Source organism: Pseudomonas sp. S2_F03 (assembly GCF_054668335.1).
This window is the reverse complement of record NZ_CP162759.1, coordinates 5,333,153-5,794,525: the sequence shown is the minus strand read 5'-3', so window position 1 is coordinate 5,794,525 and position 461,373 is coordinate 5,333,153. Positions and strand designations below refer to the sequence as shown.

Annotated in this window: 364 protein-coding genes and 84 pseudogenes (2 of these 448 only partly in view); 211 read left to right on the top strand and 237 right to left on the bottom strand. The window is 59.4% G+C overall.

Annotation, left to right across the window (positions count from 1 at the left end):
- The 9 genes and pseudogenes from AB4N76_RS27285 to AB4N76_RS27245 all read right to left on the bottom strand — a co-directional run.
- Positions 1-383: the 5' portion of an alpha/beta hydrolase gene (locus tag AB4N76_RS27285; protein WP_046027532.1), read on the bottom strand. The gene continues 310 nt to the left of window position 1, outside the view; the window shows 383 of its 693 coding nt (coding positions 1-383); its start codon is at positions 381-383; the stop codon falls past the left edge of the window.
- A 41-nt stretch (positions 384-424) separates the two neighbouring features.
- Positions 425-1,196: pseudogene (locus AB4N76_RS27280) on the bottom strand (1,6-dihydroxycyclohexa-2,4-diene-1-carboxylate dehydrogenase).
- A 7-nt stretch (positions 1,197-1,203) separates the two neighbouring features.
- Positions 1,204-2,217: a benzoate 1,2-dioxygenase electron transfer component BenC gene (gene benC, locus AB4N76_RS27275; protein WP_046027535.1), complete on the bottom strand. Its 1,014-nt coding sequence runs from the start codon at positions 2,215-2,217 to the stop codon at positions 1,204-1,206.
- 10 nt (positions 2,218-2,227) lie between these two features.
- Positions 2,228-2,716 carry a benzoate 1,2-dioxygenase small subunit gene (gene benB, locus AB4N76_RS27270; protein WP_046027537.1) on the bottom strand — a complete coding sequence of 163 codons (489 nt, stop codon included), beginning with the start codon at positions 2,714-2,716 and terminating at the stop codon, positions 2,228-2,230.
- On the bottom strand, positions 2,713-4,077 hold the full coding sequence (gene benA, locus AB4N76_RS27265; RefSeq protein WP_460163802.1) for a benzoate 1,2-dioxygenase large subunit: 1,365 nt from the start codon (positions 4,075-4,077) through the stop codon (positions 2,713-2,715). Before benA ends, benB begins: the two co-directional genes overlap by 4 nt.
- A 384-nt stretch (positions 4,078-4,461) precedes the next feature.
- Positions 4,462-5,421 (bottom strand): AraC family transcriptional regulator, encoded by a 960-nt coding sequence (locus tag AB4N76_RS27260; protein ID WP_460163801.1) that lies wholly within the window; start codon positions 5,419-5,421, stop codon positions 4,462-4,464.
- Positions 5,422-5,597: 176 nt separating this feature from the next.
- A complete protein-coding gene (gene catA / locus AB4N76_RS27255; RefSeq protein WP_460163800.1) occupies positions 5,598-6,527 on the bottom strand; it encodes a catechol 1,2-dioxygenase in 930 nt (309 codons plus the stop codon).
- Positions 6,528-6,578: 51 nt separating this feature from the next.
- The gene (gene catC, locus AB4N76_RS27250; RefSeq protein WP_077430274.1) at positions 6,579-6,869 is read right to left on the bottom strand and encodes a muconolactone Delta-isomerase; all 291 of its coding nucleotides are present in this window, start codon (positions 6,867-6,869) and stop codon (positions 6,579-6,581) included.
- Positions 6,870-6,878: 9 nt separating this feature from the next.
- Positions 6,879-8,027 (bottom strand): muconate cycloisomerase family protein, encoded by a 1,149-nt coding sequence (locus AB4N76_RS27245; protein ID WP_175648944.1) that lies wholly within the window; start codon positions 8,025-8,027, stop codon positions 6,879-6,881.
- Between the two features lie 127 nt (positions 8,028-8,154).
- Here AB4N76_RS27245 and AB4N76_RS27240 point away from each other — a divergent pair, with 127 nt between their 5' ends.
- Positions 8,155-9,045 (top strand): LysR family transcriptional regulator, encoded by an 891-nt coding sequence (locus AB4N76_RS27240; RefSeq protein WP_046027550.1) that lies wholly within the window; start codon positions 8,155-8,157, stop codon positions 9,043-9,045.
- Here the strand turns inward: AB4N76_RS27240 and AB4N76_RS27235 are convergent.
- Both AB4N76_RS27235 and AB4N76_RS27230 read right to left on the bottom strand, forming a co-directional pair.
- The gene (locus AB4N76_RS27235; protein WP_046027551.1) at positions 9,042-9,941 is read right to left on the bottom strand and encodes a polysaccharide deacetylase family protein; all 900 of its coding nucleotides are present in this window, start codon (positions 9,939-9,941) and stop codon (positions 9,042-9,044) included. The genes AB4N76_RS27240 and AB4N76_RS27235 overlap by 4 nt on opposite strands.
- A 142-nt stretch (positions 9,942-10,083) precedes the next feature.
- A complete protein-coding gene (locus tag AB4N76_RS27230) occupies positions 10,084-11,031 on the bottom strand; it encodes an ABC transporter substrate-binding protein (protein WP_046027552.1) in 948 nt (315 codons plus the stop codon).
- Positions 11,032-11,318: 287 nt separating this feature from the next.
- On the opposite strand from AB4N76_RS27230, the gene AB4N76_RS27225 reads away from it, so the two are divergent.
- From AB4N76_RS27225 to AB4N76_RS27205, 5 genes are all read left to right on the top strand, one after another.
- On the top strand, positions 11,319-12,305 hold the full coding sequence (locus AB4N76_RS27225) for an aliphatic sulfonate ABC transporter substrate-binding protein (RefSeq protein WP_046027554.1): 987 nt from the start codon (positions 11,319-11,321) through the stop codon (positions 12,303-12,305).
- Between the two features lie 10 nt (positions 12,306-12,315).
- Positions 12,316-13,158, top strand: a complete 843-nt coding sequence (locus AB4N76_RS27220) for an ABC transporter permease (protein ID WP_046027555.1) — start codon at positions 12,316-12,318, stop codon at positions 13,156-13,158.
- A 3-nt stretch (positions 13,159-13,161) separates the two neighbouring features.
- Positions 13,162-13,875 (top strand): ABC transporter ATP-binding protein, encoded by a 714-nt coding sequence (locus tag AB4N76_RS27215; protein ID WP_046027556.1) that lies wholly within the window; start codon positions 13,162-13,164, stop codon positions 13,873-13,875.
- Positions 13,876-13,925: 50 nt separating this feature from the next.
- On the top strand, positions 13,926-14,606 hold the full coding sequence (locus tag AB4N76_RS27210) for an SOS response-associated peptidase (RefSeq protein WP_460163799.1): 681 nt from the start codon (positions 13,926-13,928) through the stop codon (positions 14,604-14,606).
- Between the two features lie 275 nt (positions 14,607-14,881).
- Positions 14,882-15,154 (top strand): hypothetical protein, encoded by a 273-nt coding sequence (locus tag AB4N76_RS27205; protein ID WP_046027877.1) that lies wholly within the window; start codon positions 14,882-14,884, stop codon positions 15,152-15,154.
- 406 nt (positions 15,155-15,560) lie between these two features.
- Here the strand turns inward: AB4N76_RS27205 and AB4N76_RS27200 are convergent, their stop codons facing one another.
- Genes AB4N76_RS27200 through AB4N76_RS27190 form a run of 3 tightly spaced genes read right to left on the bottom strand, consistent with a single transcriptional unit; the run spans position 15,561 to position 16,785 of the window.
- On the bottom strand, positions 15,561-15,713 hold the full coding sequence (locus AB4N76_RS27200) for a hypothetical protein (RefSeq protein ID WP_175648945.1): 153 nt from the start codon (positions 15,711-15,713) through the stop codon (positions 15,561-15,563).
- A gap of 59 nt (positions 15,714-15,772) precedes the next feature.
- Positions 15,773-16,084, bottom strand: a complete 312-nt coding sequence (locus AB4N76_RS27195; protein ID WP_175649005.1) for an AzlD domain-containing protein — start codon at positions 16,082-16,084, stop codon at positions 15,773-15,775.
- Complete coding sequence (locus AB4N76_RS27190; RefSeq protein WP_046027560.1) at positions 16,084-16,785, bottom strand: AzlC family ABC transporter permease; 702 nt, start codon at positions 16,783-16,785, stop codon at positions 16,084-16,086. Before AB4N76_RS27190 ends, AB4N76_RS27195 begins: the two co-directional genes overlap by 1 nt.
- 186 nt (positions 16,786-16,971) lie before the next feature.
- On the opposite strand from AB4N76_RS27190, the gene AB4N76_RS27185 reads away from it, so the two are divergent.
- The 3 genes from AB4N76_RS27185 to AB4N76_RS27175 all read left to right on the top strand — a co-directional run bounded on the left by AB4N76_RS27185 (position 16,972) and on the right by AB4N76_RS27175 (position 19,294).
- A complete protein-coding gene (locus AB4N76_RS27185) occupies positions 16,972-17,904 on the top strand; it encodes a sensor domain-containing diguanylate cyclase (RefSeq protein ID WP_046027562.1) in 933 nt (310 codons plus the stop codon).
- A 74-nt stretch (positions 17,905-17,978) separates the two neighbouring features.
- Positions 17,979-18,353 carry a DUF2784 domain-containing protein gene (locus tag AB4N76_RS27180; protein ID WP_046027564.1) on the top strand — a complete coding sequence of 125 codons (375 nt, stop codon included), beginning with the start codon at positions 17,979-17,981 and terminating at the stop codon, positions 18,351-18,353.
- A 23-nt stretch (positions 18,354-18,376) separates the two neighbouring features.
- Positions 18,377-19,294: a LysR family transcriptional regulator gene (locus tag AB4N76_RS27175; protein WP_046027566.1), complete on the top strand. Its 918-nt coding sequence runs from the start codon at positions 18,377-18,379 to the stop codon at positions 19,292-19,294.
- Here the strand turns inward: AB4N76_RS27175 and AB4N76_RS27170 are convergent.
- Positions 19,270-20,874 (bottom strand): sensor domain-containing diguanylate cyclase, encoded by a 1,605-nt coding sequence (locus tag AB4N76_RS27170; RefSeq protein WP_046027568.1) that lies wholly within the window; start codon positions 20,872-20,874, stop codon positions 19,270-19,272. The two genes, AB4N76_RS27175 and AB4N76_RS27170, sit on opposite strands and share 25 nt — an antisense overlap.
- A gap of 114 nt (positions 20,875-20,988) precedes the next feature.
- On the bottom strand, positions 20,989-21,519 hold the full coding sequence (locus AB4N76_RS27165) for a DUF3087 domain-containing protein (protein ID WP_077430280.1): 531 nt from the start codon (positions 21,517-21,519) through the stop codon (positions 20,989-20,991).
- Between the two features lie 216 nt (positions 21,520-21,735).
- Here AB4N76_RS27165 and ppnN point away from each other — a divergent pair, with 216 nt between their 5' ends.
- Positions 21,736-23,109, top strand: a complete 1,374-nt coding sequence (gene ppnN, locus AB4N76_RS27160) for a nucleotide 5'-monophosphate nucleosidase PpnN (RefSeq protein ID WP_046027571.1) — start codon at positions 21,736-21,738, stop codon at positions 23,107-23,109.
- A gap of 65 nt (positions 23,110-23,174) precedes the next feature.
- Here the strand turns inward: ppnN and AB4N76_RS27155 are convergent.
- Both AB4N76_RS27155 and AB4N76_RS27150 read right to left on the bottom strand, forming a co-directional pair.
- A pseudogene (locus tag AB4N76_RS27155) lies at positions 23,175-24,232 on the bottom strand (alpha/beta fold hydrolase).
- Positions 24,233-24,286: 54 nt separating this feature from the next.
- Positions 24,287-24,547, bottom strand: a complete 261-nt coding sequence (locus AB4N76_RS27150; RefSeq protein WP_046027574.1) for a DUF2790 domain-containing protein — start codon at positions 24,545-24,547, stop codon at positions 24,287-24,289.
- Positions 24,548-24,760: 213 nt separating this feature from the next.
- Between AB4N76_RS27150 and AB4N76_RS27145 the strand changes: the two genes are divergently transcribed.
- The 3 genes from AB4N76_RS27145 to AB4N76_RS27135 all read left to right on the top strand — a co-directional run bounded on the left by AB4N76_RS27145 (position 24,761) and on the right by AB4N76_RS27135 (position 26,717).
- Complete coding sequence (locus AB4N76_RS27145) at positions 24,761-25,504, top strand: response regulator (protein ID WP_046027579.1); 744 nt, start codon at positions 24,761-24,763, stop codon at positions 25,502-25,504.
- Positions 25,505-25,650: 146 nt separating this feature from the next.
- Positions 25,651-26,385: a substrate-binding periplasmic protein gene (locus AB4N76_RS27140; protein ID WP_460163798.1), complete on the top strand. Its 735-nt coding sequence runs from the start codon at positions 25,651-25,653 to the stop codon at positions 26,383-26,385.
- Positions 26,386-26,492: 107 nt separating this feature from the next.
- The gene (locus AB4N76_RS27135) at positions 26,493-26,717 is read left to right on the top strand and encodes a hypothetical protein (RefSeq protein ID WP_046027583.1); all 225 of its coding nucleotides are present in this window, start codon (positions 26,493-26,495) and stop codon (positions 26,715-26,717) included.
- A 224-nt stretch (positions 26,718-26,941) separates the two neighbouring features.
- Here the strand turns inward: AB4N76_RS27135 and AB4N76_RS27130 are convergent.
- The 3 genes and pseudogenes from AB4N76_RS27130 to AB4N76_RS27120 form a co-directional block, all read right to left on the bottom strand.
- A pseudogene (locus AB4N76_RS27130) lies at positions 26,942-28,365 on the bottom strand (FAD/NAD(P)-binding protein).
- Positions 28,366-28,483: 118 nt separating this feature from the next.
- Positions 28,484-29,887: an LLM class flavin-dependent oxidoreductase gene (locus AB4N76_RS27125; RefSeq protein WP_046027885.1), complete on the bottom strand. Its 1,404-nt coding sequence runs from the start codon at positions 29,885-29,887 to the stop codon at positions 28,484-28,486.
- Between the two features lie 184 nt (positions 29,888-30,071).
- The gene (locus tag AB4N76_RS27120; RefSeq protein ID WP_460163797.1) at positions 30,072-30,635 is read right to left on the bottom strand and encodes a helix-turn-helix domain-containing protein; all 564 of its coding nucleotides are present in this window, start codon (positions 30,633-30,635) and stop codon (positions 30,072-30,074) included.
- On the opposite strand from AB4N76_RS27120, the gene AB4N76_RS27115 reads away from it, so the two are divergent.
- The 7 genes and pseudogenes from AB4N76_RS27115 to AB4N76_RS27085 all read left to right on the top strand — a co-directional run bounded on the left by AB4N76_RS27115 (position 30,630) and on the right by AB4N76_RS27085 (position 37,991).
- On the top strand, positions 30,630-31,655 hold the full coding sequence (locus tag AB4N76_RS27115; protein WP_460163796.1) for a DMT family transporter: 1,026 nt from the start codon (positions 30,630-30,632) through the stop codon (positions 31,653-31,655). The two genes, AB4N76_RS27120 and AB4N76_RS27115, sit on opposite strands and share 6 nt — an antisense overlap.
- A 272-nt stretch (positions 31,656-31,927) precedes the next feature.
- Positions 31,928-34,846: pseudogene (locus AB4N76_RS27110) on the top strand (monovalent cation/H+ antiporter subunit A).
- On the top strand, positions 34,846-35,190 hold the full coding sequence (locus AB4N76_RS27105; protein ID WP_007944721.1) for a Na+/H+ antiporter subunit C: 345 nt from the start codon (positions 34,846-34,848) through the stop codon (positions 35,188-35,190). The pseudogene AB4N76_RS27110 and the gene AB4N76_RS27105 overlap by 1 nt, the downstream one beginning before the upstream one ends.
- The gene (locus AB4N76_RS27100) at positions 35,187-36,872 is read left to right on the top strand and encodes a monovalent cation/H+ antiporter subunit D (RefSeq protein ID WP_046027593.1); all 1,686 of its coding nucleotides are present in this window, start codon (positions 35,187-35,189) and stop codon (positions 36,870-36,872) included. Before AB4N76_RS27105 ends, AB4N76_RS27100 begins: the two co-directional genes overlap by 4 nt.
- Positions 36,869-37,357 (top strand): Na+/H+ antiporter subunit E, encoded by a 489-nt coding sequence (locus tag AB4N76_RS27095; protein WP_046027595.1) that lies wholly within the window; start codon positions 36,869-36,871, stop codon positions 37,355-37,357. The genes AB4N76_RS27100 and AB4N76_RS27095 overlap by 4 nt, the downstream gene beginning before the upstream one ends.
- Positions 37,354-37,632, top strand: coding sequence for a K+/H+ antiporter subunit F (locus AB4N76_RS27090; RefSeq protein ID WP_046027596.1), 279 nt, complete (start codon positions 37,354-37,356; stop codon positions 37,630-37,632). The genes AB4N76_RS27095 and AB4N76_RS27090 overlap by 4 nt, the downstream gene beginning before the upstream one ends.
- Positions 37,629-37,991 (top strand): Na+/H+ antiporter subunit G, encoded by a 363-nt coding sequence (locus tag AB4N76_RS27085; RefSeq protein WP_046027597.1) that lies wholly within the window; start codon positions 37,629-37,631, stop codon positions 37,989-37,991. The genes AB4N76_RS27090 and AB4N76_RS27085 overlap by 4 nt, the downstream gene beginning before the upstream one ends.
- A gap of 57 nt (positions 37,992-38,048) precedes the next feature.
- On the opposite strand, the gene AB4N76_RS27080 is transcribed toward AB4N76_RS27085, so the two are convergent.
- From AB4N76_RS27080 to AB4N76_RS27065, 4 genes and pseudogenes are all read right to left on the bottom strand, one after another.
- Complete coding sequence (locus AB4N76_RS27080) at positions 38,049-38,486, bottom strand: DUF3995 domain-containing protein (RefSeq protein ID WP_046027599.1); 438 nt, start codon at positions 38,484-38,486, stop codon at positions 38,049-38,051.
- An 89-nt stretch (positions 38,487-38,575) separates the two neighbouring features.
- Positions 38,576-39,589, bottom strand: a pseudogene (locus AB4N76_RS27075) (ABC transporter substrate-binding protein); the annotation flags it as partial.
- A gap of 117 nt (positions 39,590-39,706) precedes the next feature.
- Complete coding sequence (locus AB4N76_RS27070; RefSeq protein WP_046027603.1) at positions 39,707-39,910, bottom strand: hypothetical protein; 204 nt, start codon at positions 39,908-39,910, stop codon at positions 39,707-39,709.
- Positions 39,910-40,380, bottom strand: coding sequence for a hypothetical protein (locus tag AB4N76_RS27065; protein WP_046027604.1), 471 nt, complete (start codon positions 40,378-40,380; stop codon positions 39,910-39,912). Before AB4N76_RS27065 ends, AB4N76_RS27070 begins: the two co-directional genes overlap by 1 nt.
- Before the next feature lie 409 nt (positions 40,381-40,789).
- Here AB4N76_RS27065 and AB4N76_RS27060 point away from each other — a divergent pair, with 409 nt between their 5' ends.
- The 3 genes from AB4N76_RS27060 (at position 40,790) to AB4N76_RS27050 (ending at position 41,797) form a co-directional block, all read left to right on the top strand.
- Positions 40,790-41,038: a hypothetical protein gene (locus tag AB4N76_RS27060; RefSeq protein WP_077430288.1), complete on the top strand. Its 249-nt coding sequence runs from the start codon at positions 40,790-40,792 to the stop codon at positions 41,036-41,038.
- 158 nt (positions 41,039-41,196) lie between these two features.
- A complete protein-coding gene (locus AB4N76_RS27055) occupies positions 41,197-41,427 on the top strand; it encodes a hypothetical protein (protein WP_046027605.1) in 231 nt (76 codons plus the stop codon).
- Positions 41,428-41,557: 130 nt separating this feature from the next.
- Positions 41,558-41,797, top strand: coding sequence for a DUF2789 domain-containing protein (locus AB4N76_RS27050; protein WP_046027606.1), 240 nt, complete (start codon positions 41,558-41,560; stop codon positions 41,795-41,797).
- 9 nt (positions 41,798-41,806) lie between these two features.
- Here the strand turns inward: AB4N76_RS27050 and AB4N76_RS27045 are convergent, their stop codons facing one another.
- From AB4N76_RS27045 to AB4N76_RS27035, 3 genes are all read right to left on the bottom strand, one after another.
- Positions 41,807-42,010, bottom strand: coding sequence for a hypothetical protein (locus AB4N76_RS27045; RefSeq protein WP_046027607.1), 204 nt, complete (start codon positions 42,008-42,010; stop codon positions 41,807-41,809).
- A 120-nt stretch (positions 42,011-42,130) separates the two neighbouring features.
- A complete protein-coding gene (locus AB4N76_RS27040; protein WP_460164645.1) occupies positions 42,131-43,354 on the bottom strand; it encodes a methyl-accepting chemotaxis protein in 1,224 nt (407 codons plus the stop codon).
- Positions 43,355-43,932: 578 nt separating this feature from the next.
- Positions 43,933-44,337 (bottom strand): TraR/DksA family transcriptional regulator, encoded by a 405-nt coding sequence (locus AB4N76_RS27035; protein WP_007907888.1) that lies wholly within the window; start codon positions 44,335-44,337, stop codon positions 43,933-43,935.
- Positions 44,338-44,701: 364 nt separating this feature from the next.
- Here AB4N76_RS27035 and AB4N76_RS27030 point away from each other — a divergent pair, with 364 nt between their 5' ends.
- From AB4N76_RS27030 to cax, 3 genes are all read left to right on the top strand, one after another.
- Complete coding sequence (locus tag AB4N76_RS27030; RefSeq protein WP_046027609.1) at positions 44,702-45,313, top strand: glutathione S-transferase; 612 nt, start codon at positions 44,702-44,704, stop codon at positions 45,311-45,313.
- Between the two features lie 25 nt (positions 45,314-45,338).
- On the top strand, positions 45,339-46,442 hold the full coding sequence (locus AB4N76_RS27025) for a DNA alkylation repair protein (protein WP_460163795.1): 1,104 nt from the start codon (positions 45,339-45,341) through the stop codon (positions 46,440-46,442).
- A gap of 375 nt (positions 46,443-46,817) precedes the next feature.
- On the top strand, positions 46,818-47,891 hold the full coding sequence (gene cax, locus AB4N76_RS27020) for a calcium/proton exchanger (protein WP_460163794.1): 1,074 nt from the start codon (positions 46,818-46,820) through the stop codon (positions 47,889-47,891).
- 29 nt (positions 47,892-47,920) lie between these two features.
- On the opposite strand, the gene AB4N76_RS27015 is transcribed toward cax, so the two are convergent.
- The 11 genes and pseudogenes from AB4N76_RS27015 to AB4N76_RS26965 form a co-directional block, all read right to left on the bottom strand.
- Positions 47,921-48,328, bottom strand: coding sequence for a hypothetical protein (locus AB4N76_RS27015; protein WP_460163793.1), 408 nt, complete (start codon positions 48,326-48,328; stop codon positions 47,921-47,923).
- Between the two features lie 407 nt (positions 48,329-48,735).
- Entirely contained in the window at positions 48,736-48,930 is a 195-nt protein-coding gene (locus tag AB4N76_RS27010; protein ID WP_460163792.1) for a co-regulatory protein PtrA N-terminal domain-containing protein, read from the bottom strand.
- 395 nt (positions 48,931-49,325) lie between these two features.
- Positions 49,326-49,567: pseudogene (locus AB4N76_RS27005) on the bottom strand (DUF2790 domain-containing protein).
- Between the two features lie 142 nt (positions 49,568-49,709).
- Positions 49,710-50,288, bottom strand: coding sequence for an S-(hydroxymethyl)glutathione synthase (gene gfa / locus AB4N76_RS27000; protein WP_046027614.1), 579 nt, complete (start codon positions 50,286-50,288; stop codon positions 49,710-49,712).
- A 376-nt stretch (positions 50,289-50,664) separates the two neighbouring features.
- Positions 50,665-50,844, bottom strand: coding sequence for a DUF1289 domain-containing protein (locus tag AB4N76_RS26995; protein ID WP_077430293.1), 180 nt, complete (start codon positions 50,842-50,844; stop codon positions 50,665-50,667).
- Between the two features lie 2 nt (positions 50,845-50,846).
- Positions 50,847-51,218, bottom strand: a complete 372-nt coding sequence (locus AB4N76_RS26990; protein ID WP_077430294.1) for a hypothetical protein — start codon at positions 51,216-51,218, stop codon at positions 50,847-50,849.
- A gap of 39 nt (positions 51,219-51,257) precedes the next feature.
- Positions 51,258-52,175, bottom strand: a complete 918-nt coding sequence (gene dmeF, locus AB4N76_RS26985) for a CDF family Co(II)/Ni(II) efflux transporter DmeF (protein ID WP_109784638.1) — start codon at positions 52,173-52,175, stop codon at positions 51,258-51,260.
- A 20-nt stretch (positions 52,176-52,195) separates the two neighbouring features.
- On the bottom strand, positions 52,196-52,471 hold the full coding sequence (locus AB4N76_RS26980) for a metal/formaldehyde-sensitive transcriptional repressor (protein WP_046027619.1): 276 nt from the start codon (positions 52,469-52,471) through the stop codon (positions 52,196-52,198).
- 228 nt (positions 52,472-52,699) lie between these two features.
- A pseudogene (locus AB4N76_RS26975) lies at positions 52,700-53,061 on the bottom strand (DUF6124 family protein).
- Positions 53,062-53,639: 578 nt separating this feature from the next.
- Complete coding sequence (locus AB4N76_RS26970; protein ID WP_460163791.1) at positions 53,640-53,855, bottom strand: DUF4287 domain-containing protein; 216 nt, start codon at positions 53,853-53,855, stop codon at positions 53,640-53,642.
- 76 nt (positions 53,856-53,931) lie between these two features.
- Entirely contained in the window at positions 53,932-54,816 is an 885-nt protein-coding gene (locus tag AB4N76_RS26965) for a LysR family transcriptional regulator (RefSeq protein WP_460163790.1), read from the bottom strand.
- A 121-nt stretch (positions 54,817-54,937) separates the two neighbouring features.
- On the opposite strand from AB4N76_RS26965, the gene AB4N76_RS26960 reads away from it, so the two are divergent.
- Together AB4N76_RS26960 and AB4N76_RS26955 are read left to right on the top strand one after the other, a co-directional pair.
- Complete coding sequence (locus tag AB4N76_RS26960; RefSeq protein ID WP_460163789.1) at positions 54,938-56,587, top strand: GMC family oxidoreductase; 1,650 nt, start codon at positions 54,938-54,940, stop codon at positions 56,585-56,587.
- 79 nt (positions 56,588-56,666) lie between these two features.
- Positions 56,667-58,289, top strand: a complete 1,623-nt coding sequence (locus AB4N76_RS26955) for an MFS transporter (RefSeq protein ID WP_077430299.1) — start codon at positions 56,667-56,669, stop codon at positions 58,287-58,289.
- Positions 58,290-58,344: 55 nt separating this feature from the next.
- On the opposite strand, the gene AB4N76_RS26950 is transcribed toward AB4N76_RS26955, so the two are convergent.
- A complete protein-coding gene (locus tag AB4N76_RS26950; protein WP_077430300.1) occupies positions 58,345-58,713 on the bottom strand; it encodes a DUF427 domain-containing protein in 369 nt (122 codons plus the stop codon).
- Positions 58,714-58,994: 281 nt separating this feature from the next.
- Between AB4N76_RS26950 and AB4N76_RS26945 the strand changes: the two genes are divergently transcribed.
- The 3 genes from AB4N76_RS26945 (at position 58,995) to AB4N76_RS26935 (ending at position 62,443) form a co-directional block, all read left to right on the top strand.
- Positions 58,995-60,938 carry a DNA topoisomerase III gene (locus tag AB4N76_RS26945; RefSeq protein ID WP_460163788.1) on the top strand — a complete coding sequence of 648 codons (1,944 nt, stop codon included), beginning with the start codon at positions 58,995-58,997 and terminating at the stop codon, positions 60,936-60,938.
- 153 nt (positions 60,939-61,091) lie between these two features.
- Positions 61,092-61,595: a GNAT family N-acetyltransferase gene (locus tag AB4N76_RS26940; RefSeq protein ID WP_046027643.1), complete on the top strand. Its 504-nt coding sequence runs from the start codon at positions 61,092-61,094 to the stop codon at positions 61,593-61,595.
- Positions 61,596-62,113: 518 nt separating this feature from the next.
- The gene (locus tag AB4N76_RS26935; RefSeq protein WP_046027886.1) at positions 62,114-62,443 is read left to right on the top strand and encodes a hypothetical protein; all 330 of its coding nucleotides are present in this window, start codon (positions 62,114-62,116) and stop codon (positions 62,441-62,443) included.
- Between the two features lie 49 nt (positions 62,444-62,492).
- On the opposite strand, the gene AB4N76_RS26930 is transcribed toward AB4N76_RS26935, so the two are convergent.
- Both AB4N76_RS26930 and cynR read right to left on the bottom strand, forming a co-directional pair.
- Positions 62,493-62,768 (bottom strand): hypothetical protein, encoded by a 276-nt coding sequence (locus AB4N76_RS26930; protein WP_460163787.1) that lies wholly within the window; start codon positions 62,766-62,768, stop codon positions 62,493-62,495.
- Positions 62,769-62,870: 102 nt separating this feature from the next.
- Positions 62,871-63,777, bottom strand: a pseudogene (gene cynR, locus AB4N76_RS26925) (transcriptional regulator CynR).
- A 120-nt stretch (positions 63,778-63,897) separates the two neighbouring features.
- Here cynR and cynS point away from each other — a divergent pair.
- Both cynS and AB4N76_RS26915 read left to right on the top strand, forming a co-directional pair.
- Entirely contained in the window at positions 63,898-64,365 is a 468-nt protein-coding gene (cynS, locus tag AB4N76_RS26920; RefSeq protein WP_077430305.1) for a cyanase, read from the top strand.
- A gap of 136 nt (positions 64,366-64,501) precedes the next feature.
- Complete coding sequence (locus AB4N76_RS26915) at positions 64,502-65,161, top strand: carbonic anhydrase (RefSeq protein WP_046027646.1); 660 nt, start codon at positions 64,502-64,504, stop codon at positions 65,159-65,161.
- A gap of 60 nt (positions 65,162-65,221) precedes the next feature.
- Here AB4N76_RS26915 and AB4N76_RS26910 read toward each other — a convergent pair whose 3' ends face one another.
- Complete coding sequence (locus tag AB4N76_RS26910; RefSeq protein WP_046027647.1) at positions 65,222-65,557, bottom strand: BON domain-containing protein; 336 nt, start codon at positions 65,555-65,557, stop codon at positions 65,222-65,224.
- A 58-nt stretch (positions 65,558-65,615) separates the two neighbouring features.
- Positions 65,616-67,118 carry an aldehyde dehydrogenase family protein gene (locus tag AB4N76_RS26905; protein ID WP_460163786.1) on the bottom strand — a complete coding sequence of 501 codons (1,503 nt, stop codon included), beginning with the start codon at positions 67,116-67,118 and terminating at the stop codon, positions 65,616-65,618.
- Between the two features lie 382 nt (positions 67,119-67,500).
- Between AB4N76_RS26905 and AB4N76_RS26900 the strand changes: the two genes are divergently transcribed.
- From AB4N76_RS26900 to AB4N76_RS26890, 3 genes are read left to right on the top strand one after another with little or no spacing between them, the layout of a single operon-like run.
- A complete protein-coding gene (locus AB4N76_RS26900; RefSeq protein ID WP_460163785.1) occupies positions 67,501-67,602 on the top strand; it encodes an HvfA family oxazolone/thioamide-modified RiPP metallophore in 102 nt (33 codons plus the stop codon).
- Positions 67,603-67,659: 57 nt separating this feature from the next.
- On the top strand, positions 67,660-68,175 hold the full coding sequence (locus AB4N76_RS26895) for an HvfX family Cu-binding RiPP maturation protein (RefSeq protein WP_046027652.1): 516 nt from the start codon (positions 67,660-67,662) through the stop codon (positions 68,173-68,175).
- 55 nt (positions 68,176-68,230) lie between these two features.
- Positions 68,231-68,929 (top strand): dienelactone hydrolase family protein, encoded by a 699-nt coding sequence (locus AB4N76_RS26890; RefSeq protein WP_077430308.1) that lies wholly within the window; start codon positions 68,231-68,233, stop codon positions 68,927-68,929.
- Between the two features lie 53 nt (positions 68,930-68,982).
- On the opposite strand, the gene AB4N76_RS26885 is transcribed toward AB4N76_RS26890, so the two are convergent.
- The 7 genes from AB4N76_RS26885 to AB4N76_RS26855 all read right to left on the bottom strand — a co-directional run bounded on the left by AB4N76_RS26885 (position 68,983) and on the right by AB4N76_RS26855 (position 77,524).
- The gene (locus tag AB4N76_RS26885) at positions 68,983-69,345 is read right to left on the bottom strand and encodes a copper-binding protein (protein WP_460163784.1); all 363 of its coding nucleotides are present in this window, start codon (positions 69,343-69,345) and stop codon (positions 68,983-68,985) included.
- The gene (locus tag AB4N76_RS26880; protein WP_460163783.1) at positions 69,342-72,500 is read right to left on the bottom strand and encodes an efflux RND transporter permease subunit; all 3,159 of its coding nucleotides are present in this window, start codon (positions 72,498-72,500) and stop codon (positions 69,342-69,344) included. Before AB4N76_RS26880 ends, AB4N76_RS26885 begins: the two co-directional genes overlap by 4 nt.
- On the bottom strand, positions 72,497-73,717 hold the full coding sequence (locus AB4N76_RS26875) for an efflux RND transporter periplasmic adaptor subunit (protein WP_046027659.1): 1,221 nt from the start codon (positions 73,715-73,717) through the stop codon (positions 72,497-72,499). Before AB4N76_RS26875 ends, AB4N76_RS26880 begins: the two co-directional genes overlap by 4 nt.
- Positions 73,714-74,970 carry a TolC family protein gene (locus AB4N76_RS26870; RefSeq protein ID WP_046027660.1) on the bottom strand — a complete coding sequence of 419 codons (1,257 nt, stop codon included), beginning with the start codon at positions 74,968-74,970 and terminating at the stop codon, positions 73,714-73,716. The genes AB4N76_RS26875 and AB4N76_RS26870 overlap by 4 nt, the downstream gene beginning before the upstream one ends.
- 95 nt (positions 74,971-75,065) lie before the next feature.
- Positions 75,066-75,407, bottom strand: a complete 342-nt coding sequence (locus tag AB4N76_RS26865; protein WP_046027661.1) for a hypothetical protein — start codon at positions 75,405-75,407, stop codon at positions 75,066-75,068.
- Positions 75,408-75,518: 111 nt separating this feature from the next.
- Complete coding sequence (locus AB4N76_RS26860) at positions 75,519-76,487, bottom strand: nitrilase-related carbon-nitrogen hydrolase (protein WP_046027663.1); 969 nt, start codon at positions 76,485-76,487, stop codon at positions 75,519-75,521.
- A gap of 104 nt (positions 76,488-76,591) precedes the next feature.
- On the bottom strand, positions 76,592-77,524 hold the full coding sequence (locus AB4N76_RS26855; RefSeq protein WP_046027665.1) for a GlxA family transcriptional regulator: 933 nt from the start codon (positions 77,522-77,524) through the stop codon (positions 76,592-76,594).
- A 289-nt stretch (positions 77,525-77,813) separates the two neighbouring features.
- Between AB4N76_RS26855 and AB4N76_RS26850 the strand changes: the two genes are divergently transcribed.
- Complete coding sequence (locus tag AB4N76_RS26850; protein ID WP_460163782.1) at positions 77,814-81,308, top strand: hypothetical protein; 3,495 nt, start codon at positions 77,814-77,816, stop codon at positions 81,306-81,308.
- A 100-nt stretch (positions 81,309-81,408) separates the two neighbouring features.
- On the top strand, positions 81,409-81,903 hold the full coding sequence (locus AB4N76_RS26845) for a PaaI family thioesterase (RefSeq protein ID WP_046027667.1): 495 nt from the start codon (positions 81,409-81,411) through the stop codon (positions 81,901-81,903).
- 27 nt (positions 81,904-81,930) lie between these two features.
- Here AB4N76_RS26845 and AB4N76_RS26840 read toward each other — a convergent pair whose 3' ends face one another.
- On the bottom strand, positions 81,931-82,551 hold the full coding sequence (locus AB4N76_RS26840; RefSeq protein ID WP_460163781.1) for a cell wall hydrolase: 621 nt from the start codon (positions 82,549-82,551) through the stop codon (positions 81,931-81,933).
- A gap of 139 nt (positions 82,552-82,690) precedes the next feature.
- Between AB4N76_RS26840 and AB4N76_RS26835 the strand changes: the two genes are divergently transcribed.
- Positions 82,691-83,542, top strand: coding sequence for a CAP domain-containing protein (locus tag AB4N76_RS26835; RefSeq protein WP_109784619.1), 852 nt, complete (start codon positions 82,691-82,693; stop codon positions 83,540-83,542).
- A gap of 31 nt (positions 83,543-83,573) precedes the next feature.
- Here the strand turns inward: AB4N76_RS26835 and AB4N76_RS26830 are convergent, their stop codons facing one another.
- A complete protein-coding gene (locus tag AB4N76_RS26830; protein ID WP_046027671.1) occupies positions 83,574-83,810 on the bottom strand; it encodes a hypothetical protein in 237 nt (78 codons plus the stop codon).
- A 194-nt stretch (positions 83,811-84,004) separates the two neighbouring features.
- Here AB4N76_RS26830 and AB4N76_RS26825 point away from each other — a divergent pair, with 194 nt between their 5' ends.
- The 3 genes from AB4N76_RS26825 to yghX all read left to right on the top strand — a co-directional run bounded on the left by AB4N76_RS26825 (position 84,005) and on the right by yghX (position 87,248).
- Positions 84,005-85,768, top strand: coding sequence for an L-lactate permease (locus AB4N76_RS26825; protein ID WP_046027672.1), 1,764 nt, complete (start codon positions 84,005-84,007; stop codon positions 85,766-85,768).
- 97 nt (positions 85,769-85,865) lie between these two features.
- Positions 85,866-86,309: a hypothetical protein gene (locus AB4N76_RS26820; RefSeq protein ID WP_046027673.1), complete on the top strand. Its 444-nt coding sequence runs from the start codon at positions 85,866-85,868 to the stop codon at positions 86,307-86,309.
- 51 nt (positions 86,310-86,360) lie between these two features.
- On the top strand, positions 86,361-87,248 hold the full coding sequence (gene yghX / locus AB4N76_RS26815) for a YghX family hydrolase (RefSeq protein ID WP_460163780.1): 888 nt from the start codon (positions 86,361-86,363) through the stop codon (positions 87,246-87,248).
- A 221-nt stretch (positions 87,249-87,469) separates the two neighbouring features.
- On the opposite strand, the gene AB4N76_RS26810 is transcribed toward yghX, so the two are convergent.
- A complete protein-coding gene (locus AB4N76_RS26810; RefSeq protein WP_046027676.1) occupies positions 87,470-88,258 on the bottom strand; it encodes a DeoR/GlpR family DNA-binding transcription regulator in 789 nt (262 codons plus the stop codon).
- A gap of 270 nt (positions 88,259-88,528) precedes the next feature.
- On the opposite strand from AB4N76_RS26810, the gene AB4N76_RS26805 reads away from it, so the two are divergent.
- The 4 genes from AB4N76_RS26805 to AB4N76_RS26790 all read left to right on the top strand — a co-directional run bounded on the left by AB4N76_RS26805 (position 88,529) and on the right by AB4N76_RS26790 (position 91,253).
- Positions 88,529-89,338 (top strand): DUF2092 domain-containing protein, encoded by an 810-nt coding sequence (locus tag AB4N76_RS26805; RefSeq protein WP_460163779.1) that lies wholly within the window; start codon positions 88,529-88,531, stop codon positions 89,336-89,338.
- Positions 89,335-89,526, top strand: coding sequence for a hypothetical protein (locus tag AB4N76_RS26800; RefSeq protein ID WP_077430316.1), 192 nt, complete (start codon positions 89,335-89,337; stop codon positions 89,524-89,526). Before AB4N76_RS26805 ends, AB4N76_RS26800 begins: the two co-directional genes overlap by 4 nt.
- Positions 89,527-89,819: 293 nt before the next feature.
- Positions 89,820-90,701, top strand: a complete 882-nt coding sequence (locus AB4N76_RS26795; RefSeq protein WP_052961858.1) for a DUF1906 domain-containing protein — start codon at positions 89,820-89,822, stop codon at positions 90,699-90,701.
- Between the two features lie 33 nt (positions 90,702-90,734).
- Complete coding sequence (locus tag AB4N76_RS26790) at positions 90,735-91,253, top strand: hypothetical protein (protein WP_460163778.1); 519 nt, start codon at positions 90,735-90,737, stop codon at positions 91,251-91,253.
- Positions 91,254-91,269: 16 nt separating this feature from the next.
- Here the strand turns inward: AB4N76_RS26790 and AB4N76_RS26785 are convergent, their stop codons facing one another.
- Positions 91,270-91,464, bottom strand: coding sequence for a hypothetical protein (locus tag AB4N76_RS26785; RefSeq protein WP_460163777.1), 195 nt, complete (start codon positions 91,462-91,464; stop codon positions 91,270-91,272).
- 100 nt (positions 91,465-91,564) lie between these two features.
- Here AB4N76_RS26785 and AB4N76_RS26780 point away from each other — a divergent pair, with 100 nt between their 5' ends.
- Positions 91,565-92,254, top strand: coding sequence for a hypothetical protein (locus tag AB4N76_RS26780; RefSeq protein ID WP_460163776.1), 690 nt, complete (start codon positions 91,565-91,567; stop codon positions 92,252-92,254).
- A gap of 3 nt (positions 92,255-92,257) precedes the next feature.
- On the opposite strand, the gene AB4N76_RS26775 is transcribed toward AB4N76_RS26780, so the two are convergent.
- Complete coding sequence (locus AB4N76_RS26775; protein ID WP_258668009.1) at positions 92,258-92,926, bottom strand: ATPase; 669 nt, start codon at positions 92,924-92,926, stop codon at positions 92,258-92,260.
- A gap of 236 nt (positions 92,927-93,162) precedes the next feature.
- On the opposite strand from AB4N76_RS26775, the gene AB4N76_RS26770 reads away from it, so the two are divergent.
- The 3 genes and pseudogenes from AB4N76_RS26770 to AB4N76_RS26760 all read left to right on the top strand — a co-directional run bounded on the left by AB4N76_RS26770 (position 93,163) and on the right by AB4N76_RS26760 (position 95,653).
- Entirely contained in the window at positions 93,163-93,639 is a 477-nt protein-coding gene (locus AB4N76_RS26770; protein WP_046027680.1) for a DUF2059 domain-containing protein, read from the top strand.
- A gap of 107 nt (positions 93,640-93,746) precedes the next feature.
- Positions 93,747-94,655 (top strand): alpha/beta fold hydrolase, encoded by a 909-nt coding sequence (locus AB4N76_RS26765; RefSeq protein WP_046027681.1) that lies wholly within the window; start codon positions 93,747-93,749, stop codon positions 94,653-94,655.
- Positions 94,656-94,911: 256 nt separating this feature from the next.
- A pseudogene (locus AB4N76_RS26760) lies at positions 94,912-95,653 on the top strand (hypothetical protein).
- A gap of 38 nt (positions 95,654-95,691) precedes the next feature.
- Here AB4N76_RS26760 and AB4N76_RS26755 read toward each other — a convergent pair.
- On the bottom strand, positions 95,692-96,495 hold the full coding sequence (locus AB4N76_RS26755) for a hypothetical protein (protein WP_077430319.1): 804 nt from the start codon (positions 96,493-96,495) through the stop codon (positions 95,692-95,694).
- Between the two features lie 146 nt (positions 96,496-96,641).
- Entirely contained in the window at positions 96,642-96,707 is a 66-nt protein-coding gene (locus AB4N76_RS26750; RefSeq protein ID WP_460164644.1) for a hypothetical protein, read from the bottom strand.
- 414 nt (positions 96,708-97,121) lie between these two features.
- On the opposite strand from AB4N76_RS26750, the pseudogene AB4N76_RS26745 reads away from it, so the two are divergent.
- From AB4N76_RS26745 to AB4N76_RS26705, 9 genes and pseudogenes are all read left to right on the top strand, one after another.
- Positions 97,122-97,702, top strand: a pseudogene (locus AB4N76_RS26745) (SCO family protein); the annotation flags it as partial.
- Between the two features lie 25 nt (positions 97,703-97,727).
- A pseudogene (locus AB4N76_RS26740) lies at positions 97,728-98,190 on the top strand (copper chaperone PCu(A)C).
- 204 nt (positions 98,191-98,394) lie between these two features.
- Positions 98,395-99,717, top strand: a pseudogene (locus AB4N76_RS26735) (flavin-containing monooxygenase).
- Between the two features lie 103 nt (positions 99,718-99,820).
- Entirely contained in the window at positions 99,821-100,192 is a 372-nt protein-coding gene (locus AB4N76_RS26730; RefSeq protein WP_460163775.1) for a RidA family protein, read from the top strand.
- 79 nt (positions 100,193-100,271) lie between these two features.
- Positions 100,272-100,844: pseudogene (locus AB4N76_RS26725) on the top strand (DUF1028 domain-containing protein); the annotation flags it as partial.
- Positions 100,845-101,006: 162 nt separating this feature from the next.
- Positions 101,007-102,157 (top strand): annotated as a pseudogene (argE, locus tag AB4N76_RS26720) (acetylornithine deacetylase).
- A 281-nt stretch (positions 102,158-102,438) separates the two neighbouring features.
- Positions 102,439-103,845 (top strand): annotated as a pseudogene (locus AB4N76_RS26715) (purine-cytosine permease family protein); the annotation flags it as partial.
- Between the two features lie 180 nt (positions 103,846-104,025).
- Positions 104,026-104,274: pseudogene (locus AB4N76_RS26710) on the top strand (PLD nuclease N-terminal domain-containing protein).
- A gap of 627 nt (positions 104,275-104,901) precedes the next feature.
- Positions 104,902-105,201: pseudogene (locus AB4N76_RS26705) on the top strand (fructose-bisphosphate aldolase).
- 830 nt (positions 105,202-106,031) lie between these two features.
- On the opposite strand, the gene AB4N76_RS26700 reads toward AB4N76_RS26705, so the two are convergent.
- From AB4N76_RS26700 to AB4N76_RS26680, 5 genes and pseudogenes are all read right to left on the bottom strand, one after another.
- Positions 106,032-106,205: an NUDIX domain-containing protein gene (locus tag AB4N76_RS26700; RefSeq protein ID WP_460164643.1), complete on the bottom strand. Its 174-nt coding sequence runs from the start codon at positions 106,203-106,205 to the stop codon at positions 106,032-106,034.
- 235 nt (positions 106,206-106,440) lie between these two features.
- A pseudogene (locus AB4N76_RS26695) lies at positions 106,441-106,989 on the bottom strand (cupin domain-containing protein).
- Positions 106,990-107,494: 505 nt separating this feature from the next.
- Positions 107,495-108,806 (bottom strand): annotated as a pseudogene (locus AB4N76_RS26690) (NAD(P)/FAD-dependent oxidoreductase).
- Between the two features lie 43 nt (positions 108,807-108,849).
- A pseudogene (locus AB4N76_RS26685) lies at positions 108,850-110,342 on the bottom strand (aldehyde dehydrogenase).
- 235 nt (positions 110,343-110,577) lie between these two features.
- The gene (locus tag AB4N76_RS26680) at positions 110,578-111,954 is read right to left on the bottom strand and encodes a glutamine synthetase family protein (RefSeq protein WP_460163774.1); all 1,377 of its coding nucleotides are present in this window, start codon (positions 111,952-111,954) and stop codon (positions 110,578-110,580) included.
- 284 nt (positions 111,955-112,238) lie between these two features.
- On the opposite strand from AB4N76_RS26680, the gene AB4N76_RS26675 reads away from it, so the two are divergent.
- The 5 genes from AB4N76_RS26675 (at position 112,239) to AB4N76_RS26655 (ending at position 117,584) form a co-directional block, all read left to right on the top strand.
- Positions 112,239-113,000 carry a gamma-glutamyl-gamma-aminobutyrate hydrolase family protein gene (locus AB4N76_RS26675; protein WP_046027705.1) on the top strand — a complete coding sequence of 254 codons (762 nt, stop codon included), beginning with the start codon at positions 112,239-112,241 and terminating at the stop codon, positions 112,998-113,000.
- A gap of 333 nt (positions 113,001-113,333) precedes the next feature.
- Entirely contained in the window at positions 113,334-114,476 is a 1,143-nt protein-coding gene (gene potA / locus AB4N76_RS26670; protein WP_046027706.1) for a polyamine ABC transporter ATP-binding protein, read from the top strand.
- Positions 114,477-114,505: 29 nt separating this feature from the next.
- Complete coding sequence (locus tag AB4N76_RS26665; RefSeq protein ID WP_175649006.1) at positions 114,506-115,387, top strand: ABC transporter permease subunit; 882 nt, start codon at positions 114,506-114,508, stop codon at positions 115,385-115,387.
- Positions 115,384-116,268: an ABC transporter permease subunit gene (locus AB4N76_RS26660; protein WP_046027709.1), complete on the top strand. Its 885-nt coding sequence runs from the start codon at positions 115,384-115,386 to the stop codon at positions 116,266-116,268. The genes AB4N76_RS26665 and AB4N76_RS26660 overlap by 4 nt, the downstream gene beginning before the upstream one ends.
- A 218-nt stretch (positions 116,269-116,486) precedes the next feature.
- Positions 116,487-117,584, top strand: coding sequence for a polyamine ABC transporter substrate-binding protein (locus tag AB4N76_RS26655; protein ID WP_109784590.1), 1,098 nt, complete (start codon positions 116,487-116,489; stop codon positions 117,582-117,584).
- 265 nt (positions 117,585-117,849) lie between these two features.
- On the opposite strand, the gene thpR is transcribed toward AB4N76_RS26655, so the two are convergent.
- Positions 117,850-118,389 carry an RNA 2',3'-cyclic phosphodiesterase gene (gene thpR / locus AB4N76_RS26650; RefSeq protein ID WP_460163773.1) on the bottom strand — a complete coding sequence of 180 codons (540 nt, stop codon included), beginning with the start codon at positions 118,387-118,389 and terminating at the stop codon, positions 117,850-117,852.
- Between the two features lie 61 nt (positions 118,390-118,450).
- Here thpR and AB4N76_RS26645 point away from each other — a divergent pair, with 61 nt between their 5' ends.
- Positions 118,451-118,645 carry a hypothetical protein gene (locus tag AB4N76_RS26645; protein ID WP_046027717.1) on the top strand — a complete coding sequence of 65 codons (195 nt, stop codon included), beginning with the start codon at positions 118,451-118,453 and terminating at the stop codon, positions 118,643-118,645.
- 14 nt (positions 118,646-118,659) lie between these two features.
- Here AB4N76_RS26645 and AB4N76_RS26640 read toward each other — a convergent pair whose 3' ends face one another.
- Positions 118,660-119,013 carry a DUF1428 domain-containing protein gene (locus AB4N76_RS26640; RefSeq protein ID WP_046027719.1) on the bottom strand — a complete coding sequence of 118 codons (354 nt, stop codon included), beginning with the start codon at positions 119,011-119,013 and terminating at the stop codon, positions 118,660-118,662.
- A 2-nt stretch (positions 119,014-119,015) separates the two neighbouring features.
- Complete coding sequence (locus AB4N76_RS26635; protein WP_046027721.1) at positions 119,016-120,098, bottom strand: hypothetical protein; 1,083 nt, start codon at positions 120,096-120,098, stop codon at positions 119,016-119,018.
- 415 nt (positions 120,099-120,513) lie between these two features.
- Between AB4N76_RS26635 and AB4N76_RS26630 the strand changes: the two genes are divergently transcribed.
- Positions 120,514-120,783, top strand: coding sequence for a hypothetical protein (locus AB4N76_RS26630; protein ID WP_460163772.1), 270 nt, complete (start codon positions 120,514-120,516; stop codon positions 120,781-120,783).
- Here the strand turns inward: AB4N76_RS26630 and AB4N76_RS26625 are convergent.
- The 3 genes and pseudogenes from AB4N76_RS26625 to AB4N76_RS26615 form a co-directional block, all read right to left on the bottom strand.
- The gene (locus AB4N76_RS26625; RefSeq protein WP_460163771.1) at positions 120,780-121,418 is read right to left on the bottom strand and encodes a Vgb family protein; all 639 of its coding nucleotides are present in this window, start codon (positions 121,416-121,418) and stop codon (positions 120,780-120,782) included. The two genes, AB4N76_RS26630 and AB4N76_RS26625, sit on opposite strands and share 4 nt — an antisense overlap.
- A gap of 36 nt (positions 121,419-121,454) precedes the next feature.
- A pseudogene (locus AB4N76_RS26620) lies at positions 121,455-122,666 on the bottom strand (helix-turn-helix domain-containing protein).
- Positions 122,667-122,757: 91 nt separating this feature from the next.
- On the bottom strand, positions 122,758-123,588 hold the full coding sequence (locus AB4N76_RS26615) for an AraC family transcriptional regulator (RefSeq protein ID WP_460163770.1): 831 nt from the start codon (positions 123,586-123,588) through the stop codon (positions 122,758-122,760).
- Positions 123,589-123,722: 134 nt separating this feature from the next.
- Between AB4N76_RS26615 and AB4N76_RS26610 the strand changes: the two genes are divergently transcribed.
- From AB4N76_RS26610 to AB4N76_RS26600, 3 genes are all read left to right on the top strand, one after another.
- Positions 123,723-124,241: a carboxymuconolactone decarboxylase family protein gene (locus AB4N76_RS26610; RefSeq protein ID WP_046027734.1), complete on the top strand. Its 519-nt coding sequence runs from the start codon at positions 123,723-123,725 to the stop codon at positions 124,239-124,241.
- Positions 124,242-124,271: 30 nt separating this feature from the next.
- Positions 124,272-124,523, top strand: a complete 252-nt coding sequence (gene grxC, locus AB4N76_RS26605) for a glutaredoxin 3 (protein ID WP_046027735.1) — start codon at positions 124,272-124,274, stop codon at positions 124,521-124,523.
- 116 nt (positions 124,524-124,639) lie between these two features.
- Positions 124,640-125,071: a nuclear transport factor 2 family protein gene (locus AB4N76_RS26600; RefSeq protein WP_460163769.1), complete on the top strand. Its 432-nt coding sequence runs from the start codon at positions 124,640-124,642 to the stop codon at positions 125,069-125,071.
- A gap of 61 nt (positions 125,072-125,132) precedes the next feature.
- On the opposite strand, the gene AB4N76_RS26595 is transcribed toward AB4N76_RS26600, so the two are convergent.
- Positions 125,133-126,335 carry an NAD(P)/FAD-dependent oxidoreductase gene (locus tag AB4N76_RS26595; RefSeq protein ID WP_077430330.1) on the bottom strand — a complete coding sequence of 401 codons (1,203 nt, stop codon included), beginning with the start codon at positions 126,333-126,335 and terminating at the stop codon, positions 125,133-125,135.
- 247 nt (positions 126,336-126,582) lie between these two features.
- On the opposite strand from AB4N76_RS26595, the gene AB4N76_RS26590 reads away from it, so the two are divergent.
- From AB4N76_RS26590 to AB4N76_RS26580, 3 genes are read left to right on the top strand one after another with little or no spacing between them, the layout of a single operon-like run.
- Positions 126,583-127,152 (top strand): RrF2 family transcriptional regulator, encoded by a 570-nt coding sequence (locus AB4N76_RS26590; RefSeq protein ID WP_460163768.1) that lies wholly within the window; start codon positions 126,583-126,585, stop codon positions 127,150-127,152.
- Between the two features lie 49 nt (positions 127,153-127,201).
- Positions 127,202-127,603, top strand: a complete 402-nt coding sequence (locus AB4N76_RS26585; RefSeq protein ID WP_046027739.1) for a hypothetical protein — start codon at positions 127,202-127,204, stop codon at positions 127,601-127,603.
- 11 nt (positions 127,604-127,614) lie between these two features.
- Positions 127,615-128,154: a hypothetical protein gene (locus AB4N76_RS26580; protein ID WP_046027741.1), complete on the top strand. Its 540-nt coding sequence runs from the start codon at positions 127,615-127,617 to the stop codon at positions 128,152-128,154.
- A 14-nt stretch (positions 128,155-128,168) separates the two neighbouring features.
- Here AB4N76_RS26580 and AB4N76_RS26575 read toward each other — a convergent pair whose 3' ends face one another.
- Both AB4N76_RS26575 and AB4N76_RS26570 read right to left on the bottom strand, forming a co-directional pair.
- Positions 128,169-128,921 carry a hypothetical protein gene (locus tag AB4N76_RS26575; protein WP_460163767.1) on the bottom strand — a complete coding sequence of 251 codons (753 nt, stop codon included), beginning with the start codon at positions 128,919-128,921 and terminating at the stop codon, positions 128,169-128,171.
- Positions 128,922-128,933: 12 nt separating this feature from the next.
- On the bottom strand, positions 128,934-129,764 hold the full coding sequence (locus AB4N76_RS26570; RefSeq protein WP_077430333.1) for a DUF2092 domain-containing protein: 831 nt from the start codon (positions 129,762-129,764) through the stop codon (positions 128,934-128,936).
- 305 nt (positions 129,765-130,069) lie between these two features.
- Here AB4N76_RS26570 and AB4N76_RS26565 point away from each other — a divergent pair, with 305 nt between their 5' ends.
- From AB4N76_RS26565 to AB4N76_RS26555, 3 genes are all read left to right on the top strand, one after another.
- A complete protein-coding gene (locus AB4N76_RS26565; protein WP_046027743.1) occupies positions 130,070-131,686 on the top strand; it encodes an arylsulfatase in 1,617 nt (538 codons plus the stop codon).
- A gap of 68 nt (positions 131,687-131,754) precedes the next feature.
- The gene (locus AB4N76_RS26560; RefSeq protein WP_109784577.1) at positions 131,755-133,023 is read left to right on the top strand and encodes an OmpP1/FadL family transporter; all 1,269 of its coding nucleotides are present in this window, start codon (positions 131,755-131,757) and stop codon (positions 133,021-133,023) included.
- A 47-nt stretch (positions 133,024-133,070) separates the two neighbouring features.
- Positions 133,071-133,745: a DUF3313 domain-containing protein gene (locus AB4N76_RS26555; RefSeq protein ID WP_046027745.1), complete on the top strand. Its 675-nt coding sequence runs from the start codon at positions 133,071-133,073 to the stop codon at positions 133,743-133,745.
- A gap of 54 nt (positions 133,746-133,799) precedes the next feature.
- On the opposite strand, the pseudogene ligD reads toward AB4N76_RS26555, so the two are convergent.
- Positions 133,800-136,360: pseudogene (ligD, locus tag AB4N76_RS26550) on the bottom strand (DNA ligase D).
- A gap of 179 nt (positions 136,361-136,539) precedes the next feature.
- Between ligD and AB4N76_RS26545 the strand changes: the two are divergent.
- Positions 136,540-136,971, top strand: coding sequence for a cupin domain-containing protein (locus AB4N76_RS26545; RefSeq protein WP_460163766.1), 432 nt, complete (start codon positions 136,540-136,542; stop codon positions 136,969-136,971).
- A 16-nt stretch (positions 136,972-136,987) separates the two neighbouring features.
- Here the strand turns inward: AB4N76_RS26545 and AB4N76_RS26540 are convergent, their stop codons facing one another.
- On the bottom strand, positions 136,988-137,713 hold the full coding sequence (locus AB4N76_RS26540; protein ID WP_460163765.1) for a tellurite resistance TerB family protein: 726 nt from the start codon (positions 137,711-137,713) through the stop codon (positions 136,988-136,990).
- A 286-nt stretch (positions 137,714-137,999) separates the two neighbouring features.
- Between AB4N76_RS26540 and pcsA the strand changes: the two genes are divergently transcribed.
- Together pcsA and AB4N76_RS26530 are read left to right on the top strand one after the other, a co-directional pair.
- Positions 138,000-138,722 carry a phosphatidylcholine synthase gene (gene pcsA, locus AB4N76_RS26535; RefSeq protein WP_077430339.1) on the top strand — a complete coding sequence of 241 codons (723 nt, stop codon included), beginning with the start codon at positions 138,000-138,002 and terminating at the stop codon, positions 138,720-138,722.
- 4 nt (positions 138,723-138,726) lie between these two features.
- Entirely contained in the window at positions 138,727-139,113 is a 387-nt protein-coding gene (locus AB4N76_RS26530) for a DUF488 domain-containing protein (protein WP_046027892.1), read from the top strand.
- Positions 139,114-139,245: 132 nt separating this feature from the next.
- On the opposite strand, the gene AB4N76_RS26525 is transcribed toward AB4N76_RS26530, so the two are convergent.
- Complete coding sequence (locus AB4N76_RS26525; RefSeq protein WP_460163764.1) at positions 139,246-140,058, bottom strand: class I SAM-dependent methyltransferase; 813 nt, start codon at positions 140,056-140,058, stop codon at positions 139,246-139,248.
- Positions 140,059-140,094: 36 nt separating this feature from the next.
- The gene (locus tag AB4N76_RS26520) at positions 140,095-140,364 is read right to left on the bottom strand and encodes a DUF4242 domain-containing protein (protein WP_046027751.1); all 270 of its coding nucleotides are present in this window, start codon (positions 140,362-140,364) and stop codon (positions 140,095-140,097) included.
- Between the two features lie 181 nt (positions 140,365-140,545).
- On the opposite strand from AB4N76_RS26520, the gene AB4N76_RS26515 reads away from it, so the two are divergent.
- Positions 140,546-141,586 (top strand): AraC family transcriptional regulator, encoded by a 1,041-nt coding sequence (locus AB4N76_RS26515; protein WP_460163763.1) that lies wholly within the window; start codon positions 140,546-140,548, stop codon positions 141,584-141,586.
- Here the strand turns inward: AB4N76_RS26515 and AB4N76_RS26510 are convergent.
- From AB4N76_RS26510 to AB4N76_RS26500, 3 genes are all read right to left on the bottom strand, one after another.
- Entirely contained in the window at positions 141,547-142,755 is a 1,209-nt protein-coding gene (locus tag AB4N76_RS26510; protein ID WP_046027753.1) for a cytochrome c biogenesis protein DipZ, read from the bottom strand. The genes AB4N76_RS26515 and AB4N76_RS26510 overlap by 40 nt on opposite strands.
- Before the next feature lie 166 nt (positions 142,756-142,921).
- On the bottom strand, positions 142,922-143,176 hold the full coding sequence (locus AB4N76_RS26505) for a hypothetical protein (RefSeq protein ID WP_046027754.1): 255 nt from the start codon (positions 143,174-143,176) through the stop codon (positions 142,922-142,924).
- Between the two features lie 48 nt (positions 143,177-143,224).
- A complete protein-coding gene (locus AB4N76_RS26500) occupies positions 143,225-143,488 on the bottom strand; it encodes a DUF2790 domain-containing protein (RefSeq protein ID WP_460163762.1) in 264 nt (87 codons plus the stop codon).
- A 307-nt stretch (positions 143,489-143,795) separates the two neighbouring features.
- Between AB4N76_RS26500 and AB4N76_RS26495 the strand changes: the two are divergent.
- From AB4N76_RS26495 to AB4N76_RS26470, 6 genes and pseudogenes are all read left to right on the top strand, one after another.
- Positions 143,796-144,521 (top strand): annotated as a pseudogene (locus AB4N76_RS26495) (response regulator); the annotation flags it as partial.
- Positions 144,522-144,533: 12 nt separating this feature from the next.
- Positions 144,534-145,843 (top strand): annotated as a pseudogene (locus AB4N76_RS26490) (ATP-binding protein).
- 106 nt (positions 145,844-145,949) lie between these two features.
- A complete protein-coding gene (locus tag AB4N76_RS26485) occupies positions 145,950-146,582 on the top strand; it encodes a CDP-alcohol phosphatidyltransferase family protein (RefSeq protein WP_077430342.1) in 633 nt (210 codons plus the stop codon).
- Positions 146,569-146,742: a hypothetical protein gene (locus tag AB4N76_RS26480; RefSeq protein ID WP_460163761.1), complete on the top strand. Its 174-nt coding sequence runs from the start codon at positions 146,569-146,571 to the stop codon at positions 146,740-146,742. The genes AB4N76_RS26485 and AB4N76_RS26480 overlap by 14 nt, the downstream gene beginning before the upstream one ends.
- 5 nt (positions 146,743-146,747) lie before the next feature.
- Positions 146,748-147,167, top strand: coding sequence for a lysophospholipid acyltransferase family protein (locus AB4N76_RS26475; protein ID WP_460163760.1), 420 nt, complete (start codon positions 146,748-146,750; stop codon positions 147,165-147,167).
- Positions 147,164-148,111 carry a phosphatidate cytidylyltransferase gene (locus tag AB4N76_RS26470; protein WP_460163759.1) on the top strand — a complete coding sequence of 316 codons (948 nt, stop codon included), beginning with the start codon at positions 147,164-147,166 and terminating at the stop codon, positions 148,109-148,111. The genes AB4N76_RS26475 and AB4N76_RS26470 overlap by 4 nt, the downstream gene beginning before the upstream one ends.
- A 139-nt stretch (positions 148,112-148,250) precedes the next feature.
- Here AB4N76_RS26470 and AB4N76_RS26465 read toward each other — a convergent pair whose 3' ends face one another.
- From AB4N76_RS26465 to AB4N76_RS26455, 3 genes are all read right to left on the bottom strand, one after another.
- Positions 148,251-149,009: an HvfC family RiPP maturation protein gene (locus AB4N76_RS26465; protein WP_460163758.1), complete on the bottom strand. Its 759-nt coding sequence runs from the start codon at positions 149,007-149,009 to the stop codon at positions 148,251-148,253.
- The gene (locus AB4N76_RS26460) at positions 149,002-149,841 is read right to left on the bottom strand and encodes an HvfB family MNIO-type RiPP peptide maturase (RefSeq protein WP_460163757.1); all 840 of its coding nucleotides are present in this window, start codon (positions 149,839-149,841) and stop codon (positions 149,002-149,004) included. The genes AB4N76_RS26465 and AB4N76_RS26460 overlap by 8 nt, the downstream gene beginning before the upstream one ends.
- 144 nt (positions 149,842-149,985) lie before the next feature.
- Positions 149,986-151,308 (bottom strand): acetamidase/formamidase family protein, encoded by a 1,323-nt coding sequence (locus AB4N76_RS26455; protein WP_046027764.1) that lies wholly within the window; start codon positions 151,306-151,308, stop codon positions 149,986-149,988.
- A 473-nt stretch (positions 151,309-151,781) separates the two neighbouring features.
- On the opposite strand from AB4N76_RS26455, the pseudogene AB4N76_RS26450 reads away from it, so the two are divergent.
- Both AB4N76_RS26450 and AB4N76_RS26445 read left to right on the top strand, forming a co-directional pair.
- A pseudogene (locus AB4N76_RS26450) lies at positions 151,782-152,829 on the top strand (class I SAM-dependent methyltransferase).
- 88 nt (positions 152,830-152,917) lie between these two features.
- Entirely contained in the window at positions 152,918-153,760 is an 843-nt protein-coding gene (locus tag AB4N76_RS26445) for an NAD-dependent protein deacetylase (RefSeq protein ID WP_460163756.1), read from the top strand.
- Between the two features lie 141 nt (positions 153,761-153,901).
- Here AB4N76_RS26445 and AB4N76_RS26440 read toward each other — a convergent pair whose 3' ends face one another.
- Positions 153,902-154,801 carry a LysR family transcriptional regulator gene (locus AB4N76_RS26440; RefSeq protein ID WP_077430349.1) on the bottom strand — a complete coding sequence of 300 codons (900 nt, stop codon included), beginning with the start codon at positions 154,799-154,801 and terminating at the stop codon, positions 153,902-153,904.
- A 150-nt stretch (positions 154,802-154,951) separates the two neighbouring features.
- On the opposite strand from AB4N76_RS26440, the gene AB4N76_RS26435 reads away from it, so the two are divergent.
- From AB4N76_RS26435 to AB4N76_RS26425, 3 genes are read left to right on the top strand one after another with little or no spacing between them, the layout of a single operon-like run.
- Entirely contained in the window at positions 154,952-155,650 is a 699-nt protein-coding gene (locus AB4N76_RS26435; RefSeq protein ID WP_046027771.1) for a CoA transferase subunit A, read from the top strand.
- Between the two features lie 36 nt (positions 155,651-155,686).
- Positions 155,687-156,352: a CoA transferase subunit B gene (locus AB4N76_RS26430; RefSeq protein ID WP_046027772.1), complete on the top strand. Its 666-nt coding sequence runs from the start codon at positions 155,687-155,689 to the stop codon at positions 156,350-156,352.
- Positions 156,353-156,363: 11 nt separating this feature from the next.
- Positions 156,364-157,545 (top strand): acetyl-CoA C-acetyltransferase, encoded by a 1,182-nt coding sequence (locus AB4N76_RS26425; RefSeq protein ID WP_460163755.1) that lies wholly within the window; start codon positions 156,364-156,366, stop codon positions 157,543-157,545.
- Positions 157,546-157,809: 264 nt separating this feature from the next.
- Here the strand turns inward: AB4N76_RS26425 and AB4N76_RS26420 are convergent, their stop codons facing one another.
- Positions 157,810-158,412, bottom strand: a complete 603-nt coding sequence (locus AB4N76_RS26420) for an NADPH-dependent F420 reductase (RefSeq protein ID WP_077430350.1) — start codon at positions 158,410-158,412, stop codon at positions 157,810-157,812.
- Positions 158,413-158,525: 113 nt separating this feature from the next.
- On the opposite strand from AB4N76_RS26420, the gene AB4N76_RS26415 reads away from it, so the two are divergent.
- Positions 158,526-159,419, top strand: coding sequence for a LysR family transcriptional regulator (locus tag AB4N76_RS26415; RefSeq protein ID WP_046027777.1), 894 nt, complete (start codon positions 158,526-158,528; stop codon positions 159,417-159,419).
- Positions 159,420-159,542: 123 nt separating this feature from the next.
- Here AB4N76_RS26415 and AB4N76_RS26410 read toward each other — a convergent pair.
- Positions 159,543-160,863, bottom strand: a pseudogene (locus AB4N76_RS26410) (Nramp family divalent metal transporter).
- Between the two features lie 57 nt (positions 160,864-160,920).
- Positions 160,921-161,451 carry a chalcone isomerase family protein gene (locus tag AB4N76_RS26405; protein WP_046027780.1) on the bottom strand — a complete coding sequence of 177 codons (531 nt, stop codon included), beginning with the start codon at positions 161,449-161,451 and terminating at the stop codon, positions 160,921-160,923.
- A 168-nt stretch (positions 161,452-161,619) separates the two neighbouring features.
- On the opposite strand from AB4N76_RS26405, the gene AB4N76_RS26400 reads away from it, so the two are divergent.
- The 5 genes from AB4N76_RS26400 to AB4N76_RS26380 all read left to right on the top strand — a co-directional run bounded on the left by AB4N76_RS26400 (position 161,620) and on the right by AB4N76_RS26380 (position 165,152).
- Positions 161,620-162,414: a hypothetical protein gene (locus tag AB4N76_RS26400; RefSeq protein WP_460164642.1), complete on the top strand. Its 795-nt coding sequence runs from the start codon at positions 161,620-161,622 to the stop codon at positions 162,412-162,414.
- Positions 162,415-162,472: 58 nt separating this feature from the next.
- Complete coding sequence (gene yddG / locus AB4N76_RS26395) at positions 162,473-163,390, top strand: aromatic amino acid exporter YddG (protein WP_460163754.1); 918 nt, start codon at positions 162,473-162,475, stop codon at positions 163,388-163,390.
- Between the two features lie 84 nt (positions 163,391-163,474).
- A complete protein-coding gene (locus tag AB4N76_RS26390; protein WP_460163753.1) occupies positions 163,475-164,146 on the top strand; it encodes a glutathione S-transferase family protein in 672 nt (223 codons plus the stop codon).
- Between the two features lie 31 nt (positions 164,147-164,177).
- Positions 164,178-164,504, top strand: a complete 327-nt coding sequence (locus AB4N76_RS26385) for a putative quinol monooxygenase (RefSeq protein WP_460163752.1) — start codon at positions 164,178-164,180, stop codon at positions 164,502-164,504.
- A gap of 78 nt (positions 164,505-164,582) precedes the next feature.
- Positions 164,583-165,152, top strand: a complete 570-nt coding sequence (locus tag AB4N76_RS26380) for a DcrB/PsbP domain-containing protein (RefSeq protein ID WP_460163751.1) — start codon at positions 164,583-164,585, stop codon at positions 165,150-165,152.
- Positions 165,153-165,155: 3 nt separating this feature from the next.
- Here the strand turns inward: AB4N76_RS26380 and AB4N76_RS26375 are convergent, their stop codons facing one another.
- The 3 genes from AB4N76_RS26375 to AB4N76_RS26365 all read right to left on the bottom strand — a co-directional run bounded on the left by AB4N76_RS26375 (position 165,156) and on the right by AB4N76_RS26365 (position 168,153).
- The gene (locus AB4N76_RS26375; RefSeq protein ID WP_460163750.1) at positions 165,156-165,872 is read right to left on the bottom strand and encodes an alpha/beta hydrolase; all 717 of its coding nucleotides are present in this window, start codon (positions 165,870-165,872) and stop codon (positions 165,156-165,158) included.
- A gap of 187 nt (positions 165,873-166,059) precedes the next feature.
- Entirely contained in the window at positions 166,060-167,172 is a 1,113-nt protein-coding gene (locus tag AB4N76_RS26370) for a M14 family metallopeptidase (RefSeq protein ID WP_460163749.1), read from the bottom strand.
- A gap of 201 nt (positions 167,173-167,373) precedes the next feature.
- A complete protein-coding gene (locus tag AB4N76_RS26365; RefSeq protein WP_077430356.1) occupies positions 167,374-168,153 on the bottom strand; it encodes an ABC transporter substrate-binding protein in 780 nt (259 codons plus the stop codon).
- A 245-nt stretch (positions 168,154-168,398) separates the two neighbouring features.
- On the opposite strand from AB4N76_RS26365, the gene AB4N76_RS26360 reads away from it, so the two are divergent.
- Positions 168,399-169,040: a type 1 glutamine amidotransferase gene (locus tag AB4N76_RS26360; RefSeq protein ID WP_109784552.1), complete on the top strand. Its 642-nt coding sequence runs from the start codon at positions 168,399-168,401 to the stop codon at positions 169,038-169,040.
- A 37-nt stretch (positions 169,041-169,077) separates the two neighbouring features.
- On the opposite strand, the gene AB4N76_RS26355 is transcribed toward AB4N76_RS26360, so the two are convergent.
- Complete coding sequence (locus AB4N76_RS26355; RefSeq protein WP_460163748.1) at positions 169,078-169,512, bottom strand: rhodanese-like domain-containing protein; 435 nt, start codon at positions 169,510-169,512, stop codon at positions 169,078-169,080.
- 101 nt (positions 169,513-169,613) lie between these two features.
- Between AB4N76_RS26355 and ftrA the strand changes: the two genes are divergently transcribed.
- Positions 169,614-170,588: a transcriptional regulator FtrA gene (gene ftrA, locus AB4N76_RS26350; protein ID WP_109784550.1), complete on the top strand. Its 975-nt coding sequence runs from the start codon at positions 169,614-169,616 to the stop codon at positions 170,586-170,588.
- A 148-nt stretch (positions 170,589-170,736) separates the two neighbouring features.
- On the opposite strand, the gene cobF is transcribed toward ftrA, so the two are convergent.
- On the bottom strand, positions 170,737-171,492 hold the full coding sequence (gene cobF / locus AB4N76_RS26345) for a precorrin-6A synthase (deacetylating) (RefSeq protein WP_109784549.1): 756 nt from the start codon (positions 171,490-171,492) through the stop codon (positions 170,737-170,739).
- Entirely contained in the window at positions 171,492-172,064 is a 573-nt protein-coding gene (locus tag AB4N76_RS26340) for a histidine phosphatase family protein (RefSeq protein ID WP_109784548.1), read from the bottom strand. The genes cobF and AB4N76_RS26340 overlap by 1 nt, the downstream gene beginning before the upstream one ends.
- A 338-nt stretch (positions 172,065-172,402) precedes the next feature.
- On the opposite strand from AB4N76_RS26340, the gene AB4N76_RS26335 reads away from it, so the two are divergent.
- The 4 genes and pseudogenes from AB4N76_RS26335 to AB4N76_RS26320 all read left to right on the top strand — a co-directional run bounded on the left by AB4N76_RS26335 (position 172,403) and on the right by AB4N76_RS26320 (position 176,680).
- On the top strand, positions 172,403-173,257 hold the full coding sequence (locus AB4N76_RS26335) for a MurR/RpiR family transcriptional regulator (protein WP_046027796.1): 855 nt from the start codon (positions 172,403-172,405) through the stop codon (positions 173,255-173,257).
- Positions 173,258-173,497: 240 nt separating this feature from the next.
- A pseudogene (locus AB4N76_RS26330) lies at positions 173,498-174,515 on the top strand (arginine N-succinyltransferase).
- Positions 174,516-174,576: 61 nt separating this feature from the next.
- A complete protein-coding gene (astA, locus tag AB4N76_RS26325) occupies positions 174,577-175,611 on the top strand; it encodes an arginine N-succinyltransferase (RefSeq protein ID WP_077430359.1) in 1,035 nt (344 codons plus the stop codon).
- 199 nt (positions 175,612-175,810) lie between these two features.
- Positions 175,811-176,680, top strand: a complete 870-nt coding sequence (locus AB4N76_RS26320; protein WP_077430360.1) for an isocitrate lyase/PEP mutase family protein — start codon at positions 175,811-175,813, stop codon at positions 176,678-176,680.
- A gap of 131 nt (positions 176,681-176,811) precedes the next feature.
- Here the strand turns inward: AB4N76_RS26320 and AB4N76_RS26315 are convergent, their stop codons facing one another.
- Complete coding sequence (locus tag AB4N76_RS26315) at positions 176,812-177,114, bottom strand: hypothetical protein (protein WP_046027802.1); 303 nt, start codon at positions 177,112-177,114, stop codon at positions 176,812-176,814.
- 367 nt (positions 177,115-177,481) lie between these two features.
- Positions 177,482-178,552 carry a diguanylate cyclase gene (locus AB4N76_RS26310; RefSeq protein WP_460163747.1) on the bottom strand — a complete coding sequence of 357 codons (1,071 nt, stop codon included), beginning with the start codon at positions 178,550-178,552 and terminating at the stop codon, positions 177,482-177,484.
- A 193-nt stretch (positions 178,553-178,745) separates the two neighbouring features.
- On the opposite strand from AB4N76_RS26310, the pseudogene AB4N76_RS26305 reads away from it, so the two are divergent.
- The 3 genes and pseudogenes from AB4N76_RS26305 to hglS all read left to right on the top strand — a co-directional run bounded on the left by AB4N76_RS26305 (position 178,746) and on the right by hglS (position 182,834).
- Positions 178,746-180,199, top strand: a pseudogene (locus AB4N76_RS26305) (flavin-containing monooxygenase).
- 30 nt (positions 180,200-180,229) lie between these two features.
- Positions 180,230-181,168 carry an alpha/beta fold hydrolase gene (locus AB4N76_RS26300; RefSeq protein WP_460163746.1) on the top strand — a complete coding sequence of 313 codons (939 nt, stop codon included), beginning with the start codon at positions 180,230-180,232 and terminating at the stop codon, positions 181,166-181,168.
- Between the two features lie 280 nt (positions 181,169-181,448).
- A complete protein-coding gene (hglS, locus tag AB4N76_RS26295) occupies positions 181,449-182,834 on the top strand; it encodes a 2-oxoadipate dioxygenase/decarboxylase HglS (protein WP_046027809.1) in 1,386 nt (461 codons plus the stop codon).
- Positions 182,835-182,978: 144 nt separating this feature from the next.
- On the opposite strand, the gene AB4N76_RS26290 is transcribed toward hglS, so the two are convergent.
- Entirely contained in the window at positions 182,979-183,656 is a 678-nt protein-coding gene (locus AB4N76_RS26290; RefSeq protein WP_046027811.1) for a type 1 glutamine amidotransferase domain-containing protein, read from the bottom strand.
- 413 nt (positions 183,657-184,069) lie between these two features.
- Between AB4N76_RS26290 and AB4N76_RS26285 the strand changes: the two genes are divergently transcribed.
- From AB4N76_RS26285 to AB4N76_RS26255, 7 genes and pseudogenes are all read left to right on the top strand, one after another.
- Complete coding sequence (locus AB4N76_RS26285; protein WP_007948242.1) at positions 184,070-184,585, top strand: Hcp family type VI secretion system effector; 516 nt, start codon at positions 184,070-184,072, stop codon at positions 184,583-184,585.
- Positions 184,586-184,717: 132 nt separating this feature from the next.
- Positions 184,718-186,760, top strand: a pseudogene (locus tag AB4N76_RS26280) (type VI secretion system Vgr family protein).
- Positions 186,705-187,493, top strand: a pseudogene (locus AB4N76_RS26275) (DUF4123 domain-containing protein). The pseudogenes AB4N76_RS26280 and AB4N76_RS26275 overlap by 56 nt, the downstream one beginning before the upstream one ends.
- On the top strand, positions 187,490-188,185 hold the full coding sequence (locus AB4N76_RS26270; protein ID WP_460163745.1) for a hypothetical protein: 696 nt from the start codon (positions 187,490-187,492) through the stop codon (positions 188,183-188,185). The pseudogene AB4N76_RS26275 and the gene AB4N76_RS26270 overlap by 4 nt, the downstream one beginning before the upstream one ends.
- A gap of 519 nt (positions 188,186-188,704) precedes the next feature.
- Positions 188,705-191,957: pseudogene (locus AB4N76_RS26265) on the top strand (RHS repeat-associated core domain-containing protein); the annotation flags it as partial.
- Between the two features lie 849 nt (positions 191,958-192,806).
- Positions 192,807-194,090, top strand: a pseudogene (locus AB4N76_RS26260) (RHS repeat domain-containing protein); the annotation flags it as partial.
- A 2-nt stretch (positions 194,091-194,092) separates the two neighbouring features.
- Entirely contained in the window at positions 194,093-194,350 is a 258-nt protein-coding gene (locus tag AB4N76_RS26255) for a hypothetical protein (protein ID WP_077430370.1), read from the top strand.
- Between the two features lie 49 nt (positions 194,351-194,399).
- Here the strand turns inward: AB4N76_RS26255 and AB4N76_RS26250 are convergent.
- The 6 genes and pseudogenes from AB4N76_RS26250 to AB4N76_RS26225 all read right to left on the bottom strand — a co-directional run bounded on the left by AB4N76_RS26250 (position 194,400) and on the right by AB4N76_RS26225 (position 202,356).
- Positions 194,400-195,597 (bottom strand): annotated as a pseudogene (locus AB4N76_RS26250) (IS4 family transposase).
- Between the two features lie 156 nt (positions 195,598-195,753).
- Complete coding sequence (locus AB4N76_RS26245; protein WP_460163744.1) at positions 195,754-196,377, bottom strand: hypothetical protein; 624 nt, start codon at positions 196,375-196,377, stop codon at positions 195,754-195,756.
- Positions 196,378-197,348: 971 nt separating this feature from the next.
- The gene (locus tag AB4N76_RS26240; protein ID WP_046027825.1) at positions 197,349-197,927 is read right to left on the bottom strand and encodes a hypothetical protein; all 579 of its coding nucleotides are present in this window, start codon (positions 197,925-197,927) and stop codon (positions 197,349-197,351) included.
- A gap of 230 nt (positions 197,928-198,157) precedes the next feature.
- On the bottom strand, positions 198,158-199,225 hold the full coding sequence (locus tag AB4N76_RS26235; RefSeq protein ID WP_460163743.1) for a lipocalin-like domain-containing protein: 1,068 nt from the start codon (positions 199,223-199,225) through the stop codon (positions 198,158-198,160).
- Entirely contained in the window at positions 199,215-201,686 is a 2,472-nt protein-coding gene (locus tag AB4N76_RS26230) for an ABC transporter permease (protein ID WP_460163742.1), read from the bottom strand. The genes AB4N76_RS26235 and AB4N76_RS26230 overlap by 11 nt, the downstream gene beginning before the upstream one ends.
- A 1-nt stretch (position 201,687) precedes the next feature.
- On the bottom strand, positions 201,688-202,356 hold the full coding sequence (locus tag AB4N76_RS26225) for an ABC transporter ATP-binding protein (RefSeq protein ID WP_223524485.1): 669 nt from the start codon (positions 202,354-202,356) through the stop codon (positions 201,688-201,690).
- Between the two features lie 138 nt (positions 202,357-202,494).
- On the opposite strand from AB4N76_RS26225, the pseudogene AB4N76_RS26220 reads away from it, so the two are divergent.
- Positions 202,495-204,469, top strand: a pseudogene (locus AB4N76_RS26220) (alkyl/aryl-sulfatase).
- 94 nt (positions 204,470-204,563) lie between these two features.
- On the opposite strand, the gene AB4N76_RS26215 reads toward AB4N76_RS26220, so the two are convergent.
- The 6 genes from AB4N76_RS26215 to AB4N76_RS26190 all read right to left on the bottom strand — a co-directional run bounded on the left by AB4N76_RS26215 (position 204,564) and on the right by AB4N76_RS26190 (position 211,524).
- Complete coding sequence (locus AB4N76_RS26215) at positions 204,564-205,949, bottom strand: DUF1254 domain-containing protein (RefSeq protein WP_077430375.1); 1,386 nt, start codon at positions 205,947-205,949, stop codon at positions 204,564-204,566.
- On the bottom strand, positions 205,946-207,295 hold the full coding sequence (locus tag AB4N76_RS26210; RefSeq protein ID WP_460163741.1) for a DUF1254 domain-containing protein: 1,350 nt from the start codon (positions 207,293-207,295) through the stop codon (positions 205,946-205,948). The genes AB4N76_RS26215 and AB4N76_RS26210 overlap by 4 nt, the downstream gene beginning before the upstream one ends.
- 153 nt (positions 207,296-207,448) lie before the next feature.
- The gene (locus AB4N76_RS26205) at positions 207,449-208,786 is read right to left on the bottom strand and encodes a DUF1329 domain-containing protein (RefSeq protein ID WP_460163740.1); all 1,338 of its coding nucleotides are present in this window, start codon (positions 208,784-208,786) and stop codon (positions 207,449-207,451) included.
- 11 nt (positions 208,787-208,797) lie between these two features.
- The gene (locus AB4N76_RS26200) at positions 208,798-210,528 is read right to left on the bottom strand and encodes a DUF1302 domain-containing protein (protein ID WP_460163739.1); all 1,731 of its coding nucleotides are present in this window, start codon (positions 210,526-210,528) and stop codon (positions 208,798-208,800) included.
- Positions 210,529-210,992: 464 nt separating this feature from the next.
- Complete coding sequence (locus AB4N76_RS26195; protein WP_460164641.1) at positions 210,993-211,160, bottom strand: helix-turn-helix domain-containing protein; 168 nt, start codon at positions 211,158-211,160, stop codon at positions 210,993-210,995.
- Complete coding sequence (locus tag AB4N76_RS26190) at positions 211,132-211,524, bottom strand: hypothetical protein (protein WP_460164676.1); 393 nt, start codon at positions 211,522-211,524, stop codon at positions 211,132-211,134. The genes AB4N76_RS26195 and AB4N76_RS26190 overlap by 29 nt, the downstream gene beginning before the upstream one ends.
- A gap of 470 nt (positions 211,525-211,994) precedes the next feature.
- On the opposite strand from AB4N76_RS26190, the pseudogene AB4N76_RS26185 reads away from it, so the two are divergent.
- Positions 211,995-212,078 (top strand): annotated as a pseudogene (locus tag AB4N76_RS26185) (LysR family transcriptional regulator); the annotation flags it as partial.
- A 15-nt stretch (positions 212,079-212,093) separates the two neighbouring features.
- Entirely contained in the window at positions 212,094-212,876 is a 783-nt protein-coding gene (locus AB4N76_RS26180) for a LysR family transcriptional regulator (protein WP_460163738.1), read from the top strand.
- A 125-nt stretch (positions 212,877-213,001) separates the two neighbouring features.
- Here AB4N76_RS26180 and AB4N76_RS26175 read toward each other — a convergent pair whose 3' ends face one another.
- Together AB4N76_RS26175 and AB4N76_RS26170 are read right to left on the bottom strand one after the other, a co-directional pair.
- On the bottom strand, positions 213,002-213,631 hold the full coding sequence (locus tag AB4N76_RS26175) for a type 2 periplasmic-binding domain-containing protein (RefSeq protein WP_460164675.1): 630 nt from the start codon (positions 213,629-213,631) through the stop codon (positions 213,002-213,004).
- A 157-nt stretch (positions 213,632-213,788) separates the two neighbouring features.
- Positions 213,789-213,920: pseudogene (locus AB4N76_RS26170) on the bottom strand (LysR family transcriptional regulator); the annotation flags it as partial.
- Positions 213,921-213,991: 71 nt separating this feature from the next.
- Between AB4N76_RS26170 and AB4N76_RS26165 the strand changes: the two are divergent.
- Positions 213,992-215,059 carry an AraC family transcriptional regulator ligand-binding domain-containing protein gene (locus AB4N76_RS26165; protein ID WP_460163737.1) on the top strand — a complete coding sequence of 356 codons (1,068 nt, stop codon included), beginning with the start codon at positions 213,992-213,994 and terminating at the stop codon, positions 215,057-215,059.
- A 36-nt stretch (positions 215,060-215,095) separates the two neighbouring features.
- On the opposite strand, the gene AB4N76_RS26160 is transcribed toward AB4N76_RS26165, so the two are convergent.
- The 3 genes from AB4N76_RS26160 to AB4N76_RS26150 all read right to left on the bottom strand — a co-directional run bounded on the left by AB4N76_RS26160 (position 215,096) and on the right by AB4N76_RS26150 (position 218,117).
- Entirely contained in the window at positions 215,096-216,013 is a 918-nt protein-coding gene (locus AB4N76_RS26160; protein ID WP_460163736.1) for an IS3 family transposase, read from the bottom strand.
- Positions 216,010-216,315 carry an IS3 family transposase gene (locus AB4N76_RS26155; protein WP_046033372.1) on the bottom strand — a complete coding sequence of 102 codons (306 nt, stop codon included), beginning with the start codon at positions 216,313-216,315 and terminating at the stop codon, positions 216,010-216,012. The genes AB4N76_RS26160 and AB4N76_RS26155 overlap by 4 nt, the downstream gene beginning before the upstream one ends.
- Positions 216,316-216,419: 104 nt before the next feature.
- The gene (locus tag AB4N76_RS26150) at positions 216,420-218,117 is read right to left on the bottom strand and encodes a sulfatase-like hydrolase/transferase (RefSeq protein ID WP_046027918.1); all 1,698 of its coding nucleotides are present in this window, start codon (positions 218,115-218,117) and stop codon (positions 216,420-216,422) included.
- Positions 218,118-218,504: 387 nt separating this feature from the next.
- Between AB4N76_RS26150 and AB4N76_RS26145 the strand changes: the two are divergent.
- The 17 genes and pseudogenes from AB4N76_RS26145 to AB4N76_RS26065 all read left to right on the top strand — a co-directional run.
- Positions 218,505-218,681 (top strand): annotated as a pseudogene (locus AB4N76_RS26145) (UDP-glucose 6-dehydrogenase); the annotation flags it as partial.
- A 50-nt stretch (positions 218,682-218,731) separates the two neighbouring features.
- A pseudogene (locus tag AB4N76_RS26140) lies at positions 218,732-219,788 on the top strand (NAD-dependent epimerase).
- Positions 219,785-220,531: a sugar transferase gene (locus AB4N76_RS26135; protein WP_460163735.1), complete on the top strand. Its 747-nt coding sequence runs from the start codon at positions 219,785-219,787 to the stop codon at positions 220,529-220,531. The pseudogene AB4N76_RS26140 and the gene AB4N76_RS26135 overlap by 4 nt, the downstream one beginning before the upstream one ends.
- The gene (locus AB4N76_RS26130) at positions 220,532-221,179 is read left to right on the top strand and encodes a CpsD/CapB family tyrosine-protein kinase (protein WP_046027924.1); all 648 of its coding nucleotides are present in this window, start codon (positions 220,532-220,534) and stop codon (positions 221,177-221,179) included.
- A 23-nt stretch (positions 221,180-221,202) separates the two neighbouring features.
- A pseudogene (locus AB4N76_RS26125) lies at positions 221,203-222,229 on the top strand (polysaccharide biosynthesis/export family protein).
- A gap of 17 nt (positions 222,230-222,246) precedes the next feature.
- Positions 222,247-223,839, top strand: a complete 1,593-nt coding sequence (locus tag AB4N76_RS26120; RefSeq protein ID WP_046027927.1) for a GumC family protein — start codon at positions 222,247-222,249, stop codon at positions 223,837-223,839.
- Positions 223,824-224,931: pseudogene (locus AB4N76_RS26115) on the top strand (glycosyltransferase family 4 protein). Before AB4N76_RS26120 ends, AB4N76_RS26115 begins: the two are co-directional and overlap by 16 nt.
- Positions 224,928-226,295 (top strand): annotated as a pseudogene (locus AB4N76_RS26110) (O-antigen ligase family protein). Before AB4N76_RS26115 ends, AB4N76_RS26110 begins: the two co-directional pseudogenes overlap by 4 nt.
- Positions 226,292-227,261, top strand: a pseudogene (locus AB4N76_RS26105) (glycosyltransferase). Before AB4N76_RS26110 ends, AB4N76_RS26105 begins: the two co-directional pseudogenes overlap by 4 nt.
- Positions 227,254-228,391 (top strand): annotated as a pseudogene (locus AB4N76_RS26100) (glycosyltransferase). The pseudogenes AB4N76_RS26105 and AB4N76_RS26100 overlap by 8 nt, the downstream one beginning before the upstream one ends.
- Before the next feature lie 12 nt (positions 228,392-228,403).
- A pseudogene (locus AB4N76_RS26095) lies at positions 228,404-229,406 on the top strand (polysaccharide deacetylase family protein).
- Positions 229,403-230,707 carry a lipopolysaccharide biosynthesis protein gene (locus tag AB4N76_RS26090; RefSeq protein ID WP_046027936.1) on the top strand — a complete coding sequence of 435 codons (1,305 nt, stop codon included), beginning with the start codon at positions 229,403-229,405 and terminating at the stop codon, positions 230,705-230,707. The pseudogene AB4N76_RS26095 and the gene AB4N76_RS26090 overlap by 4 nt, the downstream one beginning before the upstream one ends.
- Positions 230,704-232,623 (top strand): hypothetical protein, encoded by a 1,920-nt coding sequence (locus AB4N76_RS26085; protein WP_046027938.1) that lies wholly within the window; start codon positions 230,704-230,706, stop codon positions 232,621-232,623. The genes AB4N76_RS26090 and AB4N76_RS26085 overlap by 4 nt, the downstream gene beginning before the upstream one ends.
- A gap of 83 nt (positions 232,624-232,706) precedes the next feature.
- Positions 232,707-233,393, top strand: coding sequence for a hypothetical protein (locus AB4N76_RS26080; RefSeq protein ID WP_046027940.1), 687 nt, complete (start codon positions 232,707-232,709; stop codon positions 233,391-233,393).
- A gap of 4 nt (positions 233,394-233,397) precedes the next feature.
- A pseudogene (locus AB4N76_RS26075) lies at positions 233,398-234,614 on the top strand (GNAT family N-acetyltransferase).
- Positions 234,586-235,381 (top strand): annotated as a pseudogene (locus AB4N76_RS26070) (ChbG/HpnK family deacetylase). The pseudogenes AB4N76_RS26075 and AB4N76_RS26070 overlap by 29 nt, the downstream one beginning before the upstream one ends.
- 156 nt (positions 235,382-235,537) lie before the next feature.
- Positions 235,538-236,230, top strand: a pseudogene (locus tag AB4N76_RS26065) (N-acetyltransferase family protein).
- A 167-nt stretch (positions 236,231-236,397) separates the two neighbouring features.
- On the opposite strand, the gene AB4N76_RS26060 reads toward AB4N76_RS26065, so the two are convergent.
- Positions 236,398-237,204 carry a class I SAM-dependent methyltransferase gene (locus tag AB4N76_RS26060; protein ID WP_077430383.1) on the bottom strand — a complete coding sequence of 269 codons (807 nt, stop codon included), beginning with the start codon at positions 237,202-237,204 and terminating at the stop codon, positions 236,398-236,400.
- Positions 237,205-237,383: 179 nt separating this feature from the next.
- Here AB4N76_RS26060 and AB4N76_RS26055 point away from each other — a divergent pair, with 179 nt between their 5' ends.
- Entirely contained in the window at positions 237,384-237,761 is a 378-nt protein-coding gene (locus tag AB4N76_RS26055; protein WP_046027945.1) for a hypothetical protein, read from the top strand.
- A 13-nt stretch (positions 237,762-237,774) separates the two neighbouring features.
- On the opposite strand, the pseudogene AB4N76_RS26050 reads toward AB4N76_RS26055, so the two are convergent.
- The 6 genes and pseudogenes from AB4N76_RS26050 to AB4N76_RS26025 form a co-directional block, all read right to left on the bottom strand.
- Positions 237,775-239,205 (bottom strand): annotated as a pseudogene (locus AB4N76_RS26050) (sigma-54-dependent transcriptional regulator).
- Positions 239,174-240,666 (bottom strand): annotated as a pseudogene (locus AB4N76_RS26045) (sensor histidine kinase). Before AB4N76_RS26045 ends, AB4N76_RS26050 begins: the two co-directional pseudogenes overlap by 32 nt.
- 102 nt (positions 240,667-240,768) lie before the next feature.
- Positions 240,769-241,777 (bottom strand): annotated as a pseudogene (locus AB4N76_RS26040) (SCO family protein).
- Between the two features lie 26 nt (positions 241,778-241,803).
- Entirely contained in the window at positions 241,804-244,611 is a 2,808-nt protein-coding gene (locus AB4N76_RS26035) for a multicopper oxidase domain-containing protein (protein ID WP_046027952.1), read from the bottom strand.
- A 186-nt stretch (positions 244,612-244,797) separates the two neighbouring features.
- On the bottom strand, positions 244,798-246,243 hold the full coding sequence (locus AB4N76_RS26030) for a sensor histidine kinase (protein ID WP_460163734.1): 1,446 nt from the start codon (positions 246,241-246,243) through the stop codon (positions 244,798-244,800).
- Positions 246,244-246,542: 299 nt separating this feature from the next.
- On the bottom strand, positions 246,543-246,680 hold the full coding sequence (locus tag AB4N76_RS26025) for a hypothetical protein (protein ID WP_460164674.1): 138 nt from the start codon (positions 246,678-246,680) through the stop codon (positions 246,543-246,545).
- Positions 246,681-246,755: 75 nt separating this feature from the next.
- Between AB4N76_RS26025 and AB4N76_RS26020 the strand changes: the two are divergent.
- The 4 genes and pseudogenes from AB4N76_RS26020 to AB4N76_RS26005 all read left to right on the top strand — a co-directional run bounded on the left by AB4N76_RS26020 (position 246,756) and on the right by AB4N76_RS26005 (position 252,156).
- Positions 246,756-247,879: pseudogene (locus AB4N76_RS26020) on the top strand (hypothetical protein).
- Positions 247,880-247,914: 35 nt separating this feature from the next.
- Positions 247,915-250,161: pseudogene (locus AB4N76_RS26015) on the top strand (Ig-like domain-containing protein).
- 59 nt (positions 250,162-250,220) lie between these two features.
- A pseudogene (locus AB4N76_RS26010) lies at positions 250,221-250,683 on the top strand (curlin).
- Between the two features lie 27 nt (positions 250,684-250,710).
- Positions 250,711-252,156 (top strand): curlin, encoded by a 1,446-nt coding sequence (locus AB4N76_RS26005; protein ID WP_460163733.1) that lies wholly within the window; start codon positions 250,711-250,713, stop codon positions 252,154-252,156.
- Positions 252,157-252,224: 68 nt separating this feature from the next.
- On the opposite strand, the gene AB4N76_RS26000 is transcribed toward AB4N76_RS26005, so the two are convergent.
- The 26 genes and pseudogenes from AB4N76_RS26000 to AB4N76_RS25875 all read right to left on the bottom strand — a co-directional run bounded on the left by AB4N76_RS26000 (position 252,225) and on the right by AB4N76_RS25875 (position 280,919).
- Positions 252,225-253,607: an LLM class flavin-dependent oxidoreductase gene (locus tag AB4N76_RS26000; RefSeq protein ID WP_109787759.1), complete on the bottom strand. Its 1,383-nt coding sequence runs from the start codon at positions 253,605-253,607 to the stop codon at positions 252,225-252,227.
- Positions 253,608-253,664: 57 nt separating this feature from the next.
- Positions 253,665-254,429, bottom strand: coding sequence for an ABC transporter ATP-binding protein (locus tag AB4N76_RS25995; protein WP_046027959.1), 765 nt, complete (start codon positions 254,427-254,429; stop codon positions 253,665-253,667).
- A 25-nt stretch (positions 254,430-254,454) separates the two neighbouring features.
- The gene (locus tag AB4N76_RS25990; RefSeq protein WP_046027960.1) at positions 254,455-255,240 is read right to left on the bottom strand and encodes an ABC transporter permease; all 786 of its coding nucleotides are present in this window, start codon (positions 255,238-255,240) and stop codon (positions 254,455-254,457) included.
- Complete coding sequence (locus AB4N76_RS25985) at positions 255,237-256,139, bottom strand: ABC transporter permease (protein WP_077430386.1); 903 nt, start codon at positions 256,137-256,139, stop codon at positions 255,237-255,239. Before AB4N76_RS25985 ends, AB4N76_RS25990 begins: the two co-directional genes overlap by 4 nt.
- A 4-nt stretch (positions 256,140-256,143) precedes the next feature.
- The gene (locus AB4N76_RS25980; protein ID WP_460163732.1) at positions 256,144-257,256 is read right to left on the bottom strand and encodes an ABC transporter substrate-binding protein; all 1,113 of its coding nucleotides are present in this window, start codon (positions 257,254-257,256) and stop codon (positions 256,144-256,146) included.
- 36 nt (positions 257,257-257,292) lie between these two features.
- Complete coding sequence (locus AB4N76_RS25975) at positions 257,293-258,204, bottom strand: TauD/TfdA dioxygenase family protein (RefSeq protein WP_460163731.1); 912 nt, start codon at positions 258,202-258,204, stop codon at positions 257,293-257,295.
- 321 nt (positions 258,205-258,525) lie between these two features.
- Complete coding sequence (locus AB4N76_RS25970; RefSeq protein WP_046027964.1) at positions 258,526-259,383, bottom strand: CsgG/HfaB family protein; 858 nt, start codon at positions 259,381-259,383, stop codon at positions 258,526-258,528.
- 31 nt (positions 259,384-259,414) lie between these two features.
- Positions 259,415-259,835: pseudogene (locus AB4N76_RS25965) on the bottom strand (curli assembly protein CsgF).
- Positions 259,832-260,224 (bottom strand): curli production assembly/transport protein CsgE, encoded by a 393-nt coding sequence (csgE, locus tag AB4N76_RS25960; RefSeq protein ID WP_046027966.1) that lies wholly within the window; start codon positions 260,222-260,224, stop codon positions 259,832-259,834. The pseudogene AB4N76_RS25965 and the gene csgE overlap by 4 nt, the downstream one beginning before the upstream one ends.
- Positions 260,221-260,760, bottom strand: coding sequence for a type II secretion system protein (locus AB4N76_RS25955; RefSeq protein WP_046027967.1), 540 nt, complete (start codon positions 260,758-260,760; stop codon positions 260,221-260,223). Before AB4N76_RS25955 ends, csgE begins: the two co-directional genes overlap by 4 nt.
- A complete protein-coding gene (locus tag AB4N76_RS25950; protein WP_046027968.1) occupies positions 260,735-261,109 on the bottom strand; it encodes a type II secretion system protein in 375 nt (124 codons plus the stop codon). The genes AB4N76_RS25955 and AB4N76_RS25950 overlap by 26 nt, the downstream gene beginning before the upstream one ends.
- A 4-nt stretch (positions 261,110-261,113) precedes the next feature.
- Positions 261,114-261,587 carry a type II secretion system protein gene (locus AB4N76_RS25945; RefSeq protein WP_077430389.1) on the bottom strand — a complete coding sequence of 158 codons (474 nt, stop codon included), beginning with the start codon at positions 261,585-261,587 and terminating at the stop codon, positions 261,114-261,116.
- Between the two features lie 2 nt (positions 261,588-261,589).
- Entirely contained in the window at positions 261,590-263,503 is a 1,914-nt protein-coding gene (locus tag AB4N76_RS25940) for a secretin N-terminal domain-containing protein (protein ID WP_460163730.1), read from the bottom strand.
- Complete coding sequence (locus AB4N76_RS25935; RefSeq protein ID WP_460163729.1) at positions 263,500-264,021, bottom strand: hypothetical protein; 522 nt, start codon at positions 264,019-264,021, stop codon at positions 263,500-263,502. Before AB4N76_RS25935 ends, AB4N76_RS25940 begins: the two co-directional genes overlap by 4 nt.
- Positions 264,021-264,569, bottom strand: a complete 549-nt coding sequence (locus tag AB4N76_RS25930) for a GspMb/PilO family protein (RefSeq protein WP_046027972.1) — start codon at positions 264,567-264,569, stop codon at positions 264,021-264,023. The genes AB4N76_RS25935 and AB4N76_RS25930 overlap by 1 nt, the downstream gene beginning before the upstream one ends.
- The gene (locus tag AB4N76_RS25925) at positions 264,556-265,101 is read right to left on the bottom strand and encodes a PilN domain-containing protein (RefSeq protein ID WP_046027973.1); all 546 of its coding nucleotides are present in this window, start codon (positions 265,099-265,101) and stop codon (positions 264,556-264,558) included. Before AB4N76_RS25925 ends, AB4N76_RS25930 begins: the two co-directional genes overlap by 14 nt.
- A gap of 1 nt (position 265,102) precedes the next feature.
- Positions 265,103-265,906, bottom strand: coding sequence for a hypothetical protein (locus AB4N76_RS25920; RefSeq protein ID WP_046027974.1), 804 nt, complete (start codon positions 265,904-265,906; stop codon positions 265,103-265,105).
- A complete protein-coding gene (locus AB4N76_RS25915) occupies positions 265,887-267,593 on the bottom strand; it encodes a GspE/PulE family protein (protein ID WP_046027975.1) in 1,707 nt (568 codons plus the stop codon). Before AB4N76_RS25915 ends, AB4N76_RS25920 begins: the two co-directional genes overlap by 20 nt.
- 84 nt (positions 267,594-267,677) lie before the next feature.
- Positions 267,678-268,211, bottom strand: coding sequence for a response regulator (locus tag AB4N76_RS25910; protein ID WP_046027976.1), 534 nt, complete (start codon positions 268,209-268,211; stop codon positions 267,678-267,680).
- A gap of 221 nt (positions 268,212-268,432) precedes the next feature.
- Complete coding sequence (locus AB4N76_RS25905; RefSeq protein WP_077430392.1) at positions 268,433-269,386, bottom strand: peptidylprolyl isomerase; 954 nt, start codon at positions 269,384-269,386, stop codon at positions 268,433-268,435.
- Positions 269,387-269,399: 13 nt separating this feature from the next.
- A complete protein-coding gene (locus tag AB4N76_RS25900) occupies positions 269,400-270,950 on the bottom strand; it encodes a cytochrome c/ABC transporter substrate-binding protein (protein WP_460163728.1) in 1,551 nt (516 codons plus the stop codon).
- 7 nt (positions 270,951-270,957) lie between these two features.
- Positions 270,958-271,578, bottom strand: a complete 621-nt coding sequence (locus tag AB4N76_RS25895; protein WP_046027979.1) for an SCO family protein — start codon at positions 271,576-271,578, stop codon at positions 270,958-270,960.
- Positions 271,575-272,231, bottom strand: coding sequence for an SCO family protein (locus tag AB4N76_RS25890; RefSeq protein WP_077432163.1), 657 nt, complete (start codon positions 272,229-272,231; stop codon positions 271,575-271,577). The genes AB4N76_RS25895 and AB4N76_RS25890 overlap by 4 nt, the downstream gene beginning before the upstream one ends.
- 13 nt (positions 272,232-272,244) lie before the next feature.
- Entirely contained in the window at positions 272,245-274,197 is a 1,953-nt protein-coding gene (locus AB4N76_RS25885) for a YncE family protein (RefSeq protein ID WP_077430394.1), read from the bottom strand.
- 84 nt (positions 274,198-274,281) lie between these two features.
- Positions 274,282-280,103, bottom strand: a pseudogene (gene mnxG, locus AB4N76_RS25880) (manganese-oxidizing multicopper oxidase MnxG).
- A 207-nt stretch (positions 280,104-280,310) separates the two neighbouring features.
- On the bottom strand, positions 280,311-280,919 hold the full coding sequence (locus AB4N76_RS25875; RefSeq protein WP_046027981.1) for a lytic transglycosylase domain-containing protein: 609 nt from the start codon (positions 280,917-280,919) through the stop codon (positions 280,311-280,313).
- A gap of 194 nt (positions 280,920-281,113) precedes the next feature.
- On the opposite strand from AB4N76_RS25875, the gene gspG reads away from it, so the two are divergent.
- The 3 genes and pseudogenes from gspG to AB4N76_RS25860 all read left to right on the top strand — a co-directional run.
- On the top strand, positions 281,114-281,548 hold the full coding sequence (gspG, locus tag AB4N76_RS25870) for a type II secretion system major pseudopilin GspG (RefSeq protein ID WP_046027982.1): 435 nt from the start codon (positions 281,114-281,116) through the stop codon (positions 281,546-281,548).
- 12 nt (positions 281,549-281,560) lie between these two features.
- The gene (locus AB4N76_RS25865; protein WP_109787777.1) at positions 281,561-282,748 is read left to right on the top strand and encodes a type II secretion system F family protein; all 1,188 of its coding nucleotides are present in this window, start codon (positions 281,561-281,563) and stop codon (positions 282,746-282,748) included.
- A gap of 151 nt (positions 282,749-282,899) precedes the next feature.
- Positions 282,900-283,499, top strand: a pseudogene (locus AB4N76_RS25860) (hypothetical protein); the annotation flags it as partial.
- Between the two features lie 416 nt (positions 283,500-283,915).
- Here AB4N76_RS25860 and AB4N76_RS25855 read toward each other — a convergent pair.
- From AB4N76_RS25855 to AB4N76_RS25810, 10 genes and pseudogenes are all read right to left on the bottom strand, one after another.
- On the bottom strand, positions 283,916-284,812 hold the full coding sequence (locus AB4N76_RS25855; RefSeq protein ID WP_460163727.1) for a LysR family transcriptional regulator: 897 nt from the start codon (positions 284,810-284,812) through the stop codon (positions 283,916-283,918).
- Between the two features lie 272 nt (positions 284,813-285,084).
- Positions 285,085-285,711, bottom strand: coding sequence for an isochorismate family cysteine hydrolase YcaC (gene ycaC, locus AB4N76_RS25850; RefSeq protein ID WP_008032694.1), 627 nt, complete (start codon positions 285,709-285,711; stop codon positions 285,085-285,087).
- A gap of 70 nt (positions 285,712-285,781) precedes the next feature.
- Positions 285,782-287,620: an amidohydrolase gene (locus AB4N76_RS25845; protein WP_046027986.1), complete on the bottom strand. Its 1,839-nt coding sequence runs from the start codon at positions 287,618-287,620 to the stop codon at positions 285,782-285,784.
- Positions 287,617-288,210 (bottom strand): antibiotic biosynthesis monooxygenase, encoded by a 594-nt coding sequence (locus AB4N76_RS25840; RefSeq protein ID WP_460163726.1) that lies wholly within the window; start codon positions 288,208-288,210, stop codon positions 287,617-287,619. The genes AB4N76_RS25845 and AB4N76_RS25840 overlap by 4 nt, the downstream gene beginning before the upstream one ends.
- A pseudogene (locus AB4N76_RS25835) lies at positions 288,203-288,618 on the bottom strand (DoxX family protein). Before AB4N76_RS25835 ends, AB4N76_RS25840 begins: the two are co-directional and overlap by 8 nt.
- A 478-nt stretch (positions 288,619-289,096) precedes the next feature.
- Positions 289,097-290,860 (bottom strand): hypothetical protein, encoded by a 1,764-nt coding sequence (locus AB4N76_RS25830; protein ID WP_460163725.1) that lies wholly within the window; start codon positions 290,858-290,860, stop codon positions 289,097-289,099.
- A 212-nt stretch (positions 290,861-291,072) separates the two neighbouring features.
- Positions 291,073-294,921 (bottom strand): Ig-like domain-containing protein, encoded by a 3,849-nt coding sequence (locus AB4N76_RS25825; RefSeq protein WP_460163724.1) that lies wholly within the window; start codon positions 294,919-294,921, stop codon positions 291,073-291,075.
- A gap of 317 nt (positions 294,922-295,238) precedes the next feature.
- Entirely contained in the window at positions 295,239-295,598 is a 360-nt protein-coding gene (locus AB4N76_RS25820) for a DUF6124 family protein (RefSeq protein ID WP_046027990.1), read from the bottom strand.
- A gap of 1,263 nt (positions 295,599-296,861) precedes the next feature.
- Positions 296,862-297,785, bottom strand: coding sequence for a LysR family transcriptional regulator (locus AB4N76_RS25815; protein WP_046027991.1), 924 nt, complete (start codon positions 297,783-297,785; stop codon positions 296,862-296,864).
- Positions 297,786-297,832: 47 nt separating this feature from the next.
- Entirely contained in the window at positions 297,833-298,819 is a 987-nt protein-coding gene (locus AB4N76_RS25810; RefSeq protein ID WP_046027992.1) for an MBL fold metallo-hydrolase, read from the bottom strand.
- A 210-nt stretch (positions 298,820-299,029) separates the two neighbouring features.
- On the opposite strand from AB4N76_RS25810, the gene AB4N76_RS25805 reads away from it, so the two are divergent.
- On the top strand, positions 299,030-299,476 hold the full coding sequence (locus AB4N76_RS25805; RefSeq protein WP_046027993.1) for a helix-turn-helix domain-containing protein: 447 nt from the start codon (positions 299,030-299,032) through the stop codon (positions 299,474-299,476).
- A gap of 231 nt (positions 299,477-299,707) precedes the next feature.
- Here the strand turns inward: AB4N76_RS25805 and AB4N76_RS25800 are convergent, their stop codons facing one another.
- The 3 genes and pseudogenes from AB4N76_RS25800 to AB4N76_RS25790 form a co-directional block, all read right to left on the bottom strand.
- Positions 299,708-301,150 carry a catalase gene (locus AB4N76_RS25800; RefSeq protein WP_305879761.1) on the bottom strand — a complete coding sequence of 481 codons (1,443 nt, stop codon included), beginning with the start codon at positions 301,148-301,150 and terminating at the stop codon, positions 299,708-299,710.
- A 72-nt stretch (positions 301,151-301,222) separates the two neighbouring features.
- Positions 301,223-302,046 (bottom strand): annotated as a pseudogene (locus AB4N76_RS25795) (alpha/beta fold hydrolase).
- A 31-nt stretch (positions 302,047-302,077) separates the two neighbouring features.
- Complete coding sequence (locus AB4N76_RS25790; protein ID WP_077430403.1) at positions 302,078-302,653, bottom strand: flavodoxin family protein; 576 nt, start codon at positions 302,651-302,653, stop codon at positions 302,078-302,080.
- A 368-nt stretch (positions 302,654-303,021) separates the two neighbouring features.
- Between AB4N76_RS25790 and AB4N76_RS25785 the strand changes: the two are divergent.
- Positions 303,022-305,825 (top strand): annotated as a pseudogene (locus tag AB4N76_RS25785) (ATP-binding protein).
- Here AB4N76_RS25785 and AB4N76_RS25780 read toward each other — a convergent pair.
- Positions 305,814-307,283 carry an ATP-binding protein gene (locus AB4N76_RS25780; protein ID WP_046027999.1) on the bottom strand — a complete coding sequence of 490 codons (1,470 nt, stop codon included), beginning with the start codon at positions 307,281-307,283 and terminating at the stop codon, positions 305,814-305,816. The pseudogene AB4N76_RS25785 and the gene AB4N76_RS25780 sit on opposite strands and share 12 nt — an antisense overlap.
- A gap of 186 nt (positions 307,284-307,469) precedes the next feature.
- Entirely contained in the window at positions 307,470-308,420 is a 951-nt protein-coding gene (locus tag AB4N76_RS25775) for a GlxA family transcriptional regulator (RefSeq protein ID WP_046028000.1), read from the bottom strand.
- A gap of 334 nt (positions 308,421-308,754) precedes the next feature.
- Here AB4N76_RS25775 and AB4N76_RS25770 point away from each other — a divergent pair, with 334 nt between their 5' ends.
- On the top strand, positions 308,755-309,477 hold the full coding sequence (locus tag AB4N76_RS25770; RefSeq protein WP_046028001.1) for a pirin family protein: 723 nt from the start codon (positions 308,755-308,757) through the stop codon (positions 309,475-309,477).
- A gap of 162 nt (positions 309,478-309,639) precedes the next feature.
- Here AB4N76_RS25770 and AB4N76_RS25765 read toward each other — a convergent pair.
- Positions 309,640-310,516: pseudogene (locus tag AB4N76_RS25765) on the bottom strand (LysR family transcriptional regulator).
- 113 nt (positions 310,517-310,629) lie between these two features.
- Between AB4N76_RS25765 and AB4N76_RS25760 the strand changes: the two are divergent.
- The 3 genes from AB4N76_RS25760 to AB4N76_RS25750 all read left to right on the top strand — a co-directional run bounded on the left by AB4N76_RS25760 (position 310,630) and on the right by AB4N76_RS25750 (position 314,053).
- Positions 310,630-311,841: a YbfB/YjiJ family MFS transporter gene (locus AB4N76_RS25760; RefSeq protein WP_460163723.1), complete on the top strand. Its 1,212-nt coding sequence runs from the start codon at positions 310,630-310,632 to the stop codon at positions 311,839-311,841.
- Between the two features lie 57 nt (positions 311,842-311,898).
- The gene (locus AB4N76_RS25755) at positions 311,899-312,897 is read left to right on the top strand and encodes an NAD(P)H-quinone oxidoreductase (protein ID WP_046028004.1); all 999 of its coding nucleotides are present in this window, start codon (positions 311,899-311,901) and stop codon (positions 312,895-312,897) included.
- Between the two features lie 202 nt (positions 312,898-313,099).
- Positions 313,100-314,053 (top strand): alpha/beta hydrolase, encoded by a 954-nt coding sequence (locus AB4N76_RS25750; RefSeq protein WP_046028005.1) that lies wholly within the window; start codon positions 313,100-313,102, stop codon positions 314,051-314,053.
- Here the strand turns inward: AB4N76_RS25750 and AB4N76_RS25745 are convergent.
- Positions 314,025-315,839: an ABC transporter ATP-binding protein gene (locus AB4N76_RS25745; RefSeq protein WP_223523688.1), complete on the bottom strand. Its 1,815-nt coding sequence runs from the start codon at positions 315,837-315,839 to the stop codon at positions 314,025-314,027. The two genes, AB4N76_RS25750 and AB4N76_RS25745, sit on opposite strands and share 29 nt — an antisense overlap.
- Complete coding sequence (locus AB4N76_RS25740) at positions 315,836-316,855, bottom strand: AraC family transcriptional regulator (RefSeq protein WP_223523686.1); 1,020 nt, start codon at positions 316,853-316,855, stop codon at positions 315,836-315,838. Before AB4N76_RS25740 ends, AB4N76_RS25745 begins: the two co-directional genes overlap by 4 nt.
- 167 nt (positions 316,856-317,022) lie before the next feature.
- Between AB4N76_RS25740 and AB4N76_RS25735 the strand changes: the two genes are divergently transcribed.
- The 4 genes from AB4N76_RS25735 to AB4N76_RS25720 all read left to right on the top strand — a co-directional run bounded on the left by AB4N76_RS25735 (position 317,023) and on the right by AB4N76_RS25720 (position 319,604).
- Positions 317,023-317,874 (top strand): 3-hydroxybutyryl-CoA dehydrogenase, encoded by an 852-nt coding sequence (locus AB4N76_RS25735; RefSeq protein ID WP_046028009.1) that lies wholly within the window; start codon positions 317,023-317,025, stop codon positions 317,872-317,874.
- Positions 317,861-318,463, top strand: a complete 603-nt coding sequence (locus tag AB4N76_RS25730) for a TetR/AcrR family transcriptional regulator (RefSeq protein ID WP_077430408.1) — start codon at positions 317,861-317,863, stop codon at positions 318,461-318,463. Before AB4N76_RS25735 ends, AB4N76_RS25730 begins: the two co-directional genes overlap by 14 nt.
- A gap of 183 nt (positions 318,464-318,646) precedes the next feature.
- Complete coding sequence (locus tag AB4N76_RS25725; RefSeq protein WP_046028011.1) at positions 318,647-319,060, top strand: VOC family protein; 414 nt, start codon at positions 318,647-318,649, stop codon at positions 319,058-319,060.
- A 115-nt stretch (positions 319,061-319,175) separates the two neighbouring features.
- Positions 319,176-319,604 (top strand): hypothetical protein, encoded by a 429-nt coding sequence (locus tag AB4N76_RS25720; RefSeq protein WP_046028012.1) that lies wholly within the window; start codon positions 319,176-319,178, stop codon positions 319,602-319,604.
- A 21-nt stretch (positions 319,605-319,625) separates the two neighbouring features.
- Here the strand turns inward: AB4N76_RS25720 and AB4N76_RS25715 are convergent.
- The 6 genes and pseudogenes from AB4N76_RS25715 to AB4N76_RS25690 all read right to left on the bottom strand — a co-directional run bounded on the left by AB4N76_RS25715 (position 319,626) and on the right by AB4N76_RS25690 (position 326,702).
- Positions 319,626-320,851: pseudogene (locus tag AB4N76_RS25715) on the bottom strand (RtcB family protein).
- Positions 320,852-320,867: 16 nt separating this feature from the next.
- Positions 320,868-321,887 carry an ABC transporter substrate-binding protein gene (locus AB4N76_RS25710; protein ID WP_460163722.1) on the bottom strand — a complete coding sequence of 340 codons (1,020 nt, stop codon included), beginning with the start codon at positions 321,885-321,887 and terminating at the stop codon, positions 320,868-320,870.
- Between the two features lie 116 nt (positions 321,888-322,003).
- Positions 322,004-322,219 carry a TOBE domain-containing protein gene (locus tag AB4N76_RS25705; protein ID WP_046028014.1) on the bottom strand — a complete coding sequence of 72 codons (216 nt, stop codon included), beginning with the start codon at positions 322,217-322,219 and terminating at the stop codon, positions 322,004-322,006.
- A 135-nt stretch (positions 322,220-322,354) separates the two neighbouring features.
- A complete protein-coding gene (locus AB4N76_RS25700) occupies positions 322,355-323,257 on the bottom strand; it encodes an SH3 domain-containing protein (protein WP_077430410.1) in 903 nt (300 codons plus the stop codon).
- 45 nt (positions 323,258-323,302) lie between these two features.
- Positions 323,303-324,745 (bottom strand): MBL fold metallo-hydrolase, encoded by a 1,443-nt coding sequence (locus AB4N76_RS25695; RefSeq protein WP_460163721.1) that lies wholly within the window; start codon positions 324,743-324,745, stop codon positions 323,303-323,305.
- A gap of 4 nt (positions 324,746-324,749) precedes the next feature.
- On the bottom strand, positions 324,750-326,702 hold the full coding sequence (locus AB4N76_RS25690; protein ID WP_046028015.1) for a gluzincin family metallopeptidase: 1,953 nt from the start codon (positions 326,700-326,702) through the stop codon (positions 324,750-324,752).
- A 359-nt stretch (positions 326,703-327,061) separates the two neighbouring features.
- Between AB4N76_RS25690 and AB4N76_RS25685 the strand changes: the two genes are divergently transcribed.
- Together AB4N76_RS25685 and AB4N76_RS25680 are read left to right on the top strand one after the other, a co-directional pair.
- Entirely contained in the window at positions 327,062-328,165 is a 1,104-nt protein-coding gene (locus AB4N76_RS25685) for a hypothetical protein (RefSeq protein ID WP_046028016.1), read from the top strand.
- A gap of 234 nt (positions 328,166-328,399) precedes the next feature.
- On the top strand, positions 328,400-328,606 hold the full coding sequence (locus tag AB4N76_RS25680) for a hypothetical protein (RefSeq protein ID WP_046028017.1): 207 nt from the start codon (positions 328,400-328,402) through the stop codon (positions 328,604-328,606).
- 93 nt (positions 328,607-328,699) lie between these two features.
- Here AB4N76_RS25680 and AB4N76_RS25675 read toward each other — a convergent pair.
- The 4 genes and pseudogenes from AB4N76_RS25675 to AB4N76_RS25660 all read right to left on the bottom strand — a co-directional run bounded on the left by AB4N76_RS25675 (position 328,700) and on the right by AB4N76_RS25660 (position 335,001).
- Positions 328,700-330,117 (bottom strand): annotated as a pseudogene (locus AB4N76_RS25675) (efflux transporter outer membrane subunit).
- Positions 330,117-333,308 (bottom strand): efflux RND transporter permease subunit, encoded by a 3,192-nt coding sequence (locus AB4N76_RS25670; protein ID WP_460163720.1) that lies wholly within the window; start codon positions 333,306-333,308, stop codon positions 330,117-330,119. Before AB4N76_RS25670 ends, AB4N76_RS25675 begins: the two are co-directional and overlap by 1 nt.
- A 12-nt stretch (positions 333,309-333,320) precedes the next feature.
- Entirely contained in the window at positions 333,321-334,580 is a 1,260-nt protein-coding gene (gene mexE, locus AB4N76_RS25665) for a multidrug efflux RND transporter periplasmic adaptor subunit MexE (RefSeq protein ID WP_223523678.1), read from the bottom strand.
- A gap of 142 nt (positions 334,581-334,722) precedes the next feature.
- A complete protein-coding gene (locus AB4N76_RS25660) occupies positions 334,723-335,001 on the bottom strand; it encodes a LysR family transcriptional regulator (protein WP_046028022.1) in 279 nt (92 codons plus the stop codon).
- 170 nt (positions 335,002-335,171) lie between these two features.
- Here AB4N76_RS25660 and AB4N76_RS25655 point away from each other — a divergent pair, with 170 nt between their 5' ends.
- Entirely contained in the window at positions 335,172-335,765 is a 594-nt protein-coding gene (locus tag AB4N76_RS25655; RefSeq protein ID WP_460163719.1) for a TetR/AcrR family transcriptional regulator, read from the top strand.
- 122 nt (positions 335,766-335,887) lie between these two features.
- On the opposite strand, the gene AB4N76_RS25650 is transcribed toward AB4N76_RS25655, so the two are convergent.
- The 10 genes and pseudogenes from AB4N76_RS25650 to AB4N76_RS25605 all read right to left on the bottom strand — a co-directional run bounded on the left by AB4N76_RS25650 (position 335,888) and on the right by AB4N76_RS25605 (position 353,274).
- On the bottom strand, positions 335,888-336,214 hold the full coding sequence (locus tag AB4N76_RS25650) for a hypothetical protein (RefSeq protein WP_109788133.1): 327 nt from the start codon (positions 336,212-336,214) through the stop codon (positions 335,888-335,890).
- 333 nt (positions 336,215-336,547) lie between these two features.
- Complete coding sequence (locus AB4N76_RS25645) at positions 336,548-336,925, bottom strand: hypothetical protein (protein WP_223523675.1); 378 nt, start codon at positions 336,923-336,925, stop codon at positions 336,548-336,550.
- Positions 336,918-341,583 (bottom strand): annotated as a pseudogene (locus AB4N76_RS25640) (RHS repeat-associated core domain-containing protein). Before AB4N76_RS25640 ends, AB4N76_RS25645 begins: the two are co-directional and overlap by 8 nt.
- Before the next feature lie 262 nt (positions 341,584-341,845).
- The gene (locus AB4N76_RS25635; protein WP_046028024.1) at positions 341,846-343,495 is read right to left on the bottom strand and encodes a fatty acid--CoA ligase; all 1,650 of its coding nucleotides are present in this window, start codon (positions 343,493-343,495) and stop codon (positions 341,846-341,848) included.
- A 104-nt stretch (positions 343,496-343,599) separates the two neighbouring features.
- Positions 343,600-345,378, bottom strand: coding sequence for an acyl-CoA dehydrogenase C-terminal domain-containing protein (locus AB4N76_RS25630; protein ID WP_046028025.1), 1,779 nt, complete (start codon positions 345,376-345,378; stop codon positions 343,600-343,602).
- Between the two features lie 7 nt (positions 345,379-345,385).
- On the bottom strand, positions 345,386-347,920 hold the full coding sequence (locus AB4N76_RS25625; protein ID WP_046028026.1) for an efflux RND transporter permease subunit: 2,535 nt from the start codon (positions 347,918-347,920) through the stop codon (positions 345,386-345,388).
- Between the two features lie 31 nt (positions 347,921-347,951).
- Positions 347,952-349,022 (bottom strand): WD40/YVTN/BNR-like repeat-containing protein, encoded by a 1,071-nt coding sequence (locus AB4N76_RS25620; protein WP_046028027.1) that lies wholly within the window; start codon positions 349,020-349,022, stop codon positions 347,952-347,954.
- A 151-nt stretch (positions 349,023-349,173) separates the two neighbouring features.
- Positions 349,174-350,532: a DUF1329 domain-containing protein gene (locus tag AB4N76_RS25615; protein WP_109788129.1), complete on the bottom strand. Its 1,359-nt coding sequence runs from the start codon at positions 350,530-350,532 to the stop codon at positions 349,174-349,176.
- Between the two features lie 41 nt (positions 350,533-350,573).
- Positions 350,574-352,577, bottom strand: a complete 2,004-nt coding sequence (locus AB4N76_RS25610) for a DUF1302 domain-containing protein (protein ID WP_077430415.1) — start codon at positions 352,575-352,577, stop codon at positions 350,574-350,576.
- A gap of 130 nt (positions 352,578-352,707) precedes the next feature.
- Positions 352,708-353,274 (bottom strand): RBBP9/YdeN family alpha/beta hydrolase, encoded by a 567-nt coding sequence (locus tag AB4N76_RS25605; RefSeq protein ID WP_046028034.1) that lies wholly within the window; start codon positions 353,272-353,274, stop codon positions 352,708-352,710.
- Between the two features lie 355 nt (positions 353,275-353,629).
- Here AB4N76_RS25605 and AB4N76_RS25600 point away from each other — a divergent pair, with 355 nt between their 5' ends.
- Positions 353,630-354,664, top strand: coding sequence for an AraC family transcriptional regulator (locus AB4N76_RS25600; protein ID WP_077430416.1), 1,035 nt, complete (start codon positions 353,630-353,632; stop codon positions 354,662-354,664).
- 389 nt (positions 354,665-355,053) lie between these two features.
- On the top strand, positions 355,054-355,413 hold the full coding sequence (locus AB4N76_RS25595; protein WP_077430417.1) for a DUF6124 family protein: 360 nt from the start codon (positions 355,054-355,056) through the stop codon (positions 355,411-355,413).
- 204 nt (positions 355,414-355,617) lie between these two features.
- On the opposite strand, the gene AB4N76_RS25590 is transcribed toward AB4N76_RS25595, so the two are convergent.
- The 8 genes and pseudogenes from AB4N76_RS25590 to AB4N76_RS25555 all read right to left on the bottom strand — a co-directional run bounded on the left by AB4N76_RS25590 (position 355,618) and on the right by AB4N76_RS25555 (position 362,385).
- On the bottom strand, positions 355,618-356,628 hold the full coding sequence (locus AB4N76_RS25590) for a YeiH family protein (protein WP_046028040.1): 1,011 nt from the start codon (positions 356,626-356,628) through the stop codon (positions 355,618-355,620).
- The gene (locus AB4N76_RS25585; RefSeq protein ID WP_046028042.1) at positions 356,625-356,951 is read right to left on the bottom strand and encodes a Rieske (2Fe-2S) protein; all 327 of its coding nucleotides are present in this window, start codon (positions 356,949-356,951) and stop codon (positions 356,625-356,627) included. The genes AB4N76_RS25590 and AB4N76_RS25585 overlap by 4 nt, the downstream gene beginning before the upstream one ends.
- Positions 356,948-357,613, bottom strand: a complete 666-nt coding sequence (locus AB4N76_RS25580; RefSeq protein ID WP_460163718.1) for a DsbA family oxidoreductase — start codon at positions 357,611-357,613, stop codon at positions 356,948-356,950. The genes AB4N76_RS25585 and AB4N76_RS25580 overlap by 4 nt, the downstream gene beginning before the upstream one ends.
- A complete protein-coding gene (locus tag AB4N76_RS25575; RefSeq protein ID WP_077430418.1) occupies positions 357,610-358,944 on the bottom strand; it encodes an MFS transporter in 1,335 nt (444 codons plus the stop codon). Before AB4N76_RS25575 ends, AB4N76_RS25580 begins: the two co-directional genes overlap by 4 nt.
- A gap of 90 nt (positions 358,945-359,034) precedes the next feature.
- Positions 359,035-360,086, bottom strand: a pseudogene (locus AB4N76_RS25570) (beta-keto acid cleavage family enzyme).
- An 81-nt stretch (positions 360,087-360,167) separates the two neighbouring features.
- A complete protein-coding gene (locus tag AB4N76_RS25565; protein ID WP_077430419.1) occupies positions 360,168-361,016 on the bottom strand; it encodes a TauD/TfdA dioxygenase family protein in 849 nt (282 codons plus the stop codon).
- Positions 361,017-361,029: 13 nt separating this feature from the next.
- Positions 361,030-362,010: a quinone oxidoreductase family protein gene (locus tag AB4N76_RS25560; RefSeq protein WP_046028049.1), complete on the bottom strand. Its 981-nt coding sequence runs from the start codon at positions 362,008-362,010 to the stop codon at positions 361,030-361,032.
- Positions 362,011-362,151: 141 nt separating this feature from the next.
- Positions 362,152-362,385, bottom strand: a complete 234-nt coding sequence (locus AB4N76_RS25555) for a DUF3079 domain-containing protein (RefSeq protein ID WP_046028050.1) — start codon at positions 362,383-362,385, stop codon at positions 362,152-362,154.
- Between the two features lie 222 nt (positions 362,386-362,607).
- On the opposite strand from AB4N76_RS25555, the gene AB4N76_RS25550 reads away from it, so the two are divergent.
- From AB4N76_RS25550 to AB4N76_RS25535, 4 genes are read left to right on the top strand one after another with little or no spacing between them, the layout of a single operon-like run.
- Positions 362,608-363,138: an iron transporter gene (locus tag AB4N76_RS25550; RefSeq protein WP_460163717.1), complete on the top strand. Its 531-nt coding sequence runs from the start codon at positions 362,608-362,610 to the stop codon at positions 363,136-363,138.
- The gene (locus AB4N76_RS25545) at positions 363,139-363,516 is read left to right on the top strand and encodes a cupredoxin domain-containing protein (protein ID WP_046028052.1); all 378 of its coding nucleotides are present in this window, start codon (positions 363,139-363,141) and stop codon (positions 363,514-363,516) included.
- Between the two features lie 22 nt (positions 363,517-363,538).
- On the top strand, positions 363,539-364,393 hold the full coding sequence (locus tag AB4N76_RS25540) for an FTR1 family iron permease (RefSeq protein WP_077430420.1): 855 nt from the start codon (positions 363,539-363,541) through the stop codon (positions 364,391-364,393).
- The gene (locus AB4N76_RS25535; RefSeq protein WP_460163716.1) at positions 364,381-365,760 is read left to right on the top strand and encodes a 4Fe-4S binding protein; all 1,380 of its coding nucleotides are present in this window, start codon (positions 364,381-364,383) and stop codon (positions 365,758-365,760) included. The genes AB4N76_RS25540 and AB4N76_RS25535 overlap by 13 nt, the downstream gene beginning before the upstream one ends.
- A gap of 113 nt (positions 365,761-365,873) precedes the next feature.
- Here AB4N76_RS25535 and AB4N76_RS25530 read toward each other — a convergent pair whose 3' ends face one another.
- The 11 genes and pseudogenes from AB4N76_RS25530 to AB4N76_RS25480 form a co-directional block, all read right to left on the bottom strand.
- Positions 365,874-366,569, bottom strand: coding sequence for an anaerobic ribonucleoside-triphosphate reductase activating protein (locus AB4N76_RS25530; RefSeq protein ID WP_046028057.1), 696 nt, complete (start codon positions 366,567-366,569; stop codon positions 365,874-365,876).
- Complete coding sequence (nrdD, locus tag AB4N76_RS25525) at positions 366,566-366,733, bottom strand: anaerobic ribonucleoside-triphosphate reductase (RefSeq protein WP_046028058.1); 168 nt, start codon at positions 366,731-366,733, stop codon at positions 366,566-366,568. Before nrdD ends, AB4N76_RS25530 begins: the two co-directional genes overlap by 4 nt.
- A gap of 32 nt (positions 366,734-366,765) precedes the next feature.
- A complete protein-coding gene (locus AB4N76_RS25520; RefSeq protein WP_046028059.1) occupies positions 366,766-368,778 on the bottom strand; it encodes a ribonucleoside triphosphate reductase in 2,013 nt (670 codons plus the stop codon).
- A 162-nt stretch (positions 368,779-368,940) separates the two neighbouring features.
- Entirely contained in the window at positions 368,941-369,933 is a 993-nt protein-coding gene (moaA, locus tag AB4N76_RS25515; RefSeq protein WP_046028060.1) for a GTP 3',8-cyclase MoaA, read from the bottom strand.
- Positions 369,934-369,955: 22 nt separating this feature from the next.
- Positions 369,956-370,918 carry a peptidylprolyl isomerase gene (locus AB4N76_RS25510; RefSeq protein WP_046028061.1) on the bottom strand — a complete coding sequence of 321 codons (963 nt, stop codon included), beginning with the start codon at positions 370,916-370,918 and terminating at the stop codon, positions 369,956-369,958.
- A gap of 10 nt (positions 370,919-370,928) precedes the next feature.
- The gene (narI, locus tag AB4N76_RS25505) at positions 370,929-371,609 is read right to left on the bottom strand and encodes a respiratory nitrate reductase subunit gamma (protein ID WP_046028062.1); all 681 of its coding nucleotides are present in this window, start codon (positions 371,607-371,609) and stop codon (positions 370,929-370,931) included.
- Complete coding sequence (narJ, locus tag AB4N76_RS25500) at positions 371,602-372,357, bottom strand: nitrate reductase molybdenum cofactor assembly chaperone (RefSeq protein ID WP_046028063.1); 756 nt, start codon at positions 372,355-372,357, stop codon at positions 371,602-371,604. Before narJ ends, narI begins: the two co-directional genes overlap by 8 nt.
- Before the next feature lie 2 nt (positions 372,358-372,359).
- A complete protein-coding gene (gene narH, locus AB4N76_RS25495) occupies positions 372,360-373,898 on the bottom strand; it encodes a nitrate reductase subunit beta (RefSeq protein WP_077430424.1) in 1,539 nt (512 codons plus the stop codon).
- A 9-nt stretch (positions 373,899-373,907) separates the two neighbouring features.
- Positions 373,908-377,675 (bottom strand): nitrate reductase subunit alpha, encoded by a 3,768-nt coding sequence (locus tag AB4N76_RS25490; protein WP_460163715.1) that lies wholly within the window; start codon positions 377,673-377,675, stop codon positions 373,908-373,910.
- Between the two features lie 69 nt (positions 377,676-377,744).
- Positions 377,745-379,143 (bottom strand): annotated as a pseudogene (locus AB4N76_RS25485) (NarK family nitrate/nitrite MFS transporter).
- A complete protein-coding gene (locus AB4N76_RS25480) occupies positions 379,121-380,425 on the bottom strand; it encodes an MFS transporter (RefSeq protein WP_046028070.1) in 1,305 nt (434 codons plus the stop codon). The pseudogene AB4N76_RS25485 and the gene AB4N76_RS25480 overlap by 23 nt, the downstream one beginning before the upstream one ends.
- A gap of 313 nt (positions 380,426-380,738) precedes the next feature.
- Between AB4N76_RS25480 and AB4N76_RS25475 the strand changes: the two are divergent.
- The 4 genes and pseudogenes from AB4N76_RS25475 (at position 380,739) to AB4N76_RS25460 (ending at position 384,431) form a co-directional block, all read left to right on the top strand.
- Positions 380,739-382,542: pseudogene (locus AB4N76_RS25475) on the top strand (HAMP domain-containing protein).
- Positions 382,539-383,186, top strand: a complete 648-nt coding sequence (gene narL / locus AB4N76_RS25470) for a two-component system response regulator NarL (protein ID WP_046028073.1) — start codon at positions 382,539-382,541, stop codon at positions 383,184-383,186. Before AB4N76_RS25475 ends, narL begins: the two are co-directional and overlap by 4 nt.
- 86 nt (positions 383,187-383,272) lie before the next feature.
- Entirely contained in the window at positions 383,273-383,950 is a 678-nt protein-coding gene (locus AB4N76_RS25465) for a Crp/Fnr family transcriptional regulator (protein ID WP_046028074.1), read from the top strand.
- A gap of 82 nt (positions 383,951-384,032) precedes the next feature.
- Positions 384,033-384,431, top strand: coding sequence for a putative zinc-binding protein (locus tag AB4N76_RS25460; RefSeq protein ID WP_046028075.1), 399 nt, complete (start codon positions 384,033-384,035; stop codon positions 384,429-384,431).
- Positions 384,432-384,498: 67 nt separating this feature from the next.
- Here the strand turns inward: AB4N76_RS25460 and ubiT are convergent, their stop codons facing one another.
- The 7 genes and pseudogenes from ubiT to norR all read right to left on the bottom strand — a co-directional run bounded on the left by ubiT (position 384,499) and on the right by norR (position 391,174).
- Positions 384,499-384,969 carry a ubiquinone anaerobic biosynthesis accessory factor UbiT gene (gene ubiT, locus AB4N76_RS25455; protein WP_046028076.1) on the bottom strand — a complete coding sequence of 157 codons (471 nt, stop codon included), beginning with the start codon at positions 384,967-384,969 and terminating at the stop codon, positions 384,499-384,501.
- Positions 384,963-385,853, bottom strand: a complete 891-nt coding sequence (locus AB4N76_RS25450; protein WP_046028078.1) for a U32 family peptidase — start codon at positions 385,851-385,853, stop codon at positions 384,963-384,965. The genes ubiT and AB4N76_RS25450 overlap by 7 nt, the downstream gene beginning before the upstream one ends.
- Before the next feature lie 10 nt (positions 385,854-385,863).
- Positions 385,864-386,860 (bottom strand): annotated as a pseudogene (ubiU, locus tag AB4N76_RS25445) (ubiquinone anaerobic biosynthesis protein UbiU).
- 123 nt (positions 386,861-386,983) lie between these two features.
- On the bottom strand, positions 386,984-388,219 hold the full coding sequence (locus tag AB4N76_RS25440) for a molybdopterin molybdotransferase MoeA (RefSeq protein ID WP_077430428.1): 1,236 nt from the start codon (positions 388,217-388,219) through the stop codon (positions 386,984-386,986).
- Positions 388,216-388,770 (bottom strand): molybdenum cofactor biosynthesis protein B, encoded by a 555-nt coding sequence (gene moaB, locus AB4N76_RS25435; RefSeq protein WP_046028081.1) that lies wholly within the window; start codon positions 388,768-388,770, stop codon positions 388,216-388,218. The genes AB4N76_RS25440 and moaB overlap by 4 nt, the downstream gene beginning before the upstream one ends.
- Positions 388,771-388,897: 127 nt before the next feature.
- A complete protein-coding gene (gene pdxH, locus AB4N76_RS25430) occupies positions 388,898-389,545 on the bottom strand; it encodes a pyridoxamine 5'-phosphate oxidase (protein WP_077430429.1) in 648 nt (215 codons plus the stop codon).
- Positions 389,546-389,644: 99 nt separating this feature from the next.
- Positions 389,645-391,174 carry a nitric oxide reductase transcriptional regulator NorR gene (gene norR / locus AB4N76_RS25425; protein ID WP_223523414.1) on the bottom strand — a complete coding sequence of 510 codons (1,530 nt, stop codon included), beginning with the start codon at positions 391,172-391,174 and terminating at the stop codon, positions 389,645-389,647.
- A 155-nt stretch (positions 391,175-391,329) separates the two neighbouring features.
- Here norR and ytfE point away from each other — a divergent pair, with 155 nt between their 5' ends.
- Entirely contained in the window at positions 391,330-392,004 is a 675-nt protein-coding gene (ytfE, locus tag AB4N76_RS25420; RefSeq protein WP_046028084.1) for an iron-sulfur cluster repair protein YtfE, read from the top strand.
- Positions 392,005-392,081: 77 nt separating this feature from the next.
- Here ytfE and AB4N76_RS25415 read toward each other — a convergent pair whose 3' ends face one another.
- Positions 392,082-392,516, bottom strand: a complete 435-nt coding sequence (locus AB4N76_RS25415) for a membrane protein (RefSeq protein WP_046028085.1) — start codon at positions 392,514-392,516, stop codon at positions 392,082-392,084.
- A 28-nt stretch (positions 392,517-392,544) separates the two neighbouring features.
- Positions 392,545-393,735, bottom strand: coding sequence for an NnrS family protein (locus AB4N76_RS25410; protein WP_046028086.1), 1,191 nt, complete (start codon positions 393,733-393,735; stop codon positions 392,545-392,547).
- A gap of 468 nt (positions 393,736-394,203) precedes the next feature.
- Between AB4N76_RS25410 and AB4N76_RS25405 the strand changes: the two genes are divergently transcribed.
- Both AB4N76_RS25405 and AB4N76_RS25400 read left to right on the top strand, forming a co-directional pair.
- Positions 394,204-394,887: a Crp/Fnr family transcriptional regulator gene (locus AB4N76_RS25405; protein ID WP_046028087.1), complete on the top strand. Its 684-nt coding sequence runs from the start codon at positions 394,204-394,206 to the stop codon at positions 394,885-394,887.
- Between the two features lie 5 nt (positions 394,888-394,892).
- Positions 394,893-395,084 (top strand): hypothetical protein, encoded by a 192-nt coding sequence (locus tag AB4N76_RS25400; RefSeq protein WP_046028089.1) that lies wholly within the window; start codon positions 394,893-394,895, stop codon positions 395,082-395,084.
- 23 nt (positions 395,085-395,107) lie between these two features.
- Here AB4N76_RS25400 and AB4N76_RS25395 read toward each other — a convergent pair whose 3' ends face one another.
- The 6 genes from AB4N76_RS25395 to AB4N76_RS25370 form a co-directional block, all read right to left on the bottom strand.
- Entirely contained in the window at positions 395,108-396,949 is a 1,842-nt protein-coding gene (locus AB4N76_RS25395; protein WP_460163714.1) for a VWA domain-containing protein, read from the bottom strand.
- A gap of 78 nt (positions 396,950-397,027) precedes the next feature.
- Positions 397,028-398,455: a cbb3-type cytochrome c oxidase subunit I gene (locus AB4N76_RS25390; RefSeq protein WP_046028092.1), complete on the bottom strand. Its 1,428-nt coding sequence runs from the start codon at positions 398,453-398,455 to the stop codon at positions 397,028-397,030.
- A 3-nt stretch (positions 398,456-398,458) separates the two neighbouring features.
- A complete protein-coding gene (locus tag AB4N76_RS25385; protein ID WP_046028094.1) occupies positions 398,459-398,899 on the bottom strand; it encodes a c-type cytochrome in 441 nt (146 codons plus the stop codon).
- Positions 398,900-399,141: 242 nt separating this feature from the next.
- Complete coding sequence (locus tag AB4N76_RS25380; RefSeq protein WP_109787022.1) at positions 399,142-399,399, bottom strand: cytochrome C oxidase subunit IV family protein; 258 nt, start codon at positions 399,397-399,399, stop codon at positions 399,142-399,144.
- Between the two features lie 10 nt (positions 399,400-399,409).
- On the bottom strand, positions 399,410-399,997 hold the full coding sequence (locus AB4N76_RS25375; protein ID WP_046028098.1) for a cytochrome c oxidase subunit 3 family protein: 588 nt from the start codon (positions 399,995-399,997) through the stop codon (positions 399,410-399,412).
- Positions 399,981-400,784, bottom strand: a complete 804-nt coding sequence (locus tag AB4N76_RS25370) for a CbbQ/NirQ/NorQ/GpvN family protein (RefSeq protein ID WP_046028099.1) — start codon at positions 400,782-400,784, stop codon at positions 399,981-399,983. Before AB4N76_RS25370 ends, AB4N76_RS25375 begins: the two co-directional genes overlap by 17 nt.
- A gap of 199 nt (positions 400,785-400,983) precedes the next feature.
- On the opposite strand from AB4N76_RS25370, the pseudogene AB4N76_RS25365 reads away from it, so the two are divergent.
- From AB4N76_RS25365 to AB4N76_RS25315, 11 genes and pseudogenes are all read left to right on the top strand, one after another.
- Positions 400,984-402,674: pseudogene (locus AB4N76_RS25365) on the top strand (cytochrome D1 domain-containing protein).
- 24 nt (positions 402,675-402,698) lie between these two features.
- Entirely contained in the window at positions 402,699-403,013 is a 315-nt protein-coding gene (locus tag AB4N76_RS25360) for a c-type cytochrome (RefSeq protein WP_046028102.1), read from the top strand.
- Positions 403,014-403,029: 16 nt separating this feature from the next.
- Positions 403,030-403,356, top strand: a complete 327-nt coding sequence (locus AB4N76_RS25355; RefSeq protein WP_046028104.1) for a c-type cytochrome — start codon at positions 403,030-403,032, stop codon at positions 403,354-403,356.
- The gene (locus AB4N76_RS25350; RefSeq protein WP_460163713.1) at positions 403,353-404,531 is read left to right on the top strand and encodes a cytochrome D1 domain-containing protein; all 1,179 of its coding nucleotides are present in this window, start codon (positions 403,353-403,355) and stop codon (positions 404,529-404,531) included. Before AB4N76_RS25355 ends, AB4N76_RS25350 begins: the two co-directional genes overlap by 4 nt.
- A gap of 1 nt (position 404,532) precedes the next feature.
- Complete coding sequence (locus tag AB4N76_RS25345) at positions 404,533-405,003, top strand: Lrp/AsnC family transcriptional regulator (protein WP_077430432.1); 471 nt, start codon at positions 404,533-404,535, stop codon at positions 405,001-405,003.
- On the top strand, positions 404,988-405,503 hold the full coding sequence (ahbB, locus tag AB4N76_RS25340) for a siroheme decarboxylase subunit beta (protein ID WP_046028107.1): 516 nt from the start codon (positions 404,988-404,990) through the stop codon (positions 405,501-405,503). Before AB4N76_RS25345 ends, ahbB (AB4N76_RS25340) begins: the two co-directional genes overlap by 16 nt.
- The gene (locus AB4N76_RS25335; RefSeq protein WP_046028108.1) at positions 405,496-405,939 is read left to right on the top strand and encodes an Lrp/AsnC family transcriptional regulator; all 444 of its coding nucleotides are present in this window, start codon (positions 405,496-405,498) and stop codon (positions 405,937-405,939) included. Before ahbB (AB4N76_RS25340) ends, AB4N76_RS25335 begins: the two co-directional genes overlap by 8 nt.
- A pseudogene (gene ahbB / locus AB4N76_RS25330) lies at positions 405,914-406,416 on the top strand (siroheme decarboxylase subunit beta). The gene AB4N76_RS25335 and the pseudogene ahbB (AB4N76_RS25330) overlap by 26 nt, the downstream one beginning before the upstream one ends.
- Positions 406,417-406,442: 26 nt before the next feature.
- Positions 406,443-407,621 (top strand): heme d1 biosynthesis radical SAM protein NirJ, encoded by a 1,179-nt coding sequence (nirJ, locus tag AB4N76_RS25325; RefSeq protein WP_077430433.1) that lies wholly within the window; start codon positions 406,443-406,445, stop codon positions 407,619-407,621.
- Between the two features lie 52 nt (positions 407,622-407,673).
- Positions 407,674-408,513 (top strand): uroporphyrinogen-III C-methyltransferase, encoded by an 840-nt coding sequence (gene cobA / locus AB4N76_RS25320; RefSeq protein WP_460163712.1) that lies wholly within the window; start codon positions 407,674-407,676, stop codon positions 408,511-408,513.
- Positions 408,510-410,003 (top strand): annotated as a pseudogene (locus tag AB4N76_RS25315) (cytochrome D1 domain-containing protein); the annotation flags it as partial. The gene cobA and the pseudogene AB4N76_RS25315, both read left to right, overlap by 4 nt.
- A gap of 844 nt (positions 410,004-410,847) precedes the next feature.
- Here the strand turns inward: AB4N76_RS25315 and AB4N76_RS25310 are convergent.
- The 15 genes and pseudogenes from AB4N76_RS25310 to AB4N76_RS25240 all read right to left on the bottom strand — a co-directional run.
- Positions 410,848-410,943 (bottom strand): annotated as a pseudogene (locus AB4N76_RS25310) (short-chain dehydrogenase); the annotation flags it as partial.
- A gap of 458 nt (positions 410,944-411,401) precedes the next feature.
- Entirely contained in the window at positions 411,402-412,145 is a 744-nt protein-coding gene (locus AB4N76_RS25305) for an SDR family NAD(P)-dependent oxidoreductase (protein WP_046028274.1), read from the bottom strand.
- A 128-nt stretch (positions 412,146-412,273) separates the two neighbouring features.
- A complete protein-coding gene (locus AB4N76_RS25300; protein WP_046028113.1) occupies positions 412,274-412,798 on the bottom strand; it encodes a nitrous oxide reductase accessory protein NosL in 525 nt (174 codons plus the stop codon).
- Positions 412,799-412,823: 25 nt separating this feature from the next.
- Positions 412,824-413,654, bottom strand: coding sequence for an ABC transporter permease (locus tag AB4N76_RS25295; RefSeq protein ID WP_046028114.1), 831 nt, complete (start codon positions 413,652-413,654; stop codon positions 412,824-412,826).
- Positions 413,651-414,574: an ABC transporter ATP-binding protein gene (locus tag AB4N76_RS25290; protein ID WP_460163711.1), complete on the bottom strand. Its 924-nt coding sequence runs from the start codon at positions 414,572-414,574 to the stop codon at positions 413,651-413,653. Before AB4N76_RS25290 ends, AB4N76_RS25295 begins: the two co-directional genes overlap by 4 nt.
- Positions 414,571-415,878 (bottom strand): nitrous oxide reductase family maturation protein NosD, encoded by a 1,308-nt coding sequence (locus AB4N76_RS25285; RefSeq protein WP_077430435.1) that lies wholly within the window; start codon positions 415,876-415,878, stop codon positions 414,571-414,573. The genes AB4N76_RS25290 and AB4N76_RS25285 overlap by 4 nt, the downstream gene beginning before the upstream one ends.
- Before the next feature lie 27 nt (positions 415,879-415,905).
- The gene (nosZ, locus tag AB4N76_RS25280) at positions 415,906-417,825 is read right to left on the bottom strand and encodes a TAT-dependent nitrous-oxide reductase (protein ID WP_046028118.1); all 1,920 of its coding nucleotides are present in this window, start codon (positions 417,823-417,825) and stop codon (positions 415,906-415,908) included.
- A gap of 54 nt (positions 417,826-417,879) precedes the next feature.
- Positions 417,880-420,061 (bottom strand): annotated as a pseudogene (gene nosR / locus AB4N76_RS25275) (transcriptional regulator NosR).
- Positions 420,062-420,171: 110 nt separating this feature from the next.
- Positions 420,172-421,560, bottom strand: a complete 1,389-nt coding sequence (gene hemN / locus AB4N76_RS25270) for an oxygen-independent coproporphyrinogen III oxidase (RefSeq protein WP_460163710.1) — start codon at positions 421,558-421,560, stop codon at positions 420,172-420,174.
- Positions 421,561-421,581: 21 nt separating this feature from the next.
- Positions 421,582-422,921: pseudogene (locus AB4N76_RS25265) on the bottom strand (oxygen-independent coproporphyrinogen III oxidase).
- 114 nt (positions 422,922-423,035) lie between these two features.
- The gene (locus AB4N76_RS25260) at positions 423,036-423,479 is read right to left on the bottom strand and encodes a CopD family copper resistance protein (protein WP_077430438.1); all 444 of its coding nucleotides are present in this window, start codon (positions 423,477-423,479) and stop codon (positions 423,036-423,038) included.
- A 32-nt stretch (positions 423,480-423,511) separates the two neighbouring features.
- Positions 423,512-423,972: pseudogene (gene moaE / locus AB4N76_RS25255) on the bottom strand (molybdopterin synthase catalytic subunit MoaE).
- Positions 423,969-424,220 carry a MoaD/ThiS family protein gene (locus AB4N76_RS25250; protein ID WP_460163709.1) on the bottom strand — a complete coding sequence of 84 codons (252 nt, stop codon included), beginning with the start codon at positions 424,218-424,220 and terminating at the stop codon, positions 423,969-423,971. Before AB4N76_RS25250 ends, moaE begins: the two are co-directional and overlap by 4 nt.
- Positions 424,217-424,625 (bottom strand): annotated as a pseudogene (gene moaC / locus AB4N76_RS25245) (cyclic pyranopterin monophosphate synthase MoaC); the annotation flags it as partial. The gene AB4N76_RS25250 and the pseudogene moaC, both read right to left, overlap by 4 nt.
- A gap of 464 nt (positions 424,626-425,089) precedes the next feature.
- Positions 425,090-425,737: a hypothetical protein gene (locus tag AB4N76_RS25240; RefSeq protein WP_460163708.1), complete on the bottom strand. Its 648-nt coding sequence runs from the start codon at positions 425,735-425,737 to the stop codon at positions 425,090-425,092.
- A 926-nt stretch (positions 425,738-426,663) separates the two neighbouring features.
- Between AB4N76_RS25240 and AB4N76_RS25235 the strand changes: the two genes are divergently transcribed.
- The 10 genes and pseudogenes from AB4N76_RS25235 (at position 426,664) to AB4N76_RS25190 (ending at position 435,317) form a co-directional block, all read left to right on the top strand.
- A complete protein-coding gene (locus tag AB4N76_RS25235; protein WP_046028131.1) occupies positions 426,664-427,344 on the top strand; it encodes a DUF3313 domain-containing protein in 681 nt (226 codons plus the stop codon).
- 147 nt (positions 427,345-427,491) lie between these two features.
- Positions 427,492-427,954: pseudogene (locus tag AB4N76_RS25230) on the top strand (hypothetical protein).
- 17 nt (positions 427,955-427,971) lie between these two features.
- Complete coding sequence (locus tag AB4N76_RS25225) at positions 427,972-428,313, top strand: hypothetical protein (RefSeq protein WP_460163707.1); 342 nt, start codon at positions 427,972-427,974, stop codon at positions 428,311-428,313.
- An 874-nt stretch (positions 428,314-429,187) separates the two neighbouring features.
- Positions 429,188-430,008, top strand: a pseudogene (locus tag AB4N76_RS25220) (winged helix-turn-helix domain-containing protein).
- Entirely contained in the window at positions 430,005-430,487 is a 483-nt protein-coding gene (locus tag AB4N76_RS25215) for a hypothetical protein (RefSeq protein ID WP_077430444.1), read from the top strand. Before AB4N76_RS25220 ends, AB4N76_RS25215 begins: the two are co-directional and overlap by 4 nt.
- Before the next feature lie 297 nt (positions 430,488-430,784).
- Positions 430,785-431,048: a hypothetical protein gene (locus AB4N76_RS25210; protein ID WP_109787042.1), complete on the top strand. Its 264-nt coding sequence runs from the start codon at positions 430,785-430,787 to the stop codon at positions 431,046-431,048.
- A gap of 172 nt (positions 431,049-431,220) precedes the next feature.
- Positions 431,221-431,616: a hypothetical protein gene (locus AB4N76_RS25205; protein WP_077430446.1), complete on the top strand. Its 396-nt coding sequence runs from the start codon at positions 431,221-431,223 to the stop codon at positions 431,614-431,616.
- A 199-nt stretch (positions 431,617-431,815) separates the two neighbouring features.
- Positions 431,816-432,784 (top strand): helix-turn-helix domain-containing protein, encoded by a 969-nt coding sequence (locus AB4N76_RS25200; RefSeq protein ID WP_460163706.1) that lies wholly within the window; start codon positions 431,816-431,818, stop codon positions 432,782-432,784.
- Between the two features lie 355 nt (positions 432,785-433,139).
- Positions 433,140-434,711 carry an EAL domain-containing protein gene (locus AB4N76_RS25195; RefSeq protein WP_460163705.1) on the top strand — a complete coding sequence of 524 codons (1,572 nt, stop codon included), beginning with the start codon at positions 433,140-433,142 and terminating at the stop codon, positions 434,709-434,711.
- Between the two features lie 105 nt (positions 434,712-434,816).
- Positions 434,817-435,317 carry an outer membrane beta-barrel protein gene (locus AB4N76_RS25190; RefSeq protein ID WP_460163704.1) on the top strand — a complete coding sequence of 167 codons (501 nt, stop codon included), beginning with the start codon at positions 434,817-434,819 and terminating at the stop codon, positions 435,315-435,317.
- 53 nt (positions 435,318-435,370) lie between these two features.
- On the opposite strand, the gene AB4N76_RS25185 is transcribed toward AB4N76_RS25190, so the two are convergent.
- From AB4N76_RS25185 to AB4N76_RS25175, 3 genes are all read right to left on the bottom strand, one after another.
- Positions 435,371-435,829, bottom strand: coding sequence for a MarR family winged helix-turn-helix transcriptional regulator (locus AB4N76_RS25185; RefSeq protein ID WP_046028153.1), 459 nt, complete (start codon positions 435,827-435,829; stop codon positions 435,371-435,373).
- A gap of 145 nt (positions 435,830-435,974) precedes the next feature.
- Positions 435,975-436,427, bottom strand: a complete 453-nt coding sequence (locus AB4N76_RS25180) for an Ohr family peroxiredoxin (RefSeq protein WP_460163703.1) — start codon at positions 436,425-436,427, stop codon at positions 435,975-435,977.
- Positions 436,428-436,506: 79 nt separating this feature from the next.
- A complete protein-coding gene (locus tag AB4N76_RS25175) occupies positions 436,507-436,947 on the bottom strand; it encodes an Ohr family peroxiredoxin (protein ID WP_046028155.1) in 441 nt (146 codons plus the stop codon).
- Between the two features lie 264 nt (positions 436,948-437,211).
- On the opposite strand from AB4N76_RS25175, the gene AB4N76_RS25170 reads away from it, so the two are divergent.
- From AB4N76_RS25170 to AB4N76_RS25130, 9 genes and pseudogenes are all read left to right on the top strand, one after another.
- A complete protein-coding gene (locus tag AB4N76_RS25170) occupies positions 437,212-437,466 on the top strand; it encodes a hypothetical protein (protein ID WP_460163702.1) in 255 nt (84 codons plus the stop codon).
- 72 nt (positions 437,467-437,538) lie between these two features.
- Positions 437,539-438,819 (top strand): annotated as a pseudogene (locus AB4N76_RS25165) (epoxide hydrolase family protein).
- A gap of 245 nt (positions 438,820-439,064) precedes the next feature.
- Positions 439,065-439,841 (top strand): ABC transporter substrate-binding protein, encoded by a 777-nt coding sequence (locus AB4N76_RS25160; RefSeq protein WP_077430450.1) that lies wholly within the window; start codon positions 439,065-439,067, stop codon positions 439,839-439,841.
- Positions 439,842-439,933: 92 nt separating this feature from the next.
- The gene (locus AB4N76_RS25155) at positions 439,934-440,623 is read left to right on the top strand and encodes an ABC transporter permease (RefSeq protein WP_046028160.1); all 690 of its coding nucleotides are present in this window, start codon (positions 439,934-439,936) and stop codon (positions 440,621-440,623) included.
- Positions 440,624-440,637: 14 nt separating this feature from the next.
- Positions 440,638-441,336 carry an ABC transporter permease gene (locus tag AB4N76_RS25150; RefSeq protein ID WP_046028162.1) on the top strand — a complete coding sequence of 233 codons (699 nt, stop codon included), beginning with the start codon at positions 440,638-440,640 and terminating at the stop codon, positions 441,334-441,336.
- 8 nt (positions 441,337-441,344) lie between these two features.
- Positions 441,345-442,458: pseudogene (locus AB4N76_RS25145) on the top strand (succinylglutamate desuccinylase/aspartoacylase family protein).
- Between the two features lie 18 nt (positions 442,459-442,476).
- Positions 442,477-443,240, top strand: a pseudogene (locus AB4N76_RS25140) (ABC transporter ATP-binding protein).
- A gap of 118 nt (positions 443,241-443,358) precedes the next feature.
- Positions 443,359-444,266: pseudogene (locus AB4N76_RS25135) on the top strand (MurR/RpiR family transcriptional regulator).
- Positions 444,267-444,403: 137 nt separating this feature from the next.
- Positions 444,404-445,111 (top strand): CatB-related O-acetyltransferase, encoded by a 708-nt coding sequence (locus AB4N76_RS25130; protein ID WP_046028167.1) that lies wholly within the window; start codon positions 444,404-444,406, stop codon positions 445,109-445,111.
- Between the two features lie 749 nt (positions 445,112-445,860).
- Here AB4N76_RS25130 and AB4N76_RS25125 read toward each other — a convergent pair.
- Positions 445,861-446,457, bottom strand: coding sequence for a hypothetical protein (locus AB4N76_RS25125; protein WP_139348060.1), 597 nt, complete (start codon positions 446,455-446,457; stop codon positions 445,861-445,863).
- A gap of 871 nt (positions 446,458-447,328) precedes the next feature.
- Here AB4N76_RS25125 and AB4N76_RS25120 point away from each other — a divergent pair.
- The 14 genes and pseudogenes from AB4N76_RS25120 to AB4N76_RS25055 all read left to right on the top strand — a co-directional run bounded on the left by AB4N76_RS25120 (position 447,329) and on the right by AB4N76_RS25055 (position 460,403).
- On the top strand, positions 447,329-448,240 hold the full coding sequence (locus tag AB4N76_RS25120) for an AraC family transcriptional regulator (protein ID WP_460164640.1): 912 nt from the start codon (positions 447,329-447,331) through the stop codon (positions 448,238-448,240).
- Positions 448,241-448,602: 362 nt separating this feature from the next.
- Positions 448,603-449,792: pseudogene (locus AB4N76_RS25115) on the top strand (OmpP1/FadL family transporter).
- A gap of 95 nt (positions 449,793-449,887) precedes the next feature.
- Positions 449,888-451,366, top strand: coding sequence for a DUF1254 domain-containing protein (locus AB4N76_RS25110; protein ID WP_080943011.1), 1,479 nt, complete (start codon positions 449,888-449,890; stop codon positions 451,364-451,366).
- 150 nt (positions 451,367-451,516) lie between these two features.
- Positions 451,517-452,194: a DUF3313 domain-containing protein gene (locus AB4N76_RS25105; RefSeq protein ID WP_046028172.1), complete on the top strand. Its 678-nt coding sequence runs from the start codon at positions 451,517-451,519 to the stop codon at positions 452,192-452,194.
- A 188-nt stretch (positions 452,195-452,382) separates the two neighbouring features.
- The gene (locus AB4N76_RS25100; RefSeq protein ID WP_046028173.1) at positions 452,383-452,841 is read left to right on the top strand and encodes a glycine zipper 2TM domain-containing protein; all 459 of its coding nucleotides are present in this window, start codon (positions 452,383-452,385) and stop codon (positions 452,839-452,841) included.
- Between the two features lie 494 nt (positions 452,842-453,335).
- Positions 453,336-454,147 (top strand): annotated as a pseudogene (locus AB4N76_RS25095) (transporter).
- Positions 454,148-454,476: 329 nt separating this feature from the next.
- Positions 454,477-455,865: a DUF1254 domain-containing protein gene (locus tag AB4N76_RS25090; protein WP_460164639.1), complete on the top strand. Its 1,389-nt coding sequence runs from the start codon at positions 454,477-454,479 to the stop codon at positions 455,863-455,865.
- Positions 455,866-456,156: 291 nt separating this feature from the next.
- Positions 456,157-456,633 (top strand): 2,4'-dihydroxyacetophenone dioxygenase family protein, encoded by a 477-nt coding sequence (locus tag AB4N76_RS25085; RefSeq protein WP_046028178.1) that lies wholly within the window; start codon positions 456,157-456,159, stop codon positions 456,631-456,633.
- A gap of 79 nt (positions 456,634-456,712) precedes the next feature.
- A complete protein-coding gene (locus AB4N76_RS25080; protein WP_460163701.1) occupies positions 456,713-457,225 on the top strand; it encodes a sulfatase-like hydrolase/transferase in 513 nt (170 codons plus the stop codon).
- A complete protein-coding gene (locus AB4N76_RS25075; protein WP_460163700.1) occupies positions 457,167-457,700 on the top strand; it encodes a sulfatase-like hydrolase/transferase in 534 nt (177 codons plus the stop codon). The genes AB4N76_RS25080 and AB4N76_RS25075 overlap by 59 nt, the downstream gene beginning before the upstream one ends.
- Positions 457,700-458,179: a sulfatase-like hydrolase/transferase gene (locus AB4N76_RS25070; RefSeq protein WP_460163699.1), complete on the top strand. Its 480-nt coding sequence runs from the start codon at positions 457,700-457,702 to the stop codon at positions 458,177-458,179. Before AB4N76_RS25075 ends, AB4N76_RS25070 begins: the two co-directional genes overlap by 1 nt.
- 183 nt (positions 458,180-458,362) lie before the next feature.
- On the top strand, positions 458,363-459,076 hold the full coding sequence (locus AB4N76_RS25065; protein WP_460163698.1) for a hypothetical protein: 714 nt from the start codon (positions 458,363-458,365) through the stop codon (positions 459,074-459,076).
- Between the two features lie 429 nt (positions 459,077-459,505).
- Positions 459,506-460,078, top strand: a pseudogene (locus tag AB4N76_RS25060) (anaerobic sulfatase maturase); the annotation flags it as partial.
- Positions 460,079-460,091: 13 nt separating this feature from the next.
- Positions 460,092-460,403, top strand: a complete 312-nt coding sequence (locus tag AB4N76_RS25055) for an SPASM domain-containing protein (RefSeq protein ID WP_460164638.1) — start codon at positions 460,092-460,094, stop codon at positions 460,401-460,403.
- Between the two features lie 5 nt (positions 460,404-460,408).
- Here the strand turns inward: AB4N76_RS25055 and AB4N76_RS25050 are convergent, their stop codons facing one another.
- Positions 460,409-461,373 carry the 3' portion of a 3-(methylthio)propionyl-CoA ligase gene (locus tag AB4N76_RS25050; protein WP_046028182.1) on the bottom strand. It continues 670 nt past the right edge of the window, so the window shows 965 of its 1,635 coding nt (coding positions 671-1,635); the start codon falls outside the window, past its right edge — the gene reads right to left on this strand; it ends in the stop codon at positions 460,409-460,411.

Sequence of the window (461,373 nt, the reverse complement as noted above, 5' to 3'; positions counted from 1 at the left end):
GGCTTGACCCACAAATACCCATCGCTGTCAGGGGCCAGGTTCGCCGCCGCAGCCGGTGGATGCTGGTGAGTGATGCTGCCGGGACTTTCACCAGCGTCCGGGGCGAAGGCTGCGATGTACACCAGCCCCACCACGTTCGGCTGATCGCCCGCCTCGGTGATCACGGCGCCGCCATAGGAATGCCCCACCAGCAACACCGGCCCCGGCACCTGGGCGACCATTTTGCGGGTGCGCTCTGCATCGTCAGCCAGGGAAGTCAGCGGCATCTCGACCGCGCGGATGTTCGTGTAACCCTTTCTCAGCAGTTCAGCGATGACCTTGTTCCAGTGGGCTGCGCCACCCCAAAAACCGTGTACTAGCACAATGGTGGGTCTGTCACTCATGACGATGACTCCTGTTCATGGGTAGGTTTTAGTGAGCCGCGTCAGCCCTGGTCGCCGCCACCGACCGGCATGATCATGCCGGTGATGTACGACGCCTCGTCGCTGGCCAGAAACAGAATAGCCCCGGCCTGTTCATCCAGCGTGCCGTAGCGCTTCATCAAACTGCTGTCGAGCGTCTGTTCGACGATCTGCTGATACCAGACCTTTTCTTCCGCACTTTGCTCGGCATTGTTGCGGGCAATGACCCGAGGTGGCGCTTCGGTACCGCCGGGCGCGGTCGCGTTGACCCGAACCCCGCGACCGGCGGTTTCGAACGCCAGGCAGGCGGTCAGTGCATTCACCCCCTTTCGCCGCGCCATACGGCACGCGGTTGATGCTGCGCGTGGCAATCGAGGAAACGTTGACGATGGCGCCACTGCCCTGCTCCAGCATGAACGGCAGCGCCGCATGACAGCACCACAGCGTCGGGAACAGCGAACGCCGGACTTCTGCCTCGATCTGCTGCTCTTCGTAGTGCTCGAACGGCTTGGCCCAGATCGTCCCGCCGACGTTGTTGACCAGCACGTCCAGGCGCCCGAAACGCTCGACGGCGGTGCGCATCACACGGCTGCATTCACCGTATCGCTCAAGGTCAGCGGTCAGGGCCAGCACCTGACTGCCCTGCCCCAACTGTTGCTGTACCTCGAAGACATGCTCGGAGCGGTCAACCAGGATCAACCGCGCCCCTTCGGCGGCCATGCGTTCGGCCACCCGCCGACCGATGCCTTGCGCAGCACCGGTAATCAGCACGACTTTTTCGTGAAATCTGTTCATGACGACCTCAGGCCGCGCTGGCGGCAAACTTCTCATAATAAAAATTCGCTGGCTGGATGCCTTGTTCGCGAATGAATTGACTGACCGCCTCGACCATCGGCGGCGGGCCGCACAGGTAGACGTCGACGTCGCCCTCGTTCAAATGCCGGGGCTCGATGTGCTGCGTCACGTAGCCCTTGAGTGGGTGCTGACTGTCGGGATTGGCCACGCAGGCGCTGTAACTGAAGTTCGGGATGCGTGCGGCAAACGCTTCGAGGCGATCAAGCTCCACCAGATCGAAATCGTTGGTCACGCCGTAGATCAAATGCAGCGGATGTTCACTGCCCTGCTCGGCGATTTTTTCCAGCATCGCCGTGAACGGTGCCAGCCCTGTACCGCCGGCCAGCAGCAACAACGGGCGGCGGATGTCGCGCAGGTAGAAGCTGCCCAACGGCCCGGCCAGGCTCATGCTGTCGCCGGCCCTGGCCATGTTGGTGAGGAAACTGCTCATCAGGCCACCGGGCACGTTGCGAATCAGGAAACTGACCTCGCCGTCGCGCTGCAACGAACTGAACGAATAGGCCCGCGTCTGCTCGCTGCCCGGAATCCCGAGGTTGACGTATTGCCCCGGCAGGAACGCCAGTTTGCTCAACGCTTCACCCTTGATCGATAACGCGATGGTGCTGTCGGAGAGCTGCCGCACCGCGCTGATCGTGGCGTCGTAGCTGGCCTGGCGGGTGCGGCAAACCTGCGAGGACGTCGGCACCCGCACCACGCAATCGCTCTGGGCGCGCATCTGGCAGGTCAGGACAAAACCTTGCTCCGCCTCTTCAGGGCTGAGGGCGTCTTCGATGTAGTCCTCGCCCAAGTCATAACGACCCGCTTCGGCAAAGCACTTGCAGGTGCCGCAGGCGCCATCGCGGCAATCCAGCGGAATATTGATGCCTTGGCGGTACGCGGCATCGGCGACCGTTTCGCCGACATTGGCGTCGATGAACCGGGTGACGCCGTCTTCAAAATTGAACGCAATGGAATGAGTCATGACGGGCGCCTCACAAGTGGTAGACATCGATGACCTGGCGAACGTAATCGTTCTTCAAGATCACTTTCTTGGCCTTGATCAGCGGGTTCTGACCGCGCACATCAAGGGTGTAGAAACTGCTGCCGAAATAGCTGTCGACGGTCTTGTAGCGAAAGCTCAGGGTGTGCCAGTTGAAGCGCACCTTGCACAGGCCATCCGCTTGTTCGAGCAGCTCGATGTTGCTGAGGTTGTGCGAAGTCCGGGTGTCCGGAATGCTCGCACTGGAACGCTCGGTCTTGATGCGGAAGATGCGGTCTTCCAGGCCGGTGCGGTTGCCGTACCAGATCAGCGAGATTTCCCGCTGGGGGTCTTCGGTCAGCTCGTCGTTGTCGTCCCAGGACGGCATCCAGAACGAGGCATCGGCAGCGTACAGTTCCAGCCAGTCGTCCCACTGCTTGTCATCGAGGTAGCGTGCTTCGCGATAAAGAAAATCGCGCACGGCGTCGTAGGAGATGGTCATTGCACGGCCTCCACGGCAATCAATTCGCTCTGTTCAGTGGCCAGGGCCTTGAGCATCGTGTCCTGCCAATACTTGTGTTGCAGCACAAACAGGCCTTCGTCTTCGGTGCGCACGCCGCTGAGCAGCGGATGCAGGTCGATCTCTTTGGCCGCCTCGTCCGCGCCTTCGATCCAGTGTTCGGCGCCCCGGGACATGTCATTCCAGGTGGTGACGCTGCCCTGGTAGCTGGTCTGGCACGAGCGAAACTCCTCCAGATCGTCCGGGGTGGCCATGCCGCTGACATTGAAGAAATCTTCGTACTGGCGAATCCGGCTCGACCGGGCGTGGTCGCTCTCACCTTTGGGGGCGATGCAGTAAATGGTGATTTCCGTGCGGTTGACCGAAATCGGCCGGGCGATGCGGATTTGCGAACTGAACTGGTCCATCAGGTACACGTTGGGGTACAGGCACAGGTTGCGCGAGTTCTCGATCATCCAGTCGGCTCGGGCCTGGCCGAAGTCCTGGGCCAACTCATCACGGCGCTCGTACAGCGGACGGTCTTCAGGGTTGGACCAACGGGTCCAGAGCAACATATGGCCCTTGTCGAAGGAATAGAAACCACCGCCCTGCTTGGCCCAGGTGCCGGCACTCATGGTCGGATTGCTGTCACCGGCCTCGCGCTGCTTGCGCTGGTTTTGGGTGGCTGCGTAGTTCCAGTGCACGGAGCTGACGTGGTAACCGTCGGCGCCGTTTTCGGCGGTGAGTTTCCAGTTGCCTTCGTAGATGTAGCTCGAAGAACCGCGCAGCACTTCCAGGCCATCGGTGGACTGGTCGACGATCATGTCGATGATTTTTGCTGACTCGCCCAAGTGCTCGACCAGCGGCACGACATCCGCGTTGAGGCTGCCAAACAGGAAACCGCGATAGGACTCGAACCGCGCGACTTTGGTCAGGTCGTGGGAGCCTTCGCAATTGAAGCTCGCCGGGTAGCCAGCCGCCGCCGGGTCTTTGACCTTGAGCAACTTGCCGGAGTTATTGAAGGTCCAGCCGTGGAAGGGGCAGGTGTAGGAGCTTTTGTTGCCGGTTTTGTGCCGGCACAGCGTCGCACCGCGATGGCTGCAGGCATTGATAAAGGCATTGAGCACACCGTCCTTGTTGCGCGCGATGAAGATCGACTGGCGCCCCATGGTGGTGGTGTAAAAATCGTTGACGTTGGGGATCTGACTGTCGTGGGCCAGGTACAGCCAGTTGCCTTCGAAGATGTGTTTCATCTCCAGATCGAACAACCGGGGGTCGGTGAACATCTCGCGCTTGCAGCGATAGATGCCGTTTTCCTTGTCATCTTCAAGCAGGGAGTGAAGGTATTCGGGTCGCAGGGACATGGCCGCCGCCTCCATTGTTTTTATTCAGGCAGGGCCATGCTAGGACGGGGGGGAATGACGGACTATCCGTTGGGTGCAGACGTGTATCCGTTTAGTGCAGCATTGAATGCACAGATTCATGTAGCAGCTGCCGAGCTTGCGTGCCTGCGTGTAGCAGCTGTCGAGCTTGCGAGGCTGCGTGTAGCAGCTGTCGAGCTTGCGAGGCTGCGTGTAGCAGCTGTCGAGCTTGCGAGGCTGCGTTCGAGTGCGCAGCACTCGCAGAATGCTTCCCACGATATTTCAGCCAGACCGCATTGCTCCTCGGCGAGCGCTGCGCACTCGAACGCAGCCTCGCAAGCTCGACAGCTGCTACAAGCTCGGCTGTTACGAGGGTTTGGCGGTCTGTCAATGGCGGCGTTTGAGGGTGTCGGACGGCAACTCGCCGAACTGTTTGCGGTAGCTGTCGGAGAACCGTCCCAAGTGCAGGAAGCCATAATCCATGGCCACTTCCGTGACGTTGCGCACGTTGCACGTCGGATCACTCAGGCACAGGTGGATGCGTTCGAGTTTCTTCTGCCGGATGTAGTTTTGCGGTGAAGTGCCCGCGTTGCGTTCGAACAACCCATACAACGACCGCAGGCTCATCCGCGCCTGGCGTGCCAGCTCTTCACTATCGATGTCTTGTTTGAGGTGGCGTGCGATGTAATCGGCAATCGCCTCGAACGTGGCCGACGGCGCACTCGGGCTGGTGCGGATCACGTTGGTTTTCATCAGGCTGAGCATCTTGCTGACGATGATCTGCGCGTAATGCTCCTGCACCCGGGGAATCTGTTCGGTGGCCTCGGCTTCCTGGCAAATCATCGCCAGCAGGCTGACAAAACCTTCCAGTTCATCGAGCTGATAACGGTTCTCCAGAAACCGCACGCCCTGCCCCGGATAACGCCAGCGCTGTTCATCGCACACGGACTCGAACAAGCGGGTGGGAACTTTGAGGATGAATTTTTCGCAATCGTCGGAGTAGGTCAGATCGACCGGCTCATCGGGGTTGATCAGCAACAGCTCGCCCGGTGCAAAGTAATGGTCCTCGCCCCTTCCGCGCGAAAGGCAGTTGCCCCGCAGCAGCACTTGCAGGTGATAAATGCTGTCGAGCGCGCCCGACGTCACGCGCACGCTGGCGCCGTAACTGATGCGGCACAGGTCCAGGCTGGCGAATTTGCGGTGATCGAGGCTGGCCAGCGGTCGGCCGACCCTGGGCATCAGGATGCAATGGTTGCCGACATGCTGATTGACGTAACCCGAGACCGCATAAGGGTCGGCATGGTCGAATACTCTGCTGCGCTGACTCAACAGTTGCGCGTGCATCATCGGGTCACTCTCGTTGTTGTTATCGGCGGTGTCAGTTCCATTCTAGAACATTGACTGAAAATCCCTGTGGGAGCCGAGCTTGCTCGCGATGACAGAGTGCCAATCAACATAGATGTTGAATGTTAAACCGCTATCGCGAGCAAGCTCGGCTCCCACAGGGTAGGAGTACCGCGCTATCAATCTTCCAGTGCGCGAACCCGTTCGTGACGTTGTTGCTCTTCGGGCTGGGCGGTCGACTGCAGCGTGAAATCGAATTCGATTTCGGCAAACCGGCCGCTGACGCCATGCGCTGCGGCGCGTTGCTGGTCGTCGCTGAAAGTGATGTGGGCGATCAGCTCGTCACGGGTGGCGTAGGCGAAATCGTCGTGCAGGTATTGATCGCCATCGAGGTTGATCTGGGTGGTCAGGTGGCGGTGATCCGGTGCCGAGATGAAGAAGTGCACGTGTGCTGGACGCTGGCCGTGACGGCCCAGTTGATCGAGCAGTTGCTGGGTCGGACCGTCCGGCGGGCAGCCGTAACCCGACGGCACAATGCTGCGCAAACGATAGCGACCTTCGGCATCGGTAACGATCCGGCGGCGCAGGTTGAACTCCGATTGCGCGGTATCGAAATACGAGTAAGTGCCGCCGGTATTGGCGTGCCAGACGTCGACCACGGCACCGGCCAATGGCTCGCCAGCGGTATTGAACACGCGCCCTTGCATGAACAGCGTGACACCTGGATCGAGACCGTCATCGAGTCGCGCTTCGCCTTCGGACAACGGCGCGCCGGCCACGTACAGCGGACCTTCGATGGTCCGTGGCGTGCCGCCGAACTTGCCGGCCTGCTCATCCTCGGCATCCATCAGCAGATCGAGGTAATGCTCCAGGCCCAACCCGGCCACCAACAGCCCTGCTTCCTGACGCGCGCCCAGCACGTTGAGGTAGTTGACGGCTTTCCAGAATTCTTCCGGAGTCACCGCCAGGTCTTCGATGATGTTCACCGAGTCACGCAGGATGCGGTAAATCAGGGCTTTGACGCGCGGGTTGCCGGCGTCGTTGAGCAGGCCGCTGGCGTCTTCAAGAAACTTCTGGGCGTTGGCAGTGTGGGAAATCTTGACGTTCATGGTGGTTCCTCATCTTGTAATTATTAGCGTAGCGAACTGAACAGGCTGGGTTCAGCGGTCATCCTCGCGGATGGAAGACGGGTGCCGGCACATTGCGTCGATCTCGATCGCCATGTAGGGAAACAGCGGCAGTTGCATCAGCAGGTCGTGCAATTCCTGGACGCTGTCGACATCGAAAACGCTGTAGTTGGCGTAGTGCCCGGCGATGCGCCACAGGTGACGCCACTTGCCCTGCTCTTGCAGGCGCTGGGCCAGGGCTTTTTCATCAGCCTTGAGTTTGGCGGCCGCTTCGGGGTTCATGTCGACCGGTAGATTCACGGTCATTTTTACGTGGAATAGCATGATCTCTCCTCAGGCTTGATGAACGGAAGTGGATGTTTTGTCACGACGAAAAAACGCCAGGCGTTCTTCGTCCAGGCTCAGGCCCAGACCTGGTGTTTGCGGCACATGCAGTTCGAAATCGCGATACACCAACGGCTCGCTGAGAATGTCTTCGGTCAGCAGCAACGGGCCGAACAGTTCAGTGTCCCAGGCCAGTTTATTCAGCGTGACAAAGGCATGGGCCGAGGCCAGCGTGCCGATGCCGCCTTCCAGCATGGTGCCGCCGTACAGAGCGATGCCCGCCGCTTCGGCGATCGCGGCGGTACGCAGCACGGCACGGGGGCCGCCGTTCTTGGCAATCTTCAAGGCAAACACCGAGGCCGCGCCTTCGCGCGCCAGGTTGAAAGCGTCTTCCACGCATTCAATGGATTCGTCCGCCATGATCGGCGCCGGGCTCATCGCATTCAGGCGCGCCATGCCAGCACGGTTGTTGCGCGAGATCGGCTGTTCGATCAGGTCGATGCCGTTGGTGCCGAGGATCCGGCAAGCGCGCAATGCGACCGCTTCGTCCCAGGCCTGATTGACATCGACCCGCACGCTGGCGCGATCACCCAGGGCTTTTTTGATCGCGATGACGTGCGCCAGGTCGCGGTTGACTTCACCGGCACCGATTTTCAGTTTGAAAATTCGATGGCGGCGCAAGTCGAGCATTTTTTCCGCTTCGGCGATGTCTTTTTCGGTGTCGCCGCTGGCCAGGGTCCAGGCCACCGGCAAGGCATCACGCACCCGCCCGCCCAGCAGTTCGCTGACCGGCAGGCCGAGGCGTTTGCCCAGTGCATCGAGCAAGGCGGTTTCGATCCCGGATTTGGCAAAGGTATTGCCGCGGATGCTGCGCTCCAGACGCAACATGGCGGCATTCACATTGCCGCTGTCCTGGCCGATCAGCAGGGGCGCGAAGTGTTTGTCGATGTTGGTCTTGATGCTGTCCGGGCTTTCGTTGCCATAGGCCAGGCCACCGATGGTGGTGGACTCACCGATCCCTTCGATGCCATCGGCGCAGCGCACGCGAATGATCACCAGGGTCTGATTCTGCATCGTGTGCATCGCCAGCTTGTGCGGGCGGATGGTCGGCAGATCGACGATGATCGTCTCGATCGATTCAATGGCTGTTGCACGCATGTCGATACCCATCAGGTTCTTAAAGTTCTGGAACCGATTCTCGTACGGCTTTTTTGCCGATGCCAATATAGAATTGGTCTGACTTGATACCTTTAAGGTATGCAAACGACTGACGTCTGGAGGCCCCATGGAACTGCGTCACCTGCGCTATTTTCAGGTATTGGCTCAAACCCTCAATTTCACCCGCGCCGCCGAACTGCTGCACATCGCCCAGCCGCCCCTGAGCCGGCAGATCCAGCAACTGGAAGACGAACTCGGGGTGTTGTTGCTGGAGCGTGGCCGGCCACTGAAGTTGACGGAGGCCGGGCGGTTTTTCCATGAGCACTCCACCGCCCTGCTTGAGCAACTGAACAAGGTCTGCGACAACACGCGACGGATCGGCCTGGGGGAAAAGACCTGGCTGGGCATCGGCTTCGCGCCTTCGACCCTTTACGGAGTGCTGCCGGAACTGATCCGCCGTTTACGCAGCGGCGAGCCTCTGGAGCTTGAATTGGGGCTGTCGGAAATGACCACGTTGCAACAGGTGCAGGCGCTCAAGGCCGGGCGTATCGATATCGGCTTCGGCCGTATTCGCATCGACGACCCGGCGATCATTCAAACCGTGCTCACCCAAGACCGGCTGGTCGCCGCCCTGCCCGCCGGCCATCCCCTGCTGGCCGGGCCGATCAGCCTTCGCGAACTGGCGAAGGAGCCCTTTGTGCTGTACCCCGGCAACCCGCGCCCCAGCTATGCCGACCATGTGATTGCGCTGTTCGAATCCTATGGCGTGAGCATTCACGTGGCGCAATGGACCAACGAACTGCAAACGGCAATCGGTCTGGTGGGGGCCGGGATCGGCGTCACGCTGGTGCCCGCCTCGGTGCAGTTGCTGCACCGCGACGACATTGGCTTTACCCCATTGCTGGAAGACAACGCCACGTCGCCGATAATCCTCAGTCGGCGGGTGGGCGATGTTTCACCGGGGTTGAGTCACTGTTTGAAGGTGATCGAGGAGCTGCAACCGCAGGCCAGGTTTTAATGGGAGTTTTTGTCCCAGAACCAGTTCCAGAAACCCGGCAGTTCTACTGGCTGCGAACTGTCTTTGACGGTGCGCGCCATGGCCGCGCGCAGCAAGGTGTCGTGATCGTCATAAAACGGCTTCTGCGCCAGTGGCACGCCGGTGGCCCTGGCGCTGTCGATCAGGATTTGCAGGTATTCGCGCGCGTGCCGGGCGGTGTAGCGATTGAGGTCGTGGAAGGTCACCACCACCGGAATCACCCCGTCCACGGTCGGCAACTGGCCCAACACGATGCGCTCGCGCACTTCGGACATCGAACGCAGCATGTGCGAGCGGCGTCGGGGGCTGGCGTTGAATCCCCAGATTTTGCCGTCATTGGCGCTCAAATCGGTCAGCAACACGTGCATGCCGTGCTGCTGATAGGCCGCGAAGACGCGTTTGTCGTAATTCCAGAACGGCGGACGCACCAACGTCGGTGGCGCGCCGGTGATGGCGGCGATGTCAGCACTGCCTTTGCTCAGCGACTGCTCCAGTTCTTGCGGGGTCAGCGAACGGTGATTGGTGTGCCAATGAGTAGCGGTGTGAAAACCCAGCACGTGCCCCTCTTCATGCTCGCGATGCATCAGCGCCCGCCCGATGTCACTGTCGCCGGCCCTCGGCGCACCGGTCTGCACGAAAAACACCGCTTTGATATCGGGCTGCAGAGGATTGTCCTTCAGGCTGTCGAGGACCGTCGCGGTAGGGTTCCAGAAACTCGACGCGCTGGGGCCGTCATCGTAGGTCAGCAGAAAACGAATCGGTGCCTGCGCCTGTAGACGTTGTTCCGTCTGCGGGGTCAGCTCGATGGGGGCAGCGATGCAGCCCGCCAGCCCGATGGCAATGGCGAGTGCACACAATGCGTTGAACAGTTGTTTCATGTTTTGCCTTGGGTCAGACCGTGACGGTCAACACTTCAAACGGCAAAGTCCTTCGCCCGTTCTTCCTTCGCCGGCCCGCCAATGGCGCGGGCCGAGGTTGGATCAGGGTACACAGTGTTTGGTTCCGCAGCCCCCTCTTCGCTTATTGCACCAATGCCTGCTGGAACGAGTGGTCGATGATCGGGGCGGTCGCCAGTTCCGTCGGCAGCGCCTTGACCTTGAACAGGAAGTCCGCCGTGCTCTGCAAATCCGCCGCCGCTTGTTGATCCACCGGGCCGACGGTCATGTGGGCCTGACGCAACCAATGGCGAGACACGTCCTGATCCAGATTGGCCTTTTTCGCCCACAGATCGGCGTACTCGTCGGTATGGCTGTCGACCCAGGCCCGGGCTTTTTTCAGGCGCACCAGGAAGTCGGCGATGGCGGCGTGCTTACTGTCGATGGCCGGTGTCGACGCGGCGATGGCGCTCAAGCCGGGCATCAGGTTTTTAGCGGTCAGAATCGGTCGCGCGCCGGAGAACAGAATCTGTTGGGAAATGTACGGTTCCCATACCGGGAACGCGTCGATGCTGCCTTGAGGCAACGCCGCGGCGGCGTCAATCGGCATCAATTTGATGAAGTCGACGTAGTCTTCCGGCAGGTCGGCTTTCTCCAGTGCGCGCAGGGTCAACTGCTGACTCCAGGCGCCGGGCCAGTAAGCGACTTTCTTGCCCTTGAGATCCGCGATGCTATGGACCGGTGAATCCTTGGGCACGAGCAAGGCAATGGTGTCCGGGTTCTGCCGCGACACACCGATCAGTTTCACCGGCGCCTGTTTGGCCGCCAGGAACAGAAAGCCGGAATCACCGAGAAACCCCACGTCCAGCGCGCCGGTGTTCAGCGCTTCGGCCAATGGCGCAGCCGCCTGGAAGTGCTTCCAGTCGACGGTGTAGGGCGCGCCCTCCAATGCACCCGAGGCCTCAACCGAGGCACGCACGTTGTAGTAATTCTGATCGCCGATATGCAGGACCACCGGGTCGGCGGCATAGGTGATCGGGGCGGCAAGCAGTGCGCTGGTCAATAGACTACGCACGAATCGGGACAGGTTCATCAAAGGCTCCAGAGTGCTATTTCTTATAGACCCTACCGCTATTACAAGAGCCTTTATAAATTCGATTTAGGCATAAGTTAATGACCAGAAACAAACAGTGTCGGCCCTGCAACAGCACCTCAACAGACTGTCTGCCCAGCGACATCCTTCACACCGTTGATGAGCGAAATCCCTCGAGAAACCAGTAGCCCCGGAACATGGCACAGAGCCTGCAATATTCCTTTTACGCAGGAAGCGACTCTACATAATAAATTTTTGGATATAACAAGCCTTGCCCGGAGCAGCCCATGAAACCGACCTTCCGCTTTCCCGCCTTCAAGTCTCTGCTGGGGGCTTGCGCACTGGCCCTGAGCCTGCAACCGCTGGCCCAGGCAGCCGAAACGCCACCGGCCGAAGTGCACCTGGATTACGCCTATTACTCGCCGGTGAGTCTGGTGCTCAAGCACTTCGGTTTCCTCGAAAAGGCCCTGCCACAGACCAAGGTCAGTTGGGTCCTGAGCCAGGGCAGTAACCGTTCGCTGGAATACCTCAACAGCGGCGGCGTCGATTTCGCTTCATCCGCCAGCCTGGCCGCCGTGCTCAGCCGCGCCAATGGCAGCCCGATCAAGTCGGTTTACGTCTACAGCCGGGCCGAGTGGACAGCCTTGGTGGTGCGCAAGGATTCGCCGTACAAAACCGTGGCCGATCTCAAAGGCAAGAAAATCGCTGCCACCAAAGGCACCGACCCCTACCTGTTCACCTTGCGCAGCCTGCAACAGGCGGGCTTGAGCAAGGACGATGTCGAACTGGTGCATTTGCAGCACCCGGACGGTCGCATCGCATTGGAGAAAGGTGACGTCGACGCTTGGGCCGGGCTTGATCCGCACATGGCCGCCAGCGAAGTTCAGGCCGGTTCGCGCCTGCTGTATCGCAATACGCAATTCAACAGTTATGGCGTGGTCAGCGTGACGGACACCTATGCCAAGGAGCATCCGCACACCATCGATACCGTGCTGGATGCCTATGAACAAGCCCGCGTCTGGGCGGTAAAAAACCCTGACGAACTGGCGAAGTTACTGGCCAGCGAATCCGGCCTGCCACTGGAAGTGGCCAAGCTGCAACTGTCGCGCACCGACCTGAGCAGCCCGCAATTGACCGCCAGGGATGTGATCGCCTCTAAAGCCGCGGCACCGATACTCGTGTCCGAAGAATTGGTTCGCCGTGGGGTGAACGTCGATCAGGTCATCGATCAACTGATCGATACCGGTTTCAAAGAAACCGTGGCCCGTCAGTAACGGGGGGCTCATGACCAGCAAAAGCAAACACCTGCCACTCGAACGGCTCCCATCGCGCCGCGCCAGTGTGTCCCTGAACAACGCCTGGCGCCTGCGCCTCAAGGGTCTGGCGTTGCCGGTGCTGATCGTTCTGTTTCTGGAATTCGTCGTGCGTATCGGCTGGTTGCCGTCATACCAAATGCCGGCCCCGAGCGAGGTCGCATTGACCCTCGCAGACTTGGCCGACGGTGCACTGTGGAAGCACATCAGCGCCAGTCTGCTGCGGGTGCTACTCGGTTTCGCTATCGGCGCCAGCCTGGCGTTGGGGTTCGCCGCATGGGTGGGGTTGAGCCGTGAAGCCGAGGCGTATCTGGAGCCGACGTTTGCAGGTTTGCGCTCGATTCCGAGTCTGGCCTGGGTGCCGCTGTTGTTGCTCTGGCTAGGCATCGACGAGACCTCGAAAATCGTCCTGATCGCGATCGGCGCATTCTTTCCGGTGTACCTGAACGGCGTCGCGGCCATCCGCGACATTGATCGCAAACTGGTGGAAGTGGGGCAAATGTATGGCTTCAGTCGCCGTCGGCTGGTCCGGCGAATTCTCCTGCCCGCCGCCCTGCCCGGTCTGTTCACCGGGTTGCGCAGCGGCATGAGCCTGGCATGGATGTTTCTGGTGGCGGCCGAATTGATCGCGGCCACCAAAGGCCTGGGCTATCTGCTCAGTGATGGTCGTGAGACATCGCGCCCGGACATCGTACTGGCCGCCATCATCGTGTTGGCGCTGCTGGGTAAGCTCAGTGACGGCCTCCTCGCCAGCCTGGAGAAACGTTTCCTGGCCTGGCGCGACACTTTTAATGGCCAAAGCGCCGAGGACTGAGCCATGACCCGACACCTGCTGGACATTCGAATCGAGCGTAAAACCTTCGCAACCACCACCGTCCTTAAAAACATTCACCTGCAATTGCGGCCCAGGGAAACCGTCAGCCTGCTTGGCCCCAGCGGTTGCGGCAAAAGCACTTTGCTGCGCATCGCCGCCGGGCTGGAAAAGGACTTCCAGGGCGAAGTGCGTCACAGCGCCGGGGAAGTGGCCTTCGTCTTCCAGGAACCCCGGCTGATGCCCTGGCTGACGGTCGAGCAAAACATCGGTTTCAGCGCCGATTCCCATTACGACAAAGCCTGGGTCGCGCAACTGATCGAAGAAGTCGGCCTTGGCGGTTTCGCCCAGGCACTGCCCAAAGCCCTGTCCGGGGGCATGGCTCAGCGAGTCGCGATAGCGCGGGGGTTGTATTCGCGACCGCAGGTTTTACTGTTGGACGAACCCTTCAGCGCGGTGGACGCCTTTACGCGCATGAAGCTGCAGGATCTGTTGCTGCAACTCGCCGAGCGTCACGCCATTGCCCTGTTGCTGGTGACCCACGATGTCGATGAAGCGCTCTATCTCAGCGACCGGGTACTGATAATGGACAATCGCCCCAGCAGCGTCCGGCAGGAACTGGCCGTGGAACTGCCTCATCCACGGGATCGGCGCGATTCGCTGCTGGCGGGTTTGAAGGCGGTGTCATTGACCGAACTGCAGCGTGCCCATGTGATCTGAAGGCTAAGCTGAGCATTCCCGCCAGTGCTTTCCAACCGCAGGGTCAGCCGATGTGTGGACGACTGTCGCAATACCGTGGCATTCATGATTTTGTCGCCGTGCTGAGTATTCCCGACGCGATGATCAATCACGTCGGGAACGAACCCTTGGCGCGCTATAACGCGGCGCCCACCACCCAACTCGCCCTACTGCACCTTGAGCCTGACGGATTGCACGCCGATCCGGTGCGCTGGGGATGGCGTCCGCACTGGGCAAAAGATCGCGCGGCGCCAATCAACGCGCGGGTTGAGAAAGTCGCTCACGGGCCGTTCTTCCGCGCAATCTGGCCACACCGGGCGATTGTGCCGATCGACAACTGGTTCGAATGGGTCGATGCCGGGGATTCGACGCGAGTGCCATGGTTGATTCGCCGACGCGATTGCGCGCCGATTTGCTGCGCGGCCATTGGTCAGTTTCCCGGCGCTGGCAACGAGCCGCGCAGCGACGACGGTTTTGTCATCATCACGGCGGACAGCGCGGGCGGCATGCTCGACATACATGACCGGCGACCGGTGGTGTTGTCCCCGGAGCTGGCACGGGAATGGCTCGATCCGGCCACACCCAGGGAACGTGCCGAGCAGATGGTGCTTTTACAGGGTGAACCCAGCGAAACGTTTGAGTGGTACAGGGTCGACAAAGCTGTCGGGAATGTCAGGAATCAAGGTTGTTCATTGATTAATAAGCTTATTTAAACTGACCGCCCAGGCTGTTTTGTCTATATAGGCAAGTTTTAACTAAACCTATGCCCGGCATAAACGTTACACAGACTGTTTCACATTAGAAACACTTCCCATTGTATGACTTATTGACCCAATTACCGCTTGTCTGACAATCCACTCGCCATACATACATTTAGAAACACTAAAGCTAGGATGCGCGCCGCGTTTCCCGTGGCACCGCCCTGTTGACCAAGCAGTCAACAAAGAAGGAAATCCTTAAATATCAACAAGCCTTGCAGAGAACTAAGTTGCGCGACGATCTTGTAATCAATCAAGTCAGCGGCCTGGAGTGTGTGTACCTGTCGATGACGGAACGCTATCAACTTGACTGCTTTATCGGGCAATACATACAGACCCGAAACCTGCGCTCTACCCCCAATATCGACGACATACTGCGTTCAACCCTCTCGAACTACGCCGGCCAACCGCCGGTTATGCTCAACGAGCTGAATGCATGGATCGACAAGACCTTGGGCTATCGGGCTTCCCACCCGGATTTTCCGTGTCTGGAAGACCTTTGAAATGATGCCCGGTCCCGCTCAGCAGAAGAGCTGAACGAACCGCACAGCGTTGCACTCTCAGTAGTAAAGGCCTACGGGCCTCCTTCTTTCGTGGACGCGATTCATTCGGCCTCTGCCCATGCCTGTCCACAGTCCGAACGAAAGATCGCGGCACACGCCACCCTTGAAACGGCTCGCTTGATGGCTCGACAACTGGGCATCACGCACATACGCTGGAACGAGGCGGTGTGATTCATCCAGGCACAATCCGTAGCAGCTGGCGTAGCCTGCGTCCGGCTGCGTAGCAGTCGTCAAACCTGAATGCACGGATTTTCTGAAACACCGCGGCGTCAGATTTTACGACTGCTACGCAGCCGGACGCAGGCTTCGCCAGCTGCTAAAAGGTTAGCGGTCTTGGAGGGGTCAGTCAGGGCTTAAGCGGACGCTCTTCATCGCGGTCCGACAGCTCCCGGCTGTCATCATGTTTCCAGTCCTGCCGCGAACGTTCCTGACGCTTGATCTCTTCCTCCGAGGGTTCATCTTCGTCTTCAAAATCCGGACTTTTTTGATCGTTAGCCATGCGCACCTCTCTTCCTGTGAAGGGATTCATTAAGCGTAGAACAAATTCGGACGTTCGATTCAGAGCCACCAGCGCAGCAAAAAGAAAAACCCCATGCTCAGGAGCATGCTGAGCAAGGTATTACGGGTGTAAAGCACCAACCCCACCGCCACCAGCGAACTGATCAGGTACGGGTTGTCCCATTGCAGGTTCAGCTGTTTGTCAGGCATGAACACGATGGGCCCGCAGATCGCGGTCAACATGCCCGGCACTGCAAAACCGAGGAACTGCCGGGCATTGCTGCTCAACCGCACCGGCAGCCGGGGTTCAAGAAACACGTAGCGGTTGAGAAACACCAGCACGCCCATTCCGAAAATTACCGCCCAAACGATCATGCTGTGCGTCCCACGTAGAGTTTGTTGCAGATAAAACCGGCGGTCATGCCTGCCAATCCCGACAGCACCAGCGCCGAGCCCCATTGCCAGTAGCTGAACAACACCGAACAGAACAGCGACACCGCGACACACACCACGGTTGGCACATTGCGCACCACCGGCGTGATCAAGGCGATGAAGGTGGCGGCGATGGAGAAGTCGAGGCCCAAATGCTCCAGCCCCGGAATGCTGCTGCCCAGCACGATGCCCGCAAGCGTGAACAGGTTCCAGGCGATGTAAAACGTCAGCCCTACCCCCAACGCGTACCAGCGATTGAATTGCTGCTTGTCGTGCTGACTGGTCAAGGCGAACAGTTCGTCAGTCAGTAAAAAGCCCAGCCCTACCCGCCAACGCCCCGGCAACGGGGAAATCACCGAACGCATGCTCATGCCGTACAGCAAATGTTGAGAAGTCAGCAATAAGGTGGTCAGCAATATCGAAAAGATCCCGGCGCCACCCTTGAGCATGCCGATGGCGACCAGTTGCGCGGCACCGGCAAACACAATGCTCGACAAGCCCTGGCCTTGCAGCGGCGTGAGATTGGCCTCGATGGCCATGGACCCGGCCAGCAACCCCCAAGGCGCGGTGGCCAGGGACAGCGGCATGATCGCCGCGGCACCACGAAGAAACGCACTGCGTGGCATGAGTAAATTCGACATAACGCCCTACAACCGGTGAAAGACCTGAGACTGTGCCAGCCGCCGCGCCCGAAGGCTTGAACAATCTTGCGCATTTGCGCAGTGAGCGTGTGCAGCGAAGGTGTTCCATTCATCGGCTTGGCGCTTGCTTCGCCTCGATAGTGGCAACATGATGGCGCTGCATATTCCCCAGAGACCAGGCCCTTCATGAGCTCACTCGAACCCGCCAGTGCCGTCTATAAAACCCTGCTTGAGTCGACCAATGCGATCCCCTGGCGAATCGACTGGAACACCATGACGTTCAGCTATATCGGCCCGCAGATCGAGGCGCTGCTGGGTTGGAAGCAGGACAGTTGGGTGACGGTCAATGATTGGGTCGAGCGCATGCACCCGGATGATCGCGATTACGTGGTGGAGTTCTGTGTCTCGCAATCACGGGCCGGGGTCGATCATGAGGCGGATTATCGGGCGCTGACGCAAAGCGGCGACTACGTGTGGATACGCGACGTGGTGCACGTGGTGCGCAAGGACGGAGAAGTCGAGGCACTGGTGGGCTTCATGTTCGACATCAGCGAACGCAAGAAAACCGAGGAGCACTTGAGCCGACTGCAAAAGCAACTCGAAGAGTATTCCTTCCAGGACGGCCTCACCGGCATCGCCAACCGACGCATGTTCGATACGGTGATGGCGCGCGAATGGGGCCATGCCCAGCTCACCGGCCTGCCGCTTTCGTTGCTGATCCTGGACATCGACTACTTCAAGCAATTCAACGACCACTACGGCCACATCAAGGGTGATGAATGCTTGCGCCAGGTCGCCCAGACGTTGTCCCAGGCCGCCAATCGACCGCGTGATTTCATCGCCCGGATCGGCGGTGAAGAATTTGTCTGGCTACTCCCGGAAACCGATGCTGAATCGGCAAGGCTGGTGGCGCGCAAATGCCTGCACCTGATTCGTCAGCAGCACATTGCCCATGAATATTCCCCGGTGGCGCCACTGTTGACCGTGAGCCTGGGTGTCGGCACCACCGTCGCCCCGCTGGAGGCGAACGCACTGGCGTTCATCGAGCAGGTCGACAAGTTGCTCTATCGAGCCAAACACAACGGCAGGATGCGCGCCGAATTCGCTGATTTTCGCTGAGCACACTCCCCATAGAGCAGCCGCCAGCGCCCGAGTACCATGGAGCCATTCGCATAACGGGTCAGGGAGTCGACATGCTGTACCGGATCGCCGCCGATGGGCTGGTGCTGCTTCATTTGCTGTTCATTCTGTTCGTCCTGTTCGGCGGCTTGCTGGTGCTCAAATGGCGGCCGTTGATCTGGGCGCACCTGCCCGCCGCAGCGTGGGGCGTGACGGTAGAAGTCATGCACCTGACCTGCCCGCTGACTCAATGGGAAAACCTGATGCGCCAGGCGGCCGGGCAAGCCGGTTACGGCGGCGGTTTTATCGAACACTACGTGTGGCCGGTCATTTACCCGGCCGGCCTGACGCCCACCCTTCAACTGGCGCTGGGTAGCGTGGTGCTGGCGATCAACGTGCTGGTTTATCTTCGGCTGATCCGGCGCTGGAAACTTCGCCGGACCGCCTGAAACAAACGCCGAGGATTGAATCCATGTTGTCGCTTGAAGACCTGACATTGCTCCAAGCCATCCGCGAGACCGGCAGCCTGTCGCGGGCCGCCGCTCACCTGGGCAAGGCACCATCGACCGTGTCCTATGCGGCGCGGCAACTGGAAGAGCGCTTCGACGCGCTGCTTTTCGATCGCCGTCGTTATCGCTTGCAGCTCACCCCGGCCGGCGAATTACTGGTGAACGAGGCGGCGCGGTTGATGCAGGACGTGTCCCGGCTGACCCAACGGGTCCAGCAAGTGGCCAACGGCTGGGAAAGCCGGCTGTGGATTGTCACCGACGAACTGCTCGAATTCGAAACCCTGATTCCAGTGATCCACGAGTTCGATGCGCTGGCGTCCGGCGTGCCGCTGCGCATCACCCAGGAAGTGCTCAAAGGTGTCTGGGAAGCCCTGCGCGAAGGCCGCGCCGACTTGATCATTGGCGCCACTAACGAACCACCGGCAATCCCGACCTTGCGCTGGATGCAACTGGGGGAAATGGAGTGGGTGTTCGCGGTGTCGCCCAAACACCCGCTGGCCAAGGCCAAGGAGCCGATTTCACGGGCGATGGTGGCGCAACATCGGGCGATTGTGGTAGCCGATTCGTCCCGGGTCACCGAAGGCAGCACCTACGGAGTGTCTGGCGGCCAACCGGTTTTGGCCGTGCCGACCATGCGTGCCAAAATTCTTGCTCAATGCGATGGACTGGGCGTCGGCTGGTTACCCCGGCATCGGGTGGGCTCGCTACTGAAAAACGGCACGCTGATTGAGAAGCTGATGGCTGACCCGCGCGAGCCAAACATTCTGTATGCCGGCTGGCGTGGCGATCATGACGGTCGTGCATTGGGCTGGTGGCTGGAAAAACTCAAGCAGTCGTACCTTTGCACCCAGCTCGTTCAGGGCAGTGACCGGTTTGTCTGAACGCCGTCGGCAATCACGCTCATGTTCCGCCCGCTGGCCTTGGCCACATACAGCGCCTTGTCCGCGGCGCTGACCAAATCGTCGGGCTGATCCTGTGAAGCCGGGTTGAAGGCACACACACCAATGCTGACCGTTATCCGGCCCTCGACGCCTTCGCTGTGCTCGATGCCCGCGCTCAGGACCGCGAGGCGTATTTTTTCGGCCACCAGAAACGCGCCTACATAGTCAGTACCCGGCAGCACCACCGTGAACTCCTCACCGCCATAACGAGCCGCAAGGTCACCGGGACGCTTGATATTGTCCTTGATGATCGCGCTGACCCTGCGCAAACACTCATCGCCGGCGACATGGCCGTAGCGGTCGTTGAAACTCTTGAAATGATCAACGTCGATCATCTGCAGCGCCAGCGGGGTCAGCGTGCGCCGGGCACGGCCCATTTCCGCGAGGATAAACACGTCGAACTGACGCCGGTTGGACAGCCCGGTCAATGCGTCCTCAAGAGCCAGCAACTCAAGGCTGCGATTGACCTCGATGAGCTTCTCCCGCGCATCGAGCAAGACACTCTGGACATGATGTTGCTGCTTCATGAAGCGAATGAGGCGGTAACCGAGCGCGCCCAGAAATGCCAGCAGCGACAACATGATCCCGGCGCTGAGCGCTGTCTCGCCACGCCAGCCGGCCAGCACTTCCTTCTTGTCCAGCGCGGCGAAGATGATCAGTGGATAGCCGTCGACACGGCGATACCCCGTCACCCGCTCGACTCCATCCACAGAAGACTTGACCGTCGCGGTTCCGGCATCGCTTTTGGGTAACAACTCGGTAAACAGCGGCCCCTTGGCGACACTGCTGCCAATGTCGGCCTCATTGAATGGCCGGCGAACAATGATGCTGGCGTCATCGGCAATCAGGTTGATGACCCCGTTGTTGCCCATGTCGATGTTGTCGTACAGGTCCAGGAAATGACTGAGATAAATCGTCGCCAGGGCCACACCGGCGAACCGGCCATCGGCATGATTGACCCGGCGAGAGACGGTCATGATCCATTCACCGCTCGAGCGACTTTTTATCGAGCGACCGATGTGCGGGCCACGGTCAGGATGATCACGATGGAAGATGAAATATTCACGGTCGGAATTATTGGCATTGGTCCCTTCCGCACCATTGGAATTGGCGATCCAGTTCCCGTGTTCGTCATAGACAAACAGGCCATGAAGTTGCTTCAGCTCATCACGCTCGGCGCTGAGCAATCGCTGCAACCTGGGTAATTGCTGCGCGTCGATGCCTTCGTGTTCGAGGCGGTCTACCAAGGCAAAGAGGAGCGTATCGGCCTGCTTGATCGACGATTGCGCCTGCGACGCCAGGGTCTGGGCCAGGTTGGACATCGCCACTTCTTTGTCATGCAGGTGGTATTGGCGCGAGGTCCAGGCTTCCCAGATCACAATCGCCGTCATCGACAGGCACACCGCCACGAGCAGCACCACCGCGTATCGGACCTTGAGCCGTGACTCGAGCTGACCGGGCGCCCCGGGCGTGGCGGGCTGGGGGCTTTCAATCGGATCTTTAATGGACGAGTACCCCATGACAATCCCTGACTGGTGATGACAAGGCGACTTTTCCTGTTCGCCCATCGCAACAACACGATAGGTGATTTACTGACCGCGTGACGGGGTTTGTGGCGGGAATCCGCCCTGAGGTCATGACTTGCCGGACTGTTTCACCGCCTCAAGCCAGGCCGGATCCAGTCGGGTTTGTTCGGTATCGATGCCCAATGCTTGCATGCGTGCCTTGTGCTCATCCATCTCACGAGTCAACTGGCCGTGGTCGCTGGAGTTGCCGTCCAACTCATGCATCTGGTGCAAACCCAGGTGGTAGAAACGCAGCAGTTTCATGGCCACTGGATCACCGGTTGCCACCGCTGCGGTGACCTGATGCATGATGTTGGTCACGCTCATCAGGCTGCGCTTGAGCTGCCAGCCGTAGACCGCCGCGGCCATCCATGGCTGGCTCCAGAGTTTGCCGCGCATCAGCGCCACTATCAGCAGCACCGCGACGAAAACGCCGCCGACGTTAAATCGCAGGTTGTCGCCACCGGGTTCACCGAACAACGCCACCGCGGCCGTGGACAGCCCCATCGCCAGCGCCAGGAAAATCAGGGCAATTATCACCGTACTGCGTCGCGTCTGTTGTCGATAGGTTTGGGCATTCTTCGGCTGGATTTCGAACATCGCGACAGGGTTCCTTGGGGGCATGAACAAAAAGACTGCGGCGCATTATCGCCTCTGCGCGGGATTTAGCTATGCTGGGGCTCCTTTTCATCTTTTCATCGTCAAACGGGGAACATGGCGATACAGCTCGGTTCGTGCCATCTTCATCCATGGATACACACTATTCAGATGCCATTCCCGCAGTTCAGTGAGCGGCATCGTTTTAAGGATCTTTGAATGACCCAACGACAAGTAATCAACGCCTCGGTCAGCCCAAAAGGTAGCCTGGAAACCCTCTCCCAACGCGAAGTCCAACAACTGAGCGAAGCCGGTTCCGGCAGCACCTACAACATTTTCCGCCAGTGCGCCCTGGCCATCCTCAATACCGGCGCCCATGTCGACAACGCCAAGACCATCCTCGAAGCCTACAAGGATTTTGAAATCCGCATCCACCAGCAGGACCGCGGCGTACGCCTGGAACTGTTGAATGCCCCGGCCGACGCCTTCGTCGACGGCGAAATGATCGCCAGCACCCGCGAAATGCTCTTCAGCGCCCTGCGTGACATCGTCTACACCGAAAACGAACTCGACAGCCAGCGCATCGACCTGAGCACTTCCCAGGGCATCAGCGACTACGTGTTCCACCTGCTGCGCAACGCCCGCACCCTGCGCCCCGGCGTCGAACCGAAGATCGTGGTCTGCTGGGGCGGCCACTCGATCAACACCGAAGAATACAAATACACCAAGAAAGTCGGCCACGAACTGGGCCTGCGCAGCCTCGACATCTGCACCGGTTGCGGCCCCGGCGTGATGAAAGGCCCGATGAAAGGCGCGACCATCGCCCACGCCAAACAGCGTATCCACGGCGGTCGCTATCTGGGCTTGACCGAGCCGGGCATCATCGCCGCCGAAGCGCCGAACCCGATCGTCAATGAGCTGGTGATCCTGCCGGACATCGAAAAACGTCTGGAAGCGTTCGTGCGCGTCGGCCACGGCATCATCATTTTCCCCGGCGGTGCAGGCACGGCCGAAGAGTTCCTGTACCTGCTCGGCATCCTGATGCACCCGGACAACGAAGGCCTGCCCTTCCCGGTCATCCTCACCGGGCCGAAACATGCCGCACCGTATCTGGAACAACTGGACGCGTTTGTCGGCGCCACGCTGGGTGACGCGGCGAAGAAACATTACGAGATCATCATCGACGATCCGGCTGAAGTCGCACGGCAGATGACGCAGGGGCTCAAAGCGGTCAAACAGTTCCGTCGCGAGCGCAATGACGCGTTCCATTTCAACTGGCTGCTGAAAATCGACGAAGGCTTCCAGCGCCCGTTCGACCCGACCCACGAAAACATGGCCAACCTGAAACTGAGCCTGACCCTGCCGGCTCACGAACTGGCCGCCAACCTGCGTCGCGCGTTCTCCGGCATTGTCGCCGGCAACGTCAAGGACAAAGGCATCCGCCTGATCGAACAACACGGGCCGTACCAGATCCGGGGCGATGCGGCGATCATGCGTCCGCTGGATCAACTGCTCAAAGCCTTCGTCGCCCAGCACCGCATGAAGCTGCCGGGCGGCGCGGCGTATGTGCCGTGTTATCAGGTCGTGGCATAACCTCGACCTGACCAACACTATTTACCCCTGTAGGAGCAAGCTCACTCCTACAGGGGTTAACGTGGCTACAGGTGATCAGCGTCAATCACCGCTTTGGCAAAGGCTTGCGGATCTTCCTGCGGCAGGTTGTGGCCGATGCCGCCGGTGATGAGCCGGTACTCATACTTGCCGGTAAAACGCTTGGCATAATCCTCGGCTGCCGGGTGCGGTGCGCCGTTGGCGTCACCTTCCATCGTAATGGTGGGCACCGTGATGGACGGAGCCTTGGCCAGGCGTTGCTCCAGTGCTTCGTATTGCGGCTCTCCCTGAACCATGCCCAACCGCCAGCGATAGTTGAAAATCGTGATCGCGACATGGTCCGGGTTGTCCAGGGCCACGGCGCTGCGGTCGTAGGTCGCGTCGTCGAATTTCCATTGCGGGGAGGCCAGTTCCCAGATCAACTTGGCGAAGTCGTGACGATTTTTTCGTAGCCGGCCTGGCCGCGCTCGGTCGCGAAATAGAACTGATACCACCATTGCAACTCGGCCTTGGGCGGTAACGGGTTCTTGCCCGCTGCCTGATTGCCGATCAGATAGCCACTGACCGAGACCAACGCCTTGACCCGCTCCGGCCACAACGCCGACACGATGTCTGCCGAACGCGCGCCCCAATCGTAGCCGCCAAGCACGGCCTGTTTGATGTTCAGGGCATCCATGAAGTCGATGACGTCGCTCGCCAGCGCGGAAGGCTGGCCATTGCGCAAGGTCTTGGCGGACAGGAACTGCGTGTCGCCATACCCCCGCGCATACGGGATCAGCACTCGGTAGCCCTTGGCTGCCAGCAATGGCGCCACTTCGCTATAGCTGTGAATGTCGTAGGGCCAACCGTGCAGGAGAATCACCACCGGACCATCGGCGGGGCCGACCTCGGCGTAAGCCACATTGAGCAAGCCGGCCTTTACATGCTTAAGCGCGCCGAAGGTGTCCTTCCTGGCCTCCACCGAGTTAGCGGTGACCGTGGTGCTGGTTTGGGCGCTGGCCGCACCGAGAACACCGAACTGCATCAACGCGAAAGCAAGCACCGCGGGTCCCATCAAGCGGCGGCCTCGTGATTCGGTTTTATTGCCCGACACATTCATCTTCATGGTGATTTCCCTATAAGTCATTCAACGATTGTTTTGGACGACGTAGTGGGCCGATCAACCGCCCTGATTGGCGCAGTCCGCGAGTTTGCTGTAATCGAGAACCTTGTGCGTGCCGCTGGAATCAAGGTAGTTCAGGCGAGCATTGACAATGCCGCAACCACTGCCGGAGTCTTCGGCGGACAGCACTTTCTTGATATCCAGATGCGCGCCGTGAGCAGAGACCTGCGCCTGGGTTTGATCATTGGCATGGGCTGAAAACGCAGTGATGTTCAGGACAGCGAAGAAGCTGGCGGCAACGAGTGTGTTCCAGTTCATGGTGATTTCCTCAGGGCTGCGATAGGCGGTGGTGGTGAGGCAAGTCGTCTTGTCTCGATGGATCCCATTCAACCGCCCCAAGGTATCTGCCATGTGTCGTCAAAACGGCGTTATTAAGGCGTAAGGTGTCAAACAGCGCGCCCGATACAGTGCGATACAAATCTGCGTCGCGCCGTGTAGCGCGCAGCGAACTAATAAGAAGAGGTTTGTGCAATGGACCATGTGAACCACATCCTGATCGTCGATGACGATCGGGAGATCCGCGAACTGGTGGGCAATTACCTGAAGAAAAACGGCCTGCGCACTACAGTGGTTGCCGATGGCCGGCAGATGCGCAGTTTTCTGGAAACCAATCAGGTGGACCTGATCGTGCTGGACATCATGATGCCCGGCGATGACGGCCTGGTGCTGTGCCGTGAATTACGCGCCGGCAAACACAAAGCCACACCGATCCTGATGCTCACTGCGCGCAACGACGAAACCGATCGCATCCTCGGCCTGGAAATGGGCGCCGACGATTACCTGACCAAACCCTTCGCCGCCCGCGAGCTATTGGCGCGGATCAATGCGGTATTGCGCCGCACGCGAATGTTGCCGCCGAACCTGCTGATCACCGAAACCGGCCGGCTGCTCGGTTTCGGCCGCTGGCGCCTCGATACCACAGCCCGCCACTTGCTGGACGAAGACGACACGCTGGTGGCCCTCAGTGGCGCGGAATACCGTTTGCTGCGCGTCTTCCTCGATCACCCGCAGCGGGTACTCAGCCGCGACCAATTGCTCAACCTGACCCAAGGCCGCGACGCCGACCTGTTCGACCGTTCCATCGACTTGCTGGTGAGCCGCTTGCGTCAACGCCTGCTGGATGATTCACGCGAGCCGACCTACATCAAGACCGTGCGCAGCGAAGGCTACGTGTTCTCGTACCCGGTGGAATTGCTTGGCGCAGAATCTTCCTAGGGGTTTTGTATATAGAAACTGGCGAAACATACGCAAATCCCACAGCCTTTAAATCCTACGATCTGACACAAAAGCCCCGGCAATTCCTCGGGACAGTGCCGCCCGCTCGTACTAAGCTGCGCGATTCATTTCATCAGGGACGATTTATGAAGCGCATTGCCGGTTGCTTGCTGCTGTTGCTGAGTGTTGGCGCAGTCGCAGCAGACCTGAAACTGCTCACCGACAACCACCCACCGTTGCACTTTCAGCAAGGCGACACACTGGTGGGTTTTGGTGTGGATGTGGTGCAGGCGTTGGCCCAACGCACGGGCGACTCGGTGCATTTGCAGCAAGTCCCTTTGCTGCGGGCCTTGCGCGATGCCGGGACCGAGCCCGCCACCGGGGTGTTCACTATCTTTCGCACCGCCGAGCGCGAAGGCCTGTACCAGTGGGTCGGCCCGCTGATGGAGGTGGAAACGGCCCTCTACGCCACCGACAGCACCCTGCCCCCTGTCAGCGCCCTGAGCGAGACCGCCAGCCTGGGCCGAATCGCCGTCCCGCGAAAATGGCTGGCCTACAGCTACTTGCAACAGCAAGGCCTGAACAACCTGTACGGCGTCGAAACGCCCGAACAAATGATGCGCCTGGCGAGTCTGGGCCGTGCAGAATTTGTGGTGGCCGATACCCTGTCCATCACGGCGATGGCGCGAGAAGTCGGGCTGGCGCCCAGTCGGCTGCACTACCAGATGCCCCTGATGAAGCAAAGTACGTACATCGCGTTTTCACCGCAGACCGATGCCGCTCAAGTGGAGCGCTGGCAACTGGCGCTGGACGAAATGAGGCGCGACGGACGCCTGGAACATATCAAGCAGCGCTGGCTGATCGACCGCACGCCTCGCTGACAACGGATCAGCGCGCTCGATAACGACTATGCCCAAGGGTGTTTTTTCATCGCCGGGCTCCAGCACTACAGTGGCGACATCTTCTTCCCACGCTCTGGAGCAACCCCATGAAAAGCCTCATCGGTCTTGGTTTCGCCCTCTCGGTTCTTGGCGCAACGTCCGCTATCGCCGCCCCCCACGCCACCTCGCAGGTTGTCGCGGCAGTGAAAGTCAGCCAACCGGCCACCCTCAATGTGAACACTGTCGAAGTCGATAAAAAGGACAGCCAGCCGACCACGTTGTACGTCGCTGAAAACCGCCCTGAGTTCGGTTCGAAATATCAGCGTTATTGATCAACAGCTTTGCGCCGCTTGAACAAAAAACCCCGGGCAGACCCAATCTACCCGGGGTTTTTCCTGGAAACACACCGGCTCCTGTAGCAGCTGCCGAGCCCGCGAGGCTGCGTCCGGCCGCGAAGCGGTCGTAAACCCTACTCACTCGGTTTGACTGAAACACCGCATCGCCTGATTTTACGACCGCTGCGCGGCCGGACGCAGCCTCGCAGGCTCGGCAGCTGCTACGTCAGTCGTGCGGCGAGGGCCTTGGCTTGTAGTGCGACGTCGGTGACCGCCGTGCTTTCCCACCACATGCCGCGCAACGGGGGCCCATGGCGAACAGGCGAGTGGCAACCTGACCACCGGCATCCAGCACGGCGCCGTCTGCAGCCGCTGCAATCCCCAAGGCCAACGGCCCCGGTCGGATCAACCCGCGCGCCAACAGTTGTTGTGGCAACGGTCGAGCAACCCGGCGCCAGTCATATTCGATGCCGCTGGAATTGATCAACGCTGCGCCCTGAACCACACAGGTGCCCTCTTCGCCACGGCGACGAATGCGGATGCTGACGCCGCCCTGCGACGCGGGCTCAAGGCCCTTGAACGACGCCGCCTGAATCCGCAACCGCCCTTCCCTGTGCAAACGCTCCACCAAGGCAGCACTCAGCGGTGGCGAACGATGGTGATGACTTTCCCACCACGGCCGAACATGCCGCACAAATTGCCGACGCTGGCGGTCCGTCGCCTGATTCCACAACCGGCCAATGTGTGCACGCACGGTGTCGAGTGGTGCTTGCCAGTCGATGCCTTCAGCGATGGCCTGCCGGCAGTGCCGGCGCAGTTCACGCACTAACTGCCGAGGTGTGCGAATGCTCTGGTCCTCGGCCAGGAAATCCACCCAGGCCGGCGGTTGGCGACGTACGTGCGGCAGTAAGCCGTGACGCGAAAACACCTCGATCGGCCCACGATGCCCAGCCTGCTCCAGCGACACCACGGCATCGACCATGGTCAGGCCGGAACCGATGATCAGCACGGTGGACTGCGGATCGAGCTGGCGCATGGCGGCCACATCCCACGGATCCAGCGCCGCGGCGTTCAAACCGCTGGACTCGGTCTGCGGTGTGCGCGCCGCGGGAAACATCCCCGTCGCCAACACCGCATAAGCGCCCTGCAAGCGTTGACCGTCACTCAATGTCAGCCGTACCGAATCGTCGCCCGCTTGCAGATCAATCACCTCGGCCTGCACATGCTCGACCGTCGAGCCATTCAACGCCCCGACGGCTTGCGCCTCGGCCAGGCGTTGTTGCACGTACACGCCGAACAGGCCCCGTGGCGGGAACAACTCGCTGATCGGCACAGGTTGCTCGGCCGATTCCGGCCAGCCACCGGCGGCGATGTGTTCGGTCAGCCATTGCGTCAGGTCATCGGCGTTGTCCGGGTCGACACTCATGCGCGCCGCGTTGCCGTTCAGCGTATGGCCCAACTCGACCGCGCTATAGGCTTCGCCCCGACCCAGCTCGGTGCGCGGCTCGATCACCAGCACCGAGCGCCGGCCAGGCAAGCGCAACAACTGCGCGGCCAGCATCGCGCCACTGAGGCCGCCGCCGATAATCAGAATGTCTGCATGGCGGATGGCGTCGTTGGCCTGTCCGCTTTGGATTTCGCTCATTCCATACTCACTGGTCAATGACTCCCTGAATAAAAATCCACTGTCTGCCACCTTAATGTTTTGCCCTCCAGCACACAAACACCCCTCCTTGCAGGAGTGAGCCTGCTCATGATGGCGGCTAAGCAGATACCACCTTCTTCTCCTGCTGCCGCAACGCCGCCAGATCCCGATAACCCGCTGCGGGATGAACGTCTGCCAAACGCGGCCCCTCCCCAAACAATTTTTCACGCAAGGTCCCCGGCGCATAGTCGGTCTTGTACACCCCACGCTTCTGCAACTCCGGCACCAGCAACTCCACCGCGTCGATGAAGGTTTCGTGGGTCAGTGCATAGGCCAGGTTGAAACCGTCTACGTCGGTCTCCTCCACCCACTCTTGCAGAAGATCGGCGACTGTCTCGGGGCTGCCGACAAACAATGGCCCGAACCCGCCAATGCCGACCCAGTCCGCCAGTTCATTGGGCGTCCAGACCTTGTTCGGATCCGCCGTGGAAAACGCCTCCACCGCCGATTGAATGGCATTGGTGTGCACATGCTTGAGCGGTTCATCCGGTTTGAACTGGCTGAAGTCGATGCCGGTCCAGCCGGAAATCAGCGCCATGGCACCTTCGTAGCTGACCCAGGTTTTGTACTCCTCGAACTTGGCTTTGGCCTTCGCGTCGGTTTCGCCAAGGATCACCGTTTGCAGGTTGAAGATCAGGATCTTGCGCGGATCGCGCCCGGCCTCGGCGGCGCGGCGACGAATGTCTGCCACGGTTTTCTTGAGCAGCACTTTCGACGGTGCGGCGACGAAGACACATTCGGCATGCTCGGCCGCAAATTGTTTGCCACGACTCGATGCTCCCGCTTGGTAAAGCACCGGTGTGCGCTGCGGCGAAGGTTCGCAAAGGTGAATGCCCGGCACCTGGAAATGTTTGCCAACGTGGCGGATCTCGTGAATTTTGCGCGGGTCGCTGAAGACCCGCCGCTCGCGATCGCGCAGAATCGCGCCCTCTTCCCAACTGCCTTCCCAGAGTTTGTAGCAAACCTCCAGGTATTCCTCGGCGAAGTCGTAGCGGGCGTCGTGTTCGGTCTGGTTTTTCTGGCCAATATTCTTGGCGCCGCTTTCCAGATACGAGGTGACGATGTTCCAGCCGGCCCGGCCCTTGGTCAGGTGGTCGAGCGTCGACAGGCGCCGGGCGAATGGATACGGGTGCTCGAAAGACAACGACGCGGTCAGGCCGAACCCCAGATGCTCGGTGACAAGCGCCATTGGCGGAATCAGTTGCAGCGGATCGTTGACCGGCACCTGCGCGGCCTGGCGGATCGCCGCGTCACCATTGCCGTTGTAAACGTCGTAGATGCCGAGCACATCGGCAATGAACAGACCGTCGAACTTGCCACGCTCAAGGATCTTCGCCAGATCGGTCCAGTATTCGAGATCCTTGTACTGCCACGAACGATCGCGCGGGTGCGCCCACAAGCCCGGCGACTGGTGGCCGACGCAGTTCATGTCAAACGCGTTCAGACGAATTTCGCGGCGGATGCTTGGGGGTTTGGCGGGGGTTGTCATGGACCGGCTCCGGGTTTCTGGTGAATGCTCTGTTCGCATTTGCAGAAGTCGTGCCTGAACATGATTGCAAGTTATTTCAACAGGTTGAGATGCTTTCCAAGAAATAACATCAGCTTTAAAAGAGCAAAGTGTCTATCCACTGTTGATGAGCCAACAGTCAAATCACCACGTTGCGCACAAACCGCGCCGCCACCGGCCCGTCATTGCGATAGGCATGGGGCTGGTTGCTGGCGAACATAAAGAACTCACCGGCAGCAATGTGCTGCGGGGTGTCACCCAACATCAGGGTCAGGCAGCCTTCGAACACGTAGATCTGTTCGCTCCAGCCTTCGGCGTCCGGTTGCGACGGGTAAATTTCCCCCGGTTGCAGGCACCATTCCCATTGTTCCACTTCGCGGGTGGCGGTGGCCTTGGACAGTAAAACGGCTTTGCTGCCGGGGATTACTCCGGCCCACGCCACTTCGTTGATGCGGTTCGTGTCACGGGCGTCCGGGGCCTGGATGAGGTCGCTGAACCTCACGTCCAGTGCCTCGGCCACGCGGTCGAGGGTGGTCAGGCTGACGTTGTTGTCGCCGGCTTCGATGGCCACCAGCATCCGGCGGCTGACCCCGGACTTTTCGGCCAGCACGGTCTGGCTAATGTCAGCGGCGTGGCGCAAGCGCCGGACGTTCTGGCTGACGTGCTGGAGGACCGAAGCCCGCGGGGTGGAATCTTTGTGCACTATATTGCTCACTTGGTGGGGTTGGGCAGTATACTGCGCAACATTCGGCGCATTGTGCGTCGCCCTCAAGTAGCGCGCAAGGTCATGACGTCAGTGAACTCTTCTCCCACCTCCCCCCGCGTCTCACGGTTCAGCAAAGCCGAGTGCGTGCTGGTGCTGATCACCATGGTCTGGGGCGGAACCTTTTTGTTGGTGCAGCATGCGATGACCGTCAGCGGACCGATGTTTTTCGTCGGTCTGCGCTTTGCCGCTGCCGCGAGTCTGGTCGCGCTGTTCACCTGGCGACACCTGCGGGCGTTGACCCTGTTCGAACTCAAGGCCGGGGCGTTCATCGGGGTGGCGATCATGCTCGGTTATGGCTTGCAGACGGTGGGTTTGCAGAGCATTCCCAGCAGTCAGTCGGCGTTTATTACCGCGTTGTACGTACCCTTCGTGCCGTTGCTGCAATGGTTGGTACTGGGGCGGCGTCCGGGGCTGATGCCAAGCATCGGGATCATGCTGGCGTTTACCGGGTTGATGCTGCTGTCGGGACCCGCCGGCGCTTCGTTCAATTTCAGCCCTGGCGAAATCGCTACGCTGATCAGCGCCATCGCGATTGCCGCAGAAATCATCCTGATCAGCACCTATGCCGGTCAGGTCGATGTGCGTCGAGTGACCGTGGTGCAATTGGCGACCACGTCGGTGTTGTCGTTCTTGATGGTGGTGCCGACCCAGGAACACATTCCGGACTTCTCATGGCTGCTGTTGTGCAGCGCGCTGGGCCTTGGCGCTGCGAGCGCGGTGATTCAGGTGGCGATGAACTGGGCGCAGAAGAGTGTCTCGCCGACACGCGCGACCTTGATTTATGCCGGGGAGCCGGTGTGGGCCGGGATTGTCGGGCGAATTGCCGGGGAGCGGCTGCCGGCGATTGCGTTGGTGGGTGCGGGGTTGATTGTGGCGGCGGTGATTGTGAGTGAATTGAAGACCAAGGGTAAAGGTGCTGCGGCGGCGGCGGAGTTGGAGCGGGAAACACAGGGTTAAATCGCGAGATCTGTGGCGTCTGATAGATAGCTATCGCGAGCAAGCTCGCTCCCACATGGGTTCTGCGTTGTGCCACCAGAGTGTGAACACAACTGGCCCCTGTGGGAGCGAGCTTGCTCGCGATGGGGCCAGAAGGGTTTAAACCGGCCCGTTGAAACAATGTGAATCAGGCTTTTTCCGTCTACCGTGTAGGATTCTGCGACAGCTTCGCGTTTGGTGATCCGGGAGCTGGCACGTATGATGCTTCACAAACTCCCGCAGATTAGAAGCCTATGTCCCTGATAGTTCTACTGCTTCTGCCATTTATTGGCAGCTGTCTGGCAGCCGTCCTGCCGCACAACGCACGCAATACAGCCCCCTTGCTCGCGGGCCTGATCGCACTGATCGGCACCGTCCAGGTCGCGTTCCTGTACCCGCAAATCGCCCATGGCGGCGTAATCCGCGAAGAATTCTTCTGGCTGCCAAGCCTCGGCCTGAACTTCGTCTTGCGCATGGACGGGTTCGCGTGGCTGTTTTCGATGCTGGTGCTGGGCATCGGCACACTGGTCTCGCTGTACGCACGCTATTACATGTCGCCGGACGATCCGGTGCCGCGGTTCTTCGCATTTTTCCTGGCGTTCATGGGCGCCATGCTCGGACTGGTGATTTCCGGCAACCTGATCCAGATCGTGTTTTTCTGGGAGCTGACCAGCCTCTTCTCGTTCCTGCTGATCGGCTACTGGCATCACCGTGCCGACGCACGACGCGGCGCCTACATGGCGTTGATGGTCACCGGCGCGGGGGGGTTGTGCCTGCTGGCGGGGGTCATGCTGCTCGGCCATGTGGTCGGCAGCTATGACCTGGACAAGGTCCTGGCCGCCGGCGATCTGATTCGCGCACATGCCCTCTACCCGCTTCTGTTACCCCTGATCCTGATCGGCGCCTTGAGCAAAGTGCGCAATTCCCTTTCCACTTCTGGTTGCCCCACGCGATGGCGGCGCCGACACCGGTCTCGGCCTATCTGCACTCGGCGACCATGGTCAAGGCCGGGGTGTTTCTGCTGGCGCGACTTTGGCCTTCGTTATCCGGCAGCGAAGAATGGTTCTACATCGTCAGCGGCGCCGGTGCCTGCACCCTGTTGCTGGGTGCGTATTGCGCGATGTTCCAGAACGACCTCAAAGGGTTGCTGGCCTACTCGACCATCAGCCATCTGGGCCTGATCACCCTGCTGCTGGGCTTGAACAGCCCGCTGGCCGCCGTGGCCGCGGTGTTCCACATTCTTAACCACGCCACCTTCAAGGCCTCGTTGTTCATGGCCGCCGGGATCATTGACCACGAAAGCGGCACCCGCGACATCCGCAAACTCAGCGGCCTGATCAAGCTCATCCCGTTCACCGCCACCCTGGCCATGGTCGCCAGCGCCTCGATGGCCGGCGTGCCGCTGCTCAATGGTTTCCTCTCCAAAGAAATGTTCTTTGCCGAAACCGTGTTCATCAATGCCACGGCGTGGATCGAGTGGAGCCTGCCGATTGTCGCGACCATCGCCGGCACATTCAGTGTCGCCTACTCATTACGCTTCACCGTCGACGTGTTCTTCGGCCCGACCGCCACCGATCTGCCGCACACCCCGCACGAGCCGCCACGCTGGATGCGCGCACCTGTTGAGTTGCTGGTGTTCACGTGCCTGGTCGTGGGGATGTTCCCGGCGCAAGTGGTCGGTTCCATACTGGCCGCCGCAGCCCTGCCAGTAGTAGGCGGGACGCTGCCGGAGTACAGCCTGGCGATCTGGCACGGCTTGAATGCGCCAATGATCATGAGCCTGATCGCCATGTCCGGCGGCATCGTGCTCTATCTGCTGCTGCGCAATCAGTTCAAGCGCGGGCGCTTCAAATACCCGCCGGTCATTGGCCGGTTGAATGGCAAGCGCCTGTTCGAACGCAGCCTGGTGATCATGATGCGCCTGGCCCGCCGTCTGGTGCGCCGGATCAGCACCCATCGCCTGCAAACCCAATTGTTCCTGATGGTCCTCGCTGCCGTGTTGGCCGGCTTGATTCCGATGCTCCACAGCAGCCTGAGTTGGGGGGATCGACCGAAAATTCCGGGCTCTATCGTGTTCGTGACCCTGTGGCTGCTGGCGATTGCCTGCGCCCTCGGCGCGGCGTGGCAGGCCAAGTATCACCGGCTCGCGGCTCTGACCATGGTCAGCGTCTGCGGCCTGATGACCTGCGTGACCTTCGTCTGGTTCTCCGCGCCAGACCTGGCACTGACGCAACTGGCCGTCGAAGTGGTGACCACCGTGCTGATCCTGCTCGGTTTGCGCTGGCTGCCACGACGGATCGAAGAGGGTGTCGCCACTGCCAAGCAGCCTGCGCAAGGCGCGCATCCGGCGTATCCGCGACTTGCTGTTGTCGACCGTGGTCGGTGGCGGCATGGCCTTGCTGGCCTACGCGATGCTGACACGCCAGACGCCTAACGATATTTCCTCGTTTTACCTCAGCCGCGCCCTGCCCGAAGGTGGCGGCAGCAACGTGGTCAACGTGATGCTGGTGGATTTCCGTGGCTTCGACACCCTCGGTGAAATCACTGTGCTGGTGGCAGTGGCCCTGACCGTGTTCGCCCTGCTGCGACGCTTCCGCCCGCCCAAGGAAAGCCTGCAATTGCCAGCCCAGCAACGCTTGCTGGCACCGGACGTGGTCACCGACCTGGTCAACCCGCGCCACGCCAGCGACACCGCGCTGGGCTTCATGATGGTCCCGGCAGTGCTGGTGCGTCTGCTGCTGCCGATTGCGCTGGTGGTGTCGTTCTACTTGTTCATGCGCGGACACAATCAACCGGGGGGCGGTTTTGTCGCGGGGCTGGTGATGTCGGTCGCGTTCATCCTGCAATACATGGTCGCCGGCACGCAGTGGGTCGAGGCGCAAATGAGCCTGCGACCGCTGCGCTGGATGGGCATCGGGTTGCTGTTTGCCACGGTCACGGGGCTTGGGGCCATGGCGGTCGGCTATCCGTTCCTGACCACCCACACCTGGCATTTCACCCTGCCGGTACTGGGTGACATTCACATTGCCAGCGCGCTGTTCTTCGACATCGGCGTGTATGGCGTGGTGGTCGGTTCGACGCTGTTGATCCTCACCGCCCTCGCTCACCAATCGGTTCGCGGCCACAAAACCGCAGCCCAGCCCAAACCCGTCGCCACACAAGGAGCCGTCTGATGGAAGAAGTCATCGCAATCGCCATCGGCGTTCTCGCGGCGTCCGGCGTCTGGCTGATCCTGCGGCCGCGAACCTTCCAGGTGGTGATGGGCCTGTGCCTGCTGTCCTATGGCGTCAACCTGTTCATTTTCAGCATGGGCAGCCTGTTCATCGGCAGGGAGCCGATCATCAAGGACGGCGTGCCGCAGGACTTGCTGCACTACACCGACCCACTGCCGCAAGCACTGGTGCTGACCGCGATTGTGATCAGCTTCGCCATGACCGCGTTGTTTCTGGTGGTGCTGCTCGCATCCCGGGGCTTGACCGGGACCGACCATGTCGATGGCCGGGAGCCTAAAGAATGAATCCAATGACGCACCTGATCGCCGCCCCGATCCTGCTACCGCTGCTGACTGCCGCCATCATGTTGATGCTCGGCGAAAAACACCGTCCGCTGAAAGCCAGGATCAACCTGTTCTCCAGCCTTCTGGGCCTGGGGATTTCGGTGTTGCTGCTGCAATGGACACAGACCACCGGCGTTCCCGGCTCTATCGGTGTGTACCTGCCGGGCAACTGGCAGGTGCCATTCGGCCTGGTGCTGGTGGTTGATCGCCTGTCAGCGTTGATGCTGGTGCTGACCGGGATCATCGGCGTCAGCGCCTTGCTGTTCGCCATGGCCCGCTGGGACGGCGCCGGTTCCAGCTTCCACGCGCTGTTCCAGATTCAATTGATGGGGCTGTACGGCGCATTCCTGACCGCCGACCTGTTCAACCTGTTCGTGTTTTTCGAAGTGCTGCTGGCCGCTTCCTACGGTTTGATGCTCCACGGTTCGGGTCGACCGCGAGTGTCGGCGGGGTTGCATTACATCTCGATCAACCTGTTGGCGTCGTCGCTGTTCCTGATTGGCGCGGCGCTGATTTATGGCGTCACCGGCACCCTGAACATGGCCGACCTGGCGTTGAAAATCCCGCTGGTGCCACAAGCCGATCGCGGCTTGCTGCATGCCGGCGCGGGGATTCTCGCGGTGGCGTTCCTGGCCAAGGCCGGGATGTGGCCGCTGAACTTCTGGCTGGTACCGGCCTACTCCTCGGTCAGCGCACCAGTAGCGGCCATGTTCGCGATCATGACCAAGGTCGGCGTCTACACGCTGCTGCGTCTGTGGACCTTGCTGTTCTCCGGCCAGGCCGGGGCATCGGCCTACTTTGGCGGTGACTGGCTGATCTACGGCGGCATGGCAACGATCGTCTGCGCAGCGCTGGCGATTCTGGCGGCCCAACGCTTGGAGCGCATGGCCAGTTTGAGCATTCTGGTGTCGGCAGGGATTCTGCTGTCAGCCGTCGGCTTCGCCCAGCCGAACCTGATCGCCGCGGCGCTGTTTTACCTGGTCAGCTCGACCCTGGCGCTGAGCGCGCTGTTCCTGCTGGCCGAGTTGATCGAACGTTCCCGTTCGGTCAATGAAGCGCCGCTGTTCGATGACGCCGACCTGATCGCACGACCGACGCTGTCCGAGCAACCGCCCAAAGGCTTCAACCTCGATGACGATCAGAAAGCCGTGGTCGGCCAGGTGATTCCCTGGACCATGGCCTTCCTCGGCTTGAGCTTCATTGCCTGCGCGCTGCTGATCATCGGCATGCCGCCGCTCTCCGGTTTCATCGGCAAGCTCAGCCTGCTCAACGCCCTCCTCAACCCGCTGGGCTTGGGCAATGGCGCTGGCGAACCGGTGTCGAACGCTGCATGGGGGTTGCTCGCACTGTTGATTCTGTCAGGGCTCGCCTCACTGATCGCCTTCTCGCGCCTGGGCATCCAGCGCTTCTGGACCCCGCAAGAACGTCCATCGCCGCTGCTGCACCGTTTGGAAAGCGTGCCGATCATCATTCTCCTGGGGCTGAGTATTGCGCTGACCTTCAAGGCTGAACCGCTGCTGCGTTACACCCAGGCGGCCGCCGATGCCTTGAACAACCCGCAGCAATACGTGATGGCCGTGCTCGGCACGCGCGCAGTGCCAAGCCCGGAAGCCAAAGCGGCAATGTTGGAGGTGCAACCGTGAAACGCCTGTTTCCTGCCCCTTGGCTGTCGCTGGCGTTAGGGGTGTTGTGGCTGGTGCTGAACCAGTCGATGAGCCCCGGCAATCTGTTGCTCGGCGCGATGCTGGGCTTCTGCGCACCGTTGATGATGCGCCGATTGCGACCGCTGCCGATTCGTATCCGTCGCCCCGGCGTCATCTTGCGTTTGCTCCTGGTGGTCGGTCGAGACGTACTGGCGTCCAACCTCGCCGTGGCCTGGGGCGTGCTGAACGCCGGTCGCCGCGCGCCACGTTCACGCTTCATCAAAGTGCCGCTGGACCTGCGCGACGCCAACGGCCTCGCCGCACTCTCGGCGATCTGCACCGTGGTCCCGGGCACCGTTTGGTCGGAACTGGCGCTGGATCGCAGCATCCTGTTGCTGCATGTGTTCGATCTGGATGACGAAGCCGTGTTCATCCAGCACTTCAAGGCAACCTACGAGCGCCCCTTGATGGAGATCTTCGAATGAGCCCACTGCTGTCGAACGCCGTCCTGCTGAGCCTGTTCATGTTTTCCGTGGCGATGATTCTGACGCTGATCCGTCTGTTCAAGGGCCCCTCAGCCCAGGACCGGGTTCTGGCCCTGGACTATCTGTACATCATCGCGATGCTGATGATGCTGACGCTGGGCATTCGTTATGCCAGTGATACCTACTTCGAGGCGGCGTTGTTGATCGCCCTGTTCGGTTTCGTCGGCTCGTTTGCCCTGGCGAAATTCCTGCTGCGTGGCGAGGTGATCGAATGAATGGCGAACTGTCGCTGTGGGTCGAGATTCCAGTGGCGATCCTGCTGCTGCTCAGCAGTCTGTTTGCGCTGGTCGGCGCCATTGGCCTGGTGCGGATGAAGGATTACTTCCAGCGCATGCACCCGCCAGCGTTGGCCTCGACATTGGGGGCATGGTGTGTGGCACTGGCGTCGATCATTTACTTTTCGGCGCTCAAATCGACACCAGTGGTGCATGCCTGGCTGATTCCAATCCTGTTGGCGATAACCGTACCGGTGACCACCTTGCTGCTGGCGCGCGCGGCGTTGTTCCGCAAGCGCATGGCCGGCGACGATGTGCCGGCCGAGGTGAGTAGTCGGCGCACGGATGGCAGAAGCTAAGGTTACACGCTGAATCACCCGGATTGGCCTGCCCGGCCATGCGCCAATCCGGGCACTTCAAACCCAGGCAACCGTCAGCAACCCGGCCCCCAACACCACGCACAGTGGTGAATAGACCCAGGTATCGAGCCGGGCAAACGTCGAATTCTTGACCTCTTTGAAGAATCCCACCAGTTCCGAATCGCCAATCGCCCGGGCGAACATCAGTATCGCAATGGCACTGAGCACCCATTGCAGCCACTTGTCATGCACCGCCGGCAAACAAAGCCCGACCCGCAGACACACCAGCATGGCGATCAGTAACAGCGCCCCCGCCACCAGCAACGTCACGATTCCCGACGGCTTGAACGCAGGCCTTGATTGCGCGCCGCCCTCCCCGGGCACTCGCGGCACCGCCGCCTCGCTGCCCAGCTTGCCGCCCGAGGCCCAATACACGTGGACCAGGCTGATTATCAGAAAAATTGAAGCCATCCATTGTGCGACCAGCAGATTCATCTTCGGGCATCCATCCAGAGGGAGCGAACGTGCTCCGGGCGGTGATAGCGATACTCGGTGAAATACAAACGTGTGCGGCACAGGCTTACTTCCAGTTCGGCGGAGACCTTGTCAGCCACCTGCTTTGGCACCCAAGCCTGCCAGATATCCGGATGCGTCTTCATGAACGCTTCCGCTGCCTGGCGTGGCGGGGTGTGTTTTTCGCTCATATCGGCCAGTGCCTTGTTCAGTGAATCGATCGGGAAATCGACCTTGCTGAAGAACTCGGCGATCTGCGGGTACTGTTTCTGGAACGGCGTGGACACGCCAATGGACAGCTTCGAGGGCAGCGAACGCGTCGGCTGCGGGTTTGGATTGTCGGCGTCGGTCAGGGTTTTCCAGGCTTCGGCGTCGAAGGGGGGTTCTTCCAGTTGAATCAACTTGAAGCGTCCGAGCAATGGCGTCGGCGACCAGTAATAGAACAGCACCGGCTTGCCCCGATGGATCGATGAAGTGATTTCTGCATCCAGCGCGGCCCCGGAACCGCTGCGAAAGTTCACGTAGCTGTCGTTCAGGCCATAGGCGGTGAGCTTCTGCTTGTTGACCACTTCCGACGTCCAGCCGATCGGGCTGTTGAGGAAGCGCCCCTTGCCCGGGCTTTCCGGGTCGCTGAACACGTCTTTATATTTAGGCAGGTCGCTGACACTGCGCAAATCCGGCGCTAGCGCCTTGATGCCTTTGGCCGGGTCACCCTTGACCACATACTCCGGGACCCACCAGCCTTCGGTTGCGCCCTTGACCGTATCGCCCAGGCTCGCGACCTTGCCTTCAGCCTCCGCCTTGACCCAGACCGGGCTGCGACCGGCCCATTCTTCACCTATGACCTGAATGTCATTGTTGGCCAGTGCGGTCTCCAGGGTAATGGTGGTTCCCGGCAGGGTATCGGTCGGCAACCCGTAGCCCTTCTCGACGATGATCCGCAGGATATCGGTGATCAGGCTGCCACTTTCCCAATTCAGGTCGGCGAAGTGGATCGGTGCCTGGGCCGCCAATATCGGGACGGGAGATGTTAACAATCCGACGCTGGCCAGGGACGCCGCCAGCAACCGTCGAAATCCTCTCATGCTTTTGCACCTCGTGCTGTTCACAGCAATAGCAGGATGGCCTGATAAACGACCACAAGCCTCAAAATATTCAGTCAATTGACTGTAGTAGAGGATCCTGATTTCGAGGGATGCGAATTACGTTTCGGAAGATTCCTGCAAACGGGCCAGCTCTCTTCTGACCATGCTGGCGTACGCCGCCGGACGCAGCGTATAGATCTGTGACGCCACCCAACTCAGCCAGGCTCCCTGCAGAACTGCCTTCTGCTCGAACAGCCGCAGGGCTTCAGTGTGGGCACTGGCCTGGTTCTGTTCATGGAAATCGGCGCGGGTCACCGACATCACTCACTGGCCTTGAAAGTCACCAGTTCGCCCTTGCGCCACTTGGCGGCTTTGGCAGTTACGGCTTTCAGGGTTTTGGTCAGGCCTTCCTGCAATTGTTGATGAGCGGCGAACACCATCACCACGCTATGACCTTCCTTGAACACAATCGCCTGACCGTCGGGCGTGGTGACAAATGCGTAATCACCCAATCCATACACCGTCAGTTTGATTTCGCGGAACTTGATGTCCAGCTTGCCGCCTTCGCGACTGGGTAGAACAGACGCGCTGAAATGATCACCGACCTTCAGTTTGAGCCCTGGCTTATCGTCCACCACCAGCGCTTCTTCGGTGTCGATCTCGGCAATATAAATGCCTTCGGCATTCTGTTCGGTGATGTAGACGAAACGAGATTGAAACTGTTTAACCAACTTTGCGCGCAAATCACCCAGCACGAACAAAGCATGCATATCGAGATTACTTACTGCCAAGGAAACATCCCCACATCTGAGATTGATGCCGCACGCAAAAAAGCGCACGGCAGAAAATAGCGGCCATGCCGATGGTCTTTCAAAAAAACCGGGTTGAAATCCTGATCCTGGCTGAGGGCTCATGCATCGCGAGGTCAGCGAGCCTACTGGAATATCGCTCGCGCCGTCTTCCGTCAAAGTCGTCAGATGTTGAAGGAAATTGCCCTTCTTACCGCCAGAGGAAACCGGATTACCAACTGTAAGGAAAAAACGCTTCAAGAAAAGCACTTTTCCGACATATCAGCCGCAAAAAATTGCTTTAGATGAACACCATTCGCCAACCCGTGGTGGCGATTCTAGAGCAGCGACGCTCACAGAGACTACCCATAACGACGTACATACGTCGGTAAAATAAAGAAAAGGACTTCATATGTGCACGATGACTCACTTTGCAACCGCCCAGCCACCTTACGCTCACAACGCCTCGCCGCTGCATCAGGGGTTGCTCGAAGCACCTCGGTTTCACCCAGAAGAGCCTGCCCGACCAAGGTTTCAGGTGGTTCCGGCAGGTATTGCATTCTTCCACATAAAGGAAACCGCCACAGGACGCGTCAGAGGTTTCCGCGGCGATCATAACCAGGCGTGTGCACTTGCTCGCTCACTTGAATCACGCGAATGAAGCGTCCACCGAATTCATTTCAATAGACGTTTCGTCAAACGCTCGACTTAACTCAGCCGCCGGCGGGCAACAACTGCCATACTGCCCGCCCCATGAAACCCGTTCCCACGTCGGACGGCGTTCAAAACAACAAAACATTTCCAAGGGAAGGCTGCTACGTGACGGAATTTGATATCGGCGAGTTTATGATCCGGGGTGAAGCCAGAGAGATCGATGGCGAATTCCAGGCAGTGATTGTCATGCGCGCCAAACCGAAATTGACCACGGTGACGTATCACCAGGTCGAGAAAGATCGCTGGTTCAAAACAGCGGAAGTCGCCGCTATCGCCGCTCAGGAATCGGCCAAGGAACTGAAGGCTGCCGTCGATGCGGGGGCATTGAAAGCCTGATCATCGAATTTGCCGTCTATGCTCTTTCCTGCTTTGGCACATCCATCGAACTCCTGAAGCGCGGCCTCCTCAGATGCAATGAAGCTGCCCTTCAGATCTCGCACTCGACGCGGCCCGCAAGGAGATGAACATGGATTCACCCACACACGACTTGAAAGGCTTGTTCGACCAACTCGGCCTGGATTCCAGCCAGAAGGCCATCGATGATTTCATCGCCAGCCACTCACCGTTGGCCGACGACAAGAAAATGATCGACGCCGAGTTCTGGACCCCGCAACAAGCCGGCTTTCTGAAAGAGCAACTGCGCGAAGACGCCGATTGGGCGCGGGTGGTCGATGACTTGAACTTGCGCTTGCACCAGCTTCACTAGCCCGCGCAATCAATGCAGGCTGTCAGGTGATTCAGCGCTCAATTGCGCCAACCAGGCAGCCCTGCACTCTTCGGCCTCATCGCGGCTGGAAAACGCCGTCCCCCGGCGCTCACCGTTGAGCAGTACAACCCAACAGACACTCTGCCCCATCGCGCGCAAACAGGCGGGCACACCGCTACCAATCATGACTGCGACATCCACTTTGCTTTGCATGCTGGCCTCTCGAATTTCATTAGCAACCTAACTACATAGGCATGTTAATGAGTTCATTCGCGAGGAAACAGCAACGAGCTTGTATAGCTTCGTTGCCAAAATCGTAACAATCGCCCCCTTTCAGCGAGGAACTTGGGGCTTGTAACCCAAGCGCAAACCGCCCCAATGCCGGCCCTTGACCATGATCGGCACCGAAAGATCGTGCATCAATTCACCTGTGTCGCGGGTATACGTCTGCAACAGCACTGGCTTTTGATGGCTGCCACAACGGATACCGGTGCGGTCGGCGAATTTGCGTTTGGTGCGGTTTTGCAGCGTATCGACCTGCACGTCGCCGGTCAGCGGCTGGCTGAAGACGTTGTTATGCGTCGGCACATACCCCTGTTGAGTGCAGGCGATGGCAAACACCAAGCCTTCATGAAGCGGCAATAACGGTTCCTGTATCGCCGGCAAGACTTGATCGGTATAGCGGTCGAAGCGGGTCTGGAACTTGGGCGGGCTGGTGTTCGGGATCGCCTGGTAATTGCGATCAAACAGGTCATCGAGGCTGACTCGCCCCTGGCTGATGTCCGCTTCAAAGCGCGCCGCAATCTGCATCGCGCCCTCGCGGGCCAAGTCATAGACCCGCTGGTGATAGTCATCCAGCCCGACTTCGGCCAGGCGCTCGCTGATGGACTCAGCCTGACCTTCCATCTGCACGGCGGCCTGGGCCAGGCGCTGGGTCTGTTGGTCGCTGATCGCCAGATCGCTGCGCATCTGCTCGATCGCATGAAACAGGCTGTCGAGTTGTTCGCGATTGGTGTCCGCGCCCCGGGCGATTTCCCCGACCTGGCTTTCGACGCCAGCGGCCAATCGCGCAATGTTTTCCAGGTGCTGCCCCGTGTGCTCGACTTGCTCGACACCCGTGTCGAGGTCGCTGGACAGTTGGCGAATCTGCTCCACGACCTGAGCCGTGCGTTGCTGGATATCGGCAACCATCTCGCCGACTTCGCCGGTCGCCGTCGCGGTTCGCGCCGCCAGGCCACGCACTTCATCGGCCACCACTGCGAACCCGCGACCATGTTCCCCGGCCCGCGCCGCTTCGATTGCGGCGTTCAACGCCAACAGATTGGTCTGGTTGGCGATGGACTGGATCACCAGCGTCACCCGCTGGATATCGTCACTGCGCAGGCTCAGGGCCTCGATCAGCTCGCGACTGTTGCTGGCGCGCTGGCTGAGTTGATGCATTCGGGCGATGGACTCAACCAGCTCTTTACGCCCCGCTGCGCCGCTTTGATGCGCTTCGCTGGCGGCGCCGAGGGCGTCGCGGCTGAGTTTGGAGGTGACTTGTTCGGTAGCGATCATCACTTCGGCGTTGCTGACAATTTGCGCCGCCGCGTTGAGCTGCGATTGCAGTTTGTCCGCCAGTTGCTTGACCGAATAGGCCACTCCGGCCGCCGACAACGCGTTATGACTGGTGGTGTAGGAAAGATCGCGAGTCAATTCGCTGATGGCGCTGGCACTGTCCGCGGGGTTGTCTTGCGGGTTAGCGCGCGAGCGCAGGCGAGGCAACCAGATAATCAACACGGCCAAGGGCAGGCCAAGGTAAAGCGACCCGTAACCCAATGTCATGCCACACAACAAAAGCATCAGGGAGATGCTTTGCAGGGTCGGCGTCAGCCAAGGGTTTTTCGGCAAAAGCACTGGCGCAGGCGCTGCCGCCGCCAGAGATCCGTCTCTCGTCATCTTCGTCACCCCACGATCTTCTAATTGTTGTCTTCGCATTTAACGCCACTACAACGCCATTATCTATGGTCCATTAGTAGTGGGTATTGCAGCAGATCAATAGAGGGGCACAAGTTTTCTACGGACGAAAAAAGCATCGCGGGCGAGCCTTGCTCCTTCAGGAGTGAGGCTCGCCCGCGATGCGTGGCGCTACGAAATCAGGCCTGACGCTGGTGCTTGTCGATCTGTTCGTGACGCTCTTGAGCTTCGATGCAGTACTTGGTGGTCGGGCTAATCAGCAAGCGCTTCAGGCCAATGGCCTCGCCGCTGTCGTCGCACCAGCCGAAGCTGTCTTCTTTGATGCGTTCCAGAGCCTGTTCCAACTGAGGCAGCATGCGCTGGTCGCGATCGATCGCGTTTACCAGCCAGGTGCGCTCTTCTTCAACAGAAGCTGCATCTGCCGGATCGGCCGGAGTGTCCAGGCTCTCGATGGCGATGCGGTTCTGTTCGATGCGCTCATGGGTTTCGACTTTCATGTTCTGCAACAGCTCGGAGAAAAAAGCATGTTGCTCAGCATTCATGTAGTCATCCGCCGGCATGGCCAGCAACTTGTCCTTTGTCATTGATATCTCTATAAAAAAACGTGCATTAAGGCGAATTAGGGAGCGTTCCGGCTGACCGGGTGAGGCCATCGGAAAGGCGCCGTTTAATTCCAAGCGCCACCCGGCACTCAATTTACGAGGGGCGGCAGTCTAAGGCCGACGTGAGGCCCCAGCAACTGAAAAGTCAGCGAATTTGTCTGACAAGGTGTGCAAAGTGCTCTATAGCAACCGTTGCGGCGGTTATCGGAGTGCGTTTATAGCAAGAAATTCCGTCGAGCGGCTGTATATAGAAGACAAACGGCTGCGCCAGCCCCACCCGTTTGCAGCTAGCGCGAGCTCAGCTAAGGTTGTCCGTCCCGAAATGGCCTTTAAAAGGAATGCATTAATGAAGCTGATCGGCATGCTGGATTCGCCTTATGTACGGCGTGTGGCCATTTGCGCCCAACACCTGGGTATCGACCTGGAGCACCAATCGGTATCGGTGTTCCGGCACTTCGAGCAGTTCCAGCAGATCAACCCGGTGGTCAAGGCGCCGACGCTGGTGTTGGACGACGGCGATGTGTTGATGGATTCGACCCTGATCATCGACTACCTGGAAGCCTTGGCCGGCCCTGGCAAAAGCCTGATGCCCAGCGACCTCAAGCAACGGCTGCGCGCACTGCGCGTGACCGGCCTGGCGTTGGCGGCCTGCGAGAAGTCAGTGCAGCTCTATTACGAACGCAACCTGCGCCCCGTCGATATTCAATTTCAACCATGGGTGGAACGCGTCGAAGGCCAATTGGCGGCGGCCTATGCGGCACTTGAGCGCGAATTGGAAAAACAGCCGCTGGCTGGCGGCGCCTCGATTGCACAGGACGGCATCACAGTAGCGGTCGCCTGGAGCTTCACCAACCTGGTGGTGCCGGATCAGGTCGATGCCGCGCGCTTCCCGCAGATCGCGAAATTCACGGCACAGGCGGAAACGCTTGAGGCATTTATCAATACCCCGATAACCTGAGCCGCCCAGCCCACCGGACTCTCCCATGACCGCCGTCGAACAGACCGCCCCGGCGCTGAAGGAAATCTTCAACGCCGAGCGCCTCAAACACATCGCGACCGAAATGACGGCGGTTTACCCCCGGTTCAACGCCATAGCCTTCCTGAAGATGGCCAACGAAGGCCTCGCCGACCTGTCGATCATGCAACGCATGGCCCGGGTCAGCGAATGCCTGTACGCGGTGCTGCCGCTGGGATATGACGAGTCCCTTGAAGTATTGCGCACCCTCGCCCCGCGCCTCAACAGCAGCTTCGTCAGCATCTCGTTGCCGAAGTATGTGGCGATGTATGGCGCTCATGATTTCGAGCAGTCGATGGATGCGCTTAAGTATTTCACCGCGTTTGGCTCTTCGGAATTTGCGATCCGGCACTTTCTGCGCAGCGACCTTCAGCGTTCATTAACGCTGATGCAGCAATGGTCGCTCGATGACAACGAACACGTGCGGCGCCTGGCCAGCGAAGGTTGCCGCCCGCGTTTGCCGTGGTCATTCCGACTCGAACAGATCCAGGCCGATCCGACACTGGCTGCGTCGATCCTCGACAACCTAAAGGCTGATGAAAGCCTGTATGTGCGCAAGTCCGTGGCCAACCACCTCAATGACATCACCAAGGATCATCCCGACTGGGTACTGGACCTGATTGAAGGGTGGCCGCTGGATAACAAGCACACAGCGTGGATTGCCAAACATGCGTTGCGCAGTCTGATCAAACAGGGCAATCAGCGAGCGTTGGCCGTCATTGGCGCCAGCGGCAAGGCTGAGGTCGAGATTGTCGGGGTTAAAGTTGAACCGGCAGTGATTCGTCTGGGGGAGAAAATCTCCCTATCGTTCACTATGAAATCCACGGTGTCAGAGAGTCAGCGACTGGTAATCGATTACGCGATTGATTACGTCAAAGCCAACGGCGGTACATCGGCGAAGGTGTTCAAGCTCAAGGCGTTGACGTTGCCGGGCAAGGCCACAGAGTTCGTCAGTCGCTCTCAGCAGATCAAAGAGCTCACCACTCGCAAACACTATGTGGGCAAACACACGGTGCACATTCTGGTGAACGGCGAACGCCTGGCCAGCACCTCATTCGAAATCCTCGCTTAGCTTGTAGCAGCTCGTCCGCTGTAGCAGCTGTCGAGCTCGCGAGGCTGCGTTCGGCAGCGCAGCTGTCGTGAAATCAGGCCGCGCGGTGTTTCAGAAAGACCGCGTATGCAGGTTTTGCGACTGCTACGCAGCCGAACGCAGCCTCGCAGGCTCGACAGCTGCTACAGCGGACATAGCGCTGCTACAAACTATCAATACATCCGTCCCGTTAGTTGATGCCTGAGTTATCCAGAACCATTTCCAATACCTCGCTGACCCGACTTGGCGGCCCGACGTCAACTTCACAAAGTTTTTAGACGAGATGACGTTTGCCGACCATCCTTACGAGACTTCCGTCCCCATGGATCACTTCGCATCAGCGCGAGGAAGACTTCGATGCTCAACTGGATGCTGGTTTTCGTTCCCATCGCCATTGTCGTGGAATATGTCGCAGCAGACTTCCATCTGCTGGTCTTCCTGATGGCGGCCCTGGCCATAGTGCCGCTCGCAGGTTGGTTGGGACGGGCTACCGAGCATCTGGCGGAACGCTCCGGCGAGGGCGTTGGCGGGCTGCTGAATGCGACGTTCGGCAACGCGACCGAGCTGATCATTGCCCTGAGCGCCTTGCGCGCGGGTCTCTTTGATGTGGTGAAAGCGTCTATCGTCGGGTCCATCGTCGGCAACATCCTGCTGGTGTTGGGCGTGGCCATGCTGGCTGGCGGGTGTCGTCACCATGAACAGCAATACAACATTTCCGGGGCGCGCTCCCAGGCTACCCTACTGACCCTGGCTACCATCGCGCTGATTCTCCCGGCTGCCTACAACGCCGTCATCACGCCCCGAAATCCACAGGGTCTGCAGTCGCTGAGTCTGTACATCTCGCTGATTTTGCTGGTGGTATACGGCTTGTTCCTGGTGTATTCGCTGGTCACCCACAAAAGCCTGTTTTCCGGTACATCCAACACCGAGCAAAGCCCGGATCAACCGCGTCCCTGGTCAACGCGCAAAGCGTTGCTGGTGCTTGGCGGGTCGACGGTACTGATCGCGTGGATCAGCGAGATTCTGGTCGGCGCCATCGAACCCAGTGCTCATCAGCTCGGCCTGAGCAACCTCTTTGTCGGTGTATTTGTCGTGGCCATCCTCGGCAATGCCGCCGAGCATGTCTCAGCCGTCTCGGCCGCCATGAAAAACCGCATGGACCTTGCGCTGTCGATCGCGATCGGCTCCAGCGTTCAGGTGGCCCTGCTGGTCGCTCCCATTCTGGTATTGGCCAGCCATTTCATTGGTCCGACGCCCATGGGGTTGGCCTTTTCCGCAGGGTTGGTGCTGAGCGTCCTGTTAGCGGTGCTGATTACCGGGCAGGTCGCCGGCGATGGGCGTTCGGACTGGCTTAAAGGTGTGCAGTTGCTGGCGGTGTACCTGATCCTTGGCCTGGCGTTTTTCTTCACACCTGATGCGTCCGCTCCATAAAACGACCCTATACCTCTAGCCTGTAATTCTTAAAATAGCCTGGTGATTTCATTCAAGACCCGATCCTGGGCTTGAGGACCTGGCCTGTGGCGATAAGCCACTGCGAAAAAAGCAACGCCTTCGTAGTCACAGCGAATCGAAAAAGTCATACCTTCACGCAACCCAAAGACTGATCGGTCCCCTGCATCAACAAAATATCTCGCTTTTGTAAGAGCCGCTCTGGCGTGCTTCAGGCAGTCAGATTGGCTAAACGAGTGTTGCAGCCAACTAGTAGTGACACGCACAGACGAAGTCTCGCTGTCATCGATAGGTGGCTGAGTAATGACTTTAGTAGGTGCAGTAATGTTATCGTCGCTGGCGCAAGCGGTCAGCCCCATTGAAATAACACCCAGTAAAAAACCCAAACGAAGTTTCGAATGCTTAAGTGCGTTTCGCATCGTGGGGCGTTCCTGTGACGATCTGCAATGAACGAAGTGGCAGTTACTAACGTAATAGCGGGTTTCTGCTATTTTGCTACCTATGTTCAGTGAATGCGACCAATGGTCCTATGTAGGTCGGTCATTTTGTTCTCGAAATCCATGCTGACTAACTGAGCGTTTTCAGATTCAACGTATAAGCGGTAGCTTCAAGCCGACATTCGTTTTTTACACAGTCTGGGCCGATTGCTGCCTGTCGCGAAGGCAGCAATCGACTGTGGATTCAACTGGACGATGCAACATACCAACTGTTGTGTAAACGGGATCTCGGTTAAACCGGCACTTGCAGCACCTTGCGTGCTGCATCTGAGACTTGAGACTGTACATCTCTGTCAGCCGGGGACGCGCTGCACAGATTAGCTTTTGGCCTAATTGATCGGCCTGGCTTTGCTTTCAGCTACAGCGCCTTCAGCCTTCTGTTTCTGTGCAACCTGGAAGGCTTCCATCGAGACTTTCCGGGCCGCCTCCATGCGTGTGAAGGTGCGATCACCGCCACCTGTGGCCATAGCCAGAGAAGAAGCGGTCAGCGTGGCGACTACCAAGAGAGCTTTCATGGATTTCATTTGGGTATCCTCAAGTGAGACTTTGTAAACAGCTAACAGTGGACATTACTGGCCAAAACCGAACCGCCTTATTCAACTTGATCTCACCACGTAAATATTCCAAGGAGGACAAAGAGAACACATGACCTCTTGATTACAACAGCGAATCAACATGACTCTCAGCACGACTTGATTGGAGCTTGCCGTTACTGACTACAATTAAGGCCCAGTAATTTCCACTCATTAATCTTGCAGTATTGCGCCACCAAGTTAATGGAAAGCTTCGCGAATGAACTTTTACTCATTCGATTATTTTCATTTCGAGATAATAAAAACCTGATTCGCACTGAGTGCATATGAGGTTTAACTTCCGCTTCTGGGTACAGGCGAGGCTCAGACCACATTCGGCGAGCGGATCAGGCAATGCTGGTGGAGTTGGCCGGGCTTGCGCCCCATTCAAGGAAACGGATTTTGTGAACCTCGCCCTCGCTATCTGCGTAGACCAGGGTCACCGGTACCAGGCCAGTCTTGTCGGAAGTGTCGGTACGTTGCAGTACCCTCTCATCCCGTAGTGGTATTCGACGGCTGAGATATGCGCAACGGGGTCTTGCAGGTCATTCTGGGCAAATACACTTGGCGCGATAGCCAATGCCTGCATTTACCAAGGCCGCCAGATGCTGGAAAAGCTTCGAAAGCAACGGCTGGCGAGCCGGGGGGAAAATGTCAGGAATTGACCGTTATCTGCCTGATGCAGTGAATCGGAGCCGCGGTCCGGAAAAGAAACCGCGGCGACCGAACAATCAGGCGGCTGGGAGCAAGCCTTTCTGTTTGGCGACATGAGTCGCCATTGCGTCCATCAAGTCCGGGGACAGGCAGTCATAGGGTTCGAGGCCGATCGAGCGCAAGCGCTCGCGGATAGCCTTCATTTGCGCTGGCGGTGTGCCGGTTTCGATGATGGAGGACACGAACGCCGCGAATCCTGGCGCAGCCCATCCGCGCTGTGGCGAAAGCTCGGTGTGGACGAAATCCAGGCCATAAAACGCATGGTTCTTGTTCTCGATGCGCCCAAAGAGATGGGCGTGACATTGCTTGCAGGCGTGGCGCTGGATGGTGGCGGACTCGTCGACAATCGCCAGTTTTTCGCCGTGGGCAATGACGCTGACCTTATCTCGAGGCACCACGGCGATGACGGCGAATGTCGCGTTTTGTGGTTTCCAGCATTTGCTGCAGCCGCACGCGTGGTTATGCAGGGTTTGTGCGTCGATCTTGACCTCGACCTTGTCGGTCGCACACAGGCATTGCAAGGTGCCACCTGTGAAATTCGCGGCGGCGGGTTGGATACCGTTGTCCAGTGCTGGGTGAAGTTGCAAGGTGCTCATGCTGGCGTCTCCGATTCAGGGTGTCAGACAAAAGTGCCTGGGGCCGTGCCCCAGACCGGTAGTTCATCGGAACTCGATGACAGCGCGGATCGATTGGCCTTCATGTATCAGATCGAACCGCGCGGATTTCGAAAAGGACACAGTGCATAAACGACTGACCTCCTTCGGTGCGACCGGTCGATTACCCAGATCAAGAATAGTCTGCGATGACGCCTCGAGCACGGCCAGGCCCAGCTAACGGTAGAGGCAACAGGTGCTTACAGGAAAACCGCGTTTGCCGATGGCGAGGACTACGTCCTCGAACGCAGCCTGGCGGACTCGGCAGAGGCTACAAATGCAGGCACTGATTAACCTCCCACTGTGCGGGCGGGTCCGATCAGAATGTTTTCTTCAGCCCTTTCAAGCGCACTTTCGCCCTTTGCACAGCGGCCATTTTTTCAGGCCGCTTCATGCGCTTCCACTTTTTGATGTCTTCCTTGCTTCGCCCGCAACTCACGCACAGATCCCCACTCAGTTGACATACCGAGATGCAGGGATTTTCGATTTCTTTAGCCATTGTCAGTCCCCCTTGGCCGCACGTGATTGAGCCAGGCGCTTTTGCCAATCGCCACCGTGAGTGCGTTGGCACTCTTCCTCGGAGTCGAAACGGACACTGTGGTCTGAAAGGTTCAGGTCGATATTGGCCTCATTCAACGCGATAGCCGTCAGCTCAAAGATGCGCGTCTTGGTGTCAGCCAGGGCGATTTTTTTATCGGCCAAGGTTTCAAATACCCAGATGACCTTCAGGGTCTCAGCCAACGCGTTCAGGTCAGCGGTGTGAGTGAGCCAGGCAAACCCTTTGATTTCACCCTTTGCTGTTTCGCACGCCTCGGTGAGCGTGGTTATCAACCGGCGTTCGATCCGCGCCAGTTCGCGTTTCCCTGGGGGCATTGCGGGTTCCTTTGGAGACAATTAAGGGGAGGCGCTGAATCAGACCGGTCGAAATTCGACCGTCAGATGGCTGACTTCGTGAACCGGCTTGAGACGTTCACGAATGCTGTCGGCGTTCGCAGTGGCCTCACCCAGGACGCTGACGATGGCCGCATGGGCTTGCGGTCCGACCCGCCAGACGTGCAAGTCGGTGATGGTGGCATCTCCCGGTTTTTCAACCAGTTCGCGAATTTCCTCGGCAACGTGCGCATCGGTCTGATCCAGCAGTACACCTGCGGTGACCCCCATCAATGTCCATGCCCAACGCGCAATAACGATGGCGCCGACGATGCCCATGACCGGGTCCAGCCACACCCAACCGAGATACCGGCCAGCGAGCAGTGCAGCGATGGCCAGAACCGAAGTCAGCGCGTCCGCGATGACGTGGACGTAGGCCGATTTCAGGTTGTTGTCGTTCCCGTGATGAGCATGGGCATGATCATCATGATCGTGGCCATGACTGTGTCCGTGGCCCAGCAGCAGGGCACTGACAATGTTGACGATCAAACCGGCAATCGCGATGAGCGTAGCGGTGCCGAACTGAACGTCCGTAGGCTGCAAGAGGCGCATGACAGACTCAACGCCAATTCCCAGGGAAACCATACCGAGAATCAGCGCCGAGGCGAACCCGCCCAAGTCTCCAACCTTTCCAGTACCGAAACTGTAGCGCTGGCTGGAAGCGTGGCGTTTTGCGTAACCGTAGGCGGCCGCCGCAATGCCCAATGCGCCGGCATGGGTTGCCATATGGAAGCCATCGGCCAGTAACGCCATCGAGCCCGTGATATAGCCGGCGGTGATCTCACCAACCATCATCACAACGGTCAGTGCCACAACCCAAAGCGTACGCTTGGCATTTTCGTCGTGCGCTGAGCCAAGGAACATATGGTCGTGTGTGTAGTTGATACGGGAGCTACTCATGAGTGTGTACCTGGATGCGTTCACTTCGAGTAACGGCGAATGGCTTCAAGAAGCTCTTCGACGCCCTTGTTTCGCTCCTCTTCACTGAGTGCAGGGTTCGCGACGTGCTCCCGGGCGTGGTCCTCAATGATTTCCTCCATCAGCCCGTTGATGGCTCCGCGGGTGGCGGCCACCAGGTGCAGCGTTTTGGCGCAATCGAGATCCGATTCCAATGCCCGTTCAACGGCCTGGATTTGTCCGGCGATACGTTTTACGCGCTTGAGCAGTTCGTCTTTGTTGGCTGCGATGTGACCCATTTGATACCCCCCACCTATGCATTGCGCATGATAGGCATACCCCCTATACCTATGCAAATCGTCTGATGCACAGACCACCTGAGGGTTGGAGCGAGAGGGTCTTGAATGCCCGATAACAGCCGCTACTGATCCGGCTTTTCCAAAACGTTGATACTTCACGCATACCGATGCGGACGTGCTACCTCCCTGCGTGGCAACGGGCTAACCGTTCGCCACGCGGGATTTTTCTTACGCCGTCGGCTCCACGTTATCCAACGCTTGATTCACCGCCAGTTCCCCCAACATCACCACTTGCGTAATCCCCAGCAGGGTCTTGCGGTTTGAGTTGTCCAATAACGCCGCAAGATTGCTGAGCATGGTGGTCGCCGAGCCCAATGATTCGCTGGCGTTGGCCAGCAGGGATTCGGTGTCGCACTTAGGGTTGGCGAGGAACATCGGTTCGGGTTCGTGGGTGCTGGCCATGATTTGGGCGGCCGGGTTGAGGTAATGGTCGAGGGCGCGCTCGGCGGCTTCGTGGAGTTTTTGGAATCGAGGGATTCGTAGGGAGATGCCGGATCGGTTTCCGGTGGATTGGGTGTTGGTTTGATCATGGTGAAACTCCTGATTGTTCATTAGGAGCTACCGACATCACTTGCAGATGATGGGTGGCAGCTATGCGCGGGTCTGCAAGACCGGGAAACCAGGAACCCGGCAGACCCGAAGGTCTCCCGCACAAAGCCGCCATTGAGCGGACATAAACAAGCGTCCTTGGCTGGGCTATGCGACTGGTATTCCGGCGGGCTTGCAGACCCGATCACTGATGAGCAGTGACGGGAATCAAGTTACCGACGGGCCCCTGGACGCACAAGCCGGCGGATTCTGTCTTACCTGTGGGCAGCGGCGCAAGGCGTTGTAGCCTTTGGGTGGTAACAGAAGACTTCATTTAAACAGTCAGGATTTTTGTTGTTTAAGCGCAAGTGAAACAGAGGATTCTCTCGCTGCGTCAGCCGATCGAAATCCATGGGGGAGCGACCTTGCTCCGGGCGGCGTACCGACGATATCGGTGTGTCAGCGGCATCGATGTTGAATGGGCCTCCGTCATCGCGAGCAAGCTCGGCTCCCACAGGGTTTGGTGTTTTGTCTGAAGGGTGTTGGGAGGGCATGAATATGCCCTGCCCGCCCTGCCCGGTCACTTCTTGCCGGCCGCTAAATAATGCGCAACCAAAGCATTGGCATGCCCATGCCCCATACCGTGCTCAGCCTTCAGCCAGGCCACCATTTCCATGTGCTTCTTGCCACTCACTGCCCCAAGCAAATCCAGCCAGTGGCTGATGGGCTGTCCATACTTTTTCTCAATGGACGGGAAGTACGACGCGGGCCCTTTTACTGCTGTCTCATCGGTCATGCTGCAAGCTCCCTTTATCACGACGGAGTGTCGGATAACGCTCCTTGTCGTCGTCCATTGGCTGGACGCAAAAACATTAGCCCAACAACAACCCCTGCTCAACTTCACACAACTCCACCACGTAATCCCACAGCACGCGCAGCCGCACCGATTTGTGCAGCTCGCGCCGCGTACTGATCCAGTAGCTGCGCTGGATGCTCTCCTCCGGCAGCAACGGCACGAGTTCCGGATCTGCGCTGGCCATGTAGCACGGCAACACCGCAATCCCCAACCCAGAACGCGCCGCCTGTTGCTGGGCGATGACGCTGGTGCTGTGGAACACCACTTGGGGGTTGCGGCAGAAGCTGTTGAGGAACATCAGTTCCTGGCTGAACAGCAGGTCGTCGACATAGCCGATCCAGGCGTGACGAGCGAGGTCTTCGCGGCTGTGCAAGGGCGGTGCGCGGTCCAGATAGGCTTGGCTGGCGTACAGCGCCAGGCGATAGTCGGTGAGTTTGCGGGTGACCAGCATGTCGGCGGCCGGGCGTTCGAGGTGGATGCTGATTTCGGCTTCGCGGTTGAGGATGCTGACGAAGCGCGGTACGGCCACCAGTTCCACTTCCAGCCCCGGGTAGCGCTCGAACAAACCGTTCATGCGACTGGCCAGGAACATGATGCCCAGCCCTTCCGTCACCCCGACGCGAATCTTGCCCAGCGGTGCCGTGGACTGGGTGATTTCTTCCTGGGCCAGCAGCGCGACGTTTTCCATCGCTTCGGCGTGTTTGAGCAGCGCTTCGCCGGCCGGCGTCAATTCGTAACCCTGCGCATGCTGGACGAACAGCGCCGTGCCGAGGCTCTTTTCGATGGCCTCGATGTGCCGCGCGACCGTGGCGTGGGTGGTGTTCAAACGGCGCGCGGCGGTGAGCAAACGACCGCTGCGCTGCAATTCAAGAAAAAACCGCAAGTCATTCCAGTCAAACATGATCCGTCCTTGAAGTGATGCTGTTTAAAAACGCACAGCGGCTGCGCAAAAACTAACATTCTTTTGACGAAAGCTAACAACTAGGATGACCGACAACAAGAACAACAAGACGAGGTCAGGGATGTCGACTTCCCCAGATGAATACGACTACATCGTGGTCGGTGCCGGGCCGGCCGGTTGTTTGTTGGCCAATCGACTGTCGGCCAACCCGCAACACCGGGTCTTGCTGCTCGAAGCCGGCGGCCGCGATAACTACGCGTGGATTCACATCCCCGTGGGTTACCTGTTCTGCATCGGCAACCCGCGCACCGACTGGTGCTTCAAAACCGAGGCGCAACCCGGCCTGCAGGGGCGGACGCTGAGTTACCCACGCGGCAAGGTCCTCGGCGGGTGTTCCTCGATCAACGGCATGATCTACATGCGTGGCCAGGCGGGCGACTATGATCGCTGGGCCGCTGACGGCAATCCGGGCTGGAGCTGGAACGACGTATTGCCGCTATTCAAGAAGAGCGAAAACCACTTTGCTGGCGATTCGGAATTTCACGGTGCCGCTGGCGACTGGCGGGTCGAACGTCAGCGGTTGTCGTGGCCGATTCTGGATGCCTTCCGCAGCGCTGCCGAGCAAAGCGGTATCGCCAGCATCGACGATTTCAACCAGGGCGATAACGAAGGCTGCGGTTACTTTCAGGTCAATCAGAAGGCCGGAATCCGCTGGAACGCGGCCAAGGCGTTTCTCAAACCGATCCGCCACCGTGCCAACCTGACGGTGCTGACCGACGTTGAGGTCGACCGTGTGCTGCTGGAAAACGGCCGCGCCTGCGCCGTCCTCACACGCTGGCAAGGCCAGGCGAAAACCTTCAAGGCACGTAGGGAAATCGTCTTGTGTGCCGGCTCCGTCGGCTCACCGGGCATCCTCCAGCGCTCGGGGATCGGCCCTCGCCCGCTGCTGCAAAAACTGGGGATCGACGTTGCCCATGAGCTGCCGGGCGTGGGCGGTAACCTGCAGGATCACCTGCAACTGCGACTGATCTATAAGTTGGAAAACGCGCGCACGCTGAATCAGATCGCCGGCAGCGTGTGGGGCAAGATGGGCATGGGCCTGCGCTATTTGTATGACCGCAGCGGCCCGCTCTCCATGGCGCCGAGTCAACTGGGGGCCTTCGCCCGCTCGGGGCCGGAACAGACCTCGGCGAATCTCGAATACCACGTGCAACCCTTGTCGCTGGAACGCTTCGGCGAACCGTTGCACCCCTTCCCCGCCTTTACCGCCTCTGTCTGTGATTTGCGGCCGCAAAGCCGTGGCCGAGTGGACATTCGTTCAGCCGACCCACAGCAAGCGCCGCTGATCCAGCCCAACTATCTGAGCCACCCAGAGGATTTGCGCGTCGCGGCCGACGCCATTCGCCTGACCCGCCGCATCGTCGCCACACCGGCCCTGCAGGCCTTCAATCCGGTCGAGTACTTGCCCGGCGATCGTTTGCAGACCGAGGAAGAATTGCACCAGGCCGCTGCGCAAATCGGCACCACCATTTTTCACCCGGTCGGCACGTGCCGGATGGGCAGCGACGCAGACGCAGTGGTCGACGCCGAACTGCGTGTCCACGGCGTTCCCGGTCTGCGCATTGCCGATGCGTCGATCATGCCGCGCATCACCTCCGGCAATACCTGTTCGCCAACGCTGATGATTGCCGAAAAAGCCGCGCAGTTGATGCTCGACTCACCCACAAGGAGTTTTGCCCCGAACGAAACCGCACTGACCGCAGTCTCTTGATCAAGGAATAGCGGCGCCAGCCCACAAGACCGGCGCCGACAGTGGAACAACAAAAACAATCACTGTGAGGGATACCGATATGTCAGAACATGTTCAGCCAATGGAAGCCATACCCGTCGCGGCCATAAGCCATGACACCCGCAAAGTCATCTTCGCGTCGTCGCTCGGGACGGTCTTCGAGTGGTACGACTTTTTCCTCTATGGCGCCCTTGCGGCGGTGATCAGCAAACAGTTTTTCGCCGGGGTGAATGACACCACGGCGTTCATTTTTGCGCTGATGGCTTTTGCTGCAGGCTTCATCGTGCGGCCCTTCGGTGCGCTGGTATTTGGGCGACTGGGGGACATGATCGGGCGTAAATACACGTTCCTCGCGACCATTGTGCTCATGGGCCTGGCGACCTTCTGCGTCGGCTTGCTGCCGACCTACGCGAGCATCGGCATCGCCGCGCCGATCATCCTCGTGGTGCTGCGCATGCTTCAGGGCCTGGCCCTGGGCGGTGAATATGGCGGCGCTGCCACGTATGTCGCGGAGCACGCGCCGATGGGCAAACGCGGTTTCCACACCAGTTGGATTCAGTCCACGGCGACCCTCGGTTTGCTGCTGTCGCTGCTGGTAGTGCTCGGTTGCCGCTACTTCACGGGCGATCAGTTCGAAGTGTGGGGCTGGCGGATTCCGTTCCTGTTTTCGATTATTTTGCTGGGCATCTCGACCTGGATCCGCTTGAGCCTGCATGAGTCGCCTGCTTTCGTGAAAATGAAAGAAGAAGGCAAACTCTGCAAGTCGCCGCTGCGCGATTCCTTCGGCAAGTGGGAAAACCTCAAGGTCGTGTTGATCGCCCTGTTCAGCATCAATGCCGGGCAAGCGGTGACCTTCTATGCCGCGCAGTTTTACGTGCTGTTTTTCCTCACACAATTCCTGAAGATGGACCCGGCCGTGGCCAACGGCTTGCTGATCGTCAGCGTGATCATCGGCGCGCCGTTCTTCATCTTTTTTGGTTGGCTGTCGGACAAGGTCGGGCGCAAACCGGTATTGATGATCGGCCTGTTGTTGGCCACCGCGCTGTATTTCCCGATCTTCAAATCCCTGGCGCATTACGCCAACCCAGCCATTGACCAGGCCAGCCGCCAGGCGCCGATCACCGTCATGGCCGACCCGGCCACCTGCACCTTCCAGTTCGACCCCGTGGGCAAGGCGAAATTTGATAGCCCATGCGACAAGGTCAAAACCTTCCTGGTCAAACAAGGCCTGCCCTACGCCAGCGCAGCCGCACCCGCCGGCAGTGGCGTGCAGGTGAGCATCGGCGAGGTACAAATCGACGGTTACGACGAAGCCGCCCTGCGTGGCGCGGTGACACTGGCTGGCTATCCGTCCCAAGCCGATATGCAGCAAATCAACAAACCGATGATCGTCGCGTTGATCGTGGCGCTGATCATCATCTCTGCCATGTGCTACGGCCCGCTGGCGGCATTGATGGTCGAACTGTTCCCCACGCGCATCCGCTACACATCGATGTCACTGCCCTATCACATCGGTAACGGCTGGTTTGGCGGGTTCCTGCCGACGGTGTCGTTTGCGTTGGTGGTCTACACCGGCGACATCTTCTACGGGCTTTGGTACCCGGTGGTGATTACCGCGGTGAGCCTGGTGGTGGGGATGATTTGCTTGCGTGAAACCAAGAACGTGGACCTGGACAAAAACTGACAGGTCGTTGTGGCGAGGGTGCTGGTGCCCTCGCCACGCGTGGCTTTGTTACCCTTCAGACCTCGGAGTCGAGCAATTCAAACTTCACCTGATCCGGATAGAACGCCACGTACTCGCGAATCTGCTCCACCGAGATCTTGGGATTTTCGTAACTCCACACCGCGTTAGCGCCTTCATGCCCCGGCACCTGCAAACTGAAATAGCTGGCATCGCCCTTGTAGGGGCAATAGCTGGTGTGATCGGTGCGCGCGTAATACTTTTCGTCGATGTCCTCTCGCGGCACGTAGTACACCGGCGGGTAATTGGCTTCCAGCAGCACCAGTGCGCGTGCAGACGCGGCCACCTGGATGCCATGAAACTTCACCAACAGGCAGCCTGGCTGCTCTGCGATGGTGATGACAGGACTGGGACCGGAGCTTTTCATGGAATACGTTCCTCATGACGGTGATGAACCTGTGGGAGCGTGCGGTGCGGCGATCCGGTTTGCCCGATGGATCGCACAGCAGCCCCAAAACCTGAGACCACGACTTTCAGGTATAACCCAAAATTCATCATTGCTCCTGCCTCGCAGCCAAACGGGGCGTTTTGACTGCAGCAAACAAACGCAACAGCTTTAGCTGTACATCCATACAGATAATGATTGCTCCATCGCTCATCACCCGCCATTCTGTGCACCTCTTGCACATTTGATGAACGATGGTGGTTATGCGGCTGTACCTCTGTGAAAAACCTTCCCAGGCCAAAGACATTGCAGCAGTGCTCGGCGCCAAGCGCCGGGGCGACGGTTGCTGGCTGGGAACAGACGTCACGGTGACCTGGTGCATCGGTCATCTGCTGGAAACCGCACCGCCGGACGCCTACGACGCGCGCTACAAACGCTGGGTATTGGCGGACCTGCCGATCATTCCCGATAAATGGAAGATGACCGTCAAGCCGCGCACCGCCAGCCAGTACAAAGCAGTGAAACACCTGCTTGGCGAGGCCGATGAACTGGTGATCGCCACCGACGCCGACCGTGAAGGCGAAATGATCGCCCGCGAACTGGTCGAGCACTGCCGTTATCGCGGGCCGATCCGCCGGCTGTGGCTGTCGGCGCTGGACGATGCATCAATCCGCAAGGCACTGGCCGCCTTGAAGCCAGGGGCGGAGACCTTCAGCCTTTATCATTCGGCGTTGGGCCGCTCCCGGGCCGACTGGTTGATCGGGATGAACATGAGCCGGTTGTTTACGCTGCTGGGCCGCCAATCCGGTTATCAGGGCGTATTGCCGGTGGGTCGGGTACAAACACCGACCCTGAGGCTGGTCGTGGATCGTGATCGCAGCATTGCCGACTTCGTCCCCGTGGCCTATTGGGCCATCGACGTGCAACTGCTGCACGATGGCACGGCGTTCACTGCACAGTGGCGCGCGGCCTCCGACGCTTGCGACGATCAGGATCGCTGCCTGAATCAGTCCCTGGCACAGAGCGCAGCCCAGGCCATTGGCAACGCCGCTAGCGCACGGGTAATAAAGCTGCGCACCGAACGCATGCGCGAAGTCGCGCCTTTGCCCTTTGATCTGGGCACCTTGCAGGAAGTCTGTTCGAAGAAGCTCGGGCTCGGCGCCCAGGAAACCCTCGATATTGCCCAGGCGCTCTACGAAACCCACAAGGTCATCACCTACCCGCGCAGTGATTGCGGTTTCCTGCCGATGAGTCAGCACAGCGAGGCCCCGGGCATTCTCGCCGCCCTGCGACAAGCCGATCCAACCCTGAACGCGCTCAACGATCACCTTGAACCCCAGCGGCGCTCACGGGCCTGGAACGATGCCAAGGTCACGGCGCACCACGGCATCATTCCAACGGCCGCGGCGAAGAATCTTGATCGGTTGGTGGGCAAGCAACGGGCGGTCTACACGCTGATCCGTGCCCGCTATCTGGCGCAGTTCCTGCCCAATCATGAATACGATCGCACCCAGGCTGACTTCGACTGCGCCGGTGAAGCCTTGCGCGCCGTCGGCAAACAGATCGTCGAGCCTGGCTGGAAGCGTGCGCTGCCGGAGGCCCTCGCCCCCGCCAAGGGCCGAGAGGCGCCGGCGCCGCAAACCTTGCCGGCATTGGCCGAAGGGCTTGATTGCACCGTGGCCGACCTGAAGCTCAAGGACCTCTGGACGCAACCACCCAAACCGTTCACTGAAGGCGACCTGATCAAGGCCATGAAGAACGTCGCCAAACTGGTGGAGGATCCGCTGCTCAAGCAGAAACTCAAGGACACCACCGGTATCGGCACCGAGGCGACACGCGCGTCGATCATCCAGGGCTTGCTCGACCGGGGTTATCTGATCAAGAACGGCAAGGCCCTGGCCGCCACCCCGGCGGCCTTCAGCCTGATCGATGCCGTGCCGCGCGCCATTGCCGACCCCGGCACCACGGCGATCTGGGAGCAGGCGCTGGACATGGTGCAGAGCGGCGAAATGAGCCTGGAAGAATTCGTCACCAAACAGGCGGCATGGATGAGCAAGCAAGTCGCGCGTTGCGCCGGTCTGAGCCTGACCATCAGCGGGCCGGCAAGCCCGGCCGGGCGTGGTGCCGCACCGTGGAAGAACAAGCGCAAACCGGCGAAACGCAAACCGTCCACGGGCACCAAACGCACGGCGAAACCGGCAAGTTAAGGTTGATGGCACTTCAAATGGATCGTGATGGTCTAGTGTTCTTCAAACCCGTTGACAGCCCCACTTTCACGCGCTGAAGAAAGGCGCAAAGTACAACTTCTCACCACATTGCATGATTCACGGACAGCCCTGCTCAACCTGGAGCGCTCCGACATGTCTTCGATAGAACTGCACGCCGCACAGCGCGACGAACTGGAAACCATCGAAAATCTGATGCAGTTCTATGTGTACGACTTCAGCGAATGGCTGCCACTGAAACTGGGTGAACATGGTTTTTTCAACATCCAGCCCAAACCGGGTTATTGGCGCAACCCCGCGACTCGGCCGTTTTTGATCAGAGTCGACGGTGAGCTTGCCGGTTTCGTGAGCGTGGACGACAACACCCACCTCGAGGGTGCCGAATACAACATCGGCTACTTCTTTGTCAGTCGGCGTTTCCGTGGCCAAGGTGTCGCGAAGTTTGTCGTTTCCACCCTCTTGAGCCAGTTCCCCGGTCAATGGCAGATTTTCCACATTGACGCCAACCTGCCTGCACGGCGGTTCTGGGCCAAGGTGATGCCTGACCTCACAGGCAATCAATTCACCCTGCATCAGCGGCCGGTAGAAGGTTATCCCTGCACCTTCTACCGTTTCCAGTGTCCGTCGCCGTCGCCCTGACAGGCTTCTCCTACAGACTTTTCTCATTCCAATCCGTTTTGTCAGACAATATGTAGTGACTGAAAATAATCACTACATAACTGTTGACGCCTCCGATTTGCCCTTGCATGATGCAGACATCTCCCCGATCGGGAGTACCGCAACATGTTTGAGCAAGCTCGTCTGACCGCCGAGCTGTTTTTCCCGGATACACGCTGCCCACAAGGCAGATTGAAGAAGCTGACCTGGCCCGAACGTCCAGTACAAGGACGAGAAGCGCTAGCGATCAATCCTCATGAAGCTTGTGGCCGACCCTGAAAAGTCGGCAATGGCCAGAAGGTATTCGCTGCTTCTCTTCGTTGTGACGCTTTTGCGTAGCAGTTATTCAACACGACTACATGCAACAGATGCGCGACCTCGTTGAATTCAACGGCCGACCGCTGACGTCCTGGTTTCGGTGCCAGGGATCAACTAACCGATGGGCTACTTGTATTAGCGAATCAACTTTGAAAGATCACCAAATGGTCAAGGGGCATATTATGAATCTGAACAATCAACCCACTATCGATGAACTGGCTCGTATGTTCGCTGCACAAAAAGACAGCCACGACAGCCACATCCTGTGGATCAGCAAATCGGGCCAGGTTCATATCGACTGCCTGTCGCCTCACGCTCACGAAGCGGAGTTCGATCAGAACAACCAGAACCTGCTGGCCCGACTGAAGATGTACCGTCGCGGCCATGGCTATGTCGGCAAGAAAGCCGCAGCCGACAAGGACTTCATCGGTAATGTTCTGCAAACGCTGAAACAGGCCTGGGCATCGCTGAAAAACCAGAACGAAGTTCGGGTGATTGATCGGTTCTACTGATACTCCCCACGGTTCCACCCAGCGTCTCTAAATTAAAAGGCCCCGCTCGTCATATCGAGCGGGGCCTTTTTTGTTTGTCGTGTGCGCCGTAAATGAAGCTATGGTTATCGGTATGCGCTGCTGGATTAATGGAGGCTTGCAATAAAAAAACCCCCTGACATTCCTGCTGTTTCCGGTTGCAATTGCCGCACTCGCAAACACCACCCCCGGCATCCCGCCATTCGATGCGGACTGCCCCGCAAACGTTACGGTTCATGCGGATCAGGATGGTCCGGTACTGATCAACAACAAAGAAGCCGAAACCAAAGCCCTCGATGATCGCCACTTCGAAGCCACAGGTTAGGGTGTCACGATTTCAATCAGCCTTGCCAAAGACGATTCCGTCCTCGTGTTTACCACCAGCAAAAGTGGCAAAGACGAGTGCCCGTCAGTGGAAGATTGAGGTCGTTGACGCCAGCACAGGCGTCCCCAACACCAGGTTCATGAACGCCACGGACGCCGCACTGTGGTAGTTGTTTTTACGACGAAGCAACGCCGCCCCACGGGTAGGCGCCGCCCCCCAGCAATGGAATCTTGCGCAGTGCGCGCTCCTGGCTGGCGATGGCCTCAGGGAGGATGGTGGCAATGGCCGTGTGCCGAATGACCTCCAGCAACGTGCTGACAGAATTGACCTCAATCACCACCTTGGGGGTGATCTGTTCCTGAGCAAAATACTCATTGATGCGGGTGCGGGTGACGAAGTCCGGGGTCAACAGCGCAAACGCCAGTTGAGCGAGTTCTTCAGCAGGCAATGCGACCTGGCTGTCATACAACGGATGCCCCTGCCCCACCATCACGCCCAGCGTCTCGGTAAAGGCCGGAATCGACTCGATGTCGGCATTTCTGACGTCATTGAACGCGATGGCGATATCCAGCGAGTCATCCGCCAACCCCGCCTCGATGTCGTCCATCGACAACTCGAAGATCTCCAGATGGATATTCGGATACCGCGCCACGTAATCGCGCACCAACGGCCCCACCAGATACGCCATAAATGTGGGCGTCATGGCCAGGCGCAAGGTGCCGCGAGACAAGTCCTTCACGTCATGCAGCGCACGTTTTCCGGCGTCCAGCTCAACCAATACGCGGCGGGCGCACTCGATATAGGCCTCTCCTGCATCGGTCGGCTTGACGGTGCGCGAGGTGCGGTCGAACAGGCTGACCCCCAGGGTTTCTTCAAGCTGGCGGATTTGCTGTGACAAGGTCGGCTGGGAAACATGCAGCGCCTCGGCGGCACGGGTGAAACCGCCGTGGTCGGCGACGGCCAGCAAGTAACGCAAATGTCGTAGCAGCATGGCTCTTCATCTATAGGCAGGACTTATGCAAAGCATTGTATATCGATCTTGGACGCTATGAGTCAATCGGCAGAAGATGGCTTCACACCCAAGCGACACCACGCCGACAGGAGAATCACCATGCAACAGTCCCACGCTTACAACGACCCGAGTCTGGCCCTGACCACCTCGATTCTCGATGCCAAGGCCCGCAAAAATCTGTCCTGGCAGGACCTGACCGACGGCACCGGCCTGGGTCTGGCCTATGTTACCGCCGCCCTTCTCGGCCAGCATCCATTGCCGGAAACCGCCGCCAAAGTGATTGGCGAAAAACTCGACCTGGACGCCGACACCGTGGCCCGCCTGCAGATCATTCCGCTGCGTGGCAGCCTCTCGGGTGTCCCGACCGACCCGACCATCTACCGCTTTTACGAAATGATCCAGATCTACGGCACCACCCTCAAAGCCCTGGTTCATGAGCAATTTGGCGACGGCATCATCAGCGCGATCAACTTCAAGCTCGACATGAAGAAAGTCGAAGACCCGGAAGGTGGCTCCCGAGCGGTGATCACCCTCGACGGCAAGTTCCTGCCCCTGCGCCCGTTCTAACCAACACCCTAACCCCGTAGCAGCTGCCGAGCCCGCGAGGCTGCGTCCGAAGACGCAGTCTTCGCCAATCCAGGCGACTGCTTCGCAGCCGAACGCAGGCTCGACAGCTGCTACACACAATAGTGAGGACATCACCATGAAAGCGCTCATCGACGGCTTTTTGAAGTTTCAGAACGAAGCCTTTCCACAACGCACCGATTTGTTCAAACACCTGGCCACCACCCAGCATCCCGGCACGTTGTTCATCACCTGTTCCGACAGCCGTGTCGTCCCCGAACTGCTGACCCAGCAGGAACCCGGTGAATTGTTCGTCATCCGCAACGCCGGCAACATCGTGCCGTCATACAGCCCGCACCCCGGCGGTGTGTCGGCCACGGTTGAATATGCGGTTGCGGTGCTCGGTGTCAGCGACATTGTGATCTGTGGGCATTCGGATTGCGGCGCCATGACCGCCATCGCCTCGTGTAAATGCATGGATCACCTGCCGGCGGTCAGCGGCTGGTTGCAGCACGCCGAGTCGGCAAAAGTCATCAACCAATCCCGCCCTCACGCCACTGACGCGGCGAAGGTGAGTTCAATGGTCCGGGAAAACGTCATCGCGCAACTGGCCAATATCCAGACGCACCCGAGCGTGCGCCTGGCGCAAGAAAAAGGCCTGTTGAATTTGCATGGCTGGGTCTACGACATCGAGACCGGTTCGATTGACGCCCTGGAAGCCAGCAGCCGCACTTTCGTGTCGCTGGCAGAACATCCCGCTACCTGCGCTGTTTACGACAAAACTGTCCAAGCCGCCTGATGCGCCTCCCCTGCGCAGCGCTCCTGGCTTACAGGAGCGCCGCTGATGGGATCGTCAGGCTCATTTGTCATCCGGTGGCCGACGCTCACTGCGTTCTTCGGCGTCAGGTGGTTCGGGAAAACTGCCGGGTGTGAATACGTGAGTCAGCAACTCCCTGGCATCGACATCGACAACCCCCTGAACCGAACGAGTCAGTGCAACGACCTTTTCACATTGCCGATGGGTAGTGACCCGGCCACTCAACGCCACCGTGCCCGCATGGGTTTTGACGTGAATTTGCAGTCCCAGGGTTGGATCGTCCATGGCCAGGACCGATTTCACCCGGGTCGTCAGCCATGCATCGTGGGCGACCGACTCCAGGTGATGAGAATATTGCTCGAAGGAACGAAGTTTCATGGTGTATCCCTCTTTCAGAACGAAGGAGCAAACACCTTAATTATAGTGTGCCCCTCGCCTAGCGTTTGACCGACAAAGCGGTCTGCGTCATGCGACTACGAACCGTGAACACCCCGTCTCCCGAGAGAATCGCGCTGCGCGCAAACAACCGGCCGCTTTCCCAGTTCGAAAGCCCCAACTCCGGCTTGTTCAAGGCGTACTGCCCGTCGACCCAACGCGTGATGCCGTTACCGACAAACGGAGCATTGACCGCGTTGTAGAGACCCTCATGCGCCGCGTCATTCTCACTGATCAACGACACCGTGAACTGCGGGCTGTAGCGATTGAACAAGGCAATGGCACGGTCCAGGTCATCGACGATCATCAAGCTGGCTTCCGGGGTTTCTTCCCATTCCCACTCGCGACCCAATTGATCCTCCGGCAGTGGCTCGGCCATCGCCTCGGTCCGGTAACCTTCGGCGCGCAATACTTCGACGCTCGCACTCAACCAGTGCGTCGGCAAGTACGACTCGCTGCCTTCGACGATGTGCAATTTGCAGCCCTGGGCCTGCGCGCTGCCGGCTTGTTGCAATGCATCGAGAAACAACGGCACCAGATCGGCGGCGCGGTCGCGCTGGATCAGGCAGACGTTCATCGTGTTGCAGACCTTGCGGTCCAGAGAATTGCGCACCACGGCGGCGAAACGCGTCGCGTCGGCGTCCTTGTCAGCGATCAGCCAGGCGCCACCGGTGCCATGCAGGCTGACGGCGGTGCCCGCCTGTTGAGCGATGCTGCCCAATTGACTGACCGCACGCCCTGAACCTCGGGCCACGGCCAGGGACAGACGCCGGTCAGCGAACATCGCCCAACCGGCCGCATGATTGACGCTTTCGACCAGCGATACCGCGCCGACCGGCAACCCGGCGTCGCTCAATGCCGGATTCAATGCATGGGTGACGATCGCCTGGGCGGTGCCCAACGCATCACTGCCAATGCGCAGCACGGCGGTGTTACCGGTACGCAAGACACCGGCGGCGTCGGCAAACACATTCGGTCGGCCTTCAAAGACAAACGCGACGATGCCCAGCGGCGACACCACTTGTTCGACTTTCCAGCCGTCATGCTCAACGCAACTGATCACTTTGCCGCGTGAGGCTGGCGCATCGCGCCAGGCCCGCAGGCCGGCGATCATGTCGCGGCGCATGCGCTCATCGGCCAGCAAACGCGTGGTGGAGCGCCCACGAGCCTTGGCCCGTTCGATGTCGGCGAGGTTGGCGGCCGCGATCAAGTCCCAGCATTGCGGGGTTTCCAGACGCTGGGCAAAGAGGTCGAAGAAGGTGCTGATCGCTTGATCCGACACCGTCGACATCGCGGTGAATGCGGCTTCTGCTCGCTCGATCGCCACGCTGGCCGCTTGCTGGTCGGCCACCGGAATCAGCAACAATTCGCCGCTGACCTGCTCCACCAGCAGGTGGTCCCCGGGCTGAAACCGCGCGGCCAGTTCGGGGCTGACGACCGTGACACGATTACCGGCAAAAGGAATCGGCGTGCCAGCGACTAGACGTTCGAGCGCAAGAGACATGAAGCGGTTTCACCATGCAGGGGGGCGGCCGGAAAATGTATAGGAAATTGCCCGGAGCGTCACGCGCCGGACCGGCCGGCGCCACACAACCTCAAATCCACCACAAATCCCCTGTGTGTTGTGGCTATGTATCAGTGTGTGTACAGCCAGCCTCCTGACACACCTCGCCCATAAAACCCCGCTGCAACGACACATCGCAGATACACCCGCTTGATGAAATACGCCAGTCGATTGGCCACGCCGATCAAAGCGCTCAACTCACTCAAGCTACGGAGTATCACCATGTTCAAACTCGACTTCTTCCCTGACCCTCGGCCTGCTCATCGCGGGTGGCCTGGCCCTGTCGAACGTCGCTTCGGCGTCCGAATCCGAAGCATTCAGCATGAAACAACTGACGCACGGCTACAGCCAGGCTCATGCCGACACGTCGGAAAAACCCGCCGAAGGCAAATGTGGCGAAGGCAAGTGCGGCGCCAGCGAGTAACCCATCGCGCGGGGCACGCCGTTGCCCCGCATTCCTGACCTGACGGAAATCATGCCAATGAACACTTCAATTTCTTCGGCCGTGAAAGGCCTGCACCTGAACCTCGACCGTGCCGGCAGCTGGCTCGCGCCCCTGACCTTGCGGTTGTTCATCGCCTGGGAATTTTTTGAGTCCGGCCTTGAAAAATGGAACGGCGAAAACTGGTTTGCCGATATCCAGGACCGTTTTCCGTTTCCATTCGACCAGTTGCCGGCCACGCTGAATTGGGAACTGTCGATGTGGGTCGAGCTGATTGGCGCACTCGCCATTCTGGCGGGCCTTGGCACGCGGATATCGGCGATCAGTCTGATGGTGGTCACGGTTGTCGCCACCGCTGCCGTTCACTGGCCGGCCGATTGGTCTACATTGAGTGAGCTTGCCCAGGGTTACGCCATCAGCAACAAAGGTCACGGCAACTTCAAACTGCCGCTGATCTACCTCGCCGCCCTGATGCCATTGTTGCTCTCGGGTGCCGGCAAGCTGAGCCTCGATACGCTGCTGGCGCGATTTTTCTGGCGCCGTCACAATCGTTGAGATGCTACCGTGGCAAGCTTCACCCTACACCTCACTTGCGTAGACAGGAGCCACCATGAGCGTAACCACCCAATGGATCGAGATCGACAGCGACGACGGTAAATTCGGCGCTTACCTGGCCATTCCGCATACTCAAAATGGCCCTGGAATCGTATTGATCCAGGAGATCTTCGGCGTCAACGAGCACATCCGCTCGGTCGCCGAACAATACGCCGCTGATGGTTATCTGGTGATCGTGCCGGACCTGTTCTGGCGCAGCGGCCACCGCATCGAACTGACCTACGACGAAGCCGGCTGGAAGCGCGCCGTCGAGTTGATGAACGCCACCGACATCACCCAGGCGCAGGCCGACATCAAACTGGCCATCGACGCCCTCGATGCGCAACCAGGTCTGGACGGCGGCATCGCCTCCATCGGTTATTGCTTCGGTGGTTTATTGTCCTACCTCACCGCCACCAATGGCTATGTGGATGTGGCGGTTGCCTATTACGGCGGCGGTATCCAGAATCACCTGGACCGCGCCGATGACATCGAAGTGCCGCTGTTGATGCACTTCGGTGAAGCAGACAGCCATATTTCGCTGGAAGCCGTGGAGACAATCGCCGAGCGTTTCGACACCAACGATAACGTGGAAATTGTCGTGTACCCGGAAGCTGAACACGGCTTCAACTGCTCGCACCGCGACAGCTATAACCAGCGCGCAGCGGCTGAGGCGCATGGCAATACGTTGATTTTCCTGGGTCAGGAGCTCTGACGCAAACGAACCGGTGGTGCGGATGACCTTCGCACCATCGGGCTCGCCACGTGCTACTTCGCTACATCGATCGATACGATCGTCGCCGTCGCCCCTTCAAGCTGAAACTCGAAGTTCACCTGGTCCCCCACCTTCACCGCAGCCAATTGCGCCTCTGTAGCCTTGAACCCCATGGTCATCGGCGGCCACTTCACCGCGGGTACGGCACCGTGGGCGATGGTTACCGTGTGCTTGGCACTGTCGATTGCCTTCACGGTACCCGCCGCCTTCGCAACCGGTGCTTGCGCTGTTTGCGCCTTCATCGGCTGACCGTCCATGGCCATGTCATCCATCTTCATGCCGGGCATATCCGCTGCGTGGGCAGAAAGAGAAAGAGCAATCACCGTGCTTGTTACTGCGATCAGAGTCAGTTTCATTGGATGTTTCCTTGAGCTTTAGGGGTTTTTGACAGGAGTGGACGACGGCGCATCAAGCGATACGCCGCCGGAATCACAAACAGTGACAGCAAGGGCGCGGTGATCATGCCGCCGACCATGGGCGCGGCGATGCGGCTCATGACCTCGCTGCCGGTGCCACTGCCCAGCAGAATCGGCAACAGGCCGGCAATGATCACGGCCACGGTCATGGCCTTGGGTCGAACCCGCTGCACTGCACCTTCACGAATCGCTGCCACCAACCCGTGTTCTGTCCGGTCGCCAGCGTCTTCGCGCTCAGCCCAGGCATTTTTCAGGTACAGCAGCATGATCACGCCAAACTCGGCAGACACCCCGGCCAGCGCAATGAAGCCAACGCCGGTGGCCACCGACAGATTGAACCCCAGCCCATAGAGGAACCACGCTCCGCCCACGAGTGCAAAAGGCAGCGTGGCCATAATCAGCAAGGCCTCGTCGAAACGGGCAAAAGTCAGATAAAGCAGGACGAAAATAATCAGCAGCGTGGCCGGCACCACCAGTTTTAGCCGCGCATTGGCCCGCTCCAGAAACTCGAACTGCCCGGAGTAGCTCAGGCTCATGCCGGGCTGCAACGTCACCTGTTCAGCAACGGCCCGGCGCAAATCGGCGACCACTGACGCAATGTCCCGCCCACGCACATCGATGTACACCCAACCGGAGGGCCGGGCGTTTTCGCTCTTGAGCATCGGAGGCCCATCCGTGACCTTGATTTTCGCCACCGTGCCGAGGGTGATCTGACTGCCCAGAGGCGTGTAGATCGGCAATTGCTCCAGTGCGCCAAGGGAATCACGCCACTCTCGCGGATAACGCACATTGATCGGGAACCGCGCGCGCCCCTCGATGGTTTCTCCTACGTTTTCACCCCCGATGGCACCCGCCACGATCGATTGCACGTCGGCGATGTTCAGCCCATAACGAGCGGCCGCCTTACGGTCGATGTCCACATCGATGTAACGCCCGCCGGTCAATCGTTCGGCCAGCGCAGAGCTGACACCCGACACCCCTTTGGCGACCCGCTCCACGCCTTGCGTGACAGCATCGATTTGCGCCAGGTCATTGCCCGCAACTTTGACCCCGATGGGGCTTTTGATGCCGGTGGCGAGCATGTCGATGCGGTTGCGAATCGGCGGAATCCAGATATTGGTCAGCCCCGGCACACGGACCACGCGATCCAATTCTTCCACGAGTTTTTCCGGGGTCATACCGGGGCGCCACTGATCCTGGGGCTTGAACTGAATGGTGGTTTCGAACATCTCCAGCGGGGCCGGATCGGTGGCGGTCTCGGCGCGCCCGGCCTTGCCGAACACGTGCTCGACTTCCGGGACGGTTTTGATCAGGCGATCGGTTTGTTGCAGCAGTTGCGCAGCTTTCTGTACTGACAGCCCCGGCAATGCGGAGGGCATGTACAGCAAGTCGCCTTCGTCCAGCGGCGGCAGGAACTCGCCTCCCAGGCGCGACATCGGCCACACCGCGCTGACCAACACCAGCAACGCCGCCAGCAGTGTGATCTTTGGCCGGCGCAACACCGCGTCCAGCGCCGGTTGGTAGAGCCTGATCAACCAACGGTTGAGCGGGTTTTGTTGTTCATTGGGGATCCGTCCCCGTATCCAGTAACCCATCAACACCGGCACCAATGTTACCGACAGCCCTGCCGCAGCCGCCATGGCATAGGTTTTGGTGAACGCCAACGGACCGAACAGACGCCCCTCCTGCGCCTCCAGTGTGAACACCGGAATGAACGACAGCGTGATGATCAGCAGGCAAAAGAACAGCGCCGGCCCCACTTCCACCGCCGCATCGATCATCACCTGCCAGTGCCGCTCTCCCGTCAGGGTTTCGCCCGGATGAGCCGTGTGCCAGGCTTCGATTTTCTTGTGGCCGTTTTCGATCATCACCACGGCAGCATCGACCATGGCGCCAATGGCGATGGCGATCCCGCCCAGGGACATGATGTTGGCGTTGATCCCTTGATGGCGCATCACGATGAAGGCGATCAACACCCCCACCGGCAACGAGATGATCGCCACCAGCGCCGAGCGCAAGTGCCAGAGGAAAATCCCGCACACCAGGGCCACGACGATGAATTCTTCGATCAACTTGTGGCTGAGGTTTTCCACGGCGCGATCGATCAATTTACTGCGGTCGTACGTGGTGACGATCTCCACACCCGCGGGCAAGCTGCTTTTTAGCGCATCCAGCCTGGCCTTGACCGCAGCGATGGTTTCGCTGGCGTTCTTGCCGCTGCGCAAAATCACCACGCCGCCCACGGTCTCGCCTTCGCCGTCGAGTTCCGCCAGGCCACGGCGCATTTCCGGTCCCTGTTGAACGGTTGCCACATCGCCAAGGGTGACGGGCACGCTCCCCACACCGAGCTTGAGAGGAATGGCCCGAAAGTCATCGAGGGTTTTCAGATAGCCCGAAGCCCGCACGATAAATTCGGTCTCGGCCAACTCCAGCACGGCGCCACCGGTTTCCTGATTGGCCTTGCCAATGGCGTCGGTGATTTGCGCCTGAGTAATCCCCAGACTGGCCATTTTCAAAGGCTCGAGTTGCACCTGATACTGTTTGACCATGCCACCGACCGTGGCGACTTCGGCGACATTGGGCAAGGTCTTGAGTTCGAACTTGAGGAACCAGTCCTGCAACGCCCGCAGTTGCGCCAGATCGTGACCACCGCTGCGATCCACCAACGCGTATTGAAAGATCCAGCCAACCCCGGTGGCGTCCGGTCCCAGCGCGGGTTTGGCGCTGGCGGGCAGACGACTCTGCACCTGACTCAGGTATTCCAGCACCCGTGAACGTGCCCAGTACAGGTCGGTTCCATCCTCAAACAACACGTACACAAAGCTGTCACCGAAAAAGGAATAGCCGCGAACGGTCTTCGCCCCCGGCACCGACAACATGGTCGTTGCCAGTGGGTAGGTCACCTGGTTCTCGACAATTTGCGGCGCCTGGCCGGCATACGGTGTGCGAATGATCACTTGGACATCGGACAGGTCCGGCAACGCATCGATGGGTGTGCTCTGTACCGACCACACGCCCCACGCTGTGACGAACAGCGTCGCCAGCAGCACCAGGAAACGGTTGGCCACGGACCAGCGGATCAGTGCGGCAATCATGGCTGGCCTCCGCTTTTTTCCAGCGGCTGCACGACAATGCCTTTGAGGCTGGCTTCGGAGTCGAGCAGAAACTGCCCCGACGTGACCACCTGCTGGCCCTCCTCCAACCCCTTGAGCACGGCCGTTTGGCCGTCGCTTTCCGGCCCGGCTTGCACTTCCACCGGACGGTAGTGCCCGCCCTCTTCGGCCAGCATCACCAGCACCCGCCGGCCCGTACGAATCAAGGCTTCACTCGGCACCTGCAACGTGGTGTCGGTGGCGCCCTGCAAACGCACCTGCACCGTCAACCCGGGACGCAAGCGTCCCTCGCTGTTAGGCAGTTCAATGCGCACACTGACCGTGCGGCTGTCCGCAGTGACTTGCGGCAGGATCGCACTGACCGTCCCGTGCAGCACCGCCTGCGGGAACCCCGCCAGCCGGGCTTCCACGGTTTGACCGGTCTGGATTGACCCTGCGGCCGATTCCGGCACCGCCACCGTCAGCCAGACGCTGTTCAGGCCATTGACCCGGGCCAGTGTTTCTCCGGCGGCCAGGGTCATGCCGACGCGCACGTTCAGTTCCTGTAGCGCCCCGGCAATCGGCGTGGTGATCGTTTGGCTCGACTGTACCTTTGCATTGCGTTCAACCTGGTCAATCAACGCGGCCGGCATCCCCGTCAGGCGCAGACGTTGCCGGGCGGCAGCCAACAGACCGGGGTCACCCAGGCGTTTGAGCGCCAGAAACTCCTCTTGGGCGCCAGCCCATTCCGGCACCAGAATGTCCGCCAATGGCGCCCCCGCCTTGAGCACATCGCCCGGCGCACGGGCGTAAACCCGTTCGACGAAACCCGGCGTACGCGCTTGAATCACCGCCACATCCCGCTCGTTGTAAGCCAGCACACCGGCAGCCTCAAGGCTCGATGACTGAGTGCCGCGACTGACTGTCGCCAGCCGCAGACCGAGATTCTGCGTCACACTCGGGTCGATCTGGAGGGAGGCCGTATTGGCCGTGTCGTCGGCGTAGCGCGGCACCAGCTCCATTTCCATGAACGGCGACTTGCCGGGCTTGTCGAATTTCTGCTGCGGGTACATCGGGTCGTACCAGTACAAAGCCTTGCGCTCGTCCCCGGCCATGGTGCCTTGATTCGTCGTTGCAGATTGATGAGCGAACCAATAACCGCCAAGACTGCCCAGCGCGATAGCGCCTGCAAACCCTGCCACGCTTTTTATGCGGCTCATTGGCCAGTCTCCCCGTAGGCGAAATACAGCCGGGCGCTGGTCAGCGCTTTCTGTTCGTTGATGTCGATCTGCTTTAAGCGGGCCTCGATCAGTTCACGCCGGGAAGCGACAACCGCTGACACATCGCTTTTGCCCGCCCGGTAACTGGCGAGGGTCAACTCGGCCTTTTCCGTGGCCAGCGGCAACACACTTTCCTGTGTGCGACGCACCGCGCGGTCCAGGCGTTCGTACTCGGCCAATTGCGCCTCCAGTTGCTGGGTGTGTTCGCGAGTCAACGCCTCACGCTCGGCTTCAAGTTGATTAAGCTCGGCCCGTTTCGCAGCGATCTTCGGGTTCTGCCGCGTCTCGGGAAACAGCGGCAGGTCGAAGGTGAATTGCACACTGACCATGTCGCCGAACTCACGCCCGCGCTTCTGGTAATCGAGCTCCCAGCTCCAGTCGGATTGCTTCTCGGCTTCGGCTTCGCGGACTTTGGCTTGCGCTTGCCGGGTCATGGGCGCGAACGCTGCCAACTCCGGGTGATGCTCGAGTTTGTGCGCATAACCCGAGGTATCGATGGGCCATTGCGGCCAGTTGCCGGAGGGTTGCTCATTGGCCGCAGGACCGATCCAGCGCTTGAGCGCCGCACGCGCCTGGGCTCGCTGTAACGTCAATTGGTCCTGCTGCTCTTCCAGTTGCACCGCTTCCTGCCTGGGCGTCACGGCATCGGCCGGTTGCGCACGACCGCTGGCAATCTGCGCGCGAACGATGTCGGCCAGCAGACGGTTCTCGCGATAAAACTCCTGGAACAGCGCGTGTTTCAGCTCGACGGCATAACTGTCGATCCAGGCCAGCGCCGTGGCCTGACGCACAGTTTGGCGCTCGACCCGCCCTTGCGCAGCAGCCAGGTCTACAGCCGCTTCGGCGACTTCGGTGCGCGCCCGGCGCTTGTCGCCACTGGGCATTTCCTGCATCACGCCGACCATTTGCATGGTCATGAAGTCGTGGTCCAGCGTGCCCCGATCAGGGCCGCCGACCGGAAAGTTTTGCACCCCCAGCAACAGCTTCGGGTCGGGCAATTCACCGGCAGGAATCGCGGCGCTTCGGGCCGCCTGGAGTTTTTCTGCTTGAGCGGTGAGCGACGGCGCGTTGTTATCGGCCAGCCGCAAGGCTTCATCGAGGGTCAGTGGGGCAGCGACGCACGGCAACGCCAATACACTTGCCGCCAGGGCCGCCGCGAGCGGCCACCCCGTACGAAAGCACATGAGTTTCATGTCTTGAATTCCTGTCATGATCCGCGGCGCGCTTTAACAGGCGCGCAGCAACGCCATCCCGCACAGGCGGAATGGGGCTCAACGTGGAACAGGAATCAGGCGCGAGGGGGTCGCCATACCCCGGACGGGGTCTGGACAGGCAGCGCATCCGCGAAGAGTGTGGCTATCACAGGGCTGAACAGATTAACGGGAGGTTTGATGATCGAGACTTGCAGAAGGGCACCGGTCTTGCACTCCTGACCCGGCTTGCAAGGTTTGCCATGGTCTGGCGCGGTGCTCATGTCCTGGCAGCAGTCCATGCCCATGTCACCCATCATCGACATGTCCATGGTTTTCATCGGACAAGGTTCTGCAGGTGCGGAAACGCCCGCCATTCCACTCAGGGGAAGCGCGAGGCTGATCAGGAAAATCAGGCAAAACCGCAGATAGCGTTTCATGGGGCTGGAGTCTAGCGCAGGCCACTGCGGGTTCAAATACCGGACAACAAAAAATGGCGTAACCGGAGCTGCACGCGATGAGAGCCCCGGCACGCCAGTACGTTTACCTGGTCACACCTCTTCCACTGGTGCAGCCACCGTCAACGTCGGCTGGGCATTGCGTTCATGAACATGGCGATGCGGTGTGCGGTCGATGTTCAGGCTGAGGATTTCCGGACGGCTGTAGTGACCGCGACCATCCATTTGACGTTTACGGATCTCGATCTCGAACAAATCGATGTCAGCGATGACTTCGCCCTCGCCTTCGGTCAGCGCGCCGATGACTTCGCCTTGCGGATCGATGATCGCGGTGTAGCAACCGCCGGAAATCGGACCGATCTCGCAGCCGGTGTCGGCCATGATCTGGGCTTGTTGTTCCGGGTACAACCAGGCCGTCGAGTTGACCACGAAGCAGGCCGATTCCAGGGCGTGCATGCGGATGCTGACTTCCATCTGGCGGGTAAACCGTTCACCGGCAAATGAACCGGGGTACATCGCGGCGTGAATCTGTTCGCCGTCTTCGATCAGGGCGTAACGCGCCAGCGGGTTGTAATGTTCCCAGCAGGCCAGTTGCCCGATGCGGCCAACGGCGCTGTCCACCGCTTTGAGGCCAGAGCCATCGCCCATGCCCCAGATCATGCGTTCGTGATAGGTCGGCGAAATCTTGCGCCGGGCCTGGATCAGGGTGCCGTCGGCATCAAACAGCAACTGCGTATTGTAAAGGGTGCTGCCATCGCGCTCGTTGACGCCGATGGACACCACCATGTTGGCTTCCTTGGCGGCCTTGCCGATTTCATCGGTGGTCGCAGAAGGCACCACCACCGCCTGATCGAGCAATTTGTAGTGCTCGGCACCCATTTTGAAAGGCGCCTGCACAAAAGAAAAATACGGGTAGTACGGGACGATGGTTTCCGGGAAAACGGCGAACTGCACGCCCTTCTCGCCGAGTTCGCGAATCTTGTTAACCACCTTTTCTACAGTGCCTTCACGGCTGTAGAGCACAGGTGCGATTTGGACGGCAGCAGCTTTGACAATGGTCATGGCGGTGATCTCACTGAGGGTTTGGGCTTCAACGAGATAAAGATTACGGCAATCATATTTTGTCTTAAATGCCGAATACACCACCTTTTAGGACATGCCGATTATCACGTCCGGTTCGCGCGCTGAATCACCTGCGGCGGCTGCCCGAACGCGCGAATAAACGCCCGACGCATGCGCTCGCGGTCGCCAAAACCGGTTTCGGTGGCGACCACATCAATGGCGTGCCGCCCGGTTTCCATCATCAGCCGCGCGGCTTCAACCCGCAGGTTTTCGACGGCTTTGGCCGGTGATTGCCCGGTTTCGGCCTGGAACACCCGACTGAATTGCCGAGGGCTCAGATTGGCCGCCTCGGCTAATTGCTCCACCGACAACGCCGACTTCAAGTGTTGCTTGGCGTAGGTCAATGCCGCCTGGATGCGGTCGGTCTTCGGTTCGAGTTCCAGCATCACCGAAAACTGCGACTGCCCCCCTGCGCGGCGGTGATACACCACCAATTGCCGGGCCACCGTGCGCGCCACGTCAGCACCGAGGTCTTTTTCCACCAACGCCAAAGCCAGGTCGACACACGCACTCATGCCCGCGGCGGTCCAGAGGTTGCCGTCGTTGATGAAAATACGGTCCTCCTCGACGATCACCTTCGGATACGCTCGTTGCAAGGCCGGCGCATGGCACCAATGCGTGGTCGCCCGCCGCCCGTCCAGCAAACCGGCCTCGGCGAGCGCGATGGCGCCGGTGCAGATCGAACCGATACGGCGAGTGGTCTGGCTGGCGCTGCGCAAAAACGCCACCACGCCGGGCGACGTCGGACGAATCACGTTGTCGCCCATCACCAGCAGCGTGTCGAAAGTGCGCTGATCAAAAGCGCTGGTTTCCACGCCGAAACCGGCGGAGGTCTGCACCGTGCCGCCGTGCTCGGACAGCAGTGAAAGGCTGTACACCGGCTCGGTGGTAGTGTTGTTGGCCAGCTCGAAAGTGGCGCACATGGCGAGGCCGAGTACCTGGAAGCCGGGGTAAACGATGAGTCCGATGTTGTGCACGGCTGACGACCTTAAAAGTGGCATGAGGGGTTTCAGGCCATAAAAGGTGGACTCTACGCCACTTGGCATTCTGGACAACAGGCTTTGCGATCAATGGATCGAACAATGCCGTTATGCAACTTCCTCAACCCGTTCTATTTCGCGTTAAATTTCATACTTGTGTATTGGCCACGTTACAACTTACAGGGCAATAACACGCTCAACTAAAAGAACTAAGCACTCAACAAAACCAACTTGTAAAACAGGTCTATAAATAACCTAGTAGCGTCGGCCATTCGAGGGATGGGCCATGGACAGCAACAAGGATTCCGGTACTAACCTGGCGTTCTGGCTGCCGGGCAGCGCAGTCATCTTCAGTCTGGTCGTCTCTACGTTTGCACTGACCCGCGAACCGTTCCTTGAACCGCGCCCCATCGGTGCACAATTTCAAGCGCAGTTGCCGATCGAAGCGCGGTTATGGCAGGACCCGTTTGATGCGCTGGAGCGTTATCGCAAGAAACTTAACGACATCGATAGTCCGGATGCCGCGAATTTATGCGCGCCCAGGGTTTCCCCGCCGCCCGGAGCGCCCACCCCGCCCGACATCATGGTTTCGCTGGTGGAAGGTGGCCCCTACGCTGACGAAGTCGAGCGCCGACGCCGCACTCGATATGCCCTGCTTGCCGGGTTTAAAAACTCTCAACGGGTGCCGGATCAAGAGCAGTACATTCATTGTTTGAGGCTGGCGGCCGATCTGTCGGTAGATCCTTCGCCGAACCAGCGCTTCATCGATGTGCCGTATGAAATATTCGTTTCCAATCCATTCGACCCACCAAAACCCCTTGCCGGCGCCCCCCAGCCCGCCGAGCAGACCATCGTGTTCTGGCTAAAACAGGACGCACTGGGTTCACAGCCATTGCAGCAACTGGAAAAGCTGCGCCAGAGCCTGGCGTGTAGCACTCTCGAAAGCAGTTACCCATTGGCCTGCACAGGCGTGCCTGACAATCGCACTGTTCTGAAAGTCATCGGCCCCGCCACCTCAACCGTGCTGCGGGCTATGTATCAGGATGACGCCAACGCCCGGGCAACACCCAATGTCGAGATCTACTCGCCCCTGGCCACTGCGAACAATTTGACACTGAAAAACCGCCTCAATGTTCCTGAGCCGCCAATACAAGACAAACAACCCATGAAGTTGCTGCGCACCGTCAACGACGACGGCACCATGGCGCAATTGATGCTGGCGGAACTGAAGCTGCGCAATGTTGATCCGGCCACCAGCCTGCATTGCAATAAAGAAGGCGGCTTGCAGCGAGACGGAGAAACTTGCGTACAGAGCAGTTGGTCGCTTGCGCCAGACCGAATCGCACTGATTTCCGAATGGGACAGCTTTTATAGCCGCGCACTGATCGAAAGTTTCAAGACCTGGGTTGCCGACAATGCAGGGTTTAGTGAACAAGGCGACAAGGCATTTGTCGACAAATGGGTTTTGCGTTTCAGCTATCTACGGGGCCTCGACGGACGCCTCCCCGAGGAAGCCGCGAGCAATGACAAAACCGCCAGCAGCGATGCCAGCAAAAATAACAAGGAAGCCGGCAAATTTGACCTCAGCCCACTGGAGAAAGCCGATGGAAACTCCCAGCTCGACTACCTGAGACGCCTTGCCGACCACATCGCACGCGAGGACGCAGCCTATCGACGAGACGGCATGCCCGGCATTGGCGCAATCGGCATATTAGGTGTCGATACCTACGACAAACTCTTGGTGTTACAGGCGCTCAAGAGTCGAATGCCTTACAAACTGTATTTTTCCACGGACCTCGACGCGCGCATGCTGCAACGAGGTCAGGCGGAAACCACCCGCAACCTGATACTGGCGGCACCTTATGGGCTGACCCTGACGCGCGTCCTGCAGCAAGACGTGCCGCCATTTCGCGACAGCCTGCAAAGTTCGGTGTTTGTGGCCGTTCAGGCGGCATTGGCGCCGCAATCGTTCCATGACAAGCGAGAGAAATTCGACTATTCAACATCGAAGCTATTGCCCGGCATTTATGAGGTGGGCATCAACGGTTTTATTCCGCTGGCGAGCCCGATAGACCAAAAGCGCACACAGAAATGCAACGTACAGTCCGAGTCGAACCGTTCGGATCAAGAAATACATCCGCACGATTTGATGTCCTTAGACTGCCTTCAAGACCCGTCACCCCTGTCCTACCCTGGAACCTCCAAGTCAGTGCGCGAGCACTTCAAAAGTACTCAATCGCTTTTCTTGGCCGGACCGCTGACGTTTGTCCTTCTTCTACTGGCCGGGTTCGTCGTCTGGCGCTGGATCTCGGGGCCGGAAATGGCCACACAAACGAAGCTGGCCTGGGCACGCGGCGTGCCCATGACGCTGTATATGATCGCGGTAGCCTGTGCATTTATCGCCACCCACTTCTGGTATGTCGGGTTTCTCTGGGGCACGTTTTTGCTGATCCTGCTGGGCATCATCACCTCAAACCGGATCCGTCGCCTCGAGCGGCTGGCACAAGACAATAACGCGACGGCCAGCGCCAGCAGCGGCGTGTACGATTCCCCATCGTGGTACATCGTCGTCCCCCTCGTCGTATTTGTCCTCGCGTTGATGCTGGCGTACCAAAAGCGCGGCCCCTTGACAAACTTTGGGTTCGGCGAGCCGATGTTCCTGTTTGAAGGCATCAGTGCCTGGCCGACGGTGGGACTGCGCGTCGCCGCCGTGCTGATCTCCATTTCGGCACTGGCATGGGGCTGGCGCAACCTGCGCGTCAACAGGGTCGAGATAGAACGCGCCTACCAATTGCACGCATTCATGCGCAGGTATCGATTGGGGTTGTGCCGCCAGGTACTGCACTTTTTCCATAAAGGAAGGCGCTGGAACTTTCGTCGCTGGTGCAATGAATTTGGGTATTTCCTGCTGCTGATTTTTTTCCCGCTGGTCAGTACCAATGACAACTGGTCAAAGACTTGTACAACTATCCAGGCCAACTGCGACGACGAACGAAAAATGATTTCCATCGCACGCTTCTGGGGTGAGCACTGCATCTGCGGAGCGTTCGGCGCCCGCCTCTTGCGCGCTCTGCTCGCGACCTGGGTGTTCATCGTGGTCACCAGCGTCTTGTTTGTGATCTGGCCAATGGAACAGGTTCCGGTGCGCGGGCAATCGATGATGTGGATGTTCGTCTGGCTGATCCCGACCCTGGCGTTCCAGGTGCTGGTGTTCTGGGTCGTGGATGCCAACCTGCTGCTGACACGATTCATACGGCACCTGAGCAATCACCACGCGATCTGGCCCGAAAAGCTGCAGCAGGAACACGGGAAAATCTTTGGCGTTCTCAGACACCCCTGCATCGATGAATGGGTGGACTTGCAACTGATCGCCAAGCGCACCTCAGCGGTCAGCCGCCTGATCTATGCCCCGACGGTGGTCATGTTGATTCTGTTGGCATCGCGCAGCAGCCAGTTCGACAACTGGCCGACGCCCCCCAGCGTGGTCATTTCATTCCTGCTGACCACGCTGATCCTGCTCGCGTCCGCACTGTCGCTCCGTCGGGCGGCCGAAAAGGCTCGTACGCTGGCACTGCAGCGTATCGATGCCTACCTGCTGGAGACCCCCAAAAAGCCGGGCTATTACGAAAAATTCCAGATGATCCGCGACCGCATCGCGACGCTCAATACCGGTTCGTTCTCCCGCTACTCCGAAGACCCGTTGATTCGTGCGTTGTTGCTGTCGCTGACCGGTATTGGCGGCTCCGCCATTGTCGATGCGTTGAACTACGCGAAGTTCTGACATCCCATCAGGGCGTTCCACCGAGCGCATGACGCCAATGGACTTCCCCTTGCTCCAGCGGTTTAATCGCAACGGACTTCAAGCACAACAAGGGACAACCATGCTCGATATTTCCATGCAGGACAGCGCCGCACCCGATGGCGTTTGCTACGGCTGCGGCAGCCGTAACCCTCACGGGCTGCACGTCAAAAGCCGCTGGGATGCCGATGGGGTACACGTGGTCGCCGAGCACCTGCCCGAGGCCAAATATTGTGGCTGGCCGGATCTGGTGTACGGCGGGCTCATTGCGATGTTGGTTGATTGCCACTCGAACTGGACCGCCATGGCTTACCACTATCGGGCCGAAAACCGCGAGCCTGGCTCACTGCCGCGTATCGACTGCGTCACCGGCAGCCTTGGCATCAAGTTCATCAAACCGACACCGATGGGCGTTGCGCTCACCTTGCGCGCCAGGGTCGAGGGTGACGTCGGGCGCAAGAGCCGGGTGATTTGCGAGGTGTACGCCGACGACGTGCTCACGGCAGTGGGCGACTCGGTGTTTGTCCGGGTCGATACCGGGCAACTGGCCGCGGTAGCGCATGGGCGTGAGGTTTAAAGCGCTGGAGCCTCAGGGTCGGCCGACTTACTTCGCCGACCCGTCATGCGGCTTGTAGAACGTAAACAACCCGATACTCGCGGTTTTGATGTACTCCTTGGCCCAGTCAGGTTTCACCGTCTTGTCATGGAAGTACATCGCTCCACCGGTGTGATCAGGCAGTTGCTTGTTCAGCGCCTTGCGCGCGATTTCCTTGGCCACCGCATATTGGCCTTCTTCCTGGACCGAGTCCGATTTCCCGTCGCACCACCAGGAGAACTGGCAGCGCTTGGTTTCGGAGCCTTGCTTGACCACTGCGCACACGGTGTCGGGAAAACCCTCGTGACCGAGGCGGTTCATGACAACGTTGGCCACCGCTTCCATGTCGGCCGAATCCTTGCCTTTGGCTTCCCAGTAAATAGAGCGGGCCATGCAGGTAATGGCATCGTCCAGCGGGGACTTGCCGGCCGGGTCGACCGCCTGGACTTCGGACGGGGTGATGGTCTCGGACTTGGGCACCGGCGCATCACTGCCCTTCTCCGCCGCCTTTTGTTCAAGTACCTGCGCCTTGCCTTCCGCCACCTGCTTTTTTTGTTGTTGCTCATCCGCGACGACGTAACCGGCGGAAAGCACAGCAGTGAGAAGCACGGCTATCCATTTGCTGGACATGGTGAAAACACTCTGGGAGGTGTCGGAACAGTGTAGTAGCCAAATCATGTCAGCTACTGAGCAACAAACTGCAAAAAGCCATTGCCTTGTACCGGGGGAGTTCGCGCATCATGGGCGCAGTCCGTCCAAGGGGGTTTCCATGCACGTCTTATCATCCGCATTGCGCTTGTCGGGGTTGTCGTTGGGTCTGATGCTTGCCGCAACGGCGATGGCGTCCGAAGAAACGCAACTGGCCGATTCGATCAACGCCTTTCGCAGCCTGTCGCAGCGTTGCGGCGGTCAGGTCTCGCCGGAGTTGCCTCCGCTGACCAGCGATCCGCGTCTGGTATTGCCGGCCAGCGGACAGGTCGACTTGCAGCAGGCCATGGTGCGTGCGTCGTATCCGATGTTCAACGTGCAAGCGATATCCCTGAAAGGCCCGCGTGATGCGCAAGCGGCGATGATGGCGGTACAGGAAAGCTTCTGCCAGGTGGTGCTGGACCCGAAATTCATCGACATCGGCGTCAGCCGCCAAGGCACCGACTGGCGCATCGTGCTCGCCCGCCCCCTGTTGACCGCGCGCCTGGGTGATGCCGCCGCCGAAGGCCAGAAGCTGTTGGTCGAGCTCAACGCCGCGCGCAGTACACCCCGTCAGTGCGGCGGCCAGCCATTTACCGCGACCACGCCGCTGGCCTGGAACGCCACCCTCGCGTCCGCCGCCGAAACCAACTCGCGGGCCATGGCCAACAACAACTATTTTGATCACAAGGACCGCGACGGTCGCACGCCGGGAGACCGGGCGGAACTGGCGGGCTATGTCTATCAGCAGATCGGCGAGAACATCGCCGCCGGGCAAGACTCCGTGCGCAAGGTCGTCGACGGTTGGCTGGCCAGCCCCGGTCATTGCGCCAACCTGATGAATCCGCAGTTCCGTGAATTGGGCGCGGCTTACGCGGTGGACCCGAAAAGCGATTCGGGGATTTACTGGACGGCCATGTTCGGTACGCAGTAGCCGAGTCGGTCAGAGCGGTGCTGCACCGCTCTTACAGCGTTTGCTGACTGTTACCGACGGTTTTGGCTTTTTCGATGGCCCAGTCCATCGCGTCCTCCATGTCCAACAGGTGCGGCGACGGATGGTGGTCCTCTTCAATGACCGAACCGTCCGGCCGGTACACACCGATCAACATTTTCAGGGAGCCGTCTTTCAGTATCTCGGCCTTGACCCTGATCGAGCATCCGTTGGAAAGCGTCTCCTTGTGTTCCTCGTGGCGTTCAGTCATCGCTGTCTCCCCTCTCATTGTGAATGGATCGGGCCAGTCATTCTTTTTGAGCGTAGTAGAAGTTCATCGTCGGACGGCACCCGGTGGTCACGGCGATGAACCTGCCGAGACAGCGGCGTAATGCCACCTATACTCCTTCCCCACCAGCACCGCCCGGGGCCTGCACGATCAACAATAAGAAGCAGAGGTGGAACATGGTTTGGCAACAAGTCTACGACCCCTTCAATAACCCGGTGCTTTCCACGCTCATGGCGGCAGTGCCGGTGGTGGTGATGCTGGCATCCCTGGCGTTTTTCCACATCAAAGCGCACATGGCCGCATTGTTCGCCTTGGCGTCCGCCTTGCTGATCGCAATTTTCGCTTTCGGTATGCCGGCGAACATGGCCGGTTCGGCCGCGCTGTTCGGTGCCGCCAACGGTTTGCTGCCGATTGGCTGGATCGTGCTCAACATCATCTTCCTGCACCGGCTGACCACCGAAAACGGCTCGTTCAAAGTGCTGCAGGACTCCATTGCACGCATCACCGACGATCGACGCCTGCAGTTGCTGCTGATTGCCTTCTGTTTCGGTGCCTTCTTCGAAGGCGCGGCCGGTTTCGGTACGCCGGTGGCGGTGACCGGTGCGATCCTGATCGGGCTGGGCTTCTCGCCCCTCGCCGCGTCCGGCCTCGCGTTGATCGCCAACACGGCACCGGTGGCCTTCGGCGCGCTGGGCACGCCCATCATCACCCTGGCCAAAGTGACCGGGCTGGATGAAATGGAGCTGTCGATGATGGTCGGCCGGCAGTTGCCCTTCTTTTCGGTGCTTGTGCCGTTCTGGTTGATTTGGGCCTTCGCCGGTTGGCGCAAGATGCTGGAAATCTGGCCGGCGATCCTCGTGGCGGGGGTCAGCTTCGCGATACCGCAATTTCTCGTGTCCAACTACCACGGCCCGATGCTCGTGGACGTCATCGCCGCGCTGATTTCCATGGCCTGCCTGACGGCTTTTCTCAAAGTGTGGAAACCGGCCTCGGTGCACACTTCGGCCGCACTGACCGGGCGCGTCGACAACTCGAAAATCGATGCCGAGCATGAACAGAAAACCGCACCCAGCGCGACGTTTGCCAGTGATGCCAAGCCTGCCGTGATGCGCGCGTGGATGCCGTGGATCATCCTCACGGTGTTCGTCTTTATCTGGGGCACCCAAGGTTTCAAAAACACCTTTGATACCCGCCCGGCCATCGATCCGCAAACCAGCGCAGCCAAGCTCGACCCGCAAGGCAAACCGATGCGCGAGGCCAACCCGATTTTCGCCCCGATCGTGACGTTCACCACGCTGCACCTGCAAGTCGAGAAAGTGCCGCCCGTGGTGCCGGCACCGAAAACCGAGGAAGCGATCTATAAATTCACCTGGTTCACCGCCACCGGCAGCGGCATCTTGCTGGCGGCAATCCTCGGTGGCCTGCTGATGGGTTACTCCATCCCGCAGCTGATTCACCAGTATCTGCGAACACTGTGGGTGGTGCGTTTTTCGCTGATCACCATTGCGGCGATGCTCGCCCTGGGCTTCCTCACGCGTTACTCCGGACTGGACGCCACCATGGGCCTGGCCTTCGCCGCGACCGGCATTTTCTACCCGATGTTCGGCACCCTCCTGGGCTGGCTCGGCGTGGCGTTGACCGGCTCGGACACAGCGTCCAACGTGCTGTTCGGCGGCTTGCAACGGGTGACCTCCGAACAATTGGGGATCAGTCCGGTGCTGATGGCAGCGGCGAACAGCTCCGGCGGGGTCATGGGCAAAATGGTCGATGCGCAATCAATCGTGGTCGCGTCCACCGCCACGCGCTGGTACGGGCATGAAGGGGAAATTCTGCGTTATGTGTTCTTCCACTCCATCGTGCTGGCGATTCTGGTCGGTGGGTTGGTGACGTTGCAGGCGTATGTGGCGCCGTTCAGTCATATGGTGGTGGGTGGGCATTAGTCGGTAGGCCCTTTTGTTTGCCACGACCCGCAAAGAACGTCCGGGTTGTGGCGACAAAACCCACTGTCGGTCGAAGTTTAAGCTGGGGTGCTAAATCATGACTGACGTTGCATTCAAAGATGCGTTCGACATTTATCAGAAGCAAAGCGACAGCATCCATAAACTGTGGGCCTACTTTCAGGTCATCTCAATTGCTGTCTTGGGTTACACCATTGGAAGCGACAAGGGTAAATGGCCAGCTACCACCTACCTGCTGATTGCAGTCAGCTACTTTATTTTTGCAATGGCCAGTCAATGGGTAATTGTCCTGTCACAAAAAGAGCTTCGCAGATTCGGCGAAGCCGTCAGGCTGGCCTCGGATGAAACGGGCCCGGTCGGCAAAAGGCTTGTCGTTCAAGCAGTGAAACCACGGACTGTTCGAATATTCCATGTCCTGTCCACATTGATCGTCCTGGCTGCAATCGGGGTGACCTGGTACTACACGTGCCCAGAACCCACGCCCTGCAAAGCTCAGGCAACGACTGAAAATAAGTGCCCCTGAGACAATCACTGCTTTACTGATTCAAATCCTGACCAAACGGGAAGCGCCCCTATGGACCGCCTAACCGCCAAAGACTTCGCCCCCGAACTGCTCGAACTCTACGACTACTACGCCCATGGCAAGATCAATCGGCGAGAGTTTCTCGATCGTGCGGCACTGTTCACCCTGGGCGGTTTGACCGCCAGCGCACTGCTCGCTTCCCTGAGCCCCAACTATGCGCTCGCCGAGCAAGTGGAGTTTACCGACCCGGACATCCTCGCCGAGTACATCACCTACCCCTCGCCCAAGGGCCACGGCAATGTGCGCGGCTATCTCGTGCGCCCGACCAAAGTCACCGGCAAGGTGCCGGCGGTGTTGGTCGTGCATGAAAACCGCGGGCTCAATCCTTACATCGAAGACGTCGCCCGACGCGTCGCCAAAGCCGGGTTCATCGCACTCGCCCCGGATGGCCTGAGTTCGGTCGGTGGTTATCCCGGCAACGATGACAAAGGTCGGGAGCTACAAGCGAAGGTCGATCCGGAAAAGCTCATGAATGATTTTTTCGCCGGCATCGAATGGCTGACAAAAAACGACGCGACCACCGGAAAAGTCGGCATCACCGGCTTCTGCTACGGCGGAGGGGTCTCCAACGCCGCGGCCGTGGCGTATCCGGAACTGGCGGCAGCCGTGCCCTTTTATGGTCGCCAGCCCAAGGCGGAAGACGTACCCCGGATCCAGGCACCGTTGCTGCTGCATTACGGCGAACTGGACGCAGGCATCAATGAAGGATGGCCGGCGTATGAGCAAGCGCTGAAAGCAGCGGGCAAAACCTACGAGGCCTACATTTATCCGGGCTGCAATCATGGTTTCCATAACGACTCGACGCCCCGATACGATGAAGCCGCCGCGAAACTGGCGTGGGACCGTACCGTGGCGTGGTTTCGCAAGTATCTGGTTTAGGCGGTTGGCCAACGACTGCCGAGGCGCAACAAGCGGAGCGCCTGGTCAGGTATCAATTCCTTCGATCATTTAAATCACGAAGCCGAATTTTTTATTTTTCTTCGACGAATTCATGATGGCGTCCTTTCGGATCAGTCGGACGATACCCTCATGAATTTAAATTTTGCCTTTGCCTGCCTCATCGTCGTGTCGTTTGCGATTGCGTTGGGGCATGGCTGAACTCAGGCATCGACCTGAACCACTTCAATGCCCAACCGCTGATAATCCTCGACGCTGCCCGACGCCACGTGTTGCTCGGTAATCAGCGTATGGATGCGATTGCACGGCGCAACCACAAACGGCTCCACCGCCCCGAGTTTGTCCGCCGTAATCACCGCCACCACGTGTGAAGCGCTGGCAAGCATCGCTCGCTTCACGGGCGCCTCATCGAAATGCAGCGAGCTGATGCCGACGTCCGGGTGAATCGCGCAGACACCGGTGAACAACAGATCAGCCTTGATGCCTTCGATCAGCCGCAGGGTTTCATGCCCGCTGGCCGACATCGTCGCGGGGTTGAGCTGCCCACCGGCCAGGATCACCTTGATGCCTTTGTACTCGGCCAGGGTGATGGCGATCATCGGCGACGCGGTAATGGCCGTGATGGAGATGTCCGAGGGCAGCGACCGCGCAATTTGCAGCGTTGTACTGCCCGAATCGAACAGCACAATCTGCCCCTCCTGAACCCGGCGCGCCGCGAGTTGCGCCAACTGCGCTTTCACCTCATCGGTTTCGCTGACCCGAGTGAAAAAATCCTTGCCCGTGTCTTTCGGTCGCGGCAGCGCCCCGCCGTGCACCCGCTGCACCAGGCCGGCGGTGGCAAGCTCGGAGAGATCGCGACGAATGGTGTCTTCGGATACCGCAAAATGCTGACTCAACTCGCAGGCCATGACCTTGCCGTCGCGCTCGAGGATCAGGAGGATTTTTTGCCGGCGCACCGAAGGGAGCTCGGCGATGGAATGCTGATCTTGCATGTTTATGCCTGATTTTGCGGGTTTGTGCGAGGTTAGCCAAACAGGCGGGCAAACACAATCAGGAGGGACCGGTGCGGCCAATGGGCAGGTGACCCCTCGCTTATTGGCAACAGTCACGAAACAGACAACATGGGCTGGATCAAACGACCAGATTTGATCATTGAGTAAATGCGATTAGCGGTCGGGCAATACGCGGCGCAATGACGGTGATGGAACTAACGTTGTAATTCCACGCTGGTCAACCCGGCATTCCCGAAGCGGTGAACTTCCATGGAAAAGATCGCCCGTAAGTTAACTGAACCCTCGGCAGTCCGCATCGCTGGCGCCGGGTTGGCGCTGATTCTCGGCTTGAGCCAACCGATCATTTCGCTGGCAGATGAGGCGTACGCCAAAAATTTGCTAAAGAACATGTCCGACTATATGTCAGCGCAAAAAAACATATCGTTCAACTACGACACCAACTTTGAAGTCGTCACCAAAGAAAAACAGAAACTTGCCCTCGCCGCTTCCGGCACGACGGTAATCAGCCGGCCAGACAAAATACGCAACATCCGCACTGGCGGATTTGCAGATATCGAAATGCTGTATGACGGTAAGACGCTGACTGTGCTGGGCAAAAATGTGAATGCCTATACGCAAGTGCCCATCACCGGCACGCTGGATCATTTGATTGATGAGTTAAGGGTTAAGTACGACAGGCCAATAGCCGGTGCCGACCTGTTTGGGTCCAACCCCCAGGAAGCGTTGATGGTGGGAGTGACCGACATAAAAGACTTGGGCAGCGGCGTCATCGGTGGCGTCGAATGCGATCACCTGGCCTTCAGAACCAAGGAAGTTGATTGGCAAATCTGGATCGCTCAAGGCGAGCGTCCTTACCCTTGCCGCTATGTCATCACCTCAAAACAAGTCGAGGGTGGTCCGCAGTACAGCATTCAGTTGAGTGACTGGAAAACGGGCACAGAGGTTGCCGCAGACGACTTCACTTTTGATAACTCGACGGATGCCAAGAGAGTCGACTTGAAAGACGTGCCCAACGGCGATGACTTACCGAAAAACTTTGTGCGAGGACATGCCAAATGAACGGCTTGATAAAAACCGGTGGCTTGGTGCTGGTGGGCTTTGTTCTGGTCGCAGCGCTCGAACTTGGCGAAACCCTATCGATCCCGGGCGTACACAGTGTCATTTCCTCGGCCGAAGCCGTCGTAGGACGCCCTCTTACTCCGGTCAGCGTTTCGGGTGTGGCGCGGCGTAGCAATCGGCGTGATTGAAGGGCCAGTGCTTATAACGATTTATTATAAATTGAAAACTTGCCGGACTTTGCGGCCCGGCAAGTAACAAAACAAATATAAAATACCGGTGCAAAATATTTAAATATTCTCATTTTTTTATCAAACCTTGTCACAACCAATTAACACTGACTCATAACTTTTACAACTTTCGTCATACATGAATTTCCTCGCATATTGACGCACTTGCAAAACACGCCTTTTATATATGTCCGAGCCGAAACTTCTCGGCTCACGCAGTTAGCAAAGTGCGCTCCCCTGAAAGGAAACTTATCATGCTCATTATCGACACCCCCTACAACACCACGACAAAACTCCGTTGCCTGTCGAAAGAAAACGTAAAAACCGTTATCCGTTATTACAACTTCAGCAACTCAAAAACGTTTCCAGACAAGTGCTTGACGCTTATAGAGGCGCAGTCCATTTGCGCGCAAGGCATGAACATCGCCGTGGTGTTTCAACAACGACAGGACAATGCCGCCGATTTCTCGGAAATCAAAGGCTATGAGGCGGGACGCAGAGCCTACCGATACGCCCTCAACGACATCGGGCAACCCGAGGGATCGGGGATCTATTTCTCTGTCGACTTCGATGCCAGCACCAACGAAATCACCAGCGACATCATTCCTTATTTCCAAGGGGTGCAGCGGGCGTTCAACGAGATCTCCGGTGCTCAGCCAGCCTATCGGGTGGGTATCTATGGCTCCGGCGCCACGGCCAATGCGCTGACAAAAAACGGCTTGTGTTCACTGGTATGGCTGGCCATGTCGTCCGGATTTCGCGGGACCAAAGACGCAATAAAAAACGGTGCCTATCACATCGAGCAAAAAGCCCCATCGGCAAAATTGTGCGGCCTGGACCTCGACTACAACCTCATCAATCCCCAGCACGCCAACGATTTCGGGGCTTTCGTTCTACCGGTCGAAACCTCGGTGGTCGCGACATCCCATGCCGCCGCTACCCACGAAGTGATATCGCGCACCAGCCTCAGGCTGCGCGGTGGCCCTGGTACCGAGTACAGCGTGGTGAGCAGCTTGAAGCCCGGCCAGTTGGTTACCGCGAAACCGGTCAATACCGAATGGTCGAGTATTGATCTTCAGGGTGACGGGTTGATTGACGGGTTTGCGGCGTCAGCGTTTTTGAAAGAGTTGAATTGATTACCGGGCTGTTTCAATCGAGCAGGAGGCACCATGAACCGTCATTTCCTACCACTGGACGGCGTAGACAATGATCCCGTCCCCAGCCATGCATACGGTCGCTTTGACCATATCGAACTGGACGCCGGTGGCAATGCCTTGGTCGCCTTCGATCTGGTGAAAGCACACTGGATAAAGAGGATGGGCATCGAAAACGAGTTGTTCTCGCTTGAAGGCAGTCCGGGTCAGGCGCAACTCTGGCGTCTGTTCTATGAGCGTCAACAAAAAGAACGCCTGCCAAACCCTTTTGAGAGCATGAACGTGTATCGACTGGAGATTGAACTGCGTAATGATGAGGAATGGTTTGGAATGGCGGCTCCCGGGGACGGCGAGGGCCTGGATCATAGGCTGGCGGCAATGGAAGAGCATTGGGTAGATTTTCAGATTACAGAAGCCCGGATAGGCGATTCCGGTGAACAGGGTACGAGGGGCCACCTCTATCGCAGGATGTTCAATGAGCCCCTCCTCTGTCATTGTGAACGGAGCGTTAGTGACAGCCCCGGTAGCGCGTAGTTTGTCGACAATCTTCTCACTCAGCCACCTGCCGCGGATCGATCAAAATGACTTCGAACAGCTCTTGAGCAGGGAGGTCCTGGCTGAATGGCTCGGGGTCTTCGATGTTGGCCAAGGCAATGCCTGCGCCCTTCTGGAAGAGTCCGTTCAGGGTGTCAGCGCACCGAGGCTTTACTTTGATCTCGGTGCCGGGGTTTACCGTAACCAGCACACGACACCTGCGGATCTGGAGTTTGGTTTCTACAGCAGTCCGCCCGTGGTGTTATCGCACTGGGATTCAGGATCACTGGGCCGGCGCTTACATAGCTGACGTGTTCGGTGAATACCCGGCGCTGAAATTAAAATGGATTGCCCCCTTGCAGACGGTGGGGCCTACCCACATTGCCTTCGCCAACGATGTCCGCAAAGCGAGAGGAGAGTTTTTGATCTACAGCCCTCAGGGTTCACAAAGCGTCGGGAAGGCGCAACTAGGTGACGGGCGCATCCTCCGATTCATGCGCGGTTCTGGATATGATCGCAATAACTCAGGGTTAGTCATGACGATTGAAGATCAACATGCCCCGATTGCACGCAGCTGGATTCTCACCGGCGATTGCGATTACAAGCACTTCATGACCGGCCTGGCCCCTAAAGGCACCATTGCACTGATCGCCCCCCATCATGGAGCAACTCTCAGTTCCAACAACGAGATACCCAAACCCAACGGGCCGTATAGGCGCTTGATTTACTCCTTCGGTAAAGGCAACAAACACGGCAGCACGCATGTCACACACCCGACATCCGATGGTGTTTTGGCGCATAGCGCAAAGGACTGGGTCCACGATGCCTGGAAACTTTATGATCCTGGATTCCCTTTGGCCGAGGGCGATGTCCGATCCACTTGCGAACACTATCCGGGTACTCAACGCGGTGGCATTTTGGTCGGCTGGGTAGAACCTCAAGCACAGATCCTTGTAATGCGTACCTTTAAATCCGCGATCACATCAACGAACCAAACTTAAAAGTCAGTTACTCGCCACCTGCGCCACAGTGCCCGCAGTCACCAGCGCTTTAAGCGAAGCATCAAACTGCTTCAGCGCATTCACTTGCAGTTCAGTCTGCCGGTCAATCTGCGCTGCAATCTCCGGGGCCGCTTTGCCATGCACCCAGACCGAAGGCATTTGCTGAGCGCGTGAACCTTCGGCCTTGCCGATGTACTGCAGGTTCGCATCGTAGAACTTGGCCATGAACCGCGCTTCAACCTGATTGTTGCGCTTGGACACCAGGCGGCTGTAGGTGTCCAGCATCACCACCACGTCGGGGCGTGCCTGCACCAGCGCGTCGAGGTTGTCGTAGACCGTCACCGAGCCGAACTCTTTTTGCAGCGAGCCCATCAGCCAGTTGATCGCAAGCTGCGGGTCGGAACTGTTGACGAAGGCGTTGCTGATGCGCGAATCCAGTTGAGGGTTTTTCGCACCGTTCACCGCCACCGCATGGTACTGCTCAAGGTATTGGAGGGTGTTGAGGGTGTTTTCACTGTAGAGCACGCCAACGGTCTGGGCATGTTGCAGATGGGTTGTACTGTCGGCGACCGGCGGCAAATGGCACGACTGGTCAGCCGCGTAAGCCGGCACGGTGGTGGCGACGCTGCCGGTGAATACGGCGATAAAGGCCAGCAAGGTAGACATTTTCATCGCTCAGGTTCCTTCAAAGGCGAGTTCGGTATGCAGCTATCCTCCTCCCTTGGCGAAAAAACAGAACTTGCATTCCTTGATGGTGATTATTGATTAAACGAATGGTTGGGCAACGGGCCTGAATCGGACCTGGCGTGCGAAACCTCTCAATAGGAAAACGCTGCCCGTCGCAAAGCGCGGCTTTCGGTCTACGCTGTTCTGACGTCCCTTTTCTCTATCACTCATGGAGCCCAAACTTGAACTGGACTGCTTCTGCCGCTATCGCCTTGACCCTATTGTTCTCACTCTCAAGCCCCGCCTTCGCTGAAACACCGGCCCTGAATGAAGCACGCGCACTTGTCGCCAAGGCACACATGGGCAGTAACCTCCCGGCCATTGCCATGTCGACGGCGCAGGGAACGGTGTCCTACTCGATGATTGCCGAGAAGCTCGGCAGTGCCGACGCCGACCGTATCGTTTCCGAGGAAATCACCGCATTGCTGCCCGAGTACCAGCCAAAATGGGACGAGAACCTGGCACAGGCCTATGAAAAGTCATTCTCTGAAGAAGAACTGGCTTCGCTCGTCGCGGACGGTCCGACCTCACAATACGTCGAAAAAGTAAAAGCACAGCAAGCCACCGTCGGCAGCGAGATGCGCTCGACTTCAGAACCGATTGTGAGCGAACTGGTGACCGAAGCACTGAAAGAGACCATGGAAAAACGTGTCCAGTAACGGACAGCAAATCTGTCTTTGAAAAGCCGTCTACGCTGCTGCAATCGGTATCCCGCTCAGGCTGGGGGGGTACGCGACATTCCACGCGTACGTTGGGAGACACCGTTATGTTGCGTACCCTGCTGACCACTGCCTTACTGCTTGCGCTGAGCCTCCCGGCGCAGGCTGGGGTGACGCCGTTCCCTGCGGCGTTCCAGACAAAAGACATCAGCGTCGAAGGCGTCAAGATCCATGTGCGCGTCGGCGGCAAGGGGCCTGCCGTGGTGATGCTGCACGGCTTTGGCGACACCGGTGACATGTGGGCGCCACTGGCGGCGAATCTGGCCAAGGACCACACAGTCGTGGTGCCGGACCTTCGAGGCTTGGGGTTGTCGTCGATACCGGAAAGCGGCTACGACAAAAAGACCCAGGCCGGTGACATCCGCGGGGTATTGGCGGCACTGGGGATCGAGCATTCGGTGGTCATCGGCCACGACATCGGCACGATGGTCGCCTTCGCCTACGCCTCGCGTTATCCGCAATTGACTGATCGCCTGGTCGTCATGGACGCGCCGGTACCCGGCATTCCACCCTGGAACGATATCGTGCGTTCGCCGATGCTATGGCACTTCGACTTCGGCGGACCGGACGCCGAACGCCTGGTGGCAGGCCGGGAACGCATCTACCTGGACCGGTTCTGGAACGAGTTCGCAGGCGACCGCAGCAAAGTCGATGAAGCCACCCGCCAACATTACGCCAAGCTCTATGCCCGCCCCGGCGTCATGCACGCGGCCTTCGCTCAGTTCCGCAGCATTCGCCAGGACGCGGCGGACAACGAAGCGTCGATGAAGACGCGGTTGAGCATGCCGGTGCTGGCCATCGGTGGTGAAAAATCCTTCGCAGCCAATGAGGCGATCGTCATGCGCAATGCGGCGGACAACGTGACCGAAGTGGTGATACCGGGGGCCGGTCACTGGTTGATGGAAGAAGCGCCGGCAGCGACTATTCAGGCGATTCGCGATTTCATTGCACAGTGATGCCAATCGACAGGGACGAGTGATTGGCAATGCAGTTCCACGGCGAGGCGGTCAAATGATCGCCACGCTGTTTCATGGCTTGATACAACCCCGTTACGCCAGCTGTTACCTGCCGGTCCGAATCAGTGTTGATGACCACTGCGACTGTAACGCCAAGACACTTCGCCGCCCTGTTCTGCCCGCCTACAGTGAAGCCGTCAATGTGCTAACAGGGCCATTGATTGCCTAACACATCACTCCAAGGAATAGGGAAATCATGAGTAAATCCACTGCGGTAAGTGCCCATCAAAAACAGCTGCATGATGACGTGCAGGCGGCCGTCAAATCGATCATGGCCGCACCAACGGCCTTGAAAACCTCCGACTACAGCAAGGTCCTGACCTCAACCCTGGCGGCCACGCAAAAGTCGGTGAAGATCCAGATCGCGTCCGGCGACCTGACCACGCTGAAACAGTCCGGCTACAAACTGTGCTTTGCCAAGAAAGTCGGCACCGAAGCGTACAACGTGGTCTGGCAGTCCTATGTCGCCTACTTGAGTAACAGCACCTTCAGCTGGACCCCGCAATATCAGCTGTTCGGTTCCAACTCGTTCCAGGCCAACGTGCAAGTGGATGTCTCGACCAACATCGTCAATATCGGCCTGGGCCAACAGTCAGTGCTTGATACTCTCCGGCCTGCTGGGTTCGGCGACGAGCGGTGGACCCGATACGTCTATTACCCTGATAAACAACTACGGAGCCATTCACCCGGGCATCAGCCAATTGTCCACCGGCATCGATGGCAAACAGGTCAGCACGCCGATCTACGTGGCTTCCAATCAGATCGTCACCGGATCCACGGTGTTGACCCCGGTCGAAACCATCTTGGTGTGGTTCGAGCAGAACGTGCAGACCAGCACCATGTTCAGTACCTCGCGCTCTCAATCCGTCGAAATAGACCTGACCTTCGACAACAGTGCCACCCGCCTCTACTCCGGCGGCAGCTGGACCGTCGTGTAACACGGCATCCGGGGCGACCGTGCGGTTGCCCCGCTTTCTCAAGCGTCACCGTCGCCCCGGGCGAAATACCCGGTCAATGACTGGCAGATAGACTCCGCCAAATCTTCCTGAGTGGCGATGCCGTAAGGTCGATTGCGATCAAACTGCTCTGACCAGCGAATTCGCCCCTGCGCAATATCGATCAGGCGCACCGAAGCCCGGACCCGGGTCGATTCAACCCGCACGCTGCCCTCCAGTGAATAACTGCCGCGCCCGGCCCTCACCAGGTCCGGGGCTTTGACGCTGTTGCGCGCGACCTTCATCAATACGTGGTTGCCACGGCTTTGCGTCTGCTCGAATGACTCGAACAGCTTACAGCTCAACTCTTCGCACAAGCCCCGGGCGAAGTCATCGCCGTCGCGGGTGATGCAGGTGAATGGCTGAATCTGCAAGACCGGATGGCGAGTCGCGATCCCTTTGGGCCTGAGCCGCTGGTAAGCCAGTCGATAACACCCGGCCGGTATGCTCAGGCGTATCGCGTCTTGTTGGCCGGTGGTGGCGTAATGGGTGGTGAGCTTGCGTCGCAACCGCCCCACTTGCACGCGCACCACCGGATCATCGCCTGTACAGTAAATCGCCGGATCACGGCGAAACACCGCCAGGCCGATGGCGTGCTCGGTGAGCGCAATGTTCGGACATTGAAGGTCATGATCGACCAGAAAGCGCAGCAGACTGCCCATTCGCCGGGACTTGGAAAACACCGGGCTGGCCAATAGCTGCGCCAATACCCGCTCCATTTCTTCACGATCAAGTGGCCCAGGGACACCCTCGGCACTTGAATTGCCAACGTGCTTGATCACCATATGCCTGCCTCCGTGCAGGTTATCGACAATCACTCGTCGTACTCCATGGCCACGCGCAACGCCCGCCCTGAAGTGGCTCGGGCGCTGCAATGTCGAAGCTTAGCAGCCGTAGAATATTGTGCTGAGCGCAACGCTCACAGAGGCATTCAGCAGCAACGCGTCGTGCATTGCTTGCCGCCGTAGCGAGCCTCCTGACGCTCGCGAATAAACATCGAATGGCTCATGACCGGCTGATCTTGTAGCAGCTGCCGTAACACCGACTTTGGCAGCTGCCGAGCCTGCGGAGGCTGCGTTCGGCTGCGCAGCAGTCGTAAACCCTGAGTGCGCGGTGAACCTGACACACCGCATTGTCTCGATCTCACGACTGCTGCGCAGCCGAGACGCAGCCTCGCGGGCTCGGCAGCTGCTACGGGATCGCGTTATGGCCACTGATCCGCATTTTTCTGCCGACTCTGCCGCTGTACTGGTACCAGCGCTGGTCCGACAATGAGCAACGCACCGCAACCAGTTTGTTAATATCCACCCGCTTTTTTCGTCTGATTTATCAGCCGCCACAGATTTCACGTCGCTACACAGGATTTCCCCCCACGAGTACGTTGTATACCCGTCGCACTGTCCTGCGCGGCATGAGCCTGTTGAGCCTCGGCCTGTTGAGCCGGCTGCGGCGACAGCAGCGAAGCTATCGTGCGAGCACGGCAAGGACCTCGGCGACAAGATCATGGGCCGTACCTTCAAGCTCAAGGACGCCGACGGCGAAACGAAGATGCTGACCAGCTATCGCGGCATGATGCCGATGGTCTTCTTCGGCTTCACTCAACGCTCCGGCGGTGTGCCCGACTAATCCCTGGCCCGCGCCGTCCCGCTGGAAAAACTGGATGGTCCGCGATGGCGAAAAGCTGCAAAGTGATCTTCATCACCCTGGACCCCGAGCGCGACACGCCACAGATGGCGCTCGACAAATACGTCAAATCGTTCGACCCGACGTTCGAAGCGCTGCGCGTCGGCACGCTGGAAGAAACCGCCGCTACCGCCAAGGAATTCGGCGTGTTCTTCGGTAAAGTCCCGAACGGTGACAGCTACACTCTCTCCCCACACCGCGCACCAGCGGCGTCTTCGACTCCCGGGGCAATCTGCGCCTGGGCCTCGTCCGCATCCCTTACCGCCCAAGAGTGCGCAGAAGACTCTGCTCACCGTCATGGAGGTCTGCCAACGACTTCAACCCCTTCAAGCGCATCAAACAACTGGCCCTGGGCCCGTCCCTGATCGGCCTGGCCTTTCAGGTGTCGGCTCAAACCCAGGTCCAGAACGCCTGGGTTCGCGCGACCGTGGCCGACCAACCGTCGACCGGCGCCTTCATGACCCTGCAAGCCGACAGCGACAGCACCCTGCTGAGCGTTCAGTCCCCGGCGGCAAAAACGGTACAGATTCACCAAATGAGCATGGAAGACGATGTGATGAGCATGCGTCAGGTCTGACTCCGCCAAGCCGCTGCCGGCCGGCAAGCCCGTGAACTTCGACCCGCATGGCTACCACGTAATGCTGATTGACCTGACGGCTCAAGTGAAGGAAGGCGATACTGTCGCCGCCGACCCTGACCGTGAAAAATGCCAAGGGCGAGCAGGAAACCATCGAAGTGCACAAGGCCGTGAAGCCCGGGCACTCGGCACGATGGACCACAGCAGCAAGATGCATTAAGGCGTTGGGCGTGATGCCCTAACCGTGCAACATCCTCCTCTCCAGACCCGCTGCCACCCAGGCGGGTCTAAGCGTTCTGCCTCAGTTATTTATACTCAAACGCCAGCTTAATAATATCTACACGATACAGGGGTGATCCCTAGTCTTGAGCCCAAGAGATGGCAGGCCATAAGCGACCTGAATCCCACTTCGAAGGGTAGAGAGATGACCACAGAAAACAAAAACAGACACGCTGATCGTTGGCGCTGGTCAGGCTGGCGTGGCCATGAGTGAACACCTGAGCAAACTTGGTGCGCCGCACCTGGTGCTGGAGCGCAACCGTATTGCCGAGCGCTGGCGCACCGGGCGTTGGGATTCGCTGGTGGCCAATGGTCCGGCCTGGCACGACCGTTTTCCCGAGCCTGGAATTCGACGACCTCAGCCCGGACGGCTTTGCCCCCAAAGAGCGCGTGGCGGACTACTTCTCGCTGGAAGCCTATGCGAAAAAATTCAACGCACCGGTACGCACCGGCGTCGACGTGCTCAAAGTCGAGCGCAATGTCGGCCGTCCGGGCTTCACCATCGAAACCTCCGAAGGCGTGATCGAGGCCAACCGTGTGGTAGCCGCCACCGGGCCGTTCCAGACGCCAGTAATCCCGCCTATCGCGCCTAAAGATCAACCGTTCTTGCAGATCCACTCGGTCGACTATCGCAATCCCGGTCAACTGCCGGAAGGCGCCGTGCTGGTGGTTGGCGCCGGCTCGTCGGGGGTGCAGATCGCCGATGAATTGCAGCGCTCCGGCAAACAGGTTTACCTCTCGGTCGGTGCGCACGACCGCTCCGCCTCGCGCCTACCGCAACCGTGATTTCTGCTGGTGGCTGCGTGCTGCGGCGAATGGGATCAGGAAGCCGCGATGAAACCCGGTCGCGAACACGTGACCATCGCGGTCAGCGGTGCGCAGGGCGGCAAGACGGTCGACTTCCGGGGGCTCGCCTATCGCGGCATGACCCTTGTCGGTCTGACCCAATCGTTCAACGGCAGCGTGGCGACGTTTCAACCGAACCTGGCTGGAGAACCTGGCGCGCGGTGATGAAAACTACCTGGCGCTGCCTCAATCGCCGCCGACGCCTACATCGAAAGCAATGGTCTGGACCCGCCGGAAGAACCCGAAGCGCGCATGACCTTCCCGGATCCGGACGTGCGTGAAGAATCTGATTCTTGAACTCGATCTGGCCAAGGCCGGCATCAACTCAATCATCTGGGCCACCGGTTTTGCCACCGATTACAGCTGGCTGAAGGTCAACGCCTCTGACGACAAGGGTAAGCCAGCGCACCGGCGCGGTGTGTCGAGTGAGCCGGGGGTGTATTTCCTCGGCTGCCATGGCAGTCGCGTCGCGTGGTTCTTCGTTCATCTGGGGGAGTGGCACGACGCTAAGTACGTGGCCGATCACATCGCCATCCAGCGTTCGTACCTCGACTACCACGATACGGCGCAGCGTCAGGCTGAAAGCGTGCTGGTCGCTCACAAAACCACGGTCAGTGCTTGATTTTTTATTCAGGAGTTTCAGATGTCCACGCCAACCCATACCCTCGAATTCTGCATGTTCAACACCAAGCGAAACCTACTCGAACCAGAGCCTGGACAACGATTTGTGCCAGGCCGTGCGGGCCGGGAATACCGTTTATGTTCGCGGCCAGGTCGGGACTGATTTCGAAGGCAACCTGGTCGGTCTGGGCGACCTGCGCGCGCAGGCCGAGCAAGCGGATGCGCAACGTCAAACAGTTGCTGGAAGAGGCTGGCAGCGATCTCAGCCACATTGTGGAAAAACCACGACGTACCTGATTGATCCGCGCTATCGCGAGCCGGTTTATCAGGAAGTCGGCAAGTGGTTCAAGGGCGTGTTCCCGATTTCCACCGGGTTGGTGGTGTCGGCGTTGGGGCAGCCGCAGTGGTTGATGGAAATTGATGTGATTGCGGTGATTCCTGAAAGTAAAAACCGAGTCGCCGCCATCGCAGGCTAAGCTCAGCGCCCACAGGTTAGTCGTCGTACGCAAATCTGTGGCCACTGAGAGATCCCTCGTGGGAGCGGGCTTGCCCGCGATGGCGTCCGCCCAGACACCTTTATTCGCCAGGCTAAACAAGGAGCACAAATCCATGACCTTCTCCATCGCCGCCCGTTGCCCTGAAACCGGCCAGTTCGGCATTGCGATCAGTTCCTCCAGCATCGCCGTCGGCGCCCGTTGCCCGTGGCTGCTTCCGGGTGTCGGCGTGGTCTTCCACCCAAAACATCACCCTGCCCTCGCTCGGCCCGGAAACCCTCGCGCTCATGGAGCAAGGCCTCGCGCCTGCCGAGGCGCTGGACAAAGTCCTGGACTCCGCAACGGCTACAGCCAATACCGGCAAATCACCGCCATTGACCACCTCGGCCAGACCGCGCATTTCAGCGGTACACAAACCCTGGGTAACCACAATGCCGTGTCCGGCGAACAGTGCGTGGCGGCCGGCAACATGCTGGCGGATCGCCTCGTGTGATCGAAGCCATGGTCCACGCGTTCGAGCACGGCGAAGGTCAACTGGCCGACCTGCTTGCTGGCCGCCATGAAAGCCGCCATCGCGGCTGGCGGCGAGCCGGAGCCGGTGCATTCGGCGGCATTGGTGGTGGTCGGTGAACTGACCTGGCCGATCATCAACCTGCGGGTGGATTGGGCGGACGAAAACCCGATCGGCCAGTTGGAAAAACTCTGGGACGCCTATCGCCCGCAAGTCCAGGACTACATCGACCGCGCCCTCGCCCCTGACAAATCCCCCGGTTACGGCGTCGCCGGAGACGACCGGATGAGCCACAGCCGCGATTTGCTGAAAACGCTGGTGGCGTTCGACACCACCAGCCGCGAATCCAACCTGCACCTGATCGAGTTCGTTGGCGACTACCTCGAAAGCTTCGATGTGCAGTGCGAGCCGATCTACAACGAGCAGCGCAGCAAGGCCAATCTGTTCGCCACCCTCGGCCCGGCGCATCTGCCGGGCATCGTGCTGTCGGGACACACCGACGTGGTGCCCGTCGACGGTCAGCCGTGGACCGTTGCGCCGTTCGAACTCACCGAGCGCGACGGCAAACTCTACGGTCGCGGCACGGCGGACATGAAAGGCTACATCGCCTGCGTGCTCGCCCTGGTGCCGTCGCTGGTGAAGGCCACGTTGCGCCGGCCGGTGCACATTGCGCTGTCCTACGATGAAGAGGTTGGCTGCCTCGGCGTGCGCTCGCTGCTGACGGAACTGCAACAGCGTCCGGTCAAACCAATGCTAGTGCATCATCGGTGAACCGACCGAACTGAAACCGGTGCTCGGGCATAAAGGCAAACTGGCGATGCGCTGCGATGTTCACGGCCAAGCGTGCCATTCCGCCTACGCGCCGCAGGGGGTCAATGCGATTGAATACGCCGCTGAATTGATCGGTGAGCTGGGACGCATCGGCCATCGACTCAAAGCACCGGAGCTTCACGATGCGCGGTTCGATCCGCCGTTCAGCACCGTGCAAACCGGCGTGATTTCTGGTGGCAAGGCATTGAACATCGTCCCCGCCGATTGCCGCTTCGACTTCGAAATCCGAGCCCTGCCTTCGTTTGATCCCGTTGATGTGGCGCAGGAACTGAAGGCCTATGCCGAGCAACACGTGTTGCCGCGCATGCGGGCCGTGAGTGAGCAGAGTGAGATTCGCTTCAGCGAGTTGTCGGCGTATCCCGGTTTGGTGACGGATGCGCACAGTGAAGCGGCGGGAATTGATTGCTTTATTTTCGGGCTCAAGAGCGTTCAGCACCGTGGCATTCGGAACTGAAGGCGGCCTGTTCGACGCTGCCGGAATTCCCACCGTCGTCTGCGGCCCCGGCAGCATGGATCAGGGCCACAAACCCGACGAATTCGTCAGCCTCGAACAGCTCAACGCCTGCGATGCCATGCTGCAACGGATGCTGTTATCGATCAGCTGACAAAGAATCTGAACACACCAAAATCCCTGGAGCGGGCTTGCCCGCGATGAGGGCCTGACAGCCGATATTGAACTGGCTGACAGACCGCCATCGCGGGCAAGCCCGCTCCCACAGGTTTTCACTGTCCCGGCGGCATACATTTTTTAACGTCTATACCCACAATCTTACTAATTTATCTCTGCCACCCACCGCACATCATCAACTCCAACAAGAAAAGCGTCGCCCCCGTGTGGCGCTCACCGAAGTACGTCCACGTACTCAAAATTGCCTTGGAGTCCGTCATGGTTACCGCTGCAACCACCACCGCCCCGCTCATTGAAAAACACACCATCGGCTACGTGCCGCCCGAAGATCGCCACGGCAAAACCCGCGACCTGTTCACCCTCTGGTTCGGCGGCAACATCGCCCCGCTGCCCATCGTCACCGGCGCCCTCGGCGTGCAAATGTTTCACCTGAACCTGGTGTGGGGCATCGTCGCCATCCTCGTCGGCCACCTGGTCGGCGGCGTGCTGATGGCGCTGCACTCGGCGCAAGGCCCGCAGATGGGCATCCCGCAAATGATCCAGAGCCGCGCCCAGTTCGGCTCCCTCGGCGCACTGCTGGTGGTGCTGATCGCCGGCGTGATGTACATCGGCTTCTTCGCCTCCAACATCGTCCTCGCCGGCAAGTCCCTGCACGGCGTCGTCGACAGCGTTCCGGTGCCGGTCGGCATCGTCATCGGCGCCCTCGGTTCCGGCATCATCGGCATCATTGGCTACCGCTTCATCCACGTGCTCAACCGCATCGGCGCCTGGGTGCTCGGCGCCGGCATCGTGCTCGGTTTCGGCTACATCTTCACCCACGTGCAGATCAAGCCGACTTCCTCACCCGTGGCAGCTTCAACCTGTCCGGCTGGCTCGCCACCGTGTTCCTCGCCGCGCTCTGGCAAATCGCCTTCGCGCCGTACGTCTCCGGCCTACTCGCGCTACCTGCCGGCCAACGTACCGGTCGCCGCCACGTTCTGGACCACGTACCTGGGCACCGTCCTCGGCTCCAGCCTCTCGTTCATCTTCGGCGCCGTCGCCGTCCTCGCCACGCCCGTCGGGATGGACACGCATGGACGCCGTCAAACTCGCCACCGGCTCCGTCTGGCCCGCTGATGCTCATGCTAAGTTCCTGCTCAACGTCGTCAGCCACAACGCCCTCAACCTCTACGGCGCCGTGCTGTCGCTGATCACGCCTGGTGCAAACCTTCGCCTACCGCTGGATCCCCACCGCCAAAAGCCGCGCCGTCCTCTCGGTATTGGTCCTCGCCGCCTGCTGCTTCGCCGCCGTCGGCGCCTCCGCCAACTTCATCGGCCACTTCGTCGACATGGTGCTGGTGCTGCTCGTAGTGCTGGTGCCGTGGACCGCAATCAACCTGATCGACTTCTATGCGATTCACAAAGGTCATTACGACATTGATTCGATCTTCAAGGTCGATGGCGGGATTTACGGGCGGTACAACCCGCAGGCGTTGTTGGCGTATGGCGATCGGGATTGTGGTGCAGATTCCGTTCATGAATACGCCGCTGTATGTCGGGCCGATTTCGGAGCACATCAATGGCGCTGATTTGTCCTGGTTGGTCGGCCTGCTGATCACCTCGCCGCTCTACTACTGGCTCGCCAACCGCGACACCGCTGACAAACGCCGCCTCGCCACCGGAAAAACTGGCCACTCTCGATCTAACCCAACCCTGCAACTCCATGTGGAAGCGGGCTTGCCCGCGAATGCGGAAGGCCAGGCAAAATTGAATGACCTGACAGACCACCATCGCGAGCAACCCCGCTTATGCCTAACCCACAAAACCCAAAAATTAATGAACCCTGCCCACCATCACTCCACCTAACTGAATGACCATCAGGAGGGTGACCCATGCAATTCCGAAACAACCTGGATAGTACTTACATGGCAGTTCTTCTACTGATCGAGCTATGGGCAATCAACAGAGTCCGCAAAGCCGACGGCAAATCGAGCAGCAAAAACTCTTGTGGATCGTGGTGATCGTGTTCGTGCCGATGATGGGGTCCTGGCATGGGCAGCGTTCGGCCCGAAAAACACTGAACACAACCCGCATTCGCCGCAGGACCGACAATGACGTCGAACGATCCGCAACATCGATTTTGGTAACGGTACAAAGCCCCAACGATTCGGGGCTTTTGTCGTTTCGGGCCATCCGAAAAACATGTAGGAAACCGCCCCCTGTGACGAGGGAGCTTGCTCCGGCTGAGCAAGCGAAGCCACCCCATCCCTCACCAAACTTTTTAAACAACCCAAAACCCTGTAGCAGCTGGCGAAGCCTGCGTCCGGCTGCGCAGCAGCCGTAAACCCAGCGAGCAAGGTTCACCTGACACTAAACAACCTTTGATTTCACGCCCGCGACCCAACTGCATTCAGCCGCAGCCACCCACCGAAATGCCCAGTTTGCGTCCTACAACCCCGTTTGCAGCCACCAAAATCGACGCCTATATTCGACTCGTTGCTGACCGCAGTCAGCGATAAGGGTTTTCGCAGCCCTGAAGAAGATGACGCACCGCTAAATGACAACTGTGGCAAACTTTGCCGCCGTTACGTTTTTTATGGCGGCTGTGTGTGGAAGACCTTCGGGTTCTGCCGGCTTTTGTCTCTTCTCCGGTCTGCGAAGACCCACGACACCCAGCTGCCACCTATTTGTTTCGCAGCACCAGAAAGGTGGCTACATAATCCTTTGAAGAGGCTCATCTTTATGTCTACGAACAATCCGCCACGCCGCTTCACCCCCATGTCCCAATTCGCCACCGACTACCCCGTCCTGCTCATCAACAACGACGCCCCGCCACGCGAACTCCACAACTGCTCTCACGCGAACGCCTCAACGCCGATACCTCAAATACCTAAACCTGATGGCCTGCACCAGCCTCCCCGACTACGCCGAAAACGACATCAACACCGTCACCAACATCGCCCGGATCATGGTCCAGGATGTGAGTGATGTGTTTCGGGTGATTGAGCACAGCGTGGATTCGATACGCATAAGGATCAGTGACCGAATTACCACAATAAAAAACCCGCATTACTGCGGGTTTTTCATGATCTGTTTCATACATGGCAGAATCCCCCAATCGCAATCAAAGGTGACAGATCTATTTATTAAATAAATCTTTCATCATTTCCACTAGTAAAAGAGATTTGCTTTTACGCTCTTGCCTTTGCTTTTCTCTAGCTTCTCCTGTTCCTCCCTTTCAAACTTTTTCATTTCTTCATAAAATTTAGTTGATGTTAATCTGAGATTCCACACATGTGACCGATTGCGACTGTTGTAGCAATTGACTGTAGTGGCGCCAGCCCAGGCGGTTTTGTTCTGCGCAATTCTGCTTAAAATAGAATAGCAAGGCCACAGGCCGGGAATGCTCACGCCTAACTCTAACAGCAGCGTATACCCAAAAAGGAATGCACCCGCGAAAAGTAACCCGAGAATTGAGAACATACTCCAAGTAATACATTATGGATGATGAAACAATCCAAGCATTTCGGACAAAAACAGGAACAGCAAGTATTACACCGAGCAATCTATAACCGATTATCTCAGCAAAATTGTTATACCAACAAGGAAGAGAAAGGCCGGAAAATATATGAAGCCATCCATATAACAAATATTACTTTTAACACTATAACAATAACGTCCCACCACATATGCACCTCGCCAACAAACAGCCACAGAGATCAATTCAGCAATGCGACCTTTTTAAGTAGATCGTAGAGCCCATCAGGAACCAACGGCGCGTCATCAGTAAAGCCCCTCCCACGCCAGCCACTTCGCAGTGAACGTCGCGCCATCGGTTTCCTGACCGCCCAAATACGGCAAATCATAAACGGCTAACATCCACAAACTCTCGCATCGTAAACCTGCACAATTTCGTGCCCTGGCCTGCCGGCGTAGGTAAAGATGTTTTCAAGCGTCCCGAGCAAGCGGACATCAGTAATAGCCAAACCAAGTTCTTCCTGAACTTCGCGGACAATGGCTTGGGCACTGGTTTCGCCAAACTCGATTCCACCGCCGATTGGGCGGAAAAATGGGCGGTTTTGATGGGGTCGTGGGCTTCGCTGAGCAGGATCTTGCCATTGTGATGGAAGATGCAGAGTGCGAGGGGCGGATGCGGGGTGTGGTCATGAGGTGAAGTCCATTTCTTTAGATAAACGCTGAAGCAGCTGCTTCCATTCAGCATGGGTGTTGAATGCGGACGCAGCCTTCGGCAGCTGCTACAAGGTTGCGTCCGTTTTGAGGTTAGAAGTTTGCCGGGGTGTTGGCGCTGATGATTTCCGCTTCATCCTGGCCAATATTGCGAAACTTGTGCGGCAGGGTTGTCGGGAAGTAGTAGCCGTCGCCCGCGTTGAGCACGCTGATCCTGGCCATCCACGGTCAGTTCAACCGTGCCACGGGTTACGAGCCCACACTCCTCCCCTTCCGAATGCACAATCGGCTCCTCCCCCGAACTCGCGCCAGGCGCGTATTGCTCACGCAGCAAGCGCATTTGCCGACTCGGCACCGAGGCGCCGATCAGCAGCAACCGCAACCCATGGCGCCCAAGATCCGGCTGTTCATTGGCGCGGAACACGTATTGATGCTCACGCGGGGCTGGTCGAAGGTGAAGAAGTCCGCCAAGGACATGGGGATGCCTTCGAGCAGTTTTTTCAGGGAGCTGACGGAGGGACTGACGCGATTCTGTTCGATCAGGGAGATGGTGGCATTGGTGACGCCGCTGCGCCGGGCCAGCTCGCGCTGGGACATTTTGTAGCTTTCGCGTACTAATTTGAGTCTTGAGCCCGTGTCCATGACAGCCTTATGCGTGAATTCCTTAAGGGGTAATGGGGGTGGATGGCGGAGCGACTTTTGGCCGCGAGAAAACACCGCTTCCCTGTCCCGGAAATTTGAAAGGCGGGTATTAAATCACGTTTGTTCGTGTTGCTCAGCAGGTTCGATAAATGGTTAGTTAAAAAGGTTGTTTTGACCTGATCATCAGGGGTTTGGCTGTGAAAACTGTAGGGGCGGTTGCTGTGTGTCAGCTGGCATTGATGGCGACGGGGATGGCCTCATCGCGAGCAAGCTCGGCTCCTACAGGGTAGTGGTGTGTCAGGCGATATCGATGCTGGCTGATATGACCTCTTCGCGAGCAGGCACGCTCTACAGTTTGGTTCTGGTCGTGTACAAATTTTGTGTATGCCATAGATCTCCTGTAGGAGCCGAGCTTGCTCGCGATGGCGGTGTGTCAGTCACATCGATGGAGGCTGATACACCGCCATCGCGGGCAAGCTCGGCTCCTACAGGGATTGCGGCGGATTTAGATGCCGAAACGGTCGCGCAGCGAGTAATACACGGCACCGAGGGCGGTCAACGGTGCCGAGAAGGTGCGGCCGCCGATCATTGGCATGTGCGGTAGCGAAGCAAACGCATCGAAGCGTTCGGCGTCGCCGCGGATCATTTCCGAAATCAGTTTGCCGGCCAGGTGCGAGCAGGTGACGCCGTGGCCGCTGTAGCCTTGCATGTAGTAGGCGTTTTTCTCGATGCGGCCGAATTGCGGCATACGCGACATGGTCGGCAGGAAGTTGCCGGTCCAGCGGTAGTCGATCTTCACGTCCTTCAATTGCGGGAAGGTCTTGAGGATTTTCGGCTTGATCAGTTGTTCGATGTCATCCGGCTCACGCGCGCCGTAGACCACGCCGCCACCGTACAGCAGGCGGTTGTCGGCGGTGAGGCGGTAGTAGTCGAGCAGGTAGTTGCAGTCTTCGACGCAGTAGTTGTTTTTGATCAGGCTGCGCGCAACCTTTTCCGACAACGGTTCGGTGACGACGATTTGCGAGCCGCACGGCATGCTTTTGCTGGTCACGCGGTTGTCGAGGCCTTGCGGCAGGTAGGCGTTACCGGCGATCAGCAGGTACTTGGCCTTCACCACGCCTTTGGCGGTGCGCACGGTGATTGGTTCGCCGTAGGTGATTTCCACTGCGGCCGATTGTTCGTAGATTTTGCCGCCCAGGCCGATGATGGCCGAAGCTTCGCCGAGGGCCAGGTTCAGCGGATGAATGTGGCCGCCCTGCATGTCCAGCAGGCCGCCGACGTAGGCGTCGGAACCGACTTCGCGCTTGATGTCGGCCTTGTCGAGCATTTTCAGGTTCTTGTTGCCGTAGCGCTCCCAGCTTTTCTTCTGTTCGGCCAGGCCATTGAGTTGCTTCTTGTTCATCGCGGCGAAGATGCCGCCGGGCTTGTAGTCGCACTGGATGTCGTAGTGTTGTATGCGCTGACGGATGATGTCGGCGCCTTCAAAAATCATGCTGCCAAGGATTTCAGCCGTCTTGTCGCCGTAGCGTTCTTCGATGACATCGACGTCGCGGCTGTAGGAGATTGACCAGTTGGCCGCCGTTGCGACCGCTGGCGCCGAATCCGACTTTTGCGGCTTCGAGTACGGTGACGCTGTAGCCGGCTTCGGCGAGGAACAGCGCCGAGGACAAACCGGTGTAGCCGGCGCCGATGATGCAGACGTCGCAGTCCACCGCCCCTTCCAGCACAGGGAAGTCGCCAGTGAAGTTGCGAGTGGCGGCGTAGTAACTGTTTACATGATTTTGTTTATCAGAGCTTGTTTCATAAGTTTCTCCGATGGCCACCGGCAGCGTGCCGGCGACCGTCGCTTTTTTATAGGTGTTAGAGCTTGATCCAGGTCGCTTTGAGTTCGGTGTACTTGTCGAACGCGTGCAGCGGTTTGTCCCGACCGTTACCCGACTGCTTGTACCCGCCGAACGGCGCGGTCATGTCGCCGCCGTCGTACTGGTTGACCCACACGCTGCCGGCACGCAGGCCGCGAGCGAAGGTGTGGGCCTTGCTCAGGTTGCTGGTCCAGACGCCGGCGGCCAGGCCAAAGATGCTGTCGTTGGCGATGGCCAGGGCTTCTTCAGCGCTGTCGAAGGTGATCAGCGACAGCACCGGGCCGAAAATTTCTTCACGGGCGATGGTCATGGCGTTGGTCACGCCGTCGAAAATCGCCGGTTCCACCGTACAGGCCGCCGGTGCTTTCGAGGGTGCGGCTGCCACCCGCGATCAGTTGCGCGCCCTGGTCTTTGCCGACCTGGATGTAACGCAAGACGTTGTCCAATTGACGCTGATCGACGACCGCACCGACGGTGGTTTCCAGGGTCCAGTGCATGGCCCGGTTTCCAGGCTTGCAAGGCTTCCACCAGCAGCGGAATGAACTGTTCGCGGATCGAACGCTCGACCAGCAAGCGCGAGCCGGCGGTGCAGACTTCGCCCTGGTTGAAGGCAATCGCACCGGCCGCCGCTTGGGCTGCCGCGCGCAGGTCCGGCGCGTCGGCGAACACCACGTTCGGGCTCTTGCCCCCGGCTTCGAGCCACACGCGTTTCATGTTGCTTTGCCCGGCGTAGATCATCAGTTGCTTGGCAATCGCGGTCGAGCCAGTGAAGGCCAGCACGTCGACGTCCATGTGCAACGCCAGTGCCTTGCCGACGGTGTGACCGAAGCCCGGCAGCACGTTGAACACGCCTTTCGGGATGCCGGCGTCCAGCGCGAGCTGAGCGATGCGGATCGCAGTCAGCGGCGACTTTTCCGAGGGCTTGAGGATGAACGAGTTGCCAGCCGCCAGGGCCGGGGCGAACTTCCAGCTGGCCATGATCAACGGGAAATTCCACGGCACGATGGCCGCGACTACACCCGCCGGTTCACGGGTGATGAGGCCCAGTTGATCGTGCGGGGTGGCGGCGACTTCGTCGTAGATCTTGTCGATGGCTTCGGCGCTCCAGCGGATCGCGTTGGCGGTCGCCGGGATGTCGATGTTCATCGAGTCGTTGATCGGCTTGCCCATGTCGAGGGTTTCGAGCAGGGCGAGTTCTTCCTGGTTGGCCAGGATCAGGTCGGCGAAGCGGATCAGGATGCGCTTGCGCTCGGCCGGGGCGAGGTTGGCCCAGATGCCGGATTCGAACGTGCGGCGCGCGACGGCGACGGCCGCATTGGCGTCGGCTTCGTCGGTGCTGGCGACGTTGGCCAGGAAACGGCCGTCGACCGGGCTCATGCATTCAAAGGTGTCGCCGCTGAGTGCCGGGGCGTATTGGCCGTCGATGAACGCACGGCTTTCAATGGTTAGGGACTGGAAGCGTTGCTCCCAGTCGCTGCGAGTGTTTGTCATGGTTGTGACTCGACGTAGAGGAATAAGTGATCGTTGGATTGACTGCCAGTCAGTTAAAGATTTGAAATGCAATCCACTGTGGGAGCGGGCTTGCCTGCGATTGCGGTGTGTCAGGCGCCATCAATGTTGACTGTGATGACGCTATCGCGGGCAAGCCCGCTCCCACAGGGGTTGGCGGTGTACACGCGATCGGTGTACACCCGCCTTTTATCCTTGACTGACGGTTTTTAGCCAATCAAACCGTGTGCAAGTACCAGTTGTACTCAAGGTCGGAGATGGAGTTCTCGAACTCGGCCAGCTCGCTTTCCTTGCACGCCACGAACACGTCGATGTACAGCGGGTCGATGTATTTGGCCATGACTTCGCTGTCGTCCAGCTCGCGCAGGGCATCGCGCAGGTTGTTCGGCAGGCTCTGCTCGTTCTGCTCGTAGCTGTTGCCTTCCACCGGGGCGCCCGGTTCGATCTGGTTGGTCAGGCCGTGGTGAATACCGGCCAACACCGAAGCCATCAACAGGTAAGGGTTGGCGTCGGCACCAGCAACACGATGCTCGATGCGTACCGAGTCCGGCGAACCGGTTGGCACACGCACTGCTACGGTACGGTTGTCGATGCCCCAGCTCGGGGAGTTCGGCACGTAGAACTGCGCGCCGAAACGACGGTACGAGTTGACGTTCGGGCAGAGGAACGCCATCTGCGCCGGCAGGGTCTCGAGCACACCGCCGATCGCGTGTCGCAGCGCGGCGTTCTGCTCGGGATCCTCGCTGGCAAAGATGTTGTTGCCTTCTTTGTCGAGAATCGAAATGTGTACGTGCAAACCGTTACCCGCCTGACCCGGATACGGCTTGGCCATAAACGTGGTGTCCATCTCGTGGTCATAGGCGATGTTCTTCACCAGACGCTTGAGCAACACCGCGTAGTCGCAGGCCTTGATCGGGTCGTTGACGTGATGCAGGTTGACTTCGAACTGCGCCGGGGCGCTTTCCTTGACGATGGCGTCGGCAGGAATGCCCTGCTCTTTCGCGCCTTCGAGGATGTCTTGCAGGCAGTCGACGTATTCGTCGAGGTCGTCGATCAGGTACACCTGGGTCGACACCGGACGCTTGCCGGACACCGGTGAGCGCGGCGATTGCGGACGGCCGTTCACGTTGTCCTGGTCGATCAGATAGAACTCGAGTTCGAACGCAGCGCAGATGGTCAGGCCCATGTCGTCGAACTTGCGCACGATATTGGCCAACACTTCACGCGGGTCGGCAAAGAACGGCTGGCCTTCGAGTTCGTGCATGGTCATCAGCAACTGAGCGGTTGGGCGCTTCTGCCACGGCTCGATGCTGAGGGTGCCGGGAATGGGGAAACAGATTCGGTCAGAGTCGCCGATGTCCAGACCCAGGCCGGTGCTTTCCACCGTAGAACCATTGATGTCCAGAGCAAACAGGGACGCCGGCAGGTTAATGCCTTTTTCGTAGACCTTATGAAGACTGGTGCGCTCGATGCGCTTGCCGCGCACCACACCGTTCATATCCGCAATCAGAAGGTCGACGTACAAAACCTCAGGATATTTCTTAAGGAATGCGTTTGCTTCGTTGAGTTGAACGGCACGCAGAGGGACCGACATGATGCACCTATTTTTTAGCTGTTAATTATTATGTTCACTACCCTTTCACGAGCCCAGTCAACCCGAACGGCAAAGTGAAGTCAATAGCGAACACTTGGCCTTTCAACCTTTATTTTCGGGCCTTTTTTGGGCACGAGAGTCCTAAATGAGTCTTGCACACCGTGTAAACGCTGAGGTTCGGACGTACGGCGTTTAGAATTTTTTACATGAGAGTTGTTAATTAAAATCAACAAGGCTAAGCTCCGGAAAAGCTCGTTCAAGTGTGAAACTTCGAGGTGATAAAAATGGCATTCAAGCCATTGATCGGCGTTACTGCGTGCGTCAAACAGATTGGCCTGCACCCCTACCACATCAGCGGCGACAAGTACTTGCGTGCTGTCAGCGTCGCGGCTTTGGGGCTGCCTGTGGTCATTCCTTCCTTAGGCGAACTGACTGAAATCGAGGATATGCTCGCGCATCTCGACGGTCTGTTGCTGACCGGCTCGCCCTCGAATGTGGAGCCTTTCCACTATCAAGGCCCGGCCAGCGCTCCCGGCACGGATCACGATCCGGCGCGGGACGCCACAACCCTTCCTTTATTGCGTGCGGCCATTGCGGCTGGCGTGCCGGTGCTCGGCATCTGCCGGGGCTTCCAGGAAATGAACGTGGCGTTTGGTGGCAGCCTGCACCAGAAGGTCCACGAGGTGCCCGGCATGCTCGATCACCGCGAGGCGGACAGCCCGGAGCTGGCGGTGCAATACGCACCGGCGCATGCGGTCACCGTGCAACCGGGTGGCGTGTTCGAGGCGCTGGAGTTGCCGGCCGGGTTCATGGTCAATTCGATTCACAGCCAAGGCATCGACCGACTGGCGCCCGGCCTGCGTGCCGAAGCGATTGCGCCGGACGGTTTGATCGAGGCGATTTCGGTGGAGCACAGCCCGACCTTTGCCGTCGGCGTGCAGTGGCATCCGGAATGGCAGGTGCTGTCGAACCCGCCCTACCTGAGTATTTTCCAGGCGTTCGGCGATGCGTGCCGGCGACGGGCCGCGCTGCGTAAAAACCGCTGACTTAAAACACTGAACATAAATTTACTGCCCCCGCGAGCCAGTCGGGCGTGCCCTTGCGCGCCCGTCCCTCGCGACAGCAACACACTGCGATAACAACAAGTACTACCAGGCAGCCAGGACGGCGGCGCCGAATAAGCCCAGCCGGAACGGGTAACCCTGTAGGAGCCGAGCTTGCTCGCGATGGCGACCGAACATTCAACATTGATGTCGGCTGCCGGGGCCTCATCGCGAGCAAGCTCGGCTCCTACAGGGACCGTACCCGGCTCAGGCTAGCAATCCACTATTAAGTCAGGCCGCGTTGGCCCGACGACTGAAACCTGTTGGGAGTTTCACATGGCAAACGCCTCCAGCATTTACAGGAAGGCTCTTGAAGGTCACCAGGCACCGAAAAAGGTGTTGGTGAAAGTCGACCGCGTCACCAAGAAGTTCGACGAAACCATCGCAGTGGACGATGTTTCGCTGGAGATTCATCAAGGCGAAATCTTCGCCCTGCTCGGCGGCTCCGGCTCGGGCAAATCGACGCTGCTGCGCATGCTCGCCGGTTTCGAACGTCCCACCGAAGGCCGGATCATGCTTGACGGTGTCGACATCACCGACATGCCGCCGTACGAGCGGCCGATCAACATGATGTTCCAGTCCTACGCCTTGTTCCCGCACATGACCGTGGCCCAGAACATCGCCTTCGGCCTCAAGCAGGACCGTTTGCCCGCCAGCGAAATCGACGCCCGCGTTGAAGAAATGCTGCGACTGGTGCACATGACCCAGTACGCCAAACGCAAACCGCATCAACTGTCCGGCGGTCAACGTCAACGTGTGGCACTGGCCCGTTCCCTGGCCAAACGTCCGAAGCTGTTGCTGCTCGACGAACCGATGGGCGCCCTGGATAAAAAACTGCGTTCGCAGATGCAACTGGAGTTGGTCGAGATCATCGAGCGCGTCGGCGTGACGTGCGTGATGGTGACCCACGACCAGGAAGAGGCCATGACCATGGCCGAGCGCATCGCAATCATGCACCTGGGCTGGATTGCGCAAATCGGCAGCCCGGTCGACATCTATGAAGCACCGGTCAGCCGCATGGTCTGCGAGTTCATCGGCAACGTGAACGCCTTCGACGGCACAGTTGTGGAAGACCTTGAAGGTCACGCGATCATTCACAGCCCGGACCTTGAAAACAAGATTTACGTTGGCCACGGCGTCAGCACCTCGGTGCAGGACAAGTCGATCACCTACGCCATCCGCCCGGAAAAAATGCTGGTCAGCACGATCAAGCCGGACACCCGCTACAACTGGTCGCAAGGCAAGGTGCACGACATCGCCTACCTCGGCGGTCACTCGGTGTTTTACGTGGAGCTGCCTGGCGGCAAGATCGTCCAGTCGTTCATGGCCAACGCCGAACGCCGTGGCGCGCGTCCGACCTGGGACGACAAGGTCTACGTGTGGTGGGAAGACGACAGCGGCGTGGTACTGCGCTCATGAAAACACTCAATCAGCGGTTTATGCGGCTGATGCCGAGTGGTCGAAAGCTCGTCATCGGGATTCCATTCTTGTGGCTGTGCCTGTTTTTCCTGTTGCCGTTCTTCCTGGTGATGAAGATCAGCTTCTCGGAAGCGGCGCTGGCCATTCCTCCTTACTCCGAGATCTACACCTACGCCGAACAGAAATTCCAGCTGTTCTTGAACGTTGGCAACTACCTGCTGCTGACCGACGATGAGCTGTACCTCTCGGCCTACCTCGGTTCGTTGAAGGTCGCGTTTTTCAGCACGCTGATGTGCCTGGTCCTCGGTTTCCCGATGGCCTACGCGATCACCAAGGCGAGCAAGGAAGCGCAAAACGTCCTGATGCTGCTGATCATGATGCCGACCTGGACAGCGATCCTGATCCGCGTTTATGCGTGGATGGGCATCCTCAGCAACAACGGTTTGCTCAACGCGTTTCTGATGTGGACCGGCCTGACGTCGCACCCGATCGAGATCCTCAACACCAACACCGCCGTCTACATCGGTGTGGTGTATGCGTATCTGCCGTTCATGATCCTGCCGCTGTACGCCAACCTGGTCAAACACGATCAGAGCTTGCTGGAAGCAGCGTCGGACCTGGGCTCGAGCACCTTCAACAGTTTCTGGAAAATCACCGTGCCGCTGGCCAAGAACGGCATCATCGCCGGTTGCATGCTGGTGTTCATTCCGGTGGTCGGTGAGTTCGTGATTCCGGAACTGCTGGGCGGCCCGGAAACCCTGATGATCGGTCGCGTGCTGTGGCAAGAGTTCTTCAACAACCGCGATTGGCCGGTGGCGTCTGCCCTGGCGGTGGTGATGTTGCTGATCCTGATTGTGCCGATTCTGCTGTTCAACCGTAGCCAGGCCAAAGAGATGGAGAGTCGGGGATGAAACGCTTCGGATTTTCAAAGTTCATGTTGATTTTCGGCCTGTCGTTTATCTACCTGCCGATGCTGATTCTGGTGATCTACTCGTTCAACGCCTCCAAACTGGTGACGGTGTGGGGTGGCTGGTCGTTCAAGTGGTACGCCGGTTTGCTGGACAACACGCAACTGATGGGCTCGGTGGTGCGCTCGCTGGAAATCGCCTGCTACACCGCGATTGCTGCGGTTGCGCTGGGCACGTTGGCGGCGTTTGTGCTGACCCGCGTGACCCGCTTCAAGGGCCGCACGCTGTTCGGCGGCCTGGTAACGGCGCCGCTGGTGATGCCGGAAGTGATCACCGGTCTGTCGCTGTTGCTGCTGTTCGTGGCCATGGCGCAGTTGATCGGCTGGCCGCAGGAACGTGGCCTGGTGACGATCTGGATCGCGCACACCACGTTTTGTGCCGCTTATGTCGCGGTGGTAGTCTCCGCCCGCTTGCGCGAGCTGGACCTGTCCATCGAAGAAGCGGCCATGGACCTCGGTGCCAAGCCATTCAAGGTATTTTTCCTGATCACCATTCCGATGATCGCGCCCTCGTTGGCAGCCGGCGGCATGATGTCGTTTGCCCTGTCGCTGGATGACCTGGTATTGGCGAGCTTCGTCTCCGGGCCGGGTTCGACGACCTTGCCGATGGAAGTGTTCTCGGCGGTACGTCTGGGCGTGAAACCCGAGATCAACGCCGTAGCCAGTTTGATCCTGTTGGCCGTCTCGATCGTGACTTTCATGGTCTGGTACTTCAGCCGCCGCGCCGAAGCCACCCGTAAGCGTGCGATCCAGGAAGCGATGGACCAGACCGCCAGCGAATCCTGGCAACAACCTGAAAAGCAAATGGCTGGAGCAGTGGCCTAAGGGTCTGCTGCACGCACACTTTGTAGCAGCTGGCGAAGCCTGCGTTCGGCTACGAAGTAGTCGTAAAACCTGTGAATTCAATCTTCCTGATAGAACCGCAGTGTCTGAACTCACGACTGCTTCGCAGCCGAACGCAGGCTTCGCCAGCTGCTACAAGGGGTGTGCCATGACTGCAACTGTTTTGCGTATTTGAATAAAAAAGAAATGGAGTTGTACCGATGAAAATGCTTGGCAGGACTCTGCTGACACTGTCCTTATTGGGCGCAATGGCTACCGGCGCCCAGGCCAATGACAAGGTACTGCGCGTCTACAACTGGTCGGACTACATCGCCCCGGACACCGTCAAGAAGTTCGAAGACGAGACTGGCATCCGCGTGACCTACGATGTGTTCGACAGCAATGAAACCCTTGAAGCACGCCTGCTCGCGGGCAAATCCGGCTACGACCTCGTCGTGCCGTCCAACAGTTTTCTGGCCAAGCAGATCAAGGCCGGGGTGTACCAGACGCTCGACAAATCGAAGCTGCCAAACTGGAAAAACCTCAACCCGGTGCTGCTGAAAAACGCCGCCGCCAGCGACCCCGACAACAGTCATGCCTTCCCGTACATGTGGGGCTCGATCGGTATCGGCTTTAACCCGGCCAAGGTCAAGGAAGTGCTCGGCGCCAACGCCCCGACCAACTCCTGGGACTTGCTGTTCAAACCGGAAAACGCTGAAAAACTGAAAGCCTGCGGCATCAGCTTCCTCGATTCGCCGACCGAGATGATCCCGGCCGCCCTGCACTACCTGGGTTACCCGGTGAACGATCAGGACAAGGCGCACATCGCGGAGGCCGAAGCGCTGTTCATGAAAATTCGCCCGTCGGTGGCGTACTTCCATTCCTCGAAGTACATCTCGGACCTGGCCAACGGCAACATCTGCGTGGCCGTCGGTTACTCCGGCGACGTGCTGCAGGCCAAGGCCCGCGCCGAGGAAGCTGGCGACAAGGTGAAGATCAACTACAGCATCCCGAAAGAAGGCGCTGGCAGTTTCTACGACATGGTCGCCATGCCGCGTGATGCCGCCAACGTTGAGAACGCCTACCTGTTCATGAACTTCCTGATGCGTCCGGATGTGATTGCCGACATCACCAACAACATCGGCTACAGCAACGCCAACTCGGCCGCCACGCCGTTGGTGGATGAAGCGATCCGCAACGAACCGGGCTCCTATCCGCCGGAAGCGGTGATGGCGACACTGTATGCCATTCCCGACCAGCCGATTGCCATCCAGCGGATCATGACCCGTGGCTGGACCAAGGTGAAGCTCGGCAAATAATCGCTGAATTTGAGATAGCCATCGCGGGCAAGCCCGGCTCCCACAAGGTTCCGTGCTGGAACACAGATTTGTCTACGACGCCAACCCTGTGGGAGCCGGGCTTGCCCCGGGCTGCATTTCCACGCGGAGCGTGGGAACGATCATCAGCTTTACAGTTTTCCGTTCCCGCAGCGCCTTACCACCGCTGCACGCTATTGAAGCAGAACGGCCTCACCTGGCTTCCTCGGTTTAGGTGAATTCAGGCGCCCTCCTCGGGCGCCTTTTTTTATGCAGGAACGAGCGGCCATTCGGCCAACGCCCGATAACGCCCCTTATGCGATTCAAACAGCACGAATCGATCAGCACGCAGGAAAAATTCAGGCGCAGCGGCAGACTCGGGCACCGGCATCCGATAGTCGCGCATCAACGTCAAATGCGGGCGAAACTCCTTCGGCGCCTCCTCAAACCCAAACGGCAACATTGCCTGCTCCAGCGCATAGACCAAGCGCAAAAGCTCAGGCGGCGCCTGCTCGGGTGCGAGCACCAACACCCCGGCCCGGCGCCAGACATCCAGTCGATCAAGCACCAGCCGCAACGGCTCTCCCGGCACGCGCACCTTTGCGGCAGCTGTGCAGATCTCGCCGATCTGCGCCACACCGACCGCGCCCAAAAACAGCAGCGTCAGGTGAAAGTTGTCCGCCGGCACCGGGCGCCCGCTGCGCAGTTGCAGCGCGTTGCGCCACTGGGCGATGGCCCGGCGTTGCTCTGGCGGGCAGCTCAGCGCGAAAAACAGCCGCTTGAACGGTTCACGGAATTCGTCGCTCATGCCTGGCACCTCCTGACATGCACGTTATAGTTGAACCAACCGAAAACAACGGGAGGGGGCCATGCGGGAGATCATCAGCAAAGAGCCATGGTGGGCAATGCCGCCACAACCGGGGCAGGATGAATCCGAGCTGGAATGGGGCTGGCTGGTTCACTATAGCGAAGGTGAGCCGCGTTTCGAGTTCGTCAGGGAGCGGCCGACGGATAACGAGATCCGTAATCGCAAGAGTTGCCGGATCACCCCGAGCGCGGAGTGATCCGACGGTTCGCGTCAGGACTGATAGATGATGTTGAAGCCGCCGAAGATCATGCGCTGACCATCGAACGGCATTGAATTGACGTCCGGTTGCATGCGCGGGTCGGCCATCATTTTCTGCATGCCGGCATTGCGGGTCGACTTGTCTGGCCAGATGATCCAGGAAAACACCACGGTTTCGTCTTCCTTGAGTTTTACCGCCATCGGAAACGAGGTCACTTTGCCGTCCGGCACGTCGTCACCCCAACATTCAACAATGCTCAAGGCGCCGTTCTCCTTGAAAATCGCGCTGGTGATTTCGGCGTGCTTCTTGAATTGCTCGCGGTTGGCGGTCGGTACAGCAATCACACAGCCATCGACATAAGACATGGTCATTCTCCTGCGGGGGGTTGAGGGTCGATCTGCTGGTTAGTCGACTGGCTCGGAGTCCATTCGACAGTGGCCGGATCCTGGCCGACCGGCGGTTCGGCGCTCGCCGCCAAATTGCCCTCGACCTGCCCCGCTATGTACAAAGTCCCCGCCATCACGCCGGTCGTCGGATTTTTCACCAACTGCATCCAGGCCTTATCGAACGTGTTGCCCAGGCTGCTGCGAATCAGCGCTTCGCTGTCAGGACGGTCGGCGGCCTGAATCAGCGCGCGAATCCCGGCCACACCGACGGTAATCAACCCGCCCGCGAGTTTCCCGGCTGCTGCCGCCACGGCGCTGGCCGCACCGCGAGGGGCCATTTCGGCCTCCATGCGCTGACTGGCGCGCTTGGCCACGGGCGCCATGGCGGTGTCGGTCGAGCCCACGCCCTTGTCGCCACCCGCCTTGTGGATCTTGTCGATCAGCGCGGCATAGGCCGGCAAGCTGTCCAGCGGCGCCGTGTGCACGACTTGATAAAGCGAGGCATTGCGCGCCGGCGGCGGCCCGAGGGCAATGGCGGGGATTTTCTGGATTCGGCCGTTGAGTTGGGCCATCGGTATGCCGTGACGCTGGGAGGTTTTCTGCAGTTCTTCCTGAAGAATATCGACGTAGAACGCGGTGGCCAGGCCGAGAATCGCATCGGGATCAATTTCGACCGCGACCGGCGCCAGCACGCGTTGCTGGTATTGCTCCAGCAAATAGCCCGCCAGGCGCTTGGCCGAGGCGTCCTGTTCGCCCTTGGCGCTGATGGTGTACCAGCTGACTTTCATCGACAGCCATTCCTGAGTCCAGTAACTGCTGAACCAGGGAATGAAGTTCTCTTCGGTGAGTTGGTAAACCCGTGTTCGCCAATAATCCATGGCGCCGCGCGCATAGATTCGGGTCTGCTCGGTGGCCGATTGCGACGCCACGACGATTTCGCGATCCACCTGTCGCCATGTGCTCTCGGACACCACCACAACCGGCGCCACCACCGGGGCACGCTCAGGCGTGGCGCATCCCGCCAACACCACCAACACGGCGACGATCAGCGAACGCAGGTTCAAGATCGCGGTTTCCTACAATCGCCCTTGGGCAGAATGCCCGGTACTCAAAGGCCTATTTATTTGAGTATAGGTGCCGGTGTTTGTTCGCTTTGGATCGATGGAGGGTTTGAGGGCCCCATCGCGAGCAAGCTCGGCTCCTACAGGTTCAGCGGTGCTCACAGATTTGTGGGAGCTGGGCTTGCCCGCGATGGGGCCCCAGAGAACACCATCATTGCCGTCGATATTCACCATCGCGACGAATGCCTTCCGCAATAAAACCGTCAGGCGCACGATCACCCCATCACAACGCAAACCCCGCATCGGAGGGGCACATCATGTTGATCCATCTCCTGACCTGCCTGGCCCTGACGGCCGTTACGCTGACACTTTTTTCCCGTTTCATCCTGGACATCGGCCAGACCGAGGAGCAAGCATCATGATCCACTCCGTCACTTTGGCAGTGAGCTTCCCGGTGTTCGGCAGCAACTACTACGCACAGGAATCTGTGTCGCGCAAAGCGCTGTCATTGGTGTTCGACAAACACTTCGAGGCGTTGCTGATACCGGCAGCAGCCAACCACTTCAGCAACGAAGTGGTCGGCCTCAACGATCAGTTCCGCTTTCTCAATGATGTGCTGGCTGAGCATTTGCTGGAGATCGAACTGGCCCAGAGCGCATCCCGCTCGTCGCGTCAGTTTACGTTCTAGGAAGACACGGGCCGGCGAACGGCCCTGACTTTGCCGCTGTTGCCACCGCCGCAGAAAAACCGCTCGCCACCATCCGATTCAAGCCCTGACACTCCCACCCCTGGCGGCATTTTGACAGCCTCCAGGACCTTGCCGGTGGTCGGGTCAATCCGCCGCAACTCACTTTCTTCCTCCTCCCAGGTGCCGTGCCACATTTGGCCGTCCACCCAAGTCACGCCGGTGACGAAGCGGTTGGACTCGATGGTGCGCAGGATTTTCCCGGTCTCGGGGTCGATTTGATGGATCTTGCGCGCCCGGTACTGACCGACCCACAGCGTTCCTTCTGCCCAGGTCAATCCCGAGTCGGTACCGCCGCCGGGCGCCGGAATTGTCGCGAGTACCCGGCCGGTGTGCGGATCAATCTTGTAGATGTGCTCGCCACCAATCTGGAACAAATGCTTGCCGTCGAAGGCGGTGCCCGCGTCGGCGGTGACGTCGATCGAACGCAAGTGCTCGCCGCTTACCGGGTCCAGGGCATTGATTTTCCCGCCGGCAGCGAACCACACATGCTGGCCGTCAAACGTGACGCCACCGACGCTGTCAGCGCCGGGAAAAGGTCCGTATTCGCGGATGATTTCAGCTGATGAACGTTTCATGGGTACATCCTCTTCACTGGGTGTGTGGAGTGGATCCTAATCACCCGGCAACAAAGCTGTGAGTAACAAAGTCGTCGCGAATCCCGGCATCGGTGGCGTCATCCAGCGACGCGCCTTGCCGCGACCGAACGCCTGCACTTTGCTGGCGACCTGCCAGCGAATCAAGCGCCCGCTGCACGCTACGCTGACTGGTGCCAAGCGCCATCGCCAAGGCCGAACTCGACCACGATTCACCGTCTGCCAGAAAAGCCAGGAGCGCCGCGCTGCTCCTCGACCGGTCGCGCCAGCACCACGACGTCGGGCGCCACCAGTGCAAACCCGCGCTTCGTCGCAGTGACGTCGGCCAACGGTCGAAGCGCCGCCCGCAGCCGTCCGATCTCCACGCGCAAGCGCGCACGGTGGGATTCATCACTGAGTTTCAAGCGAAAGGCGTGGGCGATAAGCACTTCGCGGCTGACATCGGCCGGCCAGGCTTCAGCCAACACCCGTGCGAGGGCGAACAACACCGGGCGGCTGCCCAGCGAGACGGACATGCCGGCACCGCGCACCGTGTAGCGACACGCGTCGACCACCAGCGAGGTTGAAGCGAACAGCGTTTCGACTTCATCCAGCATCAGTGGTCGTGTTTCGCCCCGGCTGATCAACCGGGCTGCGGGGGGCGTTCATGACGTGAGCGGCGCTTTCGACTTCGCCCGTCAGTGCGGGGATAGCGGCTTCGGCGGCAAAGTGTTCAGCCCTTTCCAGCGCAGACCGGGCCTTTTTGATCTCCAGCCGACGCATCGCAATGCCGGCCACCACCAGTTCATGTGCGGCACGCAGGGCCGGCGGCAACGGCGCGGGGTCGAGACGGACGAGTAATTGCTCGACCTGATCGAGGTGCCCGATCAGCAACAACCGGCGGATCTCCAGATACCGCGCATGTGCCGCATTCACCCAATCCCCATGGGCTTCCAGCGTCGCCCGTGCCGCGTCGAGGGCCTTTACCGGCCAGCTCAAATCGCGCGCCGCCAGCGCAATTTCGGCCTCAGCCACCACGCACCGCGCCCGGGCCATGGGCTCTTTCGCACCAAATGCACGCGCCGCCCGTTTGACCAACGCCTTCGCCCGTTCCAGATCGCCGAGCTGGGCCATGGCGATGCCGCGCAGTGCCAGCGCCGGTGCATCATCGCGCAAGGCCACCCGGTTCAAAGCACCGAGCGGATCACCCGCTGCCAGCGCTCGGGCAGCAGCGGTGATTAACGAGTCCATTTGAATGGCGCCACGTTCGACACTCCCATCGTTCGATGTCCGCTGATCAGTCTATCTCACGAACCTCAAACAGCCCGTCACCCCACGAGCGTTATCGCGCGCGCTTGCCTTCTTGCACCCATTCACGCGGGCTGATGCCGGTTTTTCGGCGAAAGGCCCGGGCCAGGGCCGAGGGGCTTTCGTAGCCGACTTCATCGGCGATCAGTGCAATCGACTTACCTTGGCGCAAGCGCTTCTGCGCCAGGCTGATGCGCCAGCTCACCAGATAGTCGACCGGCGTCTGCCCGACCACCAGCCGAAAGTGTTCGGCAAAACTGGCGCGCGACATGTTGGCCACCGCCGATAATTGGGCGACGGTCCAAGGCTTTTCAGGCGCGTCATGCATCAAGTTCATGGCCCGCGCCAGCCGTGCATCCGCGAGGCCGGCCATCATGCCCGGACGCTGATCGCGACTGGACAACAGGTGGCGCAGCAACTGAATCACCAGCAATTCGAACAGTCGATCCATCATCGCTTCACGGCCGCAGGTGTCGCCAAACGCTTCGTTGAACAACCAGTCCAGCGTGCTGGCCATCGTCGGAACGCTGCCCAGTGGCAGTAGCAGATAGTCAGGCAACGCGGTCGCCAGGGCATTACCGGCGCCGCCGTCGAAATCCAGCGAAGCGCACACCAGTTGCGTGCCCGACGCTTCGCTGGCGAACAAGCGATGACGATAAGGTCGCGGGAAAAATATCAGCGTGGGCTCGGTCAGCAAACGGTCCGGCTCATCGGCCAACTCCAGCGTCAATTCGCCCGCCTGCAGCAGGTGGATGTGCCCCGTTGACTGCTCACCATCAAAGACCACGGCGTCGCAAAAACGCCCACTGAAGAAGCTCCCGGCGCTGACGCCGAAGTGGGTGAGCAAGGTGGACAAGCGATCCATGGAACGACTCCCGGGGGACAGGTTTGACGATCTGTTGCATATCCTCGACGATTTGCACCTCAAACGCCACCGCCGTTGCATAGCATAGACCCCGTACCCAGCGCACACCGCGCTTGAATCGACGGAGCAACACCATGAGCCGCATCACCGCCCTGAGCCTCGAACACGCCACTGAAACCACCCGCCCGCTGCTGGAAGGCGTGCAGAAAAAAATCGGCTTTTTGCCCAATGTCTTCAAAACCCTGGCCCATGCCCCTGCTGTATTGGCGGCCTACCTGCAACAAGGCGTGGCGCTGGGTAAAACATCCCTGAGTGCGACGGAAAAAGAAGCCATTTTCCTGGCCACCTCGCAGGTCAACGGCTGCGATTACTGCCTGGCGGCGCATACCTTGTTTGCCGGTAAAGCCGGACTGTCGGCGCAGGACATCCTCAGCGCCCGGCACGGCCAACTGAATGCCTTCGCCACGCTCGCCCAACAAATCACCGAAAGCCGTGGCCACCTGAGCCTCGAACAAATCGACGCAGCGCGTACCGCCGGCATCAACGACGCCAAGATCATTGAAGTGATTGCCCATGTGGCCTCGCAGACGCTGACCAACTACCTCAACAACCTCGCCCTGACCGATATCGACTTCCCCGCCATCGAGGCTTGAACCCGGCGCTTGATTTCAGGAGTACTGACAATGAACAACGTGACGATCTACACCACCGACACCTGCCCCTATTGCCGTAACGCCAAGGCGCTGCTGAGCAGCAAAGGCGTCACCGCGCAGGAGATAAACGTTCAGGCTGATCCCGGCAAATTCCAGGAGATGCTCGACCGCAGCGGTCGTCGCAGCGTGCCGCAGATTTTCATCGGTGACACCCATGTCGGCGGTTTCGATGACCTGGCCAAACTGGATCGTCAGGGCGGTTTACTGTCGATGCTGGCCTGAAATGCACGACGCCCGGCGCGGCCTGAAATACAGGTCGTGCCGGTATTTTCTTAATTCTTCATAGGTTGTACGATGACCGACGAGTCACCCATTCCCATAACAACAAGGAAACACCTATGAAAAACGTCAAACTGCTGGTCGGTTTTTTATGCCTCTTCAGTGGCTACGTAGCGGCCGCCCCCGCCTCCGGCGAGAAAGAGGTCGCCAGCGCTGTCGATCATCTGACCCAAGCCATGTTGCACAAGAACATCACCGAGCTTAAAGCGCTGACCGCAGAGAACCTGACCTACGGGCATTCCAGCGGCAAGGTTCAGGACAAGACCGACTTCATCGCTGATATCGAAACGGGCAAAAGCGCGTTCAAAACCCTGGAAATGCAAAACCAGACCATCAGCGTCTCCGGCGATGTCGCGCTGGTGCGCAATCATTTCTCGGCGCAAGCCCTCAAAGGCACCGAAGTGGTCCCGACCGAAATCGAGAACTTCCAGATCTGGCAAAAGAAAAGCGGCAAATGGCTGCTGGTTGGCCGCCAGGCTTTCCGTATCTAAAACAAAAAATCCCGCTCAAGGTCACTTGAGCGGGATTTTTTATTCACGCAGCGTTATCGAATCAAGCTACCGGGATCATCGGGTCCGCGGCTGCCAATGCGGTGACACGGTCAGCTGCCGGCGGGTAGATCCAGACCGTATTGATTTGAGTTTTGAGGTCTTTGGCTTCCTGCTTGACCAGTTTGACCTGACGATCCCAACCCTCGGTGTACACCGCGCCCCAGGCCCCCAGATCCAGGCAGGTGACGTACTTGGGCTGGCTGTACGGTGTCGGGTCCACCCCCAGGATTTGCGCCGCCACGTTATTCCCTGCGTGACGCCCCAGCGAGATCGCGTGCTGGCAGGTCATCAAGGCATGATTACCGATGTCATCACTGGCCGCGTACGCCACATCCCCCGTGGCAAAGATGTCGTCCTGGCCGATGACTTTCAGATGGCTGTCCACGTGCAGACGGCCCATGGCATCACGTTCGGCGGGGATTTGCTCAGTCAGCGAACTGGCTCGCACACCGGTGGTCCAGACCACGGTCTTGGCGTCGATGCGCTGGCCATCGGCCAAGGTCACACCCTTCTCGTCGACTGCAACGACCGACGATTTCAAACGCCACTTCACGCCCAGCTCAGTGCTTGCCTCGGCGATCTTATGGCTGATTTCAGCCCCCATCGAAGCACCGACCTTTTCGCCACGGTCGACGACGATCACCTCGATGTCCGCGTCCTCGCCGAGGATGGCCCGCAGACGCGCCGGCATTTCGGTCGCCGTTTCAATCCCGGTGAAACCGCCACCGGCCACCACGACCGTGTTGCGGCTTTTACTGGCTGGCAGGTTGACCAGGGATTTGAGGTGGTTTTCCAGACGCACGGCTTGTTCGATCTGATCCACATCAAAGGCATGTTCGGCCACACCCGGGGTATCCGGCAGGGCCAGACGGCTGCCGGTGGCCAGAACGAGTTTGTCGTAGCTGCACGTCTGCGCAGTGCCCGAAGCATCGGTGTAACCGACACGTTTTTGCTGCACATCGATGGTCTCTGCGGAGCCCTTGATGAACTTCACACCGACGGCATCGAACAGCTCACCAATCGGTGCGGCGAGTTGATGAGCATTCGGTTCGTAGAAGCGCGGACGCACACGCAGCTCGGCCTGAGGCGCCAGTACCGTGACCTCTACGCCGTCATGATCATGAAGGTCGAACAGGCGCGTGGCGCTCAACGCCGTCCACATGCCGCCGAAACCTGCGCCGATTACCAGAATGTGCTGTTTCATCGTTTTAACTCCGGGGAAGACCAAAGACTCTGCTCGTTGTTGAGCTGACAACGGCGACTATAGTGATCCGAGTTAAAACACGCAACGACCTTCCATCGATCGTTACCATCACCTGCCCTGATACCTCGACAACCCGGCCAACAGCTCTCATCCATCGACCGCTTAGGCTAATTAGCGGTGTCGACGGCTCGTTGCTTCCCTATCCGTCGACTGATAACATTGGCGACTCATTCAGTCGGAGATATCAATGTCTCTTTACAGCGCGGGCGTTGAATACGGCATTCATTGCCTGATTTTTCTGGTAGGCGATTACGGCGATAGCCGTGAGGCGAGCGTGCGCGACCTCGCCGAATTGCAAGGCGTGCCGCTGGATTACCTGGCCAAGATCTTCACCAAACTGGCCAAGGCCAAACTGGTCATCGCCACCGAAGGTGTGCGCGGCGGGTTCAAACTGGCGCGCCAGGCGGACGAAATCAGCGTGCTGGACATCGTCAATGCCATCGACGGCCAGAAGCGGATCTTCGATTGCCGCGAGATTCGTGGGCGTTGTGCCCTGTTCGACGGCTCCCCACCGGAGTGGGCCCTGGATGGTCCTTGCGCGGTGCACGCGGTCATGATGACCGCGCAAAAGCGCATGGAAGAAGCGCTCGCCCAGCAAACCATTCTCGATTTGGCCCGAAGGGTCGGGCGCAAAGCCCCTGTCGAATTCGGCGCGCAACTGAACAGCTGGATGAGTGATCGGCGGGAAAAGAAAACCGCCATCAGTGCACCGGTCGAGGATGAGCAAATCATTCCGACGACCGATATTTCCGACTGACCAATCACCTATGGGCAAACCGGATTAGAGCGCTCTATGATTGATCCCCATGACGACCTCCGCTCCGATCCGCTCACCCTGCCCGCCCGGCGCCTGCACCTGCGGGCGTGACCCGCTGCTGGAAACACCGGGCGCGGACGTGCGCATCCTGTTTCTGACCCGCCAGGAAGAAAAACGCCTGCTCGATCGACTGGAAAACCTGCAGAGCCTGGCCGACCTCGAACGCCTGCAAAACCGCATGTACGAGCAACTGGGCATCCGCGTCGAGATCGTCCCCAGCTTCAACGAAGTACGCACCATGCGCGGCATCGGCATCACCCTCGGCGAACAGCCCGGGCTGTGCCGAAAAACCCGCCAGTCAATCCCGGCCGCGATTCGCCGAGGCCTGGAGAATCGCCCGGAAATCGCTTATGACATCCTCAACGCCAACGACCTGTTGCGTGATGCCTGAGGGCAGTAACGATGAATCTCGTGATGGAGTTCCCCGTCACCGACGACATACTGACGTCCTACGCCCTGGCCATCGGTGCTGATCTAACGGCGTACCGCAATCATATTTATCGGATGCTGAACTTCTATGTCGCGATCAGCGGCACTGATTCACTGCCATCGGAGGCGGTGCAGATTGCGGCGGCGTTTCATGACCTGGGCATCTGGACTGACGGGACCATCGACTACCTGGAACCGTCGGTCCAGCAGGCCATGGAGTACCTCGCCAGTCGGCAGTTGACGGACCTTGGCGACGAAGTAACGGCGCTTATCCTGGAACACCACAAAGTGCGGCCTTACCGCGCCGCCCATGCACTCAGCGTCGAGCCTTTTCGGCGAGCCGATGTGATCGATGTGTCCCTGGGGTTGATGACGTTCGGCCTGCCAAGGGCTTACATCAAAACGGTGAAGGCGACGTTTCCCAATCATGGCTTTCACAGGATGCTGATCAGGCTCACGGCGCGGCAGTTCCTGCGCTCCCCGCTCAAGCCATTGCCGATGTTTCGCTGGTAAAACCGCTCAATGGATCATGGTGTCGGCACCACGGTGTAGTAGACGCCGTTGGCACCATAGGCAGGGCGCACCCAAGAATTCCCGCACTGATAAAACGTGCCAGCTGGGCCGGCGATCAACCCGCAGCCGGAAGGAAGCGTGGCAAAGGTCGACCCCATGGGCAGCGTCTCGGGGGCAGTAGCGACCATTCCAGCGTTATAACCGGCGCTATAGGCATCATTATCGGCATTGTCTTCAACGACGCTGGCGACAGCCGCGCCCGACACCGCTCCTGCAGCGGCCACGGCTGCCGGGGCGTAGCCACAGTTGTAACAACCGCTGCTGCCAATGACTGCCGTTGGCGGATGGTAATAACCGGTTCCATAGGTGGCCGGATGGTATACCGAGGTGCCATAGCCGTCTGCGCGATAACCGGCGGCAGTGCCGCCATTTTCACCCTGGGCGCGCCACGAGCCATCGCTCCCCCAGGCCGTCCCGCCATTCTCGTCTCTGGCGCTCCAGTTACCATCGTTGCCCGATGCCGAGCCTCCTCGAAAACCCGACGCGTTCCAGCTGCCGTCACCGCCCGAAGCCGACCCGCCGCGATTAGTCTCTCCACTCCAGCTGCCATCTCCACCTCGAGGCAGAGCCGAACGCGCCGGAGCGGTTCCAGTCTCCCCGCCCCCCCACGAACGGCCGAAACTTCCGGCATGCGACCAGGCCGCCGCCTGGTTGCAACTCAGTAGCGCAATCAACACCCCGGCAAGCGTCAAGATTGATCGACTCATGGCTCAGTCACCTCATTCGGTTTTTTGCGGTTTTGCCACCGGTTCTTTAACCCCTGCAGGGGCGCGCATGCCCGGTGGCGGGGCAAACTGAATGCGTTGCGCCTTCTCACTGTTCTGTGGCCTGAAGAACTGCTCAGGCATCGCCGATTCGAGCTTCCAGTCGCTGAACGCAACCTGATGCCGCGATTGCGTCGGATCGTCCCGAAACACGGCACGCAGCATGCGCGGCAACTTGTCCTGCGTACCGACCCACGCTTGCACAAACACGGTATCGCTGGCGTAGGCAATGACGTCGGTGGTGGTGTCGCCAACCACCGTGGACTGACCGATGTAAAACGCCAGGCGCAGGTCCTTCGACAAATCCTTGTAGGGGTCGGCGACGATCACATCGGTAAAGGGAAAGTAGATCGCGGCTCGCTGGTACGCGGCCTCCAGCGTCGCATCGATAGTGGGTGGCGCGTCCGCCTGGGCCAGCAGGTTTTCCTTCGGTGCGTAGGCATAGGCCTGTTTACCATCGTAGTAAAACTCGGTCGCCGGGCCGTCACCCGAGGTTAAAACGCGCAGGTGATCTGGCCGTTGCACGGTCACCAACGCGACGGTGTTGTAGGCCAGAGGTGGCCCCGGTCGGCTGGGTTTTTCGTAAGTGGTAATGGCTTTGAAACTCATGCCCGGCGTGCTCGTCAACTTGGCACTCATGGCCTTGAGAACGTCCAGCGCCTTGGGTTCCAGTTGCATGGCTGGCGCCGCCTCAACAGCGGGTTGTGCCGCGTGCAAAGGACCGGCAAACAAGTACACCAGCCAGCCAAAGAAGAACAATCGGGCCTGCGTTGGGAAAGACGGCATCGTTTGCTCTCCACCGAGATCTGTTGGAGCACTAAAGTCTAGCAATGCCCCGGAACCAGACGGAATATTTTCCGATCATCCCGCCATTGCCCATGACCACTGCGTGCAAGCCCGGCCACCTCCACCCGATGAAAATCATCATCAAATAAGAAAAAAACTGATTGCCTGAGCGACAACGGCACTTTTTCGGCCAATTGCTGCTGAATATTTCGCAGGTCGTACTACGCTCTTGCGGGGGAAAGCCATTTTCACTACCGGTCGGGGGACCTGTTTCGACACCCCATTCCCGCAAGCAGGAGTTCCACATGAACCAGACAAAGCTTTCCAGGCTCTTCGCCGCATCGGTGCTGTTGTCTGCAATGGCTCTACCCGGCATCTCCCAGGCAGCAGACAAATCGGCCCCTAATATCCTGGTGATCATGGGCGACGATATCGGCTGGTCGAATATCGGTGTCTACAACCAGGGCATGATGGCCGGCCGCACCCCCAACCTCGACCAGCTCGCGGCCGAAGGCATGCGCTTCACCGATTATTACGCCGAGGCCAGTTGCACGGCCGGGCGCGCCAATTTCATCACCGGTGAACTGCCGATCCGCACCGGGATGACCACGGTCGGCCAGGCCGGCTCGCCTGTCGGCATTCCTGCTGAAGCGGTCACCATTGCCACCGCACTCAAGGCCATGGGTTACGCCACCGGCCAGTTCGGCAAGAATCACTTGGGCGACTTGAACGAGTTCCTGCCGACGGTGCACGGCTTCGACGAATTCTTTGGCTACCTCTATCACCTCGACGCCATGGAAGACCCGGCGCACCCCAACTATCCGCAAGACCTGCTAGCGACTGTCGGCCCACGCAACATGGTCCACAGTTGGGCCACCACCACCGATGACAGCACCGTGATGCCGCGTTGGGGCAAGGTCGGCAAACAGAAAATCGAAGACGCCGGCACGCTGTATCCAGAGCGGATGAAAACCGTCGACGAGGAGATCCGCGACAAGACCTTTACCTTCATCGACAAGGCCAAGCAGGACAACAAACCCTTCTTCGTCTGGCTCAATCCAACTCGCATGCACATCGTTACCCACCTGTCCGATAAATACGAAGCCATGCGCAACTCGGAAAACGGCTGGTCGGAACAGGAAGCCGGCATGGCGCAACTTGACGACGTCGTTGGCGATGTCATGGCCAAGCTGAAAAAAGACGGGCTGGCCGATAACACCATCGTCATTTTCACTACCGACAATGGCGCTGAGAACTTCACTTGGCCGGATGGCGGCACCACCCCGTTTGCCATGGGCAAAGGCACCATTATGGAAGGCGGCTTCCGGGTACCGGCGATTATTCGCTGGCCGGGCAAAGTACCGGCCAACCAGGTCGCCAACGGCATCATGTCGGGCATGGACTGGTTCCCGACCCTGGTCGCGGCAGCGGGTAACCCGAACATCACCGCCGAACTGCTCAAGGGTAAACAACTGGGCGATACCACCTACAAAGTGCACCTCGACGGTTACGACCAGACGCCAATGATTACCGGAAAGGGTCCGTCGAATCGCCACGAAATCTTCTATTTTGGAGAGAGCACCCTCGGTGCAGTGCGCATCGATGACTACAAATATCGTTTCATTGACCAGCCAAGTGCCTGGTTGGGAGCTAAGGTTGCGGTGGACGTGCCGTACCTGACCAACCTGCGGCTCGACCCGTTCGAACGCATGGGCTGGGCGGACAATGGGGCCGCGCAAGGCTCACAACAATACTTTGACTGGTTCAAGTATCAGTTCTGGCGTTTTGTGTTTGTCCAGCAACAGGTCGCCAAACTGGCTGAAACCGCCATCGAGTTCCCGCCGATGCAAAAAGGCGCGAGCTTCAACCTCGACTCGGTCAAGGCCAAGATCGAAGCGGCCCGGGCAGCCATGGCCAAGTAACCAGCAGAATCCAAGGGTGGCTGGCGCCAGCCACCCTTGTTTGAAGGGACATTTCCTGGGGGGAAACCATGCGAACAAGAACAGTTGCTCTACCCACATTCACCCTTCTTGCGCTCTGCTGCCAGCAAGCCTGGGCTGGCGGAATCATGCTCTACGAAATCGGCACCGATAACGCCGGCCTGGCCAACGCCGGTGCCGCTGCGCGCGCTCAAGGCCCCTCGACCATCGCCAGCAATCCGGCGGGTATGAGTTACCTGCCCGGCACGCAAATCACCGCAGGCTTGCAGGTGCTTTATGGCGACTTGAGTTTCGATCGAGACTCCGGCACCAACGTTTCAGGCAGTAACAGTGGCAATGCCCTCGATCCGATTCCCGGCGCCAGCTTCTTTGTCACGCATGAACTCGACGATCACTGGAGCGTCGGTTTCGGCCAGTACGGCGACTTCGGGCTGGCACTCAATTACGACAACGATTGGTCCGGGCGCTACTTCGCACAGAACGTCAGCCTGCTCGGTTTGTCCCTGGTGCCGAGCGTGGCCTACCGCTTCAATGAGCAGTGGTCGGTGGGCGTGGGCATCAAAGCCATGTACGGCATATTGAAGGCAGATACCGCCATTGACCGCTCTCCCTTCGGCTTCACCGACCGCGCAGATGGCCAGTTCAAATACAAGGATGGCACCTGGGGCTATGGCGCCAACGTTGGGGTCATCTACGCACCACAACCCGGTACGCGCATCGGCCTGACCTACACCAGCAAAGTCGATCTGGACTTCGAGGATCGGCTGGATGTGAAAGGCGACGGCCGCCTGCTGGATCGCATCAACAACACCAACACTAAAATCGACACATCAGTGCCGCAGACCGTGACCCTGAGCCTGTACCAGCAACTCGACCGCCAATGGGCCTTGCTGGCCTCGGCCAACTGGCAGGACTGGTCTGAGTTCGGTGAGATCGGGGTGGAGGTCGATACCAGCGCGTTGGGGGCTCAATCGAAAACGGTCGACGCCGGGTTCAAGGACACCTGGCACCTTTCGCTGGGCGCGCAATACCAGGCCACCGAACAATGGTTGTGGAACGTCGGTATGGCCTACGACAGCAGCGCAGTCTCGGACAGCAATCGCTCCGTTATCTTGCCGATGAACGAATCTTGGCGCATTGCCACAGGAGCCACCTATGCTCTGAACAAGGACACCGACGTGAATGTCAGCTGGGCCATGATCTGGCTCGACGACATGCCCGACAACCAGACCAAGGCCGTGTCAGGCGATCGAATTTCCGGTCAATTCGACAAAGCCTGGATTCAAGCCCTGACCGGCAACATGACTTGGCGTTTTTGATGCACTGCAATGAACAACACGACTCAAACCATGGAGTAAACACCACTATGAATCTGTCACGAAACTTGCTCATCGGTGCTGCACTGACCGGCGTCTTGCTTGGCGGTTGTACTTCGAAGGTCACGGAAAAGGAACAATATTCCGGTTACCTGTCGAGCTACAACAACCTGCAGGAAGTCGAAACGCCCAGCGGTGGTACGGCAATGCGTTGGGTGAGCCCATCGTGGAACCCGAATGCGTATGACACCGTGGCGTTCAACAAGCTGGAATTCTACCCGGCGCCGAAACCCAACGAGCGGGTGAATCAGCAGACGCTGGCCGATATTCAGAGCTACATGACCAGCAAAGCCAAAGCCACGCTGGGCACCAAATACCGGGTTGTGACCAACTCGGCGTCAGCACCGGCCGGCTCCAGGACCTTGATCTTGCGCGCGGCGATCACCGGGGTCAGCGCCTCGAACGAAGGCATGAAGTGGTATGAAGTGGTGCCTATCGCTGCCGTTGTCGGGGCGACACAGGCAGCCACCGGTCATCGTGACCAGGACACCGAACTGTATATCGAAGCTGAATTCGTCGATGCCAGAACCAACCAGACCGTGGGCAGAGTCGTGCGCAAGGTCTTTGGTACCACCCTGGAAAACGAAAGCCAGAACGTCACTGCCAAGGATTTTAAAGCGGCCATCGACAAGCTGAACTCCGACCTCCTGCAATTCATCAAGTAACAAAGAGCGCCGGCTGGCGCCCTGTTGAAGGGGCGCCGGCATCCTCACTGCCGATTACTTTTTCATCCCCACCCGTCGCCGCATCTCGGCCGTAATCGTCTGCCGGGTTTTCCTCATGCCCGCCCAAGGCCCCTCACCCACCTCGGCCAGTCGCTCATGCACATTGTGCACGTTCCATTGGTTCCCCCCTTTGAGCTCGGCCACTTCCTCGCGAAAGATTGGCACCGACACCGGTAAACCTTCACGAGTACGCACGGCGTAGGCGCAAATGGTGGTGGCACCCAGACCGTTGCGCAGGTAATCGATGAAGATCCGCCCGACCCGATTCTTCGGCCCCGAGACGGCAGAAAAGCGTTCCGGCAACAGCTTCGCCATGTGGCTGACAATCGCATGGCTGAAGTCCTTCACCTCGTCCCAACCCTGCTTGCGGGTCAGCGGCACCACCAGGTGAATACCCTTGCCGCCGCTGGTTTTGAGGAAGGCCTTGAGCCCCAGTTCATCAAGCACCGCCAGCGTAAGCTGAGTCGCCTCGACCATGCTTTTCCAGGGCAGCGCCGGGTCCGGATCAAGGTCGAGCACGAAACGATCGGGCCGCTCGAGATTATCGGCGGTGGCATTCCAGGTGTGCAGCTCCACGGCACTCATTTGCACGGCGCCAATCAGCGCTTGGGCGTTGTTGATGATCATCACCGGTTGACCGGTGAGTGCCTTGTCCAGCGTGGTGATGCCTGGAATGGCCAGGTGCTCGGCATTTTTCTGGAAAAACAACTCACCAGCGATCCCCTCCGGTGCCCGAACCAGTGCCACGGGCCTGTCCTTGAGCTCGGGCAAAATCCACTGCACAACGCTGGCGTAATACTCGGCCAACTGAACTTTGGTGGTCCCGGTGGTGGCGTCGATCACCCGGTCGGGGTGGGTGATGCGCACCTCGCCCTTGACCAGGCCAGCCTGCGACGGTGCAGGTTGCGCACCGGCGGTTTTTTCTCTGGGGTCTTCACCACGTGGGGACGCTCCTCAGTGATGCCTTTGGCGGGTTTGTCTTCGCGCAGGCCATGGAACACCGCATGGCGCACCGAGCCCTCCTTGGTCATTTCAGCAAACGCCACTTCGGCCAGCAGCGTGGGCTTGAGCCAGTGCACACCCTTGGCCTCGAAACCGCTCGGTGGGTTGACCACCGACGGCTTCTTCGTCTGCCAGGGTTTGAGCTGTTCGAAGATGCGCTTGAGCGTCGTCTCGTTGAATCCGGTGCCAACCTTCCCGGCGTAACGCAATTGAGCGCTGTCACGGTCGTGCAACCCGAGCAATAAGGCACCGAATGCATGACGCGACCCTTTCGGATCGGTGTAGCCGACCACCACGAATTCCTGCCGATGTTTGCACTTGAGCTTTATCCAGTCGCTGCTGCGTCGTGACACATAAGGTGAGCCCATGCGCTTGCCGATCAACCCTTCCATCTGCATTTGGCAGGCGCTGTTGAGCAAGGCGTCTGGTGCTTCAGCGAAAGAATCCGAGAAGCGCAGCAGCGGGTCATGATTGAGTTTGAGCACGGTCGACAGCGCCACCCTGCGTTCTTCGACCGGCACCTCGCGCAGGTCCACGCCGTTGAGATAAGGCAGGTCGAACAAGTAGTACACGATGTTGGCGCTGGCACCGGCGTCGAAGGCATTTTGCAGCGCCTGAAAGTCCGGTACGCCCTGCTCGTTGGCCACCACCATTTCACCGTCAAGCCAGGCCGATTCGAGGCCCAATGCCGCCAATGCTTCGGCCTGTCTGGGCAGTTTGTGGGTCCAGTCGTGACCGTTACGGGTGAAGAGCCTGACGTCGCTGTGGTCGATGCGGGCCATGATCCGGTAACCGTCGAACTTGATCTCGTAAAGCCACTGACCGTCCGGAGCCTTCTCCACCAACGTGGCCAGTTCGGGTTTGAGCTGCTCTGGCAGTTTGGCTTTGCGAGCGCCGGTGAGTGGCGCCGATGCCTCTTTAGTCGCCACTTTGCGTGCCGGTTGCCTGACGGGTTTGGGTTTAACCGTCGACTTCGATTGTTTGGCCAGGAGGGTCCGATCACTGAGCACGCTGTCGGGCTCGGCGGTGACCACGTCGTAATCGCTCTCGGGCTTGGCCGAGCTGTCCTGATGCTTGATCAGAAACCATTGCTCCTGTTTGCCCGGCATGTGCGTGCGCACCAGGTTCCATAGACCGCCAAGCTTCTCGCCTTGCAGTTCGAACTTGAGCTTGCCCTTGGCGTAGGCCTTGACTGGATCCTCCTGCGGAATCCACACACCGCGGTCCCACACGATCACATCGCCCGCGCCGTAATGCCCTTCGGGAATGCTGCCCTCAAACGTCGCGTAATCGAGCGGATGGTCTTCGACGTGAACCGCCAGACGCTTGACCTTGGGGTCCAGGGACGGGCCTTTAGACACCGCCCAGCTTTTCAGCGCCCCCTCAAGTTCCAGCCGAAAGTCGTAATGCAGGCGTGAGGCGTCGTGCTTCTGAATGCAGAACTGCAACGCGTGGTCTTTCGCGTTTTTTTTGGCCAGGCGTTTGGTCGCGACGGGCTCTGAGGTCGCCGAAAAATCGCGCAAGCGGTTGTAGTCATCCAGGGTCTTGTTCATGGCATACCTGCTGCCGATGCCGCCGTCATGAAGGCGTCTCTAATCAGCAGAGCAACCGGGCCAGATAAAAATTCCATCGGCATTCAAACCACCCGGACAAACGGGCCTCAGGCGCGGCACCCGACGGCTCGCGGGTGAATATACTCAGCCAGTGCGGATTCATCCTGCGGAGAGCAATCATGCGAACGGTTCACATCATCGAGCAAGCCCAAACGCCGACACCGGTGAATGTCGTCGGCGAGGCGATCACGATTCTCGCCGGCGGCGATCTGAGCAAGCCCTTTGAAATGCACATTCAGGAAGGCGTGCAAGGTGGCGGGCCGCCGCCGCACTTTCATCCGTGGGATGAAGCGTTCTATGTGGTCGACGGCGAGGTCGAAGTGACGGTAGCGGGCACGTCCACCACGGTGTCAGCCGGGGGCTACGTGCATATTCCCGGTGGGGCGATCCATGCTTACAAGAACCTCAGCCCGACCGCGAAAATGATTGGTGTGGTCTCCGATCCAAGGGGCGGGCAGTTCTTTGCGGCGGTGGATCGGCTGCGGGTGCCGGAGGATTTGCCGCGGATCCCTGAGATCGCCGCGGCGCATGGCGTTACGTTTCTGCTGTAGCGTCCGTTACAGCCGCTCAGGCCGCGCCTCCCTTGGCCTGCTGCTCCAGATGCACTTGCAGTTCAGGATCAATCTCCAGCGCCGCTGCCAATTCGTCGAGATAGGTCCGCTCGGCGTCCCCCTGATCGTTCACCAGCATCACGCTCGCCAGGTACATTTCCGCCGCAATCGCCGGGTCCGTTGCCGACACCGCCACATCGACGGCATCCAGCTGCCGGGCCACCTCTTCATTCAGCCATTGCTGAAGGTCTGGGTCATCGGTGTGCTTGCCGATTTCAGCGCTGATTAGCTGCTTCTCGGCCGCATCAATGCGGCCATCGGCCTTCGCCGCCGCAATCAATGCACGCAGCACGGCATGACTGTGGTCTTCGATTTCCGGACCCGACAATAGATCAGCCGTGCGCGGTGGCTGTTGGGGTGCCGAAGCCTGACTGCGCTGCCAGCTCTGATACGCCTGGAATGCCATCATCCCCAGCGATGCCAGTGCTGCATAATTGGTGCCGCCACCGGAGCGACTCTGGGTCGAACCACCCGTCGCTGAACCACCGCCGAGCAAACCGCCGAGCAATCCACCCAGGCCGCCACCGCCACTGCTTGAACCGCCCCCTCCGCCCACCAGGCCACCCAGCAAGCCACCGAGTCCGCCCAGCGGATCTTGAGACGACGCGCCACCGCCGCCCTGTTGACCCATCGAGCCCTGGCCGGCCCGCAGCAATTGTTCGAGCAGATCGCTGGTGTTCATGACGCTGTCCTCTTCAAGAGAAGTTGATCCGGTCAGGCAACGATAGTCCTCACCGACAAATGCGCCACGACCATTGGGCTGCTGAAATCAGACGGTGCGCCAGCGTCGGCGTTTCCTCGAACGCCCGGCGTTTATCCGGGGTATTTTCTTGCCATGCAGCTAAGATTTACAGACGCTGAACCTTATCCCCGGATTCCCGGTCGATACCTGCAACCGACCCGGTTTGCCGACACCCCCACTTGAAGGGGTGATAACAGGCTTGCTTCATTTTCTGGAGAACGCCCCCGTGATTTCGACCGTACACATTGCCAGGCTCAAAGCTTGGGGCGCCCATGGTTTTACCGCCACCGGCGTGGTGACTGCCTTCCTCGCCACCCTGGCATTGCTGGATAACCAGCCGACCCAGTGCCTGCTATGGCTGGGCGTCGCGCTGATCGTCGACGGGCTGGATGGCGCGCTGGCGCGCAAGGTCAATGTGCAATCGGTGCTGCCCAGTTTCGATGGCTCGATTCTGGACCTGGTGATCGACTACCTGACCTATGTGTTTATCCCGGCGCTGTTCATCTATCGCTACATCCCGCTGCCGGACTACACGCTGCTGCTGAGCGTGTCGCTGATTCTGGTGTCGTCGCTGTTCTGCTTCTGCAACGTCAACATGAAGAGCAAAGACAACTACTTCCAGGGCTTTCCGGCCGCGTGGAATGTGGTTGCGCTGTGCCTGTACATCATCGCGCCGACGCCATGGATCACCTTGCTCACCGTCATTGGCCTGGCCTTGTTGACCGTGACGCGGATGAAGTTCCTGCACCCGTTTCGCGTGCGCAAGTTCATGCCGATCAACATTGCGGTGACGGCCATTTGGCTGCTGTGCAGTTTGTCGCTGGTGATCAACCATCCCGTCATCAATCCGATGGTGATGGGGCTTTGGTTGCTGATGTCGGCGTATTTCCTGGGGATCTGCCTCTGGCGCACGGCGCTGGAGTGGCATGACGGCTCGCGGCACCCGTAACGCCATGGCCATTCATATCGTCCGCCTCGGCTCGCCGCGCTCCCCTGATGAAGGCTTGCGCCTGGGCACCGTGCGCCGTCCACCCCGTGGCGTACCGAAGGCCGAGTTTGCCCGCCGTGATTTTTACGACGTGTGGCAGCCGCTGCTGTCGCCGAGTGCCGAATTGGTGGCTGAAGCCAAAGCGGCCACGGACGACAAGGCCTGGGAGGCCTTCAGACGCAAGTTCAAGGCAGAAATGAACCAACCCGCGCCAAGCCAGTTACTGGACCTGTTGGCCGCCCTCTCCCATCACACTTCGCTGGCTGTGGGTTGTTATTGCGAGGATGAGGCGCACTGTCACCGCTCGGTGTTGCGCGAACTGCTGGCGGCCCGAGGCGCCAGCATCGTGTAACCTCCAAAGCATACAAAATCCCCTGTAGGAGCTGAGCTTGCTCGCGATGGCGGTGTGTCAGACAGCATAAATATCGATCGATACGCCGCCATCGCGAGCAAGCTCGGCTCCTACAGTCAGATCTATGCAGGTTCAGCGCCTGGTGATGACCACCTCAAGGTATTCACTCGGCACCCCCAGCGACTTCTCCCCCGCCCGGTTCATCCGGTTCAACAGCTCGGTCAGGTCCTGTTCAAAGGCCTCGGCGCCCTCGGGAGGCAGCACGGCGAAGGCTTTATGGATCGGCCCGTACCAGTTGCGGAAGACGTCGATGAAGTGCGCCGGCGAGCGATAGCGGAAATTGAAGGCACGACGCGTCACCTGGACCAGGAAGTCGTGTTCATCAAAGTGTGAATGCAGCCAGGCCTCGGTGCCCCAGTTGGACGGCGGTTGTGCCCCCAGCGGTGGCGGCAGGTGCTGGCCCAGGGTCTTGAACACCTGGCCGACAAAACCTTCCGGCGTCCAGTTGGCCAGGCCGATCCGGCCACCGGGGCGGCAGACTCGCGCCAGTTCTGCGGCCGCTTTGGGTTGGTCCGGCGTAAACATCACGCCGAACGTCGACAGCACGGCATCGAAGCTCGCGTCCTCGAACGGCAGCGCCTCGGCGTCGGCCACCTGGAAGGTCACTGGCAAACGCTCGGCCCTGGCCCGTTCTTCGCCACGCTCCAGCAACGCGCCGACGTAATCGGTCGAGGTGACAGCGCAGCCTCGGCGTGCGGCGGCGAGTGTTGCATTGCCGTTACCGGCGGCCACGTCCAGCACCCGCTCGTCACAGAGCAGGTCGCAGGCTTCGGCAAGTTGTTCACCGACAATCTGCAAAGTGGTCCCGATAACGGTGTAGTCGCCACTGGCCCAAGAGGCCATCTGACGGTTTTTCAGGGCAGTTAGATCAATCGGTGTACTCATGAAGTCTGCTCCGTATGGATGGCAACCGACCGCGGCCTATTCCGCCGTGGTGGGATCGATGATGCTTGCCACTTGGGAAATACGACTGGCCGGGAAACCACTACGGGTCGCGTGTTCTTTGATGAGTGCTTCGCTGGGTGAGATGTACACGCAGTAGAGCTTGTCACCGGTGACATAACTCTGAAGCCACTGCACCTCTGGCAATTCGCGCAACACGCTGCAGGACTTTAGCGCGGCGGCTTTCAAATCCCGTTCTGACAGTGTTCCAGCGCCCGGGATATCGCGTTCTATGACGAACTTCGGCATGGCAACCTCTCATTCTTGTTATTGATGACAGGGTCGGTAGTGAACCTGTAGGCAAACTATCGCCCCGGCGCACGCCCGCGTCCTGCCCGATCGTCGGCCAACCTTGTCCGATCGTCCGGAGGTTTGGCGCAGCGCGGTGACAGGCTCACAATCAACACCATTCGTACACGGGGAAACCTCCATGGACGCCCTCTCCCAAACCTTGCGTGTCGTGCGCCTGGTCGGCGCGATTTTTATCAATGCCCGGTTCACCGCGCCCTGGTGCTATCAGTCGCCGAGCGCCGACACGGCGGCACCGTTTCTGGAACCCGGTGCCGAGCGCGTGGTGATTTTCCACCTGATCACCGAAGGCGAGTGTTACGTCGAACTCGGTGATGATCCGCCGCTGCTGCTGTCGGCTGGCGATGTGGTGGTGTTTCCGCAGGGGCATGCCCATCGCATGAGCTCTAAACCCGGACTGCCGCCCGCCACGGGTGCGCGGCTGGACGTCGTGCTGGCGCGGCGTCCACGGCAATTGAGTTACGGCGGGGGCGGCGCGGTCACGCGGTTGGTGTGCGGCTATCTGGCGTGCGATACGCGGTTGGCAGGCATGTTGCTGACGGGCCTGCCAGCGGTGGTCCGGGTCAACGTGCGCGGCTCGAATGCCGGGATCTGGCTGGAGTCTTCAGTGCGTTATGCGCTGGCCGAAGCCCGCTCGCCCAGGCCTGGCGGCGAAGGCGTGCTGGCCAAACTGGCCGAGGTGTTGTTCATCGAAGTGCTGCGCCTGTACATGCAAGAACAGGGCGAAGGGCAAACCGGGTGGCTGGCGGGTGTCGGCGACCGGATTGTCGGCGCCGCGTTGAATGCCCTGCACAAAAAGCCCTGTCACGCCTGGACCGTGGATGAACTGGCGCGCACGGCCGGGACGTCAAGATCGGTATTGGCCGAGCGCTTTCAGCAATTGGTGGGGAGCTCGCCCATGCAGTACCTGACGCAATGGCGGATGTTGCTGGCGGCCAACCTGTTACGCAGCAGTAACAGCTCATTGATACGCATCGCCGAAGAGGTGGGTTACCAGACCGATACGGCGTTCAGCCGGGCCTTTCGCCGCGAGTTCGGTACGCCACCCGCTGCGTGGCGGCGTAATCAGGAGAAAAATCAATGGCCCACGGCGCGGAGCCTGTGGGCCATTGATTTGGAGGATTACGCCGCAGGCGCTTTGGCTTCTTCCAGCAGTTGTTGAATCATCTTCTCCTGCGTCTCGTAGCTGCCTTCACCGAAGTGGGTGTAACGCACCTGACCCTTGGCGTCGATCAGGTAATGCGCCGGCCAGTATTGGTTATCGAATGCACGCCAGATCGTGTAGTTGTTGTCGATCGCCACCGGGTAGGTGATGCCGAGTTTTTTCACCTGATCCTTGACGTTGTCGATGATGCGCTCGAAACCGTATTCCGGAGTGTGCACGCCAATCACTACCAGGCCTTCCTTCTCGTATTTCTTTGCCCAGTCCTTCACATACGGCAGCGTGTGCTGGCAGTTGATGCAGTCGAAGGTCCAGAAATCCACCAGTACCACTTTGCCTTTCAGCGATTCGCGGGTCAGGGCCGGTGAGTTGATCCATTCGACGGCGCCGTTCAGTGAGGGCATCGCGCCTTGGGCGTTGTCCATCGGGTCGGCTTTGACTTTGCTGACAAAGTAATCGACGACCTTCGGCACGTTTTCCAGCACACCTTTCTCCAGGCTGCTGACGCCTTCGGACGATGTACCGGCCAGCAGGGTTTTGTCCGCGCCGGTGGAAATCACCGCGGCGGCAGCCAGCACCGCGACACCGGCACCACGACGCAGCCATCCAGTGACCGGGATCGACGCTTTCAAGCGATTGACCAGGCCGCGACCGGCGAAAATCAATACCCCCAGCGACAACGCACTGCCCAGGCCGTATGCCACCAGCAACAGGCTGGTTTGCGCATTGGCGCCTTGCAGCATGGCGCCGGTGAGGATGACCCCGAGGATCGGCCCGGCGCAGGGTGCCCACAGCAGGCCGGTGGCCACACCGATCATGACCGAACTCAACGGGCCGGAGATTTTGCGCGAATCCGGATCCAGACGGTTGCCCAACGCCACAAACGGACGGGCCAGCCAGTCTCCGACCCGGGCAGAGATCAACGACAAGGCAAACAGCCCCATCACGATCAGGGCCACATGGCGACCGGTGTTGTTGGCCTGCACCACCCACTCGCTGCTGACCACGGCCAGGCTGGAAATCAGGGCGAAGGTCAGGACCATGCCGCCGAGGGTCAGCAGAATGGAGGAACGTGTACGTTTGACCCCGGCAAACAGGAACGGTACGACCGGCAGGATGCAAGGACTGAGGACGGTCAATATGCCGCCCAGGAAAGCGATGAGGAACATGAGTTCACCTTTGAAATAAAGAGCGCGGCACACTGAAAATCCCTGTGAGCGAGCTTGCTCGCGATGAGGTCAGTACACCCAACATGGATGTCGACTGACACTCAGCCATCGCGAGCAAGCTCGCTCCCACAGTGGGTGGTGGTGGTTGGATAAGTTGTGTCTGGCATCAGGCAGTCTGGCTATGCAGTTGCTGCCCCTGTGGCGTCCGGCTACCGCCGTTCTCTGCCACCATCTGCCCCTGCGGCGTCCGGCTATAACCGTCCTCGGCCAGAAATGCGGTGGAATCCTTGTGCGCCACTGGCGTTAGCTGGAAGCAGGTGGCGCTGCCACAGCTGCTTTGTTCCACAGCGGCGTTGGCATGGGCGGCGGCGCCGGCGACGGTGAAGGCAATGGCGGTCAAATAGCGGCTTACGTTGTTCATGAGGGTGTTCCTGTTTCAAAGGGAGTGGGCAATGGGTGATCGCAGGACTCAGTTGTCCGAGTTGCAGTTGTCAGCCACTTTGCGGTAGTCCAGAACCTGGGTTTTGTTCTGCGAATCCAGGTAGGTCAGTTGCGCATCCACCACCCCGCAGGTAGCGGCCGGGTCTTGTGTCAGCGAGACGACTTTCTTGATGTCCAGATGAGTACCGTAGGTGTAGGTTCTCGGTGTAACGTCAGCTTCGGCACGGGCCGACAAGGTGCAGATGTTCAGGGCGGCAAACAGGCATGCGGCGTAGAGGGTTTTCGTGTTCATGGCGATGTCCTCAAGGCTTCAATGGGTAGGTCGTTCGATTGAGCCGAGGCGGTCTGGTGTGCCTCGATGGAACCTATTAGAAGCCTGCGAGGTATCTGGCCTGTGTCGAAAACAGGCGCGTATAAATCGGTACGTATCAAAGCCGCCCTGCGATACACAGCGATACAAACCCCCTGGAAACAGCTGTTTTTGCGTTCATGTGTATCCGCCGCCCTGCCAGATACACTGCAATACAAAGCGCGGAAGGCGAGCGGGCCAAGGCTCGATAGACTGGGCAGCATTCCCCTACTGACAGAGGCAAGGCCCCATGGAACACGTCGATCACATTCTCATCGTCGACGATGACCGCGAGATCCGGGAGCTGGTAGGCAACTACCTGAAGAAGAACGGCCTGCGCACCACCGTGGTCGCCGACGGGCGCCAAATGCGCGCCTTCCTGGAAACCACGCCGGTGGACCTGATCGTGCTCGACATCATGATGCCCGGCGACGACGGCCTGATGCTCTGCCGTGAATTGCGCGCCGGCAAACACAAGGCCACGCCGGTGTTGATGCTCACCGCGCGCAACGACGAAACCGACCGCATCATCGGCCTGGAAATGGGCGCCGACGATTACCTGGTCAAACCCTTCGCCGCCCGCGAGTTGCTCGCCCGCATCAATGCCGTGCTGCGCCGCACGCGCATGCTGCCGCCGAACCTGGTAGTGACCGAGAGCGGTCGCCTGCTGGCGTTCGGTCGTTGGCGCCTGGACACCTCGGCCCGGCACCTGCTGGACGAAGACGGCACCATGGTGGCGCTGAGCGGTGCCGAATATCGCCTGCTGCGAGTGTTTCTCGATCACCCGCAGCGGGTGCTCAATCGCGATCAACTGCTGAACCTGACCCAGGGCCGCGACGCCGACCTGTTTGACCGCTCCATCGACTTGCTGGTCAGCCGCTTGCGCCAGCGTCTGCTGGACGATGCCCGCGAACCGGCCTACATCAAAACCGTGCGCAGCGAGGGCTATGTGTTTTCGCTGGCGGTGGAAGTACTCGGGGGCGCCCTCATGAACGTCACGATTCGTTGGCCGCGCACCCTCGCCTCACGCCTGTCGTTGATCTTCCTGATTGGCTTGATCCTGGCGCAAGCGCTGTCCTTCGGCGCGCAGTACTACGAGCGTTACGAAACCGCGAAAAACACCATGCTCGGTAACCTGGAGACCGATGTCTCGACGTCCATCGCCATCCTCGACCGCTTGCCCGCCGCGGAACGGGCAAGCTGGTTGCAACAACTGGATCGGCGCAATTACCGCTATTTGCTGGACGAAGGTTCGCCGGGTACGGCCATGAGTGACACGCCGATTGCCGTGACCTCGATCAAGGACGCCATCGGCAAGGACTACCCGATGACCGTGACCGACATTCCCGGCCCGATCAAACACTTCCAGGTTCATCTGAAACTGGCCGATGGCAGCCCGGTCACCATCGACGTACGCCCATCGATGGTGCCGCTATCGCCGTGGCTGCCGTTCGTCCTGCTCGGCCAATTGGCGTTGATGATTGCCTGCACCTGGCTGGCCGTCAGAATCGCCATCCGCCCCTCACGCGCCTCGCGCAAGCCGTGGACACCCTGGACCCGAACGCCCACCCCGTGCACCTGGACGAAAAAGGCCCGACCGAAGTTGCCCACGCCGCGAAGGCGTTCAATGCCATGCAGGCGCGCATCGCCGCGTACCTCAAAGAACGCATGCAACTGCTGGCAGCCATTTCCCACGACCTGCAAACCCCGATCACCCGCATGAAACTGCGCGCCGAATTCATGGACGACTCCAGCGAGAAAGACAAACTGTGGAACGACCTCGGCGAGATGGAGCATCTGGTACGCGAAGGCGTGGCGTATGCCCGCAGCGTCCATGGTGCCACCGAAGAAAGCCGTCGCACCGACCTGGACTCGTTCCTCGACAGCCTGGTGTTCGACTATCAGGACATGGGCAAAGACGTATCGCTGGAAGGCAAAAGTGCCACGGTGATCGACACCCGTCCCCATGCGTTACGTCGAGTGTTGGTGAACCTCACCGACAACGCGCTGAAGTTCGCCGGAGCCGCCGAACTCTGGGTTGAAAGCAAAAACGGCAACCTGTCGGTGAAAGTCATGGATCGCGGGCCGGGCATCTCCGAGGAAGAACTGGCGCACGTGATGGAACCGTTCTACCGCGTCGAAAACTCGCGTAACCGCAGCACCGGCGGGACCGGGCTGGGCCTGGCGATTGCGCAGCAATTGGCGATCGCCATCGGTGGCTCGTTGACGCTGAGCAATCGCGAGGGGGGTGGGTTGTGTGCGGAGCTGAAATTGACGGCTCGACCTGTCAGTCAGTAAAAAAACGCAAGGGCCAGGGAAAGCCTTTATATTGTCGGACGCTGCCGGTCGGCTCGTCCCTGCGGCGCAACTGGCAACGCCTCATCACTAATATGGACATTGGCAAATGGATGACAACAGAAGGCCCATCAAGACGCGCTCGGCGGGTTGGGCGAAACGTATCACCGACCGGCTGGTGAAACGCGACATTTCCCCCAATCAGATTTCCGTCGCCAGCATCGCCTTCGCACTCGCCGGGGCGCTGGCGCTAAATATTGATAACGGCCTCATTGGTTCACTCCTCTGCGCCGTCGGCATTCAACTACGCCTGCTGTGCAATCTGTTCGACGGCATGGTGGCCATCGAAGGTGGCAAGAAGTCCGACATCGGCAGCCTCTACAACGAATTCCCCGACCGTATTGCCGACAGCCTGCTGATCATCGGGCTCGGGTATGCCATCGGGCACGTCGACCTCGGATGGTTCGCGGCGTTGGCCGCGGCGCTGACAGCGTATGTTCGCGTCTTTGGCGGTTCGCTGGGCCTCAAGCAGACGTTCATGGGCCCCATGGCCAAGCAGCATCGAATGGCGGTGATGACCGCCGGGCTGTTGCTCAATGCAGTCGAAACAACGGTGTATGGCACTCACTACGTGCTGTTGATCGCGCTGCTGATCATTGCTGTCGGATCCGCCGCAACCTGCGTCACGCGAACCTTGGCCATTTCGCGTCAGCTAAAGGGGAATCTCCATGTGGATCAGTAATGCGCTGATTTCCGTACTGCGTTTCCTGATCGGTGTTACGGCCCGCTGGGAAAGCCCGCCCGACCTGACCCGCCAGCGTATCTATTTTGCCAATCACACCAGCCACATGGACACGCTGGCAATTATTGCCGCCCTGCCCCTGAAGCCCGGGTCAATGTGAAACCGGTGGCCGCCGCCGACTACTGGGGCAAGAACCGTTTCCTGCGCTACATCTCGCAGAAAGGCTTGAATGCCGTGTTGATTGAGCGCAACCCGACACCCGGCACCAACGTGCTTGAGCCTATTTTCGATGTGGTGCGGTCCGGACATTCGATCATCATCTTTCCGGAAGGCACGCGTTCCAGCCAGGCATTACCGGGAGAGTTCAAATCCGGCCTGTACCGGCTCGCCGAGGCGTTCCCCGAGGTTGATCTGGTGCCCATCTACCTGGAAAACCTGCACCGCTCCATGCCCAAAGGCAAACACGTGCCGTTGCCCATCATCTGCACGATCCGTATCGGCGACCCGATGCAACGGGTTGCCGATGAGGAAAAACAGGTGTTTCTGCAACGGGCGCGTGACGCCATCGTGAGGTTGTCGGCATGACGCTTGAACAAAAATTCTTGTGGTTCTTTGGCGCCATCGCCTGCTTGCTGGCGGTGGCTTCGATCATCGGCCACGTGCTGGCCAAGCGGGCGAAAACCGAGGGCTCGATCTCGACCATCGAAAACCTCAATCAGCGAGTGAATGCCTGGTGGGGGATGGTGATCATATTCTTCGTCTCCTACCTGCTGGGCGGGAATGCGACGGTCATCCTGTTCGGCTTCATCTCACTGTTTGCGCTCAGGGAGTTCATTACCCTGACGCCGACACGCCCCGGCGACCATAACGCACTGTTTTCAGCGTTTTTCATTTTGATCCCGCTGCAATACGTGCTGATCGGTACGCACTGGTATTCGCTGTTCACACTGCTGATTCCGGTGTACGCCTTCCTGCTGCTGCCGGCGATTGCAGTGCTGAGTCAGGACACCGACAGCTTTCTGGAGCGTGCCGCCAAGATCCAGTGGGGGGTGATGATTTGCATCTACTGCATCAGCCACGCGCCGGCCCTGTTGCTGCTGGATCTGGAAGGCTTCAAAGGACAGAACGCATTGCTGCTGTTCTATCTCGTGTTTGTCGTTCAGTTGAGTGACGTGTTGCAGTACGTGTTCGGCAAGCTCTTTGGCAAACACAAGGTCGCGCCGCTGGTGAGTCCATCGAAAACCGTGGAAGGACTGGTGGGTGGCGGCTTATCGGCAACGCTGATCGGTGGCTGCATGTTCTGGATGACGCCTTTCAGTTTCTGGCAGTCGCTGCTGATGTCGTTGGTGATTGTGGTGATGGGGTTTCTGGGTGGGCTGGTCATGTCGGCGATCAAACGCAGCCTCAGTGCAAAAGACTGGGGGACCATGATCAAAGGGCATGGCGGCATGCTGGACCGGATGGATTCAATCTGTTTTGCGGCGCCGATCTTCTTTCACCTGACGCGTTATTTCTTCTCCGTGACGTAGACATCCAGGCCCCCCTGTGGGAGCGAGCTTGCTCGCGATGACGGTGTATCAGGCAACATCGATGTTGGATGTACCGACGCCATCGCGAGCAAGCTCGCTCCCACAGGGGTTTTAGGGTGTCTGTTGGGGGTGTGGTGGATCAGGCTGTTACGCCAACCACCCCTTCCCCATGCATCTGCCGCAGCAACGCCGCGCCGCTCTCGATAAACTCCGCCGATCCGCTCGCCCCGGCCTCGACCGCCAATGCTTCCAACTGAGCACGCCCCTCCAGCTCGGGTAACTGCTCGATCCGTTGCAGTAACCGCCACGCCAACGGGCTCAGCTCGGAAAACTTCACGCTCCAGTCCTCGGCCCGGCGCACCAGCAGCAACGTTGGCAGAGCCGGTGGCGTTTCAGGTTGGAAATCCGGCCCCACCAATTGCACCGGCCAGGCATACGCCACCGGCCACGCCAGGGACGAAACCTGCAACGACCGCTCCAGGATCAGCGCCACATCACTCGGCGGCAAGGGCTCGGCATCAGACTGCTGCAATGCCATCTCGACCCACTCGTAATGCGCCAGCTCGACCATGAACGGCGGCCATGCCCCCTCGTTCAATGCTGGCGGTTGAGCGGCAATAAACTCGACAAACTCCTGGGCGATCTCGCCGAATTTCGGCGTACGCGCGCGGTAGTCCCGCAGGAATATCCGTACCAGTGCGCGCCACTGCTCATCACCGAGAATTTTGATCAGCACTGGAAATGTCCCGCTGAGCAACGTCGACAGGTTGGCGAAAATCAGGTCGCGATACACCTGGGCTCGTGCGGCATTCATTTCGCCGGGTGGTGCGCAGTGATCAGGATTGCGCAAGTAGCGACCCAGGGTGGTTTGTTGTTCGAACAGGCTCGGCTTATCCATGGTGAATCCCCTCGGTTTGCAAGCGGCGAATGGTCTGCAACTCCGCGACCAATTCAGAGAATGCCGGGAAGTTGAAATCCCGCTCCAGCAGTGTCGGTTGCGCGCCGAATCGGCCATACGCCTGCGCCAGCAACCACCAGACCGCCGGTTTCACCGAGGCTCCGTGGGTGTCGATTTTCAAAGTGTCGGACTCATCGAAGTGCCCGGCCACGTGCATGGCCACCACCCGGCCTGAATCGATGCTGGCCAGAAACGAATGCGGATCAAATCCGTGATTGATCGAGTTGACGTACACGTTGTTGACGTCCAGCAGCAGGTCGCAATCGGCCTCGCGCAGCACCGCGTTGGTGAATGCCACTTCGTCCATGTCCTGCTGTGGCGCGGCGTAGTAGGAAACGTTTTCCACCGCCAGGCGCCGGCCAAGAATGTCCTGAGCCTGGCGAATCCGCGCCGCCACGTGATGCACGGCTTCTTCGGTAAAGGGCAGCGGCAGCAAGTCGTAAAGGTGACCGTCATCGCTGCAATAGCTCAGGTGTTCGCTGTACAGCGGCACGTTGTATTGATCGAGGAACACCCGCACTTCCTGCAGGAACCCGACATCCAGTGGCGCCGGGCCACCCAATGACAGGGACAAGCCGTGACAAGACAACGGAAATCGCTCGGCCAGGGTGCGAAATGCATGGCCATGGGCACCGCCGATGCCAATCCAGTTTTCCGGCGCGACTTCAAGGAAGTCGAAATCGCCGACGCGGGCGGCTTGAAGGTCTTTCATCAGGCCGCGACGCAGGCCAAGCCCGACGGTGGCCTTGGTTGATGTGGATGAGGTCTGCATGGTGTCGATCTCAATGATTGCCGAAACGGAATCACAGTTAATCGAAGCGCTGTATCGGGGCTGTGTTCGGTTGCGGCAGAAAATCGGATGGGATGTATCAGCGACGGGTCTGTACACACTGGGGTACAGACCCGCTGATGGGCGTTATGCCAGGTCGTATTTTTCACGCACCAAGTGGCCGATGCCGATGCGATCCAGCACGGTCATCGGGCACAGGAAGGTCACGCGCACGGTGCCGGGCAAGCGGCTAATGTCGATCGAGCCGGTGATGGTCGCGCGGTTAAGCACTTCGTCATACGGCAGGCCGGTGACCGAAGCGGCGCGCTTCAGACCGTTTTCGACCGCGACGTTGAGGTTCTCGCCGCTGCCGATGAACGTGATCGGGCCACTGTGTTCGATCTCGTGCTGCCCCCAGCGTTCGCCCAGTTCGCGGACTTTCTGCCGCTGTTCGGCTGTCATCGGGCGCGCCATGGGCGGCAGGTCGTCAAGGTTTTGCAGGAGAATCGGCCCTTCCAGCGTCAGGTGCTTGATCACTTCCACCTGCACTTCGGTTTCCCCGGAGCAATCGGTGGCATGCCCGGCGATCTCGCCGTTGCCCTGCTGGGCATGCATGTCGCCCATGTACACGCCGGCGCCCGGCACTTTCACCGGACAGATCAGCACGCAGCCTTCGCGGATCGAATTGGTGTCCATGTGGCCGTCGGTCTTCGCCGCGTGCAGTTCTTCGCGGGTCATGCCGAAACGGTGTGGCGCGTTGATCAGGTACTGGCCGAAATCGGCGCAGTTGTGCGAGTCCGGCAAGTCACGGGACGGCGTGGTGCCAATATTGCCGAGGAACGGGCGCATGTGCGCGGCGACGCCGGGGATGTCGGCGCGGGCCAGCGACAGGATCGAGTGCTGGGCGGCGAATTCCGGCAGTGCCGACATCTCGGAGGCGTTGCCGGCCAGTCGATTGGCAACGTCCTGATTGACGGTCAGGCTGACCTGATTTTGCGCATCAAACACGATCACGTAACCGTGGCTGAAACGAAACGCGCTGACTTCGGCGCCGCAGTTGTTGCAACGAATCGAGTCTTCACCGATGCCTTCGACGTGGCTGGCCGGGTGATCGGTGCCGCACCTGGAGCAGAATTTGGAGACGAACGGATCGCCGTTGTAGCGCCCCTCGACAAAACTCATGACCCCGGACGACGTCGCCAAAGAAGTCACGCGCATGCTTTTGATCTTGATCGCCACCGCATCGCCGACTTCGGCACCGGCGATGGCCACCGGTTGCGTGACTTCGTGGCCACCTTCGAACGCCGGCGTGATCATCGGCCCCCAGCAGCCCGGCGGGGTGCCGGTGATCAGCGTGCCACCGTCGGCCAACGGCCCGAGCATGGGCTGGCTCGGGCCGATGATGCCTTGGGTGTAATGGTCGACGCGCAGGCGATTGACGGGGTTGGTTTCAGACACAAGCTTAGTCATCAGGGGGTTCCCTTCACGGAGTGAGAATGCCTCGGCAGAACCAGAGTTCGGGCGCTGGATGGCTTGTACAGTTCATCGCAGGTTTGTATCCGGGCTGTGTTCGGCAATGGCCGGCAGTCGCAGAAACTGTATCGGGTGCGGGTTTAGATACAGTGCGATACACACCGCAAATCCCCTGAGGGAACACAAATCCCCTTGTGGGAGCGGGCTTGCTCGCGAAGGCGATATACCAGTCGATATATAGGGTGACTGACACACCGCCTTCGCGAGCAAGCCCGCTCCCACAGTGGCTCTGTGTCGATCAGGGAAACGGGTTTTCGTCGCTCCAGGCCGCAGCCCGCGGTCCACGAACTAAACTTAATTCACCCAGGACGTGCATCGGCGTCCTGTTCATTCTCACGACCACCGCCCAGAGCCGAACGCCTCGAAAAACAAGCCCTCTGGACCGTGATCCTGCCAAAGGAGCACACGTGATGGACGAGGCCAGACTCAATGATTTCATGGGCAAACTGGTAAATGACATGGGCGGCGCGGCGATGCTCGCCAACGTCATCCTCGGCGAGGAGCTCGGCCTGTATCGGGCGATGGCCGACAGCCAGCCCATCAGCCCTGAAACACTCGCCGGGAAAACCGGCTGCAACCCCCCGACTGGTGCGCGAATGGCTCAGCGCCCACGCAGCCTCCGGCTACATGGAACACCGCGACGGCCAGTTCCGCCTGCCCGAAGAACAGGCCCTGGCGTTGGCCAACGAAGATTCGCCGGTGTATGTGGCCGGCGGTATCGGCGTGGTCGCCTCGTTTTTCCATGACAAGGACAAACTGGTCAAGGCCATGCGCGGCGATGGCGGCCTGCCTTGGGGCGATCACCACCCGTGCATGTTCAGCGGCACCGAGCGGTTTTTCCGGCCCGGCTACAAGGCGCACCTGATCAGCGAATGGTTGCCGGCCCTTGAGGGCGTGGTGGCGAAACTGGAGGCTGGGGCGAAAGTCGCGGACATCGGCTGTGGCCATGGCGCCTCGACAGTGATCATGGCCCAGGCGTTTCCGGATTCGCGGTTTGTCGGTTTCGACTATCACGCACCCTCCGTCACTGTCGCCACCCAGCGTGCCGAAGAAGGCGGCGTGGCCGGACGCGCCCGGTTCTTCCAGGGTACGGCCAAGAGTTATCCCGGCGACGACTATGACCTGGTCTGCTACTTCGACTGCCTGCACGACATGGGCGACCCGGTGGGCGCGGCCAAACATGCCTATGAATCGTTGAAACCGGACGGCACGGTGTTGCTGGTCGAGCCGTTCGCCAATGACTCCCTCGACGACAACATCACACCCGTGGGACGCCTGTTCTACGCCGCCTCGACCTTTATCTGCACGCCCAATTCGCTGTCCCAGGAAGTCGGCCTCGGGCTCGGCGCCCAGGCCGGTGAAGCGCGCTTGCGCAAGGTCTTCACCGAGGCCGGGTTCAAGACGTTCCGGCGGGCGACGGAAACACCGTTCAACCTGATTCTGGAGGCGCGTAAATAGCCGTCGATCCGCACCCGGACAGACGAGCTGTCCGGGTGCCCGGTCTGCTACGCTGCAAGCACTCATGGCTCTCTCCGGAGTGTTGAACATGCTCGACAGATTCCTGCGCGAACAACTCGAACAGCTTCGCCAAATGATGGCCGAGCAGCCGTTCGTGGTCCTCACTGGCGCCGGCATCAGCACCCCATCGGGCATTCCGGACTACCGCGATAACCAGGGCGTGCGACGCGGCCGGCAACCGATGATGTATCAGGAGTTTCTCTCGGCCCCGCAATCGCGTCGACGCTACTGGGCCCGGGCGATGCTCGGTTGGCCGCGCGTACGCCTGGCGCAGCCAAATGTGGCGCACGAGGCGTTGGCCAGTTTGCAAAGCGCGCAGCACATCAGTGGGCTGATCACGCAGAACGTCGACACCTTGCACGACCAGGCCGGCAGTCACGATGTGATTGAGCTGCATGGCAGCCTGCACCGGGTGCTGTGCCTGGATTGTGGCGAACGTAGCGAACGCGATTCCATTCAACGGTTGATGGAGGCGCAGAACCCCTACCTGGCGGGTGTCGATGCGGTACTAGCGCCGGATGGCGACACTTTGCTGGACGCCGCGTTTGAGGCTCGGTTTCAAGTACCGCACTGCCCGCATTGCGCAGGCGAGCGAATGAAACCGGATGTGGTGTTTTTTGGCGAGAACGTGGCGCAGGCGACGGCGGCCAAGGCCATGGCGGCGGTTGAAAAGGCAGCGGGGTTGTTGGTGGTCGGGTCGTCGTTGATGGCGTATTCGGCATTTCGGTTGTGTCGGGCGGTGGCGGATCAAGGCAAACCGTTGATTGCGATGAACCTGGGGAAGACTCGGGCAGATGACATTCTGGATCTGAAAATTGCGGGCTCGTGCGAACAGCTCCTGCCCCTGCTGGCTCAACGCCTGACCACTTAATCACTGAAGCCCCGAATCCCCTATGGGAGCGGGCTTGCTCGCGAAGAGGCCAGTACATTCAGCATTAATGTTGCCTGCAACACCGTCTTCGCGAGCAAGCCCGCTCCCACATTAGATTTGTGTTGGTCATCAGACCCGTGTTCACCGCGCGGGCATGCTTTGGCCGAGTCCTTCTTTGAGGATGTCGAACAACGCCTGCGCCGCCGCCGACAGTTCTACCCCTGGCTTGGTCAGCACGCCAATCGCCCGTTCCACCACCGGATCACGCAAGGTAATGCAGTGTGCGCCCAGCTCTTGCATCTGCCCGGCGCACAACGCCGGTACCGCGCTTACGCCCAGGCCGCTGGCGACCATCCGCCCGACGGTCGCCAACTGATGACTTTCAAACTCCACCGGCAATTTCATGCCCCGCGCCTGCAAATGTTCTTCCAGCATCACCCGCACCGTAGAGGGTCGCTGCAAGGTGATGAACGGCTCCTTGAGCAGCGTTTGCCAGTCGATGGCATCGAGTTCGACCAGCGGCGAGTCCTTGGGCACGATGGCCACGAAGCGGTCCATGTACAACGGCGTGAACGCCAGCGACGAACTCTGCGTCGGCTCAAACGCCACGCCCAGCTCCACTTGGCGGTCGCGGACCATTTCCAGCACCTGCTCGTTGATCACGTCATTGACCGTGACGTTGACCTTCGGATAACGCGCACGGAACGTCTTGAGAATCGGCGGCAGCAGGTTGCCGGCAAACGACGGCATGGCCGCCAGCGTCACGCGGCCACGCTGCAGGGTGAAGCGTTGGCGCAGCTCATCCTCGGCGTTGTCCCAGTCAGCGATCAACCGGCGAGCCAGAGGCACCAGCGCCTCGCCCTCGGCGGTCAGCGCCACGTTGCGCGTGTTGCGGGTGAACAGGCGCCCGCCCAGCCCGTCTTCCAGCGCCTTGATCGTCAGGCTCAACGCCGATTGCGACAGGTGCAAGCGCTCGCACGCCACGGCAAAACTCAGACTCTGGGCCACAGCCAGGAAGGCGCGGATCTGCTTGACTGTCATGACCGGTGGCTCCAACGTATTACGGGCGATTGATTAGTGAGTTTTATCTATCAATCAACCTTAAAAATCAACTTAACAAATGAATGCAGTGACGCGACACTTCATCGCATACGGCTAGCCAGCCGCCCACAAAGAATAAAAGAGGTGCATATGGCAGGTTTCGACAAGCGCGTGAGTTCCTACGAGGAAGCCATGGCCGGTCTTGAAGACGGCATGACCGTGATCGCTGGCGGCTTCGGCCTGTGCGGGATCCCGGAAAACCTGATCAACGAGATCAAGCGCAAAGGCACTCGCGACCTCACGGTGGTTTCCAACAACTGCGGCGTGGACGGTTTCGGCCTCGGCGTGCTGCTGGAAGACCGGCAGATCAGCAAAGTTGTGGCCTCGTACGTGGGCGAGAACAAGATGTTCGAAGAGCAGCTGCTCAGCGGCGCCATCGAAGTGGTCCTGACCCCGCAAGGCACCCTCGCCGAAAAAATGCGCGCTGGCGGCGCCGGCATCCCGGCCTTCTTCACCGCCACTGGCGTCGGCACTCCGGTCGCTGATGGCAAGGAAGTGCGCGAATTCCATGGCCGCCAGTACCTGATGGAAGAATCCATCACCGGCGACTTCGCCATCGTCAAAGGCTGGAAAGCCGACCATTTCGGTAACGTGATCTATCGCCACACCGCCCAGAACTTCAACCCGCTGGCCGCCACCGCCGGCAAGATCACCGTGGTTGAAGTCGAAGAAATCGTTGAACCCGGCGAGCTGGACCCGGCGCAGATCCACACCCCAGGCATCTACGTCGACCGGGTCATTTGCGGCACGTTCGAGAAGCGCATCGAACAGCGCACCGTGCGTAAGTGATCCCCTGCCCCCGGACCGAATGAAGGAATAACAACAATGGCACTTTCCCGCGAACAAATGGCTCAACGCGTCGCCCGCGAAATGCAGGACGGCTTTTACGTGAACCTGGGCATCGGCATCCCGACCCTGGTTGCCAACTACATCCCCGAAGGCATGGAAGTCATGCTGCAGTCGGAAAACGGCTTGCTCGGCATGGGTCCTTTCCCTACTGAAGAAACCATCGATGCCGACATGATCAACGCCGGCAAACAAACCGTGACCGCACGTACCGGCGCTTCGATCTTTTCGTCGGCCGAGTCCTTCGCAATGATCCGCGGTGGCCATGTCGACCTGACCGTGCTGGGCGCCTTTGAAGTAGACGTACAAGGCAACATTGCCTCGTGGATGATCCCGGGCAAGCTGGTCAAGGGCATGGGCGGCGCCATGGACCTGGTCGCCGGCGCAGACAACATCATCGTCATCATGACCCACGCGTCCAAGGACGGTGAGTCCAAGCTGCTGGACCATTGCAGCCTGCCGCTGACCGGCGCCGGTTGCATCAAGCGCGTGCTGACTGACCTTGCGTATCTGGAAATCGAAAACGGCGCGTTCATTCTCAAAGAACGTGCGCCGGGCGTCAGCGTCGAGGAGATCGTTGCCAAGACGGCGGGTAAACTGATTGTTCCCGATCACGTCCCGGAAATGCAGTTCGCTGCCCAGTGAGGAATCCTTCCATGCAAGACGTCGTAATTGTTGCCGCCACCCGCACTGCCATCGGCAGCTTCCAGGGTTCCCTGGCGGGCGTGTCCGCGGTTGACCTCGGTGCGGCGGTGATCCGTCAGTTGCTGGCGCAAACCGGCCTGAACCCGGCGGAAGTCGATGAAGTGATCATGGGCCAGGTCCTGACCGCCGGTGCCGGGCAAAACCCTGCGCGCCAGTCCGCGATCAAGGCCGGCCTGCCGTTCACCGTACCGGCCATGACCCTGAACAAGGTCTGCGGCTCGGGCCTCAAGGCCTTGCACCTGGCGACCCAGGCGATTCGCTGCGGCGATGCCGAGGTGATCATTGCCGGCGGCCAGGAAAACATGAGCCTGTCCAACTACGTGATGCCGGGCGCTCGCACTGGCTTGCGCATGGGTCACGCGCAAATCGTCGACACCATGATCAGCGACGGCTTGTGGGATGCGTTCAACGATTACCACATGGGCATCACTGCTGAAAACCTGGCTGAAAAGTACAACCTGACCCGCAAGCAGCAGGACGCTTTTGCCGCCGCCTCCCAGCAAAAAGCCACGGCAGCCATTGAAGCCGGGCGTTTTGCCGATGAGATCACGCCGATCCTGATTCCTCAGCGCAAGGGCGACCCACTGTCCTTCGCCACCGACGAGCAGCCACGCGCCGGCACCACCGCTGAGGCGCTGGGCAAACTGAAAGCGGCGTTCAAAAAGGACGGTTCGGTGACGGCTGGCAACGCTTCGTCGCTGAACGACGGTGCTGCCGCCGTGATCCTGATGAGCGCCGACAAAGCCAAGGCCCTTGGCCTGCCGGTGCTGGCGAAAATCGCCGCTTATGCCAACGCTGGCGTAGACCCGGCGATCATGGGCATCGGCCCGGTGTCCGCCACCCGTCGTTGCCTGAGCAAGGCCGGCTGGTCCATCGACCAACTGGACCTGATCGAAGCCAACGAAGCGTTCGCCGCTCAATCGCTGGCAGTGGCCAAGGACCTGGAATGGGACTTGAACAAAGTCAACGTCAACGGCGGCGCCATCGCGCTGGGTCACCCGATCGGTGCATCGGGCTGCCGCGTGCTGGTGACCTTGCTGCATGAAATGATCAAGCGTGACGCCAAGAAAGGCCTCGCCACCTTGTGCATCGGCGGTGGTCAGGGCGTAGCCTTGGCAATCGAACGAGCGTAAAGCGTTCAACAGACTGCGCGGGGACCCACGAAGATCCGTCGCAGTCTGGTAACACCCCCGGTGCGATTCACCTCGCACCGGGTTCTACCGCATACCTTGTAGCAGCTGGCACATAACCTTGTGTAGCAGCTGGCGAAGCCTGCGTCCGGCTGCGAAGCAGTCGTAAAGTCAGGCAATGCGGTGCATCAGGAAGACTGAGTGCTCGGGTTTTACGACTGCTTCGCAGCCGGACGCAGGCTTCGCCAGCTGCTACAGATCGTGCGCTCAGGCGAATTTCACCAGGTTCAGTGCTGGCAACGGCCCGCCTGGAAACTGCACCAGCCGCGCACCGATGCTCAACGCCCCGAGATCGATGCCGAAGAATCCCAACCGATCGATCAGCGCCGCCACCCGGGCTTTGGCCTCGACATCATCCCCCGACATGAACAGCACTCTGCGACCACCCTCCGCGCCTGGGTCGCTTTCAAGCAACCGCGCCTGAAGGTGATTGAACGCCTTCACCACCCGCGCCCCCGGTACCCATTCGGCAAACACTTCGCTGGACATGCGTCCGTGCAAGTCCACAGCCTTGAACGATGGCGCCTCAATCGAGTTGTTGGCATCGATCACGATCCGCCCGCCGAAATCCGACAGCCCCGCCAACGCCGCTGGCAATTTCGACCAGTTCACCGCCACCAGTACGATGGGTTGGGCGGCGGCTTCTTCACGGGTGCCGGCACGCGCCGTCGGCCCCAGCTCTGCCACCAGTGACGCGAGGGTTTGCGGCCCGCGACTGTTGGCGATAACTACTTCAATGCCTTTGCGCGACAGGGCTCTGGCAAATGCTGCGCCGATGGCCCCAGCGCCAATGATTCCGATAGTGCTCATGGTGTATTCCTCTCAAGTGATTAACGGTGGGATGAATACTGCCCTTGCCATTAGCGCGTGATTAGCCGGTAATGCCTTGAATCATCTTCAAGCATTGCTATCAGGCAACCGACATGGAAACCCTTGCCAACCTCGAGTGCTTTGCCCGCAGCGCCGAAACCGGCAGTTTTTCGGCAGCCGCGCGATTGCTGGCCCTGACACCGGCAGCCGTCAGCCGCAACGTGGCGATGCTTGAACGCAACCTCGGTGTGCGGCTGTTCCAACGCTCGACCCGCAAGCTCTCACTGACCGAGGCCGGCGAGCGTTTTCTGGCGAGCATCGGCGGCAATCTTGAGGCGTTGCAGGCGGCAATCAGCGCGGTGAACAGTGATCGGGGTGAGCCCGCCGGGGTGCTTAAAGTCAGCCTCGCACCGACCTTTGGCATCGGTCATATCTTGCCGCTGTTGCCAGCATTCCTTGAGCAATACCCATTGATCCGACCGGAATGGCACTTCGAAAACCGCCCCGTGGATCTGATTGCCGAAGGCTATGACGCGGCCATCGGTGGCGGCTTCGAATTGACGCCCGGTGTGGTGTCGCGGACGTTGGCGTCGGCGCACGTGGTGGCGGTTGCTTCCCCGGCCTATCTGGCCGTGCACCCGGAGCCCGCGCATCCGGCGGACTTGTCCAGGCACAGCGGCATCGTGATGCGCGGCAGCCGCACCGGGCGGATTCGTCATTGGGTGATGCAGGACGGTGCGGGCCGTGAAGCGTCGGCGGATCTGAGTGAAAACATCGTGCTCAATGACCCGGCGGCCATGCGCGAAGCCGCGATACTCGGTCTGGGTGTGACGCTGCTGGTGTTGCCGGACGTGATCGCCAACCTCCAGCGCGGCGAACTGGTGCGCTTGCTGCCCCACTGGCACGCGGACGCGGGGCCGATTTCGCTGTATTACCCGAGCCGAACGCTGATGCCGGCCAAGACCCGAGTGTTTATTGATTTTGTGGTAGGCGCATTCCAGAAATAATCCACGCTGATCGTTCCCACGCTCTGCGTGGGAATGCAGCCCGGGACGCTCCGCGTCCCATCCAGAGCCGAACGCGGAGCGTCCGTTGAGGTATTCCCACGCAGAGCGTGGGAACGATCAGCGTCAGGCCAGAAACTGGAAGATCAACCAGCTATTCGCCCCACTGATCACCGCAAACAATCCCCACACCAACACCCGCGTCGGCCACCGATTCACCAACGGCCCCATCAATTTGTGATCACTGGTCATGCGAATCAGCGGGTACAACGCAAACGGCAATTGCAGACTCAATACCACCTGGCTCAACACCAGCAACTTGCCGATCGCATCATCCCCCATCAGCCAGACCCCGATGAACGCCGGGATCAACGCCAGCCCACGGGTGATCAGAGCGCCGTTGCCAGCACGGAATCCGCAGGTTCAGAAAGCCTTCCATGATCACCTGCCCGGCGATGGTCCCGGTAAAGGTCGAACTCTGCCCCGACGCCAGCAACGCCACGCCGAACAGTACACTGGCCATCGCCCCGCCAACCAGCGGGTCCAGCAGGTGATAGGCATCCTGAATGTCCACGACATCGGTATGCCCGGTCTTGTGGAATGCGGCCGCCGCGAGAATCAGGATCGCCGCGTTGACCAGCAACGCCAACGCCAGCGAGCCGATGGTGTCGATGCGCGCCAGTTTCACCGCATCCTGCTTGCTGGCCAGGTGCTTGCCAATCAACCGGGTTTGTACGATGGAGGTGTGCAAATACAGGTTATGCGGCATCACCGTGGCCCCGAGAATACCGATCGCCAAATACAGCGGCGCGGCCTCGCTGATGGCGGACAGTGACGGTGTGAACCCTCGGGCGACTTCCGGCCAGTAGGGTTTGATCAGCAACAGTTCGACAAAAAAACACACGCCGATGGTGCTCACCAGCACCAGCATGATCGCTTCCAGTCGACGGAAGCCACGGTTTTGCAGGGCCAGCACCAGCAGCGTGTCGAACGCGGTCAGTGCGATGCCAAACGTCAGCGAACACCCCAGCAACAGATGGAACGCCAGCGCGCAGCCGAGCACTTCAGCGAGGTCGGTGGCGATGATCGAGATTTCCGCCAACACCCATTGAGTTCGCGCGGTACGGGTGCTGTAGCGCTCGCGGGACAACTGCGCCAGGTCACGCCCGGTGGCAATGCCCAGCCGCGAACACAAACACTGCACCGCCATCCCGGCCAGGCTCGCCAGCAGCACCACAAACAACAGGCTGTAACCAAACCGCGAACCGGCTTCGATGGCGGTCGCCCAATTGCCGGGGTCCATGTAACCGATGGACACCAGCAAGCCTGGGCCGGCAAAGCGCAACACACGTTTGAAGAATGACGCACGAGGGTCGACCGGGACGGAGCCCGCCACCTCTGGCGGGCAAAACGGCGCAGTAGCGGTTTTCGGCAAACTGAATTTCACACGATGATCCATCAACAGGTGGTAAGGCGCGGGGTCGCGCGCAGATCATCGCAAACTTTACGGGACAACGCCCAGCAACTGCTGGCGCAACTCGGGATTGCTCGTGTGCGGGTCGAACCAGATCGCGAAAAACGCCCGGGCGAATTGCGGGTCGTTCACTTCACGCAACAATTGCTGACCGACAAAAAAACGCGCGCCCTGCCCTGGCAGATAGACGCCGGTCAATCGCGTGCCGGGCTGCACATCGATGAACGACTGCTGCATCAGTGCCTGCCACGCCGCCAACTGCTCGGCACTGACCGTATCGCCGCAGACTCGCTTGATTTCCTTGACGGTCGCTTGCACCAACTGCTCGCGGGAGATCGAGCGCTGGTAAATCAGCTCCAGGGCGAACGGCTTATCACTGGAGAACGGTCGCTCCACGCTCCAGAGCCGCGCACTGTAGACGTCAAAACCGTACTTGCGAAACTCGCCGCTGCCAATGAGCTGCGCACCGGGTAACGCCTCCTGCCAATTAGCCAGCGCCTGGCAACCGAGCAGTGCCAGCAGCCAAAGACCATGGCGCAGTGATGAGCGTTGGCGGTTCATGCTGAGTTCGCCCCCCTCGAGGAATGCCTTGATAAAACGTATGTGTAAAAGCGGGTTTCGTACAATTTTCGGTGCTCTTATTTTTGTATACAAAATCACCATATCCGTAGCGCAATCTACTGCATGCAATGTTACCGTTGCCACCTCACCCTGATCGGAGATGTGCGCGTGTTGATCCTCAAACTGCTGGTGATCCCGGGATTTCTGCTGCTGATTTCACTGGCCGGTAAACGCTGGGGGCCAAGCGTGGCCGGTTGGCTGTCGGGATTGCCGGTGGTGGTCGGGCCCATTCTGCTGTTCCTCGCCCTCGAACAAGGTGAAGCGTTCGCCGCACAATCGGCCACGGCGGCGTTGTCGGCGATGTTCGCGATGATTGCCTTCTGCGTGACCTATGCCCAAGTCGCCCAGCGGACCGAATGGCCGTTGGCGTTGACGGTTTCACTGTTAGTCTGGACGGGGGTGGCGATGGTTCTGGCGCTGATCCCTGCGTCCCTGCTGTTCTCCGTGTGCGCCGCCGCGACCGCGCTGCTCGCCGCACCGTACCTGTTCCCGACCGTGAAGCCCTTGACCAGCGGCCCGGCACCCAAGTCCGACAAACTGATCCTGCGGATGATTGCCGGCGCCCTGCTCACCTTGATCGTCACCTTCCTGGCCAGCACCGTCGGTGAGCGCTGGAGCGGCCTGCTCGCGGTGTTCCCGGTATTGGGCAGCGTGATGGCGGTGTTTTCCCAGCAAACCCGAGGCCCGGCGTTCACGGCGGCGTTGCTGCGAGCGACGGCCACGGGCATGTATTCGTTCGCGGCGTTTTGCCTGGTGTTGTCGTTGGCGCTGCCGCACATGGGGCTCAACGCTTTTGTGCTGGGCGTTACCGTGTCGGTCGCCATGCTGGCCATGACCAAACGCTTGCTGGCGCGGCCGGTCGGCGCGACGACGGGCGCTGGACGAACAGCGATCAAGGACTAAGCTGCAACGAGTCATCGGGCAAGGATGTTGCCCGCCCCTATGCGCTGAAGGAACAGACATGACTCAGTCTCGCGTGCGCAATGCCGGACCGGCGACGGCCGTCGGCGTGATTGCGATCTTCCTCTGGTCTTGTCTTGCGCTGCTGACCACCCTGACCGAAGGCATTCCACCCTTTGAACTGCTGACCCTGAGTTTCGGCGTCGCGTTTGCCGCGAGCCTGATCATTCTGGGGCGCCACGGGGTGGCCGGTTTCAATAGCTGGCGCCAACCCTGGGCGGTATGGGCCACTGGCTTCGTCGGGATTTTCGTTTATCACGCGCTGTATTTTTTTGCGCTCAAGGTCGCACCGGCGGCCGAAGCCAGCCTGATCAACTACCTGTGGCCACTGTTGCTGGTGCTGCTGTCGGCGTTCGCCGCCGGAGAAAAGCTGCACAAGCGCCAAGTGCTCGGCGCCTTGCTGGGCCTGGCGGGCACGGCGTTCATCATGCAGCAACGCGCGACGCACACCGCTGGCGCAATGCCCATGGCCGGGTATCTGGCGGCGTTCGGTTGTGCGCTGATCTGGGCTGGATACTCGGTGTTCAACCGCCGCTTCAGTGAAGTCCCGAGCAGCATTATTGGCGGCATCTGTGGCATGTCCGCGGCTGCGGGGCTGGTTTGTCACCTGGCCTTCGAAACCACCGTGAGGCCCGACTCGGCTCAATGGGCCGCCATTATTGTCCTCGGCCTGGGACCGGCAGGCCTGGCGTTTTTTGCCTGGGACCACGCCACCAAACACGGCCACCTGGCGACGCTGGGGGCCCTGTCCTATCTGGCGCCATTGATGTCGACCCTGTTGCTGATCGTCGTTGGCCATGGTTATGCCGGGCCGATCCTGATCATTCCGGCGCTGCTGATTATTGCCGGGGCGATGATTGCCACGTGGCAAGCCACCGACAAAAGCCCTGCAACACGTTCGATTACTTCGCACGAGTAGAGCAACAACCTCGCACGTCAATCGAACAGGTTTCCCGCAACATCACCCTCAGTTCACCCCCCATCACTGACTGAGGCCTACACCATGAAATTCTTTTTCCACCCTTCGCCTAACCCGATGAAAGTGGCCCTGCTGCTCGAAGAGTTGCAAACGCCTTATGAATTGATCGGCGTCGACACCTTCAAAGGCGAACAACACCTGCCAGCCTTTTTGGCGATCAACCCGAACGCCAAAGTGCCCGCACTGGTTGACGGCGACGCCACCGTGTTCGACTCCCAGGCGATCCTGTTGCACCTGGCGCAAAAACATCAACGCTTCCTGCCGACCACCGCGGCCGGCAATGCCGAACTGCTGTCGTGGCTGATGTTTATCGCCACCGGCCTGTCGCCATTCTCGGGGCAAGCCGTGCACTTCCTGCACCACGCCCCCGAAGACCTGCCTTATGCCAAGAACCGCTACTTGAAAGAAGTCGAGCGTCACTACCGCGTACTCGACCAGCGTCTGGCCGATCATCAATACCTGGCCGGCGACACTTACAGCATCGCCGACATGGCGCTCTGGGGTTGGGCCAATTACGCACCGTACATCCTTGGCGAGAACGGCCTGGCGGCATACCCGAACGTCAAGCGCCTGTTCGATGAAATCAGTGCCCGCCCGGCCGCACAGCGAGCCCACGGCCTGAAAGAAAAACTGGTATTGAAGGCTGAGTTCGACGAAGAAACCCGTCGCAACCTGTTCCCGCAGAACCAGGCTTAATCCACCAATTACGGCATTCGAGGGTGATGAAATGAGTGATCACGTCGCGTTTATCGTTTACCTGCCGGCGAAACCCGAACGGTTCACCGAAACCAAAGAGCGGCTGCTGGACGTGGTGCACCAGATGTCCGCCGAGCCAGACTTCGTCAACACCTGGGTCCACCAGTTGCAGGACGAACCGAACACCCTGGTGCTCTACGAAACCTGGAACTGCAGCAAGGAAGACTTCATCGCGCGTCACCTGAGCAAACCGTATCGCCAGGAATACGAAAAGCTATTGCCGGACTTGTTGGCCACGGAGCGTCGGATCGAGTTTCTGGAAGTGATCCGCAGCTATCCGTCGCGCCGCGAGGTGTAAACCGACACCGCGCTGGAATGCTTTACAACGTCCATGGGATGATCGCCGTCAAAGCGCGATCATCCCTGGAGTTTTTGCATGTCACTGTTGAGTAAAAAAACCGCTGTCCTGTTGCTGACCGCGGTTGCCAGTCTGGGCGCGTTGCATGCACAGGCGGCCAAGGCCCCTGCCAGCAATAACGAGCCGGCTCAGAAAGTCTCGATGCTGGGCGGCAAGTTCACCTTCACCCTGCCCAAAGGCTTTACCGCCAACACCCTGCCGTCCAGCCCGACCGGCGCGAGCGGCACCATGTACACCAACGAAACCACCAAAACCGTGGTGATCACCGCTGAAAACAACCTGCCGAAAGACGTCAGCGTCACCGACAACGACGGTGCGTTTCTCGACGGCACGGTCGCCGATTTCGACGCATCACAACGCAACGCCCTGCCGGACTTCAACAAGCTCAGCGAAAAAAGCCTGACGCAAAAAGGTACCGGACTTGGGCTTCGTCAGGTTGACAGCACGGCCACACAGGGCGGCGGCATGACCCTCAACACCACGCTGATGGCCGCGTCCGGCAACCGCATGGCGGTGGTTCAGGTCATTTCCCGTCCGGGCGACATGGCCGCGCATGAGACGTTGATCAAACAAATCGTCAGCAAGTAAGCGTCAAGGGTTGAGGCGCTGCAACCAGGCGCTCAAATCGTTGATCTCGGTTGCACTGATGGTGTGGCCGAGCCCTTCGTAGGCATGAAACTCAGGCTTGAGTAACAGGCTCTGCAACAGGTTGTCAGCGTCTGTGCCGTCCTTGAACGGCAGGCGAGTGTCCTCTTTACCATGCCCAATGAAAATCGCCAGTGACAGGTGTTTTTCCTCTTTTTTGAGTTCGGATTTGAGCACCGGCAGGATCCGCCCACTCAACGCCGCAATCCCGCCGACCGCCTCGGGGTGACGTAACGCCACTTCGTAGGACATGATCGCGCCCTGGCTGAACCCCACCAGGAACACCTTGTCCGGTTCGGTGTGATATTTCTTCGCGGCCTGTGCGATGAAATCCAGCAGCACCTGGCCGCTGCTCTTCAAGTCATCGGTCTTGCCGTTATAGGCCCCTTCGCCCCTCTTGCGAAACCACTGATAGCTGCCCTCTTCCATCGTCATCGGTGCGCGCACCGACAGGTAGGTGTAGGTGGCCGGCAGATCATCCTTGATTCCGAACAAGTCCTGCTCGTTGCTGCCGTAGCCGTGGAGGAAAATCACCAGTGGCTGATGACTGGACTCGGCGTTGGCCTGCTCCAGGTACTTGAGTGGCAGATCGGTTTGCAGCGTGGTTTGTGCATGGACCGTGGCGGATGCCAGCAGCGCCAACAGGGCGAGAAACTTCAACATAAACCTTCCTTCAAAGGCGCAGGGTTCAGGGTGAGCCTAGCACTGTGAGTCTGCCTGGGGATTTTGGGTGTGGCTGATGCCGTCATCGCGAGCAAGCTCGGCTCCCACAGGGATTGTGTGAGCACCGAAGATCCCCTGTGGGAGCCGAGCTTGCTCGCGATGAGGCCCTCAAGCACAACGAAAGACCTCAGTCGTTAATCAGTTTGCCAACCCGAATCGGCTCGCGCCCCGCCACTTTCGCCTGCCACGTCCCCGGCTGGGTATACCGCCCGCGATCAATCGCAAACAACACACCGCTGGTTCCGGCATGCACCGTCGTGACCTTGTCTTGCAGTGGATCAACCACTTCAAACAGGGCATCGCCCTGCTCCACCCACTCACCGGCCTCGCGCAGGAAACTGACCACCCCGTGATGCGGCGCAAACAGGTATTGGGTGCCCTCGAACGGCATGCCTTCACAGCACTCGTCCGGTGCCGACGGCCATTCGCCTTTGATGAAGCCCTGCTCGGCGAGGAAACCCAAGATGGCCTCGCAATTGGCTTGAGCCTGATCGACGCGGGTGTCGCCCATGCTGCCCAGCTCCAGCGTGGTCGCCAGATTGGCGGGTGGAATCGCCGCCTCAGGAAACGCTCGCGCCAGGCGCAACCACGGCGACGAACACGATTCATCGAACGAGCTGCCGCCGGAATCTTCACACAACAATGCCACGCCGGCCTTCAACCGTGCCGCCAGGGATTGCCACTGCGGCCAGTGCTGCGGCAACGCATAAATATGAATCGCCGCATCGAAATCGCAATGCAGATCGAGGGTGATGTCGGCATCGCACGCATGGCGCAACAGCAAGCGATGCATGGCTTCCAGCTGCGAGGCGGGTGCTGGCAAACCGTCGAGCACCTGGCCCATGGCCTGGCGGATCAGCGCGATGTTGGCCTGCGCATCGTTGCCCAACCGGTCGCCGATCAGCTCAGCCACGGGTGCGCCGAGTTCCACGAACGAACGGTTGAAATTCTTGCCGCTGCCCAGTTCAAAACGGCCCATATGGCTGCCTTGCAGGTGCTGGTCCAGACCAATCGGATTGGCCACCGGCACCAGTTCGATCACGCCCTGCAACTGCCCCTGGGTTTCGAGTTCGGCCAGGCGCTTTTTCAGCTCCCATGCCGTACGCATGCCTGGCAGTTCATCCGCATGCAGGCTGGCCTGGATGTAGACCTTGCGCGTGCCCGCGCCGTAACGAAACACGCTGAGGGTACGTTCGGTGCCCAGGTGGCTCCAGGGCAGTGAATGATCGATGCGTTGCATGGATAAACTCCTGAAATCTGAACGGTGAGATCCCCTGTGGGAGCGAGCTTGCTCGCGATAGCAGTCTGACAGTCAAGTCATTGTTGCCTGACCCTCCGCTATCGCGAGCAAGCTCGCTCCCACAGGCTTCTCTGCTGCTAAAGAGAATGCACAAAAAAAATGGCAACCGCGTCAACGGTTGCCACTTTTTAAACGAGGTGATTACTCGCCGTAAACGTCAAAGTCGAAGTACTTGTCTTGCACTTGCTTGTACTTGCCGTTGGCGCGGATTTCGGTGATGGCTTTGTTGAATTGCTCAGCCAGAGCGGTATCGCCCTTGCGCACCGCAATCCCGGCACCACCGCCGAAGTACTTGGCGTCTTCGTAGGTCGGGCCAACGAATTCGAAGCCTTTGCCGGCGTCGGTTTTCAGGAAACCGTCACTGAGGTTGACCGAGTCGGCCAGCAGCGCGTCAACACGGCCAGAGACCATGTCCAGGTTGGCTTCCTGCTGCGAGCCGTAACGAACCAGTTCGATCCCCGCCGGCACCAGCACTTCAGTGGCGTAACGGTCGTGGGTGCTGGCGCGCAGCACGCCGACCTTCTTGCCTTTGAGCTGGGTCAGTGGATCGGTGATGTTGGAACCTGCCTTCATCACAAAGCGCGCCGGGGTGTGGTAGTACTTGATGGTGAAATCGACGTTCTTTTTACGGTCGTCGGTGATGGTCATGGACGACAGGATCGCGTCGATTTTCTTCACTTTCAGTGCCGGGATCAGGCCGTCGAATTCTTGCTCGACCCACGTACACTTCACTTTCATCTGCTCACACAGCGCGTCACCGATGTCCACGTCGAAACCGGTGAGTTTACCGTCAGGGGTTTTCATCGAGAATGGCGGGTAACCGGCTTCGATACCGATGCGGATCGGCTTGGCATCTTCGGCCACGGCGGTCAGGGACAACATCGACAGTGCCAGGGCACCGAACATCACTAGCTTCTTCATTTATAACTCCTGTGTGCGGAGGCTTTTATTGGCAGCTTAAGATTGGCTTTCGGCCGGTGAAAACCGAAGTGGCCGGCAGTCTAGAGTGGCTTCAAATGGGCAAATTGTGTTTAAGCGACAAATACTTATAGAAAAGTGGCTGCTACAACAGAGCGACTTGATGCGTGCGCCAAGGCAGTGCACAGACTGTAGGACAAGTCCTTTTTCGGACAAATCTGACAAACAAAACTTACCCGAGAGCCGTAATGCCTACCTTGAATCTGATCCAGCACCACCCCGCCGAAGGCCCTGGTGCCATTGCTGACTGGGCCTCGTCCCGAGGTCTGACGCTGAAGGTGTTTCGTGCCGATCTCGGCCAATTGCCGCCCGTGAGCGCAGCACCGGTGATTGTGTTGGGCGGGCCATATGAATCCAATGCCGGGCCGACATGGCTTGAGGCCGAGCGACAGTGGCTGGCGGGCAGTCTGGATAAAGGCGTCGCGGTGTTCGCGATTTGCCTGGGCGCGCAATTGCTGGCGTTGAGCCTGGGCGGAACGGTGCGACGGATGGCGCGCACGGAAACCGGCTGGACGTCGGTGACATTCATCGATGGGCAAAGGCTGAACGTGCTGGAGTGGCACGAAGACGCAATCGCCCTGCCGCCGGAGGCGCAATTGCTGGCCAGCAGCGATCAATGCGAACAGCAGATGTATCGCGTGGGGCCTACGCGGGTGGGACTGCAGTTCCATCCGGAGTGGAATGCCGAATCGGTGGCGATACTGAATGAACACTTTGCCGAGGAATCACCATTGCCTCGGGGTGAACCGGACAGCGCCGCCTACGCCGCCGTTTATGACTGGCTGCAGGCGACGCTGGATGCGTGGTGGGCGGCTGCGTCCACTCGCTGAACGTCAGGACTGACGGGCTTTTTGTGTTACTTGAACGTCAGCATTCGCAACCAATGGCAGCACTGGCCGGACGCTGTACCAGCGTACTCAATTCAAACTCTTCATCCAGCCACCCGGTCACACCGCCTATCATTTCCTTGACCGGGTAACCCAGCGCCGCGAGCTTCACCGCTGCCTTGTTGGCGCCGTTGCAGTGCGGACCGGCGCAATACACCACGAACAAGCTGCTTTTCGGGTACGCCGCCAACCCTTCAGCATTCAGCAATCGCCCCGGAATATTGATCGCGCCCGGCACATGCCCCCGCTCGAACGCCAGCGGGCCGCGCACGTCGACCAACACGAAATCCACCTCGCCGGCCTGTTGACTGCCGTGGACGTCGGAACAGTCTGTTTCGAATGTCAGACGGTTGCTGAAATGCATCAGGGCGATGGCCGAAGGGGCTGCGGGAATTTCGCGGACCAGGCTGGTCATGGGCAGTACTCCAAAGTCAGGGTGGGTGTGAGAAGACTTTATCCGCCCGATGCTTGGCGCTACAGTGGCGCACAAGACACTCACCGGGAACTTTCCGCCAAATGCAGCCTAACCCTGGATTGGTCGCGATCCTGGCCTACGACGGCCTCTGTACCTTCGAATTCGGCATCGCCGTGGAGATCTTCGGCCTGGCGCGGCCAGAGTTCGACTTTCCTTGGTATGAACACCGGATCGTCGCCGTGGATCAGGGCCCGATGCGCGCCATGGGCGGTATTCAAGTGCTGGCCGATGGCGGCATGGAGCTGCTCGAAGACGCCCGCACCATCATCATTCCCGGTTGGCGCGACCGTCATGCAGCGGTGCCCGAGCACTTGCTCGACGCCCTTCGAAAGGCCCATGCGCGGGGCGCGCGGTTGCTGTCAATCTGTTCCGGCGTATTTGTGCTGGCGGCGACCGGTTTGCTCGATGGCCACAGCGCCACCACTCATTGGCGCTACACCACCGAACTGGCCGAGCGCTTTGCGCATATCCAGGTCAACCCGGACGTGCTCTACGTCGACTCAGGTCAACTGATCACCTCGGCCGGCAGCGCAGCGGGTATCGATGCGTGTCTGCACCTGGTGGCTCGGGATTTCGGTACGCACGTGGCGAATTCGGTGGCGCGACGGCTGGTGATGTCGCCGCAACGCACCGGCGGCCAGGCGCAATTTATTCCGGCACCGGTCAGCCCGACGCCGCGCAGCGATGTGTCACGCGTCATGCAATGGGCGCGCGAGCGCTTGCACGAACCGCTGGAGGTGCGCGAATTGGCCAGCGAGGCGGCCATGAGTGAGCGGACATTCCTGCGTCGGTTCACTGAGGCCACCGGGATGCCGCCCAAAGCGTGGTTACAGCATGAGCGACTGGCGCGAGCGCGGGAATTGCTGGAGAGCACCGACCACAACACCGATCAGATTGCCGAGCGGTGTGGGTATCGATCGGTGGAGAGTTTTCGGGTGGCGTTTCGGGGCATTGTGGGTGTACCGCCGTCAGTGTATCGGGAGCGGTTCGGGCGTGGGGGCAGTGCGATCATTTAAGGTGTGTTTGAGGACGCCATCGCGGGCAAGCCCGCTCCCACAGGTTTGCGGGCGTACACAGCATCGGTGGCAGACACCTATCACTGTGGGAGCGGCGGTACGACGATTCGACTTGCCCGCGATGAGGCCATCCCGGACACGAGTTAACTCAAGGCTTACGCAACAGATAGGTATCCATGATCCACCCATTGGCCAATCGAGCTGCCTTGCGCACCCGCTCAATTTCATCACCTACATCCTTGAGTTTGCCGCTGATCAGGATTTCATCCGGCGTGCCTAAATAGGCGCCCCAGTAAATCTCGGTCTCCTGATCCGCCACCTGATGGTAGGCATCCTGTGCGTCCAGCATCACCACCACGCTGTCCGCATCACTCACCTGCCCCGCCGCCAGCCGTCGCCCTGTGGTGATTTCAATCGAGCGGCCAATCTCATTGAGCGGCACTTTATGCTGCGCCGCCAAGGCCTGGACGCTGGTAATACCGGGGATGACCTCGAACTCGAACACACAGCGCCCCGAGGCCAGAATCGCCTGCAAAATCCTGATCGTGCTGTCATACAACGCCGGATCGCCCCACACCAGGAAACCGGCGCACTGATCATCGCTCAGGTGCTCATTGATCAAGCGCTCGAAGGTCAATTGCTTGGCAAGGTTGAGGTCTTCGACACTGTTCGTGTAGTCCACATCACCGCGCTCGCGCTCGGGGCTGTGGGCTTCGACGAAGCGGTAGTCGCGATCGGTGATGTAGCGCTCGCAGATCTCGCGACGCAGGTCGATCAACGAGTCTTTGCTCTGGCCCTTGTCCATCAGGAAAAACACATCGACACGGTTCAGCGCCTTCACAGCCTGCATCGTGACGTAGTCGGGGTTGCCGGCGCCAATGCCGATGACCAGCAGTTTTTTCATCACGACACTCCTTCGGCGTCGGTGCCGAGCAAGCGCAGACGCCAGCGGCCGGTGAAGCGCAATTCGATGGCTGACAACGGCTCAACGTCGATCTGATTGAAGGCCGCGCCCTGCACCACTTCCATCAACGCGGCCCGTATGACGAAGGGGTGGGTGATGGCAACGATATGCCCCGGTGCGCTTTCAAGCGTTTGAAGCCACTGCGCCACGCGCTGGCGCAATTGCACCACCGACTCACCGCCATGCGGCGCCGATGCCGGATCATCGAGCCAGGCCTGGAGCGCCGACGCTTGTGACGTTTGCAAGGCATCGATGTGTACGCCGTGCCACTGTCCGAAGTCGCATTCGCTCAATGCCGCGACGACTTCAACATCATCGCCGAACAAGGCCGCGGTTTGCCGGGTACGCAGCTCCGGACCGCACAGTAAACGGGGCGTCCCTTTGAACTGGCTGCGGCGCGAGCCTTTCGCCAATTGCCAATCCATTTCCAGTGGCTCGTTCGTAGGAAAATACGCCAATTTCTGTGCGACGGTTCGAGCGTGACAAATCAGAGTCAAACGGGTTGCCTGCACGAATTATCCACCTGTCGAAACCATCGAAAACGGCAACGCGCCGCAAAAACTTGCCCAATTGTGCCCCAAGAAGCCCGGTTCAGGGCGTTTCGTTTCACCGGTCACGCACCGCGTGCCGAACGCCAGGGTCGATGAAATTCGGCAATATCCCACACGGTTATGGGCGATTACCTACAAGCGCTGTCGACTTCCATGTAGCCCCCTTAGCACGAGGGTTTCGCCCCATTTTGGGGCTCGAAAAACCGCCGAAAAATTCACTAGACTTGTTGAGTCCGCTACATAAATACTGTTTTAGCAATTTATGAAATGAAACCAACACCCATCCAGCAGGAGCCCGGATGCCCTCTCTCAGAGACCAGATCACCGACGCCGGCATGGAGCTGACGCCGTCGGAACGCAAGGTCATACGTGCCTTGCTGGATCAGTACCCGCGTAATGGCCTCGGCCCGATGTCACGTTTGGCCGAACACGCTGGCGTCAGCGATCCCACCATTGTGCGTCTGGTGAAAAAACTCGGGTTCAACGGTTATGCCGATTTCCAGGATGCCCTGCTCAGCGACATGGACCAGCGTTTGCGTTCCCCCAGTGCCCAGTTGCAACGGCGCTCCCATCTGCACAAAGGCGATGCATGGAGCCACTGTCTGGCGAGCAGCCATCGAGCGTTGGTGGATACCCACGCACTGACTCAGCCCGAAGACATCCGGATCCTCGTGGAATGGCTGCTCGACACTCGCCATCAGGTGCACTGCTTTGGCGGGCGCTTCAGCAATTTCCTCGCCCAGTACTTGCTCAACCACCTGCGCCTGCTACGCCCCGGCTGTTTTGCCCTGGAAGACAACGCGCAACTGCCGGACCGAGTGTTCGATGTGCAGCGCCAGGACGTGGTGCTGGTGTTCGATTACCGGCGCTACCAGTCGCGGACCTTGCGGTTGACCAACGCCGTCAAGAGCCGATACGCACGGGTGGTGTTGTTCACTGACATCTACACTTCCCCACTACGCGAGATGGCTGACCTGATTATCAGTGCGCCGGTTGAATCGGTGTCAGCCTTCGACACCATGGTTCCGGCGCTGGCCCAGGTCGAGGCGTTGATTGCCTGCCTGACGTTGCGCAGCCCGGACCTGGCCGATCGCCTGGAAGGCATCGACGCCCTACGCGGCGAATTCGACACCCACCTGCTGGAGGATAAATAAGGATGTTTACGCTCCCCATTGCTCACCCCGGGACCTGCCATTCATCGCCCACCACACCGCGTTACTGTGGGCACCGGCGATCATGTACAACACGGTGCTGGCCGACCCGAGCAACGACTGACAAAAAAAAGGACGGCGTCTGACAACAAATCAGGCGAGCGCTGCTTTCATGCGTGGAAACCGACAGTGATAGTCAGGTTCGGTGCCAATCACCGAACCCTTTGATACAGGAGTGCAGCCATGCTGGTCTTACGCCCAGTCGAGTTAACCGACCTGCCCCAATTGCAGCAACTGGCCCGTGACAGCCTGGTGGGCGTCACGTCTTTGCCCGATGACAGCGAACGCTTGCGCAGCAGAATTCTCGAGTCCTGCGCCTCACTGGACAAAGGCGTTGAGAAACATGGCCCGGAGAACTACTTCTTCGTGCTGGAGGACCTGACGGCCCGGCGCCTGGTGGGTTGCTCGGAAATCCTGGCCACCGCCGGGTTCAACGAGCCCTTCTACAGCCTGCGCAACCGCCACTTCACCAGCGCCTCGCGGGAGTTGGAACATCGAGCATGGCGTGCCGGCACTGTCTTTATGCCACGACCTTAATGGTCACACCCTGCTGCGCGGCTTTCACATCGACGACGACCTGGTGCGCACCGAGTTCTCGGAGTTGCTGTCACGGGCACGGCTGCTGTTTATCGCGGCCCATTCGCAGCGATTTGCGGACGTTGTAATCACCGAAATCGTCGGCTACAGCAGCGACGAGGGGCAATCGCCGTTCTGGGATGCCGTGGGCAAGCACTTTTTCGACCTGCCTTATACCGAGGCCGAACGCCTGTGCGGGCTGGAAAGCCGGACCTTTCTCGCCGAACTGATGCCGCAGTACCCGATATACGTTCCCATGCTGCCCCAGGCTGCGCAGGACTGCATCGGCCGGATTCACCCCGACGGCCAGGAGGCCTTCGACATTCTTGAACGCGAAGGCTTTGAAACCAACAGCTACATCGACCTGTTCGACGGTGGCCCGACCTTGTATGCACGCACCTCGAACGTACTCACCATCGCCCAAAGCCTGAAGGCAACGGCGCAGGCCGTTTCGTCCATCGATGCACGAGGCAGGTATCTGGTCAGCAATGACGCACTCAAGGGCTATCGCGCGATCGTCGCCGAACTGGATTACCAGGCCGGGCACCCGGTAGGGTTGAGCGCCGACATGTGCAGGGCCCTGAACGTGACCGATGGCAGCCCGATCCGGTTGATCGCCCTGTGAGCATCACTCGGCCCCGTGGCCAACGACAGCGCCCGAACAGGCGCGAAGAAGGAGCTGCATCATGATTGTCCGTCCGGTTCGCGTCACCGACCTGCCCGCCTTGATGGACCTGGTGCAACAGGCCGGCCCCGGGTTCACCACCCTGCCGGCCAACGAGGATCGCTTGGCGCACCGGGTGCGCTGGGCCCAGCGGACATTCGCCGAACAAGTCGAGCGTGCGGATGCCGATTACCTGTTTGTGCTTGAGGATGACGATCAGCAAGTGGTCGGCGTCAGTGCCTTGACCGGAGCCGTGGGCCTGCGTGAACCCTGGTACAACTACCGGGTCGGGTTAACTGTCAGCGCTTCGCCGGACCTGGGCATTCAACGACAGATTCCGACCCTGTTCCTGAACAACGAAATGACTGGCCAATCGGAACTCTGCTCGCTCTTTCTGCGCCACGACCAACGCCATGGCACCCATGGCCGGCTCCTGTCGCTGGCGCGCCTGCTGTTCGTCGCAGAATTCCCCCAGCAGTTCGGCGACAAGCTCATTGCCGAACTGCGTGGCCGCGCCGACGAGCATGGCTGTTCACCATTCTGGGACAGCCTGGGCCGGCATTTCTTCAAGATGGAATTCAGCCACGCCGACCACCTGTCGGGGTTGGGCAGTAAATCGTTCATCGCCGAATTGATGCCGCGCCAACCGCTCTACACCTGCCTCCTGACGGAACAGGCCCAAGCCGTGATCGGCAAGGCACACCCGAACACCGAACCGGCCTTGAAGATCCTCAGCGCCGAGGGTTTTTCCCACAAGGGCTACATCGATATTTTCGACGCAGGTCCGGTGATTGAAGCACCGGTGTCGAAAATCCGCACCGTGCGCGACAGCCAGGCCCTGGTGCTGACCATTGGCACGCCCGACGAACAGGCCCCGGTCTGGCTGATCCACAACCGTCGCCTGGAAAACTGCCGCATCACCGCCGCCAAGGCACGCATGGTGGGCAACAGCCTGATTGTCGACCGACTCACTGCCAAACGGCTGCAACTGCAGCCCGGCAACTCCGTGCGTGCGGTGCCATTGCTCAATCAACAGCAGCAGGCTGTAGCGGCGTAAACACTTGATGGCGAGTGCTGCGCACTCGGACGCAGCCTTCGGCAGCTGCTACAGGGGTTAGCGTTACTGTGAGGATTGCAGACAACAACTTTGTAAATTCGTCATCATCTTCTGTTCGTCCGCGTGATAGCCTTTTGTTCCTTCGGCGTTGACACTTTTGCTCAAGCCCTTCCATTCCAATTGCAGTGGTGGAACTCGTATGTCCAGGCTTTCCCATCAAGATTTGCGCCGTAACTTCCGCAAACTGTTCGCTTCCAACACCTGCTATCACACGGCTTCGGTCTTCGACCCGATGTCGGCCCGCATTGCGGCTGACCTGGGTTTTGAAGTGGGGATTCTGGGCGGCTCGGTCGCATCGTTGCAGGTGCTGGGCGCCCCCGACTTTGCGTTGATTACCCTCAGCGAGTTCGCCGAGCAGGCCACCCGCATTGGCCGCGTGGCGCAATTGCCGGTCATCGCCGACGCCGACCATGGCTACGGCAACGCGCTCAACGTGATGCGCACCATCGTCGAACTCGAACGCGCCGGCGTGGCCGCGCTGACCATCGAAGACACCTTGCTGCCGGCACAATTCGGCCGTAAATCCACCGACCTGATCGGCGTCGCGGAAGGCGTCGGCAAGATCCGTGCAGCGCTGGAAGCCCGCGTCGATTCAGAAATGGCGATCATCGCCCGCACCAACGCCGGCATCCTGCCCGTCCAGGAAATCATCAGCCGCACCCAGCAGTACCAAGCCGCCGGAGCGGACGGGATCTGCATGGTCGGTGTGCAGGACTTCGACCAACTGGAAAAAATCGCCGAGCACCTGAGCGTGCCGCTGATGCTGGTCACCTACGGCAACCCGGCGCTGCGCGATGACAAGCGCCTGGCCGAACTGGGCGTGCGAGTGACGATTGACGGACATGGCGCTTACTTTGCGGCGATCAAGGCGACGTACGACAGCTTGCGCGAACAGCGGCAGATCTTTACCCAGGCCTCGGATTTGAACGCTACGGAGCTGACGCACACCTACACGCAGCCTGAGGAATACATCCGCTGGGCGGAAGAGTTTATGCGTGTGAAGGAGTGATGGTTTAGCTGTATTGCTTGGGCTGACGCCATCGCGGGCAAGCCACGCTCCCACATTTAATACGCGTTCCCCTGTGGGAGCGTGCGGTGCGGCGATCCGACTTGCCCGCGAAGGGGCCGGTTGCAACACCGCTAGATTGCAGCCTTGAACCCCTCCTCCCGCTGCAACGCCCGCGCCCGGATCACGTCCAGAATCGCGCATCCTTCACGCATCAGCAGATGCACCGCCCCGGTCACACGCGTCAGATCACAGTCTGAAATGCCTTTGAGGCCAAGGCTGGACAAGGTGTCCGCCAAATCACGAACCACGGTAAAGCGATGCGCCGCGCAGGCTGCGAGGTCGCTGAGTTCTTTGTGGGTATTGACGAAGAGCACCGGATTTTCGGCGTCGTAGGTGTCGATGGGGAGGTAACGCGGCATTACTTGGTCGTGCATTGTTGTAACTCCTGTAATTGGAGCAACCACCGTTTCGCGGCCAAACGAAGGTGGCAGCCGTACGCGGGTTGGCCGACCGGGTACAGGAACCGGCACACCCGAAGGTGTCCCACGCACAGCCGCCATAACACGATGTTTCAGGCGCTAATCGCCTGAACGGTGTCGGGTAGCTGGACGTTCCTGTATCCGACCGACCAAGGTCGTTCGCGGAGTTTTCCGCGAGCCCGAACTATAGGGGTCGATACCGAAACGCGGCAACAGGGTACGTTGTAGGAAACGTCTTGGAAAGTTGTGCGCCACTGAATGAGCCAGCTCAACCCCCACAAAAACCCTGTGGTGAGGGGGTTTAGGGGTTGCTGCTAAAGAGTCACACCGAATCAAACAACGCCCGATGCAGCTTGCCGTCGGCGCAAATCACCCGATTGCGGCCAGTGGTCTTGGCTTCGTACAGCGCCTGATCGGCGTCGTTGAGCCACAACGTGGCATCGGCGTGCGCCGGGTTGAAGGCGGCCAGGCCGATGCTCAGGCTGACTTTCAACGCCGGGCTTTGCTCGTAACCCAGCGTCGCGAAACGATCACGCAAGGCATCCATGGCCGCGGCGGCGCTGTTCAGGGGCAAGTCCGGCAGTAGCACGCAGAACTCGTCACCCCCATAACGCCCGGCCACATCGGTGGCACGCAGGTTCTGCTTGAGCATTTTGCTCAGCTGACGCAACACAATATCCCCGGCGACGTGGCCGTAGGTGTCATTGATGGTCTTGAAATGGTCGATGTCGATCAGCGCAATCGCCCCGCCCTGCTGCTGGCGTTGGCAACGCTGGAATTCAATTTCCAGTTGATCCTTCCAGGCGCCATGGTTCAGCAGGCCGGTCAGGCTGTCGGTGCGGCTCAGGGCCAGCAGTTCGCGCTTTTGCCGGCCCAGGGTGGTGGCCTGGCGAAAGCAGATCCAGCCCAACGCCAAGGGGTACAGGATCAGCAGCGGCATGCAGGCAAACATCTGCAATGGACTGGTTGTCGGGATGAACGCGGGCGTAAACAGCAGCCATCCAATGCCTATCCCGAGAATCTGCGCGACGGTGCCCACCAGCAGAAAACGCAAGCCACCGATGGCGACATTGTTCATCGCCATCATCGACAGCGTTGCAACACTGGGCAGCGGATTGAATTGCATGGCCGCCACCCAGAAACCACCGAGAAAGGCGTCGACCAGGATGTTGCGGTGTTCGGCGTGAAACGGAACCTTGGCCCGCCGCGCCCACTGATAGGCAACGTGCGGCCAGAACACCCCGTTGAACACCATCAAACCCCACACCCACGGCGCCGGGTCGAGGGGATACATCGCCGCGCTCACGCACAACAATCCCAGGGCCAAACCCAGGGTACGCGATGTATAAAGCCTCCTGGCCAATGAAAGTCCTTTTCCTCCCGCTTTTTCCATAAGGGCCTCTGCACCACTGAACGGAACCTGATGACACCGGGGTGACAGGTGCGATTGGAGTCTATCAGGGCAACGTTAAATAGCCATCACCGGCGAGCGGCCTGAATACCGTGGTATTGCCGCGAGGCGAGTCTTCAATGTTTGGCTATACATGAAAGAAGGGTTCAATAAACAACGATAAAAAAGGAGGCCCATGCAGACCTTTCAAGTATTGATCATCGGCAGCGGTTTTGGCGGTCAGTGCGCGGCGATCAATTTGCTCAAGGCCGGCATTGATGATTTTCGCTTGCTGGAACGACGGGATTTTTTCGGCGGCACCTGGTGCCAGAATACCTACCCCGGCGCAGCGGTGGACGTACCTTCGCCGCTGTATTCGCTGTCTTTTGCGCCCTACCGCTGGACGCAAATGTTCGCCGAACAAGCGGAGCTTCACCGCTATACCCAGTACGTGGTGGAACGCTTCGGCCTGCGCGAGCGGGTTGAACTGCAAGCCAATGTCGAACGCATCGAATGGGATGACGCCAGCAAACGCTGGGCCGTGCACACCGCCACCAAAGGCACGTATTACGCACAGTTTCTGATTAACGCGACAGGGCCGTTGAGCCAGCCGGTCATTCCTCACTTCGTCGGTCAGGAACGCTTTCAGGGCAAGACCTTCCACACCAACAACTGGGACCATTCCTACGACTACCGGAAAAAACGCGTGGCCGTCGTCGGCAGTGGTGCCAGCGCTGCCCAGGTCATCCCGGCGATTGCCCCGGACGTCGAGCACCTGCATGTGTTCCAGCGCACACCACACTGGGTACTGCCACGGGCCGACCGTGCGTTTGGCCCTTCCAGCGGTGGCTGCTGGGCCTGAAGCCGGCCTACAAGCTACTGCGCTGGATGATCTATTGGCAGTTCGAAACCCGGGTGATCGCCTTCAAATACTCGAAACCGGCGATCCACATGGTTCAGCAACACGCCCTGCGCTTTCTCAAACGGCAGGTGCCAGACCCCGCATTACGCCAAAAGCTGACACCGGACTTCACCATCGGCTGCAAGCGGGTGCTGGTCTCCAGCACCTACTACCCGGCGCTGAGCCGGCCTAATGTGACGTTGCACAGTCGCGAACAAGGCATCGCCGCCATCGACGAAACCGGCATCGTCACTCAGGACGGCCAGCACATCGACCTCGATCTGATCGTCTGGTCCACCGGTTACGACGCCACCGACGGGGTGATTTCCTACCCGGTCACCGGCAAACACGGCACGCAACTCAAGGACGTCTGGGCGCAGTACCCGCGGGCCTACCTGGGCACCAGCCTGCCGGACTTCCCGAACCTGTTTATCGTCACCGGCCCGAACACCGGCATTGGCCACACCTCGGCGCTGTTCATCATCGAATCGCAGATGAATTACATCCTCGACTGTATTCGCACGTTAAAAGCCCAAGGTTTACGCAGCATTGAAGTACGCCCCGAAGCGGAACGTACCTACACTGAAATGATCCATCGCGAAATGGAGCGCACGGTGTGGAAGTCCGGGGGGTGCCATAGCTGGTACCAAAGCAAGAGCGGTCATGTGATCGCCATGTTTCCGGGGTTTAGTTTCAGCTACCACCGATTGACCCGGGCGCTGAAACCTGCCGACCACATCCTGTCCTGATCACGTTAGAGGAAGTCATCCGATGCTTCTTTGGTTGTCGTTATTGCAGTTATCGTGGCCTGGAGCTGGTTGAGCTACCCGGCCATCGGTTATTGGCTCTATGACTGGAACATGGCGATTGAAGCCAAGCTGTATCGGCTGCACAAGATCGTCGTACCGATCCACGAGATGACCGTCTCGACCTGGCAAGGCGGCCCGTATGAGGCGTCGAGTAGCGTGCTGATGCTGCACGGCTACAGTGCCGACAAAAACCTCTGGCTGCGCTTTGCCCGGCACTTTGTCGGCAATTATCGGGTAATCATTCCGGACATTGCCGGTCATGGCGAAACCGGGTTCAAGGCCGGTGGCGGCTACGACATCCCCTTGCAGGCCAAGCGGATCATCCAGTTGCTCGACGTCTGCGGGGTCGAGAAGGTGCATGTGATTGGCAACTCAATGGGCGGCTACATCGCAGCGTGGCTGGCAGCCACGTACCCGGAGCGGATAGCCTCCGTCGCGCTGATCGATCCGGCCGGGGTCACCGCGCCCGAAGCCAGTGATCTGGAGCGGCACCTGGCCAAGGGGCACAACCCGTTTCTGATTCACTCGCGCGAGGAGTTTCGACGCTTCTACGCCATGACCATGGCCGAACCGCCGTGGGTGCCCGGCGTAGTACTGGACGCCGTGGCCCAGCGCTACGAGCAAAGCCGCGATGAGCTGGAGGAGATTTTCAACGACTTTCGCGCCAGCCCGCCGATGGAGCCGATACTGGCGGACATCAAGTGCCCGGCGCTGTTGTTGTGGGGTCACAAGGACCGTTTGATCGACGTCAGCAGCGTGTCCGTCTGGAGCAAGGGCATCGTCGATCTGCGAGTGCATATCTGGGATCACCTCGGCCACATGCCGATGGTTGAGCAACCGGCGGATACCGCAAGGCTGTACCGGGAGTTCCTGGGATCGCTGCGCACCGAAAGCCGTTCCCACTTATAACCACCACCGAGCCCCGTAGCAGCTGTCGAGCTGCGCGAGGCTGCGTCCGGTGGCGAAGTCGCCGTGAATCAGGCTCTGCGGTTTTCAGTTAAACCGGGTTTTCAGGGTTTACGACGGCTCCGCCGCCGGAAGCAACCTCGCAGGCTCGGCAGCGGCTACAGGTCCTGTTGTTCAAGCAGTCCTTGGCAGAATGAAGTTCGTAAGATTCTTCGTTTGTCGGCGCCGCTGAAGGCTGCGATCTTTTCGCACATCCTTTACGTCACCGCGCCAGGAATTCTTCATGAGCCAAGCACACTTCGTCAGCCCTGACCTGATCCGTCAACGCTTCTCCAAAGCGATGTCCGACATGTACCGCGAGGAAGTGCCGCTGTACGGCGCGCTGATGGAACTGGTGGAACAGACCAATCAGTACGTGCTGGACAGCGACCCGCAGATCGCCCGCCAGTTGATCAGCACCGGCGAAATCGAGCGCCTGGACCTGGAACGCCACGGTGCAATCCGCGTCGGTACCGCCACCGAACTGACCACCCTCGCCCGTTTGTTTAAGGTCATGGGCATGCAACCGGTGGGCTATTACGACCTGACCCCGGCGGGCGTGCCAGTGCATTCCACCGCATTCCGCGCCGTGCACGAAGCAGCGTTGCAAGTCAGTCCGTTCCGCGTGTTCACCTCGTTGCTGCGTCTTGAACTGATCGAAGACCTGGAACTGCGCGCCTTCGCCCAGTCGGTGCTGGACAAGCGCCAGATCTTTACCCCGGCAGCGCTGACCTTGATCGAGCGCGCTGAAACCGCAGGCGGCCTCACCGAGCAAGAAGCCCAGGACTTCGTCGAGCAGGCGCTGGAAACCTTCCGCTGGCATCACAGCGCGACCGTCACCGCCGAGCAGTACCAAAAACTCAGCGCCCAGCACCGCCTGATCGCCGACGTCGTGGCCTTCAAAGGCCCGCACATCAACCACCTGACGCCACGCACGCTGGACATCGACATCGTCCAGGCGCAAATGCCGGTCCACGGCATCACCCCCAAAGCGGTGATCGAAGGCCCGCCTCGCCGCCAGTGCCCGATTCTGTTGCGCCAGACCAGTTTCAAGGCGCTGGACGAACCGGTTGCCTTTACCGATCAAACCGCCACCCAAGGCAGCCACAGCGCCCGCTTCGGTGAAATCGAACAACGGGGTGCCGCGCTGACGCCAAAAGGCCGGGCGCTGTATGACCGGTTGCTCAACGCGGCACGAGATGAATTGAAAGACTTCCCCAATGAGGCCAATGCCGCACGCTACAACGCGCTAATGACGCAGCACTTTGGCGAATTCCCTGACACCTACGAAGGCATGCGCCAACAGCAACTGGCGTACTTTCGCTACTTTGTGACGGAAAAAGGCCAAGCGGCCGAAGAACTGAAATCGTTGTCGCTGGAGGCGTTGCTCAGCGGCGGTTACCTGCGGGCTGAACCTTTGGTCTATGAGGATTTTCTGCCCGTGAGCGCAGCGGGGATTTTCCAGTCGAACCTCGGGGATGCAGCGCAAACCCACTATGGCGTGCATTCGAATCAGCAAGCATTTGAACAAGCGCTGGGGCGAGCGACGATTGATGAGTTGGGGTTGTATGCCGAAACGCAACGGCGTTCGATTGAGGAATGCTATGCGACGCTGGGCCACGCCATCTGAAACCTGTAGCAGCTGGCGAAGCCTGCGTCCTGCTGCGAAGCAGTCGTAAATCGGCTGGTGCGGTTTTTCAGATAAACCGTGGTTACCGGATTACGACTGCTACGCAGCCGGACGCAGGCTGCGCCAGCTGCTACAGGATCGGGTTTAGCGCAGTTTTGCCAGCAACGCCTCGGCCGCAGCCTCGGACGACGCCGGGTTCTGACCGGTGATCAGCAACCCGTCAGTCAGCACATAGCTTGCCCAATCGTCGCCCTTGGAATAAATCCCGCCCTTCTCCTTGAGCATGTCTTCGACCAGAAACGGCACGACGTTCGTCAGTTGCACCGCCTCTTCCTCCGAGTTGGTGAAGCCCGTGACCCGCTTGCCCTTGACCAGCGGCTGACCGTCCGTGCCTTTGACGTGGCGCAGCACACCCGGTGCATGGCAAACCGCTGCGACCGGTTTATTCGCCTTGTAAAACGCTTCGATCAGCGCAATGGATTGCTTGTCTTCAGCCAAATCCCACAGCGGACCATGGCCGCCCGGATAGAAAACCGCATCGTAATCCTCGGCTCTCACACTGTTGAGCAGCGCGGTAGAGGCCAATGCGGATTTAGCCGCCGCGTCTTTATTGAACCGATCGGTGGCGGCGGTTTGCGCATCCGGCTCATCGCTCTTGGGGTCCAGCGGCGGCTGTCCACCCTTGGGCGAGGCCAGGGTCAACTGAGCACCGGCGTCCTTGAAGGCGAAATACGGTGCGGCGAACTCTTCCAGCCAGAAGCCGGTTTTCTTCCCCGTGTTACCCAATTGATCGTGGGACGTTAAAACCATCAGGATTTTCATGTCGCTCTCACTCCGGTTCAGGGTTGTCAGGATGCTCGATGGCAGTGTTTTTATGGACCCTGCTGCCAGTCGATTCGTTGCACCGGCTATCAGGGTGTAGTTGATGGATGGCGCATAGCCCTTATGCGCAAGAAGTTGCGCACTCATCGTTGGAAAAGGCCTTTTTGGGACCCTGATCACCCTGCCGGGCGGGCTCTCCAGCCCAGTGCGCAAGAAGTTGCGCAGTGCTGTGCAAGTTCTTGCGCACATTCCTCAGTGTTCTTCTGTAGAAATCTTTCGGAACTTGAAAAACAGTCTCAACACACTGTTTTATATAGCTTTTAACGTTTCTGGCACGGACCTTGATAACAGTCAGGCACCCACCGGGCGATACCGCCTCCGGGCACCCTTAATTTTTAGCAAGGAGCACACCCATGGCTACACCAGCGTACATGTCCGTCACTGGCGAAAAACAAGGTCTGATCACCGCCGGCGCATTCACCGCCGATTCGGTTGGCAACACCTACCAGGAAGGCCACGAAGACCAGGTCATGGTTCAGGCTTTCAGCCACGACGTGATCATCCCGCGTGACCCGCAGTCCGGCCAACCTACCGGTCAGCGCGTTCACAAGCCTGTCGTGATCACCAAGGTCTACGACAAGTCTTCGCCTCTGCTGCAAGCGGCCCTGACTTCCGGCGAGCGCATGAGCGAAATCGTTATCCAGTGGTACCGCACTTCGGCTCAAGGTACTCAAGAGCACTACTACACCACCAAACTGGAAGACGCGATCATCGTCGCCATCAACAACAAAATGCACAACTGCCAGGACCCTTCGAACTCGCACTTCACGCACCTGGAAGAAGTGCAGTTCACCTACCGCAAAATCACCTGGACCCACGAAGTATCCGGTACTTCGGGTTCCGATGACTGGCGTCTGCCGGTCGCCTAAATCAGGCCGACCGTCTCAAGCATCGGCCAGCTCTGCTGGTCGATGTTGTTTTCGCTCTTCCAGAATTTTCGCGTCGGCTGATGCCTTTTTCGGCCATTGGCGCACGCCGCAGCACTGCACGAGGAACAAGGGATGTTCGCGCCGGCCAATCAGACTCACTTTGCCCTGACCATCGAAGGCCTATCCAGCGATTTGCAGGTGCTGTCCTTGCAAGGTCGGGAGGCGATCAGCCAACCGTTCGTGTTTGAGGTGGAGCTGGTCAGTGAACAGCCGTCCCTGGACCTCGAAAACCTGCTGCACAAACCGGCCTTCTTGCAGCTCTCGCCTGACGGCAGCGGCATCCACGGCCAGATCTATCGCGCCGCCCAGGGTGATTCCGGCAAACGCCTGACCCGCTACGCGGTGACCCTGCGTCCGCAACTGTCCTACCTGGCGCATCGCGTCAACCAACGCATCTTCCAGAACCTCAACGTGCCGAAAATCATCGGCAAGGTCCTTGAAGAGCACGGCATCCAAAGCAATGCTTACGAATTCAAAGTCGGGGCAATTTACCCCGAGCGCATTTACTGCGTTCAGTACGATGAATCGGACCTGCAATTCATCCAGCGCTTGTGCGAGGAAGAAGGTATCCACTACCACTTCCAGCACAGCGCCACGGCCCACAAGCTGGTGTTCGGCGATGACCAGACGGTGTTCCCGAAACTGGCGCCCGTGGCCTATCAGCAAGACTCCGGCATGGTCGCCAACGACCCGGTGATCAAGCGCTTCGATCTGCGCCTGGAAACCCGCACCAGCCGCACCACCCGCCGCGACTACGACTTCGAAAAACCGCGCATCACCCTCGAAAGCGAAAACCGTGGCGACGCCCTGCCCGACCTCGAAGACTACGACTACCCCGGCCGTTTCATCGACCGCGAGCGTGGCAAGCACCTGGCCAAACGCGCCCTCGAACGCCACCGCAGCGACTTCCAGCTCGCCGAAGGCAAAAGTGATCAGCCGTTGCTGGTCAGCGGCCACTTCCTGGCCCTGACCCAACACCCCAAGGCTAAATGGAACGACCTGTGGCTGCTGACCGAAATCCTCCACGAAGGCAAACAGCCGCAAGTGCTGGAAGAATCGGTGACCAGCCACACCACCAACCTGAAGGACGACTTCCATCAGGGCTACCGCAACCGCTTCCAGGCCACCCCGTGGGACGTACCGAATCGCCCGCCGCTGCAGCATCCCAAGCCACGAATCCTCGGCAGTCAAAGCGCCGTGGTCACCGGGCCCCAGGGTGAAGAAATTCATTGCGACGAGTACGGCCGCGTCGAAGTGCAATTCCACTGGGACCGCGAAGGCCAGGCCGACGACAAGACCAGTTGCTGGCTGCGCGTCTCCTCCGCCTGGGCCGGCGCCCACTACGGCGGCATCGCCATCCCGCGGATCGGCATGGAAGTGCTCGTCACCTTCCTCGAAGGCGACCCCGACCAACCGCTGATCAGCGGCTGCCTTTACCACAAGGAAAACGTCGTCCCGTACCCGCTGCCGGCGAACAAGACCCGCAGCACTTTCAAACCCTGAGCTCACCGGGGGGCGGTGGTTTCAACGAACTGCGCATCGAAGACAAGAAGGGGCAGGAACAAATCTTCCTGCACGCCCAGCGCGACTGGGATGAAAACGTCGAGCACGACCAGAAAATCCGCGTCGGCAACGAACGCCACGACACCGTCGAGCAAAACAGCTACAGCGAATTCAAAGCCGAAGAACACCACACGGTTTACGCCGACCGCAAAGTCGAAGCACGCGCCAACGACCACCTGACCGTGGGCGCAAACCAGCACATCAAGATTGGCACCGGGCAGTTCATTGAAGCCGGCCAGGAAATCCACCTGAGCAGCGGCATGAAAGTCGTGCTCGAAGCCGGGAGCGAACTGACGCTCAAGGGTGGCGGCAGCTTCATCAAGATCGACGCCAGCGGCGTGACCCTGAGCGGGCCGGTGATCAACATGAACTCCGGGGGCAGTCCGGGCAGCGGGACCGGGGCTGCGCCGTTGATGCCGGGTGTGTTGAAACAGGCGGATGCGGACAAGGCTGGGGCGGTACTCGACACCGGCTCAGGTCAATACGCTGAAGCGTAATGCGCCGTTTTGTGAAGAGTGTGAAAAATGCAAGGCAGGTGTTTGTGCGAGCTGATCTTTTGACGCCTCAGGCGTGGTTGGCTGAACGGCCGCTGCAAACGGGCGAACACCTGTATCTGATCGTCAGTGCCGCCAGTGATGCCGATGCGCTGAAGACGCTTTACCAGAATGACCCCACCACCCAGGCCACCCCGATCTGGGGCGGAACACCCACGCGAGTTGGCAACAAGTAATGCCATACCTCACCGAGTTGAAGCCCAACTCGGGTTTTCTGTCGTGGATTGCCGAAACGGACGCGCAAGACTGGGGATGGCTGGCGGTTTCAACCAGCACGCCGGAGCTGGTCTTTGAACGACCTGCGCAGCCTGACCCAAGTGCGCATGCCCGATGGAACCGAGGTGTTTTTCCGGTTCTGGGATGGGCGGCATATCTATCCGATTCTGGAGGGATTGGGTGAGGCGGCGGGTGAAGTGTTACCGGTGTTTGATCGGTATCTGATTAATGGCAAGCGGCTGGAGGTTGGGCCAAGGGTGGTGCCGAAGGCGAAGGATTGGCCTTGGTGGGAAGTGCCCAAGGGGTTGCTTGATGGCCTGACGACGAAAAATCCGTCCACCGTGATCGGCAACATGATGCAGTGGCTGAAGGAGGATCACGCCGAACTGTATTTCTCGGTCCCAGAATCCAACTTGCAGCAAAAAGTTTCGCGCTTCGTAAAACGCACCCCACTCACGGAAGAAAACTACACAGGGCTGCTGAAGGCCTACTTGGAAAATGAGGTGACCGTATGAGCATTTTGATGGGTTCCATTGTTGGGAACCTCACAGCAAAACAACCAGATGCTCAGGTCATCATCAGTGATTTTAAGAAATGTATTGCTGACTACCGCAGCCATGCCGAAGCCTGGTATGGCGGTGCCCTGGATGCGGAACAACAATTTCAGGTCGGCGACGAAGTCGGTACTCAGGACAAAGACAGCAAAGAGCAAGTCGACCTTTACGCAAACTGCCCAGCCAATGGCAAGCTCAAACTGGTGCACAGTTTCGAGTCTGCGCGCTTTGTCCCTATCGGCAATACACCGGTTCGATTGGCGCCTGTGGCCGATGGCAAGCTGTTCGGTAAAAATGAAATAGGTCAGGCGATCACCGCGACGATTGGTCCTAGCGGGATTCTTGAAGTTGCGAATCTCACACCGAACCAACAATACAAAATCACGTTTTTCCCCAACCCCACCCCAGCGCAGATCGACACGCTGTTCTATTCCTATCAGGGCGTTATCGGCGATCTGAGCGGCTGGCTACAAACCCAGTGGACCACCGACTTTTTGCCGTTGTGGCAGGAACATAACAACGCGTCGATGGCTGGCCGTGTTCTGCAAGACCTGGAAGCCGAGTGGAAAGGCTTTTTTGAAAGCGATCACGGGTTTGTGGGGCGATATCAAAAGCCTCTACGACCTGGTTGCACATCCTCGGGAGAATCATGAAGAAAGCTGAAGAAATTCTTCACCGAGGAAGAAATCAAGCGCATTTACGACGCCTCGGAGGAGCCATTCACACTGCCCTGCTGATCGCCAGCGATGAGCCATTGATGTGGATCTACGTGGCCGCCATCATGGCGTGGGTCAAGATGCTGCCACCTGCAGACCTGCACGGAAGTGCTGTCTCAACTGACCACCGAAGTCCTGCTGAACATTCTGGTCGGCGTTGTAATGACCGGTGGTCTCGGCTTGGCAGTACGTGTCGGCACCAAGGCACTTAAAGCCACGCAAAACAGCGGCAAGGTGCTGAAGCTGATCGAAGACTTCACCGGCATGCTGATGAAAATCAGCAAGAAGAACGCGGCGGTCCACACTGAAGCTGCCAGGCCGTTACTGCTCAACGGTAATTCAGCGGTCAATCAGGCACGCAAAGCCAGCGTCGAAATTGCCGCCCCCAAGCCCGCAACCACGGCAACAGCGCCGAAGAAAAAGCCAAAGGTTACGGGCGGCAAGGTGGAGACCGACGCGCAGATCCATGCACGCGGAAAGAAAGACAACACCACGCGCATCGAACAAAAAGAGCCTGTCGACAACGCTCCCGACCAATCGAAAACCCCCGCCGACCAGCCTGCACAGTGTGCGAACAAAACCTGCACGGATGGCGAACCCGTGTCGATGGTGACCGGTGAGGAGTTACTGACGCTCACCGATGGCGAACTCGGTGGCCTCTTGCCGCTGGAATGGACGCGTCTTTATCGCAGCAGTGCGGTCGAAATCGACAGTCGTCTCGGTTATGGCTGGAGCCATTCACTGTCCCATCGCCTGAACCTGGACGATGAAGGCGTGCTGTGGACTGACAATGAAAACCGTCAGACCCGCTTCCCGATGCCGACCGAACAACGTCCAGCGATCACCAACAGCCTGGCCGAAGCGGCGATTTTTCTTGGTGACGCCCCAGGTGAACTGATCCTGACTCAGGCCGGCCCGAAAACGCGGTTTTACCATTTCCGTGCCGGGCGTCTGAACACCATCAGTGATGCCTACGAAAACCAGTTGCACATCAGCTATGACCTGGTTGGGCGCATTCAGCGCATCGACAACGGTGCTGGTCGCGCTTTGTTACTGCGTTATGACGACCGCCATATCTCGGCAGTCGACTACCAGCAGCAACGTGCCGAGTACGATGATCGCGGTGGGCGCCAGGATCCATGGCAAACCGTGCAAACCCTGGTCACCTATCACTACAACGAGCGCAATCAACTCGTCAGTGCCACCAACGCTGCCGGCGAGCGCGAGCACTATCGCTACAACGATCAGCACGTCATTCTCGAACGTCAACTGGCGGGTGGCGCCAGCTTCTACTGGGATTGGGAACGCGAAGGCAAATTGGCGCGCTGCGTCCGCCACTGGGCCAGTTATTCGCAACTGGAAGCGTGCTATGTGTGGGACGACAAGGGCACGGTGAGCGTGCTTAACGCCGATGGCAGCGAGCAGGTTTACGTGCATGACGAAAATGCGCGACTTATCAGCGAGACCGCCCCCGACGGAGCGCAAACGCAAAGAGCCTATGACGGCGAAGGTCGCCTGATCGCTGAAAAAGACGCGCTGGGCGCCGTCACCGAATACCAATACAACGACGGCGGACGTTTGATTGCGGTTGTCCCTCCGGAAGATGAACCGACTCGCTACAACTACTACGATGGCCAACTCATCGATGTGCAACGCGGCAGAGCTCGCTGGAAGTACGAGCGCAACCGTCAGGGCGATATCACCCAGCAAACCGACCCCCACGGTAACGAAACTCACTACAGCTACGACCGTCAGGGTCGCCTGTTGGAAATTCGTCATCCTGATGGCAGCCGCCATCAATTGGGCTGGAACAACCTCGGTCAATTGCTGGAAGAACGCCTGCCCGACGGCGGCCAGCGCAAATACCGCTACGACGCGCTGGGTCGACAGATTACCCGTCAGGAAGAAACCGGTGCGATCACCCACTACCAGTGGGATGCTGTCGGCCGCCTGACGCAAGTCACCCTGCCCGGCGGCGCCAGCCGTGCGTTCACTTATAACCCGTACGGCCGCGTCACCGCAGAGCGCGATGAGCTGGGCCGCGTGACGCGTTACGAATATGCCGATGGTCTGCACCTGGTCAGCCGCCGGATCAATCCGGACGGTAGCCAGTTGCGTTATCGCTACGACAACTCGAGATTACTGCTGACAGAGATCGAGAACGAACGTGGCGAGCACTACCATCTTGACTACCACACTAACGGCCTGATCCAGCAGGAAACCGGTTTCGACGGGCGCCGCACCGCCTATGAATACGACCTCAACGGCCAACTGCTGAAGAAAACCGAGTTCGGCGACGATGGCAGTGAACTTGTCACTGAATATCAGCGCGACGCTGCTGGCCGCTTACTGGTCAAAACCCTGGCCGATGGCGAGGAGATCCATTACAGCTATGACGCCCTTGGCCGTCTGGTCAACGTCGACGACGGCAACTGGCCACTGGCGTATGAATACGATCTACAAGACCGCCTGATCACCGAACACCAAGGCTGGGGCACCCTGCGCTACGAGTACGACAGCGTTGGACAACTTCAGCCACTGCCGCCTTCCGGACGGCAGTAAGCTCGATTACCGCCACCAGCGCGGCGGCCAACTAAGCAGCATCGACCTCAACGGCTCGCGCCTGACCACCCATCAGTTCAACGCCGGTCTCGAGCAAAAACGCCAACAAGGCCTGCTACTCAGCGAGTATCAGTACGACGATCAAGGCCGTCTGCAAGCACACAGCGTCAGCCAAAAAGATAGAAACCTGTTCCACCGCCGCTACGCCTACGACGCCAACGGCAACCTCGCCGGCATCGACGACAGCCGCAAGGGAAATCGCAGCTACCACTACGACCCGCTCGATCGCCTGATCAACGTTCGTGGCAGCACCCCGGAAAGCTTCGCCCATGACCCGGCCGGCAACTTGCTGGGTCAAGGCGACCAACCCACCGCAAACCTGGCCAACGTCAAAGGCAACCGCCTGCTCATGCAAGGCGACCGCCACTACGACTACGACGCCTACGGCAACCTGACTCGCGAACGTCGCGGCACCGGACAGAAACTCGTCACCGAATACCGTTACGACTGCCAGCACCGCTTGATCGGCGCCAGCCTGCCGGGCGGTAGCGTCGCGAGCTACAAGTACGACGCCTTCGGTCGTCGCATCGAAAAAACCGTCGACGGCAGCACCACCGAATTCCTGTGGCAAGGCGAACGCCTCGTCGCCGAAAGCGCTGACAACCGTTATCGCACTTACGTTTATGAACCGGGTAGTTTCCGTCCGCTGGTGATGCTGGATGGCGAAGGTCCACTGAAGGCGACGCCGTTTTACTATCAGCTCGATCATCTGGGTACACCGCAAGAGCTCACCGACTACAGCGGCGAGATCATGTGGTCTGCCAAGTACCGCGCTTATGGCAATCTCGCTGCACTCGATGTTGCCGAAATCGACAACCCGTTGCGATTTCAGGGGCAGTACTTCGATGCGGAGACGGGCTTACACTACAACCGGCATCGCTACTACAATCCGGGGACCGGGCGGTATCTGACGCCGGATCCGATCAAGCTTGCGGGTGGGTTGAATAACTACCAGTACGTGCCTAACCCTACGGGGTGGGTGGATCCGTTGGGGTTGAATGGATGTCCAGGGGCCGGGAGCAATCCTGATTCGAAAAATCCCGCCGACAAAGCTAAAGTTGAGACTAAGGAGCCGCCAACCCCGGAGGTTACTTGGTCAAGCCCTTCAGTTAAAAGAGCCTCCGATCAGCTTGATCGCGGGGCGAAAGATGTAACGGTTAACAGCAGAGGAGAGGCTGAGGAGCTATTTAGAGGGAAATACGTAGGTGAAGGCTATAGAAACGCCGAAGAATTTAACTCCGTGACCGCCAAAGACTACTTTGTAACTCCCGAAGGGAAAGAGTCATACTACCACTGGGACGACACACCCGTTTCCAACATCGAAACCAGAAAAGTATACATGGCGAATCACAGCCCTACTGACCCCCATGCCGCCTTGCCACATTTGCAACTACATCCAAAAGACGGCAAAGTAATCCGTATCTACTGGCCAAATCAATTTGAGGGGCAAAAATGAACGAGCAGAAAACAATCCCACGAAGTGTTTGAGTACGGTCTCGACGGCAAAAGCTACGACTCAATTGCGCAAGAATTGAACTCTGAAGACCCACTATCGCGTAAATGGGCCGCGATATATGCAATTTACAAATATAAATTTCTAACGAACGATCCTTTTCGATACTATGACTTTATAAACAATTCAAAAAACTCTCGGTACGCGATCATAATATTTTCAGTACCTATTGAGACACTCGAAACAAGCGACGGCATAGATGACCGCGACATAAATATAGAAAATTTTGAAGAGTTGAATTCAGAAGAAGAAATAAATAGCTTTTTGAAAAACAACCAAGTCAACCCAGAGTTGTTCACAGCTCCATGGCGTTGTGACTATCCACTTTAACTCACCAAAAACAGGCCAGCAAAACAATAAAGCAACAATAAAGGGGACGGATTTATTTTCATCGAAAGAAAATAAATCCGTCCCCTTTTCACTTACGCCTACGACACCAACGGCAACCTCGCCGGGATCGACGACAGCCGCAAAGGCAATCGCAGCTACCACTACGACCCGCTCGATCGCCTGATCAACGTTCGTGGCAGCACCCCGGAAAGCTTCGCCCATGACCCGGCCGGCAACTTGCTGGGTCAAGGCGACCAACCCACCGCAAACCTGGCCAACGTCAAAGGCAACCGCCTGCTCATGCAAGGCGACCGCCATTACGACTACGACGCCTACGGCAACTTGATCCGCGAGCGTCGCGGCACCGGACAGAAACTCGTCACCGAATACCGTTACGACTGCCAGCACCGCTTGATCGGCGCCAGCCTGCCGGGCGGTAGCGTCGCGAGCTACAAGTACGACGCCTTCGGTCGTCGCATCGAAAAAACCGTCGACGGCAGCACCACCGAATTTCTCTGGCAAGGCGAACGCCTGATCGCCGAAAGCGCTGACAACCGTTATCGCACTTACGTTTATGAACCGGGTAGTTTCCGTCCGCTGGTGATGCTGGATGGCGAAGGTCCACTGAAGGCGACGCCGTTTTACTATCAGCTCGATCATCTGGGTACACCGCAAGAGCTCACCGACTACAGCGGCGAGATCATGTGGTCTGCCAAGTACCGCGCTTATGGCAATCTCGCTGCACTCGATGTTGCCGAAATCGACAACCCGTTGCGATTTCAGGGGCAGTACTTCGATGCGGAGACGGGCTTACACTACAACCGGCATCGCTACTACAATCCGGGGACCGGGCGGTATCTGACGCCGGATCCGATCAAGCTTGCGGGTGGGTTGAACAACTACCAGTACGTGCCTAACCCTACGGGGTGGGTGGATCCGTTGGGGTTGAGCAGCGGTTGTCCAGGCAGTTCAGGGAATGGAGCCAATGACCCAAAGGCTAATTCAGTCGCAGAGTCATCACCGGTTGCTCCAGCTCCTGCTGGAGAGCTAGATTGGAAAAGCGTAGTACCCGCGAAAGGGAAGTACAAAGGCCAAAGCCGAATAGATCATGTTCAACTTCACAATGTCGATAATCCCGCAAAGCCTCAACATGGGGTTTTCTATGGTGATGGAGTCGATGCGACCAATGAGGCTTGGAGGAAAGCTCAGACAGATGGAATTAAACCGGACGCGACAGGAACATTAAAAGTACCGATGGGAAAAATGGTAGGTCGTTCTGGAGGCGGCGAAGCAGACGCGGGCAAATTATTTTACAATCTTGAAATGAAACTAGTCCCTGGAACTAACAAAATAATCACCTCTTATCCTGCGGAATAAAAATGAAAAAGTATTATTGGTACAAAAACTGCCCAGCCTGCAAGCAAGGAAGGCTGATTATCACTCACGATACTACGAATGAAAGATTATATTTGCACTGCGAAGAGTGCGAGATGGGCTGGTTAAATCCCAGCGACGCTGATAGCAACGAAAATAGCTTCCTAACATTGCTTGTAGAGTTCGAGACGGAAAACCCATCTCTAGAGCTTATCCAGAAAAACAATTGGTCACAGGTAGCAACTCATTCTTTCGAAGAATGACAGAAAAAACATAAACAAAGGGGACGGATTCTGAGAGATCCCCACAAATCTAGTCCAACACATGCGCCTGTTGATGCACCTCGTTTCGCAACGCGCGCTCAAGTCTCTCTAAGGTTTTTCGAGATTTTGAGCCGCTTCCGCTGCGCCAGTATTCCAACCCAAGTCGCCATAGCGACAACACCCTCCGGCGTTTTAGGCTATTGCTTTGAAAGCGATGTTCATGACCTGCTTCGCGAGCCTGTAACCCGGTTTAACGGATAATGTAGTTGGCCAAAGCCGAGACCAGTAACAGCACTTCAATTCGGCGTGGGCAGCGACTTCGATGGTGAGTTATGCCAATGCCAAAGTGCTCGCTTTTTACATCCCGGAAGCCTTCTTCTATCTGCATCCGTTGCTTATAAATCGCCACGATTTTCGATGGATTCCATTGATCCTCCGGCAGATTACTGGCCAGCAACCAAGGCTCTCGTTCACAATTGGCCGATTGCCTGCTGAGTTTGTTTTTGGCGATTGATCCGGTGACGCACTGGTGTTCTCGCCCCTTGGCTCGGTGCCTGACGCAGTACAAATGAATAAAATGTGGCGCGCTTTGAGTCATCTCGATATGGCCCAGCGACTTCGGTGAAGATGACACCAGAGCGTAGAGATTTTTCACCGGTAGCCAGGTGTTCGAGTCGCTGCGGTAGAGGTCGCGGTTGCGTACCCGAGCTACGTAATACCAGCCTTGCGCCTCGACAGCCTTGATCCAGGGCCGACGAAAACCCGCATCGGCCACAAGAACCGGCACACAGTCTTTAGGGAGCATTTCGGCCAACGTTTGCAGCAATCGCTTTTGATATGTCGGTCATCCTTCGCGCTCGTGAACGCTTTCGTAAATGGGATAGGAACGTCCAGCCAATGGGATGGCTGCGCGCAACAGAGAGAAATCTCCCGCCGCATCAATCGGCGACCAATCGACCAGGATTAACGGGCGGTTTCAGCGCACCCCAACAAGGCTCGCAACATGACCCAGTAAAATAGCGAGCGCTCCGCCTTGGAGGTGACGATTTCCTAACAACCGATCCACTCGTTTAATCGCGTGCTTGGGATAAGCCTTGCCTGACATGAATCGACCAAGTCCTGTCAGAGTTAGACTGACGGCCTCGCAGTAATGAACTGACACAACACATCAGCGTTTTCAGACGATGGGAATGGACAGTGGGAAGTGCTTGAGCGAGCGCGCTGTGTAATAATCGAATAGCCTGCATGGGATCGGGATCTTGTTTTGTGTGGTGCAATACAAGCTGCCGACCCATGCAGGGTCTCTTCAATTCCCAACTTCTCGATTTCTCGTAGGAAAAGCGAGGATTTCTCAGGGACAGATTTATTTTCACAAAAGATAATAAACCCTCCCCGTTCTCGCTCTAAACCGCTACCCACCGCCCCACCGCTACCGAACCCGGAATTTTAACCTCCAGACTTCCTAAAAACTGCTCATCAATCGAACGAAGCAAAACTTCCGGCCCCATCAACCCCAACTGAATTGCTTGAACCCCTGAACTGGCAAGCATTAAAGACTTAAACTCCGTCAACGGGCCTTTAACCACCTTGGTCTTAGTTAAATCCTTCTCATGCAACAAATCCGCAGATGCAAAAAACTCAGCCGTATCGAGTCCAAGGGCGGACAACTGGCCGGAGTCCTCCACATCAATTTCTGCATAATGTGTTGCCTGGGCTAAAAACTTGCGCCCGGAAACCTTCCCGTCGATGGCTAACAAAAAGAACGTGAAGGCTGTATTGCCCAAGCGGTTCCAGTCGTCTTCATTTGTGTTGCTGCCCTGAGTCCGATTAAGTGTTTTCACCCCTTTGTTAACCAACTCAAAATTCGGTTCAATCGCGTTAAATCTAGGCGGCCCATCGACTGTGGTGGTGTAGTGCCGGAGGGTAAACTTTTTATTCGATGCTTTATCCATTTGTTTTTGATTGGCTTTTTTATCAGAAAAAACCAGCGAGTCGTTTGTTACATCCTTCATGATGGTAAAGGGCAAAACTCTATCTGTTGCATCGTAGCCGGTCTTGTATTTGTCAAAGACCTCTTGAGCAGGAACAGATTTTCTAGCGATTGAAGGGGTCGGTGTCGACTTTTAAGCGTACAAGCACCCGTGTGATTGGTCTTGCACTGGGGGCAGAGTTTAGGGATTTGAAAGGGAGCTGCTTTTGACGCCGCAGGTTTGGTCGCTGCGATCACCACGCCAGTGGGCATGGTGAAGGGAGGTGATGATGCAGAGGTTGCCCCTTGACCGAGTATTGGGCCTCGCGTTGATTTTTGATGACCGGAAGGATTGTTGGGGGACGCCGGTCGCAAAACGTTAGGCATTGGACTGTTCGATGGCGGATCAGTAGGCATAAATAAACTTACCCCAGACGTTGAGTGGTTATGAACCACGTTACATTTTGAGGCTTTGGTTATAGCAAAGAGGCACACTACAAAAATGTAGGAAATTTCCGAAGGAAATGAGGCCGGGCATATGCAGGCGGGAGCACCGCGTACGGGAATCTGATGGTCATTTGAACCGTGCGCTGGCCCCTTTGACCCATTGGCTCGATACATGCCCGACATCGGCATCAATGCGCCCTCGACGCATTGCACGACACGACGACACCGCAGAGTGACTGCAAAAAAAACGGGCGATCCAGTGATCGCCCGTTTTTTATGTATTCATTGTCAGCACGTCGCATACGCGCTGCCAAAAAGTGTTCGCCCAGTGCAACAGCCTCGGCATTCCATGCACTGGTAAAGAGCCATGACACTGGACGAACGGGGGAAGTTTAATAGAAGCAGGTGAAGATGTCCGCCTCGCGAACATGAAATTTATAAACACAATGTTTAACAACATGTCGGATGAAATACTATTCAGACGAATGAATAAAACTCACCAACCCGTTCATTAAAAACTGATTGTTCTTGTACAAAAAGTTATACAAGAACAATCATTTTTTATAGAGCCAACACTCAATTTTAGTGTGCGCTGGTCACTTTCAGAAGGTCTGTGTAGGTGACAACAACGGTTTGCCCTACTTTCAGGTCCTTGAGTTTCGCTTGAACTTTCGGCTCTACCACTTCAACCGTTTTGGACTGGCCAGCCGGGTTTTCGAAGGTCAATTCATGTTTTGCCAAATCGATTTTGGTGATTTTCAGCTGAACTTGAACCTGACGGTAAGCTTCGCCGGCAGGCATGGAACCGCCCGGTGCCGCGCGGACTTCGCCCGTGCGCTCGGTGGAGCCTGGCAGGCCCTTGTCGACGTCGGTGTCGAGGTATGCCGCGACGGAGCGGGCAACTTCGACTGTGACCTTATCGCCAGCTTTGAGGTTGGCAAGGTTTTTCGCCTTGTCGGTCAGCTGCAGCGTCGTCTCGTTACCTTCTGGCCCTTTAAGGGTGACTTGATGGCTTTTGGCGTCGACCGAGACAACATCAGCGGTGATCGTTGCCGCTTCCACCACGTTAGACAGCGGAATGTCCGCCGCCATGGCGCCAAGGCTGACGGCAGACAGCAAGGTAGCAAGGGTGATGGCTTTGGTCAGTGCGTGGAGTTTCATAGGCGATACATTCCTTGGTAATAAATGACAACAGACCGCTCTGGCTCAGGCGCCGACGCGATCCGTGCCCATGAGCATAGACGCAGTTCAAGGAGTGTTCGAAGTTTCTTCTGCGAGGTATTCACCACCGTCGGTGCTATTGGCGCTTTCCTTGCGCCAGGTCAAGGGAGTGGCACGCAGCGCGTCGTGAACATGCTCGACTTAGCCCGCGATCTACCGAAAGCTGCGACTCAATACCCGGACATTTCCAGATAGCCTTGCCCCGCGTGGCTGCCACTCAGTTGCACCGGCCCTTCCCAATAGGGAATGCGCAAATCCATCCAGGCGTTTGGATTAAGGGCGTTGAGGGTGAGGTCGAGGTGTTTGCCGGGTATTTTGATCGACCAGCGCACAGGCATCGAACGGCCAGCGACGTTGGCGGTGTCTTGCGGTGTGAGGCGGATGTCGTCGGCGTGCAATGGCTGCGTCTGCCCCTGAGCGTCGATCCAGGTGCCAGTGAGGTACGGCGCGCCTTCCTTGTTGCGCATGCGATAAAGCATCACCTGCTCACCGCTGTCCAGGTGCAGCGAGAACCAGTCCCAACCGGTCTGATTGGCGGTCAGCGGCTGGCTGCTCCATTCGCGGTCGAGCCAGGCCGGGCCGCTGACTTGATAGGTGTTGCCATCGATTTCCAGCGTGCCGCTGGCCTGGAAAAACGGTTGGCTGTAGTAGTACGACGCCTGGCCCTGTTCGGATTTCTGGCTGAAGCCTTTGTCGCCCTGAAGCACCGGCGGACGGCTGGACGTCAGGCGAAGTTGATAGCCAAAATCCTTGTCCCGGGCACTGAGTTGAAGATCCGCTAAAGGATCAGAACGTTGACTGCTGAAACGCCAGTCATCAATCCAGGCATCAAAAGGAGCCACGCTCACACCTGCCTGCCCCACACCGCCACGGGCATAGCGTTCGGCAGCATGATGCACCGTCGCCGACGTCACGGCGGCGTGCCCCAGCCAGATTGTCTGATTACCCCACCCCGCCACCTCGGGCGCTGCTTTCAAGGCGCTGCGAAACAGTGTCCATTGCACGCCGAACTCGCGGCCCTGCTCGTCCTTGAGATTGGCGGTGACGTACCACCACTCGATGCGAAAGCCGTCATGTGGCCCATGATCTTCCGGGAAGTTGAACACCCGACCGGGCACCACCGGGGTAAAAGCCGCCGCCTCGCCGCCCATACCCGCGAAGCCTTTTTCATCCGGCGCCGGGTGATCGCAGCCGCTCAACAGAAGCATCAGCAACACCACGCCGAGGTTAATCCTCATGAGCAAAGGTCCTCAGCAGGTCCGCCGGTTGCGTGCGATACAGCGCGTACAGCGGCCACGCTGACGCCAGTAATGTTGCGATCAGGGCCAGCCCCATCAACTGCATCAGTTGCAGCGGAAAAACCCGCAACGGCAGACGCCAACCGAACGCCTGGACGTTGATCACCGCGTCCAGGCACCACGCCAGCGCGATCCCCAGCGGTAACGCCAGCACCAGCGTCAACAGCGCCAGCAACCAGGTTTGCCCGAGGTTGAGCAGCATCAATTGCCGACGCGTCACGCCCAGCGCCCACAACGGCGCCAGTTGCCCGAGACGGCTTTGGCTTTGGGTCAGCAGGCTGATAAACAGCGCCACGCCCGCCACGCAGAGGGTCAGGCTGTTGAGTGCGGCGGTGGCGGCGAAGGTGCGTTCGAACACTTGCGTCGACCAGCCCTTGAGCCGCGCCTGGTCGACGATACGGCTGTCGTCCAGCGCGAACTGTGCCTGTAACGCGGTGATGAACGGGGGGATCGATTCCGGCTCGATACGCAGATTAAAGCGGTTGGGGGCTTGCTCTGGCCAGTCGCGCAGCAGATGGCTGACGTTGACCAGCAGGTGGCCCTTGGGATTGCCGTAATCGGCGTAGATCCCGACGATGCGCGGCGACCACGAACCGTTCGGCGTGGGAATCGTCAGGTGATCGCCGAGCCGCACCTTCAGGCGTCGGGCCAGTTGTTCGCTGAGCATCAGCGTGTCGTCCCTGGCCAGTTGATCCCATGGGTTATCGCCCAAGGCCTCCAGCAACGGCCAGTGCTGGCGATAGGTCGGGTGGTCGATCACGCCAAAAATATCCGCCGGCCAGCCTTGCAACTGGATCGAAACTTGCCAGCTAGGCAGTACCGCCGAGACGTGCGGTTGCTGTTTGAGCCACGTGTGCAGTTCGCGAGACTGCGCCGGATTTTGCGGATTGATGTACAACTCGGCCGTCAGGCGTTGTTCGAGCCAGTTGCTGAAGGTCTGGCGAAAACCGGCGGTCATGCTGCCGGCGCCGATATTCGCCGCGAGTGCCAACAGCAGCGCCATCAACGCCAGACTCAGGGCCGGTAATTGCTGCCGGCAATCGGCGATAAACCATTGGCCAAGCACTGAATGACTGCGCGGCAATACCAGGTTGAGCGCGGCATTGAGCACCACCGGCAGCGCCAGCGCGGCGCCGAGCAACAGCGCCGCCATCAGTACAAAGCCACTGGCCAGGCTGTCGCCCCAGATCAAGGCGCTGAGCGCAATCACGGCCGCCATCGCTGCCACCCAGCCCTGGCGCCGCAACCAACGCGCATGAGCCTGATGCCAGGCTTGAGGATCGGCCAGCGCCAGCAGTGGCAAACGCGCCGCTCGCAGCAGACTGTTCGCGCCGGCCAGCAACGCACCGAGCACACTCAGGCCGACTCCGCTGAGCCACCACCACGGGCTGAGGCTCAACTGCCCCGCCACTTCGGCGCCGTACAAACCGCGCAGGCTGGCGGCGACGTCCGGTAACAGCACACTGGCCAACAGGTAGCCGCTGACCACACCGGCGAGGCCGCCGATCAGCGCCAGAGCGCCGAGCTCAACCACCAGGCACGCGATGAGCATTCGGGCACTGACGCCACAGGCACGCAAGGTCCTGAGCAGTCCCCGGCGTTGTTCCAGCGCCAGGCCGATGGCCGCGTGAACAATGAACAAACCGACCACGAATGACAGAAACCCCAGCGCATCAAGGTTCAGGTGAAAGCTTTCGGTCAAGCGCGCGAGATTGTTCTCCTCGCCACGGGTCTTGAGCTGGAGTTGGCCCTTGAATGCCTCAGGTATCGAGGCGCTGAACCCCTTGGGCAACAACAGTCGTGACAGTTGATCCGGCAGACCCAGAATCTGCTGAGCGAAGCCAATATCGACCAGCAAAACACCGGGCGCCATGTCGGTTTCAACGCGCAGCGGCGGCAATGCCACGCCATTCGCGTTCATCGGCCGTTCGCCTTCGTGCAGCCCCAACACCTGCAAGGTCTGCGGTGAGATCCAGGTACTGCCCGGCGCACCGAAAAACTCGACAATCTGCTCAATCGGTAACGCTTGCCCCGCCACCGATGACCCGGGGGGCAGCGACACCGGCTCGATGCCCATCAGTTGCAAGCGCTGGTCTTCATGGCCCTTGAGCGTCACTCGGCCTTGCAGCACCGGCGACACCGGCCAGCCTGAACGGCGCAGTTCGACAAACAGCCCTTGAGAAAACGTTCCACCATCGGGCCCGCTGAGGCTGGCCTGTGGTTCGCCGCCGATCAACTGACTGGCGCGGGCATAGCTTTCCCGCGCCTGGCTGTTCAACGCCTGTACGCCCGTGAGCAAACCGGTGGCCAGCCAGAGCCCGGTCAGTACGCTGAAAAATTGCACCGGATGCTGCCGCCAATGGCTGAGCAGTGCCCGTAGCGTCTCGCGAAAAACCCGCACCTCAGCGTTCGTCCGTGCCAGCCAGACGACCACCGTGCAACACCACCTTTTCCGCGAGCCGCGCAGCCACCCGTGGGCTGTGCGTGACCATTAACAACGTGGTGGGTGTGTCGTCGAGCAATTCCAGCAGCAACTTCAGCACCTCGTCACTGGTGGCTTCATCGAGGCTGCCAGTGGGTTCGTCGGCCAGCAGCAATGCGGGTTTCGACGCCAACGCGCGCCCCAGGGCGACACGCTGCTGTTGCCCGCCGGACAGTTGCTCGGGATAGCGGCGCAACAAATCGTTCAAGCCCAAGCGCTGCACCAGATGCGCCTGCCAGCGCGGGTCGTGCCGCCCCGCCAGCCGCGCCTGAAACGCCAGGTTGTCTTCGACGCGCAAGCTGCCGATCAGGTTGAACTGCTGGAACACAAGGCCGATTTCAGTGCGCCGCCAGTTGGCCAGTTGGCCTTCACTCATCTGCTCCAGACGATGTTCACCGCTGCGGATGCTGCCCTGATCGACCTTGTCCAGGCCGGCAATCAAGTGCAGCAAGGTGCTTTTGCCGCTGCCCGATTCACCCATCAGCGCCAGGCTGCCGCCGGGTTTGAGGGTCAGGTCGACGCCTTGCAACACCGGCAACGGACCTTGTGGGGTGGCGTAGCTTTTGTAGACGCCTTGGACCTGAAGCATGGGCGAACCTGTTTGATCAACGTGAAGCAAGGATAGCGGCCCTGCATGTTTTTTGTCCGGTGCCGATTGCTGCCCTTCCCGCCTGCCCACTTACCCTCGGAGGCTGGTCTGACCATAACCATAAAAAACGGAGACACCATGCCTCGTTTCACTTTAAGCCCTCGTGGCCTGTTGGCCTGCCTGATTACTGCTTGCCTGGCGCAATCGGTGGCCGCCGCCGATGAACCGGTCGCCGCCAGCGCACAAACCGCGGCCAACAATGCGGCGGTCCTGCAACAACTGCCCTTTAGCGACCGCACCGATTACGAGTCGGTCAGCAAGGGCTTGATCGCACCTTTCAAGGGCCAGATCAAGGAGGCGGCCGGCAAGGTCATCTGGGATGTACAAGCCTATGACTTCCTGGCCAAGGACAAAAACCCGGACTCGATCAACCCCAGCCTCTGGCGCCTGGCGCAACTCAGTGCCCATGCCGGGCTGTTCGAAGTCAGCCCAAGGTTGTATCAGGTGCGCGGCCTCGACCTGGCCAACATGACCATCATCGAAGGTGACGACGGGCTGATCATCATCGACCCGCTGACCGTCACCGAAACCGCGAAAGCGGCGCTGGAGCTGTACTACCAGAACCGCCCACGCAAACCGGTGGTGGCAGTGATTTATAGCCACACCCACGTCGACCACTTCGGTGGTGTGCGCGGCGTGGTCGATGAGGCCGACGTCAAGGCAGGCAAGGTCAAGGTGTTCGCCCCCGTCGGGTTCATGGAACACGTGATGAGCGAAAACGTGTTCGCCGGCAACGCGATGAGCCGTCGTGCGCAGTATCAGTTCGGCAGCCTGTTGCCCCGTGGCGAGCGTGGCCAGGTCGACGCGGGCCTGGGCAAAAAGCTCGCCGAGCGGCGGCACGGTCACCCTGATCCCGCCCACCGACTTGATCGAAAAAGAGCTGGAGACCCGCACCATTGCGGGCCTGGATGTGGAATTCCAGCTGACCCCGGGCACCGAGGCGCCGGCGGAAATGAACCTGTACCTGCCGCAACTGCGGGCCTTGTGCATGGCGGAAAACGCCACGCAGATGATGCACAACATCCTCACCCCGCGTGGCGCACAAGTGCGTGACGCCAAGGCCTGGGCGCAATACCTGGACAGCAGCCTGGCGCGCTACGGTGACAAGAGCGACGTGTTATTCGCCCAGCACAACTGGCCGACCTGGGGCGGCGAGCGGATCCGCACGTTCCTGGCCGATCAGCGTGACATGTATGCCTTCCTCAACGACCGCACCCTGCATCTGTTGAACCAGGGGCTGACACCGCTGGAAGTCGCCGACGCCATCAAGAAATTGCCGGGCACTCTGGACCAGAAGTGGTACACCCGGGGTTACTACGGCTCGTTGAGTTTCAACGTGCGGGCGGTGTATCAACGCTACCTGGGTTTCTACGACGGTAACCCGGCCAATCTCAATCCGTTGCCGCCGGTGGAAACCGCCAAACGCAGTGTCGAGGCCATGGGTGGCCAAGCGGCGGTGCTGGAGAAAATGCACGCGTCGATGGCCAAGGGTGATTACCGCTGGGCCGCGCAATTGGGCAACCAGTTGCTGTTCGCCGACCCGGAGAACCCGGACGCCCGCAAGGCTCAGGCCGAGACACTGGAACAGATGGGTTATCAAAGCGAAAACGCCACGTGGCGCAACATGTACCTGACCGGCGCCATGGAACTGCGCAACGGTGTACCAGCGCACGCCGGTAGCTCGGTGTCGGGGGACATGGTGCGAGCGATGAGCCCTGAAATGTTCTTCGATTTCCTGGCCATTCGCCTCGACAGCGACAAAGCCGTGGGCCACGACATGACCCTGAACTGGACGCTCGAAGACCAGAACAAGGACTTCACCCTGACCCTGCGCAATGGCGTACTGACCCACCGCGCCGGGCTCAACCCTCAGGCCGATGCCGGTGTGAGCATGAGCAAGGCAACACTGGAGCAGATCAGCCTCAAGCAACTGGACTTCCCGACGGCGATTCAGAAGGGGTTGATCAAGTTACAGGGGAACGGGAAGAAGATTGCGCAATTGATGGGCAGCCTGGATAGCTTCAGTCCGCAGTTCAATATCGTGACGCCTTAAACCGCGGCGCGCCCTTCGCGGGCAAGCCCGCTCCCACAGTGGAATACATTTCAACCTGTGGGAGCGGGCTTGCCCGCGATGGCGGTCTATCGGTTTACACAGGAACCACTTCAACCGCCGGCATCTTCCATCGCTGTTCGATCACCTGCTGTTGCGGCCCGTATAGCCGCAGCACCAGCGTAAACGCCCCACTCGCCGGCGTCGGCAGCCAGTTGCTCTGGACTTGTGGTGCAGAAGGCTGCATCAGCAGCGTCAACCCGCCGTCCGCATCCGCCAGCAACGAATCGCGGCTGCTCAGGCAGTAACGATCAATCGAGTTGGCGACCAATTGCCGGTCCGGCAGGTCATACAAGGTCAACGACCAGAACTCGCTGGCCGGCGGCAATTGCCCCGGCGCAAAACGCAGTCGATATTGACGCCCGCCCTGTAAGGGTTGCCCCTGATTGTCCTGACGACTGCCGGTGTAGAACGCCTCTTCGACACTGTTGCCGTAGATGCCGACGTGCGCCGCGACCGCGCGGTTGAGGTAATTACCGTGCAGCGCTTCGCGGGTGCCAAACAGGCCCAGCGTAGTGCGCACCTGGCTCACCGCGGTTTGCAGTTGCGCCTGGGCATTGGCGATTCCGGCGATTAACGCCTGACGGGTTTCCACCGATACCCCATCAACATCGAACGCCTGGCCCGGCACGATGCCGATGCGGGCGAAACGGGCACGTAATGCCCGCTCGGGCGGTTGAGTCGGGCACAGCGTGAGGATCTGATTCAACACGGCAATGAAAGAGGGCCCCAATCCGCTTTTACTGTCCCACGCCGGCCAGTCAATTGCGGGCGCCGCGATCGGTGCAGCGCTGGCGGTGTATTCATGCAGGGCACGCAAACGGTATTGCTGCTGCAACGCGCGCACGGCCGGCAAGTCTTCGGCGTTTTTCAGGCCGGTGCGCCCCAGCACCATGACGATCTCGGTCTCGCTGCGCAGCACGGCTTTGATTCCGGGTGGCGTCGGCCCTTGCCAGTCAGGCCCGGCGATCAGGTAATCCCCCGCCTCGCGACCGGTGCTGAGCACGCCGACGTAAGCAAAATTGTGCGTGTATTGGTCCACCAACTGGTGCACGTAATAGCGATCCTTATCGACCGCCGGCACACTCAGCACCTGCGGTTCGCTGCGCAAATCGAGCCAGGCCCAGGAGTACGGCGTGTCGTTGTTCGGGGTGACAATTTCGCGGTTCTTCGGGGTGTACAACTCGCTGTAGTGACGGAAGCGATTGAAGCCGCCGACGTATTCCGGCGCGGCGGGATTGAGCAGCTGTTTTTCCAGGGTCTGGTAATGCATAAGCATCGGGTAGGCGTAGATCCACGCCTCCTGCGCGATGGCTCGAAGGTCATCGGATTCTGCGGCCAACAACCAGCGTGGAAACACCAGACTGCCGCCCAGCACACCCATGCTGCCCAGCATGCGGCGGCGACTGAACATCATATTCATGGCTCAACCCTCGCAATCGTCGGCAGCTGATAACTGCCATCCAGCGCACCGGCCTTGGGCAGGTACAAACGCAACAACACATTGAACGGCCCCTCGGGGGTCGGCAGCCAGTTGCCCTGCTGTGCGGCGGTCGGCGCATCGGGTTGCAGCATCAAGGTCAAGCCACCGTCGGCGTCATAGTGCAAATCAGGGCTGCGATCACCCAGGGCGTAACGCTGGATCGAATTGGCGGCGAGCAACTGGGTCTTGCCGTCGTACAGGGTCAACGACCAGAAGGCATTCACGGGCGGCAATTGCCCGGCGGGGAAATGCAGGCGATAGGTTTTGCTGCCATCCAGCGTCTGACCCTGGGCATCGTGCAAGGCCATCGGGTAGACCGCTTCCACCGGATCATTGGCGTAGATATAGCGCCAGGCAACCGCCGCACGGGTCAGGTCGTCGTCGCCAAACTTGCCGACATTGGTCGGTGAGCGAAACCAGCCTTGTTGCTCCACCGACACCTGGCTCGACGCCGCCCGGACTTGCTCGCGCCCGGCCTCGGCACCCTGGGCAATCGCTTCGCTCAGCGCTGCCGGCGGTTCGAACGCGGCACCCGGCTTCACCCCAATGGCCGCGAAGCGTTCAAGTTTCGAACGCTCGGTTGGCGTCCATTCATGCAGCGGCGCCAAGGTATTGAAGGTGGCGAACAATGCCTGGGCCGGGCCTTGTTTGGTGTCTTGATAGGCGGGCAATCGCAACGGAGCCAACGCTGCCGGTGCTACCCCGCCGGTCACCTTGGACAACGGCGCCAAGGCGTAGCCCGTCAGCACGTTCGCTGCGTCTTGCAGGTCCGCCTCACCCTTGACCTCGGTGCGCCCGAGCAGGAACACCAGGCGACTCGGCGAGCGAATCACACCCCTGAAACCGCTCGGTGTTTCACCGTGCCAATCCGGCCCGGCAATCAGGTAACGCCCGGCTGTGTTGCCGGTGGCGCGGGTGCCGATGTAATCGAGGTTGTCGGTGCGCATGTCGACCATCTGGAAACTGTAGTAGCGCCCTTCCACGGCCGGAACGTCCAGCACCATGGGCTCGCCACGCAGGTCGAGCACAGCGCGTGAATAGAACGTGTCGTTGTTGGGCGACACCACTTTGTTGTCTTGCGGGCCGAGCAATCGCGGCTCGCTGTAGAGCCGGTTGAATGGCAATTTGGCGGCGATGGCGCTGAGCACTTTGTCATGTTCGACGGTGGCGTAGGCGAAGACGTAAGCCTCTTGCGCCAGCGCCTTCGCCTGCGGCTGATCGAGGGTTGTCGCATGAGCGCTGCCCAGGCTTGCGCCCAGGGCCAGAGCGGATATCCAGTAGCGCACGGTTGATCTCCTGGTGGATGCAAACACTGAAATCCTGTGGGAGCGGGCTTGCCCGCGATGGCGGAGTGTCAGTCAACATAGCTGCTGAATCTGAAGGCCTCATCGTGGGCAAGCCCACTCCCACAAGGACTTGCGGTGTGTGTGAGATACGATTTACTTGGCCCAGCGCCGCAGGTCCGACGGTGTGTAGTCATCGGTCTTGGCCGCGAAGCCGACGCGCATTGGTTCAGTCTCTTCGTTGGCCAGACCACCGGCGTAGTAGCGCCCGGAGATCAGGTCGTAGGACGTTTCCAGCACGTTGTAGGTAAAGCCGTGGTCGTACTGCTGAATCGCGTGCAGCTCGCCGCTGCGCCACAGTTCGCCGCGACTGTCGTACTGGTCCGACTGAGCGATCTGCCAGCTGTCTTCGTCGACATAGAATCTTCGCTTGGCATAGATGTGCCGGGCACTGGGCTTGAGCGTGGCTTCCACCACCCACACCCGGTGTTTCTCGTAACGCGCCAGGTCCTGGTTGACGTGGTTGGGCTTGATCACTTCGTCGTACTTGAGGCTGTGGCTGCCGATTTTGTAGCTGTTGTACGGGATGAACAGCTCTTGTTTGCCGATCAGCTTCCAGTCAAAACGATCCGGCGCACCGTTGTAGCCGTCGATATTGTCGGCGGTGATCAGGCCGTTGCTGTAACGGGCGCTGTTGTCATAGGCGATCATCGGCGCACGGCGAACCCGGCGTTGACCCGGCAGGTATTGCCACGCGGAACGTGGCTCGGCCACCTGGTCGACCGGCTCGTGCACCAGCACCGCTTCGCCGGACAGACGCGCCGGCTCCAGCACCCGGCTCTTGAACATGAACAGGATGTTGGCGCCCGACTCCAACCCGCCGACGGTGTCGGCGAAGTTGATCAGCGACTGGTTGCGCACGTAACTGGTGGCGCCGTTTTCACGCACCAGCGCCGAGCTGCTGATGCGCTCGTAACTGCCGCCGCGATAACGGGTCATGTGGTTCCACATCACCTCCAGGCCTTCGGTAGGCAGCGGAAACGGAATGCCGTGCACATAGCCATGCAAGCCATTGCCGCCATCGGCCATGCTGGTTGTGGCGACGTTGTCGCGGCTCTGCGCCAACACCTCCTTGGGCAGGTTGGCGCTGCGATGACTCGGGTAGATGTTCATTTTGTAGCTGTCGGGAAAACGCTTGAACATCGCGATCTGCCCCGGGCTGAGAAACTTCTGATACTGCGCGACGTTTTTCGCGTCGATGGTGAACAACGGCTTCTCCGACGCATACGGATCGCTGTAGCCGCCCTTGCTGTCGACACTGCCGGCGTTGCTCGCCAGGCCGCCGGTCCAGGCCGGAATACTGCCGTCGGCATTGCCAGCCATTTCCGACCCCATGGGGGTCAGGGTTTTGCCCAGCGCGGCGGAATCAGTGCCTTTGGCCTGAGCCAGGCCGACGGTGCAGGCCAGCGCCAGCACGCACAATTGCATACGCATAACGGTTCTCCTTAGAAGTCTGCCTTGAAGCTGACGGATGCGAAATCGCGGTCGTCGAGGGTGCTGTAATCGTTGGAACCAAAGAAGGCGTTGTAGGCCAGTTCGACGCTGTAATCGTTCATGTAGACGCCGGTCAGGCTCACGCCCAACGCTTGCTGGCCTTCCTGGAACGGCCCTTGCGGATCGTAGGAATAACCGGAGATGTCTTGTCGCCAGTTGACCGCCGGAATCAGGTTGACGCCGGGCAGCACGTCGCTGTATTCGAGGCTGGCGCGCAGGCGATAACCCCACGACCACTCGGTGGCAAACCCTTTGTCGGTGCAGTACTGGTTGGTGACGCCCGAAGCCACGGTGTTGCACAGCGTGCCGTTGCGCGGCGCACTGCGGCCAAACGCAGAGTTGCGGCCCAGACGTTCGTCACCCAGGTCGTCGATGTGCACCACACCAGCCTCACCGAACAGGCTCAGGCGCGTAGCGCCCAGCACGTTGTCGATGGCCTGGGTGGCCGAGCCGGTCATCTGCCAGACGCCTTTGCGCACCCAACCGTCGTAGCGACTGCCATTGGTCGTGCTGAAGCCCGGTGGCAGGTCAACCCACGAACTGCCGCCCGGTCCGGAGATCACCGCAACGTTGATGTCCGGTGCGTTGATCGCCAGTGGCATGTTCGGCCGATAGCTCAATTCACCGGCCAGGGAAATACCGGTGTAGGGCTCGACGCCGTTGAGGCTGATGCCGTACAGGTGAATGTTTTCCGGAAACGCCGCCGCATAACTCGGCGCCTGGACACCGCCGGGGAACGTGCCGGGCAGGCTGGTGTTCTTCGCATTGAGGGTGAAATACGGCAGGCGCGAGTGATAGTTGATGTAGTAGATCGCCGCTTCGGCATCGTTCAGCGAATGGATGATGTTGCGCAAGGCGAAGCCGAACTGACCGTTGTCGGACGGTGATTCATTACCTCGGGCTGTGGCGTACAACCCCGCGGCCTGCATTTGTTGATCGGTCTGCACCTGACTCAAATACAACGGCCCGCAACCAGGCTGGATGGCATCGCTGCTGGCGAAGAACGTGCCGCAACCGTCGAGGGTACGCTGGGCCGCCAGTTGTACTGGTAGAAACCTTCGAGGTTGAGGCTGTCCGTCAGGCCGAAGCTGAAGCGAGACCATCTCCACCGGTAACTGGCCTTCCTTGATTTCCACACCGGGGCGGTTGAACGCCGAGATGTCCAGTGGGTTAATCACGTTGATGCCGTTCTGGATCAGCAACGCCTCGCCCCACGACAACACCTGGTTGCCAACCTTGACGTTCAACGGGTGGTCGGCCACCTGGAAATCTTTCCAGACGTAGGCGTCGAGTGTCTTGAAACCCTGGAACTTCGACAGGTCATCCCAGCCCGAATCGTCGAAATCCTTGAAGCGGCCATTGCCGGTTTCGTAGGCGTGGTCGTACCAGTACTTGAAGCGAACGAACGCCCCCTGGCCCCGGCCATCGAGACTGAAATCGGTGAGGCCCTTGAATATCTGCGAGATGGGGTCGCCCTTCTCGAAGTTCAGCCGGTTGTCGCTCGGCGCTGACGCTGGTGCCGTTGGCGCGCACGCCTTGGGCTTGCGCGCGTTGGCGCGGGTCATCAGGCTTTTGTCGGGGTTTTGTGTCGACCAACTGCTGCCCAGGGTCAGGGTGGTTTTGGTCGACAGGCTCCAGTCCTCGTTGATCTCGTAACTGGTGGCCTGGGCCGGCCCGGTCAAGACAGCGAGGATCGCCAGCGCAAGCGGTTGCGGGCGGGTGTGGCCAAGCCTGTGAAGTCGCGGTCGGACTCCCGGCTGTGGCCGAGCTTTTTCTTATCATTATTAGGCTCCGGTCAGATTTACTCAGCCCGGACACGGTGCCCAACAATCAGTGCCGACACGCAAGCGATGGCCGACAAAAGTAATCATCACCGCCACTTCGACCTGTAGCAGCTGTCGAGCTCCGGCGAGGCTGCGTCCGGCTCTGTAGCAGCTGTCGAGCTCCAGCGAGGCTGCGTCCGGCTCTGTAGCAGCTGTCGAGCTCCAGCGAGGCTGCGTCCGGCTCTGTAGCAGCTGACGAGCTCCAGCGAGGCTGCGTCCGGCTGCGAAGCGGTCGTGAATCCGGCACGCGCGGTCTTACTGAAACACCACGCCGCCTGATCTCACGACTGCTTCGCAGCCGGACGCAGCCTCGCTGGAGCTCGTCAGCCGCCACAGACCTGTGTGGTTACAAGGAGAGGCGAAACTGCTTGGGGGTGATGCCGAACTGTTTGCCGAAAGGCCCGGATGAAGTTGCTCGGCTGACGGTAACCGAGGCGTTCGGCAATTCGTTCGATGGGTTGATCACCGGCCGTCAGCCAATGCCGCGCCATGTCCAGGCTGTCGCTGCGGGTGGTGTGCGCGGCGGCGGTTTGCCAGTGCCTGAGCATGCTTTGATGCAAGAACGGATTGGCCCCCAGCAGCGGTTCGTCGAGGCTGGCCAAGGGCAATCGTCAGGCACAGGTGCGGCCCCTCGTGCACGTCGATGCCGACGCTGCGTAACCACTGCCCCGCGGCCTGTTGCGGCGTGAGGCAGACCTCGACAAACACCTCGCCCGGCGCCCGTCCGACCCGTCGGGCGATGTTGCGCACCAGGGTCAACGCCGCGGCATCCAGACCGAAAAAATGCGGCTGCTGGTCCGTCGCGCGCAAGTGCAATCGGGCCTGCCCGTGCGCCTCTTCCAGTTCGGCCATCACGTAGTTGGTGACACGTCGGCAGGAACTCGGTGAAACAGACCAGGCTGGCGCGCAGGGTCGTGGCGGAGTCCAGCAAAATGTTCAGCCCTTGCAGGCAATTGGTCGCCATCCCGTTGACCAGTTCACAGCCAAACGTCGCGCCCGCGCCCAGACGTTCACATTCACTCCAAAGCTTTTCGACGAGGTGCGCGGGAACCGGCAGCCCTTGCCCATCGTGGCACGACAAGTTGATGCCGGCCCGTTGCAGCAATTGCTCCCGGCACAAACCGGACTGTTGGGCGTGGCTGAGAATGGTGCGGGTAAAGGCGCTGGAAACGAACGGTTGATCAGGCATGGCAGGCTACGACGAGTAAACAGGGTTGTAGTTGTGCCAGTGGTCATGGTATCGATCCAATGCATTAAAGTATTCCAGGAATGCAGGAGACGCATGATGGACCTACGCCAGCTTCGCCACCTCGTGGCGCTCGCCGATTACCGTAATTGGCCGCGCCGCCGAGGCGATCAATCTCAGCCAACCGGCCTTCAGTCGCAGCATCCAGACCCTGGAGCGGGACCTCGGCTGTGCCCTGGTGGAACGCAGCAGCCGCGAGTTCCGCCTGACCGGCCAGGGCGAACTGGTGTTGCAACACGCCAGGCGCTTGCTCACCGGCAGCCAGGCGCTGCACAACGAGCTGACTCAATACAACGGCCTGACGGGCGGCGAACTGCACTTCGGCTGCGGTCCTTACCCGGCGCAACTGTTGGTGCCCGAGGCGCTGGCGCAGTTCATTCAAGCGCACCTGGCGATTCGCACCAGCTTTCACCTGGGCGACTGGGAGCAACTGGCGCTGTGGCTGCGTGAACAGCAGATCGAATTTCTGGTGGCCGATTCGCGTTACTTCACCGGTGATCCGCAGTATCAGGTGCAACTGTTGCGGCCCCGTCGCGGGCGATTTTTTTGCCGCGTCGGCCACCCCTTGGCGACGGGTGAACGCCTGCCCCTTCGCGCCCTGCTCGACTACGCCGTGGTCGGCACCCGGATTCCGCCGATGATTCGCAAGATCCTCGCCGATGTGCAGGGCGAGCCGGACTTCAACCCCAGCGTCGAATGCGCGCAATTCGATGCGATTCGCCGGGTGGTCATGCACTCCGACGCCGTCGGCATCGCGACCATGGAAGCCCTCGATGAACTGGCCAGCCAGGGGCATATCCACTTGCTGACTTTTACCGACATCCCCAGAGATGACCCGGCCCTGCAATTGCACTACGGCATCGTCAGCCGCCCCGGTCATTCCTTGACGCCGGCAGCGCTGGCGATGGTGGAAGCGATCCTGGCGGTGGACCAGCGATTGCTCGCGGTGGATCAGGTCTAACACCGCAAAACCTATAGGAGCCGAGCTTGCTCGCGATGGCGGCATATCAGTCACATAGAGGCTGAATGTTATGGCCCCATCGCGAGCAAGCTCGGCTCCTACAGGGGTTCTGCGTTGCTTTTGAATCAGGCGCGACGCGCAAATGACTGCATCATCGCTCGCGGCTCACCCAAGGCGCGTAGCAGGCAATGCATTGCTTCTTCACGGCTGCGTTCAAAGCGGTAACGGCCCTCGATGTACAGCGCCAGCTTCAGTTCTACCGATTCGTCCAGCGGCAACGGCACCTGTTGAAGCCCGAGTACGCTGGCGACCCGGCTTGGCAGGCTCATGCCGAAGGGCTGCCGATCCGCGATCAGCTTGGCGGCCAGTGTGCTTTGGGTGTTCACCGCAATCGTTCGGCGCAGACCTTTCAAGCCCAGATGCAAGTCCACCGGGCTGAGGCCGTCGCGGCGGCTGGAAATCTGAATCTGCGGTTGCTCAAGAAAGGCTTGCAGGGTGCGCGGCGGTTCCTTGAGCGCGGTGCCATAGGCAAACACGTAATGGTCGGCCGGCAACACCTGCTTGTGCAACCCGGCGAGCCCGGCCAGCGGTTGGTCGAGGTCGATGAGGATGTCGAGTTTGCCGCTGGCCAGCTCCTGCAAGGCATCGCGACGGCGCGGCTGGAAATAGCGCACCTGCCAGTCGGCCTGGGGGGATTCGAGCAAGGCATCGAGCAGCACCGGTTGCAGGCAATCCAGGCAGCTGATGCGTAACAACGGATTGTTCTGCCGGCGCCGCCGGAATCATCCGCAAACCATCGCGCAATGATTCCAGGGCGGCGCGCACATAGTCCGCCAAACGGTGCGCGACCAGCGTCGGCGTCACGCCCAGACGGCTTTTGATGAACAGCGGATCGCCACACAATTCGCGCAGGCGGCGCAGCGCATTGCTCATGGCCGGTTGCGACAGGCACATCACTTCGGCGGCACGGGTGACACTGCGTTGCTGGTAAATGGCATCGAAGGCGAGCAGCAGGTTCAGGTCGAGCTGGCGTAAATCAAGCATGGTCTTGCTCCGGCAAATCGCTTAACGTCGAGCAGCCTAACCAGTGTCCCGGAACATGCTGTGAGCCCTACATGACAAAAAGCGATCAGCGACTGCCCCATCAACCAAGGTCCCATCAATCAAGACCGAATGCGTTTTATGCGCCGACCTTGCTGCCGGCCATCGAAGAACTGCTGGCCCGAGGCGTTGCCCGGGATACCCTCGAAGGTCTGTTTCGACGCAGCCTGTTCGAGCTGCGCACGCCCTTCATGCGCATTCCGCTGTTCCTGTCGCGGCGCTTCTGGACTTTTGCGCTGGAGCAGACCGGCGACCGTTTGATCGGTCTGGCGGCGGGCCGTCGCTTCGTTTCCACCGCCACCAACGGCCTGACCTACCTGTTCGATGTGGCGGCGTCACTGGAAAGTGCCTGCGCGTATTTCGAGCGGTTTTTCCCGTTCTTCAACGGGCATTTCCAGGCCCAGATCGTGCGCAGCGATGACGGTGTGGAATTGCGCCTGATCGACTGCGGCAGCGTGAAAGCCGGTGCGGCGACCACCGATTACATCCTCATCAGCCTGTGCAGCATGCTGCGCCGCAAGTTTCTCGCCAGTGGCCTGGAACGTGATCCGGTGTTGAGTGTTGGCCTCGCGTGGCCAAGGACCGCCAACCTGACCGATCACGAACAGGCGTTCCGCGCACCGGTGCGCTGGGCACAACCGCACCATTCGATTCGCCTGGACCGACAGTTGTTCGTGACCGCGCTGACGCCGGGCAACCATGAGCTGGAACACACACTGGTGGAGTTGCTGGAACAGACCCGGCGCAACAGCGAGCCTACGTTGCTGGAGCAAGTCAGCGACCATTTGATCGCCGATCTGGCCAGCGCCAACTGGCAGCAGTTTTGTAACGACCATCATTTGCTGGAACGCACGGCGGCACGCCGGTTAAAGGCGCTGGGCTGGAGTTTTTCGCAGCTGCAGGATGAGTACCGGCGCTGCCGCGCGGAAGATTTGTTGCAGGCGGCAGACCTGGAGTTGGTGGAGATTTCCGACCGGTTGGGCTACAGCGATGTGCAGAGTTTCAACCGCGCCTGTTTGCGCTGGCTGGGGTGTGCGCCGGGGGTGTATCGGACGCGGTGGGTGCAGCCTTCAGATGAGTGATGACCGGGCCGACGCCATCGCGAGCAGGCTCACTCCCTACATTGGATTTGTGGCGTTCACACCCCCTGTAGGAGTGAGCATGAACTGGTCAAGTAATCTCGGACACCGATTACGGTGTTTATGCCGCTTTTGCTCCATGGCTATTGGCGACAGGTAGTCGTTATAGCTATGGAGTCTGGTGCGGTTGTAGTACATGAAGAAGCGCACGATATCGGTTTTGGCTTCCTCGATCAGGCTGTAACCGCCACGAGGCACCCACTCTGACTTGAGCGTGCCGAAAAAGCGTTCTGTCGGCGCATTATCCCAGCACTGCCCGCGATGACTCATGCTTTGCAAAATGTCGTGTTGCAGCAGCTCTTCTTGAAACTTGCGACTGGTGTACTGACATCCCTGATCTGAGTGAAACATCAGTCCAGGAGGACACGTTCGTACCTCTGTCGCCATACGCAGCGCTTTGCTGACCAAGTTGGCGTCATTGACCAGAGAAAATGCCCAGCCAATAACCCTTCGGGCATACAGATCGATCACGATGGCCAGATGAACCCAACGTTTGCCCACCATCAAACTGGTGACGTCGCCACACCAAACCTGATCGATTGCAGTCGGTTTGAAGTTGCGCTTGAGCCGATTGGGCGCGACAAATGCTTCCACTCCTTTGGATCTGAAAGGGTGAGGCTGGCGTTGTTTACTGACGATATTGGCCTCTCTCATCAGCGCTCTGACAAGACTCCTTCCAGCTGTAATGCTTTGGGATTTCAGGCCTTTACTGATCATTCTGGAGCCCATGGCTTCGCGGCTTTCGCTGTGCAGCTCAACTACTTTCAGCTTGAGCTCTTCGCGTTTGCGCCTCGGTTTGGCGCGTCGCTGAATCCACTCATAAAAGCTGCTGCGCTTCACACCGAAAACACGACACACCACAGCCGTCGGGAATGACTCTCTTAGCTCTGCGATCATCGAAAACGATCGGGATCCGACATCAAGAGAGCGGTAGCCTTTTTTAGGATATCGGCTTCCATCTCCATGCGCTTGATCTTGGCTTTTAGTTCCTGGATCTGGCGCTGATCTTCGGTGATTGCCTTGGTGCCTTTGACTGGCTGCCCTTCACGTTCCTTACGAACCTGATCGACCCAGCGCCGTAAAGCGGTGGGCCCGATATCCAGCGATGCACAAACATCTGAAACCGGGCAGTTATCATCAAGCACCATGCTGGCAGCATGAAGCTTGAACTCGCGCGTATAGACCTTTCTTTCGTTCATGGAGCCTCCAAGTTGGCGAAATCATATCGCCCTTAAGAGGTGTCCGAAATTATTAGGCCAGTTCAGCAGGCTCGCGATGAGGCCGGTCCTGCCAACCTAAAACCTTACTGCCCCACCGCCACACTCGCAGGCGCCTGCGAGGGCGTCACGATGCTGTTCAGATCGATATGTTTCCACTGCGGTTGCGCCCCGAGGCGCGCATTGAACCGGTAGTTAAACGTGAATGCATCGGCCGTCGGCACGCTCAACGGTTTGCCGTACACCGCCTCAATTCCCGTCAGGTCATACCCCATCAACTGCAACAGCGTGGGGAAGATGTTGTAGTGGCTGGAGCGATCCTTGTTGACCGGCAATTGTGCCTGCCAATCCAGGGTCTTCAACGTGCTGCCCTGGATCACCACCAGCGGCACCAACCCCTCCTCTTCCACCGGGTCACCACCGCAATGGGTATTGAGCCCGGGATTGCCCCGCTCATGCAGATCCTGTCCGTGGTCCGAGGTGTATATCAGCAACGCGTTGCTCAAATCGGCTTGCACGAACACCCGTGAGAAAAACTCGCCGACGTTCCACAGCAAGGTGTTCTTGTAGGCATTGCGGTACAGCACCCAGTCATCCGGCTGACCGTTAAAACCATCACGCTTGCCGGTGTCCGCTACTTCCACAAACTGCCCGCGAGGCAAGGTCGGGCGGTACGCCATGAACGCATCCGGGTATTTATCATGCACCGGAAAATGCGCGCCGACCTTATTGATCACCACCAGTTGCGGTTGACCGTCATTCAACAGTTCGATCAGCTTGGCCGCCGCCGCCATGTCGCGGTCACGCACGCTGGTCTGGTCGAATTGCACAAACTCGTCGATGTCCTTTTTCTCGGTGTCGTTCATCAGGTTCTGCAGGTTGCCGCCGGTACGCTGGGCGTCGATGTAGACTGTGCGCAGGCCGGCCTTCTTCGCGTACTGCCAGATCGACGGCAGCGTGCTGTTGATGCGCATGTAGTCAGCACGGGTGCCACCGTAACGCAACGTGACGTTGGTATCGGCGCTGCAATTGGCGATGGATGCGGCGTAGCCGTAGTTGAAAATCTCGACACCCGGACGCGGTTCCTTGAGGTTGCTGTGCACACCGAACGGCGCGTTGATGTCCAGGTAGTTGCCGGAAATGCTCTCGTCGATGATCAGCACAATGTCGTGGCCCACAGGCTGATTGTTCCGCGCCAGGCTCACCGGCTCACGCGGGCCAACGGTGTTGTGCAAGGCTTCATAGGTAAACAGGTTCAGATAAGCCAGCGGTGTGTACATGATCGGCAAGCCCCGGGCGCCCTCGCCGGCCCGCACGAACAACACCGCACTGAGCAGCAGCACCCCGAGTACCGGCGCCGCTACCAGCAACGCACCGGGCAGCGGCATGCGCCGGCGCGGCTTAAGCCCGATGCCGAACAACAACAGCAAGCCACCGACCACGCCACTGATGATCGCGTCGCGGTACTGGTAGATCGCTTCCTGAATGAACCCGCCGGAATACACCAGCGACACGAAGCTGCTGTAGGTCAGGTAATCGGCCGTGACTCGCGTATAGACGTCGAAAAATACCGCGGACACGAACATCACCAGCGCCAATAAATGGCGAATCAGCGACTGACGAATGTAAGCGGTCATAAACAGCGCCACCGTCAATACGATAAACATGCCGCCGAACAGCAACACCGGCAAACCGAGGCCCATCGCGCTCAAACGTTCGAGGTAATAGTCATAATTCTTAAACAAATAGACAACTAACAACAGTTCTTTGAGATATCGAATCATTATCTTTCCGGTACTTGCAAAGAGCATTTGGCCAATAGATTGTCGGTTATTTTTTGACACTAGCACCGAGCCATCAAACCGCAAGAAATGTCGGACTTTTACACAGCGCGTCAAAAAAACGTTGACTCAAAACTGACACACTTGTGGGGACAGATTCCCCAATTTTGTGCACGCGAGACCGTCTATCGTTTAATTTTAATCCTAAAAACCCTTCAAAACCGCGACAAATCCAGCGCCAACAAGCACTTGATGGCATTTAGCCCCCGAAAACGGGGCTCCTTACCACAACATCATGTCATTTTGCTGACACGTTTGGCCAACGCTGGGCTATACCCCTTTTGACAGTCTTTTCTTTGTTATCTCAACCGTCTTACGAGGCACGCCGATATGGACGTGAGCGTATTTGGTACGGGCTGCGTTGGCCCGATACAAGTAACAGCACTGGCCGATGTCGGACATCGCGTCCTGTGTGTCGACATTAATTCAAACAATATCAAACAGCTGCAACAAACAGTTCCGCCGCTCTGTGAGCCGATGTTTTCCAGCACTCTGGAAGAGGGTTTGCATTACAGCGCTATCGGTTTGCAGCACATTGCACCCGAGGCACCGCGTCCATGAAGATCCTCGTCACCGGTGCCGCCGGATTCATTGGTGCCCATTGTGTGTTGCGGCTGTTGCGCGACGGGCATCAGGTATTCGGCCTCGATAATTTCAACGATTACTACGACCCGCAACTCAAACACGACCGCGTGGATTGGGTGCGCGAGCAGGCCGGCCATTTCCAGCTCGCCACGATGGACCTGGCCGATGCGTCGGCCATCGAGGCCCTGTTCGCCCGTGAAAAACCCGAGGTGGTGATCCACCTCGCCGCCCAGGCCGGGGTGCGTTACTCACTGGAAAACCCCCGCGCTTACCTCGACAGCAATTTGAGCGGCTTCCTCAATATTCTCGAAAGCTGCCGCCGGCACCCGGTCAAGCACCTGATCTATGCCTCCTCCAGTTCGGTGTACGGCGCCAACCAGCACACGCCGTACTCGGTGCAGGACGGCGTCGACCACCCGTTGTCGCTGTACGCCGCGACCAAAAGCCAATGAACTGATGGCCCACAGTTACAGCCACCTGTTCGGCATTGCGTGCACCGGCCTGCGCTTTTTCACGGTGTACGGGCCTTGGGGGCGACCAGACATGTCGCCGATCCAGTTCGCCCGCGCCATCGCCGAGGGTCAGCCGCTGAAGTTGTTCAACTACGGCGAGCATCAGCGCGACTTCACCTATATCGACGACATCATCGAAAGCATCGCCCGCCTGATCGAGCGTGCGCCGCAGGCCAATGCCGATTGGGACCGCGAGCAACCCGACCCGGCCAGCAGCATGGCGCCATGGCGCATCTACAACATTGGTGGCCAGCACCCGGTGGAACTCAAGGACTACCTGGCGCTGCTGGAGAAACACCTCGGACAAAAAGCCATCGTCGAGTTGCTGCCGCTGCAACCGGGCGATGTGCTCAACACCTGCGCCGATGCCAGCGACCTGGCGCGCGCCACCGGTTTCCAGCCGAGCATTGAGCTGGATGAAGGACTCGGGCGTTTCATCGCCTGGTTCCGCGATTACTACCCACTGCCTATCGCCCACGCGCCGTTCGCGGCTGAACATCAGCGGAGGACCCTATGACTGGACATGAAAAGAGTGTGCCCCTCGATCAATTGTGCCGAAACAAACGCCTCGATCCCGAGCACCGGATTCGCATGGACGCGGCGATTCACATGCAGGGGCGCGGCTGGATCACCGGCCGTGACGGCGGCCGGCCCTGGACGCTGTCGCGCACGAACAGGGTTTTCGCCTGTGTCGGTGCGCTGATGATCCTGGTGCTGATTTCGCCGATGCTGCTGGGCCTGGCGCTGGCGATCAAGTTCAGCAGCCCGGGGCCGGTGTTGTTCGTACAGAAACGCACCGGCTATCGCGGCCGAAAATTTGGCATGTACAAATTCCGCACCATGGTGGCTAACGCCGAGGAGCTCAAGGAGTCGCTGCGCCACCTGAACAAACACGGTGCCGACGCCATCGACTTCAAGATCGACAAGGACCCGCGCATCACCGGTATCGGCGGCTTCCTGCGGCGCAGCAGCCTGGATGAGCTACCGAACCTGATCAATGTAGTGACCGGCGACATGCGCTTGGTGGGTCCCAGGCCTACTTCATTCAACGCCTACCGCTACAAGGACAATCACCTTGCACGCCTGAGCATCTACCCCGGCATGACCGGCCTGTGGCAGATCTCCGGGCGCAGCAATATCGACTTCGACCAGCGCGTTGAGTTGGATCTCAGCTATATCGCCGAGCAGAGCCTTTTGCTTGATCTGAAGATCCTGTTGAAAACCCCCTTCAAAGTATTCAGCGGCCACGGAGCGAGTTAAATGGACGGTTCATCAGCCAAAAGCCTGAGCATTGCCAACCCGAGCGAGTCCAACCTGACGTCGACCGTGCTCGATCAAAATCTGCGGATCCTGCTGCTGACCGCCGCCAACCCCGGCGCCGGCACCACCACCAGCGCACTGGCCCTGGCCACGCAACTGGCACAGATGAGCAGCGGCCAGGTGCTGCTGGTCGACGCCAGCCAATCCTCAACCAACCTCACGCAGCAGCTGGGGCTGAGCAAAGAACGTGGTTTTCGCGACCTGATCTTCAACACCCAGAGCCCGCCGATGCTGCAGGACTGTGTAGTGAATGTCGCCAGCCTGCCCTTCGACATTTTGCCCAACGGCCGCTATGCGCACGGCACCGAACACCTGACCGCGGAAAGCATAAGCCCGTTGCTCGATCAACTCGGTAGCCGGTATCGCTTCGTGGTGATCGACGGTGACGCGGTGTATTGCGCCACCGACACGCTGGTCATCAGCACCCAGGTGGACGGCGTGATCATGGTCGTGCGCGCCGAAGACACGCGCTGGGAAGTCGCGCAAGCCGCGGTCCAGCGCCTGACCCAGGCCGGCGCGAAGCTGGTGGGCAGTGTGTTCAACCGCCGCAAGTACTACATGCCCAAATGGCTGTACAAAAACCTGTAAGCAACCAGAAAAAGGATGACGCCATGAACGCCAAAATGCTTGTCCTGCTGTTGCTGCCGCTCGCAGGTTGCTCCAGCAATACGACTGAAACCCAAATGCCGGTACAGATCCTCACGGCCACACCTGCCAACGCCCAGGCCACCGACATGCCCAAGGTCGAGCAGACTTTGCGGCCACAGGATGTGCTGGACGTGATCTTCCACATCAGTACCAGCGGCTCGGATGCCTACCGCATCCAGTCCGGTGATCAGATCGGCCTGAACTTCACCGCGGCCAGCCAGCTCAACGGCAATCAACTGGTGCTGCCCGACGGCACCATCGAATTGCCCGGCGCCAACACCTCGGTGAAGATCGCCGGGTTGTCGTCCGAAGAAGCGCGCCAGGAAATCCAGCGTGCCTATCAGCGCAAACAACTGTTCCAGCCGAACCGCAATCAGTTGACCGTGCAAGTCATCAGCCCGCTGAGCAATGAGTCCAACCTCAAAAGCGCGCTGAACCACCCCGCCACCGGCATGAGCCGGGAGATCACCGTGGGCACTGACGGCTATGCGGAGTTTCCCGGAAATCGGTGCCGTGCCACTGCAAGGCATGACCGTCAATCAACTGGAAGCCTTCCTCAACAAACGCTACGCGCAATTGCCGGGGCGGATGACCGTCGACGTGCTGCTCAAGTCCACAGCGGGCAACGAAATCTATGTGTTGGGCGAAGTCGGACAACCGGGTTCGTACCCGATTCGCCGACCAGTCTCGGTGCTTGAAGCGCTGACCCTGGCACGGGGCAGCAATGCCAAGGCGCGGCTCGATTCGGTGGTGATCATGCGTCGCAACGGCAATCAGGTTAAGGCCGTGCGTTATGACGTGGAGAAAGCCCTGGCCGGCGATGCCTCGCAAATCGCCTACCTGCAACCGGACGACATGCTCTACGTGCCCAAGACCAAACTGGCCAGCGCCGGTGAGCTCGCGCGGCAACTGGCGGACGTTGTGTTGTTCCAGGGTGTGGGCCTGAGTTTTGGCTACCGCCTCGACAACAAAGACGACAACAACAACTGACTCTCAGGTGACCTGACATGAATCCAAAGGAAAACTACCTGCATGAGTTCTTCAGGATCTTCTTCGCCAACAAGCAACTGGTGAAGCGGGTGTTCCTGGTCTTTGCAGTGATCGCCCTGGTCTTGCCGCTGCTGCTCAAACAGAGCTTCGACATCACCGCGCAAGTCATCGTGCAGTCGAAAAAACTCTCCCAGGGCGACGCCACCACATCCCTGACCGTGGACAACGCCACCTTCATTCCGCCATCGCTGGCGGACATGGAAACCGAGAGCAACATCCTGCGCTCCCCGGCCCTGATCCGGCAGACCATTGCCGAGTTACGCGACAAGGGTGAATACAGCCCCGCTCCCGGTGTGTTCAACAAACTGGTGGCTCAGCCGTTCAAGCGATTCGTCACCACGCCGCTGCGCGAACACCTGATCAACCCGGTGAGAGCCGCGCTGGGTATGGAGATCGATCCGGTGCGTGACACGGCACTGGACACATTGACCCAACAGGCGATCGATAGTTTGAAGATCGAAACCCTGCCCGGCTCCAACGTGATTTCGATCATCTACAGCTTCCCCGATCCGTCCCAGGGCACCAAATTTGTCGCGGCATTGCTGCAAAACTACCTGGCCAGCCGTCAGGAACTGCAATCGATCGACCTGCCGCAAAGCTTCTACGAAACCAAAAAGAAGCAGTACCAGACCCGTCTCGATGGCCTGGAAGGTAATCGGCTGGCCTTGCTTGAAGATGTCGCCTCCTCTGATCCCAAGGAAGAAATCACGTTCCGCCTCAACGCGATCAACACCGAGGAGCAAGCGCTCAACCTGTATCAGGATCGCCTGCTGCAAAGCCAACGCTGGCTCGACTACCTGAAAACCAGCCTGGCCGCCGCCAGCAATTCCAAACTCAACGACTACACCTTCCCCTACACCTTCACCACCACCGTGGACAACGTGGCGTTTGAAGATCGCGAGATCAAACAGATGGGTGAGGCACTGACCACTCAGGTCAGCCGCTACATGAACGACCTGGCGATCTTCCAGCCGGGCAGCGAACCGATGCTGCTGACCCGCGAGCAAATTGCCCGCACCCGCCAGCAGTTTCTGAAAGTGGTGAGCAACCGGATTCAAGAGCGCACCAACGACCTGGCAATTATCAGCTCGGTGATTGACCAGAAGACCGCGCGCATCGCCGAGTTCAAGAATCGTATCCATCAGTTGCAGGAAACCCAGAGCAAGCTGCGGCAGATGGACACCGAGATCGACGCCTTGCACGCGGCGTTCTCCACCTATGCGCAGCGCTTTGCTGAAAGCAGCACCTCGCGTTCGCTGGACAACGACTTGTCCAACGCCCGGGTCCTGAGCCCGCCGTACGAACCGACCGAAGCGGCGTTTCCAAAACCGTTGCTGATCATCCCGTTCGGCTTGCTCACCGGCTTGCTGTTGGCCATTGCACTGGTCTATGTGCGTGAGTTCTTCGATCACCGCTTCAAAGCCCCGGCGCAAATCACCCATGAACTGGGCCTGCCGGTGCTGTTGGTGATCAATGATCAAAACGTCGAGCCGACCAACCCGCACAAGAACTGGTCCGTGCCAAGCCTTGTGCATTGGGTGCGCAATTGAACGCGCCGCTCAACCCCGCCACCGCCCTGCCGATCATTCATTTGCTCAGCAGCGGTGGCTTTTATGGGGCTGAGCGGATGCTGCTGGACCATTGTCTGGCGACGCCGGGGCAGCACCAGGTGCTGTTTCTCGATGCGCCGCCAGAGCTGATCGCACGGTTTCGCCAGGCCGGCGTGGATTGCCGGGACTGCGCGGGACTCGGACCGTTGTTGGCGCATTTGCGTCAGCGCCGGGCGGAATGGCCGCTGATCAACACACACAATTTCAAAGGCCTGCTGTTTGGCTGGGTTGGCGCCACTGTGTTGCGCTTGCCGCTGGTGATCACCCAGCACGGTTTCACCCCGCGCAGCCGCAAGCAGAAATTCTACACCTGGCTGAGCCTGCAACTGTGCCGCACCGCCTCGGTGAATCGTGTGGTCTGCGTCGCCGAAAGCATCGCCGCACTGTGCCGTCAGGCCAGCGTGCGAGCGGAAAAGTTGCAGGTGATTCCCAATGGGTTGCCCGCCGCTACCAGCCTGCTTGCGCCCAACGAGAAGCGCCCGCGCTGGTTGGCCGGTTACGTCGGGCGGCTGAGCAGCGAAAAAGGCCCCGACCTGTTTCTCGATGCGCTGATTCCACTGTGTCAGCAACACCCGCAACTGGATGCCGTGATGCTCGGCGACGGCCCGGAACAGGAATCGCTGCTGGCGCGCATCAACGCGGCGGGTTTGCAGGCGCGCATCAACTTGCCGGGTTATCAGACCGACATGCATGCGTGGTGGCGCCGACTCGATGCGCTGGTGATCAGTTCGCGCACCGAAGGCACGCCGATGATTTTGCTCGAAGCGATGCAGGCCGGGGTGCCGGTGGTGGCGTTCGGTGTCGGCGGGATTCCTGATGTGCTGGAGGATCGGCACAACGGCTTGCTGGCGGCACCCGCCGACAGCGCCGCCCTCGCCCGCCAGATTGACACTTTGCTGACGGAACCGGCACTGGCCACGCAATTGGTCGACAACGCAAAACGTACCCAACTGGAGCGCTACGACCTCAAGGCATTGGCCGAACGCTGGTCGCCAGCTTTATATCCGTACCGCACGGGAGGCTCGCGCGTGATCTTTCCGCTCTCGATCGTCAGTTTGCTCGGCCTGGTTTGCCTCGGTTTGCTGGCCAGCCCTATCCGTACCTGGCACCGGGCGCGGTGCTGGGCCTGGTCGGTATCGCGATGCTGTACCGCAAACCCACCTGGGGCTTGCTCGGCATTGCGGCACTGGTGCCGTTCGAAGGGTTCTTCAAGGACAGTTCGCTGTCGGGCACCAAGTTCATCGGCGCGTCGCTGGCGCTGATCCTGATGTTGCAATTGGCCATCCACCAACTGCCGTCCGAACGCCTGCGCAGCAATATCTGGCGTTTCCTGATCGGGTTCCTGGCGCTGTACCTGCTCAGCCTGTTGAACACCGACGACATGGGCATGTCGTTGGGGCACCTGCGAGAACTGAGCGTCGGCCTGATCCTGTTTGTAATCACCCTGCTGATTGGTCGGGACCTGAACCTGGACCTGTTCGCCAAACTGGTCACCGTCAGCGTCACGATAACGTGCATGCTGGCAATGTTGTCCAGCAAATATCAGGATCAGGGCCGCGCCGCCGTGGTTGCTGGAAGACCCGAACGCCTTCGCCATGCTGATCGCCTTCGCCGTGCCGCTCGGTTTGATGTTGGCGATTCGCAGCCCAAACCTGCTGCAACGCCTGTTCTGGGGCGGGTGCTGCATTTTGCTGTTGGGCGGCATGACCAAGACCGAATCGCGCTCGGGGTTGGTGGTGTTGTTCCTGAGCCTGATGATCGGCGCGTGGCACTACCGCACGCACCTGTCGCGCATCCGTGCGCGGCACCTGGGGTTCGCCATGCTCGGCGTGGTGATTGTGATTCCACTGGCCATTTATGCGATGCCGGCGGGTTATGTCGCGCGTATCCAGTCCTTGAGCATCTTGAGCGCGGGGGCCAAGAGTCAGGACGAATCCCTCGGCCGTCGCGCCTCCTACATTGTGGTCGGCAGCGACATGATCCGGGAAAACCCGCTGCTGGGAACCGGCCCCGGGACCTTCCCAATGCATTACGCCACCACCGGTTATGCCAAGGCGTTTTCGGCCAACCGCAAAGCCGGCGATTTGTACCGCCGGGCCCACAATACTTACCTGGAAATCTTCAGTGAACTGGGGATTCCCGCCGGCCTGCTGTTTGTCGGCATGCTCGCCCTCGGCTTGTACAACCTGGCCCGCGCCCGCCGCCTGTGGCTGCAGCGCAACAATCAGGACCAAGCCGATCTGCTGACACACCTGAGCATGAGTTTTCTCTCGTTGACGCTGTTCTTGATGTTCCTCAGCGCACCGAATCAAAAGTACGTGTGGATCATGCTCGCCCTGACCAGCGTGCTGCGATTGAAAGCCGAAGATCGTTCACTGCCGGAGGCCCGGGCATGAGCCGCATCAGCATTGTCATCCCGATGTACAACGAAGCCCGCCACATTGCACGCACCCTGCTGGCCGCGCAAAAGGCCGCACATGCCGCCGACCTGGAATGCGAGTTGATTGTGGTCGACAACGGTTCCGACGATCAGGGCCCGCACATTGCCCATCAGTTCGGCGCCCAGGTGCTGGTGCAGCCCGGCTTGCTGATCGGTGCGCTGCGCAATCGCGGAGCGGCCGTTGCCAGCGGTGAATGGCTGGCCTTTATTGATGCCGACATCGAAATGCCCGAGGACTGGCTGACGCAGCTGCTCGCGATCGAAGCCACGGCGCAAGCCGATGTTTTCGGCCTGGACCTGCACACCCCGGCCGAGGCGCCCTGGTATGCCACCGCCTGGCAACGTCGCACGCTTCGCCCTTCGCGCAATGGCGCGCACGCCGTGGATTGGTTGCTCCAGTGCCAATTTGCTGCTGCGCCGCATCTGGTTCGACAAAGTCGGTGGCTTTAACGAGAACCTGCGCACCGGCGAGGACAAAGAATTCACCCTGCGTCTGCATGAAGCCGGCGCGCGCCTGCTGATCGTCAACCAAAGCGTCGCTATACATTGGGGCTACGAAGCCAATTGGCGTGAATGGATGGGCAAGGAGATGTGGCGCCAGGGCAGTCATCTGCAACTGTTGCGCACCCATGGCATAAGCCTGCGACTGTTGCGGTTTCCGCTGTTGTCACTCGCGGCCTGGGTGCTCGACTTGATGGCGATTTCTGCGCTGTTCAATGGCTTTCCGCATCATGCGGCGATCATGTTGATGCTCACTGCCCTGCCGGCACTCATGCTGAGCCTGCGTCAGAGTCACGAGCACCGCAACATCTGCCTGGTCACTCAACTCTGGGGCCTGCATTGGGTGCGTCTGCACCTGGCAGGCGCCGCATTCATCCTCAGCCTTTGTCATTGGAATGCCAGGAGGCCCGCCCGTGGCTGAATTCATTTTCTGGTTGTGCCTGTTGTTGCCGGTTTACGCCTATCTCGGCTATCCGTTGCTGCTGACCGTGCTCGCGCCACTGTTCGCAGCACCGCGCTATGGCGAGCCTGTGCCGATGAACGTGAGCATCGTGATCGCCGCCCACAACGAAGCGCGACACATTGAACACAAGCTGCGCACCCTGCTCGCCCAGGATTACCAGCCGGCCTCGTTGCAGATCATTCTGGCCAGCGACGGTTCAACCGACGACACGGTGGCCTGCGCGCTCAATGTGATGGACCCGCGCATCACCGTGCTCGACCTGCCGCGCCAGGGCAAAGCCGCGACCTTGAATGCCGGCGTGGCGTTGACCAGCGGCGATATCCTGGTGTTCACCGATGCCGACAACCAATGGTCGCGCGACACCCTCGGCCACTTGCTCGCGCCGCTGAGTGATCCGCAGGTCGGCGCCTGTGCCGGGCACATGGTGATCCCGGTCACTGGCAAAGGCTTGAGCGTCGGCGACAGCCTGTATCGGCATTACGAAGGTTGGTTGCGCAGGGTGGAAAATCGCACCGGCTGCATGGTCTCCGCCGACGGTGCCCTGCTCGCCTTGCGCCGCGAGCTGTTCCAGGACGTGCCGGCGGAGGTCAACGATGACTTCTTTATCAGTACCTGCGCACCGGTGGCCTTCAAGCGCATCGTCTATGTGCCCGAGGCGCAAGTGATCGATCACGGCGTCGATGAAGCGGACAAACACCTCTCGCCGTCGCCAGCGGGTCACCGTCGGCGGTTTGCAAAGCCTGGCGCAGCGCAGCGAACTGCTCAACCCGTTGAAGCATGGCCTGTATTCGATTGCGTTGATCAGCCACAAGTTGATCCGGCGTCTGGCGCCGATCCTGTTGCTGCCCTTGCTGCTGAGCAATTTCTGGCTGTGGGACGACCACGGTTTTTACCGCCTGAGCCTGATCGCGCAGTTGATCGGTTATGGGATCGCCGTCCTCGGACTGCTGGATTCACAACACCGTTTGCCCAAGCCCTTTCGCCTGGCCGCGTTCCTGCTGGTGACGCTTGCCGGAATGAGCATCGGCCTGTGGCAGTTCCTGCGTGGCCAGCGCTATGCCCAGTGGAATCCCGAACAGAATCGTTGAAAGGACTGCGCCATGGCGATCAAACAATTACTAAAGCGCACCAGTGGCTGGCTCTATCTCAACTCGCCAGTGGGGCGCACTCAGCTGCAAGGCGCCGGGGTGATCCTGATGTTGCATCGGGTACTGGCCGACGACGCTGCCGCCGACCTGCCCCATCGCAATGAACTGTGCGTAGGGCCCAAGGCGTTCGAACACTTGCTGGCGTGGCTGAAGAAACACTTCGATTGCGTGCCGCTGATGGAGATTTTGCATCCGGGCAAGGTCAGGTCGGACCGGCCGAAAATCACCCTGACCTTCGACGATGGCTGGCGCGACAACGCGGTGAATGCCTACCCGTTGCTGCAAAAGTACCAGGTGCCGGCGAGCATTTTCCTGTCCACCGATTTCATCGGCAGCCGTCAGCGATTCTGGTGGGAAAGCATCGGCGAAACCCTGTGGGGCAGCCACGGGAACGGGCCCGGATGCAGTTGATCGAGTGCCTGCAAGAGGCCGGTCGGCCCTTGCCGGTGCCGTTCGGTGAGCTGGATATGGAGCGCCGCAGCCTGGCCTTGCTGCATTTTTTGCAAAAGCCTGAAAAGCCTGAGCCCGATGACGCTGAATCAACTGACCGATACCTGCCCCGACGAATCGCTGCCCCAGGCGCTGGACTGGCATCAAGTCCGCTCGCTGGAAGCCTCCGGGCTGGTGCGCTTCGGTCCGCATGGCGCCAGTCACGCGATCCTGACCGGCCTCGACGATCAACGATTGCACGAAGAACTGAGCCGCAGCCGCGAGGCCTTGCGCAATGGTTGCAACCGCCCACTGCCCGTCTATTGCTACCCCAATGGCGACAACGATGCGCGGGTGCGCGAACAGGTCGCCGCGCATGACTTCCCGTTCGCCCTGGGCACCGGCACCGGGATTTATCGCGGCACCAACGACCCTGTTGAACTTGCCACGCTTCGGCGTCAGCCAGCGTGTGGCGCGCAATCCGCAATTGCTGTCGTGGCGTTTGTATCGCGGGGCTCGCGCATGAGCCGTAGCCATTACCTCAAGCATCTGGCCCTGAGCATGGGCACCAAACTGGCGATGATCGCGCTGCGCCTGCTGCGCAATGTGTTACTGGCGCGGGTTCTCGGTCCCAGTGAGCGCGGCTTGTTCGCGCTGCTCAGCACCCTGCCCGACCTGATCAGCGCCGCTACCAGCGGCGGGCTGAATTCGGCGGTCGGTTATCAGGCAGCCAAGCAGCGACCGATGGGCTTGTTGTTGAGCCAGGTGTTGGTGTTCGGTTGTCTGCTGGCGGGAATGCTGACCTTGCTGGTGGTGGCGCTGGTGCGCGAATTCGGCAACGAGCTCGACATCACCACGCAACTGGGGCTGCTCGCCTGGCTGTTGCTGTTGGCGGTGCCACTGACCGTGCTCAAGAGTGGATTGTTGACGCTGCACAATGCCTCCGGCGGTGTGGTCGCGTTCAATGCCTTGCGCCTGGTGGAATCGCTGGCGCCGCTGTTGTTGTTTCTTGCGCTGTTCTGGATGTGGAAAGAGGCGGCCCTGGAAGCGGCGTTGATCAGTTGGCTGGCGGGGATCAGCCTGGTGGTACTGGTGGGATGGGTCTGGCTCAAACGCGAGCAGCCATTGACGTTGCAATGGGACCGCGCCAGTCAGAACGAACTGCTGCGCTACAGCGCACGCAGCCATCCGGATTTGTTGTTCCAACAAGTGATTCTGCGCTCTGATTACCTGTTCATCGGCGCCCTGCTCGGCAGCACCGCGCTCGGTCATTACGCCATGGCCAGCGCCGCCGCCGAGTTGCTGCTGATTGTGCCGGAAGCGGTGACTACGCCGCTGATGAAACGCCTGCTGCAACAGGAAGAAGGCATCGACAAGGTCACGCCGCTGGCCCTGCGCCTGACCGCCACGGTGATGCTCGGTGCCTGCCTGACAATGGCGGTGATCGGTGAATGGCTGATCGTCACGCTGTTTGGTGCGGTCTATCAACCGGCGTATCCGGCGCTGTTGGCGTTGCTGCCGGGGCTGTTGGGGCTGTGCTACGCGAGCATCCTGCGCCTGGACCTGTTGGGCAAGAATCGCCCCGGCAGCATTTCACTGTTGATGGGCCTCGGCGCCTTGCTCAATCTGGCGCTGAACCTGGTGTTGATTCCGGCGTACGGCATCGTCGGCGCGGCGGCTGCTTCGTCCATCGCTTATCTGGTCGTGACGATCGCGCTGCTGGTGATGTATTGCCGGTTGAGTGGCGTACCGGCCTGGCAAACCCTGATCATCCTGCCCAGCGACGTGGCGCCCATGCTGCTGATGCTGCAAAGGAAGTCGGCATGAGGTATTTCGCGCTGCTGGTGAGCCTGGGCCTGACACTCGACGCCTACGCCGGACCGATGCGCTGGGCGGACATTCGCGATGGCAGTCTGTACCTGCAAACAGATCAGCCCGATACGCTGACTGTGCGCTGGACCCCGGCCTGGCAAGCAGACGCCAACGAAGAACACCTTTACCTGCTCGATGGCAAAGGCCGGTTGCAAGGCGAACGCCTGATCGCCGCCAGTGAGTTGAGCGGCACCCAGAGCTGGCCTTTGGCGCCTGGAGCGTCCAGCTATCAACTGGAAATTCCGGGCTACAGTTTCCGCCGCTACAAGGTTGAGCACGACGAGCGCACGGTGGCGCTGTTCGCCCCGGCCAAGGTGCATTTCAGCGCTGAAACCCATGACGGCGACGAGCTGTTTTTCAAGGTGGCGGCCGGTGAACACGCGGTGCTCGCCGGCAAATTCCACGGTGGGGTCGGCGCCTTGCAAGCCCAGCGTATGGGTGACGGCAAACAGGTGGTGCTGGCGCTGAAACCGTATCGAGCGTACTGGCAGTTCGACCAGGTCGAGTTGCCGGTCGCCAAGGATGAACAGGTCTGGCACCTGCGTTTGCAAGGCAGCGGCAAAGTCGCGTTCTGGCTCGACGGCACCGCCAACTTGTTCGCGCAGAATCCGCAGCAACTCAAACCGCTACGCGAGGATGCGGGCGACGTGCGCCTGACCCTGGGCAAAGACGTGCTCGGCCCGACACCGAACCTGGGCATCGCCCTGCCCTACGTGATGCCGCCCGCCTCCAGTTATGCGGTGCTCGACGCGCTCAAACCGCAAGCAGGTGCCTACTACAGTTTTGTCGACGTCACGGCGAAAAAACCGCAGTACGAAGATGCGTTTCGCCAGGTTTATCAGGACCGCTTCGGCATTACTCAAGACATCACGCTGTTGGCTGGCAGCCAGCGCCAGGCCGACCTGCGCGCCGACACCCTGAGCAACGCCGGTCTCGATGCCTGGCTGGCCTCGACCCGCGCCCTGGGTGGCAAGGGCACGCATTACATCGGTTTTGCCGATGAGCCAAATCTCAACTACCCCGACTACGCCCACTATCAAAACATCTTCAACAGCATGGCCCGGCAAGTGCGCAGCAATCCGGCCAACGCCAAGGCCGGCGTGCGCATCGCCATGCCAGCCAGTTCACGCTTGGTCAACGGTCCGTTTGCCGACAATGCGGCGGATAAGCGTGGCATCGATTGGGCGAAACGCCTGCTGGCCGAATCCGGTGACCAGATCGATGCGCTCGCCTGGCACGAATGGATGATTCGCGATTTGCTGGCAACACGGGTGTATCGCGACAGCGTACGCCGCGCCGCCGACCTGGTGGGTCTGGACGGCAACGGCCGGCCGCGCAAAGCGTTGTTGCTGGACCAGACCAACCTGTCCAGCGGCTCCAGCCTGAGCCCCTACGATCAAGACACCCATTACGCCTCGCTGTGGTGGACGTCGGTGGTCATCAACTCATCCCAGGACGGGTTGCTGGAGATGCTCAACTGGTTCCAGGCCGCCGATGAACCGGACTACCCAAAGGGCATGTTGAAGGTGCTCGGGGATGATCGCTTCGAACTCAAGCCCGTGGGTTTTGCCCAGCAGTTCATCCAGCAACATTGGCTGCACAACGTACTGAAGCTGGAGAACGACGCCTTTGCAGTCGACGTACTGGCCATGACTGAAGACGATAAACGCAGCCTGTTGGGGGTCAACAAAGGCCGACGTTTACAGCATGTGAGCCTCAGCGGAGCCGCATGCCCGCTGGCCAACGGGTCGTTGCGCTATTTCGGCGCCGACAACCGCAGCCGCGACGCGCCATTGCACTGCCAGAACGGGCGCGTCAGCTTTGATCTGCCAGGAGAAACCCTGTTCGCTTTGAGCTGGAGCGCCTCATGAACGCCTCGATTGCGTTGCCGCGCAGACTATCGCCGCGCAACGCAACACTCCCACCACGGCCACTGCCGTCAGGAGCACACATCATGAGTGTTTTGCACAAACTCAGCGAACAGATCAAACAAAAAGGCTTGCAGGCCACGGTCAAAAAAGCCTGGAAACATTACGTGTTTTTCCACCAGGAACTGCTGTGGATGGAACGCGACCTGGTCAGCCCGGTGCCGCCGCACAAACTCAAGTCCTACCCTGCACTGCGCGTGGAAACCATCACCCCGCAAAACGCCGTGGCTTTTACCCGTTATTTCGGTGATCGCGTAGCCACCATGGCCGAACTCGCCCGCGAGGGTTACACCGGGCACATGCACCTGGACGATCAAGGTAATGCAGTCGCCTTCATCTGGGGCGCGGCGCGCAACTATTACGACAAGCATTACTACGGCTGCTGGTTCCCGGTGAAGCCAGGCGAGTTCTTCGAATTCGGGGGCGAGCTGACGCGTGCCTATTGGGGCACCACGCTGTCGGTGGACCTGCAACTGCAACTGTGGAAAGCCATGCAGGCCCGGGGCTGCGACAAGGTGGTGGATGTCTGCGAGTTCCACAACATTCCGGCCCTCAAGCTGCACATTCGCATGGGGTATCACGAACAAGGGCGGATCATGAACGTGTACAGCCTATTCGGCTGGCGCTTCTACCGCGAAACCCGTTACACAGGCTCGCGGCTGGAAGCCTTGCGCAAACCGGCCCCTGAACCTGTCCCGGCCTCGGTGACCTGACGATATGGCGGTACGATTTGAATGGCGCACTTCGCTGTGCGCCGCTGACTTCCCGGCAGCGGCTTACGAAACGCTGCGTCTGCGGGTGGCGGACCACACGCCGTTCAACACGCTGGCCTGGATGGCGGCGTCCGAACAGGCATTGAGTGCCGGGCAGAATCTGCAAGTGCTGCTGGGTTGGCAAGACAATGCGTTGGTGTTTTGCCTGCCGCTGGTGGCCTCCGTCGAGCGTTTCGGCAGGCTGCCGTTTCGGGTGCTGCATCACCTGGGTTATCCCCTCGCCGACCGCCTCGCCCTGCTCACGACCATGGACGCCGCAGCGACTCGCAAGGCCTTGATCGAAATCCGTCGACAGCTTCCCCATGCCTTGCTGCAACTCAACGAGGTGTCGGAACCGACCGGCGAAGAGAATGTGCTGGCCCACTGGTTGAGCCGTAGCTCGACGGCCGAACGGCGGCTCAGCTGCCGAGTCCCGGTGCACTTGATCAGCAACGCCGACCACCAGGAGGTTTCCGGCGATCCGCGCTACAAACTGCGCCGCGCACGTAAACGCATCGCTGCGTGTGGCGCCATCGTCCGGCGGATCACGCCCGATTCCACGACCATGGGCCCGTTGTTGCAGGCCATCAGCGACGTTGAAGCGGTGAGTTGGAAAGGCGACGAAGGCGTGGGGATTTTCTCTGACGAACGTCATCGGCAATGGATGGACCACGCCTTCACCGCCCTCGCCGGGCAAGGCTTGGTGCGGGTGGTGGTGCTGGAGCTGGGTGGCCGATGCATCAGCTATCGTCTAGGGTTGCTGGAGCAGGGGCGGCTATACGATTACAACCTGGCGTTCTTGCCGCAATACGCCGATCTGGGCAGCGGTCGGGTGCTGCTTGAAGAGTGGATTCGCTGGGGCTGGACGAGCACTGGCGCTGGATCGATGCCTCGCGGGTCAGCCTGGAAAACTCCAGCCATCAACTCCACGAGCGCATGACCGGGCAACTGGAACATTGGCGCTGGAGTTTCTATTCCTGGCGCCCCAGCGGCATTGCGTTGGGACTGGCCCTGCGCCTCTGGCAACAATTCAAACCTGCCTGGCAACAGTGCAAAGCCCGGCGTGCGGCAGCGGCGGTGGTCAAACCCGCACTTGTTGCAACGTCCGCTGCCAAAGCCGCCGAGCCGACAACAACAATCATGGAGAGCGAAAATGCCTCGCCAAGTCATAGTCAACGCTGACGATTTCGGCCTCAGTGCCTGCGAAAACGCGGTGATCTTCGGGGCGTTCCAGGCCGGGGTGATTAGCTCCGCCACCGCCATGGCCAACATGCCAGCCTTCGAAGCGGCATGCGTGATGGCCCAGCACCCGATGCTTGAAGGCCGGATCGGGCTGCACTTCAACCTCACCTACGGGCGCCCCTTGAGCCAATCGATTCTGGGGCGAAGCAACTTTTGCGGACAACGCTGGCGTGTTCGACTTCAACCTGCCCCGCCACCGCTTCTGGCTCAACCGACGGGATCGTGAGGCCGTGCTTGAAGAGCTCGAAGCGCAATGGCAACACTGCGTGGACAACGGGCTACGCCCCAGTCATCTGGACTCCCATCAACACGTGCACAACATTTGGCCCATCGGTGAGATCGTCGCCCGTTTCGCCGCGCGGCAAAAGGTTGCGGTGCGCCTGGCACGCAACCTGGGGCAAAACCTGAGCCTGCCCAAGCGCGTCTTCAAGGCGCTGCTCAATCGGCGTTTAAGCCACCTGGCCGGGGTCACTGCCGACTATGTGTGCACCCCGGTTGATCTGCGCAATGAAGCGCCACCGACTGATGGCCTGCTGGAGATCGTCGCGCACCCCAATCAGCTCGGTGCCGATTTTGGCGACGCCTATCTCGATCAGGGTGAGTCGTTGAGCGCTCTGCTGGAGCAGCGTTTGCCGGGGGTGAAACGGGTTTCCTACGACGCGGCGGGCAAGTCGTTCAGCACCCACGCGCAGGCGGTTATGGAATAAAAATCGAGCGATTTCTTGACGCCTGAATTGTGTCAACCCTGTTACACACATTGAAATAAATTGCCGGTGGCGGCGGTGCCGCGAAATGCCCGCCGTGATCTATACCCATCAATACTTTCATCCACGCATGACCAATCCTTGGCTAGGGAGGGCTCCATGAGCGCACTCGGTAAGCTTCGCGAACGTATCAAACAAAAAGGCCTGAGCCGCACGTTCAATACACTGTGGAAGCGCTACGTATTTTTCCATTGGGAGTTGCTGTGGATGGAACGCGACTGGTCAGCCCGGTGCCGCCGCATAAACTGCGCCCCTATTCCGGCTTGCGCCAGGTGACCATCTCTGCACAAAACGCCACGGCGTTCGGCAAGCATTTCGGTGACCGCGTCGGCACCATGGCCGAACTCGCCGCCGAAGGTCACACCGGGCATATGTACCTGGACGACGAAGGCCATGCCTGCGCGTTCATCTGGGGCAGTACCCGCGACTACCACGACCGTCACTATTACGGTTGCTGGTTCCCGGTCAAACCCGGCGAGTTCTTCGAGTTCGGCGGCGAAATGACCCGCGCCTATTTCGGCACCAGCCTGTCGGTGGACGTTCAAGTCGCGCTGTGGGAAGCGATGCAGGCGCAGGGGCTGCCACAAGGTGGTGGACGTCTGCGAAACCCACAACATCCCGGCCCTAAAACTGCACATCCGCATGGGATATCACGAACAGGGCCGCGTGACCCACGTCTACGGCCTGTTCGGCCTGTGGCGCTTCTACCGCGAAACCCGCTACACCGGCTCACGCCTGGACCCGCTGCGCAAACCGGGGCGGCCGGAAGTGACGAGTGCGGCGCAGGCTTGATTGCACTGGCGTGCGAGGCGTCAGTGACACTGCTTTCGCGAGCCTGCTCGCTTCCACAAAGAAATCTACGATGCACACCGAATGTGCGCGCGACGCAGGTTAAATGTGGTAGCGAGCCGGCTCCGGGCGGCGTTCCGATGCAAGGGCCAGACGTAGCACTACCCAGTTTAGTGTTTCACCACCACCAACGAAAAACACATCGGCAATTGCGCCCTCTGCTGCTCATACCGGTCATACAGTTCTTCGCGATTGGAATGCGGGTATTCCTTGAAGTGGCTGATCTGCAGCCCGGCCTCAAGGGCACCGGTGAAGATCGCACCCAACGTGTGGACGAACCAGTAAGACGCCGCAGCCTTCTGTTCAACCTTACCCTGGTAAACGATCGGCTGGTTCTGCACGAACGGTTCGCTGCGAAAGTACGAGCTGTCCAGGCGATAGGGATCGGCTGACTCCGGGTCGAACATTTCCAGGAATGGATGGGTTTCATACACCACCAGCGCGCCGCCGGGCTTGAGGGTTTGCGCGACATGGCGCAAGAACTCACCGATGTCCGGCATCCAGTTCAAGACACCGATGGTGATCAGCGCCACGTCGAAACGGCCTTGCAGTTCAGGCGGCAGCTGATGGATGTCGGCCTCGATAAATTCGGGCTGATGAGGCGAACGAGTCGCCAGCTCCCGCGCCTGATCGAGAAACGCGGCAGACTGATCGATGCCAATCACCGTGCGCGCGCCCAACGCAAACAGCGAAAGGCTCTCGCGTCCGTTATTGCAACCCAGTTGCACCACGTCCTTGCCGTCTACACCCACCTGTTCCAGCACGCCGGTGAGGGTCTGGTCCAGGCAGGAAAAATCCTTCTGCGCGACCGCTATCAAGCGCTCCTTCCATTCGGGGGTGTCTTTGTGGTGTCGGGCGGAATCGTTCCACGCCTCGCGGTTGCTGGCGATGGCATTTTCTTTTGTCGGCATTTCCATTGCGCGCTCCAGAATCGGGTCGTTGATTAACCGGACCGAGTCTAGTTCATGCCTGAAAATCACCCCATCGAGACTTTGTAGTAATCGTGTAAACCGCGCCTCAACGACGCTTGCTCATGGGAGCGCTATAGTTAATGACCTTGGGGAAACACGGGAAATCCGACTTCGCAGGTGTTGCCATGAAGACGTTCGAACAGACGCTGTTGCTTGCCCTTTGCCTGGTCGCCACTGGTGTGCACGCGGATGACAGCCTGATGGAAACCGACCAATCAAGCAGTGAATTCAGCTATTACGGGAAGGATCAACCCTTTTCCCACCCGGTGCCGCCCTCCATGAGCATCGTTCCGCCAGGCGCGTACATCCCGACTTCACCACAAACATTCATCCCGGTGTCGAGTCAGCACGTGTTCCACGACTCCCGCTTGCCGACGGTGGCGGACGCGTCGGTGCGAGTGTTCATTCGCACCTATGACGAGGAACACGGTGTCTACGTGAACCAGGAAGTCGAGGACCCGAGTTGCATGTTGTCATGCCTGCGCCAGGGCCCCGCCTTGTAACACAGGTCAATGCCTACCACTGGCGTTTGTCCGGACGTGCCAGGCCGAGTTTTTCGATCCGGTAACGCAGCATGTCTCGGCTCAGGCCCAGCAGCCGTGCGGACTTGGTGACGTTCCAGTCAGTCTTGTCGAGCATCTTGCGCACCATGTCGCGCTCGACTTCAGAGCAGGTTCATCGACTCAGTGCCGTTGTAGATCGGGCGTGGTTCGTGGTTTTGCGGCTCATGCTGATACATCGGCGGATCATCCACCAGGCTGAGGCAGACGTTCAACTGATGCGCGGCGATGGTGTCGCTTTGCGCCAGCAGCACAGTTTGCTCAGCATGTTGCGCAACTCACGCACGTTGCCCGGCCAGCTATAGCTGAGCAGCAGTTCTTCAGCCTGATCACTGAAATGCAGGTTCGGTTTGCCATAGCGTTTGCCATGGACGGCTAAAAAGTGCCGGGCCAGTAGCAGAATGTCTTCGCCACGGGCATACAGGCGCGGCACCTTGATGGAAATGATCCGCAGGCGGAAGAACAAGTCACGGCGAAACTTGCCCTGCTGCACCATCTGTTCGAGGTTGCAGTTAGTGGCGCTGATCACCCGCAAGTCGACCTTGCGCTCCTTCACCGAACCGACCCGACGAATGGTCCGGTCTTCCAGGAGTTTCAGCAGTTTGGCTTGCAGCAACAAATCCATCTCACCGATTTCATCAAGAAACAACGTACCACCATCGGCCGCTTCCACCAGACCGACACGGCGGTCCTTGGCATCGGTAAAGGCGCCCTTCTCGTGGCCGAACAGTTCCGACTCCACCAGATTGGAAGGGATCGATGCGCAGTTGAATTCAATGAACGGGCCTTTGCTGCGCGGACCGTCGAAGTGCAGCGCCCGGGCCACCAGTTCTTTACCGGTGCCGGTCTCACCCTCCACCAATACCGGCGGCAAGTCGGTGTTGGCCATGCGCCGCTCGGCGTCGAGCAACTGGGCGATGGTGTTCTTCAGGTAGTGCATCGGCGCCGATTCACCAATCAGTGCCTGCACGCCGGATTTCTGCGCCTCGCGTTCCTGATAGAACGACAACGTGCGCTCCATGCGATCAGTGGCCAGCGCCTTGTCCAGCAACAGCTTGAGCTCCGGCAAGGCCACCGGTTTAGTGACGTAATGGAAAGCCCCCTCTTTCATCGCCACCACGGCATCTTCGACATTGCCGTAACCCGTCATCATGATCACTTTCAGATCCGGCGCGCTGACGCGCAGCTTCTGGATCAAGTCGTGACCACTCATGCCCGGCAACGAGTTGTCGGTCAACACCACGTCAGGGGCGAACGTTCCCAATTGCACCAGTGCATCTTCAGCAGAATGGCAGACCGTTACCTCGAAGTCTTTACGCTCCAGGTAGGTCTGGATATTCTCGGCGAGGATTTCGTCATCCTCGACCAGCAATATGCTGTGCTCCATATTCCCCTCCCGTTGCCGCTTTAAAATTGAGACAAACGCGGGTTCCCTCCTGCTCCTGGCTGGTCAGTTCGACCGAGCCTTCGAAACGCTCCATTATTCGTTTAACCAGGGCCAGGCCTACGCCCAGCCCTCCTTGTTTGGTGGTGAAAAACGGCTTGAAGACCATCTGTTGTTGCTGCTTGGTCATGCCTTTGCCGGTGTCACTAAGGGTCATGCGTACATGGCCGGGTTGTGGCTGTTCGATATCAATACTCAATTGACCACCCTTGGGCATGGCTTCCAGGGCGTTGGCAAACAGGCTATTGAGAATTTGCGTCAGCAGCACCTGTTGGCTGACGACCGGTGGGCAGGCTTGAGGCGTGAATCGCACCTGCACGTTCGACCGTTTGATCAACGCATCGAATGCACTCAGGGTGTCATCGATGGCCAGCACCAGGTCGACCGTTTCGCAGTCGTCATTCATGGGCCGCAACGACACCAGCAATTCCCGAACCCAGCGTGACATGCGATCGACCTGATTGATGATGTCACCGATATTCTTCTGCGCATTCTGGCTGGCGATTTCCTGGGCCAGTTCGGCGCTGGAGCGAATGTTCGCCAGCGGATTACGCAAACTGTGTGCCACCGCCGAGGACATTTCCCCCAGGGCGACGAAAGTTTCATTGGTGATCAATTGCCTCTGCTGGCTCTGCAGCAGCACTGAAGCACGGCGCACAATCCAGAACAACCCAAGGTAGATGACCAGGCCGCCGAACACGGTTGCCAGCCAGATCGCCTTGAAACCACGCTGGATGCGCTCCACCAGGTCGACCGGCTCCTTGTAGATCTCGACCATGGCGACCACTTTGCTTCTGTCGGCATTGAACATCGGGATGTAGTTCTCGACGAACAGGTACTCCGGCTCGCGCAGCAGCTTCTGCTCGGGACGCTCGTCGTCAATTTCGTGGTAGCTGGTGGACACCGGTTCTTTCATTTCAAAGGGAGTCCAGCTCATCGTCGTCTTCGATGCGTACGCCGATCAGCTCCGGGTTCGTCGACCAGACCACGGTACGATCCAGCGCGTACACCGTCGCCAACAAAATGTCCGGCAGGTGCTCCACGTGATCGAGAAATTCAATACGGGCAGCCGCACGGGCGCCTGGCGACACGTCGGGATAGGCGTTGTCCAACCGTGGGTCGAGCATTTCGCCCATGGTTCTGGCAGGGCTGATCGAGGGCATGGCGAATTTCGGCGTCACCAATGGCCTGAATGAATTGCGCGGTCAGCATGGAATCGCGTTCGATACTTTCGGTTACCACAAAACGCGTGGATACATAGCCAAGGCCCAACGCCACAGCGGCAATGATGAAAAAGCTGGCCAGGGAAAACCAGCGCAACAGATTGAACTGCCCACGCCCGCTCTGGCCTGCGACGGCCGGTGTGACCGGTACCGGTTCTTGTTGTTGTTCGAGTATCGGCATAGGGATGTCCTGGATGCTCGCATCTAGCCTGTTCAGCCGCATTTCAGATCAGTGTAGGCGGCAATGTACGTGCCTGACTGAGCCAATGATAGTATTTCGCCGCTATTGCGCCTGCGCCGCTTTCAACGGTTGCTGGCGATCAGTTTCTTCCTGCAAAATTCCACAATCGACTGCGCGGATTTCTCATCCAGACGCAGGTTGGGCATCGGGATTCTGTCGTAACGCTCGAACAGCTCCACGGCAATCGGGTCTTTCTCCTTCAGCATGCTGTCCGGCTCGCGAATCCAGCGGTTGAGCCAGGCCGGGTCGCGTTCGCGGGTCACGCCGATCAGGTCCGGACCAATGCTGCGCATGCCGATGCCCTGCCCGTCCATCGGTCCGAGGCTGTGACACGACGCGCAACGGGTACGAAACAGTTCTTCGCCATTGCTGGGCGGGCGAATTTCCGGGGCGTTGGCGTAGCTTTGTTCGACGCTGGCTTTTTTCCAGTTCTGCAAAGTGTTGGCCAACTGATCAGCCAGAATCCACGGATTCTCGAACGGTGATGCTTTCATCCAGCGACCGGTGCTCTGGTTGCCGACGATCAGGCTCAGGTTGTGGTCCTTGCTGCGCCCGTTGTCGACGCCTTCAATGAACAGCCCGAGTTTCTTGCGCAGCTCGGTGACGTCGGCAAATTCCCCGGTGAGGAATTTCCAGCCCGGCCCGACCTTGAAGCGTTGCGCATAGGCCTTGAGCACTTCGGGTGTGTCGCTCAAGGGATCGATGCTGATGGAGTAGAAAAAAATGTCCTGGCCGACCCGGTCGCCGAGCAGCTTTTGCACCTGGCGCAAGCGTGCGGTTTCCAGTGGGCAGGAGTCGCTGCATGAGGTGAAGATAAAGTTGATCACCACCACCTTGTCTTTGATCAGGTCATCGAAAAAGTGCACCTGCTGACCGTCCTGGTCGGTCAGCAGGGTGTTGGGGAAATAGTCGCCGCCCCAGGTGTCGCCGACTCCGTCGGCGCCAGCACACCTTCATGGGCCAGCAGCACCTGACTGGCTAACAAACAGACGACCAGTACCAGTATCAGGTGCATGCCCAGAGCGCGGGAGCGCGGCGTGTGTACATTCATGTCCATGTCGGCTCCCTCGCGGCGTTTCATTGTTTGACTGTCACTTTAGGGCCGAAGCCGTCGCCAGTACGGAAGGTAGGCAGTGCGGCGGAGTTGACGTAGCGCACACCATCCCAACTTGGCAGCGGTGTTGGCATCAACTGGAATTGCCCGGGCTTTTCAATGTCCCAACGCAGCAGCATCGAGTTGTCTTCATGCTGGGTGTTGTGACAGTGCTCCATGTAGGTCCCGGCGAATTCGCGGAAGTTGATCGCCATCTCGACGTTGTCCAGGCCATCTTTTTCCGTACCGATGCGATACACGTCCTTACGCGCCCATTTTTCCCATTCCGGTGGTGCCTTGCCGCCGCGACTGAGGATGATCCCCTCCTCGAAGTGCACATGCACCGGATGGCTCCAGCCACCACCGCCGAGCTTGATGTTCCAGACCTCCAGGGTGCCGAAACCGGCAGCCCCCGCATCGGTCGGACCGTTAGCCAAGTGAGTCGCGGTGTTCAAGCGACGCGGGTCCATGTGGAAGCCGAAGCCGCCATCGGTCTTGACCGTCCACGGTGCTTCATCGGTGCCGTCCGACCGGCCGAAGGTGAAGGTGCGGTGACGTGCCTGAGCGAGCAGCGCCTTGTCGGCCGCGTTGTCGCGATGGATCTTCAGCGGGATCATCACCAGGCCTTCGGCTTTACCCGGTTTGGCCGGTTCGTACGCTGCCGGGTCCATGGCCAGGTCCTGACCAGTGTACGCCTTGACGTTGAGTTGCAGGATCTTGCCCACCGCCGGGTCACCCCTGTCCCACATCGGCCCTTTGCTGGTTTGCTTGATCACCGCCAGGTATTTCTCGGAGAGCACGTCTGCCAGCGACACTGGCTCTTTCGGGCCTTTGCCGTCGTCATGCACCAACAGGTTGACGAAGAACACCTTGTCGCCAGGCTTGATGCCGTTTTTCGCGAAGTTGACGATGATGTCGAAGCGTTCGGCAATGCCTTGCGTCGGCAGGATCGCGTTGTGGTTCTGTTTGTCGCCGTCGGCGTCGAGGTCCATGGTGCCGTCGAATGGCACGCTGTGTTCCATGATGTTGCCGTCGTTGGCAATCATGTGGAACGGCACGCGGGCATAGGACACTCCCGAACCTTTAGGGCCCTGGAATTCGCCGCTGGTGCCTTTGATCTCCCGCACCATCGCCAGCTTGTAGTAACGCGACACCGAGCCATTGAGGATACGGAAGCGGTAGCTGCGAGCGCGCACATCCAGCGTCGGTTTCCACTGCCAGTTGACCAGCACCTGGTCACCGAGGAAGCCGTCGGTGTTGAACGGGTTGAACCACAGCTGACCGCTTTGATCCCAGGCCTTGTCGGCCACCACCAGGTTGACGTCGTAGTCGCGGTTACCCCACGGCAACGCACTGCCGCTTGGGAAACGCAGGTTGACACCGTCGTTCACCGATTCATTGCCACGGTCCAGGGCGCTGTAGTAGTTCATCATCGCCGCGTTGCCCTTGTAGACGTTCTGCGCGGTGAAATCGAGCATGTGGTCGTGGAACCAGTGGGTGCTCATGGTTTCGCGCCAGTCGCCACGGATCTTGATCGTGCCGTTCTCGCAAGTCTTGCGGCTCGGGCTCATGTCATTGGTCCACAGGGTTTCGCCCGGTGAGCAAGGGAACGCCGCGCGTGGATCGTGCGCATCGGTGTTGATGGTGTCATAACCGGCCAACTGAATTGGCCACCGATAGTCGTAATACTGGCCAGGGAAGAAAAACGCGTTGGCATAACCGTCGCTTTCCGCCGGGGCGTGGCCGTTGTGTTCGTGGGTAGTGATGGTGTGCAGGCCAAACCCCATGTTGGCCGACGGGTCGATCGGCAGGCCGTTGTAGTGACGCATCAACACCGGCTGGCCGTAACGCACCATCAGCAGTTTAGGCGGCAACGTGCCGTCGAAGGTCCAGACCGAGTTGTGATTCTGCACCGGCATGTTCGGGTGGAAACGCGCATCGACGCCTTTGGCGGTGCCATCGGTGGCCTGTACGCCGGCGACGTTGTGGTAGAGGCCACCGGGGCCAAACTCGCCCACGGCGTAGCCATGCATCTGATGACTGTCACGCCACCCGGTGTTGGTCCTCACCCCGGTTTGCACGGTTTTGTAGGCCATTTGCGGGTAGAACTCATTCCAGCGCTGATGTGACCAGCCCTTTCCTGGCGGACGACCTTCAGCCGCCGAGCCGATATGGCGATTGAGGAAAATCTCGATCTGCGCCTGCCAAGGGTTGCGGTCCACCACGTTGGAAAACTGACTGGGGAACGGCGTCAGCCCCGGTTGACGCATGAAGGCATCGAGTGCCGCGCTCGGTGGTGCACTGCGGGCCACACTGGTCGGGTCCTGCTGTGGCAACGGGCCGATCGCTGCCGGTGGAAACCCCAAGGGCGCCGCCGGTGTGGTGGGATCGAGTTTTTCCGGGCCGAACTCTTCAAACAGCACCAATTGCTGAGTAAAGGGCTGAGCACCAAACAACGGGCTCGGCTTGCCATTGGTGGGGTAATTGAAACTGGTCTGCACCGCAGGCGGCAGGACGTTCTCTATGCGCGTTTCGTCGCGGTTGCCCTTGACGCCATCGGGCAAATCGAAGGAGTCCTGGTTGGCCTCCGGCATGCTCAAAATCGCATTCAACGCCGTGGCTTCGTCAGCCGGCTCATCGTAGTAAGCCGAAGGGTCGGAGGGTTCAGGCTGTCGCTCGTCATCGATCGGGCTGGCACGCAGACTCGCTGTGCCCAGCGTCATCGTCAGAACGACGCCTACAGGCGTCAATAGGCCAAACCATTTGAAGGGATAACGCGCTTTTCTTTCCATCACCAGCCGCCTCGAAGTCGTGAAGGGGGTAATGGGGTTTTGCAAAGAGCTCGCCAGATTTGTAACTGATTTATACGAAAGTATTAAAACCTGACAAAACAATGGCTTATCAACATCAATGTGCCATACCAGGAAAAAAGCGACTGGGGCTTGACACCCGCTAACGGGGAAAGTTCATACCCGCTTTCAGGGAATCCGATTAAACGACAAACGGACAGTAGTGCCCTCGCCTTCACGGCTATTGAGGGTAACTCCGCCCCCGAAACGATCCATGATTCGCTTGACCAGCACCAGTCCGACCCCCAGCCCGCCTTGCTTGGTGGTGTAAAACGGACGGAACGCCATGCTGCGCTGTTCTTCGCTCATGCCTTTGCCAGTGTCGCTCACCACCACGCAAATACCTTTGGTATCGGTTGGCTCCAGCGTGATGGTCAGGGTGCCACCCTCGTCCATGGCTTCCAGTGCATTGGCCAGCAAACTATTGAGGATCTGCGTCAGTTGCACCTGCTGGCTCAACACCATTGGCGTTTCCTTCGGCTGAAACACCACGTGAATCCCCGCCTTGGCGATTTGATGCTCGAAGGCCAGCAGACTGTCATGCAAACACGCGACCAGGTTCACCGGCTCCGCCTCATCGTTGAGCGGGCGCAAGGATTGCAGCAATTCCCTGATCCACTTCGACATGCGGTCCACTTGCCCGATGATGTCGTTGATGTTCTTGTGCGCCGGGCCGCTGTCAAACTCCAGCGCCAGCTCGGCACTGGAGCGGATCGTCGCCAACGGGTTGCGCAGGCTATGGGCAACCGCCGAAGACATCTCCCCGAGTACAACAAAGGTTTCGTTGGTGATCAGTTGTTTTTGCTGCGTGGCCAATAGAATCGCCGCCCGCCGCACGATCCAGTACAGCCCCAGGTAAATCAGCCCTCCGCCCAACGCGGTGGCCAGCCAGATCAGCGCCAGGCCGCGCTCCATGCGTTCGATCAAATCCTTGGGCTCCTTGTAGATCTCGACCATTGCAGTGACGGTATCGCGGTCGGCATCGAACAGCGGTATGTAGTTCTCAATAAAGATGAAGTCCGGGGGTAATGAATTTTGCTCCATGCGCGCCTTGTCCACGTTGTGATAGCTGGCGGACACCGGGGTTTTGGAAGCGAACGCTTGATCGAGATCGGCATCGGCATGAATCGTGGTGCCCATCAATGCCGGGTTGGTGGACCAGATCACCATGCGGTCAGGCGCATAAATATTGGCCAGGATCACGTCGGGCAAATGCTCGATATGGTCGAGGAACTCGCCCCGCGAGTTGGCACGGGCCAGCGGGTCAACGTCGGGAAAATCCTTGTCCTTGCGTGGGTCGAGCAGCTCACCCATGGTCCGCACGTGGGAATACGAGACATGACGCTCCTCGGCCGCCGCAATCGCCTGAATGAACTGGGAGGTCAACAACGCATCGCGTTGCACGCTTTCGGTAATCACGAAACGCGTAGACACCACACCCAACGCCACTGCCACCGTGCCGATGATCGCCATGCTGATCAGCGAAAACCAGCGCAGCAGATTGAACGGCTGTTTGCGCGAGCTCAAGCGAATATCACCCTGTTCTTTGAGAAGGGCTGTTACTTGCGAATTCATGGCCGATGTTCCCCGGTACTCCCTATAGGGTTATAGCCCACTGCTCGGCGATTGCCCATTTCCGGGGGGCTCCCTCCCCCTCTTTTCCCCACCTACCCACTGACCCCATCCACCCCAAAAGTGGGGACAGTCGCCCGCTTCGGTGTTCGTCGCCATCAGACCTTTGTAGCACCCCAAGCCTTCAATAACGGGCCTCTGCCGTCAGTTTTCAAAGATTGGTATGGAAGTTGCCGACCTCACCCGCAACTGACCCGCCCCCAAGGGACGGTACTCTGATAGAGGGAATACTCATGCACCCTTTACTGTCCAAAACCGCGACCGCCCTGGTCGTGACCGCTCTGGCTCAAGGCGTTGCGCACGCGACGCTGTTTGCCGTGGACACCGGGCCCTACTTGCCCGCCAACGGCAATTTCGCTGCGTGGTACCAAGACACCCACGGCCGCACCCTGGATTTATGCCTGTCAAAGGCTGTCAGCTCCAGGGTACCCAGCGCCCCTGGCGCCCCGACGTACATGTGCTCGTTGATTCCCGCACCAGGTGTTTTCGACGACACCCAACCGATGGTCTTCCCGACCAACTTCCCTGACGAAGCGTTCTGGGCGACCGGCGAAACCACCATCGTCGATGCGGCCCGAGGCATCGATCTTACCTATGTCTCGGCAGTCGAAGCCGCCTTCAGCGGCGGCGACCCCGTGGAAGGCGACCAGATCAGCTTCGCGCGAATCCGCATCCGCATCGATGTGCCCGTTGCCGGGACCTATGTCGTGACCCACCCCTACGGCGTCGAAGTGTTCACCGTCGATACCCCCGGGCGGCGGGCGATCAACATGACGCGGGACATCGGCATCGGCGCGGCGAAACCTATGACGGCGCGCTCAAGGGCGATGTCGGGCCATTCTTGCGCAGTGTCAACGGTCCTTATACCGAGACCAACCCGGTCAACGGCGCCGCCGAACAATTCGTCGGCGACCCGAACCTCACGGAAGCCGTCACCGGCAGCCCGTTCAACACCAACTACGTGCGCATCGAAGGTCCCAATGGCCTGGACTTGCGTACCACCCTCTTTGCTGTCTCCGGCAAGCTGTCCAGCGTGGTCCGGCCAACCCCGGTCATTGCGCAACGCAGCACCTACTCACGGCATGCCGGCGCCAGTGCACCTGAGGCCCAGCAGGATGTTTTCGTCCTGGCCCCGCCGCCACCGGCGACTGTGACCCTGGACAGCAATAACCCGGTGCTGAACTTGACCGAAGCGGACAGCACCGGCCACTGGTATGCGCAGTCGTCGACCGATCCGACGTTGCCGAGCACCCTGCAAGTGACTGCCGACAACCACCTGGCCATCGCCAGTAGCACTCCCACTACCCTGTCGTCGCCCCTGACCGACCTGGTGGTGATTTCCCGTGCCGAGTACAGCCTGAACAGCGGACAAATCACCATCGTCGCCTCGACCAGTGATGAAACCTCACCACCGGTGCTCACCGCCACCACGGGTACGGGGGTCGCCATCGGCGCCCTCATTGGCGATGGCGCAGTGAAAAGCCTGGCCACCGGCATCTCGCCGAATCCGCCAGCCCAGGTTCGAGTGACGTCATCCAATGGCGGCAGCGACACCGAAGAAGTGGTCATCGTGCAATGAACGCTCTCATGCCCAGATCCTCATCAGGAGGCATCATGAACAATTGGCCACGCCTGGCGCTCAACGCCTTGGGACTGACTCTATCGCTGTCCGGCAGTGCTTTCGCGCAACTCGCTGCCGTCGACCCCGGCCCTTATACCTTTGCCTCCGGGAAGTTCCCGATCTGGTATCAGGACAACAATCTGCTGTCGATGGAACTGTGCCAGTCCCGAGCCGCCAGCTCGCGGGTCCCCGTCAGTGTGCCACCGGCTTACATGTGTACCCTGCTGCCGACACCTGGCATTTTCGACGACACCCAGCCGATGGTGTTCCCGGATAACTGGCCAGACGAATCCTTCTGGTTCCTCGCAGAAACCAATATCCCCAACAACGCCGCAGGCTATGGGATGGACGCCTACGTCGCCGGGATCGAGGCTGCATTTGCCGGCGGAAACCCGCTCGACGGTGATCAAATCAGCTTCGCGCGGATCCGTATGCGGATCAACATTCCCGTCGCCGGCACCTACACCATCACCCACCCTTACGGCGTGGAAACGGTCAACGTCACCAGCCCTGGCCGGCGTGCGATCAACATCACCAGAGACGTCGGCGTCGGTGCGCCAGGGGTCTTCAGCGGCGCGGTCAACGGTGCCATCGGGCCGTTCCTGAAAAGCGTCAACGGGCCTTATACGGAAGTGAACCCGGACACCGGCGCCATCGAAACCTTCGTTGGCGACCCGAACCTCACCGAAGCAGTGACCGGTAGCCCCAACAACACCAACTTCGTGCGCATCGAGGGGCCCGCCGGGACTATCCAGGCCAACCTCTTCACCCTGTCCGGCAAAGTGCTCGACAACCGTGCGCAAACACCGGTGGACTTGAGCCGTGCCACTTACCGCCGCACCTCAGGAACAGGGGGCATCAACACCCGCGTCGAAGTCTTCGGTAAAGCAGACACCGGCTCAACCCTGTGCTTCCGCGAAAGCATCGCTCTGGTCCCCCGGCCCGCCTGTTTCGCCTTGCCTGACCACCATGGTGGGCGATAACAACGGCGTGTTCTTCGGCCAGCATCTCCTGGTCAATGGCGCTGTGCCTCCGTCGTCGTGATCACCGCCACCAACCCGACCGGTTCGACCCGCCCGACGTCCGTGTCGAGCAAACTCTCGGACGTGGTGAAAATCCAGACGGCTCGCTACAGCTGGAGCAATCACAGCCTGCTGATCGAAGCCACCTCCACCGACGAAGTGGGCATACCTGACATGGTTGCCCAGGGTTATGGAAGGCTGTCGAAGAACGGCACTCTGCAGAGCTTGACCGTCCCGGATCTGACGCAGCCACCGGCCACCGTTACGATCAAGTCGGCCGCGGGCGGCAGTGACACCGAGCCAGTGGTCGTCGTGGGCAAGGCACCGGACACCGGTGAGAACCAGGCTCCGATTTCCGTCGCCGACACGGGCAGCACCAGTTTCGGGGTGCCGGTCACCCTCAACCTGCTGACCAACGACAACGACCCAGACGGCAACGTGCCACTGACCATCACCGCACTGACCCCACCGGCGGCCGGGCAAGGCACCGTGGCATTGAGTGGCACAACAGCCGTGGTCTACACGCCACCCGCCACCGTCACGACACCGCTGACCACGACCTTTACCTACAAGGCCCAAGACTCTAAAGGACTGGCCTCGACCACCGCCGCGACCGTGACCATTACGGTGGCACCTAACCGGCCACCAGTGGCTGTCAACGATGCCGCTACGACCTGGGCGTGGCGATACCGATCAGTGTGCTGGCCAACGACACCGATCCGGAAGGCAACGTGCCACTCAGCGCAGCCATCGTGAGCCAACCGGCGGCCGGTCGCGGCACCGTCAGCACCGACGGCACCGTCATCACCTACACCCCACCGGGCACGGTGACCACGGCCTTCACCACGACGCTTTACCTACATCGCCCGGGACAGCTTCGGTGCCGCGTCGACGCCGGCAACGGTCACGGTGCAAGTCTCGCCAAGGCCTGCTGCGGAAACCTTCACGGTGACCACGGCCTCTGTGACGGCTCGCTCCAACAACCGCTTCACCTGGGACTTTGCGGGCACCTCATCGGTGACCACCGGCAACACCATCACCATCAAGGTGACCACCCCGACCGGGCTGGTAACCCTGGGCACCACCGCGGTACCGGTGAACGGTCGCTGGAAGCTCACGGTGAACAACACCACCACGGTCATTCCGTCGGTTAATCCGACGGCCACCATCAGCTCGTCCCAAGGCACCGTGCGCTCGGTGTCGGTGGTCTCGAACTGAGCCCTCGCCCATCCACCGTCACGGTGGATGGGGCAGGCCGTTTGACAAAGGATTGAATCATGAAAACGCCGACCGCCGCCCTGCTCTGCCTGCTCCTGCTTTGCAGCAGTGCGGGCGTGCGCGCCGACGACTTGATGGAAAACGACGACCTCGGCCCGGGCACCGACCTTGGCGAGTTGCCACCGCCGGTTGGCCAGCATGCGCTGATCGATCAGAACGGTCAGGCCAATGTCGCGCTGTTGCAGCAGAACGGCCAGTCGCTGCTCGGCACCATTGTCCAGTCGGGCAGTAATCAGGAAGCGTACATCCTGCAACAAGGCAACGACCTGATGGCAATGATCAACCAGCAAGGTTCGGGCAATAACGCCGCCATCACCCAGAACGGCAGCCACAACCGTGCGCAGATTTCCCAGAACGGCAACAACAACGACGCCAGCATCGACCAGGCCGGTACGGGGGCTCTCCAGCGCCGTGACCCAGTCCGGCAACGGCATGAGCGTTTCGGTCAAACAATATCGCTAAGCACTGCATCACTTTGGAGGTTTCACCATGTTCAAACTGACGCCCCTTACCGCCGCCATCCTGGTCATTGTCAGTGCCCAGGCCATCGCCGATGACAGCGTTTCCAACCAGAGTCAGTTCGGTGATACCAACATCGCCGATGTCAAACAGACCGTGGCCCCGTTCAGCACCGCCACCCAGTTGCAACAGGGTCTTGGCAACGACGCGGCGGCGGTGCAAGACCACGCCAGCAGCACCATCGACCAGAGCCAGGCAGGTGAATACAACGCCGGCTATGCCGAGCAACTATACGAAGACGGCAGCACCATTACCCAGCAACAGGTCGGCTCCCTGAACGTCAGCCATGCCAGCCAGTCAATCGGTGTGGGCAGTAGCGAGGCGCTGCAACAACAGTCAGGCAGCGGCAACTTCTCGTTCATCTATCAGGACAGTCAGGACGCTACGACCGCCAAGACCTACCAGTTCGGTGACAACAACGAAGCCAACATCGAACAGACTGAACTGGGCGTCGCCAATAACGCGACAGTCATCCAGTACGGCAACGGCAACTACGGCACCGCTGAACAGACGTTCCAGACCAACGGCCAGATTGGCATCAACCAGGCCGGCAGCGGCAACTATGCCTACGGCGACCAACGTGACGGTGACGGCAGCACCCTGACCATCAACCAGTACGGCGACCTCAACGGCACCGAAGTCTGGCAAGACAGCCAACTCGCCAGCGAAACCACCATCAATCAATACGGGCAGTCCAACGAAACCGTAGTCGACCAGAGCTTCGGCGAAAACAACTCCGCGACAGTGCTGCAAGTTGGCGACCTCAACGCCATCTACGCCGACCAGTTCGAGTCCCTCAGCTCGACCGTCGCGCTGTACCAACAGGGCACGGGCAACGTGCATTTCACCTATCAAACCGGCGACGGCCATGTACTCAACGCCACCTCGATGGGTGACGGCAACAAGGTCTACGCCAGCAACTGGAAAGGTCCGCAAGCGGGTGGCCAGTTCGGCAGCAACCAAATGGCAACCGTCAATCAGTACGGCAGCAACAACGTCGCCAACTTCACCCAAAAAGACACCGGCCACATCATGACCACCAACCAGTCCGGCACCGGGAACAAAACCACGGTCAGCCAGGCTGATTCCTACAACGAGCTGTACTTCGACCAAAACGGCAGCGACAACATCCTGATCTCCGACCAGCGCGGTGAGACCAACCTGGCGCAAGGCAGCAGCAACGGTTACGGCAACAGCACCGAGTTCGACCAGTCCGGCAGCAGCAACCAGGCATACACCGCACAATACGGCAGCGACAACATGATCACGGTCAAACAGGCTGACACCATGAACGTGGCCTATGTGACCCAGGGGGGCAGCGGCAACATTGCCAGCGTCGACCAAAGCGGCATGACCCAGACGGCAACCGTGCAGCAATATGGCAGTACCAACAAGGCCACCGTGCTACAGCAATGATTTAATGGGGGAAATGAACCGCGACCCTTGGTGCTGGGTCGCGGTTTTTTATTTGGCGGATAAAGAAATCAAACAAAATCTGGAAGCGATTGCACTCCGTTGCGCAATGGCGAGATCGATGAGGCGGACTTCAAGGCAAAACGCGAAACCGGGCGACTCAGACCATAATGCTCTCGCAGCGTACTTCCCGCATATTCAGTTCGGAACAGGCCACGCTTGCGCAGAATCGGCAGCACTTCATCGAGGAACACTTCAAAGCCCTCGGGGAACGCTGGCGGCATCACGTTGAAACCATCAGCAGCGCCACTGCGGAACCACTGCTCAATCAGGTCGGCAATCTGCACCGGCGTACCGACCGGCACCCAATGCCCGCGAGCTCCGGCCAGGCGATTAATCAGCTGGCGCAGCGTCGGCTTCTCGCGGTCGACGATGTCGATGATCAGCTTGAAACGACTGGACTGGCTTTCGCTGCTGTCGAAGTTGATCAAGTGGCGCGGGAATGGCGCATCCAGATCGTGACCGGACAGGTCGACCCCCAACATGCGGCGTAGCTGGCCGAGTGAAACGTGCGGCAGCACCAACTCGTTGAGCTCGTCGAACTTGCGCTGGGCCTCGGCTTCGGTGCTGCCGATGTACGGGCTGATGCCTGGGAGAATTTTCAGCTGACGAGGGTCACGCCCCACCGCCTTCGCCCGGGCACGGATATCGTTGGCGAATTCAGTCGCGCTTTGCAGGGTCTGGTGCGCGGTAAAAATCGCTTCAGCATGCCTGGAGGCGAAATCGCGGCCATCCTCGGAAGAGCCGGCCTGCACCTGCACCGGTCGACCCTGCGGGGAGCGTGGCGAGTTGAATGGGCCTGCGACCTTGTAGTGAGTGCCCACGTGGTTGATCGAATGCACCTTGTCACTGTCGGCAAACACCCCGGAAGCCTTGTCCAGCACCAGTGCATCGTCCTCCCAGCTGTCCCACAGGTCACCGACCACCTGCACGAATTCTTCGGCCTGGGCATAGCGGTCATGAGCCGACGGATGTTGCTCCAGGCCAAAATTGGCGGCGGCTGCCGCCATGGACGTGGTGACGATATTCCAACCGGCGCGGCCCTTGCTGAGGTGGTCCAGCGCACTGAACGAGCGAGCCAGGTTGTAGGGCTCGCTGTAGGTCGTGCTGGCCGTGGCGATCAGGCCTATGCGTTGGGTCACCGCGGCAATGGCCGCCAGCCAGGTAATGGGTTCGAAACGAATGCGCAAACCTTCACGCCCGCTTTCGGCCAGTGACGGCGAGTCAGCGAAGAAAATCGCATCAAGCTTCTCGCGTTCAGCGCGTAGCGCCAATTGCTGGTAATAGCCGATATCCATGGAGAATTCCGGCACCGACTGTGGGTGACGCCAGGCGGCTTCGTGATGGCCGTTGGGGTAGATAAAGAGGTTAAGGCTGAGCTGGCGTTCGGACATTTCCCGTTCCTTGAAAAAACACGCTTGAAAAGATGAGCTCGCGCGCGGCGCAAAGGCTTAGTGCAGCTCGGCGAAATCACTCAGCACATCGTCGCGCAGGGCGATGAAGCGGCTGTCACTGCGGTTGCGCGAGCGCGGCAGATCGATGTCGACAATGCGTCGGATGCGGCCGGGATTGGGCTGCATGACCACCACCCGATCGCCGAGGAATACCGCCTCATCCACATCGTGGGTGACCAGGATCATGGTGATTTTTTCCTTGAGCCAAATGTTTTGCAGCTCGCCCTGCAGGCGCGCACGGGTCAAGGCATCGAGTGCACCCAGCGGTTCATCCAGCAACAGCACGCTCGGTCGGTTGACCAGGCCGCGGGCTATCGCCACGCGTTGCGCCATGCCGCCGGATATCTGATGCGGATAGGCATCGATAAAATCGTGCAAGCCGACCAGTTCGACGTGCTCGCGCACCGTGTCGCGTTTCTGCCGGGCGCTCAGGGGTGAGTTCTTGAGGCCAACAGCGACGTTCTGCTCGACGTTGAGCCAAGGGAACAAGCGGTGATCCTGAAAGACGATGCCGCGTTCCAGGCCAGTGCCGTCAATGGGTTTGCCATCGAGCAGGATGCGCCCGTCGTATTCTTCGTCCAGGCCAAGTATCAGTCGCAGCAACGTGGATTTCCCGCAGCCACTGGCGCCGACGATGCTGATGAACTCGCCAGGCGCAATGTCGAGCTGGATGTTGTCGAGTACTTGCAATTGAGTCGAACTACCCGGTCGGGAAGCGAAACGCTTGCTGATATTTTCCAGGGTCAGGCCGTTGTTGAGCATGTTGCGATCCTTTTGAAAGTGCCAATCAACGAGGAGCGATGCCATACAGGCGCTGCATCCGCCGCTCAAGTGTCCGCGCCAATGCGTTGAGGCCCCAGCCCACCAGGCCGATAATCACCATTCCAAACAACACCAGGTCCATCATGAAATGTTCGCTGCCATCAATCAGCGTGTTGCCAATCCCCTCCCCTGATACCAACAGGTACTCCGCGCCGATGGTCGCCAGCCAGGAATAGACCAGCGCCAGGTAAAGCCCCGTGAAAATCGACGGTAAGGCGGAAGGCAGCATCACCCCGATGATGGTTTGCCAACGGGTGAAGCCATACACCCGCGCCACCTCCAACAGGTTGGGCGGGACGTTGCGCAAACCGTCACAGGTATTCACCACCACCGGCACCAGTGCGGCCAATGACAAGAACACCACCTTGGCCACATCGCCCAGGCCGAACCACACCGAGATCAACGGAATCCAGGCGAACAGAGAGATTTGCTTGAAGGTATTGAAGCTCGGCCCGACTAATCGCTCGAAATACCGCGACAGGCCCAACAGGCAACCCAGTACCAGGCCCAGCGTGGTACCGATAAAAAAGCCACTGAGGTTGCGCGCCAGGCTGGCAGAAATTGCCCGCCAGAATTTGCCCGAGGCCATTTGATCCCAGGCCGTAGCAGCGACTTTTTCTGGCGAAACGAACAGCCCCGATTGGCTCCATCCCTGGTTTGAAGCCAGCCACCAGACGGCTATGGCGGCAATGGGCAAGATCCAACCGCGATATCGGCGGCTACCGCGACCGACTGACAAGATCGCACTCATGACAGGCGCCCCCCGGCCGTTGGCCGCCCCCGATTGAGGCGTTTCTCCGCGTAATCGAAACCGCGGTCTATCAACAGGCCCAGCGCACCCACCACCACAACGGCCGCCATCACCAGGTCCAGCTGAAACAGCTGGCGCCCGTAGACGATCAGGTACCCCAGCCCCTCACTCGATGCCACCAATTCGACCACTACCAGCGATAACCAGGCTTTGGTGAAGCCCAGACGCAAACCGGTAAACAACGTCGGGATCGCCGCAGGCAAGACGATGGAGGTGACGCTTTGCCGACGACTGAAACCGTAGGCCCGGCCGACTTCCAACAACCCTTTGGGCGCCTGGCGGAAAGCCTGCAAGGTACACAGCGTGATCGGCACCAAGGCCGCTTTGGCAATCAGCACATACTTGAGCGTCTCACCGATACCGAACAGCAACAGGGCAAACGGTAACCAGCCCAATACCGGTATTTGCACCAGTGCGTTGAAGGTGGGTAACAGATAATCCTCCAGGGTCCTGGACAATCCCATGGCCAGGCCCAGAGCGATGCCGATCAAGGCGCCCAATGTAAATCCGACGACCACCCGCTGCAGGCTGGCGGAGGCGTTGAGCCAGAGATCACCGCTGGTGACCAGGTCCGACAAGGTCTGGTAAACGTAGACGGGTGGTGGCAGCACCTGCTCTGAAAGCCAGCCGCGTTCCACCCCCAGGTACCATAAGCCCAGCAACACCAGCGGCAACAGCCAGGGCAAGGCCTTGTCACCCAGACTGACGCGCCAGGCTGAGGTGCGCGACACCTCAACCTTGCGTACTGGGCGGGCCGGTGACGGTGGAAAACGTTTGACGTTATCGTTCGGTGCCGGCGCCGTGTACGGCTCTAGTCTGACGGTCTGTGCCCTGGCCATTTGCCTAGCTCCCTTGCTTGCTGGTCGCGGCCACTACTGCATTACCAGCCGGCTGTTTGCCATCCGGTCCGTAGGGCGTCCAGTAATTCTCAAGCCCCTTGGTTTTGAGGGATTTTTGCAAATAACGGGTCTCGAACCAGCCATCGATACTGACGGGGCGACGGATCAGTTTTTCTTCCTTGGCTTGATCCGCCACAGCCTGATAGCGACTCAGCAAGAAGTTGTCGACCAGAGGCGAAGCCCTGTCCCTGATGCTGACCCCGGTAAAGTCGGCGCGCAGTGATTCTGCGGGCTCATTACTCTTGGCCCATTCAGTGAAGACCGCGTCACGATGGCTGTCTTCCGACGTCCATTTCGCCGCGTCCACTAGCGTATCGACGACCTTTTGCACGTTGTCCGGGTGTTCTTTTTCATAGGCCCCCCGAACCACCAGTGCAGTCTGCCGGGTGTAGCGCACATCCTGAGTGGGGTTGTCGTAAACGATGTCGATCAGACCTTTATCGCGCAGTTTGAACAGTTCGCGACCGCCAAATGCGGCATCTACCCCATTGGATACCAATGCAGCTTGAGTGCTGCCGGTATCGAGGTTGATCACCTTGATTTCGCGTTCGGTAAGACCGTGCTCCGCCAAGAGGTTGATCGCCACCAGGTGGCCGTTGGTGCCACGAAACAGGGCGACTTTTTTGTCTTTCAAATCCTCAATGCTTTTGATGGGAGAGCCCTTGGGCACGGCCAGGTAAAGATTGGCGCGTACGCCCAATGCCGCCAGCAACTTGGTGTCCAGTCCATTGGAGCGCCCGACGACTGCGGGCAGATCGCCCTGGTAAGCGAAGTCGAGTTGCTGGTTTGACAGGGCTTCGTTGACGGCCGGACCTGCCCCCTTGAAGAAGAACCATTGCACCTCGGTTCCGCTTCCAGCGAAGGCTTTCTCCAACAATTGCTGGTTACGCACGATGCCCAACGTCGAGCCACTGAAGGTGACCGGGTCACCGCCGCCAGCCGTCGCTACACCAATACGCACTACATCAGCCTGGGCCAACGGTACCGCCAGTACCACCGCGAGCGCGGCAGCGATGCGGCCCTTGCGAAACAGGAAATCAGCTTTGAATGAGGCCATGGCCACGTCTTCCTTGAATCAATGAGAGTCGGCCGGTCAGGCGGCGAGATGTTTTTTGTCGGCTTCGGTTTTCGGCGAGCGGGTGTCCGGGCTTGGCTTGATCGCCTGGCTCATGCGACCATCCACCCCGACCGGCACATCACCGTCGATGGTGGTCCGGCGCACGATGCGCTGGGCGTCGCCGTAGTCGTTGATCGCGATGTGCTGCGTGGCGCGGTTGTCCCAGATCACCACATCGCCCTCCTGCCAGCGCCAGCGCACAGTGTTGTCGACATGGGTAATACGGTCGTGGAACAAGCGAATCAGTTGTTGCGAATCACCATGACTTACGCCCTGTATCTGTTTGACAAAGTGCCCCAACAACAAACTTCTTTCACCCGACTCCGGATGCACCCGCACCAATGGATGTTCGGTTTCGTAGACTTCAGCCGCAAACTGTTCGCGATAACGTTTAATACCCGACTCATCGGTATTACGCGGCGCCGCATAGTCATATAAGTTGGTGTGTAACGCGCGCAGATTATCTGCAAGTTGTTTTAATGGCTCGGGCAAATCAGCGTAGGCTGCCGCCGTATTAGCCCATACCGTGTCGCCGCCGTAAGGCGGAATGACCACACCGCGCAAGATGGATATTTTCGGGTAATTGGCAACGAAGGTCACATCGGTATGCCAGGAGTTGGCCCGGGTTTCCTTGGCATCAAGGTGCAGAATGGCGGTGCTTTGCTCAGCAGAACGTACGGTTGGATGCGGCACCTGGTCACCGAAGCGCCGGGAAAAGGCTTCGTGTTCAGCGTCATCCAGATGCTGGTCGCGAAAGAACAGAACTTTGTATTTCAGCAGTGCTTGATTAATAAACTCGAATTGTTCAGCACTGATATGCCCATCTAATTTAACGCCTTCCAATTGCGCGCCAATTCGACCCGCGACCAGTTTGATTTGAATTGTCATCGAGCTACCTCCTGTCTCACGAGTTGTTGTGAGACAGATCATAAAGACATAAAAGCAGCCCTGACCAATCACAAATTATTATAAAGATATAAGTGCATCCATATGCTTAAGCCTCGATTAAATTCAGCGAAAAGCTATAAGACCACGGTTATTAGCTAATTACTTTTTAGTTGAATAGACGAACGAATATCGATACGAGTATCCGTTTCGATAGCCGTCTTTGAGAAAGGGTATCAATCGGCCAATCGCAGCCAGCTTCCCTATTTTGACCTGGGTACATCAAGGGGAAGAGCCAGGTTGACCCGAAGGCCGCCCCGGCGCTCACTCACTCTCCGGATCAACCTTGGTCTGAGTCAGGTACCGGTCCAGCGTCGCATTAGCGTCAGGCGTATTATCCCCCGCCACCTGCCACAACTTCCGCTCAATCCCCTGCGCCAGCAAATGCCCCACAGCCGACTCAATCGCCGACAACACACACAACTGCGCCGGCTCGTTCGTGGTGTACCCCACCTCAGCCTCAAGCAACTTCTTGAACTCGATAAACTTGAACACCCCCGCACTGCGGCCAACGGAATAAATCGTCTTGCTCGTCATCACGTTAGCCAGCACCTGCCCACTGCGCACATCCACCGCCCGCAAGTTCACCGTCACCTGATCCACCCGATACTCCCGGGAAATATCGATCCCCAGATAACGCGCGCCCTCCCCTCCACTGCGCACATTGGTGTCATAGGCAATGATCCCCCCCTCGAGCATCATGTTCGCCGCTTGCAGCGGAGGCAGCTCACCCTGGATATTCACCGGCGTATTAGGTTTTTTTTGCGAGGCACGAATGATCTTGCGCTCGGTCAGCAGGTTCTGCAGACCTTCACGTTCCAGCACCACAAACCAGCCGCTGGCCTGCAATGCATCCATCAACATACTCGCCGCACCCTGAGTCACACTGGTCGAAAACGAACTCGCCGGGGTCGGTTTGTACTGCCCCGTCTGATCGCGAAAACCGTACACCACTGCCATCAACCGGCCCTTGGGTCGAGGCAAGGCCAACAAGTCGTAATAGGTCGACGCCCGAGGTGTCAGGGTCGGGGTTTCGGTGTCCTGCTCGGCCGACATCGGCTGACGCAGATTACAGCCTTGCAACATTGCCACCATCAGCCCTAGCGCTATTATTTTTTTCATATCCCTAACTCCCCATCGTCCCAAAACCCCCTCAAGGGGCCAGGCCATTCACCTGAATTTCCGACACTTCACCGGTCGATCGGTCCGTCACTTCAATGGTCAGTGCACCGGAGTCATCGACAACGTTGACGATAAAGCGCGTCGGTAGAAAGGCTCCCCGAGTTGCCCGAGGATATGTTGTCCAGCACTTGCCCCAGCAAGCGTGATTGCAACTGACTGGTGAACCGCTCCAAGGCCGAAGTCCCGGCCACAGCGGTGCGGCTTTTCAGGTCAGGGTCGTCGTAGTCGTTCTGCGCCTGGGCGTTGTTGAGCAGCCAGGTGCCGTTCAACGGGTTGCCGCCGAACGAGGGGTTGATGGGGGTGTAAACCAACTCCGTGGCCTGGACCACGCTACCGCTTCCAAGCCCGAGCAGTAGCATGCCGGTGCACTGCAAGAACGTTTTCGTTTTCATAATTCGTCCCTCTCCAGGTCCGTAGTGTCTTGCAACAAAGCCTCCAGCTTCTGCCGGACAATCTGCGCGCGGACCAAGTCGGCTGCCTCATAGGCTTCGTCCTTGAGTTCCACGGTGTTTGGCGGCAGGAAGCGCCGATAAACCAGTCGCTGCCGAAATTCCACGGTCACCAGGCTGCCCCAACGCGCCGATGGACGTTCGCGAACCACCAGGTTGAAATCCATCCGGCTGGAGGCACGCACTCGTTCACTGAACGAATAGTAAAAGTCGTGGCCGATGTGCGAGATCGTGTCATCGACGATGAAACCGAGCATTTCGTCCTCTTCAGCGGCGCTGGCGAAGGACGCCACGCACGTGAGGATCACTGCCGCCAGCCAGCGCCTCGTCATGGCGCCAGCGCCTGAGGTGTCTGGGACTGAGGCTTGGGCCCGGACGCACCATCATTGAAGGCTTTCTCGGCCACGAACTGCCAGTCCTTGTAGCTCGCCATCCCGGCGAAATCGGACCATTGACTGGGGAAGTCAGTCTGCTTGAGCGGCGTGTCCGTCGAGGCGCTGCTGAGGCCCGTGATGCGCCCATCGAAACCGCGCATCAACTCCCATTCACCTCCTCCGTTAATCGGGTCCGGGTACAACTGCCGCAGATGGTGTTTGGGCGATGGGAAACGCTCGTCCTGTATCAAGTCGGCCAGCTCTTTGGGGTACTGCGCAAGACCTGGCGAACTGCGGTAATAACTGCGCAGTGCCTGGGCGTATTGGGTCCCGACCCACAGCAATTGGCGTTCGCGGTCCCGGCGCGAAGCGGTTGCCCACAACTCGCCGGCACTGGCCAGGCCCATGCCCATGATCATGATCAGAAACAGCACACCGAGGTAAGTGAACCCCGCCTCGTCGGCCGGCTTACCACTCGGAATACAGGCTGCCATCATGCGCCCTCCCGGTGGCTCCACTTTTGATATCAGCCACCCCGCCCGCCACGCCGTCAGGGGGCGCGACCAAGACCCAGGTGTCCTTGCGCTCGGCAATCGGATCCGTCGGTGAATTGCGCAGATAACGCTTTTCAACCAGTTCATCGAGCGAATCGGGATAGCGCCCTGTGTCGCCGTAATAGTGGTCCAGCGCTTCACGCATGGCCGACAGGCTCTGGCGCAGCGTGGTCTCTTTCGACGCTTCGAGGCTGTTGAAGTAGCGTGGCAAGGCGATGGTCATCAACGTCGCGATGATTGCCATGACCACCATCAGTTCCAGTAGGGTAAAACCCTTTTCCCGACGCATATGCTCACCACTCCCGGTACGCGATGCCGTTGAGCCCCTTGCCGCGGGCCTTGGAATAAACGTCAAAGACGTCTTCGCCCTCCTGCGGGTTTTGCGCCGAGCTGTCATAAGAGCGCACGCCCCAACCCCCATCGTCGTCACGCTTGACCGCAGCCAGCGGGTCATGAGGCACCCGACGCAAAAAGTAGAACTTGGCCCCCTTGGCGCTGCGCACATCGCGCACGCCTTCCACCAACACTTTGAGGTTCGGTGGATAACCGTTGCTGCTGAGCGACTTCTCGATATAACCGGCGTCAAAGGCACGTTTGTAGGCGTCGATGGCATCGCGAATCTGGTACAGCGCGTTGCGCATCTCCTGCTCTTTGCCCCGGCGCACCACGGTCTCGGTCAGCGGCGCGGCCATGCCGGCCAGCAGGCCGATCAGGGCCAGCGTCACAACGACTTCGATCAAGGTAAAACCACGTTGCGAGGCGTTCATGATCAAGGCTTCTCAATGGTCACTTGAGTGGTAGCGGCCGCCACCGGCCGGCCAACGGTCACTTGAGTGGTGGCTGCCGCCACCGGCCGGCCAACAGTCACTTCGGTGCTGATGCCAGTCATTGGCCGATCAATGTGCTCATTCTGGATCTGCGGTTCCATCCGGCGGTCCGGGGCCTGGATGTGCATGCTGGTTTCGGTACCGGTCGTGAATTCCATGTCCGATGGGCTCTGGTACGGCAGGTTGCGCACGATCCGCGGGGTAATCGACAGCACCAACTCGGATTTGCTGACGTCGTCCTTGTTGCTGCCAAACAAGCGGCCCAAACCGGGAATGTCGCCAAGGCCGGGAATCTTGTTGCCGGTGCTGCCATGGTCATCACGCATCAGGCCGGCGAGAATCTGGGTTTCACCGTCATGCAGACGCAGCGTGGTTTGTGCATTGCGGGTATCGACCTGGACCGGAATGGTGCCCTGAGCGGTCGGCGTCAGCGGCGTGGCGTTACTGACTTCCAGCGCGATCTTGATCGCTACTTCGTTGTTCAGGTGCACGATGGGTTGCACTTCGAGCTTGAGACCGACGTCAAGGTAGGTCACGCTTTCGGTGATCACCGGGCCCTGGGTCGAAGGCACCGAGGTGGCGCTGATGATCGGCACGCGCTGACCGATGTGGATGCGCGCCTGTTCGCGGTTGCTGACCCGAATCACCGGGCTGGCCAGGGTGTTGATGTCTTTGTCCTGGGCGTTGATCTTGGCCTGAGGCGATGGGTTGATGGTGATCCGGCTGGAGTCGATGCCTTTGAGTTGATCGAGAACGGACACCGCCGAACCATCGCTATTAATCACGCCGAAGGTGTTCGGCCATTGCAGGCCAAGGTCGAGAATCCGCTGGGTGGCGACTTCCATCACTTCCACTTCCAGTACCACTTCCGGATTGGACTGGTCTTGCGATTGCAGGAGCTTTTCCGCCATGCGAACGGCGTCTTCAGTGTCGCGCATGGTCAAGGTGTTGAGGCGTTCGTCGACAAACACGTCGCGGGTCTTGAGCATGGTCTTGACCATGTTCAGTGCGGTGTTCGCATCAATGCTGGTCAGGTAGAACGTGCGCATCACCAGCTCTTGGTAGTCCTTGAGTTTCTGTGGTGAATCCGGGTAGATCAGCAACGTGTTCTCATTCACCACTTTCTGGTGCAACTGGTTCTGTTGCAGCAGCAGTTGCACGGCGTCCTCAATGCGCACGTCACGCACGAAGATCGTGGCTTTCATGTCCGGGCGCAGGTCCTTGTCGAAGATGAAATTCAAACCTGCCACCTGGGACAAGACTTCGAAGATGGTTTTCAAGTTGGCGTCGCGAAACTCCAGGGTCACCGGCCGGTCCAGACGAGTACGCAGCTGTGGGTACGGCACCACGTTGCGGCTCTGCACCAGGCGGATGTTGCCTTGCAGCTCCATGGCCCCCTCGTTCTTGGGGTCGAGTTCGAGGATCTGTTTGACCTGACGGTCGGCACCGTAGATATCGCCACGGCGCAGATCGCCACGGGCCAGTTCGAGTTTTTCATCCATGCTGCGCAGGTAGTCGAGTTGGCGCAGCGCGTCCTGGGCGCGACGGTTGTTCGGCTCGATGTTCAATACCCGGTGGTAGGCCATGCGCGCCGAAGCAAAATCGCGTTGTGTGCGGTCCATGTCTGCCTGGGTCAATAACGTCTTGACTGCCAGGGCACGTCCGCTGTTGAGGGCTATGTGCAGTTGAGTATCGCGAGGGTCTTCGCGCAACCCTTCCTCAATGCGTGCCAGGCCGGCTTCATACTGCCCTGATTCGATCAGTGCAGTGGCCTCCTGGTTAGCGACCTGCGCCGAACTACACGCAGCCAGCGCTGCAGTGATGCAAACGCTCAACAGCAAACGGGATCTGTTCATTGCTCGCTCCCCACAGACAAAGTCTGGGACAAATGCAGAGGCAAGTAGACAAAGCTGAGTTCCATATCGGATATCCGCTCGATCTTCCATGTGTCGTCGATCACATCCCCTTTGCGTACGACGTATATTTTTTCGCCGCTCAGCAAAAATATTTGCAGGTCGGAATGGTCATCAAGCTTGCCAACGAACTGGAATGGCATCGGCGGTACGCTGGGGGCTTGTACCACCGGGGTCTGGTTGACGAGTTGTTGTTCGGTGACGCTGGCCAGCGTCGGCGCCGGCTTCCAGCTGCGGGGGGCGAACAGGTCGCCGGACGGGCTCAGGTCCTTGATCACCGCCGGTTTGCCTTTGGCGGATACCGCCGACAGCGCGCCACCGGTTTTGTTTTTACTGGCGGTTGCCACGGCGGTGGCCGAATCATCACCGTCGTCCGCCTGTTGGAAGTATTGAGGCCCCCAGGCCAGCCCCGCGGCCACGCCGAAGAACGCCACCCAACCCGCTACGCGCTTGGTATTCATCATGACCTCGACAGGTAAAGGGTCATGCGGATCCGCCCGGTCAGGTCGGTGTCGGCGATCTTTTTACGCTGCAACTCCAGGTCCTCCACCACCACCGCCGGTAACTGGCCGAGCAAGGCGTGCAGGAAGCGCCGCAGTTGCGGATAGCTGCCCCGCACCGGCAGCAGAATCTGGTAACGGGCCAGGTGCGTCTTGGGATCGATGCCCAGTGAGTACTCACCGCGGCTCAGGGTGATGTGTTCCTGCGTGGCCAGTGCGTAGATTTTGTCGATGGCCACGGTGGCCTGAGGCTGGGCCGGCAGTTTGCTGCGGAAGTCGTCGAGTTGGCGCTGCGGCACCACCGGGGCGGCGACGCTGCCGTCTTCAACCTTGGCCAGGTACTCGCCGGCTTCGCGGGTTTGCTGGCTCAGCTGTTGCACCGCTTGCCAGTCCGGCATCAACGCGCCCAGGCCATACACCAAGCCGACCACCAGCAGCGCCATGCCCGCCAGACCAGGAACGCCCAGGCCTTGCAGGTATTCGTGGACGATCAATCTAGGGATTCGCATCGCCGATCTCCCAACTGGCCGACAGGTTGAATTGCACCGGGTGTTCCGGCACGTTGGCGACGATTTCGTGGCTGAGCAACGACACGTCGGACAGCTCTTCGCTGGCTTCCAGACGCTGGTGAAATTCGAGCATGGCTTCCAGATCCCGCGCCTCGGCGCTGATCCGCACCTGCCCCTTGCGCGCGTCCGGGGTCAGGGCCAGCAAGGCGATGTTGTCGCGCGGCATGGCTTCGAGCATGGCGAACAGACGCTCCCATGGCCGGCGCAGCTGCTGTGAAACCTTGCGCATTTCCGCCAGGTTCTGTGCCTGCTCGCGGGTTTCGGCCGGGGTCAGCGTGGGTTTGCTGCCGGTGTCTCCGGTGAGGACACGCTGGGCGTGCTGCAAATGTCCTTGCTGCTGCGAGGCCTCGTCATTGAGGTGTTGCTGGACGAAGACGCACACCAGCGCCAGTACCACGCCACCGCCCAGCAAGCTCCAGCCCAATGGACCGGAACGGCGACGCGGCTGGAAGTCGAGCATCAGCGGGCGCATGTCAGGCCACCGCCCGGGACATGACGTACAAACTGTCGCGTACGGATGCCTGGTCTTCTTCAAGGGTGCGCAACTGCACGCCCGGCACATCTGGATGCGAGTCGATGCGGGCCGGCGCATGCAGGTAGAGATGGAGCGGCCGTTCGCTGGTGGAGGCCTGCAATTGGCTTTCACGACCGATCAGTGCGGTCAGTGCGGCATCGCTGTCACTGCTGCCCACCGAACGCACCGACACCCAACGCCCTTCCCGCGCCAGCAACAACACACTGCGCACCGGTTCGGCGACCACGAACAGAAAGTCGCCGTGGTCAAAACTCTTGTCGAAGTGGTTGAACGCGGCCATCAAGTACGGCTGCACCGAACGCAAACGCAGACCACGACCGCTGACCAAGCTGCGCAGGCGCGTCAGCAAGTCTTGCGGCAGTGCGGTGGCGATGCGGTCGTAACCCGCAGGTTCGGCCGACAGCACCATGCTCCAGGGCTGGGTGGGAACGCCATACAGGTCTTCGAAACACAGTTGGGCGAACCCGAGCAATTCGTCGGGGGTGCTGATCGCTTCGCTCCAGGGCACCAGGCAAAAACGACTGAAGTGCCCGGAGATCACCACGCAAAGCTCCGCACCGGCAGGCGCGTGCTCGCCCAGCAAGCGGTCGAGGGTTTCGAGGGCGACAGCCCAGGCATGGAAGCCTTCGTCGATGAAGCCGACGCTGCCCAGCCACAGGGTTTCGCTGCCACGGCGCTGGCCCAGGCCAACACCACTGGCGCCGAGTACGGCGACATATCGATCACGAGATAAAAGTGACACGATTGATCTCCTCCAGCGTAGTCCGCCCCTGCTGCACCAGTTCCAGTGCCGACTCGCGCAGCAGGCGCAAGCCACGTTTGCAGGCGTGGGACTTGATTTTCGAAATGGGTTGGCGCTCGACAATCATTTGCCGCAGCTCGTCGTCCAGGTGCAGCAGCTCGGCGATCGCACTGCGCCCGCGATAGCCCGTGCCCCGGCAGTGGCCGCAGCCCTTGCCATGCACAAACTGGTAATGCCCGACCTGTTGAGGGTCGAGGCCCGAAGCCAGCAATTCATCGTCGGTAGGGGTGACAGGCGCGCTGCAACTGGCGCAGACCAGTCGGATCAAACGCTGCGCCAGCACCGCGTTGAGGGCCGACACCAGGCTGTAGGGGTCGATTTCCATTTGGGTGAAACGGCCGATCACGTCGAACACGTTGTTGGCGTGGATGGTGGTGAACACCAGGTGCCCGGTGAGCGCCGATTGCACGGCGATTTGCGCGGTTTCAGGGTCGCGGATTTCACCGACCATGATCTTGTCCGGGTCATGACGCAGGATCGAGCGCAAACCACGGGCGAAGGTCAGGCCTTTCTTTTCGTTGACCGGGATTTGCAGCACGCCCGGCAGTTGATATTCCACCGGGTCTTCAATGGTGATGATCTTGTCCACGCCGTGGTTGATCTCGGTGATCATCGCGTACAACGTGGTGGTTTTACCGCTACCGGTAGGCCCGGTGACCAGCACCATGCCATAAGGTTCGCTGGCCAGGCGCCGTAGTTGGCGCAGGGTTTCTTCTTCGAAGCCCAGCGCCTGCAATTGCACGCCGCTGACCTTGTCGGCCAGGTCCTGTTTGTCGAGCACCCGCAACACCGCGTCTTCACCGAAAATACTCGGCATGATCGATACCCGGAAGTCGATTTGCCGGCCACTGATGCCGATCTTGAAGCGACCATCCTGGGGCACGCGTTTTTCGCCGATGTCCAGTTCGGCCATGACCTTGACCCGGGAGATGACCTGCTCGGCGAACTCGCACCCCTGGATTTTACTGATGTTGTTCAGCACGCCATCGATCCGGTATTTGATCACCAGACCGCTGCCGGTGGTGCCCAGGTGGATGTCACTGGCGTGCATTTTCAAGGCGTCGTAGAGGGTCGAGTTGACCAGTTTGACGACGACGCTGGAATCTTCGCTGATGCTGGTCAGGGACAGGCTTTGCAGGTTATCGATTTCGATGGTGCCATCGGATTGGGCATTGAGCGACTCCACCGCGTGGAAGCTTTCTTCGTGGCGGGCCAGGTAGGCTTTCAGGTCATCGGCATGCACCAGGTACAGCGGCGCGCCGTGCAGGCAGTCGTCGATCCAGGCCAGGCGCGCCGTATCAAACGGGTCGGCAAACACGCCAATGACCGCATCGTCATGACGCAGCAGAATGAATTCGCGCTTGAGGCATTGGGCCAGGGTGACCCGGTCGAATACCGGGGTGGACTTGAACAGGCTGTCGGTGTCGAGCACCGGATAATGCAGGGTGGTGCCCAGGCACTGGATGAAGGGCATCGGGGCCAGTTCGCATAACTCCCCGAGGGCGTCCAGGACCCGTTCGCCGGAACTGCTGGCCAAGGCTCGCGCCTGAGCCAATTGCTCACTGGAAAAACGAGACGGCACACAGTCCAACAACGCCGGTTCGACGGCAACCAATAGACGGTCCATGGCAAGCTCTCCAACGCCCGGGGCTTTGAGCCCTGTCGGCGCGGCGAGTCATCGCGGCGGATGCCGGAACGTCTTGTCGCGCCATTACTCCCCGGTGAGCAGTTGTTCGTCGTCTGGCGCCATGGAGGCCGATGTACTACGTCGGCGATCCGCAAGCACCCAACTACCGTCGTACAACTGCAGCGGGAAACTCTCGGTCCTGCTCTGGCGTCGTTCGACGAAGCCTTCAGAACTGCTCACACCCGCTTTGGGTTCGCGTTGCCTCCCCAGAAGATCAAGTACTGCACGCGCCAATTCCGCCAATGGAAACGGTTTGAACAGAATGTGGCTGACTCCCAGTTGCCGGGCCCGCTCGCATACCTCTGCGGTTGGATGCCCTGTAATCAGCACAAAGTGACACTTCTGTTTCTGGCGGATGGCATCGAGCACCTCAAAGCCTTCCATATCCGGCAAGCGGTAATCGAACACCATCACATCGGGTGCGAAATCGTCAGCCTCTACGATTCCTTGTGCACCATCGTGAGCAATCCGGACCTCCAACTCTTGCGCCTGCAGGTAACCCTGGAGGTTTTCCGCAAGAAGTTGCTCGTCATCAACAACCAGTATTTTGTTCAACAAGGTCGACTCCTTGTAACCGCAGGTCCGAAATTCGTGCCTGGGAGTACGCGCCTTCAATCAGGCTAACGCACACTTCATGCCAGACTCGGAGCCGGTTTTTCGCCGACTCATCTCTTTGATTTCCGTGACAAATCTTTTTCGCCCGCGTACCCCTTCCCCCAAACACGGGGAAGCGCTCGAATTTACGCGCAAGCTTTCCCCACTTTTGGGGGAGAGTACATTCAATCATCATCAATCCGCTCGATTCGATTACTTGATCGAAGTTGCGCCAAAACCTGTAGGCGAGCCTGGGCCTGATGTTGTCGGGCAAGGTAGGCCCGGACCATTTCAAGACCCTGCTGCTCTGAGACATCGGCCGCCTCCACGTGGTTCTGAAGAAGTATTAAGTGCCAGCCCAATGACGTGCGCACGGGCTCACTGACGGCACCCGGCGCCAGGGCAAACGCTGCCGCTTCGAATTCAGGCAGCATGCGCCCACGAGGAAAATAGCCCAGATCGCCGCCTTCACTGGCAGAAGCGTCTTCGGAGCCGGCCCGGGCAACGCTGGCAAAGTCTTCACCCTGGCTGATTTTCACGCGCATCGCGCTTAAGCGTAGACGTGCCGCTTCAACCGTGGCGGCATCGGCGCCCTGGGGCACTTTGATCAGGATGTGCCGGGCCTGGATTTCTTCGGGCCGGCCCATGTCGGCGCGATGTTCCTGGTAAAACGCCCGGACCTGTTGCTCATCCGGCTGGCCCACCTGGATCAGGTCGGCAAAGATTCGCTGGGCCGCCAGCTCCCGGCGGGTGTATTCGGTAAAGCTGGCCTCGTCAAACCCGGCATCCTGGAGCCTGCGGGCAAATACCTCGGGGCCGCCAATCGCTTGCCGGGTCTGTTCGACCTGGCTCTGCACTTCCGTATCGCTGATCACCACACCACGCTTGACCGCTTCCTGCCACAGCAATTCCTTGTCGATCAGCGCTTCCAGCGCTTTCTGCCGCAATTGTTTGTATGCCTTGGGGTTACGAATATTGCCCACCGCCCGGCCCTGATCCTCCAGGAATTCGGCGAAGTAACGCTCCAGGCGAAACTCGGAAATCTCTTCGCCATTGACCCGCGCGGCAGCCGGGCCGTTAGTGCAGAACGCCACCGGGACCCACATCGTCAGCAGTATCAGTACCGTGTTGAGTTTCATGATCGGCCTCCGGTCAGGGCATGGCGGCAATGGGTTTGTAGGGGGCAACCAGAAAAAATCGCTGGTCGGGCAGGTCCACCGTGACGACGTGTGCTCCGCGCAAGCCCAGGCGACGGCCCGGGCCAAAGCTGATCAGCGGGGTCAGGCCGGTATCGAAGTCGTGCAGACCTTCCAGGGCATTGATGAGCTTCTCGCGGCTGGCATCACGTCCGGCCTGCTTCATGCCTTCGCTGAGCAGCAGCATCGAACTGAAGGCGCCCACTTGCAGCACCGCGTGCTGACCGCCAAGCCCCTGGTTTTCGCGCAATTGCGTCAGCGCCAGGCGCCCGGCCAGCGTCCAGTCACTGGGCACGAACGGGTAGGCCAAAAACAACCGCCGGGAAAACCCGCTGGGCACTTGCAACACGTCACCGGCCACCTGATTCGAAGCCGCAAACAGGTAAGGCACCTGCCCCGCCGTCTGCAAACGCTCGGCCAAACGACTGAAGTGACTGCCGCTGCCCAGGTAAAACACCGAGCGCGAGCCCAGCGGCAGGTCGTCCTGCGCAGAGTCGTAGGCTTGCAACCGCACGTGTTGCCAGGCGTGATCTTGCAAGTATTGGCCGAGGTTCTGCGCCGCCAGCCGCTGGTTTGGTTCGTCCGGGTAGGTAATTAGCGTCGGGCCCTGGAGCACACGCAAACTGGTGGCGGCGTAGTCAGCCAGGGCGATCAGCTGTTCGCGAAGACCCGGCAGCGGTTCGAAAATCTGCCGGCTGGACTGCGCCGAGCCTTGCAACGAAAGCGGCCCGATCAACGGGACTCCGGCCTGTTCCAGGCGTACCGCCAGGTCCGAATCCAGCGCTGGCGCCAGCGGTGCGATCAGGGCGAACACCTGTTCCTGTTCAATCAACTGGCCTAGCGCCTTCTCGGCACTGGCGCGGGTGGGGCCAGGATCGAGGATGGTCAGGCGCAATTGCCGGCCATGAATCCCCCCCGCCGCATTAATCCGCAGCACGCTGCCCTTGAGCACGGCCGCCACCGTTGCGCCCTCTTGCGCCAATGGTCCCTGACTCGGCAACAACGAGCCCAGGTGCAACGTGTCAGCGGTCAAACCGGGATCGCGGTCATCGGCCACGCGTTTGAGGTACGCCGTCAGGTTGCGCTGATCCTTCATCGACAGCACGAACCGGGGCATTGCCGGGTCGAGCCGATTGTTGGCTGAATCGCGACCTTCCTGAATGGCTCGCGCCAACGCCCCCTCGGTGTAGGCCGGATAATCGCGGCCATTGATCTGTTCCTGGCCGTAGCGGCTGGAAAGGCGCGACCAGCTGATGTCCGGTGGTCGCACCCCGCCTTCCGGCCGTCCCTGTCCGTCGGCCCCATGGCAGTTGGCGCACGGCAGGCTGCTGGCGGGCAGCACCATATCGGCCGCACCCACTCGGGCCATGACCGGCTCTCCACTCTCGGACACACCTTCGCGGTACAGCCGCTTGCCCGCGCTTTCGCTCGGGCTCAGCGTCAACGCCTGGACGGCGAAAGGGACGCCGCCCAGGAGCAACAGGCCGAGAATCAGGGCAGTTTTCATGGCGCGCTCAGCGACCGGCCACGGGCATGGTCAGCAACTGCAAGCGCTGAGCAATGGCGGCAGCCGGAGCATCGGGACGGATTTTGCTCCAGCGCTTGTTGGCCACATCACCGACGATCAACTGCGTTGAATGCTGTTCGGGGGTCGGCACGATCTGGCCGATGCGCCCCAGGACAAGGTCCATTTGCGCCTTGTCGCCGGTAAGAAAAAACCAGTGGGGCCCATCGACGCCCTGTTTCAAGGTGTAAGCCTTGAGTACCGCTGGCGTATCGCGCAGCGGGTCACTGGTAAGGGAGATAAAGGTGATGCCATCCGCCTTGTCGCCCAGCAACTCACGCACTTCCTTGAGTTTGCGGGTGATCAGCGGGCAGGCATCGTTGCAGCTGGTGAACATCACGTTCAGCAGCACCACGCGGTTTTGCAACGCGTCACTGTAGAAGCGCAGGGTTTCGCCGTTCTGGTCCTGCAACGGCGTGTCGGTGAACCAGGTTTTTGCGTCGTGCGTGCCGGTCGCCGGTTGTGCGCCAGCCACCGCTGGCGCGGGTTCTTCGTGCCCTTCGTGGGCAAGTGCCAGTGAACTGAACAGACAAACAGCCACCGTCAGGGCAATCCGGTCGAGGGTTTTCATGGCTGCTCCTCCATGGCAATGGCGGTGTGTTTGGCGTGGACATTGCGCTGGCCGCTGAGTTTCTCGACCTCACGGGTCAGCACCGCCGGGTCGGTGAAACCGTAGTAGCGAGTCCAGTGACGGCTGTTGCCGTCGCCGACGAGAATCAACGGTTGATGGTTCTTGAAGTCGCCATTGAACGAGCCCAGGCCCTTGAGGGTTTCATTGATCGACTGCGAACTGCCGGTCAGCCAGCTCCAGCCCGGGCCGTTCTGAAAATTGCGGGCGTAGTCGTTCAGGCGTTTGGCGTCGTCGCGCTGCGGGTCAACACTGATCGACACCAGTTGCACCTCGCCACCGACCCGCGCACCGAGCTGCTTTTGCACTTTGCCCATGATCGAGGACACCACCGGGCACACCGTGGTGCAGCTGGTATAGATGAAGCTCATGACCACGATCTTGTTACGTACCAGGTCCTTTTCCAGGCTTACCGGTTTACCGTTCTGGTCCACCAGCGCCACATCGGCGAACTTCACCTGGGCGCTCTCGGAACTGGCGCTTTTGGCGGGCATGTCGTGTCCGGCATGCTCGTCCGTCGAGTGCGCCAGGGCTTGACCCAGACCGGCAGTCAACAGACACAACATCAGCAATCCACGGTTTGCGAAACGGTTCATGTCCATGTCCTCTTCAGTTCGCATTGCCGGGCAGAACCCGGACGCTGGCAAAAGTCTTGTCGTCAAAGTTCGCCCCCAACGACGCCGCACGGACGTGCAGGTACCAGGCGCCGTTCTGGTCCAGGGTCACCGGGGCTTCATAAATGCCGTTACCCACTTCGAGGGCGGCGACTTCCTGAGCCCGTGAAGTCGGGGCGCGGAAGTAGCGCACCTGAACATCCTTGACCCCGCTGCGCTGGGCCTTCTGCTGGCCCTGAACGATACGAAAGCGCACCACATAAGGACTGCCGAGGGCGGCCGTTGACTTGTCGAGCATGAACTCCACTTTCGGCACGCCGGGGTGTGAGGCGAGTTGCTTGTCGGGTTCAACCAGCGCCGTGAAGCAATGGATGATGTTCGGTTGATTGAGCAGGAACGCCACGTCGAACCGCCCGGCCGCCGGCAACTTGATCCGCGCGCTGTACAGCCCCGGTTCAACCTCGCGCAAGCTGCGGTCGATGACCATCGCCGCCCGCGCCACTTGCCCGCGGTTGGGGTAACCGGACATCGGCGCGTTCATGCCTTCGGCGTAGAAATAGGTGGTGTTGTCCACCGGGTTGACCACGAACACCGCGTTGTCGTCCCGCGACACCGCCAGGCTCGACGCCAGTGGCAGATCACCGGCCAGCCGTGGCGCCTGCGGGCCGGCTTCAAAACCCTGGCTGATCGGCGTGCGACCTTGCCCCAGCGACGACAGGTTGATCATCGTGACTTTGGCCGAAGCGAGCCCGCGCACGTAGGCATAGGCCTTGGTGAACACCACTTGATAGGGCTCGGCCGACACGTCCAGTTCATGGATCAGCGAATCGGTGGCGGCATCGATCACCGAGGCCTGGTTTTCCAGCGTATTGAGCACGATGCCGAATCGACCGTCAGCGCTGAACCCCATCGGCCCAAGGCCCTGCCTGACCTTGATCACCCGGCGCACGTCCAGGCTGGCACCGTCGACCACGGTCACGGTGCCGTCCTTGCCATCGGCGACATACACCGCCTGAGACAGCGGCGAGTACGCCACTGACAACGGGTGCGAGCCGGTCTTGAGCTGCTTGCTGAGGGTCAGGCTGGCGATGTCGATGATGCTCAGCGTGCCGTCGTCGCGGTTGGTGACGAAGGCAAACCGGCTGTCCTTGCTGAAAGCGATTTCGTGATGGCCGGCGCCAGTGGCCAGGTGTTTGAGGGGCTTGAGGCTTCGGGTGTCGATCACCGTGACCCCGGACTCCTCCGCTTTCGACGCATTGTTGCCAACCCACAGCAGGCGCTCATCGGGTTGCAGGGCCACGCGAACCGGGTTGCTGCCAGCGGCCACCGATTCCAGCAACTTGAATTGCTCACTGTCGATCACGGCCACTTCCCCAGCCGTTGGCATCGACACGAAGACGCGTTTGTTGTCCTTCGGAGTGATCCAGTCCATTGGCGGTTGTTTGATGTTGATCCGCGCCATGGTGCTGGTGATGCCACCGACCGACACCGACGGGTCGACCACCGAAACGCTGGCATCGCGGTTCATCACCAGCAGGAAGTAGCTGTTCAAGTCCAGCAGTGGCCGCGCGCCGATGCTCGACTTGAGGAACACCCCGACCCGCGATTTGCAACTTTGTTCGCGGCCCTGGGCCTGGTCGGCGGCGACGGTTTCGGGGTCGAGCCAGGCACCGGGGTTGACGCCCGACAACGGCTGGCCCGAGGCACTGTCATTGACCCGGAACTGCACGTCGGCAAATTCGCCTTCGCGCAGCACACCGTCCTTGGCCAGCGGTTTGACTTCAAGCGCCACGGAGACCCCGTCACGCGACAGGTTCTGGCCGCTCCAGGTATCCGGCAGCGCGACCTCGCTGAGCATGTCCGGCGGCATCGTGCGCCACACGCCCAGCCAGATCAGTGCCGACCCCGCCACCAGCGCGAACCCGGCCAACTTGATAGTCCTGGTCATTCCGCTCTCCCCTTCAGATCTGTGTCTGCCTTCGAACCCTGATCCTGTGGCGAGGTCGCTTGCGCCCTCGCCACGGCCATGTTGCTAAGGTGCCGGAGCCGGCTCTGGCTCGTTGGTCACCCGCAACAATCCCCACAACCCAGCCGTATTGCCGTAAGCCGCGTAATCACGGAACAGGTAGTCGCCCGGTATCGCGTTGCTGCCCCGGCACTCGGGTGCATGAAGCTGAAATGCGCCGCTGGCAGGATGCTTTCGTGTGCGCCGATGTACATCGACATCGGGTTGTAACCGAACCGCACTGAACCCACGCCGGGGGTCGCCATCGGGTAACCGCCGGTGTCGCTCTTCTCCGACTGGAACGGGTTGACCGACCAGACGTGACCGTCCAGCTGGAAGGTCGAACCACGGCTGCCACCAGTGGGCATCAAAATGTGGGTGCGGAACGGTTGCCCGGGTTTGACATACAGGACCGGCGTCTGCGGATCGCCACCCACCAACGCATTGCTATAGGCCATGTGCGCATTGGGGACATCGCCGTAGCCGTAGCCGCCGGCGTGACCGAATGGCGCGTCAGGGGGCAGGCCAAAGCGGAACCACATCGGTTCGGTTTTGTAGTTGATGGCCATGCTGGAGTTGTCCTGCGGATCGGTCGGCACGCCGGCTTCTGCGGCAATACCTTCCACCGGACGACCATTGGCCCAGCGCATGTTCAACGCCTTCTGCCAGACCATCGCAAAATCGCGGTAGCTGGTTTGCCCCGGCGCGGTGACCGTCGCATTGACCTTGCGTGCGTCTTCAACCCAGGTCGCACCCATCGGCAGAATGCTCATCGCTCCACCGAGGCCTTTTTGTGGCTGCTTGATCACGTCCGCCGGGGTGAAATTCAACCCGCCGAACTCGATCGCCGTGGCATTGATGTTGTCGACACTGCGCCCCAGTTGCGTGATCGGCTTGCCTTCACGCTCAAGGTGCCCGGCGTAGTACTGATAAGTACGGGTCGGGTACGCCCCAGTGTTGCCAACGCGTGGCGGGACGGTCTGGATCGGGTTGGTGCCGACGTTGGTGCCATCGGACTTGGTGATGTCGTAAGCCAGCAATTGTGCGTGCAGCCCCACCGTACTGGACGGCCGCAACAGGTTATTGCTGAAGGTGGTGGAGCCTTCGCCACCGTTGCGGTCACGCTTGACCATGCCCATCACCGAGGCCATCTGCGCCAGGTCCGGCATGACCGTCGGCAAGCGGTTTTCCAGGGTGATGTTGATGCAATCCCCCGCCGCCGCACGCAGCACCAGCGGCTCGACAGGCACACCAGGCTTGAGCTTGCCGCTGACCGGGTCCAGATCGGATTTGCGCACGTACAGGATCGCGGTCGGATCATGCAACGGCCCGCTCTGCCCGCCGATGGTGAAGGTCTCGCCATCTTCAGGGTCAGTCACGGTGACTTGGGGAATGCTCACCGCACGCGAGTTGTACACCAGCGTACCGCCCGCCGGATTCAGCGGCCCGCCGACATGCTGGCCGAGCCCTTCCGGATCAGCGATGGACAGGTTCAGCGGATTGCCGAGGATGTCGTTGGCCAGCGCCGCGACCACTTCATAGTTGCGTTGCACAGTGGGCCGAGTGCCGATGCCGTTCGGGTTGGCGCCGATCCGTGGGCAAGTGCCCTCGAAGGCCACGGTGTTGCGCATGCCGGCCGGTTTCGCGTTGTTCGGCAGTGCGAACAGGTCGTTGCGTTGCGCGGTGTAGTTGCGCATCACGCCCCAGATGCCGCTCCAGTAACCTTCCAGAGAAGCGTCCATCGAGTACAGATAATCCCCGGTGGTCGCCGCCGAACTGGACAGCATCGAGACCGGCGCAATGAAGCCCATCTGCTCGGAAATCCCGATCATCTGCGACGAGCGCCAACCGGAGTTGGAACTGTTGCCGAAACCGGAACCGCTTTGCAGCCACTTCACGCCATGCAGGGTCACGTTGTGCTCTTCTTCATGACCGCCGGCATGCACCCGCAGCCGCACATTGTCACCGGTGTAGGTGCGCAGCATCGGGGTGAACGGGTCACCCGGTTCCGCGCCGCCACGGTTGATGTGCGGCGGGAACAGCGTGGTGCCACCGGTAGGGCCGGTCGCAGCGGTGACCAGGTTCGGCGCCAGGTTCATCGCCGCGATTGCACGGTCGGTACGGCTTTGCATGGCATACGCCAGGTCGCCGCCGAGGCCGTCGGCCTGCATTCCGCGCTTGCCGTCCGGGCCGATCTTGTTCGGGTCGTACACCCGCAGGGCCAGCGGTTCGTTGCGGTAATTGACCACGAACATCCCCGGATCATCCACCGAGATGGCTTGCGGGCACGGCCGGCTTGGACAGCCGGGCGTCAGTCCACCGCGCGCTTCAACCACCTGCTCAAGCAGGGTCTCGGCTTCCTTGCGCACCGGCGGATTGATCGCGTAGCGGAAGCTGTCGGCGGTGGCCGGGAACGCTTGCGCATTGGGCACGCCATTCGGGCCGGCGCCCACGTACACGCCGGCTTCATAGGCGTGCTGGAAGTCACTGTATTCGAGGAAGAACTCACGGAAGCTGTCGTTCTTGCCGTCGCCGTCCAGGTCACCGGTGGACACCACCGCTTGCCACGACGTTGGCCCGCCGTCCTGCCGCGCGCCGCTGTACAAAGGCTCGCCGGTTTCGGCGTGGAACCAGGTGGAACCGGCCGGTTCTGCCAGCACGGTGGCGTACAGACCGATCTGTTGGTGCGTCGATGGGCCTAAGTGGTCGTGGGTGAAAATGGTGCCCAGGCCACGGTCGACGCCCTTGGTGTTGACCACCGGGTCGACGAACCAGCGCTGCATCGCCGTGCGCGCACCCACCCAGTCGGCCCGGCCATATTGACCAAAGAACGGATGCGACTTGGCCACCGGGCAGGCTGGCGTGCCGTCACGCGGGTCGGCGCCTTCGCACTGGTTGAACTGGCGAATGGCGTGGATGCGCTCTTGCACGGCACCGGGGGAAAGCACGCCATCTTCGTAGTTCCAGCCGTTGGCCGAACCGTCAGCCGCCGTCAGGTCCCATTTAGGCAAGTGAATGTGCTGACCGATAACGTCAGTGGGCGTGCGCACCTGATAGTCGTCCATCTCGTAGGTGGCCGGCACCAGGTTGGTTTGCTGGTACTGCACGCAGTCGAAGGTGTTCATGCGCATCACTAGAGGTTCTGGCGGACGCTGTTTGGTAATCACCGGCCAGGCGTCTTCCCACAGCGCCAGGATGCGTGCCTGCGGGAAGTGGTAACCGACCTTGTTGTATACCGCGTCGAACTGGATGTTGGCCGCTTTATAGATGCGCGGCCGGTCGGCGGTGAAGGTCGAGGCACCGGTGAACGACAGGCCGTCGGCCTTTTCACCGCTATTGAATTCGCCGGTACCGGCGCTGCTGGTCAGGCGTTTTTGCCGGTCATCCATGCACGGTTCGTAGTACGGCGCCCCCGCCGTTGGCAATGCACCGTTGGTGCGGAAGTTGCGCGCCACCACCTGATTGCCCGGCAGAACGGCATAGCTGGGGTGTTCTTTTTTGGCATGGAACGCCATGGCTGCCTGTTCGACTTCGGTGCCTTCTTCAGGCATGTAAATCGGTTTGGCGCGGGTCACTTCCTTGGAGAAATCCAGGGAAGTGGTCACGGTGTGCGCTTGGCCACCGGAGGAGAAACCGTCCAGTGAGTGGCGACCCAAACCGCCGTCCCAACCACCGGACTGAGCGGGGTCAAGGTTGGCCCACAAGGCATTGCCGCTGCTTTTCAGGGTTTGCGCCTTGGCGGCGTCGAGCATGTCCAGCGGTGGGGTTGGCGGACGTTGGCCGACCGAACTTTCCATGCCGCCGATCCAGAACGGATAGCCCGGGTTTTTCAGGCTGCCGTCGGCATTGCGATTGGCTTCGCTGCGGTCCACCAATGCCAGGGAACCGATGGCTTGCACACCACCGCTGCCACCGTGATGTTCGCCGTCGTCATCGCCCTCCTGATCATCGTCGCCATGACTGGCCACCAGGCTTTCACCGATCTTCGGCACGACCGCGACTTTGCCCGGCATCGGCGCCATGGCTTTGCCCGGCAACGGTACGACGGCTGGAATCGGCGTACCGGCAATGATCTCGCCATCGGGCAAGGCCCGTGCGCCCGACGCCGGTTTACCGCTGCGCAAGGCATACGGTTCGCTGTGATAACCGTCGGCACCCTGCTGGGACACTTCGAGTTTGGTGCCTTCCTCAAACACATCGTGTACCCGCCACATGGCCCACATGCCTTGGGCAAAGTGCGGGTAGAAGTGACAGTGATAGATCGCATCGCCCGCCACGCGGTTGCGGTTGCCCGACCCACCGTTGGCGATTTCGTAGGTGTAGCCGGCGCCTGGGCCAATGCCTTGGGCGTCGACATAGTCCGAATTGTCGTCGTTGGGGTTGAACAGCCATTGATGCCCGTGCAGGTGGAAGATGTGCTGCTCGTGGCCGTTGTGCGTGTTGCGGAATTTGACGAAGTCACCGATGTAGCTGTGGTTGACGTTGGAGGGTTCGGACGGATACAGCGCCATGGTCGCCTTGACCCCGACCTGATCGGCGCGTGGTGTTTCACCCGGACGAATGTTTTCCAGGCCGGCGTTGGCCGGTACGTCCACCAGCATCGCCACGTCCCCCACGGTGTGGGAACTGAGGAAGAATTCTTCATAGGCGCACGACAGGCAATCGTGCATCGGCCCCACACCCAATCGGTTGGCCACCACCTCGGCGCCCATGCCGCCAGAGCCATAGTTGATCATGAACGAGTCGCGGGTCGGCTCCAGCACGTGGGCCATTACCGGATCTGCCCAGTACGCAGGGAATGCCTGGGTCGCGGCGGTTTCATCCTGGAACTGCGAGGCGAAATCGCGGAACGGTTCCAGCCGGTTGGGCAGCGCCGGATTGCGCTTGCCGATGGCTTCCAGCGGATAAGTCGAGGGCGGGAAGCTGCCGTCGGCGTTGCTGCCCATCACGATCGCGTCACTCTCGCTGGAGATGATTTCGTTGCCGTCGACCATGTTAATGATCGGCGTGCCGGCCTTGCCTTCACGGATCCACGGTTCGCGCTGCGGATAGCGCGCCTGGTAATCGACAATCGGCTGACCGGCCGGAGTGCGGCCGGTGCTGGCCAGGCGCATCTCTTCTTCGGTCACGGTGTTGCGATAGGTGCGGCCACCCTTGGGCACCACCACCACTTCGCCGAACAGGCCGTTGGCCACGTTGCCCGCATCGCCCTCCCCACCAAAAGTGGCACCACGGCTGCTGGCGGCAAACGCGCCTTCACGCTCGGCGTACAAGGTGTAGGAACGGGTGGCGCCTGGCGGGATCAGGGAGTTGGCGTTGCGCCCGGTAAAGGAGGCGATGTCGTCAATGCTGTTGACGGCTTGCAGGCCGTTGACCTGGAAGCCGACATGCCGGTCTGTGACTTGCTCATCGACCTTGAAGTCGTCCACATTGCCAACTTCAGTGCCTTCCTCCCCCTCGGGCTCCGCGCCTTCGTGTTTCCCGGGGTTGGCCTGATACGCCAGCAGGTTTTGCAGATTGATCGTCAGGCAATCACCGGCGGCCACTCGCAGCACCAGTGGGCGCGGACGCTTGTCGGGCCGCAGCGAGACTTTGCCCGGCACTGCCGCGCCACCCTGGGCGAGGGACATATTGCGATCGTCAACGACATCGCGGCGCAAGGCGAACATCATGCCGTTGGCGTTCTGTGCACCGAGGCGGTTGAACATCAGCGGCTGATCCAGTGCCACGACGTTCGCCACCAGATTGCGTTCGCAGCGCGCGGCCGCTTCGGCCAGCTCGATACCGAGCATCGGTGCGAAAAACAACAACAGGTTAAACACATGATGAGCGTGGGGTATGCCGGACATAATCACGGGCCTCGTTTTAAATGCTCACAGGGAATAATTCTCGACTGAATGCCCTTGAGCAATCCTCATGCCAAATATATTTTTCTTTGTTTTCAGTGCTTTACGTTTACGACTTAATAACTCGGGGGATATTCCCCACTTATTCCCCACTTTTCTGCCGGGGCCATCATTCCCCACTATTGGGGGGAGCCGACGCGTGGTGTTCCACTACAACGGCGCATCCACGGCCAAGCCCTGCAGACGGCGGTATTGGCGTAAAACATCCGGCACGTAGCGCTGGGTTTCGGCGAACGGCGGAATCACCCCGCCACGGCTGAGCACGGCTTGCGGGCCGGCGTTGTAGGCCGCTACCGCGAGTGCGATGTCGTTGTCGAACAGGGTCAACAAACGCTTGAGGTATTTGGCGCCGCCCTGGATGTTGGCCTTCGGATCGTAGACATCCTTGACCCCCATCTCCCGCGCGGTATCGGGCATCAATTGCATCAGCCCGCCAGCGCCTTTGGCGGACGTTGCGTCAGCGTTATAGCGGGACTCGGCGCGGATAACCGCGTGCAGCAGCGCAGCCGGTACTTCATTGGCCGTGGCCGCTGCCGAGACCAGCTCGGCATAGGGTTGTGCGGCGATCATCTGGGGTTGCTGATCGAGGCTGACAACAGCCGCCGTTGGCTCGTGAATGACCCGCTCATAGGTACGACCGGGACGGTGGACATTGGACAGCACGTAGCTGCCCTTGGCGTCCACGGAAACGAATACATCGGCCTGTGCGACACCGGTCAAAAACAGACATCCGATCAATCCAGCGGTGAGTGTTTTCATTTTTTTCCTCCCCTGGCCGGCCCCAAAAAATGGGGATAATGCCCCAGTGGCCGATCGTAAATCAGCCATACGCAAGCACTGTGCCGTAAGCGCAAAAGGCCTTGGCACGGGGGGTCCAGAAGGTTGCCCAAGGCTGAGCATGGCAATTGCATAAATCTTTATTGCGACCCTTCTGCCGACTGTGTGAGGTCATCATGAATCAACGTCTGTGTTATGCCCCGCGTATGCAACGCGGGTTCACCCTGCTCGAACTGTTGGTGGTGCTGGTGGTGCTGGGGTTGTTGGCTGGCATCGTCGCGCCGAAATATTTCGCCCAACTGGGCCGTTCCGAAGTCAAAGTCGCCAAGGCGCAAATCGAAGGCCTGGGCAAGGCGCTGGATTTGTATCGCCTGGAGGTCGGTCACTACCCGTCGACCGAACAGGGCTTGCAGGCGCTGGTCACCGCGCCCAGCGATGAAACGCACTGGACCGGCCCTTACTTGCAGAAAAAATTGCCGCAAGACCCGTGGGGTCGTAACTACACCTACCGCTATCCCGGTGAAAACGGTGAATACGACCTGTTGTCCATGGGCAAGGACGGGCAACCCGGTGGCGAAGGCGAAAACGCCGAAGTCACCAGTTGGCAATAACGGGGGAAAACCATGCGCTTTCATCTCAAAGCCGTGGGTAAAGCCGGCGTGGTCTCGATGACAGTCGAGGCCCCCGGCCACAGCGAAGCCCGGCGCATCGTCGAGGACCAGGGCCTGAGGGTGGTCAGCCTGCATGCCGAGCGGCATTTTCTCTCGCTGCAGTTTCGCCAGCGCGAGACCTTCAACCTGGTGTTATTCAGCCAGGAGCTGACCACGTTGCTCAATGCGGGCCTGCCGCTGATCGATGCACTGGAAAGCCTGGCCGAAAAAGAAACCGCGCCACAGGCCCGCAAAACCTTAAGTGAACTGGTGCGCCTGCTGTATGAGGGCAAGTCGTTCTCCCAGGCATTGGGCCAGTTGTCGGCGGTGTTCCCGCCGTTGTACGTGGCGCTGGTCCAGTCCAGTGAAAAGACCGGTGCCGTGGGCGAAGCGCTGGGCCGTTATGTCAGCTATCGCCAGCGCATGGACGAAGTCAGGCAGAAAATCGTCAGCGCTTCGATCTACCCCATGCTGTTGCTGGTGGTGGGAGGTGGCGTGGTGTTGTTTTTGATGGGCTACGTGGTGCCGCGCTTCAGCCTGGTGTTCGAAGGCTTGGGGTCGAACCTGCCGTGGATGTCACAAGTCCTGATGAGCAGCGGGATGTTCCTTCATGCGCACCAGGGCGAATTCTTCGGCGGGTTGCTGGCGCTCATCGTCGCCCTCACCTTCCTCCAGCGCCAACCGGCCTTTCGTCGGGGCGTCGACCGCCTGATCGAAAAACTCCCGGCAGTCCATCAACGCATCTTCATGTATGAACTGGCGCGCTTCTACCGCTCGCTGGGGATCTTGCTGCAAGGCGGCATTCCCCTCGTCACGGCCATGGGCATGGTGCGGGGCCTGCTCACCGTGGCCTCCCGCACACGCCTGGACGAAGCCTGCGAACGGGTGCGTGAGGGCCAATCGCTGTCGGCCGCGCTCGAGCTCAATCACCTCGTGACCCCAGTGTCCCTGCGCTTGCTGCGCGCTGGCGAGCAGTCCGGCAACCTCGGGCAAATGATGGAACGCAGCGCCGACTTCTACGACGAAGAAATCAGTCGCTGGATCGAATGGTTTGTACGACTGTTTGAACCGCTGCTCATGACCTTCATCGGCTTGTTGATCGGGGTCATCGTGATCCTGATGTACATGCCGATTTTCGAGCTGGCCTCCAGCATTCACTGACCCTCTGCAACAGGTTCGAGCGGTATGTTGCATTTTTTATCAACGATACAACTGAATAAATCTTAACGCTGGGGTGTTCATTAACTGAATCCAGCAGCACGTTGCATTGTTCATCAACGTTCCAACCCTGAACAAGAAGACGGAGAACGACATGCACATCAACAAGCTTTTACTTGCAGTAGCTATTGGCGCAGTCCTGTCGGCGTCTACCGTATTGATACCGGACAGTCTGTCCAGCATGTCGACCGCTCAGGCCAAGGATGGTGGTGGTGGCGGAGGGGGCGGTGGTGGCGGTGGCGGTAGTGGCGGCGGTGGCGGAGGTCATGGCGGCGGTGGCAATGGTGGTGGTGGCGGCGGCAATGGTGGTGGCGGCGGTGGTAATGGCGGTGGCGGCGGCGGTAATGGCGGTGGTGGCGGCGGTAATGGTGGTGGCGGTGGCGGTGGCGGCAACAGCGGTGGTCACGGTGGAAGCGGCAGTGGCGGCAATAGTGGCAGTGGCAGCGGCGGCAACAGCGGCAGCAGTCACAGCGGCAGCGACCATGGCCCGGGTAATGCCGGCAACACAGCCTCCTCCAACTCCGGGCGCAATGGCACGCACGCCGAACCTGGCGACGATCATGGCGTTCATCGTGCCGGTGAAATCGGCGACGATCATGGCGTTCACCGTGCCGGTGAAATCGGCGACGACCATGGGGTTCATCGTTCCGGTGAAGTGTCCCACAACCAAAATGGGGTTCATCGCTCCGGCGAAGTGTCCCACAACCAAAATGGCGCTCATCGCTCCGGCGAAGTGTCCCACAACCAAAATGGCGCTCACCGCTCGGGTGAAGTATCCCACAACCAAAATGGTGTTCACGCCAATGGCGAAATCGGCGACGACCGTGGCGTACACGCCAATGGTGAAGTCGGTGATGACCGCGGTGTTCATGCCAACGGCGAAGTCGGTGATGACCGAGGTGTTCATGCCAATGGCGAAGTCGGCGATGACCGCGGTGTTCATGTCAACGGCGATGACAAAAGGACCTGATAACCACTAAGCCCAGGTCATCCACACATCAATGTAGGAGCGAGCCTGCTCACGATAGCCATATGTCATTCAACATTGATGTCGTCTGACACTCCGCCATCGCGAGCAGGCTCACTCCTACAGGGGGAACTGTGTGAGGCTTAGAGTCCGTCTTCAGTCTGATCCAGCCGCTCACGCAAAAACTCGATAAACGCCTGTACCGGCCGCGAACTCTGGCGGTGCTGCGGATAGACCGCCGACAACCTCAGCGGCTCAGGCCGAAACGCGTCCAGCACCGGCACCAGCCTGCCGTCATTCAAGGCCGCACCGACGATAAACGTCGGCAAGTAAGTAATCCCCATCCCGGCAATCGCCGCGTCTTTGAGCAAATCACCGTTGTTGACCCGCATCCGGCCTGTGACATTGACGGTCAGCGGTTTGCCCTGCCCGTCGAATCGCCATTGCACCTGACGACTGTGGCCATACGGCAGGCAGTCATGGCTGTGCAGGTCTTCGGGTTTGAGCGGCGTGCCGCGCTCGGCCAGGTACGTCGGGCTGGCGCAATACACGCGCTGGATCGACGCGATGCGCCGGGCGATCAGCGTCGAGTCTTCCAGAATGCCGATGCGCAAGGCCAGGTCGTAGCCTTCGCTGAGCAAGTCCACCGGGCGATCACTCAGGTCCACTTCCACGGTGACATCACGATATCGCTGCAAAAACACCGGCAGCAGGCTGCCCAAATGCGCCAGTGCAAACGACAAGGGTGCGCTGATGCGAATCGTGCCCCGTGGCTCGGTGGTCTGGCCGGCGATGCCCTGCTCCACTTGCTCGACTTCACCGAGCAGGCGCAAGGCCGATTCGTAATAACTTTGCCCCAGCGGCGTGACGTCCAGTCGCCGGGTCGAGCGATTGAGCAAGCGCACGCCCAGGCGCTCTTCGAGTTGAATCAGGCGCCGGCTGACGAATTGCTTGGACAGCCCCAATTGATCTGCCGCAGCCGTGAAGCTGCCGGAGTCCATGACCTGGCAAAAAATACGCATATCTTCGAACGGGTTCATTGTCACAGCCTGATTGACAGTCGAACACTTTATAGCCGCTTTCTGAATTATCGACACCCTCATTAATCTCGCGCCTGGCCCGTGTAGCCGCTATCGAGGCTGCGTTCGGCTGCGAAGCAGTCGTGAAATCAAACAATGCGGTGTGTCAGACAAAACTCGCACTCAGGTTTTACGACTGCTCCGCAGCCGAACGCAGCCTCGCGCTGCTCGTCAGCTGCTACAAGGCAAAAAAATGCCCGCACATTGGCGGGCATTTTTCATTGGGGCAGAACTTACTTCGACGTCAGCACCGAGTAGCTGTTCATCAAATTGCGGTAGTTGGGAATGCGTGGCGACAGCAGGTTCGCCAGGCCTTCCATGTCGTTGCGCCAGTCGCCTTGCAGCTCGCAGGCCACCGAGAACCAGTTCACCAGTTGAGCACCGGCCGCCGCCATGCGCGCCCATGCCGCTTGCTGCACGGTTTCGTTGAACGTGCCCGAGGCGTCGGTGACGACGAACACTTCAAATCCTTCGGCCAGCGCCGACAGTGTCGGGAAGGTCACGCAAACGTCAGTGACCACGCCCGCGATGATCAGTTGCTTGCGGCCCGTGGCTTTGACTGCTTTGACGAAATCTTCGTTGTCCCAGGCGTTGATCTGGCCTGGACGCGGGATGTACGGCGCGTCCGGGAACTGTTCTTTGAGCTCAGGCACCATCGGGCCGTTCGGGCCGTTTTCGAAACTGGTGGTGAGGATGGTCGGCAGTTTGAAGAACTTGGCCACGTCGCCCAAGGCCAACACATTGTTCTTGAACTCGTTTGGCGAGAAATCCTGGACCAGCGAGATCAGGCCGGTCTGGTGGTCGACCAGCAGGACAACAGCGTCGTCTTTGTTCAGGCGCTTGTACGGAACGTTGCTCATGTGAAACTCCTCGGTGGATGTTTATCGCTCAAAGCGCCGGCCGCGGTGGCTGGCGCTTTTTTGGTAATCGTCAGAACGCAAAGCACGAGCAGCCAAAGGCGCCCCAAAAACCGGCGAAGTCGCTGACCGGCGCGTTCGACAAACGCGCCTTCTCATGGCTGTGGGCATGCACGCCGCACGGCCCGCTGCAATGGTGAACCTGCGCTTGCATCGGCGACGTTGGCCGCCAGTGACCCGGCACCTTGACCACCGGCGACCAGTCGGGCAGCACGGGTACGCTGGCCGGGCCGAGTTTTTCGAAGTCACCGGCGGCGTACACCACTTTGCCGCCGACCACGGTCAACACCGACTCGATCCACTTGATCGCTTCTTCATCGACACTGAAAAAGTCCGCACTCAGGGCCGCCACGTCCGCCAGCTGGCCGACCTTGATCATGCCTTTCTTGCCCTGCTCGGAAGAGAACCAGGCGCTGCCGTGGGTGAACAGTTCCAGCGCGGTCTGGCGCGACAGGCCTTCTGCGTGCAATTCCAGGCCGCCGACCGTGCGGCCGCTGACCATCCAGTACAGCGAAGTCCATGGGTTGTAGCTCGACACCCGCGTCGCATCGGTGCCGGCGCCGACCGGTACACCTTCGGCCAACATGCGCTTGATCGGCGGCGTCGCTTCGGCCGCTTTGGCGCCATAGCGCTCGACAAAGTATTCGCCCTGAAACGCCATCCGGTCCTGAATCGCAATACCACCGCCCAACGCCCTCACCCGCTCGATGTTTTGCGGGGTGATGGTTTCGGCATGGTCGAAAAACCATGGCAAACCATTGAACGGGATGTCGCGGTTGACCTTCTCGAACACGTCGAGCATGCGGCTGATCGATTCGTTGTAGGTGGCGTGCAACCGGAACGGCCAGCGCTGTTCAACGAGGTGACGCACCACCGGCTCCAGCTCGGCTTCCATGGTCTTCGGCAGGTCCGGGCGCGGTTCGAGGAAGTCCTCGAAATCCGCCGCCGAAAACACCAGCATTTCCCCGGCGCCGTTGTGCCGCAGGTAATCGTCGCCCTGGTGCAGGGTCACGCTGCTGGTCCAGTTCTTGAAGTCGGTGAGTTCTTCTTTGGGCTTTTGGGTGAACAGGTTGTAGGCGATCCGGATGGTCAATTGCTGGTCTTTGGCCAACTGTTCGATCACCTGATAATCGTCCGGGTAATTCTGGAAACCGCCGCCGGCATCGATGGCACTGGTCAGGCCCAGACGGTTGAGTTCGCGCATGAACTGGCGAGTCGAGTTGACCTGATACTCCAGCGGCAGCTTCGGCCCCTTGGCCAGCGTCGAGTACAAAATCATCGCGTTGGGTCGCGCCACCAGCATGCCGGTCGGTTCGCCGTTGGCATCTCGCACAATCTCGCCACCCGGCGGGTTCGGCGTGTTGCGCGTGTACCCGGCCACGCGCAATGCGGCACGGTTGAGCAAGGCGCGGTCGTACAAGTGCAGCACAAACACCGGCGTATCCGGCGCGGCCTGATTGAGCTCTTCAAGGGTCGGCATGCGTTTTTCGGCGAACTGGAATTCGTTCCAGCCACCGACCACCCGCACCCACTGCGGCGTCGGCGTGCGGTCGGCCTGGTCCTTGAGCATGCGCAATGCATCGGCCAGCGACGGCACCCCTTCCCAACGCAGTTCGAGGTTGTAGTTCAAACCGCCACGAATCAGGTGCAGGTGCGAGTCGTTGAGGCCGGGAATGACGCAGCGCCCCTTGAGGTCGATGACCTGCGTACCCGAGCCGCGCAGGGCCATGGCCTCGGCATCGGTACCGACCGCGACGAAACGACCGTCGCGGATCGCTACAGCACTGGCGCGCGGGTTTTCACGGTCAACGGTATGAAATTGGCCATTGAATAAAATCAGATCAGCGTTCATCGCGTTTCCTTGGGCTGAGTGGAAGGAGATAACCAGGGCGCGAACAGGCGCGTCGCCATCGGCATGAACAGGTACACCACCGACACGACAATGGTCAGCGTGATCAGGAACGTCGCGACCACGTAGCTTGAGAGGAAGGCGTTGAGTTGCAGCAGCGGCCCCCAGATCAGTGGCACCAGCAAGGTGTGCGGCAAAATGACCAACAGCGTCACCACGGCTTGCTTCCAGCGCGGCGGCGGTGGCGATGCGGTGTCGGCCTGCGGCGCGAACCAGAATTCCTTGACCGGGTTGACCTCGGTCTGGTCGCCGTCGGCGAGCATCGGCGTGGCTTCCTGGACCAGTGCCAGCCGTTGCGGCGAGTCGAGCCAGCGCTGCATCGCGTCGGTGGTGCAAAAGCGTAATACGCAGGTGTACATATCGAGCCCGGTACTTTTACCGCGCATCACATCCACGCCCAGGTGCCCTTCCTGTTGCCCGGCAATGTTCACGATGTTGCGCAGCCAGGCTTCATAGGGCACTTCAAATCCAGCCTTGACCCGGTGCTTGATGACCAGGGTCACGACTTCTTCGAAACGATTGGATTCAGGCATAACGCAACACTCCGGCGAATCGGACATTGAGCGCCAGCCGTCCCGGCCCGGCGATAAAAATGCTGGTGAACAGGATCAACAGCAGCCAGCCGAACTGCCCTTCTTCAACACTCCATTGCGGATGCACAACCAGCAGCGCCACCAGCAACACCGTCAAAATCGGCAGGCACGCCAAACGCACCAGCACCCCGGCGATGATCAGCAGCGGGCACAGTACCTCAGCGAAAATCGCCAGCATCAGCGTGATAGGTGCCCCCAGATGGAAAGGGTCTTCGATGATTTGCAGTTGAGCGCTGTAGTTAAGCAGCTTCGGCAAACCGTGCACCCACAGCAAAAACAAACTGCTGCTGATCCGCAAAAAAGCAGGCCCCAATCCTCAGCCTGTTCATCCCATCGCGATGCGTTCATGGGCTACCTGCACAAATGAAAAACCACCGGCAGCGATGCGCCGGGACTTGATTCGATAGTGCCGGTGGGGGGACGCAAAAAATTGGATGTACGTGCTCTTTTTGTGAATGACCCCGCCGCGACCTACCTGCGTAGATCTCTGTAGGAGCCGGGCTTGCCCGCGATGGCGGTCTTCCAGTCAATACAGATGTTGACTGACCCTGCGCCATCGCGGGCAAGCCCGGCTCCCACAGGAACCTGCTTTGCCGGAAGGTTTCTTGCAGGCACAAAAAACGGCCTCTGGTGAGGAACGCGGTCCGTAGCAACTGGCGAAGCCTGCTTTCGGCTGCGAAGCAGTCGTGAGATCAGGTGATGAGGTGTTTCAGGAAGACCGCAATCTGAGCTTTTTACGACGGCTGCGCAGCCGAACGCAGGCTTCGCCAGCGGCTACAAAAAATCGCGTTTGTGCTGAAATCAGTGGCCATGAAACATGGCCCTGTTAACGGGTGGTTCGAACGGTATATTCACGCCTGTCAAAGACCACCGCCGTCGCAGGATTCGCGACCTGATCCATATTCACCCTGAAGAGAATGGACAAGGTGCTGCCATCCCTCAGCTGTTGTAGATAGCTGTACGCAATCGTGAGCCTGTAGCTATTGGATATAGCCCAGCTTCGATAAACCGTGTTGGCCGTGCCGGTCCATGGCGTGAGCGTGTGGCTGTTGCCGTTTGCGTCCTCGCCCATCAGATCCAGCCAGACCTGCTGTCCGGTGGCAATATGCGGCCAGCCGCCAAACTGCAGACTCGCGCCACCGGTTACGTCTTCAAGCACCAGCACGTTGGTACCGTTCGCCTGGGTAATCACCGGGGCAATGAACGCGGCTGCCGGGAGATTGAGTACGTTCAGCGGTAATGGTTGTGAGGTCACCGGCGCTGACACGCCACGCTGGAAGGTGAAGGTCACTTCCACTGTCTTGCCCAGACTGAACGCCACTAATGAAAGGGGCAGCGGTATTTCTCTAGGTCGAATGGTGCCAGCCATCACAGTGTTCGTGGTATGCGAACCCGCTGCTGGCGTGCCTTGGGCGGCGGTCCAGGTCACCCTGAGCCTGTCGTCGGGCTGCATGTCGTAATTCAACACGGCAGTCAGGCTGCCAGTGGCCGCAAGGGGATCAAGACTGGCGTTATCAGGCGCTTCTCTGATCGACAACTGCACATCTTGCAACGTCACGTTGAACGTCCATGGATTGGACACCTCACCGTTGCCGTACAAGGCTCTGGCCGTCAATACGTATGAACCGTTTGTCAGTCCCGCCACCCGGAGTTCCCAATTCCCGGACTCGGCCCTGATCGTGCCCAAGGAAGTTTGCCGGTCAAAGAGCTCCACCTCTTCACCCGCCATGGCAGTGCCTTGCACCGTGACACCCGTGTGAACCGTGGTTCCCCCATCGGCGATGTCCCGACCGAGTGGATCCTTCACCGACCCGATCACCGGTCTCACCGGCGTTATCGGTGGGTTCGTCCTGACAAGGTAGTTTCGATGCGCAAACCGTTGGGCGCGGGCCTCGTCCTGACTCCCTTCCAGGCCAGCCATGAACTCCAGGGTCAGCGTGCTGCGATCCTTGAGCCCCTTCAACGGGTCGGCGGAATAGTTTCGCGCATAAAAGCCTCGACTAAATTCCTCGTCGACAATGTTGCCTGGCGCACTCCAGTACACCTCATTGAATACGCTGTCGTTGGCGTTGGTGCCTCTGAGCCGCAACCAAAAGTACTGACCCCGGGTTTGCAGCGGCCATGCGTTTGTCCGCAGAGTGAACTCAGTCAGGCTAGAGGCATCAAGGACCAGACCTTCACCGAAGCCGGGCGCCTGTGTGATAAACGGTCGGGGCAAATCGCTTTGCGTAATCGGCAGCACGTACAAAATCAGCGGCTGCGAAGTCACAGGCGCCGAGGTGCCTCGAATAACGGTGTAGGTGAGCGTCACCGTTTGCCCCAGGTTAAAGATCACCAGCGGCGTGCCGCCTATCCCGACCTCCAATGGTCGCAGCTCACCGACCGGGAAGAACACCGACGTGTAGGAACCAGCCCCCGGAGCCCCCGCCCACGTCACGCTAACCCTGTCGGTGGGGTCATCGGCGTATTCCATGATGATCCTGCAGCTGTACCTGAGCGCCACGGGATTCAGGAGGGAGGACGTCGGGCTTTCCCGAATGCGCGGAGGCGGCAAGTCGTCGGTGACGAGTTCAGCATACTGACCATTCATCATTCGTTCCCTGTGCGTGATTGACCTTGCCCTCCCGTGGGGCACGGCCTATCTCACACCCGATGGGGAACATCCGCTACTGTCAGAATTGACAGGTCAATGGGATTAACGGACGAGTGGTATGGGTGCCAGGCATAAAAACGGCCTCTTGCGAGGCCGTTTTTTAACTGTCGCAGTGACTGCGGACCGCATCGTAAATGAGCATTACCGCCTTAGGATGCGTTCTCTGGCACCAATGCATAGGCGCGGTTTCGTCCGTGGGTCGGGTCAAAATTCGGCATGCCGAGGTCCCACTTGAACGTAAGCTGGCGAGAACTGTCGCTAATCACCAAACCTATCCCCGAGAGGGGAAGCGGAGGGAGGAACATGTTAGCCGTTGCAACTATACGATAGCTGTCACGCAGTACAGGCGGGTTGAAAGGGACAATCTGCTCGTGATTAGTAAAGTTTGCGGTGAATGCTGGCACGGCCGCAATGCCACCCATAACCGGGTGAGAATCATTGATTGCGCCTACCGAGGTTAACCATGCCTGAACTTCTGTTGCATAGAGGTAAGTGTCGTTCTTGAGCACTCGATAGATGTTGGAGACGCTCACCTTGTACGACGCTGTTGCGCCCCCCGTGGCATTGCCCACGATGATCGTTGTTTCTCCGTTTTTAAGACCTCTGACCATGCCACTGGCGTTAACGGTTGCCACGGTCGGGTTCTGTGAGGTGTAGGTATAGGGCGCAATGCCTGCGGTCGGAACGCGGGTGGCCGTATTACCCGGCACTTCGCGTGTACTCCACCCGAAGTCCTGCAGTAACTTGACGCCGTCTAGAATCATGGGGTCCTGCCCGATTGAGATCGGTTCGCCGACCGTCAAAAGGCGCACGTTCGAATAAATATGGCTACTGTGATACAGCGACTTGGCGTACAAACGGCGGCCCCCCACCGCTACGGTGATGGTGCGTTCCCAGACGCCTGTCGTTGCATGGGCCGTTGCTACTCCCTTGGACACCGCAGTTGAATAGCTCCCCTCATAAATCTCGACTTGCTTGCCGTTGCTCGCCTTGCCCGTGAGTTTCAACGTTGTGCTGGGCGTGGTTCCCGCCTCTGGAATTTCCTTGCCGCTGGCGTCCTGCACACTGGTGAGCGTCGGGACCATCACAGCAACAACGGTAAGGGTGCGCGCCGCCGAAACCTGGCCCGAGCTGTAAAGCGCCTTGGCGGTGAAACGGTGCGCCGCCACCGCCAGGCCGCTGACGGGCAGGGTCCAGATGCCCGTTGTCGGATCGGTGCTGGGCTGGCCTTTGGACACGGTGCCATCGAAGACTTCGACTTTTTCCCCTCTGCTGGCCGTGCCGGTCAGCACCACGCTGGTCTCGATGGTGTTGCTGCCGTCGGCGATCTCGTCGTTGCTGGGCGAGCCTTTCACCGTGGTAATGGTCGGCGCAACCGTCGCCACGACCGTCAAAAGGCGCACGTTCGAATAGACAGTGTCTCTGTGATAAAGCGATAGCGCGTACAAACGGCGTGCACCGACCGCTACGGTGATGGTGCGTTCCCAAACGCCTGTCGTTGGATCGGCCGTGGCTTCCCCCATAGGAACTTTACCTGTGCCAGTGCCTTCATAGATCTCGACTCGCTGACCATTGCTCGCCTTGCCCGTGAGCTTCAAGGTGGTACTGGTCGTGGTTCCCGCCTCTGGAATTTCCTTGCCGCTGGCGTCCTTTACGTTGGTGAGCGTCGGTACCATCACAGCAACAACGGTAAGGGTGCGCACCGCCGAAACCTGGCCCGAGCCGTAAAGTGCCTTGGCGGTAAAACGGTGCGCCGCCACCGCGAGGCCGCTGACGGTCAGGGTCCAGATGCCCGTTGTCGGATCGGCGCTGGGCTGGCCTTTGGACACGGTGCCATCGAAGACTTCGACTTTTTCCCCTCTGCTGGCCGTGCCGGTCAGCAACACGCTAGTCGCGACAATCAACCCTCCATTGGGAATGTCGAAATTGCCGGGTGAGCCTTTCACCGAATCAATCGTTGGCGCAACCGCTGCGACGACCGTCAAGAGGCGCACGTTCGAATAAATATGGCTACTGTGATACAGCGACTTGGCGTACAAACGGCGGCCCCCCACCGCTACGGTGATGGTGCGTTCCCAGACGCCTGTCGTTGGATCGGCCGTTGCTATTCCTTTGGACACCGCGCTTGAACCGCTACCGTCATAAATCTCGACTCGTTGACCATTGCTCGCCTTGCCCGTGAGCTTCAAGGTGGTACTGGTCGTGGTTCCCGCCTCTGGAATTTCCTTGCCGCTGGCGTCCTTTACGTTGGTGAGCGTCGGTACCATCACAGCAACAACGGTAAGGGTGCGCACCGCCGAAACCTGGCCCGAGCCGTAAAGTGCCTTGGCGGTAAAACGGTGCGCCGCCACCGCGAGGCCGCTGACGGTCAGGGTCCAGATGCCCGTTGTCGGATCGGCGCTGGGCTGGCCTTTGGACACGGTGCCATCGAAGACTTCGACTTTTTCGCCCTTGCTGGCCGTACCGGTCAGCACCACACTGGTCGCGACAATCAACCCTCCATTGGGAATGTCCGCGCCGCTGGCTGAGATTTTGATCGTAGTAATAGCGGGTTTGACATCCTCCACGGCCTTGATCGTGTACTGACGATCCGGAAACACCACGGCGGTCGCCTCGACATTGCTCTTGTCCAGAGAGGCCTTGAACTTGACCGTCAACGTGGTGCCCGATCCCAATTCCTTCAGGTAGCTGTTGGCCACATTGTGGGGCCAGAATCCCTGGGTGACCCATGTGGTGTTGACTTGGGCCGGAAGGCCGTTCCACAAGGACAGATTATGCGCTGTGCCATTCGCTTTCTTGCCTTCCAGGCTCATCCAGCACGGCTGGCCCGCGTCAATCAGCGTCCAGAGCAAAGCGTGAAGAGTGGCATTTCTAGTGCCCAGCGCGCTCACGTCCAGCACGTTATTCGCATCAGCCTCCACAATCACTGGTGCGATCAGGGCAGTCGCCGGCAGCACCAGGATATTCAGCGTCAAGGGCAGCGAGGTGGAGGATGTGCCGTTACGCTCGATGACATAGGTGACGGTAACGGCTTTACCCAGGCTGTAGGCCAGCACCGATCGCGGCACTGCTATTTCCAGTCCCGCGCTGACCAATCGTTGCGGGCTGGTGTAGGAACCTGCCGCTACAGCCGTCGCACCTTTCCAGATGACGGTCAATTTGTCGCCGGGCAGCAGCGAACCTTGGGGCACCAACACCCTGACTTCCGGCTGTGTGGGACTGAAATTATTACCCGTCATGCCTTTAACGGTCGGGGCAGGCAGATCAAGACGGTCAAGATGAACATCCAGCCGCTTGGTCGGCGACTGAGCGAAGTTGCCCAACTGATCGAACACAATAAAGTCGGCCGGGGTGTTCGGATCGTCACCCACTTTTAGAAAGGTGTCGGTGAACAGTTTCCGGACAACCGGCGCCGGTGCATCGGGCACCTCCCATTGAATCGTCTCATCGCCCAGTTGAAAGCGGACAAGGTCGAATGGGCGGGGGTTGGACCAGATGAACCCGAACTCCACGCCCCGCGCTGCGCGTTCGGCACTGACGCCGTCGGTGATCACGTCAGGCGGGATCACCAGATCCAGCGTCTCCGGGATGAGCCGGTTGTACAGCACCAACAAATCCCGGGAATCTTCGACGTTTCCCCCTGGGCGAGTGACCTTGTAATGCAGGCGATTGACGCCCTGAATCAGCCGTCGGTGAGGGATGTACAGGCGCATACGCTGGTTTTCTTCGCCGGATGCAACGGTCTTGCCCGTCACGGGGGTCGCATCGTTGTTGATGTACAAATCCACCCGGTCATCGACCGCCATGGTCCAGGACTGCAGCTGAAGCTCGGTCCATGGATCAATCAGGCATTCAAGGCCCTGCGTCTGGTCATCGTAGAGCGCCTTGGGTATGCCGCCGTGCGCAATACCGTCAGGTTTCACCGGAGTCACCCAGCCCTGAATGATCAGGGGATACAGCACGAACAGCTCGTTGAATGCGGTTGACTGGATGTCCATCGATCTCTCCTGGAATGGGATAAGCCCTGAGTCCACTGGGGACACAGGGCTCATCACACTCCGGAAAGGAAGAGCTGGCTACTGTCAGAAATAACAGGTTGGAGGGGCTTTCAGACGAGTGGTGGCGATTGGCTGGAACACGACGTTTGACTCAGCCCGAATTCCCGGTGGACGCGAGCCGCCATGTTGATCGTTCCCACGCTCTGCGTCGGAATACAGCCCGGGACGCTCTGCGTCGCTTTCGAAAGCAGGAACGCGGAGCGTCCCTTGAGGCATTCCCACGCAGAGCGTGGGAACGATCAGTACAGAGACTTCTGTCAGCCTTGCGGATCGAAATTATCCAGCATCTGGTTCACCGCCAGTTCACCCAACATTACGGACTGTTGAATACCGAGCAGGGTGTGGCGTTGCGGGCCGCTCAGTTGCCCCGCGAAATCGCTCAGCATGACGCTGGCGGACGCCAATGACTCGCAGGCGTTGACCAGCAGGGTTTCGTTACCGGTTTCGGGATCGACGAGGTAAATCGTGCTGGGTTTGCGTGGCGTGTCTTTGGGGATGACGGGTTTGAGGTAGAAATCGAGGGCGCGGTCGGCGGCGGTGTTGAGCTTTTTGGAGTCGGTGGTTTCGTAGGGGGAAACGTCGTCGGATTCTGGCGGATTGGGTGTGATTTTGAACATGGTGAAGCTCCTTATACCTGATGGAGCCACCAGAACCTGTCGCTAAACAAGTAAGGGTGGCGGCTGTACGCAGGTTAGCGAACCGAGAGGTATAAGACCCGGCAGACCCGAGGGCCTCCCGCGCACAGCCACCATATCGAAACTACAGACATGGAATGCCTGCAATAAAGACGGAGCGTTGTTGTGCTTATACCTGATCAGGTCGCTAAACCCGATCGCTGATTGGCAGCGATGCGGAAACGATAGAGTTCAGGGTCAAAGCGCACAAGCCGGCGGATTCTGGCGCAGTCGTAGGCAACGGCGCAAGACTCTGTGGCTTTCAGGAAGTAACGCTAAACAGCATTAAACAGAGCGCTTGAATGAGTGCAAATCCCCTGTGGGAGCGGGTCCATTTGCTGGAGGTAGGTTGGCTGTCAGGCCGCCATCGCGGGCAAGCCCGGCTCCCACAGGGAATAGGTACACCTGCTAGAAATTGGTCGGCTGGCAGGCCGCCATCGCGAGCAGGCTCGCTCCTACAGGGAATGAGTACACCGGCAAGAGATTGGTCGGCTGTCAGGCCGCTATCGCGAACAGGCTCGTTCCTACAGGGAATGAGTACGCCGGCAAGAGATCGGTCGGCTGTCAGGCCGCCATCGCGGGCAGGCTCGCTCCTACAGGGAATAGGTACACTTGCTAGAAATTGGTTGGTTGGCAGGCCGTCATCGCGGGCAAGCCCGGCTCCCACAGGGAATAGGTACACTTGCTAGAAATTGGTTGGTTGGCAGGCCGCCTTCGCGGGCAAGCCCGGCTCCCACAGGGAATAGGTACATCTGCAAAAGACTGGTCGGCTACAAGGCCGCCATCGCGAGCAGGCTCGCTCCTACAATGAGTCGGCGTACAGCCCCTGCTTCTCACCACTCATCAGGCCGAGCGTTAGCTCGCCTACAGCTCTTGATCTTGATCCACCCGCCCCTTCGGGAGGCTGAGTGGAGGTGTTCATCCGGGGAGTGGCGCGCAGCGCCGTTCGACGCAGTCGAACACGCTGCATGTAGGTCGAAGCGAAGCCGACCGGAGGGCAGTGTCCCCGGAGGGATACCGGAGCGAAGGAACGCCGAGCCCCAGCGAGGGGCCGGACGCTCGGGGCGAGCCTTTTTTTGCTTACTTTTTTTTGGCGTTTGAAAAAAAAGTGAGTCGCCGTAAGGGCGAAACCCTAAGCCGCCGTTACCGTAGCAACGGATATGTACACCAAAAACAACAACCTGGTCGGCCCAAAGGCCGCCACGTTCAAGCAGATACCAAAGGCAAAGGCCCAGACATAAACTCACTGATCCGCGACCGCAACCATCGCTCCGCCGGATCATTATCATGCACCCCACTCCACGCCATCGACAGTTGCGCCGCATCAATGGCAAACGGCGGGTCCTCAGCACGCAACCCACACCCCTCCACCAACGCACACGCCGCATAATCCGGCACCGTGGCAATCATCTCGGTGCCAGCAAGGATCGCACGCAAACCACTGAACTGCGGCACCCCCAACACCACACGCCGACTACGACCAAGCTTGGCCAGGTCGAGATCGATGTTGCCACTCAGATCACCTGAAAACGAAACCATGGCATGCGGCCGCTCACAATATTCATCCAGCGTCAGCACCCCAGGACGCTTGTCCCCACGCAGCACCTTGCAAGGAATGTCGCGCAGTTTTTTGCGCTTGGCATTCGCCGGCAATTCGGTGGTATAGCTGACACCCACGGAGATTTCCCCGGATGCCAGCAACGCCGGCATCAACAGGTAATTGGCGCGGCGCACCACAATCACGATCCCCGGCGCCTCCTCCTGAAGCTGTCGCAGCAGCGGCGGAAAAAGACCGAATTCGGCATCGTCCGACAGCCCGATGCGAAACACATCGCAACTGCTGGCCGGCTCGAACTCCTTGGCGCGACTGACCGCGCCGGAGATCACATCCATCGCCGGCTGCAACTCCTTGAGAATCGCCAGCGCCCGCCCGGTCGGCTCCATGCCGCGGCCATTGCGCAGCAACAATGGATCGTCGAACAAATCCCGTAACCGCCCCAATGCCGCACTCACCGCCGGCTGGCCCATGAACAGTTTTTCAGCAACACGGGTCAGGTTTTTTTCGAACATCAAGGCCTCGAAAATCACCAACAGGTTCATGTCGACACGGCGCAGGTCGTTACGGTTCATAGGCATGGCTCCCTTGTGAGTTCAGACAGGCACGAAGCGCTGGGACTTTACTCGATCAGCGGTACGTTGGCTGCTCGTTTGTAAGGGCCGTACTCGACCGGCACCCATTGGAAGTGCTTGCCCTCCGCCGCGATGTGGCCGATGCCCGGAAACGGCAGGTGCGCCGCCGTGACCCAGGTCTTGCTGGCCACCGCGTCGCTGAACACCTTGGCGCGGCGTTTGATGGCTTGCTGGCTGTCGACGTCAAAACCGATCGACACTTCCGGGTGTTCGAACTGCACGGCGAGGTTATGCACCAGATCGCCCATGAACAAAATGCTCTGGCCCTGAGAGGTGAAACGGTAGGTGGTGCTGCCCGGCGTGTGCCCGGCTTCCAGCTCGGCATCGACCACGCCTGGCACGGGCGACTGACCGGCGTCGAACGTTTTGAAGCGACCCTGCGCGACGTAAGGCCCGGTGGAGTCCTGGGCGATTTTGAAATACGGCTTTGCGCCCTCGGGGGCCTTGGCGATGGCCTGAGGGTCAAGCCAGTAATCGGCTTCTGCCTTGGCTGCATACACCGTGGCATTGGCGAACACCGGTTTTTGCTCGGCATCGACCAGCCCGCAGACGTGGTCCAGGTGCAGGTGAGTCAACAGGATCGCGTCAACCTGAGACGGTTCATAGCCGGCGGCTTTCATGTTGTCCGAGAGCATGCCGGCGGTGGCGCCGATGCACTGGCCGGCGCCGGTATCCACCAGGATCAACTGCTTGCCGGTGTTGACCAGGAACGCATTGAACGCGGTTTGCACGCCCGGTGTTTCAATCGAGCGCCGGGCGAGCAGCGCGCGTATCTGGCTTTGGCTCAGGCCTTTGAGCAGCTTGGGCGACAGGTCGTTGTAGCCATCGAACAACGCCGTCACTTCGTAATCGCCCACCGCCAAACGGAAGTAGCCCGGCACTTGGGTGCCGACCTGCGCCGGTGCCTGAGCCGAGGAAATGCCGGACGCCAGCGCTACCGCAAGCCCTATCGCGCAAACCAACGAATGTTTCATGTGTTCACCCTTGATCGAATCAGAAAAACGGCCACAGACACGCCGCCGGATGACGCCGATTGTGCCGGCACCTCGCCCACGGAAAATTGCAGCGATGTGCTGAGTTAGAGCGGTTACTCGATATAGACAAAACCAGGAAATTAACAACGTTTAACTCGCCTGCCAGCGCCCTGCGACCAAGAATGAAGCTCACCGACACGGACATTTGTCATGGCTCATTCTCAGCAAAACACTGCCCGCGCGGCAGTTATTGATACGCGAAAGAAGACCACCGGCGGCCTGACCCCATGGCGAGAAAACCTGGCCAAGCAACTGATTCTGGATCGACTGGGTGAAACGGTTGAAGTGACCGAACTGGCCCACGCCTGCGCCCTCTCGCGCAGTCATTTCTCCCGAGCGTTCAAGTGCAGCACCGGTTACTCGCCCCAGGACTGGATTCGTCACCAACGTATTGCCCGGGCCAAGGAACTGATCCGCACGACCGATTTGAGCCTCACGCAAATCAGCCTCGAATGCGGCTTCTGCGATCAAGCGCATTTCTGCCACATTTTCACCCGCAGCGAGGGCATCAACCCGTTTGCCTGGCGTTGCCGTGCTGTACCCGCTCAGCCCCGCCGCCCCGTCTGTACCGCTCAAGCGCAGCCGAACACTTTGTAGCAGGTGTAGCAGCTGTCGAGCTTGCGAGGCTGCGTCCGGCTGCGAAGCAGTCGTGAAACCTGACAGCGCGGTCTACCTGAAACACCGCGTTGGCTGATTTTACGACTGCTTCGCAGCCGGACGCAGCCTCGCAAGCTCGACAGCTGCTACAAGCCGAACGCAGGCTCGACAGCCGCTACAAGCCGAACGCAAGCTCGACAGCTGCTACAAGCCGAACTAGCTGCTACAGGGTTAACCCAGCGGGACCAGACGTTCCAACGCCTCAGCCACGCCGAACCCATACGCCGGATCTGCCTTGGTGCAGTTCTCGATATGGCGCTGACGAATCGCCCGTGGCACGCCATTCATGGCCCGCGCGGTGTTGTCGAACAGCAACTGCTTGCGCACCGGGTCCAGCAACCGGAACAGGTTCCCCGGTTGCTCGTAGTGGTCATTTTCCAGCCGATGGTCATAGTGCTGGGCGAAGCCTTCCACTGGCAGCGGCGGATCGGCCAGCTCTGGCGAATCCTGCCACTCGCCCACGCTGTTGGGGAAGTAACTGGCAGTGCCACCGAGGTTGCCATCGGTGCGCATGGCGCCGTCGCGGTGGTAGCTGTTCGCCGGGGAGCGCGGTGCGTTGACCGGGATGTGATTGAAATTCACACCGAGGCGATAGCGTTGGGCATCACCATAGGAAAACAGCCGCGCCTGGAGCATGCGGTCAGGCGAAAAACTCACGCCCGGCACCACGTTGGCTGGCGAAAACGCCGCTTGTTCGATTTCGGCGAAGTGGTTCTCGGCGTTGCGATTGAGCTCCATGATGCCGACCTCGATCAGCGGAAACTCGCCGTGAGGCCACACCTTGGTCAGGTCGAACGGGTTGTGCCGGTACGTGTTGGCCTGCTCTTCTTCCATCACCTGGATGCACAGTTTCCAGCGCGGAAAATTGCCCTGTTCGATGACTTCATACAGGTCGCGCAGATTGCTTTCGCGGTCCCTGCCGACCACTGCTTGCGCCTCGGCATCCGAGAGGTTTTCGATGCCTTGCTGACAGACAAAATGAAACTTCACCCACACCCGTTTGTTGTCGCGGTTGATCAGGCTGAAGGTGTGACTGCCAAAGCCGTGCATATGGCGAAAGCTGGTGGGAATCCCGCGATCACTCATCACGATGGTCACCTGGTGCAGCGCCTCGGGCAGCAGGCTCCAGAAATCCCAGTTGCTGGTGGCGTTACGCAGACCGGTACGCGGATCGCGCTTGACTACATGGTTAAGGTCCGCAAAACGCAGCGGATCGCGGAAGAAGAACACCGGCGTGTTGTTGCCGACGATGTCCCAGTTGCCTTCGTCGGTGTAGAACTTCACCGCAAAACCCCGGATGTCACGCTCGGCATCCGCTGCGCCGCGCTCGCCGGCCACCGAGGAAAAACGCACGAACAGCGGTGTTTGCTTGCCCACGGCACTGAAGATACTGGCCTTGGTGTAGTCACTGATGTCATGGGTGACGGTAAATGTGCCGTAGGCGCCAGCGCCCTTGGCATGCATGCGGCGTTCGGGGATGACCTCGCGGTCGAAGTGGGCGAGTTTTTCCAACAACCAGATGTCTTGCAGGAGTGCCGGGCCGCGGGGGCCGGCGGTCTGGATATTAAGGTTATTGACCACCGGGGCGCCGGTGGCGTTGGTCAGCTTTTTCATGATCATGTACTCGATGGATTGCTGCTCATCAGGAGCGAAAACCGGCGCGGATCTACGCCCGCGCCGGGGACATCAACCCTTGAGAAACGCCAACAAATCAGTGTTGAGCTGATCCTTGTGGGTATCAGTCAATCCATGGGGGGCCCCGGGTAGACTTTGAGCGTAGATCCTTTGACCAATTTTGCCGAAGCAATGCCCGACGCTTCGATCGGCACCACCTGGTCCGCATCGCCGTGCACCACCAGAGTTGGCACGTCGAATTTCTTCAAGTCTTCGGTGAAGTCGGTTTCGGAAAAAGCCTTGATGCAGTCGTAGGCGTTCTTGTGGCCGGAGGTCATGCCTTGCATCCAGAACCAGTCGATCATGCCCTGTGACGGCTTGGCGTCCGGTTTGTTGAAACCGAAAAACGGGCCGCTGGCGAGGTCGATGTACAGCTGCGAACGGTCGACCAGCGATGCCTGGCGAATGCCGTCAAACACCTCGATCGGCAGGCCACCGGGGTTGGCTTCGGTCTTGAGCATCAGCGGCGGCACCGAAGAAATCAGCCCGGCCTTGGCCACCCGGCCCGTTCCGTGGCGACCGATGTAGCGCGCCACTTCACCGCCCCCGGTGGAGAAACCGAACAGCACGGCGTTTTGCAGGTCCAGCAACTCGATCAATTGCGCCAGGTCGTCGGCGTAGGTGTCCATGTCGTTGCCGGTCCACGGCTGGCTGGAGCGCCCGTGACCACGGCGGTCATGGGCGATGACCCGGTAACCTTTGGAGGCCAGGAACAACATCTGTGACTCCCAACTGTCAGCGTTCAACGGCCAGCCGTGGCTGAAGACGATGGGCTGACCGGTGCCCCAATCCTTGTAGTAAATCTCGGTGCCGTCTCGAGTGGTGAACGTGCTCATGCGATTGCTCCTTAGTGAGTGTCGGGGTGTATCAAAGCGGTGAGGAATTCATGCGTGCGGCCAGCCGTGCAACGCGCTCGCCCAGGTGCGCGGCGGTGCAGCGATCTTCGGGCGGCGGGGCCAGCTCGGGAGGTTGTTCGACATTCGACTGGGACATGGCCCCCAGCGAGCTGCCCAGGCGATTCATCTGCCCATCAAACACGCCGGTGCCGGAGCGCGCCGGCAGCAGGTCGAGACCGACCCAGATCATTGAGTGCTGGGCGGCGAATACCGCCATCTGCAGCAAAGTGTTGAGTTTGTCGCCGCACAGGCTGCCGGAGTTGGTGAACCCGGCGGCCAGTTTGTCGCGCCAGGGTTGGGCCAGGTAAAACGCCGCGGTGGCCTCCATGAACCCTTTGAACGGCGCCGAAGCGCTGCCCATGTAAGTCGGAGCGCCGAAGATGATGGCGTCGGCATGGTGCAGTTGATCCCAGTGGCCTTGCACTTCCTCGACAGGGATCAACTGGCAGGTGCTGCCCAGGTGGCGCTCCACTCCTTGGGCGACAGCGTGCGCCATGACGCGGGTGTGCCCGTAGCCGCTGTGATAGACCACCACTACGTTGCTCATTCCGGCGTCCTTATGACAAATTGAATCCTTGAAGGCGCTGTAGCCGCTGTCGAGTGAAACGAGGCAGCGATTTTTGATCGCCAAGATCGCAGCCTCGTTTCACTCGACAGCGGCTACAGGTCCCATGGGACGAGAGTTTTGGGCGCGGACCAGACTCAACACGAGTTAAACGTTGTTAATTTTCCCTGGCGCACCAAAAGCCGTAACCCCGGCTTTGTTACCGTAAACACGGCCTCTGCCGCGTGGCCGGTAGCGGCCGTCGGGGCGGACACCCCGCAGTCACTCGCGCCGCGCATTGCGTTGCCGCGAAAACCTGAGGAATATGCTCGGAAACCGCGTACTAGACGGATGCAGGCAGGAGTGACCCGTTGACCCTTTCCCCTGAACAGGTTGTGCATTTCGGCCCTTACCGGATCTATCCCGGACAACGTCTGGTGATGGAGGCCGACCAGCCTTTGCGCCTGGGCAAGCGTGCCATGGACATTCTGTTGATCCTGCTGGAGCACGCCGGGAATGTGGTCAGCAAGCAGCAATTGATCGCGGCGGTCTGGCCCAGAAGCGTGGTGGAAGACATCAACCTGCGGGTGCACATGGCGGCGCTGCGCAAAGCCCTCGGCGATGGTCAGGCAGGCCAGCGCTACATCATCACCGTGGCACAACGCGGCTACAGTTTTGTCGCGCCCTTCTCGCTGGAGCTGATCGAACAACCGCCCGTACGCAAAGGGCCGGCGCCGAGCGGCCATAACCTGCCTGTGCGCCGTACCCGCCTGATCGGTCGCCAACCCTTGGTTGACAGTCTGGTCTCGCGATTGGCTCACCTGCGGTTCATCACCCTCGTCGGCCCCGGCGGCATCGGCAAGACCACCGTGGCCCTGCGCGTCGCCGAACAATTGATCGGACGCTACCGGGACGGTATTCGCTTGCTGGACCTGGCCCCGATCAACGACCCGAGAATGATCAGCAGTCATCTGGCGACGCTGCTGGAGGTGTCCTTGCCCGACGCCGACCCCATGAACGGCCTGGCGATGTTCCTGCGCGACCGGCAAATGTTGCTGGTGATCGACAACTGCGAACATCTGGTCGACACCCTCGCGGTGCTCTGCGAAACCCTGCTGCGTGGCGCGCCGCAGGTGCACATTCTGGCCACCAGTCGCGAAAGCCTGCGGGCTGAAGGCGAATATGTTCAGCGTCTTGAATCGCTGGACTGTCCGCCACCCATTGCAGTGCTGGACCGCGCTCAGGCGTTGACGTTTTCGGCCCTGCAATTGTTTGTCGAGCGGGCGATGGCCAGCCACGACAGCTTTGAACTGAGCGATGCAGACCTACCGTTGCTGGTCGACATCTGCCATCGCCTGGATGGCATTCCGTTGGCCATCGAACTGGCCGCCGCGCAAGTCGGCCACTTTGGCTTGAGCGGATTGCTGGATCAGCTACAGGACAGTTTTCGCCTGCTGACCCAAGGGTGTCAGCCGGCATTGGGCCGACACCAGACATTGCGCGCTACGCTCGACTGGAGCTTCGAACTGCTGACGACGTGCGAGCAAACCTGCCTGCGCCGACTCGGCGTATTCCGGGGTGGCTTCACCCTGGAATCAGCGGCGGCGGTGATCGTCGGCGAACACATCGATCCCGACAGGGTCTTTGGCGTAATCACCCAACTGGTGGCCAAATCGCTGTTGAGCGTGGAAGTGGGCGACGAAGACGTGTACTACCGCCTGCTCGACACCACGCGCCACTATGCCCTGGAAAAACTCGACCAGGCCGCCGACTTGCCGGACACCCGCGTGCGCCATGCCGAACGTTGCCTGGCCTTGATGCATCAGGCCCGGAGCGATTGGGAACACATCCCAACCCGCCTGTGGATCGAGCGTTATGCCCGGACCCTGGAAGACATTCGTTCGGCCCTCGACTGGGGGTTGAATACGCAACGCCAACAGGCCCTGGCGATTCGCCTTGTCGCAACGTCGACGCCGCTCTGGCAGGAACTGTCGTTGCTCAAGGAGCACGGCGATTATGTGCGCAAGGCGCTGGCATTGCTCGATGCGACGCCCGAGCCCTGCTGTCATCTGCACATGAACCTGAAGCTTGCCCTCGGCGCCTCCTGCTACCACCTCCAGGGGGGACCGCTGAAACCATCGACGCCTTCGTCGGCGCCAGAGCCCTCGCCAATCAGTGTGGTGACTTGACCGGTCAACTACGAGCGCTGTCCGGGTACATGGCGGTCAATCTCAGTTGCGGCAACTATCAAATGGCACTGGAACAGAGCCTGCAGTTCAATCGGCTGGGCAAACATGAGGACACCGTGCTGTCGCTGAGCACACACCGTTTACGCGTGCTGGCCCTGCATTTTTCGGGTGATCAAGAACAAGCACGGATGAATGCCGAACAAGTGATCCAGCGCATGGCCCAGAGCGGCCACCTCAACCGCTTCACCCTTGGTTTTGGCGTGCAATACGATCAGAGCGTTGCCGCCCTGACGATTCTGGCGCGCATCCTGTGGTTGCAGGGCCGACCGGAACAGGCCTGGCGCACCGCCCGGCAGGCACTGGACATCGCGATCCAGATCAACCATGGCACCTCCATCTGCTACACCCTGGCCCTGGCCGGTTGCCTGATCGCCCACTACAACGGTGACACCCGCACCGCCCGCGAACTCCTGCGCCTGCTGCTGGAACAAGCGCAGAAACATTCGGTGCTGCTGTTCCACACGTGGGCGCGGCACTACGCGCAGGTGATTGACCAGACCCAAGCGCACTTGCCGCCCCCACCGGGCAGCGGGTTGATCAAGGACATCATGGTCACGCTGGACAGCGGTTTCGTCGATGACGCCTTGCAGCAGCGAGCAGATACCGGCACCGCAGGCTGGAGCACCGCAGAAATCCTGCGGGCCAGGGCGAGCGCGCTGCTGACCGAGGATTGCCCGCTGAAAACCGAGGCCGCCGAAGCCGTGCTGATCAGGGCCCTGAATGTCGCCAGAACCCAGGGCGCTCTCGCCTGGGAACTGCGCAGCGCCACCTCGCTGGCACAGCTTTGGCAGCGTCAGGGCCGCTATCGGCCAGCCCATGAGCTGCTGGAGCCGATTTACCAGCGATTCACCGAAGGCTTTTCCACGCCGGACCTGACAAAAGTCCGCCGGTTACTCGACGAGTTGCAACGCCATCTACCTGCCTGACGCTTTGCGCGCCCGGTTGATGTAACGGGTGTAGCGCCTTTCGACTTCGGGCAATTGACCACCGTGTTCGAGCTTTTCCAGGGCGTACGCGCGGGTGGTGTAGAGGAGCCGGTAACGGGTCACCCCACTGCCCTGCTCCCGCGACAACAGCGATTTGAGCGCCAGGTGTTGCATCGCTTCGATCAAGCGACCGGGTTGCCACACCGCACAACTGATCACCCCCATGGCGGCGTCCAGGGTGAAGGCCTTTTTGAATACGGCCAGGCGTTGCAACACCGTTTGCTCCAACGGGCTCAGCTGTTCATAGCTCCAGTCCAGCGCAGCTTTCAAGGTTTGATGCCGGGGAACGGCGGTGCGCCGGCCCTGGGTCAGTAGCTGGAAACAGTTGTCGAGCTGGGCTTGCAAGCCGACCAGCGCCAACGCATCGATTTGCGTGGCGGCCAGTTCAATGGCCAGCGGTAAACCATCGAGCCGGCGGCAAATTTCACACACCGCCATGAGGTCTTGTTCGCGCAGGACAAAGCCTTGTTGACGGGCACGGGCGCGACTGACGAACAGTTGCACGGCTGAATAGCCCATGACTTCGGTGACACTGAGTACAGCGCCAGCGGGCGGCACCGCCAATGGCGGCAGATGCAGGATGGTTTCCCCCGAGGCCCGCAGCGGTTCACGGCTGGTGGCCAGAATCGACAGCCGGGGCGCCGCAACCAGCAAGCTTTCGACCAATGTGCGACAGCGCTCCAGCAGGTGCTCGCAGTTGTCGAGCACCAGCAACGTATGGCGTTGCGCCAACACCTCGAGAGTAGCCCCGACGTCCAGTTCAAGGGTGCGCGCCAGGTGGGCAATCACTTGCGCCGGATCATCAATCGTCGACAGATCCACCAGCCAGACGCCGTCCTCATAGTGCTGCAACAGCAGCTCGGCAACGCGCAATGCCACGGTGGTTTTACCGATGCCGGCGGGACCAACCAGCGTCATCAGACGTCGCACCGGCAATTGCCGGACCAGACTGCCGACAATCGAGTCTCGACCGGTCACCGGCATGAGCCGCGCAGGCAGGTTGTGCTGAGCGTTCTGAACGGTCTGAATCGCAATGGGTGCGCCCGCCGGCAGGTGCTGCACCGGGGCAACAAAGCTGTACCCGCGCTGGGGAATATTGACGATATAGCGCTGACCATTCTGACCATTCTGCCCGTCGCCAAGGGCGCGGCGCAGCGCGGCGATGTGCACGCGCAGGTTGATTTCTTCGACCACCGACGTCGGCCAGACCTGGGCGATCAATTCGTCTTTGCTGACCACCGTCCCGGCACGCTCGACCAGCACCTGCAAAATATCCAGGGCCCGCCCACCCATGCGCAGCGGCCGTTCACCGTCGAGAATCAGCCGTTGGTGCTGGTGAAACGCGTAGGGGCCGAAATGCAGCACCGCTTCGCTGTTTAAATCTCTGAGGCTGTTCATGCACGTTCGCGTGCTGAAAACCTGGCCCGGCTTAACGTGCTGCAATCGTCCATCGCACTCGCCCTCCAGGCTCCCGCACCTCCATCGCAAAGAGTTAAGGGGGTATCTTGGCAGGCCTGCGTGACGGTACAACTGCCACGGAGGGAGCGTCACGGCCATCAGGGTGCGTGCAACGGACACAACGCTCTAGCTGAACTGTTCGCGGTATTGGCTGGGGGTCAAACCGAGTTTTTCACTGAACAGGAAACGCATGTGCCGCACACTGCCAAAGCCGCTTTTGAAAGCCACGGTCTTGAGCGGTGAGTCGCAGGTTTCCAACAAGCTGCGGGCGTGGTCGATGCGCGCGTTTTGCAGGAACTCCATCGGCGTCATATGCACTTCCCGGGCAAACACCCGGGTGAAATGCCGCGCACTCATGGTTGCCAGGCTGGCCATGCGTTCGATGCTGAACGCTTCATCCAGGTGTTCGAGTACATAGTTCTGCACCCGGGTAATCGGCGTTTCATGCGGGGCAACCGTGGCCATCAATGGGCTGAATTGCGCCTGCCCGCCCTGACGTTTCATCACCACCAGCAGCACTTTAGCCACGTCCTGCGCGACTTTCTTGCCATGGTCTTCGGCCACGACCGCCAGCGCCAGGTCAATGCCGGCGGTCACGCCGCCGGAGGTGATTAGATTGCGGTCCTGAACGTAGATTTGATCGGTCTCCACCGTGGCCTTGGGAAAGCCTTTGATCAAACGTTCGGTGTAGTGCCAGTGGGTGGTCACGCGGTAACCGTCCAGCAAACCGGCATGCCCCAGGACAAAGGCGCCGGTGCAGATCGAACCGTAGCGCCCGGCACGGCTTACGGCGCCCTTGAGCCAGGCGAGCAACGGCGGATGTTTTTCGTTATAGGCACCGGGACCGCCCGGCACCAGCAGCAAGTCGTAACCCTCGATCGCCTGATCAATGTGCAAATCGGCCTGAACGCGAACGCCGTTGGAGGCACGCAGCGCGCCAGCCTCGGTGCCGATGGTCGTCAGCTCGTAACAATCAGCCGGCGCCAGGTATCGGTTGGCGATGGAAAACACCTCCATGGGACCGGCCATGTCGAGCAGGAGGAAGCCCGGGAACAACACTACAGCTACGGTTTTCATGGGCTAAGAGTCACTGAAGTCAAAAAAGAATACTGGCCAGACACCGGTCCCTGTAGGAGCGTGCCTGCTCGCGATGGCGTCGGCAACGTCAACATTGATGTCGACTGATACTCCGCTATCGCGAGCAGGCTCACTCCCACAGGGTTAGGGGTACGGCATTAAAAGGATGCTGTGCATTATGGCTAATCGTGGCGTTGGCGTCCGTGATCCTTTGCACACAACTGTCAACCTGAAAGAGACAGTATTTCAATTTTCATCTACTTATTGCACAAACCAGTAACCATTAACCTTCTCCTCACTCGGACGAATCAACGTCCCAACAGGAGATTTCATCATGCTGACCCTTCGCAAAGCCTCTGATCGCGGCGCGGCCAATCACGGTTGGTTGAAGTCGTTCCATACCTTTTCCTTCGCCAACTATCGCAACCCGAAAGAACAGGGTTTTTCCGATCTGTTGGTGATCAACGATGACCGCGTGGCGGCCGGCAAAGGCTTTGGCCAGCACCCCCACCGCGACATGGAGATTTTCTCCTACGTGCTCGACGGCGCACTGGAACACAAGGACACCCTGGGCACCGGTTCGGTGATCCGCCCGGGTGACGTGCAGTTGATGAGCGCCGGCAGTGGCGTGGCGCACAGCGAGTACAACCACTCGGCAACACGCCCCGTGCACTTTCTGCAGATCTGGATCGTGCCTGAAGTGAGCGGCGCCAAACCGCGTTATCAGCAAGAGCACTTCAGCACGCAAAAGAAACGCGGACGCCTGCAACTGATCATTTCCCCGGACGGCGCCAAGGGCTCGCTGAAAGTGCGCCAGGATGCCCGGGTGTACGCCGCGCTGATTGATGGCAAGGAAAGCGCCACGCTTGAGCTGGCCGCCAACCGCTATGCCTATGTGCATGTGGCCCGTGGCAGTGTCGAACTCAACGGTGTGTCGTTGCAGGCAGGCGACGGCGTGCGGGTTCGCGATGAGCAGGTGCTGACGTTGAGCAATGGCGTGGACGCCGAAGTGTTGGTGTTCGACCTGCGCCCGCATGAACTGCCTGAAATGCCGTAACAGTCACCCACGATCCCTGTAGCAGTTGGCGAAGCCTGCGTCCGGCTGCGAAGCAGTCGCAAACCCAGCGCATGCGGTCTGTCATTTAGACCGCTGCGTTTGAAATCACGACTGCTTCGCAGCCGGACGCAGGCTTCGCCAGCTGCTACAGGTTGTGTGCGGTCACTCCCCCGTACCGGAAAACCCCGCGACAATTTCATCAATGACCGCCCGCACCCGCGCGGTGTGCCGCAAGTCGGCGTGGGTCACCAGCCAGATGTCATACGGCAGCGGTCGCGTGCGCTCCGGCCAGAGCCTGACCAGCCCGTCCCTCTCCCCCAAGTACACTGGCACTTCCCCCAACCCGATCCCCGCCGCGATGGAGCGACGCACCAGCAGGCTGGAACTCAGGCTCGACACAATCCGCCCGCGCGCCAGTGGTTCCGACACCAGCGTCATCTCCTTGTTGCCTTGCAGGTACGGCTGATACACCACCAGATCATGCCCTTCAAACGCCGAGCCCGGCTCCGGCACCCCGTTGGCTTGCACATACGCCCGGGACGCAAACAGCCCCACCGGCCAGCGGGCAATTCGTCGGGCGATCAGGTCCGGGTTATCCGGTCGGGTGTTGCGCACAGCGATGTCCGCTTCGCGTTTCGACAGGCTGAGAAACTGCGTCGAGGCGTCCAATTGCACCCGCACATCGGGATGCTGCTGATGCAGGCGCGCAATGGCCGGGATCAGGAAGTCGATGGCCATCGAATCCGTGGTGGTGACCCGGACGAGGCCGGTCAACCGGTCGTCCAGCCCTTGAATCTGACGCTGCAGTTCCAGCGCCGAGCGCTCCATTTTTTCCACTGCCGCCAACGCCGCCTCGCCGACTGCGGTCAGTGCATAGCCCTCAGAGGTGCGCAGAAACAACGTGGCACTCAATGACTTTTCCAGCGCAGTGATGCGCCGGCCCACCGTGGCCTGATCGACCCCCAGCACCCGCGCCGCACCCCCGAAGGGTCGATTCTCGGCACACCGCCAGAAATACCCGTGCGTCATCCCAGTTCATGCGGCGCCCCTAGCGATGCAATTTCGCATCACGATAACGCAAAATCGCTGCGTTATTGCATCAATCAATCGCGATAGGCTGAAGGCCAGCATCCACCTCACTGGACCCTTCTCATGCACAGCACATCGACTACTCCGCGCAACGCGATCTGGCTGCCGATCTTCGCCGGTCTCAGCGCCAGCCTGGTCAGCATTGGCCTGGCGCGGTTCGCGTACACGCCACTGATTCCATCGCTGATCCAGGCGCACTGGTTTTCCACCCGCGACGTGGTTTACCTCGGTGCCGCCAATCTGGTCGGCTATTTGATTGGTGCCCTGATTGGTCGCCCCGTTGCGCAACGCACCTCCAACAAAACCGCGCTGCGGCTGATGATGGTGGCCGTGACCCTGTCATTCTTTGCCTGTGGCTTTCCCCTGTCGGTGAGTTGGTTCTTCGGTTGGCGCCTGCTGTCGGGCATTGCCGGTGGCGCGATCATGGTGCTGGTGGCCGCCACCGTCTTGCCGCATGTCCCGGCATCCCGCCGGGGGCTGGCCAGTGGTGCGATTTTTCTGGGTATTGGCCTGGGCATTGCCGGTTCGGGGACGATTGTCCCGCCGTTATTGAGCCTCGGCTTGCAACAGACCTGGTTCGGGCTTGGTCTGCTGTCCTTGTTGCTGACCGCTGCCAGTTGGTTCGGCTGGCCGTCAGACACTCACCACACCGCCGTCACGCCCTCCGTCGAGGAACCCAAGACAGCCACTGACCGGAACGTTTACCTGTTGTTCGCTCAATACGCGCTCATGGCCGCCGGGCTGGTGCCAGCCATGGTGTTCCTGGTGGATTACGTGGCTCGTGGCCTCGGTGCCGGGCCGCACGTCGGTGCGCTGATTTGGGTGATGTATGGCCTTGGCGCGATTATCGGGCCGGTGAGTTACGGATTTCTGGCGGATCAACTGGGCGCGAAGATGAGTATTCGGCTGGTGCTGGTGGTGCAGGCGATTGCCGTTGGCCTGCTGTCGATTTCCAGCTCCTTTACCGCTTTGGCGTTGCTGGCGGTGATTATCGGCTCGTTCCCGCCGGGCATCGTCCCGCTGGCGCTGGCACGGGTTCACGAACTGATTCCCCAGCATCACCAGCAGCAAATGGCCTGGAGTCGTGCGACGGTTTCGTTTGCAACGTTTCAGGCCATCGCCGGGTTTGCCTATTCGGCACTGTTTAACGCCAGCGGCGGTCATCACGCCATGTTGTTTGTCATCGCAGCCGGTGCGATTGTGGTTGCACTGTTGCTGGAACACGTCACGCGGTTACTGAACCGTCGTGAGGGTTTGCTGCCCGCTTTGAACTGAATCACCGACACCTTGATGCGGTCCCACTTTATGACTTCTTCGTTCCAGGAATTCGACATGACATTGCCCCAAACCATGACCCTGATTGAAATCACCGAGCCCGGCGGCCCCGAGGTGTTGAAACCGCGCCAGGAACCGGTGCCGACCCCGGGTGCGGGCGAAGTGCTGATTCGCGTGCACGCTGCCGGGGTCAATCGCCCCGACGTGATCCAGCGCGCCGGCAAGTACCCGATGAAGCCCGGCATGAGTCCAATCCCCGGGCTGGAAGTGGCCGGCGAAGTGGTGGCGATCGGTACGGACGTCAGCGAGTTTATCGTTGGCGATAAGGTCTGCGCGCTGACCAACGGCGGCGGCTACGCACAATATTGCGTGGTACCGGCCAGCCAGACGCTGCCGATCCCGCAAGGGATGGACTGGGTGCACGCGGCGGCGATCCCGGAAACCTTTTTCACGGTGTGGGCCAACCTGTTCGACATGGGCGGCGCCAGCAAAGGCCAGCGCGCATTGATTCACGGCGGCACCAGTGGCATCGGCACCACCGCGTTGATGCTGTGTCGCGAGTTCGGCGTCAAGGCATTCGCCACTGCCGGCAGTGAGGAAAAGTGTGCGGTGATCCGCCAGTTGGGGGCTGAGCCGATCAACTACCGCGATCAGGATTTTGCCGACGTCATCGCGCAAAAAACCGCTGGCAAAGGCGTGAACGTGATCCTCGACATCATGGGCGGCTCGTACCTGAACCCGAACATCGCCGCCTTGGGCATGGAAGGTCGACTGGTGATGCTGGGGTTTCTCGGCGGCGCTCATGCCAAGGATGTCGACCTGCTGGCGATCATGGCCAAACGCGCAATCATCACCGGCTCCCTGTTGCGCTCACGCACCCGCGAAGAAAAGGCCTCGATTGCCGAGCAACTGCGTGAATACGTCTGGCCAGTGCTCGCCGCCGGGCGGTGCCTGCCGATGATCGACAAGGTCTATGCGCTTGCCGATGCGTCGCAGGCGCATGCGCGGATGGAGGGAGGTGATCACGTTGGCAAGATTGTGTTGACGGTGGATTGATCGAGATGGGTTTAGGCAGTGATGGCCCCATCGCGAGCAAGCCCGGCTCCTACAGTGGTTTTGTGAACACTGTAGGAGCCGGGCTTGCTCGCGATGGGGGCGCTAATTCACCACCCAGTTTCCTACGACCGTCGAAATTGTTCCCACCCCCGGCATGCATCTGTTAAAAACCGTCCTTTCCTGCCCACTTTCCGGACGCCGCATGTTGTCGAGTTTGATGAATCGCTTTCGCCGACGCTGGCTGCCGCTGCTGTGCATGGCCCTAGTGATCGTTGGCCTGCCAGTGAGTTGCGGCGTGCTCAAGTACAAAGAGCGCGAGCTGTTGTTTCGCATCGAACCGGGCACGGCAGGCTGGTATCGCGGCTTGCCGAGCGATGTCCAGGAGTTCGACATCAAACCCGCCAGTTTCAAGGCCGGGCAAAACCTGCATGCGTGGTGGTGGCCGGCCGCACGCCGTGATGCACCGTCGATCCTCTACCTGCACGGAGTGCGCTGGAACCTTACGGGCCAGGCGTTTCGCATCGAGCAATTGCGCGCCATGGGCTATTCAGTGCTGGCCATCGATTACCGTGGATTTGGCCAGAGCAAAGGTGATTTGCCGTCCGAAGCCAGTGTCTACGAAGACGCCCGCGTTGCCTGGGAGCGCTTCACCCAGATGCAACCAGACGCCAATAAGCGCCTGATCTACGGCCACTCCCTGGGCGGCGCAGTGGCCATCGACCTCGCGGCAGACCTGGCCGCACAAGCAAAAAAACAACACGCCGAGGTGCCGGTGCGCGGCCTGGTGATCGAGTCCACGTTCACTTCGCTGGGCGATGCCGTGGCCCAAGTGGCCAACAGCAACCTGCCGGTGAACTGGCTGCCGGTGCGTTGGCTGGTGTCGCAGAAATTCGATTCCATCGACAAGATCGTCGACATCAACATGCCGCTGCTGGTGGTCCATGGCCTGGCCGATGCGTTCATGCCGTCGCGCTTCAGCCAGCAATTGTTCAACGCCGCCAATGAACCCAAGCGCCTGCTGCTGGTGCCCGGCGGGACGCACAACAACAGCATGAGTCTGGGCGGTACGCTGTATCGCCAGGCCATCGAGCGCTTGATGAAAACCAAACCAACGCAAGTGGCCGGGCCTAGCGGTAACCCCGGGCTTGCAGGTTGAATAGCTGCGCGTAGCGCCCACCGGCGTTCACCAGCGTGTCGTGATCGCCACGTTCGAGGATGGTCCCCTGGTCCAGCACGATGATGTGATCGGCGTTACGCACGCTGGAAAACCGGTGGGAAATCAGCAACGTCATCCGGTCTTCGGTGTGCTCGCTGAAATGCTCGAACACCGCCGCTTCCGCTGCCGGGTCGAGGGCTGATGTCGGCTCGTCGAGAATCAGGATGTCGGCGTCGCGACGCATGTAGGCGCGCGATAGCGCGATCTTTTGCCACTGCCCGCCGGACAGCTCCTGCCCACCGGCAAACCAGCGTCCCAACTGCGTGGCATACCCTCGATCCAGACGCTCGATGAACGGCGCGGCCATGCCCTGCGCCGCTGCGTCTTGCCAGCGCTGTTCATCGTTGAACGCCAGCGTGTCGCCGACGCCGATGTTTTCGCCGACCGAGAATTGGTAGCGGATGTAATCCTGAAAAATCACCCCGATGCGCTGGCGCAGCGCGTCCTCTTTCCATGCCTGCAAGTCACTGCCGTCGAGCAGGATTCGGCCCTGATCGGGCCGATACAGGCGGGTCAGCAATTTGATCAGCGTAGTCTTGCCCGACCCGTTCTCCCCCACCAGCGCCAGACTGCGCCCAGGAACCAGGTGCAGGTCGATGCCTTCCAGCGCCGCACGACTCGCCCCCGGATAACGGAAGCCGACGCTCTCGAAACGCAGACCATCGCCGGGCACGGCACCCTCGGTGAGATACCCGGAATCGGCAACCACCGGTTCGGCCAGGTATTCATAAAGGCTGGACAGGTACAGACCGTCTTCATACAGACCACTGATGGCGCTCAAACTGCTGCTGACCGCGGTTTGCCCCTGTTTGAACAACACCAGGTACATGGTCATTTGCCCCAGGCTGATGTTGCCGTGAACGGCATCGACCACCACCCACGCATAGGCCAGGTAAAACGCCGCTGTACCGAGCAGGCCGAGGACAAATCCCCAGCTATCACGACGCAACGTCAAGCGACGGTCTTCGGCGTAGAGACGGGCAAACGTGTCGCGGTAACGCTGCAACAACAGCGGCGCGAAGCCGAACAGTTTGACCTCTTTGATATAGCCCTCGTGGGAGAGCAGCGTCTCAATGTAAGTCTGCTGCCGACTCTCGGGCGCCCGACGCGTGAACAGCCGAAAAGCATCCCCGGAAAAATGCGCTTCGGCGAAGAACACCGGTAATGCACCCACCACCAACAGCACCAGCGCCCACGGTGAAAAGTGCACCAGCAACACGCCAAAGCTGATCAGCACAATCAGGTTCTGGATCAGCCCCAACGACTTCATCACCAGCGCCAGCGGCCGCGTCGAAGCCTCGCGCCGCACCCGTACCAGCTTGTCGTAAAACTCGGAGTTCTCGAACTGCACCAACGACAACGTCTGGGCTTTCTCCAAAATCATCGTGTTGACCTTCTGCCCCAACTGCACGCGTAACAGCGACTGCTGAACCGACAATGCCCGTTGAGTCGCGGACAACAACGCCAACACCCCAGCCTCCATCAGTACATAACGCACCACCGGCCACAACGGCGCACTGCCCTGCTGCGCATGCAACTGCATCGCGTGGACCACCGCGTCGACAATGCGCTGCCCCAGCCATGCGGCCAGCGCCGGGAGTACACCGGCGATCAGGGTGGCGAGGACCAGGCCCAGGAATAGACCGCGAGAGGTGCCCCAGACCAGCAGCAGAGCGCGTCGGGCCTGGTCGAGTAAGGTGGTGAGGCGGTCAACAGCAAGGTTCAATCCGGACACTCCACCTGAAACCGCGCCCGATACCGCCCCGGGCTCTCCCCCGTCCATTTCTTGAACGCTCGATGGAACGCGCTCGGTTCCTGAAAGCCCAGTTGTTCAGCGATGTCGCTGATGCTCGCGCGGCTCTCACGCAACTGCTCGAAGGCAACGCCACGGCGCACTTCATCCTTGATCTCCTGATACGAGCACCCTTCGCGCTCCAGTTTGCGGCGAAAGGTGCTGGGGCTCAGGTGTTGTTCGAGGGCGAAGGCCTGCAAGGTCGGCCATTCGCTGTAATCGCTGTTGCGCAGGCGCTGGTGGACTTGCGAGGCAAGGCCATGCTGGTTGCGGAAACGGATCACCAGCCATTGCGGGGCCGTGCGCAGAAAGACTTTGAGTGAAGCCAGGTCCTGCACCACCGGCAGGCGCAGGTAATGGCTGGCGAATTCGATTTCGGTGCGCTCGGCGCCGAAGGTCAGGTTGGGGCCCCACAACAAACGGTCGTCGCTGAGGGAAACGCGCTCGTGACGAAAGTCCGCGCGGTCGATGGGGATGCGCCGCCCGCCCAGCCAGCACAACAGGCTGATCATCAGCACCAGGAACGTCTCTTCGCCAAAACGGCTGACGTCGTCGTTTTGCGCGTGGGTGTCGAGGCTGATGATCGCGCGCTTGCCGCGCACGGTCAGCGTGCCACGAAAGTCGCGCAGGAACAGGGCGAAATTGGCCAGGCACTGGCGCATGGCTTTGTGCAGGTCGGGTTCCTGAATCAAGGCGCGACAGATCAAGGCGAAACTGCCCGGCGGCATGCCATGGGAGTCGAGGCGGAAAAACTCGTCGTCCAACTCACGGATCTGAATCAGCCACAGCGCGGCAAACGCGCTGGCCGGCACCCGCGCCGTAGGCTGATCCATCAACGCCGGGTCGATACCGGCCTGTTCCAACGCTGCGTTCAGGCGCTGTGGATGCTGCGCCAGCGCATGGATCATTGCCTGCACGAAATAAACCGCGACCGAGTCCTTTTCCCGCATGTGAACGTTTCGCTCCCTATCACTTGAAATGGCAAAAAACACCAGCACCGTTGAACAGTTGCGGCATAGGACAACCGACCTGCCGGTTCTAGACTCGCGGCCAATAGTACGCCTTCGACCGTAGCAACGGCCAAGGTATCGCAAGGTTTGACCGTAAGGACGGGAACATGAATCTGCAAAACATTGGGGTGATCGGCGCGGGCACCATGGGCAACGGGATTGCGCAGGTCTGTGCGCTGGCCGGCTTCAACGTGACCCTGATCGATATTTCCGAGAGTGCCCTGCAAAAGGCCCTGGCGACCGTCGGCAAAAACCTTGATCGTCAGGTCGCCAAGGAAACGCTGAGCCAGGAGCAGAAACTCGCCGCCCTCGACAAGATTCGCACCAGCACCGATTACGCCAGCCTGCAGAACGCGCAACTGGTGATCGAAGCGGCCACCGAAAACCTCGACTTGAAATTGCGCGTGCTGCACCAAATTGCCGCGCAGGTCAGTGCCGAGTGCGTGATTGCCTCCAACACGTCGTCGCTGTCGATTACTCAACTGGCCGCCAGCGTCAGCCAACCTGAGCGCTTCATCGGCCTGCATTTCTTCAACCCGGTGCCGGTGATGGGCCTGATTGAAGTGATTCGCGGCCTGCAAACCAGCGATGCCACGCATGCGCTGGCCCTGGACATGGCGACCACCCTGGGCAAAACCGCGATCACCGCCGGCAACCGCCCGGGCTTCGTGGTCAACCGGATTCTGGTGCCGATGATCAACGAAGCCGTTCTGGTGCTTCAGGAAGGCCTGGCCAGTGCCGAGGATATCGACGCCGGCATGCGCCTGGGCTGCAACCAGCCAATCGGCCCGCTGGCCCTGGCGGACCTGATCGGTCTGGATACCCTGCTGGCCATCATGGAAGCCTTCTACGACGGCTTTAACGACAGCAAATACCGCCCTGCTCCGTTGCTCAAGGAAATGGTTGCCGCCGGCTATCTGGGGCGCAAGACAGGACGTGGCTTCCATGCCTATGCCTGAGCGTTGCTCGCGCTTTGCCGAATACCGGGACACCGTGCTGGAGTTGTTCGCCAGCAAGGGTTTCGGTCAGGTCGGCATGCGTGAGCTGGCGACGTGCCTGGGGCTCTCCCCGGGCTCGTTGTACCACCATTACCCGAGCAAGCAGCACTTGCTGCTCGACTTGATCGAAGAGTTCTACGAAGAGCTGCTGTCGACCCTGGACCGCCTCGATCAAAAGGGCTCGGCGAAACGCGACAAGCTGCAGCTGCTGATCCGCGCGCATTTGAATTTGCACCGGGAAATGCCCTGGCATTTTCGCCTGGCGGAACGCGACAGCGGTTGCCTCAATGACGAGCAACAGGCGCGAGTCCGGCAATTGCGCGAACAATACGAACACCGGTTGCTGCTGATGCTCGGCAGCAAAACCCGGGTCGGCGAACAGGCGCAACGTGCCACAGCGCACGCCATCGCCAACTTGCTCAACAGTGCCCCCGGTTGGCTGATGCAACATCCGCTGAATGACCATGAGCGCGATGAAATGCTGGAAAACCTGGTGAGCGGCGCCATCGAACGCTTGCTGCGGCCTTCGGCGCCACGCGCAGTGGCCTGAAAACCTGACGCAATGTCTGGTCGCGCATACCCGAAGCCATAAAACGCCGCGTTTCAATAGAAAAAACGTCTAAACGAATTTTGCCAAACCCGCCCTCTAACGCTTTGCTGTTTGTGTTCAATCACTGCGGAGCCGGCACTGAGTCCGCCACCCTCCGCCTCCTTCCGTGACCGGGAGTAAAACATGAAAATCAATCCTTACCTGATCTTCAATGGCAACTGCAAAGCAGCCTTTACTTTCTATGCGCAAAGCCTGCCCGGCGAAATCGAAGCCATGTTGACGTTCGGTGAAACACCGGCCGGCGAACACGTGCCGACAGACCTCCACGACCTGATCCTTCACACCCGCCTGGTGGTGGGCGATCAGGCGATCATGGGCTCGGACACCACCCCGGACCGGCCCACGGAGGACATGAGCGGGTGTTCCATCTCATTGAATGTCGACAGCATCGCTGAAGCGGAACGCGTCTTCGCTGCCTTGTCGGAAGACGGCAACGTGCAGATGCCGCTGGAAAAGACATTCTGGGCGGCGCGTTTCGGCATGCTGGTGGATCGCTTCGGTGTGTCGTGGATGGTCAATTGCGAGAAAGACCAGTGAGACGACAAGGCATCAGAAAGCGCGGCCGGTAGCGGTTGGGCTTTCTGGCATCTCCCGGACCGTCTGCTACCGTCAACTAGCCACGTGGCAACGGATTGTTCGGAGGAAAGCCGCTATGCCTGCCCCAGTCACCCCCTGGTCCACCCGCTGCAAAATGACGTTGCTGGCGGGCGGCCTTGTCGGCGCCCTGCTGGCGCTCAACGGTTGCGCCACGATTGATGCCCAAACCACCGCGTATGTCGGTGTGGAACATCCCGCGCCGACACTGGCCGCCGAAGTGGTGGTGCTGCGTGCTGCGCCCGCTCGCCCGTTTGTTCGATTGGGTGAAGTATTGATCGACGCCAGCATCGACCCTGCCCCGCCGATTACCCAAGTCGAAGAAAAACTGAAAGAAGAAACCGCCAAGCTCGGCGGTGATGCCGTGGTGGTGGTTTATGACCAAATCGGGACGGTCGGCGCTTATGTCAGCGGACCGCTGTGGAGCCGCGACATTGAAACGATTCAGGGACGCAAACTCAAAGGCATCGTGATCAAGTACAAGTGATCTGGCGATCAGTCGAAGTGCTCAGCCCTTGACGCAGACCACCTGACGCAAGGTGTGCAGCACTTCGACCAGTTCGCGCTGGGCATGCATCACGTCGTCGATGTTCTTGTAGGCCATCGGAATCTCATCGATGACCGCAGCATCCTTGCGGCATTCCACGTGGGCGGTGGCGCGAATCTGATCGTCGACGGTGAACCGGTTTTTCGCCTGGGTGCGGCTCATGGTGCGGCCGGCACCGTGGCTGCAGGAACAGAATGATTGCTCGTTGCCGAGGCCGCGAACGATGAAGCTTTTCGCGCCCATCGACCCGGGAATAATCCCCAGCTCGCCCTTCTTCGCCGACACCGCCCCTTTGCGGGTTACCAGGATGTCCTCGCCGAAGTGCCGCTCTTTTTGCACGTAGTTGTGGTGACAGTTCACCGCTTCCAGCGCAGCCTCGAAGGTTTTTTGATCACTTGCCGGGTCGCCTGGATCACCGCGTGCATCATCAACGCACGGTTTTGCCTGGCGAAATCCTGTGCCCAGCCTACCGCTTCGACGTAGTCGTTGAAGTGCCGGCTGCCTTCCTTGAAGTACGCCAGGTCGCGGTCCGGCAGGTTGGCGAGGTGCTCGCGCATATCCGCCTGGGCCAGTTGAATGAACAGGTTGCCAATGGCGTTGCCGACACCTCGGGAACCACTGTGCAACATGAACCAGACGCGGTCGGTTTCATCCAGGCACACCTCGATGAAGTGATTGCCGCTGCCCAATGTGCCCAAATGCCCACGGTTGTTGGTCTGGGCGAGTTTCGGGTACTTGTCGGTGATCGCCTTGAAGCGCGAGGCCAGTGCTGACCACGCCTGATCGGCCTGTTTCGGCACGTTGTCCCAGGCGCCTTTGTCGCGAGCGCCACGGCCACCGGTGCGGCCATGGGGCACCGCTTTCTCGATGGCGCAACGCAAACCATGCAGGTTGTCGGGTAAATCCCTGGCGGTCAGCGTCGTGCACGCGGCGATCATGCCGCAACCGATGTCCACACCGACCGCGGCCGGAATGATCGCGCCTTGAGTTGGAATGACGCTGCCGATGGTCGAGCCTTTGCCCAAATGCACGTCAGGCATGACCGCCAGATGCTTGAAGATGAACGGCATCCTGGCGGTGTTGATCAATTGCTGTTTGGCGGCGTCTTCAACCGGGACGCCTTCGGTCCAGAGCTTGATCGGTTTGCCGTGGGCGACGTCCAGCCGTTGGTAGGTCTGTTCTTGCATGATGTCCGGTTTGCTCTCAACTGCCTGCACCGCCATGTGCTTCCTCGAAGAAGTAGTCTTTCCAGCTGCCAGCCTTGTTTTTCAGCACACCCAACGCCTGCAGTTTCTCGGCGTAGATATAGGTTCGCTGTGGCACCACGGTAAAGTCGATTTCCGGGTCGGCGACGATTTTCTCAACCAATGGCAAGGATAGTTTCGATTGCTCCACGCGGATATAGGTCTGCGCGGCTGCGGGCTTGTCAGCCTTGATAATCTGTTCGGCCTCGGCCAGTGCGGCGTAAAACGCCTTGTAGGTTTTCGGGTTCTCATCGTGGAATTTTTCAGTGGTGTACAGCACGTTAAACGTGGCCTGGCCACCCAATATGTCGTAGGAACTCAGCACTTTGTGCACGTTGGGGCTCTGCAATTCCTGGTACTGGAACGGCGGGCTGGAAAAATGCGCGTTGATTTCCGAACCGCCGGCGATCAGCGCCGCTGTCGCGTCCGGGTGGGCCAGGCTGATCGAAATGTCGTCAAATTTTTTGAAGTTGTCCGCGCCAAACTGTCTGGCCGTTTCAATCTGCAGGGTGCGCGACTGGAAACCGACACCCGCTGCCGGTACGGCGATGCGATCCTTTTCAGTGAAGTCTTCGAGCGTTTTAACCTGCGGATTGTTGGTCAGCAGGTAGTTGGGCATCGACCCCAGCGAAGCGATCGCCTTGACGTTTTGTTTGCCCTTGGTCCGATCCCAGATCGTCAGCATCGGCGGGACACCCGCAGACACCACATCCAGCGCGCCAGCCAGCAGCGCCTCGTTCATCGCCGTGGCCCCGGAAATACTGCTCCAGTCGACCTTGATGTCGAGCCCCTGCTCCTTGCCCTGTTTCTCGATGAGTTGCTGGTCACGGACCACATCCAGAATCAGGTAACCGATACCAAATTGCTGGGCAATGCTGATGGTGCCTTCGGCCTGAACAACGGGGCTGAGTAACGCACTCACCGCCGCCACGGAAGTGGCCAATAAGGTCAACGTGGTGCGCTTGAAAAGTGTCGTCATGAAAACCTCGGGGTGACGGAAACGCCAATGCCGATAAGTTAAGGAATGACGCAATCCGTAGCAACTGGCGAAGCCTGCTGCTACGAAGTGCGTGATGGCTGAACTGGCTGACGAATTCAGAGCTTGGCGATCGAGACCTCGGTGGATTTAACGAAGGCAATCACTTCGCTGCCCACTTGCAATTCAAGATCGCGCACCGAGCGTGTCGTAATCACTGAGGTGACGATTCCGGAGGCGGTTTGCACGTCGATTTCGGACACCACTTCGCCTTGTACGATTTCCTTGATGACGCCTTTGAACTGGTTGCGGACGTTGATCGCTTTGATGGTCATGTTGAGGCTTCCTGTCTGATGTCGGGCACCTGCGTACGAAGGTGCAGGCCCTCAAAGTGCACCACCCGCACAAACAACAAAAGGAATAAATAATTATCTATTTATTCCTTTTTTGCATATCAATACTGAAAACGCTCAGGGATGAATCCAGAATGAAAAGCGCCTGAATTTGCTGGCCGTCCACCAGACCACCCCGCCATAGCTGAAATTGTTGCTGCCTGCCTGACTCTGCAAAGGGGTCACCACCACGCCGTTTTTTCTCTGCGCGCGATGATCATCCGTTTCTGGAACGACCGCACAGATATGGCCCGATTGGTTCAAGTCAACTCGCTGACCTGAAATGAAACAGACACTTCCAGCGTTTGCAGCTTCTTGAACCTCATTGATATCGAATGATCGCGTCCAGCCAAAATCACTGCCGAACTCCTCAAACCAATTGTTCAAGCTGTTTGCACTTAACTCGCTCACAGTCTTTTCGTACTGCACCGCGACAGGATTGCCTTTGGCGAGTTCGGCAATGGCTTTGCGGGTCCACCAGACACGAGGCAGATAAACCCCGGCAAGGCAGCAAAAGTCGTAAGCGTAGATATTGCAGTAAGTTTCACTTTTTGACTTCGTATAGCGCGGGTTACTGGCCACCCCCAACCACTCGATGATGCGATGCAAGTCCCGGACTTTTTCCGTTGCACTGCCCTGCGCACGAGATGGCATACCGTTTTCGTTCAAGGGGAACGCCCGCCCCTCGGCTGCTGAGCGCAGTATTGGGTGTTTGGGTGTCAGGTGAGCAGGACTGATAGATGTAGCGGCAGGGAGATTGTCGGGGGCGCCTTCGGGCGCAAGGTATTGACTGTTTACATACCCCGTAACCGACACACCATTGAGCATCGTGCTGACCTGCCACCAGTCAGTTTGGGTACTGTGCACCCCCAGCTTCTCGACCTTTTGCCCTTGGGGCAAAGTAGCCAGTCGATTTTTCGGTGCAACACTCGGTTCGCTGCGTAAGTTGAGGGTACTGGCCGTCACTGTATACGAAGACATCGCTACCTCCTGTACCTGTTGGTCATTGGTCGGGGTGAGGTGAATTCAGTACGGGATCAATAACTCCACCCACAACTCATCGGGCGCATAACTTAACGTGACCGGGTTAGCCGGATCCGTCGGTGAGTTGGCGAAGGCCTTGATTTCGCTTGCAGGGTTTCCATCCCCGGAAACGATCCGCTGTCTGGTACGTTGCTGCAAGGCACTCAGGAGATCCGGGTAAGGCATATTCCAGTCATTGCCTTTCGCCACATCGGCGACCACCGGGATCATCGCCACCAACCTGGAATCATTCATCTTTTCCAATCCTGCGGCACGAGCAGTGGCGTTATGGCTGCAATGGTGGCCGACTTTGTAAAGCGTGGCCCGAGCGAGGATGTCGTCTCGGGTCAGCGGCAGAGGCTTCCCTGACATAGCGTCTTTGGGGTAAGTCTGGTCGCCCCAGGACAGCCAGTTGCCCACCTGGGCATCGCCTGGAAAGAGCAGGATCTGGCCGTCCGGCAACTCGAACGCCAGGACCAGACTGGTGTTGTTGGTGTCCGAATCCATTTTCAGGGCCAGGGTTTCCGCGCCGTCCAGCCATTCGTCCTCAATGCAGCGCCATTGGTCAACGCTGCCAAAATAGCGCTGCTCGACGCTGGTCGACTCTTCATCCCCCCCGCCATGGGTATCCGTTTCATCTGCGACCCTGGAGAAAGGTCGCTGATAAGGCGGCGCGAAGGGTGAGTCGACATTGTCCGGAACCTCGCCTTTGAGTCGCAGCGTGCGTTCCTCCAGCGCCATGGCCTCATCCAGGCTGGTCATGTACACCTCTTTCCCCGCCCCCTTGCTCGGCAAATCCTTGCGCAAGCGCTCTTCGGATCGCGGTGGCCCCATGACATACGCCTTGAGCGCGTCGATGGCGGCGGGTCGCACAACATCACCGGGTTCCAGGTACCGGGTCACTTTCGATCCGGCCTTGTCCTTGAGCTTCTCGATGGTCGTGCGCTTGTCTTTTTCTTTACTGGCCAGCGGGTCGATGAAGGCCGACAGGCCATGCACTGTCTGGATTCGTGCATCCTGGTGCAATGGGGTACCACGCCCGCTAAGGCCGACGACACCCGCCAACGCCACTTTCGCCTTTTTGAATCGGGCGTGCAGTGCGACGGCCTGGGAATCATTCGAGTTCTCGGTCCAGGCCAGCCAGAGTTCACCGATGCGAAAATCATCACCAAAAAAGCGCGCTTGCTCATACAGGAAGCCGCTCGTGTGATCGTGATGCTCGTGGGTTACCACCACCAGGTCGAGCAAGCCGCCAGTGGTTTTTTGAAGGTCGTCGACAATACGCGTCATTGTCTGTTTGGCCCCCGTCACCCCTTGAAGCACACCGCAGTCGATCAAGATGTGGCGGGTGATCCCGGCGTCCAGATAGCGAAGCAGAAAGCAGTCGCCCAAAATCCCGCGGTACATGCGAATCGCCACCTTGCCCTGCAAATCTGCATTGGTCATGGCGTCAGACTCCACGGTGGGTCATGGCAAAGGGGTTATCGTCCGCGCGCGGTTCTCGATAAGTCATGGCCAGAGAGTCGTTGCCGGTTTGCAGGAAGCGCCTCTGGGCATCCAGACGTTCATCGTCATCGATGCGCTTGCGGATGACATAGCGCAGGGTGCCATCACGCAGGTCAATGATCAGTGTCGCGCCCCCTCGGAACGTGAAGTCATAGGAACGGCGATCATCCTTGCGCGGGGCTTGCTGGTCTTCCTTGAGTTGTTGCGCGCTGTCGAAGTAACCGCGACGGCGCTGGGTAATTTCCACGACCAGTTGCCGAAGGTCCTGCCCGTCCGGCCCGGCCCTGCGACACGTGCGGACCGAATGCACCTCCACGGCAGGTTGAACACCATCCCATCCTACAAACAACGCCCCTTGCTTCTTGGTTGCGTCGGGATGGGCCATGAAGAAAATCCCCAAGACCTTCTCCCATTCAGCGTCATGGTCTGACTCTTCCATCAGCCAGTTCCACACCACTTGACGATTATGCTCGGACTGGAGAAATGCATTGCCCCGCAGGTACTGCGGCGTTAAATCAAGTGAGCCACCTGGCCAATTGGATTTGGGCGGTGCCTGAAAGGCCAGCAGGTCATCGGCGGTCAGGGAAAGCTCTTCTGTCTGATAACCCTTCAATGATTCCCAGAGCAAACTGTCCGGCGCCAGTGATAAGCATTTGTCCGGAAAAATGCCGCGTCGACGGAACGCCTGGATAACTGCCAGGCGATAGTGCATGCGGTCGTCCGGTACAAGGTCGTTATCAGCTGTGACAATGGCCCGCAGAAACTCGCCGAAGTGCACATCCACGGGTGGCAAATAGTCCAATGCACGAATGCACATCCTCAGGACATGATCGGCAGCCTTCACGGCTTCGCGGGTCAGGCGTGCGATCAGTTCGGTCGACAGGTTGGCCGTCGATGCCTTGTCATGCCCTGCCAGCCGAAAAAGATCGGTCGTACGTTGCTCGTAAATGGTGATGAATGCGTCGAACACAGCGGCGACCAGTATCGCGCCGCGCTCATGAGGCTCGCTCAATTGTGAAAGCCGCGTAGGGTCAGGCAAGCCGTCCTTGCCCTTTTCGTCGATTGCATCGCGCAATGCCGAGTAGCGCCCCGACGCCTCGCCGAACTGACGGGCCAGGCCGCTCAACCAGGAACGCTCGGTCAGATCCCCACGGCGTGCGGCCAACTGACTGGACACCACTTCCGGCAACGTAAAATGCATCAACAGTGCAACGATGTCGGCGAAGGCTTCATGAAACGCCAGGCTATCAACGCTGGTGGATTCGATGTAACGACGGTGCAAGCCATCCAGAATGGCGTGCGTGGTTTCATGCGCGACAATGTCGTGGGACAACGCCGTGAATATCCAGCCACCCGGCAAGTTCACCCCGGCGTTGCTCAGTGATGCCTTGAAGTAACCGAACAACAACGCCTTTTTTGCCGGGCTGTAGTAGGCATTCGCTTCGCGTAAGGCGTGAGGATAAATACGTAACCGGCGGACATAGCCGTAGGTCAGCTTCTTTGTCCGCTTATCCTCGATAGCTCTGGGTGACCAGAACACTTTGCGCCCCAGTGCCCGCTCGAACAATTTGATGGTTTTCATCGCAACGGCGAAGACCATTTGCTGATGGAAACGCGGGTCGCCCTCCGAAGGCGCGATGCCATCCTGGGCCAACACATGCGGGTCATTCAAGTTAACCGGTTTGTAGAACTGGCCGCTGGTAGGATCGACATCAATGACCTCCAAGTACTCGTTCACCGGCCCCGGCAAGATATCGGGTTCCCAACGCTGCTCCCATGGCAATTCGATGGTGGCGTGGTTGATCCGCACCGTGTCCATTTGAGTCGAGGCTTGTGGGTCGAATGCATACACCCGCAGTTTGCGCATGGCCGGTGGTGCGTAGTCGGACTTGTCCACACTCGATCTCCTTGTCTGACTAACCGTTTAAATTCAACAACGCGAGAAACTGCCAACTGGGAACAGAGCCATAACTCGATATAAGTGGCCGGGCTTCGGATCAGCCATTGGCAATTGACTACCAGTCAAGAGCGCTTAGTGATTGATGTCAAAGAAAGGCATATGAAATTTCGCTATGCGTTCTATTACCAGCAAAATATTGAAAAGCAAGTGATAAGTTACCTTTACACCGGCGTTTATATCCCTGCGCATAATTTGCTAATTCACCACTTGCGATTATATTTTCATCAGCGTTCGCATGAACCGGGTCAGCGCTCGATGCTGCATGAGTCCCCCTCAACTAAGAAGGAGCAGTATCGATGTGGCCCACCCACTTAACAGCAGCGAACTTCAAGTATCACTGGCTGTCGGCATTCGTCTTGTCATTGCTCGCATGGCTGGCGATCGCCATGCCCGCAAAGGCTGAAGTCGCCCGCTTGTTTGTACAACCCGGCGCCACGATCATCGTGGCGCAAGGCAACGAAGAGATCAAAATTGAGGGCACAGCACCTGCAGGTGCACGGGTACTCACCACAGGCACACCCAGCAATTACTGGGTTCTGATCTATACCGCCGCGAACCCGCCTCCTTCAACAGGCGAAGTGCCCATCACTTTTAAGCAAGGCGAAACGTCAAAAACCAACCTGTTCGAAATTACCAATACTCCGACTGCGCAAGACCCCGCATTGATCGGCAAGACAACGCGGCTTCTTTTTGCAATGCTCATATTGGCAGTGATACTCGAATCGGCATTCGCCGTGGTGTTCAACTGGCGAGTCTTCCTGGAGTTCTTTGATGGACGCGGCGTTCGCACGGTCGTGATGTTTCTTGCTGCTTATCTCATCATTAAAAGTTTCAATATCGACTTCGTTGCCGACTTGATGAACATCTATATTTCGCAGGTAACATCCAGTTTTGAAACACGATTCCTGACGGCACTCGTACTTGCCGGTGGTAGTGCAAGCGTCAACTCACTGATGGTCGCCCTGAACTTGCGACAAAATCGCAAGGCTGAAAACATCGCGCCAAAGCCGCCAAAGACCAAGGCTTGGGTCGCCTTGAAAGTACACCGGAATCTTGCGGAAAGAATCGTGGAAATTACACAACAATCAACACCGGTGGTCGATGGCAGCACGCCTCAACGATTAATGGGTGTGATTCGTCCACAAAACGTCTTGCAACGTCTCGCGAAGTACTTTTGGCGTGATGTCGAGCGCGTGCCGATGACTGCCGGCATCGAGGTTGATCCGGGTTTTGAATACACATTCATCATTCGCGGCGTAAACGAGCACGATGAAGTCATTTATTGCGATGCTTCCGGGGTGTTGCTGAAGAAAAAGGAAGAGAAAGAGGAGTACATCCCCACTCCCCGCTCCTATGTATTTGCCGCAGGTGCCATCGTTGATTTTGAGGTCACTCTTTGATGGTGCGAGACAGGGTAGTAAGGCCTCGTTGGCAGCCGCGTCGGGGCAAGTTACCGAGTGTTTACAACCATTCGTCGCATAGGGAAACCTGGCGCTCAACGCGCCAGAGTTCTGGCTTGGGGTTTGCAAAGGCCGATCTGGCATCCCAGAAACGACGTAATTCTGACGCAACGGCCATCCAATTAACGCTTAAGGACCCCAGCGAAACGCTTGGTGAGTCACCGGAGATTTAACGTGTCAACCCTCAGTGAAATCGCAGCGAACCACGCGAGAATGGCAAAAGCACAGGCAGTAGAGTCGATCGCGGTGAGTGAGCGGCACGTTCAAATTGTGGGGAGCTTCGAAGTCCCCTCCCTGGAAGAACAACCTCACATTCCAATGCACTTGATTGCTGGCGCTCAGGACAATCATCTCGGACAGGCACCTGGTTACTCGCTCTGACAGTGATTGTTTGGCGAGGAGTGGCACCAACCGGTTGGTGACCACTCCGCGCACCCTCACCTTTGCCTGCCACTGCCCAGGGAGTCGGGCCACTCAATCCAGTCGCGCGACCTTGTTTTCACCGCTGTCCCAACCACCGCCCAACGATTTGTAGATAGCGACGATCCCTCGATACTGTTCAGTCTCACCCAGCGCCTGAGCATCCTCGGCATTGAGTCGCTCGCGCTGTGCATCCAGCAAAACCAGGTAGTCCACCGTCCCTTCCTGGTACTGGATCGCCGCCAGGTCCGCCGCTGCACGGCTCGACTCGCTTTGCTTGATCAACGAGAGCAAGCGTTGTTGGCGTTTGCCATAGTCGCTGAACGCATTTTCAGATTCTTCCAGCGCCAGCAGCACTTGCTGCTCATAAGTGGCCAAGGCGCCTTCTGCGTTGGCATTGGCACCGCGAATGCGCGCTCGCACACTGCCCAGATCAAAGGCCGCCCAGGTAATGCTCGGGCCCAGTCCCCATGCCCGGGCGGCACTGGAACCTATTTGCGAACCGCGACTCGCGGTGAAACCGAGAAACCCGCTCAAGCTGACCCGAGGGAACAAATCGGCGGTGGCCACGCCGATATCCGCCGTGGCGGACGCCAGTCTGCGCTCGGCGGCAAGGACATCAGGACGCCGGCGCAGTAACTCGGCGGGATTGCCAATCGGCAGTGCTTTGGCGATCGCTGGCAAGTCGGCCGGCTCCAACGACACGCTCAATGTATCCGGGCGCTCGCCCAAGAGCGTGGCGATGCGGTTTTTCTGCCGCACCTGCTCCGCTTGCAGTTGCGGCACCGTCGCCTCGACAGCAGCCAACCGGGCATCGGCACGCACCACGTCGAGCTCATTGCCCACCCCGGCATCACGCAGGCTGACTGTCACAGTGCGCGAGTCTTGCTGATTTTTGAGGTTGGCCAAGGCTATTTTTTTCCCGCAGTTGCGCGCCCCGTAACTGCCCATAGGCATCGACCAACTCGGCAATCATGGTCACGCGAAGTTGATACAGGTCGGCGGCCACGGCGTCTTCCTGAGCGTCGCTGGACTCCAATTGACGCTGGATCCGGCCAAACAGATCGACTTCCCACGCCATGTCCAGGCCCAGGTCATAACGCTCGGTATTGACGCGGTTTTCGGTCTGCCCTGGCACTTGTGCCTTGCCCTGATGGCTGCTCACGCGGCTGGTGACGACCGGCAAGTTGTCGTTGCTGATGTCATCACGAATCGCACGGGCTGCTTTCCAGCGAGCGAAAGCGACCCCAGATTGCGGTTGCCCTCAAGGGATTTGCTCACCAGTTGGTTGAGTGTGGGGTCGTCAAACTGCCGCCACCACACCGTCTCAAATGAGTTTGATCATAGTTGCTGGTCTGTGCCGAGACGACATTCGCAGGTGCCGTGTCAGGTGTTTTGTAATCGGGGCCAACCGTGCAGGCGGCGAGCGCAGCGACCAGAAGACCGGGTAAAAAAAGCGTTGAAGCATTCATCAGTGTGCCTCCGAATTCGAAGCGTTTGCCGGGTGGACATGGGTGACTTGGCGCGCGTTTTTGCGCTCGATGTAGCGACGAATCAGGACAAAGAAAACCGGGGTCAACAGCAATCCGAAGAACGTCACACCGAGCATCCCGGAGAACACCGCCACCCCCATGGCCCGGCGCATTTCCGAACCGGCACCGGTGGACGTCACCAGCGGGATCACCCCCATGATGAACGCGAACGAGGTCATCAGGATCGGCCGCAGACGCATGCGGCAAGCATCCAGGACAGCCTCCAGCGGCGACATGCCTTGCTCTTGTCTGTCCTTGGCGAACTCGACAATCAGAATCGCGTTCTTGCAGGCCAGGCCTACCAGTACGATCAAGCCGATCTGGGTGAAGATGTTGTTGTCGCCCTTGGAAATGATCACCCCGGCAATCGCCGACAGCAGGGTCATCGGGACGATCAGGATCACTGCCAGCGGCAGGCTCCAGCTTTCATACAACGCAGCCAGTACCAGGAACGCCAACAGCACGCAGAGCGGGAACACCAGCAGCGCCGTATTGCCTGACAAAATCTGCTGGAAGGTCAGGTCGGTCCACTCGTAGGTCATGCCATTGGGCAGTTCTTCCTTGAGCAGTTTTTCAATCGCGGCCTGCGCCTGGCCGGAGCTGTAGCCAGGGGCTGCGCTGCCGTTGATTTCCGCGGTGACGAAACCGTTGTAGTGCGAGACCCGATCCGGCCCGGACGTCGGGCTGACGTTGACGAAAGTGGCCAACGGGATCATCTCGCCGCGGTCATTGCGCACCTTCAACTGACCGATTTGCTCGGGTTCCTGACGGAACTGTTGCTCGGCCTGAACATTGACCTGATAGGTACGACCGAAACGGTTGAAGTCGTTGGCATACAGCGACCCGAGATAGACCTGCAACGTGTCGAAAATTTCACTGATCGCGACGCCGTGGGTCTTGGCTTTTTCTCGGTCGATGGCCGCCTCGACTTGCGGCACATTGACCGTGTAGCTGGTGAACAGGTTGGCCAGCTCCGGCACGCTGCGACTCTTGGTGATGATGTTCATGGTTTCTTTGTACAGCTCGTCATAACCCAGGTTGCCCCGGTCTTCGATCTGCAGGCGGAACCCGCCAATAGTGCCCAGGCCTTGAACCGGTGGTGGCGGAAACACCGCAATGTAAGCGTCCTGGATGCTGCCGAACTTGGCGTTCAGTGAAGCGGAAATAGCCCCGGCAGACAGGCTCGGATCCTTGCGTTCATCGAAGGGCCGCAAGCCGATGAACGCGATGCCGGCGTTGGGGCTGTTGGTGAAACCGTTGATCGACAAACCCGGGAATGCCACGGCGCTGTCGAAACCCGGCTCGTTCATCGCGATGGTGCTCATGCGACGGATCACCGACTCGGTGCGATCAAGGCTGGCCGCGTCTGGCAATTGCGCAAAGGTCACCAGGTATTTTTTATCCTGGGTCGGCACGAAACCGGTCGGGGTCGTGCTGAAGCCCAAGTACGTCATCGCGATCAGTCCGGCGTAAACCAGCAAGGCCACACTGCTGCCGCGGATGATTTTGGCCACGGCAACCACATAGCCGTGACTGGCCTTGTCGAAGAACCGGTTGAACGGTTTGAACAACCAGCCACCGAGCACACGATCCAGCACCCGGGAGAAACGGTCTTTTGGCGCGCCGTGGGCCTTGAGCAGGACCGCAGCCAATGCGGGCGACAAGGTCAGAGAGTTGAACGCCGAGATCACCGTCGAAATGGCAATGGTCAACGCGAACTGTTTATAGAACTGTCCGGTCAAGCCGGAAATAAACGCTGCCGGTACGAACACCGCGCACAACACCAAGGCCGTGGCGATGATCGGCCCCGTCACCTCGCCCATGGCTTTTTTGGTCGCCTCGATCGGTTCAAGCCCCGACTCGATGTTGCGCTCGACGTTCTCCACCACCACGATCGCATCGTCGACGACGATCCCGATGGCCAGTACCAGACCGAACAGCGACAGGGCGTTGAGCGAGAATCCGAGCAAGTGCATCACGGCGAATGTGCCGATCAACGACACCGGTACCGCGACCAGTGGAATGATCGAGGCGCGCCAGGTTTGCAGGAACAGAATCACCACCAGCACCACGAGGATCAGTGCTTCAAACAGGGTATGAACCACGGCTTCAATCGAGCTGCGCACGAAGATGGTCGGGTCGTAGACGATCTCGTAGTCCATGCCTTCCGGGAAGTTTTTCTTCAACTCGGCCATCTTCGCCCGCACCTGGTCGGAGATGTCGATGGCATTGGAGCCCGGGCGCTGGAAGATCGGCATCGCCACCGCTTCCTGGTTGTTGAGGAAGGCGCGCAACGCGTATTGGTTGGAACCAAGCTCGACCCGGGCGATGTCTTTGAGGCGGGTAATTTCACCGTTACTGCCCGCGCGGACGATGACGTTTTCGAACTCTTCTTCGGTGACCAACCGCCCCTGAGAGTTGATCGACATCTGGAAACTTGTGGCATTGGGCGCGGGCGGTGACCCCAGTTGCCCGGCCGCGACCTGACGGTTCTGCTCGCGTACCGCGTTGACCACATCGATAGCGGTGAGATTGCGCGACGAGGTTTTCTGAGGGTCAAGCCAGATTCGCAGCGAATAGTCGCCGATACCGAACATCTTCACGTCACCAATACCGTCCAGGCGCGCCAGCTCATCCTTGACGTTGAGGATCGCGTAATTGGACAGGTAGAGCATGTCGTAGCGCTTGTCCGGCGAGACCAGATGCACCAGCAAAGTCAGCTCGGGAGAAGCTTTGTCGACCGTGATACCGATGCGCGTGACTTCCTCGGGCAGCTTGGGTTCGGTGCGGGTCACACGGTTTTGTACCTGGACCTGAGCGTTGTCCAGGTCAGTGCCCAATGCGAACGTCACGGTGAGCGTCAGTCTGCCGTCAGCGGTGGACTGCGAGGACATGTACAGCATGTTCTCGACGCCGGTGATGGCTTGTTCGAGCGGCGCCGCAACGGTTTCACCGATGACCTTGGGGTTGGCCCCCGGGTAGTTGGCATGCACGACCACCGTCGGCGGCACCACTTCGGGGTATTCGCTGATCGGTAGCTGGAACAGCGAGATCACCCCGGCGATCAGGATCAGCAGCGACAGCACCGCCGCGAAGATCGGCCGCGTGATAAAGAACTGAGAGAATTTCATGGCGGTGTTCTCTTATCCGCGAGGTGAAACGGACGCATCCGTTTTCACCAGCGCCGGTGATTTGTCTGAGATCGAGGACGGAGCGGCAGGTTGATTGCCCGCCTCGATGGCCTGACGTTGACGGTTCAGGGTCGCGACGGTTTCCGCATCGGCCATCGGCGCATCCTGCGGGGCGACCACAGCGCCAGGGCGAACCCGTTGCAGGCCGTTGATGACGATGCGGTCCTCTTTCTGCAAGCCGCTGCGCACGATGCGCAAACCTTCGAGCTTCGGCCCAAGATCGACGCTGCGGTACACGGCCTTGTTGTCCTGATCGATCACCAGCACGAACTTCTTGCCCAGGTCGGTGCCCACCGCTTCGTCCTTGATCAGCAGGCCGGCATAGGCTGCGCTGCCCACCAGCTTCAACCGGGCATACAAGCCCGGGGTGTATTGGCCGTCAGCATTGTCGAACACCGCGCGACCACGAATGGTGCCGGTCTTGGGATTGACCCGGTTGTCGACGAAGCTCATTTGTCCGAGGTGGCTGTTGCCCTCCTCGTTCGACAGGCCCATGTACACGGGGGTGGTTTGACTGCGTTGCCCTTGGCGCGAGAGCTGGCTGTATTTGAGGAACAAGCGTTCGTCTGCATCGAAATAGGCATAGACCTTGTCGGTGGAGACCACGCTGGTCAGGGGTGTGGTGTCGGCTGTCACGATGTTGCCGGCGGTGATTTCAGCACGGCTGACACGGCCGGAAATCGGGGCGGTGACGCGGGTGAAACTGAGGTTCAGGCGTGCAAGGTCCAACTGCGCCTGAATGGCATCGACACCGGCCTTGGCTTCTTGCGCGGTGGTGGTGCGGGTGTCAGCCAGCTCGGCGGAAATGGCGTTGCTGCTCAACAGACGCTGACCACGCTGCGCTTCATTACCGGTGCGAACCAGCGTGGCGCGAGCCTGTTGCAGCTGCGCTTCGATACGATGGACTTCGTGTTCGAACGGACGCGGGTCAATCTGGAACAGCAAATCGCCTTTCTTCACCAGCACACCGTCGGTAAAGGCAACACGTTCGATCTGACCGGAAACCCGTGGGCGGACCTCAACGGTTTCCGGTGCTTCCAGACGGGCAGTCACTTCATCCCATTCAGTGATGGGTTGCTCAAGCACTTTGGCGACGGTGACGTGCGGCGCTCCCGGAGCCTGAGCGGCGTTGGGTGTTCGATCACACGCGGTGAGGACCGTCAGAGCCAACACAGCAAGGGGATAACGCAAAGGTTTCAGTGACTGTTCCATGGGGGGTGTCCGCCAGACGGTTTAGGAATTTCCGGATTCTCGACCTCGCGCGAGGTATCGACGAATTGAACGGAGTGAAGTTGGGTATCAACTTAAATGATGGTCGTCATGTTTAAAGGCAAAAAAAGAGACTTACCCCGGTTCAAGCCTTGTTATTCGCCAGCGCATGACACACAGAATCCAGCGCTGGCCCCAGCGTCTGCGCCGCACACAACGCCCGCGCGGTGGGCACCATGGTGCGTCCGTGGCGCTCAAACAATGGGTCGTTGAACAGCCTTCGCAATCGCACCAGGGATCCGCTGACCGCCGGTTGTCCGAGCGACAGTTTCTTCGCGGCACGGCTGACACTGCGCTCCTGCATGAGCGCTTCGAAAACCACCAGCAGATTCAAATCGATACTGCGAAGATCATTACGTTGCATAGATCAGCCCACGTAGAGTGTTGTGGCATGAGCCAGCGGCTCGGGAGTCGCCAGACATTCGCCGACACCGACAAAGCCATTGCGGCGATCTTATATGACGAACATAATAAATAACAACATCTCAGCGACACGTGGCCTTGGCAAGGCCCGTTCGGCGACAGGAGCCGTTCATGAAAGTCACGAAAGACCAGGCAGCAGCCAACAAAGAGGCGATCCTCACTGCCGCGTCCCGCTTGTACCGGGAAAAAGGCATCGACGGGATCGGCATCGGCGAACTGTCGCGTTCAGTCGGCCTGACCCACGGCGGCTTCTACGGACAGTTTCCAGGGGGCAAGGAACAGCTGGCTTCAGAAGCCGTCAGCCGCACGTTCGAGTCCAACATCCAGGATTGGCAAAACGCTAAATCCATACCGGCGCTGATTGAGGGCTACCTGACGCAAAGCCACATGGATAACTGGACCGAAGGCTGCCCCATCCCCGCACTGGCCGCTGACGTCGCCCGAACCGGCGGCACGGTCAGCAGCTCGTTCACCAAAGGTGTTGAGCGCTTGATCGAAACGCTGATGGTGCTTGTCGAAGGCGAAAACCATGAGGAGAATTACAAGGAGTCGCTGCGAATCCTGGCATCGATAGCCGGCGCAATGCTCATTGCCAGGGCGCTGGATAAACCTGAGTTGTCGCAGCAGTTTTTGCAGTCGGTTGTTAGTGCTTGGTCTGCCCCTGCGCCAGAAAAAGAGGATTCATTGCTTGCAGGGCATCGCTGAATTTTCCGACGCCATCGCGAGCAGGCTCGCTCCCACATTGGAATGCGATCAACTGTGGGAGCGAGCCTGCTCGCGAAGAGGCCAGATCAGGCAGCCCGATTGTTGAGCCTGATCCTCAATTTCTAAACCTCAGAGGTCCGTGCCCGCAATCGCCGCCCCACTACATCCAGCACATCACAGCCATCGCGCAATGGAATGGCGCAGAGCAACGCGAAGTCGCTGAGGATGAAGGATTCGCACTCAACCGAACCTCGCATCGAAATGTTCTCCAGCACCTGCGTGACGGCGCGAATTCGATAGTTGGCGGCTTCGTATAAAACATCGAGCGGCGCGTGGGTATCGACGAACAGCGTGGGCATGTCGGTGCAGTTGCCGGTGAGGGCCATGAAGCGGTTGTCGGGGTGGGGGATTGGTTTTTCGTAGGGTGGGTCGGGTGTCAGAGTTTTCATCGATTTAAGTCCTAACGTATGGATAGAAGCCGCCAAAAATCACTTCCACGCAATAGGTGGCGGCTGTACGCAGGTGTGGAAGACCGGGACGTTAGGCACCCGGCGCACTCGAAAGCGCCCCGCGCACAGCCACCATAAAACACAGACGATAAAACACGCCGAACTGGTGGCGCGTGACGCGCCTAACGATAGAAGGGCTTCCACACCCTGTCACTGAATTTGCAGCGACAGGTGAAAGACTATCGATGAGGGCCGACCTGCACCAGTTCATGGAAATCGATACGAGTTGAAGGAAACTTCCGACGAGCTTGCCCAGAAATTTCGCAATTGCCATCAGAAAGACACGTCTATTCGATCCACCTGAATTTTTACAAATTGTCCGTTCAGATGAGGATGGTCGTAGTGAATGTCCTGATCCGAAAAATCAACGAAAGATCGAAACACGCTCCCATCCAAATACCCATAAAGCGCGCATGAAAATCCGTTACCTATCATTTCTATGAGTGTAGGGAGTGGCTCCTCTGCCGCAGCGACAACATCGTTGTCGGGAAGTACCAACTCGAACTCCACTTGATAGGTCTCACCCACTTCAATCTTTGATGGGCAATAGCTTGCGAAGCATTTAACTTCTAAACCTTTCACGAGTAATAAGACCTCCTCCTCAACCACTCGGCCTATTGCCAGCACCATCGCTTCATATTTCTTAGTCATTCGCCGGCCTCACTACTTTATCGCGAGCATCACCATTTATAGTTTTCCAGAATTCCTTTCCACTTTTTGTGTGTAACGTCGTAATTTCCTGCTTATCGTTTGTGCCGACAACAGCGAATTTTGCCTCGCCTTTTCGATTATTACCTATCAACTGTAAATACCCCGCTCGAATTTCGCCTTTGTATACGTACTCCACACGGGTGCCATGATTCACAACGTCACGGGCTATAAGTAAATATTCTTCCTTGCTCATAGCCTTAAATTCTGCGCCATGCTTTTCATAGTGCCCAATCAGCTTTTCTTCATCAGCAAAGTTTTGAGGGCGTGTTTTTGGCTTAGGTAACTTGGACTCACCCTCATCAACCCTAGCGCCAGTCGTATCATCCGGCGCCCCACACCCAGATTTATTCGGTGGCGGGCAATTCCCGCTCAACCCCAACGGATCAACCCACCCCGTCGGATTCGGCGTGTACTGGTACTGGTTCAGCCCACCCGCCAACTTGATCGGGTCCGGCGTCAGGTACCGTCCAACATCCGGATCATAGTACCGATGCCGGTTGTAGTGCAGGCCGCTCTCGGCGTCGAAGTATTGCCCCTGAAACCGTAGCGGCTGCTCAAGCTGCTCGCCTCCGCCGAACGCCAGGCGCGTGACTTTGCCGTAGGCGTTGTACTTCGCCGACCAGACGATTTCGCCGCCAAAATCGGTCAGTTCCTGCGGCGTGCCGAGGTGGTCGAGTTGGTAGTAGAACGGGCAGGCCTTGTGTGGGCCTTTGCCGTCGAGCATCGCCAGCGGGCGGAAGCTGCCGGGTTCGTAGACGTAGCTGCGGTAGTGTTCGCGGCTGCTTTCGGCAACGAGATGGTCGCCCTGCCAGAAGAATTCGGTGGTGTGGCCGTCGACGGTTTTGGCGATGCGGCGGCCGAAGGCGTCGTAGCGGTAACTTGAGTTGCGTCCGTCCGGGGTGGTGACGCCGATGAGCCGGTGCTGGCAGTCGTAGCGGTAGTCGGTGACGAGTTTCTGTGCGGTGCCGCGACGTTCGCGGATCAGGTTGCCGAAGGCGTCGTAATCGTAGTGGCGGTCGCCTTGCAGGAGCAGGCGATTGCCCCGCACGTTGGCGGCGCCGGGTCGGTCCTGCATCAGCAGGTTGCCGGCCGGGTCGTGGGCGAAGCTTTCCGGTGGGTCGTCGCGAGTGTGGCGCACGCCCGTCAGGCGGTTGAGCGGGTCGTATTGGTAATTGCGCTGGCCGTGGCGGGTGTCGGCAATGCTGTCGAGATTGCCGTTGGCGCTGTAGGCATAATCGCGTCGATACAGCGATTTCTGCCGTTGGCTGACAGCGTGAGCCTGCAAACGACCCTGATCGTCGTAGGCATATTCGCTGAGCAACTGGCCTTGCTGGCGACGCTGCTCGCGACCGAAGGCAAACTGATGGCTGGTGAGCCGCGTGTCGTTGAGGTCGACGGCGGTCAGCGTACCGCCCTTGGCGTGGTGGTAGTCGAGTTTGCTGTTGTCCGGCAGGCGCAGGCGCGTGAGCTGGCCGCAGGCGTCGTAGGCATAACGCAGCGTGCCCCAGCCCTGATGTTCGGTGATCAGCCGGTCTTGTTGGTCGTACTCGAATTCCAGCGGGTGGTCGTGGCCGTCGTCGACGCTAATCAGCCGACCGAGGCGGTCGTAGCGGTAGGCGACCTGAATGCCGTCGGGCGGCGTTTTGACCAGCAAGCGCCCGGCCGCATCCCGTTCATACGCGGTAACGAGCTGCGAACCATCAGCACCGAACTCGGTTTTCTCCAGCAGGTGCCCGTTGAGGTCGTAGGCGTACGCGGTGCGTTGGCCGTCGAAGCCGGTTTCCTGTCGGATCAGGCCACTGGGCGTGTAGTCCAGCTGATATTTTTCACCGGATTCGTTCTCGATTTCCGTGAGTAACAGCTGCGCGTTGTCGTAGCGATATTTCAGCTGAGTGCCATCGGCGTTGAGGCGGCGGCTGACCAGGTGCAGATCGTCGACGTACTCGTAACGCGTGACGCGCCCCAGTTCGTCGCGTTCGGCGGTGATTTTTCCGTAGGCGTTGTAGCTATAGGCGCGACTGGCGCCTGTCGGCAGGGTCGTCTGGATCAGTCGACCGACGGCGTCCCATTGGTACTTCGTGACCGCGCCATGTTCGTCCTGACGGGTAAGCTGCCGCCCCAAGGCATCGTAGGAAAAGCGCAGTTGACCACCGTCCGGCAAGGTCTCTTCGAGCAATTGCCCCAAGGCATTCCAGACGAATACATGGCGGCTGGTGTCCGGGTAGCGGGTCGACAGCAAACGTCCTTGGGCATCGTAGTGGTAATGGGTGGTTTGGCCATCGGGGTCAGTCGCTTCGGTGACGTCGCCCTGAGCGTTACGGTGGTACTTCCAAATGGCTTGGCCGCGATAGCGCGCATGCAGGAAACCGTTGCGGTACTCGTAGGCCGTTGGCTCGTCTTCTGGCGGAATCAGCGCCACCAGGCGTCCGACTTCGTCATAGCGGTATTCGGTGACGGCGCCGAGCGGGTCCTTTTCGGCGATCAGCCGCCCTTGCTCGTCGTAGGCCTTGAGCTGTTCGCCACCGTCCAGGTCGACCTTGCGCACCAGCCGCGCACGCTCGTCGTGGACGTAAACTTCTTCGCTGCCATCGCTGTTGTGGACGGTGACGCTGCCAGCGTCATCCCAGACATAGCGCGCGTCCATCTGCGCAAACGACGCCCAGTGACGGATGCAGCGCGCGGCCTTGCCGGAGCGCTCCCACTCCCAGAAAAACTCGCCCCCCCAGCCAGTTGCCGCTGGAGGATGACGTGTTGGTCGTCGTAGTCGTAGCGCTCGCTTTCGTCGGCGGCGTTGGTCGCTTCGATGAGTTGCGCGCGTTCGTCGTAGGTGTAACTGACCAGTGTTTGCTCGGTCTGCCAGGACTCGTCGAGGGTCTGCGCCGGGGTAAACACCTGGTAGTCGACGGCGACCAGATGATTGCGTTCATAGCGCAAGCGCAAGGCACGGCCGGCGCCGTTGTCGAGGCGCTGAATGCGCGCCTGACGGTCGCGGGTGATGCGCAGGCGGTTGTCGTAGGCGTCGCTGATCGCCGTGAGTCGACCGTGGTGAAAGTGGTAAAAGCGCGTGTCGTCACCGGCCTGGGCGAGGATCAGTTCTTGCGGTTCAGTACCGAGGTAAATCGCCGCACGCGACAGGCTGTTGTGGATGGCCGGACGCTCGCTGCTCGGCAGTGGGAAAGCGCTGCGACGGTTTTCGTGGTCAATCCAGATGACGCTGTCGCCATCGATTTCCAGTCGATGGGATAAGGAATGACTCCAGCCGAAACCGAGGCCGCTATCGAGCTCGGCAGCGCTGGTGCGGTAGAGCCGGGTGAAGTCGAACGGCAGGAGGCCGTCCAGCGAACCGTCGGTGAGGGTCAGCAGTTCTTCGCCAGTGACCATCGACACCGGGCATTTGTTGGTGGCGGTTTTGTTGGCAGAATCGGCTGAGTCGCCGTTGGGGTTTTTCGCCTGATCCGGGGCGTTGTCGTGGTGTTCGTTTTGCTTGAGGGTGGTGTTGCGTTTGGCATCCCAGCGTAGTTGCATCCGACCTTGTTTCAACCCGGCCGCGACACCGCGTGCGGCGACTGTTTTGTACTGGTCGACGTACTTCATGAAGGTGGTGAGGATGTTGAAAGTTGCCTCGATGAAACGGATCGCGAAACCGGCCAACACCATCCCGTACTTGAGCCCGCGAGATGCTAAATAGGCTTTGGCGATGGGTATACCTATCACCGTACAGGCCAACGCCAAAGCAATCAGAATATCGATCAACACCGAGACGATGACGTGGCTGGCCAGCTCTGCCGCCTTACCTGCCACTTCACTGGGTGGTAACGCCGACAACCACAGACTGGCAGCGCGAAACAGCAGACAAAGCGCCGCTTCATCACTGGCCAGCAGCATGGCTTTTTCCATCGCTGCAGGAGATTGCTTCGCCAGATCGATGAGGTGCTGCGCACCGCTGCCAAGCTTTTCAAGGTGAGCGCCTGGATTTTTGAGGATGTCAAAGACAAGGCTCAGGCCATCCCAAACCCCCATGACCGCGGCCCATCCTCCCGCCAGCAATCCATTCCCGGCAGCCGCAAAGTCGACTGCGACCACTGCGGCTTAAACCCTTCCCATTCTTTGCGTAACCAGCCCCCCAGTTCTGCGGTCAGACCGTCGTAAGAAGAGAAAAGATCATCGACTTGCTGCGGTGTTACTTCGTCGTTGACGTGGATGCGATAGAACTTGCCCGCTTCCCCCGTGAAAGTCCCTTTGCCATTTTCATCGAGCTTGACCGGTGTGATCTTGCCGCCATCCATGGCAATTACATCGACCTGAATATTCCCCACGGGAACGTCATAAACCGATTCAAACTTGCTCTCGATTTCTAGCTTTCCGCCCTTCTGGCATTGCACGACGGTAGAGAAAAACTCGTCGTCGCCACTGCTCACCGTGGTGATGGTGGTGCCGAATCGGACGATCCGTTCCATACCCATCAGCGAAGGCAAATCAGCAATGTGACTGGCTTGGTCTGCCGTTTGGTTAAACCAGCGTTTCAGCTGTTCACGGTAGAGAGACAAGGTGTCCGGAAAACGGTCGAGCTCCTGCTCGATGCGGGCGATGTGCGCCATCAACGCACCGAACGGTATGAAGTGGTGTGGAAAATCGGGTCGAACATCAGCAATCCCTCGCGCAGAAAATGGGCGCGCGAGACTTTGCCGGGGATCAAACCGGAAAGAAGTCAGGGAAGTAGGCAATGGCCGTAGGGCAAATCTCTAATTCGCCCTCACAAAACGCCAGACAGGCACAAACAAAAACGTGGCGTGAGGTTGCCCTCACGCCACGTTCATTTACTACCCCGGGAAGTCCGCGTCCAGCCAACTCCCGGTGGCCTCAACCTTCAGCCAACGCGTGTTCGCGAATGAGCTTCTTGTTGATTTTCCCCACACTGGTCTTGGGGATTTCAGCCACGAACTTGAACTGCTTGGGGATCGCCCATTTGTTGATGCGGCCACTCTCGACAAAGCCTTGAAGATGCGCTTCAAGGATTTTACGATCCAGATACTGCCCCGGTTCGCACACCACCAGCGCCATGGGCCGTTCGCCCCACTGTTCATCGACAATGCCGACGACCGCGACGGACATCACCGCCTCGTGTTCGCTGATCAGGCTCTCCAGCTCCAGGGAGCTGATCCACTCGCCCCCGGTCTTGATCACATCCTTGATTCGGTCTTTGATTTCCACCCCGCCCAACGGGTCGATGGAAGCCATGTCGCCGGTGTGCAGCCAACCGCCCTGCCACAGCTCGGCACCCTTTTCGGGCTCATGCAAATAGCCTTGGGTCAGCCAGGGCGCGCGGACCACGATTTCCCCAAGGGACTCACCGTCATGGACAACGTCATTGCCACTGGCATCGATGATTTTCAGGTCAACCATCGGCACCGGTGTCCCGGTCTTGATGCGGGTGGCCAGTTGCTCCTCGGTGGATTGCGCAAGGTCGTCTTCACGCAGGTAAGTCAGGCACAGCAGTGGGCAGGTTTCCGACATGCCGTAACCGCAGTGCACCGCAATCCCTTTGGCGCTCGCCTCGCTGGCAATCCCCAGGGTCAACGCGCTGCCGCCCAGGAGCATTTTCCAACCGTCGAAACGGGTCTGTTTGGCCGCCTCGCAGTTCAGGATCATTTGCAAAATGGTCGGTACGCAGTGGGAGAACGTGACCTTTTCTTCGCGGAAGAGTTTGACCAGGCTGTTGGGTTCGTAGCGGCCGGGATAGACCTGCTTGATGCCCATCAGTGTCGCGACATACGGCACACCCCACGCATGCACGTGAAACATCGGCGTGATGGGCATGTACACGTCATCGGAACGCAGCAGTGGCTGACCTTGATAAACGCCCAGCGTGGCGACGGCATTCAACGTGTGCAGGACCAATTGGCGGTGGGTGAAATACACCCCTTTCGGGTCGCCGGTGGTACCGGTGGTGTAGAACAGCGTCGCCACCGAGTTCTCGTCAAAATCGGGGAAGTCGTACTGGTCTGAGGCCTGGGACAGCAGGTGCTCATACTCGCCCAACACCGGTAATGAGGTATCGGTCGCCGAATCGTCCGTCAATTGCACGTAGCGTTTGACGGTGGTGAGTTTGTCCTGGATCGGCTCCAGCAACGGCAGGAAATCATCATGCACCAGCACCACATCATCTTCGGCGTGGTTCATGGTGAAGAGCACCTGGTCCGGCGAAAGACGGATGTTCACCGTGTGCAGCACCGCGCCGATCATCGGCACGGCGAAGAAGCACTCCAGGTAGCGATGGCTGTCCCAGTCGAGCAATGCCACGGTGTCGCCAGCCTTGACGCCGGCCGCCGTCAGGGCATTGGCCAGCCGGCGGATACGCTGGTTGAGCGTCTGGTAGCTGTAGCGCAGTTTGTCGGCATACACGATTTCCCGGCCCGGCTCGTAGCGCACACCGGACAGCAAGAGCTGTTTGATCAGCAAGGGATAGGCATAGGCGCCGTCGGCGGGCGGGATTATTTTTGTCGCCATCATGGTTGGGGGTTCCTGGTCCTTTTTAGCGTTGGCTCAATGCCCCGTGATGCACACGGTTGCATTCGACTTCCGGCGCTAGGCCGGAAGTCGCGGGGGCATGGCGATCAGAACTGCTCTGCATCCAGTTCGTAGAGGCATTCGCTGCCGGCCTGGGCCGACGCGCTCAACGAATGGATACGCGGCAACAACCGGGCGAAGTAGAAACGCGCGGTGCCGAGCTTGCTCGCGTAGAAATCGTCCTCGGAAGGCGCGCTCAGGGCGGCCTTGGCCATCAGCGCCCACATGTAGGCGTAGGCGGTGTAGCCGAACACATGCAGGTACTCGACCGAGGCTGCACCGATTTCGTTCGGGTTGTTTTTCGCCCGGTCCAGCAACCACTCGGTCAATTCGTCGAGGGTGTCCAGAGCCGCGTTCAACGGCTTGGTGAACTCGCCAAGGTCAGCACTGGCGTTGGCGGTGAAGTCGCGAATTTCCGAAGCGAACAGACGATAGAGCGCCCCGCCGCTGGCGACGATCTTGCGCCCGGCCAGGTCCAGCGACTGGATGCCGTTGGTGCCTTCGTAGATCTGCGTGATGCGCACGTCGCGCACCAGTTGCTCCTGGCCCCACTCGCGAATGTAGCCATGGCCGCCGAAGACTTGCTGACCGTGAATCGTGGTCTCCAGGCCCATGTCGGTGAGAAACGCCTTGGCCACCGGCGTCAGCAACGCCACCAATTCTTCAGCACGCTTGCGGGTCGTTTCGTCTTCGCTGTACTTGGCGGTGTCCAGTTGCATGGCCACGTACGTCGAGAACGCGCGACCGCCTTCGTTCAAGGCTTTCATGGTCAGCAGCATGCGGCGCACGTCCGGGTGGACGATGATCGGATCGGCGGATTTGTCTTTGCATTGCGCGCCGGTCGGCGCACGACTTTGCAGGCGGTCACGGGCATAGGCGACGGCGTTCTGATACGAGCGCTCACCCTGTGCCAGGCCCTGGATACCCACACCCAGGCGTTCGTAATTCATCATGGTGAACATCGCCGCCAGGCCTTTGTTCGGCGCGTCGACGATCCAGCCTTTCGCGCCGTCAAAGTTCATGACGCAGGTAGCGGAGGCCTTGATGCCCATCTTGTGCTCGATGGAGCCGCACGACAGGGCGTTTTTTTCGCCCAGTGAACCGTCGGCATTGACCAGTACTTTCGGCACCAGGAACAGGGAAATGCCTTTAGGCCCCGCCGGTGCATCCGGCAGGCGGGCCAGGACCAGATGGATGATGTTTTCCGTCAGGTCGTGGTCGCCACCGGTGATGAAAATCTTGCTGCCGCTGATCGCATAGCTGCCGTCGGCCTGAGGTTCGGCCTTGGTGCGGATCAAGCCCAGATCGGTGCCGGCATGGGCCTCGGTCAGGCACATCGAACCGGTCCAGGTGCCGGCGTACATGTTCGGCAGGTACGTCGCTTTCAGTTCTTCACTGGCGTGGGCCTTGATCGACAGGCACGCGCCGGCGGTCAACATCGGGTACAGGCCGAACGACAGGCTGGCCGCGTTGACCATCTCTTCGACCTGCGCGGAAATGGCCTTTGGCATGCCCATGCCACCGTAGTGCGGATCACCGCCGACACCGACCCAACCGCCCTCGGCGAATGCCTGGTACGCCTGCGCAAAACCGTCCGGTGCGCTGACCGAGCCGTTGTTCCAGGTACAACCTTGTTCGTCGCTGGCACGGTTCAAGGGTGCAATGACTTCGCCGCTGATTTTGCCGGCCTCTTCGAGGATCGCGGCAGCGGTTTCTTCATCGATCACTTCAGCCAGGCCAGGCAAACTGGCCCACAGCCGGGACACCTGAAAAACCTCGTTGAGTACGAAGCGCATGTCGCGCAGAGGAGCGTTGTAGTCAGACATCTTTAACTTACTCGGAAGTGGTCACGGCATGGGGCATGCCAGGACGTTGAGCGGTATCGCAGGTATCGGTTTGTGCTGGGGTTTCGTCGGTAACGTCACCCCGTTCCAGCGCCCGATTGCGCAACAGGAAGTACGACAGGGCTGGAATCAGGATCAGCGCGCCGAGCATGTTCCACAGGAACATGAAGGTCAGCAGGATGCCCATGTCAGCCTGGAACTTGATCGGCGACCAGACCCAGCACACCACGCCTGCCGCCAGGGTGATGCCGACCAGGCCGACCACCCGGCCCGTGAACGACACGGCGTTGCGGTAGGACTGGGACAGCGACAGACCCTGGCGCTGGAAATGCAACTGCACACTGAGCAGATACAACGCGTAGTCCACGCCGATCCCCACCCCCAACGCGATCACGGGCAAAGTCGCCACTTTCACGCCGATGCCCATGGCCACCATCAAGGCTTCACAAAGAATCGAAGTCAGGACCAGAGGCAACAGCGCCACCAGCGTCGCGCGCCAGCTGCGGAAGGTGATCAGGCAGAACAACGTCACCGCTGCGTAGACGTAAAGCAGCATGGTGTGGTTGGCCTCGCGCACCACGATGTTGGTCGCCGCTTCGATACCGGCGCTGCCGGCAGCCAGCAGGAACTGACGATCATCGGTGCTGTTTTCCTTGGCAAACTTGTCCGCAATGGCGACTACGGCGTCCAGGGTTTCGGCCTTGTGGTCCTTGAGGTAAGCAATCACCGGCATCAGCGAGCAATCGGTGTTGAACAACTCAGGAGAGTTGACCGAGGCTTGTTGCGCGGCGTAGTTCAGAACGTCCTGGTTACGCTGGATGTTGTTGAGCTTGGGGTTGCCCTCGTAGGTCCCGGCCGTGATTTGACGCACGGCGTTGACCAGCGACGTGGTCGCCTGCACGCCCGGATTCTGTTGCAGTTCCCAGGCCAGGCGATCGGCAAGCACCAGCGTCTTGTAGTTCAGGCAGCCTTCCGGTGCAGTCTTGATCATCACCGCAAACAGGTCGCTGGACAGCGCGTAGTGCTGGGTGATGTAAGCGTTGTCACGGTTATAGCGCGAGTCGGCACGCAACTCCGGCGCACCACTTTCCAGGTCGCCGATCTTCAGGTGCTGGCTGACCATGAAACCGCCGACGCCCATCAGCAACGCGACCAGCACAGCACCTGTCGCCCACTTGGCGGTGGTGAAGCGGTCGAGCATATCCCACAAGCGACCGAAGCCTTTGTGGCGGTCGGCGCGGGTGTCGATTTTCAGGGCACGTTCGGCCGCCTTGGCGCCGACGCCGACATAGGACAGCGCAACCGGCATCAGCAGCAGCGAGGTAAAGATCAACACCGCAACACCAATACTCGCGGTAATGGCCAGGTCCTGGATCACCGGAATGTCGATCAGCATCAACACGGCAAAGCCCACGGCGTCGGCCAGCAGCGCGGTTACGCCGGCAATGAACAGACGGCGAAAGGTGTAGCGCGCGGCGATCAGCTTGTGGGTGCCGCGAGCGATGTCCTGCATGATGCCGTTCATCTTCTGCGCCGCGTGGGACACACCGATCGCAAAAATCAGGAACGGCACCAGCACCGAGTACGGGTCGATGGCGTAGCCCAGCCAGGCGACGATGCCCAGTTGCCAGACCACCGCGATCAACGAGCAGCCGACCACCAGCAGGGTGCTGCGTACGCAACGGGTGTAGGCGTAGATGATAATCAGCGAGGTCACGACAGCCAGGCCGAAGAACATCATCACCTGAATCAGGCCATCGATCAGGTCGCCCATCAATTTGGCGAAACCGATCACCCGAACCTTGTAGTGACCCTTGCCTTCAACGCCGGACTTGCGCGCTGCGCTGTCACCGGCGTATTCGATCTTGTCGCGCAACTGCTCTTCGAGCATCTGCGAGAACGCGTGATAGTTGATGCGCTGGCCGCCAGCCGCTGCCTTGTCCATCAGCGGCACAATCAGCATGCTCGATTTGAAGTCGCTGGCCACCAGGCTGCCGACGATACCGGCACGGGAAATGTTCTGGCGCAGTTGCTCGATTTCTTCAGGTTTGCCCTGGTAGGTATCGGGCATCACCGGGCCACCCTGGAAACCTTCCTCGGTGACTTCGGTCCAGCGTACCGCCGGGCTCCACAACGACTTCATCCAGGCCCGCTCGACGCCCTCGGTGAGGAACAATTGATCGTTGACCTGCTTGAGCACGTCCAGGTAACCGGGATCGAAAATATCGCCCTGGGTGTTTTCCACCACCACGCGCACCGAGTTACCCAGGCCACGCAGCGACTGGCGGTTTTCCAGGAAATTCTGGATGTACGGCTGGCTTTGCGGAATCATTTTTTCGAAGCTGGGACGCAGCTCCAGGCGTGTCGCGGCCATGTAGCCCAGCACCACGGTGGCCAGCGCCATCATCAGCATGAACAGCGGGCGGTAGTTGAACACCAGCCGTTCGAGCAGATTGCCGGATTTACGGTCGAAATCGCGCACGTCGCGGATCACCGGCATGGCGTCTTGTTTGATATTGCCCATGTCTGGGTTCTCGCTTTAAAGGTTCAAGGTCTTATTCGACGAACAGTGCCCGGGCACCACGGCTACCCGCGACCACCAGTGAGCCGTCGTTGGCCTGGGTGGCGCCGGCTATCGGCGTCGGTACGGGGCGCTGAACCAGATGCAATTGCGCGCCAGTGCCCTGGCTGACCAGCATCTGCCCGCCCAAGGTGAACAGGCGGTAATCGCCATGGAGATCGATGAGGCCGGCGGTGACGCTGATGTGCAGGCCGCTGTCCAGCGCGGTCCAACTCTGGCCGCCATCGGTGCTGCGCAACACGTTGCCGCGCAATCCGTAGACGACCACTTCCCCCGGCTTGCCAATCACGCCGAAGAAACTGCCTTGATAAGGGGTTTGTACGGCGGCGAAACGCTGGCCGGCGTCATCCCATTTGAGCAACAGACCTTGCTCGCCGGCGATATACAAAGCGTCGCCAGTCGAAGCGATGGCATTGAGGTGAAAGCCTTGCGGGTTGTCGGTGCGATCCTGGAACGGGGTCCAGGTCTGGCCACCGTCTTCGGTACGCAGAATCAGGTTGAACACGCCGACCACATAGCCGACCTGTTCGTTGGCAAACCAGACGTCGAGCAAAGGTTTGTCGGCGCCCTGCTCTGCCAGTCGCTGGCCTTCGGCAGCCAGCCGCGACCATTCTTCGTTACCCGGTTCGGCGCTGGCCAATGCATCGTAATGCTTGACCAGCAACTCACCGATCTGGCGTCCATCCAGTTGTTTGGTCCAGGTCACGCCAGCATCACTGCTGTGCAACACCACGCCGTCATTTCCGACCGCCCAGCCTTCCCTGGCAGATGGAAAATTGACCGCACTGAGATCGGCACTCACTGGCACGGCTGCTTGCTGCCAGTGTTTACCGCTGTCATCGGAATAGAGAATGTGTCCACGCTGCCCGACGGCAACCAAACGGTCGCCCGCACGGGTCATGCCGGACAACGGACTGCTGACCGCCAAGGCACTGACTCTGGCAGGCAGGTCCAGCACATCGATATAGCCGGCCGCCTGGGTGGCGCCCTGTGACAAGACAAGCAGGGCGCCGAACGCCAGCTGCAGGTACTTTTTCGAACACATACCGCGTCCTCTTGGGAAAACCGCGTCAGGGCCTGCAACCATGCAGCCCGACGTTAAGAACTGGCGCCGCGCTGATCAGCGAGCACCAACCGTCGCGCGGTCACACGGCTTTGTGAGCCGTGGACCGCATGAACGTTTTGTCGCGGTTTGCTTAGCGAATGCCGGCGCCCGCCAGGGATTCCGACGACCACTGAGCCTTGGAGAGCGGTTCGATGTATTTGATGCCGCCGTAAGGGCCGACCACACCGTTGATGTTGTAGGAACCGCCCACCAGGTCATAGATCATGAACGGGGTGGAGTCTGGAACCTGCTTGTCATAGCTTTGGCTGAGGAAGGCAAACGAACCACGGTAGAGCTGACCACGGGCGTCATATTGGTCCGAGGCCAGAGCTGTCCAGCTGTCTTCGTCGAGGTAGAAGCGACGCTTCTGGTAGATGTGACGTGCGCCGGCCTTGAGGTTGCCTTCCACGACCCATACACGGTGTTTTTCCCAGCGCACAAAATCAGGTGCCAGGTGATTCGGGGTAGTCAGCGACTTCGGATCCTGGACGTAGGTCAGCTTGTAGGTGTTGTAAGGCACGATCATTTCCTGCTTGCCCACCAACTTCCAGTCGTAGCGGTCCAGCGCGCCGTTGAACACAAACACGTCGTCGTAGGTGCCTGCGCCTGCGGTGCCTGGGTTAGGCGTGTCGTAAGCCAGGTTCGGCGCGAGCTTGACCCGACGCTGGCCAGGCAAGTACTGCCAGGCGCGACGCGGTTGTTGCAACGGGTTGGCGGCGTCCTTGAGCATCACTGCTTCGCCGGCACGACGCGCCGGGCCGGTGTACTGCAGCTTCATCTGGTAGTACACGTCAGCGCTGCTGATCGGCTGCGAGAGGTTTTCATAGATCGGGTAGGAGATGTTCGCTTGCCCGGTGGTCGCCAGGCTCGCCACGCCAGCCGAGTCGACGTTCCAGGAGTCGTACTTGGAGCTGATGCTGACGCCTTGGTAGCGCAACAGGAAGTTCCACATCGCTTCGTTGCCCGACTGCGGAATCGGGAACGGAATGCCCGGCAACACGTTGTCGATGGCCAGGCCACCTTCAAGGGACTTGGCGCCAGTGGCGTTTTTCACGCCGTTGTCCAGGATGGCCTGAGGCAACGAGACGGTACGGTGAGTCGGGTACACGTCAACATGGAAGGTAGGGAAACGCTTGGCCAGTTCCGCCGTGGTTGCGGTGAGCATGCCCTTGTACTGATCGACGTTCTTGCCGTCGATGACCAGCAGCGGCTTTTCGCTGGCAAAAGGATCCGGACGCATGCTGTCACCGGATTTGAAGCTGGCCGGCGGCGTGGTCAGACCACCGTTGTAGGCGGGGATGGAACCATCGGCATTACCGGCTTTTTCAGCACCGACCAGGGTCAGGTTGCTGCCCAGTTTGGCGGCGTCCTGGGCCGATACGGCGGCGTGTGCCTGAGCAGCGATGACCATCGCCAGCGAGGCAGCCAATACGGTTTGTACAAATTTCATATTGTTATTCTCCTGCTTGCATTGAGCAAATCAGTGGTGAATCAAAAGGTGGTTTTCATCGTCAGGTAAACAGCACCACGGTCTTCAGTCGTGGCACCGCCACCCGAGAAGGACGAGTAGCCACCGGCGTAGCACGCATAGTTTTCGTTACCGCTAAAAGCGTTTGGAGTAGAGCCATCGCCACCCGTCGGGCCGGTGCTCACGCCACTTTTATTGCACTTCTCGGTCTGGCCGAAGGAGTCCACGTATTTCAGGTCGACAAAGTATTTGTTGTACACAACGGCACCCACGCCGACGGCATAGTTGCCGGTGTCCTTGGCACCGCCACCGGACACCGGTGACACGCCGTCAAGACCCACGTTGACGGACATCGGAGCGTTGAGGTCGACGCCTGGGAACACTTGGTACCAGGTCGGGGTGAAGTTGACGGCCAGGCCCCAGTTGTCACGGGTCGGCGCGTCGATGCCGCGATAGGTGCCCTTGCCCTTGTAGAGTGCTTCGTTCTTGTCATCGAGGCTCAACAGGTTGCTGTAATACAGTTCAGCAAGCACTGTTGCCTGATCGAACACCGGTGTTTTCGGCAGGGTCATCAGACCGTTGAGCGTCCAGTGCAAGGTGTCGCCGGTGGCGCTCATGCTGTCGCCGCGGCTCGGGGTGTCATAGACCACACCCGTGGCATCCGTACGCGCCGGCAACAGGCCCAGGCCTTTGCCCAGACCCAGCGGGCTGGCGGTGCTGACAATCGCCGGGATACTGGCCAACGGCATGTTGTGACGGATGTTCAGGTCCGAACCCACGCTCACCCCGCCCACGTCCTTGGACAGGCTCAGGCCGGCGATCTTGATGTTGTCGGCATAGGCCAGTTGATAGGTGGCAGTGTTCAGCGAGTTGAGGGTGTTGACCACCGCAGGCACTTGCCCGGTCGGGCGGGTGCCGTTGGGGTTGGCCGAGGTAATACCTCTGGCATCCAGCCACGCTTGCGGCAGGATTTCCGACGTTTCGCGGTAGTAAACGCCGAGCGTGCCATCCAGCCAGGCTGGCGACCACTTGGCCATTACGCCCCAGTCGCCGCTGTCGTGCGGTGTCAGGTCATGACCGCGACGCACGTTGGTCAAGCCGTTGCACGGCGCCAGGCCGCAACCCAATGGGCTGCCAGGTACCACGGCGTTGGTGTTGCCGAGCAGGAACGACTGCGCACCGAAGCCGACCAGGTCGGAACCACCGTAATAGGTGCCCGCTTCCGGCAGACGCGCAGCATCCCAATTCAGGAAATACTGGGCGCCCACGGTCAACTCGGGATTGACGGTGAACGACATCGACAACTGGTTACGCGGCACGAACAGCTCTTTGGCTTCAGTACCCGGCGATGCGGCCAGCTTGGCCAGATCGAGGCCGGACTGGCCGTAGCTGACCGAATGCACCGGGTTGAGAATGGTCTCGCCCCAGAACACGTTGTGCTGGCCAGCCTTGGCGCTGAACATCGACTCCTCGCCCACTTCGGTGCTGTAGAACACGAAGGCATCGAGGATTTCGCCGGACGGACCGGTGTAGTAGCGCTGGGCGTAGTTGCTCAGGTGCGGGCTGCCATTACCGACGTTGTCGTTGGTGACACCGGCCAGGCGTGGATCGTTGGCGACCAGACCGGAGCGTGCATCATTGCCGTTGACGAACGGGTTGGAGTTGGAACCGGTGTTCTCATACGCCTTGTCGTACCAGCTGGCGGCGCTGACACGAAAGCCCATGGCGTTCTTGTACACCACGTCCATCTCGGTCAACAGATCGACACGGTTGGTGATGTTGGTACCCGCCTTGCGGAAATTGTAGTCACCGTCGTTGTTGTTCGGCGTCCCCAGCATGCGCTTGTCGGCGCTTTCGGTACGCACACCGTAGTTGTACTTCACGGTGTTATCCAAACGAGCGGCCCAGTCCGGATTACCTGTATCAAATTCAAACGCGTGGGCGGTCGGCATTGTCGCGGCCAGAATGGCCGAGGCCAGCAAGGTGTATCGCGAAACTGTGAACCCGTGACTCTTATTGTTGTGCATTGCGTTGTCTCCGCCATTTTTGTATTTGTTTTAAGCACACTCGCCCTCACGCACCCCCTTGTTCCAGGGAGTTGCGCTTTCCAGGAGTGAGGGCATTTGCCGGTTGGCTTAACGCCAGTCGGCTCCTGAACTAGCGATCCAGCTCGAGGACGAGTGCTTCGGCTTGTGGCCAGTGGCCAAATCCTGCGGCCGGATTAAGATGACCCACGGCACCGAGATTTCGCAGTTCGGCGCCCCAGCCCTGAGCCATATCACTAACGGCTTCCAGGCTGGCGAGGTAATCATTGGTGCTGCCGACCACCAGACTTGGGAACGGCAACGGACCTTTGGGCAGCGGATCCCAACCATGGGCCCGCAGTGATTCAGAGGAAGGATAGCCTTGCGGCCAGATTGCGTTGAGATCCGGAGGTGCAGCCAGCAGCGCACCCTTGATCGGGCGACTGTGCTTGGCGGCCCAGTGCGCGACCATCAGGACACCGGCACTGTGGGCGACCAGAATCACCGGCCCTTCGATTTGCTCCAGTTCGTGCTGGATTGCACGGACCCGTGCGGCACAGTCGAGCTTGTCGGTTTCAAGCGGAGGGACACTGCGTACTTTGCAGAGTTTGGCCTCAAGCAATGTTTGCCAATGCTCGGCTACGTGCTCACGCAGGCCAGGCACGATCAAAACGGTTGCGACAGTTTGCAGTTTGTCCACATCAGCACCTACGCTTTCTCGATGACTCGACTGACTCAGTGGTCAGAAGCTTTTTGTAGTGCTGACATTAAAGAGCGCCCACCCCCGGCGCTTTTCATTGGACGTCAGTCGCTTTTCTTTTCATGACAGATTTTGGGGGGTCGACGTGAGGTGCCCGCTGGTCGAAAACTGCAACGAGATTGCCCAAGACCACTGTAATCAATACGTGAGAAGGGTTTACCTCGATGTGATGAGGGCGATTAGAGGTGTCACCGGCTGTACATCAGCGCCAACACCACAACTTTTCATTTGATGATGTGCTGGATATAGTCGCCTCGCTCATTCCAACGCTACCGGCCCAGGGAAGACTTTTCGCATGACAAAGCTTGTTCGCGCTGCCGTCTTGACCAACTACCTGGAGGTCACTCAATACCTGGGGTTCAACCCCCGTGACGTACTGGCTGCCAATGGTTTGAGCAGGGCCCAACTGCTGGCGCCGGAGCATCGCATCCCCATCGATTCCGCCGTGGGTCTGCTGGAGGATTCGGCCGTCGCCAGTGGCTGCCAGAGCTTCGGCCTGAGCATGGCCGAGTCGCGTCAACTCTCGGACTTCGGGGTGGTCAGCTTGCTGCTCACACACCAGCGCACGCTGCGTGAAGCCTTGCAGGTCGTGGTGCATTACCGTCACTTGATGAACGACTCGCTGGCCATCTTCATTGAAGAGGCCGGCAAGTTGGTGATCATTCGCGAAGAGGTGGTCACCGACACACTCCGGCCGTCCCGGCAAGCCAACGAGCTGGCGATCGGCGTGATGTTCCGTTTGTGCTCGGCGCTGTTAGGCGCGCATTGGCACCCCTACAGTGTCAACTTCACGCACCAGCCTCCAGACAACCTGCAACTGCATCGCCGTCTGTTCGGCTGCACGCTGGAGTTCGGCAGTGAGTTCAACGGCATTGTCTGCCCCAATGCCAGCCTGGATGCGACCAACCCCCATGCCGACCCGGCCATGGCCCGTTACGCCCAGGGTTACCTCGACTCTTTGCTGAGCACTGAAGGGCAATCGTTGCTGTTCGAGGTGCGCAAGGCCATCTACCTGCTGCTGCCGATGGGGCGCGCCACCATCGAACAGATCGCCCAGACCCAGGGCATGAACGTACGCACGCTGCAACGTCGCCTCAAGGATGACGGCTGCGCCTTCAACGACCTGATCAACGACGTGCGCCGCGACCTGGTGCTGCGTTACCTGGAGAACCCGAACTATTCGCTGGGGCGCATCGCCGACATGCTCGGCTATTCCATGGCGAGTTCCTTCACACGCTGGTTCATCACCCAGTTCGGCATGCCCCCCGCCGCTTGGCGCGCACAAAAGCCAACCCCTTCAAAGCCTGTCTCGGGTCCCGACGAATCCTGAGCCAGCCGAACCTTCGATTTTTGAGGTATTAAACATCGCCCGAAAGGTCTTGTTTAAAACCCGTCCAGGTTACGTCCTGAAAGCCACAAGACCTTGCGCCGTTACCTACGGCTACGCCAGAATCCGCCGGCTTGTGCGCCTTGAGGCCGCTCGGTAACTTGATTCGTGTCACTGCCCATCAGTGATCGGGTTTAGTCGCCCGTTGATGTCAAGAACGCACAATGCCTCTATCAGCCAGGTCTCCCATGCCTGCACTCGATGGCGGCTGTGCGCAGGGCGCTTCGGCGCGCCGATTTCTTGGCTCATCGGTCGACTAACCTGTGCACAGCTGCCTCCCTTTCGTTTAGTCGCGAGCTGGTTGCAGCCTCTCTCATATGAGGTTCGAGCCAATGTTCAAAGTAACGCCAAACCCACCAGACACCGATCCGGTGTCCCCGTACGAACCCGATTCAAAAAAGCTCAACGAGGCCGCCGAACGCGCCCTCAACTTTCACTTCCCGTCGAATGCCGACATCAAAGCCACTGCGCGTAAACCCAGCAAACTGTTTGCCGTGGACCCAGAGGCCACAGCCGAAACCCTGGCAGTGTTTTTGGTCGAGACGCTGGCCTCGGTGGATGTGATGGTCCATCACTTGGTGGATCATCTGGAGGGCGAGTCGCGCCACGCCCTGCTGGGTATTTCCAACAGCATCATGGTGGCGGAGATCACGGCGAACCGGGTGCTGGATCACATTGATCCACCGGTGTAACCGCTGACTTGTCGCGAGGGGGCTTGCTCCCTCGCCACAGCATGTTCAGGCAGTGGATAAGAGGTTTTTCCAGACAACGAAAAAAACGGCGACTGCTGTACAGTCGCCGCCAAAAGCCGATGTTTGTGACACCGACCGAGAACCGCAAAGCGCTGAGGAGTCAAACGCAATGCGGCCCTGCCATAAAACGGATTCAGACCGGGCTCAGAACCCCCAGCGCAGCAACAGCAGCACCAGGACAACGAGGAACACCGTCTCCCCTATCATCAGGAGGATGGGCTTGATGCCGACGGCGGCCAGTTCCTTGAGCTGAGTCTTCATGCCCAGGGCACTGATGGACACCACCAGGCACCAGCGCGACAGTTCATTGACCGTGCCTTGCACGGCTGGGACCACCCAGCCTGTGCTGTTGATGCAAGCCAGCAGCAGAAAACCGACGGCGAACCACGGCAGCAGAGGCGGTCGCTTGCCTCCGGTTTCGACGCCCTGCATGCGCGTTACCATGGCCGCACAGACGATCACCGGCAGGAGCATCGCAACCCGCATCAGCTTGACCACCGTGGCCGTATCGCCCGTTTCGGTCGACATGCTGTAACCGGCACCAACCACCTGGGCCACATCGTGGATGGTGGCGCCGAGGAAAATACCCGCCATTTGCGGTGACAATGAAAACCAGTTGGCAATCATTGGATAAACAATCATTGCCATGGTCGACAGGGCCGACACACCAATGACGGTAAACAGTGTGGCGCGTTCCTTCTGCGGATGATTGGGCAAAGCCGCCGCCAGCGCCAACGCAGCCGAAGCGCCGCAAATCGCCGTCGCGCCACCGGTGAGCATGCCGAACAAACGCTGGAACCCCAGCAGCTTGGCCGCGATCACCGAAACGCCAATGGTCACCACCACCAGAGTCACCACCAGCGCTACAGGCTTCCAGCCCAGCCCGGCAATCTGCTCAAGGGTAATGCGCATACCCAGCAGGGCCACGCCGATGCGCAACACGGTGCGCGCGGTAAATTCGATACCCGCTTTGCACACGCCTTCACCGGCGAGGAAATTCAGCGCCATGCCTAGCAGCAAGGCAAACAGCATCACCGGTGCACCGTAGTGCTCGGACAAAAACGAAGCGGCTGCCGCCACGATCAGACTAACGATAAACCCCGGGGCCAGTTCGCGTGTTCGGCTATGGATACGGGTGAGAGCGATGGCGCTCATGGCGCGGACTCCTCAGAAACGATGACGATAAAAGCCTGGCCGTCGATGACTTCGACCGGGTAGTTGTTGACCTTGAGCGCGGTGGAATTAAGCAGGTAGCCACTGCGCAGATCGAAGCGCAGGCCATGGGCACAGCATTGGATCACCCGGCCATCCAGACGCCCGCCACACAGCGAGGCACCCTGATGCGGGCAACTGTCATCGATGGCAAACAACTCGCCCTCGACGTTGAATAACGCCAGGCTTTTGCTATCAAATTCGAACAGCGCACGACCACCCGCCTGCGGCAGTTTTCCCGCAGGTACGGGGACACGAATGGTCATGACGGTGACCGCTCGCGCTGGCTTTCGTGCAAGGCGTCGATCATGGCGCCAAGCAGCGCCTCGGGCGGCTGCGCGCCGACCATGGTTATCCGGCGGTCGAACTGAAAGCTCGGCACACCGCTGGAGCCCCCCACTTCATTACCGACAAAGGGACCGGATTCGTCTTGCAGGTAATTCGTTACCGCGTCAGCGTCGTAACCACACGACTGGGCGATAGCGATCAAGGTCTCGCGGCAACCCAGGTCTTCGCCGTTCTGGAAGTACGCGGCGAACAGACGTTCAAGCAACAGATCGCGCTGGGCCCTGCTCCCCCGTGTGTTGGCATGCGCCAGCAGACGATGGGCATCTGCCGTGTTGGGCATCGTGGCAATGCGACCCAAATCGATTGCCACCCCTACCGAGTTCGCGGCCTGTTTCACCTGGGCCTGACGCATCGCTACGGCTTCGGCACTGCCCAGACGGTTGAGGTAGAACTGTGCGAACGGCTCACCCTGTACCGGCAGATGAGGCAGCAACTGCACCCCATGCCACACGGTGGTAATCAGCACGTCGGGGTGCTGCAAGCGCAGCAACTCCTGTGCGCGTTCCAGTTGGCGCTTTCCGATCAAACACCATGGGCAGATGAAATCGAAAAACACATCTATACGTAAACGACCACTCACACCTTCACCTCTAACACCGCTTTGTTACTCACTGAATCGTTGACCTGTTCACCCGCCAACCGGGCAATGTCTTTTTGGTAATGGCACTTGGCAAAAAAGAACACGGCCGCTGCCGCGATGCTCACCAGCGGCACCAACTGGAACGCCCCCTGCAAGCCGATCATGTCGGACACCTTGCCGGTGATGAACGGCCCCGGCGCCAGGCCGAGCAAGTTGTTGGCCAGCGTCAGCGTGGCAAACGCCGTACCGTGGACCGAGTAATGGGTCAGGTTGGCTACCATCGCACCGGCAGGCCCGGTCGTACCGGCAGCAATCAACATGCCCAGGCAAATCAACAGCAGTTGCGCAGGCCCCGGCGGCAAGGCGAATGCCGCGGACAACAGCAGGCAACTGCCCAGGCAATAGGCGATGGCCAGCGCGACCTTGCGCTCCGCCGACTGGCGGCACATGCGATCGCTGAGCATGCCGCACAGGATCATCCCGGCGCCGCTGCACAGGACAATAATTGCCGCCATGCCGCCAGCCTTGTCGGTCGGCATGTCGTAGTAACGGTTGAGGTAGCTGGGCATCCATACGATTACGGTGCCGCCGACGAACAGCTGCAAGCCACTGCCGATGTAAGCCGCAATCACCGAAGGGCTGGAACACAACGTGCGCAGAGGACGCTTGACCACCGCGCTGACTTTTTTGCCGGCTTGTACGGCACGCTGGGGGGCGATGCGCGCTTCCTTGACGATGATCGGGTAAAGCACCGCCAGCAGCAGACCAAACAAGGCCATGCCGGCAAACGACCAGCGCCAGCCCAGCTTGGCCGCAATAGCGCCGCCCAAAGCCATGCCCAACACCGAACCGAACATACCGCCCGCCATAAAGGCACTGGCCAGCGTTGCGCGCATGTGTTTCGGAAACACCGAAATCACCACGGCAATACCGACGCTGCCATAGGCGGCCTCACCTACACCCACCATGAAGCGGGCGATAAACATTTGCTGGTAGTCCTGCGCCAACGCGCAACCCAGCGTGGCGATACTCCACAACAGCGCCATCAGCGCCAGACTTTTAACGCGTCCGAAGCGGTCAGCCATCAACGACAAAGGAAAGGTCAGCAGGCCGACCATCAAGGCAACAATGCCGCTGAGCAAGCCGAGCTGGCCGTCAGTCAAGGCCCACTCGCCCTTGAGCATCGGGAATACTGCGTTCAGCACTTGGCGTGACATGTAATCGGAAATCAACAAGCCGAACGTCAGTGCGAAGACGATCCAGGCATATTTGCGCGCAACGCCGACACCACTGGTGTCGTCATCGCCATCGGCGATTGGGTGAAAGGCCATGCAGCCTCCTCGAAACTTTCTATTATTTTTGTTATCGAGCGTATTTCACTGCAGCGAGCGGGAGGCCAAGGCCCCCGCTCCCGCTGTCGGTCAGCCGCGTTGCGGCACACCTTTTGCCCAGCCTTGCGGTTGGGGGCCATGCCGTTGGCCAACAGGGTTTCTTCGATAGTGTCGTACTTCACGCCGATGCGATAAATCTCACGGGCTTCTTTGCCGGTAGCGATTTCGCGACCCAGCTCATGAGCGATGCGCACGGTTTGCTTGATCTGTGCGACCGAACCAAAACGCTCGCCCTTGTGATCAATGATAGTGTCTTCGTTGCCAACGCGCGGATGCATGCCCATGGCCATCGCCATGGTATTGAACGGCAGCACGTTCTTGAGCAGCGACTCGGACGTCAGGGTGCAGCCGTCCGGTACGCGGTGGATGAAGTTGAAGAAGTTGAACGGATTAGGACCGTCGAAACCGCCGCCGATGCCGATCCAGGTCAGGTTCAATGGACCTTTGTAAAGGCCCTTGCGCACCAGACGCTGCAGCGTTTCCAAAGCGTGCATGCCGGTCAGCTGGAAGTGCGGCTGGATGTCATTGTCCATCAGACGCTTAAGGTGCTCGATAACCCAGGCTGGGCCGGCCGGCACGGTCATTTCGCTGTAGGCAGCCTGATAGGCAGGGTTGGCCAGGGAAGTACCTTCCAGGTATTCCGGGTACAGCAATTCCATGATGTTCATCTGGGTGGTGTTGATCGCCACCGTGACCTGATCCGGTTTTGGCGTCAGCTCGGCCAGCATGTGACGGGTATCGTCAGACAGCCATTTGGCGGCTTCGCCATCACTTTCAGGGGCGAACGAAATCGAACCGCCGACCTGGATGATCATGTCCGGCACCGCTTCGCGTACGCCGGCAATCAATTCGTTGAACTTGGACAGACGCTTGGAGCCCTTGCCGTCCAGTTCACGCACGTGCAGGTGCAGAACCGTGGCACCGGCTTCGTAGCACTCGACCGCTTTCTGGACTTGTTCGTCCATGGTCAGCGGGATGTCTTCCGGGAAGTCTTCCGGCATCCACTCAGGGCCGTACGGGGCCACGGTGATGACCACTTTTTCCATGTTTTCCGGGTGCAGCGAATCGTCGAGAAATTGCATGAGTAACTCCAGTTTTTATGATTGTCCGCCTGCCGGTCATGCCTGGCAGGCGTATCTACAAATATGAATGTGGGTCTTCGATCAGAACGTCTTGTCACCGATAATCCCGGCGCGTTCCATCTTGCGATGGCACGGCGGGTAATCCATGACGGCGTAATGCTGGGTACTGCGGTTGTCCCAGATGGCGATGCTGTTCGGCTTCCAGCGCCAGCGCACTTGATACTCAGGGATGTACGCCTGGCTGATCAGGTAGCGCAGCAGCTCGCCGGCGCCAGGGTTGGCGTCCTGGCCAAAGCGCACCCTCTCGGGGGTGTGGTAGTTGCTGAAGTGAGTGGTGAAGGCGTTGACGAACAGCACCTTCTCCCCGGTTTCCGGGTGAGTGCGCACCACCGGGTGCTCGGCATCCGGGTACATCGCCTTGAGCGCCAGACGCTTTTCGATCGGCATGGCCGCACCAAAGCTCGCCTCGATGCTGTGCCGGGCACGCAGGTCGGCGATCTTCAGCTTCACGTCTTCCGGCAAGTTCTCATAGGCCACGACCATGTTGGCCCACATGGTGTCGCCGCCAACCGGCGGGCACTCCACGCAGCGCAGCACGCAACCCAGCGGCGGTGCCTCGCGCCAGGTGGCGTCGGTGTGCCAGGCGTTTTCGTAGCGGTCCATTGGCTGGTCCGGATTTTTGTAGATGCGCACCAGCCCCGGATGATCCGGGTCGCTGCCGGCCACCGGGTGATCTTCCAGCTCGCCGAAACGACGGGCGAAGGCCACGTGTTCGGCACGGCTGATGTCCTGATCGCGCAGGAACACCACCCGATGCTTCAGCAACTGGGCACGAATCTCGGCAAAAAGACCGTCGTCGTGCACCGCGTCAGCGAGGTTGACGCCGATCAGTTCGGCGCCGATGTTGCAGCTCAATTGTTCGACTTTCATGGCTGGCAACTCCTTAAATGACGAAAATCGAAGAGCCGGTGGTCTTGCGTGACTCCAGGTCGCGATGGGCCTGGACGGCATCTTGCAAGGCGTAGTGCTGGTTGATCTCGATCTTGATCCGACCGCTGCCAACGTGGTCGAACAATTCGCCGGCCAGCTCGGCTTTTTCCGCCGGGTCGGCGATGTAGTCGGCCAGGGCCGGGCGCGTCATGTACAGCGAGCCTTTCATCGCCAGCAGCGCTGGATTGAACGGCGGAATCGGACCGGATGCAGTCCCGACACACACCATCAGGCCACGACGTTTGAGCGAGTCGAGCGAGCCCTCGAAGGTGTTCTTGCCAACGCTGTCGAACACCACGTTGACGCCCACGCCGTCGGTCAATTCACGAACGCGTGCAGCGACGTCTTCATGGCTGTAATTGATCACATGGTCGCAACCGTGGGTCTTGGCGATTTCGCCTTTGACGTCGGTGGACACGGTGCCAATGACATTCAGGCCGAGCAGCTTGGCCCACTGCGAAACGATCAGGCCGACACCGCCAGCGGCGGCGTGCAGCAAAATGCTGTCACCGGGTTTGAAGTCGTAGATGCGGCGCATCAGGTACGACGACGTCAGGCCGCGCATGGTCATGGCGGCGGCTGTTTCGAAGCTGATGGTTTCCGGCAACTTGATCAGCGGTGCAGCCGCGATCAGGCGCTCGGTGCTGTAAGCCCCCAAGGTGTTGAGAAAACCGGTGTACGTGACACGATCCCCGACTTGAACATTGGTCACGCCTTCCCCGACGGCCTGGACCACACCGGAAGCTTCAACCCCCATGCCGTTGGGCATAGGAATCGGGTAGGTGCCATTGCGGAAGTAGGTGTCGGCATAGTTCAGGCCAACGGCTACATGACGGAGACGAACCTGGCCTGGACCAGGATCGCCGACTTCGACCTCTTCATAACGAAGGACTTCGGGACCACCGGTTTCGTAAAAGCGAACGGCTTTGGCCATGATTTCTTATTCTCCAATCTGCAATGTTGGCTTGTGCGTCGAATTGCGCTGATTGGACTGTAGGATGACGCCTGATGAACCGCTTCTCATCAGACGACAATGGCTTTTCATTTCATGACAGAGGGGTCGGTGGGGGTTCGCCTATTGCGGCTCTTCGGGCGCGATGGGCTCTGGGTCCACCGCCTTGTCGGTGACGATGGGCAGCTCAATGCCCCAATCGCCATGCAGATACCAATCGTCACCGATCATCTCGGCCGGATGCATCGTGCGGTCAGCACCATTGCCGCAGGCCAGAGCGGTCGCCGCACAATAACGGTCGCACCCCCAGCAAATACGTTCGGGATGTTTTGGGCTGATGGGAAAGGGCTTGGCCATGGCGGTACCCGCATGATCGAAGGGTAGGTATGTAACCTACCGCGCCCGGCCTCAACCGCCCTTGATGCAGGTCAATTACGCTCGGTCACCCTGCCCTTTTTTTCTCGTGCGTGCGCTGGCATCGCCCGGACTATTGCTACGAAAATTGACCATAATCATTATTATTCTCACTCAGGTTTTCTAGACTCGGGCTCTCACTTCTCAGCCCTTCTGGAAACCCTCATGCGTACCTCCCTCGCGCTGTCCTTTTCCCTGATGTTGCTCGCCCCCCAAGCCCACGCCAAGGAATACCCGATTGGCGAACCCCAGCTGTGCCCGGGGCTGGAAGTCGGCGCGGTGTACTTGCAACCGATCGAAATGGCGCCTGCCGGCATGATGCGCGCGACCGCTGATTCCGACATCCACCTGGAAGCCGATATCCGCGCCACGGCCGACAATCGCCAGGGCTTTCAGGAAGGCAGTTTCGTGCCCTACCTGAATGTGGCTTTCAGTCTGCAAAAACAGGGCAACGAGCCACCGATCACTGGCGATTTTCACGCCATGGTCGCCAACGACGGCCCGCACTATGGTGACAATGTGAAGTTGCAAGGCCCTGGCAAATACCGGCTGACCTTTACCCTTCTGCCTCCCGGCGGACATGGCTCCCTGGGTCGTCATACCGACAAGGAAACCGGCGTCGAACCCTGGTTCGAACAGTGTGCGCTGCACTACGAATTCATCTATGCCGGGATCGGAAAAAAAGGTGGTTATTGAATGAGCCGCCACACACACCAGAAGCCTGAACCGAGGCGCCCGGGCCCGGTTCATCGACGCCTGGCCGGGTTGATTCTGGCCTGCTCGGTCATGCCGCTCATGGCTCAGGCCCAACTACCCAGCATCGAGTTGAGCCTGCGTGACGGGCACTTCATCCCTGCCCTGCTGGAAGTGCCGGCCGGACAACGTTTCAAGATCATCCTGAAGAACATCGGTGAAGGGCCGGCGGAGTTCGAAAGCACGCCACTGCGGGTCGAGAAGGTGCTGTCACCGGGAGTGACGACGTTCGTTGTCATTCACCCCCTCAAGCCCGGCAGTTACCCGTTCTTCGACGACTTCAATCCGCAGTTGCCCGAAGGCGCCATTCTCGCGAAATAGTTGGCTCAGCCACGGAGTGTCCATGAATCAATCAATGTTCATCGTCTGGCGTGAAAGTGTCGAAGCGCTACTGGTGATCGGCATCCTCCAGGCCTGGGCCAGCCAGCAAATACAAGCCCGTCGCCTGACCCGCTACGTGTGGGCGGGCGTCACCCTGGGGTTGATGCTCTCGGGCCTGCTGGCATTGCTGATTCTGTTTGCCGGTGACGCCATGAGCGGTTCTGCCAACGAGTGGTTCCAGGCTTCCCTGGCGCTGGTGGCCAGTGCGCTGATGGTGCAAATGGTCGGCTGGATGCACCGCAATGCACGCACGCTCAAGGCAGACCTGCACCATCGGGCCGACAGCCAACTGGCCCGTCAGGGAGGCGTGGGGCTGATGCTCCTGGCCATGCTCGCCGTCAGCCGCGAAGGCAGCGAAACCGTGGTTTTTCTGTACGGTGCCGGTGCCCGCCTGCAAGGTCCGGCGCTGGGTCTGTTTGCCGTCGGCGCAGGCGCCGGGCTGGCGCTGTCGGGGCTCACCATCGGGTTGCTGCACAGCACGCGTCGACTCATTTCGTGGCGACGGTTCTTTGCCGTCAGCGAAGTCGTTTTGCTGCTGCTGGGTGCAGCGTTACTGGTCAGCGGCACCGAGCGAATCGGCGGCCAGTTGCAGGCCATGGATTTGCCGGACTGGGCCTATGGGCTGATCGGCGAAGCGCTGTGGGACAGTCGCTCAGTGCTCAATGACAGCCGTGGCCTGGGCAGTTTCCTGGCCAGCCTGACCGGTTACCGCGCAGCCCCCAGCGGCCTGACGGTGCTGGTGTTGAGCGGTTATTGGCTGGCGGTCGGCAGCTGGTTGCATCAACGCACCGCGAAGGCCGTCCCATGCCCGGGCTGAGTCGGCACAGCCGCTGGTTGCAGCGCCTGGGCGATGGGATGCGGCGCCACGCCAAGGTGATTCGCGCGGTGCAGTGGCTGGTTGTTGTGTTCTATGCGGTACTGCTGGTGCTGCCGGCGCTATTGCCGACACCGGACAGCCACGCCCGGATCATCAACAACCTGACCCTGCTCGCACAGTTTTTGTTCTGGGGTCTCTGGTGGCCGTTCGTGCTGCTGTCGATGGTGCTGTTCGGCCGGGTTTGGTGCGGTGTGTTGTGCCCGGAAGGTTCATTGAGCGAGTGGGCCAGCCAGTACGGCAAAGGCTTGGGCGTGCCGCGCTGGGTGCGCTGGGGCGGCTGGCCAACCCTGGCGTTCTGCCTGACCACCCTCTACGGGCAACTGATCAGCGTGTATGACTACGCCCAGGCCGCCCTGCTGATTTTGGGTGGTTCAACGGTCGCCGCCGTCGGTGTCGGCCTGCTGTTTGCCAGGGGCAAACGAGTCTGGTGTCGTTACCTGTGCCCGGTCAGCGGCGTCTTTTCCCTGCTTGCACGCCTGGCCCCGGTGCACTTTCAAGTCGATGAACAGCGCTGGAAAGACAACGCCGGCCCTCGCCTTCCCCCACCCAATTGCGCGCCCTTGCTGGACATCCGTCGCCTGCAGGGCGCCAGCGACTGTCATGCCTGCGGACGTTGCAGCGGGCAACGTGACGCAGTGCAATTGATCGCCCGTTCCAGCCATCATGAAATCCTCCACGCGACCGCACGCACCCTGTCGCCGTGGGATGCGCGTTTGTTGCTGTTCGGCGTGATCGGGCTGGCGATGGGGGCGTTTCAATGGACCGTCAGCCCCTGGTTCATCGCCCTCAAGCAGTCCCTCGCGCAATGGCTGATCGGGCACGACCTGCTCTGGCCCTTGCAGGACAACGCACCCTGGTGGCTGTTGACCCACTACCCCACACTCAATGACAGTTTCAGCTGGCTCGACGGTTTCAGCATCGTCCTGTACCTGACGGCCAGCGCCCTGGTGTTGGGGGGTGGTTTGCTGATCCTGCTGCGGGCGGCGGCTCGTCTGGCCGGTGACCCGGCGCTGTACTTGCCCTTGAGCCTGACACTCACGCCCTTGGGCGCGGCCGGACTGTTTCTCGGGTTGTCGGCAACCACCGTGAAGTTGTTGCGCTATGAAGGCTTGCTGCTGGAATGGGTACAACCGGCCAGGGCCTGTTTACTGCTGGGCGCCATCGGTTGGAGTCTGTTCCTGGGCTGGAAACGCATGGCCCGCCAGGGCATTACCCTGCCTCGACGCGGCGGCGCAGGTGTTTGCCTGCTGCTGGCAAACGCATGGGTGGGGTTTGGCTGGTGGTTGCAATTCTGGGGCTGGAACTGAGGCCCCTCCAGATCGTTCCCACGCTCTGCGTGGGAATGCCTCAAGGGACGCTCTGCGTCCAGTGACGCGGAGCGTCACGGGCTGCATTCCCACGCAGAGCGTGGGAACGATCACTAACCGCGCAACACGAACTCCGGAAACAGCTCACGCAGGGCCGCCCACAATTCAACCTGATCAAACTGCAATGAAACACTCGACAGGCGCGGATCGAGCATTCGTTCGGTCCGGACCAATTGCACGGCAAAACGCTTGACCCCGCGCTCGCTCAAACGTCGGGCGAGGGTCAACAGCCGGGTGGGAGAGAGCAAGTGCCAATGCACCGTGGTGCGACACTCATAGTCGACGCCACTGGCCAGCAGATGCTCCAGGCTTTTCCAGTTGGCCACGCCACTGCCCCGGACACCGGTGACCGCCAGGCAATCCTCGGCCAGCGCCTTGACGTCAAAACCGACCCAATCAGCACCGGCCACAGCCCTGGCAAACGCGTCCGGCTTGATCCCGGCACTGTGCAGGCCGATACGAAACCCCATCGCGCGCACGGTATCCATGGCCGCCAGCAATCCATCCTGCAACGTGGGTTCGCCACCGCTGAACACCACGGCATCGAGCAGGTCCTCGCGGCGCTGCAGGAACGCCAACACCCGGCTCCAATCCACCTCTTCGCTGCCGCGAGGCGGGATCAATTGCGGGTTATGGCAGTAACGACAACGCCAGGCACAACCCTGGCAGAACAATACGCAGGCCAGCATGCCCGGATAGTCGAGCGTGGTCAGGGGCACCATGCCCCCGACCCTGAGCGTTCGACTCATTGGCGATCGGCCGAGGCCGCGCATTCGGTGAAGTGGACTCGCTCGCGGTGCTCGGACTGTTTACCCGGATTGAACGCCGAGACCGGGCGGTGATAGCCCATCACACGGGTCCAGACTTCACAACGTTGACGTTGGGCTTGGGGCAATGTGTGCAGTGCATTCATGGTGTAGCTCCTTGCGGTTGAGTGAAACGAAATCAATGGGTCGTGCTCAAGTGTTGCTTGCGCAACAAGGCTTCGTCGCATTTGGGGCAGAACTCGTGTTCGCCATCGAGGTAGCCGTGGACCGGGCAAATGGAGAACGTCGGGGTCACCGTCAGGTACGGCAGGCGGAAGCGCCCGAGCGCTTTACGCACCAATTGCTTACAGGCCTTGGCCGAGGAAATCCGCTCGGCCATGTACAAGTGCAACACCGTGCCGCCGGTGTATTTGCATTGCAGTTCATCCTGCAATTCCAGGGCTTCGAAGGGGTCGTCGGTAAAGCCCGCCGGCAGTTGCGAGGAGTTGGTGTAATACGGCGCCTCGCGGCTGCCGGCCTGGAGAATGTCGGGGTAACGCTTGAGGTCTTCCTTGGCAAACCGGTAAGTGGTGCCTTCGGCCGGGGTCGCTTCGAGGTTGTAGAGATGGCCGGTTTCTTCCTGGAAACGCACCAGGGTCGCGCGCACATGGTCCAGCAGCTGCAAGGCAAACGTGCGCCCCTGCTCGGTGTGCATGCCCTGCTCGTCACCGCTGAAGTTGCGCAGCATTTCATGCAGGCCATTAAGGCCGATGGTGGAAAAGTGATTGCGCAGGGTTCCCAGGTAGCGCTTGGTGTAAGGGTACAAACCGGCGTCCATATGGTGCTGGATCACCTTGCGCTTGACCTCCAGGCTCTCCATCGCCAGCTCCATCAACCTGTCCAGCCGCTGCAGCAAGGCGCTGGCGTTGCCTTTGAACAGGTAACCCAGGCGTGCGCAGTTGATGGTCACCACGCCCAGCGATCCGGTTTGCTCGGCCGAGCCGAACAGGCCACCGCCGCGCTTGAGCAATTCGCGGACATCCAGTTGCAAACGACAACACATCGATCGTACTTGATTGGGCTGCATGTCCGAATTGAGGAAGTTCTGGAAATACGGCAGCCCGTAACGGGCGGTCATCTCGAACAGTCGGTCAGCGTTTTCGCTGTCCCAGGGAAAATCATGGGTGATGTTGTAGGTCGGGATCGGAAAGGTGAACACCCTTCCCTTGGCGTCACCCGCCTGCATCACCTCGATGTAGGCGCGGTTGAGCAAGTCCATTTCCACCTGCAGGTCACCGTAGGCAAAGGGCATTTCTTCACCGCCGATCACCGGGATCTGCTCGCGCAAATCTTCCGGGCACACCCAGTCAAACGTCAGGTTGGTAAAGGGCGTCTGGGTGCCCCAGCGCGAGGGCACGTTCAGGTTGTAGATGAACTCCTGAATCGCCTGTCGCACTTGTTGAAAGCTCAACCCGTCCTTGCGCACGTAGGGCGCCAGGTAGGTGTCGAACGAACTGAACGCCTGGGCGCCGGCCCATTCGTTTTGCAGGGTGCCCAGGAAATTCACCATCTGCCCCAAGGCACTGCTCAAGTGCTTCGGCGGACCGGCTTCGACCCGCCCGGGCACGCCATTAAGGCCTTCGTGCAACAGCGTGCGCAGCGACCAGCCCGCGCAGTAACCGGCCAACATATCGAGGTCGTGCACATGCAGATCCGCCTCGCGGTGGGCCTGGCCGATGGCCTCGTTGTACACCTCGTCCAGCCAGTAATTGGCGGTGACCTTGCCCGACACATTGAGCACCAGCCCACCCAGTGAATACCCCTGGTTGGCGTTGGCTTGCACCCGCCAATCCTCACGGTCCAGGTACTCGTTCATCGAAGTTGCCACCTCGACCATCGTCTTGCGATCACGGCGCAGACGGCCGTGCTGCTCGCGATAGACGATGTAGGCGCGCATGGCGAAGAAAAAACCGGCGTCCATCAACACCCGTTCAACCCGATCCTGGATCTGCTCGACATGCAATCGAGCCTGTCCTTCCAGTTGGGCCAGTACCGCCTTGAGCAGCCCCTCGGCTTCGACCTCGGTGTATTCGCCCGTGGCCTTGCCCGCGGCAATCAACGCCTGGCGGATCTTGTCCGCATCGAAGGCAACCAGACTGCCATCGCGTTTGTGCAGCCGGTTGCGTCCTACACTGATCAGCGTGCTATGCATTGGAACTCCAGACACTACATATAGGTTTTAATTGGCTTGAAAACACAATATGCAGTGCAGGCTACGGATAATGGACGTTCCTGCAATTGACCGACATCAAGAATCACCGGCAAAAAAATCGCCCGAAGGCGATTGATTAAAACCGTTGCCTGGCGGTTCGTTTCACCCTCCGCTCATGTTCATGAATCGCACCAACTGCACCGTCCCTTCGGGGTTGAAATCGTGACGCAGCGGCTTGTGGCGCAAGGACTGTTGCACCGCGTTGATCAAGGGCTGATCGTCCAGCGGATAGCGGCGCAACAAGCCGCGCAAGTCCAGCGCATCGTCCTGTCCAAGGCACAGCAGCAGCCGCCCTTCAACGGTCATTCGCACCCGGTTGCAGGTGCCACAGAAGTTGTGGCTGTTGGGCGAGATAAAACCGATCCGGGTGTCGGGATGCTGTGCCAGGCGCACATACCGCGCCGGGCCACCGCTGTTTTCCGTGCTGTCGAGCAACGGATGACGGCTGGCGATCAGCGCCCGGACCTCGTCGCTGGAACAGAACGACTCGCCCCGGGCACGGCCGACATCGCCCAACGGCATTTCCTCGATGAAACTGATATCGATGCGCTGATCAATGGCGTATTGCACCAGTGGCAGCACTTCATCGAAGTTGCGTCCTTTCATCACCACGCAGTTGAGCTTGACCCGCTCGAACCCCGCCCCACACGCCGCCTCAATGCCAGCAAGGACCTGATCGAGATCGCCGTTGCGGGTGATCGCGAGAAACTTTTGCGGGTCCAGGCTATCGAGGCTGATGTTCATCCGCTTGACACCGGCCTCTACCAGCGGCCGGGCCAGACGTTGCAGTTGTGAACCATTGCTGGTCATCACCAGCTCGCGCAAACCCGGCAAGGCGGCAATGTGGCGGCAGAGGTCGACGATGCCGGGGCGAATCAACGGTTCGCCCCCTGTCAGGCGGATCTTGCGCACACCCAGGCCGACGAACAGCGTCGCCAGGCGCTGCAACTCCTCCAGGGTGAGCACCTGCTGGCGCGGCAGAAACGTCATGTTTTTAGCCATGCAATACACACAGCGAAAATCACAACGGTCCGTCACCGACATCCGCAAATAGTCGATCTGCCGTCCAAACCCATCCTGCATCAGCGTGCCCATCACATTCCCCTTGATCACACACTCACTGCACCAGCGGCGAGTCGGCGCCCTGTAAGTGAATACCGCGAATATCTGCCGCACCGATCAGGGTTTGCAGGTACTGCACCAGCGCCTTTTGCCAGACACCCTGTTGCAACTGGGTGCGGATCGCCGTCGAGACCACTTCATAGGGCAAGGCCTTGCCTTCGATCCGCTGATCGACGCTGACGACGTGCCAGCCAAACCGGCTTTCCAACGGCTTGCTGGCCAAACCCGGGGCCAGGGTGAACAACTGCCGCTCCAGTTCCGGCACCGTCTGGCCTTTGCTGATCTGCCCCAGCGACCCGCCCTGGGCTTTCGACGGGCAGGCCGAGTATTTCTGCGCCAGCTCGGCGAAACTGCCCGGCAAATCCGCCAGGCGTTGCAGCAGGAGTTCAGCCTGAACGTGCGCCAGGCTGCGCGCCTCGGCATCGTCCGGCGCGCATTCGAGCAGGATGTGCCGCACCGCCAGCAACGGTGCACTGTGAAAGCGGGCACGGTTGCTGTCGTAGTAACGCTGACAGGTGGCCTCGTCACACTCGGGCACCTGCACCTCGCGCTCAAGCAACAAACGCGTGGCGGCCTCCTCTTCGTTTTCGCCAGCACCCAACTCCAGTGACAAGTCGAGCTCGGCGATGCGCTGCTGCAGCAATTCGCGGATCACCAGTGCCCGGGCGGCGTGGTACACCGCCTCTTCACGGCTGGGCGCCGGATGATATTGCAGCTCCCGGGCCATGGCCTCCGGGGTAATCGACACCTCGTTGACGCTGATGATCGGCCATTCCTGCTCACTGCTGGCGATCAGTTGCGCAGGGGCTTCGTCAGCCTGCGCGGGTTCTGGGTGTGGTGGTTCAAACATCACCGCCCCACCCTCCTCGATTTCGGGCATCACCGGTTCCGCGGGGCGTGAAGAACCACAACCGCCGCTGCCACCGTTACCGCCGCCACATCCACATCCACCTGACATGATTGCCTCCTCAGATTTTCTGCCGAACGATTTGATAGCGACGTCCCAGGTACCAGACCGGCGCACTGATGATGTGTACCAGACGGGTGAACGGGAACAGCACGAACAGGGTCAGGCCGAGCAGCACGTGCAGCTTGTAGACCAGGCCAACCGGTGCCATCGCCGTCGCGGCTTCCACCGGACGCAAGAGCACGGTGTTCTGTGCCCAGTCCGCGAGCATCACCATCACCGAGCCGTCCATGTGTTCAGTGGACGCCACGATGGTCAGCAAGCCGAGCACCAACTGCGCCAGCAGCACCAGCAACACCAGGATGTCCGAGGTGCTGGACGTGGCGCGCACGCGCGGGTCGCTCAGGCGCCGTTTCACCAGCATCAGCAAACCGACCAGGCACAACAGGCCGAAAAAGCCGCCGGAGACCATCGCCAGCAATTGCTTGTGCTCGGTGCTGATCACATGGTGATAGACCGACGCCGGGGTCAGCAGGCCGACGAAGTGTCCGGCCAGCACAAACAGCACACCGATGTGGAAAAAATTGCTCGCCACGCGCATCCCGCGATTGTTCAGCATCTGGCTGGAACCAGCCTTCCAGGTGTACTGCGAGAGATCGAAGCGTGCCCAACTGCCCAGCAGACAGATCGCCAGCGCGACATAGGGATAAACCCCGAACAACAACAGGTTCCACTTAGACATTGCGTACCTCCGCGGCGGGCACGCTGGCCACGCCTTCATGCTGAAAATCGACCCAGTGCAGCGGTACCGCGCTTTCTTCCCGGGCCTTGCCCGGCGCACTTGGCTGCGAGCCACAACGGTCCTGCTGTTCGGCCTGGAGGAAGTCCACCGCCTCCTCTTCCCACACCTTGTCCAGCGCCTCCAGCGAGTCATCCCTGGATTCGGCGGCGACCTGCGCACGCAATTGCGCGACCGCCTCCTGCGGTTCGGCGCCGGCAATTTGCAGCAGTGCCCGGAAGCAACTGGCGTACGCGCTTTCGCGCTCCTCCAGACGAGCCGCCAGCAACGCTAACAGGTGTGAAACATCGGCCAACCCTTCGCGGGCTTCGAGGTCGTCACGGGTGGACAGGAACTCCAGGTACAGCGGGATGTAGTCCGGCAGCTCTTTGACGCCGATGGCAAAACCGGCGGCTTCGTACTGCGCCATCATGTCGACCATCGCCTGGCCACGGTCGCGGGACTCACCGTGGACATGCTCGAACAGCAGCAGTGACAGCGAGCGACCGCGACCGAACAAGGCACCGTAGTGCTCCTGTCCGTCCATGAGGTCGTTGCCGCAAATCAGCTCCAGCAACTCGAACAACGCCCCCCGTTGCCGAGGGCTGATTTCCCGTGACTGGTGGATGGCCTGCTCCAGTTCATCGCGACCGAAAACCAGGCTTTGGGTCGGGTAATCGAGCAGCAACGAAATAACCTTGAGAATGCGCATGCTCATTCCTCCCACAACTGCACGGTTTTCAGGATGTCGCGGCGGTTGGCCTTCTTCGCCCCGAACATGTTGGTGTCGGAACTGCCGCTGCAACCGCTGCCGAAACTGAAGCCGCAACCGGAACGCTCGGCGAACGCGTCGCTCATGGCGTCTTCCCGGTGTGCGCTAGGCACCACAAAACGGTCTTCATAGTTGGCGATCGCCAGGTAGCGGTACATCTCCTCGACCTGATTCACGCTCAGCCCGACATCCTTGAGCACTTGCAGGTCCTGAACCCCGTCCACCTGTTCGGAACGCTTGTAGGCACGCATCGCCAGCATGCGTTTGAGCGCACGCTTGACCGGTCTGACATCACCGGCAGTCAGCATGTTGGCCAGGTAACGCAGGGGAATGCGCAGGCTGTCGACATCCGGGATGACGCCGTTCATGCCCACGGTGCCGGCGGCCGCCGCGTTCTGGATCGGCGACAGTGGCGGTACATACCAGACCATCGGCAGGGTGCGGTATTCAGGGTGCAATGGCAGCGCGAGCTTCCAGTCCACGGCCATTTTGTAGACCGGCGAACGCTGCGCCGAGTCGATCACCGACTGCGGCACACCGTCGGCCAGCGCCTGGCGAATCACGGCCGGGTCGTTAGGGTCGAGGAAGATCTCCAGCTGCTTCTCGTAGAGGTCCTGCTCATTGGCGGTGCTGGCCACTTCGCTGATGCGGTCGGCGTCATACAACAGCACACCGAGGTAACGGATGCGCCCGACACAGGTTTCCGCGCAGACCGTCGGCATCCCGGCTTCAATACGCGGGTAGCAGAAAATGCACTTCTCGGACTTGCCGCTTTTCCAGTTGAAATAGATCTTCTTGTACGGGCAGCCACTGATGCACATCCGCCAGCCGCGGCACTTCTCCTGGTCGATCAGGACAATCCCGTCTTCCTCACGCTTGTAGATCGCCCCGCTCGGGCAGGACGCCGCGCACGCCGGGTTCAGGCAGTGCTCACACAGGCGCGGCAAATACATCATGAAGGTGTTTTCGTATTCGCCGTAAATGTCCGCCTGGATCTTGTCGAAGTTCTTGTCCTTGCGCCGCTTGGCAAACTCGGTGCCGAGGATTTCCTCCCAGTTCGGGCCCCATTCGATTTTCTCCATGCGCTTGCCGGAAACCAGCGAACGCGGGCGTGCGGTGGGCTGGTGCTCACCCAGCGGCGCGGTGTGCAAGTGCTGATAATCGAAGTCGAAGGGTTCGTAATAGTCGTCGAGACTCGGCAGGTCCGGGTTGGCAAAAATATTCGCCAACACGCGGAATTTGCCGCCGATGCGCGGGTTTATCGTGCCGTTGGCATTACGAACCCAGCCGCCCTTCCACTTGTCCTGGTTTTCCCATTCTTTCGGGTAGCCGATGCCGGGTTTGCTTTCAACGTTGTTGAACCAGGCGTATTCCATGCCTTCACGGCTGGTCCAGACGTTCTTGCAGGTGATCGAGCACGTGTGGCACCCGATGCATTTGTCGAGGTTCAGCACCATGCCGATTTGTGAACGAATTTTCATGACAACTCCTCAATCCATCTCGGTCGGCAGGGGACGCGGCAGATCATCGCCGGTCGAACCATCGAGCCAGTCGACTTTGGCCATCTTGCGCACCACGACGAACTCGTCGCGGTTGCAACCGACCGTGCCGTAATAGTTGAAACCGTAGGCTTGCTGGGCATAGCCGCCGATCATGTGGGTCGGCTTGAGCACCACCCGGGTGACCGAGTTGTGATGGCCGCCACGGGTCTTGGTGGTTTCCGAACCCGGCACGTTCACGATCCGTTCCTGGGCGTGGTACATCATCACCATGCCTTCCTTGACCCGCTGACTGACCACCGCCCGGGCCGTCAGGGCACCGTTGACGTTGAAGCATTCGATCCAGTCGTTGTCCTCGATACCGGCACGTTTTGCGTCGATTTCCGAGAGCCAGACAATCGGTCCGCCACGGCTCAGCGTGAGCATCAGCAGGTTGTCGCTGTAGGTGCTGTGGATGCCCCATTTCTGGTGCGGCGTGATCCAGTTCAGGACGATTTCGGTTTCGCCATTGCTGCGCTTGCCCTTCACCCCTTCGATGGTCCGCGTGTTGACGGGTGGGCGGTAACTCATCAGTTGCTCGCCGAACGCCTGCATCCACGGGTGATCCTGGTAGAACTGCTGGCGGCCGGTGATGGTGCGCCATGGAATCGCTTCATGAACGTTGGTGTAGCCGGCGTTATAGCTGACGTGATCGTCTTCCAGGCCTGACCAGGTCGGGCTGGAAATGATCTTGCGTGGCTGCGCCTGAATATCGCGGAAGCGAATCGCCTCGTGCGCCTTGGGCAGTGCCAGGTGGCTGTGGTCGATGCCGGTGAATTCCGACAGTGCGGCCCACGCCTTGACGGCAACATGGCCATTGGTTTCAGGGGCCAGGGACAGAATCACCTCGGCCGCATCGATGGCCGTTTCAATTTTCGGCCGCCCTTGGCTGATCCCGGGCTCGCGTTCGCGGTAATTGAGTTCGCCCAGGAATTTCACTTCTTCCTCGGTGTTCCAGTTGATGCCCTTGCCGCCGTTGCCATGCTTCTCAAGCATTGGCCCCAGGGAGGTGAACTGCTTGTAGATGTTCGGGTAGTCGCGCTCCACCACTTGCAGGTTCGGTGCGTTTTTGCCGGGTTGCGGCGCCACGCCCTCACTTTTCCAGTCCGTACCGCCGAAAGGCTGGGCCAGTTCGCCGACGCTGTCATGCATCAACGGCACGGTGACCAGGTCCTGCTCGACACCCAGGTGACCGACCGCCATCTCGGAAAACGACTTGGCGATGCCCTTGTAGATTTCCCAGTCGGAACGCGATTCCCAGGCCGGGTCAATGGCCGCCGACAACGGGTGAATGAAGGGGTGCATGTCCGAGGTGTTCATGTCGTCTTTTTCGTACCACGTGGCCGTCGGCAACACGATGTCGGAATAGACGCAGGTCGAAGACATGCGGAAGTCCAGCGTGGTGACCAGGTCGAGCTTGCCGATGGCGCCCTCGTCTACCCACTCGGCTTCGGTCGGTTTGCAGTCGCCGACCTTGCCGATGTCCTCGTTCATCACCCCGTTCTTGGTGCCCAGCAAGTACTTGAGCATGTACTCGTGGCCCTTGCCCGACGACCCCAACAGGTTGGAGCGCCAGATGAACATGTTGCGCGGGAAGTTGACCGGGCTGTCGGGCTGTTCGCAGGAAAAACGCAGCGAACCTTCGTGTAACGACTTGACCACGTAGTCTTTGGGCGCCATGCCGGCCGCAGCAGCGTCACGGCAAATGTGCAGCGGGTTGGTGTTCAATTGTGGCGCGCTCGGCAACCAGCCAGCACGTTCGGCGCGGATGTTGTAGTCCAGCGCATGCTCGGGGAACTGGCTCTTGTCTGCCAGCGGCGAGAGCACGTCGTGCATGCTCATCTTCTCGTGGCGCCACTGGGAACTGTGGGCGTAGAAGAAGCTGGTGCCGTTCATCTGGCGTGGCGGACGGCTCCAGTCCAGGCCGAACGCCAGGGGCAGCCAGCCGCATTGCGGACGGAGTTTTTCCTGGCCCACGTAGTGCGCCCAGCCGCCACCGGTCTGGCCGACGCAACCGCAGAGCATGAGCATGTTGATCAGCCCGCGGTAGTTCATGTCCATGTGGTACCAGTGGTTCATCGCCGCACCGACGATGATCATCGAGCGACCACGGGTCTTGTCGGCGTTGTCGGCAAACTCACGGGCAATCTGGATCGCCTTCTCACGGCTCACGCCAGTGATCTGCTCTTGCCAGGCCGGGGTGCCGGGCACATTGGCGTCGTTGTAGTCCTTGGCCACGTTGGCGCCGCCCAGGCCGCGATCGATGGCCAGGTTGGCGGCCGACAGGTCGAACACCGTGGCCACTTTGGCCTGGCTGCCATCCGCCAGGGTCAGGCTGCGTACCGGCACACGACGGTACTGCACGGCATCGCCGGCGACGTGCTGGAAGTATTCCTGGGATTCACCGGCGAAGTACGGGAACGCCACTTCCGTGACCTCACCACCGATCAGGCTCAGGGTCAGATCGACTTCACGGCCCTCGCCGCCTTCACGGGCCTGGATGTTCCACTTGCCCTGCTCACCCCAGCGATAACCGATCGAGCCGAGCGGCGAGACCAGTTCGCCGCTGGCGTCGAGGGCGATGGTTTTCCATTCCGGGTTGTTTTCCTGGCCGAGGTTGTCGGTCAGGTCCGAGGCCCGCAAGAAGCGATCCGGTTGATACCCGGCACCCGGCGCAACACCGAGCATCGGTTTGAGCAGCACCAGCACCGGCAGGTCGGTGAAGCGTTTGGCGTAGTCGGTGAAATAGGCGCTCGGCTTGTCCAGGTGGAATTCTTTGAAGATCACATGGTTGAACGCTTGAGCCAGTGCCGCGTCGGTGCCCTGCTTGGGGTTGAGCCACAAGTCGGTGAGCTTGGCCACTTCCGAATAGTCGGGGGTGATGGCCACGGTCTTGGTGCCCTTGTAGCGAACTTCGGTGAAGAAATGCGCGTCGGGGGTACGGGTCTGCGGAACGTTGGAACCCCAGGCAATGATGTAGTTGGAGTTGTACCAGTCGGCCGATTCCGGCACGTCGGTCTGCTCGCCCCAGACCATCGGCGAGGCCGGTGGCAAGTCGCAGTACCAGTCGTAGAAACTCAGGCAGGCGCCGCCGATCAGCGACAGGTAACGGGCGCCTGCGGCGTAGCTGACCATCGACATGGCCGGAATCGGCGAGAAGCCCACCACACGGTCAGGACCGTATTGCTTGATGGTGTAGACGTTGGCCGCGGCAATGATCTCGTTGACTTCCTCCCAGCTGGAACGGATGAAGCCGCCCATGCCGCGCTTGCTCTTGTAGGAGTCGGCCTTGGCCTTGTTCTCGACAATGCTGGCCCAGGCTTCGACCGGCGCCAGCTTCAGACGCGCCTCGCGCCACAACTTGAGCAGTGGCTTGCGGATTTTCGGGTACTTGAGCCGGTTGGCGCTGTAGATGTACCAGCTGTAACTGGCCCCGCGCGGGCAGCCGCGCGGCTCATGATTGGGCAGGTCGTTGCGGGTACGCGGGTAATCGGTCTGCTGGGTTTCCCAGGTGATCAGGCCGTTCTTCACGTAGATCTTCCACGAGCACGAACCGGTGCAGTTCACCCCGTGGGTGGAGCGCACGATCTTGTCGTACTGCCAGCGCGAGCGGTAGACATTTTCCCAGTCGCGGGACTCCTTGCGAGTCTCCCCGTGACCCTCGGAAAACTCGCTTTGCTTGCGATTGAAAAACCGCAGTTGATCCAACAAATGACTCATGGTGCTTTCCTCTCAGGCTTGCTGCGGGGTTCTATGCCCCGCCCGTGCAAGGTTTGGATTCGGTTTCTGTCAGCAGGGCGTCGCAGCACCTTTTCGGGCGTACCACCACCAGGTCACCACAATGCAACTCAGGTAAAAGCCGACGAACATGTAGAAGGCCATCTCCGGGCCGCCGGTCTGGGCCATGGATGTGCCAAAGGATTTGGGAATGAAGAACGCCCCGAAGGCGCCCATGGCCGAGCTGAAGCCCAGGACGGCGGCCGACTCTTTGCCAGCATTTTTCAGGGCCTGTTCACGGACCTCCGGCGCCTTCCCGGCAGCCGCTTTTTCATGCAGGGTGCGGAAGATCACCGGGATCATGCGGAACGTGGAGCCGTTGCCCACGCCAGTGGTGATGAACAGCAGCATGAACATGCCGAGGTAACCGTAGAAGTTGCCGCCGGTGCCGTTCTGCGGCAGGAAGTGCAGGACGCCGAAGACCATCACAATCATCAGCACGAAGTTCCACAGGGTGACCCGCGCACCGCCGAGCTTGTCCGCCAGCCAAACCGCCCAATGGCCGCACCAGTGCGCCTACCAACAGGCCGAGGAAGGCAAATTTCAGCGCAACGACTTCGGGAAACGCGGTCTTGATCAGCAACGGAAAGGCTGCGGAGAAACCAATGAACGAACCGAAAGTGGCCAGGTACAACCAGCACATCAGCCAGTTGTGCTTGCGCTTGAAAATCACTGCCTGCTCGCTGAACGAGGCCCGTGCGCTGGACAAATCGTTCATGCAGAACCAGGCCAGCAAGGTCACCGCAATGATGAAGGGCACCCAGATGAAGCCCGCGTTCTGCAGCCACAGCTGACTGCCGTCTTCGAGTGTTTGCGGCTGGCCGCCGAGGACGCCGAACACCCCGAAGGTGATCACCAGCGGCACACTGAACTGCATGACCGAAACCCCCAGGTTGCCCAGGCCGGCGTTCAGTCCCAAGGCCGTTCCCTGCTGGGATTTAGGGTAGAAAAAGCTGATGTTGGACATGCTCGACGCGAAGTTGCCGCCGCCGAAACCGCACAGCAATGCAATCCACACAAACACGCTGTAAGACGTGCTCGGGTCCTGCACGGCAAACCCCATCCACAACGCCGGCAGCACCAGCGAAGCCGTACTCAGGGCGGTCCAGCGGCGGCCGCCGAAAATCGGCACCATGAACGAGTAGAAAATCCGCAGGGTCGCACCGGACAACCCCGGCAACGCGGCCAGCCAGAACAACTGGTCAGTGGTGAAACTGAAACCGATGGCGTTCAGGCGCACGATCACCGTGCTCCAGACCATCCACACGGCAAACGCCAGCAGCAGTGCGGGAATGGAAATCCACAGGTTGCGCGTCGCCGTCTGTTTACCGCTACGGCCCCAGAACTCGGGATCTTCCGGGCGCCAGTCATGAATGACCGGCCCCTTGTCAGGCTTTTGCAGTACGGACATGGTTGTCTCCTTGAGCAATGCTGGAAATCTGAGTCGCGTTTGCCACGAGCGGCTTGCCGAGCAGCGGGCGGCGGCGTATTTCGCTGAAGTACATCCAGGCCAGGGACACCCAGACCACGCCGTACAACAACATGAAGCAGGAGGAGCGCACGCCGGTCAGGTCCATCAGCGCGCCGAACAGAATGGGCAGGACAAAGCCGCCCAAACCACCGGCCAGGCCGACGATGCCGGACACCGCGCCCATGTTTTTCGGGTAGTCGTTGGCGATGTATTTGAAGACCGAGGCCTTGCCGAACGCGAAGGCGATGCCCATGACGAACAGCAGCACGGTGAACAGCGCGGGATTGAGGCCGATGTGGAAATCCAGCGGGCCGTTGACGGTTTGCACTTGCAGTTGGGTCTGCGGATAGGACAGCAGGAACAGGCAGATCCAGCTCACCCACAACACCCACCAGGTCACGCTTTGCGCGCCCCAACGATCGGACATCCAGCCACCGACGGCGCGCAGCACGCCGCCCGGCAAGGAGAAGCAGGCGGCCAACAGCGCAGCGCTTTGCAGGCTGAAACCGTATTCCTGCACGTAGTAGCGCGTCATCCACAGCGCCAGGGCGACATAGCCACCGAAGACGATCGAATAGTACTGGCAATAGCGCCACACCGCCGGGTCTTTCAGTGCGCCAAGCTGCTGGCGAAGACTCGCGCCCGAGGCACTGCGATGCTGCTTGTTGTCTGAACTGAGGAACCAGAACAGCAACGCGGTGATGAACAGAATCGCGCTGAAGACTTTCGGCACCAGTTGCCAGCTACCGGCGGCAATCAGTGCCGGGGCGAGAAACTTGGTGACGGCGGCCCCGGCATTCCCCGCGCCGAAGATGCCCATGGCAAAGCCCTGGTTGTCCTGGTCGAACCACTTGGCGACGTAGGCAATACCGACGGAAAACGAGCCCCCGGCCAGGCCGACGAACAGACCCAGGACCAGGAACTGCCAGTACGCCGTGGCATGGCTGATCAGGTACAGCGGCAACACGCAGGACAGCATCAGCAGGAAAAACACGATGCGCCCGCCGAAGCGGTCGGTCAAAAGGCCCAGTGGCAAGCGTGCCAGCGAGCCGGTAAGCACCGGGGTGGCGGCCAACAGGCCGAACTGGGTTTCGTTGAGCTGGAGCAACTCCTTGATGGGCACGCCGAGCACGGCAAACATCATCCACACCATGAAGCACACGGTGAAAGCCAGCGTGCTCATGCCCAGCACCAGGCCTTGTCGTACACGCGGTTGAGTCATCTCGCTCTCCAGTCAATTAGCCATGACGGCAGACTAGAGAGGCCAACCCCGCAAAACTTGATCCGGATCAACGAAGCCCCGAGGCCCACAAGCCTATGCTTGCGCAGCCTACCTCCAAGGAGGTAGTGCGCAAAAACCTGTAAACCCTTTGTTTATCAGCATCTTGCTGTTTCGTTTCAACGGCGTTGCTGACACCGATCGGTCGACAACTCTTTAGAGGTAGTGCGCCGGGTTCGGCGGCAAAACCATCACCGGTTGTTCCCCTGGAGCTCTGCATGGCCGATTTTCCCGTGTTTACCCAAGGCCTGCGCGAATGATCCGCTGGTTGCGCAGCTCCCTGCCCGCGCGCGCAGGTCTCGCGGTGATCCTGATTGCCGTGCTCGCCCTCGCCAGTTCGCTGAGCGCTGGCCTGATTGCCTGGTTCAGCCAAGGCGACGCGGCGGCGATCAACACCGCAGGCTCGGTGCGCATGGAGACCTATCACCTGAGCTGGAAACTGACCGCGGGGGCCGACACCAAAGAACTCGCCCGCGTTGCACAGAGCCTGCAACAGCGCCTCACCAGCCAGTCCCTCAAGACCGTGCTGGACGACGGCGCCAATCCCGACTTGCAACGCAGCTACCAGCAGCTCCAGCAAACCTGGAACGAAGACTTGCATCCGGCGTTGATCCGCGGCGATGCGGCGACATTTCAGGCCGGCGCCCAGTCCTTCGTTGAACAACTGAACCGGTTCGTCAGCCTGTTGCAGCGCCAAAGCGAGCAAAAGCAAACCTGGCAGCAGGTGATTCAGGGGGCGGCCCTGTTTACCACCATGATCGTCCTGCTGATTGGCCTGTACGAACTGCAATGCAGCGTGGTGACCCCGCTGGGGGAATTGGTCGAGGCCACCCAACAGCTTTCGCCGAGGCGACTTCAAGGCCCGGGTCAATCATCAGTCTCAAGACGAGCTGGGACAGTTGGCCATGAGCTTCAATGCCATGGCCGAAACCATCGAGGAGTCTCATCGCACCCTGGAAACACAGGTCCTGCAAAAGACCCTGAACCTGCAACAGGCCAACGCCGCCCTGGAATTGCTGTATCAAAGCAGTCGCAGCCTGGCCACACGCCTGGCCAACGCCGAGGGCCTGGACGAATTGATCCGGCGCTTCCAGACGCGCCTGCCCGAGTTGCGCCTGTCGCTGTGCCTGCAAGGCCAATTGCAGGCCCGGCCCAGCAATTGCTCGCCCTGCATGGCGCCAGCAACCGGGAGGTCTGCGCCAGCAGCAATTGCGCCACCTGCCAGAAGCATCTTCAACCCCACCCGATCACGTTGAGCATCAGCAACCAGGGCAACGAACTGGGCGAACTCAAGGGCTCACTTCATCGATGGACACGCCCCACAAGCCTGGGAAACCCAACTGATCCAGGCCCTGGCCAACCTCATCGGCACCTCGCTCTCGCTCAAGCGTCAGCGCGAGCAGGACCATCGCCTGTTGTTGCTCGAAGAGCGCACCATCATTGCCCGCGAGTTGCACGATTCTCTGGCCCAGGCCCTGTCGTACATGAAGCTGCAAGTCAGCCGCATGCAGACCCTGATGCGTCGGGGTGAGCCCGTGCAGACCTTGGAAAACGTCACCGCGGAACTGCGCGAAGGGCTGAACAATGCCTACCGCCAGTTACGCGAATTGCTGACCACCTTCCGCTTGCAGATTCACGACGCCGGCCTGATTCCGGAACTCAAGGAAACCGCCGAGGAGTTTTCCCGCCGGGGCGAGTTCCAGGTACACCTGCAGGTCGACAGCCTGGCGTTCGAAATGTCCGCCAGTGAGCAGATCCACATCCTCCAGATCACACGCGAGGCACTCTCCAATTGCCTGCGCCATGCCCACGCGCAAAACGCCTGGCTGCAACTGCGCCAGGACGGCGAGATCGTGCGGCTGTCGATCGAGGACGATGGCCGGGGCTTCAGCGACAGTTGCGATCAGCGCGAGCACCACGGCCTGACCATCATGAATGAACGTGCCCGCAGCTTGCACGGGCAGTTGCAGATCGTTTCCAGGGAGCCTCAGGGCACCCTCGTCCAGATGGAATTCCGACCGGAGTTTCTCGGACAACCCACAAAAGGTAGCGTCACATGAACCCGTCCCCGCAATACCGGATCCTGTTGGTCGACGATCACCCCATGATGCGTCGCGGCATCCGCCAGATGCTCGAACTTGAAGATGATTTCCTGATTGTCGGCGAAGCCAGCCACGGCGAGGAAGCCCTGGCCATGATCGAGCCGCTGCAACCTGACCTGTTGCTGCTCGATAACAACATGCCGCAAATGAATGGCATTGAAACCCTGCGACGCTTGCGGGCCATGCACTGCACCGCCAAGGTGCTGCTGTTTACCGTATCCGATGCCGAAGACGATATTCGCGATGCGTTGCGCCTGGACGCCGATGGCTACCTGCTCAAGGACATGGAGCCCGAGCTGCTGATTCAGTACATCCGCGATGCCCTGGACGGCGCGCTGGTCGTCAGCCCGGGCCTGACCCGGGTCATGGCCCAGGCGCTGCGCTCACCACCGCGCCAGGCCGAGGTCGAGCTGACCGAACGCGAGCGTCAGGTGCTCAAGACCATCGCCAGCGGCTTGAGCAACAAAGTGATCGGCCACAAGCTGGGCATCACCGAAGGCACGGTCAAGGTTCATGTGAAGAACCTGCTGCACAAACTGGGGCTGCGCTCGCGCGTCGAGGCTGCCGTGTGGGCGATGGAGCATCTGCGCAACACAGGCTGAGCACCATTCCCCTTTGGAGGTAGTCCGGTGGAGGCATAGGCCATGGGGCCAGCACGCTTTACCATGACCGGTAGCGGAGGTACGCCATGCTGACTCACCCTTCCACCGTTTTAATGTTGCGTCGTCATCACCTGTTCAAGCAATTGCCGGACAAGGTGTTTGAAGAAGTCTGTGGCCTGGCCACGCTCAAACGCCTGAGTTGTCACAGCACGCTCCTGCACCAAGGGGATCCGGCCAAGCGCTTTTTCCTGCTGATCAGCGGCCAGATCAAGCTCTATCGGATCACCGGCGAAGGCCAGGAAAACCTGGTGGAGATCATCCAGCCCGGGCAAACCTTTGCCGAGGCCCTGCTGTTCAGCCAGATCCGTTTTTACCCGGTGAGCGCCACGGCCCTGAAGGACTGCGTGCTGGTCAGCATCGAGGGCAGCCATTATCGCAACGCCCTGGAAGATCAGCCGAAAGTCTGCCTGGCGATCCTGGCGAGCATGAGCATTCACTTGCATCAGCGCCTCAAGGACATCGACACCCTGACCCTGACCAACGCCAGCCGGCGGGTGATCAATTTTCTGTTCCAGGAGCGCGACCCGGTCAACGGCCAGATCGTGCTGCAAGTCTCCAAACGCCTGGTGGCCTCGAAGCTGGGCATCCAGCCGGAAACCTTCTCGCGCATTTTGCATCGACTGGTGGAGAGCGGCCTGATCGCCATGGAGCGCCGCAACATCCGCATCCTCGCGGAAGACGAACTGGCGACTTATCACCCGTAACTGAACCGGTGGACTTGACCCTCATCAAGGCGCAAGGCGTACAGCCTTGCACACTGACCGGGTCCACCTGCGGAGAACCTTCATGCCCTCACCCACCCTGCCTCTGGTTTACTCCTGCTCAGGCTGCTCCAACGTTGCCCAACTGGCCAACACCCTGGCGGTGCGCCTGGATCGCCAGGGGCTCGCCGAAATGTCCTGCATTGCCGGGGTCGGTGGGCATGTCAGCGCGCTGGTCAACAAGGCACGCTCGGGACGCCGGATCCTGGCACTGGACGGCTGCCCCTTGCAGTGCGTCGAAAACTGTTTGAAGCAACATGGCCTGCACGCCGACGTACACCTGATTCTCAGCCACTACGGGCTGCGCAAACGCTATGCCGAGGACTGCACCGAAGCGCAGTGTGATGAGTTGTTTGAAGGGATCAAACAGTTGATAGCCAGTGATGCCCGGCCGCTTGAAAACCGGCAAACCGAAACCCACTAAAAAGGCCTGCCGGGCAAAACAAAACCCGTGTCGGAGCGAGCAGGCTCGCTCCGTTGATGGGTGTCGGTCAGCCTGCCGCCAACCCCTTCCCCGCCCGCTCCAGATTGCGCCACAGCCAGACAGGCAATACGTCCGGGTCGAGGCTGTCGATCAGGTTCTTCAGGGTCAATCCCAATTCGGTATCCCCCTCGATGACCAGGCGTCGACGGAAAAACAGGGTGTCCGGGTCCTCCTGCCGACTGGCCAGCAACAGAAACTCACGCCAGTTGCCACTGATGGTCACATCGGCCTCGGCCCGCTCGGCAATCTGTAGCCCGTCACGGGATCGACTCAAGTACCAGCAAAGCCCGAGGTCCGGGATGCGCAAGCACAGCCAGCGACCGCGCAACAGGTCGAACTCACCGTCACGCAACGGCTCGGCGAGACAGCGGTTGAGCGCCTGCTGCAACGCCAGACGCTGCACCACAAAGGGCACCCGACGAACCAGTGGAAGCACCCGATCGGCACCGTACAACAGCCATTTTTTTCGCTTCAGCACAGGCCAGCCTCCTCAACACGCAACATCCCGGCCTGGCCATGCCAATAGCCATTGCAGCCATCGACAAACAGCGGTGGCGCCTCGCCCTGACGCACCCGTTGCCAGGCCTCAATCACCTCGACCATGCCCTGGGCCCGAGGGCTCAAGCGCACGATGTCCGCGCCGCTGGCCACCAGCCCCGGGTAATCGGCCAGCAGATTAGTCACCTCGGCCGACATCGTCTGAATACCGTTGAGGGTGAACAGCGCCTGCCCGGCCTGACTGCTCAGCGCCAGTCCATCGGGGTAGTTGATGCAACAGAACTGGCAGTCATCCTTGGGCCGGTTTTCTGCCCGGGCGGTAAAGCAGCGAGCGGAATAGGCCAGGGGTAAATGCCCATAGGCGAAGACTTCCACTTGCGGCACTTCACGGCCCAGCTCGCGCACCTGTTCAAGCACTGCGCGAATCAGCGCTGCCGAACACTCCACCGGCGGCACCCAACGGACCATGCCGCTGTCTTGCAGTTGCGTCAGGGCATGACCGTTGTACAGATTCAGCGCCGGCCCGCCCACAAACGGCAACTTGCGTTCGGCCAGCAGTTGCACCGCGCCCATGTCATTGGCTTCCACCAGCAACTCGCCGTTGTCGCACAGGCGACGCAGGCTGGAGAGTTCTGACGCGGCTTCGATCAGGGTCAGGCTGGACAGCACCAGTTGCGCCTGGCTACACGCCTGCAACTCGCGACCCAGGCCCAGCCATTGATCCAGGGAGAATGCCCGACGCTTCGAGCACACGGTTTCTCCCAGGTAAATCACATCCAGGGGCAGGCTCGACATCTCGGCGTAAAATTGCCCCAATTGTTCCTTGTCCCAGTAATACAGGACCGGTCCCAGGCTCAGCTTCATGTTCAGCCCCTTATTGCCATGATCGATGGTAGGCACCCAGTGTGGTCTGGCTGCCTTCGGACAAACCGGCCAGCACCTGGCGCCATTGGTCTTTGACCTTGAAGCTCTTGGGCGACGCGCGATGGGTATCGAGGGCCGCGCGCCAGACCCGGGTGACTTGCTCGACATACGCCGGGCTACGCTGGCGGCCTTCGATCTTGACCGCTTCAACCCCGATGGCCGCGAGCTCCGGAAGCAGGTCCAGGGTGTCGAGACTGGTGGGTTCCTCCAGCGCATGGAAGCGCTTGCCGTTGACCAGAAAACGTCCCTTGCACAAGGTCGGATAACCGGCGGATTCGTCAGGGGTGTAGCGGTCGATCAGCACGTCATTGAGCCGTGCGCTCAGGCCTTCGGCATCTTCGCTCCAGCGTACGGCCTTGGCCGGCGAACAGAACGCCGCACAAATTGGGAGACTCACCGGTAATGTAGGAGGACAGGTGGCAGCGCCCCTCGGCCATGATGCACAAACTGCCGAAGCCGAAGACTTCGATGGGCACCGGACTGTTGGCCGCGACCTGACGCACCTGGGCCAACGACAGCACCCGTGGCAGCACCGCACGACGAATGTTGTAGCGCTGCGCATAAAACGCCAGCGCCGCGGCATGGGTCGCGGAGCCCTGAACCGACAGGTGCAAGGTCAGTTGCGGGTGGCGCTCGCAGGCATACGCCAGAACCCCGGGGTCAGCAGCGATCAGCGCATCCACGCCAAAATCGGCGGCGCGATCCACCGCGCGCTGCCAGCGCTCCCAGCCCTTGGGCTGCGGGTAAGTATTGACCGCGACATAGAGTTTGCGTTGATGCTGGCGGATGTGTTCGACCGCCGCATCGAACTGCTTGTCATCCATGTTCAATCCGGCGAAATGGCGGGCATTGGTGTCATCACGAAAACCGACATAGACGGCGTCGGCGCCTTGGCGCACCGCCGCTTTGAGCGCAGGCAGGTTGCCTGCCGGGCAGACCAGTTGCATGGGAATCCTCATCTAGGAACACGTCCGGACCCGCGCCCTGTCTTTCGGACAGGCCCGCAGTGTCGAGTGCGCCGCCAGTCTAGCGAGACCGGCGGCGACGGCCTTGACGGCAATCAATTGCCCTCAATGCATCAGGTCGGCGAAAGACAGGAACGCCACGTTGTCGTGCTTGTGCACCCGATGCTCGCGCTCCACGACGGCCAGGCCATCGGCCCAGCAGGCCGCCGTCAACATGGCCGAGCTCTGCTGCGGATGCAGTTCCACGCGCAATTGCCCGTCGGCATCGGGAACCAGTTTGGCTCGCAGGTATTGTCGGCGTTTGTTGCTTTGCAGCCAGTCGAAACCGGCCGGCAGCGCCATCGGGCGCGGCATCACCTGACTCACGCCCTGAGCCCTGAGCAGGAACGGACGCACCACCACCAACGCGGTGATCAACGCGGCCGAAGGATTGCCCGGCATGCCAATCCACGGCTTGCCGGCCACTTCGCCGAACGCTAGCGGTTTGCCCGGTTGTATCGCCAGCCGCCAGAAATCCACGCTGCCCAATTCATCGATGGCCCGCTTGAGATGGTCCTCCTCGCCGACCGACACGCCGCCCGAGGTCAGCAGCAGATCGCACTCCGACGACGCCAGGCTCAAGGCATGCCGACTGGCCGCCAACTCATCGGCCATGACCCCGTAGTCATGCACTTCGACGCCCCAGCCGCGCAACAGGGCGGACAGGCAATACCGATTGCTGTTGTAAATCTGCCCCGGCGCCAGTGATTCACCCGGTTCGCGCAACTCGTCACCGCTGCTCAACAGGCACACGCGCAACGGCCGATACACCTCGACCCGGGCAATCCCGGCACCGGCCAGCAGCCCCAATTCCTGGGCGCGCAAGCGCTTGCCGGCCATGAGCAACAGATGCCCCTGGCGGACTTCCTCGCCTTCCTTGCGCACGTGATCGCCCACCGTTGCCGGCGGCAACCAGACCTTGTCGCCCTCGACCTGACAACTCTCCTGCGGCACCACGGTGTCAGCACCCGGCGGCAGCGGCGCCCCGGTGAAAATCCGCACCGCTGTTTTCGCCGCCAAGGGCGAGAACGCCTGTTGTCCGGCGGCGATGCGTCCAGTCAACGGTAGCCAGCCCCCCGCCGCAGGCAGGTCGGCGGCCCTGAAGGCAAAACCGTCCATGGCGCTGTTGTCCCAGGCGGGCAGGTTCAGCGCAGAGTGAATGTCCACCGCCAGCACTCGCCCCAAAGCGTGTTCCAGGGGGATCGTCTGCACCGAGGGTGGCGGTGGTGCCTGGTCGAGCAGATGACTGATGGCCTCGTCCACCGGCATCAACTGGCCGCTGTCGCAGACCCGCCCCGTCATGAGCGCACCTCACAGGCCTCAAGTACCTGCTGCGCCTGAGGCTTGAGGTGAGGGGCGAAATTGCACGGGCCGGTGCGGCTGTCCAGTTGCTCCAGCAGGATCTGGTTCCAGGCGGTGCGGCAGGCGCCCGGCGAGCCGGGAACACAGCACACCAACACCCCGTTGCTCATCCCGGCCAGGGCGCGCGACTGCAGACTGGACATGCCGATTTCCGCCAGGGACACCTGACGGAACAGCTCGCCGAAACCTTCCACATGCTTGTCCAGCAGCGGCAGCACCGCTTGCGGCGTGTTGTCCCGAGCGGTGAAACCGGTGCCTCCGGTCATCAACACCACTTGCACCTCGGGGTCGGCGATCCAGTGCGAGACCTTGGCGCGGATCTGATAGATATCGTCCGGCACCAGGCCTCGGTCGATCAGCACATGACCGGCCGCTTGCAGCAAATCGGCCAGGGTCTGCCCGGAGGTGTCGGTGGCAAAAGTTCGTGTGTCGCTGATGGTCAGCACGGCAATGTTCAAGGGTTGAAACGTGCGTTGCGTCAGATGGGCCATGTTCAAGCCTTCCCGTAGATGAGGGTATGACCAAGCCTGAACCGGAATGGCCAACGAGCCTATTCCTCCAAGGAGGTACCTCGTCAGGATCAAGACGTGCGTCGCCACACGTCCAGTTCAATGCACATCAGGGCGCCAGGCGATTGCGCTGCCACAGACCGTCGACCAGGCGGTAATCCAGACGGTCGTGCAAACGATCGGCGCGCCCCTGCCAGAACTCCATGCGATCAGGGTGCAGACTGTAGCCGCCCCAATGCTCGGGCCTGGGGACGGTCTGGCCGACAAAACGTTTGATGGTGTCCGCCAGCAAGCTTTCAAGCGCTGCCCGATCGGCCAGAGGACGGCTTTGCGGCGAGGCCCAGGCCCCCAGGCGACTGCCGATGGAACGGGAATCGAAGTACGCATCCGACAGTGAGGGGTCAAGCCTGGACACCCGGCCTTCGATACGCACCTGCCGCTCCAGTCCAGGCCAGAAAAATGTCATCGCGGCAAAGGGGTTGGCCGCCAGTTGCTGCCCCTTGTCGCTGTGGTAATTGCCGAAAAAAGTGAACCCTTCATCGCTCAAGCCCTTGAGCAGCAAGACCCGGCAGTGCGGGCGCCCATCACTGTCGACCGTCGACAGCATCATGCTATTGGCTTCGACAGGAGCACACTCGGTGTCGCGGGCCTGTTGCATCCATTGCCGAAACATCACCAGCGGGTCGTCCATCGTCGCGTCGTCTTGCAGACCATGGTGGGTGTATTGCCGGCGCATTTGTGCCAGGGAAAGAGGCATGACCGTGATCTCCTTAGGGTTTTGTCCAGTGTGCGAGGCACTGCACACGCCCACCTTGACCACCATCAACACTCAGCGTCGAAGCCACGTCGCCCTTGCCTACTTGAGCCCCAGACGCCGTGCCAGTTTGTGCAGGTTGCTGGGGTCGACTTCCAGCAGTCGCGCGGCACTGGCCCAGTTTTCCCCGGACAGGCTCAGGGCCTGGCGTATTTTTTGTCGCTGGTAATCGTCGACCGCTTCGCCCAGCGGCTGAAAAGGCAGGTCCGACGTCACTTCCGGGCCAGGCTCGACAGCCGCCCCGAGGGCACCGGTCGCACTGTCGAGGTCCAGGATTTCGGGCTCCAGCGTCATGATCAGCGTGCGACTGGTGCCGCGACTGAGTTGCTTCAACGCGGCTCGACTGATGACATGCTCCAGCTCTCGCACATTGCCCGGCCAGGTATAAGCCAGCAACGCCCGCTCGGCCGATGGCGACAATCGCAAACCGCGCAAGCCAAGCCGCGCCCGATTGAGTTCAAGGAAATGCCCGGCCAGCATCAGCACGTCGTTACCGCGTTCGCGCAGGGCCGGAATCGGCACCGGGTACACCGAGAGCCGGTGGTACAGGTCCGCGCGAAACAAGCCATCGCGGATGCTGTCGGGCAGGTGCCGGTTGGTGGCGGCGATGATTCGCACATCGACGTGCAATGGCTTGTCCGCACCCAGGCGCTGGATCTCACCGTTCTGCAGGGTGCGCAGCAGTTTCGCTTGCACGCTCAAAGGCAACTCACCGACCTCATCGAGAAACAGCGTACCCCCGTTGGCGGCATCGAAGCGCCCGGCGCGGTCACTGGTGGCGCCGGAGAAAGCGCCTTTGACATGACCGAACAATTCGCTCTCTGCCAGCGACTCGGGCAATGCCGCGCAATTGACCTGAATCAGCGGCTTGTGGCTACGCCGTGACAGTCGATGCAAGCGCCGGGCGAACAGTTCTTTGCCAACGCCGGTCTCGCCCAGCAACAGCACCGGCAAATCGGAGTCGCCCAGGACATCCAGTTCGTTGAGCAATTGGTGCAAGGCTTCGCTCTGCCCAAGAATCTCGCCTTCCTCGACGGGCACTCGCAGGTCCTGGAGATCGCTGCGCGACAAACGCAGACTGCGGATCTCCTGCTCCAGTCGAGTCACCCGCACGGCCGCTTCGATCTGCAAGGTACAACGCTTGAGTTCCTCGTGCGCATGGCTGTCGAAGGTGCCAGCGTGCAATGCATCCAGGGTGATCGCCCCCCAGATTCGACCTTCGACATAGAGGCTCACCCCCATGCAGTCGTGCACCGGCAGTGGTTCGCCGACGTGGTTGTCGAGCAAGCCGTCGTAGGGGTCCGGCAGGCGGCTGTCAGGCTCGAACCAGACCGGCTCGCGCGACGCCATGATCGCCGCCAGTCGAGGGTGCTGAGCGATGACAAAACGACGCCCCAACGCTTCGTGAACCAGCCCCACGGTCGCCACCGGCCTGAGGCTGTCATCGTCCAGACGCAGCAACCCCACGGCACCGCTGTTGAAGTATTCACGCAAGGTCTGGACCAGTCGTTGCAACCGTACCGCATTGGGCAACTCGACGATCAAGTCGGCTGCCAGGCTTTCACGCAACATGGTAGTCATTACCCTCTATGGTTGGATTCACCCTAAGGCGTCAGGGTACTTTTCACCACTGCTAAAAATTAATCCATGGTTATCAATCAGTTAAATATGGCATGCCGGATGCAACGAGCCTGGGGAACCGTTGAAACTCAAATAAAGGAACCCTGATGAGCCAGACCCTACTGGAACAAAGCCTCGGCCAACTGGCCTGCGACATTCCCGGTGCCACCCGGATTTTTCATACCTTCAATCTGGACTTCTGCTGCGGCGGGCATAAAAGCCTGCGCGAGGCGACCCTTGGCAAGGGCCTCGATCCACTGCTGATTGCTGACGCCCTGCAGGACCTGCAAGACGCCGGCGAAACCCAGCACGATTGGCGCAACGAGCCTTCGCATGTGCTGATCGCTCACCTCCTGACCCGCTACCACGCCCGCCACCGCGAGCAACTGCCGGAACTGATCCGCCTGGCCCGCCGTGTAGAACAGGTGCACGGCGCCCGCACCAGTTGCCCCAACGGCCTGGCTGATCTGCTGGCCGACATGCAGCAAGAACTCGAAGGCCACATGCTCAAGGAAGAACAAGTGCTGTTCCCGATGCTGCAACAAGGCATCGGCGCTCAAGCCGCGCCACCGATTCAGGTACTGCGCTTCGAACATGATCAACATGGCCAGGCCCTTGAGCAGATGCTCACCCTGACCCACCACATCACCCCGCCCGCCGATGCCTGCAACACCTGGCGCGCACTCTATCGCGGGCTGCTGGAATTCAAGGACGACCTGATGCAGCACATCCATCTGGAAAACAACGTGTTGTTCATTAACGCCCTGAACCCACACCACTGATCGATTGACCCGTCACACCCAACCCCGCGCCAACCCATCGGTTGACGCGGGGTTTGTCTGTGAACGACTGCGTGCAATCAACCCCAATAAAACATCGCCTTGGCCAGGATCACGATCACCACCATGTGCGCGAGAATGCTGCGACGAATCCAGCTGGCACGGAGCGTGGTCAGCCGCGCGCTTTTGAGCCAGTACGCCAGCAACAAGTAATGACCAATGATGCTCAGGGCCAGCAGAATTTTCAGGCTCAGCAACGTGCCAAAGCGGCTGTCCAGCGGGTGGCTCAACACTTCTCGGTAACGCCACGCCAGGCTGATGCCGGCGCCATACAACAGCACCACCACGCCATGCAGGACTTTGCGCGAACGCACGGCAATGGCTTGATCCGCCGTTACTTGTGCGGTGTCCGCCAACTGCTGGCGCGCGCGGTGCCAGATGACCACTTCGAAAAACAGCGTGCCGATGAAGGCGATGGCCGCCAACAGGTGGATCACCAATAGAAAGGGATACATCACCGATTACCTCCCTGCGTTTGCCTGATTATCCCGGATGGCCATCCACCCGGGCTCGCAGCAACATCGGCCCATAGCGCCAGGCGTACAGTGCGAACGCCAGCGTCCAGCACAGCCCCGCCAGCCACAACGCGGTCAGGGGCAGAAACACAATCAACACCACCCGACTCAGGCACGCCAGGTTGAGCAAAATGAACGCCAGGGTCATGCCCGACGGCGGTTCCAGTGCACGACCGGTATGCCCCAGGCTCACTCGCGCAATCATCGCCAACACCAGGCCGCCCATCGCCCCTATCGTCAGGCAATGCACCGCCAGGCTCGGGCTCAACGGCGCGCCGAAATGCCACAGCGCCATTCCCAGGCACGCCACCGCCAACCAGCCATACGCCAGGTGCAACGACCACAACAAGGGCACGCGCCACAGTGCCCGGTCATGCCAGCGAACCAGGCGCACCAGATGCCCCGCCCCCAGCACCGCGAACAACAGGCCGACCCAGACATTGGGGTTGAGCGCCGGCCCTGCGGCATACAACAACGCCACGAGGGGCGAACCGATCAGCAGCAGCCAATCAAGCCACGGCCAGGCAACAACGCCTTCGACCCGACCTAACCCGCGCTGAGTGAAGAACGGAATGACGCGCCCGCCAATCAAACCCATCATCGCCGCCACCAGCCAGATCCCGGTCAGCACGCCTTGGCGCTGCCAGCCTTCATGGCCTTCGAGCAGTCCGAGCAGGGACAATCCGTCAGCCACGGCCAGCAACAACAGGACCACGACAATCGGGTAATTGCGCTTCTGCCGCACCTTCCACAGGGTGAACCCCATGAGTGCCGCCACTGCTAACGGAAACGCCATTTCCAGTACGGCCAGTAATGGCCACGGCGCATTGGCCAACCAGGCCACGCGCGCCAGCAACCACAACAACGCCAGAGCCGCCAGCGGTTTGCCGCTGATACCGGGGCGACTGGTCCAGGTCTGCACGGCAGTCAGCAAAAAGCCCGCGATAATCGCCAGCCCAAACCCGAACAGCAACTCATGGCGATGCCAGCCCAACCACCCACCGGCCGGCTGCCAATCAGCAATCGAACCGCTAAAGGCTGCCAGCCAGAGCGGTATGACCAGCACTGCCAAGCCGCAACCGGCGAGGAAAAATGGCCGAAAGGCCAGACGTAACAGCGGCGCGATTGCCATCGCTTTACGGCGGTCAAGCACTTGCATAAAGCCACTCCTCTACCTTGTTGCTGGCCCGCGAGGTCAATCCTGGGGGCCATCATCGGGTATCACTGATCAATTGCCTTTGTCGCAGATCAAGTGTGCAAGGGGCGTACCGTTCAAGGTCCGAACGCCGCTCCTGCGGGGACGGAGCAAGCGCCCTCACCACAAAAGGATCAGCAATAGGGTAAAAATAACCCTTAAATGGTTTTTATAACCCTAACGCACAGGGTCATTTATACCCCGACTCATAAAAACCCCTCTAAATCAGGGCCCGCAGAGATGGCCCGCGTCTTGCTCTAGCCCCAGCAAGTCCAAGAAACCTCGATCCCCGGGAGCCCTCATGAAAAAGATCCTCCAGCCACTGGCCTGGTTCGTGGTGTTGACCTCCGTCGTGGCCGTCGCCAGTGGCGTGTCTTTGGGTCTCGTCTGATTTTTTCGCCAACCCCTGCACAACCTTCAGGATGAATTTTTATGGTGCTTCATCGCGTCCACCACCAGATTTTGCGCAGTCATCATTTGTTCGAGCCGTTGAATGAAGAACAGCTGGATGAATTGATGAGTACCAGCCAATTGCTGAGCATCGACAAAGGCGAACCGTTGTTTCGTCAGGGCGAGCCGGCCGACTCGTTCTATTTCGTGATTGCAGGGGCGGTGAAGATCTACCGCCTGACACCTGACGGGCAGGAAAAAGTGTTTGAGGTCCTCGGCGATCGGCAGACCTTCGCCGAGGCGATGATGCTGATGGACACGCCGAATTATGTGGCCTCGGCCGAAGCGGTTTGCCCCACCCAGCTCTACCGGTTATCCAACAGCACCTACATGCGCCTGCTTCAGAGCAACAGCCGGCTGACGTTTGCGCTGCTCGGCAAGCTCTGCGTGCGCCTGCATCAACGGGTCAATGAAATCGAAACCCTGTCACTGAAGAATGCCACCCACCGGGTCGTGCGTTATCTGCTGACACAACTGGTGCGCCAGCAAACCGTTGACAGTCAATTCGAGCTGCCGATGGCCAAGCAACTGATTGCCGGTCATCTCTCGATCCAGCCAGAAACGTTTTCGCGGATTATCCGCCGCTTGATTGATGAAAACATCATTGCTCAGGACGGCCGCCATATCGCCATTCTTGATCGCCTGCGCCTGGAACAGTTCGAGTAAACGCCATGCCCGCCTGCCTGTATTGCCAACATGGCAACCCACCCCACCAGAGTGATTGCCGCCAATGTGGCATGCCTCTGCCTGCACTGGCCGAGCGTGCCGGGGAGCGGCGTCAGCGTCGATTCCTGTGGTTCTGCATCGCCCTGACACTCTTTTGCGTGACGATGTTTTTCTGGCTGCCGCGCAGCATCGTTTGATGCTGCGCTGTGCCGGCCCCCTTTCAACCCTGAGTCAGTTGGCGATACAACTGCGGTAACCGCAGCGGCAGCTGTTCGGGCTGGCGGATCAGGGTGTAGCCATTGGCACCAAACATGTACGGCAGGTAATCCCCGGCCTCACGGTCAATCGTGATGCAGAACGGCGTCAACCCTTGGCGCCGCGCCTCCAGCACGGCCTCACGGGTGTCTTCGACACCGTAGCGCCCCTCATACAGATCCAGATCATTGGGCTTGCCATCCGTCAGCAGCAGCAACAGTTTGCTGCGCCGCTTGCTGCTGCCGAGCAAGTGCGTGGCCTGGCGAATCGCCGCGCCCATGCGTGTGTAGTAACCCGGTTTGAGCCCTTGAATGCGCCCCCGGCTGGTGTCGTCATAGCGTTGTGTGAAGGACTTGAGTTCCTGCATGCGCACCTGCTGACGACGCAGCGAGGAAAACCCGTACAGGGCAAAGTCATCACCCAACGCCGACAAGGTTTCGCCGAACAACAGCAGGCTGTCGCGGATCACGTCGATGACGCGATGTTCATCGTTCAAATGAGCGTCGGTCGACATCGACACATCGGCCAGTAACAGACACGCCAGGTCGCGACGGGCCTGACGGTGTTCCATGAACAGCCCCCGTTCGGCGCACTGGCCATGGGCGCGCTCAACGTGAAAATCCAGCCAGGCCTGCATGTCCAGTTCCGAGCCCTGGGGTTGCTGGCGCAACCATTGGCGATCGTTGCGCAAATGCTCGAACTGGCGCCGCAAACGATGTGCCGAGGCCTTGAGCCGTGGCGGCAGCGGCTGAGCTTCGCAGTCGCGGGGGATCATCATTTGCAGGCTGACGAAGTCGTCCTGCAGGCGTTTTTTCCGGTAGTCCCACTCCGGCAACCGGATCCCCTCGCCCAGGGGAATATCGTCGACATCGGCCGGCGGCAAATCCAGGTGCAGCTTGAGACCACCGCCCTTGCGCAGGCGTGTGCGCGACAGGGTCAATTCGTCCAGATCGTCCGCCACTCGGGCCGCATCCGGGTCTTCGCTGTCGTCCGACCAGCGATCCAGGTCAACGTGTTCGGTCCAGCTGAACAGGTTCTCCAGACGGACGATCAACAGCCCGCCATCACGGGTGTTTTCATCGATCCGTGTGGCGCGCTTGCGTCCGCTTTTCTGCTCACCGGGAGGGGTCGCCAGGAACTCTTCGGATTCATCGCCCAGCTCGGCAGTCTGTGGACTGGCGAGATGCTGTGGCGGGTACAACCACAGGGGCAGCGGCCACGCGGCCCGTTCGCTGCGAGGAAAATGCTCGACACTGCCCGGCTCGCGTAGCGCCTGGCATAACGCCCGTTCCAGCGCCGCTTCGCTGCGGTTCAAGGACGCCGGATCGGGGCGCAATTGCAGGTGCGCATCGACCAGTCGCTTGTACCGGGCGCGCAACGCCGGGTAGCGCTGCAACAGCAATCGCGTCCAGCGTTGATTGTCCCGCCCCCAATGCCGCATGCGGCCGGCCTGCGCCGCCAGCAACGTGAGCCAACGATAGAGTTCCTCGTTCAGTGCGGCATCCGGGAAGACAGCGAGGCTCGACGGCAGGCGAAGGTGTGTCTCATCGCACCACGCCAACGGCACTTGCTTGCAGGTGCCGGCGATCTGTTGCAGCAAGTTGCGCCGCAGCAGCAGGTCGCGGTCGCTGGCGGCCTCGACCCCCATGCCACTGGCGCCGCCCATGGCGCGAAACAACAGGGCCAGCGGGCGTTGCCGGGTATCCAGTTCGACGCGCGCTTCAGGGAAATCCGGGCTGGCGTGCCGGGTGATGAAACGGTGCCAGACACTGCCGGCCCACTCTTCCAGTTCGACGGTAAAGGCCATGATTGCTGCCCTTCTTGAACACAAAAAAAACGGCCCGCTGTATCAGCCGGGCCGACCTTTTCTAGCGATTGCCCCGGCTCATGAAGGCACGACCGCTGCTGGAGCGCGCAAAGCGGCACGGCCCCGTTGCTTGAAGCTGAGCAAGTAGCAGAGCAACCCGGCGAAGAACCCCAGACCGGCACCCAGACGTGCCCAGAACAGCACTTGCAGATGTTCGACCGTGGCCATGAATGGCAAGGCAATCCCGTCGGCCTGCCAGCGTTGCAGGTAGACCTGTACGACACCCGCTGCGGTGAGGAACAGCGTGATCATCACCATCGACAGGGTCATCAACCAGAAACCCCAGATCTCAAGTGTCTGCGAACGCTCGTCGCCCGCTTCACCCAACCCGCGCAAGCGCGGCATGGCGTAGCTGATCAAGGTCATCACGATCATGGCGTAAGCACCGTAGAAGGCCAGGTGACCGTGAGCGGCCGTCAGTTGCGAACCGTGGGTGTAGAAGTTGACCGGTGCCAGGGTGTGCAGAAAACCCCAGACGCCCGCACCGAAGAACGCCGTGACCGTGGTGCCCTTGGCCCACAGTGTGGCCGCGCGATTCGGGTGTTGCCGGCGACGGTTCTTCACCATGCTGAAGGCGAAGACCACCATGGCCAGGAACGGCAGCGGTTCCATGGCGGAGAAGATTGAACCGACCCACAGCCAGACCTCGGGCGCACCAATCCAGAAGAAGTGGTGACCGGTGCCGATGATCCCGGTAATCAGCGCCATGGCGATGATCACATAGAGCCATTTCTCCACGACTTCGCGGTCGACCCCGGTGATCTTGATCAGGACAAACGCGAGCATCGATCCCATGATCAGTTCCCACACGCCTTCCACCCAAAGATGCACCACCCACCACCAGTAGAACTTGTCGCGGGCCAGGTTACCGGGGTTGTAGAAGGAGAACAGGAAGAACACCGCGAGCCCGATCAACCCCGTCATCATGACCATGCTGACGGTGGTCTTGCGACCTTTGAGCAGGGTCATGCCGATGTTGTAGAGGAACCCCAGGCACACCACCACAATGCCCATCTTGGTGATGGTCGGTTGCTCCAGGAACTCCCGGCCCATGGTGGGCAGCAGTTCGTTGTGGGTCAGCCGGGCCAGGCCGGCATAGGGCACCAGCAGGTAGCCGAGAATCGTCAGCACACCCGCCGCCGCGAAGACCCAGAACAGAATGATCGCCAGCTTCGGACTGTGCAGCTCGCGGTCGGCCTCCTCCGGTATCAGGTAGTACGCCGCGCCCATGAAACCGAACAGCAGCCAGACGATCAGCAGGTTGGTGTGCACCATCCGCGCCACGTTGAAGGGAATGATCGGGAACAGAAAGTCCCCTACCACGTATTGCAGGCCCATGATCAAACCGAACAGCACCTGACCGAGAAACAGCATCAGGGCAAACACGAAGTACGGTTTGGCCACGGCTTGCGAGGCGAATTTCAGATGTGGATTAGCAATGCTCATCGCTTAGCCCTCCTTGTTTGGCGGCCAGCCATTGGTGTTGATTTTCGAGCTCCATTTGAGGAACTCGGCGATGTCATCCACCTCCTGCTCACTCAACTTGAACTGCGGCATCGCTCGCCGGCCCGGCACATTCAGCGGCTGCATTTTCATCCAGGCATGCAGGAAGGGTTTGAAGCCCTCCTCCCCGCCGCGTCGCTGGAACACATTGCCCAGCTCAGGCGCAAAGTAGGCGCCCTCGCCCAGCAGCGTGTGGCAGCCGATGCAGTTGTTTTGCTCCCAGACTGTCTTGCCGCGGATCACTGATTCAGTGAGTTGCGCTTCATTGCTGCGCGCTGGAAAGGTTTGTTCCGTGTGGTAGGTCAAGGCCAGGAATATCAGGAAGAAGAAAACGCTTCCCCCGAAGTAGATATTCCTGGCCATGCCTTTGGTGAAGGTCTCTGACATGGTCGCTTCCTCTTTGCTTGGCCCGTCCATTTTAGGAAGCGAGGGGTCGAAATCTGCTTGATGGCGATCAAGAAACTCCGATGGTTTTGCTCAGGTATTACACCTGTAGCAGCTGGCGCAGCCTGCGTTCGGCTGCGCAGCAGTCGTGAGAGGTGACACTGCAGTGATTCAGGTTAAAGGCGGGGGGCAGGATTTACGACGGCTGCGCAGCCGAACGCAGGCTGCGCGAGCTGCTACATGAGTTACACGATGGCCAGCAAGGTCAATCCCACCAACAACGCCAGCACGAACGCCCAGCTCATCATCAATCGCCGCCACAATCGCGGCGCGTGGCGCATCTCCATGAAGCCATTCGTAATCAGCCACGCCTTGGCGACAGCCACCAGCAAAATCGCAAGGGACAGCCACCACGCCGCCGCGGACTGCGCCAGCAACACCGTGCACAGGCTTAACGCGGTCAGTGCGGCCCAGCAGACAAACAACCACCTGGAAGCAGACATTGGCACCTCATCAACCCAGCACGTAGACCAGCGGAAACAGCACGACCCAGATCAGGTCGACCATGTGCCAATACAACACGCCGGATTCGAATCCGCTGCGGTTGCTGGCGTCATAGCGGCCACGACGGCACCGCTCGGCCAGCCATCCAAGGATCAACATGCCGAGCAGGACATGGAGAAAATGAAAACCGGTGAGAATCCAGTAGAGGGTAAAAAACGTGTTGTGCTCAAGGCCCAGCCCCGAGGCCAGCAAGTGCCGGTACTCGGTGACTTTCAACACCACATAGACACTGGCGGCAAGCAACGCGGCCAGCAGATAGATCGCGCCACGGCGTGACCGCGAGTGCCGGACCTGCTCCTGTGCCAGGGCGGCGAACAGCCCGGCAGTGAGCAGGCTCAGGGTCATCGCCAGACCGGTTGAGGTGTTGAGCAACAGTCGGCTTTCGCCAAACATCTGCGGCTTGATGGCTTGGGTGACGGCGAACACCAGTATCAGAATGGCGAACACCGAGAGCTCGGCGAGGATAAAAAACCACATCGCCAGATCGCCCGGCAGGTGGCCAGGCGAAGCGTTTGCGGACTCAGCCGAAGTGGACATCAACCACGCCCATCAACGCGGCCACGGTCATCGGATCATCGCTCAACGGTTCGGCCAGGCACGCCATGCAGGCCTCACGCGGGCTCATCCCGGAGCGGATCATTCGCGCGGTAAAAATCAGCAGCCGCGTCGAGGCCACCTCCTCCAGATCATGCTGATCGAGCCGGCGCAGGGCCTGCCCCAGCCTGACCACTTGCGCCGCCAGCGCACTGTCCACCTGCGCTTCCCGGGCGACAATGCGCTCTTCCTCAGCCACGGGCGGATAGCCGAAACGCATCGCCACAAAGCGCTGACGGGTGCTCGGCTTCATGCCTTTGAGCAGGTTCTGGTAACCGGGGTTGTACGACACCACCAACATGAATGATGGTGGCGCCTGCAACACTTCGCCGGTGCGTTCCAGAAACAACTCCCGACGATCATCGGCCAACGGGTGCAGGACCACCACCGTGTCCTGGCGCGCCTCGACCACTTCGTCGAGGTAACAGATGCCGCCTTCGCGCACTGCGCGGGTCAGCGGTCCATCCTGCCACCAGGTGCCCTGCGCACCAATCAAATGACGGCCGATCAAGTCGGCGGCACTCAGGTCGTCATGGCACGCCACGGTGTGCAGCGGCAGGTTCAATCGATGGGCCATGTGCTGAACGAAACGGGTCTTGCCACAGCCCGTGGGGCCTTTGATCAGCACCGGCATGCCGTGTCGCCAGGCTTGTTCGAACAGCGCCTCCTCATTATTGAGCGGTTGGTAGAAGGGTTCGACCTTGTTTTCGCGAGACGGGATATGGTCCATGGGGCACCTGATTCAACAGCGGATTCATGGAACACGCTAAGGGTCCCTGCGACAACCTGGCAAGCGAGATGACCGGCAAACTTGATCGCCGTCAAGCAAGCATTGGCCTGCTCGGGCATAGCCTTGCAGCGCACTTAGAACCTGCGTCCTGCGCTGCGGTTTCAGCGCATCGCAAAGGTCTTGCCTGAGGAGAAATGGAATGCTGATCAGCAATAGAAAAACGTTTGCTCTGACTGTCGCCGCACTGTATTCGGCACTGGCCGCCGCGGGGACTCACGCGACCAGTGCCGAGGCACCCGCCGCCGCGGCGGCCAATCCGTCCATGGTCAAAACGGCCGGCGCTCCCGACATGAGCCAGGCCGACTTCGACGCGTCCAAGGAAATTTACTTCCAGCGCTGCGCCGGTTGCCACGGTGTGTTGCGCAAAGGTGCCACCGGCAAACCGCTGACGCCGGACATCACCCAGTCTCGCGGGCAACCGTATCTGGAAGCGTTGATCACCTACGGCTCGCCCGCAGGGATGCCGAACTGGGGGACGTCCAATGCGTTGACCAAGGATCAGATCACGACCATGGCCAGGTTTATCCAGCACACACCGCCAACGCCGCCGGAATGGGGCATGGCCGAGACGCTGAAAACCTGGAAAGTGCTGGTCAAACCCGAGGATCGGCCGAAGAAACAGCTGAGCAAACTCAACCTGCCGAACCTGTTTTCGGTGACGTTGCGCGACGACGGCAAGATCGCCCTGATCGACGGTGACAGCAAGAAAATCGTCAAGCTGATCGAGACCGGTTATGCGGTGCACATCTCGCGTATTTCCGCCTCGGGCCGGTACTTGCTGGTGATTGGCCGAGACGCACGGATCGACATGATCGACCTGTGGCCGGTGGAGCCCACCAAGGTTGCTGAAGTCAAAGTGGGGATCGAAGCGCGCTCGGTGGAGACCTCCAAGTTCAAGGGCTACGAAGACAAATACACCATCGCCGGCTCCTACTGGCCGCCACAGTTCACCCTCATGGATGGCGAAACCCTGGAGCCCAAACAGATCGTTTCGACCCGTGGCATGACCGTCGACAAACAGGAATATCACCCCGAGCCCCGCGTCGCGGCCATCATCGCTTCCCACGAATGGCCGGAGTTCATCGTCAACGTCAAGGAAACCGGCAAAGTCATGCTGGTCAATTACCAGGACATCAAAAACCTCTCCATCACTTATATCGATGCCGCTCCGTTCCTGCACGACGGTGGCTGGGACAGCTCCCACCGTTACTTCATGACCGCCGCCAACAACTCCAACAAAGTCGCCGTGATCGACTCCAAAGAGCGCAAATTGACCGCGCTGGTGGACGTCGGCAAAACCCTCACCCAGGTCGCGGCGCCAACTTTGACCACCCCACCTACGGACCGGTCTGGGCCACCAGCCACCTGGGCGACGAGGGGATTTCGCTGATCGGCACCGACCCGGTCAATCACCCGCAATACGCCTGGAAACAGGTCACCTCGATCAAGGGCCAGGGCGGCGGTTCTCTGTTCATCAAAACCCACCCCAATTCCCGTCATTTGTATGTCGACACCACCCTCAACCCCGACGCGAAACTCAGTCAGTCAGTGGCGGTGTTCAACATCGACAAGCTCGACGCCGGCTACACCGTGTTGCCCATTGCCGAGTACGCGGGAATCAAGCAAGGGGCGATGCGCGTCGTGCAGCCGGAATACAACAAGGCGGGCGATGAAGTCTGGTTCTCCGTGTGGAGCGGCCAGGCAGACGAATCGGCGCTGGTGGTGATCGACGACAAAACCCTGAAGCTCAAATCGGTCATCAAGGACAAACGACTGATCACACCCACCGGAAAATTCAACGTCTACAACACCCAACACGACATTTATTGAGCGCCATCAATGCAAGGAAACACCATGAAAAATACGCTGCTTTCACTGTTTGCCCTGACCGCTGCACTGAGCGTGCAACCGGCCATGGCCCAAGACGCGCTGGAACTGTTCAAAAGCAAACCTTGCGCTGCCTGCCACTCCATCGACGCCAAGATTGTCGGCCCGGCACTCAAGGATGTGGCGGCCAAGAACGCGGGAGTGGCCGGGGCGGTGGACACCCTGGCCAGTCACATCAAAAACGGTACGCAAGGTAACTGGGGCCCGATGCCGATGCCGGCCAACCCGGTGACCGATGAAGAAGCCAAGACACTCGCGACCTGGGTCCTGAGTCTGAAATAGCCAATCGGAGGGCGTCATGATGGTGTATGGACACGCTGCAGTTCTGACGGCCCTCCTCCTCATTTGCGCAACGGCAGTTGCCACCCCTGACGCCAAGCGTCAGGCACAACTCGAACACCTGCTGGCCCAGGACTGTGGCGCCTGCCATGGGCTGCACATGACCGGCGGGCTGGGTCCCGAACTGACTCGCACCGCACTGGCCGGCAAGTCCCGGGACAGCCTGATTGCCACCGTCTCCCAAGGCCGACCCGGCACCGCGATGCCCGGCTGGGCCCCGCTGCTTGGCCCGGATGATATCCGTTGGCTAGTCGACCTTCTTCTCAAGGGATACCCCGCACCATGATCCGTTCAATCCTGCTGTCAGCGGCGACCGGGCTGTTGTTGTCCGCGTGTACTCAACCGCCGTTGCGCGGCACCGGTGATCTGGGCGTGGTCGTGGAGCGCGCCAGCGGCAGTGTGCAAATCATTGAAAGCGATACCCGCTCGGCACTGGCCCGACTCGATGGCCTGGGTGACCTGTCCCACGCCTCGGTGGTGTTCTCCCGCGACCAGCGTTATGCCTATGTATTCGGTCGCGACGGCGGCCTGAGCAAGATCGACTTGCTGACCCGGCGCATCGACCATCGACTCATACAAGGCGGCAACAGTATCGGTGGCGCCATCAGCCAGGACGGCAAATTGATCGCCGTGTCCAACTATGTGCCCGGCGGGGTCAAGGTCTTCGATGCCGTCACCTTGCAACTGGTGGCTGACATCCCTGCCACCCCATTGGCCGATGGCAGCAAGCGCTCGCGGGTGGTCGGCCTGGTCGACGCACCCGGCCAGCGCTTTGTGTTCAGCCTGTTCGATACCGGCGAGATCTGGACGGCCGACTTCAGCCAGGGAACGTCGCCGAAGATCAGCCGCTTCACCGCCATCGGCCAGCAACCCTACGACGCGCTGATTACCCCGGACGGTCGCTACTACATGGCCGGCCTGTTCGGCGAAGACGGCATGGCCCAACTCGACCTTTGGCACCCCGAACGCGGAGTGCGGCGAGTACTCGGCGAATACGGACGCGGCCAGGCGAAACTGCCGGTCTACAAAATGCCGCACCTGGAGGGCTGGGCCGTCGCTGACAACCAGGCGTTCGTGCCTGCGGTTGGCCGGCACCAGGTGCTGGTGATGGATTCACGCACCTGGCAGCAGACCGCTGCCATTCCCGTTGCCGGCCAACCGGTGTTCGTCACCTCGCGCCCGGACGGTCGGCAACTGTGGGTCAATTTCGCCTACCCGGACAATGACCGGGTTCAGGTCATCGACACCGAAACCCACGCCGTGGTCGCCGATTTGCGACCGGGGCCAGCGGTGCTGCACATGGAGTTCACCGCGCGCGGAGATCAGTTATGGCTGTCATTACGCGATGGCGATCAGGTTCAAGTCTGGGACCCGTACAGCCTGAAGCAACTGAGCACCCTTCCCGCTGCCGCGCCAAGCGGCATCTTCTTCAGCAGCCGCGCGCAAAAAATGGGCTATTGAAATGAACCTCGACCTGCTCAGCCGCCAGTTGATCGACCGCTTCCAGCACGGCATGCCGCTGTGCGCGGAACCCTATCAAGAGATGGCCCGGATCCTGGGTTGCACCGAGCCGCAAGTGATGGCGTGTCTGCATCGCCTGCAATTGGCCGGCGCCTTGTCGCGCGTTGGCCCGGTGTTTGAACACAGCCGCGCCGGGGCCAGCACCCTCGCCGCCCTCGCCGTGCCTCCCGAGCGCCTGCATCAGGTCGCCGAACGCGTCAGCCAATACCCCGAGGTCAATCACAACTACGCGCGCGAGCATCACTACAACCTGTGGTTTGTGTTGACCGGTCCCGATCGCCAGCACATTGAGCGAGTGCTCGAAGCGTTGGAGAACGATACCGGTCTCACACCACTGGACCTGCCGATGTTGACGGCCTACCGCATTGACCTCGGTTTTGCCCTGGGAGAAAGCCTATGCAACCCGGATTGAACGCCAAACAGGCACTGGCCCTGCGTCGACACCTGGAAGGCGGCCTGCCGCGAGTACCGCGCCCCTATCAGTCCCTCGCCGAACGGATAAACGCCGACGAAAACCAGGTGCTCGCGCAAATGCATCAGTGGCACGAACAAGGGCTGTTCCGGCGCATCGGCCTGGTGCTCAACCACCGCGCACTGGGTTTTACCGCCAACGCCATGCTGGTGCTGGATGTTCCGGACGCGTTGATCGACGAAGTCGGCCAGCGCCTGGGCCGGGCGCCCGGCATCACCCTCTGCTATCAGCGACCACGACGCTTGCCGCAATGGCACTACAACCTGTTCTGCATGATTCACGGGCGTCAACGGGATCAGGTCGAGGCGCAGATTCAGGCGCTGCTGAAGGAGCATTTGCTGGACGACCTGCCCCACGAATTGCTGTTCAGCACCCACGCCTTCAAACAATGCGGCGGGCGCTTTGCCCCACTGCCAACAGGAGCTCCCCCCCGTGGATGACCTCGACCGTCGACTGATCAATCGCTTGCAACTGGGCCTGCCGCTGGTGCGCCAACCCTGGAAAGTACTGGCCGAGGAACTGGAGAGCAGCAGCGACGAATTGCTCGATCGCCTCCACCTTTTGCTGGAAGACGGCGTGCTCACGCGCTTCGGCCCGATGTTCGACATCGAGCGCTTGGGCGGCGCGTTCACCCTCGCGGCGCTGACGGTGCCGGAAGATCGTTTCGAAGACGTCGCGGAACAACTACAGGCCCTGCCTGAAGTGGCGCACAACTATCGACGCGAACACCCCTGGAACATGTGGTTTGTGCTCGGTTGCGCCACGCAACAACGCCTGAGCGACACCCTGCATCACATCGAAACCCTGACCGGCCTGCCGCTGCTCAACCTGCCCAAAGAGGAGACGTACCATGTCGGTCTGTATTTCCCGGTCTGAAGATACCTTGGCCCACCGTTTGATCGAGCTGACCCAGGCCGGCTTGCCGCTGCTGGATGACCCTTGGGCCTGGCTCGCCGAACAGCTCGACCTCAGCATCGAGTCCACCCTGGACTTGCTCAAGCGATTACAGGCCGAGGGTGCCATCCGCCGCATCGCCGCCGTCCCCAATCACTATCGCCTGGGCTACCGCCACAACGGCATGACGGTGTGGGATGTGCGTGATGCAGACATGCCCCGCCTCGGCGCGCTGATCGGTGCGCAACCCTTCGTCAGCCATTGTTATCGACGCCCGCGCCGCTCCGCGTGGCGCTACAACCTGTTTGCCATGGTGCACGGTCGCAGCAGTGAGGAAATCGACAGCTACCGCGAGCACCTGCGCTACTTGCTGGGTGATGCCTGCGCCGCCGACGAGATGTTGGTGAGCAGCCGAATCCTGAAAAAACCGGTCTGCGCCTGCCACCCGCTTCGCACTGAACACGCGCCGACTCAAGGAGAGTTGCATGTTAAGGATCAGCCAATACCTGCGCGCACTGGCCGGCCAGGCGCCCGCCCCCAAAACCGGCGCATCGGGCAGCCAACGGCCACCCGTGGTGATCTGGAACCTGCTCAGGCGTTGCAACCTGACCTGCAAACACTGTTACGCCACGTCCGCTGACAGTGTCTTTCGCGATGAACTGGATACCCCGGCCGCACTCACGGTGATCGACGACCTGCACGACGCCGGCGTGAAGGTGCTGATACTGTCTGGCGGTGAGCCCCTGTTGCGCGACGACCTGTTTGTGCTCAGCGCCTACGCCCGCGCCAAGGGGTTCTTTGTGGCGTTGTCCACCAACGGCACGCTGATTACTGAGCACAACATCGCGCAGATCCACGCGGCGCAGTTCGACTATGTCGGTATCAGCATCGATGGCCTGCAAGCCACCCATGACGCCTTCCGCCAACTCAAGGGCAGTTTTGCCCGTTCCATGCACGCGATCCGGCTCTGTCGCGAACAGGGTATTCGTGTTGGCTTGCGCACCACGCTCACCCAGGAAAACCATGGGCAACTGCCTCAACTGCTGACGCTGATGCGTGAGTACGACGTGCAGAAGTTTTACCTGTCGCACCTCAACTACAGCGGTCGCGGCAAACGCAGTCGCACGCTCGACGCCCGGCAACAGATGAGCCGTGAGGCGATGACGTTGATCTTCGAACAGGCCTGGGACGATATCGCGCAGGGCCGCGACAGCGACTTTGTGAGTGGCAACAACGACGCCGACGCGATTCTGCTGCTGCAGTGGGTGAGCCTTCACCTGCCCGAGCACGCCTCGCGCCTGGAACGCATGCTCCGCGCCTGGGGCGGCAACGCTTCGGGCAGCGGCATCGCCAATATCGACAACACCGGCGACGTCCACCCGGACACTTATTGGTGGCAGCACTCGGTAGGCAACGTGCGGCACACGCCATTTCGCACCCTCTGGCTGGACCGCCCGGACGCCTTATTGCAGCAACTGCGCGAGCATCCGCGCGCCGTCGGTGGCCGCTGCGGCCAATGCCGCTGGCTGGACATCTGCAACGGCAACACCCGCACACGCGCCTGGGCCGAAGGCGATCTCTGGGGCCAGGACCCCGGTTGCCACCTCAGCGACGAAGAAATCGGTGTGCCGCCCTTACCGACAATCCCTTGCGTCATGCACTGAAGCATCCGCCTGGCCAGCCCCGGCCAACCTGATGAAGAACCAAGGACGTCCCATGCACCCCTCGATTGTTTTACCGGCTGCACTTGAGTCCACCTTCAGACCGGGCGAAGTGGCCCTGGTCGGCGCGGGTCCCGGCGATCCCCGCCTGCTGACCCTGCGTGCCTGGAGCCTGTTGATGCAGGCCGACGCCGTCGTTTATGACCGCCTGATCAGCCCCGAACTGCTGACGCTGATCCTCCTCGACTGCGCCCGGCATTACGTCGGCAAGGCCAGCGGTTGCCACAGCCTGCCCCAGGACCAGATCAACGAACTGCTCGCCGAGCTCGCCGATCAAGGGCTGCGCGTGGCACGGCTGAAGGGAGGTGACCCGTTCATTTTTGGTCGCGGCGCCGAGGAGCTGGAGTATCTGTTGCAACGCAACATTGATTGCCAGGTGGTGCCGGGCATTACCGCCGCGTCCGGGTGCAGCGCTTACGCCGGCATCCCACTGACCCACCGCAACCTGGTCAACTCCTGTCGGTTCATCACCGGCCACCTGCAACACGACGGCGAGTTGATACTGCCCTGGCACGACCTGGCCGATACCAGCCAGACCCTGGTGTTTTACATGGGGTTATCGAACCTCGGGATTATCGCCGAGCGCTTGATTAATGCCGGGATGGCAGCCGACACACCGGCGGCGCTGATCAGCAATGGCACGCGGCCCGACCAGCATGTCGCGCGAGGCGTGCTGAAACACTTGCCGACGCTGGCACTGGACTGCCCGCCGGGTGTTCCGACATTGACCGTCATTGGCCAGGTCGTCGACTTGTTCGCCACCCAACGACGGGACTATCCGGCGCGTTTTTACCCCGTTCAAGCGCTGAAACGCCATGCCAGGGTGACGGTATGAGGCGCGCGGTGTTCGTCCCGTTGTTGTGGGCAGGCGCCGCTTACGCAGGCGCTACGGTGGCGCCCGTCGAGGGGACACTGGAACAGGCCGCCGACCACTACCAACAGCATTGCCAAGGCTGTCATGGCGCCAACCGTTTCGGCGCGACGGGGCCGGCGTTGCTACCGGAGAGTCTGAGCCGGATCAAACCCGACGAAATCCGCAACGTGATCCGCAACGGTCGCCCCGCAAGCCAGATGGCCGGGTTTGCCAACGTGCTCAACCCGGCGCAGATCGATGCGCTGGCGAACTACCTTCAGCAACCGCCCGCCACCGCGCCCACCTGGAGCAACGACGACATTCGCGGCAGCCACACGGTACTCGCTGACATCAGCACACTGCCCGACAGGCCCCAACATCACGCCGACCCACTGAACCTGTTTGTGGTGGTGGAAGCCGGCGATCACCACATCAATATCCTCGACGGCGATCGCTTTGAAGTACTGGCGCGGTTTGCTTCACACTTTGCCGTGCACGGCGGGCCGAAATTTTCGCCGGATGGGCGTTTTGTCTACGTCGCGTCGCGTGATGGCTGGGTCAGCCTGTACGACCTGCATAACCTGAAACTGATTGCCGAGGTCCGCGTCGGGCTCAACACCCGCAACCTGGCGGTGAGCAAGGACGGTCGATGGGTGCTGGTCGGCAATTATCTGCCGGGCAACCTGGTGGTGCTCGATGCCCGCGATCTGTCGCTGGTCAAAACCCTGCCGGCCATCGGCCAGGACGGCAGCGCATCACGGGTCAGTGCGGTCTATACCGCCCCGCCACGGGACAGTTTTATCGTGGCGCTCAAGGACGTGAAGGAGGTGTGGGAGTTGTCTTGCGCCGGCACACCAGACTTCGAACCACGGCGAATCCCGGCCGAGGATGTACTGGATGACTTTTCCTTTTCGCCGGACTACAAGCAATTGCTGGCCACGTCGCGCAAGGCGGGGGGCGGTCAAGTGATCGACCTCGACACTGGCAGGATCGTCACCGACATCGCACTGCCGGGCATGCCCCACCTGGGGTCCGGGACCTACTGGAAACGCAACGGTCAGTGGGTATTTGCCACGCCGAACATCAGCAAAGGGCTGATCTCGGTCATCGACTTCAAGACCTGGAAACTGATCAAGGAAATTCCGACCCTGGGACCGGGTTTCTTCATGCGCAGTCATGTCAATTCACGCTATGCCTGGTCCGACGTGTTCTTCGGGCCCGACAACGATGCCATTCACCTGATCGACAAGCAGACCCTGGAAATTGCCCATACCTTGCGCCCGATGCCCGGCAAGACTGCCGCCCACGTCGAGTTCACCCGTGATGGCCGCTACTTGCTGCTGAGCATCTGGGCCACCGATGGCGCGCTGATCGTTTACGACAGCAACACCCTCGAGGAGATCAAACGCCTGCCGATGAACAAGCCGTCCGGCAAGTACAACGTCGGCAATAAAATCGAGTTTGCCGAGGGGGACTTCGCATTAGGGTTTGGGTTTGGGTTTGGGTTTGGGTTTGGGTTTGGGTTTGGGTTTGGGTTTGGGTTTGGGTTTGGGTGTATATCCGTTTTTGCGGTAACGGCCACTAATGGTTCCGCCCTTACGGCGGGTCACTTTGGAAGAGCGCCAAAGTAACCAAAGCGCATTTGCCCCTTTCGTTCGGTGCCTCGCTTAGGCTCGGCATGCCCTCGCTCCGGTCCTGCTCCGTGGGCCCGCCGCCATCGGCCATCCATGGCCGGGGGCGGCTAACCCGGCATCCATGCCGGGTTGCCCACTGCGCAGAACCTCCACTCGGCCTCTCGAGGGGGCGGTGCGTCAACATCAAAAGCTGCAGGCGAGCTAACGCTCGGCCTGTTGAGTGGTGAAAAGCAAAGTCGTGCGCGGATACATTGTTGGGCGAACCTGCTTGCAAAGCTGTTGATTGTTCCCACCCTCCGTAGCAGCTGTCGAGCCTTGGCGAGGCTGCGTGTTTTTGATCTTGATCGTGATCTGTTGCCCCTTTCCCAGAGGCCGAACGCAGGCGTTGCGTAGGGGGCACCGCGGCAAGGATGCCGCGGTAGCCGCCCCCGGCCATGAATGGCCGATGGCGGCGGGCCCCCGGAGCAATGCCGGAGTGAGGGCATGCCGAGCCTGGGCGAGGCGCCGAATGGAGGGGCAAAGCCTTTTGGTTCCTTTTCGGCGTTTGGAAAAGGGACTCGCTGTAAGAGCGAAACCGCCAGCAGCCGTTACCGCAACAACGGATATGTACACCATCAAAAAACCGCTCCAGCGATCTTGAGTGACCAGCACCAAGCCCAAGTATATGTTCGACGTTCTCGCCCAACGTGTACCCGTTGTCGACCGTCCAGTCCTGACCGTAAACACCCCGGGCACCTTGGGACAGCTGAAAGATAATCACGTTGGCCACCGCTGACGCAGAGTGGTGAAAAGCAAAGTCGTGCGCCGATACATTGCTGGGCGAACCTGCTTGCAAAGCTGTTGATTGTTCCCACCCTCCGTAGCAGCTGTCGAGCCTTGGCGAGGCTGCGTGCTTTTGCTTTTGATCTTGATCTGCTGCCCCTTTCCCAGAGGCCGAACGCAGGCGTTGCGTAGGGGGCACCGCGGCAAGGATGCCGCGGTAGCCGCCCCCGGCCATGGATGGCCGATGGCGGCGGGCCCCCGGAGCAATGCCGGAGTGAGGGCATGCCGAGCCTGGGCGAGGCACCGAATGGAGGGGCAAAGCCTTTGGTTCCTTTTCGGCGTTTGGAAAAGGGACTCGCTGTAAGAGCGAAACCGCCAGCAGCCGTTACCACAACAACGGATATGTACACCATCAAAAAACCGCTCCAGCGATCTTGAGTGACCAGCACCAAGCCCAAGTATATGTTCGACGTTCTAGCCCAACGTGTACCCGTTGTCGACCGTCCAGTCCTGACCGTAGACACCCCGGGCGCCTTGGGACAGCTGAAAGATAATCACGTTGGCCACCGCTGACGCATCGAGAAAGTGCCCGGGCAACATACGTTTGCCGAGGGTGTCCGCGACTTCGTCGAGTTCATCGTCGCTCAAGCCCAGGTTGTCCCACATCGGCGTGGCGGTCGGCCCCGGGGAGACCAGATTGATGCGCACATCAAAACGGGCAAACTCCACCGCCAGTGTGCGAGCCTGTGCCGCCAAGGCAGCCTTGCTGGCAATGCAGGCAGCCAGGCCGGGAAAGCTCGAACCGGTCAGGAAGCTGCCGACAAACACCACCGAAGCCGGGCTCGCCAGCTCCCCGCGCAACGCCGCCAGGGTGTTCAACGCCCCGGCACCGTTGACGGCCCACTGGCGCTGGAAGGCCGGCATGTCCAGGCCATCGGCCATTTCGGCGATCCCCGCGTTGGGCACCAGATAATCGATCCGGCCCAGCGTCGCAGCGTGCTCGGCCAGATTGCGCAAGTCGTCCTTGCACGTGACGTCCCCGGCGCTCCATTGCAAACGTTCGCCGTAGATCTGCTGCAAGGCCGGCAGATCACCGGCCGTACGTGACATCGCCAGCACCTTGACGCCACGCGGCAACAGCGCAGCGCACAGGGCCAGACCAATCCCGGAGCTGGCGCCGGTGATCACAGCCAAACGATCCTGAAACTCGGTTTGCATCATGTTCTCCTGGGCATCGTCGATGCCAAGCACTGGGGACATTGCGGGCCCCCATCATTGAACAAGCGCAAACAGACCGACTTGACGGCGATCAGATTTCATAAAAGATCGGACAGGTAATCGAGCGATCAGTGAGTCGCGTGCGACATGGCCGGTTGCTGAAGCACCGACTGATCGATATCGCCGAACCGCAGCACACGACCACCCTGCTCGGTGGCCAGTTTCTGTGCCGCCTGCTCACTGGAGAAAGACGCCAGTACGATGCCCATCGCCCCCTTGAGCCCGGTGCCGACCACATAGAAGGCATCCTTGGCATCGATCAGTTGGGAATCATCCGGTGCGTTCCACGGACTGCGGCCCATGTCGTGGACATACAACCGGGCATCGCCATGATGATTTTCCGGCTGCAACCACCAACCGATCATCTCCGCCGTGGAGCAGAATTTCTTGATGCCGCCAGGCTCGACCACTTCCCCCTTCGGCCCCGGGAAGCCGTTGATGATCATGCCGCAGACATGGCATTCATCACTGGGATGGAAGGCGCTGGGAAGGTCGCTGTACGCGGCTTGCGCGGGTTTGTCACACGCTGTCAGCAGCAGACAGACCATCAGGCCCGCCATAGCGCGTAACGTCGTGTAGTAACGGTTTTTCATTGTCAGGTGCTCCAAAGGTATGAATTCAGGTCGCCCGTCGACGGAACAGCAGCCAGGCCGAACCCAACGGCGCCGCTACCCACAACAACAGACACAGCCAGAGCATCGCGCCCGGCATCGGCAGATCACTGCCGAGCGTCAGTACGCCGGCCGTACTGACGCCGGTTTCAAAACCGGAAAGATTGATCAAGCGATAGACGTCGGCAGGATTGAGCAGCAGCAACCAGGGCAATACCTGCGGGTTGAAATGCCCTTCGCTGAGCACTAGCAAGGCCAGCAGCGCCAGGTCAAACACCAGCACGAAGAAGAACCACACCCCCAGCGCGAGCCCGGCCGCCGTGGATTTTTCGGCCGACACGCTGCTCAGCACATACGCCAACCCCAGGAACCCCCAGCCCAGTAACGTCGACGACAGCATGAAGCGTGCGAACGCCCAGAACAGCAACTGCAGTTCGACATCCTCCACGCAGACAGCGATCGCCAGCATCGCGCAGCCGAAACCGATCAGCGTGGCCAGCGCCAGGATCATCCCGTGGCCTATAAACTTGCCCAGCAGGATGTGCCCGCGCCCCAGCGGGTAGGTCAGCAACAGCAGCAACGTGCCGCTTTCGTCCTCACCGACGATGGCGTCATAGGCCAGCAGCAAAGCAATCAGCGGCATCAGGAATGTCGCGAGGCTGGCCAGGCTGGCGATGGTCGCCGGCACCGAGGTAAAGCCCAACTGACCGGAAGCCGCGGCGCCCAGCCAGGCGATGCCGGTGGCCAACACTGCGAACAACAGGCTGATCGCCAACAACCAGCGGTTACGCAAACCGTCGTTGAACTCTTTGCGGGCCATGTTCCAGATCGGATTCATGCGATCTCTCCAGTGGGGCGCGTGCCGGCCCGCCCTATGTAAAAGCGGTAGATGTCTTCCAGGGAGGGTGGGTCGATTTCCACGTCCGCCGGCTCGTCGTCATTGAGCAATTGGCGCAACAGATCGAGTTTGTTGCCATTGAGCGCCGCCACTTCCAGGCCTTCCACGCCCCAGCGCTGAGTGACGTGCCCGGCATTGTTCCAGGACGCCTGCAAGCGCCCGGCGTGCTTGAGCCCGTTGGCGCGAATCAGCGTCGGCAACCCGGCTTCCTCGCGCAGGCTGCGCAGACTGCCCAGCGCCAGCAGACGCCCCTGGGTCAAAATCGCCGCACGGTTGATGTGCGCCTCGACGCCCGGCAACACGTGGGAACAGAGAATGATGCTGGTGCCCTGGTTGCGCAGGCGGTCGAGCAACCGGTACAGGTCTTGAGTGGCAATGGGATCGAGGCCGACCGTCGGCTCGTCGAGCAGCAACAAACGCGGTGCGCCGAGTAAGGCTTGCGCCAGCCCCAGGCGTTGGCGCATGCCCTTGGAGTAAGTCTTGACCCGGCGATGCGCCGCGCCCGCCAGGCCGACTTCCTCCAGCAGCACGTCCACCTGAGCAGGCGCGGCGCCTTTGAGTCGGGCGAAATGGCGCAAGGTCTCCAGGCCACTCATCTGCGGATAAAAGGTCACGTTCTCCGGCAAATACCCCAGCAGCCGTCGAACGTGCGGGTCACCGGGCAAGCGGCCAAACACCCGGACTTGCCCTTCGCTGGCGGTCAGCAGGCCCAGCACCAATTTCATGCTGGTGGTCTTGCCGGCACCGTTGTGCCCGAACAAACCCAGCACTTCACCTTCGGCCAGGCTCAGGTTCAGCTGATGCAACACCGTGGTGTGCCCATAGCGTTGGCTGACGCCTTCCATGTCGATGACATTCATGCAACGGGCTCCTTGGTCAGGGGTTCAGTGGTGGGTTTCATCAGCGGATGGCTGTCGAGTACGCCCGGCGACTTGATCACCGGAAACGCCCGTTGCACCCAGCGCAACAACTCGATCCCGGGACTGTTCATCAACAGCCGCACTTGTGGGTACAGCCACAGCAGGCGGTCGACATTGTCGTTGGGTTCGTAGGCGATATCGCCCAGGCCATCGTTGTTGCGGTCCCAGCCCAGGTAGTCGCTCCAGAAATTGCCCCGGCCATCCACCGACCATTCCTGCAAGCGGGTGGCAACGTATTTGACCTGCCGTTGGTTGCCGACAAACGCGTTGTCGGCGATGCGGTTGTCTTCGGAGCCGGCGGTGAGGTGAATGCCCACGGCGCTGTGCTCGAAATGGTTGTGTTCGATGCTGTTGAACAGCGAGTTGTAGATGAACAACGCCTTGCCCTCGGCACCGCTGATCATGCTGTCGCCGGTCGAGCCGTCGCGCACGTCGGTGACGAAATTGTCGCGCAAGGTGGAGTAAGTGATGTAGTTCATCAGGATGCCGTAGTTCTGATCCTGTTCGGAGCGGTTGCCGATCACCGTGAGCTTGCGGCTTTGCATCAAGGCATAGCCGGTGCGGGTGCGGCGGGTGATGTTGCCGATCAGCCGGTTGTCGTTGGCGAACATGTAATGCACGCCGTAACGCAGGTCCTCCAGGGTATTGCCCTGCAGCAGGTTGCCGTTGGACGTGTCGATGTAGATGCCATCGCGGGTGTCGCGCACCTGGTTGCCAATGACATTGGCACCATGCACCGCATACAGATGAATGCCATTGCCACGATCCTGCGATCGCAGCGTCGGGTCGCCCTGGATGCGGTTGTCGATCAGGCTGGCATCCTGCGTACCGTCGACCCAGATTCCAAAGCCCTGGCCTTGCATGCGATTGCCCTTGATCACCACGCCACGGGCCTTGGGCTGGATGAACACCGCTGCATTCATGGCGGTGAGATCGTGCCCCCAATCCAAAAACGTGCAGCCCTCGATCACGACATCGGGCGCACTGATGATGATCCCGTTCCCCTGCCCTTGCGCCTGAAAGACGGCACCGGGCTCGCAAACAATCTGCATCGGTTGATCGACACTGAACGTGCCACGGTACTCGCCTGCCGGCAGGTGCCAGCGTTGTTCAGCGTCAACCCGCAACGGTAGCGTGGTGACGGGTTGAACTGCCGCCAGCGCACTGCCTGACATCAACAGGAGCAACAACGCAAAGACGTTTATCCCGCAACCACGTACTGGGGTGTCCTTGATGTCGGCCATGGGTTCGCTCCTGTCGATTGGCAACGGTCAGGCCCGCTCGACTTTCATGCGGCCGACCATTTCCATGTGCAGCGCATGGCAGAACCAGCTGCAGTAGTACCAATGCAAGCCGGCCTTGTCGGCCGTAAACGTAATCGACGATGTTTGCTGCGGACTGATCTCCATGCTGGCGCCATGGTTGGTCATGACGAAGCCGTGGGACACGTCCTCGATCTGGTCGATGTTGGTGATGGTCACCGTCACTTCGTTGCCCTGTTTGACGGTGAACTCGGGCAGGCCATAGGCCGGCGCCATGGACGTCATATAGACCCGCACCTGATTGCCATCGCGGATGACCTTGTTGTCGGTCTCCAGATTGATCCCGTCTTTCTTGGCCAGTTCTACGGTGGCGGCGAAGAACGGGTCGTTACGGTCCCAGATCTTTTTGGTCTTGATCTGGTCCCGGCGCGCCAGGATGCAATCGTGAGGTTCGGCAAATGCGGGACCGTCGTGCACCAGCTTCATTTCTTCGCCGGAAATATCGATCAGTTGATCGTTTTCCGGGTGCAGCGGTCCGGTCGGCAGGAAGCGGTCCTTGGAGAATTTGCACAACACCACCAGCCACTTGCCATCGGCGTCACTGGTTTCAGTCAGCGAGGCATGGTTATGGCCAGGCTGGTACTGCACGTCGAGCTTCTGCTTGATGTAATTGACCTTCTCGCCTTTGTAGGCGCGTACCGCTTCGGCCATGTTCCACTTCACCACCTGACTGTCGATGAACAGCGTGGTGTAGGCGTTGCCGCGACCGTCGAACGTGGTGTGCAAAGGCCCCAGGCCCAGTTCCGGCTCGGCAATGATCACCTCGCGCGGGTCGCTGAACTTGTCGGCGAACAGGTCGTCCAGACGGTCAATGGCAATCATCGAGACGGTGGGCGAAAGCTTGCCGTTGGCAATGAAGTACTTGCCATCGGGAGATGTATTCAGGCCGTGCGGGTTCTTCGGAACCGGGATGTAGCGGGTGAACTCGGAGTCTTTTCCATCGGTTTTTCGACCGTCGACCACGGGCACTTTCGAGCCTTCCAGGGTGATGAACTTGCCGGCCTTGATCGCGGCTTCGATGCGCGGAATGTTGTACACCACGACCCAGTCGCGCTCATTACGCATCATGCCGCCCAAGTCGTAGGCTTTTTCCGAGTTGTAGCAGGTGGAAGCGGCGTACTTGCCGGTGAAATCGGCGTCGGTGTTGTCCAGGTTGCCGTCGACGATCACCTGGAAAGCCATCTCCATCTTCTCGGCGTCAATGGCGTTGAACATCGTGAAGCTGTTCTTGTCTTGCAGATCGAAGGTGTGGCCGTCATTAGGGTGCGGAATGACAAATTCGGCATTGGCGAACACGTACTTGGTGTAAGGCACTTTTTGCAGTCGCAGGCCATGGATGGCTTGCACATTCGGCACGGTGAGCATCTTGTCGCACTTCATGATGTCCAGGCGGATGCGCGCGACACGGGAGTTGGCCTTGTCGTTGATGAACAGGTACTTGCCGTCGTACTTTCCGTCCGTCATGGAGATGTGCGGGTGATGGCAATCGCCGTTCTGGAACTTGGCGCTGTCGCCCAGGATCCGCTTGCTTTCGTTGGTCAGGCCCCAGCCGGTGGCGGAGTCGACGTTGAACACCGGGATGCGCATCAACTCGCGCATCGACGGCACGCCCAACACGCGCACTTCGCCTTGATGACCGCCACTCCAGAAGCCGTAGTACTCGTCCAGTTCACCGGGGCCGACATGGATTTTCGCTTGCGCATCCTTCACCGCCGCCGCCCAGGACTCGCGGCTGAACACCGTGCCGCCGAGGGTCGCGGCCCCCGCCAGCACCGCGCCGGTGACCGCACTGCTGCCAAGAAAACCGCGACGGCTGAGCCCCGCCTGCTCTACTTCTTCACCGGGCTTTGTGGATTCTGAGTCAGTCATTTTGTCTACTCCTTGAAGGGAAAAACGGTCTCCGCGGACGTGCGCTCGCCAGGTTCATTCAGCAGCCGTCACTTCCACGACAGGGATCAATTGCGCCGACACGGGCGCCGATTTTTCGCGTTTCCTGCGCTTGTTGATCAGCGGCGGGCATTTGTTTTCGTTGTGATAGGTCATCTGGCAATCGAGGCAGTAATGGCACTCGTTGGCATTGATCCGGCCATCCGGGTGAATCGCCTGGATCTCACATTCCTTGGCGCACAACTGGCATGGGTTGCCGCAGTCCTTGCGGCGCTTGAGCCAGTCGAACAGACGCAATTTCGTCGGTATGGCCAACGCCGCGCCCAATGGGCAGATGTAGCGGCAATAGACTTTTCGGGTGAAGAGATTGATGACCAGCAATGCCACCGCGTACAGCACGAACCACCACTGGCGGTCGAATCGCAGGGTGATGGCGGTCTTGAAGGGCTCTACCTCGGCGAACAGTTCGGCGCTGGACATCGACTCCAGGGACAGGCCGAAGAGCAGCAGTAAAATGATGTACTTGATCGCCCACAGCCGTTCATGGACCGCGAAGGGCAATTCGTATTGAGGGATCTTCAGCTTGCGCGCGGCTTCGTTGATCAGCTCTTGCAGCGCGCCAAACGGGCACAACCAGCCGCAGAACACCCCACGGCCCCACAGCAAAATGCTCGCCGCAGTGAACACCCACAGCATGAAGATCAGCGGATCGGTGAGAAACAGCTCCCAACGGAAGTGCTCGAACAAAGCATGGACAAACGTCAGGACATTGACCACCGACAGCTGCCCCAGGGCATACCAGCCCAGAAACACCACGGTAAAAAGCAAATAACCGCGACGCAGCCAGTGCATTAAACGCGGCCGGCGAGTGAGTTTGTCCTGCAGGAACAGGATCGCTGTCAGCAGCAGCAACGCGCTGGCCAGTACGCCAATCTGAAAGTACTTCTGGTACCAGATGGTCAACCACATCGGCCGTTTGGCTTCTTCGATGGCGGCCAGTTCTTCGGCGCTGGGGGCTGGTCGCTCAAGGTAGAGTTCGGGCAATTGGTAGGCCAGTTCGAAACTGCTGAAGGTGCCGCTGACCGGACCGGTCTGACGCCGCACCAGCAACTCCAGGGACCAGGGCGATCCAGGATCGAAACCCGCCTGCTTGCGCACAATGAACACCGACATTTCAGTGAATTCGGGCATGCCCTGGGCAAACACGTCGGACAGCCGCTGATGATCCATGTCGCGAAAACTGATGACATTGCCGAACTGGCGCAATTGCACCCGATCGAAAATCCCACCGCGCACATAACCCGAGCCTTTATAGGAATACAGCCCGCGCCCCAGCACCGCGATGGCCTGCTCGCCGGGCTTGAGGTCCTGCATGAGGAAGCGATATTGGTTGTCGCCCAACAGCGCGCGGCCAATGGTCGGCGGGTTCAAGTCGGCGGTGTACAGCTCGATAAAGGTGTCATCGAGGTGCTCCGGGGTGGCGTTCTCGACGCCTTCGGCATCGGTGCCCTTGAAGGCGGCATCGACTTGCCCGCGGGTCAGGCTCAATCGGCGAATGGCCCCGTTGCCGGTCAATTGCTCCCAGGTGGCGGGTTCGAAAAAATCCTGGCGCACGATGGCGGGCTTGTTCACCCGGGCGCCCTTGTCCTCAATCAACTTGAGCGAGACGGCGACTTCATGGGCGGCCCGCATGATGACTTCGTTGACCACCATGGCGGTGACGGTTGCACCGGCGATGGCATCCACGGTGACCGCACTCGGGTCGCTGGAATGGCCGACGACCACGCGCTGATTGACGCTGATCCCTGTGTACCTGGCGCTGAAGTCATGCAGTTTTACTTCGGGAATGCCGATCAGCAGAATCGGCTCGTGGTGCTCCAGCACATAGGCATCCTTGATCACGCCGGCCGTGTCGAGGATCACCTGGGTGATTGATCGGCTTGCCCGAGTAAGCCGGAATATCCACCACATCCAGGCTCTGGAAAACGTAACCGATGACCTTGCCGGCCGCCGACAACGTGCGCACTTTGAAGGTGCCTTGCGGGTCGGAGACCGAATCGGTTTGAGGGAAGACCTTCTCGATGCGTTGCTGCTCGATGTCACCGTATGATTTAGCCTGCACCACCGCGAACGTCGCGACCATCAGCAACAGCATCACCGCCAGCCCGACGCTCCAGACGCGCAGGTTGCCAGGTTTCGAAGGCGGGTGGGTTGTCATGGCTTCGCTGATTTCAAGGGGCCTGACGGTCATGGTAGGGAGCGTTTCGTGCCCTGCCCTTGATTGAGATCAACTTGCCGGCATTCCTTGTGCCAGAGCGTCCCGCTGCTTCAAACGGTGCGGGAAAACTGACCTTTTTGTTCGCCCCCCAGGTAAGCGTCAAATGCCATCGCGGCACTGCGCATCATCAAATGCCCTTGCGGCAACAGCACCAATTCGTCGCCGTGAATCTGCAAGAGTCCATCACTTACAAGCTCGTCCAGTTGCGCCAGCGCCTCGGCAAAATACTCGGTGAAGCAAATACCATGGCGCGCTTCGAACTTGCCGAAATCGATCCGGCCATGGCACATCAGGTCGCTGATCACTTCGCGGCGCAACAGGTCATCGGCGCTCAAGCGGTAACCCCGATGCACCGGCAACAAGCCTTGATCGATACGGGCGTAGTACTGCGAAAGCTCTTTGACGCTCTGGCTGTAGCTGTCGCCGACCTTGCCGATCGAAGACACGCCGAGGCCGATCAAGTCGCAGTCGGCATGGGTTGAGTAGCCCTGGAAATTACGTTGCAGGGTGCCATGGGTGCGGGCCAGCGCCAGTTCATCCTCCGGCAGGGCGAAGTGATCCATGCCGATGTAAACATAACCGGCCTCGGTCAGACGGCGGATGGTCAGTTCGAGTAACTCCAGCTTGCGCTCCGGTGGCGGCATGTCCGCCGGACGAATCAACCGTTGCGCCCGCACCAGTTCAGGCAAATGGGCGTAGCTGTAGGCCGCAATCCGGTCAGGGCGCAGGGCGATGATCTTGCCCAGGGTGGTGTCGAAACTCTGCACCGTTTGCAGGGGCAAGCCGTAAATCAGATCAACGCTGATCGACTTGAATTGCGCCTCACGCGCCGCCGCGACCAGCGCATAGATCTGCGCCTCACTTTGCTGGCGATTGACCGCTGCCTGCACATCGGGATCGAAATCCTGCACGCCGAAACTCAGGCGATTGAAGCCCAGTTGACGCAATGACTGGATCTGCTCCGTGCTGATGGTGCGTGGATCGACCTCGATGGAAAACTCGTGATTATCGCCGTCGTCCATATCGAATGCCTGATGCAGGCAGTCCATCAGGTCGGCCAGTTGCTCGCTGGTCAGGTACGTCGGCGTGCCCCCGCCCAGGTGCAGCTGCGTGAGCTTGCGCGTGCCGTCGAACAAGGCCGCCTGCATGGCAATTTCGCGCTTGAGGTAGGTCAGGTATTCGACCGCACGATGGGTTTTCTGGGTGATGATTTTGTTGCAGGCGCAGTAGTAGCAAAGGCTTTTGCAGAACGGAATATGGATGTACGCCGACAGCGGTTTGGGCGACGCCGCCTGGTTGCTGTCGTGGACTGCGCGCTGGTAGTCGTCGACGGCAAATGCCTGATGAAACTGCGGCGCCGTCGGATAAGAGGTGTAGCGCGGCCCCGGACGGTCATACTTTTCGACCAGGGCTCGATTGAAATCGAATGAAGGCTTCATGATCAATCAACTCGCAAAGGGTTAATGCCTTGCACTGCCCGAATCCTTTTCAAACAGACTGCAGATGGCATCCACTTCCGGCCGGCCGGCGGGAAGAATGCTGATGAAACGGTCTGACAATTCAATCAACCCATCACGATTCAATTGCTCCAGCAACGGCCAGACCGAGGAGAAGTACTGGGGGAAACTCAATCCGTAGCGCTTCTCGATGGCACGAATATCCAGTTCCTGATCACACGACAGTCGCTCCATGACCGTGTGCCTGATCTGGTCCCCCGCCTCGAAACGCCAGCCTCGGCAGGTCGGCAATTGCTCACTGTCGAGTTGTTGCTGATACTGTTCAATTGAATCAGTGTTTTGCGTATACACCTCGTCGATCTGACTGATGGCCCCCAGACCAAACCCGACGTGGTCGCAATAACCGTGACGGGTAAACCCCTCGCAGGTACGACGTAACCGGCCTCGCTCCTGGGCAATCGCCAGGTCATCATCGGGCCGGACAAATTGCCCCATGCCGATGTAGTGATACCCCGCGCCAAGCAATCGCTCGAAGCAGATCTGCCGCATCGCGCTCTTGTCGTCCTGGCTGCACGGGGTCCTGGTCGTATCACCCCGCCCGGACCGATAGCGCCGAGGTGGCCGGGCGTAGTCGAACACCATGAGCCGGTCCGGCTCCAGCTCGATGATCGTCGCCAGTTTCAGCGCGAAACTGTCTGGCGTTTGCCAGGCATGACCAAAACCCAGGTCAACATTGATGGAGCGAAAGCCGAAGGTGCGCGCAGCGTCGATCAATGAATGGATGGGGGCCGGGTTCTGGTAACAGTCCACCGACAGCTCACTGTCGGCACCGATATCCGGAACACCGATGCTGACATGGCTGAACCCCTGGTCGCGCAACACCCCCATGGTCGCCCAATCAGTATGGTGCAGATCAACGTCGACGCTGTAGTCGCCACTCTCTTGCCTGAGAAAATTGAACCGACCACTTAGATGGCTCATCAAGCGCACGACATGGGACGTCGCAGGTGTTCCGCCCCCAGGTGAAACCGCTCGACCCGCTGCCCAGCCCCCAAATGGCAACCCACCAGGTCAATCTCATGCTCCAGACGCTTGAGGTACTGCTCGATACCGCGTTCACAGGTAGCATCGTGCACACAGGACGATGGCCTGAGGGTGCAAGGCAGCCAGACACTCAAGGCCAGGGGGCGCTGCTTCTGACGACTGCCGCGCAAGGCTCGCAGCAAATCCAGTGAACCGATGCCGTCATGAAATTTTTGCGTGTCGGTGGGGTAACCGGGGTCGAGAACGCCTTGGTCGCTGCGAACATTCAACTCGCCGGGGGTGTGAAATAAGTCGAGCATGCCGGTTCTCCGTGGCTGGCTGCGAACCGCTAGTGTCGGAGTTTGACGATCGACGCACCTTGATTTGCATCAAGCCCGATCGAAGCGTTCAAACCGCCCGCCGGACAACACCGGTCACCACGCCACGTAAAACATTGCCTTGGCCAGCAAGACAATGGCGACCATATGGCAGAACAGGCTGCCATGGATCAATTGCACGTATCGAGCCTTCATGCGGTCGCTGTGAAACAAGAACATGGCCACCAGAAAATGCAGCAATACACTGACGGCGAGCACTATTTTCAGCATCAGCAATGTGCCGAATGCAGAGGCCAAGGGTGCGGCCAGGACCGGCAGATAGCGCAGCCACACCATGCCCAGTCCCGCACCGAACAACACCAGCAGAACCCAGGGCATCAGGGTCCGGGCCCGGCGGCCAATACCCTGCTCGACCAGCAGCATGACCCTGGCGGGCAAGTGTTTGCGGATACTTTCTAAAAACAGGACTTCGAAGAACACCGTGCCGATAAAGATCAGCGCAGCGAATAGATGCAAGATTAAAAATGGCAGGTAGAGCATAGGATTCTCGCTCTTTTTCAGCTGGATATGATTCAGTCAGGAATGCCGCGATCCCATCGTTGTGCCGCCTCGCGATCACTGTCACGGGCCTCGACCCACTGCGAACGATCGGCCACCTGTTCTTTTTCCAGAACGGTGCGCGGGTTTTCAAGTAATCCATCACGAACGCACAGGCATCGAAGGCCGCCTGCCGATGAGCACTGCTGACACCGACAAAGACGATCGGCTCGCCCGGTAGCAGTTCGCCCACCCGATGAATGAGCACCAGTCCAAGCAGCGACCAACGCTGCCGGGCTTCATCGGCAATCTTGCCAAGCGCTTTTTCGGTCATGCCGGGGTAATGCTCAAGAAACATTCCATCGACTTCGTTCCCGGCATTTAAGTCCCGCACATAGCCGACAAAGCTCACCACGGCGCCCACACTCATACTCGACGCCTGCAGCGCGTTGATTTCGGCACCGGGGTCGAAGCCCGCGGTCTGAACTCGAATCACCGCCTCACCCCTGTCACGGTGGGGAAAAAAGCCACTTCATCACCGTCGCTCAACGGCTCGTCAAGCCCACACATGTCCTGGTTGCGAGCGCACATGAGATTGTGTTCGGCCAGGACTTGCCAGACTCCGCCACGATGAGCCAAATGTTCACGCAGCTGGTTAAACGACGCGAATGCACCTTCAATGGTTTCGCCATCGACGCCCAGCGTTTCGCGATAACGCGAAAAATACAAAATAGTCAGTTTCATTGGTCCGGCGCCTGATACCGACCGCTCTTTCCGCCCTGCTTCTCCAGCAAGCGCACAGATTCGATCGTCATGCCCCGGTCCACCGCTTGCACATGTCATACAGTGTCAGGGCCGCCACACTGACCGCCGTCAATGCTTCCATCCGACCCCTGTTTGCCCGGCCACTTTGCACCGCGAAACAATGCGCACACGATGTTCGCCTCGAACACTCAGTTCGACGGTGACGCTACTCAAGAACAGTGGATGGCACAGCGGGATCAACTCGCTCGTGCGCTTGGACGCTTGAATACCGGCAATGCGTGCGACCGCGAAGACATCGCCTTTAGGGTGACCACCCCGGACAATCAACTGCCGTGTTTCGGTTTGCATCCGTACCCAGGCTTCGGCCACCGCCTCTCGGCAGGTCGGGGGGGGGGGGGGGGGGGGGGGGGGGGGGGGGGGGGGGGGGGGGGGGGGGGCCCACGCTTTTATCGGCCGGTGACATCAACCATCCTCGCGTGCCCCTGCGAGTCGAGATGGGTCAGCATTCCTTCATTCATGAGCGTTAGCCTTGTACTGGGCCCCAGAGGTGCCGGACGGATTCGGGAAGCCGTCCGGTCCCTTGGATATCGGCTTATGAGCAGAATACAGAGCAGGCGAATACACGCGGTTGACACCAATCAAGAAACCCGAGAATCGGTGATGACGCAACGGCGTGCCATTGAGGGGGACTGCTGAACGTTTTGCCCGACCACTGAGGTGGGTCCGGCGTTCAGGTTTTCGGAGCTCAAACGACGAACCTCCGGGTGCAGGCCTGATTCAGACTTGCACCCGGAGGTTCAGTGGCTTTCGGACGGGGCTCGTGCGCAAGACTTACGCGCAGAACCGACTTAGCATGCGTTTGCTACTGTCCGCAGAGGCGCAACGGCGTAGTCCTGTTGTCTTGCTCGCTGAGTCAACACCAGCATTGCCAGGAAGCCGAGTGCAATCAGTACCGGATAGGCCATCAACAGTTCGGAAAGCGAATATTTCCAGGCCAATGGGCGATCGACGCCCAACATGGCGGCATACATCCAGGACACGGCTGACAGCGAGCCGCAGAACAGCGCCATCATGCGTGCGCTGAATCCGAGATGGAGCAAGGAACCGGCCTTTTGCAGCGCTGGCAGCACCAGGCGATGCAACAAGACGCCGTTGTAAGTCAGCAGTGTGACGATAATCACTTTGGCCTGCAGCTTTGGATTCATGAAGTAATTGGCACCTTTTTCCAGGTAGTCAATACCGACGATAGCGGCACCGGTTACCCACAAAAATATCAATGCGACGACGACAGACTTCTGAAGACTTTCCATGTGAGCATTATCATGCTCGCTGAATGCCTTTCGTTTTAACAGGTCTTTCACCATCGCAATATCACTGGTCAACACCAAACCAATAGCGACACAACAGGCCACCAAATGGACGTAAACAACACCTAGACGCAACAGCTCCATAAATTCTTTATTTTCGAGCAGGCTCATGATTGTATTTATCGCCACGGTATTCTCTCCAACTTATTCAGCAGTAAAGATCAACTATCCGCGGGTTATCATTTATTAATAACCCTGCACAACCTTACTGATACAAGACAAGCCAAATCATAAACTTGGCAATGTTAACCTCATTGATTTGCCTGGCAAATCAACGATCGATTTGTGTGCTGCCTCCTGATTTTCGGATAAAAAAATCCTCATCTGCATTCAATGCATATGAGGTTCAATTTCCACTTCTTTTTTGCGGCTACACGGGCAGGTCATGGCTGACGTGCTGAAGAATCAGAGGCCAAAGACGCGACAATGTTCATTTTTTAGGCAAAAGCCCGACAAACGGTGTGGAAAACGGAAACGCAGACATCGACATTATTGGATCAACTTTCCCGTCAGCCCGTATGGCAACTGGGCTGCTTGTTTACATGAACTTATAATATTGTCTCATTGGATCCATTAGTTGCTACTCCACCACAACACCCGCAAGAGAGAGCGACTCTCATCTAGAGCCACTTTCAACTAAACAGTCATACTTTTTACATCAAAAAAACGCACTTGATAATCGACGCGAGCAGTAATGGGTGAACACCATCAGTCCGGGCACCCTTTTCACCCATCAGGCGCGGGAGAAATTGAGCGGCCCACGTGGCGAAGACACGCGGCTTATGGGCTCCGAAGGCACATTCATTAGCGGCAGCGATATTTTGATGGCGCGGGGCTTCACGGCTCGCGCAGCCCCATGGCATGAGGTCGGTCACGCTTTCTCGGTGAAACTTAATAGTTTTTAAGGGTTATTGATTCGGATTATCCAGCGGCTGCAGGCAGCATCCGCCCCGCATTGACCGACGTGCAAGCATCAGCTTTGTTTCGCTCAGGTCGGTATCGGGGGGCCAGGTTGGAACCTGAATGAAAACTTTCATCACATGAGAAAAAAATACATGACCATGTCGAACAAATGGATTGCGGGTATTGCCCTGAGTTGCGTGTTTCAGGTCGGCTGTGTCTCGAAGGTCGCAGAGCAAGAACAATTTTCGGGCTTCCTGGCCAATTATCAGGGTCTGGAAGAGCAAACGACACCGAGCGAAAAGAAAGTGCTGCGCTGGATAAAGCCTGGGTTTGATCCTCACGCCTATTCCACTGTCGTGTTCAAGCAGGTAGAGCTGTACCCGGCACCGAAACCGACCGATCGCATCAATCTGCAAACCCTGCAAGACGTACAGACTATGGCCAGCAACAGCGTCCGGAACGCCTTCGCGCCCTCCTACACGATTGTTTCGGATGCACGACAAGCACCGGCCGGTTCACGAACTTTGATCTTACAGGCGGCGATCACCGAGGTCGGCGCCAAGAACGAGGGCATGCATTGGTATGAGGCGGTACCGATCTCGGCAATCGTCGGGGCAACACAAGCCGCCACCGGGCATCGCGACCAGACTGCCGAGCTGTTTATCGAAGCCGACCTGATCGATGCCAAAACCGGTTTGCCGGTCGCCAAGGTGGTACGCAAAGTGTTCGGCGAGACCTTGGATAATGAGAGCCAACCCATTGCCTCCAAGGACTTCAAAGCCGCGCTCAAAGACATGACGAGCGACATGCAGGCACTGCTTTCCAAGCAGTAACAACCGCGGGATACTCCATCGCACACGCTGAATCGCGGCCATTCATTGTCATGAATTGCATTGCGAGCAGACATGCATGGGGTTTTTTGCGTCTGGCCTGATCAAACCGTCAGGCCATGTAACGACGACTAACGAGAGTCCGACTTGATGAAAATACTGACCTCAACCTTATCGGCCTTTGTACTGCTCGCCAGTTCTGCTGCATCGGCGGTGACGGTGGTGCCACTCAAAAAGCCAGACGTCCCAGACAATCCAGCAAGACACCAGCGCCTGCCAATCACAGGCCAATGCTCAATTCCCGATACAAAACACAGTGCCATCCGGTGGCCGGGTAAAAGGCGCTGCCACCGCCGCTGTCGCCGGAGCCACCGCAGCGCAGGTTCGGGGCAACCAACATGACAATGTCTACGACCAGATCGACGACGATACCAAGCAAGACTATCGCCAGAACCGTGCCGGAAGCGCCGCAGCTGCCGGCGTGGTGATCGGGGGATCAAGACAACGTCAGGAACGCAGACAGAACGCTGGAACCACCGAGCAAAGCATCGCCGCCAACAACTCCGTGTACAGCAGTTGCCTGCAACAGCGTGGCTACAACGTTTTGCCTTGAACTTGAGGACCCTGTCGATGCGTCTTTTATTTATCCCAGTAATGACCTTTAGCGCCCTGCTATTGGGCGGTTGTACTAGCGCTCCGAATGACCCGACCTCAACGTTGCTAACAGACAAGTCGCCCGAACAATATGTCGATTGCGTCGTCCCGAAGCTGGAGAACCATGAACTCAATCCTGCCGTGTCCCACAGCGAGCACAGTTCCAGGGTCGTGGTGTCGAGTAAAGTAGCCGTAGACAAAGTGCTTGAGACTTACAAGACACAAAAGGGTGGCAAGGTTTATCTGTACGAGCGTCAACTGCTCGTCTCAACCTTCATGCCCTCCAGCTTCGAGCGCGCCGCACTGGAATGCCTGTAGTCCTGAAAGACACCTTGGTGTCCTGGGTGCACACGCAAAGTGGCAGGTTAACGCTACAGCGTCACAGATGAGTCGATGTAATTACCCGGTCATGAGCGCCCCCCACGTTTCCCCCTCCCTCTGAAATCGTTTTCTCCCTTCCCTACACCTGCCCTGCCCTCACCTGCACTCACTCAACTATCCGCCTCCAATGGCCTGGAGGCGTGTCTTCAACCTCCCGGGCCTGGGGGCGCTGGTTCAGGCTCCGTCACCCTCATGGGGCTCTATACGCGGCGCAACAAGACATAAAAAAACCCCACGTCCGCAATGAAGGGACGTGGGGCAAAGGGATATGAAACGAGAGGTGAGGATCGTTTGCGCCACGACAAACAAACCACGAAAGCAGTTTGCGTCCACGCTCCTCAAAAACCATTTAAAACTGCCGTGAACCTGATGCAAAGTTAATAAGTATCAAAAATGATTGTTAGCCATTTGAGGCGCGCCAATCCGTTGTCATTGATAATTTACAAGCGCAATCAAGCGCGTAAAGTGACAATCAAAGCCTGTCGCGCAAATGGGAATCAGTTCAGCCGAAGTGTAACATTAGGTTAAAATTGTAGGCCGTCCCGCCCCCGGCCTCGCACTTTTCGGATAGCGCGAATGACGCGTACCCAGCATCATCATTGCCCCCGATTGAAACCCCGTGGATTACCCTTGCTTGATTCCAGTGATATTTTTGATGGGCTTTTCCAGCACTGTCTAGTGGCTCACTCTGCACCTTCTGCGCTTGCCCGCTCATAGCCTTTCATCTCTCCGGCAAGACTGTAACGCGTCAAATCCAGCCTATCAAAACCGTCTCTATACTCAGCCAGAACCACCTGAACGGAGGACCCCCATGCACTACGCCTTCAAGTTGAAAAATGGTGCCATGGCTCTTTCGACCCAGACACCGCCTTGCTTTCCATCACGACACCCTATGGAGATGTACAAAACTCCACGATAGGTAGAGCTGAATCCCGTCTACTGGACCTGCTGCTCAAGGAACCCGGTCAGACCAAAAGCCGTGAAGAGATCATCGACTACACCTGGAATGACCGCGTCGTTGCATCGGGCAGTTTGAATCAGGCTGTTTTCTCCCTTAGAAACATTCTCAACGACAGTCGGGACCATGAGATTTTGATGACGGTTCCTCGAAGAGGATATTGCTTCAACCGTCACTATGTCGTCGATGCACAGGCAGACTTGCCGACGCCCGCAGAAGAAGCCGGGCAACCCGTTGCGCCTGCCATTGAAGAGCCTGCGCCAACAAAAACCGATGAAATTCTGGTGCGCCCAGCGGAAACTAAAAAATCAACTTACATTACAAAAATCCAGTCAGTCGGCTATGTATTGACCTTGGGGGTATGCGCCTTCACCGGTTTCCACTCTGGATTCGACACACCCAAAATAGAAATCTCAAGCGTTAAACAGAACGAATTAGTCATCCATGCCGTTGGCCACAGTGTCGCGGAAGCTGAAACACTGAGGGATCTGTCAGCTAAGCAGGTACAACAGTTTTCACCTGATTTGAAAGGGCAGGTCTGGTTGAATTTGTTTAAATCAAACTATTCCGTTTCATGTGTTCGCCCGGACCTAAGCACTGCAAACTTACAATTGAACAGCAACCAAAAAGACCTCGCATTGATTATCCAGCAATGTTTGGAGGCAACCCTATGAAGCCAAAAATACCTGCAATTTCACACTGGATAGTGCTTGGCATCATCAACGCCGCCTGTATTTTTTCGTTGAACTATTCGCCGTCCTACTACATGGAAAATATCAGTTATCAAACCATTACCCGTCAATGGCTTGAAGATTCCAACCAACTCAACACTGAAGAATACCTAACCATTGGCCACGGTCGGCTGACACAAACCACTCTGGAAAGCCTGAACGGAAAAATTCGTAATGCAACTATCTCCGCGGATGTCATCCGGGAAAGCAATCATCACGTTCAGATAAGAATCAGCAGCGTCAAACTTAGCCAGGACAACGAACTGTTCGCCATTGAGAAGACGCCGGATCTTTTTTTCAGACGCCAATATGTTTTACAGGAAGGGGCCGTTTTAAATTACGAGCTTATCCCTACCACCGAAAAAAACGCCGTCTGTTTCTATGTGCATGAACTTGGTCGCTTGCGTTGCATGAACCACTAATCCATCTCCAGAAAGGCCTTCACGTTAATTTGACCTGACACAGACATTGATACACCTGAGTCCAATGAAGTTGATTCAAACAAAAAATAATAATTACTAATTTGAATCAAACGCCCTCCCCCGTCAAAGTCGCCCCTCTAAAATTCCAAGCGCCGTGCCTTCTGCCACTCAGCAGATAGCCGGCTCTGCACTTCTCCAAATAAGCCTCATGACATTCGGTCAAGTTATGTTTCGTTTAAAACACCTTTCCCTGAGATACCAGGGGAAAACATACACTTTTTGCGAGCCGTCAATTCGATGATAACCAAGATCCTGGCAGCTCTGTCTCTGGCTGCAATACCCCTGCATTCGCTGGCTCACGATGAGTACTCTACCGGCAGCACGGAAATTGAATTCTATGAAATAGAAGTCAGTCCGAACGAGAAGCTGAAACTGTCGCACTTGAAAATCCACGCCGAGAATGAATTCCATGGCGACGAGGGAGAAGCTGATAATCCACTCCCTCCTCCCACACAAAACTTTACCAATGAGCGACAAGCGTTTTCGCTCACCCCGCTTTGATAAGTGCTCGGGCCGTCATCTGCGAATAGAGCGGCTACTTGAGCATCCCAAATATGAGTTTTTGACTTTGATAAGTCGCCTGGGAGCACGACTATCCACAGGCCAAGCCGTGGCGGTGATGCGGCTGACACTCTGCTCTGCCTGAAAAATCATTAATAAGGAAAGCACGTCAATGCAGCTAAAAAACTTCGCAACCGCATCGTTCGGTGTACTGCTTTCTCTCAAGGCCATGGCCTATGACGAGGAACCTTGCAGCGCCGACCAGACACGCATCGAAAGCAATCAAAAAATGCTGAATGATGAAAAATCTCGTTACAAGATTTGCACAGACTATCGTGCTGATGATTTTTTTGCCTTTGATGCAGCTGCCCTCGGCCCAACAAGTGAAAAAACGGCCATCTTTGGTTCGAAAATAGCGCCGGGCAAACTTCAAAGCCTGCTGGATTTACCAATAAGCGATGCGTACGTATTTTCAGCTGCACTGGAGCTCATACCCGAGTCATTGACATCGATGCCTAAAACAAATGATAACGACATCGAAATCGATTCAAGTGTCGTTGCCTCATAGCCCATACCCCGAATGAGAGGATTTGGGAGTAACAAGATTGTTAAATCTCAGCGTCTGGTTTTCCGGGCGTCGCTGTCAAGGAGCGGTCAAATGGATCACTCGTCAAACTCTCTCGATCGGGTTTCTTTAGCTACTGACACCGCCGCCCCTGACAGCCATTGCCTGGCACAATCCATTTAGTTGAAGAGCGTTAAATTCCATGAGCATCCCTGATGAAGTCTTTCATATAACCTCTACTCCTGCGGACAACTCCAATAGAACGATTGGTCGCTGGGAGATGAGCCTCACCCCATCAGAGCATCAAGCAAGCATTCGGCAGCATAAGCTCATTCATAGCCCGAGACTCCAATGCAGCAGACTGGAATTTGATTCAGCGATCACGCTCATTAGCTCTGTTCCTGATGGCTTTGTAACCTTTGCCATTTCACAGGCTTCTGTAGGTCGGCCAACTGTAAACAATCATGAATTGCGCCCTAACGAAATCATCGTGCTGTATAGCGGTGAACCCGTGCATTACACCTGCGAACCGAATGAAACTCTTTTTACCCTGACCACGACGTTGGAACATTACGAGCAGTGCCTCGAAAATCACTCAACTATCGACGTTCTTGCCTATCGAAAGGAACACCGCTTTCAGGCTGCCAATTTCAAATTAATGCAATCTGCCATTCAGGCCATCAACGCCTACTGCGTGAACGTCAATGACCCGCCTTTAAAACAACGTGGCTGCTCAGAAATTTCAGCCATTGAAAGTGCGCTATTGATTTCGCTACTTCAGGCGCTGACACCTGTTGGTACCTTGGCGCTTAAAGTTCCGACGAGAAGAACGGTCGCAATAAAAGCAATAGAATACATTCACAAAAACACGAAAAAGGCGCTTAGCATGAAGGCGCTGGTAAAACAGCTTGAAACGACAACTCGCACTTTGCATCATGGCTTCGTCGAAACATTCGGTATTTCGCCGATCGCCTACGTAAGAAATTTAAGACTCGCCAATGTCCGCCGAGACTTGATCCGTAAAACCTGGCCAACGGTTACCGAAACCGCAATGTATTGGAACTTCCACCATTTAAGCCGTTTTTCCAAGGCGTATCATGACGCTTACGGTGAAACCCCTTCAGTAACGGCCAGGCGCAGCTCTGCAAAACTGGCATCCTCCAGCCGCTGAATATTTAAAGCCACGGCTGCACAACTCTTGATCGAGAAAAATCTGACTCATGCGGATCGCTGCAGGACTTTTCATGCCCTGCAGCTGACGCACCTTTGAGCAGCAGAAACATCAAAAATAACGATCAATAATTTTCATTCATCCCTCTTAATTGCCACTATTTCTTATTTCTAACTCAAGGGGATAAGTATGCGCTATCGATTAAACTCACTGCCGCTCAAACAGAAAATCATCTTTTGTCTTGCTGCCTACTTGTGTGGTGTCGCGTTAGCCTGGTTGATTGACGGTTAATCTCCCCCGCTGTTACTTCCCAAGCCAGGTCTCGCCAAGTCAAATAATGTTTTCCGGAGTTTTTATGATCGCAGCGTATAAAGCCTCGTTTAGAAAATACACCTTAGCTTTATGCGCAATGGCTGCAGCGGGTTCAATCGCATGGTTTTGTTCCGGGCAGCTTGCAGAGAATACTTTTGAGCAGCGCTTGAATAACGTTCACGACGATTTCAGTGCCGCTCAAGTCGAACCCAACACGCAAATCGATAAAGCACTGGAAGCCCTCGGCCGTTTTGATCGTTCAAGCCAGGAATGCTCCAGTGAGCAGTACTCACAAATAGCGGACACGGTGAAGAACTTTCGATTTATTTATCAAGCGGCAGTCCAACTTGAGAATGGCAGGATCTGCTCATCCTACGGGCAAAAAATCACATCGGTGTCAGCGGGAAACGAAAGCAACCGGATCCTGGTTAAAGGGCGAACCTATGAGATCAGTTCCGACCAGGCCACCTCAGCGGATACAGACTTCATCATTATTTCGCAGCAATCAGCATACGTTTGGGTCAACAAGGAAATACTTCTGGACAATATGAACCTTCCGGAAGAGGTGCAATTGGACCTGCGCGGTCCAGGCGGTATGGCGTCCATTACCTCTATGAACCGCCAGCCCCTGAAGTTGCAAGAGCCGTTTCCCCTTGAAGAACTTGTCACCACGACAGACAAAGCCTATGTCGCCTTTCCCAACAACCGTAACGAACTGATCTCAGTCCTCTCAGTTGCGCTGAGTGACCTGACAGCGCTCAGATGGAAGTTGTTCGTTGTTCTGGCGTTCATGCTGGAAGCGTTGGTCTACATCGCATGGCGGATTCACAGCTATTACACCTCCACCGTCGTTCAGTTACGCAAGGCCACAAGAGCGAACAAACTGAACGTTCACTACCAGCCTATTGTTAATTTGAGGACAGGACATCTGGTCGGCGCCGAGGCGCTGTCTCGCTGGAGCCTCAAAGGAGCCGTGATTCCGGCGGATGTATTCATCGCGGCGGCAGAGAAGTCCGATTTGATTTGCGAGCTTACGCGCTCGGTCATGCGCCAGGTCGCGGAGGATTACAGCACCTATTTTTGGGCATGCAAGGATTTCTACATTGCGGTGAATCTTTCCGCTCAAGACATTCTCGATCAAACCTTTCCAGACTTTGTGGCCAGCATCATGGCTACGTACAACCTACCGGTGTCTGCCATCGTCTTTGAAGTCACGGAAAGAGCCTTGTTAGACCATGAAAGTGCATCCATTCAATTGCACCGACTTCGGGCGTGCGGGCATCGGATTGCCATTGATGACTTTGGCACCGGCTATTCCAGCCTCTCGTTCATCGAGTCAGTGCCTGTCGACATGCTGAAGATAGATCGTTCATTCATCACGCAGGACAAAATCGCCGCCAAGGACGCCTTGTGGCGACACATCACCCACATTGCCAAGGCGCTAAAGCTCGAGGTCGTCGCCGAGGGTGTCGAAACTCAACAACAACTACCGCACCTCGCTTCAGAAGGCATGTTGTTGGCTCAAGGCTGGTTATTTTCTAAAGAACTCCCCGCACATGCGTTGGCAAGACGTTTCTTTCAATGCCCTGCGAGCCTCAATCCTCAGACTGATTGAAGTAACCCAGAAATATAAATCAATGACTTCTATCAATCTGCGCAGTCACCCAAATTCTTGGCGAACATCTCACAATCGACAACCTGTAGAAGGACTCCACCTCACATGCTATTTCGCAACCTTGCCTGCGCTACTCTGCTTTCGTTGCTGTCTTTTCAGGCACTCGCGGACGACAAAGGTTTGTATCTTGGAGCTGGCGTAACCAACATTGAAACCGACAAATCTCACCTGAGCGATGAAGACAACAGCTATAAAGGTTTTGCCGGCTATCGTCTCAACGGTTATCTGGCCTTTGAAGGTGCCTTCGTTGATCTAGGCCAATTCGAGGACAAGGATCTTGATTTCGATGGCAAATCTGTTCAGGCCGCCGCCCATATCGGTTTTCCGCTGGGAGACCGGCTGCGAGTTTTCGGTAGCGTCGGTGCTCACGCCTGGGATGCTGATGGCAATGCCAGCGATGATGACACTGGCGTGGATCTGACCTACGGTGCGGGCATTGAGTTTGATGTATTCCGCAACATTGGCATCCGCGCGGAATATGAAGTACTGGAGGTCGGCGATATCGACCTGAATCAAACAACGGCATCTGCCTACGTTCTTTTTTAACGCCAACTTGAATTTGAGCGACCCTGCTGGTCGCTCAATGCACTCCCTGCCACTTACTCCCTGTCTTTCGTCGTGCGGATGAGATTGTTCCGCAGTTTCACAATAGCCTTCTGCATTTGTACGAAGTCTTCGGGATCAAGTCCGGTTTGCGGAAAGCCATCTTCGGTCAGGCCTTCACGCAGTTGTCGCCCCTCTTTTGTGAGTCTGATCCGCACTTGCCGCTCATCTTCCGGGTCGCGCTGGCGCAGCAAATAACCCATCGCCTCCAACTTCTTCAGGATTGGCGTGAGGGTATTGGATTCCAGGAACAGCTTTTCGCCAAGGCTGCCAACGGTCTGGTTGTCTTCCTCCCACAGCGCAACAAGAGTGATGTATTGCGTGTAAGTCAGGCCGAGCCGTTCGAGCATAGGCTTGTAAGCCTTGCCAAAGGCGAGGTTGGAGGAATAGACCGCAAAACAGAGGAAGTCAGAAAGCTTGAGATCGAGGGCGGAAGTCTTCTTAGCGGGTTTCATGATCATTCTCTGTGGCCAAAGACGTTTGGGGTTGTATGGCTCGACTATACATCGCATGCGATGGTATCGGAAGTGCCAACCCTTCTGCCGTTGTTATCTGGCCGGCTCACCAGGGATGCCCCTGGTGAGCCGGCTGTTTGGTGCTTCAAGCGGTAAGGACGTTAATGGCAACATCAATGTTGCCGCGTGTTGCCTTGGAGTAAGGGCAGATTGCATCGGCGTTGTGCGCCAGTTCGGTCGCTACCCCCTCTTCCAGACCCGGCACACGCAGAGTCAGTCGGGCCTGGAGGAAGTAGGCCGCGCCGGTCTGACCCAGGTCGACTTCGATGTCGACGGCCGTATCGGCCGGCAATGTCACCTTCATCTGCTGGGCCGCCAGCCCCACTGCTGCGATGTAGCAGGCCGACCACGCTCCGGCGAACAGTTGCTCGGCTTTCGGGTGCGGCTGAACGCCCGTAAACGCGTGTGCCAGTGCGCCGCCGCCGGGCGATGACAGTTCGATGTCCACGTTGCCGTTATGCCCGCGCGAGGTGCTGCCTGCACTGCTCAGGGTTGTGTGGGTTTTACCGCTGGCGAGTACTTTTTCGATATTGCTCATGATGATTTCCTTCAGGTTTATAGTTTGCGATGTTCGCATGCGCTTGTATCGCACGCGATATTAGTGACACGTCCAGGATTCACGCCGTAATAACGTTCAGGGCAACGTCGATATTGCCGCGTGTTGCTTTGGAGTAAGGGCAGATGGAATCGGCGATGTGCGCCAGTTCGGTCGCAACATCGTGTGCCAGCCCAGGCACGCGCAGGGTCAGTCGGGCCTGAAGGAAATAGGCCGTCCCAGTCTGGCCCAGGTCGACTTCGATGTCGACGGACAGATCCGCTGGCAACACGATATTTCGCTCCTGGGCCACTAGTCCTACTGCCGCGGTGTAGCAGGCCGACCACGCACCGGCGAACAGTTGTTCGGCTTTCGGGTGCGGCTGGGTGGCGGTAAACAGGTGGGTCGGTTGGGCGGAACCGGGGGACGACAATACGATATCAAGGTTGCCGTTATGGCCACCGACACCGCTGTGGGTGGTGTGGGTTTTGCCGGTAGCCAGTACTTTTTCGATTTTGCTCATGGATGTTTCCTCGGGACTTCATATTTGCGCGATAAAATCGCATGCGATACGTATAAGTAAAAAAAATGCCTTTTATCAATCAGCGGAGGCAGTGATCCAGTTGTTGCCGTTGTGACCATGGGAAGCGTGATCGCTGAAGTGAGAGATTGTGTAGCGGCTTCCGGTGTTCATGGCTGAATCTCCAACGGCAAAGGTTGTGGTCGATTGTTATCGCTTTCGATCTGATCGCATGCGATGTATTAATACTCAGCCAAAGCCCCAATCATGTCAAAGATTATTTTACGACTCGGCGATGAGCGGTACATGCGGCTCATCGCCGGGGCCGAACCGCTGGTTGCGCGATTCGGATCGCTTTCACGATCGCTGCTGGAAATCCTGCACATCAGTTCCGAGACGGATTACCTGACCATCGAGCCCGGCATGCTTCCCGGCATGAACCCGGGAGTGCATGAGAAAGTGTTTGGGTCATTCCATAAAAACACTGTTGCGCGACCTCAATATCAAGAGCAGCCTCAGTGACAGGTTCTACCTCGATACGCCTCTCATGATGAAGGTTGTCGGACACACTCATCATGGCCCTCAAGTGAGGAAATGATGATCAAGCATTCATCCGTACTCGCCGCCATTGCGACGGCTATCGTACTTGCTGTTTCGCCCTTCATCAGCGCCGCTGACGCCGACAGCAGCAAATCCATCCGCGCCTTCCACGTCGATGTTCCGCAACAGGAGCTTGTCGATCTGCGCAATCGAATTGCAGCGACACGTTGGCCGGACAAAGAAACGGTGACCGATCGCTCTCAAGGCGCACAACTGGCCAAGCTGCAAGAGCTGGTTCGCTATTGGGGCACAGACTACGACTGGCGCAAGGTCGAAGCGCAGCTCAATGCCTTGCCGCAGTACACAACCACCCTCAATGGCGTAGACATCCACTTCATCTGGGTTCGCTCGCCAAACCCGAACGCGATGCCGCTGCTCATGACCCACGGTTGGCCAGGTTCTGTGCTCGAGTTCCTCAAAGTCATCGGGCCGCTCACTGATCCGACAGCGCACGGGGGCAATGCCACCGATGCATTCGACGTCGTGATTCCGTCGATTCCAGGCTACGGTTTCTCCGGCAAGCCGAATGGCACAGGTTGGGATCCGGACGCTATCGCGCAGGTTTGGGCGCAACTGATGCAACGTCTCGAGTACACCCATTACGTCGCCCAGGGTGGCGACTGGGGTGCTCCGATTACCAGCGCAATGGCGCGCCAGGCTCCGCCCGGCTTGCTTGGCATTCACCTTAACTTGCCAGCCACAGTACCGCCGGAAGCGGTCGCGGCGCTCGCCGCCGGAGGTCCCGCGCCAGCGGAATTTCCGGAAGGAGCGCGCGACCTTCGACGCCCTTGCCACGCTCGTCAAACAGGGCAATCTGGCTTACAGCGCGATGATGGCCGCGCGGCCACAAATGATGGGCTACGGCGTATCCGACTCCCCGGTATTCCTAGCGGCGCTTATGCTCGTGCACCCAGGTTTCGCCCAGTGGACATACGGCGCCGACCCTCAACAGTCACCGACGAAAGATGAGGTGTTGGACGACATCACACTGTACTGGCTCACGAACAGCGCTGCCTCCGCAGGACGGCTCTACTGGGAAAACATGGGACGCAGCCCGCTTTTTCGGCGGCCCAGAAGACTGCTGACATTTCATTGCCGGTGGCCGTCACGGTGTTTCCACAGGACGTCTACTGCCCTCCCGAGTCGTGGGCCCGGCGCGCCTATCGCAACTTGATCTACTTCCACCAAGCCGCCAAGGGCGGTCATTTCGCGGCCTGGGAACAGCCGCAGCTGTTCACCGAAGAACTTCGTGCGGCGTTCCGAACGTTACGCTAGCCGACCTGAAGAACCTGAAAAAACGGGCGCCTTATCGGCGCCCGTTTTCGTTCAAGGGGTCGGTGATACATCGCTGTAATTACCCTCTCCCCGGACTGCCACTTGTCGCCCATATTGATATGTTTTTTTTCACTATATTGATTTATGAAATATTGTGTGCCAATCATAGTCTCGCAAACCGGCCCACCTCGCCAGATCGGTCGGCCGTTCGTATCACCCAAACGCCCCTCCAAGGAGTCAACAATATGAACAAGACAGAACTTCTAGGTGCTCTGGCACTGTGCGCCGCAAGCTTGCTGGCACACGCCGACGAAAGCAGCTTGCGTATCGGTATCGAAGCCGCCTACCCGCCCTTCTCCTTCAAGACGCCAGAGGGTAACGTCAGTGGTTTCGACTACGACATTGGCAACGCGCTGTGCGAAGAGATGAAGGTCAAATGCGAGTGGGTCATCCAGGAATTCGACGGCATGATCCCGTCGCTGAAAGTGCGCAAGATCGATGCGGTGCTGTCATCGATGTCGATCACTGAAGACCGCATGAAGTCGGTCGACTTCAGCAAAAAGTACTACCACACGCCGGGCAAGTTCGCGATGAAGGCCGGCAACGTGATCAACGACCCGCTGGTCGATCTCAAAGGCAAGAAGCTCGGCGTGCAACGCTCCTCGACCTATGACCGTTTCGCCACCGAGCAGCTTGAGAAAGTCGGCGTCGAGGTGGTGCGCTACTCCTCACAAAATGAAGCCTTCCTCGATCTGGCTGCAGGTCGCCTGGACGCCACGCTGGCAGACATCGTCAACACCGATGAGAGCTTTATCAAAACACCATTGGGTAAAGATTTCGCACTGGTAGGGCCGGACATCAACGACCCGAAATACTTCGGCAGAGGCGCCGGGATTGCAGTGCGTAAGGGCGACAGTGCAAACGTTGCACGCCTGAGTGCGGCGATTGACGCGATCCGCGCCAATGGCAAGTACCAGCAAGTGATGGGCAAGTACTTCGCCTTCGATATCTACGGCGAATAAGCCCTACCCGAAACCCCGGCGCCGGCCCCTTGCGGGCGCCGCTTTTGGACTTGTCTCGTGCGCCTCCCGGCGCTCGCTTGAGGAACTTCATCATGCTTCACGGCTACGGATCGAGCATTCTCGATGGCGCCTGGCTGACCATTAATCTGGCCCTGACTTCCATGACCCTGGCCATTTCCCTGGGACTGATCGGCGCGGCCTTTCGTTTGTCGCCGTTTAAATGGCTGGCGGTGTTGGGCGAAGGCTATACAACCCTGATTCGCGGCATTCCTGACCTGGTGTTGATCCTGCTGATCTTCTACGGCGGCCAGGATCTGATGAACCGCATTGCCCTCGCACTCGGTTACACCCAGTACATCGACATCAACCCCTTCATCGCCGGTGTCTGCACCATGGGCTTCATTTTTGGTGCCTATCTTTCGGAAACCTTTCGCGGCGCCTTTATGGCGATCCCCAAAGGTCAAGGCGAGGCCGGCGCGGCTTATGGCATGAGTGGCGCTCAGGTGTTCTGGCGGATTCTGGTGCCACAGATGATTCGTTTCGCCATTCCCGGGTTCACCAACAACTGGTTGGTGCTGACCAAATCCACCGCGCTGATCTCGGTGATCGGTTTGCAGGACATGATGTTCAAAGCCAAAAACGCAGCGGACGCCACTCATGAGCCGTTCACGTTTTTCCTCGCGGTTGCCGCGCTCTATTTGATGCTGACCAGCGTGTCATTGCTGGTGCTGCGCTATCTGGAAAAACACTACTCGGTCGGCATCAAAGCCGCCGAACTGTGATTGGGAGCACACCCATGATTCTCGACTACAACCTGATTTGGGAAAACCTGCCGCTGTATTTCAATGGCGTGTTGGTGACCCTGAAAGTGCTGCTGATTTCCCTGGCCGTTGGCCTGCTGCTTGCGGTTCCTTTGGCGCTGATGCGCGTCTCCCGTTCACCGCTGATCAACTTCCCGGCCTGGCTCTACACCTACGTGATTCGCGGCACCCCAATGCTGGTGCAATTGTTCCTGATCTATTACGGGCTGGCGCAGTTCGAAGCGGTGCGTCAAAGCGCGCTCTGGCCTTACCTGTCCAGCGCGACCTTTTGTGCGTGCCTGGCCTTCGCGATCAATACCAGCGCCTATAGCGCGGAACTCCTGGCCGGCAGTTTGAAGGCCACGGCCCACGGCGAGATCGAAGCCGCCAAAGCCATGGGCATGTCGCGCCTGACTTTGTACCGCCGCATCCTCCTGCCATCGGCCTTGCGCCGGGCGCTGCCGCAGTACAGCAACGAGGTATTGATGATGCTGCAAACCACCAGCCTGGCGTCCATTGTCACGCTGGTGGATATCACTGGCGCCGCGCGAACCGTCAGTTCGCGCTTCTATCTGCCGTTCGAGGCGTTCATCACGGCCGGCCTCCTCTACCTGGCCCTGACCTTCATCCTGGTTCGTCTGTTCAAACTGGCCGAGCGCCGCTGGCTGGCCTATCTGGCACCGCGCAAGCACTAAGGAGCGTTATGAAGCACATTCAATACCTTTTTGCCGTGGAGTGCCTCGGGCACAGAGCGAAAGTTGTCGCTGTTTCGTTTTGGCAGCGGACCGCGCAAGGCCTACATCCAGGCCTCCTTGCATGCCGACGAGCTACCGGGGATGCGTGTCGCTGTTGAGCTCAAGCGCCGTCTGCAGGAACTGGAAGAGCAAGGTCGCCTGAACGGGATAATCGAGTTGGTGCCGATGGCAAATCCGATTGGTATTGCCCAGATGTTTCAGGCCACCCATCAGGGGCGCTTTGAGTTCTCCAGCGGGAAGAATTTCAATCGCGACTTCCCGGAACTGACCGAGTCCGTAGCGCAGCAAGTGGAAGGTCAGTTGGGCGAGGATGCCAACGCCAACATCGCACTGATCCGTAGCGCCATGCGCGACGCACTCACCCACCTGCCGGCAGCGACATCGGAGCTCGATGGTTTGCGGCGACTGTTGATGCAGCATGCTTGTGATGCCGATGTGGTGCTGGACCTGCACTGCGACTTCGAGTCGATCATGCTGCTGTATGCAATGCCGCAAAACTGGCCGCGCTTGAGTTCATTGGCCGCCCGCCTGGACGCTGAGGTGGCCCTGCTGGCCGAGGCGGCGGGAGGTAACGCTTTCGATGAAGCCTGCGCGATTCCCTGGCTGCACCTGGCCGAGCGCTTTGCGCACGCCAATATTCCACTGGCATGCGTGGCCACCACCATCGAATTGCGCGGCATGGCTGACACCGAACGAGAGCAATGCGTCGACAGTGCGCAGGCCATTCTTGGCTATCTCGCCGACCAAGGCCTGATTAGCGGAGTCTGGCCCGCCGCGCCACCGAGTCGTTGTGAAGCGACACCGTTCGCCGGTGCGCAGTACGCCTATGCGCCGCATCCGGGGGTGGTGAGTTATCTGCAACCGTTGGGCGCCCACGTCAAGGTCGGCGATCCGCTGTTCGAAGTGCTAGATCCGCTGACCGATCAACACAGCGTGGTGCACGCCAGCACCGACGGCATCCTGTATGCCCGCGAACGCCTGCGCTTTGCCCAGCCCGGTTTGTGGCTGGCCAAAGTGGCCGGCAAGTCCCCTATTCGCCAAGGCCGTTTGCTCAGCGATTGATTCCAGAGAGTTGAAACCATGTACAAACTTGAAATTCAGGATCTTCACAAAAGCTACGGCGCCCATGAAGTGCTCAAGGGTGTTTCCCTGGAAGCGAAGGCCGGTGATGTCATCAGCATCATTGGCTCCAGCGGTTCCGGCAAAAGCACCTTCCTGCGTTGCATCAACCTGCTGGAGCAGCCCAACGCCGGCAACATCGTGCTCAATGGCGAACAGCTCAAACTGGTGACCAATAAACTCGGCGGGCTCAAGGCTGCTGAACCCAAGCAGCTGCAACGCATGCGTTCGCGACTATCGATGGTGTTTCAGCACTTCAACCTCTGGTCGCACATGAGCGCCCTAGAAAACGTCATGGAAGCCCCGGTACATGTGCTGGGCATGAACAAGAAAGAGGCCCGGAAAAAGCCGAGCACTACTTGAACAAAGTCGGCGTGGCGCACCGCATGGACGCCTGGCCCGCGCATATGTCGGGGGGTGAGCAGCAGCGCGTGGCGATTGCCCGTGCACTGGCCATGGAACCTGAAGTAATGCTGTTCGATGAACCGACGTCGGCACTCGACCCGGAGCTGGTCGGCGAAGTGCTTAAAGTCATGCAGGATCTGGCACTCGAAGGACGCACCATGGTGGTCGTGACCCACGAAATGGGCTTTGCCCGCGAGGTCTCCAATCAACTGGTGTTCTTGCACAAGGGCCAGGCCGAAGAGCGTGGCAACCCGCGCGAAGTGCTGGTCAATCCTCAGTCCGAGCGTCTCCAGCAGTTTCTGGCCGGCAGCCTGAAATAATCACCGGCTCGCTCACCACTCCTTGGCCTGGCGATGCACAACGAGGTTCGGCTTCGGATACACTCCAGCCAACCTTGTGCCAGGCCTTCCCTAACCCTTTGGAATTGTTGAGCCGGATATGCCGACCCCTTCGAAAAACACCACGGTCTATGCCGCGCCGGTGATGCGCAAACTGGCGGAAATCGTTTCCGATTTACCGCCGTCACTGCGCAAGGTGGCGGATTTTATCCTGCGTCACCCGCTGAGGGCCGCGACGCTGACCATCGAAGAAATGGCCCATGAAACGTCCACCTCACCCGCAGCGGTCAACCGTTTGGCCAAGGCGCTGAACCTGGGTGGCTATACCGGCATGAAGTCCGAACTGGTCGCGACGTTGCAGCAGATGGTGTCGCCGGTCGACAAACTGCGCAACGAACTGGCGCATCGTCCTGGCGCGCGTTTGGCCTGCATGAACAAATTCAGAGCGCCACCAGCAACCTTGCCGCGGCGGCGACCAACAACCATGCAGACACCTTTGAGGCGTTCGTCACTCGCCTGACCAAAGCCCGCAAAATTTACATCCTGGGTTTTGGCAACAGTGTCTACTTCGCCGGTCTCGCGGCCTCAACCCTGATGCCCTTCTGTGCGGACGCCACCGCCATCAGCATGGAGGGCGGCAACGAAAACGCCGCTTACCGCCTGGCTGCAATTACCGATCAGGACGTGCTGCTGGCTATCTCCCTGCCGCGCTATTCCCTCGACACCTTGCAACTCGCCCGTTTTGCCAATGAGCGCGGGGCTTCGGTGCTGGCAATCACTGACTCCCCCGCGTCACCTCTCACTCGGCGTTGCCGAACATGTTTTATTTGCCCCTGCCGACCATCCGGTAATGACCAGCTCAACATCGCTGTGCTCGCTTTAATTGAAGGGTTGGTGGCGGGTGTGATGGCGCGCAACAAAGAAGCCGTCAAGCTGGCGACCGAACTGACTGAAAGCGTCATGTCTTACCTGCATATCCCTTCCAGCAGCAAATCGCCGAAAAAGTGATATCGCTATGGAACAGTCATCATGAGCGCCTGGAGTAGCGTCAAAACATTTCATCTCCTCTGCCGATTCATTTAGACTTTGCGATTGGCTCATAGGGCCATGCCATGCCCTATAACGGATATCCAAGTTAAATCCTTATGAAAAAAATAATTGATGCCGTTCGAAATCATTATTGGAAAAAATGGATTCGCAAGCATAAATGCAAAGTGGCAGGCGGCCTATTGTCATTGCACAAGAGGTCGACACTGACACTAGAAGAGGAAGTATCTCTAGGGCATGTTGTTATAGAAGCGAAAAATTTAAAGATCGGCGCTCATACCTATATCAGAAGTGATTGCGTGCTTTCGGCGGTATCCTCTATCGGCAGGTTCTGCTCTATTGGAAGCGGCTGTTTTATCGGACAGCAAAAAAGCTCACATCCGTCAGACTGGCTCAGTTCACATCCTTTTCAATATACCGATACGCATTTGTCTTTCGACCCCGACGTTGCTGATATAACGATTGGGCATGACGTTTGGGTGGGGCACAGTGCGATGATCCTTGAAGGGGTTACCGTAGGCACAGGTGCGATTATCGCAACCCGCGCCCTGGTTGCCCACGACGTGCCGCCCTACGCGATAGTTGCTGGGGTCCCTGCAAAAATCATCAAGTATCGACACGCGCCCGAGGTCATTGAAGAATTGCTCGCCAGTCAGTGGTGGGAGTGTGATGTCGGGTTCCTCCAGACGTTACCGTTGAACGACCCTAAAACCACTTTGCCTCTATTGGCTGTCCAGCATAAAGAAAAACATGCTGACTATAAGTCCATCCAGATAACACGCAAAAAGTGCAGCGTTCTGTCCTGAACAAACCGCCTGGAAAAACCGGGCGGTATCAGACGTATCTCTGACAAGCCCCCCTCGCCAAATCACCCACCGGACATCGACAGCAAGCCATTATCCAGTCAAACGATCGTGCTTCTGATTCCGCCAGGGTTTGGCGGTCAGCATGACAAGGCGGGCTGGCGTAGCGTCTGATCGCGTCTTGCGCCGTCATAAATCTATTTTTGATAATTATTAATTTCCCATCCCCTTCCCATCAGTTTGAAATGCGCTTCGATGAGGTTAGCCATACCTGTCACGTGTTGGTTTTGATGGATGCCTCGAATGCAGTCAAACCTGCATTTTGGAGAGATTGTCCTCATCACAATTTGTGTTGTTTCTCCCTGCGTCTTCACCCAAGACACGCAGACGAAAGAACACATGCAGCACTTCGATTGTTCCAGATTCGAGACTGCGCCAAGCCACCACACGGAGGGATTCCAGAATGCTGATAAAAATCGAGAAAGCGAGCACGCCGGAAGGCTGGAATGTATGGATGAACGAGTGGTGCGTTAAGTTTCGCAGCTATGCACAAGCGTTGGCGTTCGTGAACAGATTGGAAGGCAGGATAAATGCATCACACACCTTGCCTGTTAGCGTAGACGCCCTTGAATTGGAACCGTCTTAACCTGAGGCCACCCTGACTTCGGTGAACTTGAAGCATAAAAAAGCCCCGCTCTCTGGCGGGGCTCTCAATATGCACGCATTAGCGGGCATCCGACGCTAGCTTACACTCAGGCGCAATCCGTAGCCGCAATCGAAACCGACGAACCTTGGAAAACGGCGAGCTCGCCCCGCATAACTTCGTAAAGATGTTGCGAAATAGGGGTGAAATCGTCGCCAGTGAAGACAGCGGGACCACTTGCAGCTGAGTGACTGATTACCGTTAACTCGCCATTCTGCTCATTAACCGTAAAGCTGAAATGGATGTGAGCCTTGGGAAACTGATCTACTGCTTCGTCAATAACGACGTTGATTGAAAAATTCATCCCATTTAAACCGACAACCAAGTCCTCGACCGTCCCTAGCCTGAACTCACCTCCCTCTAGCCGGCCAACCGAAATGTAAGGCATTTGCTGGCCATCGAGGTCCGTGAAAGACCAGGTCGGAATTTCCAGAAAAAGAACGAGATTTTCGTAGATCCCCTGTACTGCAGAGCGTAAAGCCTCAGCTCTCCCCTGTTCTACATTGGAAGGCAGCGTGTATTTCTCGCGCAAAGCTCCAAATCTAGACATCTCTTCCGCACATCCATTCGGCTGATTGAGGAGCCTGATACTCACACAAATGTGCGTAACAAAAAACCCGGTGCGACGACCGGTTTTTGGGGCCACGTCTCGCTGCGTTTACAGCAATACATGCGCCTATAAAAACAAATTTGTTCCGTGCGAAAAAACTTTTTATCAAATGACACGCGCTGACTGTTTAGAGGTGGAAACAGGCGTGAATGGGGAGAAACCACCGTCTATGGCCGGGCATCGACGTTTTGAGGCTGAAATAGGTGTAAACCTATTTCAGGACTCGACATTTTTGATCAAGTGCATGTTCGCGTCGCCCGACCAGGCTACTGTATTTACACACCGTCCGAGTGGGAGGCAGCCGGTCACCAATGCATTGCATGTATACAATTAAAACCAACAACTTTCATGAGTGAATACAAGCATACTTTTTAGCAAATGAGATTCAATGAAGCTTCGAGCACCTCACGCGGCAATGGCGCGTCACTAGTCAAGACCTGTTTATCCTGAGTATATCGGAACGAAAACACCAGAAGAATGCCCTCTAACCTAGCTTCGTCGATGTATGGAAGCGGCTATTAGGGTGGCGCATAGTCTCTATGGACCATTTGAAAAAAAGCGCATCCGTGCTAAAACCAATGTATTCAATATTATGTATTTTCGGATTCAATTAATGCGCACGACTCGTGTAATCGATGATTCGGCCCAAGGACTGGCGGCGCAGAACGGCCGCGAGGTGCCAGGCGCTGGCTCATGGGCGCTACGCTCTTTTGCTCGTCATGTGTCAGATGTTCGCCAGCGTAGCCATGCGCCAGCTTCAGGAACGATAGCGAGCTAATATGCCCTCCAAAAAATCATCGTTAAGAATGGGCGGGCCTGGAGAAATTAGCACAAGCCCATTCCGTCGATTTCCGGAAGTAGTTGACGCGATAGGGGTTCCTCGCGAGGCGTTTTCAAAGACGCGGGTATCAGCCTTGAGCAATTTGCATATGAAGACAACCATCTCGCCTACATGGACGTTGCTCGCTTGTTCAACACGGCATTCGAACACACTCAGTGCCCCCATATTGGCCTGTTGATCGGTGAGCGCTTTTCGCTGGATCATTTGGGTCCGGTGGGTCAGCTTATGCGTCTTGCGACTACACCAGGCGATGCATTGAACGACCTGGTCGGGCATGCCAATCTCTATGATCGTGGCGCGACCCCACTCCTTCTTCCCTTGGCGGGCCAACACAGTTTGTTGGGATATGTCATTTATCGCCACGACCTGCCCAATCAATCATTACTTGTTGACACTGCCGTCATGGTTGGCCTCCAAATGCTGCGGGCCTTATTAGGCGCTAACTGGACGCCCGCTCGCGTGCAGTTTTCATATCGCAAGCCATCAGACATCACCCCGTACGTCAGAAAATTTCGCTGTAACATTCAGTTCAATGCAAGCATTTCCGGACTTGTAATAAACAATCAGAAACTCCGACAAATTCAATGTACGGCGAATCCACGCTTACACCATCTGCTTAAACTGGCTATTTCGACCGCCACGTCACATTTGACGATTTCAGAACAAATAAAGAGCCAGACATACGCTTTATTATTGAAAGGCCAGGCGAATTCCAAGCACATCGCCAGTCAATTCTCATTGAATGAACGAACGCTGCGACGCCGGCTGGATGCGGAAGGTTCTCACCTCAAAGAACTGATCACCGACTCCAGAAGCAACTTCGCGCGGCAGCTCTTGAAAGATACCGATTTGCCGATATCCACAATCTCTCAGACCCTTCAATACCAGGATCCAAACGCCTTCTCCCGTGCCTTCAAAACGTGGACAAATACGTCACCACAGCATTGGAGAGATGGACTGGAGGTCGCTTCCATTTAAGGGTGATCCCACTGTTTCCACACACCCGTGATACCACGCGTCGGTGTCCGAAAATGCAAGATGCCTTTCTGATGATTGCCGTAAAGTGAACGCGACAACAGGCTAACTGCAAAGCTGATCTTCGGCTTTTTGTGCTGTTCATGAGGCTGGCGATTAGTTGCACCTGCGGTTGGAGTTCCGCGCAGACACTCAAAAAGCCGCACGAGTAAAAGACGGCGCCCTGGACTTGGGGCGATCTAAAGATATCGATTGAGTCATCTGCTGAGAGGGATTTCATGCCATTAAATAAAAGTGTGTTGTCGATTACTGTCCTTGGTGCGCTGACACTCTTTACCAGTGGCCGCAGTGTTGCCGGTGGCCTGATGTTGTACGAAATCGCCACCGACAACGTCGGGCTGGCCAATGCCGGTGCAGCGGCTCGGGCACAAGGCCCTTCAACCATCGCCAGCAACCCCGCTGGCTGAGTTACCTCAGCGGAACACAGATCTCCGCTGGTGCTCAGGTTCTTTTTGGGGACTTATCGTTCGATAGGAACAGTGAAACCAATACGCCGGGCGCTGGCAGCGGTAACGCGCTCGACCCCATACCGGGCGGCAGTTTCTTCATCAGCCATCAACTGGATGATCGGTGGTCCGTCGGTTTCGGCTCCTATGGCGATTTCGGCCTCACTGAAAACTACGACAACGACTGGTCCGGCCGTTATTTCGTGCAGAACGCGAGCATTGCGGGACTGTCACTGGTACCCAGTGTCGCCTACCGCTTCAACGATCAATGGTCCGTCGGCGTCGGACTGAAAGCCATGTACGGGATGCTGAAGAGCGAAGCCGCCATCGATCAGGCGCCGCTCGGACTGACACAAAAGGTCGACGGCCAATACAAATACCGGGACAGCACATGGGGTTACGGCGCCAACGCAGGCGTCATTTACGCACCAAAACCAGGTACCCGGATTGGCCTGGCCTACACCAGTCAGGTTGACCTCGACTTCGAGGATCGCCTGGATGTGGAGAGCAGTGCTCCGCTGGTGAGCCGCCTCAACAGCGTCAACACCAAGATCGACCTGAAAGTACCGCAAACGGCGACCCTCAGCCTGTACCAGCAACTGGACACGCAATGGGCTGTCCTGGCCTCGGTCAATTGGCAGGACTGGTCGAAATTCGGTGACATCGGCATTGACGTAGACACGTCCCGAACCGGTTCCCGGTCTACCTCGATCGATGCGCATTACAAGGACACGTATCAATTGGCGCTTGGCGCTCAATACCAGATGAACCGGGACTGGCTCTGGGACTTCGGCGTTGCCTATGACACGTCCGCCGTGTCCGACGCAAATCGTACGCCCACCGTGCCCATGGGCGCCGCCTGGCGCTTCGCCACAGGCTTTACTTACTCACTGAATAAAGAGACAGACGTGAATTTCAGTTGGGTCACGGTGTGGATGGGGGACATGTCCGTCGATCAGCAAAAAACGCTGTCAGGCAATCGTGTCTCAGGCGAGTTCGACAACGCCTGGATTCAAGCCCTGACGGCCAACATGACTTGGCGCTACTGAGAAAAATCCAGGATCGTTTCAGGTGTCACGCCTAGTATCTAACCGTGGGCATGAACGCTCACGACACCGGTTTGTACAAAACTAACGAGGTGAAAATGAACAGGAAGTCTCACAGTGGCTGGACATTGGCTGCGGCGGTCGTCGTAGGTTCAACGCTTTTCACCGGGTGCACGAGCAAGCTCGATCCGATCACACAGGCCGACAAGGCGGATGTGGCCAAGGGCGTTCTCGCGCCGAGCCTGGAGCAAACCAAGGCGATCGCCGAGGAAGGCTTTATCTACGGCTTGCCGCTGGTCATGAACTACGCCGTGATGAACGAATTCGCAGTGAATTCCAAGTCCAGCCAGTTCAAGGCGCCCTTCAACCAACTGCACAACGATCATCAGGTCGCGACACCGGCTGACACGGCCATCATTACACCCAACAGCGACACGCCGTACTCCTTCCTCTGGGCCGACCTGCGCGCCGAGCCGCTCGTGATCACCGTGCCGGCCGTTTCCAAAAAACGCTACTACGCGGTTCAAATGATCGACGGCAACACCTATAACTACGGCTACATTGGGAGTCGGGCAACTGCCAGCGCGCCCGGGAACTATCTGATTGCAGGTCCTGACTGGAAGGGGGTGACACCTCCAGGCATCGAGAAGGTGTTCAGCTCCACGACCCCCTTCGCGCTGACACTGATCCGGACCCAGTTGTTCAATCCGGCCGACATGCCAAATGTCGAGAAAGTGCAGGTGGGCTACAAGATCCAGCCGCTGTCCGCTTTCCTCCATCAACCTGCGCCGCCCGCCTCGCCGAAGATTGCTTTCGTGCCGGCCACGACGGGGGGCATCAAGGCCAACTTCTTCGAGTACCTGTCAGCCGCGTTGGAGTATGTGCCGCCATCGGCAGACGACAAGGAGATCCGGTCCAAGCTGGCCAGCATCGGCGTAGGCCCCGGCCGTAGCTTCGAATTCAAGGACCTCTCGCTCGAGCACAAGGCCGTGGTCCTGCTCGGGATGAAGGCCGGCGATGAGCAGGTCGACAAGTTCCTCTCGAGCGGCATGAAAAACATCAACGGCTGGAGCGTCGGCGCGTTTTTCGGCGACCAGGCGTTCTACAAAGGCGACTGGCTGATGCGGGCTAGCGCCGCGAAGGCGGGTCTGTACGGCAATGACGCTGCAGAGGCGATGTACCCCATTACGCGTACCGATGGCAACGGCCAGACGTTGAATACCGGCAAGCACAACTACACGCTGACGTTCCCTGCCGGAAAACTGCCACCCGTAAATGCCTTCTGGTCGGTGACCATGTACGACGGCAAGAGCCAGTTGCTGATCAAGAATCCGATCAACCGCTACCTGATCAATTCGCCGATGTTGTCGGCGATGAAGAAGAACGCGGATGGTTCACTGACCCTGTACATCCAGAAGCATTCGCCGGGCAAGACCAAGGAGTCCAACTGGTTGCCGGCGCCTGACGATACAGCCTATCTGGTGATGCGCCTCTATTGGCCGAAGACCACGCCACCGTCAATTCTTCCCGCTGGTGCGGGCAACTGGCAGCCGCCGGCAGTGGTGGCATCGAAGTAACGCGACGCTTGCGACTGCTTGCAGTTGGCAAGCAGTCGTTCGATTGCTCAGGCTGAGATCCAGTGGGCCCTATTCCGAAAGGGCTGAGGCCACAGGGTCTGACCTTGAATAAAGACATTCAGGAACACATCCCTCAAGGAGTACCGTTATATGAACTTCGCGCACAAATGGATAACGGGTGCCGCACTGAGCAGTTTGTTATTGACCGGCTGCGTATCGAAAGTCACTGAAGCCGAGCAATACTCGGGCTACCTGTCCAACTACAACAACTTGCAGGAAGTCAAAACGGCAAGCGGCGGCACAACAATGCGTTGGGTCAGTCCGTCGTGGAACCCGAATGCCTATGACACGGTGGTGTTCAACAAGCTGGAGCTCTATCCCGCGCCCAAACCCGATGAGCGGGTCAACCAGCAAACGCTGACCGACATCCAGAACTACATGACCAGTAAGGTCAAAGGCACCCTGGGTCAGAAATACCGTGTGGTTTCCAATACCAGCGCCGCGCCGGTGGGTTCCAACACCCTGCTGATGCGTGCGGCGATCACCGGGGTGAATGCCGAAAACGAAGGGATGAAATGGTACGAAGTGGTGCCGATCGCCGCCGTGGTCGGAGCAACACAGGCCGCCACCGGCCACCGTGATCAGGACAGCACTTTGTTCATCGAGGCCGAGATTATCGATGCGAGAACCAACCAGACGGTAGCCAAGATTGTACGCAAGGTGTTTGGTACAACGCTGGAAAACGAGAGCCAGAAGATCACCGCCCAAGACTTCAAAGCGGCGATAGACAAGTTGAACGTCGATCTCTGGGCGTTCATTCGCAGTTAAGCCTTGATTGAACTGCCAACAGACGTTGGCTCAATACACGTCCAGCAGAGGATGCTGACATGTCTTCCTCTTCATCGCTTCCGTCGCGGCCTATGTCACAGGTCCTCTGTGAAGCCGGGACATAGAAACGATTCAAGGACGCAGCTGAAAGGCATTGCAATCAAATACCAATAACGAGGTGCACCGCAATGAAAGTAATCCTGTCCTGGCTGTCAGTCACATTGATGACGGTGCTGATAAGTGCCTGCTCCGCCGTCGGGTCAACCGATGGCGGCGCCGGTGAAATCGAGATTCGCTCAGGGAAGATCGAGCAGATATCGCTGACGCAGATGCAAACCAGCCACGACAGTGGTGTCGGCGCCGTACTCGGTGGTCTTGGCGGCCTGGCGGTTGGCAGCTTGATCGGGGGCGGCACCGGGCGTGACGTCGCCATGGTTGCCGGCGCGCTCGCCGGTGCTGCTGGCGGTAACTACGCCGAGAAGAAAAAGTATGACCAACCGGTCGAGGCGCAACAGATCATCGTGCGGGTCAACAGTGGCGTGCTGGTATCGGTGACTCAACCGATCAATCCGTCCCTGACTAAAGGCTCGAAGGTGTATATCCAGGGCTCAGGCAATGATGCCCGCGTTGTGTCGCAAGGCAGTTAAGGCTGACTGTTCGGATTCGTAAAACACCGTACCTGCCTTCTTAACAAATTTTGTAGGAGCGAGCTTGCTCGTGATGGACTCAAGAGCGCTGCGTTTATTCTGTAAACACGCGATTTCGTTAACGACCATCGCGAGCAAGCTCGCTCCTGCAAAACCTCCCACCGGCATAAAAAGAAAAATGGCCAAATGATTATTAGAGGCATGACCAGCGAGAAGCAGAGGCTACTTATGCAGTAGTCACTGCAACGGTAAACTTTACGCCCCTCTTGACTGGACCCGACAAACACTTGACTGATTGGAGAAGTTAAATTTGTAACGCAAGTAACCTCAGCATGAAACAAGACGTATCAACAACAGAATGGGGGGCTGTTCGCTGCGCTTCAGTTAATTACGACCCACTGCGATTGAGGTATTCAAGTAACTTCTGCTAGTCGTTAGCAGGCTCCCGTTGATAATCGAGGGGCCCGCGGCGATCGGTACCCAGGGAATTCGACATGAACAAGTACATTGAACGACTTTTGCTATCGTCTTTGGTTTTCGGTATTTCCGTTTCCAGTCAGGCCGACGATCAGGCGGAGCTGGCTAAACAGTCATTAAATCCAGTCGCGGCGCTGTACAGCTTGCCCATCCAATACAACTGGAATCGGAAAATGGGGCCCTCCGGCGATGGAATCCAGAGTGTCACCAATATCCAGCCGGTTTTACCCTTCACACTTAATGACGATTGGAATCTGATCTCTCGCACGATCCTCCCGATCATTGATCAGCATGGGCTGGCACCGAGGGGTATCGCCGATAAAAGCGGAGTGGGCGACACCTCGCAAAGCTTCTTTTTCTCTCCCAAAAAGCCGACCGAGGACGGCTGGATCTGGGGTGTAGGCCCCGCGTTGTTGTTACCGACCGGTAGTGATGAGCTACTGGTAGCGAACAATGGGGGATTGGACCGACAGCGGTGGCGTTGAAGCAGGCCAACGGTTGGACGAACGGTATTCTGGCGAACCACATCTGGTCGCTGGACAACAACCCGGCCAATGACAAGGAGAAGGTCAATCAGACATATCTGCAACCCTTTCTGGTCTATACCACAGCGTCGTACACCAGTTTTGGCATTAATACAGAATCCACTTACGACTGGGAAGCCAGGGAGTGGAATGTGCCGATCAACCTGTTCGTGACGCAATTGTTCAAAGTCGGCAAGCAGCCCATGAGCCTTCAGGTAGGGCCGCGATACTGGGCGGACAGTCCTGAAGATGGTGCGCACGGCTGGGGCTTTCGGGTGGCGTACACGCTACTCTTTCCTAAGTGAAACTGTCCGTAAGATTTACTTCAGCATCGGAGGACACGTTGCCGTCATGTCAGCAGCGTTGTTTGATTTGCTGCTTATACTGACCGAGCAGTCTGAGCTTGCCATCCGTCGTGTTTCTCCTTGATCAGTGTTGCGCTCGCGCCCACCCATATCATGTAAAACAAAGACTTACAGCAAGACAAGGAGCGTTATGAGATATCAAGTCGTGAGCAAACGCGACATTGAATATCGCCTGATTAGTAGTTAGCTGGCCGACTCAATCATCTAATGAAAAAAAATGGAGTTTCAGGTTCATGATAACCACACTACCGAGAACATTTGGCTGCGCGATGGCATTGCTCGCATCCTTAGGATTTACGCTCGCCCAAGCAGCGGACATCACTCCCGCCGAAACGAAAGCCATCGCCGAGGAAGGCTACATCTACGGTCTGCCGATCGTAATGAACTACGCGACCCTGTACGACTATGCCGTGGACAAGAACTCCGGCCAATACAAGGCGCCGTTCAACCAGATCCACAGCATGCACAATGTCTTTAGCTACAAGGACACGGCCATCGTCTCGCCGAACAGTGACACGCCGTATTCCATGATGTTCACGGACCTGCGTAGCGAACCGATCGTACTCTCGGTACCGACGGTGGAGAAACCGCGGTACTACTCGGTGCAGCTTGTCGATAACAACACCAACAACTTCGGTTACATCGGCAGCCGTACCACCGGCAGCGAAGCTGGCGATTACATGCTGGTCGGTCCAGACTGGAAAGGCGTGACCCCGCCTGGCATCAAGAAGGTGTTTCATTCCCAAACACAACTCCTCTTCGCGATCTTTCGCACCCAGCTCTACAATCCGGCGGACATGCCAAACGTCGAAAAGATCCAGTCCGGTTATGCGGCCCAGCCGTTATCGGCTTATCTCAAGCAACCCGCGCCGCCTGCCGCGCCGGCGATCAACTTTCCGAAGTTCGACAAGGCCCTGGCCAAGATCGACTTCTTCAAGTATCTGGGCTTTGCCTTGCAGTTTGCCCCGGCCACACCGGATGAAGTTGCGATCCGCGCGAAGCTGGCCCGTATGGGCATTGGCGCCGGCAAGGACTTCAACTTCCAGGATCTCTCCGCCGAGCAAAAGGCCGCCGTGGTTGAAGGCATGCAGGCTGGGCATACGAAGGTCCAGAATGCAGTCAATCATCTCGGCACGCAGGTCAATGGCTGGAACATCGTGAGTTCCGGCGGTAATGCCGCGTTCTACAAGGGTGATTGGCTAAAGCGTGCCGCCATCGCACAAGCAGGCATCTATGCCAACGACGCCGAAGAGGCCACGTATCCGATGGCCAAGATCCTGTCCGATGGGACGCCGCTTGACGGCAGCAAACACAACTACAGCCTCACCTTCCCCGCTGGACAGCTCCCGCCGGTCAATGCCTTCTGGTCGGTGACGATGTACGACGGCAAGTCGCAACTGCTGATCAAGAATCCGATCAATCGCTACCTCATCAATTCGCCGATGCTGCCTGACATGAAGAAAAATGCAGACGGCTCGCTGACGCTCTACATCCAGAAGGACTCGCCCGGCGCGGACAAGGAAAGCAACTGGCTGCCTGCACCGAATGATCTGATCTACATGGTGATGCGCCTGTATTGGCCGAAGACGGAAAACCCTTCCGTCCTGCCTCCTGGCAAAGGAACGTGGAGTCCGCCCCAGATCGTTAAAATCAATTGAGCACCTAACGACCGGTTGCAGCGGACGGCGCTGATGCGCCGCTGCTGAACCGGGGCGTCAGGGTTTCGCAGAGGCCTTGACCGTCCGCTGTCATTACCCAAAGACCAGAGGTGGCCGCAAACCGTATACGTTGTTGTTTGGGCGTTATTTGCACGGCACTCCGTATGCCGCGATTCAACGCAATTGGGTGGATACCCCTCCTCAAGAGGGGGGCGGTGTGAGCACAGCCTGTTCACGATGCTCTCAACGCACCGTGTAAATCCTTCCACCGTCCAACAGAGAACAACAAGCATGTTTTATGAAAACATCGACACCTCCTCCATCAACGACGAGGACCTACCGTGGGTTCCGTTCGCACCTTACAGCGATGAAGTTTTCATCAAATACATCAAATGCGACCCGGTTCGCGGGGAAACCATCACCCTGCTCAAGGCCCCGGCCGGGTCTGCTCTGCCCAAGCACTATCACTCCGGCACGGTCATCGTTTACACCATCAAGGGTGGCTGGAAATACCTGGAGCACGACTGGATCTCGACACAGGGCGGCGTGGTGTTCGAAACCGCAGGTTCCAGCCATACGCCTATCGCGCTGACTGAATACGGCGATGAGCTGATCACCTTGAACATCACCCAGGGCGACCTGCTGTATTACGACGATAACAACAACGTCGTTGCCATCGAGAACTGGAAATCCAGCGTGGATCGTTACCTGGCATTCTGCAAAGCCAATGATATCGAGCCCAAAGACATCACCAGCTTTGCGGTCTGACCAGCCCTCCATTCTCTCAGCCGTCCGGTGTTCGACCGGGCGGCTGCGCCGTTGTAATGAATAAAAAACGGAGACACCCATGTCCCAGAAGCTGCAACCCGCCGGGCGTTTCACCCTGAAACTCTGCGCACTGTTGGCCAGCTCGGTCGCATCCGCACAAGACTCGCTGCCCTTCCCGCCGACGCCTTCGGCCAGTGACGCCAAACCGACGCTGCAAGAATCGAAGCACCAGAAACGTCAGCCTCAATCTCACCTTCCTGCCGAGGCCCCCAATATTCTGGTGATCATGCTTGATGACGCCGGCTTCGCGCAGTCCGACACCGTCGGCGGCGCAGTCCATACGCCGACCCTGAGTCGAGTCGCCGACAGCGGTGTGCGCTACAACGCTTTTCATACCGCGGCCATCAGCTCCGCAACTCGCGCCGCTTTTTGCTTACCGGACGCAACCATCACCGAGTTGGCAACGGCGTCATCGCAGAACTGGCCACTGACTGGGATGGCTACACCGGCAAGATACCCAAAGCTCGGCGACCATGGCCGAGGTGCTCAAGCAATATGGCTACAGCACCGCCGCGTTCGGCAAATGGCATAACACACCCCCCATGGACACCACGGCGGCCGGTCCTTTCGATACTTGGCCGACGGCCTACGGCTTCGAACATTTCTACGGATTCCTGGCCGGCGAAACCTCTCAGTACGAACCGCGTCTGTACCGCGACACGACGCCAATCGAACCGGCGCGAGATCCGAAATATCACCTCAGCGAAGATCTCGCCAATCAGGCCGTAAACTGGCTGCAAGACCATCAGACCTACGCGCCAGCAAAACCATTTTTCATGTATTGGACACCGGGTGCCGTACATGGCCCGCACCAAGTGAATGCGCAATGGGCCGATAAATACAAAGGCAAGTTCGACGGTGGTTGGGACACCTATCGTGAGCAGACGTTTGCTCGCCAAAAGCTCTGGGCTTTATCCCGCAGGACGCCGTCCTCACCCCACGCCCGGCGGAACTTCCAGCCTGGGACAGCTTGTCTTCCGAGCAGAAACAGTATCAGGCACGGTTGATGGAGGTGTATGCCGGCTTCCTGGAACATGCCGACACACAGGCCGGCAAGATTCTCGACGAACTGGAGCGTGAAGGTAAGCGCGACAACACGCTGATATTTTATGTCTTCAGCGACAACGGCGCTTCTTCCGAGGGGATGGAGGGCACGATTAATGAGTTGCTGGCCCAAAACGGGATTCCAGTTCCCAAAGAGCAGCAGTTGAAAGTCCTCGACGAGATGTATGGCGGCTTGTCCGCGCTCGGCGGCCCTAAACTTGAAAGCATGTACAACGCCGCGTGGGCCTGGGCAGGTTCAGGGCCATTCGTAGGCACTAAACTTGTCGCCGGCTACTTCGGCGGTACGCGCACGCCGCTGGCTGTTTCCTGGCCGAAACAGATCAAGGCCGACGCCAGAGTTCGCACACAATTCCACCATGTCAACGACATTGCTCCGACAGATCTACGACGTGCTGTCGATCACGCCACCCAAAGAGGTTAACGGTATCGCTCAGGACCCAATGGATGGAGTCAGCATGCGCTACACCTTCAACGACGCTCTGGTGAAGTCGAAAAAACCGACGCAATACTTTGAAGTCTTCGGCAGTCGCGGCGTCTACAAGGATGGCTGGATGGCCTCGGTTTTGGCCCGCGCAAACCCTGGGTGCAAGGCTTTGCGCAGTTCATGGGCTGGAATCCGGCGAATGATCAATGGTCGCTCTACAACCTGCAAAACGACTACTCCCAGGCCAACGATGTAGCCGCGAGTCATCCGGAAAAACTTGCGGAGCTGAAGGCCGAGTTTGACGTGCAGGCCAAGGCTAACCATGTCTATCCGATTGGTGCCGGTCTCTACCCCTTCCTCGATCCGACTGCACGAATCTCTAGCAGCCAACGCGAATGGCATTTCAGTGATCGCGTCCATCGCTTTCCGGAGTTTGCTGCCCCCAACCTGCGCAATCAGAACAGCAAAGTTGTCGTCGACGCCGACGTTCCAGCTAACGCCACCGGCGTGTTGTATGCCTTGGGCGGTATCGGTGGCGGGGTCAGCCTGTACATGGATGACGGTTTCCTGATCTACGAGTACAACGCGCTGGCTATCTCTCGAGTCAAACTGCGTTCGGCCGAACGAGTACCCGCAGGCAAAGTCAGTATCGAAGTGCTGACGACCCTGTCGTCAGCCAAGCTCGGAGGACCGGCCAGCCTGAGCTTGCGACTTGACGGGCAGGAAGCCGCCAAAGGGGTGACGCCGTTCACTCCGGCACTGACGTTCACCGCCAGCGAAACCTTCGACGTGGCTGAAGACCTCGGTTCCCCCGTCACCCTGGACTATTTCGAGCGTGCGCCCTTCGCATTCAATGGCAAGGTCAAGGATGTACACGTGACGTATTTGCCTTGACCCTCTATGCCGCCCGGATAACCGGGCGGCAGAACTGATGACTCCCGGACCCTGCCCCCATGCCTACCCACGAAACCCCGCCCCAGGGCTTGCATCTCATGGCCAAACCCGTCGGGCCGATCTGCAACCTCGATTGCAGTTACTGTTTCTACCTCGAAAAAGAACAGCTTTCCCCCCTCGGGAACGCTTCAGCATGACCGACGATGTGCTGCGTCAGTATGTGCAGCGCTACATCGAGGCCCAGCCCACGCCTGAAGTCGAATTTACCTGGCAAGGCGGCGAACCGACGTTACTGGGGTTGGATTTTTTCAACGCGCGGTCCTGTATCAACGCCAGTTCGCAGGGAACAAAGTCATTCGCAACACGCTGCAGACCAATGGCACGTTACTCAATGACGACTGGTGCGCGTTCCTCGCCCGTGAACGCTTCATGGTGGGGATCAGCCTCGATGGCCCGCGATTCGTTCACGACCTCTATCGCTCCGACAAGCGCGGACACTCCAGTTTCGATGATGTGATGCACGGTCTCGAACTGCTCAAGCACCATGGCGTCGACTTCAATGTGTTGGTTACCGTGGCGCGCGATGTCGCCAGATTCCCCTTGGAAATCTATCGTTTCCTCAAGTCTGAGGGCGTTCGTCATATTCAGTTCAACCCCGTGGTGGAACGCGAGCCAAGCGCCTCACAGGTCAGTCTGGGTCTGCATTTCGCTATCCCGCCGGAATTGCGCTTGCACGTGGTGCCGGAGCCCGCGATGGTGACGGAGCAAACGGTTGCACCCGAGGCCTATGGCGATTTTCTCATCACGATTTTTGACGAGTGGGTGCGTGAGGATGTCGGGGAGGTTCATGTCATGAACTTCGAATGGGCACTGGCCTCATGGTGTCAGCTGCCGGCCTCGGTGTGCCTGTTCAGCCCTCGCTGCGGCAAAGCGGCGATCGTGGAACACGACGGCAATGTCTACTCCTGCGATCACTACATGTATCCCGAGTATCTGCTGGGCAACCTGAAGACCGATGATCCTGCCGTGCTACTCGCCTCTGCTGCGCAACAAGCCTTTGGTGCCGCCAAAGAAGAAGACACTGCCGACGTATTGCCAGCAGTGCGATTACCGCTTCGCCTGCCATGGCGAATGCCCGAAAAACCGCTTCATGAATGCGCCCAACGGCGAGCCGGGCCTGAACTACCTGTGTCCGAGCTACAAGAAATACTTTCGTCACCTGACGCCCTACATGAACGCCATGGCCCAACTGGTCAGCCACCAGCAACCCGTGGCGTTGATCATGCAGGCCTTCGCCGGCCCGCTGATCGTGCCCCTGGATAAATAGCCTTTTTAGCTCTGAAATCTGAAGTCGCGAAACTGTTCGCGAAGCTTCATCTTTTGCAATTTTCCGGTGGCGGTATGCGGCAGCGCTTCGACGAAGGCCACATCGTCCGGCAGCCACCACTTCGCCACTCGGCTTTGCAACACCGTCAGCAGATCGTCTTTGCTCGCGGTTCTACCAGGTTTGAGCACCACCACCAACAACGGCCGTTCCTGCCATTTGGGATGAGGGATGCCAATCACCGCCGCTTCAGCGACGGCCGGATGACTGACGGCAGCGTTTTCCAGATCAATCGAGGAAATCCACTCGCCACCCGACTTGATAACGTCCTTGGCGCGGTCGGTGATCTGCATGTAGCCGTCAGTGTCGATCGTTGCGATGTCACCGGTATCGAGCCAGCCCTCGCTATCAAGAATCTGCCCTCCCTCGCCGCCGTAATACTGGCTGGCGATCCACGGTCCCTTGACCAGTAGAAGACCGCTGGCCTTGCCGTCTCGCGGTAGTTCAGCGCCTTGCTCATCGACAATCTTCATCGACACCCCAAACAACGCCCGCCCTTGTTTGGCCTGCAAGTCGAGCACTGCTTCCAGCGGAGCATCACGGTGTTTGGGCAACGGATTGCAGATGGTGCCCAGCGGGGACATCTCGGTCATCCCCCAGGCATGCAAAACACGCGCATTGAAACGGGTTTCAAACGTATCGACCTGGCTGCGCGGCGCGGCGGCTCCGCCGATCACCACCCGGTTCAGGCACAGCTCTGTCGCCGGTTGCAAAGCCTGCGCCTCAACATGCTGTTGCAGCATCATCCACACCGTCGGCACACCCAGCGCCAGGGTCACCTGTTCATCCCGCATCAGCGTGTAGAGGCTCTCGCCGTCAAGTGCGGCGCCCGGCAACACCAATTTGGCGCCACACATTGCGGCGGCATACGGCATCCCCCAGGCATTGACGTGGAACATCGGCACGACCAACA

Excerpts from the sequence above, each read along its gene's own strand:
- benC (WP_046027535.1), bottom strand. The coding sequence starts at position 2,217 with ATGACTCATTCCATTGCGTTCAATTTTGAAGACGGCGTCACCCGGTTC.
- benB (WP_046027537.1), bottom strand. The coding sequence starts at position 2,716 with ATGACCATCTCCTACGACGCCGTGCGCGATTTTCTTTATCGCGAAGCA.
- benA (WP_460163802.1), bottom strand. The coding sequence starts at position 4,077 with ATGTCCCTGCGACCCGAATACCTTCACTCCCTGCTTGAAGATGACAAG.
- AB4N76_RS27260 (WP_460163801.1), bottom strand. The coding sequence starts at position 5,421 with ATGATGCACGCGCAACTGTTGAGTCAGCGCAGCAGAGTATTCGACCAT.
- catA (WP_460163800.1), bottom strand. The coding sequence starts at position 6,527 with ATGAACGTCAAGATTTCCCACACTGCCAACGCCCAGAAGTTTCTTGAA.
- catC (WP_077430274.1), bottom strand. The coding sequence starts at position 6,869 with ATGCTATTCCACGTAAAAATGACCGTGAATCTACCGGTCGACATGAAC.
- AB4N76_RS27245 (WP_175648944.1), bottom strand. The coding sequence starts at position 8,027 with ATGCGTGCAACAGCCATTGAATCGATCGAGACGATCATCGTCGATCTG.
- AB4N76_RS27240 (WP_046027550.1), top strand. The coding sequence starts at position 8,155 with ATGGAACTGCGTCACCTGCGCTATTTTCAGGTATTGGCTCAAACCCTC.
- AB4N76_RS27235 (WP_046027551.1), bottom strand. The coding sequence starts at position 9,941 with ATGAAACAACTGTTCAACGCATTGTGTGCACTCGCCATTGCCATCGGG.
- AB4N76_RS27230 (WP_046027552.1), bottom strand. The coding sequence starts at position 11,031 with ATGAACCTGTCCCGATTCGTGCGTAGTCTATTGACCAGCGCACTGCTT.
- AB4N76_RS27225 (WP_046027554.1), top strand. The coding sequence starts at position 11,319 with ATGAAACCGACCTTCCGCTTTCCCGCCTTCAAGTCTCTGCTGGGGGCT.
- AB4N76_RS27220 (WP_046027555.1), top strand. The coding sequence starts at position 12,316 with ATGACCAGCAAAAGCAAACACCTGCCACTCGAACGGCTCCCATCGCGC.
- AB4N76_RS27215 (WP_046027556.1), top strand. The coding sequence starts at position 13,162 with ATGACCCGACACCTGCTGGACATTCGAATCGAGCGTAAAACCTTCGCA.
- AB4N76_RS27210 (WP_460163799.1), top strand. The coding sequence starts at position 13,926 with ATGTGTGGACGACTGTCGCAATACCGTGGCATTCATGATTTTGTCGCC.
- AB4N76_RS27200 (WP_175648945.1), bottom strand. The coding sequence starts at position 15,713 with ATGGCTAACGATCAAAAAAGTCCGGATTTTGAAGACGAAGATGAACCC.
- AB4N76_RS27190 (WP_046027560.1), bottom strand. The coding sequence starts at position 16,785 with ATGTCGAATTTACTCATGCCACGCAGTGCGTTTCTTCGTGGTGCCGCG.
- AB4N76_RS27185 (WP_046027562.1), top strand. The coding sequence starts at position 16,972 with ATGAGCTCACTCGAACCCGCCAGTGCCGTCTATAAAACCCTGCTTGAG.
- AB4N76_RS27180 (WP_046027564.1), top strand. The coding sequence starts at position 17,979 with ATGCTGTACCGGATCGCCGCCGATGGGCTGGTGCTGCTTCATTTGCTG.
- AB4N76_RS27175 (WP_046027566.1), top strand. The coding sequence starts at position 18,377 with ATGTTGTCGCTTGAAGACCTGACATTGCTCCAAGCCATCCGCGAGACC.
- AB4N76_RS27170 (WP_046027568.1), bottom strand. The coding sequence starts at position 20,874 with ATGGGGTACTCGTCCATTAAAGATCCGATTGAAAGCCCCCAGCCCGCC.
- AB4N76_RS27165 (WP_077430280.1), bottom strand. The coding sequence starts at position 21,519 with ATGTTCGAAATCCAGCCGAAGAATGCCCAAACCTATCGACAACAGACG.
- ppnN (WP_046027571.1), top strand. The coding sequence starts at position 21,736 with ATGACCCAACGACAAGTAATCAACGCCTCGGTCAGCCCAAAAGGTAGC.
- AB4N76_RS27150 (WP_046027574.1), bottom strand. The coding sequence starts at position 24,547 with ATGAACTGGAACACACTCGTTGCCGCCAGCTTCTTCGCTGTCCTGAAC.
- AB4N76_RS27145 (WP_046027579.1), top strand. The coding sequence starts at position 24,761 with ATGGACCATGTGAACCACATCCTGATCGTCGATGACGATCGGGAGATC.
- AB4N76_RS27140 (WP_460163798.1), top strand. The coding sequence starts at position 25,651 with ATGAAGCGCATTGCCGGTTGCTTGCTGCTGTTGCTGAGTGTTGGCGCA.
- AB4N76_RS27135 (WP_046027583.1), top strand. The coding sequence starts at position 26,493 with ATGAAAAGCCTCATCGGTCTTGGTTTCGCCCTCTCGGTTCTTGGCGCA.
- AB4N76_RS27105 (WP_007944721.1), top strand. The coding sequence starts at position 34,846 with ATGGAAGAAGTCATCGCAATCGCCATCGGCGTTCTCGCGGCGTCCGGC.
- AB4N76_RS27100 (WP_046027593.1), top strand. The coding sequence starts at position 35,187 with ATGAATCCAATGACGCACCTGATCGCCGCCCCGATCCTGCTACCGCTG.
- AB4N76_RS27090 (WP_046027596.1), top strand. The coding sequence starts at position 37,354 with ATGAGCCCACTGCTGTCGAACGCCGTCCTGCTGAGCCTGTTCATGTTT.
- AB4N76_RS27085 (WP_046027597.1), top strand. The coding sequence starts at position 37,629 with ATGAATGGCGAACTGTCGCTGTGGGTCGAGATTCCAGTGGCGATCCTG.
- AB4N76_RS27080 (WP_046027599.1), bottom strand. The coding sequence starts at position 38,486 with ATGAATCTGCTGGTCGCACAATGGATGGCTTCAATTTTTCTGATAATC.
- AB4N76_RS27070 (WP_046027603.1), bottom strand. The coding sequence starts at position 39,910 with ATGTCGGTGACCCGCGCCGATTTCCATGAACAGAACCAGGCCAGTGCC.
- AB4N76_RS27060 (WP_077430288.1), top strand. The coding sequence starts at position 40,790 with ATGTGCACGATGACTCACTTTGCAACCGCCCAGCCACCTTACGCTCAC.
- AB4N76_RS27050 (WP_046027606.1), top strand. The coding sequence starts at position 41,558 with ATGGATTCACCCACACACGACTTGAAAGGCTTGTTCGACCAACTCGGC.
- AB4N76_RS27045 (WP_046027607.1), bottom strand. The coding sequence starts at position 42,010 with ATGCAAAGCAAAGTGGATGTCGCAGTCATGATTGGTAGCGGTGTGCCC.
- AB4N76_RS27040 (WP_460164645.1), bottom strand. The coding sequence starts at position 43,354 with ATGATCGCTACCGAACAAGTCACCTCCAAACTCAGCCGCGACGCCCTC.
- AB4N76_RS27035 (WP_007907888.1), bottom strand. The coding sequence starts at position 44,337 with ATGACAAAGGACAAGTTGCTGGCCATGCCGGCGGATGACTACATGAAT.
- AB4N76_RS27030 (WP_046027609.1), top strand. The coding sequence starts at position 44,702 with ATGAAGCTGATCGGCATGCTGGATTCGCCTTATGTACGGCGTGTGGCC.
- AB4N76_RS27025 (WP_460163795.1), top strand. The coding sequence starts at position 45,339 with ATGACCGCCGTCGAACAGACCGCCCCGGCGCTGAAGGAAATCTTCAAC.
- cax (WP_460163794.1), top strand. The coding sequence starts at position 46,818 with ATGCTCAACTGGATGCTGGTTTTCGTTCCCATCGCCATTGTCGTGGAA.
- AB4N76_RS27015 (WP_460163793.1), bottom strand. The coding sequence starts at position 48,328 with ATGCGAAACGCACTTAAGCATTCGAAACTTCGTTTGGGTTTTTTACTG.
- AB4N76_RS27010 (WP_460163792.1), bottom strand. The coding sequence starts at position 48,930 with ATGAAATCCATGAAAGCTCTCTTGGTAGTCGCCACGCTGACCGCTTCT.
- gfa (WP_046027614.1), bottom strand. The coding sequence starts at position 50,288 with ATGAGCACCTTGCAACTTCACCCAGCACTGGACAACGGTATCCAACCC.
- AB4N76_RS26995 (WP_077430293.1), bottom strand. The coding sequence starts at position 50,844 with ATGGCTAAAGAAATCGAAAATCCCTGCATCTCGGTATGTCAACTGAGT.
- AB4N76_RS26990 (WP_077430294.1), bottom strand. The coding sequence starts at position 51,218 with ATGCCCCCAGGGAAACGCGAACTGGCGCGGATCGAACGCCGGTTGATA.
- dmeF (WP_109784638.1), bottom strand. The coding sequence starts at position 52,175 with ATGAGTAGCTCCCGTATCAACTACACACACGACCATATGTTCCTTGGC.
- AB4N76_RS26980 (WP_046027619.1), bottom strand. The coding sequence starts at position 52,471 with ATGGGTCACATCGCAGCCAACAAAGACGAACTGCTCAAGCGCGTAAAA.
- AB4N76_RS26970 (WP_460163791.1), bottom strand. The coding sequence starts at position 53,855 with ATGACCGATGAGACAGCAGTAAAAGGGCCCGCGTCGTACTTCCCGTCC.
- AB4N76_RS26965 (WP_460163790.1), bottom strand. The coding sequence starts at position 54,816 with ATGTTTGACTGGAATGACTTGCGGTTTTTTCTTGAATTGCAGCGCAGC.
- AB4N76_RS26960 (WP_460163789.1), top strand. The coding sequence starts at position 54,938 with ATGTCGACTTCCCCAGATGAATACGACTACATCGTGGTCGGTGCCGGG.
- AB4N76_RS26955 (WP_077430299.1), top strand. The coding sequence starts at position 56,667 with ATGTCAGAACATGTTCAGCCAATGGAAGCCATACCCGTCGCGGCCATA.
- AB4N76_RS26950 (WP_077430300.1), bottom strand. The coding sequence starts at position 58,713 with ATGAAAAGCTCCGGTCCCAGTCCTGTCATCACCATCGCAGAGCAGCCA.
- AB4N76_RS26945 (WP_460163788.1), top strand. The coding sequence starts at position 58,995 with ATGCGGCTGTACCTCTGTGAAAAACCTTCCCAGGCCAAAGACATTGCA.
- AB4N76_RS26940 (WP_046027643.1), top strand. The coding sequence starts at position 61,092 with ATGTCTTCGATAGAACTGCACGCCGCACAGCGCGACGAACTGGAAACC.
- AB4N76_RS26935 (WP_046027886.1), top strand. The coding sequence starts at position 62,114 with ATGAATCTGAACAATCAACCCACTATCGATGAACTGGCTCGTATGTTC.
- cynS (WP_077430305.1), top strand. The coding sequence starts at position 63,898 with ATGCAACAGTCCCACGCTTACAACGACCCGAGTCTGGCCCTGACCACC.
- AB4N76_RS26915 (WP_046027646.1), top strand. The coding sequence starts at position 64,502 with ATGAAAGCGCTCATCGACGGCTTTTTGAAGTTTCAGAACGAAGCCTTT.
- AB4N76_RS26910 (WP_046027647.1), bottom strand. The coding sequence starts at position 65,557 with ATGAAACTTCGTTCCTTCGAGCAATATTCTCATCACCTGGAGTCGGTC.
- AB4N76_RS26905 (WP_460163786.1), bottom strand. The coding sequence starts at position 67,118 with ATGTCTCTTGCGCTCGAACGTCTAGTCGCTGGCACGCCGATTCCTTTT.
- AB4N76_RS26900 (WP_460163785.1), top strand. The coding sequence starts at position 67,501 with ATGAAACAACTGACGCACGGCTACAGCCAGGCTCATGCCGACACGTCG.
- AB4N76_RS26895 (WP_046027652.1), top strand. The coding sequence starts at position 67,660 with ATGAACACTTCAATTTCTTCGGCCGTGAAAGGCCTGCACCTGAACCTC.
- AB4N76_RS26890 (WP_077430308.1), top strand. The coding sequence starts at position 68,231 with ATGAGCGTAACCACCCAATGGATCGAGATCGACAGCGACGACGGTAAA.
- AB4N76_RS26885 (WP_460163784.1), bottom strand. The coding sequence starts at position 69,345 with ATGAAACTGACTCTGATCGCAGTAACAAGCACGGTGATTGCTCTTTCT.
- AB4N76_RS26880 (WP_460163783.1), bottom strand. The coding sequence starts at position 72,500 with ATGATTGCCGCACTGATCCGCTGGTCCGTGGCCAACCGTTTCCTGGTG.
- AB4N76_RS26875 (WP_046027659.1), bottom strand. The coding sequence starts at position 73,717 with ATGAGCCGCATAAAAAGCGTGGCAGGGTTTGCAGGCGCTATCGCGCTG.
- AB4N76_RS26870 (WP_046027660.1), bottom strand. The coding sequence starts at position 74,970 with ATGAAACTCATGTGCTTTCGTACGGGGTGGCCGCTCGCGGCGGCCCTG.
- AB4N76_RS26865 (WP_046027661.1), bottom strand. The coding sequence starts at position 75,407 with ATGAAACGCTATCTGCGGTTTTGCCTGATTTTCCTGATCAGCCTCGCG.
- AB4N76_RS26860 (WP_046027663.1), bottom strand. The coding sequence starts at position 76,487 with ATGACCATTGTCAAAGCTGCTGCCGTCCAAATCGCACCTGTGCTCTAC.
- AB4N76_RS26850 (WP_460163782.1), top strand. The coding sequence starts at position 77,814 with ATGGACAGCAACAAGGATTCCGGTACTAACCTGGCGTTCTGGCTGCCG.
- AB4N76_RS26845 (WP_046027667.1), top strand. The coding sequence starts at position 81,409 with ATGCTCGATATTTCCATGCAGGACAGCGCCGCACCCGATGGCGTTTGC.
- AB4N76_RS26840 (WP_460163781.1), bottom strand. The coding sequence starts at position 82,551 with ATGTCCAGCAAATGGATAGCCGTGCTTCTCACTGCTGTGCTTTCCGCC.
- AB4N76_RS26835 (WP_109784619.1), top strand. The coding sequence starts at position 82,691 with ATGCACGTCTTATCATCCGCATTGCGCTTGTCGGGGTTGTCGTTGGGT.
- AB4N76_RS26830 (WP_046027671.1), bottom strand. The coding sequence starts at position 83,810 with ATGACTGAACGCCACGAGGAACACAAGGAGACGCTTTCCAACGGATGC.
- AB4N76_RS26825 (WP_046027672.1), top strand. The coding sequence starts at position 84,005 with ATGGTTTGGCAACAAGTCTACGACCCCTTCAATAACCCGGTGCTTTCC.
- AB4N76_RS26820 (WP_046027673.1), top strand. The coding sequence starts at position 85,866 with ATGACTGACGTTGCATTCAAAGATGCGTTCGACATTTATCAGAAGCAA.
- yghX (WP_460163780.1), top strand. The coding sequence starts at position 86,361 with ATGGACCGCCTAACCGCCAAAGACTTCGCCCCCGAACTGCTCGAACTC.
- AB4N76_RS26810 (WP_046027676.1), bottom strand. The coding sequence starts at position 88,258 with ATGCAAGATCAGCATTCCATCGCCGAGCTCCCTTCGGTGCGCCGGCAA.
- AB4N76_RS26805 (WP_460163779.1), top strand. The coding sequence starts at position 88,529 with ATGGAAAAGATCGCCCGTAAGTTAACTGAACCCTCGGCAGTCCGCATC.
- AB4N76_RS26800 (WP_077430316.1), top strand. The coding sequence starts at position 89,335 with ATGAACGGCTTGATAAAAACCGGTGGCTTGGTGCTGGTGGGCTTTGTT.
- AB4N76_RS26795 (WP_052961858.1), top strand. The coding sequence starts at position 89,820 with ATGCTCATTATCGACACCCCCTACAACACCACGACAAAACTCCGTTGC.
- AB4N76_RS26790 (WP_460163778.1), top strand. The coding sequence starts at position 90,735 with ATGAACCGTCATTTCCTACCACTGGACGGCGTAGACAATGATCCCGTC.
- AB4N76_RS26775 (WP_258668009.1), bottom strand. The coding sequence starts at position 92,926 with ATGAAAATGTCTACCTTGCTGGCCTTTATCGCCGTATTCACCGGCAGC.
- AB4N76_RS26765 (WP_046027681.1), top strand. The coding sequence starts at position 93,747 with ATGTTGCGTACCCTGCTGACCACTGCCTTACTGCTTGCGCTGAGCCTC.
- AB4N76_RS26755 (WP_077430319.1), bottom strand. The coding sequence starts at position 96,495 with ATGGTGATCAAGCACGTTGGCAATTCAAGTGCCGAGGGTGTCCCTGGG.
- AB4N76_RS26680 (WP_460163774.1), bottom strand. The coding sequence starts at position 111,954 with ATGTCGGTCCCTCTGCGTGCCGTTCAACTCAACGAAGCAAACGCATTC.
- AB4N76_RS26675 (WP_046027705.1), top strand. The coding sequence starts at position 112,239 with ATGGCATTCAAGCCATTGATCGGCGTTACTGCGTGCGTCAAACAGATT.
- potA (WP_046027706.1), top strand. The coding sequence starts at position 113,334 with ATGGCAAACGCCTCCAGCATTTACAGGAAGGCTCTTGAAGGTCACCAG.
- AB4N76_RS26665 (WP_175649006.1), top strand. The coding sequence starts at position 114,506 with ATGCCGAGTGGTCGAAAGCTCGTCATCGGGATTCCATTCTTGTGGCTG.
- AB4N76_RS26660 (WP_046027709.1), top strand. The coding sequence starts at position 115,384 with ATGAAACGCTTCGGATTTTCAAAGTTCATGTTGATTTTCGGCCTGTCG.
- AB4N76_RS26655 (WP_109784590.1), top strand. The coding sequence starts at position 116,487 with ATGAAAATGCTTGGCAGGACTCTGCTGACACTGTCCTTATTGGGCGCA.
- thpR (WP_460163773.1), bottom strand. The coding sequence starts at position 118,389 with ATGAGCGACGAATTCCGTGAACCGTTCAAGCGGCTGTTTTTCGCGCTG.
- AB4N76_RS26645 (WP_046027717.1), top strand. The coding sequence starts at position 118,451 with ATGCGGGAGATCATCAGCAAAGAGCCATGGTGGGCAATGCCGCCACAA.
- AB4N76_RS26640 (WP_046027719.1), bottom strand. The coding sequence starts at position 119,013 with ATGTCTTATGTCGATGGCTGTGTGATTGCTGTACCGACCGCCAACCGC.
- AB4N76_RS26630 (WP_460163772.1), top strand. The coding sequence starts at position 120,514 with ATGATCCACTCCGTCACTTTGGCAGTGAGCTTCCCGGTGTTCGGCAGC.
- AB4N76_RS26625 (WP_460163771.1), bottom strand. The coding sequence starts at position 121,418 with ATGAAACGTTCATCAGCTGAAATCATCCGCGAATACGGACCTTTTCCC.
- AB4N76_RS26615 (WP_460163770.1), bottom strand. The coding sequence starts at position 123,588 with ATGGATCGCTTGTCCACCTTGCTCACCCACTTCGGCGTCAGCGCCGGG.
- AB4N76_RS26610 (WP_046027734.1), top strand. The coding sequence starts at position 123,723 with ATGAGCCGCATCACCGCCCTGAGCCTCGAACACGCCACTGAAACCACC.
- grxC (WP_046027735.1), top strand. The coding sequence starts at position 124,272 with ATGAACAACGTGACGATCTACACCACCGACACCTGCCCCTATTGCCGT.
- AB4N76_RS26600 (WP_460163769.1), top strand. The coding sequence starts at position 124,640 with ATGAAAAACGTCAAACTGCTGGTCGGTTTTTTATGCCTCTTCAGTGGC.
- AB4N76_RS26595 (WP_077430330.1), bottom strand. The coding sequence starts at position 126,335 with ATGAAACAGCACATTCTGGTAATCGGCGCAGGTTTCGGCGGCATGTGG.
- AB4N76_RS26590 (WP_460163768.1), top strand. The coding sequence starts at position 126,583 with ATGTCTCTTTACAGCGCGGGCGTTGAATACGGCATTCATTGCCTGATT.
- AB4N76_RS26585 (WP_046027739.1), top strand. The coding sequence starts at position 127,202 with ATGACGACCTCCGCTCCGATCCGCTCACCCTGCCCGCCCGGCGCCTGC.
- AB4N76_RS26580 (WP_046027741.1), top strand. The coding sequence starts at position 127,615 with ATGAATCTCGTGATGGAGTTCCCCGTCACCGACGACATACTGACGTCC.
- AB4N76_RS26575 (WP_460163767.1), bottom strand. The coding sequence starts at position 128,921 with ATGAGTCGATCAATCTTGACGCTTGCCGGGGTGTTGATTGCGCTACTG.
- AB4N76_RS26570 (WP_077430333.1), bottom strand. The coding sequence starts at position 129,764 with ATGCCGTCTTTCCCAACGCAGGCCCGATTGTTCTTCTTTGGCTGGCTG.
- AB4N76_RS26565 (WP_046027743.1), top strand. The coding sequence starts at position 130,070 with ATGAACCAGACAAAGCTTTCCAGGCTCTTCGCCGCATCGGTGCTGTTG.
- AB4N76_RS26560 (WP_109784577.1), top strand. The coding sequence starts at position 131,755 with ATGCGAACAAGAACAGTTGCTCTACCCACATTCACCCTTCTTGCGCTC.
- AB4N76_RS26555 (WP_046027745.1), top strand. The coding sequence starts at position 133,071 with ATGAATCTGTCACGAAACTTGCTCATCGGTGCTGCACTGACCGGCGTC.
- AB4N76_RS26545 (WP_460163766.1), top strand. The coding sequence starts at position 136,540 with ATGCGAACGGTTCACATCATCGAGCAAGCCCAAACGCCGACACCGGTG.
- AB4N76_RS26540 (WP_460163765.1), bottom strand. The coding sequence starts at position 137,713 with ATGAACACCAGCGATCTGCTCGAACAATTGCTGCGGGCCGGCCAGGGC.
- AB4N76_RS26530 (WP_046027892.1), top strand. The coding sequence starts at position 138,727 with ATGGCCATTCATATCGTCCGCCTCGGCTCGCCGCGCTCCCCTGATGAA.
- AB4N76_RS26525 (WP_460163764.1), bottom strand. The coding sequence starts at position 140,058 with ATGAGTACACCGATTGATCTAACTGCCCTGAAAAACCGTCAGATGGCC.
- AB4N76_RS26520 (WP_046027751.1), bottom strand. The coding sequence starts at position 140,364 with ATGCCGAAGTTCGTCATAGAACGCGATATCCCGGGCGCTGGAACACTG.
- AB4N76_RS26515 (WP_460163763.1), top strand. The coding sequence starts at position 140,546 with ATGGACGCCCTCTCCCAAACCTTGCGTGTCGTGCGCCTGGTCGGCGCG.
- AB4N76_RS26510 (WP_046027753.1), bottom strand. The coding sequence starts at position 142,755 with ATGTTCCTCATCGCTTTCCTGGGCGGCATATTGACCGTCCTCAGTCCT.
- AB4N76_RS26505 (WP_046027754.1), bottom strand. The coding sequence starts at position 143,176 with ATGAACAACGTAAGCCGCTATTTGACCGCCATTGCCTTCACCGTCGCC.
- AB4N76_RS26500 (WP_460163762.1), bottom strand. The coding sequence starts at position 143,488 with ATGAACACGAAAACCCTCTACGCCGCATGCCTGTTTGCCGCCCTGAAC.
- AB4N76_RS26485 (WP_077430342.1), top strand. The coding sequence starts at position 145,950 with ATGGATGACAACAGAAGGCCCATCAAGACGCGCTCGGCGGGTTGGGCG.
- AB4N76_RS26480 (WP_460163761.1), top strand. The coding sequence starts at position 146,569 with ATGTGGATCAGTAATGCGCTGATTTCCGTACTGCGTTTCCTGATCGGT.
- AB4N76_RS26470 (WP_460163759.1), top strand. The coding sequence starts at position 147,164 with ATGACGCTTGAACAAAAATTCTTGTGGTTCTTTGGCGCCATCGCCTGC.
- AB4N76_RS26465 (WP_460163758.1), bottom strand. The coding sequence starts at position 149,009 with ATGGATAAGCCGAGCCTGTTCGAACAACAAACCACCCTGGGTCGCTAC.
- AB4N76_RS26460 (WP_460163757.1), bottom strand. The coding sequence starts at position 149,841 with ATGCAGACCTCATCCACATCAACCAAGGCCACCGTCGGGCTTGGCCTG.
- AB4N76_RS26455 (WP_046027764.1), bottom strand. The coding sequence starts at position 151,308 with ATGACTAAGCTTGTGTCTGAAACCAACCCCGTCAATCGCCTGCGCGTC.
- AB4N76_RS26445 (WP_460163756.1), top strand. The coding sequence starts at position 152,918 with ATGCTCGACAGATTCCTGCGCGAACAACTCGAACAGCTTCGCCAAATG.
- AB4N76_RS26440 (WP_077430349.1), bottom strand. The coding sequence starts at position 154,801 with ATGACAGTCAAGCAGATCCGCGCCTTCCTGGCTGTGGCCCAGAGTCTG.
- AB4N76_RS26435 (WP_046027771.1), top strand. The coding sequence starts at position 154,952 with ATGGCAGGTTTCGACAAGCGCGTGAGTTCCTACGAGGAAGCCATGGCC.
- AB4N76_RS26430 (WP_046027772.1), top strand. The coding sequence starts at position 155,687 with ATGGCACTTTCCCGCGAACAAATGGCTCAACGCGTCGCCCGCGAAATG.
- AB4N76_RS26425 (WP_460163755.1), top strand. The coding sequence starts at position 156,364 with ATGCAAGACGTCGTAATTGTTGCCGCCACCCGCACTGCCATCGGCAGC.
- AB4N76_RS26420 (WP_077430350.1), bottom strand. The coding sequence starts at position 158,412 with ATGAGCACTATCGGAATCATTGGCGCTGGGGCCATCGGCGCAGCATTT.
- AB4N76_RS26415 (WP_046027777.1), top strand. The coding sequence starts at position 158,526 with ATGGAAACCCTTGCCAACCTCGAGTGCTTTGCCCGCAGCGCCGAAACC.
- AB4N76_RS26405 (WP_046027780.1), bottom strand. The coding sequence starts at position 161,451 with ATGAACCGCCAACGCTCATCACTGCGCCATGGTCTTTGGCTGCTGGCA.
- yddG (WP_460163754.1), top strand. The coding sequence starts at position 162,473 with ATGACTCAGTCTCGCGTGCGCAATGCCGGACCGGCGACGGCCGTCGGC.
- AB4N76_RS26390 (WP_460163753.1), top strand. The coding sequence starts at position 163,475 with ATGAAATTCTTTTTCCACCCTTCGCCTAACCCGATGAAAGTGGCCCTG.
- AB4N76_RS26385 (WP_460163752.1), top strand. The coding sequence starts at position 164,178 with ATGAGTGATCACGTCGCGTTTATCGTTTACCTGCCGGCGAAACCCGAA.
- AB4N76_RS26380 (WP_460163751.1), top strand. The coding sequence starts at position 164,583 with ATGTCACTGTTGAGTAAAAAAACCGCTGTCCTGTTGCTGACCGCGGTT.
- AB4N76_RS26375 (WP_460163750.1), bottom strand. The coding sequence starts at position 165,872 with ATGTTGAAGTTTCTCGCCCTGTTGGCGCTGCTGGCATCCGCCACGGTC.
- AB4N76_RS26370 (WP_460163749.1), bottom strand. The coding sequence starts at position 167,172 with ATGCAACGCATCGATCATTCACTGCCCTGGAGCCACCTGGGCACCGAA.
- AB4N76_RS26365 (WP_077430356.1), bottom strand. The coding sequence starts at position 168,153 with ATGAAGAAGCTAGTGATGTTCGGTGCCCTGGCACTGTCGATGTTGTCC.
- AB4N76_RS26360 (WP_109784552.1), top strand. The coding sequence starts at position 168,399 with ATGCCTACCTTGAATCTGATCCAGCACCACCCCGCCGAAGGCCCTGGT.
- AB4N76_RS26355 (WP_460163748.1), bottom strand. The coding sequence starts at position 169,512 with ATGACCAGCCTGGTCCGCGAAATTCCCGCAGCCCCTTCGGCCATCGCC.
- ftrA (WP_109784550.1), top strand. The coding sequence starts at position 169,614 with ATGCAGCCTAACCCTGGATTGGTCGCGATCCTGGCCTACGACGGCCTC.
- cobF (WP_109784549.1), bottom strand. The coding sequence starts at position 171,492 with ATGAAAAAACTGCTGGTCATCGGCATTGGCGCCGGCAACCCCGACTAC.
- AB4N76_RS26335 (WP_046027796.1), top strand. The coding sequence starts at position 172,403 with ATGCCCTCTCTCAGAGACCAGATCACCGACGCCGGCATGGAGCTGACG.
- astA (WP_077430359.1), top strand. The coding sequence starts at position 174,577 with ATGATTGTCCGTCCGGTTCGCGTCACCGACCTGCCCGCCTTGATGGAC.
- AB4N76_RS26320 (WP_077430360.1), top strand. The coding sequence starts at position 175,811 with ATGTCCAGGCTTTCCCATCAAGATTTGCGCCGTAACTTCCGCAAACTG.
- AB4N76_RS26315 (WP_046027802.1), bottom strand. The coding sequence starts at position 177,114 with ATGCACGACCAAGTAATGCCGCGTTACCTCCCCATCGACACCTACGAC.
- AB4N76_RS26310 (WP_460163747.1), bottom strand. The coding sequence starts at position 178,552 with ATGGAAAAAGCGGGAGGAAAAGGACTTTCATTGGCCAGGAGGCTTTAT.
- hglS (WP_046027809.1), top strand. The coding sequence starts at position 181,449 with ATGAGCCAAGCACACTTCGTCAGCCCTGACCTGATCCGTCAACGCTTC.
- AB4N76_RS26290 (WP_046027811.1), bottom strand. The coding sequence starts at position 183,656 with ATGAAAATCCTGATGGTTTTAACGTCCCACGATCAATTGGGTAACACG.
- AB4N76_RS26285 (WP_007948242.1), top strand. The coding sequence starts at position 184,070 with ATGGCTACACCAGCGTACATGTCCGTCACTGGCGAAAAACAAGGTCTG.
- AB4N76_RS26270 (WP_460163745.1), top strand. The coding sequence starts at position 187,490 with ATGAGCATTTTGATGGGTTCCATTGTTGGGAACCTCACAGCAAAACAA.
- AB4N76_RS26255 (WP_077430370.1), top strand. The coding sequence starts at position 194,093 with ATGAAAAAGTATTATTGGTACAAAAACTGCCCAGCCTGCAAGCAAGGA.
- AB4N76_RS26240 (WP_046027825.1), bottom strand. The coding sequence starts at position 197,927 with ATGAAACTCCACGCACTGACCAAAGCCATCACCCTTGCTACCTTGCTG.
- AB4N76_RS26235 (WP_460163743.1), bottom strand. The coding sequence starts at position 199,225 with ATGAGGATTAACCTCGGCGTGGTGTTGCTGATGCTTCTGTTGAGCGGC.
- AB4N76_RS26225 (WP_223524485.1), bottom strand. The coding sequence starts at position 202,356 with ATGCTTCAGGTCCAAGGCGTCTACAAAAGCTACGCCACCCCACAAGGT.
- AB4N76_RS26215 (WP_077430375.1), bottom strand. The coding sequence starts at position 205,949 with ATGAATATGATGTTCAGTCGCCGCCGCATGCTGGGCAGCATGGGTGTG.
- AB4N76_RS26205 (WP_460163740.1), bottom strand. The coding sequence starts at position 208,786 with ATGCGTATGCAATTGTGCGTGCTGGCGCTGGCCTGCACCGTCGGCCTG.
- AB4N76_RS26195 (WP_460164641.1), bottom strand. The coding sequence starts at position 211,160 with ATGGCGCGGCATTGGCTGACGGCCGGTGATCAACCCATCGAACGAATT.
- AB4N76_RS26165 (WP_460163737.1), top strand. The coding sequence starts at position 213,992 with ATGACAAAAAGCGATCAGCGACTGCCCCATCAACCAAGGTCCCATCAA.
- AB4N76_RS26160 (WP_460163736.1), bottom strand. The coding sequence starts at position 216,013 with ATGATCGCAGAGCTAAGAGAGTCATTCCCGACGGCTGTGGTGTGTCGT.
- AB4N76_RS26155 (WP_046033372.1), bottom strand. The coding sequence starts at position 216,315 with ATGAACGAAAGAAAGGTCTATACGCGCGAGTTCAAGCTTCATGCTGCC.
- AB4N76_RS26150 (WP_046027918.1), bottom strand. The coding sequence starts at position 218,117 with ATGATTCGATATCTCAAAGAACTGTTGTTAGTTGTCTATTTGTTTAAG.
- AB4N76_RS26135 (WP_460163735.1), top strand. The coding sequence starts at position 219,785 with ATGACTGGACATGAAAAGAGTGTGCCCCTCGATCAATTGTGCCGAAAC.
- AB4N76_RS26130 (WP_046027924.1), top strand. The coding sequence starts at position 220,532 with ATGGACGGTTCATCAGCCAAAAGCCTGAGCATTGCCAACCCGAGCGAG.
- AB4N76_RS26120 (WP_046027927.1), top strand. The coding sequence starts at position 222,247 with ATGAATCCAAAGGAAAACTACCTGCATGAGTTCTTCAGGATCTTCTTC.
- AB4N76_RS26090 (WP_046027936.1), top strand. The coding sequence starts at position 229,403 with ATGAGCCGTAGCCATTACCTCAAGCATCTGGCCCTGAGCATGGGCACC.
- AB4N76_RS26085 (WP_046027938.1), top strand. The coding sequence starts at position 230,704 with ATGAGGTATTTCGCGCTGCTGGTGAGCCTGGGCCTGACACTCGACGCC.
- AB4N76_RS26080 (WP_046027940.1), top strand. The coding sequence starts at position 232,707 with ATGAGTGTTTTGCACAAACTCAGCGAACAGATCAAACAAAAAGGCTTG.
- AB4N76_RS26060 (WP_077430383.1), bottom strand. The coding sequence starts at position 237,204 with ATGGAAATGCCGACAAAAGAAAATGCCATCGCCAGCAACCGCGAGGCG.
- AB4N76_RS26055 (WP_046027945.1), top strand. The coding sequence starts at position 237,384 with ATGAAGACGTTCGAACAGACGCTGTTGCTTGCCCTTTGCCTGGTCGCC.
- AB4N76_RS26035 (WP_046027952.1), bottom strand. The coding sequence starts at position 244,611 with ATGGAAAGAAAAGCGCGTTATCCCTTCAAATGGTTTGGCCTATTGACG.
- AB4N76_RS26030 (WP_460163734.1), bottom strand. The coding sequence starts at position 246,243 with ATGAATTCGCAAGTAACAGCCCTTCTCAAAGAACAGGGTGATATTCGC.
- AB4N76_RS26005 (WP_460163733.1), top strand. The coding sequence starts at position 250,711 with ATGTTCAAACTGACGCCCCTTACCGCCGCCATCCTGGTCATTGTCAGT.
- AB4N76_RS26000 (WP_109787759.1), bottom strand. The coding sequence starts at position 253,607 with ATGTCCGAACGCCAGCTCAGCCTTAACCTCTTTATCTACCCCAACGGC.
- AB4N76_RS25995 (WP_046027959.1), bottom strand. The coding sequence starts at position 254,429 with ATGCTCAACAACGGCCTGACCCTGGAAAATATCAGCAAGCGTTTCGCT.
- AB4N76_RS25990 (WP_046027960.1), bottom strand. The coding sequence starts at position 255,240 with ATGAGTGCGATCTTGTCAGTCGGTCGCGGTAGCCGCCGATATCGCGGT.
- AB4N76_RS25985 (WP_077430386.1), bottom strand. The coding sequence starts at position 256,139 with ATGGCCAGGGCACAGACCGTCAGACTAGAGCCGTACACGGCGCCGGCA.
- AB4N76_RS25980 (WP_460163732.1), bottom strand. The coding sequence starts at position 257,256 with ATGGCCTCATTCAAAGCTGATTTCCTGTTTCGCAAGGGCCGCATCGCT.
- AB4N76_RS25975 (WP_460163731.1), bottom strand. The coding sequence starts at position 258,204 with ATGACAATTCAAATCAAACTGGTCGCGGGTCGAATTGGCGCGCAATTG.
- AB4N76_RS25970 (WP_046027964.1), bottom strand. The coding sequence starts at position 259,383 with ATGAAAAAAATAATAGCGCTAGGGCTGATGGTGGCAATGTTGCAAGGC.
- csgE (WP_046027966.1), bottom strand. The coding sequence starts at position 260,224 with ATGACGAGGCGCTGGCTGGCGGCAGTGATCCTCACGTGCGTGGCGTCC.
- AB4N76_RS25955 (WP_046027967.1), bottom strand. The coding sequence starts at position 260,760 with ATGGCAGCCTGTATTCCGAGTGGTAAGCCGGCCGACGAGGCGGGGTTC.
- AB4N76_RS25950 (WP_046027968.1), bottom strand. The coding sequence starts at position 261,109 with ATGCGTCGGGAAAAGGGTTTTACCCTACTGGAACTGATGGTGGTCATG.
- AB4N76_RS25945 (WP_077430389.1), bottom strand. The coding sequence starts at position 261,587 with ATGAACGCCTCGCAACGTGGTTTTACCTTGATCGAAGTCGTTGTGACG.
- AB4N76_RS25940 (WP_460163730.1), bottom strand. The coding sequence starts at position 263,503 with ATGAACAGATCCCGTTTGCTGTTGAGCGTTTGCATCACTGCAGCGCTG.
- AB4N76_RS25935 (WP_460163729.1), bottom strand. The coding sequence starts at position 264,021 with ATGAATACCAAGCGCGTAGCGGGTTGGGTGGCGTTCTTCGGCGTGGCC.
- AB4N76_RS25930 (WP_046027972.1), bottom strand. The coding sequence starts at position 264,569 with ATGCGAATCCCTAGATTGATCGTCCACGAATACCTGCAAGGCCTGGGC.
- AB4N76_RS25925 (WP_046027973.1), bottom strand. The coding sequence starts at position 265,101 with ATGCGCCCGCTGATGCTCGACTTCCAGCCGCGTCGCCGTTCCGGTCCA.
- AB4N76_RS25915 (WP_046027975.1), bottom strand. The coding sequence starts at position 267,593 with ATGGACCGTCTATTGGTTGCCGTCGAACCGGCGTTGTTGGACTGTGTG.
- AB4N76_RS25905 (WP_077430392.1), bottom strand. The coding sequence starts at position 269,386 with ATGAAACTCAACACGGTACTGATACTGCTGACGATGTGGGTCCCGGTG.
- AB4N76_RS25900 (WP_460163728.1), bottom strand. The coding sequence starts at position 270,950 with ATGAAAACTGCCCTGATTCTCGGCCTGTTGCTCCTGGGCGGCGTCCCT.
- AB4N76_RS25895 (WP_046027979.1), bottom strand. The coding sequence starts at position 271,578 with ATGAAAACCCTCGACCGGATTGCCCTGACGGTGGCTGTTTGTCTGTTC.
- AB4N76_RS25890 (WP_077432163.1), bottom strand. The coding sequence starts at position 272,231 with ATGAACCGTTTCGCAAACCGTGGATTGCTGATGTTGTGTCTGTTGACT.
- AB4N76_RS25885 (WP_077430394.1), bottom strand. The coding sequence starts at position 274,197 with ATGACCAGGACTATCAAGTTGGCCGGGTTCGCGCTGGTGGCGGGGTCG.
- AB4N76_RS25875 (WP_046027981.1), bottom strand. The coding sequence starts at position 280,919 with ATGAAAACACTCACCGCTGGATTGATCGGATGTCTGTTTTTGACCGGT.
- gspG (WP_046027982.1), top strand. The coding sequence starts at position 281,114 with ATGAATCAACGTCTGTGTTATGCCCCGCGTATGCAACGCGGGTTCACC.
- AB4N76_RS25865 (WP_109787777.1), top strand. The coding sequence starts at position 281,561 with ATGCGCTTTCATCTCAAAGCCGTGGGTAAAGCCGGCGTGGTCTCGATG.
- AB4N76_RS25855 (WP_460163727.1), bottom strand. The coding sequence starts at position 284,812 with ATGAACCCGTTCGAAGATATGCGTATTTTTTGCCAGGTCATGGACTCC.
- ycaC (WP_008032694.1), bottom strand. The coding sequence starts at position 285,711 with ATGAGCAACGTTCCGTACAAGCGCCTGAACAAAGACGACGCTGTTGTC.
- AB4N76_RS25845 (WP_046027986.1), bottom strand. The coding sequence starts at position 287,620 with ATGAACGCTGATCTGATTTTATTCAATGGCCAATTTCATACCGTTGAC.
- AB4N76_RS25840 (WP_460163726.1), bottom strand. The coding sequence starts at position 288,210 with ATGCCTGAATCCAATCGTTTCGAAGAAGTCGTGACCCTGGTCATCAAG.
- AB4N76_RS25830 (WP_460163725.1), bottom strand. The coding sequence starts at position 290,860 with ATGAATGGTCAGTATGCTGAACTCGTCACCGACGACTTGCCGCCTCCG.
- AB4N76_RS25825 (WP_460163724.1), bottom strand. The coding sequence starts at position 294,921 with ATGGACATCCAGTCAACCGCATTCAACGAGCTGTTCGTGCTGTATCCC.
- AB4N76_RS25820 (WP_046027990.1), bottom strand. The coding sequence starts at position 295,598 with ATGTTCAAAATCACACCCAATCCGCCAGAATCCGACGACGTTTCCCCC.
- AB4N76_RS25815 (WP_046027991.1), bottom strand. The coding sequence starts at position 297,785 with ATGAACCGTAACGACCTGCGCCGTGTCGACATGAACCTGTTGGTGATT.
- AB4N76_RS25810 (WP_046027992.1), bottom strand. The coding sequence starts at position 298,819 with ATGAAACATTCGTTGGTTTGCGCGATAGGGCTTGCGGTAGCGCTGGCG.
- AB4N76_RS25805 (WP_046027993.1), top strand. The coding sequence starts at position 299,030 with ATGGCTCATTCTCAGCAAAACACTGCCCGCGCGGCAGTTATTGATACG.
- AB4N76_RS25800 (WP_305879761.1), bottom strand. The coding sequence starts at position 301,150 with ATGAAAAAGCTGACCAACGCCACCGGCGCCCCGGTGGTCAATAACCTT.
- AB4N76_RS25790 (WP_077430403.1), bottom strand. The coding sequence starts at position 302,653 with ATGAGCAACGTAGTGGTGGTCTATCACAGCGGCTACGGGCACACCCGC.
- AB4N76_RS25780 (WP_046027999.1), bottom strand. The coding sequence starts at position 307,283 with ATGAACAGCCTCAGAGATTTAAACAGCGAAGCGGTGCTGCATTTCGGC.
- AB4N76_RS25775 (WP_046028000.1), bottom strand. The coding sequence starts at position 308,420 with ATGAAAACCGTAGCTGTAGTGTTGTTCCCGGGCTTCCTCCTGCTCGAC.
- AB4N76_RS25770 (WP_046028001.1), top strand. The coding sequence starts at position 308,755 with ATGCTGACCCTTCGCAAAGCCTCTGATCGCGGCGCGGCCAATCACGGT.
- AB4N76_RS25760 (WP_460163723.1), top strand. The coding sequence starts at position 310,630 with ATGCACAGCACATCGACTACTCCGCGCAACGCGATCTGGCTGCCGATC.
- AB4N76_RS25755 (WP_046028004.1), top strand. The coding sequence starts at position 311,899 with ATGACATTGCCCCAAACCATGACCCTGATTGAAATCACCGAGCCCGGC.
- AB4N76_RS25750 (WP_046028005.1), top strand. The coding sequence starts at position 313,100 with ATGTTGTCGAGTTTGATGAATCGCTTTCGCCGACGCTGGCTGCCGCTG.
- AB4N76_RS25740 (WP_223523686.1), bottom strand. The coding sequence starts at position 316,855 with ATGCGGGAAAAGGACTCGGTCGCGGTTTATTTCGTGCAGGCAATGATC.
- AB4N76_RS25735 (WP_046028009.1), top strand. The coding sequence starts at position 317,023 with ATGAATCTGCAAAACATTGGGGTGATCGGCGCGGGCACCATGGGCAAC.
- AB4N76_RS25730 (WP_077430408.1), top strand. The coding sequence starts at position 317,861 with ATGCCTATGCCTGAGCGTTGCTCGCGCTTTGCCGAATACCGGGACACC.
- AB4N76_RS25725 (WP_046028011.1), top strand. The coding sequence starts at position 318,647 with ATGAAAATCAATCCTTACCTGATCTTCAATGGCAACTGCAAAGCAGCC.
- AB4N76_RS25720 (WP_046028012.1), top strand. The coding sequence starts at position 319,176 with ATGCCTGCCCCAGTCACCCCCTGGTCCACCCGCTGCAAAATGACGTTG.
- AB4N76_RS25710 (WP_460163722.1), bottom strand. The coding sequence starts at position 321,887 with ATGACGACACTTTTCAAGCGCACCACGTTGACCTTATTGGCCACTTCC.
- AB4N76_RS25705 (WP_046028014.1), bottom strand. The coding sequence starts at position 322,219 with ATGACCATCAAAGCGATCAACGTCCGCAACCAGTTCAAAGGCGTCATC.
- AB4N76_RS25700 (WP_077430410.1), bottom strand. The coding sequence starts at position 323,257 with ATGTCTTCGTATACAGTGACGGCCAGTACCCTCAACTTACGCAGCGAA.
- AB4N76_RS25695 (WP_460163721.1), bottom strand. The coding sequence starts at position 324,745 with ATGACCAATGCAGATTTGCAGGGCAAGGTGGCGATTCGCATGTACCGC.
- AB4N76_RS25685 (WP_046028016.1), top strand. The coding sequence starts at position 327,062 with ATGTGGCCCACCCACTTAACAGCAGCGAACTTCAAGTATCACTGGCTG.
- AB4N76_RS25670 (WP_460163720.1), bottom strand. The coding sequence starts at position 333,308 with ATGAAATTCTCTCAGTTCTTTATCACGCGGCCGATCTTCGCGGCGGTG.
- mexE (WP_223523678.1), bottom strand. The coding sequence starts at position 334,580 with ATGGAACAGTCACTGAAACCTTTGCGTTATCCCCTTGCTGTGTTGGCT.
- AB4N76_RS25660 (WP_046028022.1), bottom strand. The coding sequence starts at position 335,001 with ATGCAACGTAATGATCTTCGCAGTATCGATTTGAATCTGCTGGTGGTT.
- AB4N76_RS25655 (WP_460163719.1), top strand. The coding sequence starts at position 335,172 with ATGAAAGTCACGAAAGACCAGGCAGCAGCCAACAAAGAGGCGATCCTC.
- AB4N76_RS25650 (WP_109788133.1), bottom strand. The coding sequence starts at position 336,214 with ATGAAAACTCTGACACCCGACCCACCCTACGAAAAACCAATCCCCCAC.
- AB4N76_RS25645 (WP_223523675.1), bottom strand. The coding sequence starts at position 336,925 with ATGACTAAGAAATATGAAGCGATGGTGCTGGCAATAGGCCGAGTGGTT.
- AB4N76_RS25635 (WP_046028024.1), bottom strand. The coding sequence starts at position 343,495 with ATGATGGCGACAAAAATAATCCCGCCCGCCGACGGCGCCTATGCCTAT.
- AB4N76_RS25630 (WP_046028025.1), bottom strand. The coding sequence starts at position 345,378 with ATGTCTGACTACAACGCTCCTCTGCGCGACATGCGCTTCGTACTCAAC.
- AB4N76_RS25625 (WP_046028026.1), bottom strand. The coding sequence starts at position 347,920 with ATGGGCAATATCAAACAAGACGCCATGCCGGTGATCCGCGACGTGCGC.
- AB4N76_RS25620 (WP_046028027.1), bottom strand. The coding sequence starts at position 349,022 with ATGTGTTCGAAAAAGTACCTGCAGCTGGCGTTCGGCGCCCTGCTTGTC.
- AB4N76_RS25615 (WP_109788129.1), bottom strand. The coding sequence starts at position 350,532 with ATGAAATTTGTACAAACCGTATTGGCTGCCTCGCTGGCGATGGTCATC.
- AB4N76_RS25610 (WP_077430415.1), bottom strand. The coding sequence starts at position 352,577 with ATGCACAACAATAAGAGTCACGGGTTCACAGTTTCGCGATACACCTTG.
- AB4N76_RS25600 (WP_077430416.1), top strand. The coding sequence starts at position 353,630 with ATGACAAAGCTTGTTCGCGCTGCCGTCTTGACCAACTACCTGGAGGTC.
- AB4N76_RS25595 (WP_077430417.1), top strand. The coding sequence starts at position 355,054 with ATGTTCAAAGTAACGCCAAACCCACCAGACACCGATCCGGTGTCCCCG.
- AB4N76_RS25590 (WP_046028040.1), bottom strand. The coding sequence starts at position 356,628 with ATGAGCGCCATCGCTCTCACCCGTATCCATAGCCGAACACGCGAACTG.
- AB4N76_RS25585 (WP_046028042.1), bottom strand. The coding sequence starts at position 356,951 with ATGACCATTCGTGTCCCCGTACCTGCGGGAAAACTGCCGCAGGCGGGT.
- AB4N76_RS25575 (WP_077430418.1), bottom strand. The coding sequence starts at position 358,944 with ATGGCCTTTCACCCAATCGCCGATGGCGATGACGACACCAGTGGTGTC.
- AB4N76_RS25565 (WP_077430419.1), bottom strand. The coding sequence starts at position 361,016 with ATGAAAGTCGAACAATTGAGCTGCAACATCGGCGCCGAACTGATCGGC.
- AB4N76_RS25560 (WP_046028049.1), bottom strand. The coding sequence starts at position 362,010 with ATGGCCAAAGCCGTTCGCTTTTACGAAACCGGTGGTCCCGAAGTCCTT.
- AB4N76_RS25555 (WP_046028050.1), bottom strand. The coding sequence starts at position 362,385 with ATGGCCAAGCCCTTTCCCATCAGCCCAAAACATCCCGAACGTATTTGC.
- AB4N76_RS25550 (WP_460163717.1), top strand. The coding sequence starts at position 362,608 with ATGCGTACCTCCCTCGCGCTGTCCTTTTCCCTGATGTTGCTCGCCCCC.
- AB4N76_RS25545 (WP_046028052.1), top strand. The coding sequence starts at position 363,139 with ATGAGCCGCCACACACACCAGAAGCCTGAACCGAGGCGCCCGGGCCCG.
- AB4N76_RS25540 (WP_077430420.1), top strand. The coding sequence starts at position 363,539 with ATGAATCAATCAATGTTCATCGTCTGGCGTGAAAGTGTCGAAGCGCTA.
- AB4N76_RS25535 (WP_460163716.1), top strand. The coding sequence starts at position 364,381 with ATGCCCGGGCTGAGTCGGCACAGCCGCTGGTTGCAGCGCCTGGGCGAT.
- AB4N76_RS25530 (WP_046028057.1), bottom strand. The coding sequence starts at position 366,569 with ATGAGTCGAACGCTCAGGGTCGGGGGCATGGTGCCCCTGACCACGCTC.
- nrdD (WP_046028058.1), bottom strand. The coding sequence starts at position 366,733 with ATGAATGCACTGCACACATTGCCCCAAGCCCAACGTCAACGTTGTGAA.
- AB4N76_RS25520 (WP_046028059.1), bottom strand. The coding sequence starts at position 368,778 with ATGCATAGCACGCTGATCAGTGTAGGACGCAACCGGCTGCACAAACGC.
- moaA (WP_046028060.1), bottom strand. The coding sequence starts at position 369,933 with ATGGGCACGCTGATGCAGGATGGGTTTGGACGGCAGATCGACTATTTG.
- AB4N76_RS25510 (WP_046028061.1), bottom strand. The coding sequence starts at position 370,918 with ATGTCAGGTGGATGTGGATGTGGCGGCGGTAACGGTGGCAGCGGCGGT.
- narI (WP_046028062.1), bottom strand. The coding sequence starts at position 371,609 with ATGTCTAAGTGGAACCTGTTGTTGTTCGGGGTTTATCCCTATGTCGCG.
- narJ (WP_046028063.1), bottom strand. The coding sequence starts at position 372,357 with ATGCGCATTCTCAAGGTTATTTCGTTGCTGCTCGATTACCCGACCCAA.
- narH (WP_077430424.1), bottom strand. The coding sequence starts at position 373,898 with ATGAAAATTCGTTCACAAATCGGCATGGTGCTGAACCTCGACAAATGC.
- AB4N76_RS25490 (WP_460163715.1), bottom strand. The coding sequence starts at position 377,675 with ATGAGTCATTTGTTGGATCAACTGCGGTTTTTCAATCGCAAGCAAAGC.
- AB4N76_RS25480 (WP_046028070.1), bottom strand. The coding sequence starts at position 380,425 with ATGACTCAACCGCGTGTACGACAAGGCCTGGTGCTGGGCATGAGCACG.
- narL (WP_046028073.1), top strand. The coding sequence starts at position 382,539 with ATGAACCCGTCCCCGCAATACCGGATCCTGTTGGTCGACGATCACCCC.
- AB4N76_RS25465 (WP_046028074.1), top strand. The coding sequence starts at position 383,273 with ATGCTGACTCACCCTTCCACCGTTTTAATGTTGCGTCGTCATCACCTG.
- AB4N76_RS25460 (WP_046028075.1), top strand. The coding sequence starts at position 384,033 with ATGCCCTCACCCACCCTGCCTCTGGTTTACTCCTGCTCAGGCTGCTCC.
- AB4N76_RS25450 (WP_046028078.1), bottom strand. The coding sequence starts at position 385,853 with ATGAAGCTGAGCCTGGGACCGGTCCTGTATTACTGGGACAAGGAACAA.
- AB4N76_RS25440 (WP_077430428.1), bottom strand. The coding sequence starts at position 388,219 with ATGACGGGGCGGGTCTGCGACAGCGGCCAGTTGATGCCGGTGGACGAG.
- moaB (WP_046028081.1), bottom strand. The coding sequence starts at position 388,770 with ATGGCCCATCTGACGCAACGCACGTTTCAACCCTTGAACATTGCCGTG.
- pdxH (WP_077430429.1), bottom strand. The coding sequence starts at position 389,545 with ATGCCTCTTTCCCTGGCACAAATGCGCCGGCAATACACCCACCATGGT.
- norR (WP_223523414.1), bottom strand. The coding sequence starts at position 391,174 with ATGTTGCGTGAAAGCCTGGCAGCCGACTTGATCGTCGAGTTGCCCAAT.
- ytfE (WP_046028084.1), top strand. The coding sequence starts at position 391,330 with ATGAGCCAGACCCTACTGGAACAAAGCCTCGGCCAACTGGCCTGCGAC.
- AB4N76_RS25415 (WP_046028085.1), bottom strand. The coding sequence starts at position 392,516 with ATGTATCCCTTTCTATTGGTGATCCACCTGTTGGCGGCCATCGCCTTC.
- AB4N76_RS25410 (WP_046028086.1), bottom strand. The coding sequence starts at position 393,735 with ATGCAAGTGCTTGACCGCCGTAAAGCGATGGCAATCGCGCCGCTGTTA.
- AB4N76_RS25405 (WP_046028087.1), top strand. The coding sequence starts at position 394,204 with ATGGTGCTTCATCGCGTCCACCACCAGATTTTGCGCAGTCATCATTTG.
- AB4N76_RS25400 (WP_046028089.1), top strand. The coding sequence starts at position 394,893 with ATGCCCGCCTGCCTGTATTGCCAACATGGCAACCCACCCCACCAGAGT.
- AB4N76_RS25395 (WP_460163714.1), bottom strand. The coding sequence starts at position 396,949 with ATGGCCTTTACCGTCGAACTGGAAGAGTGGGCCGGCAGTGTCTGGCAC.
- AB4N76_RS25390 (WP_046028092.1), bottom strand. The coding sequence starts at position 398,455 with ATGAGCATTGCTAATCCACATCTGAAATTCGCCTCGCAAGCCGTGGCC.
- AB4N76_RS25385 (WP_046028094.1), bottom strand. The coding sequence starts at position 398,899 with ATGTCAGAGACCTTCACCAAAGGCATGGCCAGGAATATCTACTTCGGG.
- AB4N76_RS25380 (WP_109787022.1), bottom strand. The coding sequence starts at position 399,399 with ATGTCTGCTTCCAGGTGGTTGTTTGTCTGCTGGGCCGCACTGACCGCG.
- AB4N76_RS25375 (WP_046028098.1), bottom strand. The coding sequence starts at position 399,997 with ATGTCCACTTCGGCTGAGTCCGCAAACGCTTCGCCTGGCCACCTGCCG.
- AB4N76_RS25370 (WP_046028099.1), bottom strand. The coding sequence starts at position 400,784 with ATGGACCATATCCCGTCTCGCGAAAACAAGGTCGAACCCTTCTACCAA.
- AB4N76_RS25360 (WP_046028102.1), top strand. The coding sequence starts at position 402,699 with ATGAAAAATACGCTGCTTTCACTGTTTGCCCTGACCGCTGCACTGAGC.
- AB4N76_RS25355 (WP_046028104.1), top strand. The coding sequence starts at position 403,030 with ATGATGGTGTATGGACACGCTGCAGTTCTGACGGCCCTCCTCCTCATT.
- AB4N76_RS25350 (WP_460163713.1), top strand. The coding sequence starts at position 403,353 with ATGATCCGTTCAATCCTGCTGTCAGCGGCGACCGGGCTGTTGTTGTCC.
- AB4N76_RS25345 (WP_077430432.1), top strand. The coding sequence starts at position 404,533 with ATGAACCTCGACCTGCTCAGCCGCCAGTTGATCGACCGCTTCCAGCAC.
- ahbB (WP_046028107.1), top strand. The coding sequence starts at position 404,988 with ATGCAACCCGGATTGAACGCCAAACAGGCACTGGCCCTGCGTCGACAC.
- nirJ (WP_077430433.1), top strand. The coding sequence starts at position 406,443 with ATGTTAAGGATCAGCCAATACCTGCGCGCACTGGCCGGCCAGGCGCCC.
- cobA (WP_460163712.1), top strand. The coding sequence starts at position 407,674 with ATGCACCCCTCGATTGTTTTACCGGCTGCACTTGAGTCCACCTTCAGA.
- AB4N76_RS25305 (WP_046028274.1), bottom strand. The coding sequence starts at position 412,145 with ATGCAAACCGAGTTTCAGGATCGTTTGGCTGTGATCACCGGCGCCAGC.
- AB4N76_RS25300 (WP_046028113.1), bottom strand. The coding sequence starts at position 412,798 with ATGAAAAACCGTTACTACACGACGTTACGCGCTATGGCGGGCCTGATG.
- AB4N76_RS25295 (WP_046028114.1), bottom strand. The coding sequence starts at position 413,654 with ATGAATCCGATCTGGAACATGGCCCGCAAAGAGTTCAACGACGGTTTG.
- AB4N76_RS25290 (WP_460163711.1), bottom strand. The coding sequence starts at position 414,574 with ATGAATGTCATCGACATGGAAGGCGTCAGCCAACGCTATGGGCACACC.
- AB4N76_RS25285 (WP_077430435.1), bottom strand. The coding sequence starts at position 415,878 with ATGGCCGACATCAAGGACACCCCAGTACGTGGTTGCGGGATAAACGTC.
- nosZ (WP_046028118.1), bottom strand. The coding sequence starts at position 417,825 with ATGACTGACTCAGAATCCACAAAGCCCGGTGAAGAAGTAGAGCAGGCG.
- hemN (WP_460163710.1), bottom strand. The coding sequence starts at position 421,560 with ATGAAGCCTTCATTCGATTTCAATCGAGCCCTGGTCGAAAAGTATGAC.
- AB4N76_RS25260 (WP_077430438.1), bottom strand. The coding sequence starts at position 423,479 with ATGCTCTACCTGCCATTTTTAATCTTGCATCTATTCGCTGCGCTGATC.
- AB4N76_RS25250 (WP_460163709.1), bottom strand. The coding sequence starts at position 424,220 with ATGAAACTGACTATTTTGTATTTTTCGCGTTATCGCGAAACGCTGGGC.
- AB4N76_RS25235 (WP_046028131.1), top strand. The coding sequence starts at position 426,664 with ATGACCATGTCGAACAAATGGATTGCGGGTATTGCCCTGAGTTGCGTG.
- AB4N76_RS25225 (WP_460163707.1), top strand. The coding sequence starts at position 427,972 with ATGCGTCTTTTATTTATCCCAGTAATGACCTTTAGCGCCCTGCTATTG.
- AB4N76_RS25215 (WP_077430444.1), top strand. The coding sequence starts at position 430,005 with ATGAAGCCAAAAATACCTGCAATTTCACACTGGATAGTGCTTGGCATC.
- AB4N76_RS25210 (WP_109787042.1), top strand. The coding sequence starts at position 430,785 with ATGATAACCAAGATCCTGGCAGCTCTGTCTCTGGCTGCAATACCCCTG.
- AB4N76_RS25205 (WP_077430446.1), top strand. The coding sequence starts at position 431,221 with ATGCAGCTAAAAAACTTCGCAACCGCATCGTTCGGTGTACTGCTTTCT.
- AB4N76_RS25200 (WP_460163706.1), top strand. The coding sequence starts at position 431,816 with ATGAGCATCCCTGATGAAGTCTTTCATATAACCTCTACTCCTGCGGAC.
- AB4N76_RS25195 (WP_460163705.1), top strand. The coding sequence starts at position 433,140 with ATGATCGCAGCGTATAAAGCCTCGTTTAGAAAATACACCTTAGCTTTA.
- AB4N76_RS25190 (WP_460163704.1), top strand. The coding sequence starts at position 434,817 with ATGCTATTTCGCAACCTTGCCTGCGCTACTCTGCTTTCGTTGCTGTCT.
- AB4N76_RS25185 (WP_046028153.1), bottom strand. The coding sequence starts at position 435,829 with ATGAAACCCGCTAAGAAGACTTCCGCCCTCGATCTCAAGCTTTCTGAC.
- AB4N76_RS25180 (WP_460163703.1), bottom strand. The coding sequence starts at position 436,427 with ATGAGCAATATCGAAAAAGTACTCGCCAGCGGTAAAACCCACACAACC.
- AB4N76_RS25175 (WP_046028155.1), bottom strand. The coding sequence starts at position 436,947 with ATGAGCAAAATCGAAAAAGTACTGGCTACCGGCAAAACCCACACCACC.
- AB4N76_RS25170 (WP_460163702.1), top strand. The coding sequence starts at position 437,212 with ATGTCAAAGATTATTTTACGACTCGGCGATGAGCGGTACATGCGGCTC.
- AB4N76_RS25160 (WP_077430450.1), top strand. The coding sequence starts at position 439,065 with ATGAACAAGACAGAACTTCTAGGTGCTCTGGCACTGTGCGCCGCAAGC.
- AB4N76_RS25155 (WP_046028160.1), top strand. The coding sequence starts at position 439,934 with ATGCTTCACGGCTACGGATCGAGCATTCTCGATGGCGCCTGGCTGACC.
- AB4N76_RS25150 (WP_046028162.1), top strand. The coding sequence starts at position 440,638 with ATGATTCTCGACTACAACCTGATTTGGGAAAACCTGCCGCTGTATTTC.
- AB4N76_RS25130 (WP_046028167.1), top strand. The coding sequence starts at position 444,404 with ATGAAAAAAATAATTGATGCCGTTCGAAATCATTATTGGAAAAAATGG.
- AB4N76_RS25110 (WP_080943011.1), top strand. The coding sequence starts at position 449,888 with ATGAACAGGAAGTCTCACAGTGGCTGGACATTGGCTGCGGCGGTCGTC.
- AB4N76_RS25105 (WP_046028172.1), top strand. The coding sequence starts at position 451,517 with ATGAACTTCGCGCACAAATGGATAACGGGTGCCGCACTGAGCAGTTTG.
- AB4N76_RS25100 (WP_046028173.1), top strand. The coding sequence starts at position 452,383 with ATGAAAGTAATCCTGTCCTGGCTGTCAGTCACATTGATGACGGTGCTG.
- AB4N76_RS25090 (WP_460164639.1), top strand. The coding sequence starts at position 454,477 with ATGGCATTGCTCGCATCCTTAGGATTTACGCTCGCCCAAGCAGCGGAC.
- AB4N76_RS25085 (WP_046028178.1), top strand. The coding sequence starts at position 456,157 with ATGTTTTATGAAAACATCGACACCTCCTCCATCAACGACGAGGACCTA.
- AB4N76_RS25080 (WP_460163701.1), top strand. The coding sequence starts at position 456,713 with ATGTCCCAGAAGCTGCAACCCGCCGGGCGTTTCACCCTGAAACTCTGC.
- AB4N76_RS25075 (WP_460163700.1), top strand. The coding sequence starts at position 457,167 with ATGGCCGAGGTGCTCAAGCAATATGGCTACAGCACCGCCGCGTTCGGC.
- AB4N76_RS25070 (WP_460163699.1), top strand. The coding sequence starts at position 457,700 with ATGGAGGTGTATGCCGGCTTCCTGGAACATGCCGACACACAGGCCGGC.
- AB4N76_RS25065 (WP_460163698.1), top strand. The coding sequence starts at position 458,363 with ATGGGCTGGAATCCGGCGAATGATCAATGGTCGCTCTACAACCTGCAA.
- AB4N76_RS25055 (WP_460164638.1), top strand. The coding sequence starts at position 460,092 with ATGATCCTGCCGTGCTACTCGCCTCTGCTGCGCAACAAGCCTTTGGTG.